At 71.8% G+C, this 368535-nt stretch carries 308 protein-coding genes, 5 tRNA genes, 1 pseudogene and 1 riboswitch (2 of these 315 cut by a window edge); of the genes and pseudogenes, 101 read left to right on the top strand and 213 right to left on the bottom strand.

The genetic code is table 11. The features are described 5' to 3' along the window. From P8A18_RS25760 to thyX, 3 genes are all read right to left on the bottom strand, one after another. A protein-coding gene (locus P8A18_RS25760) for a ribonuclease J (RefSeq protein WP_306058094.1) crosses the window boundary here: on the bottom strand, positions 1–279 show its beginning. 1407 nt of this gene lie to the left of the window's left edge; the window shows 279 of its 1686 coding nt (coding positions 1–279); it begins with the start codon at positions 277–279; its stop codon lies beyond the left edge, outside the window. Positions 280–426: 147 nt separating this feature from the next. Further along, positions 427–1326 carry a 4-hydroxy-tetrahydrodipicolinate synthase gene (gene dapA / locus P8A18_RS25755; protein ID WP_306058092.1) on the bottom strand — a complete coding sequence of 300 codons (900 nt, stop codon included), beginning with the start codon at positions 1324–1326 and terminating at the stop codon, positions 427–429. A 153-nt stretch (positions 1327–1479) separates the two neighbouring features. After that, positions 1480–2217 carry an FAD-dependent thymidylate synthase gene (gene thyX, locus P8A18_RS25750; protein WP_306058090.1) on the bottom strand — a complete coding sequence of 246 codons (738 nt, stop codon included), beginning with the start codon at positions 2215–2217 and terminating at the stop codon, positions 1480–1482. 196 nt (positions 2218–2413) lie between these two features. Here thyX and P8A18_RS25745 point away from each other — a divergent pair, with 196 nt between their 5' ends. Both P8A18_RS25745 and P8A18_RS25740 read left to right on the top strand, forming a co-directional pair. Continuing rightward, the gene (locus tag P8A18_RS25745; RefSeq protein ID WP_018551852.1) at positions 2414–2653 is read left to right on the top strand and encodes a hypothetical protein; all 240 of its coding nucleotides are present in this window, start codon (positions 2414–2416) and stop codon (positions 2651–2653) included. Between the two features lie 94 nt (positions 2654–2747). Continuing rightward, positions 2748–3299, top strand: a complete 552-nt coding sequence (locus P8A18_RS25740) for an SCO5741 family PH domain-containing membrane protein (protein WP_306058082.1) — start codon at positions 2748–2750, stop codon at positions 3297–3299. Positions 3300–3369: 70 nt separating this feature from the next. Here P8A18_RS25740 and P8A18_RS25735 read toward each other — a convergent pair whose 3' ends face one another. The 5 genes from P8A18_RS25735 to rpsO form a co-directional block, all read right to left on the bottom strand. Continuing rightward, entirely contained in the window at positions 3370–3948 is a 579-nt protein-coding gene (locus P8A18_RS25735; RefSeq protein WP_306058080.1) for a tetratricopeptide repeat protein, read from the bottom strand. An 11-nt stretch (positions 3949–3959) separates the two neighbouring features. Further along, positions 3960–4712 (bottom strand): 4-hydroxy-tetrahydrodipicolinate reductase, encoded by a 753-nt coding sequence (gene dapB / locus P8A18_RS25730; RefSeq protein ID WP_306058078.1) that lies wholly within the window; start codon positions 4710–4712, stop codon positions 3960–3962. 43 nt (positions 4713–4755) lie between these two features. Further along, entirely contained in the window at positions 4756–6135 is a 1380-nt protein-coding gene (locus P8A18_RS25725; RefSeq protein WP_306058076.1) for a M16 family metallopeptidase, read from the bottom strand. Next, positions 6132–8345: a polyribonucleotide nucleotidyltransferase gene (locus P8A18_RS25720; protein ID WP_306061149.1), complete on the bottom strand. Its 2214-nt coding sequence runs from the start codon at positions 8343–8345 to the stop codon at positions 6132–6134. The genes P8A18_RS25725 and P8A18_RS25720 overlap by 4 nt, the downstream gene beginning before the upstream one ends. 269 nt (positions 8346–8614) lie before the next feature. After that, a complete protein-coding gene (gene rpsO / locus P8A18_RS25715) occupies positions 8615–8905 on the bottom strand; it encodes a 30S ribosomal protein S15 (RefSeq protein WP_018551846.1) in 291 nt (96 codons plus the stop codon). Between the two features lie 434 nt (positions 8906–9339). Between rpsO and P8A18_RS25710 the strand changes: the two genes are divergently transcribed. The 7 genes from P8A18_RS25710 (at position 9340) to P8A18_RS25680 (ending at position 19502) form a co-directional block, all read left to right on the top strand. Beyond that, on the top strand, positions 9340–9573 hold the full coding sequence (locus P8A18_RS25710; protein ID WP_018551844.1) for a DUF397 domain-containing protein: 234 nt from the start codon (positions 9340–9342) through the stop codon (positions 9571–9573). Positions 9574–10180: 607 nt separating this feature from the next. Next, positions 10181–13270, top strand: a complete 3090-nt coding sequence (locus P8A18_RS25705) for an SCO5717 family growth-regulating ATPase (protein ID WP_306058070.1) — start codon at positions 10181–10183, stop codon at positions 13268–13270. A gap of 197 nt (positions 13271–13467) precedes the next feature. Beyond that, positions 13468–15342 (top strand): ABC transporter substrate-binding protein, encoded by a 1875-nt coding sequence (locus tag P8A18_RS25700; protein WP_306058068.1) that lies wholly within the window; start codon positions 13468–13470, stop codon positions 15340–15342. A gap of 98 nt (positions 15343–15440) precedes the next feature. After that, positions 15441–16520, top strand: coding sequence for an ABC transporter permease (locus P8A18_RS25695; protein ID WP_306058067.1), 1080 nt, complete (start codon positions 15441–15443; stop codon positions 16518–16520). Further along, positions 16517–17485, top strand: coding sequence for an ABC transporter permease (locus P8A18_RS25690; RefSeq protein WP_306058065.1), 969 nt, complete (start codon positions 16517–16519; stop codon positions 17483–17485). The genes P8A18_RS25695 and P8A18_RS25690 overlap by 4 nt, the downstream gene beginning before the upstream one ends. Further along, entirely contained in the window at positions 17482–18510 is a 1029-nt protein-coding gene (locus P8A18_RS25685; RefSeq protein WP_306058063.1) for an ABC transporter ATP-binding protein, read from the top strand. Before P8A18_RS25690 ends, P8A18_RS25685 begins: the two co-directional genes overlap by 4 nt. Continuing rightward, on the top strand, positions 18507–19502 hold the full coding sequence (locus P8A18_RS25680) for an ABC transporter ATP-binding protein (RefSeq protein ID WP_018551838.1): 996 nt from the start codon (positions 18507–18509) through the stop codon (positions 19500–19502). The genes P8A18_RS25685 and P8A18_RS25680 overlap by 4 nt, the downstream gene beginning before the upstream one ends. A 58-nt stretch (positions 19503–19560) precedes the next feature. Here P8A18_RS25680 and P8A18_RS25675 read toward each other — a convergent pair whose 3' ends face one another. The 9 genes from P8A18_RS25675 to rimP form a co-directional block, all read right to left on the bottom strand. Continuing rightward, complete coding sequence (locus P8A18_RS25675; RefSeq protein ID WP_078622548.1) at positions 19561–20514, bottom strand: bifunctional riboflavin kinase/FAD synthetase; 954 nt, start codon at positions 20512–20514, stop codon at positions 19561–19563. A 43-nt stretch (positions 20515–20557) separates the two neighbouring features. Then, positions 20558–24541 (bottom strand): trypsin-like peptidase domain-containing protein, encoded by a 3984-nt coding sequence (locus P8A18_RS25670; protein WP_306058061.1) that lies wholly within the window; start codon positions 24539–24541, stop codon positions 20558–20560. Positions 24542–24756: 215 nt separating this feature from the next. After that, entirely contained in the window at positions 24757–25656 is a 900-nt protein-coding gene (truB, locus tag P8A18_RS25665) for a tRNA pseudouridine(55) synthase TruB (protein WP_306058059.1), read from the bottom strand. Continuing rightward, positions 25653–26096 carry a 30S ribosome-binding factor RbfA gene (gene rbfA, locus P8A18_RS25660; protein ID WP_018551834.1) on the bottom strand — a complete coding sequence of 148 codons (444 nt, stop codon included), beginning with the start codon at positions 26094–26096 and terminating at the stop codon, positions 25653–25655. The genes truB and rbfA overlap by 4 nt, the downstream gene beginning before the upstream one ends. A gap of 22 nt (positions 26097–26118) precedes the next feature. Then, the gene (locus P8A18_RS25655; RefSeq protein WP_018551833.1) at positions 26119–26415 is read right to left on the bottom strand and encodes a DUF503 domain-containing protein; all 297 of its coding nucleotides are present in this window, start codon (positions 26413–26415) and stop codon (positions 26119–26121) included. 137 nt (positions 26416–26552) lie between these two features. Then, positions 26553–29660 (bottom strand): translation initiation factor IF-2, encoded by a 3108-nt coding sequence (gene infB, locus P8A18_RS25650; protein WP_306058056.1) that lies wholly within the window; start codon positions 29658–29660, stop codon positions 26553–26555. A 147-nt stretch (positions 29661–29807) separates the two neighbouring features. Further along, entirely contained in the window at positions 29808–30086 is a 279-nt protein-coding gene (locus P8A18_RS25645; RefSeq protein WP_306058054.1) for a YlxR family protein, read from the bottom strand. Between the two features lie 121 nt (positions 30087–30207). Next, complete coding sequence (gene nusA / locus P8A18_RS25640; protein ID WP_147971225.1) at positions 30208–31248, bottom strand: transcription termination factor NusA; 1041 nt, start codon at positions 31246–31248, stop codon at positions 30208–30210. 2 nt (positions 31249–31250) lie between these two features. Then, on the bottom strand, positions 31251–31748 hold the full coding sequence (rimP, locus tag P8A18_RS25635) for a ribosome maturation factor RimP (RefSeq protein WP_306058050.1): 498 nt from the start codon (positions 31746–31748) through the stop codon (positions 31251–31253). A 176-nt stretch (positions 31749–31924) separates the two neighbouring features. Here rimP and P8A18_RS25630 point away from each other — a divergent pair, with 176 nt between their 5' ends. Genes P8A18_RS25630 through P8A18_RS25620 form a run of 3 tightly spaced genes read left to right on the top strand, consistent with a single transcriptional unit; the run spans position 31925 to position 33884 of the window. Continuing rightward, positions 31925–32464 carry a hypothetical protein gene (locus tag P8A18_RS25630; protein WP_306058048.1) on the top strand — a complete coding sequence of 180 codons (540 nt, stop codon included), beginning with the start codon at positions 31925–31927 and terminating at the stop codon, positions 32462–32464. After that, a complete protein-coding gene (locus tag P8A18_RS25625; protein ID WP_306058045.1) occupies positions 32461–32931 on the top strand; it encodes a ferritin-like domain-containing protein in 471 nt (156 codons plus the stop codon). Before P8A18_RS25630 ends, P8A18_RS25625 begins: the two co-directional genes overlap by 4 nt. A gap of 29 nt (positions 32932–32960) precedes the next feature. Further along, positions 32961–33884 carry an aminoglycoside phosphotransferase family protein gene (locus tag P8A18_RS25620; protein WP_306058043.1) on the top strand — a complete coding sequence of 308 codons (924 nt, stop codon included), beginning with the start codon at positions 32961–32963 and terminating at the stop codon, positions 33882–33884. A gap of 54 nt (positions 33885–33938) precedes the next feature. Here the strand turns inward: P8A18_RS25620 and P8A18_RS25615 are convergent, their stop codons facing one another. The 11 genes from P8A18_RS25615 to P8A18_RS25565 form a co-directional block, all read right to left on the bottom strand. Continuing rightward, entirely contained in the window at positions 33939–35642 is a 1704-nt protein-coding gene (locus P8A18_RS25615) for a proline--tRNA ligase (protein ID WP_306058041.1), read from the bottom strand. A gap of 72 nt (positions 35643–35714) precedes the next feature. Further along, positions 35715–36281 (bottom strand): GNAT family N-acetyltransferase, encoded by a 567-nt coding sequence (locus tag P8A18_RS25610; protein WP_306058039.1) that lies wholly within the window; start codon positions 36279–36281, stop codon positions 35715–35717. 40 nt (positions 36282–36321) lie between these two features. Further along, positions 36322–37167 carry a GNAT family N-acetyltransferase gene (locus P8A18_RS25605; protein WP_306058037.1) on the bottom strand — a complete coding sequence of 282 codons (846 nt, stop codon included), beginning with the start codon at positions 37165–37167 and terminating at the stop codon, positions 36322–36324. Positions 37168–37335: 168 nt separating this feature from the next. Further along, on the bottom strand, positions 37336–38490 hold the full coding sequence (ispG, locus tag P8A18_RS25600) for a flavodoxin-dependent (E)-4-hydroxy-3-methylbut-2-enyl-diphosphate synthase (protein WP_026249654.1): 1155 nt from the start codon (positions 38488–38490) through the stop codon (positions 37336–37338). Positions 38491–38675: 185 nt separating this feature from the next. Beyond that, entirely contained in the window at positions 38676–39986 is a 1311-nt protein-coding gene (locus P8A18_RS25595) for a M50 family metallopeptidase (protein WP_306058035.1), read from the bottom strand. Then, entirely contained in the window at positions 39983–41236 is a 1254-nt protein-coding gene (gene dxr / locus P8A18_RS25590; protein WP_026249653.1) for a 1-deoxy-D-xylulose-5-phosphate reductoisomerase, read from the bottom strand. The genes P8A18_RS25595 and dxr overlap by 4 nt, the downstream gene beginning before the upstream one ends. Before the next feature lie 83 nt (positions 41237–41319). Continuing rightward, positions 41320–42564 (bottom strand): 3-phosphoshikimate 1-carboxyvinyltransferase, encoded by a 1245-nt coding sequence (gene aroA, locus P8A18_RS25585; RefSeq protein WP_306058033.1) that lies wholly within the window; start codon positions 42562–42564, stop codon positions 41320–41322. A 79-nt stretch (positions 42565–42643) separates the two neighbouring features. Next, positions 42644–44590, bottom strand: a complete 1947-nt coding sequence (locus P8A18_RS25580) for an acyl-CoA dehydrogenase family protein (protein ID WP_306058031.1) — start codon at positions 44588–44590, stop codon at positions 42644–42646. A gap of 213 nt (positions 44591–44803) precedes the next feature. After that, positions 44804–46249: an aldehyde dehydrogenase family protein gene (locus P8A18_RS25575; protein WP_306058029.1), complete on the bottom strand. Its 1446-nt coding sequence runs from the start codon at positions 46247–46249 to the stop codon at positions 44804–44806. 106 nt (positions 46250–46355) lie between these two features. Further along, entirely contained in the window at positions 46356–47924 is a 1569-nt protein-coding gene (locus P8A18_RS25570) for a PucR family transcriptional regulator (RefSeq protein ID WP_306058027.1), read from the bottom strand. A gap of 156 nt (positions 47925–48080) precedes the next feature. Next, the gene (locus P8A18_RS25565; RefSeq protein WP_306058025.1) at positions 48081–50555 is read right to left on the bottom strand and encodes an ATP/GTP-binding protein; all 2475 of its coding nucleotides are present in this window, start codon (positions 50553–50555) and stop codon (positions 48081–48083) included. Positions 50556–50816: 261 nt separating this feature from the next. On the opposite strand from P8A18_RS25565, the gene gabT reads away from it, so the two are divergent. Then, positions 50817–52157: a 4-aminobutyrate--2-oxoglutarate transaminase gene (gabT, locus tag P8A18_RS25560; protein ID WP_306058023.1), complete on the top strand. Its 1341-nt coding sequence runs from the start codon at positions 50817–50819 to the stop codon at positions 52155–52157. A gap of 122 nt (positions 52158–52279) precedes the next feature. Further along, positions 52280–53098, top strand: a complete 819-nt coding sequence (locus tag P8A18_RS25555; RefSeq protein WP_306058021.1) for a phosphatase PAP2 family protein — start codon at positions 52280–52282, stop codon at positions 53096–53098. Here P8A18_RS25555 and P8A18_RS25550 read toward each other — a convergent pair. After that, a complete protein-coding gene (locus P8A18_RS25550) occupies positions 53052–54887 on the bottom strand; it encodes a chitinase (RefSeq protein ID WP_306058019.1) in 1836 nt (611 codons plus the stop codon). The two genes, P8A18_RS25555 and P8A18_RS25550, sit on opposite strands and share 47 nt — an antisense overlap. A 175-nt stretch (positions 54888–55062) precedes the next feature. After that, positions 55063–55521, bottom strand: coding sequence for a bifunctional DNA primase/polymerase (locus P8A18_RS25545; RefSeq protein ID WP_306058018.1), 459 nt, complete (start codon positions 55519–55521; stop codon positions 55063–55065). A 210-nt stretch (positions 55522–55731) separates the two neighbouring features. Here P8A18_RS25545 and ybiA point away from each other — a divergent pair, with 210 nt between their 5' ends. Beyond that, complete coding sequence (gene ybiA, locus P8A18_RS25540; RefSeq protein ID WP_306058016.1) at positions 55732–56310, top strand: riboflavin biosynthesis intermediates N-glycosidase; 579 nt, start codon at positions 55732–55734, stop codon at positions 56308–56310. A gap of 119 nt (positions 56311–56429) precedes the next feature. On the opposite strand, the gene P8A18_RS25535 is transcribed toward ybiA, so the two are convergent. Further along, positions 56430–57257 carry a DUF4190 domain-containing protein gene (locus tag P8A18_RS25535; RefSeq protein ID WP_306058015.1) on the bottom strand — a complete coding sequence of 276 codons (828 nt, stop codon included), beginning with the start codon at positions 57255–57257 and terminating at the stop codon, positions 56430–56432. 126 nt (positions 57258–57383) lie between these two features. On the opposite strand from P8A18_RS25535, the gene P8A18_RS25530 reads away from it, so the two are divergent. After that, positions 57384–58418, top strand: coding sequence for an adenosine deaminase (locus P8A18_RS25530; protein WP_306058013.1), 1035 nt, complete (start codon positions 57384–57386; stop codon positions 58416–58418). A 24-nt stretch (positions 58419–58442) separates the two neighbouring features. Further along, positions 58443–59147: a glycerophosphodiester phosphodiesterase gene (locus tag P8A18_RS25525; protein ID WP_306058011.1), complete on the top strand. Its 705-nt coding sequence runs from the start codon at positions 58443–58445 to the stop codon at positions 59145–59147. Positions 59148–59227: 80 nt separating this feature from the next. Here P8A18_RS25525 and P8A18_RS25520 read toward each other — a convergent pair whose 3' ends face one another. The 3 genes from P8A18_RS25520 to P8A18_RS25510 form a co-directional block, all read right to left on the bottom strand. Continuing rightward, entirely contained in the window at positions 59228–61096 is a 1869-nt protein-coding gene (locus P8A18_RS25520) for a right-handed parallel beta-helix repeat-containing protein (protein WP_371933791.1), read from the bottom strand. A 120-nt stretch (positions 61097–61216) separates the two neighbouring features. Then, positions 61217–62983, bottom strand: coding sequence for a glycosyl hydrolase family 28-related protein (locus P8A18_RS25515; RefSeq protein WP_371933713.1), 1767 nt, complete (start codon positions 62981–62983; stop codon positions 61217–61219). Positions 62984–63290: 307 nt separating this feature from the next. Beyond that, positions 63291–64730, bottom strand: a complete 1440-nt coding sequence (locus P8A18_RS25510; protein WP_026249649.1) for a gamma-aminobutyraldehyde dehydrogenase — start codon at positions 64728–64730, stop codon at positions 63291–63293. A gap of 351 nt (positions 64731–65081) precedes the next feature. Here P8A18_RS25510 and P8A18_RS25505 point away from each other — a divergent pair, with 351 nt between their 5' ends. Both P8A18_RS25505 and P8A18_RS25500 read left to right on the top strand, forming a co-directional pair. Next, positions 65082–65819 carry an ABC transporter ATP-binding protein gene (locus P8A18_RS25505; protein WP_018551801.1) on the top strand — a complete coding sequence of 246 codons (738 nt, stop codon included), beginning with the start codon at positions 65082–65084 and terminating at the stop codon, positions 65817–65819. Positions 65820–65845: 26 nt separating this feature from the next. After that, positions 65846–66985 carry a hypothetical protein gene (locus P8A18_RS25500; protein ID WP_306058007.1) on the top strand — a complete coding sequence of 380 codons (1140 nt, stop codon included), beginning with the start codon at positions 65846–65848 and terminating at the stop codon, positions 66983–66985. A gap of 91 nt (positions 66986–67076) precedes the next feature. On the opposite strand, the gene P8A18_RS25495 is transcribed toward P8A18_RS25500, so the two are convergent. The 4 genes from P8A18_RS25495 to rlmN form a co-directional block, all read right to left on the bottom strand. Then, the gene (locus P8A18_RS25495; RefSeq protein WP_306058005.1) at positions 67077–68102 is read right to left on the bottom strand and encodes an ABC transporter ATP-binding protein; all 1026 of its coding nucleotides are present in this window, start codon (positions 68100–68102) and stop codon (positions 67077–67079) included. Between the two features lie 20 nt (positions 68103–68122). Then, positions 68123–69727 carry an ABC transporter permease gene (locus tag P8A18_RS25490; protein ID WP_306058003.1) on the bottom strand — a complete coding sequence of 535 codons (1605 nt, stop codon included), beginning with the start codon at positions 69725–69727 and terminating at the stop codon, positions 68123–68125. Between the two features lie 86 nt (positions 69728–69813). Beyond that, positions 69814–70917 (bottom strand): thiamine ABC transporter substrate-binding protein, encoded by a 1104-nt coding sequence (locus P8A18_RS25485; RefSeq protein ID WP_306058001.1) that lies wholly within the window; start codon positions 70915–70917, stop codon positions 69814–69816. 273 nt (positions 70918–71190) lie between these two features. Then, positions 71191–72297, bottom strand: coding sequence for a dual-specificity RNA methyltransferase RlmN (rlmN, locus tag P8A18_RS25480; RefSeq protein ID WP_306057999.1), 1107 nt, complete (start codon positions 72295–72297; stop codon positions 71191–71193). A 140-nt stretch (positions 72298–72437) separates the two neighbouring features. Between rlmN and P8A18_RS25475 the strand changes: the two genes are divergently transcribed. Continuing rightward, positions 72438–72965, top strand: coding sequence for a hypothetical protein (locus P8A18_RS25475; RefSeq protein ID WP_306057997.1), 528 nt, complete (start codon positions 72438–72440; stop codon positions 72963–72965). Positions 72966–73031: 66 nt separating this feature from the next. Here P8A18_RS25475 and P8A18_RS25470 read toward each other — a convergent pair whose 3' ends face one another. From P8A18_RS25470 to rpsB, 5 genes are all read right to left on the bottom strand, one after another. Continuing rightward, positions 73032–74120, bottom strand: a complete 1089-nt coding sequence (locus P8A18_RS25470) for a phosphatidate cytidylyltransferase (RefSeq protein ID WP_306057995.1) — start codon at positions 74118–74120, stop codon at positions 73032–73034. Next, positions 74120–74677: a ribosome recycling factor gene (gene frr / locus P8A18_RS25465; RefSeq protein ID WP_018551793.1), complete on the bottom strand. Its 558-nt coding sequence runs from the start codon at positions 74675–74677 to the stop codon at positions 74120–74122. Before frr ends, P8A18_RS25470 begins: the two co-directional genes overlap by 1 nt. 155 nt (positions 74678–74832) lie before the next feature. Then, positions 74833–75609: a UMP kinase gene (gene pyrH, locus P8A18_RS25460; RefSeq protein ID WP_306057993.1), complete on the bottom strand. Its 777-nt coding sequence runs from the start codon at positions 75607–75609 to the stop codon at positions 74833–74835. A 159-nt stretch (positions 75610–75768) separates the two neighbouring features. Next, positions 75769–76605 (bottom strand): translation elongation factor Ts, encoded by an 837-nt coding sequence (gene tsf / locus P8A18_RS25455; protein WP_018551791.1) that lies wholly within the window; start codon positions 76603–76605, stop codon positions 75769–75771. A gap of 98 nt (positions 76606–76703) precedes the next feature. Then, on the bottom strand, positions 76704–77636 hold the full coding sequence (gene rpsB, locus P8A18_RS25450) for a 30S ribosomal protein S2 (protein WP_306057991.1): 933 nt from the start codon (positions 77634–77636) through the stop codon (positions 76704–76706). A 277-nt stretch (positions 77637–77913) separates the two neighbouring features. Between rpsB and P8A18_RS25445 the strand changes: the two are divergent. Next, positions 77914–78375: pseudogene (locus P8A18_RS25445) on the top strand (peptidoglycan DD-metalloendopeptidase family protein); the annotation flags it as partial. 290 nt (positions 78376–78665) lie between these two features. On the opposite strand, the gene P8A18_RS25440 reads toward P8A18_RS25445, so the two are convergent. The 18 genes from P8A18_RS25440 to P8A18_RS25355 all read right to left on the bottom strand — a co-directional run bounded on the left by P8A18_RS25440 (position 78666) and on the right by P8A18_RS25355 (position 92822). Beyond that, positions 78666–79241 (bottom strand): TetR/AcrR family transcriptional regulator, encoded by a 576-nt coding sequence (locus tag P8A18_RS25440; protein WP_306061147.1) that lies wholly within the window; start codon positions 79239–79241, stop codon positions 78666–78668. Positions 79242–79486: 245 nt separating this feature from the next. After that, positions 79487–80323 (bottom strand): RNA polymerase sigma factor WhiG, encoded by an 837-nt coding sequence (gene whiG / locus P8A18_RS25435; protein WP_136203972.1) that lies wholly within the window; start codon positions 80321–80323, stop codon positions 79487–79489. A 288-nt stretch (positions 80324–80611) separates the two neighbouring features. Then, positions 80612–81766 carry a DNA-processing protein DprA gene (dprA, locus tag P8A18_RS25430; protein ID WP_306057989.1) on the bottom strand — a complete coding sequence of 385 codons (1155 nt, stop codon included), beginning with the start codon at positions 81764–81766 and terminating at the stop codon, positions 80612–80614. A 257-nt stretch (positions 81767–82023) separates the two neighbouring features. Then, the gene (locus tag P8A18_RS25425) at positions 82024–83649 is read right to left on the bottom strand and encodes a YifB family Mg chelatase-like AAA ATPase (protein ID WP_306057987.1); all 1626 of its coding nucleotides are present in this window, start codon (positions 83647–83649) and stop codon (positions 82024–82026) included. After that, complete coding sequence (locus P8A18_RS25420) at positions 83649–84008, bottom strand: YraN family protein (protein ID WP_018551786.1); 360 nt, start codon at positions 84006–84008, stop codon at positions 83649–83651. Before P8A18_RS25420 ends, P8A18_RS25425 begins: the two co-directional genes overlap by 1 nt. An 84-nt stretch (positions 84009–84092) precedes the next feature. Next, on the bottom strand, positions 84093–84401 hold the full coding sequence (locus P8A18_RS25415) for a DUF2469 domain-containing protein (protein ID WP_003965949.1): 309 nt from the start codon (positions 84399–84401) through the stop codon (positions 84093–84095). A gap of 63 nt (positions 84402–84464) precedes the next feature. Continuing rightward, complete coding sequence (locus P8A18_RS25410) at positions 84465–84953, bottom strand: NUDIX hydrolase (RefSeq protein ID WP_306057984.1); 489 nt, start codon at positions 84951–84953, stop codon at positions 84465–84467. Then, the gene (gene lepB, locus P8A18_RS25405; RefSeq protein ID WP_306057982.1) at positions 84943–85692 is read right to left on the bottom strand and encodes a signal peptidase I; all 750 of its coding nucleotides are present in this window, start codon (positions 85690–85692) and stop codon (positions 84943–84945) included. The genes P8A18_RS25410 and lepB (P8A18_RS25405) overlap by 11 nt, the downstream gene beginning before the upstream one ends. A 49-nt stretch (positions 85693–85741) precedes the next feature. Next, on the bottom strand, positions 85742–86641 hold the full coding sequence (gene lepB / locus P8A18_RS25400; protein ID WP_306057980.1) for a signal peptidase I: 900 nt from the start codon (positions 86639–86641) through the stop codon (positions 85742–85744). A gap of 105 nt (positions 86642–86746) precedes the next feature. Further along, positions 86747–87667, bottom strand: coding sequence for a signal peptidase I (gene lepB / locus P8A18_RS25395; RefSeq protein ID WP_306061145.1), 921 nt, complete (start codon positions 87665–87667; stop codon positions 86747–86749). Then, a complete protein-coding gene (gene lepB, locus P8A18_RS25390; protein ID WP_306057978.1) occupies positions 87549–88613 on the bottom strand; it encodes a signal peptidase I in 1065 nt (354 codons plus the stop codon). Before lepB (P8A18_RS25390) ends, lepB (P8A18_RS25395) begins: the two co-directional genes overlap by 119 nt. Further along, complete coding sequence (gene lepB, locus P8A18_RS25385) at positions 88606–89379, bottom strand: signal peptidase I (RefSeq protein WP_306057976.1); 774 nt, start codon at positions 89377–89379, stop codon at positions 88606–88608. Before lepB (P8A18_RS25385) ends, lepB (P8A18_RS25390) begins: the two co-directional genes overlap by 8 nt. A gap of 45 nt (positions 89380–89424) precedes the next feature. Further along, a complete protein-coding gene (gene rplS / locus P8A18_RS25380; RefSeq protein ID WP_306057974.1) occupies positions 89425–89775 on the bottom strand; it encodes a 50S ribosomal protein L19 in 351 nt (116 codons plus the stop codon). Positions 89776–89903: 128 nt separating this feature from the next. Further along, positions 89904–90725 carry a tRNA (guanosine(37)-N1)-methyltransferase TrmD gene (gene trmD, locus P8A18_RS25375; protein ID WP_306057972.1) on the bottom strand — a complete coding sequence of 274 codons (822 nt, stop codon included), beginning with the start codon at positions 90723–90725 and terminating at the stop codon, positions 89904–89906. After that, on the bottom strand, positions 90725–91306 hold the full coding sequence (gene rimM, locus P8A18_RS25370; protein WP_306057969.1) for a ribosome maturation factor RimM: 582 nt from the start codon (positions 91304–91306) through the stop codon (positions 90725–90727). Before rimM ends, trmD begins: the two co-directional genes overlap by 1 nt. Positions 91307–91385: 79 nt before the next feature. After that, entirely contained in the window at positions 91386–91625 is a 240-nt protein-coding gene (locus tag P8A18_RS25365) for an RNA-binding protein (protein ID WP_005311361.1), read from the bottom strand. Positions 91626–91627: 2 nt separating this feature from the next. Further along, on the bottom strand, positions 91628–92071 hold the full coding sequence (gene rpsP / locus P8A18_RS25360) for a 30S ribosomal protein S16 (RefSeq protein WP_306057939.1): 444 nt from the start codon (positions 92069–92071) through the stop codon (positions 91628–91630). Between the two features lie 157 nt (positions 92072–92228). Further along, complete coding sequence (locus P8A18_RS25355; RefSeq protein ID WP_003965961.1) at positions 92229–92822, bottom strand: hypothetical protein; 594 nt, start codon at positions 92820–92822, stop codon at positions 92229–92231. Positions 92823–93383: 561 nt separating this feature from the next. Here P8A18_RS25355 and P8A18_RS25350 point away from each other — a divergent pair. The 9 genes from P8A18_RS25350 to P8A18_RS25310 all read left to right on the top strand — a co-directional run bounded on the left by P8A18_RS25350 (position 93384) and on the right by P8A18_RS25310 (position 102152). Further along, positions 93384–94229 carry a methyltransferase domain-containing protein gene (locus P8A18_RS25350; protein ID WP_306057938.1) on the top strand — a complete coding sequence of 282 codons (846 nt, stop codon included), beginning with the start codon at positions 93384–93386 and terminating at the stop codon, positions 94227–94229. Between the two features lie 157 nt (positions 94230–94386). Then, the gene (yhfZ, locus tag P8A18_RS25345) at positions 94387–95325 is read left to right on the top strand and encodes a GntR family transcriptional regulator YhfZ (RefSeq protein ID WP_306057936.1); all 939 of its coding nucleotides are present in this window, start codon (positions 94387–94389) and stop codon (positions 95323–95325) included. 108 nt (positions 95326–95433) lie between these two features. Continuing rightward, the gene (locus P8A18_RS25340) at positions 95434–95820 is read left to right on the top strand and encodes a PRD domain-containing protein (protein WP_306057934.1); all 387 of its coding nucleotides are present in this window, start codon (positions 95434–95436) and stop codon (positions 95818–95820) included. A 49-nt stretch (positions 95821–95869) separates the two neighbouring features. After that, positions 95870–96226, top strand: a complete 357-nt coding sequence (locus P8A18_RS25335; RefSeq protein WP_018551770.1) for a DUF2620 domain-containing protein — start codon at positions 95870–95872, stop codon at positions 96224–96226. 47 nt (positions 96227–96273) lie between these two features. After that, complete coding sequence (locus tag P8A18_RS25330) at positions 96274–97611, top strand: YhfT family protein (protein WP_306057931.1); 1338 nt, start codon at positions 96274–96276, stop codon at positions 97609–97611. 47 nt (positions 97612–97658) lie between these two features. After that, the gene (locus tag P8A18_RS25325; protein WP_306057928.1) at positions 97659–98612 is read left to right on the top strand and encodes a phosphotriesterase family protein; all 954 of its coding nucleotides are present in this window, start codon (positions 97659–97661) and stop codon (positions 98610–98612) included. Between the two features lie 2 nt (positions 98613–98614). Next, positions 98615–99730, top strand: coding sequence for an aminotransferase class V-fold PLP-dependent enzyme (locus P8A18_RS25320; protein WP_018551767.1), 1116 nt, complete (start codon positions 98615–98617; stop codon positions 99728–99730). A 2-nt stretch (positions 99731–99732) separates the two neighbouring features. Beyond that, positions 99733–100899, top strand: a complete 1167-nt coding sequence (locus tag P8A18_RS25315) for an alanine racemase (RefSeq protein ID WP_306057926.1) — start codon at positions 99733–99735, stop codon at positions 100897–100899. Positions 100900–100910: 11 nt separating this feature from the next. Further along, positions 100911–102152: a phosphopentomutase gene (locus tag P8A18_RS25310; RefSeq protein WP_306057924.1), complete on the top strand. Its 1242-nt coding sequence runs from the start codon at positions 100911–100913 to the stop codon at positions 102150–102152. A 71-nt stretch (positions 102153–102223) separates the two neighbouring features. On the opposite strand, the gene ffh is transcribed toward P8A18_RS25310, so the two are convergent. The 5 genes from ffh to nsdA all read right to left on the bottom strand — a co-directional run bounded on the left by ffh (position 102224) and on the right by nsdA (position 109941). Further along, the gene (gene ffh, locus P8A18_RS25305) at positions 102224–103777 is read right to left on the bottom strand and encodes a signal recognition particle protein (protein WP_306057921.1); all 1554 of its coding nucleotides are present in this window, start codon (positions 103775–103777) and stop codon (positions 102224–102226) included. A 110-nt stretch (positions 103778–103887) separates the two neighbouring features. After that, on the bottom strand, positions 103888–106341 hold the full coding sequence (locus P8A18_RS25300) for a [protein-PII] uridylyltransferase (protein WP_306057919.1): 2454 nt from the start codon (positions 106339–106341) through the stop codon (positions 103888–103890). A gap of 51 nt (positions 106342–106392) precedes the next feature. Beyond that, entirely contained in the window at positions 106393–106731 is a 339-nt protein-coding gene (locus P8A18_RS25295) for a P-II family nitrogen regulator (RefSeq protein ID WP_003965965.1), read from the bottom strand. Beyond that, positions 106728–108080 (bottom strand): ammonium transporter, encoded by a 1353-nt coding sequence (locus tag P8A18_RS25290; protein WP_306057913.1) that lies wholly within the window; start codon positions 108078–108080, stop codon positions 106728–106730. The genes P8A18_RS25295 and P8A18_RS25290 overlap by 4 nt, the downstream gene beginning before the upstream one ends. Positions 108081–108465: 385 nt before the next feature. Continuing rightward, entirely contained in the window at positions 108466–109941 is a 1476-nt protein-coding gene (nsdA, locus tag P8A18_RS25285; RefSeq protein ID WP_306057912.1) for a transcriptional repressor NsdA, read from the bottom strand. Positions 109942–110303: 362 nt separating this feature from the next. Between nsdA and P8A18_RS25280 the strand changes: the two genes are divergently transcribed. Beyond that, complete coding sequence (locus P8A18_RS25280) at positions 110304–110963, top strand: bifunctional DNA primase/polymerase (protein WP_306057911.1); 660 nt, start codon at positions 110304–110306, stop codon at positions 110961–110963. A 75-nt stretch (positions 110964–111038) separates the two neighbouring features. On the opposite strand, the gene ftsY is transcribed toward P8A18_RS25280, so the two are convergent. Then, the gene (gene ftsY, locus P8A18_RS25275) at positions 111039–112238 is read right to left on the bottom strand and encodes a signal recognition particle-docking protein FtsY (RefSeq protein WP_306057909.1); all 1200 of its coding nucleotides are present in this window, start codon (positions 112236–112238) and stop codon (positions 111039–111041) included. A gap of 124 nt (positions 112239–112362) precedes the next feature. Here ftsY and P8A18_RS25270 point away from each other — a divergent pair, with 124 nt between their 5' ends. Both P8A18_RS25270 and P8A18_RS25265 read left to right on the top strand, forming a co-directional pair. Continuing rightward, positions 112363–113757, top strand: coding sequence for a purine-cytosine permease family protein (locus P8A18_RS25270; RefSeq protein ID WP_306057907.1), 1395 nt, complete (start codon positions 112363–112365; stop codon positions 113755–113757). Between the two features lie 57 nt (positions 113758–113814). Next, positions 113815–114780: an LLM class flavin-dependent oxidoreductase gene (locus P8A18_RS25265; RefSeq protein WP_306057905.1), complete on the top strand. Its 966-nt coding sequence runs from the start codon at positions 113815–113817 to the stop codon at positions 114778–114780. A 67-nt stretch (positions 114781–114847) separates the two neighbouring features. Here the strand turns inward: P8A18_RS25265 and P8A18_RS25260 are convergent, their stop codons facing one another. Both P8A18_RS25260 and P8A18_RS25255 read right to left on the bottom strand, forming a co-directional pair. Continuing rightward, entirely contained in the window at positions 114848–116266 is a 1419-nt protein-coding gene (locus P8A18_RS25260) for a sugar porter family MFS transporter (RefSeq protein ID WP_306057903.1), read from the bottom strand. Between the two features lie 210 nt (positions 116267–116476). After that, positions 116477–120244 carry an SMC hinge domain-related protein gene (locus P8A18_RS25255; RefSeq protein ID WP_306057901.1) on the bottom strand — a complete coding sequence of 1256 codons (3768 nt, stop codon included), beginning with the start codon at positions 120242–120244 and terminating at the stop codon, positions 116477–116479. Between the two features lie 174 nt (positions 120245–120418). Between P8A18_RS25255 and P8A18_RS25250 the strand changes: the two genes are divergently transcribed. Beyond that, positions 120419–120583, top strand: coding sequence for a hypothetical protein (locus P8A18_RS25250; RefSeq protein WP_306057899.1), 165 nt, complete (start codon positions 120419–120421; stop codon positions 120581–120583). A gap of 16 nt (positions 120584–120599) precedes the next feature. Here the strand turns inward: P8A18_RS25250 and P8A18_RS25245 are convergent, their stop codons facing one another. Then, on the bottom strand, positions 120600–120812 hold the full coding sequence (locus P8A18_RS25245; protein ID WP_018551753.1) for a hypothetical protein: 213 nt from the start codon (positions 120810–120812) through the stop codon (positions 120600–120602). A 438-nt stretch (positions 120813–121250) separates the two neighbouring features. Continuing rightward, positions 121251–121532 carry an acylphosphatase gene (locus tag P8A18_RS25240; protein WP_026249641.1) on the bottom strand — a complete coding sequence of 94 codons (282 nt, stop codon included), beginning with the start codon at positions 121530–121532 and terminating at the stop codon, positions 121251–121253. Positions 121533–121675: 143 nt separating this feature from the next. Here P8A18_RS25240 and P8A18_RS25235 point away from each other — a divergent pair, with 143 nt between their 5' ends. Together P8A18_RS25235 and P8A18_RS25230 are read left to right on the top strand one after the other, a co-directional pair. Continuing rightward, entirely contained in the window at positions 121676–122719 is a 1044-nt protein-coding gene (locus P8A18_RS25235; protein ID WP_306057895.1) for a CAP domain-containing protein, read from the top strand. 123 nt (positions 122720–122842) lie between these two features. Next, positions 122843–123250 carry a winged helix-turn-helix transcriptional regulator gene (locus P8A18_RS25230; protein WP_306057893.1) on the top strand — a complete coding sequence of 136 codons (408 nt, stop codon included), beginning with the start codon at positions 122843–122845 and terminating at the stop codon, positions 123248–123250. On the opposite strand, the gene mutM is transcribed toward P8A18_RS25230, so the two are convergent. From mutM to recG, 8 genes are all read right to left on the bottom strand, one after another. Beyond that, entirely contained in the window at positions 123226–124101 is an 876-nt protein-coding gene (gene mutM / locus P8A18_RS25225; RefSeq protein WP_306057891.1) for a bifunctional DNA-formamidopyrimidine glycosylase/DNA-(apurinic or apyrimidinic site) lyase, read from the bottom strand. The genes P8A18_RS25230 and mutM overlap by 25 nt on opposite strands. A 102-nt stretch (positions 124102–124203) precedes the next feature. Next, entirely contained in the window at positions 124204–125028 is an 825-nt protein-coding gene (gene rnc, locus P8A18_RS25220; protein ID WP_306057889.1) for a ribonuclease III, read from the bottom strand. A gap of 19 nt (positions 125029–125047) precedes the next feature. Beyond that, positions 125048–125221, bottom strand: coding sequence for a 50S ribosomal protein L32 (gene rpmF / locus P8A18_RS25215; protein WP_003965982.1), 174 nt, complete (start codon positions 125219–125221; stop codon positions 125048–125050). Positions 125222–125223: 2 nt separating this feature from the next. Continuing rightward, positions 125224–125832, bottom strand: coding sequence for a YceD family protein (locus P8A18_RS25210; RefSeq protein WP_306057887.1), 609 nt, complete (start codon positions 125830–125832; stop codon positions 125224–125226). A 208-nt stretch (positions 125833–126040) separates the two neighbouring features. Then, complete coding sequence (locus P8A18_RS25205; protein WP_306057885.1) at positions 126041–127228, bottom strand: F0F1 ATP synthase subunit B; 1188 nt, start codon at positions 127226–127228, stop codon at positions 126041–126043. Positions 127229–127338: 110 nt separating this feature from the next. Then, positions 127339–127818: a pantetheine-phosphate adenylyltransferase gene (gene coaD, locus P8A18_RS25200; protein ID WP_306061143.1), complete on the bottom strand. Its 480-nt coding sequence runs from the start codon at positions 127816–127818 to the stop codon at positions 127339–127341. A gap of 26 nt (positions 127819–127844) precedes the next feature. Next, complete coding sequence (gene rsmD, locus P8A18_RS25195; RefSeq protein WP_306057883.1) at positions 127845–128429, bottom strand: 16S rRNA (guanine(966)-N(2))-methyltransferase RsmD; 585 nt, start codon at positions 128427–128429, stop codon at positions 127845–127847. 140 nt (positions 128430–128569) lie between these two features. After that, entirely contained in the window at positions 128570–130789 is a 2220-nt protein-coding gene (gene recG / locus P8A18_RS25190; protein ID WP_306057881.1) for an ATP-dependent DNA helicase RecG, read from the bottom strand. 175 nt (positions 130790–130964) lie between these two features. Between recG and P8A18_RS25185 the strand changes: the two genes are divergently transcribed. Both P8A18_RS25185 and P8A18_RS25180 read left to right on the top strand, forming a co-directional pair. Next, a complete protein-coding gene (locus P8A18_RS25185) occupies positions 130965–132890 on the top strand; it encodes an HSP90 family protein (RefSeq protein WP_306057880.1) in 1926 nt (641 codons plus the stop codon). After that, positions 132887–135808, top strand: a complete 2922-nt coding sequence (locus tag P8A18_RS25180) for a tetratricopeptide repeat protein (RefSeq protein ID WP_306057879.1) — start codon at positions 132887–132889, stop codon at positions 135806–135808. The genes P8A18_RS25185 and P8A18_RS25180 overlap by 4 nt, the downstream gene beginning before the upstream one ends. Before the next feature lie 156 nt (positions 135809–135964). On the opposite strand, the gene fakA is transcribed toward P8A18_RS25180, so the two are convergent. Continuing rightward, positions 135965–137599 carry a fatty acid kinase ATP-binding subunit FakA gene (gene fakA / locus P8A18_RS25175; protein WP_306057877.1) on the bottom strand — a complete coding sequence of 545 codons (1635 nt, stop codon included), beginning with the start codon at positions 137597–137599 and terminating at the stop codon, positions 135965–135967. 270 nt (positions 137600–137869) lie between these two features. Between fakA and rpmB the strand changes: the two genes are divergently transcribed. Next, positions 137870–138055: a 50S ribosomal protein L28 gene (gene rpmB, locus P8A18_RS25170; RefSeq protein WP_003965989.1), complete on the top strand. Its 186-nt coding sequence runs from the start codon at positions 137870–137872 to the stop codon at positions 138053–138055. 113 nt (positions 138056–138168) lie between these two features. Here the strand turns inward: rpmB and thiD are convergent, their stop codons facing one another. Both thiD and P8A18_RS25160 read right to left on the bottom strand, forming a co-directional pair. Continuing rightward, positions 138169–138978, bottom strand: coding sequence for a bifunctional hydroxymethylpyrimidine kinase/phosphomethylpyrimidine kinase (thiD, locus tag P8A18_RS25165; RefSeq protein ID WP_306057875.1), 810 nt, complete (start codon positions 138976–138978; stop codon positions 138169–138171). 10 nt (positions 138979–138988) lie between these two features. Further along, positions 138989–139960 carry a thiamine-phosphate kinase gene (locus P8A18_RS25160; protein ID WP_026249636.1) on the bottom strand — a complete coding sequence of 324 codons (972 nt, stop codon included), beginning with the start codon at positions 139958–139960 and terminating at the stop codon, positions 138989–138991. 241 nt (positions 139961–140201) lie between these two features. Between P8A18_RS25160 and P8A18_RS25155 the strand changes: the two genes are divergently transcribed. Both P8A18_RS25155 and P8A18_RS25150 read left to right on the top strand, forming a co-directional pair. Then, on the top strand, positions 140202–140435 hold the full coding sequence (locus tag P8A18_RS25155; protein WP_018551737.1) for an Lrp/AsnC family transcriptional regulator: 234 nt from the start codon (positions 140202–140204) through the stop codon (positions 140433–140435). Between the two features lie 53 nt (positions 140436–140488). After that, entirely contained in the window at positions 140489–140944 is a 456-nt protein-coding gene (locus P8A18_RS25150) for a DUF3515 domain-containing protein (protein ID WP_306061141.1), read from the top strand. 58 nt (positions 140945–141002) lie between these two features. Here the strand turns inward: P8A18_RS25150 and P8A18_RS25145 are convergent, their stop codons facing one another. The 3 genes from P8A18_RS25145 to P8A18_RS25135 are packed head-to-tail and all read right to left on the bottom strand — an operon-like array spanning position 141003 to position 143980. Continuing rightward, a complete protein-coding gene (locus tag P8A18_RS25145; protein WP_306057871.1) occupies positions 141003–142160 on the bottom strand; it encodes a D-alanine--D-alanine ligase family protein in 1158 nt (385 codons plus the stop codon). Positions 142161–142220: 60 nt separating this feature from the next. Beyond that, positions 142221–143231 carry an NAD(P)H-dependent glycerol-3-phosphate dehydrogenase gene (locus P8A18_RS25140; protein ID WP_306057869.1) on the bottom strand — a complete coding sequence of 337 codons (1011 nt, stop codon included), beginning with the start codon at positions 143229–143231 and terminating at the stop codon, positions 142221–142223. Continuing rightward, positions 143228–143980: a lysophospholipid acyltransferase family protein gene (locus P8A18_RS25135; protein ID WP_306057867.1), complete on the bottom strand. Its 753-nt coding sequence runs from the start codon at positions 143978–143980 to the stop codon at positions 143228–143230. The genes P8A18_RS25140 and P8A18_RS25135 overlap by 4 nt, the downstream gene beginning before the upstream one ends. A gap of 163 nt (positions 143981–144143) precedes the next feature. On the opposite strand from P8A18_RS25135, the gene cofC reads away from it, so the two are divergent. Together cofC and P8A18_RS25125 are read left to right on the top strand one after the other, a co-directional pair. Beyond that, complete coding sequence (gene cofC / locus P8A18_RS25130; RefSeq protein WP_306057865.1) at positions 144144–144827, top strand: 2-phospho-L-lactate guanylyltransferase; 684 nt, start codon at positions 144144–144146, stop codon at positions 144825–144827. Between the two features lie 10 nt (positions 144828–144837). Next, positions 144838–145041 (top strand): hypothetical protein, encoded by a 204-nt coding sequence (locus P8A18_RS25125; protein ID WP_018551731.1) that lies wholly within the window; start codon positions 144838–144840, stop codon positions 145039–145041. Between the two features lie 96 nt (positions 145042–145137). Here the strand turns inward: P8A18_RS25125 and P8A18_RS25120 are convergent, their stop codons facing one another. The 4 genes from P8A18_RS25120 to leuC all read right to left on the bottom strand — a co-directional run bounded on the left by P8A18_RS25120 (position 145138) and on the right by leuC (position 148361). Beyond that, the gene (locus P8A18_RS25120) at positions 145138–145803 is read right to left on the bottom strand and encodes an HU family DNA-binding protein (protein ID WP_306057862.1); all 666 of its coding nucleotides are present in this window, start codon (positions 145801–145803) and stop codon (positions 145138–145140) included. Positions 145804–145946: 143 nt separating this feature from the next. After that, entirely contained in the window at positions 145947–146174 is a 228-nt protein-coding gene (locus P8A18_RS25115) for an SCO5555 family protein (RefSeq protein WP_026249635.1), read from the bottom strand. Positions 146175–146298: 124 nt separating this feature from the next. Next, a complete protein-coding gene (gene leuD, locus P8A18_RS25110) occupies positions 146299–146892 on the bottom strand; it encodes a 3-isopropylmalate dehydratase small subunit (RefSeq protein ID WP_306057860.1) in 594 nt (197 codons plus the stop codon). Between the two features lie 2 nt (positions 146893–146894). Continuing rightward, positions 146895–148361: a 3-isopropylmalate dehydratase large subunit gene (gene leuC, locus P8A18_RS25105; protein WP_306057858.1), complete on the bottom strand. Its 1467-nt coding sequence runs from the start codon at positions 148359–148361 to the stop codon at positions 146895–146897. 174 nt (positions 148362–148535) lie between these two features. Between leuC and ndgR the strand changes: the two genes are divergently transcribed. Beyond that, entirely contained in the window at positions 148536–149252 is a 717-nt protein-coding gene (gene ndgR, locus P8A18_RS25100; protein WP_003966003.1) for an IclR family transcriptional regulator NdgR, read from the top strand. 74 nt (positions 149253–149326) lie between these two features. Here ndgR and P8A18_RS25095 read toward each other — a convergent pair whose 3' ends face one another. Continuing rightward, a complete protein-coding gene (locus P8A18_RS25095; RefSeq protein WP_371933790.1) occupies positions 149327–149809 on the bottom strand; it encodes a DUF4188 domain-containing protein in 483 nt (160 codons plus the stop codon). Between the two features lie 102 nt (positions 149810–149911). Here P8A18_RS25095 and P8A18_RS25090 point away from each other — a divergent pair, with 102 nt between their 5' ends. Further along, the gene (locus tag P8A18_RS25090; RefSeq protein WP_306057852.1) at positions 149912–150553 is read left to right on the top strand and encodes a MerR family transcriptional regulator; all 642 of its coding nucleotides are present in this window, start codon (positions 149912–149914) and stop codon (positions 150551–150553) included. Positions 150554–150623: 70 nt separating this feature from the next. On the opposite strand, the gene P8A18_RS25085 is transcribed toward P8A18_RS25090, so the two are convergent. The 10 genes from P8A18_RS25085 to P8A18_RS25040 all read right to left on the bottom strand — a co-directional run bounded on the left by P8A18_RS25085 (position 150624) and on the right by P8A18_RS25040 (position 155211). Continuing rightward, positions 150624–150699 (bottom strand) — tRNA-Glu (locus tag P8A18_RS25085). Positions 150700–150726: 27 nt separating this feature from the next. Beyond that, a tRNA-Gln gene (locus P8A18_RS25080) sits at positions 150727–150798 on the bottom strand. A gap of 12 nt (positions 150799–150810) precedes the next feature. Next, positions 150811–150883 (bottom strand) — tRNA-Glu (locus P8A18_RS25075). A gap of 60 nt (positions 150884–150943) precedes the next feature. Continuing rightward, positions 150944–151016 (bottom strand) — tRNA-Glu (locus P8A18_RS25070). Between the two features lie 26 nt (positions 151017–151042). Beyond that, positions 151043–151114 (bottom strand) — tRNA-Gln (locus tag P8A18_RS25065). An 85-nt stretch (positions 151115–151199) separates the two neighbouring features. Beyond that, positions 151200–151919: an HAD family hydrolase gene (locus P8A18_RS25060; protein WP_306057851.1), complete on the bottom strand. Its 720-nt coding sequence runs from the start codon at positions 151917–151919 to the stop codon at positions 151200–151202. A gap of 34 nt (positions 151920–151953) precedes the next feature. Further along, positions 151954–152376 carry a hypothetical protein gene (locus P8A18_RS25055; RefSeq protein WP_306057849.1) on the bottom strand — a complete coding sequence of 141 codons (423 nt, stop codon included), beginning with the start codon at positions 152374–152376 and terminating at the stop codon, positions 151954–151956. 306 nt (positions 152377–152682) lie between these two features. Further along, the gene (gltX, locus tag P8A18_RS25050) at positions 152683–154155 is read right to left on the bottom strand and encodes a glutamate--tRNA ligase (protein ID WP_306057847.1); all 1473 of its coding nucleotides are present in this window, start codon (positions 154153–154155) and stop codon (positions 152683–152685) included. Continuing rightward, positions 154148–154924 carry a fumarylacetoacetate hydrolase family protein gene (locus tag P8A18_RS25045; RefSeq protein WP_306057846.1) on the bottom strand — a complete coding sequence of 259 codons (777 nt, stop codon included), beginning with the start codon at positions 154922–154924 and terminating at the stop codon, positions 154148–154150. The genes gltX and P8A18_RS25045 overlap by 8 nt, the downstream gene beginning before the upstream one ends. Positions 154925–155007: 83 nt before the next feature. Then, positions 155008–155211 (bottom strand): hypothetical protein, encoded by a 204-nt coding sequence (locus P8A18_RS25040; protein ID WP_306057844.1) that lies wholly within the window; start codon positions 155209–155211, stop codon positions 155008–155010. A gap of 581 nt (positions 155212–155792) precedes the next feature. Here P8A18_RS25040 and P8A18_RS25035 point away from each other — a divergent pair. From P8A18_RS25035 to P8A18_RS25000, 8 genes are all read left to right on the top strand, one after another. Further along, entirely contained in the window at positions 155793–159446 is a 3654-nt protein-coding gene (locus tag P8A18_RS25035) for a sensor histidine kinase (RefSeq protein ID WP_306057841.1), read from the top strand. A gap of 9 nt (positions 159447–159455) precedes the next feature. Next, positions 159456–159869: a roadblock/LC7 domain-containing protein gene (locus P8A18_RS25030; protein ID WP_006127850.1), complete on the top strand. Its 414-nt coding sequence runs from the start codon at positions 159456–159458 to the stop codon at positions 159867–159869. A gap of 133 nt (positions 159870–160002) precedes the next feature. Further along, positions 160003–160410: a DUF742 domain-containing protein gene (locus tag P8A18_RS25025; RefSeq protein ID WP_018521347.1), complete on the top strand. Its 408-nt coding sequence runs from the start codon at positions 160003–160005 to the stop codon at positions 160408–160410. After that, complete coding sequence (locus P8A18_RS25020) at positions 160391–160975, top strand: GTP-binding protein (protein WP_306057838.1); 585 nt, start codon at positions 160391–160393, stop codon at positions 160973–160975. The genes P8A18_RS25025 and P8A18_RS25020 overlap by 20 nt, the downstream gene beginning before the upstream one ends. 347 nt (positions 160976–161322) lie before the next feature. Continuing rightward, entirely contained in the window at positions 161323–164559 is a 3237-nt protein-coding gene (locus P8A18_RS25015; RefSeq protein ID WP_306057836.1) for a sensor histidine kinase, read from the top strand. Positions 164560–164569: 10 nt separating this feature from the next. After that, on the top strand, positions 164570–164983 hold the full coding sequence (locus P8A18_RS25010; protein ID WP_018551717.1) for a roadblock/LC7 domain-containing protein: 414 nt from the start codon (positions 164570–164572) through the stop codon (positions 164981–164983). Positions 164984–165072: 89 nt separating this feature from the next. Next, complete coding sequence (locus tag P8A18_RS25005) at positions 165073–165699, top strand: DUF742 domain-containing protein (protein ID WP_306057834.1); 627 nt, start codon at positions 165073–165075, stop codon at positions 165697–165699. Further along, the gene (locus P8A18_RS25000; RefSeq protein WP_026249631.1) at positions 165680–166261 is read left to right on the top strand and encodes a GTP-binding protein; all 582 of its coding nucleotides are present in this window, start codon (positions 165680–165682) and stop codon (positions 166259–166261) included. Before P8A18_RS25005 ends, P8A18_RS25000 begins: the two co-directional genes overlap by 20 nt. A 125-nt stretch (positions 166262–166386) precedes the next feature. On the opposite strand, the gene P8A18_RS24995 is transcribed toward P8A18_RS25000, so the two are convergent. The 8 genes from P8A18_RS24995 to P8A18_RS24960 all read right to left on the bottom strand — a co-directional run bounded on the left by P8A18_RS24995 (position 166387) and on the right by P8A18_RS24960 (position 179866). Continuing rightward, entirely contained in the window at positions 166387–166593 is a 207-nt protein-coding gene (locus P8A18_RS24995) for an acyl-CoA carboxylase subunit epsilon (RefSeq protein WP_018551714.1), read from the bottom strand. Positions 166594–166657: 64 nt separating this feature from the next. Next, entirely contained in the window at positions 166658–168241 is a 1584-nt protein-coding gene (locus P8A18_RS24990; protein ID WP_306057830.1) for an acyl-CoA carboxylase subunit beta, read from the bottom strand. Positions 168242–168394: 153 nt separating this feature from the next. Then, positions 168395–169600, bottom strand: coding sequence for a carbohydrate ABC transporter substrate-binding protein (locus P8A18_RS24985; protein ID WP_306057828.1), 1206 nt, complete (start codon positions 169598–169600; stop codon positions 168395–168397). A gap of 31 nt (positions 169601–169631) precedes the next feature. Then, positions 169632–170657 carry a GlnX family signal transduction membrane protein gene (locus tag P8A18_RS24980; RefSeq protein WP_306057826.1) on the bottom strand — a complete coding sequence of 342 codons (1026 nt, stop codon included), beginning with the start codon at positions 170655–170657 and terminating at the stop codon, positions 169632–169634. Beyond that, positions 170654–172060: a vWA domain-containing protein gene (locus P8A18_RS24975; RefSeq protein ID WP_306057824.1), complete on the bottom strand. Its 1407-nt coding sequence runs from the start codon at positions 172058–172060 to the stop codon at positions 170654–170656. The genes P8A18_RS24980 and P8A18_RS24975 overlap by 4 nt, the downstream gene beginning before the upstream one ends. A gap of 158 nt (positions 172061–172218) precedes the next feature. Next, complete coding sequence (locus tag P8A18_RS24970) at positions 172219–174516, bottom strand: serine/threonine protein kinase (protein WP_306057818.1); 2298 nt, start codon at positions 174514–174516, stop codon at positions 172219–172221. Beyond that, a complete protein-coding gene (locus P8A18_RS24965; protein ID WP_306057815.1) occupies positions 174513–175895 on the bottom strand; it encodes a S1 family peptidase in 1383 nt (460 codons plus the stop codon). The genes P8A18_RS24970 and P8A18_RS24965 overlap by 4 nt, the downstream gene beginning before the upstream one ends. Before the next feature lie 98 nt (positions 175896–175993). Next, a complete protein-coding gene (locus tag P8A18_RS24960) occupies positions 175994–179866 on the bottom strand; it encodes an endo-alpha-N-acetylgalactosaminidase family protein (protein WP_306057813.1) in 3873 nt (1290 codons plus the stop codon). 350 nt (positions 179867–180216) lie between these two features. Between P8A18_RS24960 and P8A18_RS24955 the strand changes: the two genes are divergently transcribed. Further along, a complete protein-coding gene (locus P8A18_RS24955; protein WP_306057811.1) occupies positions 180217–181446 on the top strand; it encodes a glycoside hydrolase family 64 protein in 1230 nt (409 codons plus the stop codon). Between the two features lie 133 nt (positions 181447–181579). Here the strand turns inward: P8A18_RS24955 and P8A18_RS24950 are convergent, their stop codons facing one another. From P8A18_RS24950 to P8A18_RS24930, 5 genes are read right to left on the bottom strand one after another with little or no spacing between them, the layout of a single operon-like run. After that, complete coding sequence (locus P8A18_RS24950; protein WP_306057809.1) at positions 181580–182518, bottom strand: ROK family protein; 939 nt, start codon at positions 182516–182518, stop codon at positions 181580–181582. After that, complete coding sequence (locus P8A18_RS24945) at positions 182515–184224, bottom strand: dipeptide ABC transporter ATP-binding protein (RefSeq protein ID WP_306057807.1); 1710 nt, start codon at positions 184222–184224, stop codon at positions 182515–182517. The genes P8A18_RS24950 and P8A18_RS24945 overlap by 4 nt, the downstream gene beginning before the upstream one ends. Then, entirely contained in the window at positions 184221–185123 is a 903-nt protein-coding gene (locus P8A18_RS24940) for an ABC transporter permease (RefSeq protein ID WP_306057805.1), read from the bottom strand. Before P8A18_RS24940 ends, P8A18_RS24945 begins: the two co-directional genes overlap by 4 nt. Then, positions 185120–186079: an ABC transporter permease gene (locus tag P8A18_RS24935; protein WP_306057803.1), complete on the bottom strand. Its 960-nt coding sequence runs from the start codon at positions 186077–186079 to the stop codon at positions 185120–185122. Before P8A18_RS24935 ends, P8A18_RS24940 begins: the two co-directional genes overlap by 4 nt. Before the next feature lie 50 nt (positions 186080–186129). Further along, positions 186130–187947 (bottom strand): peptide ABC transporter substrate-binding protein, encoded by a 1818-nt coding sequence (locus P8A18_RS24930; protein WP_306057801.1) that lies wholly within the window; start codon positions 187945–187947, stop codon positions 186130–186132. A 286-nt stretch (positions 187948–188233) separates the two neighbouring features. Between P8A18_RS24930 and P8A18_RS24925 the strand changes: the two genes are divergently transcribed. The 3 genes from P8A18_RS24925 to P8A18_RS24915 are packed head-to-tail and all read left to right on the top strand — an operon-like array spanning position 188234 to position 191751. Next, entirely contained in the window at positions 188234–189454 is a 1221-nt protein-coding gene (locus P8A18_RS24925; protein WP_306057800.1) for an ROK family transcriptional regulator, read from the top strand. A 21-nt stretch (positions 189455–189475) separates the two neighbouring features. Next, positions 189476–190999, top strand: coding sequence for a M81 family metallopeptidase (locus P8A18_RS24920; protein ID WP_306057797.1), 1524 nt, complete (start codon positions 189476–189478; stop codon positions 190997–190999). Continuing rightward, a complete protein-coding gene (locus P8A18_RS24915) occupies positions 190996–191751 on the top strand; it encodes a copper homeostasis protein CutC (RefSeq protein WP_306057795.1) in 756 nt (251 codons plus the stop codon). The genes P8A18_RS24920 and P8A18_RS24915 overlap by 4 nt, the downstream gene beginning before the upstream one ends. A gap of 65 nt (positions 191752–191816) precedes the next feature. Here the strand turns inward: P8A18_RS24915 and P8A18_RS24910 are convergent, their stop codons facing one another. Further along, positions 191817–192887, bottom strand: coding sequence for a DUF4185 domain-containing protein (locus tag P8A18_RS24910; protein ID WP_306061132.1), 1071 nt, complete (start codon positions 192885–192887; stop codon positions 191817–191819). Between the two features lie 40 nt (positions 192888–192927). Beyond that, a complete protein-coding gene (locus tag P8A18_RS24905) occupies positions 192928–193467 on the bottom strand; it encodes a hypothetical protein (protein ID WP_306057793.1) in 540 nt (179 codons plus the stop codon). 226 nt (positions 193468–193693) lie between these two features. On the opposite strand from P8A18_RS24905, the gene P8A18_RS24900 reads away from it, so the two are divergent. After that, positions 193694–194305 (top strand): YceI family protein, encoded by a 612-nt coding sequence (locus tag P8A18_RS24900; protein ID WP_306057791.1) that lies wholly within the window; start codon positions 193694–193696, stop codon positions 194303–194305. Positions 194306–194387: 82 nt separating this feature from the next. On the opposite strand, the gene P8A18_RS24895 is transcribed toward P8A18_RS24900, so the two are convergent. From P8A18_RS24895 to P8A18_RS24885, 3 genes are all read right to left on the bottom strand, one after another. Then, positions 194388–194945: a DinB family protein gene (locus P8A18_RS24895; protein ID WP_306057787.1), complete on the bottom strand. Its 558-nt coding sequence runs from the start codon at positions 194943–194945 to the stop codon at positions 194388–194390. An 88-nt stretch (positions 194946–195033) separates the two neighbouring features. Further along, positions 195034–196608, bottom strand: a complete 1575-nt coding sequence (locus P8A18_RS24890; protein ID WP_306057785.1) for an FAD-dependent oxidoreductase — start codon at positions 196606–196608, stop codon at positions 195034–195036. Between the two features lie 14 nt (positions 196609–196622). Then, positions 196623–197090, bottom strand: a complete 468-nt coding sequence (locus tag P8A18_RS24885) for an ATP-binding protein (protein WP_306057783.1) — start codon at positions 197088–197090, stop codon at positions 196623–196625. A 111-nt stretch (positions 197091–197201) separates the two neighbouring features. On the opposite strand from P8A18_RS24885, the gene P8A18_RS24880 reads away from it, so the two are divergent. Next, positions 197202–198032 (top strand): helix-turn-helix domain-containing protein, encoded by an 831-nt coding sequence (locus P8A18_RS24880; RefSeq protein WP_306057781.1) that lies wholly within the window; start codon positions 197202–197204, stop codon positions 198030–198032. Continuing rightward, positions 198029–198340 (top strand): DUF397 domain-containing protein, encoded by a 312-nt coding sequence (locus P8A18_RS24875; RefSeq protein WP_306057779.1) that lies wholly within the window; start codon positions 198029–198031, stop codon positions 198338–198340. The genes P8A18_RS24880 and P8A18_RS24875 overlap by 4 nt, the downstream gene beginning before the upstream one ends. Here P8A18_RS24875 and P8A18_RS24870 read toward each other — a convergent pair whose 3' ends face one another. Then, positions 198341–199468, bottom strand: a complete 1128-nt coding sequence (locus tag P8A18_RS24870) for a glycoside hydrolase family 3 N-terminal domain-containing protein (RefSeq protein WP_306057777.1) — start codon at positions 199466–199468, stop codon at positions 198341–198343. It lies immediately after the preceding gene. Between the two features lie 316 nt (positions 199469–199784). Further along, positions 199785–200660, bottom strand: coding sequence for a GH25 family lysozyme (locus tag P8A18_RS24865; protein ID WP_306057776.1), 876 nt, complete (start codon positions 200658–200660; stop codon positions 199785–199787). Between the two features lie 335 nt (positions 200661–200995). On the opposite strand from P8A18_RS24865, the gene P8A18_RS24860 reads away from it, so the two are divergent. After that, positions 200996–201403 (top strand): hypothetical protein, encoded by a 408-nt coding sequence (locus P8A18_RS24860; protein WP_306057775.1) that lies wholly within the window; start codon positions 200996–200998, stop codon positions 201401–201403. Positions 201404–201715: 312 nt separating this feature from the next. After that, a complete protein-coding gene (locus tag P8A18_RS24855) occupies positions 201716–203314 on the top strand; it encodes an adenosine deaminase family protein (RefSeq protein WP_306057773.1) in 1599 nt (532 codons plus the stop codon). 71 nt (positions 203315–203385) lie between these two features. Here P8A18_RS24855 and P8A18_RS24850 read toward each other — a convergent pair whose 3' ends face one another. From P8A18_RS24850 to P8A18_RS24795, 12 genes are all read right to left on the bottom strand, one after another. Further along, entirely contained in the window at positions 203386–204789 is a 1404-nt protein-coding gene (locus P8A18_RS24850) for a hypothetical protein (RefSeq protein ID WP_306057772.1), read from the bottom strand. A 73-nt stretch (positions 204790–204862) separates the two neighbouring features. Further along, complete coding sequence (locus P8A18_RS24845; protein WP_306057770.1) at positions 204863–207940, bottom strand: glycoside hydrolase family 3 protein; 3078 nt, start codon at positions 207938–207940, stop codon at positions 204863–204865. Positions 207941–208039: 99 nt separating this feature from the next. Then, on the bottom strand, positions 208040–209458 hold the full coding sequence (locus P8A18_RS24840; protein WP_306057769.1) for a GH1 family beta-glucosidase: 1419 nt from the start codon (positions 209456–209458) through the stop codon (positions 208040–208042). 32 nt (positions 209459–209490) lie between these two features. Continuing rightward, on the bottom strand, positions 209491–210504 hold the full coding sequence (locus P8A18_RS24835) for an ABC transporter ATP-binding protein (RefSeq protein ID WP_306057767.1): 1014 nt from the start codon (positions 210502–210504) through the stop codon (positions 209491–209493). Then, on the bottom strand, positions 210501–211481 hold the full coding sequence (locus P8A18_RS24830; RefSeq protein ID WP_018553243.1) for an ABC transporter permease: 981 nt from the start codon (positions 211479–211481) through the stop codon (positions 210501–210503). Before P8A18_RS24830 ends, P8A18_RS24835 begins: the two co-directional genes overlap by 4 nt. Positions 211482–211485: 4 nt before the next feature. Next, positions 211486–212466 (bottom strand): ABC transporter permease, encoded by a 981-nt coding sequence (locus tag P8A18_RS24825; protein ID WP_018553242.1) that lies wholly within the window; start codon positions 212464–212466, stop codon positions 211486–211488. Next, on the bottom strand, positions 212463–213524 hold the full coding sequence (locus P8A18_RS24820; protein WP_018553241.1) for an ABC transporter ATP-binding protein: 1062 nt from the start codon (positions 213522–213524) through the stop codon (positions 212463–212465). Before P8A18_RS24820 ends, P8A18_RS24825 begins: the two co-directional genes overlap by 4 nt. Before the next feature lie 30 nt (positions 213525–213554). Next, positions 213555–215231 carry an ABC transporter substrate-binding protein gene (locus tag P8A18_RS24815; protein ID WP_306057765.1) on the bottom strand — a complete coding sequence of 559 codons (1677 nt, stop codon included), beginning with the start codon at positions 215229–215231 and terminating at the stop codon, positions 213555–213557. Positions 215232–215342: 111 nt separating this feature from the next. Continuing rightward, a complete protein-coding gene (locus P8A18_RS24810; protein WP_306057763.1) occupies positions 215343–216317 on the bottom strand; it encodes a LacI family DNA-binding transcriptional regulator in 975 nt (324 codons plus the stop codon). Between the two features lie 368 nt (positions 216318–216685). Continuing rightward, positions 216686–218293, bottom strand: coding sequence for a citramalate synthase (cimA, locus tag P8A18_RS24805; protein ID WP_306057762.1), 1608 nt, complete (start codon positions 218291–218293; stop codon positions 216686–216688). A gap of 407 nt (positions 218294–218700) precedes the next feature. After that, complete coding sequence (locus P8A18_RS24800) at positions 218701–219789, bottom strand: branched-chain amino acid aminotransferase (protein WP_018553237.1); 1089 nt, start codon at positions 219787–219789, stop codon at positions 218701–218703. A 237-nt stretch (positions 219790–220026) separates the two neighbouring features. Next, the gene (locus P8A18_RS24795; RefSeq protein WP_306057759.1) at positions 220027–221100 is read right to left on the bottom strand and encodes a 3-isopropylmalate dehydrogenase; all 1074 of its coding nucleotides are present in this window, start codon (positions 221098–221100) and stop codon (positions 220027–220029) included. Positions 221101–221230: 130 nt separating this feature from the next. Between P8A18_RS24795 and P8A18_RS24790 the strand changes: the two genes are divergently transcribed. Continuing rightward, on the top strand, positions 221231–222796 hold the full coding sequence (locus P8A18_RS24790) for a purple acid phosphatase family protein (RefSeq protein WP_306057757.1): 1566 nt from the start codon (positions 221231–221233) through the stop codon (positions 222794–222796). Positions 222797–222815: 19 nt separating this feature from the next. On the opposite strand, the gene P8A18_RS24785 is transcribed toward P8A18_RS24790, so the two are convergent. Beyond that, a complete protein-coding gene (locus tag P8A18_RS24785; RefSeq protein WP_018553234.1) occupies positions 222816–222947 on the bottom strand; it encodes a hypothetical protein in 132 nt (43 codons plus the stop codon). A 257-nt stretch (positions 222948–223204) separates the two neighbouring features. Then, on the bottom strand, positions 223205–224086 hold the full coding sequence (locus P8A18_RS24780; RefSeq protein ID WP_306061130.1) for a LysR family transcriptional regulator: 882 nt from the start codon (positions 224084–224086) through the stop codon (positions 223205–223207). Between the two features lie 117 nt (positions 224087–224203). Here P8A18_RS24780 and P8A18_RS24775 point away from each other — a divergent pair, with 117 nt between their 5' ends. The 4 genes from P8A18_RS24775 to P8A18_RS24760 all read left to right on the top strand — a co-directional run bounded on the left by P8A18_RS24775 (position 224204) and on the right by P8A18_RS24760 (position 227930). Further along, positions 224204–225217: an NADP-dependent oxidoreductase gene (locus P8A18_RS24775; RefSeq protein WP_306057754.1), complete on the top strand. Its 1014-nt coding sequence runs from the start codon at positions 224204–224206 to the stop codon at positions 225215–225217. A gap of 78 nt (positions 225218–225295) precedes the next feature. Then, positions 225296–225868, top strand: coding sequence for a CDP-alcohol phosphatidyltransferase family protein (locus P8A18_RS24770; RefSeq protein ID WP_306057752.1), 573 nt, complete (start codon positions 225296–225298; stop codon positions 225866–225868). Further along, on the top strand, positions 225865–226725 hold the full coding sequence (locus P8A18_RS24765; RefSeq protein ID WP_306057750.1) for a phosphatidate cytidylyltransferase: 861 nt from the start codon (positions 225865–225867) through the stop codon (positions 226723–226725). Before P8A18_RS24770 ends, P8A18_RS24765 begins: the two co-directional genes overlap by 4 nt. Further along, on the top strand, positions 226725–227930 hold the full coding sequence (locus tag P8A18_RS24760; protein ID WP_306061129.1) for a lysophospholipid acyltransferase family protein: 1206 nt from the start codon (positions 226725–226727) through the stop codon (positions 227928–227930). The genes P8A18_RS24765 and P8A18_RS24760 overlap by 1 nt, the downstream gene beginning before the upstream one ends. Positions 227931–228046: 116 nt before the next feature. Here P8A18_RS24760 and pruA read toward each other — a convergent pair whose 3' ends face one another. Both pruA and P8A18_RS24750 read right to left on the bottom strand, forming a co-directional pair. Further along, entirely contained in the window at positions 228047–229678 is a 1632-nt protein-coding gene (gene pruA, locus P8A18_RS24755) for an L-glutamate gamma-semialdehyde dehydrogenase (protein ID WP_306057748.1), read from the bottom strand. A gap of 38 nt (positions 229679–229716) precedes the next feature. Further along, positions 229717–230697 carry a proline dehydrogenase family protein gene (locus tag P8A18_RS24750; protein ID WP_306057746.1) on the bottom strand — a complete coding sequence of 327 codons (981 nt, stop codon included), beginning with the start codon at positions 230695–230697 and terminating at the stop codon, positions 229717–229719. A 188-nt stretch (positions 230698–230885) separates the two neighbouring features. Between P8A18_RS24750 and P8A18_RS24745 the strand changes: the two genes are divergently transcribed. Beyond that, positions 230886–232061, top strand: a complete 1176-nt coding sequence (locus P8A18_RS24745; protein ID WP_306057744.1) for a PucR family transcriptional regulator — start codon at positions 230886–230888, stop codon at positions 232059–232061. Between the two features lie 34 nt (positions 232062–232095). Here P8A18_RS24745 and P8A18_RS24740 read toward each other — a convergent pair whose 3' ends face one another. The 7 genes from P8A18_RS24740 to P8A18_RS24710 all read right to left on the bottom strand — a co-directional run bounded on the left by P8A18_RS24740 (position 232096) and on the right by P8A18_RS24710 (position 242471). Further along, entirely contained in the window at positions 232096–232707 is a 612-nt protein-coding gene (locus P8A18_RS24740; protein ID WP_306057742.1) for a TetR/AcrR family transcriptional regulator, read from the bottom strand. A 92-nt stretch (positions 232708–232799) separates the two neighbouring features. Then, positions 232800–234392 carry a phosphoglycerate dehydrogenase gene (gene serA / locus P8A18_RS24735; protein WP_306057740.1) on the bottom strand — a complete coding sequence of 531 codons (1593 nt, stop codon included), beginning with the start codon at positions 234390–234392 and terminating at the stop codon, positions 232800–232802. Positions 234393–234653: 261 nt separating this feature from the next. After that, positions 234654–235655 (bottom strand): ketol-acid reductoisomerase, encoded by a 1002-nt coding sequence (gene ilvC / locus P8A18_RS24730; protein ID WP_306057738.1) that lies wholly within the window; start codon positions 235653–235655, stop codon positions 234654–234656. A gap of 107 nt (positions 235656–235762) precedes the next feature. After that, complete coding sequence (gene ilvN, locus P8A18_RS24725; protein ID WP_018102507.1) at positions 235763–236290, bottom strand: acetolactate synthase small subunit; 528 nt, start codon at positions 236288–236290, stop codon at positions 235763–235765. Between the two features lie 23 nt (positions 236291–236313). Further along, positions 236314–238170, bottom strand: a complete 1857-nt coding sequence (locus P8A18_RS24720; RefSeq protein WP_306057735.1) for an acetolactate synthase large subunit — start codon at positions 238168–238170, stop codon at positions 236314–236316. A 215-nt stretch (positions 238171–238385) separates the two neighbouring features. Then, positions 238386–241229: a putative bifunctional diguanylate cyclase/phosphodiesterase gene (locus P8A18_RS24715; protein WP_306061127.1), complete on the bottom strand. Its 2844-nt coding sequence runs from the start codon at positions 241227–241229 to the stop codon at positions 238386–238388. A 279-nt stretch (positions 241230–241508) separates the two neighbouring features. Then, positions 241509–242471 (bottom strand): 2-hydroxyacid dehydrogenase, encoded by a 963-nt coding sequence (locus tag P8A18_RS24710; RefSeq protein WP_306057733.1) that lies wholly within the window; start codon positions 242469–242471, stop codon positions 241509–241511. 174 nt (positions 242472–242645) lie between these two features. Between P8A18_RS24710 and P8A18_RS24705 the strand changes: the two genes are divergently transcribed. Then, a complete protein-coding gene (locus tag P8A18_RS24705) occupies positions 242646–243602 on the top strand; it encodes an aldo/keto reductase (protein WP_306061125.1) in 957 nt (318 codons plus the stop codon). A 191-nt stretch (positions 243603–243793) separates the two neighbouring features. Then, a complete protein-coding gene (locus tag P8A18_RS24700; protein WP_306061123.1) occupies positions 243794–244984 on the top strand; it encodes a PQQ-dependent sugar dehydrogenase in 1191 nt (396 codons plus the stop codon). An 18-nt stretch (positions 244985–245002) separates the two neighbouring features. On the opposite strand, the gene P8A18_RS24695 is transcribed toward P8A18_RS24700, so the two are convergent. The 13 genes from P8A18_RS24695 to P8A18_RS24635 all read right to left on the bottom strand — a co-directional run bounded on the left by P8A18_RS24695 (position 245003) and on the right by P8A18_RS24635 (position 262381). Continuing rightward, positions 245003–248143, bottom strand: a complete 3141-nt coding sequence (locus P8A18_RS24695; RefSeq protein WP_371933789.1) for a helix-turn-helix transcriptional regulator — start codon at positions 248141–248143, stop codon at positions 245003–245005. A 75-nt stretch (positions 248144–248218) separates the two neighbouring features. After that, complete coding sequence (locus P8A18_RS24690; protein WP_306057729.1) at positions 248219–248398, bottom strand: hypothetical protein; 180 nt, start codon at positions 248396–248398, stop codon at positions 248219–248221. Between the two features lie 232 nt (positions 248399–248630). Beyond that, positions 248631–249215, bottom strand: coding sequence for a hypothetical protein (locus P8A18_RS24685; RefSeq protein WP_306057727.1), 585 nt, complete (start codon positions 249213–249215; stop codon positions 248631–248633). Positions 249216–249280: 65 nt separating this feature from the next. Further along, positions 249281–251494: an MMPL family transporter gene (locus P8A18_RS24680; RefSeq protein WP_306057725.1), complete on the bottom strand. Its 2214-nt coding sequence runs from the start codon at positions 251492–251494 to the stop codon at positions 249281–249283. 248 nt (positions 251495–251742) lie between these two features. Further along, positions 251743–253251 carry an Asp-tRNA(Asn)/Glu-tRNA(Gln) amidotransferase subunit GatB gene (gene gatB / locus P8A18_RS24675; protein WP_306057723.1) on the bottom strand — a complete coding sequence of 503 codons (1509 nt, stop codon included), beginning with the start codon at positions 253249–253251 and terminating at the stop codon, positions 251743–251745. 17 nt (positions 253252–253268) lie between these two features. Then, a complete protein-coding gene (locus P8A18_RS24670) occupies positions 253269–253502 on the bottom strand; it encodes a hypothetical protein (RefSeq protein WP_018553212.1) in 234 nt (77 codons plus the stop codon). Between the two features lie 5 nt (positions 253503–253507). Then, entirely contained in the window at positions 253508–255010 is a 1503-nt protein-coding gene (gene gatA, locus P8A18_RS24665; RefSeq protein ID WP_306057719.1) for an Asp-tRNA(Asn)/Glu-tRNA(Gln) amidotransferase subunit GatA, read from the bottom strand. Between the two features lie 5 nt (positions 255011–255015). Continuing rightward, the gene (gatC, locus tag P8A18_RS24660; RefSeq protein WP_018102521.1) at positions 255016–255312 is read right to left on the bottom strand and encodes an Asp-tRNA(Asn)/Glu-tRNA(Gln) amidotransferase subunit GatC; all 297 of its coding nucleotides are present in this window, start codon (positions 255310–255312) and stop codon (positions 255016–255018) included. Positions 255313–255411: 99 nt separating this feature from the next. Further along, positions 255412–257592, bottom strand: coding sequence for a putative bifunctional diguanylate cyclase/phosphodiesterase (locus P8A18_RS24655; protein ID WP_306057715.1), 2181 nt, complete (start codon positions 257590–257592; stop codon positions 255412–255414). A 217-nt stretch (positions 257593–257809) separates the two neighbouring features. Further along, on the bottom strand, positions 257810–260038 hold the full coding sequence (ligA, locus tag P8A18_RS24650; protein ID WP_306057713.1) for an NAD-dependent DNA ligase LigA: 2229 nt from the start codon (positions 260036–260038) through the stop codon (positions 257810–257812). 30 nt (positions 260039–260068) lie between these two features. Continuing rightward, complete coding sequence (locus tag P8A18_RS24645; protein ID WP_306057711.1) at positions 260069–261094, bottom strand: methionine synthase; 1026 nt, start codon at positions 261092–261094, stop codon at positions 260069–260071. A 29-nt stretch (positions 261095–261123) separates the two neighbouring features. Then, the gene (locus P8A18_RS24640) at positions 261124–261813 is read right to left on the bottom strand and encodes an SDR family oxidoreductase (protein ID WP_306057709.1); all 690 of its coding nucleotides are present in this window, start codon (positions 261811–261813) and stop codon (positions 261124–261126) included. A 28-nt stretch (positions 261814–261841) separates the two neighbouring features. Then, positions 261842–262381 (bottom strand): LOG family protein, encoded by a 540-nt coding sequence (locus tag P8A18_RS24635; RefSeq protein ID WP_306057707.1) that lies wholly within the window; start codon positions 262379–262381, stop codon positions 261842–261844. Positions 262382–262458: 77 nt separating this feature from the next. Here P8A18_RS24635 and P8A18_RS24630 point away from each other — a divergent pair, with 77 nt between their 5' ends. Together P8A18_RS24630 and P8A18_RS24625 are read left to right on the top strand one after the other, a co-directional pair. Beyond that, complete coding sequence (locus P8A18_RS24630; RefSeq protein ID WP_306057706.1) at positions 262459–262794, top strand: DUF427 domain-containing protein; 336 nt, start codon at positions 262459–262461, stop codon at positions 262792–262794. A gap of 66 nt (positions 262795–262860) precedes the next feature. Then, a complete protein-coding gene (locus P8A18_RS24625) occupies positions 262861–263661 on the top strand; it encodes an alpha/beta fold hydrolase (protein WP_306057704.1) in 801 nt (266 codons plus the stop codon). Positions 263662–263884: 223 nt separating this feature from the next. Here the strand turns inward: P8A18_RS24625 and mnmA are convergent, their stop codons facing one another. Further along, positions 263885–265024 (bottom strand): tRNA 2-thiouridine(34) synthase MnmA, encoded by a 1140-nt coding sequence (gene mnmA / locus P8A18_RS24620; RefSeq protein WP_306057702.1) that lies wholly within the window; start codon positions 265022–265024, stop codon positions 263885–263887. 61 nt (positions 265025–265085) lie between these two features. On the opposite strand from mnmA, the gene P8A18_RS24615 reads away from it, so the two are divergent. Further along, positions 265086–265766, top strand: coding sequence for an N-acetylmuramoyl-L-alanine amidase (locus P8A18_RS24615; RefSeq protein ID WP_306057700.1), 681 nt, complete (start codon positions 265086–265088; stop codon positions 265764–265766). 49 nt (positions 265767–265815) lie between these two features. Here the strand turns inward: P8A18_RS24615 and P8A18_RS24610 are convergent, their stop codons facing one another. The 3 genes from P8A18_RS24610 to P8A18_RS24600 form a co-directional block, all read right to left on the bottom strand. Beyond that, positions 265816–266985, bottom strand: a complete 1170-nt coding sequence (locus P8A18_RS24610) for a cysteine desulfurase family protein (protein WP_306057698.1) — start codon at positions 266983–266985, stop codon at positions 265816–265818. A gap of 86 nt (positions 266986–267071) precedes the next feature. Further along, a complete protein-coding gene (locus tag P8A18_RS24605) occupies positions 267072–267404 on the bottom strand; it encodes a DUF4190 domain-containing protein (protein WP_306057694.1) in 333 nt (110 codons plus the stop codon). A 57-nt stretch (positions 267405–267461) separates the two neighbouring features. Continuing rightward, the gene (locus P8A18_RS24600; RefSeq protein WP_018553198.1) at positions 267462–267614 is read right to left on the bottom strand and encodes a hypothetical protein; all 153 of its coding nucleotides are present in this window, start codon (positions 267612–267614) and stop codon (positions 267462–267464) included. Between the two features lie 136 nt (positions 267615–267750). Between P8A18_RS24600 and P8A18_RS24595 the strand changes: the two genes are divergently transcribed. Next, the gene (locus P8A18_RS24595; protein ID WP_306057692.1) at positions 267751–268416 is read left to right on the top strand and encodes a TetR family transcriptional regulator; all 666 of its coding nucleotides are present in this window, start codon (positions 267751–267753) and stop codon (positions 268414–268416) included. Positions 268417–268673: 257 nt separating this feature from the next. On the opposite strand, the gene P8A18_RS24590 is transcribed toward P8A18_RS24595, so the two are convergent. The 10 genes from P8A18_RS24590 to P8A18_RS24545 all read right to left on the bottom strand — a co-directional run bounded on the left by P8A18_RS24590 (position 268674) and on the right by P8A18_RS24545 (position 279678). Continuing rightward, positions 268674–269543 carry a thioesterase family protein gene (locus P8A18_RS24590; protein ID WP_306057689.1) on the bottom strand — a complete coding sequence of 290 codons (870 nt, stop codon included), beginning with the start codon at positions 269541–269543 and terminating at the stop codon, positions 268674–268676. A gap of 58 nt (positions 269544–269601) precedes the next feature. After that, the gene (locus tag P8A18_RS24585) at positions 269602–270261 is read right to left on the bottom strand and encodes a trimeric intracellular cation channel family protein (RefSeq protein WP_306057687.1); all 660 of its coding nucleotides are present in this window, start codon (positions 270259–270261) and stop codon (positions 269602–269604) included. Between the two features lie 18 nt (positions 270262–270279). Next, on the bottom strand, positions 270280–271374 hold the full coding sequence (locus tag P8A18_RS24580; protein ID WP_306061121.1) for an ABC transporter ATP-binding protein: 1095 nt from the start codon (positions 271372–271374) through the stop codon (positions 270280–270282). A 47-nt stretch (positions 271375–271421) separates the two neighbouring features. Continuing rightward, a complete protein-coding gene (locus P8A18_RS24575; RefSeq protein WP_306057684.1) occupies positions 271422–272510 on the bottom strand; it encodes an ABC transporter ATP-binding protein in 1089 nt (362 codons plus the stop codon). Beyond that, positions 272507–273517: an ABC transporter permease gene (locus tag P8A18_RS24570; RefSeq protein WP_018553191.1), complete on the bottom strand. Its 1011-nt coding sequence runs from the start codon at positions 273515–273517 to the stop codon at positions 272507–272509. Before P8A18_RS24570 ends, P8A18_RS24575 begins: the two co-directional genes overlap by 4 nt. Positions 273518–273661: 144 nt before the next feature. Next, positions 273662–275428, bottom strand: coding sequence for an ABC transporter substrate-binding protein (locus P8A18_RS24565; RefSeq protein WP_306057681.1), 1767 nt, complete (start codon positions 275426–275428; stop codon positions 273662–273664). Positions 275429–275500: 72 nt separating this feature from the next. Then, positions 275501–276499, bottom strand: a complete 999-nt coding sequence (locus tag P8A18_RS24560; RefSeq protein WP_018553189.1) for an ABC transporter permease — start codon at positions 276497–276499, stop codon at positions 275501–275503. Positions 276500–277128: 629 nt separating this feature from the next. Then, entirely contained in the window at positions 277129–277911 is a 783-nt protein-coding gene (locus tag P8A18_RS24555; protein WP_306057678.1) for an enhanced serine sensitivity protein SseB C-terminal domain-containing protein, read from the bottom strand. Between the two features lie 174 nt (positions 277912–278085). Beyond that, positions 278086–278880: an enhanced serine sensitivity protein SseB gene (locus P8A18_RS24550; protein ID WP_306057677.1), complete on the bottom strand. Its 795-nt coding sequence runs from the start codon at positions 278878–278880 to the stop codon at positions 278086–278088. 114 nt (positions 278881–278994) lie between these two features. Next, the gene (locus P8A18_RS24545) at positions 278995–279678 is read right to left on the bottom strand and encodes an AAA family ATPase (protein ID WP_306057675.1); all 684 of its coding nucleotides are present in this window, start codon (positions 279676–279678) and stop codon (positions 278995–278997) included. Positions 279679–279861: 183 nt separating this feature from the next. After that, a riboswitch (glycine riboswitch) is annotated at positions 279862–279955 on the top strand. A 145-nt stretch (positions 279956–280100) separates the two neighbouring features. Here P8A18_RS24545 and gcvT point away from each other — a divergent pair. The 4 genes from gcvT (at position 280101) to P8A18_RS24525 (ending at position 284517) form a co-directional block, all read left to right on the top strand. Further along, positions 280101–281216, top strand: coding sequence for a glycine cleavage system aminomethyltransferase GcvT (gene gcvT / locus P8A18_RS24540; protein WP_306057673.1), 1116 nt, complete (start codon positions 280101–280103; stop codon positions 281214–281216). 104 nt (positions 281217–281320) lie between these two features. Beyond that, positions 281321–281698 carry a glycine cleavage system protein GcvH gene (gene gcvH, locus P8A18_RS24535; RefSeq protein WP_306057672.1) on the top strand — a complete coding sequence of 126 codons (378 nt, stop codon included), beginning with the start codon at positions 281321–281323 and terminating at the stop codon, positions 281696–281698. A 20-nt stretch (positions 281699–281718) separates the two neighbouring features. Further along, positions 281719–282978, top strand: coding sequence for a serine hydroxymethyltransferase (gene glyA / locus P8A18_RS24530; protein WP_306057669.1), 1260 nt, complete (start codon positions 281719–281721; stop codon positions 282976–282978). A gap of 156 nt (positions 282979–283134) precedes the next feature. Continuing rightward, entirely contained in the window at positions 283135–284517 is a 1383-nt protein-coding gene (locus P8A18_RS24525) for an L-serine ammonia-lyase (RefSeq protein ID WP_306057668.1), read from the top strand. A gap of 96 nt (positions 284518–284613) precedes the next feature. Here the strand turns inward: P8A18_RS24525 and P8A18_RS24520 are convergent, their stop codons facing one another. The 5 genes from P8A18_RS24520 to P8A18_RS24500 form a co-directional block, all read right to left on the bottom strand. Next, positions 284614–284985, bottom strand: coding sequence for a hypothetical protein (locus P8A18_RS24520; RefSeq protein ID WP_306057666.1), 372 nt, complete (start codon positions 284983–284985; stop codon positions 284614–284616). Positions 284986–285100: 115 nt separating this feature from the next. Next, positions 285101–285592: a hypothetical protein gene (locus P8A18_RS24515; protein WP_306057665.1), complete on the bottom strand. Its 492-nt coding sequence runs from the start codon at positions 285590–285592 to the stop codon at positions 285101–285103. A gap of 3 nt (positions 285593–285595) precedes the next feature. Then, positions 285596–290257: a putative T7SS-secreted protein gene (locus tag P8A18_RS24510; RefSeq protein WP_306057664.1), complete on the bottom strand. Its 4662-nt coding sequence runs from the start codon at positions 290255–290257 to the stop codon at positions 285596–285598. Between the two features lie 2 nt (positions 290258–290259). Beyond that, entirely contained in the window at positions 290260–290916 is a 657-nt protein-coding gene (locus P8A18_RS24505; RefSeq protein ID WP_306057662.1) for a hypothetical protein, read from the bottom strand. Continuing rightward, entirely contained in the window at positions 290913–291233 is a 321-nt protein-coding gene (locus tag P8A18_RS24500) for an SseB family protein (protein WP_371933787.1), read from the bottom strand. The genes P8A18_RS24505 and P8A18_RS24500 overlap by 4 nt, the downstream gene beginning before the upstream one ends. 343 nt (positions 291234–291576) lie before the next feature. Here P8A18_RS24500 and metG point away from each other — a divergent pair, with 343 nt between their 5' ends. Both metG and P8A18_RS24490 read left to right on the top strand, forming a co-directional pair. Continuing rightward, on the top strand, positions 291577–293283 hold the full coding sequence (gene metG / locus P8A18_RS24495; RefSeq protein ID WP_306057659.1) for a methionine--tRNA ligase: 1707 nt from the start codon (positions 291577–291579) through the stop codon (positions 293281–293283). A gap of 150 nt (positions 293284–293433) precedes the next feature. Beyond that, positions 293434–294924, top strand: a complete 1491-nt coding sequence (locus P8A18_RS24490) for a carboxylesterase/lipase family protein (RefSeq protein ID WP_306057657.1) — start codon at positions 293434–293436, stop codon at positions 294922–294924. Positions 294925–294936: 12 nt separating this feature from the next. Here the strand turns inward: P8A18_RS24490 and P8A18_RS24485 are convergent, their stop codons facing one another. The 8 genes from P8A18_RS24485 to P8A18_RS24450 all read right to left on the bottom strand — a co-directional run bounded on the left by P8A18_RS24485 (position 294937) and on the right by P8A18_RS24450 (position 303018). Further along, positions 294937–295899, bottom strand: coding sequence for a CopD family protein (locus tag P8A18_RS24485; RefSeq protein WP_306057656.1), 963 nt, complete (start codon positions 295897–295899; stop codon positions 294937–294939). Positions 295900–295931: 32 nt separating this feature from the next. Next, positions 295932–296147: an EF-hand domain-containing protein gene (locus P8A18_RS24480; RefSeq protein ID WP_018550129.1), complete on the bottom strand. Its 216-nt coding sequence runs from the start codon at positions 296145–296147 to the stop codon at positions 295932–295934. A gap of 94 nt (positions 296148–296241) precedes the next feature. Further along, entirely contained in the window at positions 296242–297447 is a 1206-nt protein-coding gene (locus P8A18_RS24475) for a YncE family protein (RefSeq protein ID WP_306057654.1), read from the bottom strand. Further along, positions 297447–298250 carry a polysaccharide deacetylase family protein gene (locus tag P8A18_RS24470; protein ID WP_306057652.1) on the bottom strand — a complete coding sequence of 268 codons (804 nt, stop codon included), beginning with the start codon at positions 298248–298250 and terminating at the stop codon, positions 297447–297449. Before P8A18_RS24470 ends, P8A18_RS24475 begins: the two co-directional genes overlap by 1 nt. Before the next feature lie 397 nt (positions 298251–298647). After that, positions 298648–299163 carry an ATP-binding protein gene (locus P8A18_RS24465; protein ID WP_018550125.1) on the bottom strand — a complete coding sequence of 172 codons (516 nt, stop codon included), beginning with the start codon at positions 299161–299163 and terminating at the stop codon, positions 298648–298650. A gap of 251 nt (positions 299164–299414) precedes the next feature. Continuing rightward, on the bottom strand, positions 299415–300182 hold the full coding sequence (locus tag P8A18_RS24460; protein ID WP_306057650.1) for an enoyl-CoA hydratase/isomerase family protein: 768 nt from the start codon (positions 300180–300182) through the stop codon (positions 299415–299417). 114 nt (positions 300183–300296) lie between these two features. After that, positions 300297–301496 carry a L,D-transpeptidase gene (locus P8A18_RS24455; RefSeq protein WP_306057648.1) on the bottom strand — a complete coding sequence of 400 codons (1200 nt, stop codon included), beginning with the start codon at positions 301494–301496 and terminating at the stop codon, positions 300297–300299. Between the two features lie 289 nt (positions 301497–301785). Beyond that, positions 301786–303018, bottom strand: coding sequence for a L,D-transpeptidase (locus tag P8A18_RS24450; protein WP_306057646.1), 1233 nt, complete (start codon positions 303016–303018; stop codon positions 301786–301788). Positions 303019–303168: 150 nt separating this feature from the next. Between P8A18_RS24450 and glgX the strand changes: the two genes are divergently transcribed. Further along, the gene (glgX, locus tag P8A18_RS24445; RefSeq protein ID WP_306057644.1) at positions 303169–305415 is read left to right on the top strand and encodes a glycogen debranching protein GlgX; all 2247 of its coding nucleotides are present in this window, start codon (positions 303169–303171) and stop codon (positions 305413–305415) included. A 74-nt stretch (positions 305416–305489) separates the two neighbouring features. Here glgX and P8A18_RS24440 read toward each other — a convergent pair whose 3' ends face one another. The 4 genes from P8A18_RS24440 to P8A18_RS24425 are packed head-to-tail and all read right to left on the bottom strand — an operon-like array spanning position 305490 to position 309194. Beyond that, positions 305490–306140 carry a response regulator gene (locus P8A18_RS24440; protein ID WP_306057641.1) on the bottom strand — a complete coding sequence of 217 codons (651 nt, stop codon included), beginning with the start codon at positions 306138–306140 and terminating at the stop codon, positions 305490–305492. Positions 306141–306164: 24 nt separating this feature from the next. Beyond that, on the bottom strand, positions 306165–307427 hold the full coding sequence (locus tag P8A18_RS24435; protein WP_306057639.1) for a sensor histidine kinase: 1263 nt from the start codon (positions 307425–307427) through the stop codon (positions 306165–306167). A 20-nt stretch (positions 307428–307447) separates the two neighbouring features. Then, positions 307448–308236 carry an ABC transporter permease gene (locus tag P8A18_RS24430; protein ID WP_306057637.1) on the bottom strand — a complete coding sequence of 263 codons (789 nt, stop codon included), beginning with the start codon at positions 308234–308236 and terminating at the stop codon, positions 307448–307450. Position 308237: 1 nt separating this feature from the next. Next, positions 308238–309194, bottom strand: a complete 957-nt coding sequence (locus tag P8A18_RS24425; RefSeq protein ID WP_306057635.1) for an ABC transporter ATP-binding protein — start codon at positions 309192–309194, stop codon at positions 308238–308240. Positions 309195–309372: 178 nt separating this feature from the next. On the opposite strand from P8A18_RS24425, the gene P8A18_RS24420 reads away from it, so the two are divergent. From P8A18_RS24420 to P8A18_RS24410, 3 genes are all read left to right on the top strand, one after another. Next, a complete protein-coding gene (locus P8A18_RS24420; RefSeq protein WP_306057633.1) occupies positions 309373–311391 on the top strand; it encodes an ABC transporter ATP-binding protein in 2019 nt (672 codons plus the stop codon). Then, a complete protein-coding gene (locus tag P8A18_RS24415) occupies positions 311388–313277 on the top strand; it encodes an ABC transporter ATP-binding protein (protein WP_306057631.1) in 1890 nt (629 codons plus the stop codon). Before P8A18_RS24420 ends, P8A18_RS24415 begins: the two co-directional genes overlap by 4 nt. 397 nt (positions 313278–313674) lie before the next feature. After that, entirely contained in the window at positions 313675–315729 is a 2055-nt protein-coding gene (locus P8A18_RS24410; protein WP_306057629.1) for a M4 family metallopeptidase, read from the top strand. 100 nt (positions 315730–315829) lie between these two features. On the opposite strand, the gene P8A18_RS24405 is transcribed toward P8A18_RS24410, so the two are convergent. After that, entirely contained in the window at positions 315830–317053 is a 1224-nt protein-coding gene (locus P8A18_RS24405) for an alginate lyase family protein (RefSeq protein WP_306057627.1), read from the bottom strand. Between the two features lie 226 nt (positions 317054–317279). Next, positions 317280–319883 carry an alpha-glucan family phosphorylase gene (gene glgP, locus P8A18_RS24400; protein WP_306057625.1) on the bottom strand — a complete coding sequence of 868 codons (2604 nt, stop codon included), beginning with the start codon at positions 319881–319883 and terminating at the stop codon, positions 317280–317282. 576 nt (positions 319884–320459) lie between these two features. Here glgP and P8A18_RS24395 point away from each other — a divergent pair. The 4 genes from P8A18_RS24395 (at position 320460) to glgB (ending at position 328374) form a co-directional block, all read left to right on the top strand. After that, positions 320460–322499 (top strand): alpha-1,4-glucan--maltose-1-phosphate maltosyltransferase, encoded by a 2040-nt coding sequence (locus tag P8A18_RS24395; RefSeq protein ID WP_306057623.1) that lies wholly within the window; start codon positions 320460–320462, stop codon positions 322497–322499. Then, entirely contained in the window at positions 322496–324202 is a 1707-nt protein-coding gene (gene treS, locus P8A18_RS24390) for a maltose alpha-D-glucosyltransferase (protein ID WP_306057621.1), read from the top strand. The genes P8A18_RS24395 and treS overlap by 4 nt, the downstream gene beginning before the upstream one ends. Positions 324203–324442: 240 nt before the next feature. Then, positions 324443–325840 (top strand): maltokinase N-terminal cap-like domain-containing protein, encoded by a 1398-nt coding sequence (locus P8A18_RS24385; RefSeq protein ID WP_306057619.1) that lies wholly within the window; start codon positions 324443–324445, stop codon positions 325838–325840. A 65-nt stretch (positions 325841–325905) separates the two neighbouring features. After that, a complete protein-coding gene (gene glgB / locus P8A18_RS24380; RefSeq protein ID WP_306057616.1) occupies positions 325906–328374 on the top strand; it encodes a 1,4-alpha-glucan branching enzyme in 2469 nt (822 codons plus the stop codon). Positions 328375–328431: 57 nt separating this feature from the next. On the opposite strand, the gene trxA is transcribed toward glgB, so the two are convergent. The 3 genes from trxA to P8A18_RS24365 are packed head-to-tail and all read right to left on the bottom strand — an operon-like array spanning position 328432 to position 330606. Continuing rightward, positions 328432–328764 carry a thioredoxin gene (gene trxA, locus P8A18_RS24375; protein WP_306057614.1) on the bottom strand — a complete coding sequence of 111 codons (333 nt, stop codon included), beginning with the start codon at positions 328762–328764 and terminating at the stop codon, positions 328432–328434. Positions 328765–328767: 3 nt separating this feature from the next. Next, positions 328768–329172, bottom strand: a complete 405-nt coding sequence (locus tag P8A18_RS24370) for a MerR family transcriptional regulator (RefSeq protein ID WP_306057612.1) — start codon at positions 329170–329172, stop codon at positions 328768–328770. Positions 329173–329226: 54 nt separating this feature from the next. Further along, positions 329227–330606, bottom strand: coding sequence for a cation:dicarboxylate symporter family transporter (locus tag P8A18_RS24365; protein ID WP_306061119.1), 1380 nt, complete (start codon positions 330604–330606; stop codon positions 329227–329229). Positions 330607–330743: 137 nt separating this feature from the next. On the opposite strand from P8A18_RS24365, the gene P8A18_RS24360 reads away from it, so the two are divergent. Beyond that, positions 330744–332399 (top strand): sensor histidine kinase, encoded by a 1656-nt coding sequence (locus P8A18_RS24360; RefSeq protein WP_306057610.1) that lies wholly within the window; start codon positions 330744–330746, stop codon positions 332397–332399. Next, the gene (locus P8A18_RS24355; protein WP_306057608.1) at positions 332396–333070 is read left to right on the top strand and encodes a response regulator; all 675 of its coding nucleotides are present in this window, start codon (positions 332396–332398) and stop codon (positions 333068–333070) included. Before P8A18_RS24360 ends, P8A18_RS24355 begins: the two co-directional genes overlap by 4 nt. On the opposite strand, the gene P8A18_RS24350 is transcribed toward P8A18_RS24355, so the two are convergent. From P8A18_RS24350 to P8A18_RS24325, 6 genes are all read right to left on the bottom strand, one after another. Beyond that, positions 332952–334004, bottom strand: coding sequence for a PfkB family carbohydrate kinase (locus P8A18_RS24350; RefSeq protein ID WP_306057606.1), 1053 nt, complete (start codon positions 334002–334004; stop codon positions 332952–332954). The genes P8A18_RS24355 and P8A18_RS24350 overlap by 119 nt on opposite strands. Then, positions 334001–334990, bottom strand: a complete 990-nt coding sequence (locus tag P8A18_RS24345) for a zinc-dependent alcohol dehydrogenase family protein (RefSeq protein ID WP_306057604.1) — start codon at positions 334988–334990, stop codon at positions 334001–334003. The genes P8A18_RS24350 and P8A18_RS24345 overlap by 4 nt, the downstream gene beginning before the upstream one ends. Further along, on the bottom strand, positions 334987–335853 hold the full coding sequence (locus tag P8A18_RS24340) for a carbohydrate ABC transporter permease (protein WP_306057602.1): 867 nt from the start codon (positions 335851–335853) through the stop codon (positions 334987–334989). Before P8A18_RS24340 ends, P8A18_RS24345 begins: the two co-directional genes overlap by 4 nt. Next, positions 335850–336803 carry a carbohydrate ABC transporter permease gene (locus tag P8A18_RS24335; protein ID WP_306061117.1) on the bottom strand — a complete coding sequence of 318 codons (954 nt, stop codon included), beginning with the start codon at positions 336801–336803 and terminating at the stop codon, positions 335850–335852. The genes P8A18_RS24340 and P8A18_RS24335 overlap by 4 nt, the downstream gene beginning before the upstream one ends. Before the next feature lie 23 nt (positions 336804–336826). Then, positions 336827–338191 carry an ABC transporter substrate-binding protein gene (locus P8A18_RS24330; protein ID WP_306057600.1) on the bottom strand — a complete coding sequence of 455 codons (1365 nt, stop codon included), beginning with the start codon at positions 338189–338191 and terminating at the stop codon, positions 336827–336829. A gap of 170 nt (positions 338192–338361) precedes the next feature. Then, positions 338362–339123: a DeoR/GlpR family DNA-binding transcription regulator gene (locus P8A18_RS24325; RefSeq protein WP_018550097.1), complete on the bottom strand. Its 762-nt coding sequence runs from the start codon at positions 339121–339123 to the stop codon at positions 338362–338364. A 439-nt stretch (positions 339124–339562) separates the two neighbouring features. Between P8A18_RS24325 and P8A18_RS24320 the strand changes: the two genes are divergently transcribed. After that, the gene (locus P8A18_RS24320) at positions 339563–340192 is read left to right on the top strand and encodes a helix-turn-helix domain-containing protein (protein ID WP_306061115.1); all 630 of its coding nucleotides are present in this window, start codon (positions 339563–339565) and stop codon (positions 340190–340192) included. A gap of 114 nt (positions 340193–340306) precedes the next feature. On the opposite strand, the gene P8A18_RS24315 is transcribed toward P8A18_RS24320, so the two are convergent. Continuing rightward, positions 340307–341332: an ATP-dependent 6-phosphofructokinase gene (locus tag P8A18_RS24315; RefSeq protein ID WP_306057598.1), complete on the bottom strand. Its 1026-nt coding sequence runs from the start codon at positions 341330–341332 to the stop codon at positions 340307–340309. A 262-nt stretch (positions 341333–341594) separates the two neighbouring features. Between P8A18_RS24315 and pta the strand changes: the two genes are divergently transcribed. From pta to pyk, 3 genes are all read left to right on the top strand, one after another. Then, positions 341595–343721 carry a phosphate acetyltransferase gene (gene pta, locus P8A18_RS24310; RefSeq protein WP_306057596.1) on the top strand — a complete coding sequence of 709 codons (2127 nt, stop codon included), beginning with the start codon at positions 341595–341597 and terminating at the stop codon, positions 343719–343721. Positions 343722–343726: 5 nt separating this feature from the next. After that, on the top strand, positions 343727–344968 hold the full coding sequence (locus tag P8A18_RS24305; protein WP_306057594.1) for an acetate kinase: 1242 nt from the start codon (positions 343727–343729) through the stop codon (positions 344966–344968). 74 nt (positions 344969–345042) lie between these two features. After that, complete coding sequence (pyk, locus tag P8A18_RS24300; protein ID WP_306057592.1) at positions 345043–346473, top strand: pyruvate kinase; 1431 nt, start codon at positions 345043–345045, stop codon at positions 346471–346473. A gap of 78 nt (positions 346474–346551) precedes the next feature. Here the strand turns inward: pyk and P8A18_RS24295 are convergent, their stop codons facing one another. From P8A18_RS24295 to P8A18_RS24280, 4 genes are all read right to left on the bottom strand, one after another. Further along, a complete protein-coding gene (locus P8A18_RS24295) occupies positions 346552–347889 on the bottom strand; it encodes a hypothetical protein (RefSeq protein WP_306057590.1) in 1338 nt (445 codons plus the stop codon). After that, positions 347879–348457 (bottom strand): DUF6114 domain-containing protein, encoded by a 579-nt coding sequence (locus P8A18_RS24290; RefSeq protein ID WP_306057589.1) that lies wholly within the window; start codon positions 348455–348457, stop codon positions 347879–347881. The genes P8A18_RS24295 and P8A18_RS24290 overlap by 11 nt, the downstream gene beginning before the upstream one ends. Before the next feature lie 96 nt (positions 348458–348553). Continuing rightward, positions 348554–349156 (bottom strand): DUF6230 family protein, encoded by a 603-nt coding sequence (locus tag P8A18_RS24285; RefSeq protein ID WP_306061113.1) that lies wholly within the window; start codon positions 349154–349156, stop codon positions 348554–348556. A 677-nt stretch (positions 349157–349833) separates the two neighbouring features. After that, positions 349834–350814 (bottom strand): tetratricopeptide repeat protein, encoded by a 981-nt coding sequence (locus tag P8A18_RS24280; RefSeq protein WP_306057587.1) that lies wholly within the window; start codon positions 350812–350814, stop codon positions 349834–349836. 316 nt (positions 350815–351130) lie between these two features. Between P8A18_RS24280 and P8A18_RS24275 the strand changes: the two genes are divergently transcribed. Then, positions 351131–351760 carry a TetR/AcrR family transcriptional regulator gene (locus tag P8A18_RS24275; RefSeq protein ID WP_306057585.1) on the top strand — a complete coding sequence of 210 codons (630 nt, stop codon included), beginning with the start codon at positions 351131–351133 and terminating at the stop codon, positions 351758–351760. Between the two features lie 23 nt (positions 351761–351783). Here the strand turns inward: P8A18_RS24275 and icmA are convergent, their stop codons facing one another. The 4 genes from icmA to P8A18_RS24255 form a co-directional block, all read right to left on the bottom strand. Continuing rightward, on the bottom strand, positions 351784–353484 hold the full coding sequence (icmA, locus tag P8A18_RS24270) for a coenzyme B12-dependent isobutyryl-CoA mutase large subunit (RefSeq protein ID WP_018550086.1): 1701 nt from the start codon (positions 353482–353484) through the stop codon (positions 351784–351786). A gap of 82 nt (positions 353485–353566) precedes the next feature. Continuing rightward, positions 353567–353902 carry a DUF3817 domain-containing protein gene (locus P8A18_RS24265; protein WP_306057582.1) on the bottom strand — a complete coding sequence of 112 codons (336 nt, stop codon included), beginning with the start codon at positions 353900–353902 and terminating at the stop codon, positions 353567–353569. Positions 353903–353956: 54 nt separating this feature from the next. Beyond that, positions 353957–354466 (bottom strand): MarR family winged helix-turn-helix transcriptional regulator, encoded by a 510-nt coding sequence (locus P8A18_RS24260; protein WP_026249319.1) that lies wholly within the window; start codon positions 354464–354466, stop codon positions 353957–353959. A 10-nt stretch (positions 354467–354476) separates the two neighbouring features. Continuing rightward, positions 354477–356042: an MFS transporter gene (locus P8A18_RS24255; RefSeq protein WP_306057580.1), complete on the bottom strand. Its 1566-nt coding sequence runs from the start codon at positions 356040–356042 to the stop codon at positions 354477–354479. Positions 356043–356114: 72 nt separating this feature from the next. On the opposite strand from P8A18_RS24255, the gene P8A18_RS24250 reads away from it, so the two are divergent. Then, positions 356115–357098 (top strand): ArsR/SmtB family transcription factor, encoded by a 984-nt coding sequence (locus tag P8A18_RS24250; RefSeq protein WP_306057578.1) that lies wholly within the window; start codon positions 356115–356117, stop codon positions 357096–357098. A gap of 56 nt (positions 357099–357154) precedes the next feature. Here P8A18_RS24250 and P8A18_RS24245 read toward each other — a convergent pair whose 3' ends face one another. Together P8A18_RS24245 and P8A18_RS24240 are read right to left on the bottom strand one after the other, a co-directional pair. Beyond that, the gene (locus P8A18_RS24245) at positions 357155–357448 is read right to left on the bottom strand and encodes an MTH1187 family thiamine-binding protein (protein ID WP_014048385.1); all 294 of its coding nucleotides are present in this window, start codon (positions 357446–357448) and stop codon (positions 357155–357157) included. Further along, positions 357445–357795 carry a DUF3817 domain-containing protein gene (locus tag P8A18_RS24240; protein ID WP_018550081.1) on the bottom strand — a complete coding sequence of 117 codons (351 nt, stop codon included), beginning with the start codon at positions 357793–357795 and terminating at the stop codon, positions 357445–357447. Before P8A18_RS24240 ends, P8A18_RS24245 begins: the two co-directional genes overlap by 4 nt. 259 nt (positions 357796–358054) lie before the next feature. On the opposite strand from P8A18_RS24240, the gene P8A18_RS24235 reads away from it, so the two are divergent. From P8A18_RS24235 to P8A18_RS24220, 4 genes are all read left to right on the top strand, one after another. Beyond that, the gene (locus P8A18_RS24235; RefSeq protein WP_018550080.1) at positions 358055–358687 is read left to right on the top strand and encodes an AIM24 family protein; all 633 of its coding nucleotides are present in this window, start codon (positions 358055–358057) and stop codon (positions 358685–358687) included. Continuing rightward, positions 358687–359337 carry an AIM24 family protein gene (locus P8A18_RS24230; RefSeq protein ID WP_306057572.1) on the top strand — a complete coding sequence of 217 codons (651 nt, stop codon included), beginning with the start codon at positions 358687–358689 and terminating at the stop codon, positions 359335–359337. The genes P8A18_RS24235 and P8A18_RS24230 overlap by 1 nt, the downstream gene beginning before the upstream one ends. Further along, positions 359334–360041, top strand: a complete 708-nt coding sequence (locus P8A18_RS24225) for an AIM24 family protein (protein WP_306057570.1) — start codon at positions 359334–359336, stop codon at positions 360039–360041. The genes P8A18_RS24230 and P8A18_RS24225 overlap by 4 nt, the downstream gene beginning before the upstream one ends. Before the next feature lie 170 nt (positions 360042–360211). Continuing rightward, positions 360212–360682: a MarR family winged helix-turn-helix transcriptional regulator gene (locus P8A18_RS24220; protein WP_306057569.1), complete on the top strand. Its 471-nt coding sequence runs from the start codon at positions 360212–360214 to the stop codon at positions 360680–360682. A gap of 230 nt (positions 360683–360912) precedes the next feature. Here P8A18_RS24220 and P8A18_RS24215 read toward each other — a convergent pair whose 3' ends face one another. Continuing rightward, complete coding sequence (locus tag P8A18_RS24215) at positions 360913–362376, bottom strand: sensor histidine kinase (RefSeq protein ID WP_306057567.1); 1464 nt, start codon at positions 362374–362376, stop codon at positions 360913–360915. Then, the gene (locus P8A18_RS24210) at positions 362373–363032 is read right to left on the bottom strand and encodes a response regulator transcription factor (RefSeq protein ID WP_306057566.1); all 660 of its coding nucleotides are present in this window, start codon (positions 363030–363032) and stop codon (positions 362373–362375) included. Before P8A18_RS24210 ends, P8A18_RS24215 begins: the two co-directional genes overlap by 4 nt. A 151-nt stretch (positions 363033–363183) precedes the next feature. Here P8A18_RS24210 and P8A18_RS24205 point away from each other — a divergent pair, with 151 nt between their 5' ends. After that, positions 363184–363768, top strand: a complete 585-nt coding sequence (locus P8A18_RS24205) for a PepSY domain-containing protein (protein ID WP_306057565.1) — start codon at positions 363184–363186, stop codon at positions 363766–363768. On the opposite strand, the gene P8A18_RS24200 is transcribed toward P8A18_RS24205, so the two are convergent. Further along, positions 363735–366056 carry a protein kinase domain-containing protein gene (locus P8A18_RS24200; RefSeq protein ID WP_306057563.1) on the bottom strand — a complete coding sequence of 774 codons (2322 nt, stop codon included), beginning with the start codon at positions 366054–366056 and terminating at the stop codon, positions 363735–363737. The two genes, P8A18_RS24205 and P8A18_RS24200, sit on opposite strands and share 34 nt — an antisense overlap. Positions 366057–366084: 28 nt before the next feature. Next, a protein-coding gene (locus P8A18_RS24195) for a serine/threonine-protein kinase (protein WP_306057561.1) crosses the window boundary here: on the bottom strand, positions 366085–368535 show its 3' portion. 18 nt of this gene lie beyond the right edge of the window; the window shows 2451 of its 2469 coding nt (coding positions 19–2469); the start codon falls outside the window, past its right edge; the stop codon is at positions 366085–366087.

The raw sequence follows: 368535 nt of genomic DNA, 5'->3' as shown, positions 1-368535 counted from the left end.
GACGCCGCCGATGTGGTCCTCGTGGCCGTGCGTGAGGACGATGCCCTCGATGTCGTCCAGGCGGTCCCGGATGGTCGTGAAGTCCGGGAGGATCAGGTCGATCCCGGGCTGCTCCTCCTCCGGGAACAGAACGCCGCAGTCGACGATGAGCAGGCGGCCGCCGTACTCGAAGACCGTCATGTTGCGGCCGATTTCGCCGAGGCCGCCGAGCGGGGTGACCCGGAGGGCGCCCTTCGCGAGCTTCGGCGGGGTGCCGAGTTCAGGATGCGGATGACTCAAAAGACTCTCCTTACCACGCGCGCCACGTACCGCTTGGGCACGTGGCGCGCATGTCATTCGTGCACTTGCTGTTGTCTTGGGTGGTGCTGTGGCGCGGCATTGTCCGCGTGTTCAGTTGTGACGCGTATGCAGTTGTGAAGTCCGTTGTCAGAGCTGTACCCCGCCGGCGGCGAGATCGATCTTGAGCTGTGCCGTTTCCTGGGCGGTGAGCTCCACCAGGGGAAGGCGCAGCGGGCCCGCAGGGAGGCCCTGGAGCGTCAGCGCGGCCTTGGTGGTGATCACGCCCTGGGTGCGGAACATGCCGGTGAAGACCGGCAGCAGCTTCTGGTGGATCTCCGTGGCCTTCTGTACATCGCCGCCGAGGTGGGCCTCGATGAGGGCCCGCAGCTCGGGGGTGACGACATGGCCGACGACGGAGACGAGGCCGACCGCGCCGACCGACAGGAGCGGGAGGTTCAGCATGTCGTCGCCCGAGTACCAGGCGAGGCCGGACCGGGCGATGGCCCAGCTCGCGCGGCCGAGGTCACCCTTGGCGTCCTTGTTCGCGACGATGTGCGGGTGCTCCGCCAGCCGGACGAGCGTCTCCGTGTCGATCGGCACACCACTGCGGCCGGGAATGTCGTAGAGCATCACCGGCAGGCCGGTGGAGTCGGCGATGGCGGTGAAGTGCCGCAGCAGACCCTCCTGCGGCGGCTTGTTGTAGTACGGCGTCACCGCGAGGAGGCCGTGGGCGCCGCTGCGCTCGGCGGTGCGGGCGAGCTCGACGCTGTGGCGGGTGTCATTGGTCCCGATACCGGCGACGACGTGCGCCCGGTCGCCCACCGCTTCGAGGACAGCCCTCACGAGCTGGTCTTTCTCCGCGTCGCTGGTGGTCGGGGACTCGCCGGTGGTGCCGTTGATGATCAGGCCGTCGTTGCCTGCGTCCACCAGGTGGGTGGCGAGCCGCTGCGCGCCCTCGATGTCGAGAGCGCCGTCCGCCGTGAACGGCGTGACCATAGCGGTGAGGACCCGCCCGAAGGGGGTCTGCGGAGTGGAGATCGGAGCCATGGGTAACACGCTACTCGTTGCTCGGCGCACGGTGCCCCCTCGGGGGGACAAGCAAGAGGAGCCCGGCACTGCCTGCTCGGGGGTTCAAGCAGTGCCGGGTCCGTTTGATCAGCCTAGATGAACTTCACGAAACGCCGCAATACGGACACCGCCCTATGGGGCCACGCGTCCATTTTTGTTGAAGGCTGCATGGGTGAGCGGCATGAGCCGCGCCCAGTGCGCCTCCATCTGTTCGCCGACCATCTCGATCTCCCGCTGCGGGAACGACGGCACCTTCGCCATCTCGTGCTGCGTACGCAGGCCGAGGAAGTGCATCAGCGAGCGGGCGTTGCAGGTGGCGTACATCGTGGAGAACAGGCCGACCGGGAGCACCGCTCGGGCCACCTCACGGGCCACGCCCGCGGCGAGCATCTCCTGGTAGGCGTCGTAGGACCGCCGGTAGGACTCCTCCATGGCGCGGCTGGTGAGCGCGTGCTGCTCGGGCGTGCCCTCGACGAACTCGTACTTGCCGGGCCGTCCCTGCTGGATGAGCTTGCGGGACTCCCCCGGGACGTAGAAGACCGGTTCCAGCTCCCTGTAGCGGCCCGATTCCTCGTTGTACGACCAGCCGACGCGGTGCCGCATGAACTCGCGGAAGACGAAGATCGGGGCGCTGATGAAGAAGGTCATCGAGTTGTGCTCGAACGGACTTCCGTGCCGGTCCCGCATGAGGAAGTTGATGAGCCCCTTCGAACGCTCGGGGTCCTTGGTGACCTCCTCCAGGGACTGCTCGCCGGCCGTGGACACACGGGCTGCGAACAGTACGTCGGCGTCACCCGCGGCGGATTTCACCAGGTCAACGGTGACATCGCTGCGGAAGTGGGCCTTTGTGGGCTCGGGGGTGTCGGTCACCGACAGGGTCCTTCCAATGGCATCGCTCGGGCGGCGTCCACTCTACGGGGCGCCCGATCGGCCCGAGGCAGGCACCGCCTTACCGGGAACTCTTCGGATTTCTTCGGGCGAACCGGCGATTCGGGGCACCGATCGGGCCCGCTGTGCGTCTGACTCAGTAGCACCACCCGAAAGAGAGTTCAAGGAGAGCCACCTCATGTTCCGCCGGCGTGAATCCGTCCCGTTCTCGTTCGTAGCCGAGGCCGACCGATTCCGCAGTAACGTCACTCCGCCCCCGCGGCCCCGCAGCACCGTCTCCGAGCGGGCAGGAAGCGCTCTGGTCTGCCTTGCCGTCGTCGCCGGACTCGCCGGGGCGCTGCTGCTCGGTCTGCCCGCGCTGGCCCCCGAGAAGTCGCCTGCGCACAGTCAGCAGACCGAGGCCGCGCACGCGCGCTGACCCGGACGGACCCCCTGGGGTGGTCCGTCCGGTCACCTCCTCGGTAGCCTCACCGGGCACAGCAATCGAGCGTGCTTGTGAGTGAGGATCAGTCGTGCCCCTGCCCTTCCTGACGGCCGACCGCGCGTTTGACGCGAACGCTGAGGACGTCGCGCTGCCGTTCGACGACCACGACAGCTGGCGGCGGCCCTACCGTCCCGGTCCGTGGCGGGTCGCCGCCGCGGCCGGTCTGTTGCTGCTCGCCTCTTTCATCCTGTTCGCGGGGATGATCACCGCGTTCGCCGGAGCGCTGCCCGGGGCGGGAGCGTGCCTCGCGCTCGCCCTCGCGATCATCCTGTGCGCGCTGCGCATGCTGCGGGTCGGCGCCTGGGTGAGCCGGCACGGTGTGCGCCGCGTGGGCTTCTTCCGGACGACGACCGTGCCGTGGAACCGGGCCACCGCCGTACGTACGGTGCAGCAGCCGGTGAAGTGGCTCGGGTTGCCCCGTACGGTGCAGGGTCAGGCGCTGATCGTCGTCCGCAGGGGCGGGGACGCGGTGCCGCCGCTGCTCACCGACTCCAACGCGGACTTCCTTGCGCGGGGGGAGGCGTTCGATCGGGCCGCGGACACGATTGAGGCGTGGGGGGACGAGTACCGGCCGCAGTAGCCGGTGAGCGGGAAGAGCCGTCCGGCGGGTGAGGGTGTCCTCAATCGCCGGACGGCTCTTTTCTTTGTCCTCAAACGCCGGACGGGCTGGAGTGTTCGCCCGACGGGCTGGAGTGTTCGCCCGACGGGCTGGAGTGTTCGCCCGACGGGCTGGGGTGCTCGCCCGACGGGCTGGAGCGGTCGGTCGACGGGCCGGAGCGGTCGGTCGGCGGGACGGAGCGGTGCAGGGCGATTGCTCGTTGCATGGCCTTGCGGGCTCTGGGGGTGTCCCGGGCGTCCTGGTAGGCGACGGCCAGGCGGAACCAGCAGCGCCAGTCGTCGGGGGCGTCCTCGGTCTCCTCGCGGCGGCGTGCGAACACCGCGTCGGCGGAGTCACGGTCGATCCGGCCGCTGGGCGTACGCAGCAGCTCGTCGACCGGCAGACCGCCCTCGGCGTCCAGCTCGGCGGCCAGGGCGTTGGCCCTGCGGACGAACTGGGTGTTCTTCCACAGGAACCACACGCCGATCGCCGGCAGGACCAGCACGGCGATGCCGAAGGTCACCGTGATGAGGGTGCCGTGCTTGATGAGCAGGACGCCGCGGCTGCCGACCAGGACGAAGTAGAAGACGAGGACGGCTGCGGTGACGACGTAAGTGATCTTTGCGCGCATGGCGTGGCCAGTCAGTTCAGGTCGAGAAAGTGTTCCAGGCCGAACGTGAGGCCGGGAGTGGTCACCACGCGGCGGGCGCCGAGCAGGATGCCCGGCATGAAACTGCTGTGGTGGAGGGAGTCGTGCCGGATGGTGAGGGTCTCCCCCTCACCGCCGAGCAGCACCTCCTGGTGGGCCAGCAGGCCGCGCAGGCGGACCGAGTGGACCGGGATGCCGTCGACGTCCGCGCCGCGCGCCCCGTCCAGTGCCGTGCTGGTGGCGTCGGGCTGGGGGGCGCAGCCCGCCTCGCGGCGGGCCTCGGCGATGAGCTGGGCGGTGCGGGCAGCGGTGCCCGAGGGGGCGTCGGCCTTGTTGGGGTGGTGCAGCTCGATGACCTCGACGGACTCGAAGTAGCGGGCCGCCTGCTGCGCGAACTTCATGGTGAGGACCGCGCCGATGGAGAAGTTCGGTGCGATGAGCACACCGGTCTCCGGGGAGGCGGAGAGCCAGGTGTTCAGCTGCGCGAGCCGTTCGTCGGTCCAGCCGGTGGTGCCGACCACCGCGTGGATGCCGTGGCCGACGCAGTAGTCGAGGTTCTCCATCACCGATGCGGGGGTGGTGAGCTCGACGGCGACCTGGGCGCCGGTCTCCGTAAGGGTCTCCAGCTTGTCGCCCCGGCCGAGTGCGGCCACCAGCTCAAGGTCGTCGGCGGCCTCGACGGCTCGTACCGCCTCGGAGCCGATACGGCCCCTGGCACCGAGGACGGCCACGCGCAGCTTGCTCATTGCTCTGCTTCCTTACGGGGGGGGATCTGGGGCACGGGAGGACTTAGGAGACCGCTTCGTGGAGGCGGCCGGCCTGCTTGTCCTTCAGCGGTCCGATGACGGAGAGCGAGGGGCGGTGTCCGAGGACCTCGCCCGCCACCGAGCGGACGTCGTCCGGTGTCACCTCGCCGATACGGGCCAGCATGTCGTCTACGGACATCTGCTCACCCCAGCACAGCTCGCTCTTGCCGATGCGGTTCATCAGCGCGCCGGTGTCCTCCAGGCCGAGGACGGTGGAGCCGGAGAGCTGCCCGATGGCGCGGCCGATCTCCTCGTCGCTCAGTCCGTCCGACGCGACCCGGTCCAGCTCGTCGCGGCAGATCTTGAGGACGTCGTGGACCTGGCTGGGCCGGCAGCCCGCGTACACGCCGAAGAGGCCGCAGTCCGCGAAGCCGGAGGTGTACGAGTAGACGCTGTAGGCGAGGCCGCGCTTCTCCCGTACCTCCTGGAAGAGGCGGGAGCTCATCCCGCCGCCGAGGGCGGTGTTGAGGACGCCGAGGGCCCAGCGGCGCTCGTCCGTGCGGGCCAGTCCGGGCATGCCGAGGACCACGTGTGCCTGCTCGGTCTTGCGGCCCAGCACCTCGACGCGGCCGGCGGTGCGCAGGGCGCGGGAGCCCTCGCGGGGCGCGGTGGGGACGGCGTCGGTACGGGTGAGCGCGCCGGCCCGTTCGAAGGCCCTGCGGACCTGGCGTACGACCGTGGCGTGGTCGACGTTGCCCGCGGCGGCGACGACCAGGCGGGTGGGGTCGTAGTGCTTCTTGTAGAAGCGGGCGATCTGGCCGCGGTTCAGGGCGTTGATCGTGTCGACCGTGCCGAGCACGGGGCGGCCGAGCGGGGTGTCGCCGAGCATCGTGTGCGCGAACAGGTCGTGCACGCAGTCGCCCGGGTCGTCCTCCGTCATCGCGATCTCTTCGAGGATCACGCCGCGTTCGGCGTCGACGTCCTCGGGTTCGATCAGCGAGCCGGTCAGCATGTCGCAGACGACGTCGATGGCCAGCGGCAGGTCCGTGTCGAGGACCCGCGCGTAGTAGCAGGTGTACTCCTTCGCCGTGAAGGCGTTCATCTCGCCGCCGACCGCGTCGATGGCGGAGGAGATGTCGAGGGCGCTGCGCTTGGCGGTGCCCTTGAAGAGGAGGTGTTCGAGGTAGTGCGTCGCGCCGTTCAGGGCGGGGGTCTCGTCGCGTGATCCGACGTTGGCCCAGATGCCGAAGGTGGCGGAGCGTACGGAGGGCAGGGTCTCGGTGACGACGCGGAGACCGCCGGGGAGGACCGTGCGGCGGACCGTGCCGATGCCGTTGCTGCCCTTGAGGAGCGTTTGGGTACGGGCGACGGCCCGCCCCTCCGAGGAGGGGCGGGCCGTCGTCGCGGAACTACGGGACGTCACTTGTCGGCGTCGTCCTTCTTCTCGTCCTCTTCACCCTCGACGACGGGGATGAGGGAGAGCTTGCCGCGGGAGTCGATCTCGGCGATCTCGACCTGGACCTTGGCACCGACGCCGAGCACGTCCTCGACGTTCTCCACGCGCTTGCCGCCGGCCAGCTTGCGGATCTGCGAGATGTGCAGCAGGCCGTCCTTGCCCGGCATGAGCGAGACGAACGCACCGAAGGTGGTGGTCTTGACGACCGTACCCAGGTAGCGCTCGCCGACCTCCGGCATGGTCGGGTTGGCGATGGCGTTGATCGTGGCGCGGGCGGCCTCGGCCTGCGAGCCCTGCTGGGCACCGATGTAGATGGTGCCGTCGTCCTCGATCGTGATGTCGGCGCCGGTGTCCTCCTGGATCTGGTTGATCATCTTGCCCTTGGGGCCGATGACCTCACCGATCTTGTCCACCGGGATCTTGACGGTGATGATCCGCGGGGCGTTCGGGGACATCTCGTCCGGGACGTCGATGGCCTCGTTCATCACGTCGAGGATGTGGAGGCGGGCGTCACGGGCCTGCTTCAGCGCGGCGGCCAGGACCGAGGCGGGGATGCCGTCGAGCTTGGTGTCGAGCTGGAGCGCGGTCACGAACTGCTTCGTACCGGCGACCTTGAAGTCCATGTCACCGAACGCGTCCTCGGCGCCGAGGATGTCGGTGAGGGCGACGTAGTGGGTCTTGCCGTCGATCTCCTGGGAGATCAGGCCCATGGCGATGCCGGCGACGGCGGCCTTGAGGGGCACACCGGCGTTCAGCAGGGACATGGTGGAGGCGCAGACCGAGCCCATGGACGTCGAGCCGTTGGAGCCCAGCGCCTCGGAGACCTGGCGGATCGCGTAGGGGAACTCCTCGCGCGTCGGCAGGACCGGCACGATGGCGCGCTCGGCGAGCGCGCCGTGGCCGATCTCGCGGCGCTTGGGCGAGCCCACGCGGCCGGTCTCGCCGACCGAGTACGGCGGGAAGTTGTAGTTGTGCATGTAGCGCTTGCGGGTCACCGGGGAGAGGGTGTCCAGCTGCTGCTCCATGCGGAGCATGTTGAGGGTGGTGACGCCCAGGATCTGCGTCTCGCCACGCTCGAACAGGGCCGAGCCGTGCACGCGCGGGATGGCCTCGACCTCGGCGGCGAGCGTACGGATGTCCGTGACGCCGCGGCCGTCGATGCGGACCTTGTCCTTGATGACGCGCTCGCGGACCAGCTTCTTGGTCAGCGCGCGGTAGGCACCGGAGATCTCCTTCTCGCGGCCCTCGAAGGCCGGGAGGAGCTTCTCGCCCGCGATCTCCTTGATGCGGTCGAGCTCCGCCTCGCGCTCCTGCTTGCCGGCGATGGTGAGCGCCTTGGCCAGCTCGGTGCTGACGGCCTTGGTGAGCGCCTCCAGGACGTCGTCCTGGTAGTCGAGGAAGACCGGGAACTCGCCGGTGGGCTTGGCGGCCTTGGCGGCGAGGTCGGACTGGGCCTTGCAGAGCGCCTTGATGAAGGGCTTCGCGGCTTCCAGACCGGCGGCGACGACCTCTTCGGTCGGGGCCTCGGCGCCGTCCTTGACGAGCTGGATGGTCTTCTCGGTGGCCTCGGCCTCGACCATCATGATCGCGACGTCGCCGTCCTCCAGGACGCGACCGGCGACGACCATGTCGAAGACGGCGTCCTCGAGCTCGGTGTGCGTCGGGAAGGCGACCCACTGGCCCTTGATCAGGGCGACGCGGGTGGCGCCGATCGGGCCGGAGAAGGGCAGGCCCGCCAGGATCGTGGAGGCGGACGCGGCGTTGATCGCGACCACGTCGTACAGGTGGTCGGGGTTGAGCGCCATGATCGTCTCGACGATCTGGATCTCGTTGCGCAGGCCCTTCGTGAAGGAGGGGCGCAGCGGCCGGTCGATCAGGCGGCAGGTGAGGATCGCGTCCTCGGAGGGGCGGCCCTCCCGGCGGAAGAAGGAGCCGGGGATCTTGCCGGCGGCGTACTGCCGCTCCTCGACGTCCACCGTGAGGGGGAAGAAGTCGAGGTTGTCCTTGGGCCGCTTGGAAGCGGTGGTGGCCGACAGCACCATGGTGTCGTCGTCCAGGTACGCGACGGCGGAACCTGCGGCCTGCTTGGCAAGGCGGCCCGTCTCGAAGCGGATGGTGCGGGTGCCGAAGGTTCCGTTGTCGATAACGGCCTCGGCGTAGTGGGTCTCGTTCTCCACTAGTGAATTCTCCATACTCGTCGTCTTTCGTCCTGACGCCCGTGTGGCGTCGGACGGAGCGGAGAAGCGCGCCGTGTGTGCGGGGCCGGTCTTCGATCGAAGCTCCCGGGCGTTGTCCCGGGGGCCACTACCGAGGACCGGCGGCGGCTGTGGGCGCCTCTCCTCGTCTGTTGTTGTACGTCCAGGTTACTGAGGTTGCCCCCGTTACCGCACGTACGGCAAAGGGAGCGGCCCCCTGAGTGAGGGAACCGCTCCCTTGCGCAGCGTCCTTACTTGGCGCCGCCGGCCGCACCGCGGCGGATGCCGAGGCGGTCGACGAGCGCACGGAAGCGCTGGATGTCCTTCTTGGCCAGGTACTGCAGGAGGCGGCGACGCTGGCCGACCAGGATCAGCAGACCACGACGGGAGTGGTGGTCGTGCTTGTGCGTCTTGAGGTGCTCGGTCAGGTCCGAGATGCGGCGCGAGAGCATGGCGACCTGAACCTCGGGGGAACCGGTGTCGCCCTCCTTCTGCGCGAACTCGGTCATGATCTGCTTCTTCGTAGCGGCGTCGAGCGGCACGCGGTACTCCTCTTGGTCTTCGATGCGCCCACGAGTGCCCCTGGTCTGGTTCTCAGGGGAGCTTGGGTGACTCGGGAGCGAGGGTCCGATGAGCGCAGTTCCCAGAGCGAACCGGGAACGCGTACACAAACGGCCACAGCCAGACTACCAGCCGTCCGGACCGGCCCCGACGAGTGCCGGCCGGTGAGCGCTCGCGCGCGGGCGAGGGGGCCGGGGACCGCGAGCAACGACGTCGGGCGGGCCGTGCGTGGCCGGGGCATCGCGCGCCGCCCGCCGGCCCCGCCGGAACTCCGCGCCGGAGCGGAGCTGAGGCCACCGGGGCGTCCGGGGCACAGTTCGCGGTCGCGCGCAAGGGATCGACGGACCGGGTCCCCCGCCGCCGCGGTCCCTGTACGGTGCCCGTGCAGAGGCAGGTACGGAAAGGAACCCTCACGATGGGCACGCAGGCGGAGAAGGACGAGCTGTACGCACTCGACATCTCGGGGGTGGAGTGGCTGAGTGCACCCGGGACCGAGCAGGACGAGGAGCGCGTCGAGATCGCTCATCTTCCCGGTGGAGCGGTGGCCATGCGGTCCTCGCTCGACCCGGACACCGTGCTCCGGTACACGGAGGCCGAGTGGCGTGCGTTCGTGCTGGGTGCCAGGGACGGCGAGTTCGATCTGAAGTAGGCACGGCCGGATACGCGGGAGGGGCACGTTCGGGTGAACGTGCCCCTCGGTGCGTCCGGCGGGTTTCGTTCAGTGGGCCTCGGTGAACAGGCACGAGGCAAGGTATCGGTCACGACCTGGAGCGCTCCGTCCATCTCCTCTCCGGGTCCCAGCAGATGTTCCGTGAAACACCGCGCGGATGCGGTTCGCCATCTCCTGGACGCCGGCCGGTTCGCCCTTCCGTCCCTCACCGCACGAGATCCCCTGACCAGGGTCACGGGCCGTCAGGAACCCCGTGGGCGCCGGGCGCCACGGGCTACGAGCCGGTAGGCGATGCCTGGCCGGATGGCCCGGTTTCCCTATACAGATGTGCGCATTTGACCACTTTGGCTTTCATCCCCTGTCGCACTGGGTCCACTTGTGGGCAGTACGTGACGTACGGGACAGCTTTCGCGGTGCCGTACGGCCTGCCGTGGCGGGCCCTGTGGCGATTAGGGTGGGTCCGGACGCGGCAGAGAACCTGTGGGCAGACCATGTGCGTCCCAGGGGGAGAGCCGGGCGGTTCGCGTTACGGGAACGCCCCCACCCACCACGGCACAAAGGGTGCTCGACCACATCAGGAGGCAAAGTGAACGGCGATCGGGACGAAATGCGCGGGGGCTGGGACAAGCCCGTCGACGAGTCGTCCGACGCGGAGCCCGCCGATGTGACGGGTGAGTTCACCATCGACTACACCCCGCCCGCCTGGTACACGCAGAACGCGCCGGGCGACTCCTCGGGCGGCGCCGGGACTCCCCTGACACCGCCCCCGCCGCCGAGCGGGGAGCCGGTGCCGCTGCCCGCACCCGTACCCCCGGCTCGCGGCGGCTTCGACCCCGACTGGGCACCGGCCCCGCCGGACTCCTCCGACGACAGCGACCTGGAGAGCGGCGCCACGATGCGCTTCTCGTCCGCGGCGCTGAGGCGGGAGATCGCGGACCGGGAAGCCGCGGCCGAGGCCGAGCCGGTGGGCAGCGGCGCGGACAGCGCAGCGGCAGCCGATGCCGAGGCCGCTCCCGGCGCCGGCCCCGACTCCGCTTCCGGATCCGCCGGTTCGGGTGCGGGCGACACGGCCGCACGGGGCGACGCCCCGGGTACGGTCTTCGGCTACGAGCCCGAGGAAGCCGAGGAGACCCCGGCTGCCGGAGAACCCTCGCAGCCGTCGGCGGAGACCGGTGAGACCTCGGTGGCCCCGGCGGCCCCGGCGGCCCCGGTGGCCCCGGTGGCCCCGGTGGCCCCGGTGGCCGATGCCCCCGACGCGTCCGACGCCGACGAGCCGGACTCCTCACCGGCCGGCGAGGACGCCCCCGACGCCACGGCCGCACCGTCCGGCAGCGACCCGTCCGGCAGCGACCCATCCGGCAGCACCCCGGACGACGAGGCGGCCGGCTCCGCATCAACCGGCTCCGCGCTGCCGGACGCCGTCCCGGACGCGGCCCCCCTCGGCGTCACGTCCGACAGCGCGCCGCAGAGCGCGCCGCCGCCCTCCCCCTGGGCTCCCGCTCCGGCACAGGGCGGACTCCCGCCGCTGCCGCCCTCCTTCCAGCCGGCCGCCCCCCAGCCCGAGGCCGTGCAGCCGCCCGCCCCGCAGCCGGAAGCCGCGCAACCGGCTGCCGCACACCCCGAAGCCCAAGCCCCTGTGCCGACCCCGGCCCCGGCGCCGCAGTCCGGCTACGGCTTCCCCCAGCAGCCCCACCTCCCCCAGCAGCAGCCCCACCAACCGCAGCCGCAGCCTCAGCCGCCCTTCCCCGCCGCGAACCTCCCCGCACAACTTCCGCACGCACCCGCCCCGCAAGCCCCCCAGACGCCTCAGGCACCCCAGGCTCCCCAGGCCCCCCAGCCGCAGGCAGCCTGGCCGGCGCAGCAGCAGCCTCAGCAACCGCAGCCGCAACCGCAGCCGCAGGGGGGCTACGGCTTCCCGCAGGGCGCCCAGCCGCCGGCCCAGGGCATCCCGAACGCGCCGGCCGAGGGCGGCACGCCGAATCTCCCCGCCCAGGTCCAGCCCCACCAGCAGCACCCGCAACAGCAGCCGCAGCACCCTCAGCAGTTCCCCCAGCAACAGCAGCAGTTCCCCCAGGGGCAGGGGCAGGGGCAGCCCGTCGACCCCCGGTCCGGCACCGCATGGCCCACCCCGGTCACCCATGACCAGCGCGAGCGTTCGGTGCCGGGCGCGCCGCTCGGCTACACGGCGGCGGTGGAACTCACGGCCGACCGGCTGATCCGGGGCAAGCAGAAGGCGAAGAGCAGCCGCAACCCCTCGGGCGCCTCACGCTTCAAGCTGGGCGGCAAGAAGGAGGAGCAGGAGCGGCAGCGCAAGCTCGAACTGATCCGCACGCCGGTGCTCTCCTGCTACCGGATCGCGGTGATCAGCCTCAAGGGCGGCGTCGGCAAGACGACCACGACGACCGCGCTCGGCTCGACCCTGGCCAGCGAGCGGCAGGACAAGATCCTCGCCATCGACGCCAACCCGGACGCCGGCACGCTGGGCCGCCGGGTCCGCCGCGAGACCGGCGCGACCATCCGCGACCTGGTCCACGCGATCCCGCACCTCCACTCGTACATGGACATCCGCCGCTTCACCTCGCAGGCGCCCTCCGGTCTGGAGATCATCGCCAACGACGTGGACCCGGCGGTCTCGACCACCTTCAACGACGAGGACTACCGGCGCGCGATCGACGTGCTCGGCAAGCAGTACCCGATCATCCTCACGGACTCGGGAACCGGCCTGCTGTACAGCGCGATGCGCGGCGTACTGGACCTGGCCGACCAGCTGATCATCATCTCGACGCCCTCGGTCGACGGTGCGTCGAGTGCCTCCACGACCCTGGACTGGCTGTCGGCGCACGGCTACGCGGAACTCGTGCAGCGTTCCCTCACGGTCATCTCCGGGGTACGCGAGACCGGCAAGATGATCAAGGTCGACGACATCGTGCAGCACTTCCGTACGCGCTGCCGCGGGGTGGTCGTCGTCCCGTTCGACGAGCACCTGTCGGCGGGCGCCGAGGTCGATCTCGACATGATGCGGCCGAAGACCCGGGAGGCGTACTTCAACCTCTCCGCCCTGGTGGCCGAGGACTTCGCGCGCGCCCAGCAGCAGCAGGGACTGTGGACCTCGGACGGCGGCGCACCGCCCCCGCAGTACGCTCCGCCGATGCCCGGCCAGCAGATCCCGGGACAACCGATGCCCGGTCAGCAGATCCCAGGACAGCCGATGCCCGGTCAGCAGGCCCCGGGCCAGCAGCCGTACCCGCCGCAGCAGCCGTACGCACCTCAGCAGCCTCAGCACCCCCAGCAGCCACAGGCCCCCTACCCCGGTCAGCCGTACGCTCCCCAGCAGCCGGGCCACCAGGGTCACCCCGGACAGCCCGGTCAGCCCTACCCGCCGCAGCAACCGCACCAGCAGCAGCTGTACGGCGGCCAGCAGCCCTATCCCGCGCAGCCCGGCCCCGGCGCCGGACAGAGCTGGCAGCAGCCGCCGCCCGCGCAGGGCCACCCGGGCCACCAGGGCCATCCGAACCAGCAGAATCCGCAGGGCGGACCCGGACAGCCGAGCCAGCCCGGACAGCCTGGTCAGCCGGGCCGGGCCGGTCAGCCGGGGGCGCCCGCGCATCCGGAACTCCAGGGCCCCGTCCCGCCCGCCGGATGGCAGCAGCAGCCGCCGCCAGCGCCTCAGCAGTAAGGCGTCAGAGGTCTGAACCAATGAGGGTCCGCATCGCTTCCGCGATGCGGGCCCTTTGTGCATTCCCGCAGACCACACGCCGTTTCGAGGACCGTTGACGCGGCTCGACCACCGCTGATAGACCTTCGCATCACCAGCCGGCGAACCAGAGTTCAACCCGCCTTCTCCGTGCGAGTCATGACGCGAGGACCCTGACCATGGTCGTAAGAGTTCCACCACCCTCCGCCCAGCCACGCTCACGTCTGCGTGTGCTCCTGGCCTCCGGCGCCGCCGCCCTCGCTCTCGCAGCCGGGTCCGTCGTACCGGGCATGCCCCTCGGGGCCGCGCCCCAGCAGGCGCAGGCCGCCGACAGCGGCGACAAGACGCTGACCGTCGCGGTCGCGCAGGGCATCGACTCCCTGAGCCCGTTCCTCGCCCAGAAGCTGCTGAGCACCAGCGTGTCCCGGCTCATGTACGACTTCCTGACGAACTACGACGCCAAGGACAACCACGCCATCCCGGGCCTGGCCACCAAGTGGGAGCCTTCGGCCGACAAGCTGACGTGGACGTACACCATTCGGACCGACTCGAAGTGGTCGGACGGGCAGCAGGCCACCGCCGAGGACGCGGCCTGGACGTTCAACAAGATCATGGACGACGAGGCCGCGGCCCAGGCCAATGGCAGCTTCGTCACCAACTTCAAGAAGGTGACGGCCCCCAGCCCCACCAAGCTGGTCATAGAGCTCAAGGAGCCGCAGGCCACCATGGCCGCGCTCGACGTGCCGATCGTGCCCAAGCACATGTGGGACAAGGTCGGGGACTTCGGGAAGTTCAACAACGACGAGGACTTCCCCGTCGTCGGCAACGGACCGTTCATCCTGACCGACTACAAGGTCGACCAGTACGTGAAGCTCAAGGCCAACAAGGACTTCTGGCGCGGGGCGCCGAAGTTCGATGAGGTGGTCTTCAAGACGTACAAGGACCAGGACGCGGCCGTCGCGGCGCTCCGCAAGGGCGAGGTCTCCTTCGTCGCCGGTTCGCCCGCGCTGACGCCCGCCCAGGCGAACTCGCTCAAGGGCGACAAGAACATCAAGGTCAACGAGGGTCCGGGGCGCCGCTTCTTCGCGCTGGCCGTGAACCCCGGTGCGCAGACCAAGGACCGTAAGAAGTTCGGCGACGGCAACAAGGCGCTGCTCGACCAGAAGGTCCGCCAGGCGCTGTTCCTGTCGATCGACCGCAAGACGATCATCGACAAGGTGTTCCAGGGGCACGCCGTCGAGGGCAAGGGCTACATCCCGCCGCGCTTCCCCGAGTACGCCTGGGAGCCGTCCGCGAGCCAGACCCTCGCGTACGACCCCGACAAGGCGGGGCAGCTGCTGGACGAGGCGGGTTACAAGCTCAAGGGCGACAAGCGCGTCGGCAAGGACGGCAAGCCGCTCGACCTGCGCATCCTGTGCCACGCCACCGACCCGAACGACAAGGCGGTCGCCAAGTACCTGAAGGAGTGGTGGGGCGACCTCGGCGTCGGACTCAAGGTCGACTGCCTCGACGACGTCTCCGTGCCGTGGTTCGCCGGTGAGTACGACCTCGCCTTCGACGGCTGGTCCGTCAACCCGGACCCGGACTTCGTCCTCGGCATCCACACCTGCGCCGCGCTGCCCGTCAAGGCCAAGCAGAGCGCGGCCACGGACGACTTCATCTGCGACGAGACGTACGACGGGCTCTACAAGAAGCAGCTCGCCGAGTACGACCCCGCGAAGCGGGCCGACGTCGTCGGCCAGATGCAGTCGTGGCTGTACGACTCCGGGTACATGAACGTCATCGCGTACCCGAACGCGGTCGAGGCCTACCGCACCGACCAGATCAAGTCGATCACGACCATGCCCGAGGCGGCCGGCAACATCTACGGCCAGGACGGTTACTGGAGCTGGTGGTCGGCCGTACCGGCGAGCGGCAGCGGTGACTCGGACAGCAGCGGCTCCGGCTCCTCCACCGGTGTGATCATCGGCATCGTGGTCGCGGTCGTGGTCCTCGCAGGTGGTGGCTTCCTGATCTCGCGGCGCCGCCGCACCACGGCGGACGATCGCGAGTAGGTTCTCGAACGGGACGCGAGGCACCGGCCGGCGCGGGCGCGGCACCAGGCCCGCGCCGGCCGGTTTCTCCAGGAACGACACGAGTAACGAGAGTTCCCATGACAGCTGACAGCACTCCGGCGCTCGTGAAACAGGCGGACGCGGACGGCCCGGCTCCGGCCGGTCCGTCGGCCGCACGCGGTCCACGGGCGCGCAACACCAAGGCCTATCTGAAGTATGTGGCCGCCAAGATCGCGGGCGCCGTCGTCTCGCTGTTCGCGGTTCTGGTCACCAGCTTCTTCCTCTTCCGGCTCATCCCGAGCGACCCGGTCAAACAGATGACGGGCGGCCGGCGCGTATCGGCCGAACAGCTCGAATCGCTGCGCCACCAGTTCGGTCTCGACCAGCCGATGTGGCAGCAGTTCACCAGCTATGTGAAGGACGCGCTCACCGGCGACTTCGGCACCTCGTTCGCGTACCACGCACCGGTCGTCGACAAGATCGTCGAGAAGCTGCCGGCGACGCTGCTGCTCACCGGCACCGCCTATGTCCTGTACAGCCTGCTCGGCATCTGGCTCGGGACCCGGACCGCCTGGCGCAACGGCTCCGCGAGCGACCGGTTCAACACCGCGCTCGCGCTCACCCTCTACTCCGTGCCGTCGTTCTGGCTCGGACTGCTCCTGATCATCGTCTTCTCGGTGGGCGTCGGCCCGATCCCCGGGATGTTCCCGACGGGCGGGATGTCCGCCGGCGACGGGGCGAGCGGCTTCGCGTACATCATGGACGTCGCGCACCACATGGTGCTTCCCGTCATCACGCTCGTCGCGGTCGGCTACGCGCAGACGCTGCTGGTGATGCGTTCCTCGCTGCTGGACGAGATGGGCAGCGACTACCTGACGACCGCCCGTGCCAAGGGGCTGCGGGACGACACGGTGCGCCGCAAGCACGCCGTGCCCAACGCGATGCTGCCCACCTTCACCCTGATGTTCGTCAACCTGGGCCATGTGGTGGCCGGGCAGATCCTGGTGGAGACCGTGTTCTCCTGGCCGGGTCTCGGCTCGCTCTTCTACCAGGGCCTGAGCACCCCCGACCTGCCGCTCGTCCAGGGGCTGTTCTTCGTCTTCGCCACCGCCGTGATCCTGGCGAACACCCTCGCCGATGTGCTGTATCCGCTGCTCGATCCCCGGGTGGGCCGATGACGACGACCGATTCCACTCCGAAGCCCGCGCCCGAGCCCACGCCGACTCCGCCCCCTGCGCAGACCGAGCCGGTCAAGAGCGCCCGCGCGCTGGCCCGAGCCCGCAAGCGCCACTCCCTGGCCCGCTTCTGGCGGGAGTACCGCAAGCACAGGGGCGGCATGTGGGGCCTGGGCTGTCTGGTGCTGATCGCGGTGATCGCCCTGGCCGCGCCCCAGCTGGTCGGCGCCGACTCGCAGAACGTGACCACGGCGCCCGGCGGCGCGCTGGAGTCGCCGAGCGGCGAGTTCCCGCTCGGCACCGACCAGTTCGGGCGGAGCGTGCTCGCGCTGCTGGTGTGGGGGGCGCGCGTCTCGCTCACCGTGGGGCTGCTCGCGGCGTTCCTCTGCGTCGCCATCGGCACGATCGTCGGGATCGTCGCGGGTCATTTCCGCGGCTGGTACTCGACCGTGCTGATGCGGATCACCGACTGGTTCCTGGTGATGCCGACCCTGGTGCTCGCCATCGCGCTGGCCACGGTGATGGACCGCTCCCTGTGGACCATCATCATCGCGATCGGCGTCACGACCTGGCCGACCACCGCCCGGCTGGTCCGGGCGCAGACCCTCGCCGTGGAGTCCCGCCCGTACATCGAGCGCGCCCGCGCGCTGGGCGGCGGCCACGGCCACGTCATGATCCGGCACGTCCTGCCGAACGTGATGCCGCTGGTGCTCGCCCAGACCACGCTGGTGATCTCCAGCGCGATCCTCACGGAAGCCACCCTGGCCTTCCTCGGGCTGGGCGACCCGACCATCACCTCCTGGGGCAGCATGCTCCAGGACGCGCGCGCCGCGGGCGCCGTGAGCGCCGGCGACTGGTGGTACCTGGCACCGCCCGGCATCGCCATCGCCCTGGTGGCCCTGGCGTTCACACTGTGCGGCCGCGCGATCGAGTCCGTCCTCAATCCCAAGCTGGGGGTGGCCCGTTGAGCACGACGAGCATCCGCAAGACGCCGCTCCTCGAAGTCCGCGACCTGACGGTGACGTACGCCGGCGGGGCCCAGGCGGTCCGCGGGGTGAACCTGGAGGTCGAGGCGGGGCGCAAGCTCGGCATCGCCGGGGAGTCCGGCTGCGGGAAGTCCACGCTGGCGCTGGCCCTGCTGCGGCTGCTGCCCGCCGGCACGAAGGTGACCGGCGAAATCCTGCTGAACGGCGAGGACGTCCTCGCGATGAAGTGGGGCCAGGTCAGGGCCGTGCGCTGGGCCGGCGCCTCGATCGTCTTCCAGGGCGCCATGCACTCGCTGAACGCGGTGCACCGCATCGGGGACCAGATCGCCGAACCGATCATGCTGCACAAGAAGGCCACCCAGGCCGCCGCACGCAAACGGGCCGGCGAACTGCTGGAGCAGGTGGGGCTGCCCGCCGCCCGGACGGACGCCTACCCGCACGAGCTCTCCGGCGGGCAGCGGCAGCGCGTGATGATCGCGATGGCGCTCGCCTGCGACCCCGGCCTGATCATCGCCGACGAGCCGACGACGGCCCTCGACGTGATGATCCAGGCCCAGATCCTGCGGCTGATCGAGCAGCTGGTCTCCGAGCAGGACCTCGGCCTGATCATGATCAGCCACGACCTCGCGGTGCTGTCCGACACCTGCGACCGGCTCGCCGTGATGTACGCGGGCCGGGTCGTCGAGCAGGGTCCGGCGACCGAGGTCTACGAGAACGCGCACCACCCGTACAGCAAGGCCCTGTCGGGCGCCTTCCCGCGCATCGGGGACCCGGCCTCCCGGTTCGCGCCCCGGGGCCTGCCCGGCGATCCGCCCGACCCGTCGGCGCTGCCGGCCGGCTGCACCTTCCACCCGCGCTGCGCCGTGGCCCTGGACTCCTGCGCCACGCTGGACCAGGAGCTGCGGGACGCGGGCCCGGGGCGGCAGGCCGCGTGCGTGCTGGTGGGTCCGGAGGGGGCCGGGGACCCGGTCCTGCCGGGCGCCGAGGAAGCAAGGAGCACAACATGACGACCACCCCCGTGGACCTGCTCAGCGCGCAGGGGCTCCGGATCACCTTCCCCGGCCGGCACGGGGCCGAACCGGCGCGTGCGGTGGACGGGGTCGATCTGGACATCCGGCCCGGCGAGATCGTCGCCCTGGTCGGTGAGTCGGGGTGCGGCAAGACGACTCTGGCCCGTTCGCTGCTGGGTCTCGTCCCGCCGACGGCCGGACAGGTCACCTTCGACGGCAAGCCGCTGGACTACCGCAGCCGGGCGCTCAAGGCGTACCGCAAGCGGGTGCAGCTGGTGCTCCAGGACCCCAGCGGTTCGCTGAACCCGCGCCACACCGTGTACGACGCGGTGGCCGAGGGGCTGCGCATCCACGGGTACGGGGGCGACGAGCGGCAGGCGGTGCACGACGCGCTGTCGCGGGCCGGGCTGCGGCCTCCGGAACGGTTCTTCCTGCGCTACCCGCACGAGCTGTCCGGCGGCCAGCGCCAGCGCGTCGTGATCGCGGGGGCGCTGGTCCTGGAGCCGGAGCTGATCGTGGCCGACGAGCCGGTCGCCTCGCTCGACGCTTCGGTGCGCGGCGAGATCCTGGCGCTGCTGCTGCGGCTGCGCGAGGAACTGGGGCTTTCCGCCCTGGTGGTGACGCATGATCTCGGTCTGGCGTGGAACATCGCGGACCGGGTGGCGGTGATGTATCTGGGCCGCATCGTGGAGACGGGTGACGTCGAGCAGATCCTGACGGCCCCGCGCCATCCGTACACCCAGGCCCTGCTGTCCGTGCTGCCGGAGGCGGAGGGCGATCCGGTCGTGCTGACCGGTGAGCCGCCGGACCCGTCCAGGGTTCCGTCCGGCTGCCGCTTCCACGCCCGCTGCCAGGTGCTGGCCTCGGGTGCGGCCGAGCGGGCGGGCGTCGCGGACGCGTGCCGTACGCAGGACCTCCCGGTGCTGGCGGGCGGCGGCGAGACACAGGTGGCGTGCCACTGGGCCACCGCGAAGGCGGCGGTGTCCTGAGGCGGCGGTGCGGGTTTCCCGGCCGCACCGGCCGGGAAACCCGCACCGCTCCCGGGGTTCAGCCCCGCTCGGCCGCCGCGACCAGTTCGCTGCACCGCTTCACGTCGGCGGCCATCGCCACGAGCAGGTCGTCGATCGTGTCGAACTTCAGCATGCCGCGTACGTAGGCGAGGAAGTCCACGGCGACGTGCAGGCCGTACAGGTCGAGGCCGACGCGGTCGATCGCGTACGCCTCCACCGTGCGCTCGGTGCCGTCGAACTGGGGGTTGGTGCCGACCGAGATCGCGGCGGGCATCGCCTCGCCGTTCGCGTGCAGCCAGCCCGCATACACGCCGTCGGCGGGGATCGCGGTGTGCGGCAGGGTCTCCACGTTGGCGGTGGGGAAGCCCAGTTCGCGGCCGCGCTGGGCGCCCCGGACGACGATGCCCTCGACGCGGTGCGGCCGGCCCAGGATCTCGGCGGCCCCGGCCACGTCCCCCTCGGCGACCAGGCGCCGGGTGAGGGTGGAGGAGAACGGCTCTCCGCCGCCCGCCTCGCCGCGCACCCGCAGGTCGATGACCTCGACGCGGTAGTCGTGGGTGGCGCCCAGCTCGGTCAGCAGCTCGACGTTCCCCGCGGCCTTGTGGCCGAAACGGAAGTTCGGTCCCTCGATGACCAGACAGGCGTGCAGCTTGTCGACCAGCACCTTCGCGATGAAGTCGGCCGGGGCGAGCTGCGAGAACTCGGTGGTGAACGGCAGGATCAGCATCGCGTCCACGCCCAGCTCCGCCATCAGCTCCGCACGCCTGTGGTGCGGGGCGAGCAGCGGCGGATGGCTGCCGGGGCGGACGACCTCGCTGGGGTGCGGGTCGAAGGTCACGACGACCGACGGCACGCCGAGCTCGCGCGCCCGCTCGACGGCCCGGCCGATGATCAGCTGGTGCCCGCGGTGCACCCCGTCGTAGGAGCCGATGGTGACGACGCTGCGTCCCCAGTCCTGGGGGATGTCCTCCAAACCACGCCAGCGCTGCACTCTGACCGCTCCTCGCCCGAACCTGTGTACGTGGGTATGTCTCTTACGCAGGTCTAAGACTGCCATGCTCACGCCTTGCGGCCTGCATCGGCATGGGCATCGAGCTGCCCAGAGCCTCCACCGTGCGCCGGGTGCTGGGCCCGACGACCGCCGCCCACTCCTGCGGGGCGTCGGCCAGCCACCCCATGACCAGAGGGCCGAATCCGGCCACCTCCTGGGCGAGCGCGACCAGTCGGCGGTCGAACAGCGCGGCCCCTTCGGGGGTACGCACGAGCAGCATCCCGGTCCGGTGCACCAGGGCCCTGGTGCGGGCCGGTGACCGCCCGGCACATCCGGTCGCGGCGGCCGTCAGCAGCGCCTCCAGCACCACCGGGTCCGGGCCGGCCCCGCCCTGCTCGAAGTCCAGCAGCACTTCCAGCAGCTCGTCCCGGGTGGGCTGGGACGCGGGGCCGCCGGGCGAGGCGAGGACGCCGGCCAGCGCTCCCCGGACGGGCGGCGCCGCGGCGCGGTCCCGGAGCAGGCCGGTGAGCAGGGGCAGCAGCAGGGCACGGGCTGCGGGCCCGTGCTCCAGCCTGCGTTCGAGGTACGCGGCGGTGTGCGCCGTGTCCGCCGGGTGGGCCCCGACGTAGGCGCGTACGAGCCCGGCGGCGTGCAGCGTCAGCTCGGGCGCCTCGATCCCGGCGAGGGCGCGGAGCACATCGCCCGCCGCCTCCCCCGGCCGGGCGAGCCGGTCCCGGTACGCGGCCAGCACGGTCTCGGGGTGGGTGGGCAGGGCGGCGGCGAGCGCGGCGGCGGGCACCTGTACCTCCGGCGGTCCCTGCGCGGTGAACGCCCGGACGGCCTGCGGGAGGTGACGGTCCCTCGTCCCCGGGTCGGCCACGAGCAGGGCGAGCACCGGCCCGTGCAGTTCGCTGTCGGCCGGGCGGGCCAGCAGCGCGAGCGCGGCGCGGCGCAGCAGGACGCGGTCGGATTCGCGGGTCAGGTGCGGGGCGAGGAGCGTCGCGTACGAGACGGCGGCGGCCCGCCGTCCGCGCCGCTCCTCGTCCCGGGACCACCGCTCGACGGCCCGGCAGAGCGTGCCGGGTTCGTCCTCGGCCAGGGCTGCGAGCAGCTCATCGGCCCGGGGGTGCCCGGCCGAGACCAGCGCGTCGGCCAGCTCGTCGACGGCGAGGTCGCGGCGGGCGTACAGGAGGGCCTGCGCCGCGGCCGCGACGGTGGGCCGGACGGCCACGTCCGGCGGGGAGACGAGCGGGCGCTCGTCGGTGAACCAGGCGCACAGGAGCGGCTGGAGGGTGCGCGGATGGGCGGCGAGCCGTCGGGCGACGGCGTCCAGGAACCGCCCGTCCCCGTCTGTGTCGCCGGCTCCGGGCGGCCCGTCTGCGGGGACGAGCCGCCGGAACAGATCCATCCGGTCCGCCTCGGGCAACCGCAGCCGCCGCCAGAACCAGGGCCCGAACTCGGCATACGCCCCGGACGCACCGCCCCCGGCGGCCTCCCGCGCACTGCGCACGACGCGCCCGGCCAGCAGCCGCAGCACTCCGAGGTACGGCCGGGCATCGGGCACCCGCAGCAGGGTTTCGGCGAGAAGGTGCGCGGCCCACCAGCGGGCATCGGGCAACGGGGCGGAATCCTGCGGGGCGGCCGTGCCGGGGGCCGCTTCCTGCGGGACGGCTCTGCCCGGGGCCGCTTCCTGCGGGACGGCTCTGCCCGGGGCCGCTTCCTGCGGGACGGCCGTGCCCGGTACGGCCACCTGCGGGACGGCTCTGCCCGGGGCCGCTTCCTGCGACGCGGGGACGTCCGCGGCCGGGGCCGCCGCGCGCGAGGCGACGGCGCCCGGGGCCGGGGCAGTCGCCCGCGCGACGGCCCCGCTGCCCGCGCCCGGACCCACCGCACGCGCGGCGCCCCCGGCCGGAGGCGCGTCCGCCGCGGCGGCGGCACCCCCGCCCGTACCCGCCCCCCGCGGCAGCCGGTCGAGAGCCTCGATCAGGTCGGCCAGGCGATGGGCCGGCGCGGCCGTGCCGTGGCGGCGTCCGAGCAGGAGCAGGGCCTGGATCACCGGGCCGATCCGGTGCCGGGGCACGGGCAGGCTGCGCGGGCCCCCCGGGCGGGCTTCGCCAGACGCGTCCGGCGACACGTCCGAAGGCGCGCCCGGAGGTGCGCCAGAAGGTGCGCCCGAAGGCGCGTCCGGGGCCGAGCCGCGAGGGTGTGGAATCCGGCCGGCGCTCTCCCCGGACCCGGCCCCCGGGTCCGCGTGCCACCGGTGCACCAGCGCCCGCAGCGCCGCCTCCAGGTCCAGGTGGGCGCTCTGGATCCAGTCCCCCACCTCTTCGTGCGCGAAGCGGTAGCCGGCCCCGGCCGGGACGAGGAGGCCCTCGGCCAGCACCGCCGGGGCCCAGCCCGTGCGCCACGGGAAGATCTCCTCGAACGCGGCCCGGTCCAGCTCTCCCTGTCCGGGGCCCAGACAGCGCCGGGCCGCCTCGTGGACCTGGCCCGCGACCCGTGCCGCCAGCCGCCGCACCTGGGCGGGCCCAGGACGGCTGCCGGCGGCGATCCGGACGGCGATGCGCAGGCACATCAGGTCCAGATGGGCGCCGAAGACCTCCTCCGTGCCGGGGCGCCCCGGTGTGTCCGGCGGCAGGGCCTCGCGTACCTCGGCCAGCAGCCGCAGGGTCAGGGGGTGGCGGTCGTGGCCCACGGCGAGGGCGTCGGGCGGCAGGCCGAGCCGTTCCCTGGCGCGCTCGGCCTGGCCCGCGGTGAAGTCGGCGATGCGGACGGCCGGGGGCAGCCGCGGGGCCGGCCGGGCGGGGCGGTGCAGCGCTCCGGGCGGGCAGAGCGCGCCCGCGGTCTCCCAGTGCTCGGGCCGGCAGCCGACGACGAGCCGGGTGCCGTGGGCCCGGAGCCAGTCGACCGTGCCCGTGGTCCAGTCGGCGAACCGGTGGGCCAGCACGGGCGGCATCTCCTCCGGGCCGTCCAGCAGGAGGAGCAGCGGCAGGCCGGTGTCCGCTGCCAGCCGCGCGACCCGCTCGGGGGTGGCGCTCGCCATGTCGCCGGGGGCGCCTGCGGCGCTGACGATGCGCCCGGCCTGCCGGAGCGTACGGGCGACGGCGTCCGCGACCGAGGCGTCGTCGGCCAGCAGGTCCGCGCCGCGCAGCCACAGGGTGGGCGCGGGGACGGGGCCGGTGGCCCGGCGCGCGGCGATGGCGGCGAGTTCGGTGGTGCGGCCGGTGCCCGGCTCTCCGACGAGGCCGAGGACCACGGCGGCCTCGTCCCCCGCCGCCGCGAACGCCTCGGACTCGGCGAGGACGTCGGGCCGCTCCACCGATTCACGGCCGCCGGAACCACCCGCCGACGCCACGGACATGGCGGTGAGCTGGAGCGCCCCGGCGAGGTTGAGGTCGGGTCCGAAACCGGGGACGGTCGTGGCGTTGCGCCGCAGCAGTTCTCCCAGCGGTCCGCCCCCCGGCGCCCCGGCCAGCGGTGTCGCGCATCCGGCGGTGGCGTGCGCGGCGCGCAGGGCGAGGCCCAGGACGGCGATGACGGCCCCGCTGTCCGGATCGAGGACGGGCCCGCCCACCGCGGCACCGCCCAGCCGGAGCGCGTCGCTGCCGTCCGTGCCGAGGGCCAGTTCCAGGGCCGGGTCGATCCGGTGGGTGCGGCCGCGGCTGGTGTACGTGACCGGCGTCCGGCCCAGAATCCGCGCCTCGCGCAGGCCGTGAGCGGCGACCGTCACGTACGTACCGGGGTCGAGCCGCTCCCGCGTGGAGATGGGCAGCGGCCGCACGCCGAGGACGTCCGGGCCCCCCGTCGGCAGAAGGGCGAGGTCCCACTCCGGCACGGCGGTGATGTCGGCGGCCTGGACCCGGCGGCTGCGGCCGTCCGCGCCGTGCAGCAGGAGGTGCGGGAGTCCGTCGACCGCCTCGTGGCTGGTGACGACCGTCCCCCGGTCGTCCGCGACGAACCCGGTCCCCCGCGGCCGGCCGGCCGGGTCACACAGTCCTACCAGCGTCGTCCGGTCCCCGCATCCCATGATCCGACGTTAGGTCGGCGATGATCGGCGCGCGGACCACTCACGGCGAAAGCGCCCCCGTCACCCCCCTGATTCACTCCGAGCGCCTGCCCGTTGGGGTGAATCCGGAGCGTTTCGTGGACAGAAACAGGTGGGGGATCGTGGAGCGGGTACGAGGGGCTCTGCCCGCTCCACGATGAGGGTCCGGCCGCCCGGCGGGAGCCGCCGGTGACCGGTCAGCCGAAGACGGCGAGGCTCTTGGCCTTGCCCTTCTGCTCCTCGACGAGCACCAGGAACTGCCCGTCCGGCCCGAAGACCGCGACCGGCCCCGCCGGGTGGGACGGCATGTCCAGCCGTACGCCGTTCAGCAGCAGCCTGGCCCGCTTCTCGTCCACGTCCCAGCGGGGGAACGCCGAAGCGGCGGCCTCGGCCACCGGCATCACGGCCAGCTCCTCCTGGTGCTGGTCGAGCGTGCGCGCGGCGTCCAGCCCGTACGGGCCGACGCGTGTGCGCCGCAGGGCGGTCAGATGACCGCCCACGCCGAGCCCGGCCCCGAGGTCGCGGGCGATGGCCCGGATGTACGTACCGGAGGAGCAGACGACCGAGACGACCAGGTCGAGCACCGGGGTGCCGTCCTCGGCCACGGCCTCGCGGACGTCGTAGACGCGGAAGGACGAGATGGTCACCGGCCGGGCCGGGATCTCGAACTCCTCGCCGCCGCGCACCCGCGCGTAGGACCGCTTGCCGTCGATCTTGATGGCACTGACCTTGGACGGCACCTGCATGATGTCGCCGGTCAGCACGGCGACCCCCGCGTCGATGCCCTCACGCGTGACGCCCGAGGCGTCGGTGGACGAGGTGATCTCGCCCTCCGCGTCGTCCGTGACGGTGTTCTGGCCGAGCCGGATCGTGCCGAGGTACTCCTTCTCGGTCAGCGCGAGATGGCCGAGGAGCTTGGTGGCCTTCTCGACGCCGAGCACGAGCACGCCGGTCGCCATCGGGTCCAGTGTGCCCGCGTGGCCGACGCGACGGGTCCGGGCGATGCCGCGCATCTTGGCGACGACGTCGTGCGAAGTGAAGCCGGACGGCTTGTCGACCACGACCAAGCCGTCCGGCGTCCTGTTCTGCGGTGTCATTCGGAGGCGGTGTCCTCGTCCTCCGGCTTGCGGTACGGGTCCGCGTCGCCGGCGTACGCGGCGCCCGAGGACGCCTCGCGCACCTTGGCGTCCGAGGCCCGTGCCCGGTCGAGCAGGTCCTCGATGGCGCGCGCGTTCTCCGGGAGGGCGTCCGCCACGAAGGTGAGCGTGGGGGTGAACTTCGTCCCCGCCGCCGAACCGACCGCGGACCGCAGGATGCCCTTGGCGCTCTGCAGACCCGCCGCGGCGCTCGCCCGCTCCTCGTCGTCGCCGTAGACCGTGTAGAAGACCGTGGCCTCCCGCAGGTCACCGGTGACCCGGACGTCCGTGATGGTCACGTGCGTACCCAGACGCGGGTCCTTGATGCCACGCTGCAGTTTCTCGGCGACCACCTCCTGGATGAGGTCCGCCAGCTTCTTAGCCCGCGCGTTGTCGGCCACTGGTCCGTCTCCTTCGCCTTGCTCAATCGTCTTCGTCGCTGTGCAGCCGCCGTCGTACGGACAGCAGCTCCACTTCCGGCCGGGCGGCGACGAGGCGCTCGCACCGGTCGAGTACGTCTGTGAGGTGCCGGGTGTCCCCGGAGACCACGGCCAGGCCGATCTCGGCCCTGCGATGGAGGTCCTGCCCGCCCGTCTCCGCCACGCTCACCGCGTACTTGCGCTGGAGCTCGGCGACGATCGGACGGACCAGGGAGCGCTTCTCCTTCAGCGACCGTACGTCGCCGAGAAGCAGGTCGAAGGACAGTGTCCCCACATACATGTATGTCCGGATGTCCCGCCGGTTCGGGTTCGCGCCCCACCGATCATCGGCGGGGACACAAGAACCGTACACGGAACGGCCGGGGCCGATCGACGGAAATACGTCCCGTCGACCGGCCCCGACTGTTGAGGTACGGGTCAGCCTCGCGGCTTCTCGCGCATCTCGTACGTCGCGATGACGTCGTCGATCTTGATGTCGTTGAAGTTTCCGAGGTTGATACCGCCCTCGAAGCCTTCGCGGATCTCGGTGACGTCGTCCTTGAAGCGGCGCAGACCGGAGATGGTGAGGTTCTCCGCGACGACCTTGCCGTCGCGCAGCAGGCGCGCCTTGGTGTTGCGCTTGACCTCGCCGGACCGGACGAGCACACCGGCGATGTTGCCCAGCTTGGACGAGCGGAAGATCTCGCGGATCTCCGCCGTACCCAGCTCGACCTCTTCGTACTCCGGCTTGAGCATGCCCTTGAGGGCCGCCTCGATCTCCTCGATCGCCTGGTAGATGACCGAGTAGTACCGGACGTCCACACCCTCGCGGTCGGCCATCTGCTGCGCACGCCCGGCGGCGCGCACGTTGAAGCCGATCACGATGGCGTCGGAGCCGGTCGCCAGGTCGATGTCCGACTCGGTGACCGCACCCACACCGCGGTGCAGGACCCGGATGTCGACCTCTTCGCCGACGTCGAGCTGGAGCAGCGAGGACTCGAGAGCCTCCACCGAACCGGACGCGTCGCCCTTGATGATGAGGTTGAGTTCCTGGACCAGACCGGCCTTGAGCGCCTCGTCCAGGTTCTCCAGGGAGAACCGGACACCCTTGCGGGCGAAGTTGGCGTTGCGCTCGCGGGCGGCACGCTTCTCGGCGATCTGACGGGCCGTACGGTCCTCGTCGACCACCAGGAAGTTGTCGCCGGCGCCCGGGACGTTGGTGAGACCCAGCACGAGGACGGGGGTCGAGGGACCCGCTTCCTCGACGTTCTCGCCCTTGTCGTCGAGCATCGCGCGGACACGGCCGTAGGCGTCGCCGACCACCATCGTGTCGCCGACCCGCAGCGTCCCTCGCTGGACCAGGACGGTCGCGACGGCACCGCGGCCGCGGTCGAGGTGGGACTCGATCGCGATGCCCTGCGCGTCCTGCTCCGGGTTGGCCCGCAGGTCGAGCGAGGCGTCGGCGGTGAGGACGACGGCCTCCAGGAGAGCCTCGATGTTGAGGCCCTGCTTGGCGGAGATGTCGACGAACATCGTGTCGCCGCCGTACTCCTCGGCCACCAGACCGAACTCGGTGAGCTGACCGCGCACCTTGGTCGGGTCCGCGCCCTCGACGTCGATCTTGTTGACCGCGACCACGATCGGCACGTCGGCCGCCTTGGCGTGGTTCAGCGCCTCGATCGTCTGGGGCATCACACCGTCGTTGGCCGCGACCACGAGGATCGCGATGTCGGTGGACTTCGCACCACGGGCACGCATGGCGGTGAACGCCTCGTGACCCGGGGTGTCGATGAAGGTGATCCGGCGGTCCTCGCCGTTGACCTCCGAGGAGACCTGGTAGGCACCGATGTGCTGGGTGATGCCGCCGGCCTCGCCCGCGATGACGTTCGTCTTGCGGATGGCGTCGAGGAGCCGGGTCTTACCGTGGTCGACGTGACCCATGACGGTCACGACCGGCGGACGCGGCTGCATGGCCTCGTCGCCGCCCTCGTCCTCGCCGAACTCGATGTCGAAGGACTCGAGAAGCTCGCGGTCCTCCTCCTCCGGGCTGACGATCTCCAGGACGAAGTTCATCTCGTCCGCGAGGAGCTTCAGCGTCTCGTCGGAGACGGACTGCGTGGCAGTGACCATCTCGCCGAGGTTCATCATCACGCCGACGAGCGACGCCGGGTTGGCGTTGATCTTCTCGGCGAAGTCGGTGAGCGAGGCACCGCGCGACAGGCGGACGGACTGTCCGTTGCCGCGAGGCAGCATCACGCCGCCGACCGACGGGGCCTGCATGGCCTCGTACTCCTGGCGCCTCTGCCGCTTCGACTTGCGGCCACGACGCGCGGGACCGCCGGGACGGCCGAAGGCGCCCTGCGTGCCACCACGGCCACCGGGACCGCCGGGACGGCCACCGAAACCGGGACGGCCGCCGAAGCCACCGCCACCACCGGGACGGCCCGCGCCGCCACCGCCGCCACCGGGACGGCCGGCGAAACCGCCGCCACCGCCGCCGGGACCGGCCGGACGGCCCGCGAAGCCACCGCCACCGGGACGGCCCGCGCCGCCGCCGGGACGACCGCCGCCACCGGGACCGCGGCCTGCGCCGGGGCCACCACCGGGACGCGGGCCGGCAGCGGGACGCTGCGGCATCATGCCCGGGTTCGGACGGTTACCACCGGGGCCACCGCCGGGACGGGGGGCCTGCGGACGGGGCATGCCGCCCGGAGTCGGACGGGCACCGCCCTGCCCCTGCGGGCGCGGGGCGCCACCGGGGCCGCCCTGCGGACGCGGGGCGCCGGGACGCTCCTGGCCGCCACCGGGACGCGGGGCGCCGCCGGGACGGGGTGCCTGCGGACGGGACATGCCCGTCGAGCCACCGGAGGTGAAGGGGTTGTTGCCCGGACGGGGACCGGCCGGACGTGCGCCGCCGGGGCGCGGGGCGCCCTGGCCGGCGGGACGCGCGGGGCGCTCGCCGCCACGGCCACCGTCGCGGCCGCCGTCACGCTGACCACCGTCGCGGCCCCCGTCGCGCTGACCGGCCGGAGCCGGACGGGCGGGACGGGGACCCGGGGTGGCGCCGCCGGCGGGGCGCGGTGCCTGCTGCTGCGGCGCGGCCGGCTGGGCCGGCGCCGGAGCCGAGAACTCGGCGGCGGGCACCGGCGTGACCGGGGCGGCCTTCGGCGCGGGCTTGGGGCCCGGACGCGGGCCGGCGGCCGGAGCCGACGGGGTGGAGGGGGCGCTGCTCGCGGGGGCCTCGGCGGCGGCCGGCTTGGGGGCCGGGGCGCCGGGCTTCGGGGCAGCGGGACGTGCCGCGGCGGCCGGGGAGGGCGCCGCGGGCTTGGCGGGCGCGGCCTTGCGGGGCGCGCCGGGCTTGGCAGCGGGCTTGCCGGCGTTGCCGCCGGGCCCCTGCAGTGCGTCAGTCAACTTGCGTACGACCGGCGCCTCGATCGTCGAGGACGCCGAACGGACGAATTCACCGAGTTCTTGGAGCTTGGCCATGACGACCTTGCTCTCAACCCCGAACTCCTTGGCGAGTTCGTATACCCGGACCTTAGCCACTTCGCTCCTTTTAGGTCCGGGTTACCGCCGGACCGTCGCTACTTCATGGGCGTACTCATCGCGTACTCATCGAGTGCTCATCGCAATCTCGACCTACTTCCAACTCGCGAGGTACCTGACCGCACGGGGACCCGTGCCGTTCATTTCTTACGGTGTCACCCGCTCGACGAACCGCTGTACCGCGGTGGGGTCGAACGGCCCCTTGGCCTTGAAGGCCCGGGGGAATGCCCGGCGGCGAACCGCCAGGTCCAGACAGTCGGGGACGGGGTGCACGTAAGCACCCCGGCCGGGCAGCGTACCGCGAGGATCGGGGGCGCAGGCGCCCTCGTCCGCCACGATGCGCAGCAGCTCGCTCTTGGCCGCCCGCTCCCGGCATCCCACACAGGTTCGCTCAGGGCAAGCGCGGGCATGCGTCCGGCCAGACACGTTTAAGTCTACCTCCCCGCACCGACCTCACCCCTTTGGGGCAAAAATCGAACGTACGTTGTCGTGATCTCAGCGGCGCGGGGACGTGATCTATTCCCCGCGGCCGCCTCCGGGCGCCGCTTCAGCGCCGCTCGGAGCGCTCCCGGGCCCGCTCGGCGCGCTCGCGGTCGGCGACATCGCGCTCGGCGTCGGTCTCGGTGTCCGGGCGGATGTCGATGCGCCAGCCGGTGAGGCGGGCGGCGAGGCGGGCGTTCTGCCCCTCCTTGCCGATCGCCAGCGAGAGCTGGTAGTCCGGCACGGTCACCCGGGCGGAACGGGCACCGAGGTCAACGACCTCGACCTCGCTCACCCGAGCGGGCGACAGCGCGTTGGCGACCATCTCGGCCGGGTCGTCCGACCAGTCCACGATGTCGATCTTCTCGCCGTGCAGCTCGGCCATCACATTGCGCACGCGTCCGCCCATCGGGCCGATGCAGGCGCCCTTGGCATTGAGCCCGGAGCGGGTGGAACGGACGGCGATCTTGGTGCGGTGGCCGGCCTCGCGGGCGATCGCGCAGATCTCGACGGAACCGTCGGCGATCTCCGGGACCTCCAGCGCGAAGAGCTTCTTCACCAGGTTGGGGTGGGTCCGCGACAGCGTGACCGAGGGGCCGCGCACGCCCTTGGCGACGCGCACGACGTAGGTGCGCAGCCGCAGGCCGTGGGTGTACTCCTCGCCCGGCACCTGCTCCTGCACCGGGAGGATGGCCTCCAGCTTGCCGATGTCGACCAGGACGTTCTTCGGGTCCTTGCCCTGCTGGACGACGCCGGTCACGACATCGCCCTCGTGGCCCGCGTACTCGCCGAACGTGCGGTCGTCCTCGGCGTCGCGCAGCCGCTGGAGGATGACCTGCTTGGCGGTGGTGGCGGCGATCCGGCCGAAGCCCGACGGGGTGTCGTCGAACTCCTTGGGCTCCTGCCCCTCCTCCAGATCGGCCGGGTCCTCCTTGGCCCAGACCGTCACATGGCCGCGCTCGTCCAGCTCCACACGCGCCCTGCGGTGGCTGCCGTCCGTGCGGTGGTACGCGATGAGGAGGGCCGACTCGATCGCTTCGACGAGGACGTCGAACGGGATCTCCTTGTCCTGCGCCAAGCCCTTCAGAAGCTTCACATCGATGTCCACGGCTACGCCTCCTCTTCCTTCTTGTCCTTGCGGTTGAATTCCAGCTCCACACGGGCCTTGGCGATCTCGCCGAAGGTGATCCGGCGGGCGGTGGGCCTGCGGCCCTTGACGCCCGGCACCTCCAGGTCGAGACCGTCCTCGTCCACGGCCTGGATGCGGGCCACCAGCTCCCCGCCCTCACGCAGCGTCAGCCTGGCCAGCCGGCCGGTGGCGCGTACGTAGTGGCGGTGCTCCGTCAGCGGGCGGTCGGCACCGGGGGAACTGACCTCCAGGACGTACTCGTCCTCACCCATCGCGTCGGTCTCGTCCAGCTTCGCGGAGATCGCGCGGCTCAGTTCCGCACAGGCGTCGAGCTCGACGCCCTCCTCGGAATCCACCACGATCCGCAGCACCCGGCGACGGCCGGCCCGGGACACTTCGATCTCTTCCAGCTCCAGCTGCTCGGCGCTGACGAGCGGTTCGACCAGCCCGCGCAGCTTCTCGCTCTGGGTGGTGCTCATCCGGGTGACTCCTCGGCCGCGTGTGCTGTTGTGGGGATCCTCGTGTGTCTGGTCAAAGGGTATCCGGTCGCAAGGGGTGTTGCTGTCAGCCGGTCCCGGGGGCGCGGGTACGCTCACCAAGGGTGATCACTTCCGGACAGATCCAGTCACAACAGATCCAGCCCGAAGGAGAACAAGTGCGGCGTACGGGGACGACGCGCAGGGGCGCGCTCACGGCGACGGGCGCGTTCGCCGTCGGCGCGGTGCTGGCGGGCTGCGGAGGCGACACGGACGACACGGGCTCGGGCCGCAAGGGCTCCGCGCACAGCGGGGCCCGGACCGCGGCCGACGGGACGTCGTCGGTACGCACGGAGAAGGCGCTGCGCACCAGCGCGTCCCGCACCACGGCGACCCTGCTGGCCGGGTACGAACACGTGCTCACGGCCCATCCGTCGACGGCCACCGCCCTCACCCCCCTGCGTGACGCGGTCCGCGCCCATCTGAAGGCCGTCACGCCCGGCGCGGCGCCGGCGCTCGGCACGGCCCGCTCCCGGGCCGCCGGCCCCGCCGCCGCGGTCAAGGAACTGGCCGCCGCGGAACGCGCCGCGGCCGACGCGTACACCGCGCTGCTCCTGGAGGCGCCCGGGGAACTGGCCCGGCTGCTCGCCTCGGTGGCCGCCGCCTGCTCGGCCCACGCCTACCTGCTGACCGAACTGGCCAAGGAGACCCCCGCATGAGCGACGGCACGCTGGAAGCGGCCCAGGCGGCGCTGGCCGCCGAGCACGCGGCGGTCTACGGCTACGGGGTGGCGGGCGGCCGCGTCGCCTCGGCCCGCCGCGCCGAGGCCACATCCGCGCACCAGGCCCACCGCGCCCGCCGGGACGCCCTGGTGCGCACGGTCCGGGACCTGGGCGGTGAACCGGTGGCGGCGGACGCCGCGTACGCTCTGCCGTTCGCGGTGCCGGACTCGGCGGCCGCGGTGCGGCTGGCCGCCGTCCTGGAGGACCGGGTGGCCTACGTCTACTCCGACCTGGTCCGGGCCGCCGACGGGGAGCTGCGGCGCAGCGCGGCGGACGCGTTGCGCGAGGCCGCGGTGCGCGCGGTGCGCTGGCGGGGCAGCGGCGTACCCTTTCCCGGGCTCGCCGAGCGGGCAAGGACGAAGACCGGGACCGGTACGAAGACCGAGGCGGGCGCGGCGCACTGAAGAAGGCTCTGAAAGGGAACACGGCACGTATGGGTTTTGAACCGCCGCAGCGTCTGGTGCGAGCGCTCGGCGAGTCGTACGGGGATACGGCCGCCGGTCAATGGCTCGCGGGGCTCGACGCACTGACCGAGCAGGCGCTGGCCGCGACCGGACGCGCACCGGCCGTGGAGCGGGTCGCCGCCCCCGGCGGGCGCAGCAGTCTGGTCCTGCTGGTGCGGGGGTCCGACGGCACCCCGGCAGCCCTGAAGCTCGCCCCGTCCGGCGCCGCGCCCGCCCTCGAAGCGGCCGCGCTGGCGCACTGGAACGGCTGGGGCGCGGTGCGGCTGCTCGATCCCGCCGACGGCGCGCGGCCCGTCGAGGGCGCGCTGCTGCTGGAACGGCTGCACCCGGAGATGTCGCTGCGTTCGCTGCCCGAGGCGAAGGCGCTGCTGGAGGCGGCGGGGACGGTGCGGCGGCTGTGGGTGGAGCCGCCGGCCGGCCACTCCTTCGAGACGGTCGCCGAGCGGACCGGGCGGCGCACGGACGCGATGCGCGCCGCCGCCGCTGCCGACCCCGCGCTGGAGCCCCTGGTGACGGCGGCGCTGGCGGCCCGGGACGAGCTGGTCGCCCACTCCCCCGAGACGCTGCTGCTGCACGGCAACTTCCGGCAGAGCAAGGTGCTCGCGGGCGAGCGGGCGCCCTGGCTGACGGTCGGGCCGGAGCCGCTGGTCGGCGAGCGGGCCTACGATCTGGCGCGGCTGGTCCGGGACCGGGTCGAGGATCTGATCGCCTCGCCCGCCGGCGCGACGACGGCCCGGCGCCGGGTCAAGAAGCTCGCGGACTCGCTGGACGTGGACCAGCAGCGGCTGCACGGCTGGACGCTCTTCCGCGCCGTGGAGTCGGGCACCCGGGCCCTGAGGGCCGGGCGCCGCCAGGAGGGCGAAGTGACGCTGGAGTTCGCAGGCTGGCTGTAGGTCAAGCGGAGGGGCCCCGCACGGGATGTTCCGTGCGGGGCCCCTCCGCATGGATCAGCCCTGCTGCTCCGTCAGGCGGGCGATCGCCTCGTCGACGGTCAGCTCCTCGCGCTCGCCGGTACGGCGGTCCTTCAGCTCCAGGACGCCTTCGGCCGAGCGGCGGCCCGCGACCAGGATCTGCGGGACGCCGATCAGCTCGGAGTCGGTGAACTTCACGCCGGGCGAGACGCCCGCGCGGTCGTCGACCAGGACCCGCAGCCCGGCGGCGCCCAGCTTCTCGGAGACGTCGAGGGCCAGTTCCGTCTGGAGCGCCTTGCCCGCGGCGACCACGTGCACATCGGCCGGGGCGACCTCGCGGGGCCAGCACAGGCCCTTCTCGTCGGCGGTCTGCTCGGCGAGGGCGGCCACGGCACGGGAGACGCCGATGCCGTACGAGCCCATCGTGACGCGGACGGGCTTGCCCTGCCGGCCGAGCACGTCGAGCGCGAAGATGTCGGCGTACTTGCGGCCGAGCTGGAAGATGTGGCCGATCTCGATGGCGCGGTCGACCTGGAGGCCGGTGCCGCACTTGGGGCAGGGGTCGCCCGCCTCGACGACGACGACGTCGAGGTAGTCGTCCACCTCGAAGTCGCGGCCCGCGACGACGTTCTTCGCGTGCTTGCCGTCCTTGTTGGCGCCGGTGATCCAGGCGGTGCCGGCGGCGACGCGGGGGTCGGCGATGTAGCGGACCTTCTCCAGGCCCTGCGGGCCGACGTAGCCGCGCACCAGGTCGGGGCGGCCCACGAAGTCCTCGGCGGTGACCAGCTCGACCACGGCGGGCGCCAGGTGCTCGCCGAGCTTGCCGAGGTCGACCTCGCGGTCACCGGGCACGCCCACGGCGACGATCTCGCCGTCGATCTTGACCAGGAGGTTCTTCAGGGTGGCGGAGGCCTCCACGCCGAGGTGGGCGGCCAGGGTCTCGATGGTCGGGGTGTCGGGGGTGTCCAGCTCCTCGACGGCGCCCACACCCGAGGCGTCGCCCGGGGTGGCGTTGAAGGTCACGGCCTCGGTGTTGGCCGCGTAGTCGCAGCTCGGGCAGTCGACGAAGGTGTCCTCGCCGGCGGGCGCGGGCGCCAGGAACTCCTCGGAGGCGGAGCCGCCCATGGCACCGGAGACCGCGGAGACGATGCGGTGGTCGAGGCCGAGCCGCTCGAAGATCCGGATGTAGGCGGCGCGGTGCAGCCGGTACGCCTCGACCAGGCCCTCGTCGGTGGTGTCGAACGAGTACGAGTCCTTCATCTGGAACTCGCGGCCGCGCAGCACACCGGCCCGGGGGCGGGCCTCGTCGCGGTACTTCGTCTGGATCTGGTACAGGATGACGGGCAGGTCCTTGTAGGACGAGCACATGTCCTTGACGACCTGGGTGAAGATCTCCTCGTGGGTGGGGCCGAGGAGGTAGTCGGCGCCCTTGCGGTCCCTGAGGCGGAACAGCAGGTCGCCGTACTCGTCGTAGCGGCCGCTCGCCTCGTACGACTCCTTGGGCAGCAGCGCGGGGAGCAGGACCTCCTGGCCGCCGATGGCGTCCATCTCCTCGCGGACCACGCGGGTGATGTTCTCCAGGACCTTCTTGCCGAGCGGCAGCCAGGACCAGATTCCGGCCGCGGTGCGTCGTACGTAGCCGGCTCGGACGAGGAGCTTGTGGTTGAGCGTCTCGGCGTCCGCCGGGTCGTCGCGCAGTGTCTTGATCATCAATCGGGACATGCGCTGGACCTGGGCCATGATGAACTCCTGCTCGGAAGGGTGATGGGCCCGAGGTTAGCCGGGCTGCCCGTGCGGGCGGAAATCCATTCCTCACCTTCGGCGCAGCGGGAGGGGCGCTCCCATGACCGCGTACGGCTTGGGGGCGCTGGGGAAGATCACCTGCCGGGCCAGGTCCTGGTAGCCGAGCGAGTGGTAGAGGCCGCGTGCCGGGCTGTCCGTGTCGATGGCGGAGAGGATCGAGCGGGGCTGCGGGACGGCGTCCGTGACGGTGGTGATGAGAGTGCGGCCGATGCCCCGGTTCTGGAAGTCCGGGTGGACGTGCAGTTCGGTGATCACGAACGAGTCGTCCAGCCAGTGCGCGGAGCCGGTGGCGCGCAGGTAGGGCTCGACCACGGTGGCCCACCAGTGGCCGCGCTCGTTGGGCATGCCGTAGACGAAGCCGACGAGCCGGCCGTCGGGTGTCAGGGCGCCGAGCGCGCGGGCGTGCGGGTGGTCGAGGTGCCGGAGCACGATGTGGCGGCGCACCTCGATCTCCTCGGCGCCGAGGCCGAAGGCGAGGGCCTGCACGGCGAGCGCCTCGTCCACGCGTGCGGCGAGGTCGATCGGCCCGACCCGGACGCGGTTGGTGCGGGGGCCGCCCCCGGAAGCTGCTGCCATGGAGCGACCCTACTGTCCGGGCCGCCGGCCCGGGGCCCGGTCAGAACAGCACGCTCATGAACGCGCCGGTCTCGCGGAAGCCGATGCGGCGGTAGGCCCTGCGCGCGGGGGTGTTGTAGTCGTTGACGTAGAGGCTGACGACCGGGGCGACATCGGCCAGCGCGTACCGCACGACGGCGGCCATGCCGGTCTCGGAGAGGCCGCGCCCGCGGTACTCGGGGGCGACCCACACACCCTGGATCTGGCACGCCTGGGAGGTGGTGGCGCCGATCTCCGCCTTGAAGACGACCTTGCCGTCGTCGATCCGGGCGAAGGAGCGGCCGGCGGCGATGAGTTCGGCGACGCGGGCCTGGTAGAGGAGGCCGCCGTCGCCGGCGAGCGGGGAGATGCCGACCTCCTCGGTGAACATGGCCACGCAGGCCGGCATGAGGATGTCCATCTCGTCCTTGCGGACGCGGCGGACGAGCGGGTCGGGTGCCACGTCGGCGGACGGGCTCTCGGTCTCCATGAGGGGCTGGTTGGCCCGGACCTCGCGGGCCGGGCCCCAGCCCGGTTCGAGGAGCCGCCAGAGCTGGGCGGTGGGCTCGGCGGGGCCGACGATCGAGGAGCAGCGGCGGCCGGCCCTGCGGGCGCGGTCGGCGAAGGCGCGGACGGCCTCGGGGCCCGCGCAGATGGGGACGAGGTTGGCGCCCGAGTAGCACAGGGAGCGCAGGTGGCCGTCGGCGTACCAGCCCCACATCTCGCCGCCGAGGCGCCAGGGGTCGAGACCCGCGATCTGGACGCGGGACGTCACGAAGGCGTTGGTCACGGGTTCGCTCTCGAGCACCGCGAGGGCGGCGCCGAGGTCGCTGGGTTCGAGGACCCGGGTGGTGGTGTGCGTCAACACGAGGGGGCCTCACCATGCGGTCTGCTGATTTCCGCACTGTACCCAAAGAGCCCGGCCGACGCCGCCCGTGCCCGGGAACGGCTTCCGGCGGACGCGGTGAGCCCGCTCACGGACCGCGCCCCGCGGAGATGGTTCCTCCGGCGGGGCGCGGTCGCGGGGCGCATGGGCTCAGCTGATGGAGACCTCGGGCTCGCCGGAGGCGATGCCGTCCTTCTCCATCTGCTCGGCGATCTTCATGGCTTCCTCGATGAGGGTCTCCACGATCTTCGACTCGGGGACGGTCTTGATGACCTCGCCCTTGACGAAGATCTGGCCCTTGCCGTTGCCGGAGGCGACGCCGAGGTCGGCCTCGCGGGCTTCGCCGGGGCCGTTGACGACGCAGCCCATGACCGCGACGCGCAGCGGCACCTCCATGCCCTCCAGACCGGCGCTGACCTGGTCCGCGAGCTTGTAGACGTCGACCTGGGCGCGGCCGCAGGAGGGGCAGGAGACGATCTCGAGGCGGCGCTGCTTGAGGTTGAGCGACTCCAGGATCTGGAGCCCGACCTTGACCTCCTCGGCCGGCGGCGCGGACAGCGAGACGCGGATGGTGTCGCCGATGCCCTCGCTGAGCAGGGCGCCGAAGGCGACGGCCGACTTGATGGTGCCCTGGAAGGCGGGGCCGGCCTCGGTGACGCCGAGGTGCAGCGGGTAGTCGCACTGGGCGGCGAGCTGGCGGTAGGCGTTGACCATCACGACCGGGTCGTTGTGCTTGACCGAGATCTTGATGTCGCGGAAGTCGTGCTCCTCGAAGAGCGACGCCTCCCAGAGCGCCGACTCGACGAGCGCCTCGGGGGTGGCCTTGCCGTACTTCTTGAGCAGTCGCGCGTCCAGCGAACCGGCGTTGACGCCGATCCGGATGGGGGTGCCGGCGTCCTTCGCGGCCCGCGCGATCTCCTTGACCTTGTCGTCGAACTGCTTGATGTTGCCGGGGTTCACGCGTACCGCCGCACAGCCGGCGTCGATCGCGGCGAACACGTACTTCGGCTGGAAGTGGATGTCCGCGATCACCGGGATCTGCGACTTGGTGGCGATGGTCTTCAGGGCGTCCGCGTCGTCCTGGGTCGGGCAGGCCACGCGCACGATCTGGCAGCCGGACGCGGTGAGTTCGGCGATCTGCTGAAGTGTCGCGCCGATGTCCGACGTGCGTGTCGTCGTCATCGACTGCACCGAGACCGGTGCGTCCCCGCCGACCGCCACCGAGCCGACCTGGATCTGGCGGCTGACCCGCCGTTCGGCGAGCTTGGTCGGAACGGCGGGCATTCCGAGAGAAATCGCAGTCATGCGCTGAGCATCCCCAAGGTGTGGATCGAGGTCCCGGTATCGGCGGGCTCCGGCCTCCGAGGTTACGTCACCGAGGGCGGCCGGGAGCACACCGCGTCCGGGCCCGCACGGAATGTCGGGCTGTCCGGACGCGCCGTGCGCACCGGCCGTCACTCGCGGTGCACCGGGCGGGCGGGCCGCCCCGGTCAGGTGATCTTGACCGGGTTGACCACGTCGGCGACGAGGACGAGCAGGGTGAAGCAGATGAAGACCCCGGCGACCACGTAGGCGACCGGCATCAGCTTGGCGACGTCGAACGGGCCGGGGTCGGGGCGCTTGAAGATCCGGGCCGCGTTGCGCCGCAGCGCCTCCCACAGGGCCCCCGCGATGTGCCCGCCGTCGAGCGGGAGCAGCGGCAGCATGTTGAAGAGGAACAGCGAGAGGTTGAAGCCGGCCAGCAGGAACAGCATCATCGCGAGCTGGCTCTGGGCCGGGACGTCCAGCGTCATCACCTCGCCGCCGATCCTCGCCGCGCCGACGACGCCGACCGGGGAGTCGGCCGCGCGTTCGCCGTCGCTGAAGGCCGCGTCCCAGAGGGCGGGGATCTTGGACGGCAGGGCCACGATCGAGTCGACGCCGTTCTCGATCATGTCGCCCATGCGGACGACCGAGTCGCCGAAGGAGAGCGGGACGATCTCCCTGTTCGCCTCGAACCCGAGGTAGCCGGCCGTGACGTACTTCCCGGCGACCGCCTCGCCGTGGGAGTCCTTCTTCATCACGGCGTTCTTCAGGAGCACGGCGTGCAGGGTCTTCTCCCGCCCGTCGCGCACGACCGTGATGGTGGCCGGGCCGATGGTGTCGCGGATGCGGTCGGAGAGGGTGGACCACTCGTCGATGCGCTCGCCGTCGAAGGCGACGATCTTGTCGCCCTCCTTGAGGCCGGCGGCCTGCGCGGGCGAGACGGCGTCGGACTTCTCGCAGGTGTCCCGGCCCGCGCTCTGCGGGATGACGCACTGCTGGACGCCGGCGACCTCGGTGGTGTTGGTCTGGAAGCCGAAGGCCATGGAGACGCCGAGGAAGATCGCCACGGCCAGGACCAGGTTCATGAACGGTCCGGCGAACATGACGATCACGCGCTTCCACGGCTTGCGCGTGTAGAAGAGGCGTTTCTCGTCGCCCGGTTCCAGCTCCTCGAAGGCGGCGGATCTGGCGTCCTCGATCATGCCGCGCCAGGGCGAGGTGGAGCGCGCCTCAAGACGGCCGTCCGCCCCGGGCGGGAACATCCCGATCATGCGGATGTAGCCGCCGGCCGGGATGGCCTTGATGCCGTACTCGGTGTCGCCCCTCTTGCGCGACCAGATGGTCGGGCCGAAGCCGACCATGTACTGCGGGACGCGGACGCCGAAGAGCTTGGCGGTGGAGAGGTGGCCCAGCTCGTGCCAGGCGATCGAGAACAGCAGACCGAACACGAAGACGGCGATGCCGAGAATCGTCAGCAGGATCGTCGTCATGCTCATGCGCGTGCCTCCGCAGTGGCCTTGGCCGAGAGTTCCCGGGCCCGGGTCCGTGCCCAGGTCTCCGCTTCAAGGACGTCCGCGACGGTGAGAGAAGTTCCCGAGGCGGGCGTCCCGTGTTCGGTCACCACCGCGGTGACCGTGTCCATGATGCCGTTGAAGGGCAGCCTGCCGGACAGGAACGCGTCGACGCACTCCTCGTTGGCCGCGTTGAACACGGCGGGCGCGGTGCCGCCGAGCGCGCCCACGTGCCGGGCGAGGCCGACGGACGGGAAGGCCTCGGTGTCCAGCGGGAAGAACTCCCAGCTGGACGCCTTCGTCCAGTCGAAGACGGGGGCCGCGTCCGGAACGCGCTGCGGCCAGCCGAGACCGATGGCGATCGGGCCGCCCATGTCGGGCGGGGTGCACTGGGCGAGGGTGGAGCCGTCGGTGAACTCGACCATGGAGTGCACGTAGGACTGGGGGTGGACGACGACCTCGATGCGGTCGAAGGGGATGTCGTAGAGGAGGTGCGCCTCGATGACTTCGAGTCCCTTGTTGACCAGGGTCGCCGAGTTGACCGTGATGACCGGGCCCATGGCCCAGGTCGGGTGGGCGAGGGCCTGCTCCCGGGTGACGTCGGCGAGTTCGCTCCTGGTCCGCCCCCGGAAGGGGCCGCCGGACGCGGTGACGACGAGCCGGCGCACATCGGCGCGCGTGCCGGCGGCGAGCGCCTGGAAGAGCGCCGCGTGCTCCGAATCGACCGGAATGATCTGGCCCGGCGCGGCGAGCGCCTTGACGAGGGGGCCGCCGACGATCAGCGATTCCTTGTTGGCGAGCGCCAGCGTGCGGCCCGCCTTCAGCGCGGCCAGGGTGGGGGCGAGTCCGATGGACCCGGTGATGCCGTTCAGCACGGTGTGGCAGTCGCTCGCGGCCAGGTCCGCGGCGGCGTCGGGCCCGGCCAGGATCTCGGGCAGCGGCTCGGCCGTCCCGTACTCCTGTCGCAGGGCCTCGCGCAGCGCCGGTACGGCCTCGGCCGAGGCCACCGCGACCGTGCGTACCTTCAGCAGGCGGGCCTGCTCGGCGAGGAGGGCGACCCGGCCGCCGGCCGCGGACAGCGCGGTGACACGGAAGCGGTCGGGGTTGCGCAGCACCAGGTCGATGGCCTGGGTGCCGATGGACCCGGTGGAGCCGAGGATGACGAGATCCCGGCGGCCTTCCACGGCGTCGAAGACGAGGTGCGGGTCGGCGAGAGGGGCAGGGCTGTCGGTCATGGGCCCCATTGTCGCCGCTCGCCCTGTGCGCGGGGACAGGGCGTCCCGGCCGGGGCCGCGCGTGTCCCGTCCCCGCCCCCGCCTCAGCCGGTGGCGCCGGCGTACGCGGCGAACGCCTCGTGGAATCCGGGGAACGTCTTGCGTACGCAGCCGGGGTCGTCGTACGTGAGGCCCGGGGTGCGCAGGCCGGTGACGGCGAACGACATGACGACGCGGTGGTCGCCGTGGGTCTCGATCTCCACGGGCCGGGGTGTGCCGGGCCGGATCTCGATCCAGTCGGGTCCGGTGGCGACCGTGATGCCCATCCGCCGGAGGTTGCCCGCGCACGCCTCCAGCCGGTCGCACTCCTTCACGCGGGTGTTGCCGACGTCCTCGATGCGTACGGGCCCCGAGGCGAAGGGGGCGAGCGCGGCGAGCGTCGGCATGGTGTCGGAGATGTCGCGCATGTTGACGGTGAGGCCGCTCAGGGTGCCGGTGGAGCCGACCGTGGTGGAGCCGCCCGCCGTGCGGACGTCCGCGCCCATGCGGCGCAGTACGTCGACGAACCGCAGGTCTCCCTGGAGCGCGCCGTCGCCGAGCCCGGGGACGGTGACCTCGCGTCCTGTGAGGGCCGCCGCGGCGAAGAAGTAGCTCGCGGTGGAGGCGTCGGGTTCGACCGCGTAGGTGGTGGCGCGGTAGCCGCCGGGCGGGACGGTGAAGACGGTGTTCCCGGGGCCGCTCCGGGTGACCTCGACGCCGAAGGAGCGCATCATCGCGAGGGTGATCTCGATGTACGGCGCCGATACGAGGTCGGTGACGGTGATCCGCAGCCCCATCTCCGTGAGCGGTCCGAGCATCAGCAGGGCGGTGAGGTACTGGCTGGACTGCCCGGCGTCCAGGGTGAGTTCGCCACCCTTGATGCCGGCGGCCTCGATCCGCAGCGGGTGGTGACCCTCGGCGTCCTCGTGGCGCAGGTCGACGCCGAGCGTGCGCAGCGCCTCGGTGAGCGGGGCGAGGGGGCGGCGGCGCATCTGCGCGGAGGCGTCGAAGCGGTAGCCGCCGCGGGAGCCGGCGGCGGCGAGAGTGGGCAGGAAGCGGGCGGTGGTCGCCCCGTCGCGGCAGTAGACGTCGGCCTCGGTGGCGGCGGGTCCGGCGGGGCGGCCCGTGATGTGCCACTGCTCCGCCTCCTGCTCGACGGCGTAGCCGAGCGCGGTGAGCCCGGCGGCGAACCCCTCGGTGTCGTCCGAGCTCAGGGGGCGTACGAGGGTGCTGCGGCCGTTCGCGGCGGCGGCCAGGAAGAGGGCGCGCGCGGTGACGGACTTGGAACCGGGGACATGGATGACGGTCACGGGCCCCCATCCTGCCGTGCCGGGCGGCGGGCGGCGGGGCCCGTCCAGCGACTGGACGGGCCCCGCGGTGCCCGGTGGCTCAGCGGATGCGGCGGTGGACGTTGTCCTTCGTGGAGGGGCCCGGGGTGGCGTCCGCGATCCAGGGGCCCGCGCCGCTCGGGTCCACCACGCCCTCCTCCAGCCAGGCGTACGTGCCGGACAGGACGCCGTCGACCACGCGCCGGTCGAGGTCGTCGGTGTTGGACCAGAGCCGGGTGAACAGCTCCTCGACCCGGATGCGGGCCTGCCGGCAGAAGGCGTCGGCGAGCTGGTAGGCCTCGCGGCCGTGGTCGTCGGCGGTGCGCAGGTGCTCGGCGCGGACGCAGGCGGCGCTCATCGCGAAGAGTTCCGCGCCGATGTCGACGATCCGGCCGAGGAAGCCCTGCTTGGTCTCCATCCGGCCCTGCCAGCGGGACATGGCGTAGAACGTGGACCGGGCGAGCTTGCGCGAGGCGCGTTCGACGTAGCGCAGGTGGGTGGCGAGGTCGGCGTGGCCCGCCGGGTGGAACTCGGCGTAGGCGCGCGGGAGCTGTCCGGGGCCCGCGACGAGCTTGGGCAGCCACGTGGCATAGAAGCCGGCCGCGTCGGCGCCGGCCTTCGCCTTGGCGGAGAGCGGCTTGTCGGGGTCGATGATGTCCCCGGCGACCTTCAGGTGGGCGTCGACGGCCTCGCGGGCGATCAGCAGGTGCATGATCTCCGTGGAGCCCTCGAAGATCCGGTTGATCCGCATGTCGCGGAGCATCTGCTCGGCGGGCACGGCCCGTTCGCCCCGGGCGGCGAGGGAGGCGGCGGTCTCGAAGCCGCGTCCGCCGCGGATCTGGACCAGTTCGTCGGCGATCAGACAGCCCATCTCGGAGCCGTACAGCTTGGCGAGGGCCGCCTCGATGCGGATGTCGTTGCGGTTCTCGTCCGCCATCTGCGAGGCGAGGTCGACCACGGCTTCGAGGGCGAAGGTGGTCGCGGCGATGAAGGAGATCTTGGCGCCGACGGCCTCGTGCCTGGCGACCGGCCTGCCCCACTGCTCGCGGACGGCCGACCACTCACGGGCGATCTTCAGGCACCACTTGCCCGAGCCGACGCACATGGCGGGCAGCGAGAGCCGCCCGGTGTTGAGGGTGGTGAGCGCGATCCTGAGTCCGGCGCCCTCCGGCCCGATGCGGTTGGCGGCGGGGACGCGCACCTGGTGGAAGCGGGTGACGCCGTTCTCGATGCCGCGCAGGCCCATGAAGGCGTTGCGGTGCTCCACGGTGATGCCGGGGGCGTCCGCCTCGACCACGAAGGCGGTGATGCCGCCCCGGTGGCCCTCCGACTCCGGGACCCGGGCCATGACGACCAGCAGATCGGCGACGACCCCGTTGGTCGTCCACAGCTTGACGCCGTCCAGGACGTAGTCGTCGCCGTCCGGCACGGCGGAGGTGGCCAGCCGGGCCGGGTCGGAGCCGACGTCCGGCTCGGTGAGCAGGAACGCGGAGATGTCCGTACGGGCCAGCCGGGGCAGGAAGGTGTCCTTCTGCTCCTGGCTGCCGAAGGTCTTCAGCGGCTGCGGCACCCCGATGGACTGGTGGGCCGAGAGCAGGGCGCCGATCGCCGGGCTCGCGGAACCGGCCAGTGCGAGGGCGCGGTTGTAGTAGACCTGGGTCAGGCCGAGACCGCCGTACTTGACGTCGATCTTCATGCCGAGCGCGCCGAGTTCCTTGAGGCCGGTGATCACCTCGTCGGGAATCCTGGCCTCGCGTTCGATCAGGGCCCCGTCGACCCCGGTCTCGCAGAACTCGCGCAGCCGGGCGAGGAATTCCTCGCCGCGCCGGACGTCCTCGCCCGCGGGCAGGGGGTGCGGGTGGATCAGGTCGAGGCGGAAGCGGCCCAGGAAGAGTTCCTTGGCGAAACTGGGTTTGCGCCAGTCCCGTTCCCGCGCGTCCTCGGCCACCCGGCGCGCTTCGCGTTCGGAGACCTTGGGCGTGTGCTGTTGTGCGGATGGAGCGGACATGAGGAGCTCACCTCGCCGCGTCGTCGGGTGGGTGGACCCGGCAGGCGCGCGTGCGGTGCGGGGACCGTCCGCCGTGCGTACCTGACCGGTTCTACTTGTCCGTATGTACCCGATTCCGGCAGGCCCCACCAGCCTCGGGGCGCCGATCGGGTCGGCCACCACTCCACTGCCCGCCGCCGCGTGCGGCATGCCGCACGCGGCGGTCCGCCCCAGCTACAGCGCGAGGCCGGTGAGGACCAGGACGCGCTCGTAGGTGTAGTCGTCCATCGCGTACCGGACGCCCTCGCGGCCCACTCCGGACTGCTTGGCACCGCCGTACGGCATCTGGTCGGCGCGGTACGAGGGGACGTCGCCGATGATCACGCCGCCGACCTCCAGCGCGCGGTGGGCGCGGAAGGCGGCCTGGATGTCGTGGGTGAAGACGCCTGCCTGGAGCCCGTACTTGGAGGTGTTGACGGCGGCGAACGCCTCGGCCTCGCCGTCCACCCGCTGCACCGAGAGGACCGGTCCGAAGACCTCCTCGGCGGCCAGCGTGACACCGTCGGGCAGTTCGGCGAGGACGGTCGGCGCGTACGTCGAGCCGTCGCGCTTCCCGCCGGTGAGCAGCCGGGCCCCGGCGGCGACGGCCTCGCCGACCCAGGACTCGACGCGCCGGGCGGCTGCCTCGTCGACGAGCGGGCCGACGTCGGTGGCCGGGTCGGACGGGTCTCCGGTGACCTGGGCCCCGACCGCCGCGACGATCTTCGGGAGCAGCCGGTCGTAGACGGCCGCGTCCGCGATGACGCGCTGCACCGAGATGCAGGACTGGCCGCCCTGGTAGTTGGAGAAGGTCGCGATACGGCTCGCGGCCCAATCCAGGTCCTCTTCGGAGGCCCAGTCGCCGAGCACCACGGCCGCGCCGTTGCCGCCGAGTTCCAGCGTGCAGTGCTTACGGGGCACCGAGTCCATGATCGCGTAGCCGACGGGGGCGGACCCGGTGAAGGAGATCACGGGCAGCCGCTCGTCCTGGACGAGGGCGGGCATCCGGTTGTTGGGGACCGTCAGCACGGACCAGGAGCCGGCCGGCAGGTCGGTCTCGGCCAGCAGTTCGCCCAGCACCAGCGAGGAGATCGGGGTGGCCGGGGCGGGCTTGAGGATGATCGGGACGCCGACGGCGATGGCCGGGGCGACCTTGTGGGCGCTCAGGTTCAGCGGGAAGTTGAAGGGCGCGATACCGAGGACGGTGCCGCGCGGGAAGCGCCGGGTCAGGCCGAGCCGGCCGGTGCCCCCGGCATCGGTGTCCAGGCGCTGGGCCTCGCCGCTGTTGAAGCGGCGGGCCTCCTCGGAGGCGAAGCGGAAGACGGAGACGGCCCGGCCGACCTCGCCGCGTGCCCACTTGACCGGCTTGCCGTTCTCGGCGGAGATCAGCTGGGCGATCTCCTCGGTGCGCTCGGCCAGCCGGCGGGCCACGTGGTCGAGCGCGGCCGCGCGCACATGGGCCGGGGTGGCGGCGAACTCCTCGCGCACGGCGTGTGCGGCGGCGACGGCCTCCTCGACCTGGGCCCCGGTCGGTACGCCGACGGTGCCGACGAGCCGGCCGTCCCAGGGGTTGGTGACGTCGAAGCTTTCCTCGCCGGTGGCCTCGCGGCCGGCCAGCCAGAAGGCGTGGGTGGAGGTCATGGAGTCCGGCCCTTCGATGACGTGGGGTGTTTCCGCCCCCACGGTAGGGCCGCGCGGGCCGCCCGGCGTTTGTCCGGGGTGGAGCGGTGAAGGGGCGGGATACGCCTCATTGGCCAGGGGGTGTGGTGACCTTCAGGGCGAGCCACAGCTCCATGCGTACATCGGGGTCGTCCAGGGAACGGCCCAGGATCTCCTCCACCCGCCGCATCCGGTAGCGCAGGGTGTGCCGGTGGACCCCGAGGTCGGCGGCGGCCGCGTCCCACTGGCCGTGGTGCGAGAGCCAGGCGCGTACGGAAGCCACCAGGTCGCCGCGGCCCTTGGCGTCGTGGTCGTGCAGGGCGCGGAGCATGCCGTCCGCGAAGGCCCGCACCGCGTCGTCGGCGAGCAGCGGCAGCACGGAGCCGGTGGCCAGCTCCGCGTGTTCGACCAGGGCCCTGCCCCGGCGGCGGGCGACCGACAGGGCCTGCTCGGCCTGCTTGTACGCGGCGGAGACGGCGACCGGTCCGGCCGGTGCGGACATGCCCACGACGACATCGGACTCCTGGGCGGCGGCCGGCTCGCGGGGCGTCCGCTCCTCCTGCGCCTCGGCGAAGGCGGCGCAGGCGCCCACCGCCGCTCCCCCGTCGGCGGCCAGCACGAGGAGGCGCTCGCCCTCGGGCACCATCAGCAGCGTCTCGCCCGCCCGGTAGGCGGCGGTGTCCATGGCGTCGGCCAGCTGGGCGGTGGCCGACGGGCTCTGGGCCTCGGCGATGAGCAGCCGGAAGGGGGCGTCGAGCAGCCCGCCGTAGAGGTCTCCGGCGACGGCCCTGGCGTGGTCGGGCTGGCCGGCCAGGAGCATCCGCAGCACCGCGGTGCCGAGGCGCTGCTCGGCGCCCTGGAGCGCGCGGGAGCGGGCGGCGGTGAGGGTGAGCAGGGCGACCGCCGAGTGCACGGCGTAGCGCTCGGCGGTGCCGAGGGCGGCTCCGGTGCCGACGGCCAGGGCGCCGCGCACCCGGCGGCCGGTGCCCAGGGACTGGAGTTCGACGCGGTCGTCGGTGTCGCCGACGACCATGCTGGCCGGGGCGGGGCGTTCGCGCAGGCGTTCCACGTCGGGGGTGAGCCGGGCGGCGCGGCGGGCGGCCCAGTCGGGGGCGGTGGCCACGACGGCACCGGAGGCGTCGTAGAGGGCGGCCCAGCCGTTGACGTGCGCGGCGAGACGGGCGAGGAGGGCGGCGGGGCCGTCCCCGGTGAGCGCCGCACTCGTCAGCTCGCGCTGGGCCTCGAAGCCGGCGGTGACGGCCCGGTACTGGTCGGCGGCGATCTGGGAGGAGACGGCCTTGGCGATGGCGATGAACGGGGTGCGGCGGGGCACTTCGAGCAGCGGCAGGCCGGCTTCCTCGGCGGCGCCGATCAGTGGCTGCGGCACCTCGTCGTAGTTGACGCCGACGGCGAAGCCGAGACCGGCGACCCCGGCGGCGGCCAGCCGTCGCACGTACCGGCCCATCGCCTCCGGGTTCTCCGCGTCGAGGTTGGTCGCGGTGACCAGCAGCAGCTCGCCGCCCTCCATATAGGGGACGGGGTCGGTCAGCTCGCTGGCGTGGGCCCAGCGCACCGGGGTGTCGAGGCGGTCCGTCCCCGCGCGCACCGTGAGTTTGAGCGCCGAGTGCTGGACGAGCGAGGCGAGCGTGGGCGGCATGGGGAGGGGGCCTTCGGACGGGGGCGATTTCGCCGTCCCGTATGAACGGCTCGGCTCGATTCTGCCAGGGTGGCAGAGTCCCTGTCACCGCTGCCACGTGCCCCGCTCCCTCCCCTCCCGTCGCTCCCGCCCCTCTCCTCGCACGCCGCGTGGCGTTCAGCCGGAGAGGCGGACGAGCAGTGGCGGCATGTGCTCACCGGCGACCGTGGTCAGCGAGAGCACGGCGTGGCCCGGGGGCAGCTCGTAGGCGAGGCCGGAGGCGGACCAGCGTTCGCGCTCGACCTGGCGCACGGTGACCGCGTCCGTGGTGACGGCCTTGCCGGTGGCCATCTTGCGCAGGGCGTGCATGGCGCGGGTGAGCGGCTGGTCGGCGAAGACCCCGTGCTGGGCGACCTCGCGGACCTCCACCCACTCCTTGCCCCAGGCCTCGGCGAAGCGCTTGCCGTCCCAGGTGGTGAGGCCGGGGAAGGTCATGGTGCAGCCGAAGGCGCCGAGCAGCGCGGTGTGCAGCCCCTCGGGCACGTCGTCCAGGGTGCGCAGGGCGAGGACCGCCCCGGCGTTGACGGACCGCAGCCGGCGGATGCCCCGGACGGTCTCGGCGGTGACGGTGTGGGTCGCGTCGTCCAGGACCAGGCAGACGAAGAGCGAGCGGTCGGTTCGGGCCGCGGTGACGGCGTTGAACTGGGCGAGGACTAGGCGGGCCAGGATGCGGGACGCCTCGGCGTGGACGCGTTCCGGCAGGTCGACGCGGACCCTCAGCGGGTGCCGGCCAAGGGAGCGCAGCGAGAACGGGCGGGCTTCCTCGCCGGTCGCGAAGAAGCCGGCGAAGGCGGGCCGGTCGAGCGCGGCGATCCGGTCGGCGAGGACGGCGCCCGGGTCGGCCGCGCTGCCGGACTGCCGGGCCCTGGCCTCCAGCTCCCGCAGCATCGCCTGGTGTCCCCCGGTCTCCAGTGCTTGTCGCAGGGCGCCCAGGGCGGTGGCCGAGCCTTCGAGGAGTTCGCGGAGTTCGGGTACCGAGGGGAAGCGGCCGCGGACGGCGTGGAAGGGGCCGAGCAGCTGGCCGAGCGCGGTCGTCGCGCGGCGGGTATCCAGGGTGGGGATGTCACCGGCCAGGCCCTCGGCGAGGGCCGCCGCCGCCTCGTCGGGGTCGGTCGTGCCGCCGTACAGGTCGAAGTCGTACAGGGAGGCGGGGTCGCCGATCCGGACGACGACGTCGTAGGCGTCGTCCGGGCCGAGCGCGCCTCCCGCGCCGCCGACGGCGAGCACCGCCGCCTGGCCGGTGAGCGCCCGCAGGGCGAGGGACTCGACGACGGGCCTGATCACCCGGTCCGTCTTCCCCGAGCCGGGCGGGCCGACGGCCAGCAGGGAGGTGCCGAGCGACGTGGGTTCCAGGGCCATGCCGGAGCCCCGGCGGGGGTAGGGGTTGCGCGGGTCGTCGGCGCAGTCGCCGATCCTGACCTGGCCGGTCAGCGGGTCGTGCGTGGCGGTGCGCAGGGGCACGTCGCGGAGGCCGGAGGGGTGCAGGAAGGCGTCGGGGCCCTTGCGGAGCACGGTCTCGGTGAAGGACGCGAGCCGGTCGTGACTGGTGCGGGCGGCGTTCCAGGCGTGGCTCAGGCGTACGCAGTCCACGTCGTTCATGCGGCCGGTGTACACGGCGGCGGTGAGCGCTTCCGCGGCGTCCGTCCGGCCGGCCGCGCGCAGCTCCGGCCAGTGGGCGCGCAGCGGGCCGGCCTCCTGGGCGGGGGCCGTGCCGGGCCGCTCGGGGGAGGTCGACGGGGCTTTCGTGCTCGGGGGCCGGGCGGGTCCGCGCCGGGCCCGGAATTCGCCCAGCGCGTCCCCCCACCGCGCGAACCGGGCGATGGGCCACACCACGATGGCGATGGTCAGCGCGTAGCAGGTGTAGGCGGCCACGGTGGCCTTCAGCTGGTCGCCGCTGCGCAGCCACCCGTCCGCCGAGCCCATGAGCACCAGCAGCAGCGGCACCTTCGGGGTCCAGGCCAGCCACAGCACCAGCAGCGCGACGACCGCCGACAGCCCGAGCCGGGCCCGGTCCAGCCGGGGGCCGGCGAAGTAGCGGACGACGTGGGCCCAGCCGCCGATGCGGGCGGCCCAGAAGCCCAGGACCAGCACCAGGATCTCGTAGTAGAGCGTGGTCGAGTTGACCACCAGAGCCGGCGCGCCCTCCCTGAGCCCGCCGAAGGACCACCACTCGGGCCCGGTGATGATCTCGATCGGCTTGTACACATAGGGGACGGCGCGCTGGTTGAGCAGCAGCCACAGCAGCAGCCAGAGGATCAGCGTGGCGGCCGGCCCCACCAGCGAGGGGCGCTCCTCGCGCTCGGCGGGCCGGGGCACGAAGCCGTACCGCCAGACGCCGGGGCCCGCCTCGGGGCGGGGCGCGTCGAACCAGTCGGCGGTGGGCGTGGGCGCGTCCGCTGCCTGGTACCGCACCGGCGAAGCCGGTACGGACGGGGGCCGGGCGGGCGGCGGGACGGTGGGCGGGTAGGAGGGCGGGGCGGCGGGCGGCGGGCCCGCCGGGTGCGGTACGGATTTCCCGGGCCGGGCGGGCCCGCCGTCGGGCGGCCGCGCACCCCGCGTGCCCCACGCGCCGTGCGTACCGTCGTTGTCCATGAACCGTTGCCCCCTGACCAGCCGGGTCCGACCCCTGCACCGGTCAATCTAGTGCGCGCACACGGTGAGTTCAGCAACGCGCCGGGATAGTGACCGCCCCCGTGGAGGCCCGACCGGCTCCCGTACGCCGTTCTGTCCGCCTTCTGTCCTTCGCGGACAACGACACGTACGCCATCACTACCGATCGGAGCATGCCCGACCCCCGGCCCCGCACCTAGCCTGCAGAAGGAGAAGCGTCCGAAACACCCCCAGGAGCCCCGCATGACCGCAATTCCGCAGGAGCGCCGCCTCGTCACCGCCATTCCCGGCCCGAAGTCGGTGGAGCTGCAGGAGCGCCGGCTCGCGGCAGTCGCCGCAGGCGTGGGCTCCACCCTGCCGGTGTTCACCGCACGGGCCGGCGGCGGGATCGTCGAGGACGTGGACGGCAACCGTCTGATCGACTTCGGTTCCGGGATCGCCGTGACCTCGGTCGGCGCGTCCGCCGAGGCCGTCGTGCGCCGTGCCTCCGCCCAGCTCGCGGACTTCACCCACACCAGTTTCATGGTCACGCCGTACGAGGGGTACGTCGAGGTCTGCGAGCAGCTCGCCGAGCTGACGCCGGGCGACCACGCGAAGAAGTCGGCGCTGTTCAACTCGGGCGCCGAGGCCGTCGAGAACGCGGTGAAGATCGCCCGCGCGTACACCGGGCGCACCGCCGTCGTCGTCTTCGACCACGGCTACCACGGCCGGACCAACCTCACGATGGCGCTGACGGCGAAGAACATGCCGTACAAGCAGGGCTTCGGCCCGTTCGCGCCCGAGGTGTACCGGGTGCCGGTGGCGTACGGCTACCGCTGGCCGACGGGCGCCGAGAACGCGGGCGCGGAGGCCTCCGCGCAGGCCATCGACCAGATCACCAAGCAGATCGGCGCGGAGAACGTCGCCGCGATCATCATCGAGCCGGTCCTCGGCGAGGGCGGCTTCATCGAGCCGGCCAAGGGCTTCCTGCCCGAGATCGCGCGGTTCGCGAAGGACAACGGCATCGTCTTCGTCGCCGACGAGATCCAGTCCGGCTTCTGCCGGACGGGCCAGTGGTTCGCCTGTGAGGACGAGGGCATCGTCCCGGACCTGATCACGACCGCCAAGGGCATCGCGGGCGGCCTTCCGCTGTCCGCCGTGACCGGCCGCGCCGAGATCATGGACGCGGCGCACCCGGGCGGCCTCGGTGGTACGTACGGCGGCAACCCGGTCGCCTGCGCGGGCGCGCTCGGGGCCATCGAGACGATGCGCGAGCTGGACCTGAACAAGAAGGCGAAGCGCATCGAGGAGGTCATGAAGGCCCGGCTCGAGGGGATGCGGGCGAAGGCGCCGAACGGCGGGCTGATCGGTGACATCCGGGGCCGGGGCGCGATGATCGCGATCGAGCTGGTGAAGCCGGGCACGAAGGACCCGCACCCGGAGGCGGCCGCTCGGCTCGCGAAGGCCTGCCACGCCGAGGGCGTCCTCGTCCTGACCTGCGGCACGTACGGCAACGTGCTGCGCTTCCTGCCGCCGCTGGTGATCGGCGAGGACCTGCTGAACGAGGGCCTCGACGTCCTTGAGCAGGCATTCGCCGGAATCTGATCCCCGGGTCCCCCCGCATCCCCGGGATTCCGGGTGGGCCTGTGAAGAAAGGGTGCGGGGCCGATGGCGGGATAACGTACCCGCTGTCGGTCCCCCCTTCGCCTGACGTACGGTTTCGGCAGATGAGAGAAACACCCCGCCCGCGGGGAACCGCGGGTGAATCCGGGTCGGAGCTTCCCCAGCACCGTCCCGGGCGTGCCTTCGCGCACACCACTGGAGCACCACGCTCCGGAACTCCTCACCGATCGGACGGCCGCCCGTCCCACACCCCCCGGGGCGCGCGGCAAACCGGTCCACTCGTCCGCTCCGGAACCACCCCCCCTGTTCCGGGGCGGACGGCTCTTCTCCTCTCCCTGGTGTCGGGTCTCTCCGCGCTGTTCGCGCTGACCACCTGGCAGATCGCGTCGGACGGGCCGCTGCGCGGGCTCGACGAGCGCGCCGGCCGGGCCCTCGTCGGACACGGCCCCCGGTGGCTCACGGAATTCCTCGCCGATCTCGGCAATATGCAGGTCGCGCTCCCGGTCCTGGGCTGCGCGGTCGGCTGGTCACTGCTGCGCGGCCGGCGGCGGGCGCCGCTGGGCGCGGTCCTCGCCATGGCGGCGGTCCCGCTGCTGGTCGTCCCGCTGAAGGACTGGATCGCCCGTCCCGGGCCGCTGACGGAGTCCACCGGCTACTACCCGTCGGGCCACGCCGCGACCGCGGCGGTGGCGTACGGCGCCTCGGCGCTGCTGCTGGGCGGGCTGGTGCGCCGCCGCGCGTGGATGATGCCCGTCGCCGCCGTCCTGCTGACGGCGGCGACGGGCATCGGTCTGGTGCTCCGCGGCTATCACTGGCCGCTGGATGTGCTGGGCAGCTGGTTCCTGTGCGGACTGCTGCTGGTGCTGCCCGGTGTGCTCAGCCGAAGTAGGCGTCGAAGTTCTTCGAGAACTCCCAGTTGTTGAAGTGGTCCCAGTTGATGGACCACGTCATGAGCCCGCGCAGGTCCGACCAGGTGCCGTGGGTGGCGTAGGAGCCGCAGTCGGTCTTCTTGGTCAGGCAGTTCAGCGCCTTGGTGACCTCGGCGGGTGAGGTGTGGCCGTTGCCCGCCTGGGTGGAGGCCGGCAGGCCGATCGCGACCTGGTCGGGACGCAGGCCGGGGAAGACCTTCGTCTGGTCACCCGCGACGGGGAACCCGGCCAGCAGCATGTCGGTCATCGCGATGTGGAAGTCGGCGCCGCCCATGGAGTGGTACTGGTTGTCCAGGCCCATGATGGAGCCCGAGTTGTAGTCCTGGACGTGCAGCAGGGTGAGGTCGTCGCGCAGCGCGTGGATCACCGGCAGGTAGGCACCGGCGCGCGGGTCCTGGCCGCCCCACGGCCCCGAGCCGTAGTACTGGTAGCCGAGCTGCACGAAGAAGGTCTCGGGGGCCATGGTCAGCACGAACTTCTCGCCGTACTTGGCCTTGAGGCTCTTCACCGCCGAGATCAGGTTGACGACGACCGGCGTGGTGGGGTTCCGGAAGTCGGTGTCACCGGTGTTCAGCGAGAGGGAGTGGCCCTCGAAGTCGATGTCCAGGCCGTCGAGACCGTACGTGTCGATGATCTTGCTGACCGAGGAGACGAACGTGTCGCGCGCGGCGGTGGTGGCGAGCTGCACCTGGCCGTTCTGGCCGCCGATGGAGATCAGCACCTTCTTGCCGGCGGCCTGCTTGGCCTTGATGGCCGCCTTGAACTCGGCCTCCGACTCGACGTTCGGGCACTCGGCGACCGGGCAGAGCGAGAAGCGGATGTCACCGGAGGTGACGGAGGTCGGCTCGCCGAAGGCCAGGTCGATAACGTCCCAGGAGTCGGGGACGTCCGCCATGCGGGTGTAGCCGGAGCCGTTGGCGAAGCTGGAGTGCAGGTAGCCGACGAGCGCGTGGGGCGGCAGCTGGGTGCTGGTGCTGCCGTCGTCGCCCCCGCCGCCGCCCTCCGTGGTGGTGGCGGAGACTGCGGCGGACTTCGCGGACTCGCCCGCCGCGTTGGTGGCGCTGACCTGGAAGCTGTACGCGGTGGAGGCGCTGAGGCCGGTCACGGTCGCCGAGGTGCCGGTGGCGCTTTGCACCAGCGTGTCGCCCCGGTAGAGGTTGTAGCCGGTGGCCCCGGTGGAGCCCGTCCAGGACAGCGCGACCGAGGAGTCGGTGGCCGTGCCCGCCTTGAGGCCCGTGGGGGCGGCGGGGACAACGACCGGGGCGCCGCCGGGACCGACCAGGCTGAGGTCGTCGACGTAGTAGGCGGGGGTGCCGTACCAGCCGTGCGTGTACACGTTGACCGAGGTGGTGGAGGGCCCGGTCCTGAACGTGGTCGTGAGCTGCTGCCAGCCGGAGGCGGACTGCGTCCAGGTGGACACGTCGGTCGTGCCGGTGCCGTCCGCGCCCAGGTAGACGTAGCTGCCCTGCACCCAGGCGCTCAGGGTGTACGTGGAGTCGGGCTCGACCGTCACGGCCTGGGAGCACTTGGCGTTGTCGCTTCCGGCGGGGGTCGCCTTCAGCGCCGAGTTCCCGCCGTGTACGGGGGTGCTGACGGCGGCTCCGCTGCCGCCGGTGCAGTTCCAGCCGGTCAGCCCGGCCTCGAAGTTGCCGTTGCTCGCCAGGTCGGCGTCGGCCGCGGCGGCGCTGGGCGCCGTCGCGGCCAGCCCGCCGGCGGCGAGGAGGGCGGCCGAGAAGGCGGCCAGAAGTCCGGTCATGCGGGCAGGGGGTCCCGTGCGTTCCACAACGGCCTCCGTACAGGGGGGAATTGAGTGCGGCGCGCACAACATGGTCCAGACCAATCAGGTTGTCAAGACCTCTGACAGCGACGCACCCGAGCCCGACCTCGCGGGAACAGGAAGCCGACACCCCCTGAACAGCTCCGCGACATCCGACAACTCCCCTTACCGATAAGGCAGTTCAGCCTCCGCCACCTGCGGCGGCCCGGCCCGCGGCCTCGTGCATCGCGAGTTCCAGCAATGTGGCGTCGGTGAGCGTGCCGGAGCCGTCGGGCGGCACCAGCCAGCGCATCTTCCCTACCGGACGACCCGGATGCGGCACGACGATCCAGGTGCCCCGCCCCGCGCCCCGGACGCCCGTTCCGACCCAGCGGGCGACGGTTCCCGCGGGCACGAAGAAGCCCATCCTCGCGTCGCCGAAGTCCGCGAGGACCGGCCCCGGCCGGTCGATGAGCCGGGTGAGCACGTCGAGCGTCGGATAGCCCAGCTCCCCCGGCAGAATCAGCACGTCCCAGCGCCGGCCGGCGGGCAGCAGCGCGATCCCCCGCGGATCGCGCTCCCACTCCCACCGGCAGGCGTCCGGATCGGGTGCCGCCGATGCCAGCCACTCGACCGCTGCCCTGACTTCCGAGCCCTTCATGGCCCGCCCTTCGTCTCCGGTCGCGCCGGCAGGTCTGCGGGCGCGTTCACCTCGGGAGAGCGGGCCCGGACCGATTCATGACGCGGGTTCGGCTACTCATTGGTAGTGATCTACGTCACGGCGGGCGGTACCGCTGGAAACAGGGCTGTGACCTGCGTCCGCGCCGCTGTGCCGGGCCGGTTGTCAGTGGCGGGTGGCAGACTCCGCGTCATGGAACACCTGGGGGATGTCCGGAGTGCCGAGTCGCCGGCCGAGCCGGCCGCACGCGGCGAGAAGGTGAAGTATCTGCTGTTCTGGGGGCACCGCCCGCACTCGGACGGCCGGATCGGTGCGAGCTGCCTGAGCCAGTGGTGGCCCTCGCCGTTCACGGTCGACGGCGTGGGCTACGCGTCGGCCGAGCACTGGATGATGGCAGGCAAGGCCCGGCTCTTCGGCGACGAGGAGGCGGCCGGGCGGGCGGTGGCGGCGAGGAGCCCCGCCGAGGCGAAGAAGGTCGGCCGCCTGGTGCGCGGCTTCGACGAGGCGGTCTGGGAGCGCGAGCGGTACGGGCTGGTGGTGGCGGGCAGCGTCCACAAGTTCGGCCAGAACCAGGAGCTGGGCGCGTTCCTGCGGGGCACGGGCGACCGGGTGCTGGTGGAGGCGAGTCCGCTGGACCGGATCTGGGGCATCGGTCTCGCGGCGGACGATCAGCGCGCGCAGGATCCCGCGACATGGCGGGGCCTGAATCTGCTGGGCTTCGCGCTGATGGAGGCGCGCGAGCGGCTGCGGGGCGGGGTCGACGGCATATGAAGCGGGGCGGCGGGGAGTGGTCCCCGCCGCCCCATGGCCCGGCTCCGTCCCGGGCGGCCGGGACGCCGTGGCGTGAGGGCCTCGACACCCCGGGCCCTCGACGGCCCCTCGACGCGCCCTCAAACCTTGGGGGAGAGGCTCCCCAGCGGAGTGTGCCGTGGCGCCTCGACGACCAGGGAGGTCGGCACCGTTTCGTACACCCGGTCGTCGCTCTCGTCGTCGTCGGTGTTCGCCGCCCAGATGGTCAGTCCCAGGAACGCCGCGCTGACGACGATCCCGACCGAGCCGAGGATGACGCCGGCCAGGGCCACCCCGCCGTTGTCGGCCACGCCGTCGCGGACGCGGCCGCGGCCTATCAGCCCGAAGATCAGGGCGAGGACGCCGAGGATGATCCCGAGGCCGAGCATGCAGAAGGCGGCCGTCGCGATGATGCCGAGCACCAGCGCGGCGACACCCATCCCGTTCGCGGGCTGCGGGCCGCCCCAGGTCTGCCCGTAGCCGGGGTAGCCCGGGTAGCCGTACTGCGGGGCCTGCGGCGCCTGACCTGCCGGGTAGCCGTACTGCGGCTGGGTGCCGGGGTAGCCGTACTGCGGGGTCTGCCCGGTCGGGTAGCCGTACTGCGGCGGGGCCTGCCCCGGGCCGTGCGGGCCGACCGGCGGCATCGGTACGGTCCCGGGCTGCTGCCCGGACTCCGGCGCGGCGAAGCCGGGGGGCGGCACGGGGCCCGTCCCCACGCCCGGCATCGCGGCGACCGTCTGCTGATCGTGCACGCTCGGCGGGCGGGTGCCCTCGGGCGCGGCCGTCGGCGGGCGGGCGTCCTGCGGAGTACCTCCGGCCGGTCGTCCGTCCGCGCCGGGCTTCTTGTCCAGGGGCACCCTGGACTGCGGCGGAGCCCACGGATCGCGCGACGCGGCCCCGTCCGACGGCTGCTCTGTGTTGTCTGGCATGGGCCTCCCCCATCGTGATGCGGTCATGCTACGGGCGAGCCCGTCCTACGATGACTCCCGTCCCATGCCCCGGCCACCCCCTGGCGGCCGGCGGCCCGTAGCCACACCACGCCCACGGAGGCCCCGGTGACCGATCCGCACCCCTTCATCGCGGGGCTGCCCAAGGCCGAGCTCCATGTCCACCACGTCGGGTCGGCCTCGCCCCGCATCGTCGCCGAGCTGGCCGCGCACCACCCCGACTCCAAGGTCCCCACCGACCCCGAGGCCCTGGCCGACTACTTCACGTTCACCGACTTCGGCCACTTCATCGAGGTCTACCTCTCGGTCGTGGACCTGATCCGCACCCCGGAGGACGTACGGCTGCTGACGTTCGAGGTCGCCCGCGACATGGCCCGGCAGAACATCCGTTACGCGGAGCTGACGGTCACCCCGTTCTCCTCGACCCGGCGCGGCATTCCCGAGCAGGGCTTCATGGAGGCCATAGAGGACGCCCGCAAGGCGGCCGAGCGGGAGCTCGGTGTCGTACTGCGCTGGTGCTTCGACATCCCGGGCGAGGCCGGTCTCGAAGCGGCCGAGGGGACCACCCGGCTCGCCGTGGACCTGCGGCCCGAGGGGCTCGTCTCGTTCGGGCTCGGCGGCCCGGAGATCGGCGTGGACCGCCCGCAGTTCAAGCCCTACTTCGACCGCGCGATCGCCGCCGGCCTGCACTCGGTGCCGCACGCCGGGGAGACCACGGGCCCGCAGACCGTCTGGGACGCGCTGACGTCGCTGCGCGCCGAGCGCATCGGCCACGGCACCAGCTCGGTGGCCGATCCCAAGCTGCTGGACCACCTCGCCGAACACCGCATCGCCCTGGAGGTCTGCCCCACGTCGAACATCGCCACCCGGGCGGTGAAGGACATCGAGCAGCACCCGGTCAGGGAGATGGTCCGGGCGGGCGTGCTGGTCACGATCAACAGCGACGACCCGCCCATGTTCGGCACCGACCTCAACAACGAGTACGCGGTGGCCGCCCGCATCCTCGGTCTCGACGAACGGGGCCTGGCCTCGGTCGCGAAGAACGCCGTCGAGGCATCCTTCCTCGACCCGGCCGGCAAGCGCGCGCTGGCCGCCGAGATCGACACGTACACGGACAACTGGCTGGCGAGCGTCGGACGGTGACCGCCCGACGGTGACAATGGCCCCATGCCCATGCCTGTCACCGCCGTCGCCCATCGCGGCGATCCGTACCGTGCCCGCGAGAACACCCTGCCCTCGGTCCGCTCCGCCGTCGAACGGGGGGCGGACGCGGTCGAGGTCGACGTCCGGATCACCCGCGACGGGGTGCCGGTCCTGCTGCACGACGCCACGCTGGACCGGCTGTGGGGCCATGACCTGCGGCTGGACCGGCTCACCCACCGGGAGCTGACCGAGCTGACGGCGGGCGGTGTGCCGACGCTCCGCGAGGCGCTGCTCGCCGTCGGGGCGCACCGGGTGATGGTCGATCTGCCCGGTTCCACGGACGAGTCGGTGCGGCGGACGGTGGGGGTGGTGCGGGAGTGCGGGGCCGGTGACCGGGTGTACTACTGCGCGGGCCCCCAGGCCATGCTGCGGGTACGGGCCGCCGACCCGTCCGCCGAGATCGCGATGACCTGGACGACACTGGCGCCGCCGCGCCCGGCCCTGCTGGAGGCGGTGCGGCCGCGCTGGCTGAACTACCGCTTCGGCCTGGTCGGCGCGGAGCTGGCGGAACGCAACCACCGGGACGGGCTGCTGGTCTCGGCCTGGACCGCGGACACCGGCCGCACGATGCGCCGGCTGATCCGGCACGGCGTGGACTCCATCACCACCAACCGGATCGACGTGCTGCACTCCGTGATCGTGAAGTCCGCCGCCCGAAAGGCCCGTTGACGTAGGACCGCCCGGATCCGGGGAGTCGGATCCGGGCGGTCCCGCCGAGCGCCGGGGCGCGGGGCCCCGCCGCCGGGCCGCTACTGTCCCTGCCCGCTGCCCCGCGTCCCGGCGGTGGCCTGCGCGTCACCCGTGTCGATCACGAACTGCGATCCGGGTTCGACCAGGACGTCTCCGTCGCGCGAGCCGCTGATGGTCACATCGGTGAGCGTCGCGCTGCCTCGCGCGCCGCCCATGGCGAGGATGCCGGAGCCGTTGGAGGACCCGGAGATCGTCACGTTGCTGATCCGTACATCCGGCATCGCGCCCCCGCCGGTCTTGAACTGGATGCCGTCGTACGTCGAGTCCTGGATGTCGGTGTCGCGGATCGTGACGCCGGGGATGTCGGAGCCCTGCGCGAACAGGGTGATCGCGCCGAACTCCTGGTCCTCGTTCCAGAACGCCCCGCCCGTGCGGTAGAGCCCGTTGTTGGCGATCAGGGTCTCCCCGGAGAAGGGCACCGGGTCGTGGTCCGTGGCGAGCATGATGCCCGGGTAGTTCATGGTGTCGGAGACCAGGTTGTTCTCGATCCTGTTGCCGTAGCCGCCGTACACCGCGATGCCGTTGGCCCGCCAGGGCAGCTGGATCGTGTTGTTGCTGAAGACGTTGTCGTGGCCGACGTCGACCGCCGGGTCCTTGACGTACTTGCTCGCCCACACGGCCAGTGCGTCGTCCCCGGTGTTGCGGAAGGAGGAGTCGGTGACGGTGGAGTCGTGGGTGCCGTTGGTGAAGTTGATGCCGTCCGCGTAGGTGTTGCGAATGCGCATCCCGCTGAATTCGAGCCCGTCGCCGGGGCCCCACAGCTCGGGGATGTTGCTGTAGTCGCGGCCGACCCAGGTGCCGACGTTGGCGTGCTCGATCCAGACGTTGGTGATCTTGGTGTTCTTCCCGAAGCGGCCGTTCAGGCCCACTCCGCCCTCGGCGTTTCCGTCGCCGCCCCGGATGGTGCCGGAGCCGAAGATCGCGATGTCCGAGATCTTGGTGTTGTCGTCGATGTCGAAGCCGAAGTTGCCCTCGTGCGGGTGGTTGATGCCGCCCGCGTCCTGCGGCGGGGTCAGGGAGTAGAGCTGGGAGTGCCACATGCCGGCGCCGCGGATCGTGACATCGCGGATGCCGACCTGGTTGTACTCCCCGCGGTCCTGCGGGTCGTCGGTGAGGATCTTCTGTTCCTGGCGCCACTGCCCGGCCGGGATCCACACACAGTCGATCTCACCGTTCTGGTTGGCGGTGACGGCCGCCTGGATCGCGTCCGTGTCGTCCTTCCCGTCGTCCGGGACCGCGCCGTACTCGGTGATCGAGGCGCACTCCTCGGGCTTGCTCGCGGGCGGCGCCACCTGTTCCAGATCGACCAGGTCGACCACGTAGTACGCGGCGTCGTCGTCGGCGTCCCGCTGGAGGCGGAAGGTGGTCCCCTCGGGATAGGTCTTGTCGAGCAGGGCGTGCGACTCGTCGAACAGGCGCCGCGCGTCACCGCCCGGGGTGTTCGTCAGACCTTCCGGGTCGTCCGTGCTGCCGTACAGCCAGCTGTGCTTGGACGACAGGTCCAGCTTCTGCACGAACGTGCCGTCGGCGTAGAGGCTCAACGTCTTCTCCTGGCCGCCTCCGCCCGGCGCGTCGGGTATGGAGTTGCGGACGACGATCGAGTTGGTGCTGACGGTCGACGTGAACTCCGCGTACTGGCCGGTGGAGTCGAGCCGTACCGACTTGCGCCCCGAGGACTCGGTGGCGAAGTTGGTGTGCCCGAAGGTGCGCGTGGCGTCCGTCTCCAGCAGGGTGCCGTCGTAGGTGCCGTCCTCCAGCTCGTACTCGGTGTACGGGGACGGCGCGCCCCGGTCGGCCGCGGCGGCCGTCGGTACGGACACCACCGGCGCGCCGTGTGCGGCGGCCGGCAGCAGCCAGGCGGCGGTCAGCGTGGCGCCGAGCGTGACGGCGATGCTCCGCCTGCTCCAGTCTCTCCTTGTCACGGTGTTCCTCTCGATGTGGGGGGAATGCGGGGGGAAATGTGGGGGGGCGATGTATACGACTTGGCGCTAGTTCCCGCTGTCCGGCTCGGGCCAGGCGGAGCAGTCGTCCCAGGTGGTGTCCCAGCCGGAGTTGCCGCCGCCGTCGGTGAGCGTGAAGGTGCCGGAGCCCTCGGGGTAGGCGCAGTTGTAGACGCCCGCCGCGCCGACGCCGGTCGCGGTGACGTCCGACATCGTCACGGCGCCGGGCGTCTCGGCCTGGACGACGACCGTGCCGACCCCGTCGACGTCCGACCCGTCGACCGTGACGTTCCTGACCTCCTGGCCGGTGCCGCCGCCGGAGACGAACTCGTAGGCGCTGTAGGGGCTGTCCTTGATCGTGGTGCCGGTGATGTTCACGTTCGCCTCGATGGCGCTGTCGTACGCGTCCACGCGCAGCGCGCCCATCGGGTGGCCCCAGTTGGGGTTGACGGCCCCGGTGCGTACGAGGGTGTTGCCGGAGACGGTGATGGTGCCGCCGAGGGGGAAGAACGGGTCGGCGAATTTCTGGTTGGAGATGGCGATACCGCTGCCGAGGGCGTTGGTGTCGCTGATCAGGTTGTCCTTGACGGTGATGTCGCTGCCGCCGTAGATGGCGATGCCGTTCGCCAGGTTGGGCTGGGAGATGGTGTTGTTCGCGAAGGCGGAGTCGGTGTCGGGGGCGTTCAGCGACCACATGGCGAGCGAGTCGTCGCCCTGGTTGCGCAAAAAGTTGTCACGCACCTGCACGCCGTGGGCGCTGCCGTTGAGGTTCAGGCCGTCCGCCGTGGTGTCGAGGATGCGGTTGTTCTCGACGACCAGGTTGTCGTTGTTGCCGGTCAGCCAGAGGCCGACCTTGAGGTGCTGCAACCACATGCCGCTGACCCGGGAGTCCGGGCCGAGCGATCCGTTGACGAAGTTGTCCGGGTTGCTGTCGACCCGCTCGGTGACCTCGCCGATGACCGCGAAGTCCTTGATGGTGACGTTGCCGGCGGAGGTGCTCTGGTTGATGAACCGTGAGGCGTGCACGACCGAGTGCCAGCTTCCGGCGCCCTGGATCGTCACGTTCCCGACACCGCTGAGCTCGGAGTCCAGCTTGAAGTCGCCCGCCGGAATCCACACGGTGCCGCCACTGGACCCGGCCTCGGCGATGGCTTCGCGGAACGCCTGTGTGGAGTCCTGCTGCCCGGTGGCGTCGGCTCCCTTGTCCACGACGGAGACCGCTCCCGACGGTGCGCCGGCGGGCGCGCCGACCTGCTCGAAGTCGGCGACGTCGACGGTGACCTCGGTGGAGACGGCCTCCAGCTCCACCGTGTCGCCCGCCCGGAGGTCGCGCCCGAGGAGAAGGCGGGCGTTGTCGAAGAAGTGATGGGTCTTCGCGCCGGCGATCCAGGGGGTGTCGACGTAGCTGTACTTGGAGGTGACGGGCAGGGACGCGTCGAGCGCGGTGCCGTTGACATGGACCGCGAGTGAACCGCTCTGCCCGTCCGGGACGCTGTAAGCGACGTTCACGGCGTTGGCCGCCTCGGTGAGGGTGAACTCCACGCTCTGACCGGTGTCCAGGCGGACCGCCTGCCGGCCCGAGGCCTCGGAGGCCAGGGTGCCCTGGGTGTAGTCCGGCCCGATCTTCTGGCCGGTGGTGGTGGCGGACTCCGCCTCGGTGGAGCTGAAGGGAAGCGTGGCGCCCGCCACGGCCGCCGCCCTCGGCTCGGGGGCCTGCTGGGCGGAGGCCGGGCCGGTGACGCCGACGGCCGTGCCCACGAGGGCGACCGCGACGGCGAGTACGTACGGATGACGCGTGGGGGATGACGTGCTCATGACACTCCAAATCCTCTGCGACCGCGCTTCCCGGTGGGGGAGGTGGGGGGAGGGGAAGCGCCTCACACTCAAGCATCACGAACACGCGAACACAAGATGTCGCTCAGATTTCGAAAATTTTTGACAGCGAGGTGAAACAATCAACTGGTTCCGGGGCGCGGGCGGCTGGCGGCTCCGGCTCCGCCACCCGCTCCAGGGCCTCCGGCCGCTTGGTCCGACGGCTCACGGCCGGACGCGGGATCATCCGAAAACGCCCGCGGCCCCGCGCGAACCAGCAGGTTCGCGCGGGGCCGCGGGTTGGGTACGGTCAGCCCTCGATGGACGTCATGACGTGCTTGATGCGCGTGTAGTCCTCGAAGCCGTAGGCCGAGAGGTCCTTGCCGTAACCGGACTTCTTGAAACCACCGTGCGGCATCTCCGCGACGAGCGGGATGTGGGTGTTGATCCAGACGCATCCGAAGTCGAGGTTCTTCGACATCCGCATGGCTCGCGCGTGGTCCTTGGTCCACACCGAGGAGGCCAGCGCGTACTCGACGCCGTTGGCCCACTCCAGCGCCTGGGCCTCGTCCGTGAAGGACTGGACGGTGATGACCGGGCCGAAGACCTCGTTCTGGATGATCTCGTCGTCCTGCTTGAGCCCGGAGACGACGGTCGGGGCGTAGAAGTAGCCCTTGTCACCGACCCGGTGGCCGCCCGCCTCGACCCTGGCGTGGGCCGGGAGGCGCTCGATGAAGCCGCTGACCTGGGCCAGCTGGTTGGCGTTGTTGAGGGGGCCGTAGAGCACGTCCTCGTCGTCCGGCAGGCCCGTCTTCGTGTCGGCGGCGGCCTTGGCGAGCGCGGTGACGAACTCGTCGTGGATGGACTCGTGGACCAGGACGCGCGTCGCCGCCGTACAGTCCTGCCCGGCGTTGAAGTAACCCGCGACCGAGATGTCCTCGACGGCCTTGGCGATGTCGGTGTCCTCGAAGACGACGACGGGCGCCTTGCCGCCGAGCTCCAGGTGGACCCGCTTGACGTCCTTGGCCGCCGACTCGGCGACCTGCATGCCGGCCCGGACCGAACCGGTGATGGAGGCCATCGCCGGAATCCGGTGCTCGACCATCGCGCGGCCGGTGTCCCGGTCGCCGCAGATGACGTTGAAGACGCCCTTGGGCAGGATCTGCCCGATGATCTCGGCGATCAGCACGGTGGACGCCGGCGTGGTGTCGGACGGCTTGATGACGACGGTGTTGCCCGCCGCGAGCGCCGGGGCGAACTTCCAGACGGCCATCATCATCGGGTAGTTCCACGGCGCCACCTGCGCGCAGACGCCGACCGGCTCGCGGCGCACGATGGAGGTCAGCCCCTCCATGTACTCGCCGGCCGAGCGCCCTTCGAGCAGCCGGGCGGCACCCGCGAAGAAGCGGATCTGGTCCACCACCGGCGGGATCTCCTCGGTGCGGGTGAGCCCGATCGGCTTGCCGGTGTTCTCGGACTCGGCGGCGATCAGATCCTCGGCGCGCTCCTCGAAGGCGTCCGCGACCTTGAGCAGGGCGCGCTGGCGCTCGGCCGGTGTGGCGTCGCGCCAGGCGGGGAACGCGGCCGCGGCGGCGTCCATCGCGGCGTCGACGTCGGCGGGGCCGGAGAGCGGCGAGGTCGCGTAGACCTCCTCGGTCACCGGGTTGACCACGTCGATCGTCCGCCCGTCGGCGGCGTCCCGGAACTCCCCGTTGATGTAGTTGCGCAGACGGCGTACCTCAGCGGTCACGGCCACCCCTCCTGATGTTGAGTCCAATGGGTGAGACGCCCAGCGTAGTCGGGGGTCCCTGCCCGGCGATCGGCAAGGCCGCGGACGAAGTTCTGAGCGAACATTCGACCGGCTGATCGACTGTTCCCCTCTTGACCTCCCCTTGACCGTCCCACGCCCGTCGGCGGGCGGTCATCTCATACGCCCGGCGCAGCCCGGATGCGCCCGATCGAGTGGGAAGAGGCGTACCCGGGCCGCGTGCCGTACGCACACCGCGATCCGAATCCCTACCGTGCCGAGTGACCGATCGGCCCCCTCTTCGTTCCCCCGTACGGGGGAACGGGATATCTGATCTGAACCGAGGTGTACGCCATGGTGGCCCCGCCGGACAACGATGTGATCTGGGCGCGTTCCCTGCAGCACTCCCACAACGGCTCGCCCGCGCTCGGCGGGGTATCCCTGGGCATCCGCGACGGCGAGATCCTCGCCGTGACCGGCCCGCGCGGCAGCGGCAAGACGACCCTGCTGCACTGCCTCTCCGGCCAGCTCGTCCCCCAGGAGGGCGAGGTCTGGTTCAACAGCGTGCCCGTGCACACCATGGGGCCGAGGCTGCGGGAGCGGCTGCGCCGCGACAAGTTCGGCTGGATCGCCCCCGAGCCGCAGCTCGTCCCGGAGCTGAACACCTGGGAGAACACCGCACTCCCGCTCCTGCTGCGCGGCGCCTCGCACCGGGAGGCGAAGAAGGCCGCCATGGAGTGGCTGGAGCGCCTCGACATCGGCATGTGCGCCAAGCAGCGCCCGCACACCCTCCAGCAGAGCCAGCGGCAGCGGATCTCCGTGGCCCGTGCCCTGGCCGCGGGGCCCTCCGTGATCTTCGCCGACGAGCCGACCGCGAGTCTGCACCGCACCGACCGCACCCATGTGCTGCGGACCCTGACCAGCGCCGCCCGCTCGCACGGCATCACCGTGGTGCTCGCCACCCACGACGCGGAGATCGCCGCCCTCGCCGACCGTGTGGTGCCCCTGCTGGACGGGCGCCGCGTCTCCACGGTCACCCTGCCCGCCGAAACCGATCCGGAGGGCCGCGCGGCGTGCTCGCTCTCCGTCTAGCCCGCGGTTCCCATCCCCTGGTCCTGATGCGGAGGCTGCTCGTCGCGGCTGCCTCCGCCGGGGTCGGCTTCCTCCTCCTGTGCACCCTCGGCTACGCCGCCGGGCATCCCGCCCACTCGGCCGGTTCGGTGCTGCGGCTGCTGTGGTGCCTCGTGCCGCTCGTCACCACGGTGCAGTTCGCCATCGCGGTGGCCCGTACGGACCCGAGCACCCGGCCGCGCTCCGGGCTGTCCGCCGTCGGCCTCGGCCCGGTGCGGCTCAGCGTCCTCGCCGCGGTCTCCACCGCCGTCTCGTGCACCCTCGGCTCCGCGGTGGCGCTGCTGTTCTTCCTCCATCTGCGCGGCGACCTGTCCGGGCTGCCGTTCGACGGCGCAGCCGCCGGGCTGCTCGGCGCGGACGCTCCGCTTCCGGTCGCCGCCGTCCTCGTCCTGCTGACCCTGGTGCCGGCCGCCGCCGCGACGGCCAGCGCGCTGGCGCTGCGCACCCGTCCGGTACGGACGGCGAGCCCCGCCGAGGACACCGCCGACCCGGCGCCCGCCGAGGAGCTTCCCGCCCCCGCGGCCCCGCCCACCGGGCTGCCCTGGGGCGTGGCCCTGACGGCGGCCGGTCTCGCCGTCGAGGCCTACGCGAGCCGGGGCTCGGCCGGCAGCCCCTTCCCGCTTCCCGGCAAGCTCGACGCCACACCGGCCTGGGTGCTCGTGGGCTGGACGCTGACGGCGATCGGCCTGGCCATGGCGGGCCCCGGTCTGACCCATCTGTGCGGGCGGCTGCTCCAGACGGTGCGCCCCGGAGCCGTACGCCTGCTGGCGGGCCGGGTCCTGATGGACGAGGCGCAGCGCATCGGCCGCCCGCTCGGGGTGGTCTGCGCGGTCCTCTCGGGGATCATCGCCGCCTTCGCGCTGTACGGGACGGGGCCCCGCCCGTTCGGCCCGCTCACCGCGCTCGGGGCGGTGCTCGTCATCGGCTGCACCACGGCGACGCTGCTGACCTCCGCCCTGGAGGCGAAGCAGGCCCGTGCGGAGACGGCACGGGCGCTGCTGCGGCTCGGCGCCCCGGCCTCGGCGCTGCGTGCGGCGACGGCCCTGCGTGCCGCCGCGCTGCTGGTGGTCTTCGCCCCGATCACCTGGGCCATCGCGGAACTGGCGGCGCTGCCGCTGACCCCCTGAGCAGAACCCGACGGACCCGACGGACCGGCCCGGGCACACTGCCCGGCCGGTCCTCGGCGTAACCCCCGGCCCCGGCCCGTCCGTCCCTCCGTCAGAAGAGTGCGGGCAGCACGACGCACTCCGAGGGGTCGAAGGTGACCCCGATCCGCTCCCCCTCGTCCGGCGTCCCGCGCAGTGAGCACTCGGCCTCCAGCACCGGGCCGTGCTCGGGACGCAGGGTCACGGCGACATGGCTGCCGCGGAAGGTGCGCGCGCCGACGACGCAGCCCAGCCCCTTCCCCGGCCCGCCGATCCGCACCCCGGCCGGACGCACCAGCAGATCGCACGCCCCCTGCCTCGACCCGGCGGGCACCGGCACCTCGCCCCAGTCCGTGAGCGCCCTCTCCCCGTCGACGGTCGCCTCCACCACGTTGTCGAAGCCCAGGAAACGCGCCACGAACGCGGAGGCGGGGCGCTGCCACACCTCCAGCGGGGTCCCCACCTGGGCGACGCGTCCCTCGCGCATCACGACGACCCGGTCGGCCAGGGCGAACGCCTCGCCCTGGTCGTGGGTGACGGCGAGCACGGTCGTGCCGAGCCGGCCGAAGAGGGCGCGCAGTTCGACGACGAGGCGTTCGCGCAGGCTGCGGTCCAGCTGGCCGAGGGGTTCGTCCAGCATCAGGAGCCTGGGCCGGGGGGCGAGGGCGCGGGCGAGGGCGACGCGCTGCTGCTCACCGCCGGAGAGCGCGGCGACGGCACGCCGTTCGGCGCCGGGGAGGCCGACGAGGTCGAGGAGTTCGGCGACCCTGCGGTCCTGCTCGTCCCGGCCCACGCCGTGCATCCGCAGGCCGAACGCGACGTTGGCGCCGACATCCCGGTGCGGGAAGAGCTGGTGGTCCTGGAACATCAGGCCGAGCCCGCGCCGGTGCACCGGGACACCGTCCTGGTCGGCGCCGTCGAGCAGGACCCGCCCGCCGTCCGGCTCCTGGAGCCCGGCGACCAGCCTCAGCAGCGAGGACTTGCCGCTGCCGCTCGGCCCGAGCACGCAGACGATCTCGTGATCGGCGACCTCCAGGTCGACCCCGTCGACCGCGACCCGCTCGCCGAAGCGGACCGTGGCCGATTCGAGTGTCAGCATTTTCCGGAACTCCCCATCTCCTAGAACTCTCCCGACCGGTCGGTGCGGATGCGTTCGAGGAGCAGCAGCGACACGGCGCACACCAGCATCAGGATGGTGCTGAGGGCCATCGCCTGGCCGTAGTTGAGCTCCCCGGACCGCCCGAGCAGCCGGGCCACGGCCACCGGCAGTGTCGGGTTGTCGGGCCGCGCGATGAACACGGTGGCGCCGAACTCCCCCAGCGACACGGCGAAGGCGAAGCCGGCGGCGACCAGCAGCGCCCGCCGCACCAGCGGAAGGTCCACCTCCCGCCAGGCGCGCAGCGGGGAGGCGCCGAGCACCCCGGCGGCCTCGCGCAGCCGTGCGTCCACCGCTCTCAGGACCGGCAGCATGGTCCGTACGACGAACGGCACCCCGACCAGTGCCTGGGCGAGGGGCACCAGGATCCAGGAGGTCCGCAGGTCCAGCGGCGGCTTGTCCAGGGTGATCAGGAAGCCGAAGCCGACGGTGACCGCGGAGACCCCGAGCGGCAGCATCAGCAGCGCGTCGAAGCCCCGTACGAGCCGGCCAGCCCGGCGGGTGAGCGCGGCCGCGGCCAGCCCGCCGACGACCAGGGCGATGAGGGTGGCGACCACGGCGTAGCGCAGCGAGTTGCCGATCGCCTCGATGGGCGCGACCAGGAACGTACCGCTGTTGGCGTCCGCCGAGGTGAGCGCGCGGTAGTAGGCGAGGCCGGATCCGCCGAGCGAACGCTCCACCAGCACCGCGAGCGGCAGCAGGATCAGCACCAGCACGCTCAGCAGCACCCCGGCGAGCAGCGTCCACTGCCCGGCGCCGCTCGGCCGGCGGGCGGTCTGCGCCGGGTCGACCAGCTTCAGCGCCCGCTCCCTGCGCCGTACGGTCCAGGCGTGCACGGCGAGGATCGCGCCGACGGCGACGAACTGTACGAGCGTCAGCACGGCAGCCGTGGGCAGGGCGAGCAGCTGCGCGGTCTGCCGGTAGATCTCCACCTCCAGCGTGGAGAAGCCGGGCCCGCCGAGGATCTGTACGACCCCGAAGGAGGTGAAGGTGAAGAGGAAGACCATCAGAGCGGCGGCGGCCACGGCCGGGGCGAGCGCCGGCAGGGTGACGCGCCGCCAGGCGGTGAACCGGCCGGCTCCCAGGACCCGGGCGGCCTCCTCCTGGCGCGGGTCGAGCTGCGCCCAGAGGCCGCCGACCGTGCGGACGACGACCGCGTAGTTGAAGAAGACGTGCGCCAGCAGGATCGCCCACACGGTGGTGTCGAGCCGTACGCCCCACAGCTCGTCCAGCAGACCGCCGCGGCCGAGCAGCGCGAGAAAGGCGGTGCCCACGACGACGGTCGGCAGCACGAAGGGCACCGTGACGACGGCGCGCAGCACCTGCTTGCCGGGGAAGTCGAACCGGGCGAACACATAGGCGCCGGGCAGCGCGATCAGCAGGGTCAGCGCGGTCGAGGCGAGCGCCTGCCACAGGGTGAACCACAGGACGTCCCGGATCTCCGGCCGGGCCAGCACCTCGCCGAACCCGCCGAACTGCCAGACGCCGTCCACCTTGAGCCCCCGGCCGACGATCGCCGCGACGGGATAGGCGAAGAACACGGCGAAGAAGGCGACCGGCACGGCCATGAGACCGAGCCGGACCGCGTTCCCGCGCCGGGACCGGGCGCGTGCGGACTTCCCGCGCGCGCCCGGTCCGCGTACGGGGTCCTTCGCTACTTCACTACGAGCGAGGACCATGACTGGACCCACTGCTCACGGTTCTTGGCGATGGCGTCCGGGGCGACGGTCGCCGGCTTGTCCGCGGTGGCACCGAACTTCGTGAAGAGTTCCGGCACCTTCGCGTCCTGGGCGACCGGGCTGACGAACATGGTGAGGGGCATGTCCTCCTGGAACTTCTTCCCGATCAGGAAGTCGAGCAGGGCCCTGCCGCCGGCCTCGTTCTTCGCCCCGTCCAGGAGTCCGGCGAACTCGATCTGGCGGAAGCACGTCCCGGTGGCGACGCCGGTCGGCGCGGTCTTGGGCTGCGGGTCGGCGTACAGCACCTCGACGGGCGGGCTGGAGGCGTAGCTGACGACGAGCGGCCGGTCCGCCTTGGCCTTCTTGCCGCCCGCGGAGCCGGAGAACTCCTCGTTGTACGCCTGCTCCCAGCCGTCGACGACCTTCACGCCGTTGTCCTTCAGCTTCTTCCAGTAGTCCTGGTAGCCGTCCTCGCCGTACGTGGCGACGGTGCCGAGGAGGAAGCCGAGGCCGGGTGATGAGGTCGCGGCGTTCTCGGTGACGAGCAGGTTCTTGTACGCGGGCTTCGCCAGGTCGGCGAAGGTCTTCGGCGGCGCGAGCTTCTTGTCGGCGAAGTACTTCTTGTCGTAGTTGACGCAGATGTCGCCGGTGTCGACCGGGGTGACCCGGTGCTTGTCCGCGTCCAGCTGGACGTCGGCCGGGATCCGGTCGAGCCCCTTGGCCTCGTACGGCGTGAACAGGCCGTTGTCGAGGGCGCGGGAGAGCAGGGTGTTGTCGACGCCGAAGAACACGTCGCCGCGCGGGGAGCCCTTGGTGAGGATCTCCTGGTTGAGAGCGGCGCCCGCGTCGCCGCTCTTCAGCACCTTGACGGTGTAGCCGGTCTCGCGGGTGAACTCCTTCAGCACGTCCTTGGAGGCGTTGAAGGAGTCGTGGCTGACGAGCGTGACGGTCTTGGAACCGGCGCCCTTGGTGCCCTCGGCGCCCGGGGCCGGGTCGTCGGAACTGCCGCAGCCGGCCAGCGCGGTGATGCCGAGCGCGGCGGCGACGGCCGCCACGGCGGCCTTCTGGGTGGTGCTCATGTGTGATTCCTCCTGGAGTGACCAGGAAGAGACGCGGCCCCGCCCGCACCGGCCGCAACCGGAAGCGGGCAGGGCGCAACAGCTTGAGTATGGTCCGAACTTCCTACCCGGAATGACCCGGGCGAGGTTCAGAGGGTCTGCGGCCAACCTGTCCTTGGTGCCGCACTCTCAGCGCTGTGGCGCTCCCCTGTCGGAATATGCAGTTGATTTCGGCCCCAGGCTACACGGCCCGTTTCGGCCGCGGACGGGGCCCATGGCCCCGCCCTCCCGGCCTCAGCGCTCGGAGGCCGCCAGCTGTCCGCAGGCCCCGTCGATCTCCTGGCCCCGGGTGTCGCGGACCGTGACCGGCACGCCGTGGGAGGCGATGGCGTCGACGAACGCCTTCTCGTCCTCGGGCCGCGAGGCGGTCCACTTCGAGCCGGGGGTCGGGTTCAGCGGGATGAGGTTGACGTGCACCCGCTTGCCCTTGAGAAGCCGGCCCAGGCGGTCACCGCGCCAGGCCTGGTCGTTGATGTCGCGGATCAGCGCGTACTCGATGGAGATGCGGCGGCCGGACTTCTCCGCGTACTCCCACGCCGCGTCCAGCACCTCGCGCACCTTCCACCGCGTGTTCACCGGTACGAGGGTGTCGCGCAGCTCGTCGTCGGGGGCGTGCAGCGAGACCGCGAGGCGGCATTTGAAGCCCTCGTCGGCGAACCGCAGCATCGCGGGCACCAGGCCGACGGTGGAGACGGTGATCCCGCGCTGCGAGAGGCCGAGGCCGTCGGGCTCGGGGTCGGTCAGCCGGCGGATCGCGCCGACCACGCGGTTGTAGTTGGCCAGCGGCTCACCCATGCCCATGAACACGATGTTGGAGAGCCGGGCGGGGCCGCCGGGGACCTCGCCGTCGCGCAGCGCCCGCATCCCGTCCACGATCTGGTGGACGATCTCGGCGGTGGACAGGTTGCGGTCGAGACCGGCCTGCCCGGTGGCGCAGAAGGGGCAGTTCATCCCGCAGCCGGCCTGTGAGGAGATGCACATCGTCACCCGCTCCGGGTAGCGCATCAGGACGGACTCGACCAGCGTCCCGTCATGCAGCTTCCACAGGGTCTTGCGGGTGGTGTCGTCGTCGCAGCTGATGTGGCGGAGGACGGACATCAGGTCGGGGAACATCGCCTCGGCGAGCTTGTCCCGCGACCCGGCCGGGATGTTGGTCCACTCGGCCGGGTCGTGCGCGTACCGCGCGAAGTAGTGCTGCGAGAGCTGCTGGGCGCGGAACGGCTTCTCGCCGATCGCGGCGACGGCTTCCCTGCGCTCGGCGGGCGTGAGGTCGGCGAGGTGCCGCGGCGGCTTCTTGGCTCCGCGGGGCGCGACGAAAGTGAGTTCTCCGGGCTTAGGCATGGTTCCTCCAGTGTCGCAGACGTGCGGAGGTACCCGTGTGCGTCGTCCGGCCGAGCCCGCCCGGGCACCGTTGGACCGGGCTTTCGGGGGTAACCGGGTCAGTACAGGGAGTTCCGCAGACGCCGCAGGAGGTAGGTGCCGTGCACACCGTGAAGCACTGGTTCAGCGACAGCCTGACCGGGCAGGGCCTGCTGGTCCTCGTGCTCGGCGTGGGCCTCGGGGCACTGTTCCGGCACGACGAGCATCCGGGCCTGTGGGTGGTCCAGGGCGTGCTGTACACCGCCGTGGTCATGGGCGCCCTGGCCGTGCAGCGCCACAGGACCAGCCGTGCGACCGGGGCCGGCCCGCGCGCCATCGCCGGTCTCAGCCGCAAGATCCGGCACCGCGAGGTGCCCCGGGACCCGCAGGAGCGCGCGGTCATGCGGCGGCTGGTGGACGACCAGCTGGGGAAGATCGAGCGGGGTGAGCGGTGGCTGCCGTACTGGCTGGGCTTCATGGGGCTGGTGGCGGCCGGCCTGCTCGTCCTCGGCGCCGCTCGCGGTTCGCTGGTGTACTCACTGGTCGTGGCGGCCCTCGTGGCGGCGTTCATCCCCTGGATCCTGCGGATGCGCCGGCGGGCGCTGGGCCTTCACCACTACATGCGCGCGGCGCTGCGGGAGCGTGGCTGACGTCATACGCGTGAGGGTCCGCCGTCCCGTGGACGGCGGACCCTCACGGGTGAACAGTCCGTGCGCTCAGCCGGAGCCGACGAAGAGCACCATCAGCAGCCAGACCACCGGCGCGGTCGGCAGCAGCGAGTCCAGCCGGTCCATGATCCCGCCGTGGCCGGGCAGCAGGGTCCCCATGTCCTTGATCCCGAGATCCCGCTTGATCATGGACTCGCCCAGGTCACCGAGGGTGGCGCTGGCCGCGACGGCGAGCCCGAGCAGCAGCCCCTGCCACCAGGATCCGTCGTCGATCAGGAACTGCATGCACAGCGCGCCGGCCACCATCGCGAAGCCGACCGCCCCGAACAGGCCCTCGCGGGTCTTGCCGGGGCTGATGCGCGGCGCGAGCTTGTGCTTGCCGAACCGCCAGCCGACCGCGTACGCACCCGTGTCGCTGACCACGGTCAGCAGCAGGAAGGTGAGCACCCGCTGCGGCCCGTCGGCGGCGGTCAGGAGCATGGCGACGAAGGTGGCCAGGAAGGGGACGTAGAACGCGGCGAAGACACCGGCCGTGACGTCCCTGAGGTAGTCCTCGGGCGGCTGGGTCATCCGCCAGACGAGCACCGCCAGGGCGGTCAGGGCCATGGCGACCCAGGCCCCCTCGGCGCCCCGCGCGTACCCGGCGACGACCATGGCGGCGCCGCCGACCGCGAGCGGCACGAGCGGCGCCTTGATGCCCTTGCGCTCGTCGAGCCGGGAGGTCAGCTCCCACAGGCCCACGACGACGGCGAGCACGATCACGCCGACGAAGACGGCCTTGACGAAGAAGAGCGAGACGACGACCAGCGCACCGAGCCCGAGACCGACCCCTATGGCGGATCCCAGGTCCCGGCCCGCACGCTTCTTCTGCGGGGGTGGCGGCGGCGCGGTGGGCATGGGCTCCTGCGGCTTCTCGTCGCGGAACAGGGGGCCGCCGCTCAGGCGTCCGGCCCCCTGTCCCCGGTGATCACGGTCTTCAGCGTCTCTACCTGCGTCGGGAACGTCCGGCACGATGGGCATGGGCCGAGTCTGCTGGGCGTCATGCACATCGTATGCAGGACCCGCCGCAGCGGCCCGCATCTCGGGCGCGACCCGGTGGCCGGCGCCCTGCGGAGCGCCCCAGGAAGAGTCGTTCATCAGACTTCGAGCAGCTCGGCTTCCTTGTGCTTCAGCAGCTCGTCCACCTGCGCGACGTACTTCGCGGTGGTGTCGTCGAGCTCCTTCTCGGCGCGGCGCACCTCGTCCTCGCCGGACTCCTTGTCCTTGACCAGCTTGTCGAGCGTCTCCTTGGCCTTGCGGCGGACGGCCCGGATCGAGATCTTGGAGTCCTCGGCCTTGGTCTTCGCGACCTTGATGTAGTCGCGACGACGCTCTTCGGTCAGGTCGGGGAAGTTCACCCGGATGATATTGCCGTCGTTGCTCGGGTTGACGCCGAGGTCCGAGTCGCGGATGGCCTGCTCGATGTTGCGCAGCGCGGTCTTGTCGAACGGCGTCACCACAGCCATACGGGGCTCGGGCACCGAGAACGAGGCCAGCTGGTTGATCGGGGTCGGCGCACCGTAGTAGTCGGCGACGATCTTGTTGAACATCGCCGGGTGCGCGCGGCCGGTACGGATCGCGGCGAAGTCCTCCTTCGCAACGACGACGGCCTTCTCCATCTTCTCCTCGGCCTCAAGGAGGGTTTCTTCGATCACCACGTGCTCCTGCGTGTCTTGAACGGGCCCGGCGGGCCCAGCGGATCCTGCGTCGCGTCCTCACCTGCACGGTGTCCGACCGGCAGGCCGTTGTCCATCCTCCGGGGCGGTTCCGCGCCCCGGGTTCCACCGGGCCTCACCGGTGGAACCACGCGTCAGGCGCGGGTGCTCTGGTCACTCACGAGTGTGCCGATCTTCTCACCCTTGACGGCGCGGGCGATATTGCCCGCGGTGGTGAGCTCGAAGACGAGGATCGGCAGCTCGTTGTCACGGCAGAGCGTGATGGCGGTGGCATCGGCGACCTTGAGGTCGCGGGCCAGCACCTCGCTGTACTCCAGCGCGTCGAACTTCACCGCCGCGGGGTTGGTCTTCGGGTCGGAGTCGTAGACCCCGTCCACGCCGTTCTTGCCCATGAGCAGCGCTTCCGCGTCGATCTCCAGGGCGCGCTGGGCGGCGGTGGTGTCGGTGGAGAAGTACGGCATGCCCATGCCGGCGCCGAAAATGACGACGCGGCCCTTCTCCAGGTGCCGTACGGCACGCAGCGGAATGTACGGCTCCGCGACCTGGCCCATGGTGATGGCGGTCTGTACGCGGGAGTCGATGCCCTCCTTCTCCAGGAAGTCCTGGAGTGCGAGGCAGTTCATCACGGTGCCGAGCATGCCCATGTAGTCGGAGCGGGCCCGGTCCATGCCGCGCTGCTGGAGCTCGGCGCCGCGGAAGAAGTTGCCGCCGCCGATGACGATCGCGATCTGCGCGCCGTCCCGGACGACTGCCGCGATCTCGCGGGCGATGGCGTGCACGACGTCGGGGTCGACGCCGAGACCCCCGCCGCCGGCGAACGCCTCTCCGGACAGCTTCAGCATGAAGCGTCCGAGCACCTTGCCGTCCTCGCGCTTGTGGTCACCTTTGGCGGCGTCCGCGCCCTTGTTCATGGGAATTCTCCTCGTGCGCATACGAAGAAGGCCATTGCCGGTGGGCCTGGTGTCCCTCAGCGGCAATGGCCTCCTCGTCAGATCTGCGGTCGTACGGCGGTGTGCGGCCGTCGACTGCACCAGACCCTATCGGGGTCCGCCGTTATTTCGCGGTCGGACTCAGATGCCGACCTTGATGCGCGTGAAGCGCTTCAGGGTGACACCGGCCTCGTCCAGAACCTTCTGGACGGACTTCTTGTTGTCCAGCGCGTACGGCTGGCCGAGGAGGGTGGCCTCCTTGAAGAAGCCGTTGACGCGACCCTCGACGATCTTCGGGAGAGCGGCCTCGGGCTTGCCCTCGGCGCGGGTGGTCTCCTCGGCGACGCGACGCTCGGCCTCGACGACCTCCGCCGGGACGTCCTCGCGGGCCAGGTACTTCGGCGCGAAGGCGGCGATGTGCTGGGCGAGACCCTTCGCCAGGTCGGCGTCGGCCTTGTCCAGCTCGACCATGACACCGATCTGCGGCGGCAGGTCGGGCATCGTGCGGTGCATGTACACGGAGACGTAGGCACCCTGGAACTGCGCGAAGCGGTCCAGGACGATCTTCTCGCCGAGGTTGGCGTTGGCCTCGTCCACGTACGCCTGGACGGTCTTGCCGGGCTCGATCTCGGAGGCGAGGAGCGCCTCCAGGTCGGCCGGGGAGGACGCGGCGACGTGCGCGGCCAGCGCGTTGGCGACGGCCTGGAACTTGTCGCCCTTGGCGACGAAGTCCGTCTCGCACTTCAGCTCGACCAGAACGCCGGACGTCTTGTCCTCGGAGACGAGGGAGACGACCGCGCCGTTCTCGGCGGAACGGCCCTCGCGCTTGGCGACGCCCTTCTGGCCCTTGATACGCAGCGCCTCGACGGCTCCGTCGACGTTGCCGTCGGCCTCGTCGAGCGCCTTCTTGCAGTCCATCATGCCGGCGCCGGTGAGCTCGCGGAGCTTCTTGACGTCAGCGGCGGTGTAGTTCGCCATGAGTCTGTGTTCTCTCTCGAAGTCTGAAAGATCTACGGGTGGACGGCGGGGGCGGTGCTTGTGGCACCGGCCCCCGCCGTCTTCAGCCGTGACGAGTGTCAGGCCTGCTCGGCGTCCGCGGCCGGAGCCTCGGCGGCGGGGGCCTCGGCAGCGGGGGCCTCGGCAGCGGCCTCGGCGGCCGGGGCTTCGGCGGCCTCGGCGTCCGCGACCTTCTCGGTCTCGGCGGAGGTCTGCACCTCGGCGTCGGCCTTCTTGTCGCCCTCGAGCAGGTCACGCTCCCACTCGGCGAGCGGCTCGCCGGCGGCCTTCTCGCCCGGCTTCGAGTCGCCGGTCGCGGCACCGGAACGGGCGATGAGGCCCTCGGCGACGGCGTCGGCGATCACGCGGGTGAGCAGGGTGACGGAGCGGATCGCGTCGTCGTTGCCCGGGATCTTGTAGTCGACCTCGTCGGGGTCGCAGTTGGTGTCGAGGATCGCGACGACCGGGATGTGGAGCTTGCGCGCCTCACCGACGGCGATGTGCTCCTTCTTGGTGTCGACGATCCAGACGGCGCTCGGCACCTTCTGCATCTCGCGGATACCACCGAGGGTCTTCTCCAGCTTGGCCTTCTCGCGGGAGAGGACCAGGAGCTCCTTCTTGGTGAGGCCGGAGGCGGCCACGTCCTCGAAGTCGATGAGCTCAAGCTCCTTCAGACGCTGAAGGCGCTTGTAGACGGTGGAGAAGTTGGTGAGCATGCCACCGAGCCAACGCTGGTTGACGTACGGCATGCCGACGCGCGTCGCCTGCTCGGCGATGGCCTCCTGGGCCTGCTTCTTCGTACCCACGAACATGATGGAGCCGCCGTGGGCGACGGTCTCCTTGACGAACTCGTAGGCGCGGTCGATGTACGACAGCGACTGGAGCAGGTCGATGATGTAGATGCCGTTGCGCTCGGTGAAGATGAAGCGCTTCATCTTCGGGTTCCAGCGACGGGTCTGGTGACCGAAGTGGACGCCGCTTTCCAGCAGCTCCCGCATCGTGACGACGGCCATGGCCGTACTCCTTGAGGTGCTCGGTTGTCGCGACAGCAGGTTTGCTGTCGCGCCTGACGCCCCGACGCGCCGTGCCACGAGGGACCGAGGAGCGCGGCCACCTCCGCTGAGCGGATGGTGGCGGGGCGTGCGAAGTCGACCCGGTGACCCGGATCGCCAGAAGAAGTGTACGGGACCCGCCGGGTCCCGGGTGACGGCGCTGTCCACAACCAGCTGGTAGTCCACAGATCAGGCCCATGATCCCCGCGTTCCGGGGCCCGCGGGGGACGGTGGTGCCATGCGAATCACATCCGGCCGGGCGGCTGCCCGGACCCGACACGGGGACCGTCGCGCGTGGTGGCGGGGCCGCTGGACCCTCGTCCTCGCCCTGCTGGTGGTGGCGTGGAGCCGGCCGGGCACGGCCGAGGCGTCGGCGGGGCCGGGCGACGGCGCGCGGGCCTGGCCGCTGGCGGGCCGGCCCGCGGTGGTACGCGGCTGGGAGCCGCCCGCCACGGTGTACGGGCGGGGGCACCGGGGAGTGGACCTGGCCGCCGCCCCGGGCGCCGAGGTGCTGGCCGCCGCGCCGGGCCGGGTCTCGTTCGCGGGCGAGGTCGCCGGCCGCGGGGTGGTCTCGGTCGAGGTCGCCGGGACGGGCGACCCGCCGCTGCGGACCACATATGAGCCGGTGCGGCCGCTCGTCGCGAAGGGCGACGAGGTCACGGCGGGGCAGGTGGTGGCCGTGCTGGAGGCGGGGCCGTTCCACTGCGCGTCGGGCTGTCTGCACTGGGGGCTGCGCCGCGCGGACGCGTATCTGGACCCGCTGTCGCTGCTGCCGGCCGCACTGCTGCGGCGCGGGCCCTCCCGGCTGCTGCCGGTGTTCGGCGTACCGCTGCCGGAAGCGGCCTTTGGGGCAGCGGCGGCGTCCGGTGGCGGCGGACGGCCGGTGACGTCCGGCGGCGACGGGCAGCCGGTGGCGGCCGGAGCCGGGGGCCCGGCCGGTCCCGCGGTGCTGGTGGTCCTCGCCGGGCGGTGGCGGTGGCGGCGCCGGGATCAGCCCCGGTCGGCCGCGATGCCCCGGACGCCGTTGAGGATCATGGCGACGGCGGTGTCCGCGATGACACCGGGCTCCTCCGCCACGCTCAGCTCGATACGCCGGACCGCGGCGTCCACGGAGCCCTGGAGCAGCATGGCCGCCAGCCGGGGCTGCTCGTGGCCGAGGTCGCCGAGGGCCTCGACGATCATGGCGACGAGGCCGCCGTGCGCGGCCCGGATCTTCTCGCGCGCACCCGCGTCCAGTTCGCTGGCGGAGATCGCGACCACGGCCCGGTGGCGTCGGTCTCCGACGAGGTCGAGCTGGCGCCGGACGTACGCCTCGATCTTCTCCTCGGGCGTCGCCGCCCGCTCCATCGCGTTCTCCACCTCGGCCGCCCAGACGGGGAAGTCGACGGCGCAGAGCTCCTCGACGACGGCGGCACGGGAGCGGAAGTACTCGTACACGGAGGACCGGGCGAGGCCCGTACGTTCGGCGAGGGCGGGGAAGGTCAGCGCTTCCGTGCCCCCTTCGGACAGCAGGGAGCGCGCTGCGTCCAGGAGGGCGCCGCGCTGCATGGTCCGGTGCTCGGCCACGGAGGCCGCTCGAATCCTGGGCACGCCTCCACTCTACGGCGACCTCCGCCGAACAGAGAGAGCGCGCCCCGAACGGTGGCCGAACCGGACCTCCGAGCGCGGCGGCACGAGGGCGGGCCCGGGGGACACGGTCCGGGTGGCGATGCCGGGTGGCGATGCCGGGCAGTGGTCCCGGGTGGCGGGTGTCCGGGGGCGGCGACCTGCGCGCGGCGGGCAGCCGCACGAGGGCCCCGGACCGGCTGCGTTCAGCGGCCGGCGTCGGCCAGTTTCGCGCGGAGCTGGAGGACCGACTTGGTGTGGATCTGACTGACGCGGCTCTCCGTCACCCCGAGCACGTTGCCGATCTCGGCAAGGGTCAGGCCCTCGTAGTAGTAGAGCGTGACGACCGTCTTCTCGCGGTCCGGAAGGGTGTTGATCGCCCGGGCCAGCAGCCTCCTGAGCTCACGGTCCTCGGCCACCTCCACCGGGTTGTCGGCGGCGGTGTCCTCCAGCGTGTCCATCAGGCTCAGCCGGTCGCCGCCCTCGCCGCCCACATGGAGCAGCTCCTCCAGCGCCACCACATTGGCCAGCGACAACTGGCTGAAAACCGCGTGCAGTTCATCCAGCGTGACGTCCATCTCCGCCGCGACCTCCGCCTCCGACGGGGTGCGCCGCAGCTGGGCCTCCAGGGTGGCGTAGGCGCGCTCCACGGCGCGCGCCTTCTGCCGGACGGAGCGGGGAATCCAGTCCAGCGCCCGGAGTTCGTCGATCATCGCGCCCCGGATGCGGGTGATCGCGTACGTCTCGAACTTGATCGCCCGCTCGATGTCGAACTTCTCGATCGCGTCGATCAGCCCGAAGACCCCGGAGGAGACGAAGTCCGCCTGCTCGACGTTGGACGGCAGGCCCACACTCACCCGGCCGGCGACGTACTTCACCAGGGGCGAGTAGTGCAGGATCAGTTGCTCCCGCAGCCTTCCGTCGCCCGTCGTCTTGTACGAACGCCACAACTCGTCGAGCGAGGACGGGGCGGGAGGGCGCACAGTGCCACGCGCAGCCGGTGGTACTGCCGCGCGGTCAGACCCGGAGGTGTGCTGGGGCATGTGGTGCCTTGAGCCGTTCTGCCGTGAAGTACTGGGACTTGTCTCTGGGGCGGAATCCTTGTGAGCGTAGCGTGACCGCGCCGTCGCGGTGCGCGCAGGATAAGGGATCGGGCCCCCGCGCTCCCGGGCGGACGGACATGACGCGCGACCGGGCCGCGGACATGACAGCCCACCGGGGCGCGGACGCGCCGGAGGCCCGGGGCCGTCGCCGCAGGCACCGGCCCCGGAACCACCGTCGAAGCGTCCGCCGAGGTCATCGGCCTCACCTTTTCACCCGAATGCCCCAGGTCAAGAACCGCCTCGCCGCGCGTCGTCCGGACAACTCGGCCGTCGCGTCAACCTCCATCCTTCGCCCTCACGTTCGACGAATCCCAGTGAGTGCAGTTCGTACAGTTTGCCGAGGGCTTCATCGGCGCTCGTCCCGGCGACGCGCGCCACCTCGCGGGCGGCGACGGCCGTACGGGCCGGCAGGGCGTCCAGCACCCTCCCGGCGACGGCGTCGAGCAGATCCCTGGCCAGCACGGGACCGCTCCTTGAGGGGGCCAGATCCCCGATGTCCCCCACGAGTTCGGCGACTTCCGCGGCGTCCGTCACCAGCACGCCCTCGCCCCGCAGGAGTTCGTGGACGCCCGCTGACAGACCACTGGTCGCCGGCCCGGGAACGCCCATCGTGAACCGGCCGAGCCGCTGCGCACCGCGCGCCGTGACGAGGGAGCCGCTGCGGTATTCGGCCTCGACCACGACGGTCCCCCGCGTCAACGCGGCGATCACCCGGTTCCGCAGGATGAACCTGCTGCGCGTCGGGTGTTCGGACGGCGGCAGTTCACCGATGACGAGCCCCTGTTGGGCCACGCGCCCGATCAGCTCGGCGTGCCCGCGTGGGTAGGGGACGTCCACCCCGCAGGCCAGCACCGCCATCGTCGCGCCGCCGGCGGCCAGCGCGCCGCGGTGCGCCGCCCCGTCCACCCCGAAGGCGGCCCCCGAGACGACCACCCAGCCACGCTCCGCCAGACCGGCACCCAGTGTCGTCGCCATGTGCGCCCCGTACGGCGTGCAGGCGCGGGCGCCGACCACGGCGACCGAGCGCAGCGCCCAGAGCCGCAGATCGGGCCTCCCCCTGACCCAGAGCCCGGTCGGCCGCGCATCGCCCAGGTCGTCGAGCTGCGTCGGCCACTCCGGGTCACCGGGACAGACGAAGCGCCCGCCGACCGCCGCGACGGCGGCCAGATCCCGCTCCGGGTCGACGCCCTCGGCCCTCAGCCGGTATCCGGCCAGCCGCCGCACGGTCATCCCGCCGAGCCGCTCCGCCTCCCCGCCCGGGACCGTGATCCGGCGCCAGAGCTCCGCCGCCCCGCACTCCCGCAGCCACCGGCCGCCGTGCTCGTCGCCCGGCTCCAGCACCCGGGTCAGCGCCGCCCGCGCCAGCCGCTCCCGCGCACTCACGCCCCCGGCCGGCCACCCCCGCCCGCTCGACGCCCCACCACCGCCCGCGACCACGGCTCCCCCACCGCCGGGCCCGCGTCCCGCCACGACCGCCCCGCCCCCGCACCCCGCGGCCGACGCGCCTCCACCGCGCCCCTCAACCCCCGCTCCGCCACCGCCGTCCGGGGCCGGCGCCCCGCTCCAGCGCCCCTCAACCCCCGCTCCGCCACCGCCGTCCGGGGCCGGCGCCCCGCTCCGGCGCCCCGCGTCCCGTGCCGTCATGCCGCCCCCGCCCCCAGCGCGACCCCGCGCGGGATGCCGCTGCGCAGTTCCAGGGCCACCGCGATGTCCGAGGCGTCCGGGCGGTCGGCGCCACGCAGGTCCGCCACCGTCCACGCCACCCGCAGCACCCTGTCCAGGCCCCGCGCGGTAAGCAGGCCGCGCTCCATGTCGCGCTCGGCCGCCAGCAGCGCGCCCGGCGCAGCGGCCAGCCGGGTCCGCAGCTCATGGCCGGGGACCTCGCTGTTGGTCGTCCAGGCCGTCCCCGCCAGCCGCTCGGCCGCCCGCGTCCGGGCCTCCCGCACCCGGGCCGCGACCGTCGCGGTGGACTCGCCCCTGCCACCCCGTCCCATCAGGTCCCCGCGCGTGACGGGCTCGACGGCCACCCTCAGATCCACCCGGTCGAGCAACGGCCCGGAGAGCCGGGCCTGATAGCGGCGCACCGCGGACGGCGGGCACTCGCAGCCGTCCCCGCTCAGGGTGTGCCGCCCGCACGGGCAGGGGTTGGCCGCGAGCACCAGCAGGAACCGGGCAGGCAGCCGCACCACCCCCGCGCTGCGCGCCACCACGATGTGCCCGGACTCCAGGGGCTGGCGCAGCGCGTCCAGCGCCCGGACCGAGAATTCCGGCGCCTCGTCCAGAAAGAGAATCCCGCGATGAGCGAGCGAGACGGCGCCGGGTCTCGGCAGCCCGTTGCCCCCGCCGACCAGCGACTGCATGGTCGCCGAGTGGTGCGGCGCGCAGTAGGGCGCCCGGGAGACCAGCGGCTCGCCGGGCGGCAGGATGCCGGCGACCGAATGCACGGCGGTCACTTCGAGGGATTCCTGCCTGCTCAGGGGCGGCAGGATCGCGGACATGCGCTCGGCCAGCATGGTCTTGCCCGCGCCCGGCGGCCCGGTGAGCAGCAGGTGGTGGCCGCCGGCCGCGGCGACCTCCAGGGCCTTGCGCGGCCGCTCCTGCCCCGCCACGTCCGCCAGGTCCGGCCGGGAGCCCTCGGCCGTCGCCGAGGCCCTGGCGACGCCGGTGCCCAGTCCGGCGCCGGGCACCATCAGCCCGGCGAGCATGGTGTCGGGGCGCCCCTCGTCCTGGGCCCGTTGTTCGTCGGGCACGGGTTCGTCGCACAGCACCGCGATCAGCTGCCGCAGGCTGCGCACCCCGAGCACGGAGACGCCGGGCACGAGGGCCGCCTCGCCCGCGCTCTGTTCCGGAACGACCACCTGCCGGTAGCCCGCCTCGGCCGCCGCCAGGACGGCGGGGAGCACCCCTCGTACCGGGCGCACCCGGCCGTCGAGTCCCAGCTCCCCGATCATCACCACGTCGTCGATGGAGGCGGGGTCGATCCGCTCGGCGGCGCCCAGCACCGCACACGCGACAGCGAGATCGAAACCCGATCCGCCCTTGGGTACCGAGGCCGGGGACAGCCCCACGGTGAGCTTCTTCTGCGGCCACTGGGCCCCGGAGTTGACCACGGCGGCCCTGACCCGGTCCCGGCTCTCCACCAGGCTCTTGTCCGGCAGCCCCACCAGGGTGAACGCCGCCACCCCGGCCTCCAGGTCCGCCTGGACCTCCACCACCACGCCCTCGACGCCGACCAGCGCCACCGAGCAGGCACGTGCGAACCCCATCACGCCACCCCCCGGGCGTGCTCGGCCAGGGGCGCACCGCGCGTGGGCAGCACCACACCCACCAGATCGATGCGCACCCCGCCGGGCGGCGGGCCGCCGTGCCGGTCGAGCCAGAGCGCGGCCAGCCGTCGCAGCCGGTCCGCCTTGGCCGGGCTGACCGCGGCCATCGGATGCTCGAACGCGCCCGCCCTGCGGGTCTTCACCTCGCAGATGACGAGCGCGTCACCGTCCATCGCGACGATGTCGATCTCGCCGGCGCGACAGCGCCAGTTCCGTTCCAGTACGGACATGCCGGCGTCGGCCAGCAGCCGCGCCGCCAAGTCCTCGCCGTACCGCCCGAGAGCCCCCCGTGCGTTCATATCGGCACCACCTCCGGCACCGACTCTGACGCTTCCGCCCTACTTCAGTGGATCTTGGTGGACAAGCGGGCGATTGTGGATAACTCAGCCACCCGGAAGTTCGAGATCGCTCTTGTTGAGCTCCTCGATGTTGACGTCCTTGAACGTCAGCACCCGTACCTGCTTGACGAACCGTGCGGGTCGGTACATGTCCCAGACCCAGGCGTCCGCCATGGACACCTCGAAAAACACCTCGCCCTGGACCGAGTGCACCTGCATCTCGTAGTCGTTGGTGAGGTAGAAGCGCCGTTCGGTCTCGATCACATATTTGAACAGACCGACGACATCGCGGTACTCCCGGTAGAGCTTCAGCTCCATCTCGGTCTCGTACTTCTCGAGGTCCTCGGCGCTCATTGAAATGTTCCCCTTCAGCCGTGCGTTTCCCCATTGTGCGCCGGCGCCCCGCGCCCCGGCCGCTCAGGCGTTTTCGGGTGCCAGGACCACCGGTGTACCCGGAGGACCCTCGTCGAGCAGCGTCCGGAGCAGCTCGGCGAGTCTGGTCGGGTACACCGTCTCACGCGCCGCCGACAGTTCGGCGGAGGTCCACCACCTCAGACCCGTGACACTGCGGCGTTCCAGCCATGTGTGGCCGCTGGTGTCGATGGCGGTCTGTGCGGTACGGGCCAGGAAGTACCACTCGTCCTGTTCCCAGCGCCGGCCGTCGAAGGAGAAGGAGCACCGCCGCTGCCAGAGGACCGGGCCCAGTTCGACGTCCGTGATCCCGGTCTCCTCGGCCAGCTCGCGCAGCGCGGCCCGCTCACGGGTCTCGTCGCCCTCAAGACCGCCGCCCGGGGTGAACCACCAGCTGCGCTCCGGGTCCTCCGGTTCGAAGCCGTGCATCAGCAGAATGCGGTCGTCCGGGTCGAGGAGTACCAGGCGGGCGACCTTGCGCACCTCAGCGGACACCGGCCGCCGCCTTCGGCTGGGTGCTCCGCTTCGGCCGGGAGGAACGGGCCGCGAGCGGGCCGTACACGGCACCGCCGAGGATGAGCACGATGCCCACGGCCATGGCGGTGAGCTGGAGCTTCAGCGGCCCGGCCGACGAGACCCCGCCGGGCAGCGCCGCGAAGGCCTCGGGCCTGTCGATCATGGAGCCGAGCGGCCAGGCGACGGCGTCGACCCGGGCCTGCACGGCGCCGCGCGGCACCGAGCCGTGGGTGGCGTCCGACAGGTGGACCCGGGAGTCCAGCGAGACCGTGCGGTCGTCGCCCAGCAGGAAGAGCTGCCCCTTCGGCACCTCGGCCGTGAAGTCCTCGCCCGAGGCGCGGCCGGAGGACCGCAGATACGGTTCGTCGATGGGTATGCCGTTGACCGTGAGGCGGCCGTCCTCGCCACAGCAGACGATCTTGTCGCCGCCGGTGCCGACCACCCGCTTCACCATGGGCATGTCGCCCCACTGGGTGTCGGTGAAGACGACCACGTCACCGCGCCGGACGTCGCCGCCGTCCACCCGCTGCGCGAGGACCTTGTCGCCCGCGTTCACCGTCGGCGTCATCGAGCCGGTCGGGACCGTGTAGGGCCGGTACAGCACCGCTCCCCAGGCGAAGCCGCCGAGGAAGAGCACGCAGCCGATGGCCACGGCCACCGAGGACAGCCTCGCGCCGAGCCGGCCGCGGCCGTCGTCCGCACGACCTGTTGCACCCATACCGGCATCCCCCATCGGAGGTCGACAATCGCTGATCCGCGTGGGCACCCTACCCGGCGGTACGCCCGGCGGTCAGCCTCCGTCGGCGCCACAGCACGAGCGGCAGGGCACCGGCGAGCCCGGCGACACCCGGCGCGGCCCCGGCCGCGGCGCTGATGCCGGACTGGTCGAAGGTGTCGGGAACGGGGAGCGTCGCCCAGCGGTTGACCGGCCACGCCACCACCACGGCCCGGCCCACGACCTGGCTCACCGGCACGAAGCCCTTGTTGGCGTCGTCGGTGTGGTAGCGCGAGTCCGACGAGTCCTGCCGGTGGTCGCCCATCACCCAGATCTTGCCGTCGGGCACCTTGAACGGGCCGAAGGGCATGTCGTCGCAGGCGCTGTTGCCGGGGAAGACGTACGGCTCGTCGAGCGCCTTGCCGTTGACCTGGACCGGCCCGCCCTTCTTGCACTCCACGGTGTCACCGCCGACCGCGATCGTGCGCTTGATCAGGTCCTTCTCCTCGGCGGACGGCATCAGCCCGACGAAGCTCAGGAACTTCTGCACCGCGTTCGGCTTCGGGGTCGGCTCGTCGCGCAGCCAGCCGTCCGGGTCGTGGAAGACGACGACCTCACCGCGCTCCGGCTCCGAACCGAACCACGGCGTCAGCTTGTCCACCAGCACCCGGTCACCACGCTGAAGCGTGTTCTGCATCGAATCCGAAGGAATCGAGAACGCCTGCACCAGAAACGTCTTGATCAGCAACGCCAGAATCAGCGCGATCCCGATGAGGAGGGGCAGTTCCTTCCAGAACGGGCGGGCGTTCTTCTTCTTGTCCCCGCCGCTGTCCGGCTCGGCCTCGGGGGCCGGGGCGGACTCGGCGTCGGTGCCGGTGTCCGTCGCGTCGGCCGGTTCCGGCTGCCGGGTGGGCCCCTGCTCGGGCCGTGCTCCGCCTGCCACTCCACTCATGTCCGCTTCCTCACTCTGCGCCGGATGCCTGCCCAGGGGACCGCCCTGTCGGCCGGCCCGCCGTATCGGAGAACCGCCCCCTGCGCGCAGGGGGCGGTTCGTCGCTTACGTCGTCCGCCGGGGCGAGGTGCGGCGCCGCCTGCGCCAGAGCACGAGCGGTACGGCGCCCGCGAGGCCGATCGCTCCGGGCGCCGCAGCGGCGGCCGCGGCGTTGAGGCCCGGCTGGTCGAAGGTCTTGGGAATCGGCAGGGTCGCCCAGCGGTTGACCGGCCACGCGATCACGATGGCCCGGCCGACCACCTCGTCGGTGGAGACCGTGCCGCCGCCCGGCAGATTCTGGTGGTAACGGGAGTCGAGCGAGTTCTGCCGGTGGTCGCCCATCACCCAGATCCGGCCCTTGGGGACCTTGATCGGGCCGAACGGCTGGTCGTCGCAGGCGCTGTTCCCCTTGAAGATGAACGACTTGTCGTCCAGCGCCGTGCCGTTGACCTCGACCGGCCCGTTCTTCTTGCACTCCACGGTGTCACCGCCGATCGCGATGACCCGCTTGATCAGGTCCTTCTCCTCGGCGGACGGCATGAGTCCGATGAAGCTGAGGAACTTCTGCACCGCGTTCGGCTCGGGTGCCTGGGTGTCCTCCAGCCAGCCGCCCGGGTCGTGGAAGACGACGACCTCACCGCGCTCCGGCTCCGAACCGAACCACGGCGTCAGCTTGTCCACCAGCACCCGGTCACCACGCTGAAGCGTGTTCTGCATCGAATCCGAAGGAATCGAGAACGCCTGCACCAGAAACGTCTTGATCAGCAACGCCAGAATCAGCGCGACGCCGATGAGGAGGGGCAGTTCCTTCCAGAACGGGCGGGCGTTCTTCTTCTTCCGGGCCGTGCTGCCGCCGGACGCGCCGCCGTCACTCTCCGCCCCGCTCGCCGTCGCCGAGTCCGCCGGCTCCCCGGCGGACTCGGCGTGCGCCGGACTGCCCGGCCGGTCCTCGGGTTCTTCGTGTCCGGATCGTGCGCCGACCGCCAAATCCCCCACATCCACTCCTTATTCCGTGCCACCGCCTGCGTCCTAGCCGATGCAGGCCCACCACTCCCATAACGAGCGGGAGTTCCGCAGGGGTCGGGAGACGGGTCGATCCGTATGGATACTCGGACACACTATTCGACGGCCCCGAGGCGGCAGCCGTACCGGCGCGCGCGTCCGGGACCGCGGCGAACGCCGAGCGTTCCGCCAGACCGCTCCAGTGCCCGAAGGGCCAGACGATCCACTTCGCCCGCCCCACGACCGCCTCCTCGGCGATCGTGCCGTCCGCCGCCTTGTCCAGGTGGAAACGTGAATCGGCGGAATTGGAGCGGTGGTCCCCCATGACGAAGAGGCGGCCCGCCGGAACCTTTACCTCGAATTTGATGGTGGAAGGGGAATCCCCGGGGAAAACATAGGGTTCGTCGATCGCCATGCCGTTGACGGTGAGCCGCCCGTCCTGCGCGCAGCACTTCACGGTGTCGCCCCCGACCGCCACGACCCGCTTGATCAGATCCTGCTCGTCACCAGACGGAAGCAGCCCGATGAAGGTGAGTGCCTCCTTCACCTGCTTGACGACGACGGGGGACTCCTCGGAACTCGTCGGGTTCGGGGGCGGCCAGTCCGACGGGTTGCGGAACACGACGACGTCACCGCGCCGCGGCTTGGACCCGAACCAGGGCGTCAGCTTGTCCACCAGCACCCGGTCGCCGATCCGGATGGTCTGCTCCATCGACCCGGAGGGGATCACGAAGGCCTGCACCAGGAACGTCTTGAGGAACAGCGCGATGAGCAGCGCCACCGTGATCAGCAGCGGGATCTCCCGCACCGCCGACCTGCGCCGCTTGCGCTTCACCTTGCGGGCCAGCTTGCGCCGCTCCGCCCGGGTCGGCAGCGAACGCGCACCGGCCGCGTCCGGCGCGGCCCCGCCCCGGCGCCCGCGGTTACCCATGGGCCGGGCCCGGCGCCGGTATGCCGTCGAACGCCGAGGTGCCCGGCAGGGAGCCGATCCGCCCGAGCGGCCAGCCGAACCAGTCGACCCGCCCGATCACCCGGCTCACCGGCACCATGCCGCCGCCCGGCTCGCCCAGGTGGTCGCGGGAGTCACGGGAGCGGCTGCGGTGGTCGCCCATCATCCACAGGGTGCCTTCCGGGACCACGATGTCGAAGGGAGCCCGGGAGGCCGCGTCACCGGCGAAGAGGTAGTCCTCCGCCAGCGGCCGGCCGTTCACCTCGATCCGGTCCCGCGCGTCGCAGCAGACCACCCGGTCGCCCCCCACACCCACCACCCGCTTCACGAAGTCGGTCTCGGCGGGCTCGGCGAGCCCGAGGGACGCCGCCGCCCCGTGCAGCAGCGCGGTGACCGGGTTCGTCTCCCCCGCCCCCTCGGGCACGAAGGAACCGGTCCCGTCGAAGACCACCACGTCACCGCGGCGCGGCTCGGAGCCGAACCGGTACGCCAGCTTGTTGACGAGCACCCGGTCGCCCACCCGGAGCGTGGGCTCCATCGAGCCGCTGGGGATCAGGAAGGGCTGCACCACGAAGGTGCTGAAGAGGAGCACGAAGACCGCGCAGACGGCACCGAGCGCGAAGGCGCGCCGCCAGGACAGCGAGGCGGCGGCCCGGTGCCGTACACGCGAAAAGCGCGACCGCGCCTCCGGACCCGTAGCGGGTGCGGAGGAGCGGTCGCGCTCCTGGAGTTCTGCTTCCGTGTCCATCGGGGCCAGAGCTTATCCGGCCGTCCTGTGGACCAGGCAGTCAGCTCAGCGGTCGCGCTTCTCCTTGATCTTCGCGGCCTTGCCGCGCAGCTCACGGAGGAAGTACAGCTTGGCGCGACGGACGTCACCGCGGGTCACGATCTCGATCTTCTCGAAGATCGGGCTGTGCACCGGGAAGGTGCGCTCGACGCCGACGCTGAAGGAGACCTTGCGGACCGTGAAGGTCTCGCTGACGCCCGCGCCCTGGCGGCGGATGACGATGCCCTTGAACTGCTGGACACGGGAGCGGTTGCCCTCGATCACGCGGACGTGAACGTTGACGGTGTCACCGGGGCGGAACGCCGGGACGTCGGTACGCAGCGACGCGGCATTGACGTCGTCGAGCAGGGAAGCCATGTTGTCTGCTTTCTTCGCCGATGCCACAGGTCATCGACGGGAGAGAGTGATGAATGCGAAGGGCTGATCGCGTCGGACGGGCGTCTTTCCCCCTGTGGCAGGGGCGCACGCGGACGTACAGCAGCGGCCTATTCTTCCACGGCCTCGGGCCTGCGCCAAAATCGGCCGCCCGGCTCCGGCGACCAGCCGAGGATGGAGAGCATCTCCCGGTCCTTCTTGTCGAAGCCGGAAGCCTCGCACCGCTCGATCAGATCGGGCCGGTTGGCGGCCGTACGGCGCAGCGCCTCGTCCCGCCGCCAGCGCGCGATCCGTCCGTGGTGGCCGCTGAGCAGCACCTCGGGGATGCCCCGCCCGCGCCACTGGGGCGGCTTCGTGTAGACGGGCCCCTCCAGGAGGTTCGCCATCGCGCCGGGCGCGAAGGAGTCGTCCTGGTGGGACGCGGCGTTGCCGAGGACGCCGGGCAGCAGCCGGGCCACCGCCTCGGTGATCACCAGGACGGCCGCTTCCCCGCCCGCCAGCACGTAATCGCCGATGGACACCTCGATCACCGGCATCCGGCCGGCGTACTCCTCGGTCACCCGCCGGTCGATCCCCTCGTAGCGGGCCGGGGTGAAGATCAGCCAGGGCCGCTCGGCGAGTTCGACGGCGAGTTCCTGGGTGAACGGCCGGCCGCTCGGCGTCGGCACCACGAGGACCGGCGCATGCGCCCCCGCCTCGTAGCCGTCCGCCAGCGCCTCGTCCAGGGCGTCGCCCCACGGCTCGGTCTTCATGACCATGCCGGGGCCGCCGCCGTACGGGGTGTCGTCCACGGTGTTGTGGCGGTCGTACGTCCACTCGCGCAGGTCGTGCACCCGGACGTTGAGGCGGCCGCTCGTGCGGGCCTTGCCGACCAGGGAGACGTTCAGCGGTTCCAGGTACTCGGGGAAGATCGTGACGATGTCGAGGCGCATCAGGCGTCGTCCTCGCCCGTCCCGGCGGCCGTTCCGCCCTCCTCCTCGCGCGCGGAGGCCACGACCGCCTCGCTCTCGTCGATCAGTCCGGGCGGCGGGGCGATCACCGCGCGCTGCTCGTCCAGGTCGATTTCGGTGACGATCTCCTCGACGAACGGGATCATCACCTCGCTGCCGTCCGGGCGCTCCACGATGAAGAGGTCCTGGGACGGCAGGTGCGTGATCTCGGTGATCCGGCCGATCCCGGTGCCGTCGGCGAGGACCACGTCGAGGTCCATCAGCTGATGGTCGTAGAACTCCTCGGGGTCCTCCGGGAGCTCCGCCGGGTCGACATCGGCGATCAGCAGGGTATTGCGCAGCGCCTCGGCGGCCGTACGGTCCTTCACACCCTCGAAACGCAGCAGCAGCCGGCCGCTGTGCACCCGGCCGGTCTCGATCGTCAGCGGTCCCGTCGTGGCCGGCTCGGTGGCCAGCACGGCTCCGGGCCCGAGCCGCAGCTCCGGCTCGTCCGTGCGCACCTCGACGGTGACCTCGCCCTTGATGCCGTGGGCGCGACCGATCCGCGCGACTACCAACTGCACCTTGTGTCTCTCCTGTCGTACGACGACGGGCCGGGGCGGGCGCTTGGCCCTCCCCGGCCCGTGCCGGTGTTCAACTCTGTCAGCGAACCTGGTCCACATCGACGAGGTCGACGCGGATGCCACGGCCGCCGATGGCGCCCACGACGGTACGCAGCGCGCGTGCGGTGCGGCCGTTGCGGCCGATCACCTTGCCGAGGTCATCGGGGTGGACCCGGACCTCCAGCACGCGGCCACGGCGCAGGTTGCGCGAGGCGACCTGCACATCGTCGGGGTTGTCGACAATGCCTTTCACGAGGTGCTCGAGAGCCTCCTCGAGCATGCTCAGGCCTCGGTCGACTCGGCGGGCGCGGCAGCGTCAGCAGCCTCGTCCGCCTTCTTGTCGGCCTTCTTCGCCTTGGGCGTGATGGCCTCGCCCTTCGACTCCTCGCCGCCGTCCTTGGTGAGGGCGTCGAACAGGGCGCGCTTGTCGGCCTTGGGCTCCGGCTGCAGCAGCGGCGCGGGGGCCGGGAGGCCCTTGTGCGCCTGCCAGTCGCCGGTGAGCTTCAGGATCGCGAGAACCGGCTCGGTCGGCTGGGCGCCGACGGACAGCCAGTACTGCGCGCGCTCCGCGTTGACCTCGATGCGCGAGGGGTTCTGCACCGGGTGGTACAGGCCGATCTCCTCGATGGCCCGGCCGTCACGGCGGGTACGGGAGTCGGCGACGATGATGCGGTAGTGAGGCGAACGGATCTTGCCCAGACGCTTCAGCTTGATCTTGACTGCCACGGGAGTGGTGTCTCCTGGTCTATGACGTGGTTGGGCACAACGAAGATGCCACGTGGGGTTGCGGTACTCGGGTGCCCGATGGACGCGTCAGCCGGAGGAGAGAGGGGTCCTGTGCGACTGTCGAGTACAGCTAGCCATTGTGCCACACCACATCGGCTCACCCCACCGCGACCGCCGCTTCCGGAATCCGGAACGGCTTCCCGCAGCCGCCGCAGACGATCGGGGCCTGCGCGAGGACCGAGGGGACCACGCGCACATTGCGCCCGCAGTCGCAGACGGCCTTGACCCGCACGCCCCCTCCGGAGGAGCCGTGCCGGGCGGCGGGGCCGCGGAAGGAGCGCTTGGTGTCGGCGGCGGTGGCCACGGTGTGCGCCTTGAGGGCGCGCTGGAGCCGTTCCGTCGTGGGCCGGTAGCGGCGCTTGGCCTCGGGGTTGAGCGTGACCAGCGAGAAGCCGCTGCTGGGATGGGGCTCCTCGGCATGGTCGAGGCCCAGCTCCTCGGCGATCGCCAGGAATCGTCGGTTGTGGTATCGGCCGGCGCGTGAGGTGTCGCGGACACCTCTGGCGGCGGCGATGCCGTGGACTGCCTCGTGGAGCAGTCGCTCGAAGGAGAGCTCGGCGCCACAGGCGGACGAGGACTCTCCGATCAGGGACTCGGGTGCGGCGAGATCGGGCAGCTCGGGGTGGTACCGCTGAATGTCGGCCCACGCCTGTGCCAGCTCTGCGGCAAGTACAGGTGGTGTCGTGCTCACGTCGTGACCAACGAGCGCGGGGCCCTCGGTGTTCCGATTCCGGGCCATCCCAAATATTTTGCACGTACCAGTCAGTTGCCGTTCATGCGTCCTGACGAGGGCGGGTGCGCTGATCTGCGGAGAAGTCTCACAGCTCGCACCAAGCCGGTACGTAGCGCCGCGTACGCCCGAGCGCGTAGACGCCGTGCGCGCCCCCACCGTCCGCGCGTGGTCCGGCGCCGGGCTCCGGCGGGCGCGGAACGCAGGTGGAAGAGGCTACCCGCAGCCCCCTGACGTGCTCGACGTGCCCGTCCGGGCGTACCGGGTGAGACTGGGACGGCAGCGACGGCGGAGCACGCGGCGGACCCCTGGTCGCCCATGCCGTCCGGGCGCCCGGGTGCCGTCACGCGCACCGGGGCGGCCCCGCGGGCAACGGCGCCCCGCAGCCCCCTGGACGCGGCGGCGGACGCGCGGTTCTCCGGCATACGGGGGAAGCGCGCGTACGGGACGGCCGGCCGTCCACCCGGGCACGACCGATCGGCAGAACCGGCAACCTCTCGGCGGATGATTGGGGCGCGTTCCATGACACCTACGCTCGTCCGGCACCACCGGCACACCGAGCCCTCCGCCTCCGCGGACGACGGCTCCCGGGCCCGTGACTGGGCCGAGATCCAGGAACGGATGCTGGCACCGCTCCACGAGGCGGTGTACGCGCGGCTGGAAGTGGGGCCCGCCACCCGGATGCTCGCGCTCGGCTGCGGCTCCGGACTCGCGCTGCTGACGGCCGAGGGCCGCGGCGCGCGGGTCACCGGCGTGGACACCGATCCCGAGCGCCTCGCCCTCGCGCGGGCCCGCCTCCTGCCCGCCCCCGAGGACCGGGGCTCCCCCGCCACCGGTGCCCGCCTCGTGGACACGGTCACCGAGGCGGCGGCCGCCGGACCGCACAGCCTGATCACCGCGTTCACCCCGATCGGCTGCGCGGCGGGCGACGGGGACGAGCTGGTACGGAGCCTGGGGACCGCGGTGCCGTCGGCGGGCCGGGGCTCCACGGTCGTCCTGACCGGCTGGGGCCCGCCCGAGCGGTGCGCGACCGAGGCGGTGCTGCGGGTGGCGAGCCGGCTCGCCGGGGACGGGCGCACACCGGGCGGCGGCTGGCGCGGCCCGCGCCGGGACGATCTGGAGGACGTGGCCTTCCGGTCCGGGCTGCGGCCGGACGGTTCGGGCCGGGTGGCCTGCCCGTTCGGCTACGCCGACATGGACAGCGCGGTACGCGGCCTGCTCTCGACGCGGCTGTTCGACGCCGCGGTCCGGGCGACGGACCGGTGGCAGGTGGAGAGAGAAGTGGCGGAGGCCCTGCGTCCGCACCGGCGCGCGGACGGCACGGTGTGGATGTCCAACGTGTTCCGCTATCTCGTCTGCACCTCTTAGCGAAACTCGTCTGCACCTCTGAACGAAAGCGGATGCGGGCCGGCCACCTCGCGACACGCGTCGCCGAGGCGGCCGGCCCGTCCCGTCGCCCCCGTGACCCGCCGCGCTCCGGCGCGGACGCTTGTCAATATCCAGAATCCTGTTTACTGTTCCCTTTGTGAACGTCTTCGATGACCGTTTCCTCACGCGCAACGGACTGGCCGCCCGCCAGCTCGCGGTCCTGCTGCTCAACCATGAGCCGGACACGCGGCTGCCCCGGGTGCGGGACTACGCGCAGGAGCTGGGGTGCGGAAACGGCACGGTCCAGGCGGCCCTGCAGCTGCTGGAGGAGTCCGGCGCCATCAGGACGACCGCCCGGGGCCACCTCGGCACCTTCCTCGCCCACTCGGACCGCTCCATACTCTGGCGGCTCTCCGGGCTCGGGACACTGCTGGCCGCGATGCCCCTGCCGTACTCCCGCCGTTACGAGGGCCTGGCGACCGGACTGCGCGGCGCCTTCGAGGAGGCGGGCGCGCCCTTCGCGATCACCTTCATGCGAGGCGCCGGGGCCCGTACCGCCGCACTGCTCGAAGGCAAGGTCGACCTCGTCGTCCTGTCCCGCTTCGCCGCCGACGAGCTGATCGCCGAGCATCCGGTGGAGCTGGTGGCGGACCTGGGGCCGGCCACCTACGTCGGCGCGCACGGCATGCTCCTGCGCCACGGCGTGGACCTGGACACCCCGGGCCTTCGGGTCGCGGTCGACCACGCGTCGGAGGACCTGCGCATGCTGGTCGACCTGGTCTTCGCCGGGCGCCCGGACGTCCAGCGGCTGGAGGCCTCGTACATGCAGCTGCCCGATCTCTTCGCCCGCAAAGAGGTGGACGCCACCGTCTGGAACCTGGACGAGGTGCGGGACCGGCTCGGAGTCGGCGTCGACGTGCTCCCGCTGGGGGACGAGGTCACCCGCGAGCTGTCGCTGCGCAACTCGAGCGCGGCCATCATCGGCCGGACCGAAGGGGCCAAGGCCCTGGCCGCCGTCCGGGACTCCCTGAACCTCTCGCTGATCACCTCGCTCCAGCGCGAGGTGCTTGAGGGCACCCGCCTGCCCTCTTACTGACCCCCGGCCGGCCGGGAGCCGGAACAGGACGAAGGTCCTGCCACGACGGGACCTTCGACCTCGTCAAAATACAAAATCCTGGTTACTGTCGATTTTAGGAGGACCGCCATGGACGACCAGCTGGCCCTGCGGATTCAGCTCTTCCGCGAAGGCGGACAGATCAAGCCCGAGGTCGCCGACTTCGTCACGGCCGAACTGGCCGCCCTCGAAGCGGAGGGCTGCACGGTGACCGAGGCGACCGCGGGCATGCTCACCAGCCATCTGATGATGGCGCTCACCCGGCTCCTGGACGGCGAGGCCATCGAGCAGTTCCTCACCGACGACCAGGTGGCCGCCGAACTGGCCGGACACCCCGAGGCCGTCACCCGCGCCCGCGCCGTCGCCGAGCGCGCCCGGCGGGAACTCGGGGCCGTCCTCCCGGAGTCCGAGGTGAACTTCCTCGGCATGCACCTCGCGGTACTGGCGCAGCAGACCCCCGCCGCGCCCTCCTCCTGAACCTCGGTCCGGCGCAGCCCGGACCGAACCACCGAGAAAGAAGCAGGACATGACGAAGATCCTCGCCGGCGGCGTCGGCAAGACCGAGGTCACCAACACCATCAAGCAGCTCGGCATCGAGGGCCTGGAGGTCACCGCCTCCAGCGACATGGACGCCGCGATGAAGCTGCGCGTCGCCCAGGCCGACTACTACCTGGGTACCTGTCACACGGGCGCCGGCGCCTCGCTCGGCGTCCTCGTCGGCCTGATGGGCAGCGCCGTCTGCCACACCTTCGGCCGCAGCGTCCCCACCGAGGAGCAGATCACCGCCCTGCTGGACGAGGGCAAGAAGGTCTTCGGCTTCTCGATGGACCAGATCGACACCATCGCCCCCCTCATGGCGCGCGCCATCGCCGCCCGCGGCTGACCCCAGCCACCCCGCTCTGATCACCCCGGGCACGAAGGAGTGACCCCGTGAGTACAACACTCGCAGCCGGTGCAAGCCTCGACTTCTCGCTGGCCCAGCAACTGACCGTCATAGCCCTCTGTGCGCTGACCGCGTACATCGCGCACATGGCGCTGGCCGTCTTCAACGACGGCGTACGCCCGTTCCTCCTGGACTTCATCCAGGGGCGCACCACGCGCAGCGCCACGACGGCGGTCTCGTTCGGCCTCTCGGCCGGGTTCATCTTCGGGCTCGGCGCCCCGATGGCCCTGTCCACCGGCGTGCTGAACCCGTGGCTCCTCTTCCTGCCCACCGACATCCTCGGCATGCTGTCGCCGAAGAAGTGGCTCGCCCCGATCCTCGGCGGCGCCTGGGGCGCGGTCGTCGTCTTCGGACTCAACGGCGCCAACAACGTGGCACACGACCTGCCGGTCGACTTCATCACCGCCATGCAGCAGATGTCGACCCCGATCCTCTTCCTCTTCACGCTGTTCCCGGTGCTGGCCATCACCAAGCAGTTCGGCCGCAAGTGGGGCGGCATCGCGGGGCTGCTGGAGTTCGCCCTGGTCGTCATGACCATGAAGCTGTGGCCCAACATGTTCGCCGGCGCGCTGGCGATGGCCGTCGGCGTGCTGATGCTCATCGGTCTCGCCGTCGCCAAGGACCTCGCCCAGCGCAAGGCCGACAAGGCGGCGGGCGTGAGCGAGCCCGTCCTTGAGGGCGACGACCCGATGGCGTCCCTCTTCAGCGCCAGCGCGGCCCGGCTGCGCAGGTATCTGCCGCTGTTCATGGTGCTGGGCGCCGGAGTCTGTGTGCTCGCCCAGATGCACATATTCGGCGGCGGCGAGGCGACCAGCTTCCTGATCGCCAAGGGGCAGTACTCCGAGGCCGCGCAGGTCGACTTCTACCGGGTCTTCGGCTTCATCCCGCTGATCGCGACCACCGCGCTGGCCTCCGGCGCGTACGGCATCGCGGGCTTCACCCTCGTGTACCCCATCGGCTATCTGATGCCGAACCCGTTCCTCGCCGCGATCGTCGGCGCCCTGGTCTTCGCGGCCGAAGTGCTGGCCCTGTCCTACATCGGCAAGCTCCTCGGGCGGCTGCCCAGTGTCCGGGACTCCTCGGAACACCTGCGCAGCGCGATCACCGACACCCTCCAGCTGGCGATCCTCTTCGGCTCGCTGATGGCGGCCAACGCCATGGGCGGCGGCCTGGGCATCCTCGTCGTCGGCGGGCTCTACCTGCTGAACGAGGCGATGGGCCGGCCGATCGTCCGGATGGCCGCGGCACCGGCCGCGGTGATCGTCGGCGGCATCCTCCTCAACCTCCTGTACTGGATGGACCTGTTCACACCGATCAAGGGATAGCTCCGCGCCCCGGATCACGCAGGCCGACCCGAGAAGGACCCCCCACGATGAACAGCCCCGCCCCCGTGCTTCGTACCGTCCTCGGAGACATCGCCCCCGACGCGGTACGCGGCCCCGCCCTGGCCCACGAACACCTCGTACTCGACCTCGACCACCGGGGTGACGGCGGCGCCGTGCTCGCCGCCGGCCGGCACACCGCCGCCGTCACCGCCGAACTGGCCGCACTCCGCGAGGAGTACGGACTCGCCCTCGTCGTCGAGCTGACCTGTCGCGGCATGGGCCGCGACGTGCGCACCCTGGCCCGGATCTCCCGGGACGCCCAGGTCGCCGTCGTCGCCGCGACCGGCTGGTACTACGAGCCGTTCCACACCCCCGAGATCGACCGCGGCAGCGTCGCGGACCTGGCCGCCACCCTCGTCCGCGAGATCGAGGACGGCATCGGCACCACCGGCATCCGCCCCGGCGTCCTCGGCGAGATCGGCAGCCACGGGGACATCCCGGCGCCGCCGGAGAGCAAGGTGCTCCGCGCCTCGGCGCGGGCCGCCCTCGCCACCGGGCTCTCCGTCGCCACCCACGCCCAGCTCGGCCGCGGCGGCCTCGCCCAGCTGGAACTGCTCACCGCCGAGGGACTGCCCCCGCACCGGATCTCCCTCGGCCATCAGGACCTGCTGGACGATCCCGCGGTGCACCGGGAGCTGGCCGCGAGCGGCGCCTACGTCGCTTTCGACACGGTCGGCAAGGACAGCTATCAGAGCGACGACACCCGGCTGCGGCTCCTGCTCGCCCTGCTGGAGGCGGGACACGCCGACCGGGCCCTGCTCAGCTGCGACATCTCCCGTCACGGCTACCTCACCTCCGAGGGGGGCCAGGGCTACGGCCACCTCTTCGGGAGCTTTCTGCCCGAGGTTCGTGCGGCAGGCGTGGACGACGACCTGATCGACCTGCTGACCCGCCGCAATCCGCTGCGCTTCCTCAGCGGCGCGAACGTGGAAGAGAGCTGACCATGAACCCCGTACTCCCCCGGACGTTCCCGCTGCCGACCGTGGCCCCGGCCGATGCCGTCGCCCGGCAGTTCCGGCTCATCGAGGCCACCGCCCGCCACTTCGAGGGCCCGCAGCTGTTCGCCTCCGACGCCGGGGTCGTGCCCGGCCTCGGACGCCCCGCCACCACCGCCCGCGTCGAGTCCGTCCTCGCCGACTTCTTCGGCGCCGAGGACGCCGCCTTCGTCCAGGGCGCGGGCACCGGCGCGATCCGGGCCGCCCTCACCGCAGCCGTCCGGCCGGGCGACCCCCTCCTCATCCACCGGGCGCCGGTCTACCGCACCACCGAGGTCACGCTGCGCGGCCTCGGGGCCGAGACCGTCGAGGCCGACTTCAACGACCCCGACGAGCTGCGCGGGGCCCTGGAGTCCGGCCGGTTCCGCTGGGCCTACGTCCAGCACACCCGGCAGCGGCTCGCCGACTCCTACGACCCCGGCGAGGTCCTCTCCGCCTGCCGGGCCGCCGGCGTCCGCACCGTCGTCGACGACAACTACGCGGTGATGCGCACCCCGGCGGCCGGGGTCGAACTGGGCGCCGACGCCTCCTGCTTCTCCCTGTTCAAGCTGCACGGCCCGGAGGGCGTCGGTATCGTCGTCGGCGCCCGCGACCTGGTCGAGCACATCCGCCGCGACAACTACTCCGGCGGCGGCCAGGTCCAGGGGCACCAGGCGCTCGACGCGCTGCGCGCGCTCACCCACGTACCGCTCATGTGGTCCGTGCAGTCCCAGGTCGGTGCCGAGGTCGCCGAGCGGCTGACCGCGGGCGAGGTGCCCGGGGTCGCCGAGGTCCGGCTCGCCAACGCGCAGGACCGGTGCCTGCTCGTCCGCCTCGACCGGCCCGTCGCCAGGGAACTGCCCGCCGTCGCCGCCCGCTTCGGCGCGGCCCCCTACCCCGTCGGTTCCAACTCCCGTTACGAGATCACGCCGCTCTTCTACCGGATGTCCAGCTCCGCCCTGGACGACTCCCCCGAACTGGCCGACTGGACCGTGCGCATCAACCCGATGCGGGCGGGCGCGGACCTCGTCATCGAAATCCTGCGCCGCTCGCTGGCCGCGCTGAACGACCCGAAGGACCACTGACCGTGTTTCTCGACACCGTACTGACCCGCAATCCGGGGCTCGTCGAGGCCGCGGCCGCACTCCACCACGAGGGCGCGATCCCGCCGGACACCTATGTGATGGACCTGGACGCCATCGAGGCCAACGCCGCGCTGCTGGCCGCCGAGGCCGACCGGCTGGGCGTCTCCCTCTGGTTCGTCGTCAAACAGCTCGGCCGCAACCCGGAGCTGATCCGGGCCATCGCCCGGCACATCCCCCGGTACGCCGCCATCGACCCGCCCGAGGCCCGCACCCTGCACGCCTCCGGCGCCCGTGCCGGCAACCTCGGCCACCTCGTCCAGATCCCGCGCCGCGCCCTGCCCGAGATGCTGGCGTGGCGCCCCGAGACCGTCACCGTCTACGACCTGGACAACGCCCGCGCGGTCTCCGACGCCGCGCGGCGGCTGGGGTTCGTCCAGGACGTCCTGATCCGGCTCGAAGGCGCCGAGGGGAGCGTCTACCCCGGCCAGGAGGGCGGCGTCCCGCTCGCCGGGCTCGACGCCTTCGCCGACGCCGCCGAACGGCTTCCCGGCATCCGGATCGCGGGGGTCACCGCCTTCCCCTGCGTGCTGTGCGACCCGGCGACCGGGGCCCCGTACGCCACGCCCAACTTCGCCCTCGCCCTCAAGGCCCGCGAGACACTCGCCGGCCGCGGCCACACGGATCTCGGGCTGAGCGCACCCAGCGCCACCTCGATGGCCTCCCTGCCGCTGCTCGCCGGCCTCGGCGCCACCCACGGTGAGCCGGGCCACGCCCTGACCGGCACGACCCCGCTGCACGCCCTCGACCCGGCGCAGCCCGAGACCCCCGCCTACGTGTACGTCACCGAGGTCGCCCACACCCTGGACGACGGACGTCCCGCCGTCTTCGGCGGCGGGTTCTACGCCCGCTCCCACATCAGGAGCGCCCTGCTGCCGCGCACCGGCGCACGCCTGAACGTGCTGGACGCGCCCGCCGAGAACATCGACTACTACCGGCTGCTCGACGCGCCCGCCCCCGGCCAGGAGGTCCGGATCGGCGACACCGCGCTGCTCGCCTTCCGCACCCAGATCTTCGTCACCCGCTCGACCGTCGCCGTCGTCTCCGGAATCTCATCCGGTGCGCCCCGTCTCAACGGTCTGTACGACGCCCAGGGCCGGTCCCTGAGCTGAGGAGGCACCCCATGGCCAAGACCGTCATCGTCGTGATCGACGGATTCGGCATCGGCGCCATGCCCGACGCGGGCACCGCGCGCCCCGGCGATCCGACCGCCGACACCTGCGGACATGTGCTGGACCACTGCCGGGAGGCGTTCGGCCGCCCGCTGCGGCTGCCTGTGCTGGGCTCGCTGGGCCTCGGACTCGTCCACCCGCACCCCGATCTCGCCCGGCGCACCCACCTGCCCGTCGCGGCGGGCCGGGCGGCCCTCGGCTATCCGGGCGCCGACACCTTCGCCGGTCACCAGACCATGATGGGGGCCGACTTCAGCCGGGTGACCGTCGCCCGGCTCGCCGACCACATCGACGAGGTGACCGCCGCCCTCGAAGAGGCCGGTCACCGGGTCGGCCGGCTGGACGGCAAGCCGCTCCTGGTCGTCGACGGCGCGGTCCTGGTCCACGACAACCTGGAGGCCGACCCGGGCATCAACTGGAACGCCTCCGGGCGGCTGGAGGACCTGCCGTTCGACGGGCCGGACGGCATCCTCGCCGTGGCCCGCACGGTACGCACCGTCGCCCCCGTGGCCCGGGTCATCGCGGTCGGCGGACACGCGGACGACCCGCTGGAGCGCTTCGTGCGGGCCGGCGAGGAGGGCACGGTCGGCCTCGACACCCCCGCCACCGGCTTCTACCGCAACGGCGGCCTCGAAGTGCGGCACCTGGGTGCCCGGATCGACCACGCCCGCCAGCTCCCCGACCTGGCTGCCCGCGCGGGCATCCCCGTCACCCTGGTGGGCAAGGCCGCCGACATCCTGGTCTGCGACGCCGCGGCCCGGCACCCCGCCGTGGACACCGCCGACGTCCTCACGCACACCCTCGAAGCGGTACGCGCCCCCGGCGACGGTCTGGTGGTCTCCAACGTCCAGGAGACGGACCTGGCCGGACACCAGCAGGACACCGAGCGCTACGGACGTCTCCTGGAACAGGTCGACGCGGGCCTGGCCGCGCTCGTCGCCCTGCTCGACGCACCGGGTGACCGCCTCATCGTGACCGCCGACCACGGCAACGACCCGACGGCCGGGCACGCCTTCCACACCCGCGAGTACGTCCCCGTCCTCATCCACCGGCCCGGCGCGGACGGCGCGGAGCTGCTGCCGGACGCGGGGAGCCTGGCGGATGTCGGCGCGACGGCCGCCGTGTCCCTGTCGCTGGACCCGGAGGGCCTGGCCAACGGCCGGGAGCTGCGGACGGGCCGGCGGGCGGCTTAGGGCCTGTCGGGACACGCGTGAGGGGCGCCCACCGGGAGTGGGCGCCCCTCACGCGTGAGCCGTCCGGGCTGTCAGCCCATGAACTTCTTGAACTCGTCGGGCAGCTCGAAGTCCTGAGCGTCCTGGCCGGCCGGCAGGCCGGGGACGCCGCCCTGCGCCGCCTGCTCGCGGCGGGCCGCGGCGGCCTGCTCCTCGGCCTTGCGCTTCATCGGGTTGCCGCTCTTGCGCTTGCCCTTGGCCTGCTTGACCTGCTTCTTCTGCCGACCGGGCCCACCGCCCATGCCCGGCACCCCGGGCATCCCCGGCATGCCGCCGCCCTGCGCCATCTTCGACATCATCTTGCGGGCCTCGAAGAACCGCTCGACCAGGTTCTTCACGGCGCTGACCTCGACGCCGGAGCCCTTGGCGATACGGGCGCGCCGCGAGCCGTTGATGATCGTCGGCTCGGCGCGCTCCTTCGGGGTCATCGACTTGATGATCGCGGCGGTGCGGTCGACGTCGCGCTCGTCGATGTTGTTGATCTGGTCCTTGATCTGCCCCATGCCGGGCAGCATGCCGAGCAGCTTGGAGATGGAGCCCATCTTGCGGACCTGCTCCATCTGGGCCAGGAAGTCGTCGAGCGTGAAGTCCTTGCCGCCCTTGCTCGACGACAGCTTGGAGGCCATTTTGGCGGCCTCTTCCTGGCTGAACGTCTTCTCCGCCTGCTCGATCAGGGTGAGCAGGTCACCCATGTCGAGGATGCGGGAGGCCATGCGGTCCGGGTGGAAGGCGTCGAAGTCCTCGAGCTTCTCGCCGTTCGACGCGAACATGATCTGCTTGCCCGTGACGTGGGCGATCGACAGGGCCGCGCCACCGCGGGCGTCACCGTCGAGCTTGGAGAGGACCACCCCGTCGAAGCCGACGCCGTCGCGGAAGGCCTCGGCGGTGTTGACCGCGTCCTGACCGATCATCGCGTCGACCACGAAGAGGATCTCGTCCGGGCTGACGGCGTCGCGGATGTCCGCGGCCTGCCGCATCAGCTCCTGGTCGATGCCGAGGCGGCCTGCGGTGTCCACGATGACGATGTCGTGGACCTTGGTCTTCGCGTACTCGATGGAGTCCTTGGCGACCTTGACCGGGTCGCCCACGCCGTTGCCCGGCTCGGGGGCGTACACCGCGACCCCGGCGCGGTCGGCGACGACGCTCAGCTGGTTGACGGCGTTGGGGCGCTGGAGGTCACAGGCGACGAGCAGCGGGGAGTGGCCCTGGCCCTTGAGCCAGAGGCCGAGCTTTCCGGCGAGGGTCGTCTTACCGGCACCCTGGAGGCCGGCGAGCATGATCACGGTGGGCGGGTTCTTGGCGAACCGCAGCCGCCGGGTCTCGCCGCCGAGGATGGCGATGAGCTCCTCGTTGACGATCTTGACGACCTGCTGCGCCGGATTCAGCGCCTGGGAGACCTCGACGCCGCGCGCCCGCTCCTTGACGTTGGCGATGAAGGACCGGACGACGGGCAGCGCCACGTCGGCTTCGAGCAGGGCGATACGGATCTCGCGAGCCGTGGCGTCGATGTCCGCCTCGGACAAGCGGCCCTTGCCCCGGAGGTTCTTGAAAGTCGCGGCAAGGCGGTCGGAGAGAGTATCGAACACGGCGCTCGTCGGTCCTCAGGGTCGGGGGCGGGTGGAGTCGGTCGGTTCCCAGGGTATCCGGACGCCGGACGACGCCAAGCCCGCGCCCGGCACTCGCCGGGGGGCGAGGCTCAGCCGAGCGCCTTCTCGACCTCCTGGGCCAGCTGCGCCGCCCGTTTCGCGGACAGCGGTGCACCGTCCGCGTCCGTGACGTAGACCGTGTCCACCGCGTTCGCCCCGAGCGTCGACACATGCGCGCTGCGCACCCGCACCGTGCTGCGCTCCAGCGCGTGGCCGATGCGGTGCAGCAGGCCGGGGGCGTCCTGGGCGCGGACCTCGATCACCGTGGCGAGACGGGAGCCGGCCGCCGCCACCGTCACCCTGGGCGGCGGGGCCTTCACCCCGCGCCGCCTGGGATAGGCGGCCTCGCGTTCGGCGAGGCGGGCCGGGATGTCCAGGGAGCCGTCCAGGGCGCGTACGAGGTCGGCGCGCAGCCGGGCCGCCTGGGGCAGCGAGCCGTACTCGGCGGCGACCCGCCAGCTGAGCAGCAGCAGGTCCGCGGTGTCGCCCAGCTCCGTGGGCAGTTCCACGGCCCTCAGGTCGGCGGCGCGCACGGTGAGGCGGTGCAGGGCGAGGACCCCGGCGGCGGCGGGCAGGACTCCCGGCCGGTCCCGGAGCGCGATGAGGAGTTCGACGCCGACCGGCTCCGGGGCGCCTTCCTCGTGCGGGGTCTCGGGCCGGGTGTGCAGGGCGAGGACGGGTTCGCCGGTGCGCAGGGCCTCGATGGCGAGGCGTTCCTGCTCGGCGCCGGGGGCGGCGGGTTCGGGTTCCTCGGGGGCCTCACCGGCCAGGACCTGGGCGACGCGTCTGACGAGTTCGGTGACGAGGGAGGCGCGCCAGGCGGACCAGGCGGCGGGCCCGGTGGCGAGGGCGTCGGCCTCGGTCAGGGCGTGCAGCAGCTCCAGGGTGGCGGCGCTGCCGACCGCGTCGGCGACGGCGCGGACGGTGGCCGGGTCGTCCAGATCGCGGCGGGTGGCGGTCTCGATGAGCAGCAGGTGGTGGCGTACGAGGGTGGCGATGACGCCCACGTCGTGCCGGTCGAAGCCGGTCCGGGCGGCCATGTCGCGGGCGATGACCTCGCCGGCGACGGAGTGGTCGCCCGGCCAGCCCTTGCCGATGTCGTGCAGCAGGGCGGCGACGAGGAGCAGGTCGGGGCGGCCGACGCGGCGGGTGAGCGAGGAGGCGCGGACGGCCGTCTCGACGAGGTGGCGGTCGACGGTCCAGGTGTGGACGGGGTTGCGCTGGGGGCGGCAGTGGACCCGTTCCCAGTCGGGCAGGAGCCGGGTGATCAGTCCCTCGGCCTCCAGTGCTTCCCAGACGGGGACGGTGGCCTCGCCCGCGCCGAGGAGGGTGACGAGTTCCTCGCGCGCCTCGGCGGGCCACGGCACCGGGAGCGGCTTCGCGGTGGTGGCGAGGTGGCGGACGACGTGGCGGGAGAGGGGCAGTCCGGACTGGGCGGCCGCGGCGGCGGCCCGCAGGACGAGCACGGCGTCGCGTTCGGGGCGTGCGGTGCGGGCGAGCACCGCCTCGCCGTCGGCCTCGACCACGCCGTCGGCGAGCGGGGTGCGGTCGGGGGCCGGGCCGCGTCCGCCGCCGAGCAGGGCCCGCAGCCGGGGCCGGGCCGAGCGGGCGCGCAGCACCCGGTTGACCTCGCGCCAGGTGACGTCGGTGGCGTAGGAGACGGTGCGGGCGGCCTCGTAGACCTGGCGCAGCAGGGCGTCGGCGTCGAGGAGGCCGAGGGCTTCGGCGACCTGGTCCTGTTCCTGGAGGGCGAGGCGGTCGGTGGCGCGGCCGGTGGTGAGGTGGAGGGCGTCGCGGGTGTCGAGCAGGACGCGGCGGGCCTCGGCGAGCCCTTCGCGGGGGGCGTCGGCGACCCAGGAGGCGGCGACGGCGCGCAGGGCGGTGGCGTCGCGCAGGCCGCCCCTGGCCTCCTTGAGGTCGGGTTCCAGGAGGAATGGGAGCTCGCCCTGGCGTTCGGCGCGTTCGGTGCAGAGTTCGTGGAGTGCGGGCAGGCGTTCGGGGGCCTGGTTGCGCCAGTCGGCGAGGATCGCGGTGCGCAGGGAGGCGACGAGGCCGAGGTCGCCGGCGACGGGCCGGGCGTCGAGCAGTCCGAGCTGGACCTTGAGGTCCTCGCCGGCGGTCTTCCGGGCTTCGGCGGGGGTGCGGACGGAGTGGTCGAGGGCCAGGCCGAGGTCCCAGACGGGGTACCAGATCCGGTCGGCGAGCGCGGCCACGGCCGCGGCGTCGGCGGTGCCGTCGTGCAGGAGGAGCAGGTCGAGGTCGCTGCGCGGGGAGAGTTCGCCCCTGCCGTAGCCGCCGACGGCGACGAGGGCGGCGCCCCGGACTCCGGCGTGTTCGGCCGCGGTGGTGAACAGGGCGGTCAGCCAGGTGTCGGTGAGCGTGGCGAGGGCCGCACGGCGCGGCGGCCCGGACCGCTCCTTCTCCTGGAGAAGGCGCAGCCGGGCCGCCGCGTAGCCGCTGGGTCCCGAGTCCTCGGATTCGGTGGTCACTTCGGTGCTCGTCACCCAGCTGCCCTTCCGTGTGCGCGACGGTACGAAATCGGTGGACCGGGCCGGTCAGAGCGCGTCCGGGCCGCGTTCTCCGGTGCGGACCCTGACGGCGGTCTCGACCGGAACGCTCCAGACCTTGCCGTCACCGATCTTGCCGGTGCGGGCGGCCTTGACGACGACCTCGATGAGCTGTTCGGCGTCCTCGTCCTCGACCAGGACCTCGATGCGGATCTTGGGGACGAGGTCGACGGTGTACTCGGCGCCCCGGTAGACCTCGGTGTGGCCGCGCTGGCGCCCGTAGCCGCTGGCCTCGGTGACGGTGAGTCCCTGGACGCCGAAGGCCTGGAGGGCTTCCTTGATCTCGTCGAGGCGGTGGGGCTTCACGACGGCGGTGATGAGCTTCATGCGTCCACCTTCTTGTTCGTCGGGGCGGCCGGCGTGCCGGGGGCGGAGGCGGTGGCGCGCGGGGCCGCGCCGCCACCGGCGCCGCTGAAGTCGTACGCGGTCTCGGCGTGTTCGACCTGGTCGATGCCGGAGATCTCGTCGTCCTCGTCGACGCGCATCCCGAGGGTCCTGTCGACCAGGAGGGCGAGGACGGCGGAGACGACCAGAGAGTACGCGAGGACGGCGAAGACACCGACGGCCTGCTTGCCGAGCTGGTCGAGCCCGCCCCCGTAGAAGAGGCCCTTGGCGTCGGACTGGACCCCGCCGGTGGCGAAGAAGCCGACGAGCAGGGAGCCGATGACGCCGCCGACGAGGTGGACGCCGACGACGTCCAGGGAGTCGTCGTAACCGAGCTTGTACTTGAGGCCGACGGCCATGGCGCACACCACACCCGCGACGGCGCCGACCGCGATGGCGCCGAGCGGGCTGACCGCGCCGCCCGCCGGGGTGATCGCGACAAGCCCGGCGACCGCGCCGGACGCGGCGCCGAGGGTGGTGAAGGAGCCGTGGCGCAGCTTCTCGTAGCCGAGCCAGGCGAGCATCGCGGCGGCCGTGGCGACCTGCGTGTTGACGAACATGACCGCGCCGACGCCGTCGTCGTTGCCGAGCCAGGAGCCCGCGTTGAAGCCGAACCAGCCGAACCACAGGAGCGCGGCGCCGAGCATGACGAGCGGCAGGCTGTGCGGCCGCATCGGGTCCTTCTTGAACCCGACGCGCTTGCCGATCACCACGATCACGCCGAGGGCGGCGGCACCGGCGTTGATGTGGACGGCCGTACCGCCGGCGAAGTCGATGACGCCCAGCTCGGCCAGCCAGCCGCCCGAGCCCCAGACCCAGTGGGCGACCGGGAAGTAGACGACGGTGACCCAGAGCGTGATGAACAGGGCCCAGGAGGTGAACTTGACCCGGTCGGCGAGGGCGCCGCTGATCAGGGCGGGCGTGAGGACGGCGAACATCAGCTGGAAGACGGCGAAGACGTAGACCGGGATGGTGGTGCCGTCCCAGAGCTCGTTGACGCCGATCCCGCTGAGGCCGAGGAAGTCCTGGCTCCATCCGATGACCGAGCCGGCGTCGGTGCCGAAGGTCAGGCTGAATCCGTACAGCACCCACAGGATCGTGACGATCCCGAGGCTGATGAAGCTCATCATCAGCATGTTGAGGGTGCTCTTGACGCGGACCATGCCTCCGTAGAAGAAGGCCAGGGCCGGGGTCATGAGCATCACCAGGGCCGAGCAGATGAGCATGAAGCCGGTGTTGGCGGCAGACAGCGTCGGGGCGTCTGCGGCAAGCGTCGTGATGCCTGGGGGCATCGGCGTCTCCTCGTCGTCGGTGCGGCCGCGTGCGGGCGGTGGGGGCACAACCACGTGCGGGACCACTGGGGAAGGCGTGCGGGCCACTTGTTATGCGCCATGAGGTTCGCGCAGCGCGGTTTCGGCCGTTGCGCCGCGATGTTTCGCCGCAGTGACCAAGGGGACCGCGGTGTTACGTCCCCATGAACCGCCCGCGCCGTGCCCACGCTCGCGCCCACTCTGCGGCTCGGGCCGCATACGGTGCGGTTACGACGCTCCGGCGGGGGAACGACCACACGAACCGGCCACGGCGATCACCCGTTGACCTGGCAATGGGGGGAGCCGAAGTCGGTCTGTGCGGGGTGATCGTCGTGGCCGGGGTCTGAGGAGCCTCTCCGTGGTCGCGCTAGACGGCTTCCACGGTTTCGGGCAGTTGTTCGATGAGGAGTTCGGTGAGCCGGGCGACCTCGGGCACGTCCCCGAAGTCCCTGGCGGCGGTGTCGACGGTCTTGCGGAGCCGCGTGTTGACGCGCTCGGAGCGGACCTTCCTGGCGACGCGCAGCGCCTTCTCGGCCGGCGCGGTGGACTCCTCGGGCTCGCCCTTGAGGAGGTGCACGGTGGCGAGGCCGATCAGATTGAGCGCGTACGAACGCTGGTGCTCGTCGTCCTCGCCGAAGAGCTGGACGGCCCGCTGCATGACGGGCTCGGCGAGCGAGGCGTAGGTGGGACTGCGGCCCGCCACGTAGGCCAGGTCGCGGAAGGAGTGCGAGTTCTCGCCGTTCAGCTCGGCCTCGGAGAAGAAGCGGATCCAGTCGGGCTCGGGCTCGCCGTCGATGCCGGCGTCGAGGAAGGTGTCCTCGGCCATGCGGACGGCCCGCTTGCACTTGCTGGGCTGGCCCATGTTGGCGTAGGCGCGGGCCTCCATCGCGTACAGCATGGCCTGGGTGCGCGGCGTCGCGCAGTCCCGGCTGCCGTACTGGGCGAGGTGGATCAGCTCCAGGGCGTCGTCCGGGCGGCCGAGGTGGATCATCTGCCGGCTCATGCTGGACAGGACGTACGAGCCGAGCGGCTTGTCGCCGGCCTCCTTGGAGGCGTGCAGGGCGAGCACGAAGTACTTCTGCGCGGTGGGCTGGAGGCCGACGTCGTAGCTCATCCAGCCGGCCAGCTCGGCCAGTTCGGCCGCGCACCGGAACAGGCGCCTGGCGGTGGCGGCCGGCTGCGGCTCCTGGAGCAGGTCGGTGACCTCGTGGAGCTGGCCGACGACGGCCTTGCGGCGCAGCCCGCCGCCGCACTGCGCGTCCCACTGGCGGAACATCGCGGTGGTCGACTCCAGCAGGTCCAGCTCGGGCCCGGAGAGCCGGGACGGGCGGCGGGAGGCGCCGGCGGGCTCCGGCTCGGCCGGCGCGGCGGAGGCGACCGGCACCAGCCAGCGCTGCATCGGCTCGACGAGCGCGGGGCCCGCGGCGAGGGTGAGGGAGCTGCCGAGGAAGCCCCGGCGGGCGAGCATCAGGTCGCTGCGCGAGAACTCGCTGAGCAGGGCGACGGTCTGCGGGCCCGCCCAGGGCAGGTCCACCCCGGCCACGGAGGGTGCCTGGTGCGGCGTGCGCAGCCCCAGGTCCTCGACGGCGACGACGCTGCCGAAGCGCTCCGAGAACAGCTCGGACAGGATGCGCGGGATCGGCTCGCGCGGCTGCTCGCCGTCGAGCCAGCGCCGCACCCGGGAGGTGTCGGTGCTGATGTGGTGGGCGCCCATCTGCCGCGCCCTGCGGTTCACCTGCCGCGCCAGCTCACCCTTCGACCAGCCACTGCGTACGAACCACGACCCCAACTGCCCATTCGGGCGCTTACCGGCATTCGAATCGCCTGCGCCGCTGCCACTCACTGGAACGCCCCCATCCCGCCGAATACTGTCGCGCGAAGCACTATCAGAATGCCCCGAACTCATTGTGCCCGTACGGGCGTTGCACCCGATCGAACAGGAAATCGGGTTGCCTCCGGCATACCCGTGGGCGCACATACTTCCATGGTTCGTGTACCGACGGTAATCCTACGATCACGGGCCCGGCGACCGCCTTTGCACAATCGCCACCATTCGCCACCCCTTCGACTGAACGCCACCCGCACGGGGCGCGATTCACTTGACAGGGCGATCAGCAGGAGGCGCAGGGATGCGTCCGGGGGCGCGCGGGCGGTTGTGCGCTCCCCGTTCGTAACCACCGGCGAGTTGGACCCGTTGGAGGGGGCATGGGCTTCACGATCGGCGGCATCCGCGAAATGCGAACCGGAGCGCGGCGCCGCGGCCGTGCCGTCGGCGGCACCGCGGTGGCGGAGTACACCGGCCTGTGGGGCTGGGCCGTCGTGCCGGGTGCCCGCGCCGCGGACGGCGCCTGCTCGTGCGGGGACACCGGCTGCGCCGCCCCCGGCGCGCATCCGCTGGACTTCGCGCCCGAGGTGCCGGCCGGGACGACGCTGGACGCGGCGGCGCGCGCCTGGGCCGAGGTGCCGGGCGCCTCGATGCTGCTCCCGGTGGGCCGCAGCTTCGACGTGCTCGACGTGGCGGAGGCGGCCGGGCGCCGGGCCCTGGTGCGGATGGAGCGGATGGGCCTGCCGCTGGGCCCGGTCGCGGTGACCCCGCAGGGACGCGCGCAGTTCTTCGTCGCGCCGGGCGCCGCCGACGAGCTTCCCGGGCTGCTGTACCGGATGGGCTGGGACGACGCGGGGCTCGACCTGCGGGCGCTCGGCCCCGGCAGCCACATCACCGCGCCGCCCTCGGACCGGGGCGGCCTCGGGCCGGTGCGCTGGCTGCGGCCGCCCGGACCGGACAGTGCCCGGCCGCCCGAGGCCCGGCTGCTGCTCGGCACGCTGGCCTACCTCTGCCACCGCTGGACGGCCCCCTGCGCCTGAGCGGGGTGCGACCACAGCACGGAGCCCGGCCGCACGGCGTGTGCGGCCGGGCTCCGTGCGCCGTGCCCGGCCGGGTCAGTCCCCGATCAGGGCGTCCACGAACGCCTCCGGCTCGAACGGAGCGAGGTCGTCCGGCCCCTCGCCGAGTCCGACGAGCTTGACCGGTACGCCCAGCTCGCGCTGGACGGCGATGACGATGCCGCCCTTGGCGGTGCCGTCGAGCTTGGTGAGGACGATGCCGGTGATGGCGACGACCTCGGCGAAGACCCGCGCCTGCACCAGACCGTTCTGCCCGGTGGTGGCGTCGAGGACGAGCAGGATCTCGTCCAGCGGGCCGTGCTTCTCCACGACCCGCTTGACCTTGCCCAGCTCGTCCATCAGGCCGGTCTTGGTGTGCAGCCGGCCCGCGGTGTCGATGAGCACGACGTCGGCGCCCTCGGCGATGCCCTCCTTGACGGCGTCGAAGGCGATGGACGCCGGGTCGCCGCCCTCGGGTCCGCGTACGGTGCGGGCCCCGACGCGCTCGCCCCAGGTCTGGAGCTGGTCGGCGGCGGCGGCGCGGAAGGTGTCGGCCGCGCCGAGCACGACGCTGCGGCCGTCGGCGACGAGCACCCGGGCCAGCTTGCCGGTGGTGGTGGTCTTGCCGGTGCCGTTGACCCCGACGACCATCACGACGCCGGGGGTCTCCAGACCGCCCTCCGTCTTGACGGCGCGGTCGAAGTCGGTGCCGAGCAGCGTGAGCAGCTCCTCGCGCAGCAGGGCGCGCAGCTCCTCGGGGGTACGGGTGCCGAGCACGCGGACGCGCTCGCGGAGCCGTTCCACCAGTTCCTGGGTGGGGGCGACGCCGACGTCGGCGGTGAGGAGGGTGTCCTCGATCTCCTCCCAGGTGTCCTCGTCGAGGTTGTCCCGGGACAGGAGCGCGAGCAGCCCCTTGCCGAGGGTGTTCTGCGAGCGGGCGAGGCGGGCCCGCAGCCGTACGAGCCGTCCGGCGGTGGGCTCGGGGACGTCGAGCGCGGGGGCGGCGGGCGCCTCCGGTCCGGCGGTCTCGGGGGCGGCCTCGGCGGGCGGGGCTCCGGCCTCCTCGATGGTGCGGCGCGATTCCTCGCGCGGCGTTTCGGCCTCCTCGCCGACATGGGGCTCGGCGGGAGGAGTGATGGTCGGCGTGCTCGACGGTGCCGGGGGCAGCTGCTTCTTCTTGCGGCTGCTGACCACGAGCCCGCTGATCACGCCGACCGCGACCAGGGCGATGACTACAGCAAGGATGACGAATTCCATAACCCACCCAGTATCAGTCACCCGGCCCGGCAATCGGGGAAGGGTGGGGTCCGGCGCAGAGCCGGAGGGGCGCGCGCCCCCGCATTCGTTATGCACTGTATGCCGGAAAGGTACGATCCTGGCCGTGGAGACCCGTGGCCTGGACCCCGTGCCCGACGAGGAGCGCACCGGCCGGGTCCGTGCCCTCTTCCCCACCTGGGCCGCGGCGAACATGACGGTGCTGCTGCTCACCGTCGGCGCGGGGCTCGTCGTGCTCAACCGGCTGAGCTTCTGGCAGGTGCTGGTCGTGGCGGTCACCGCGCCGCTCGTCTCGTTCGGCCTGGTGGGCTTCGTCTCGGTGGCGGGGAAGCGCGGCGGCGCCCCCGGCATGGCGCTGTCCCGGGCGGTCTTCGGCCAGCGCGGCAACCTGGCGCCGGGGGCGCTGATCTGGGTCGCGCGGTGGGGCTGGGAGACGATGAACGCGGTCACCGGGGCGTACGCCCTGCTGACCGTGGGCGATGTGCTGTTCGGCGTACGGACCACGCCCGCGCTCATCATGGGGACGCTGCTCGCCTTCGTCGCCGGCAGCTTCCTGCTGTCGGGGCTGGGGCTGCGGGCGCTGCGGGTCTGCTGCATCTGGTCGGCGTACCTCTTCGGCGCCTTCAGCGTCCTGGTGCTGGGGCATCTGGCGGTCACGGCGCCCTGGCGGCTGGTGCTGGACCGGCCGCCCGGTCCGGCGTCGATGGTGATCGCGGGCATCGGGATCCTGACGGCCGGCGGGATCAGCTGGGCCCCGTCCGGACCGGACTTCACCCGCTATCTGCCGCGCACCGCCCCGGGCCCGGCCCTGGTCGCGTTCACCGTGGGCGGGGCGGCCGTGGTGCTGCTGCCGATGGTGCTGATGGGCGCGGTGATGGCGGAGGCGACGCCGGCCCTGGCCGTGACCGGTGACCCGGTCTCCTTCATCGGCGCGCTGCTGCCGACCTGGCTCTCCGTTCCGTATCTGATCGTCACCATCACCGGCATGGTGCTCATCAACGCGATGTCGATGTACTCGGCCGGATTCACCGCGCAGACCCTCGGGTTCTCGCTCCCGCGCGCCTGGGCCGTCGGGGTGAACGCGGCGATCAGCCTGTTCCTGGGGGCGCTCCTGATGATGGTGGCGAGCAGTTTCATCGAGTCGTTCGTCTCCTTCCTGAATCTGCTCGCGGTGACGTTCTCGGCCTGGATCGGGGTCTTCGCGACGGACATGCTGCGCGGCCGTTCCTACGATCCGGTGGCGCTCATGGACACCACTCCCGCCAGTGCCTACTGGTACACGGGCGGCGTCGCCTGGACCGCCGTCGCGGCCTGGGCGGCCGGTCTGGCGGTGGGGCTGCTCTTCACGGGCGTGGAGTGGTTCACCGGCCCGCTCGCCGGGACCTGGCCGGGGCGCAGCGGCCTGGGCTGGGCGGTCACGGTCCTCGTCTCCGGCGGTCTGTACGCGGCGCTGCCGCGTCCGGGGCGGGGCCGCGGGGCGGCCGCACCCCTCCACATTTGACGCCCCGTCAGTTATGGTCGCGGCCCCGTCCCGGCCCGCCCGAAGGGGACCCGCGTCATGGCCTTCACCGTCGTACGGTTCAACCTCGTCGCTCCGGGCGCCACGCCCGCCGCCCTCTCGGCCCGGTACCGCGCGGCCCTGGAGATGGCCGCGTACGCCGACGCGCACGGTGTGGACACCGTCCAGACCGAGGAGCACCACGGGGCCGCGAACTCCTGGCTGCCCTCCCCCTTCGTCCTCGCGGCGGCCGTGTTCGGCGCGACGCGCCGGATCGCGGTGACCGTCTCGGCGGTCATCGGCCCGCTGCACGACCCGCTGCGGCTGGCCGAGGACATCGCGGTGCTCGATCTGCTGAGCGCGGGCCGGCTGGCCACGGTGGTGGGGATCGGTTACCGGCGCGAGGAGTACGAGCGGGCGGGCGTCGAATGGGCGGGGCGCGGCCGGCTCCAGGACGAGCTGCTGGAGACGCTGCTGACGGCGTGGAGCGGGGAGCCCTTCGAGTTCCGGGGCCGCACGGTGACGGTCACCCCGCGCCCGTTCACCCGTCCGCATCCGCTGCTGCTGGTGGGCGGCAGCTCGCGGGCGGCGGCGCGGCGGGCGGCCAGGCTGGGGCTGCCGCTGTTCCCGAGCGCGCATCTGCCGGAGCTGGAGGCGTACTACCACGAGCAGCGCGCGGTGCACGGGACGGAGGGGTTCTGCATGATGCCGTCGGCCGAGACGCCGCTGCTGCATGTGGCCGAAGACCCGGACCGCACGTGGGCCGCGTACGGGGAGCATTTCCTGCACGAGGCGCGTACGTACGCCTCCTGGCAGTCCGCCGGGATCCGCTCGGCCGTGCGCTCGGCGGCGACGACGGTGGCCCAGCTGCGGGACGAGGGCGTCTACCGGGTCGTCACCCCGAAGGTGTGCGCGCGGCTGGCCGGTGAACTCGACAGCCTGGTGCTGCATCCGCTGTGCGGCGGGATGCCGGTGGAGGAGGGTTGGCGGAGCCTGCGGCTGTTCTGCGGGGCGGTCGGCGGGTGAACCGCGTACGGCCCCGCTCGCGGACGCGCGCGGGGCCGTACGGTTTCGAGGAGGGGGCAGCGGGGTCTTAGCCCATCTCCTCCAGCGCCTTGCCCTTGGTCTCCTTGACGAACTTGATGACGAAGGGGATCGAGAGCGTGGCGAAGCAGGCGTAGATGATGTACGTGCCCGACAGGTTCCAGTCGGCGAGGCTCGGGAAGCTCGCGGTGATCGCCCAGTTGGCGATCCACTGCGCGGACGCGGCGACGCCGAGCGCGGCGGCGCGGATGCGGTTGGGGAACATCTCGCCGAGGAAGACCCAGACGATGACACCCCACGACAGGGCGAAGAAGAGCACGAAGACGTGGGCGGCGATGAGTGCGACCGTGCCCTGGGTGGTGGGGAGCTTGCCGTCGACCAGGTCGGCGGAGAAGGCCCACGCCTCGAAGGCCAGGGCCACGGCCATGCCGCAGGAGCCGACGAGGGCGAGCGGGCGGCGGCCGACCCGGTCCACCAGGATCATCGCGATGACGGTGCCGATGATGTTGATGATCGACGTGGTGAACGAGTAGAAGAACGAGTCGGTCGGGTCGATACCGACGGACTGCCACAGCGTCGCCGAGTAGTAGAAGGCCACGTTGATGCCGACGAGCTGCTGGAACACCGAGAGGCCGATGCCGACCCAGACGATGGGCAGGAAGCCGAAGCGGCTGCCGAGCAGGTCCCTGAAGCTGGACTTGTGCTCGCGGCGCATCGCGGTCTCGATCTCCTCGACGCGCGCGTCGAGGTCGACGTTCTCGCCCTCGACCTCTTCGAGGATCTTCCGGGCCCGCTCCCGCTTGCCGATGGAGAGCAGGAAGCGCGGCGACTCGGGGATCGCGAACGAGAGCAGCCCGTAGAGGATCGCGGGCACGACCATCACGCCGAGCATCCACTGCCAGGCCTCCAGCCCGCCGATCTTGCCGCGCTGGTCGCCGTCGGCGATCTGGAGGATGCCGTAGTTGACCAGCTGGGAGATGGCGATGCCGATGACGATCGCGGCCTGCTGGAAGGAGCCGAGCCGGCCGCGGTAGGCGGGCGGTGAGACCTCGGCGATGTACGCGGGGCCGATCACCGAGGCCATGCCGATCGCGAAGCCGCCGATGATGCGCCACATCGCCAGGTCCCAGAGCGCGAACGGGAGCGCGGAGCCCACGGCGCTGATGGTGAACAGGACGGCGGCGATCTGCATGCAGCGGATGCGGCCGATGCGGTCGGCGATGCGGCCGGCCGTGGCGGCTCCGATCGCACACCCGATCAGGGCGATGGCGATGACCTGGGCCAGGGTGCCCGAGCCGATGTCGTACCGGTGGCGGATCGCCTCGACGGCGCCGTTGATGACGGAGCTGTCGTAGCCGAAGAGGAAGCCACCCATAGCGGCCGCGGCGGTGATGAAGATGACATGGCCGAGGTGGTCCGGGTGGGCCGCCCTGGCTCCGGACTCCGGTCCCTGCGATGTGCTGGTCACATGAACTCCTGGTGCCTGGCCGCAACGACAGGCGTGGGGGGTGAGCTCCTCCCAGTGGTACATAACTTCTTATCGGCTACCACTTGAAGGCAAAGTAGACGTCGCAGAGACTATGTCTTCAAGTTTTGAAGTCAACACTGGGGTAAGAGCCGGGAACCACCCCCTGGTACCCCAAAGGTCAGGTTGAAGTCCTGAAGATCGCGTCAAAGCTCAGCGGAGCCGCTGGCTGATCACCTTCGAGACGCCGTCGCCCTGCATCGAGACGCCGTACAGGGCGTCGGCGACCTCCATCGTCCGCTTCTGGTGCGTGATCACGATGAGCTGCGAGCTCTCCTGGAGCTCCTCCATGATCCGGATCAGCCGCTGGAGATTGGTGTCGTCCAGCGCCGCCTCGACCTCGTCCATCACATAGAACGGACTCGGCCTCGCCTTGAAGATCGAGACCAGCAACGCCACTGCCGTCAGGGACCTTTCCCCGCCGGACAGCAGGGAGAGCCGCTTGACCTTCTTGCCCGGCGGGCGTGCCTCGACGTCCACACCGGTCGCGAGCATGTTGTCCGGATCGGTCAGGATCAGCCGCCCCTCACCGCCCGGGAAGAGGCGCGAGAAGACACCCTCGAACTCGCGGGCGGTGTCCCGGTAGGCCTCGGTGAAGACCTGCTCGACCCGCTCGTCCACCTCCTTGACGACCTGCATCAGATCGGCCCGGGTCTTCTTCAGGTCCTCCAGCTGCTCGGAGAGGAACTTGTGCCGCTCCTCCAGCGCCGAGAACTCCTCAAGGGCGAGCGGATTCACCTTCCCGAGTTGCTGATACGCCCGTTCGGCCGCCCTGAGCCGCTTCTCCTGCTCGGCCCTGACGAACGGCCTCGGCAGGTTGCGCGGATGCTCCGGATCCTCGGGCAGCTCCTCGCCCTCGGCGGCCGGCGAGGGCGGCACCGGCTGGTCGGGCCCGTAGTCGGCCACCAGCCCGGCCGGCTCCACGCCCAGCTCCTCCAGCGCCTTCGTCTCCAACTGCTCCACGCGCAGCCGCTTCTCGGCGCCGAGCACCTCACCCCGGTGCACCGAGTCCGTCAGCTTGTCCAGCTCCGCCTTGAGATCACGCCCCCGCAGCCGCTCGGCCGCCAGCTCGCGCTCACGCTCCCCCTTCGACGACTCGGCCGCCGCCCGCTCCCGCTCCGCCCGCACGACCGACACCTCGACGTGGGCCAGCAGTTGCCGGGCGCCCGACGCCACGGCGGACGCCACCTCGGCCTCGTGCCGCAGCCGGGCGCGGCGCCGCTCGGCCCGCGCCCGCGCCTCGCGCTCGGCCCGCGCGGCCCGGTCCAGCGAGTCGGCGCGCCCCGCGAGCGCCTTGACCCGCTCCTCGTGCGTACGGACCTGGAGCCGGGCCTCCATCTCGGTCTGGCGGGCGTTGGCACCGTCGGCCGCGAGCCGGTCGCGCACTCCGGTGTCCGGCTCGTCGTCCGCGCCGTCACCGGCCGCCTCCTCGGCGACGAGCAGCCGTTCGGCCAGCTCCTCGGCCTCCTCGGTGGCCCGCTCCAGCGCCTCCTGTGCACGGGCGGCCGACGCGTCCATGCGCTCGGCCTCACCGGCGGCGCCCCGCGCCTGACCGGCCAGCCGGCCGAGCTGCTGGGCCACCCCGGACCGCTCCCGCTCCACGGCCCGCCGCTGCTCCCCCAGCTCCTCGACCAGCGCCGCCGACGCGGTCCGCCGCTCGGCCGCGAGGCGCTGCGCCTCGGCCAGCTCCGTGCAGCGGACGGCCAGCTCGGCGAGTTCGGCGGCCGCCTCGTCCACGGACGCCCGCACTTCGAGGAGGCTCGGCGCGCCCGCCGAGCCGCCGTGCGCGAAGTGCGCGGAGAAGAGGTCCCCCTCGCCGGTCACCGCCGTCAGCTCGGGACGGGCGGCCACCAGGTCCTCGGCGTCCTCCAGGGTGGAGACGACGACCATGTCCCGCACCAGCCTGCGGACGGCGGCCACCAGCCCGGCGGGGCCGCCGACGAGATCGGCGACGGCGGGCGCCCCCGGACCGGCGACGACGACCGGTACCGGCAGCCGGTCGGCGGCGGCACCTCCGCGCTCCGGGGCGTCCCCGGGTTCAGGGGCGTCCGCGGGCTCAGGGGCGTCCGCGGGCCGCCCGAGGCCGGCCGCCGCCTCCGGGGCGTCCACGGCCTGGGCGCTCTGCCCGGGAAGGACGACCTGCGGCGGGTGCGCCTGGGCCCCCTGGCCGGGTACGTGGCCCACCGCGTCCGAGCCCGGGGGCACGCCGCCGAGGAGCAGGGCAGCGCGGCCCGCGTCCTGCTTGCGCAGCAGCCGGATCGCCTCGGCCGCCGTGGCCGGGTCCGTCACCGCGACCGCGTCCGCCGCCGCGCCCAGCGCCGCCGCCACCGCCATCTCGTACCCCGGGGCCACCGTCAGCAGCTCCGCCGCCGGTCCGAGCAGCCCGGCGAGCCGGTCGCGGGCCCCGAGCAGCACCCCCGTACCGTCCTTGCGCCGCAGCCCGAGGGCCAGCGCGTCGTGCCGGGCGGCGAGGGCGGCGCGCCGGCGTTCGGCCGCGGTGGCCTCCTCGCGGGCCCCGGAGAGCGCCGCCTCGGCCTCCTTCAGCTCCCGGCGGGCGGCCTCGTGGCGCTCGCCCAGCTCGGTGTCCCCGGCGTCCAGGCCGTCGACCTCGGCCTTCAGCTGCTCGTACTCCTCCTGGGCCACGACCGCACGCTCCCGCGCCTCGTCGCGGGACGCGGCCAGCCGGTCGATCTCCGCCTGGGCCGAACCGGCGCGGCCGCGGGCGGCGTTGACCTGGCCGTGCAGCCGGGCGAGCCCTTCGCGGCGGTCGGCCAGGGCGCGGGCGGCGTCCTTGAGCCTGCGTTCCTCGGCCGCCAACTCGCGTTCCAGCTCCGCGCGGTGGGAGGCGGTGTCCTCCAGCGCGTGTTCCGCCGCCTCCAGGGCCGCGGTCAGCTCCGCCTCCTGCTCGCGGACGCGGGCCGCCTCGCGCTCCATGTCCTCGGGATCGCGGCCGCGCCGCTCCTCCTCGGGCGGGGCGGTGGCGCTCTTCACCCGGGCGTCGGCCAGTGAGATCGTGCCGCGCACCCGTTCGGCCAGCTGGGACAGCTCGTACCAGGTCTGCTGGGCGCGCTGGAGCCGGGGCGTCAGCCGCCGCACCTCGTCCTCCAGCCCGGCCTCGCGTCCGAGTGCGGCCTTGAGTTCCGCCTCGGCGGCCTCCCTGCGCCGCTTGAGCGCGGCCTCGTCGGCGATCTCGCCGCGCAGGGCGGTGCGCAGCGTCACGAGGTCGTCGGCGAGGAGGCGGAGCCGGGCGTCACGCAGATCGGCCTGGATGACCGCGGCCCTGCGGGCCACCGCCGCCTGCCGGCCGAGCGGCTTCAGCTGCCGCCGCAGCTCGTCGGTGAGGTCCTGCACCCTGGCCAGGTTCGCCCCCATCGCGTCCAGTTTCCGCAGCGCCTTCTCCTTGCGCTTGCGGTGCTTGAGGACGCCGGCGGCCTCCTCGATGAAGGCGCGGCGGCCCATCGGGTCGGCGTGCAGGACGGAGTCCAGCTGGCCCTGGCCGACGATGACGTGCATCTCGCGGCCGATGCCGGAGTCGGAAAGCAGTTCCTGGATGTCGAGCAGCCGGCAGGTGTCGCCGTTGATCTGGTATTCGCTGCCGCCGTTGCGGAACATGATCCGCGTGATCGTCACTTCGGCGTACTCGATCGGCAGGGCACCGTCGGAATTGTCGATGGTCAGCGACACCTCCGCCCGGCCCAGCGGCGGCCGGCCGGTGGTCCCGGCGAAGATCACGTCCTCCATCTTGCCGCCGCGCAGGGATTTGGCCCCCTGTTCCCCCATGACCCAGGAGAGCGCGTCCACCACATTGGACTTGCCCGAGCCATTGGGGCCGACCACGCAGGTGATCCCCGGTTCGAAGCGAAGGGTCGTGGCGGAGGCGAACGATTTGAAACCGCGCAGGGTCAGGGCCTTGAGGTGCACGCCGCCGGACTCTACCTTTCGCTCTCGGTTTCACCGATGAAGGGGCAGGGCACATCAGACGGTAAGGGAAGGGGTGTACGTCCGGGGCGGGACCTGCGCGGGGCGAAGGGGAAAAGAAAGAAGGGACGCCGAAGCGTCCCCTGTAATTCTGGATCATGCGTCTCACGCAGAATCGTGCATCTCCATGAAGACGCGCGTTACCGGATCAATGACGAGGCCGAGGAGAAGCAGATCAACGCGATTCTGCGGCCGTCCGGCCCGCGATTGACCTTCAATGATCCGGTGATGATCCGGCGATGTGCCCGTGCGGTTGGCGTGTACCGCCCGACCGGCCCGTGAGGGCCTCTCGATCGGGTCAGGTCAGCGCCGGCTCCGCCTGGGGTACGTCGATGTCGATGCTGTCGAGCAGCGACTCTTGGTGCTGGGCGGCGGCGTTGAGCGCGTCGTTCTCGTCCTGAATGCGTACGAGTTCGGACTCTAGGTCCTGGACGCGCTGCTGAAGCCGTCGCATCTCGGCGAGGAGTCGCGGGTCGGAACCGCCGACGTAACCGAGAAGCGCCTTTGCCATGATGGATGGTCCTCCACAATGAGTGACCGACCGATGCGGTGTGGGTCGTGAGGGATCGCACCCGCGGTGCTCGGCAGTGCCTCTGTGTCACTGCTGTCCTGCTGCCTACCAGCTCTGCCGAACAGCTAAGGTGCGCGGGGATTTCAGAGTCTCACCAAAAAGTTTGACGGTCAACACGATCACACCCCGCTGAGGCAGGCGTCCCGGGGGCGCGCGGCGGAACGATCATGCGGCGCGACTCTCCAGCGGGGCCCTCAGGGGTCCGGAGATCATCGTTACTGCGGCAGCCTGGCACGCCAACCGAATCTTGGCAACCATCGGGTCATTCCGCAGGTCATTTCATGTGTACGCGCGACGGGGGCACCTGCCGTCACCCCGCGCCGCGCTTCGAACACGGCCCGAACACGAGCCCCTTTCCCGCCCCGTTCCGCAGCCGGGTCAGCGGATCGCGAATCCCTCATATCCCCCGCGCGGCGTGTCCCATATCTCAGTGACACCGTCAACGCGGCCGGGTGTGTCGTCCGATCGCAGCCACTCCAGAAGACGGTGGCAATTCTCACGCGGGCCCTCGGCCACGACCTGCACCCTGCCGTCGTCCAGATTGAGGGCGAAACCGGTGAGGCCCCCGATCTCCAAAGCGTTTGCCCTGGTGAACCAGCGGAACCCTACTTGCTGTACTCGGCCGCGTACCCAGGCGATGAGTCGCGCATCTTCGTTCATGCCCGAACGCTAGCCGGTCGATTACTCGCGGAGCACTTCCCCGCGAATCGCCATGGCGTACAGTCCCCTCGCAAAAGCTTCACTCGTTCGGGTGAGCGTGGGGCGCCGAAAACGGCGTCCAGGTCGTCAGAAGGGCACAGCAGATGGGACGCCATCGACGCATCGCCGCAGCTCCCGCCGCTGAGGAGTCCGCGGACGGGGCCGCCGGCCGGCGCCGGGAAGCGGGCCGCAGGAAGCGATCCGCGATACCCGTGCGCACGGGGCTGATAGGCATCTCGGCGGCCATGGCCGTCGGAGCCGTCGCCGTGGCCTCGGGTCTGCTGCCCGGCGGTGACAGCCACACCGTGGGCGGCGGCCCGACCGCCGACCAGGTGCGCTCCCAGGCGGCCCCGGACCTGCTCACCCAGGGCGGCGCCACCACCGAGCCCTCCGACCGCTCCTCCGCTTCGGCGAAGGCGAGCCGCGGAACCGACCGCTCCGCCGGGCCCGCGAAGTCGCGTTCCACCAAGTCCGGCACGCCCTCCGCATCCGCGACCGCCTCCCGGTCGGCTTCCGCCTCGGCATCGGCCTCGCCTTCCGCTTCCGCCTCGCCCTCTTCCGCCTCGCCCTCGAAGTCGGCCACGCCGACGAAGACCGCGGCCGGCAAGAAGGCGGCCGCCAAGAAGAAGGAGTCGGCCCGCCCCGCCTCCAGCGCCTCCAAGGCACCCGCCACCACGGCAGCCGGGAGCAAGGCCCCGGCGGCCCCCGCCGCCCCGAAGCCCTCGGCCTCCGCCCCGGCCCCGTCCAGGAGCAGCACCCCGACGGCCACCCCATCCTCCGCCGAGGCCGCCGTGCTCGCCCTGGTCAACCAGGAGCGCGCCAAGGTCGGGTGCAGCCCGGTCACGGCGAGCGCCTCGCTGGCCTCGCTCGCCCAGAACTTCAGCGACGACATGGCCGAGCGCGGCTTCTTCGGTCACACCGACCCGGACGGGAAGACCCCCTGGGACCGGGCGGACGCGGCCGGCGTCTCCGGGCTCGGCGGCGAGAACATCGCCCGCGGCCAGGCCGACGCCCAGGCCGTGATGGACGCCTGGATGAACAGCGACGGCCACCGGGCAAACATTCTCAACTGCGATTACAAGACCCTCGGCGTCGGCGTCCACCTCGGGGCCGGCGGCCCCTGGTGGACCCAGGACTTCGGCTTCTGACCGGCCTCCGGCCCGCCATCGCCGTACGCACCGCCCGTACGCACCACCCCGTACGCCCCACTCGCTTCCCCCATGGATTCCGCTGTCTCCTGGAAAGCGCTGTGCGGGCGTACGCTGGTTTTCATGGACCAGAGCACCGCATCGCCCGAGGAGCGGCAGGACGCCGATCTGCCGTTCGACGTGTTCTCCAAGCGGTGCCCCTCGCGCGGCCTGCTGGAACACGCCACCGGCCGCTGGGGCAGCCTCACGCTCGGGGCGCTGTACGAGGGGAGCCTGCGTTTCAACGCGCTGCGCCGCCGGGTCGACGGGGTGAGCGAGAAGATGCTGTCCCAGACCCTGCACGCGCTGGAGCGGGACGGTCTGGTGCACCGCGAGGCACAGCTCGTCAATCCGCCCCGCGTCGACTACGAGCTGACCCCGCTCGGGCGCGAGGTCGCGGAGCGGCTGCTCGGTCTGATCCACTTCGTGGAGGGCCGGATGTCCGAGGTCCTGGCGGCGCGTGAGCGCTACGACGCGGCGCGCGAGGTCTGAGGCCGGGGCGGGCGCTGGCAGCGCGGGCAGTAGTAGCTCGACCTGTTCATCCAGGGGCGCCGCGCCATCGCCGTACCGCAGCGGTGGCAGGGCTCGCCCTCGCGGCCGTAGGCGTCGAGCGAGCGGTCGAAGTAGCCCGATTCGCCGTTGACGTTCACATAGAGGCTGTCGAAGCTCGTGCCGCCCTGGGCCAGCGCCGCGTTCATCACGTCGCGGACGTGGCCGAGCAGCTCGGCGGACCTGGGGCGGGTCAGCGTCGCGGTCGGGCGGTCGTAGTGCAGCCGGGAGCGCCAGAGCGCCTCGTCCGCGTAGATGTTGCCGACCCCGCTGATCAGCGACTGGTCGAGCAGGGCGCGCTTGACCGTGGTGCGGCGCAGGCGCAGTGCCGTGTGGAAGGCGGCGTCGTCGAAGGCCGGGTCCAGGGGGTCGCGGGCGATGTGCGCGATGATGTCGGGCAGGCCGTCGGGGGTGTTCTCGTGGAGCGAGAGCCCGCCGAAGGTGCGCTGGTCCACGAACCGCAGCTCGGTGCCGACGGAGTCGGCGAACCTGATCCTGATCCGCAGATGCTTCTCGTCGGGCGCCCCCTCGGGCTGGACGAGGAGCTGGCCGCTCATGCCGAGGTGGCCGAGGAGTGAGTCCGCCGCGTCGTCCAGCGGCACCCACAGGTACTTGCCCCGGCGCATCGCCGTCCCGAAGCGCGCGCCCGCGAGCCGGGCCGCGAAGTCCACGCCGCCCGCGAGGTGGCGGCGGACCGCGCGCGGGTGCAGGACCTCGACCTCAGCGGCCGTCCGGCCGGCGACCCAGCGCTCCAGACCGCGGCGGACGACTTCGACCTCGGGCAGTTCGGGCACGGTGTCGCTCCTGGCTCTGCGTCCCGAACGGGACGGTGACGGGTGGGGTGCGGACAGGGAGAACCCCCCGGCGCACGACTGGCACCGGGGGGTTCTCGCAGGTCAGGCGGGAGCACCGTCCGTGGAAGGCGACGGGCCGGCAGGGGTGTCGGCGACCCCTCCGTCGGCCGCGGCCTTCGCCGCGGTCTCCCGCGCCTGGGCTGCGGCGCTGATCTCGCGCCAGGCGGACTCGGCCGCCTGCTGCTCCGCTTCCTTCTTGCTACGGCCGGTGCCGGTGCCGTACGAGACACCACCGACGCGAGCAGCAGCAGTAAAGGTCTTCTCGTGGTCCGGGCCGGTCTCCGTGACGAGGTACTCGGGGACTCCGAGGCTCTCGCTCGCGGTGAGCTCCTGGAGGCTGGTCTTCCAGTCCAGGCCGGCGCCGAGGTTCGAGGACCTGTCGATGAGCGGGTCGAAGAGCCGGTGGACCAGCTCCGAGGCCGCGTCGAGGCCCTGATCGAGATAGACCGCGCCGATCACCGCTTCAAGGGTGTCGGCGAGGATGGAGGCCTTGTCCCGGCCACCCGTGCCCTCTTCACCGCGGCCGAGCCGGATGAAGGAGCCGAGTTCTAGGCCGCGGCCCACTTCCGCAAGCGCACGCGAGTTGACCACCGCGGCCCGCAACTTGGCCAGCTGGCCTTCGGGCAGGTCGGGGTGGGTGCGGTACAGCGTGTCCGTGACCACCAGGCCGAGCACGGAGTCCCCGAGGAACTCCAGCCGCTCGTTGGTGGGCAGACCGCCGTTCTCGTACGCGTACGAACGGTGGGTCAGCGCACGCACCAGAAGGGCGGACTCGATCTGATAACCGAGCCGCCCTTCCAGAAGCGTGTGGGACGAGGCTGTGTTGACGTTGTCTGCCTGCTTCTTGGCGTGGGACAACTCAGACATCGGGCCTCTCACCAGCCGCTCAGACCTCGAGGACCTGGCGCTTGTTGTACGTGCCGCAGCTGGGGCACGCGATGTGCTGCAGCTTCGGCTCCTGGCAGCGCTCGCACGAAACCAGGGTGGGGACCGCAGCCTTCCACTGCGACCGGCGGTGGCGCGTGTTGCTGCGCGACATCTTCCGCTTCGGAACAGCCACGGCTACTTCTCCTGCTTCTTGTCGACGCCGGGTGCGGCGCCGCCCATGTTGTCCTTCTCGCCGTCCTGAACGGTCTCGGCGAGTCCTTGCAGTGCCGCCCAACGTGCGTCGACGGCATCGTGGTGGTGGCCCGGATTCTCGTCCAGCCTGATTCCGCATTCGGAACACAGACCGGCGCAGGTCTCCTTGCACACCGGCTGCATCGGCAGTGCGAGCACCACCGCATCACGCAGCACGGGTTCGAGGTCGAACAAGCCGTCCTCTAGGAAATACCTGTCCTCGTCGTCCTCGGCGTCGTCGACCGGGTCCGCGGTCTTGCCACGGTTCCGGTCATCGGCGTCAGGGTACGAGAACATCTCCTGGAAGTCCGCCTCCACCTCACGGCTCAGCGGCTCCAGACACCTTACGCACTCCCCCTCGGCCGTCGCACGGGCGGTGCCGGTGACGAGCACACCTTCCATGACGGATTCGAGGCGGACCTTCAGCTCCACCGGGGCGCCTTCCGGCACTCCGATGACGCCGGCGATACCGAGATCGGCGGGGGCGTCCACCGTGCGGGTCAGCCGCTGCATGGCACCGGGACGCCGACCCAGCTCGTGCGTATCGAACACGAGGGGGTTTCGGTGGTCGAGGTGGCCGTTCAGGGCTTTTCCTGCTTTCGGATCGAACGCGTCACGCGCGGTGGGGGTGGGAGGGGCCGACCGGTCCGGAGTCGAAGCGGGCAGCCGGGATCGCGGACATGCGCGCGACCGAGGATCCAGGATACTGGACTCACCGCTCAGCTCCCAATCCGGGCCCGCGCGGCATGATCGTCCGGGGTCAGCGCTCCTGCTCGTAGCGGCGCAGCTGGTCCAGGTCGATCATGCTGGTGTCGAACAGACTGGTCTCGTCGAGGGCGCCCTCGCCGTGCTGCTGGAGCGGCTGCTGCGCCGGTACGGGCTGCTGCCAGGCGTCGTAGCCGCCGCCCTGGGCCGGCATCACGGCCTGGGCCTGCTGGTCGTAGCCCTGCTGCTGGTAGGCCGCGTACGGGTCGGGCTGCTGCTGGTAGCCGTAGACGTCCTGCTGCGCGGGATCCTGGTAGGCGTCCTGCCGGGACTGACCCTGGTAGGCGTCCTGCCGGGACTGGTCCTGATAGGTGTCCTGCTGCGACTGGTCCTGGTAGGTGTCCTGCTGCGACTGGTCCTGGTAGGCGTACGTCTGCGCGTACTGCGGCTCCGGCTGGGCGGGGTACTGCGGCTCGGACTGGTGGGGGACCTGGAGCGGCTGCGGGGTGGCCACCTCGGCCAGCCCGGCCCAGTGGTCCTCGTCGCTGGTGTGGCCCTGGCTGCCCGCCGCGTCCTGGGCGGCGATGTGCGCGCCCAGCTCGTCGGTGGCGACCCGGCCGTGCAGCTTCTGCCGGCCCCGGCCGACCGCCTCCAGGGTCTTGGCGAGCACCGCCTCGAAGGCGCCGAGCTTGGTGTCCACGTACTCGTCGGCCCGGCGCTGGAGCGTGGCCGGGTCGGCGCTGCGCTCGGGGGCCTCGGTGAAGTCCGGGTCCTCGTAGCCCTGGTCGTCGAAGCCCCGGCCGCGGCCGAGGAGCTTCTCGCGGCCCCGGTCGACGGAGCCGATGGTCTTGGTGAGGACGACCTCGAAGTTGGCGAGCTTGCTGTCGACGTACTCGTCGGCCTCGGCGCGGACCTCTTCGGCCTCCTTGCGGGCCTCGGCGAGAATCCGGTCGGCCTCGGCCTGGGAGCGCCGGGCGATCTCGGTGTCGGAGACCAGGGTGGTGCGCTCGGCGTGGGCGTTCTCGATGATCCGGCCGGCCTCCTGGCGGGCCTGCTCGACCAGTTGCTCGTGACCGCCGATGACCTCGGCGGCCTGGGCGAGCGAGCCGGGCAGGGCGTCGCGCACCTCTTCGAGCATCGAGAGCAGGTCGGCGCGGTTGACCACGCAGGATGCCGACATGGGCATGGACCGGGCGTTCCCGACCGTCTCGACGATCTCGTCGAGCTTCTTCTGCACGTCCACCGTGTGCTCGCCACTCTCTACTGCCGATTGGAGACGGACGGGACGACTGTACGGCCAGTCGGCGCCCGTCCGACACCTGCGGGGTGCGCGGCTGACGCCCTGTCAGCGGCTCAGCGCTGCGCGAGGCGTTCGGTCAGGACCTCGTGGACGACCGGGGGCAGCAGGTGGGAGACGTCGCCGCCCCAGGTCGCCACCTCCTTGACCAGGGAGGACGACAGGAAGCTGTAGGTGGGGTTGGTCGGCACGAAGAGCGTTTCGACGCCGGAGAGCCCGTTGTTCATCTGGGCCATCTGGAGTTCGTAGTCGAAGTCGCTGACGGCCCGCAGGCCCTTCACGATCGCCGGGATATCGCGTTCCTTGCAGAAGTCGACCAGCAGTCCGTGGAAGGACTCGACCTGGACGTTGCCGAAGTCCGACGTGACCTGGCGGATGAGCTCCATCCGCTCGTCGACCGTGAACAGACCCTTCTTGGACTGGTTGATCATCACCGCGACATGTACGACGTCGTACAGCTTCGAGGCACGGCCGATGATGTCGAGATGTCCGTTGGTGATGGGGTCGAACGACCCCGGGCATACGGCGCGGCGCAACTTGATTCCCTCGCTCTCCGGTCCGGTCATCGTGCGTCTTCGCACGTAGCGGCGGCGCGACCGTACCAAAGCGTTCCCTCGCCGTAGCGACGGGCCCGCAATGGCTCGAAACCCTTGGGCCAGCTGAATTCTCCGCCTCTGGTGCTGCGTTCCACGGTGACGAGCGCGTCGGCTGTGAGCCACCCCTGGGAACGGAGTGTGAGCAGGATCTCGCCAAGATCGTCGTCGGTGACGGCGTAGGGCGGGTCCAGGAAGACCACGTCGTACGGCTCCGCGGGTGCCGGGCCCGTCACGATCTGTTCCGCTTTGCCGCTGCGGACCTCGGCACCGTGCAGGCCCAGGGTGCGGGCGTTGTCCCGGACCGTGCGGACGGCCTTGGTGTCGGCCTCGACGAGCAGGGCGTGGGCCGCGCCCCGGGAGAGCGCTTCGAGGCCGACGGCGCCCGAGCCGGCGTAGAGGTCGGCGATCCGGATGCCGTCCAGGGTGCCGAGGAGCGCCTGCCAGGTGGAGAACAGGCCCTCGCGCGCCCGGTCGGATGTGGGGCGGGTGCCGGTGCCGGGCGGGACGGCCAGGCGGCGTCCGCCGGCCACGCCTGCGATCACGCGGGTCATGGGTGACTGTTCCTCGGGTCGGGGCGGCGCGCGGGGTGGAGCGGGCGCCGTGCCTCCCACGATATGGCGTCGGCGGGGACGGGGCGCTCCGGGGCCCGGCGGGGCCTGGGGACGGGGCGCCCCGGGGCCCCTGCCCGTGCTCACCCCTTCTCCAGGTACTCCTCGCGGTCCTTGTCGAGCAGGGCGTCCAGGGCGGTGCGCAGCTCCGGCAGGTGTTCCAGCTCCGGGTCGGCGGCCACGACGGTGACGGCCTCCTGGCGGGCGGCGGCGATGACCTCCTCGTCGTCGATGACGCTCAGGACCCGCAGCGAGGAGCGGACCCCGGACTGGGCCTGGCCCAGGACGTCGCCCTCGCGGCGCTGTTCGAGGTCGATGCGGGACAGCTCGAAGCCGTCCAGGGTGGCGGCGACGGCGGAGAGGCGGGCGCGGGCCGGGCTCGCCTCGTGGGCCTCGGTGACCAGCAGGCAAAGGCCGGGGGCCGAGCCGCGGCCGACCCGGCCGCGCAGCTGGTGCAGCTGGGAGACGCCGAAGCGGTCGGCGTCCATGATCACCATCGCGGTGGCGTTGGGGACGTTGACGCCGACCTCGATGACGGTGGTGGCGACCAGGACGTCGACCTCGCCCGCGGCGAAGCGGCGCATCACGTCGTCCTTGTCGTCGGGCTGCATCCTGCCGTGCAGCACCTCGACGCGCAGGCCGCTCAAAGGGCCCTTCGCGAGCTGTTCGGCGATCTCCAGGACGGCGAGCGGCGGGCGCTTGTCCGCCGTCGCCTCCTCCTCGGCGGTCTTCTTCTTCCCCTTCTTCTTCGCGGGGTCGTCCTCGTCGTCCCCGATGCGGGGGCAGACCACGTACGCCTGGTGGCCGTTCTCCACTTCCTCGCGGACCCGTTCCCAGGCGCGGGTGAGGAAGTGGGGCTTGTCCTTGGCGGGGACGACGTGGCTGGCGATGGGTGAGCGGCCGGCCGGCAGCTGGTCGAGCACGGACGTCTCCAGGTCGCCGAAGACCGTCATGGCGACCGTGCGGGGGATGGGGGTGGCGGTCATGACGAGCAGGTGCGGGGGCTGTTTGCCCTTGGAGCGCAGGGCATCGCGCTGTTCGACCCCGAAGCGGTGCTGCTCGTCCACGACGACCAGGCCCAGGTCGTGGAACTTGACCTTGTCCTCGATCAACGCGTGCGTGCCGATGACGATGCCGGCCTCGCCGGTGACCAGGTCGAGCAGGGCCCGGCGGCGCGCGGCGGTGCCCATGGAACCGGTGAGCAGGACGACCTTCGTCCCCTGGTCGGAACCGCCGAGCATGCCTCCTTCGGCCAGCTCCCCCATCATCTCGGTGATGGACCGGTGGTGCTGCTGGGCGAGGACCTCGGTGGGCGCGAGCATCGCGGCCTGCCCGCCGGCGTCGACCACGGCGAGCATGGCGCGCAGGGCGACCATGGTCTTTCCGGAACCGACCTCGCCCTGGAGGAGACGGTGCATCGGGTGTTCGGTGGCGAGGTCGTCGAAGATCTCCTTGGTGACCTTCAGCTGGCCGTCGGTGAGGGTGAACGGCAGCTTCGCGTCGAAGGCGTCGAGCAGGCCGTCGGGGGCGGGGCGGCGGGCGACGGCCGGGAGCTGGGTGTCGGCGAACCTGCGGCGGGCCAGGGCGACCTGGAGGACGAATGCCTCGTCCCACTTCAGCCGGTCCCGGGCGGCCGCGACATCGGCCTTGGTCTGCGGCCGGTGGATCTTCAGCAGGGCCTCGGGCAGCGAGGTGAAGCCGCGGCCCTCGCGCAGGGCGTCGGGCAGCGGGTCCACGGCGTCCTGGGCGCTGGGCAGCACCGCGTCGACCGCCTTGGCGATCCGCCAGGAGTCGAGCTGCTTGCAGGCGGGGTAGATCGGCAGCAGCTTCCCCGCGAAGGCGTCCACGGCCTCGGTCGCCCCGGGGTCGTCCGCGGAGGCGGCGTCGAGCAGCTGGTACGTGGGGTGGGCGAGCTGCATCTTGTGGTTGAAGACGGAGACCTTGCCGGCGAACATGGCGCGCCGGCCCGGCAGCAGGTCCTTGTGCGGTTTGTGGACGCCGTGGCCGAAGAAGACCAGCTGGAGCCGGCCGTGGCCGTCGGTGAGGGTCACTTCGAGTCGCTTGCCGCGGCCCCCGTTGAACGTCAGCACACGGGCGTCGGCGACCTGGGCGACGACCGTGACGTGCTCTTCGAGCGGGAGGTCGGTCAGCGCCGTGAGCCGGCCGCGCTCCTCGTACCGGCGCGGGTAGTGATGCAGGAGATCACCGACCGTGTGCAGGTCGAGGTGGTCCGCCATCACCTTCGCGGTGGCGCCACCGAGCAGCTTCTTGAGGGGTTCGTCGAACGCAGACACGCGATCCATTGCACACCACCGCAGTGACAGTTGTCCGGCGGGCACCGCCGTGGGCCCCGGAAACCCCTGGTCGCAATGGCCGCCGCGACCTAGGATCGGCTCCCCCACGCCTCTCCTTCGCGGTCACCCTCCCAGGGACCGCCCGACCCGCGCTGCCGAAAGGTCCCCCACCGGCGCTGCGACGATGACATCCGAGACTTCAGCAACCGATTCCGCCGCCGCCCGGGAACCGCACACCTTCCAGGTGGATCTGCGCGGACTGGTCGACCTCCTCTCCCACCACCTCTACTCCTCGCCCCGCGTCTACCTGCGCGAGCTGCTGCAGAACGCCGTGGACGCCATCACCGCCCGCCGGGCCGATGAGCCGGACGCGCCCGCGCTGGCGCGGCTGTACGCCGGGGACGGCCGGCTGCGGGTGGAGGACAGCGGCATCGGCCTGACCGAGGCCGATGTGCACAGCCTGCTCGCCACGATCGGCCGCAGCTCCAAACGGGACGGCGCCGATTCGCTCGCCTCGGCGCGTGCCGGGTTCCTCGGCCAGTTCGGGATCGGGCTGCTGGCGTGCTTCGTGGTGGCCGCCGAGATCCGGGTGGTGAGCCGGTCCGCGCGGACGCCCGGGGAGCCGCCGGTGGAGTGGTGCGCCCGTGACGACGGTTCGTACACCGTCCGTACGCTGCCCGACAGCGCGCGCCCGGAGCCCGGGACCACCGTGTATCTGACCGCCCGGCAGGGGAGCGCCGAGTGGCTGGAGGAGGAGCGGGTGCTCGCGCTGGCCCGTGACTTCGGTTCGCTGCTGCCGTACGACGTCCGGGTCGGTGAGGCGGCCGTCACGGCGCTGCCGGCCCCGTGGGACCGGGCGTATCCGAGCCCGGCCGCGCGGCGGGTGGCGCTGGCGCGCCACTGCCACGAGCAGTTCGGCTTCCCACCGCTCGACACGATCGATCTCGCCCTGCCGCTCGCCGGGATACGCGGGGTGGCCCATGTCCTGCCGTCGGCGGTGAGCCCGGCGCAGCGCGCGGGTCACCGGGTGCATCTCAAGGGCATGCTGCTGACGGACCGGGCGGAGGAACTGCTGCCGGAGTGGGCGTTCTTCGTGCGGTGCGTGATCGACACGGACACCCTGCGGCCCACCGCCTCGCGCGAGGCGCTGTACGCGGACGAGACGCTGGCCGCCGTGCGGGACGCGCTGGGCGACCGGATCAGGGAATGGCTGACGGGACTCGCGGCGGGTGATCCGGAGCGGCTGGCGCAGTTCCTGTCCGTGCACCACCTGGGCGTGAAGTCGCTGGCCAGGCACGACGAGGCGATGTGGCGCACGATGCTGCCGTGGCTGCCGTTCGAGACGACGGACGGCCGGCTGTCCCTGGAGGAGTTCGCCCGGCGCCACCCGGTGGTGCACTTCACCCGGACCGTGGAGGAGTTCCGGCAGGTCGCGCCGATCGCGTCGGCGCAGGGCATCGGGGTGGTCAACGGCGGCTACACGTACGACACCGAGCTGGTCGAGCGGCTGCCCGCGGCCCGGCCGGGGACGGTGGTCGCGGAGCTGGACGCCGATACGGTGACCGCGCATCTGGACGCCGTGGACCCGGCCGAGGAGCTGGCGCTCGGCCCGTTCCTCGCGGCGGCGCGGGCCCGGCTCGACCCGCTGGGCTGCGATGTGGTGCTGCGCGCCTTCCACCCGGTGACCACTCCGGCGCTGCATCTGGACGACCGGTCGGTCCGTCATGAGCAGGCCAGGGCCGAGGCCGAGGCGCGGGCGGACGATCTGTGGGCGGGCATTCTGGGCTCGTTGCGCGGCAGCGCGCCGCGTGCCCGGCTCGTACTGAACCAGCTCAACCCGCTGATCCGCCGCATCGGTTCGCTGGACACCCCGGAACTGGCGGCGACCGCGACGGAGGCGCTGTACGGGCAGGCCCTGCTGATGGCGCAGCGTCCGTTGCGCCCGGCCGACTCGGCGCTGCTGAACCGGGCCTTCATGGGTCTCCTGGAGTGGGCCGCGCCCCCTGCCGCTCCCCCGGCCGCGCCCCCGGCCCCACCGCTGTCCGCGCCGCCCGGCGCCACGTCCCCCGGCCCCACCCCGCCCGTGAACCCCCAGGAGGACGGCCGATGAGCGCCGACGCAGCGACGATCCGCCAGGCCCTGCGGGACATGCAGGACGAGCCCGAGGGGCCCGCGCGCAACGCCCGCTCGGAGCGGCTCCTGGCCGAGGCCGAGCAGAGCGGGGACGGCGCGCTGGTGATCGAGGCGCTCGTCCATCAGCTTCAGGTCTACAACTACAGCTCCGAGAAGGACAAGCTGTTCGTGCCCTTCGCGCGGCTGCTGAAGCTGTGGGACGAACAGCCGGGCGACTTCGACCGGTTCATGACCCATCATCTGTTCTGGATGTTCAAGTGGGTCTCCAGCTCCATGGTCGACCAGCCGCACATCCCGCTCGCCTCCATCGAGAAGTGGCAGGCCGAGATGGCCCACCGCTACCGGCTCGCGGGCCACTCGGAGCGGGCCGTGCGCCAGGGCGAGCTGGAGATCGCCCGGCATCTGGGCGACCTGGAACGGGGCGAGCGGGCGTACACCGCCTGGCTGGCCGCCGACCGGGACCGGATGGCCAACTGCCACGCCTGCGAACTGCACGGGCAGGGCGCCTGGCAGGTGCTGCGCGGGCTGGACGAGGAGGCGCTGAAGACCTGGGCTCCGGTGCTGGACGGGGAGCACGTCTGCGCGCACGAGCCGCACGCCGTGCTGGCGTCCTCCCTGCTGCCGCTGCTGCGGACGGGGCGCGCTGAGCAGGCGCGGGCGCACCATCTGCGCGGCTACCGGATGGTCCGGCCGATGGAGAGCATGCGCTACTCGGCCGCGCTGCACATCGAGTTCTGCGCGCTGACCGGCAACGAGGCCCGGGGCCTGGAGATCCTCGCCGAGCGGCCAGCGTACTTCACGGACAGCGGGAACCCCAGCAGCCTGATGAGCTTCCTGACCGTGACCGCCCTGCTGATGGACCGGCTCACCGCGCTGGGCCACGGCGGGCAGTCGGTGCCCGGCCCGGCCGGGACGGAGTGGACAGCCGCCTCGCTGGCCGTCGGGGCCCGGAGCCGGGCGCTGGCCCTGGCCGCCCGCTTCGACGAGCGCAACGGCAACGGGTACGTGGGCGGGGAGGTGCGCGAACGGCTGGCGCGGGTCCCGCTGCTGGACCGGCTGCCACTCGGCATACGGGCGGCGCGGCCGGTGAGCACGGCCCGGCCCGCCCCCGTACCGCAGGTGGCCGCCGGGGGCGCGGACGTGCCGGACCTGGCGGCGCTGCTCGCCGAGGCGCGCCGGCTGTCCGAGGCGCTGCGCCCCGAGGCCGGGGCCGCCTGGCGGGCGGTCGCCGCGCGCGCCGAAGCGGAGGGGGCCGTCCTCGCGGACCTGGACCGGGCGACGCTGGAGGACCACCTCGCGATGGACGGCACCCTGCCGCCCGCCGGGGCCGCGCGGGCGTTCGAGAAGGCGGCCGGGCTGTACGAGGCCGGGGACGACGCGGGCGAGGCCGTCGCCGCCAGCGCCCGGGGGGTCTTCGCCCGTGCGCTGGACGGGGAGACCGATGAGGCGGAGGCCCTGATCGCGCCGCTCGTGGAGCAGGCCCTCGCGCTGCACGCCCGGGGCGGGGCGACGGCACGGCAGGCGTCCGGAGTCCTGGTCTGCCGGGCCCGGATCGCCGAGCAGCGGATGCTGCGGGCGGCGGACGAGGAAGCGCACCTGGCCGCCGTCGCGGAGCTGGAGGAGGCGGCCCGGGAGGTGCTGGCGTTCGCCGAGCCCCGGCGCGGCGAGGGCCGGGTCGCCACCAGGATCGCGGAGGCGCTGGGCCACCTCGGGGATGTCGCGGCCCACCGGGGCGACGACCCCGGCGCCCTCGGCCTGTACGAGCGGGCCGCCGCCGAGGCGCACGGGGCGGGGCTGCCCTGGAGCGCCGTGGACTACGAGGCACGGACGGCGCGGACCGCCGGCCGGCTGCACGACCACGCGACGGCGGAACGGGCCGCGCGGGCGGCGCTGGAGCACGGCGAGACGTTGGTGAGCCCGTCCGGCCGGGCCCGGCTCCTTCTCCAGCTGGCCGAGGCGCTGGCCGCGACCGGGCAGCTCGCCGAGGCGGCGGACCGCACTCTTGACGCCTCGCACTGGGCCGACGAGGCCGGTGAGAGCGAGTCGCTGGGGGTCTACGCCCGGCACCAGCTCGGTGGCCGGCTGCTGGGGCTGGGCCGGGCGGCGGAGGCGGCGGCCGTGCTGGAGGCCGTCCTGCCCGACATCTCGGCCGACGACCACGGGGACGGCATGCTCGTCCAGACGCTGTGGTGGCTCGGCGACGGGCTGATGGCGCTGGACGAGCCGAGGGCGGCGGCGGAGCACCGGCTGCGGGCTGCGGACATCGCCCGCGCCTGGCCGGAGCAGCACGACCACGCGATGCTCGCCCAGCTCGCCGGGGAGTCCCTGTACCGGGCGGAGCTGAACGCGGAGGCCGAGCAGGCGTACGCGCGCGCCGGGGAGCTGTGGCGGTCGCTGGACGAGGTGCCGGGGCTGGTGCGGACGCTGCGGGTACGGGCCTGGATCGCGCTGCGGGAGGGCCCCTCGGGGATGAGCGCGGCGCGGGCGTTCATGGCCGGTGCGGAGCGGGAGTGCGAGGCGCGTCCGGAACTGCGGGCGGAGCTCGCGAGCACGTACGGGCAGACCGCCGACCTGATCGTCCGGTCCTGCGAGGGCGAGCCGGGCGAGGCGGGGGACGATCCGGTGCGGGTGGCGTACGAGGAGGCGCTCGGGTACGCGGACCGGGCGGCGCGGGCCTTCCACGAGGCCGGCCCCGAGCAGCTGGCCTCGCGCACGGCCTCCGTGCTGATGGCCGCGTGGCTGGAGGCGGACCTGGGCCGGGGCCGGGCCGCGCTGGGGCGGGCGGCGCAGGTGGTGGCCGCGTACGAGGGCGTGCCGGAAGGGGCGGACGAGACGGTGGACGCGCGGCGGGCGGAGGTGGAGTCGGTACGGGCGTACGTGGCCCGCACCGCGTAGGGCCCCGGCTGGGGAGGGGGCGGTGGTTCGGCGCCGGGACCGTCCGGTGTGCCCCCTCGTCCTCGGTCGCCGGACGGGCCCGGTCGGATGGCCTCGCCGGACGGGCCCAGTCGGGTGCCTCCGGCCGGACGGGCCCGATGTGGCGCTCCGGGCCGGCTACTCCACGCCGATGAGGAGCGGGGCTCGTTGGTGGCCGCCGTCGTAGACCGTGGTGTCCACCGCCAGGTAGCCCTCGCGGACGTGTTCCTCCAGGGTGCCGGCGAGGGTGGCCGGGGTGTCCTCGCCGAGGACCAGGGTGACCAGTTCGCCGCCCGCCGCGAGCATGCGGTCCAGGACCTCGCGGGCGGTGCCGGGGACGTCCTGGCCGATGACGGCGACGTCTCCGTCGATCAGGCCCAGGATGTCGCCGGCCTGGCAGATGCCGGCCATGGTCCAGGACTGCCGTTCGGCGACGGCCAGTTCGGCGTAGCGGGTGGCGCCGGCCGCCGAGGTCATGGCGACCACGTCCTCGTCGAAGCTGCGGTCGGGCTCGTGGACGGCCAGGGCCGCGATGCCCTGGACGGCGGCCCGGGTCGGGACGAGGGCGACCCGGACGCCCTGGGCCCTGGCCTGTTCGGCGGCAGCGGCGGCGGTGTGGCGCAGGTCGCCGTCGTTGGGCAGCAGGACCACCTCGCGGGCGTGGGCGCGGCGGATGGCGTCCACGAGTTCGCCGCTGGCGGGCGGCTCCCCGGGCCGGGCGAGCACCGTCGTCGCGCCGGCCTGCTCGCACAGGGCGGCGAGGCCGTCGCCCGGGACGACCGCGACGACCGCGCGCCGGGCGGGTTCGGGGCGAGCGTGCGCCCGGTCGGCGGCGAAGTGGGTGATGCGGATGCGGTACGGCCGGCCGGCCTCGACGCCGGCCTCCACCGCGGCCCCCGCGTCGTCCACGTGCACATGGACGTTCCACAGGCCGTCGCCGCCGACCACCACCAGGGAGTCGCCGAGCCCGTCCAGCCGGGCGCGCAGCCGCTCGACGGCCTCGTCACCGGCCTCCAGGAGGTAGATGACCTCGAAGGCGGGGCCGCCCCCGGTCCCCTCGGCGGCCGGGCACTCCTCGGGGCCGGCGTGCGTCGGGACGAACGGGGCGGGGTTCTCGTACGGCCGCTCCGGGGCCCGTCCCGAGACGGCCTCGACGAGGGCGCCGAGCAGGGTCACCAGGCCGCGTCCGCCGGCGTCGACCACCCCGGCCCTGGCGAGGGCGGGGAGCTGTCCGGGGGTCGCGTCCAGGGCGGTACGGGCCCCTTCGTACGCGGCTCGGGCGACCTCGGCGGTGTTCGCGCCGGGCGGTGCGCAGCCCGCCGAGGCGGCGGCCCGGTCCGCGACGGTGAGGACCGTGCCCTCGACGGGGTGGGCGACGGCTTCCCGGGCGGAGGCGGCGGCCCGGTCGAGCGCCAGGCGGAGGCGGTCGCCGCCGGTGCCGTCGGCGAGCACACCGGCCATGCCGCGCAGCAGCTGGGCCAGGATCGTGCCGGAGTTGCCCCGGGCGCCGATCAGCGCCCCGTGGGCCATGGCCCGTACCGCGTCCGCCGCCGAGGGCACCGAGGTGCCGGTCTCATGGGCGGCGAAGACCGCTTCGACGGCGGCGGCCGCGGACTCCACGGTCAGGTAGAGGTTGGTTCCGGTGTCCCCGTCGGCGACGGGGTAGACGTTGATCGCGTCGATCGCGGCGCGCTCGCGGCCGAGCGCCTCCAGGGCCAGGGAGCACCAGGTCCGTACCGCCACGGCATCCGGTTCGTCGGCGGTCTGCGGCACCTGGAAGTCCTCCTCGGAACACGGACTCGGATCACGGGCGGGGGCGGCTGGCTGCACCGCAGAGTAGCTCCGGCCGGGGGGTCCGGGCGGTCCGGGGGCGGGGCGGGCGGGTGCGGATCCCATGGTAGTTTCGTATCTCCGACGCAGCCGTTGTATGCTGCTTCGGTTGCCCGACGAGAGTCGGGACATTCCCCCGGTACCGCCACTTCAGTCAATGAATCCGGCGTGCCGGATTTCACTGTAAGTGCATCTGAAGTTTTGGAGTGACCCGTGGCTGCCAACTGCGACGTTTGCGGCAAGGGGCCGAGCTTCGGCAACAGCATTTCGCACTCGCACCGCCGTACGTCCCGTCGCTGGAATCCCAACATCCAGCGCGTGCGTGCCGTGGTCGGGCGGACGCCGAAGCGGCTCAACGTCTGCACCTCGTGCATCAAGGCCGGCAAGGTCGCGCGCTGACGTTCCCGTCGTAGCGCAGCCCTACCGGTTGCCCAAAAAGCCGGTCCATCTCGATGGACCGGCTTTTTGCCGTGCCCGCGCGGAGGGCGCCCGCGCCCCGGCGGGGCGGGCGGTCAGTCCGCGTCGCGCAGCCGCCAGCCGTGGCCGACCGGGCCGATGCCGGCGCCGAGCGGGAAGCCCGCCTCGATCGCCCCGGTGACGTACGCCTTGGCGGCCCGTACGGCCGTCGGCACGTCGGCACCGCGCGCCAGGTGGCTCGCGATCGCGGAGGCGAGGGTGCAGCCGGTGCCGTGGGTGTGGCGGTTGTCGTGGCGGGGGGCGCGCAGCCAGTGTTCCTCGGCGCCGTCGGTCAGCAGGTCGACGGGTTCGCCGGGCAGGTGGCCGCCCTTGACCACGACCCAGCGGGGCCCGAATCCGAGCAGGGCGGCGGCGGCCCGGCGCATCCCGGGCTCGTCGGTGACGGTGATGCCCGTGAGCTGGGCCACTTCGTCGAGGTTCGGGGTCGCCACGGTCGCGACGGGCAGCAGCTTCGTACGGACCGAGTCGAGGGCTTCGGCGGCCAGCAGCGGGTCGCCGTGCTTGGAGACACCGACCGGGTCCACGACGGCCGGGGCGTCGGTCCCGGCGAGGAGTTCGGCGACGGTCTCGACCAGGTGCGCGGACGACAGCATGCCGGTCTTGACCGCGTCGACCCCGATGTCGTCCACGACGCTGCGGTACTGGGCGCGCACGGCTTCGGCGGGCAGCTCCCAGGCGCCCTGGACGCCCAGGGAGTTCTGGGCGGTGACGGCGGTCAGCACGCTCATTCCGTGCGTGCCGAGGGCCAGCATCGTCTTGAGGTCGGCCTGGATGCCCGCACCGCCGCCGGAGTCGGATCCGGCGACGGTGAGCACGCGGGGAGGTACGGAGGGGGTTATCGGCATACGCCGCAATCTACGGGGCGTCCTCGATGTCGCCGAAGTGGTCCCAGCCGTTCTTGCTGGTCCAGGGCGCCCCGTCGACCGTCACCTGGGGTAGCGCCGAGGGGTTGAGGACCTCGCCGATCACCTTCCAGCGGGCCGGCAGCTTCACGTCGGGCGGGAAGGTCGCGACGATCGCGTGGTCCTCGCCGCCGGTCAGCACCCACTGGAGCGGGTCGACGCCCACGGCCTGCCCGATGTCCGCCATCTGCGAGGGGATGTCGATGTGCCCGGAGCGCAGGTCGATGCGGACCTTGCTGGCCTCGGCGATGTGCCCGAGGTCGGCGACGAGCCCGTCGCTGACGTCGGTCATCGCGGTGGCGCCGAGCCCGGCGGCCGCGGGGCCCGCGTGGTACGGCGGTTCGGGGCGGCGGTGGGCCTCGACGAAGGCGCGGGGCGAGCGGAAGCCGCGGGAGAGCACGGCGTACCCGGCGGCGGACCAGCCGAGCCAGCCGGTGACGGCCACGACGTCGCCGGGCTGGGCGCCCGCCCTGGTGACGGGTTCGTGGTTGCGCAGGTCGCCGAGCGCGGTGATCGCGACGGTGATGGTGTCGCCGCGCACCACGTCACCGCCGACCACGGCCGCCCCCGCGACCTGGCACTCGTCGCGCAGGCCGTCCATCAGCTCCGCGGCCCAGGTGACCGGGAGTTCGGCGGGGACGACGAGGCCGAGGAGCAGCGCGGTGGGCACGGCGCCCATGGCTGCGATGTCGGCGAGGTTCTGCGCGGCGGCCTTGCGGCCCACGTCGTACGCCGTCGACCAGTCGCGCCGGAAGTGCCGTCCCTCCAGCAGGATGTCCGTGCTGGCCACGACCCTGCGGTCGGGGGCGGTCACGACCGCGGCGTCGTCGCCCGGCCCGAGCCGGACCGCCGGAGTGGTGGTGAGCCGGGACGTGAGCTCTCTGATGAGCCCGAACTCCCCCAACTCGCCCACGGTTGCCTTCACCGAGTCTCACCTCTCATTTTCGTACCGGGCGCTCGCCCGGTCTGTCCCCCGCCCGCGCCGCCCCAGTCGCGGTCGCGTGCCGTCACTGCTGTCGGTACTGTCAAGAGATACGTCAACTTGTGCGTTCTGTACGCCACGCTGGGGCGTCATCCGGCCCGCAGGTCTCCCCGCGGCCCGCGACGACGCGATAACGTGGCGTCCCTTTCCCCCACATGATCCTCGTGGCCGCCCTGGAGGTTCCGTGGTACAGGCGTACATCCTTATTCAGACCGAGGTGGGCAAGGCGTCGACCGTCGCCCAGACCATCTCCAAGATCCCGGGAGTGACCAAGGCAGAAGATGTCACCGGCCCCTACGACGTGATCGTGCGCGCCCAGGCGGACACGGTCGATGAACTCGGGCGCATCGTGGTGGCCCGGGTCCAGCAAGTGGAGGGCATCACCAGAACCCTGACCTGCCCGGTCGTTCACCTGTAGCCCCCGTCTACGCTGGGCCGGTGACGTCATCCAGCCGCCGGCTCCCCCACCCCATGCTCCTCGGTCCGTCCGCCGCCCTGCTGCTGATGGCCGCGGCGGGCTGCTCCCCGGGCGACGCCTCGGCATCGGTCGCGGTACCCAGTCCGTCGCCGGAAGCCGCAGCCTACTGCCGTGCGCTGGACAAGGAACTGCCGGATACCGTCGCCGGTCTGGAGCGCGAGGACCCCGGTCCCGGTTCGGAACTGACCGCCGGGTGGGGGGACGGGGCGATCGTACTGCGCTGCGGGGTGCCGCGCCCCGCCGAGATGGACGACGACCAGTCGAAGGGGATCACTGCGGACGGCGTCAACTGGATGCTGGAACAGCGTGAGGACGACGGGCCCCGGCTGACGACCACCTTGCGCAAGGCGTACGTCGAAGTGACCTTCTCGAAGGCGTACGCGCATGACACGACCCCGCTCGCGGCTCTGGCCCCGGCGGTGAAGAAGACGGTCCCGAACCGGCTCTGAGGGCGTGCGCTTCCCGTGGGGGAGAGCGCACGCCCTTCGCCGTACCGTGCGGGGTGCCTCAGCGCAGTCCGGTCGGCCGGTCCAGTGCCGCCTGGATGAGCCGGTCCACCAGCTGCTGGTAGCTGACGCCGCTCTCCTGCCACATGCGCGGGTACATCGAGATCGGGGTGAAACCCGGCAGGGTGTTGATCTCGTTGATGACGAAGCCGCCGTCCTCGGTGAGGAAGAAGTCGGCGCGCACCAGGCCCTCGCAGGACGCGGCCTCGAAGGCCTCGACCGCGAGCCGCTGGACCTCGGCGGTCTGCTCGCCGGTGAGCGGCGCGGGCACGATCCCGGACGCCGAGTCGATGTACTTGGCCTCGAAGTCGTAGAAGTCGTGCGAGGTGACGGGCGGGATCTCGGCCGGCACGCTGGCGCGCGGCCCGTCCTCGAACTCCAGGACGCCGCACTCGATCTCACGGCCCCGCAGCAGTGACTCCACGAGGAACTTGGGGTCGTGACGGCGGGCCTCCTCGATCGCCTCGTCCAGCTGGGAGACGTCCTCGACCTTGGTGATGCCGATGGACGAGCCGGCGCGGGCGGGCTTGATGAAGAGCGGCCAGCCGTGCTCGGCGGCGAACTCCGTGATGCGCTCGCGGGCGCCGGCCGGGTCGTTGTCCCACTCGCGGGGGCGCACGACCACGTACGGGCCGACGGGCAGGCCGAAGGAGGTGAAGACGCGCTTCATGTACTCCTTGTCCTGGCCGACGGCCGAGGCGAGGACGCCCGCGCCCACGTACGGCACGCCGGACAGTTCCAGGAGGCCCTGGAGGGTGCCGTCCTCACCGTAGGGGCCGTGCAGGACGGGGAAGACGACGTCGACCTCGCCGAGCGCCTTGGGGACCGAGCCGGGCTCGCTGTAGACCACTTCGCGGCTGCCGGGGTCGACGGAGAGCACGACGCCGCCCTCGTCGGACTCGGCCAGCTGCGCCACGTCGGGCATCTTCCGGTCCGCGATCGCCATGCGTTCGGGTTCGTCGGCGGTGAGCGCCCAGCGGCCGTCCGTCGTGATGCCGATCGGCAGGACGTCGTACTTGGTCCGGTCGATGGCGTTCAGGACGGCACCGGCCGTGACCACCGAAATGCCGTGTTCGGAGCTGCGGCCGCCGAACACGACGGCCACACGCGGCTTGCGGAGCTGGTGCTCCGTGCTCTGGGGGAGGTTCTCGCTGCTCATATCGCGATGAGCGTACCTGCTGGTACGGGTCGCGTCAGCGCGGCAGGGGCCGCCCGGGGGTCAGTGCCGCTCGGCCTTGGCGCTGCGCGACATGAGCTCCTTGAGCGCGACCATCGGCGGCTTGCCTTCGTGGACGATGCCGACGACCGTCTCGGTCAGCGGCATCTCGACGCCGTGCCTGCGGGCCAGGTCCAGCACCGATTGGCAGGACTTGACGCCCTCGGCGGTCTGCTTGGTGACGGCGATGGTCTCCTGGAGCGTCATGCCGCGGCCGAGGTTGGTGCCGAAGGTGTGGTTGCGCGAGAGCGGCGAGGAGCAGGTGGCCACCAGGTCGCCGAGGCCGGCGAGTCCGGAGAAGGTCAGCGGGTCGGCGCCCATGGCCGCCCCGAGCCGGATCGTCTCGGCGAGGCCGCGGGTGATGAGCGAACCCTTGGCGTTGTCGCCGAGCCCCATGCCGTCGGCGATGCCGACGGCGAGCCCGATGACGTTCTTGACGGCACCGCCGAGCTCGCAGCCGACCACGTCGGTGCTGGTGTACGGGCGGAAGTACGGGGTGTGGCAGGCGGCCTGGAGGCGGCGGGCGACGGCCTCGTCCCGGCAGGCGACGACGGCCGCGGCGGGGCGGCGTTCGGCGATCTCCTTGGCGAGGTTGGGGCCGGTGATGACGGCGACGCGGTCGGCGGACACCTCGGTGACGTCCGCGATGACCTCGCTCATCCGCTTGGCGGTGCCGAGTTCGACGCCCTTCATCAGCGAGACCAGGACCGTCTGCGGCTCCAGGTGCGGGGCCCAGTCGGCGAGGTTGTCGCGGAGCGTCTGGGAGGGCACGACGAGGACGGCGTAGTCGGCGCCGCGCAGCGCCTCGGCCGCGTCGGTGGTGGCCCGGACGGACGCGGGCAGTTCGATGCCCGGCAGGTAGCCGGGGTTGGTACGGGTCGCGTTGACCGTCTCGGCGACCTCGGCCCGGCGGCCCCAGAGGGTGACGTCGCAGCCGGCGTCGGCGAGGACGATGGCGAAGGCCGTACCCCATGAGCCGGTCCCGAAGACGGCGGCCTTCGCGGGGTGTGTCACGTGAGTCCCTCTCCTTGGGCCTTGCGCCGCTGTTCGGCACGGGCCTTGCGGTGATCGTAGGGCTCGTCGGGTGCCTGCTGCCCGCGGACCTCCTGGAGCTGGGCGGTGATCGCCCGCATGATGGCCTCGGTGGCCTCGCGCAGCACCTCGGGTGTCGGCTCCTTGTCGTAGAACCGGGAGAGGTCGACGGGCGGGCCCGCCTGGACCCTGAGGGTCTTGCGGGGCAGCAGGCGGACCTTCTTCTCCGTGGCGTAGGGCGGCATGGCCTCGTTGGCGCCCCACTGCGCGACGGGGATGACGGGGGCCCGGGTCATCAACGCGACGCGGGCGGCGCCGGTCTTGCCGGCCATCGGCCACATGTCGGGGTCACGGGTGAGGGTGCCCTCGGGGTAGAAGCTGACGCACTCGCCGCGCTCGATGGCGCCGACGGCGGCCCGGAAGGCGTCCAGCGCGTTGGTCGTCTCGCGGTAGACGGGGATCTGTCCGGTGCCGCGCAGCATCATGCCGACGAAGGGGGCCCTGAACAGCCCGGCCTTGGCCAGGAACCGGGGCACCCGGCCGGTGTTGTACTGGAAGTGCCCGTACGAAAGCGGGTCCAGGTACGAGTTGTGGTTGACCGCGGTGATGAATCCGCCATCGGCCGGAATGTGTTCCATTCCCCGCCATTCGCGCTTGAACAGCACCACCAGCGGCGGTTTCGCGATGACCGCCGCCAGGCGGTACCAGAAGCCGATTCTGTGGCGGGACACTCGGACACCTTCCTGTTAATGGACCTGACTGTGGAGCTGATCGCTGTGTGACTACCGACGGTCAAGTCTCGCCCCAGGCCCCTGCTCTGTCGAGAACACCGTACGCCTCACCTTCGGGAACGCCCCTCCGGGTCGGCGCACCGGCAGGCGAGAATAGACGGCGATGCGCATCGAGGGAGAGACCGCCACGAACACCGACCCGGCCGGCCGCTGGTCCCTGGTCGTCCCGCTGAAACCCCTGGCGCGGGCCAAGAGCAGGCTGGTGCCTGCCTCGGGCGCCCTGTTGCGGCCCCGGCTGGCTCTCGCCTTCGCCCGTGACACGGTGGCCGCGGCGCTCTCCTGTCCTGCCGTGGCCGATGTGGTGGTCGTCACGGACGACACGGCGGCGGGGGCAGCGCTGGCGGCGCTGGGCGCCCGGATCGTGCCCGACACCCCGGCCGCGGGGCTCAACGCGGCCCTCGCGCACGGTGAACGCGTGGTCCGGGCGGCCAGGCCCGGTGCGCCGCTCGCCGCGCTCAACGCGGACCTGCCCGCGCTGCGCCCGGCGGAATTCTCCCGGGTGCTCGAATTCTCCGCCGCTTTTCCCCGCGCATTTGTTCCCGATGCGGCGGGAATCGGAACGACATTTCTGTCGGCCGGCCCGGGAGTGGAATTGCGGCCCGCTTTCGGCGGCCCGTCGCGGTCCCGCCACCTGGCGTCGGGCGCGGTGGAAATCACGCTGCCGGACATCGATTCGGTGCGCCGGGACGTGGACACCGGCGAGGATCTGCGGCTGGCGCTGGCCCTGGGCGTCGGCCCGTTCACGGCGGGGCGCTGGGCAGCCGGGGCCCTCGCGCGGGAGCGATAGTCTGGCGCCCATGCAGGCGACCTCGTACACGTACGACCCCGTGACCCGGACCGGCAGTGTGCTGCTCGACGACGGCACCCCGGTGGACTTCGACGCGCCGGCCTTCGACGCCGGCGGTCTGCGGCTGCTGCGTCCGGGTCAGCGGGTGCGGATCGAGGGCGAGGGCGAGGGGGCCGGGCTGCGGATCACCCTGGTGACGTTGCAGACGTTCTGAGGTCCGTGCGGGGTGGATGCCCCCGGACAGCCCGCGGGCCGGGCTCCCCGAGGGGAGCCCGGCCCGGCGCGTGTCAGAGCCCTGTGCGGCCCGGTCTCACTTCTTGCGCGCGGTGGCCTTCTTGGCCGTGGTCTTGCGCGCGGTGGTCTTCTTCGCGGGCGCCTTCTTCGCCGTGGTCTTCTTGGCGGGCGCGGTCTTGGCGGCGGTGGTCTTCTTGGCCGCCGTCGACTTCGCCGCCGCGGGGGTGGCCTTCTTCGCGGCCGTCGTCGTCTTCTTCGCCGGTGACGTCTTCTTCGCCGACGTCTTCTTGGCGGCGGCCGTGGTCTTCTTCGCCGGGGTCGCCTTCTTGGCGGTGGCCTTCTTCGCCACGGCCTTCTTCGCGGTGGCCTTCTTGGCGGCGGCCTTGGCCGTCGTACGGGTGGAAGAACCGCCCGAGAGGCTGCCCTTGGGGGCCTTCTTCACGGCCACGTCGTTCTTGGGGAGCTTCTTGGAGCCGCTCACCAGGTCCTTGAAGCCCTGGCCCGCGCGGAAGCGGGGCACCGAGGTCTTCTTGACCCGCACGCGCTCACCCGTCTGAGGGTTGCGGGCGTAGCGGGCGGGGCGGTCGACCTTCTCGAACGAGCCGAAGCCGGTGACCGAGACCCGGTCCCCCGCGACGACCGCACGGACGATCGCGTCGAGCACCGCGTCGACGGCGTCCGCGGCCTGCTGACGGCCGCCGACCTTGTCGGCAATCGCTTCTACGAGCTGCGCCTTGTTCACGTCTTCCCCTTCGGAGACATTGCCGGAACGAATGTGTTCAGGCTTTTTCGCACGTTAGGCAGATATATACCGCAAATCAAACACGAAACGGGCTAATCACCCTAGTGCCGCAACGAAGTCGACCGCTGCGCAGTTCTGCGGAGTCAGTCACCTTCGGGGAATCGGCCCTCGTCGAGGTCCTTCATCAACCGGTCCAGACGCCTTGCCGCGCCCGGGAGATCGTGCTTTGCCGCGGCCGTGACGACCAACAGCTTCCGGTTCAGCGCCATCCTTACGCCGTCCGGGACTTGCAGCGAGCGCACCCGGGAGTGCGCTTCCTTCAATTGGTCGGCGACTTGGCCGTAAAGCTTGAGTTGGCTGTCGCGTTCCATGCACCGATTGTGCCATCTGGGGCGAGTTGTCGCCCGACGGGGTCCCAACAAACGACTGCGCCCCCTACCAGAAGGCAGGGGGCGCAGTCGGGAAAACTCGCTGATCGGCCTGAAAACGTGCTGATCAGGCCTGAATTGTGCGGGGCTTGTGAGCCGGCCTGGACGCCTCGTAAGTCGCGATGTCGGCCTCGTTCTGAAGGGTGAGGCTGATGTCGTCCAGCCCGTTCAGCAGACGCCAGCGGGCGTTCTCGTCCAGCTCGAAGTCGGCGGTGATGCCCTCCGCGCGGACCTGGCGGGCCTCCAGGTCGACGGTGACTTCGGCGTTCGGGTCGGCCTCCGTCAGCTCCCAGAGCGCGTCGACCACCTGCTGGTCCAGAACCACGGTCAGCAGACCGTTCTTCAGCGAGTTGCCGCGGAAGATGTCGGCGAACCTGGCGGAGACGACGGTCTTGAAACCGTAGTTCTGCAGGGCCCAGACCGCGTGCTCGCGGGAGGAGCCGGTGCCGAAGTCGGGGCCGGCCACCAGGACCGACGCGCCCTTGCGCTCCGGGCGGTTGAGGACGAAGTTCTCGTCCTTGCGCCAGGCCTCGAAGAGACCGTCCTCGAAACCGTCCCGGGTGACCTTCTTCAGCCAGTGGGCGGGGATGATCTGGTCGGTGTCGACGTTGCTGCGGCGCAGCGGGACGGCCCGGCCGGTGTGTGCGGTGAAAGCTTCCATGGTTATCGGACTCCGGCAGGCGTACGGGCGTCGGACAGGTCGGCCGGCGAGGCCAGATGGCCCAGTACGGCGGTGGCGGCGGCGACCTGCGGGGAGACCAGGTGGGTACGGCCGCCCTTGCCCTGCCGGCCCTCGAAGTTGCGGTTCGAGGTGGAGGCGGAGCGCTCGCCGGGGGCCAGCTGGTCGGGGTTCATGCCGAGGCACATCGAGCAGCCCGCGTGCCGCCATTCGGCGCCGGCGGCGGTGAAGACCTTGTCCAGGCCCTCGTCCACGGCCTGGAGGGCGACCCGGACGGAGCCCGGGACCACCAGCATCCGTACGCCGTCGGCGACTTTGCGGCCGTCCAGGATCGCGGCGGCATTGCGCAGGTCCTCGATGCGGCCGTTGGTGCAGGAGCCTACGAAGACGGTGTCCACACCGATCTCGCGCAGCGGCTGGCCAGCGGTCAACCCCATGTACTCCAGCGCCTTTTCGGCGGCGTTGCGCTCCGAGGCGTCTTCGTACGAAGCGGGATCGGGGACGTTGGCCGACAGGGGCGCGCCCTGGCCGGGGTTGGTGCCCCAGGTGACGAACGGCGCCAGCTCGGCGGCCTCGATGACCACCTCGGCGTCGAAGACGGCGTCGTCGTCGGTGCGCAGCGTCTTCCAGTACGCGACGGCCGCGTCCCAGTCCTCGCCCTGCGGGGCGTGGTCGCGGCCCCGGAGGTACTCGAAGGTGGTCTCGTCGGGGGCGATCATGCCCGCCCGCGCGCCGGCCTCGATCGACATGTTGCAAATAGTCATCCGGGCCTCCATCGAGAGCTTCTCGATGGCGGAACCGCGGTATTCCAGGATGTAGCCCTGGCCGCCGCCGGTGCCGATCCGGGTGATGATCGCGAGGATGAGGTCCTTGGCGGTGACGTCGTCAGGCAGCTCGCCGTCGACGGTGATCGCCATCGTCCTCGGGCGGGCCATCGGCAGCGTCTGGGTGGCCAGCACGTGCTCGACCTGGCTGGTGCCGATGCCGAACGCGAGGGCGCCGAACGCGCCGTGCGTGGAGGTGTGGGAGTCGCCGCAGACGACGGTGGTGCCGGGCTGGGTCAGGCCCAGCTGCGGACCGACCACGTGCACGACGCCCTGCTCGACGTCGCCCAGCGGGTGCAGCCGGACACCGAACTCCGCGCAGTTCTTGCGCAGCGTCTCCAGCTGGGCCCGGGAGACCGGGTCGGCGATCGGCTTGTCGATGTCGAGGGTCGGGGTGTTGTGGTCCTCGGTGGCGATGGTGAGGTCGAGGCGCCGCACCGGGCGTCCGGCCTGCCGCAGACCGTCGAAGGCCTGCGGGCTGGTCACCTCGTGCAGCAGGTGCAGATCGATGAAGAGGAGGTCGGGCTCGCCCGCCGCGTGCCCGTGGGGGCTCCCCTGGTCGAGCGCAGTCGGGACCTTGGGGATGACGTGGTCGTCCCAGACCTTCTCCGCGAGTGTCCTACCCATCGCTTTCCCTCCGGCCGGCGTCGTCGCCGGCCCAACTAGAGATTCGGTGCGCCGCCGTCCGGACCCCCGTGCGGGGCGGTGGCTACGGGCCGTTGTGGGGCCGCCGGTACAGGTTCGCAACTTCCCCGGAAAATTGAACTTGCGTTTCACAGAGTGAGACGCGAGTATCGTCGTATGGACAACTCTAGCGGCGTCGGCGTTCTCGACAAGGCAGCTCTGGTATTGAGCGCCCTGGAGTCCGGGCCGGCCACCCTCGCCGGCCTGGTCGCGGCGACAGGGCTCGCACGACCCACGGCCCACCGGCTGGCCGTGGCACTGGAACACCACCGGATGGTGGCGAGGGACATGCAGGGCCGGTTCATTCTCGGCCCCCGGCTCTCCGAGCTGGCGGCGGCGGCGGGCGAGGACCGCCTGCTGGCCACGGCCGGACCGGTGCTCACGCATCTGCGGGACATCACCGGCGAGAGCGCGCAGCTCTACCGCCGGCAGGGCGACATGCGCATCTGCGTGGCGGCGGCGGAGCGGCTGTCCGGTCTGCGGGACACCGTGCCGGTCGGCTCCACGCTCACCATGAAGGCGGGCTCGTCCGCGCAGATCCTGATGGCCTGGGAGGAGCCGGAGCGCCTGCACCGCGGCCTCCAGGGCGCCCGCTTCACGGCGACGGCGCTCTCCGGCGTACGGCGGCGCGGCTGGGCCCAGTCGATCGGCGAGCGCGAGCCGGGCGTGGCCTCGGTCTCGGCCCCCGTGCGCGGCCCCTCGAACCGGGTGGTCGCCGCCGTCTCGGTCTCCGGGCCGATCGAGCGCCTGACCCGGCACCCGGGCCGGATGCACGCCCAGGCCGTCATCGACTCGGCCGCACGGCTGAGCGAGGCGCTGCGCCGCACCGGCTGAGTCCCGGCCGCGCCTCCCGCTCCCCCTTGGCCGCCCCAGCGTCGTGGCGGCCCCCTTCTCACTCCCTCACCGCGTCACTTCACGCCCGATCGGTGCGCGAGACGGTGCGCCGCGCTGCGGCCCCGCCCCTCGATCGGCAGCGACCCGGTCGCCGCGGCCAGTCCGAACGCCGGCATGTCGGCGTAGATGGACTCGTAGCCGCCCTCCGGCACGATGTAGGTCTCGTGCCACAGCCCCACGTGCTGCCGGGACTTCTTCTCCTTGCGGTTGAGCATCGCCCACGCCCTGCGGTGGAACATGTCGGGCGCCGCGGCGTACGCGTACAGCTTCTCCTTCGACTCCCAGTACTGGACGACGTAGTACGTCCTCGGCGAGGCGGTCAGCAGGACGTGGCCGAGCAGGCCCCTGGACCTCTCCGCCCTCAGCTCCCGCAGCATGCGCGTCATCGCCAGCATGACCGGGAGCCAGTGGTGCAAGCCCCTGAAGTGGTTGATCCGCATCCCGATGAGCAGGACGACGACGTCCCCCTCGGCCGCGGCGGTCGTCCGTCCCGGCATGAGTTTCGTGAACACGCGCACCCCCTGGAGTTGTTGGAGAGTTCCACTATCCAATGATTGGATAGTGACACTGCCCAAGGGTGGGCGCAAGGGAAGGCACACATGCGACTCTCGGAACTCAGCGAGCGGAGCGGTATCGCGACCGCGACGATCAAGTACTACCTGCGCGAGGGGCTGTTGCCGCCGGGCGAGCGGGTCAGCGCGACGCAGGCCGAGTACGGCGAGAGCCATCTGCGCCGGCTGCGGCTGGTGCGGGCACTGCTCCAGGTCGGCCGTCTGCCCGTGGCCACGGCCCGCGAGGTGCTGGGCCATGTCGATGACGAGTCCCTGGGCCTGACGATCCGGCTGGGCGCGGCGCTCTGGGAGCTTCCGCACGGCCCGGAGCCGGACGAGGAGGCCCCGGAGACGGCGGCGGCCCGCGCGGAAGTCGACGCCCTGCTGGACCGGTTGGGGTGGACCCACGCGCGGGAGATCGGCGAACTCTCTCCCGTCCACCGCTCGCTCGTCGCGGGCCTGGCCACGCTCGCACGCCTCGGCTACCCGTACGAGAGCGCGTATCTGGAGGAGCACGCCCGGCTGATGTACCAAGTGGCCGTGCAGGACCTGGATCTGATGGAGACTCACCCGACCACGTCGCAACAGATGGAGATGGCGGTGGCCTCCGCGGTGCTGTACGAGCCGCTGCTGATGTCCCTGCACCGGCTGGCCCAGGCGGAGGAGTCGGCCCGGCGGTACGGGTACTGAGCGGGCCGGCCCCTCGCGTACACGCGAGAGGCCCCTCACCGGAGTGAGGGGCCTCTCGCCTGCTGCTCTGTGGTACCCCCGACCGGATTCGAACCGGCGCTACTGCCGTGAGAGGGCAGCGTGCTAGGCCGCTACACAACGGGGGCATGTTCTTACGACTTGCTTGTACTGCGCTGGGCTACCAGGACTCGAACCTAGAATGACGGTACCAGAAACCGTAGTGTTGCCAATTACACCATAGCCCATGGTGTTGCAAGTACCCCCGACCGGATTCGAACCGGCGCTACTGCCGTGAGAGGGCAGCGTGCTAGGCCGCTACACAACGGGGGCCCTAGCGATCCTGCATCGAGAGCGTGGGTGCGACCCAGATGATCTCGCGGGAAGGATCTGTACCCCCGACCGGATTCGAACCGGCGCTACTGCCGTGAGAGGGCAGCGTGCTAGGCCGCTACACAACGGGGGCATGTTCCTGCAACTTGCTGTACTGCGCTGGGCTACCAGGACTCGAACCTAGAATGACGGTACCAGAAACCGTAGTGTTGCCAATTACACCATAGCCCACTGAAACGCAACCCCTGGGGGTTTTGTTTCTGTCTGCGCTTCCCGGCCGGATCTTTCGGCCCGCTCGGGCGGCGCAGGAAGAACATTACCCGAAGGTGTCCGACGCTCCAAAACGGGTATGGCCCGCGAGCAAGGCGGGAAGCTGGTCGAGGGCCGTGATCCGGACCAGTTCGGGACGTCCGCCCCGGCCGGCCCGGTCCAGCCAGACCCCGGTGAGCCCGGCGGCCGTCGCGCCCCCGGCGTCGATGTCGGGTTCGTCCCCCACGTAGACGACATCGGACGGCGGCAGCTCCAGCGCCGCACAGGCGGCGAGGAAGGCCCCGGCGGCCGGCTTGGAGACCCCCAGTTCCGCCGCGCAGAGCAGGGACTCGAACCGGTCGCGCACCCCCAGCACGGTCAGCTTGCGGTGCTGCGGCTCCAGGGCCGAGTTGGACAGCGCGGCATGCCGGTAAACCCCCGCCAGGACGTCGAGCACGGGGACGGTGTCCGGGAAGAGCGACCAGGCGGCCTCGTAGTGGGCGACGTGCCGCTCGAACCAGGCATCGGCCTCGGCGTCGTCCATGGAGCGCCCGAGGAAGTCCCTGGCCCGGTCACGGCGCTGGCCCGGCCAGTCGGTCTCCCCCGCCGAGAACCGCGCCCAGTGGAGCCGGGTGACCCGCTGCCAGGCCTCGACGGCCTCGTCCGCCGTGGCGTACCCGCCGGGCAGCCCCTCCACCGCGAGATGCCGGGCCATGCCGGTGGCGGAGGCCGTCGTGTGGTCGAAGATCGTGTCGTCGATGTCCCAGAGGACGGCTCTGATGGGCATACGGCCACGCTACCGCTCCGCTCGGGGCCGTCGGTCAGAACTGCTGCTGCTCGACGCCTGGCGGCAGAAGACAGGGAGTAACGACGCTGAAGACCAGGAGGTCTTCGCCCACGGACCCCACCGAGACGAACTGCTGGTCCTCGGGGTGCTTGGCGTCGACCGCGTTCGCCGGCTCCTCGTCCTCGTCGACCACGAAGGTCTGGATGTCGAAGCCCTTGTCCTTGAGGGTCTCCTTGATGTCCGTGACCGCCGCCGCGTGCTCGGCGCGGGGAAGGGTCCCCCGCACCGAGTAGCTCAATGTGAACCTGCCGTCACCGGACGTCTCGTTGTTGCTGCCGAGACAGTTGGTGAAATCCGCCGCGGGACGGGCCGTCTTGGGGTCGAGGCGGGCGCGCGCCGTACCGACCATGGAATCGGTCCAGTGCTTGGCCCATTTCTCGGCCTTCTCTTTGCTCATGCGAGGGAGCGGGTCGTTCACGCCTTCGTCGGACATGCAGCCTCCCAGAAGCAGGGCCAGGGCCAGAGCGGCAGCGCTCCGACGCCCGGCGGATACGTGTACTGACGCGCGGAGTGCCATCAGTCTGTCCCTCCGCACTGCCGTATCGGACCCCCACGGGTGATGGCTTCTGATGCTATTCGTCATATGAGTTTCCGCAGGCAAACAACATCAAGAGGCTGAATATCGCGCACAGTGCGGCCGAAACGGCCGGAGGCCGGGGCCCCGTGAAGGGGGTCCCGGCCTCCGGTGTGTGTGCGGGCGGTGTTACGCGGTCAGCTTGGACAGGGCCGCGTCGATGCGGGCGATCGTCTTTTCGCGGCCCAGGATCTCCAGGGACTCGAAGAGCGGCAGGCCGATCGTGCGGCCGGTGACGGCGACGCGGACCGGGGCCTGGGCCTTGCCGAGCTTCAGGCCGTGCTGCTCGCCGGCGGCGAGGACGGCGGCCTTGAGGGCGTCGGCGTTCCAGTCGGCGGCGATCAGCTCGGCGCGGGCGGTGACCAGGAGCGCGTCGGAGCCCTCCTTCATCGCCTTCGTCCAGGACGCCTCGTCGTGCACCGGCTCGTCCAGGAAGAGGAAGTCGACGTTGGCGGTGATCTCGGAGAGGACCGTGACCCGGGTCTGGGCGTGCGGGGCGATCCGCGCGAAGAGGTCCGCGTCGAAGGCCTCCGGGGCCCAGGGTGCGAACGGGGCCTCCAGCCAGGGGCCGCACGCCTCGGTGAAGGTCTTCACGTCCAGCCTGCGGATGTGCTCCGCGTTGACGTGCTCGCACTTCTTGAGGTCGAAGCGGGCCGGGTTCGCGTTGACGTCCTTGATGTCGAACGCGGCGACCATCTCGTCGATGTCGAAGATGTCGCGGTCCTCGGCGATCGACCAGCCGAGCAGCGAGAGGTAGTTGAGCAGCCCCTCGCGGAGGAAACCGCGCTCGCGGTAGAGGTTGAGCGAGGCCTGCGGGTCGCGCTTGGAGAGCTTCTTGTTGCCCTCGCCCATGACGTACGGCAGGTGGCCGAAGGCCGGGGTGTCCTTGGCGATGCCCAGCTCGATGAGCGCCCGGTACAGGGCGATCTGGCGCGGGGTGGAGGAGAGCAGGTCCTCGCCGCGCAGGACGTGGGTGATCTCCATCAGCGCGTCGTCCACCGGGTTGACCAGCGTGTAGAGCGGGGCGCCGTTGGCGCGGACGATGCCGTAGTCCGGGACGTTCTCCGGCTGGACGGTGATGTCGCCGCGGACCAGGTCGGTGAAGGTGATCGCCTCGTCGGGCATCCGGAAGCGGACGATCGACGCGCGCCCCTCGGCCTCGTACGCGGCCTTCTGCTCGTCGCTCAGCTCGCGGCAGTGGCCGTCGTAGCCCGACGGGCGGCCGGCGGCGCGGGCGGCGTCGCGGCGGGCGTCCAGCTCCTCGGTCGTGCAGTAGCAGCGGTACGCGTGGCCGGCCGCGAGGAGCTTCTCGGCGACGTCCTGGTAGAGGTCCATGCGCTGCGACTGGCGGTACGGGGCGTGCGGGCCGCCGACCTCGGGGCCCTCGTCCCAGTCGAGGCCGAGCCAGCGCATCGCGTCGAGGAGCTGCTCGTAGGACTCCTCGGAGTCGCGGGCCGCGTCGGTGTCCTCGATGCGGAAGACCAGGGTGCCCTGGTGGTGCCGGGCGAACGCCCAGTTGAAGAGAGCTGTCCGGACCAGGCCGACGTGGGGGTTGCCCGTCGGGGAGGGACAGAAACGGACGCGTACAGGTGCGTTAGCCACGCTTGATCACCTTGTTGGTGAGAGTGCCGATGCCTTCGATGGTGACGGCGACCTCGTCGCCGACGTGGAGGGGTCCGACCCCCGCGGGAGTGCCGGTGAGAATCACATCGCCCGGGAGCAGCGTCATCGCCTCCGTGATGTGGACGACCAGGTCCTCGATGGTCCGGATCATGTCGCTCGTCCGGCCGAGCTGGCGTTGCTCACCGTTGACCGTGGCCTGGATGGCGAGGTCGCTGGGGTCGAGGTCGGTCTCCACCCAGGGGCCGAGGGGGCAGGAGGTGTCGAAGCCCTTGGCGCGGGCCCACTGCTTCTCCCGCTTCTGGGCGTCGCGCGCGGTGACGTCGTTGGCGCAGGTGTAGCCGAAGATGACGTCCTTGACCCGCTCGCGCGGCACTTCGCGGCACATCCGGCCGATGACCACGGCCAGTTCGGCCTCGTGGTGCACCTCGTCGGAGAAGGAGGGGTACTCGATGGCGTCGCCGGAGCCGATCACCGAGGTGGTGGGCTTGAAGAAGGCGACGGGGACGTCGGGGACCTCGTTGCCGAGTTCGGCGGCGTGCTCCGCGTAGTTGCGGCCGATGGCCACGACCTTGTTGGGCAGCACGGGCGGCAGCAGCCGGACCTTGTTCAGCGGGACCTTGGTCCCGGAGAGCTCGAACTCGGAGTACGGGATGCCCTTGATGATGTCGAGGACGAGACCGTCGGGCCCGTCGCCCTCGACCGCGCCGAAGGCGACATTGCCGTCGATGGAGAACCTGGCGATGCGCACGGGTGCTGTCGCCCCTCACTGCTTGCTGGTGCTTGAAGACTGACGCTCCAGGCTAACGCGCGTGAGGGGCGCTCCCGCGCCGGTTACTCCGCGGCGACGGGGATGGCGACCGGGGCGGCGGCGGGGGCCTTCATGAGGATGGTGCGGCGCGGGTTGGCCGTCTGGGTCGGCAGTGCGACTGCGTGCTCCGGCCGTTCCGTCGTCCGCAGCGCCTCGGCGTCCTTGAGGTGCGCCAGCGTGGTGCGGCGGGGGTTGGCAATGTTGCGGAGCGTCATCGTCGTCTTCATCTGCCGTACGGACCCTGTCTTCGGGGCGCCGCCCGCGGGAGGGGCGCCGGTTGTCGCTTCTGCCGTCCCAGTAAAGCGTCAGGCTAAACATTCAATTCCCCTCGGGCGCCCCGAACAGACGGCGATCATCATGTGAGTTTGCTCACGAACACCGGGATAATTGCCCCAATACGGGCGGTCGAGTTGGGTCCCGGAATCGGACATTGCACCACTGAATGAGTCATTCCGCTCCTGATCATGGCGACTGGGACACCCCGTACCCCCACCGGACTCGCACCCAATAGTCCGTAATGTCACTGAACAGCCTCCACGGCTTGTTACGTGGCCATCACAACGTGTCACGCAGGTCACAGCCCGGTACCTGGCCCTTGTTGGAGATCCGCCACTGTGCTGAAATTCCACGCACCGCCGCGGGTTTCAAGCCGGCGCGCAGGGGGCGCAACGCAGCGCCGAGTGGCGGCGGGAAGGGGAAGAGCGCCGGTCACTCACGACCACCATGGGGCAGGATTACGCCCCACCACGCCGACACCGTTTTCTCCGTTCATGACGGAAGAACGCCTGGTCCAGAGGTTGCGACGCTAGTGCAGGGACGTTTCAAGAGGGATGGCAGCGCTGCGGCCGAACAGGAGCCGCGCGGCGGGACCGACCGCGGCTCCTCGCCCCAGCACGCCCAGAACCCCGGACCGGCCGCGGCCGGTGACCACGGCGATCGCGAACGGCGCCCCGGCGCCGCACCGACCAACAACGCCTCCGAACCGGCCGCCGCGCCCAAGTCACGCGGCCCTGTCAACACGGGCTCACGCGTAGCTCTGCGCAACTGGCGCATCAGCACGCGCCTGGTCTCCCTGCTCGCCCTCCCCGTGGTCGCCGCGACCACCCTGGGCGGTCTGCGCATCAACGACTCCATGAACGACATCCAGCAGCTGGAGCACATGCAGCTGCTGACCCGGATGACCAAGCAGGCGACCGCGCTGGCCCAGGCGCTCCAGGAGGAGCGCGACCGGTCGGCCGGCCCGCTGTCCAACGGAGTCCCGGCGACCGACTTCAAGGTCACCGAGCCGCGCAAGAAGACCGACCGGGCGAAGAAGGCGTTCTTCTCGGCCACCGAGGACATCGGCGACACCACCGACGACGAGACGCTGGAGAGCATCCACGCCAGCGTCCAGCAGATCGCCGCGCAGCTCGGCTCCATCCGTGACATCCGCAAGCAGGCGTACGTCAAGGACAGCCCGAGTCTCCAGACGATCGACGCCTACAGCCAGCTGATCACCTCGCTGCTGAGCCTCTCCCAGGACATGGCGCAGGCGACCAGCAGCCCCGAGATGATCAAGCGGACCCGTGCGCTGGCGGCGTTCTCCTCCGCCAAGGAGTACGCCTCGGTCCAGCGCGCGGTCATCGCCGCCGCGCTGCCCGGCGGCGGCGACAAGAAGCCCGACCTCGACCGCAACGACCAGCAGTTCGGCCTCGCCGCGCAGCGCAAGGAGAGCGCGGCCCGCAACTCCTTCGAGGCGATCTACACCTCCACCGGCAAGAGCGCCGAGGAGCTGACCTCGACGCTGGACGAGGGCCATCCGGACATCAAGGCGGCGGACACGTACGCCAGGAAGATGCTGGAGAACCCGACCTCCATGAGCGGCGCCTCCTCGCGCCGTTCGTACATGGACTGGTACGACCAGGACTCCACCAAGATCAACGCCATGAAGGTGGTCGAGGAGACCCTCCTCAGCGACATGGAGAGCAAGGCGCGCGAACTGCGCGACGAGTCCCAGCGCGAGGCGATCATCTCCGGTGCGCTGATCCTCCTGGTCCTCGGCGTCTCCCTGGTCGGCGCCTTCGTCGTGGCCCGGTCCATGATCCGCTCGCTGCGCCGCCTCCAGGACACCGCGACGCGCGTCGCGCAGGACCGGCTGCCGGAGCTCGTCAAGCAGCTCTCCGAGTCGGACCCGCAGGACGTCGACACCTCCGTCGAGTCCGTCGGTGTGCACTCCCGTGACGAGATCGGCAAGGTGGCCGCGGCCTTCGACGACGTGCACCGCGAGGCGGTCCGTCTCGCCGCCGAGCAGGCCCTTCTGCGGGGCAACGTCAACGCGATGTTCACCAACCTGTCGCGCCGTTCGCAGGGCCTCATCCAGCGCCAGCTCTCGCTCATCTCCGAGCTGGAGTCGCGCGAGGCCGACCCGGACCAGCTGTCCTCGCTCTTCAAGCTCGACCACCTCGCGACCCGTATGCGCCGGAACGGCGAGAACCTCCTCGTCCTCGCGGGCGAGGAGCCGGGGCGCCGGTGGACCCGTCCCGTGCCGCTGGTCGACGTGCTCCGTGCCGCCGCCTCCGAGGTGGAGCAGTACGAGCGCATCGAACTGGCCGCCGTGCCGGCCACCGAGGTCGCCGGCCGCGTCGTCAACGACCTCGTGCACCTGCTCGCCGAGCTGCTGGAGAACGCCACGTCGTTCTCCTCGCCGCAGACGAAGGTCCGGGTCACCGGTCACGCGCTGCCCGACGGCCGGGTGCTCGTCGAGATCCACGACACCGGCATCGGCCTGTCCCCCGAGGACCTCGCGGCGATCAACGAGCGGCTCGCGTCGCCGCCCACCGTGGACGTCTCGGTCTCCCGCCGCATGGGTCTGTTCGTGGTCGGCCGGCTGTCCCTGCGTCACGGCATCCGTATCCAGCTGCGCCCCTCGGACTCCGGCGGCACCACCGCGCTGGTCATGCTCCCGGTCGACGTCGCCCACGGCGGCAAGCAGCCGGCGCCCAAGCAGGCGCCCGGCCAGCAGTCCCCCGGCGGTCTGCTCGCCGGCAACAACGCCAACGCCCAGGCCGGACGGCTCGCGGCGGGGCAGGGCCCCCAGCGCGGGCAGGTCGGTGCCGGTTCCGGTCCCCGGGCCGCGCTGCCGGCCCGCGACGGCAACCGCCCGCAGGGCGGGCCCGGCGGGCAGGACTCGGCGTTCCAGAAGCCGCAGGGCCGCTCGCCGCAGGACGGCGGCCGTCCGGAGGCTCCGCGCCCGGGTGGCGGCGGTCTGGCCGGCGCGTTCGGCGGTGCCCGGCTCGGCGCCCGCGGCCAGGGCGACGGCTCCGGCCGTACGGACTCGGGCCAGCCCAGCCTGTTCGACCAGCGGCGTCCGGAGCAGAACGGCCCCGCACGGCAGGTCCCGCATCCCCAGCAGGCCCGGTTCGACCAGGCCGGCCCGGGGCAGGGCCAGGGCGGTCAGGACGGCCGCGGCGCCTTCGAGCCGCCGCGCGGTCGCGGCGAGCGTCAGCTGCCTCCCGTCGGCGGCCCGCGTGCCGAACTGCCCGGAGCCCCGGCCCAGGGCGGTCCGAACGGCGGCTTCCCCGCCCCGCAGCGCCCGCAGACCACCAGCTGGGGCACCGACGAGCCGTCGGCCCCGCAGCACCGCTCCCCGCTCGACGCACCGCGCGGTCACGAGGAGTCGGAGAACACGGGCCGGTTCCCGCAGCCGCTGCCGCCGCGTCCGCAGGCCGACGACCGCCAGGGCCCCGGCGCCACGGCCGAGTTCGCCCGCCCGGACTTCTCGGCACCCGCGCCCGGCGCGCAGCCGCAGAACCCGGACGTGGCGAGCACCTCGCAGTTCGCCCGCCCGGACTTCGGCGCCCAGCAGCAGCCCGCGCCCCGGCAGCGCGGCGACCAGGACTTCGGTGCGCCGCGCCCGCCCGTGCCGGCCGCCGACGCCCCGTACCGCCCGGTCCTGCCGCAGCAGCCGCAGCAGCCCGAGGCGCTGCCGCCGGCCTCCGGTCCCGGCGACGGCCGCACCCCGCTGTACGACACGCTGGAGACCAACTGGTTCCACGGTCCGCAGCAGGGTCAGCAGGGTGCCCAGCAGCAGCCTCCCGCCCCGGAGCCCGGCTTCCCGCAGCAGTCGGCGCCGGAGCCCACCGCTCCCGCCGCACCGCAGCGCGGCCTCGGCGACCCGGGGGTGACGAGCAGCTGGCGCGCTTCGCCGAACGACGAGATCGTCCGGCAGGCGGAGCGGGTGAAGAAGCCCGCGGCGGGCGGAATCACCACGTCCGGTCTGCCTCGCCGGGTCCCGCGTGCCAACCTGGTGCCGGGTACCGCCCAGCAGCAGAACAACCAGTCCGGTCCCCAGGTCTCGCGTGCGCCCGATGATGTGCGCGGGCGTCTGACCAATCTGCGCCGCGGCATCCAGCAAGGACGCCAGGCAGGCAGCGGACAGACCGGCAGTTTCCCCCTCGGCCCCACTCACCAGCAGGAGCGTTAGTTGAGCCCGATGAGTCAGGCCGCACAGAATCTGAACTGGCTGATCACCAACTTCGTGGACAACACCCCCGGGGTGTCGCACACGGTGGTGGTCTCGGCGGACGGCCTCCTGCTGGCGATGTCCGAAGGTTTCCCGCGCGACCGCGCCGACCAGCTGGCGGCCGTCGCGTCCGGACTGACCTCGCTGACGGCCGGCGCCTCCCGGATCTTCGAGGGCGGCGCCGTCAGCCAGACCGTGGTGGAGATGGAACGCGGCTTCCTGTTCCTCATGTCCATCTCCGACGGCTCCTCGCTGGCCGTGCTGGCCCACCCGGACGCCGACATCGGTCTGGTCGGCTACGAAATGGCTCTGCTGGTGGACCGGGCGGGCACTGTCCTGACCCCGGACCTCCGCGCGGAGCTCCAGGGCAGCCTGCTCCATTAGGCGGCCGTGAACCAGTGACACAGACGATCTACCCAGGTACCGCACTCAACCCTCGCCCGTCCGGCCGCTTACAGCCCCTCACCGGCCCCTTCAGACGGCAAGTCGACACCCTGCTGTCACGCCCGGAGGATTCATGACCCCGCCACCCGCCTCACCCGATCCGTACGGCGCGTCCAGTCACGCGTCGTACGAAGGTGAGGGCGACCAGCCGCTGGTCCGTCCGTACGCCATGACCGGCGGACGCACCCGGCCGCGCTATCAGCTAGCGATAGAAGCACTGGTCAGCACCACGGCCGATCCCGCGCATCTGGGGACCCTGCTCCCCGAGCATCAGCGGATCTGCCATCTGTGCCGCGAGGTCAAGTCGGTGGCCGAGGTCTCGGCCCTGCTGTCGATGCCCCTCGGTGTGGCGCGGATTCTTGTCGCGGACCTGGCGGAAGCCGGCATGGTGGCCATCCACCAGCCGGGCAACGGAGAGGCCGGCGGCGCGCCGGATGTGACACTGCTCGAAAGGGTGCTCAGTGGACTTCGAAAGCTCTAACGGCGGCGCGGCGACCCGGGCCACCACCTCGGCGAAGATCGTCGTGGCCGGTGGGTTCGGCGTGGGCAAAACCACGTTTGTCGGTGCCGTCTCGGAGATCAATCCGCTACGCACCGAAGCCGTGATGACGTCCGCGTCGGCGGGCATCGACGACCTCACGCACACCGGCGGAAAGACCACCACGACGGTGGCGATGGACTTCGGCCGCATCACGCTGGACCAGGACCTGATCCTGTACCTCTTCGGTACACCGGGCCAGGACCGCTTCTGGTTCATGTGGGACGACCTGGTACGCGGCGCCATCGGCGCCGTCGTCCTCGTCGACACCCGCAGGCTCGCCGACTGCTTCCCGGCGGTCGACTACTTCGAGAACAGCGGACTCCCGTTCGTCATCGCCCTCAACGGCTTCGACGGACACCAGCCGTACACCCCCGACGAGGTGCGCGAAGCGCTCCAGATCGGACCGGACACGCCGATCATCACCACCGACGCACGACACCGCGGCGATGCGAAGAGCGGCCTGATCACGCTGGTCGAGCACGCTTTGATGGCCCGGCTCAAGTAGTCGCAAGTAGGTAGTGGCATACGGCAGTTACAGTAGTCACACGGGGGCGGACTGTGTCCTTTGACACGATCCGCCCCCGCATTCATAACGTTTCGACAGAGAATTACCCCCCGCCCGACACCGGATGCGCACGACCGGTGCCGCTGCGCTCACATGAGCCTCGTCTTTTGACGGGGCTCGTTCTTTATGCCCGATTTATCTGAGGCGTACGCCACTCGGAATCGCCCGTTCCAACTGTTTGGAACGGGACCCGTAGCCGTGCTGCAATTCGACCGACTCCCGAGTAGTACGGCCCTGAACAAAAAACGGCACAGCGTAGGTGTCGACGCCGAGAGGTTGTTGGTCGAGTGAGGCGTAACAACGAGGGCTCCCCGGCGCAGGCCGAGCGGGGCAACTTCACCCCGCCGTCGCGTGCCGCCGCGGGGCCGTCCGCCGACGTGTCCGAGGCGGTACCGGCCGGTGGCAGCACCAGCCGGCTGTCCCCGCGCAACTGGCGGGTGCCCACCCGGCTGAACGCCATCCTCCTGATCCCCGTACTGGTCGGCCTGGTCATGGGCGGCTTCCAGGTGAAGGGGTCGATCAACACCTGGCAGGAGGCCCAGGACGCGGAGAAGACCGCGCTGGTCGTGCGCGCCGCCGCCGAGTACGGGCAGGCCCTCCTCAACGAGCGCGACCTCACCGCCGAGCCGCTGCTGTCGAACAAGCGGGACGACGACGTCGTCACCGAGGCCCGCGCCACCACGGACGCGGCCGCCGAGAAGTTCGACAAGGCCGTCCAGGGGATGCCGGCCACGCAGGGCCTGGAGCGCCGCCTCAAGCTGTTCAAACTGGAGGAGCCCAAGCTCCCGCAGCTGCGCAAGGCCGCCTACACCGCCGCCATGGACCCGGTGAAGACCGAAGAGGGCTACGTCCAGGTGCAGCACTCCCTCATGGAGTTCTGCAACGAACTGGGCCTCGGCACCGGCAACATCACCAGCTACGGCCGTACCGTCTACGCGATCGAACTGGCCAAGGCCGCAGAATCGCTTCAGCGCTCCATTGGTATGCACCTCCTGGTGCGTCCCAGCAAGGAGAGCGGCAAGTTCAACGACCAGGTGAAGGCCTTCGGCTCGTACAACTACCTGGAGCAGATCGCCCTCGGTGAGTTCACCTCCGGTGGTACGGAGGCCGACGCGGCCCGGCTGAAGCAGGTCATGACCGCCAAGGCCACCGCCGGCGCCGCCGAGCTGAAGGCCGCCAAGCAGAAGGCGGACGCGGCCGGGGTTCCGTTCGTGACACCGCCGACCATCGACGGCTCGGTCTACGACGGCATGGCCCAGGAGATCGGCCTCGGCAAGGACCCGGCCCAGCTGAAGGCGAAGGGGATCACCCCCGAGACCTGGATGGCCGCGGCGACCGCCAAGTTCGACGGCTACACCACGGTCGAGGACGAGCTCGTGGACCGGGCGGTGGCCGAGGCCGCGGACATCTCGTCCAGCGCCCGCACCGACGCCGTCGTCAACGCGACGATCGTGCTCGTCGCCCTGCTGGCCGCCTTCGTCCTGGCCGGGCTCATGGCCCGGCAGATGAGCCGCTCGATGCGCCGGCTGCGTACCGCCGCCTTCGGCATCGCCGAGCAGCGGCTGCCCTCGCTGGTCGACCAGCTCTCGCGGACCGACCCGGGCCGGGTCGACACCCGTGTCCAGCCGATCCCGATCAACAGTCAGGACGAGATCGGCGAGGTCGCCCGCGCCTTCGACCAGGTGCACCGCGAGGCGGTCCGGCTCGCGGCCGAGCAGGCCATGCTCCGGGGCAACGTCAACGCGATCTTCACCAACCTCTCGCGCCGCAACCAGTCGCTCATCGAGGGCCAGCTGACCCTCATCACCGACCTGGAGAACAACGAGGCCGACCCGGACCAGCTGGAGAGCCTGTTCCGGCTGGACCACCTGGCGACCCGTATGCGGCGCAACGGCGAGAACCTGCTCGTCCTCGCGGGCGAGGAGCCGGGCCGCCGCTGGAACCAGCCGGTGCCGCTGGTGGACGTGTTGCGCGCCGCCTCCTCCGAGGTGGAGTCCTACGAGCGCATCGAGCTGTCCGGCGTCCCCGAGACCGAGATCCACGGTCAGTCCGTCACCGACCTCGTGCACCTGCTGGCCGAGCTGCTGGAGAACGCCACCACCTTCTCCTCGCCGCAGACCAAGGTGCGGGTCACCGCGACCCGGCTGCCCGACAGCCGCGTGATGATCGAGATCCACGACAAGGGCATCGGCCTCACCGCCGAGGACTTCGCCGACATCAACCACAAGCTCGCCAACCCGCCGACGGTGGACGCGGCGGTCTCCCAGCGCATGGGCCTGTTCGTGGTCGGCAGGCTCGCCGACCGGCACGGCATCCGGGTCCAGCTGCGCCCCTCGGGCGAGCAGGCCGGCACGACCTCGCTGGTCATGCTGCCGGACGCGATCACCCACGGTGGCGGCGGCGAGGCCCCGGACCAGGACGACTTCACCGTCTCCTCGATGATTCCGCAGCAGCAGGCCTTCGACGCGCTGCCGCAGCAGCCGCAGCTGCGTACGGCGGCCGAACTCGGCTTCGACGACTCGCGCTACGAGGAGCCGTCCACGGACGCCCCGCAGCTCGACCCGGTGGGCCGCTCGCTGATGCGGGAGGAGCGCCGCGCGGCGCTGGAGGCGCAGACCGGCGGCGAGCAGCAGTACGCCGAGGCCGGGTACGGCTCCGACGCCGGCGCCGGCGCCGAGGACCCCTACGCGGCTCAGCAGTACGGCCAGGAACCGCAGCAGGACGGGCAGGCGGTCCAGGCGGGGCAGCAGGGTTACGCGCAGCCGGGCTACGAAGGCGGCTACGACCCGTACCCCGGCGGCACCGGCTACGCCGGGCAGCAGGGCTACGACGGCTACGACCCCTCCCAGGGCGGCTATCCGGAGGCTGCATACGCGGCTGCCGAGGCCCCCCAGCAGGCATATGACGAGCAGTACGGCGCCCAGCCCCAGCAGGAAGAGTGGCCTGGTCAGGAGGCGTACTCGAACGGCTTCGAGCCGGTGGCGCAGCCGGAAGCGGAATCTGTGGCGAGCGCTCCCGCCGAGTCGCGGGAACACGTAGGCTTCGAGCGTTCGGGCCCCGCCCCGAACGCCGGCCACGAACTCACCGAAGCCGGTCTTCCGCGCCGGGGCGGCCAGCAGCACTGGCAGCCCACGGGCCGCGGGAACGGCCGGCCCGATGCCGCGCAGGAGGGGCCGCTGGGGCAGGAACCGCCGCAGCAGCCGTCGCCGGCGCGACAGGCCCCCGACGGAAACGCCGGAAACGACGGCTCCGACGACTGGCGCTCGGCCAACGACGAGCGCTGGGAGCGGGCCGAGAAGCTCCGGGAGCCGAAGGCAGGCGGGATAACCCCGTCCGGTCTTCCCCGGCGCGTGCCCAAGGCCAATCTGGTCGAGGGCACAGCCGAACAGACCCAGCAGGGCGGCCCCCAGGTCTCCCGCGCTCCGGAGGACGTGCGTGGCAGGCTGAGCAACCTGCGGCGCGGTGTCCTGCGGGGACGCAACGCGGGTTCGGACACAAGTAATACCTACAACCAGGAGCGTTAGTGTGAGCCCGATGAGCCAGGCGGCGCAGAATCTGAACTGGTTGATCACCAACTTCGTGGACAACACCCCCGGGGTGTCGCACACGGTGGTGGTCTCCGCCGACGGACTCCTGCTGGCGATGTCCGAGGGATTCCCGCGGGACCGTGCCGACCAGCTGGCGGCGGTCGCCTCCGGGCTGACCTCGCTGACGGCCGGCGCCTCGCGGATCTTCGAGGGCGGCGCGGTGAATCAGACGGTTGTGGAGATGGAACGCGGATTCCTCTTCATCATGTCCGTTTCCGACGGATCCTCGCTGGCCGTTCTCGCCCACCCGGACGCCGACATCGGCCTGGTTGGGTACGAAATGGCCCTTCTGGTCGACCGTGCCGGCAGCGTCCTCACTCCGGACCTGCGCGCCGAGCTTCAGGGAAGTCTTCTTAACTAGTAGACAGACAGTGCGTTTCGCGGCACCGCGCCATAGGGTTCGGTGGCGCGGACCCACTGGATTCGGGACCGGCAGGCGGAGGAGGCATCGTGGGTACACCCCCAGGCGGGCACCGGTTCGACGGTGGTCGGCACGTATCGGGTGAGCACGGGGACGATCGTTTCAACTTCCCCTCCGCACCCGGCAGACAGGGCGGTCAGCAGCCCTACCAGCCGTACCGGCAGCCGCAGCACGGCCAGGGCTCCGACTGGCCCCAGCAGGAGCCCCAGCAGCCGGGACGCCCGCGGCGTCCGCACCGGCTGGACGGTCCGCAGCAGCCTCCCCGTATCCAGCCGGTGCAGCCGCGGCGGGCTCCCGAGCCGGCTCCGGTCGCGCACAATCCGCTGGTTCGTCCGTACGCCATGACAGGTGGGCGGACCCGACCGCGCTACCAACTCGCGATTGAGGCGTTGGTCAGTACCACGGCTGATCCGTCCCGGCTGCAAGGGCAGTTGCCCGAGCACCAGCGGATCTGCCGGCTGTGCTTCGAGATCAAGTCGGTGGCCGAGATCTCGGCCCTCCTCTCGATCCCCCTCGGCGTGGCCCGGATCCTCGTAGCCGACCTGGCAGAGGCCGGACTCGTCGCTATCCACCAGCCCGGCGGCGACGAGTCCGCCGGCGGCCAGCCAGATGTGACACTGCTCGAAAGGGTGCTCAGTGGACTTCGAAAGCTCTAGCGGCGGAGCGGCCCGCTCCACTACCTCGGCGAAGATCGTGGTAGCAGGCGGGTTCGGCGTGGGTAAGACCACGTTTGTCGGTGCCGTCTCGGAGATCAATCCGCTGCGCACCGAAGCCGTGATGACGTCCGCGTCGGCGGGCATCGACGACCTGACACACACGGGGGACAAGACCACCACGACGGTGGCGATGGACTTCGGCCGCATCACGCTGGACCAGGACCTGATCCTGTACCTCTTCGGTACACCGGGCCAGGACCGCTTCTGGTTCATGTGGGACGACCTGGTACGCGGCGCCATCGGCGCCGTCGTCCTCGTCGACACCCGCAGGCTCGCCGACTGCTTCCCGGCGGTCGACTACTTCGAGAACAGCGGACTCCCGTTCGTCATCGCCCTCAACGGCTTCGACGGACACCAGCCGTACACCCCCGACGAGGTGCGCGAAGCGCTCCAGATCGGACCGGACACGCCGATCCTGACGACGGACGCGCGGCACCGGGCGGATGCGAAGAGCGCGCTGATCACACTGGTCGAGCACGCGTTGATGGCCCGCCTGCGGTAGGTGCCGCCGTACGCGCGAGGGCCCCGCACTCCTGTGAGTGCGGGGCCCTCGTGCGTGTGCCGCCCGGTCTGGCGGCCTTGCTTGTCCTCGATCTCCGGACGGGCTCGATTCGGCCCGCCCGGGGGTCAGCCCTGCCAGCTGTGGGGCGCCCGGAAGCCGGGGGTGCGCTCCAGGCGGCGCCAGCCTGCCGTGTCGCGGCCCCGGAGGGCGGGGATCTCGGCGGGCTGGGCGGCCGCGCGGGCGAGCAGGACCGCGGTGACGGCGGCCAGCTCCTCGGGGTCGGCGAGACCCTTCTCGACGCGCAGCACGGACTCGGCGGTGGCAGTGCTCATGGTGTGTCTCTCCGTCTTCTGGGCAGCTGTTCGCGGGCTCACAGGGTCGCTGCGGGGCCTCGGACTACTGCGGGGGGTTGCCGTGCTTGCGGGCCGGCAGGTCGGCGTGCTTGGAGCGGAGCATCGCGAGCGAGGCGATCAGGACCTCGCGGGTTTCGGCGGGGTCGATGACGTCGTCCACGAGTCCGCGTTCGGCTGCGTAGTACGGGTGCATCAGCTCGGTCTTGTACTCCTTGACCATGCGGGTGCGCATGGCTTCGGGGTCCTGGGCCTCGGCGATCTGGCGGCGGAAGATGACGTTGGCGGCGCCTTCGGCGCCCATGACGGCGATCTCGTTGGTGGGCCAGGCGTAGGTGAGGTCGGCGCCGATGGACTGGCTGTCCATGACGATGTAGGCGCCGCCGTAGGCCTTGCGCAGGATCAGGGAGATCCTGGGCACCGTCGCGTTGCAGTAGGCGTAGAGCAGCTTCGCGCCGTGGCGGATGATTCCACCGTGCTCCTGGTCGACGCCGGGCAGGAAGCCGGGGACGTCCAGAAGAGTGATGATGGGGATGTTGAAGGCGTCGCACATCTGTACGAAGCGTGCGGCTTTCTCGGACGCCTCGATGTCCAGCACGCCCGCCAGGGCCTGCGGCTGGTTGGCGACGATCCCGACGACCTGGCCGTCCATCCGGGCCAGCGCGCAGATGATGTTGCGGGCCCAGCGCTCGTGGATCTCCAGGTAGTCCCCGTCGTCGACGAGCTCCTCGATCACCTTGTGCATGTCGTACGGGCGGTTGCCATCGGCCGGCACGAGGTCCAGGAGGGTGTCGCCGCGCCGGTCGGCCGGGTCGTCGCTCGCCGCGGTGGGCGGGTTCTCCCGGTTGTTGGAGGGCAGCATCCCGATGAGGTAGCGGACCTCGGCGATGCAGGTCTCCTCGTCGTCGTACGCGAAGTGCGCGACGCCCGAGGTCTCCGCGTGCACATCTGCCCCGCCGAGGCCGTTCTGGGTGATCTCCTCGCCCGTGACCGCCTTGACGACGTCCGGACCGGTGATGAACATCTGCGAGGTCTCACGGACCATGAACACGAAGTCGGTGAGGGCGGGGCTGTAGGCCGCGCCGCCCGCACACGGGCCGAGCATCACGCTGATCTGCGGGATGACACCGGACGCCCTGGTGTTGCGCTGGAAGATCCCCCCGTACCCGGCGAGCGCCGAGACGCCCTCCTGGATACGGGCACCCGCGCCGTCGTTCAGCGAGACCAGCGGCGCACCGGCCGAGATCGCCATGTCCATGATCTTATGGATCTTCGTCGCGTGAGCCTCGCCCAGCGCACCGCCGAAGATCCGGAAGTCGTGCGCGTACACGAACACCGTCCGGCCATCCACCGTGCCCCACCCGGTGATCACACCATCGGTGTACGGCTTCTTCGCCTCCAGGCCGAAACCCGTCGCCCGGTGCCGGCGCAGCTGCTCGACCTCGTGGAACGAACCCGGGTCCACGAGCAGCTCGATGCGCTCGCGGGCGGTCAGCTTGCCCTTGGCGTGCTGCGCCTCGGTCGCCCGGTCACTGGGTCCGCGCCGGGCCTGCTCGCGCAGTGCCAGCAGTTCGGCCACACGGCCGCGGGTGTCGCTCGGCTCGCCCTGGGTTTCGTCCACAACGGTCATGTACCGACCCTACGAACCCGGCCAAGAAAATCCTGCCGTCGACTCCGTACAGTCTCCTGCCCGGTTTACTGGTGGAGCCTGACAGAAGCCCGGAGCCATGCAGGCGAAGTACCAGCCGGTACCCGCCATCGCTTGTGGAGGTTCCACAAAGGCTCACTGTGGTCTGCCGCACACACCCGTGAGCCGGGGGATGGTGGCGGGCTGGGCGTCCTGCACCTTCTGGATGCCTTCGAGGCGGGCGCGCACCGGCTCGTCCGGATGCGCCACGGTCAGCAGCACCGCCTCGTAGAACGCGTCCCGCACCGCCGCCGGCATGACGTCCGACGCGTCCAGGCACAGCGGCACCCCCTGGTCCGTGAGGCGGCTGCTCACCTGCTTCTCGACCTCGCCCTTGCGGGCCGGCACCGCGGAATTGGCCGAAAACACCCCGCCCTCGCGGCCCCATTCCTCCTGGGCCTTCTCGGAGGCGAGCCGCCGGATCAGCGCGCGGGCCGCGTCACCCCCGCCGAAGAGCGCGGCGAAGTCGGCCGAGACCTCGTGGCCCCGCACCCTGTACGGGCCGCCCGGCAGCAGCCCCGCCGAGTCGGTGAGGACGGCCCGGCCCTGGCGGTCCCCGTAGAAGGAGCGGGCGAAGGAGCCCTGGTGTTCGACGGTGCAGCCGCCGCCGAAGAGCAGCCCGTTCCCGCCCTCCGGGCCCCGGTGGTCGCTCTCCAGGATCGCCCGGCGCTGTGCGCGCGAGCCCTGGGAGAGCAGGCCCGCCCAGGTGGTCCAGGCGGTGACGACGTAGTCGGCGGTCCAGTCCAGGTCACCGGTCGCCCAGCGCGCGTACAGCGCCGGTCCCGCCTGCTGGAGGAGCAGGTCCTCGATCCAGTCGCTGCCGGGCCAGCCGGACGAGCCGTCGTCGCCCATGCCGGCGCACCAGGCGCTCAGCGGGGCCGGCTGGGGTGGTGGGGCCTCGCCGTCGCGGTACCAGGCGATGGACTTGAGGTCGGCCTTGAGCGGGACCCACAGGTCGTCCGCCAGCCCCTGGGCCGCGGGGCGCCACGGGGTGCCGTACTCCTTGCTGTCGTACAGGTCGCCCAGGCGGTTCAGCCGGCCCTCGGCGGCGTACTCCACGAGTTCGCCGACGCCGGGCAGGATCGCGATGTCGGGCGGGTTGCCGGCCTGGACCTCGGCGAGCAGCACCTCGCGGGTGGCGGCGGTGCCCTGGTAGGTGTACGGGATGCCGAAGCCGTCCAGGACATCCGTGAACCGGTCCTCCTGCGCGCCGGTCCAGGGGCCGAGGATCGTCACCTTCGGTTCGGCGTCGCTGCCGCCGGGGGCCGCGAGGCCGCAGCCGGCCGTCGTCAGGAGCAGCACGAGGGCGAGCAGAAGCGCCTGGGCCGGCCTGTCATCCGGCCCTCCAGTAGTAGTCGGCGTTGAGCCTGCGGCTGAGGCCCGCGACCGGCAGCAGGATGATCAGCGCGCCGCCGCCGAGCGCCCCGTAGTAGGTCCAGCTCTGCCAGCGCTCGGCCTCCAGCCGGCCGTGCAGGGCGGTGGAGGTGCGGGTGACGTAACTCTGGTCCTCCGCGAGGTCCGCGTGACGGTCGGCCCGTTGTTCGATCCGCACCAGCTCGTGGCGCGCGGTGTCCAGCCGTTCCTGGGTGCCGACGGTCGCCCACAGCGGTACGACGGCCAGGGCGAGGGCCACCAGGAGCGCCGGCAGCAGCCAGGCGTCCAGGGAGCGGCCGCAGCGGCGGCGCAGCAGCCACAGCGCGCTGAGCGTGGTCAGGGCGAGGACCAGCAGGCCCAGTTCGGCGACCGCCCAGCCGGTGGCCTGGAGGGGGCCCAGGGAGCTGATCCGGCTCATCCGCCGCATCTGGTGGTGCTGGAGGACGTCCAGGCGGGGCACGACCCCGGTGCCCGGCCGGTCGAGGAGGCGCTTGGCCTCGCTCATCTTCTGCCGCTGCATCAGGTTGTCGTCCACGTACTTGACGGTCCCGGGCGTGATGGAGCCGCTGTACGAGGTCAGCACGCCGGTGACGGTCTTCAGCACGCCCCGGCCGCGCTCCCCGTCGATCTGTACGTCGGAGAGCCGGGACAGGCCCTGGTTGGCGGCGGAGAGCTGGGCCTCGTAGCGTGCCCCGGCGCCGACGACCTCGTCGATGCCGCTGTCCACGGACGCCTGGGCCTCCTGGTGGGCGCGCAGCAGCGCCAGCTGGGTGGCGGCGACGCCCTGGACGGCGGGGGCGGCGTGGGTGCGCATCTCGCCGGCGGCGTTCTGCACCTCGCGGTAGGAGACGAGCAGCGCGGTCATCGAGACGATCCCGGCGAGCACGATGACCGCCAGGTGCAGTTCGAGCAGTCGGCGGGTGCGCGAGCCGGTCGGGCGGCGGGCCCGGAAGGCGCGCGTCCAGCGGGTGGGCCGGTCCGTCACAGATGCCTCCCGCAGTCGATGCAGTACTGGGCGCGTGGCCCCGCGATGTGGTGGCAGGCGGCGCATTTCCTGGGCCTGCCCGCGGTGTGTTCCGGCAGGTCGAGGTGGTGGCCGGACGCGGCGTGCAGCCGGCCCCTGCGCACGGTGCCGCGGTCGACGGTGGGGCCGACGCGGACCACGCCCCGGGGCCCGTCGAGGATGTCGGCGACCTTGCCGATGTCCGCCAGGGCCCAGGCGACGCCCATTTCGGTGGCCAGCCGGGCCGCGATGCCGAACTGCTGCTCGGCCACGTCGCGGCTCAGCGGGTCCAGGGCGGCGTAGCCGCGGTTGAGGGCGTTGCGCATCCGGGTGTCGGCGTTCACCGTCCGGAGCGTGCCGCCCCCGCCGTCGGAGGAGCCGGCGCCCACGGCGACACCGGGCGGCAGCCAGCGGACCAGGAGCGGTGCGATGGCGTCGCCGACCGAGACGGTGACCAGTTGCAGCAGGACGCCGAGCGGGTCGGTGCTCGCGTCGGCCCGCAGGGTGAGGAGGTAGTCGCGGGTGCCCGGCTCCCACTGGTGGGTGGGGAAGTCGAAACGGCACGGGCCCTCGGTCCCGGTCACCGGTGCGAGTACGTGCTGCCGGGGGGCGGTCTCGGCGAGCGCGACGGCGGTCACGGCCGGGCGCCCGGTGACCGTGACGGGCAGTTCGGGGCTGCGGACCCGGCGCAGCCGCCGCAGCGCGCCCGCGACGGCGGGCGCGAACCGGTCGGGCGGGCTGTCGGCCGTCCCGTGCAGGCTCTCGGTGAGGGTGATCAGCGGGGCCGGGTCCCACTCCTTGCCCAGCGCCAGCACATCGGCGCTGAACACCCCGGCGCACGCCGTGAGTTCGGCCTCCAGCGCGCTGTCGTCGCCGGCCGGCCCGTGGCCGCTGCCGTCAGTGATGAGGATCAGGTGGCGTACGGGCAGCGGGCGTTCGGCGAAGAGGGCGCGGGCGGCGGCGAGCCAGGCCCCGTAGCCCGGGGGCGGCCGGTCGTCGGGGGCCGGGGCGATCCGGCGGGCGCTGAATGCGGCGCGGCGTTTCTCGTCGGTGTCGGCCAGCGCCCACCGGCCGCGCAGCGGGTAGCAGCGGGTGGGCCCGTCGTCGTCGGTGCCGCCGAGGACGGTGAAGGACAGGCCGTCGGGCAGCGCGCGCAGGGCGGCGGAGAGGGCGGACGCCGCGTCGCGCCTGCGGGGCGCGGCGACGTCCAGGGCGATGACGACGGCCAGTTCGACGGCGGGCCGCCGGTCGCGGGGGCCGGTGCCGGTGGCCTTGACCCGGACGTGGGCGTCGATCAGGGCGTCGTGGTGCGGCTGCTGGTCGCGCCGGACGTCGACGGACACGGCGAAGGTGAGCCCGGTCGGCGGCGGGGCGGGAGCACCCATGGGACGGTCTCCGGGGGGGGTACGGCACCGGGGCGGCGCCGGGGCGGGCAAGTCTGTCGGTCGGAGGCGGGGTCGCGTCGGTCGGAGGCGGGTCCGCGCCGGTCCGGAAAGGGGCCGGAAACGGGTCGGAGGCAGGTCGGAGGCGTGCCAGAAGCGGGTCAGAAGCGGGTCTGCGGGCGGACCGCGTGGGAGAGGTCGATCAGCCGCTCGTACTCGGCCGGTCTCTGCCGCTGCCGGGCGAGCCACCGGTAGCACTGCTCCAGCTCCGCGCGCACGGCCCGTTCGCCGGGTACGGGCGGGGGCGGCAGGCCCATGCGCAGCCATCCCCGGCGCGGTGCCGGGGAGCCGGCTGCCGCGCGTACGGCGTCGAGCTTCCACTCGTACAGCTCGGTCCGCAGCAGCCAGGCCGCCTCGTCGCCGCTCACCACCGGGCCGGCGAGGGCGGTCAGCGCGGCGTCGATGTCGGCCTCGTCGGGCAGCGGCCGCTCCCCCGCAGCCAGCCGGGCCGCCCGGATGCGCAGGGCCGCGACGCGGGCGACGGTGTGGTCGCGGGACTCGTCGGGCACCAGGTCCAGGACCTCGACGGCGGCGGCCCGGTCGCCGCGTGCGAGGGCGAGCCTGGCCAGGCCGAGGGCGGCGCCCACGTGCGAGGGGTTGCGGGCGTGCACCGCGCGGAACAGTTCGTACGCGGACGGGCCGTCGGCGGGCTGCCGGGCGGGGCCGAGCTGTTCCGCGCAGTAGGCGAGCGCCAGCTTGGCCGCGTACTCGCCGGGCAGCGCCCGGTGGACGGCGGCGAAGTGGCCGTGGGCGGCCTCCAGCATCGCGTCCCGCTCCTCCCGTGCCGCGTCGGGCACCAGCACATCGGCCGCGCGCAGCGCGACCAGGCCCCAGTGCCAGTTGAGCCGCCACTGCCTGACCGGTCCGGGTCCCGGTATGGCGTCCGCCGCCTCGACCTGGGCGCGGGCTCGCGCGAGCGCGTCGTCGTCCTCCTGGCCGAGCAGCAGCCGGGCGTTGTGCAGGCAGATCTCGACCGAGCGCTCCCCCTCGGCGGGCTGGGTGAGCGGCTGGCCGGGGTCGTAGCTGCTGACCCCGAAGCGGGCGGCCTGCGGGTCGCCCGGGTAGGGCCTGGGCACCGGCAGCCTGCGGGCGATCTCGGTGGGGGTGGGCCTGCCCGGGTCGAGCGCGGGGGCCCGGGGCGTCTCGCGTCGGCTGTGCAGCGGGCGGCGCAGCCAGTGCGCGTAGTCGGGCACCGAGCCGAGGCGGGCGCCGAGCAGTTCGGTGGAGGGGGTGAAGTAGGCGGAGGGTTCGGGCTGGTCCCGCTTGCCGCGCAGGGCCCGGATCTCGCGCAGCACCCCGCGCAGCTGTCCGGCCATGTCGTCGGCGGAGCCGAAGCGCTGTTCGGGGTCCGGGGCTGTGGCGCGATCCACGACGAGCCGGAAGGAGCTGGTGCCGAGGCCCGGCACGTCGTCGCCGACGGCCCAGCCGGCGAGTTCGGCGAGGGTGGCGCCGACCGTGTGCACGTCGTGGGCGACGGTGAGGGGGCTGCCGCTGTGTGTCTCGGGGGCGGCGAACCAGGGGGTGATGACGGGCGGCGGGTCGGCGCTGCCCGCCTTGCGGACGCCGCCGAGGTCGATGACCTTGATGCCGTCGAGGTGGTGGATGACGTTGGACGGCTTCATGTCGCCGTAGAGGAAGCCCATGCCGTGCAGATGGGCGAGGGCCTCCAGGATCTGGCAGCCGTAGGTGATGACGTGCTCGATGTCGAGGGTCAAGGCGCCCTGCCGGACGGATTCGACGAGGGCGGACAGGGTGCGGTCGCCGACGTCCTCCATCACGATGTAGCCGCCGGAGACCGTGCCGTCGGGGTTGGTGGTGGAGACGAAGTCGCGGATCTGGACGATGCGTTCGTGCCGGATGGCGACGAGGCTGCGGCGCTCCTCACCGGCCTGGGCCGCGCCGCGTTCGGCGTAGCGGTTGAGGAGTCCCTTGACGGCGACGAAGTCCTCCAGGTGGGTGTCCTCGGCGAGGTAGACCCAGCCCTGGCCGCCGTGGGCGATGGGGCCCCGGATGCGGTACTGGTCCTGGAGCGGCGGCCCGTCCTTCGTCAGTTCGGGGCGGTAGGAGTAGGGCGCCCCGCACACCGGGCAGTGCCCCTCGTCGGGGGGCGGGGCGGCGGTGTACGGGGGGACGAACGCGGTGCCGCAGGCCTTGGCGGAGCAGGTCATCGCGATGCGTACCGGGCGTTCGGCGGCGGCCAGGCGCTCGGCGGGGCTGCCCGGGTCCAGCAGCGGGAGTTCGAGGAGTCCGCGGGGGCCGTGGTCCTCGGGGGCGGCGGGCAGGGACGGGAGGCCGGTGGCGGCCTGGCCGCGCCCGCAGGTGTCGCAGTAGCCGGTGGACCGCACGGCGCCTTCGCAGGGGGCGCCGGTGAAGCGGCGGTGCGGGCAGGGGATTCTCATGGGCGCCCCGCCGGGCCGGTGCGCTGGTCCGGCAGGCCGGGGCCGCCCGGTCCGGGCCGCGCGTCGAGGTCGGTGCGTAAGTCCCGTAACAGCTGTTTGAGTGCGGTCAGCTGTGCGTGGGGTTCGGGGAGTGTGCGCAGGTCGCGGAGGTGGCGGCGGCGGGTGGCCGGGGCGGTGGCGGGGCGTGGGGGTGCGGACGCCGAGTCGATCAGGCCGCTGAGCCGGGCCCACTCGCGTTCCCTGTTTTCGGCCCGGCGCAGCAGTTCCTCGGCCTGCTCGTCCAGGGCCGGTACGAGCAGCTCGCGCACGACCGGGTCGAACCACGGGCCGTCGGCGGCGCGCACGGTGATCAGGAGCCGGAAGCCGAGGGTGCGCACCCGGGCCAGAATGCGGACGAGCCCGGCCGGGTCCGGGTCCTCGTCCAGGCCGAGGACGGCGAGGACGGGTCCGGCGGCGGGCCGGCCGGCGAGTGAGCGTTCGGGTTCGTCGCCGCCCTCCAGGAGCCAGTCGCGGTAGCGGTTGCGCTGGTGGCGCGGGGGACGGAGCTGGGCGACCAGGGTCTCCACCAGCGCGGCGGGCCGGTCCCGGCCGCCGTGGTGGACGAGGTGGGCGCGGTGCAGCTGGTGGCGCAGGGTGCGGTCCCGACCGCCGCCGGACGGGACGACGCCGAAGCGCACGGACGGCTGGTCGACGCCCGCGAACCAGTGGCGCAGCCGCCGCGCGAGTCCCGGGTCCCAGCCGTCGGGGCCGCACAGTTCGGCGACCAGCGGGACGAGTGCGGCGATGCGGTCGACGGGGATCATGTAGGAGAAGGCGAGGTCGTTCTCGGTGGGCGGTGCCAGCTCCAGGTCGCCGCGCCAGCTGACGACGAGGCCGACGACCTGTTCGGGGCGGGAGTCCTCGCGGCGGGTGTGGACGGCGGCGCCGCTGAAGCCGGGGCGCACCACCTCGGCGTTGTTCCTGGCGTCCAACTGCACCCAGTCGCCGTGGAGTCCGCTGATCCGGCCGGAGAGCCACATGCCGTCGTCGAAGGTCTGCGAGTAGCCGCCGGCCCACACCTCCCGGCCGCGTTCCAGCCGCCGCCCGAGCGGGGCGGGTTCGGCCTGGGGGCGGGGGCTGTCCAGGGCGAGGACGGCGACGTCCTCACGGTCGGGTCCTTCGCGGCCCGGGAGCCAGCCGTCCGGGGCGACCCGGGCGGCGACCGGCGGGATGCCGGGGCTCTCGGCGAACTCCACCCACATCCGGGCGTCCGCCTCACCGACGACGTGGGCGCAGGTCAGTATCCGGTCCTGGGTGAGCAGCACACCGGCCCCGCACACCGGTCCCTCCGGGCCGTCGCGGCGCAACCGCAGCCGCCAGTCCGCTCTCAACTCCCCCATGGTTTCCGAGCGTACGCGTGCGTGGGCCCTCCTTCCCAGAGTCCGGGCAGACTGCGGGGGCGGGACCCGTGCGGGCCCCGCCCCCTGCCGCGGCCGGTTCAGCCGCCGCAGTGGAAGCGGGCGCTGCCCCAGTCGGCGTGGTCGTTGCCGTTTCCGTCGCCGCCGTCGCCGACGATCAGCTCGACATACGTGGCTCCGGTGACGTCGGCGGTGAGCGGCCAGGCGGCGTCGGCGGCCTTGAGGACCGGTGACTTCACCACCTCGGTGCCGTCCGCCTCGATGGAGAACCGCACGCTGCCCGCGGTCTTCTGCACGTCGTCCACGCCCACCTCCGCGGTGAACGAGGTGCACCGGCCGCCGAGGTAGTAGCGGACGGTGGCCGGGGCGTGGCTGCCGAGGCCCTTCTCGTGGACCGTGCCGCCGATGGTCAGCGGGGTGCCGTCACCGGTTCCGGTCTCGCCGTTGGACAGGTCGCGCTCGACCGGCCCCCAGCCGTTGGTGGTGGCCGTCCAGTCCAGGTCACTGGCCCAGCTGTCCGTGGTGGGCGGCGGCGGCAGGGTGCGTACGGAGGTCTGCGCGCCGAGCGTCCGCTGCCCGTCGCCGGTCGTATACGACGCCTCGGAGGCCAGGGCGTACGTGCGGTACTCGGCGTCGAGAGGCGGGGTGACCTGCCAGCTCGCGGTGGCCGTGGCGCCGGCCGCGACCGAGCCGAAGGTGACGGAGCCCGCGGGCTCGGCCTGCCAGCCGTCGGGGAGGGTCAGCTTCACCGAGACGCCGGTGGCGGCGGTGGACTCGTAGTTGGTGAAGCTCGCCTTCACGGTGTTGGCGGTGCCCGGTTCCAGGGTCTCGGCGGCGGCCGTCACCGCGAGCGTGGAGCAGGCGGCCCGCTCGTCGGCGGGCGCCCTGCCGAGGTCGGTCACGGTGAAGCCGTCGAGGACGAAGTCGGCACCCTCGGGGGCGTCGCCGCGCTTGCGCAGACCGGTCCAGGTGTCGCCGCAGCCCGCCGTGACGGTCTCGGCGAAGTGGCCGGTGGTGTGCTGGGCGCCGATGGCGGTGGTCCGGGTCTCGACGGACGCGGGCTTGCCGTCGCCGGTGATCCGGTCGTAGCCGTCGACCCACTCGTAGGCCCCGGCGTGGCTGGACTGGTAGTCGTACTCGACCCGGTAGCGGTGGCCGTCCGTCATCGGGACGGTCCAGGGGGCGGTGCGGTAGACGAGCCCGGTGTTCTCCTCGTGGGCCTTCAGCGACTCCTTGCCGTCGAGCACGTCGTCGACGAGCTTCCCGTTCCAGCCGGCCTGGGTGTACGGGGCGTGCAGCTGGGAGATGACGGTGCGGGGGTCGGTGGAGCCGCCCGCGTCGCCCTTGAGGAAGGGGCCCCAGCCCTGGGCGACGTCCTCGAAGTCCTCGTGGACGACGGTGTTCTTCTTCGTGGCCGGTGCGTTGGCGACGATGCGTACGTCGTCGGCGCGGACACTCGCCGTGCTGCCCTTCGCGGCCTCGATGCGCAAGCTGGTGCGGCCATGGGCGGGGGCGGTGAAGTTGACCTCGGCGCGCTGGAAGTACGTGCCGTGCCAGTCGGAAGCGGCGACGTAGTCCTTGGCCGTGGAGTGGTCCACGGCGACGGACTTCCCGCCGGCCGAGAGGGTGGTGTGCCTGCTCTTTCCGGGTTCGACCTCGATGAGGGCGGACGCGGTGTAGCGGGCGCCGGGCTTCAGTCCGTCGATGCGCTGGGAGAGCGCGGCGGTCGCGGTGCCCGAGAGCTTCGCGCTGTTGCGGCCCCGGTCGTCGGTGTCGCGGACGGCGGTGCCGGTCTTCGACCAGTCGCCGAGCCGGTCGTCGTTGAAGCCGGGGTCGGCGACGAGGGTGTCCTCGCCCCACTTGGCGTCCGCGGCCCGGGGGGCCTGGTCCGGGTAGAGGACGTACGGCTGTCCGGCCTCGGCCTTCAGCGTGATCCTCCCGTCGACCGGGCGGACCGTGCCGGTCCTGACGCGGCCGTTGTCGGTGAGCGCGTAGACGGTGTACGTGCCCTTCGACGGCACAGCCCAGCTGCTCGTACCGCCGTCCTGGCTGTAGTGGTACAGCTTCTTGCCGTCGTCCCACGGGAGCAGGTAGTCGGTGCCGCTGAGCACCTTGCGGCCGTGGTCGTAGAAGGTGCGCCTGCCGTCCTCGACCGTGCCGCTGACCCCGCCGGTCAGGGTGATGTCGTTGCCGTCCCAGCGGGTGATCTGCTGCTGCTGGAGGTACTTGGCGGGCAGATTGCGCTGCCAGATGTTGTCGTAGAAGGTGTTCCAGTCGGTCTCGCCGGTCCACCCCTCGAACTCGTCGATGGCGCTCTGGCCGAGGACCGGGTCGTTGTTCCAGACGTCCTTCTCGCCGTTGCGGATGAACCGGATGATCTTCGAGTTGAGGCCCTTGTTGGTGGCGCCGCCGTAGTCGAGGTCATTGGCCCAGTGCGACCAGAGCGAGGCCCGCTCGAATTTGTCGGCCCACTCGCTGGAGACGTTCCAGCCCTGCTTCTGGAGGGCCTGGACGGTCTTGTCCGCGATCCAGCCGTGCGTGTAGTAGACGTCGATGTACAGCATGGAGAGGTTGGAGCCGGTCTCGTCGCGCAGCTGCTGGAAGCGCTCGGCGAGGTCGCCGCTGTTGATGTCGCGGCGCTGGTCGATGTAGTAGCTCTGGCCCAGCCAGTTCCAGCCCGGCTTCGTCTTGTCGACAAGCTGTTCGTCGAACGCCTTCGCCTCCGGGTACGCCTCCGTGGCGTTGACGTGGACGCCGAAGGTGGCGCCCCACTTCTTGCCGTCCTTCAGGAGGGCGTTGAGGTCCTTCAGCCCGCCGGCGCGCTTGTTGTAGTCGCCGCCGTAGTCGGGGTGGGCGGAGTCGTGGCCCTCGGAGGCGTACCCCTTGAGCAGGGCGAGCTGGCCGAGGCCGTCCGTGGACAGCGAGATCCGCTTGACGTCGTCCAGGGTGCGCAGGAAGGGGTGGGTGGCCTGGCTGGCGAAGTTGAACGGGATGTGCGTGATCACCCGGTCCGCGGTGTCCTCGCTGCCCGGCGCGACCACGCCGATGGAGCGGAACGCGACGGCCCCGTCCTGCCAGTCGACGGCCTTGTCGCCGTTGGCGTCGGGGGTGACGACGACCTTCGCCCAGGGCAGGTTGTCGCCGCTCTCCGGCTTGGGCGCCCCCTCGCCCCGGTAGGTCCACTGCCCCGACCAGACGGCGACCCGGGTGGAGCCGTCGTCCTCCTTGCGGGCCTGGTGCCAGAAGCGGGCGTCGTCGCCGTCGGTGGCGCCGGAGGGCTTGTCGTACGAGGAGTTGGACTCCACGGCGGCGGCCAGCGACCCGGTGTTGAGGATCGCGTAGGTGGCCCCGGAGGGCGCGGAGTCGGCCGGGGTGTCCTTCGTGACGTCCGCGAAGACGTCGGCGGTCTTCGTGGAGTCGGTGTCCAGCCGGGTGAAGGCGGTCGCGGCCCCGGCGTCGGTGCTGGCGACGGAGACCAGGTCGTGGCCGGGTATGTCGATCGTGGAGACCCGGAAGGCGGCGGTGTCGCGGACGGCGGTCACCTTGAAGGTGGTCGCGCGCCCGGAGACGGAGAGCGTGGCGTCGATCTCGACGCCCGGCAGGTCGGTGAAGGCCAGCGTGTAGCGGGCGGCCGACCCGGTGGTCCTCAAAGCGCCCTTGAGCCGGACGGGGTGCGCGGTGCCGTTCAGGGTGACGGCGGTGACCGGCCGGGTGGAGCCGGTCAGCCGCTTGCCGGAGGCGCGGTCGGTGTACGTGAGGACGCGCGGGAAGTCGGCGGCGACGGCGACGGCGAGCTGGTGGGAGGAGATGACGGGGCTGCCCGCGGGGACGGCGCTGCCGGCCGCGGCGGGTACGGGGGTGGCGGCGACGGCGGGGAGCGCGGTCCCCACCAGGGCCAGGACGGCGGCTGCGGCGGCGGCTGCTGCGCCCACCGGCGTACTTCTTGGTGACATGTGCATTGCGTAGTCGTCGGCTCCGCGCACCGTCAACGACGTACGGCCCCGACGGCTTCTCCAGTCCAACAACCGCCCTCCGTTAGTCCAAGTGGGGCGGAGACGGGCGATCCCGGACACCGCGTTCAGTTCCTGATCACACGTCATCCCGGATGCTCGGCACAGGGCCGCCAAGTGGCCCCGACCAGCGTCGAGTTGTGAAGAGTTCTTCTTTTTGAGAGCGCTCTCAGTCACAAGTCTTGACGCCTGCGCCGCTCCTCGCGAAAGTGGTGCCACCGCGGACGACCTCGTTCCACCTCCCCGCACGGTCCACTCGTCCGCGCCCCCCCACGTACCCCCGGAGTCGCCTCATGATTTCGCGCCGGAAGTTCCTCACGGGCGGCGCCGCCGCCACCGCGACCGCGCTCACCTACCCCCTGTGGGGCAGCGCCCTGAGCCCGGCGGCGTCGGCGTCCGCGGCCACCTGCGAACTGGCCCTGGAGAACCGCTCGCTGCCCGGCCGCGTCAACGCCTACGTCACGGGCCACGAGCAGGGCACCGACCGCTGGGTCCTGCTGCGCGCCGACGGCAGCGTCTACTCCCCGGACTCCCCCGCCGAGCCGCAGACCCCGCTCCCGGTGGACTGCGCCATCCCGCTGAACGCGGCCGGCGGCGCGCCCGTCGTGCTGACGCTCCCCCAGATGTACGGCGCCCGGGTCTACTTCGTGCGCGACGACACCCTGGACTTCTACGTCAACCCGGGCCCGGCCCTGGTCGAGCCGGCCTTCGCCACGTCCACGGACCCGAACTACGGGCGCACCTGGTCGTTCTGCGAGTTCACCTTCAACCCGCAGCAGCTGTACGCCAACATCAGCTACGTCGACCTGGTGACGGCCCTGCCGATCGGCCTGACCCTGGAGGGCGACTCCACGCACACCGTGGCCCCGCTCCCGGACGGTGCCGTGCAGCGCATCGCCGACGGCCTCATCGCCCAGGCGGCGGCCGACGGCCAGCCCTGGGACCAGCTGGTGACGCGCGGCTCGGACGGCAACGTGCTGCGGGTCGTCTCGCCGCAGAACCTGATGGCGCCGTACTTCGACCGCCCGGACGAGATGCCGTTCCGCGACCTGTTCACCGCGCAGATCGACGAGGTCTGGGAGAAGTACCGCTCCGAGGACCTGCGCATCGACCTCCAGGGCGGGCGCGGTGTCCTCGCCGGCCGGGTCAGTGGCGACACCCTGACGTTCGACGGCGGGCACACCTTCTCCAAGCCCGTCTCGAAGGACATCTTCACCTGCAACCACGGGCCCTTCACCAACAACCCGGCGGACAACGACGACAAGAAGGCGCTGCTCGCCCGGATCGCGGCCGGCTTCAACCGGTCGATCATGCTCAGCCACCCGGACCAGCCGAACGGCACCTCGGTGGCCGACTACTACCAGGGCGCGGTGACCAACCACTGGTCGCGGATCGTCCACGCCAACAGCCCGATCGGGTACGCCTTCCCGTACGACGACGTACGCCCGGACGGTGAGCCGGACGTCTCGGGCGCCGCGAACGACGGCAACCCGCGGCGGTTCACGGTGAGCGTCGGTTCCTGACCTCACCCACAAGACAGGGAGGACCCCCGTCCGGGCGGGACGGGGGTCCTTCCTCTGTGTCCGGGGGCCCTAGGACCTGTCTTCACACTGCCGTCTGCCGGGCGACGACGGCAGTGTGAAGACAGGCCCGGGGTCAGGCCGGGGCACCCACCGCGAGTTCACGCCGTGCGCGGGCGGCGGCGCCGACCGGTACGGCGTCGGAGCCGAGGCCCGACCTGACCAGCCGGACGGGGTGCCCGCTGACCGGCGGTTCGGCGGCCAGCGAGGCGAGGACGACCGGGCTCAGCAGCGGCCAGGCGCGGCTGACCCCGCCGCCCACGACGACCGTGGTGATGTCGACGACGCCCGCCGTCATCACGATCGCCCGTGCGATGCCGTCTCCGGCGGCCCGAAACACCGCGAGGGCGTCCTCGTCACCGCGCTCCGCCGCCTGTGCGACCTCCCGGGCGGTCAGCCGCCGGCCGGTGCGCTCCGCGTAGCGGGCGCCGATGGAGCGGCCGGAGGCCAGGGTCTCCAGATGGCCGCGTCCGCCGCAGGAGCAGAGCAGGTCGCCGAAGCCGGGGATGTGCCCGATCTCGCCGGCCGCGCCGTGCGGTCCCGTGAACAGCGCGCCGCCGCTCCACAGCGCGCCGCCGACGCCGGTGCCGAGGGTGATCCCGAGGACGTCTCGCTCGTCCCGGACCGCGCCGCCCGACGTCTCCCCGTACAGGAAGGCGTTGACGTCGTTGTCCAGGAAGGCCGGGACCCCGAGCGCCTCCTCCAGGGCCTCCGTCACCCCGAATCCGGCCCAGCCGGTGAAGGAGTCGCTGGCCACCAGGATGCGCCCGGTGGCGGAGTCCACCACCCCTGCGGCGCCGACCCCGCACCCGGTGAGCCGGCCGGGGGTGTGCTCCAGGAGCGGGGCCAGGACGTCCAGGGCCGCGCGGATCATGGCCCGGCCGCCCCGGTCCGCCGGGGTCGCCGTCTCGGCCCGGTCCAGGACGTTCAGGTCGTCGTCGCACAGCACCACCTGCGTGGTGGTGCCGCCGATGTCGACGCCCGCGAAGAGCCTGCGGTCGTACGCGTCGTTCATGCCTGGGCCTCCGTCCGGCCGGCCGTGAGGGCGGCCAGGCGCTCGGCCCTGCGGCCGCGCTGGACCACCGGGTCCGGCACCGGTACGGCGGCCAGCAGGCCGCGGGTGTAGTCGGTCTCCGGGTGCAGGAGGGTCTGCCCGGTGGGGCCCTGCTCCTGGATGCGGCCGCCCCGCAGCACCACGACGCGCTGCGCGAAGTGCTGGACGACGGCCAGGTCGTGGGAGACGAAGAGGCAGGCGAAGCCCAGCTCGTCCTGGAGCTCGGAGATCACTTCGAGCACGGCCTGCTGCACGCTGACGTCCAGCGCGCTGGTGGGTTCGTCGGCGACCAGCAGCCGGGGCTCCAGGACCAGCGCGCGGGCCAGGCTGACCCGCTGGCGCTGGCCGCCGGACAGCTCCCGGGGGGCCCGGTCGGCGAGTTCGCGCGGCAGCCGGACGCGGTCGAGGATGGCGGCGACCTTGCTCCGGCGGTCCTTGGCGCTCAGGCCCCGGCGGTGGACCCTGAGCGGTTCGGCGACGCACTCGCCGACCGTCATCCGGGCGTCGAGCGAGGCGACCGGGTCCTGGAGGACCACGCCGATTCCGGCCCGCAGGGCCCGGCGGGCCCGGGACCTGGCGCGCCCGAGGTCGGTGCCGAACAGCGAGACGGTGCCGGAGGTCGGCGCGATCAGGCCGAGCGCGACCCTGGACGCGGTGGACTTGCCGGAGCCCGACTCGCCCACCAGCCCCAGGGTCTGGCCCGCGTGCACGGCGAGGGAGACGCCGTCCAGGGCCCGCACGGCGTTCTTGCCGCGGCCGAAGACCACGGAGACGTCGCGGAGTTCGGCGACCGGCTCGGTGCCGGGGGCCGCGTCGGTGGCGGACGGGGCCGTCTTGTCCGCCTCGGCCACCGACAGCCGGGGCACGGCGGCCAGCAGCCGGCGGGTGTACTCGTGCGACGGGCGCAGGAGCACGTCCTCGACCGGTCCGGTCTCCACGATCTCGCCGCGGTACATCACGGCGACCCGGTCGGCGAAGTCGGCGACGACGCCCATGTTGTGGGTGACCAGCAGGACCCCGGTGCCGGTCTCGGCGGCGAGCCGGCGCAGCAGGTCGAGGATCTCGGCCTGGACCGTGACGTCGAGCGCGGTGGTCGGCTCGTCGGCGATGAGCAGGGCGGGGTTGTTGGCGATGGCCATGGCGATGACGACGCGCTGGCGCTGTCCGCCGGAGAGCTGGAAGGGGTAGGCGGTGGCCCGCCGCTCCGGCTCGGGGATGCCGACCCTGCGCAGGAGCGCGACGGCCTCGGCGGCTGCCTCCTTGGCGGAGATCTCGCGGTGGTTGCGGATGACCTCGGCGATCTGCCGGCCGACGCGGGTCAGCGGGTCGAGCGCGGTGGCCGGTTCCTGGAAGACCATGGAGGCGGTCCGGCCGCGCAGCGCGGCGAGGTCGCTCTCGCGGGCGCCGACGACCTGGGTGCCGGCGATGACGGCGCTGCCGGTGGCTCGGGCGTTGCCGGTGAGCAGGCCCATCGCGGCGAGCGCGATGGTGGACTTGCCGGAGCCCGACTCGCCGACGAGGGCGAGCGTCTCGCCGGGTTCGACGTGGAGGGAGACGCCCCGGACGGCCGGCACCTCTCCGCTCTCGGTGGTGAAGACGACGCCGAGGTCGTCGAGTTCGAGAATCGGCCCGGCCTGCGGTGCGGCGGGGCTCTGGGTGACGGTCATCCGCGTCCCCTCACGTCGAATGCGTCGCGGAGCCCGTCCCCGATCGCGTTGAACGCCCACACCACCAGGATGATGGCCAGGCCGGGCGGAATGATGAGCCACCAGTAGCCGGAGTAGGCGGCGGTGAGACCGGCGGAGAGCATGCCGCCCCAGTCGGTGGACGGCGGCTGGACGCCCAGGCCCAGGTAGGAGACGTAGGCGACGAGCAGGATGGCGTCGGCGATCTGGAAGGTGGCGGCGACGATGATGGTCGAGACCGAGTTCGGCAGGATGTGCCGGATGATCGCCCGGCCGTGTGTGCCGCCGATGGCCCGGAGCGTCAGCACGTAGTCGCGGTTCTTCAGGCTCAGCGTCTCGGCCCTGATCAGCCGGGACGGCACCAGCCAGGAGACGAAGCCCAGGATGACGACCAGGCCGGTCAGGTCCGGGGTGGTGATGGCCGAGACCACGAGCAGGATGAAGAGGGCGGGGATGGCGATGCCCGCGTCCACGACCCGCATCATGACCGCGTCGACCCAGCCGCCCGCGTAGCCGGCGACGGCGCCCCAGAGGGTGCCGATGACGGTGGCCAGGACGCCTGCGGCGAGGCCGACGATCAGCGACACCTTGCCGCCGTACATGAGCCGGCCCAGCACGTCGTGGCCGACCGCGTCGGTGCCCAGCCAGTGCGAGCCGCCGGGGGCGAGGTTGACCTGGTCCAGCAGCGTGTGGGTCTGGTCGGTGGAGTACACCAGCGGACCGGCGAAGCAGAACAGGAAGAAGAAGACGACGACGCCGAGTCCGACGACGGCGAGCTTGTTGCGGCCAAAGCGCCGGACGGCGAGGCGGGTGCCGGATGCCGTGACGGGGGCGGCGGTGGCCTTGCCGGGCACCTGGCCCGGCTGGATGACGGCGCTCATGCCCGGCCTGCCTTCACTCGGGGGTCGATGAACCGCTGGACGATGTCGGCGAGGAGCGTGCCGGTCACGGTGGCGATGGCGATGACGAGCACGCAGCCCAGGAGCACCGGGTAGTCGGAGGACTGCGCGGCGGTCCAGAAGAGCAGGCCCATGCCGGGGTAGTTGAAGAGCTGTTCGACCACCAGGGCGCCGCCGAACAGCACCGGCACGTAGTAGCCGAGCATGGCGACCACGGGCGTCAGCGAGTTGCGGAACACATGCCGCCACAGGATGGCGCCGGAGCGGGAGCCGCCGGCCCGCGCGGTCCTGACGTAGTCCTCGGAGAGGTTCTCCAGGGTGGCCGCCCGCATGTAGCGGCTGAACACCGCGATCATCGAGGCGGCGCCCGCGACCACCGGCAGCACCAGCGCCTGCGGTTCGGAGAAGACCTGGGCGAGCGTGTCGCCCTGGGGCGCCTGGGAGGGGAACCACGGCAGCGCCTGGCTGAACACCAGCACCAGGATCAGCCCGAGGAAGTAGACGGGCGTGGAGTAGGCGATGAAGCTCAGCGTGGTGATGACGTAGTCCGCCGGCTTGTTGCGCCGCATGGCCTGCCACATGCCCAGCGGGATCGCCAGCACCAGGCCGACGACGGCCGACAGGACGGTGAGGAGCAGTGTCTTCGGCAGCCGTTCGGTGATGAGCTGGGAGACCGGCTCGTTGAGGGTGTACGAGGTCCCGAGGTCACCGTGGAGCAGCTGGTTCAGGTAGTAGAAGTACTGCACGGGCAGCGGCTTGTCGAGGCCCTGTTCGTGGTTGAAGGCCGTGATCTGCTGTGCGGTGGCCTGCGGGCCGAGGATCCCGCGTGCGGGACCCCCGGGCAGGGCGTGCAGCAGACCGAAGACCACGATCGTCACGATGACGATCACCACGACGGCCTGGAGGACCCGCCTGAGGAGGTACGAGGAAGTGCTCATGTGTTATCCGGTCGCTTCGGCTCAGTGGTGCGCGTGGTCGGCGAGCCGGCTCACTTCTTGGTCCACTTCCACATGGCGGGGTGGAAGTTGGCGAGCGAGTCCTGGGCGAAGCCGCCGAGGCCGCTCTTGACCACGGAGACCTGGTAGTCGGGCTCCGGCAGCCAGATGACCGGGAGGTCCTTGGCCAGGGCCTCGCTGTACTCCTGCATGGCGGCGTCGGAGGAGTCCGTGGTGGTCTTGCTGATCAGCTTGTCGGCGGCCGGGTTGGAGTAGCTGCCGAAGTTGGAGCCGCCGCCGGTCGCGAAGAGCGCGTCACCGCTCGGGTAGGCGGGGAAGTACCAGCTGCCCGCGCTGCCGAAGAAGGACAGCTGCCACTTGCAGCCGGCGTCGCCGGCCTCGCACTGACCGGCCTGCGAGAGCACGGAGTTGACCGGTGCGGTCTTGATGCCGAAGCCGATGCCGGACTTGGCGAAGGAGGACTGGAGCGCGCTCATCAGGTTGTCGGTCACGGTCGAGCCGGACTGGGACAGCACCTGCATCTGGAACTTCGTGCCCTTGTCCACCCCGGCACCGCACTGGTCGTCGCCGCTGCCCGCGTCGGTGCAGACCATGGTGCCGTTCTGCTCGGTCCAGCCGTGGTCGGTGAGCAGCTTCTTCGCCTTGGCGGTGGAGAAGGGGTACGGGTTGTCCTTCTGCGCCGGGGAGATGAAGGAGGAGGTCTGGCCCTGCGGGACGGGCCCGTAGGTGGGGACGGCGGTGCCGTTGTAGATCACCTTGGACAGGGTCGCCTGGTCCACCGACATCTGGATCGCCTGGCGGGCGTAGAGCTGCTTGAAGACAGGGCCCATGGTGGGGTTGTTGAAGTTGTAGGGCATGTAGGTGATCGCCCAGCCGGCCCACGGCTTGAGGGTGTAGCCCTTGGCGGTGAAGGACGCTTCCTGGCTGAGGTTGGTGGCGTTGATGTAGCCGTAGTCGACCGTGCCGGCCCGCAGCGCGTTCTCCTCGGCGTCCGTGGTGGTGAACGGGAGCAGGTTCACGGTCTTGATGTTGGCCTTGCCGCCGCCGTCGTACTTGGCGTTGGCCAGCAGCTGCACCTTGCCGGCGGTGGAGAAGGACTTGATGGTGTACGGGCCGCTGACCGTCTTCCAGAGCGGGTCGGTGGCGTAGCCGGAGATCTTCTTGGCGGCCGTGTTGAGGTACGTCCAGACCTTCTTGGCGCCCGCCGGGGTGAGGTCGAGGTCCGACACCTCGCCCGCGTCGCTGGTCTTGTCCCAGACGTGCTGCGGCATCGGGCGGATCATGCTCAGCTCGTTGGCGAGCATCCACTGCGTGTTGTACGCCTTGTCGAAGGTGATCGTGAAGTGGGTGTCGTCCACGATCTTCAGCGCGGTCCAGTTGTCCGGCGCCTTACCCGGGCTGTAGCTGGCCCAGTCCTCCTTGTTGGCCTTGACCAGGTTGAACCAGAACTGCACGTCGCGCGAGGTGATCTGCTCGCCGTCGCTCCAGTGCCGGTCGCCGAGCGTGATCGTGACGCTCTTGCTGTCCTTGGCGAAGTCGGCGGCGGTGGCCAGCGAGTTGTCCTTGTTCCAGCCGACCTTGCCGGTGGAGCCGTCGTAGGCGATCAGCGGTTCCCAGAGGGACTGGGATATCGAGGAGTTGTTGGTGTTCAGGTGGGCGGCGGTGCCGACCGGGAGGATCCAGTTCGGCGTGAAGTTCGCCGGCAGCGCGTAGTTGATGCTGTCCGACGAGCCGGAGCCGGACGAGGTCGTACCCCCGCCGGAGCAGCCGGACAGCAGTACGGCCGCGGTGGTGGCGGCGCCCGCGGCGAGGGCCCAGCGACGGTTCTTCACCGTGCGGGTAAGGATCATGACACTCCTCGGATTGAAAGGGCCCGCAGCCGCTCGGGGGGTCGGCGCTGCGTTCACGACAGCTAACGCCGCAGTTGCCGAAGAAACAAACAAGAATTAGTAACAAGTAAGTTACTGCACATTCGACGAAAGTCCCGCTGCCCCTTTTCTCCCGACCTCTTGGGGCAGATTGGGTGGATATAAGGGATTTTGCGGGTGACGCACTTCCTTCATTCCGGTGTTCCCCTGTGCGAAGTGCGGGCGTATCGTCTTCGCCACATACCCCGTTGCGGAAGTAACTTTGTACATGACTGGAATAAGTGCGTGGGACCGCAAGGCCACGAAAGGGACCCCGTCCCTCGCCGTGCGTGTTCTGGAACTCATCGCTTCGGGTCAGGCGACCTCACGTGCCGAACTCGCCGAGCGCCTCGGGGCCGCCGCCTCCACCATCTCCCTCGCCGTGGCGCACCTGGTGGACCGCGGTCTGGTCGCCGAGGAGGGCACCCAGTCCTCCACGGGCGGACGCCCCCGCAAGGCGCTGAGGATCGGGGGCCGTGACGAGTTCGCCGTCGCCGCCGACCTCGGCGGCCGGCACGCCAGGATCGGCGTGGTCCTTCCGGGCGGCGGCCTGACCGACGTCTCGACGGTCCCCTTCCTGATCGCCGACGGGCCCGAGGCGGCCCTGCCCCGGCTGGCCGAGGCTCTGGAGGCGCTGGCCGAGCAGCACGGCACCGGCAATCTGCGCGGGGTCGGGCTCTCGCTGCCCGGCCCTGTGGACACCGTGTCGGGGTCGGTCGTGCGGCCCTCGCGGATGCCGGGCTGGAACCGCTTCCCGGTCGCCGACTGGCTCCAGGAGCGCTTCGGCGTCCCGGCGGCCGTGGACAACGACGCCAACTGCATGGCGGTCGGCGAGCACACCGTCCGGCCCGACGGGAACGCCCAGACCATCATGGTGAAGATCGGTTCCGCGATCGGCGCGGGCGTGATCGTCGAGGGGCGGCTGTACCGGGGCGCGCAGGGCGCGGCCGGGGACATCACCCATATCCGGATCGACGCCGGTGCCGGTATCCCGTGCTCCTGCGGCAACACCGGCTGCCTGGAGACCGTGGCGTCCGGTGCCGCGCTGGTCCGCATCCTGCGCGAGCGCGGGGCGGACGTGCACAGCACCGAGGACGTGGCCCGGCTGGCTCTGGACGGCGACCCGCTGGCCACCCGCACGGTCCGCAGGGCCGGGGACTACCTGGGCCAGGTGCTCGCCGCCAACGTCAACTTCTTCAACCCGGACGCCGTCTACCTGGGCGGCATCCTCTCCACCCTGGAACAGTTCGTCGCCGCTGTGCGCAGCCGGCTCTACGAGAGCTGCCATCCGCTCGTCACCGAGCACCTCACCATCGAGCGGACCAGGCTCGGCGCCGACGCCGGACTGGTCGGCGCCGGGCAGTTCGCCCTCCAGCGCGCCCTGGCCCACGCCCTGCACGAGGTGGGCGGAGCCGACCGGATCGCCGCGCTCGACCCCCGTCAACTCTGACGCCCGACCCTACGAGGAGCCATGTCGCAATCCCGCACCGCCGCATCCCGCCCGGTCATCGCCATCGCAGGGCTCGGCATCGAGTCCTCCACCTTCTCCCCCGCCCGCACCCGGGCCGCCGCCTTCCACCCCTCGCGCGGCGCCGAGGTGCTGGACCGCTACCCCTTCCTGGCCCCCGGTGAGGAGCTGCGCGAGGCGGCCGACTGGCACGGCGCCCTGGTCGGCAAGTCGCTGCCGGGCGGCACCGTCACCGCCGCCGCCTGGAAGGAGCTGACCGACGAGCTGCTCGAACGGCTCGCCGCGCTGCCCCGCCCGGACGGCCTCTGGTACGACATCCACGGCGCGATGACCGTGGAGGGCGTCGACGACGCGGAGGCCGTCCTGCTGGACCGCATCCGCGCCACCGTCGGCCCGGACGTGATCATCTCCACCTCGATGGACCTGCACGGCAATGTCTCCCGCGAGCTCGCCCACGGCAGCGACCTGATCACCTGTTACCGGCTGGCCCCCCACGAGGACCACATGGAGACCAAGGAGCGGGCCGCCCGCAACCTGGTGGAGCTGCTGGTCTCGGGTGCGCCGCGCCCGGTCAAGGCGTGGGTGCCGGTGCCGGTGCTGCTGGCCGGCGAGCAGACCTCCACCCGGATCGAGCCCGCCAGGAGCGTGTACGCGGCGGTGGCCGATGTCGAGGCCATGGACGGCGTGACCGACGCCGCGATCTGGGTCGGCTACGCCTGGGCGGACGAGCCCCGCAACCGCGCCGTCGTGGTGGTCACCGGCACCGACCGGGCCGCCGTTTCGGCGGGTGCGGAGCGGCTGGCCCAGGGCTTCTGGAAGGCCCGCGACGACTTCGAGTTCGTCGCCCCGACCGGCACCTTCGACGGAATCCTGGACGAGGCCCTGGGCTCCGACCGGCGCCCGTACTTCATCAGCGACACCGGGGACAACCCGACCGCGGGCGGCTCCGGCGACATGACCTGGGGGCTGACCCGGCTGCTGGCCCGCCCGGAGTTCCGGGAGGACGACGGCCCGACCGTCATCTACGCCTCGGTGCCCGGACCGGACGCCGTCGCGAAGGCCGCCGCCGCCGGGGTCGGCGCCACCGTCACCGTCACCGCGGGCGCGGAGGTGGACGACCGGCACGCGGGCCCGGTCACCCTGACCGGCACGGTGCACTCGGTCCGCCACGGCGACCGCGACGCGCGCACCGAGGTCGTGATCCGGGTCGGCAGCGTGTACGCGATCCTCACCGAGCTGCGCAAGCCGTACCACCACGAGCACGACTTCACCGACCTGGGCCTCGACCCGCGCGGCGCCGACATCGTGATCGTGAAGATCGGCTACCTGGAGCCCGAGCTCTTCGACATGTCGGTGGGCTGGAAGATGGCGCTCACCCCCGGCGGTGTGGACCAGGACCTGGTGCGCCTGGGCCACCACCGCATCCGCCGCCCGATGTTCCCCTTCGACCGCGAGATGGCCGACCCGGACCTGTCGGCCCGCATCATTCCCGCCTCCGACCAGCCGCTGACCGGGGACGACGAGTGAGCGCCCGCCCCGCGCTGGAGATCGCCGTCACCTCACCGGCCGGTGCCCGCGCCGCCCGGGAGAGCGGCGCCGACCGGGTCGAGCTGTGCGCCGCGCTGGAGCTGGGCGGCCTGACCCCGTCGGCCGCCCTGGTCGAGGCGGTCGCGGCCGAGGGGCTGCCGGTGCAGGCGCTCGTCAGGTGCCGGCCGGGTGACTTCGTGCACGACGCGGAGGAGCTGGCGCTGATGGCCGCCGAGGTGCGGTCCGTCATCGCCTCCGGCGCCGCCGGAGTGGTCATCGGGGCGCTCACCGCCGACGGTTCCCTGGACACGGACGCGGTCGCCCGGCTCGCCGACGCGGCCCGCGCCGCCGGCCGCCCGGTGGAGGTGACCCTGCACCGGGCCGTCGACCAGTCCGCCGACCCGGTCGCCGCGGCCGCGCTGCTGCCCTCGCTCGGTCTGACCCGGGTCCTCACCTCGGGCGGCGCCCCGGCCGCGGCCGACGGGCTGGCGGCGATCACCGCGATGGTGGCCGCCGCCCCGGGGGTGCAGGTCATGGCCGGCGGCGGCGTGCGCGTCGCCGACATCCCGGCGCTGGCCCGTGCCGGAGTCGCCGCCGTCCACCTCTCCGCCAAGGCCCGCGCCCCGCGCCGGCCCGGCGGTACCTGGGTCCCGCTCGGCGCGGGCGGGGCCTCGGCGGACCAGGACACCCACTTCGTCACCGACCCCGAGGTCGTCGCCCTGGCACGTCGGGCCCTGGACACGGCCGCCTGACTCCGGCCCCGCACGCGTGAAGGCGCCCCCGCCCGGGAACAGCGGGGGCGCCGGCTTGTGCGGGCTCAGGCCGCGAGCCCGTTGATGCGGTACTGCATCACCCGGTAGTTCTGGTTGTCGAACCACTGGCTGACGGCGATGTGGAAGTCGGCGAACGTCGATCCCGGGACGATGAACCCGCCGTACGGGCTCGCCACCGCGTTGCCGACCTCCAGTCCCGGCACGGTCGGAAGGATCATGGTCTGTTCCGGGGTCGTGAAGAGGTTCGAGGTCGGCAGCGCGAAGACCTGCGCCCGGATGTCGAGCGGGGCCATGTTGAGCCAGGTGAACGCGTACTTCCCGCCCATGGCCCGGAAGCAGATCTCGCCCCAGCGGCGCGCCCCGGTGATGGTGGTCGGCGGATTCCCCCAGCCCCAGGCACCGCCCGCGTAGCCCCACGGCTGGTACGCGGCCGGGTCGCCCAGCGCGTTCTGCGGGACGCGGTGGAGCAGCAGCCCGGAGGTGATGTCCCGGTTGAAGGCCGTGGACAGGACGTAGCAGTAGCCGTCGTCGGCGACCGCGTACGTCTTCTGCTGGAACTGGCCGCCGTACTGGTCCCCGGGCCACTGGCAGAGGTACTGCCAGGTCTCGCCGTTGTCGTCGGAGCGCCAGAAGTCGGAGTGGTGGGTGCGGTAGATGACGCCGCGCATCAGGTGCATGTACATCGTGGAGCCGACGGTGAAGACGTCGGAGGGAATGGCCGTGGTGCCGCCGGCGTGGCCCTCGGGGACGAGTCCGACGGCGTGCGCGCCGCCGACGCTGCCGTCGATGGCGAGGGCGCCGGGCGAGGCGTTCGAGGAGCGCAGTCCGACCGGGGACCGCCAGTCGGGCCCGCCGACTCCCCCGCCGTCGAAGGTGTCGCCGCAGACGAAGAGCATGCTGCCGTCCGGGCAGCGGGCCGGGATGCCGAGGTCGGTCCAGGGGGCGGCGAAGCGGCCGGTCTCGGCGGGTCCGGTGAGGTTGCGGACCCTGCCCCCGGTGACGAGGGCCGCGCGGCTCCCGTCCGCGGTGGCGGCCGGGGCGCCGGCCGCCAGTCCGGCGGCCGCGAGCGCGGCTCCCGCCCCGGTGCGCAGCAGCGCGCGGCGGCTCGGGTTCATTGCGTTCAAGGCAGCTCCTGTGGGGAGGGGGCTACGCGGCTCAGCAGCCGCCGCAGTTGTAGAACGTCGTGTCCCAGTGGTTGCCCTCGTCGGCGTAGATGTTGCCGGAGCCCGACTTGTACTGGGCCGCCCCGTCACCGCGCAGGCCGATGTAGGTGAAGTGGCCCTTGATGTAGTTGGTGACGCAGGTGGTCTTGCTGAAGTCGAGCTTGTAGCCGTTCCAGTGCGAGTACGTGCCGCTGGCGTGCCCGGTCTCGGTGCCCCCGGTGATGGTGAGCGCGCAGCCCGAGGCGCTCTTGAGGGTCTGGGCTCCCTGGGCGCTCGGCAGGTTGAGCTGGTCGAAGGAGGTGCATGTGGAGACGTTGCGGTTGGAACAGCCGCCTGAGGAGGTCCAGCCCACGCCGGACGAGCTGAAGCGCGCGGTCGCCTGGCTGTGGGTGAGCTTGGTGACGGCGTAGGCGTCCGTCGTACCGCTGACGACGCCGATGCCGGGGGCGAAGAGGACGCCGAGAACGAGGGCGAGGGCGGTCAGGGCGGGGCGCAGCGTCATCCGGGACACGTGGGGGGCGCGGAACACCATGGGGGGTCTCCTCCTGTTCATGACAATCCTGTCAGGGAGATAGTGCCCGAGTTCTACGCGCGTCACCAGGGGGTGCGACGTAACGGCGGGGTGAACAGACGGGCGCGGACGTACCGATCCGGATCGCAGATGTTGAACTTTGAACAATATGGGTCTACAGTGAATCTCGTTGAAGGTTAAACAACAAGTCGGGCCCGCCGCTCGACCCCGTCCCCGAGGAGGAGCCATGGCTCTGTTCAACCGCAAGTCCAACGACACCGCGACCGCCACGACCACGGTCGACGTCGACCCCGCCCTGGCCGCCCTCACGGGTGAGTACACGATCGACCCGGCCCACAGCAGCATCGGCTTCACCGTGCGCCACGCCATGGTCACCAACGTCCGCGGTTCCTTCGGTGAGCACGAGGGTTCCCTGAAGCTGGACGGCACCGACCCGGCCGGTTCGGCCGCCTCCATCGACGTGAAGATCGCCAGCGTCGACACGGGCATCGCGGACCGCGACGCCCACCTGGTCAGCGGCGACTTCTTCGACGCCGAGAAGTTCCCCCTGATGACGTTCCGCTCGACCTCCGCCGAGCAGCTCGGCGGCGACAAGTACCGCGTCACCGGCGACCTCACCATCAAGGATGTGAGCCGCCCGCTCTCCATCGACCTGGAGTTCAACGGCTCCGCCACCGACGTCTACGGCAACGAGCGCGTCGGCTTCGAGGGCAGCACCGAGATCCTGCGCTCCGACTGGGGCCTGACCTGGAACGCGGCGCTGGAGACCGGCGGTGTGATGGTCAGCGACAAGGTGAAGCTGAACTTCGACATCTCCGCGATCAAGGCCGCCGCCTGATCCCTGCGGGTCTCCCCCGACCGAGCGCGCCCGCCGCCCGCCCCTTTCCGGGGAGGACGGCGGGCGCTCGGCGTGTCGCGGGTCAGGCCATGCTCTGGGCACCGTCCAGCGACTCACGGATGATGTCGGCGTGCCCCGCGTGCTGCGCGGTCTCCGCCAGCACGTGCAGCAGGACCCGGCGGGCCGACCACCGCGCGTCCCCGTCGAACCAGGGAGCCTTCGGCAGGGCGTGCGTGACGCCCAGGTCGGGCAGCGTGGCGATCAGTCCGTCGGTACGGCCGGCCACCTCGGCGTAGGCGTCCAGCACGCCTGCCAGGGTCTCCCCGGGCTGCATCGCGAATGATGCGACCCGCTTCGCGAAGTCGGCCTCCGTCATCGCGGTGAAGTCGGGCATGCTCGACGGCCCTTCCACGATGAAGTCGGCCCAGGTCTGCTCGGCCTCCGTGACGTGCTTGATGAGCCCGCCCACACACAGCGCGCTCGCCGTGGTCCGCTGCCCGGCCTGTTCGTCCGTCAGATCGCGGGCGGTGAACCGCAGGAAGTGCCGCTGCTTGGTCAGCGCCTCCAGCAATTCGGCACGCTCACCGTCCAGGTCGGGCGTGGTGGCCGTCGCGCTGGTGTCCGTCGCGGTGTCGCTCATGGATCTGCCCTTCGTCGTTCTCGTTCCGCCTTCGAGGACGACGTTAGAAGCCGTATAGGACAGGGTGCGCCCTATACGGCTTCCGAGGTCACAGGCGCCGGACCTTCAGCGCGTTGTCGGTACGGGTGACGGGGTTGCCGTCCGGGTCGTTCTGGACCCGCTCGTGCTCCGCGCTGAGCAGCACCTCCCACTCCCCTTCCGGCAGTTCGAGCGAGGCCAGCACCTCATCGGTGGTCGGCAGCTCCATCTCCGCGTGGTGGTGGTCCCACGGCGGGAAGCCCGCGTGCCCGACGATCAGGAGTACGCCCCCGGGCGCGACCGCCCGCGCGGCCCGGCGCAGGATCCGTTCGCGCGGCAGGTCGCCCATGGAGTGCAGGAACTGCGCCGAGACCAGGTCGTACGCTCCTTCGGGGAACGAGGCCCCCAGGTCGTGGAACTGCCAGTCGATCCGCTCGGAGACCTCGGCCTCGGCCGCGTGCTCGGCGGCCCGTGCCAGCGCGACGCGTGAGATGTCCGTGGCGGTGACCTGCCAGCCCTGCCGGGCCAGCCACACCGCGTCGGCCCCCTCCCCGCACCCGAGGTCCAGCGCCCGGCCGGGCTTCAGGTCCTCGGTCTCGCGGACCAGCACGGTGTTCGGCCTGCCGCTCCAGATGCGGTGGCTCTCGCGGTAGCGGTTGTCCCACATCTCCGCGTCGGAGGGCGCGTTGCGCGCGTCGACCGCCCGCCGGGTGTCCTCCATGACGAGGTCCCCGTTGATCGCCGAGCCCGCCTTCATCCCGGCCGCCGCCGAGCCGATGACCTGCTCCATCAGGCTCGCCACATTGCCGGCCACCCACACCCCGGGCACGTCCGTCGCGCCCATCGGGTCGGCCTCGATGTACGAGCCGAGGGTGTGCCCGCCCATCTCCAGCGGGGCCGGCCGCAGCCCGAGGCCTTCGAGTACGCCGGAACGCGCGGTGAACCGCGGCTGTACGACCACCGCGTCCCGCGCCACGACCCGGCCGCCCGCCAGTCGTACCCCGGTCAGCCGGTCGCCACTCACCTCCACACCGGTCACCTCGCCGTCCACCACCGCGATGCCGCGCGCGGCCAGCTGCTCGTACTCCTCGTCGGTGGGCTCAGGCCCCTGGTGCGGGAAGAGCGTGACGTCGTCGCTCCACTGCCGCCACAGCAGCGCCTGGTGCACGGCCATCGGACTCGACGCCACGATCCCGATCGCCGAGTCCCTGACCTCCCAGCCGTGGCAGTACGGGCAGTGCAGCACCTCGTGGCCCCAGCGCCCGGCCAGCCCGGGGATCGGCGGCAGCTCGTCCACCAGCCCCGTCGTGACGAGCAGCCGGCGCGCCGTCACGGCCGTCCCGTCCCCCCGTACGACCCGGAACCCGGCCCCCTCCGGCAGCCGCTCGGCCACCGTGACCTCGCCCTCCACGATCTCGCCCCCGTACCCGGTCACCTCGTCCCGGCCGGTCGCCAGGAGCGCGGAGGGCGGCGTGCCCTCGCGGCCCAGGTAGTTGTGCACGTGGGACGCGGGCGCGTTGCGCGGCCTGCCCGAGTCGATCACCAGCACCGACCGCCGGGCCCGCGCCAGGGCCAGCGCCCCGCTCAGACCGGCGGCCCCGCCGCCGATGACCACCACGTCGTACATCTGCGTCATGTCGCTCATGCGCACACCTCCATCTACGGGAGATGGTGCGCTCCGCCCGACGCCTCGGCAAACATCCTTGCCGGTGCGGCAAACTCGCACCAGACGATCTTGCCCGGGTTGCGCTCCCCGACCCCCCAGCGCTCGGACAGCGCCGCCACCAGCATCAGCCCGCGCCCGCCCTCGGCGGTCGGCTCGGGGCACGGCACGGCCTCCGGCACCTCGCCGTCCCCGCTGTCATGCAGCTCGACGCGGAGCCGGCCGGTGCCCTGCTCCCAGTACAGGAACAGCTTGAACCCGCGCCCCGGCGGCACGCCGTGCACGAGCGCGTTGGTCGCGAGTTCGCTCACACAGAGCAGCACATCGTCCGCGCACACCTTGTACTCCTCGCACGCCCAGTCGACCAGCGCCTTCCGGACGAACTTCCGTACGAGCGGCACCGACCTGCGCTCACGCCGGTAGAAGGCCTCGCGGAAGTCGGGGAGTTGAGTTGTTTCGTTCATGAGACGAAGGTCACATACCGTCACTACGGTTATGCAGGGAGTCAGGTCGTACGGAGTCGATGTACGACGGCTGACGGGTCATCGGGAAGCCCGAACGGGGAGAGGGACTGCATGCAACAGGCGAAGCAGCAGAAGAAGACGAAGCGCGTGACGTCGTGGCATCTGATCGGTGCCCAACTGGCCATGTTCCGCAAGGCGGCCGGGATGACGCAGGCGTCCCTCGCCGAGCGGTGCTGCGTCAGCGACGACACGATCGCTTCCATCGAGCAGGGCCGGCGACCGCTCCAGCTGGACTTCGCCATCATGTTGGACGAACTACTCGAAACCAAGGGCGCGTTGAAGGTTGCCGTGGAGAAGGTGCCGGAGAAGGAGCGGTTCCCGGCGTTCGTCCAGGACTTCGTGGAGTACGAGCAGGAGGCGGTGAGCCTGCTGTCGTACCAGAACCAGGTTGTGCCTGGGCTTCTTCAGACCGAGGACTACGCACGGGCGGTCTTCGACTCTCTCTACCCTCCTCTTGAGGCAGAAGAGTTGGACGAGCGAGTGGCCAACCGGCTGAACCGGCGGGCTCTCCTGGAGCGCAAGCCCCGACCGATGCTGACCTTCCTCATCGAGGAGGTGGTACTGCACCGGCCGCTGGGAGGGCCCGAGGTCCTGCGTGAGCAGATCAGGTGCCTGCGCGAGTACGCCCGACTCCCCTTTGTCAGCATCCAGATCGTGCCGACAGCGCGCCAGACCCACGCGGCCCTCGACGGCCCGATGGTTCTGCTGGAGACCCCCGATCACGATCAACTGGCTTATATCGAAGGCCAGCGCGTGAGCTTCCTGGTCGATGACCCGGATGAGGTCAGCGTCTTCCAGCAGAAATGTGGGATGCTCCGGTCGCAGGCGCTCTCGCCCGAGGAGAGCATTCGCCTACTGGATGACCTGCTTGGAGAGAGATGACTCGCGCAGCACACGCCACCGGACTCAGTTGGTTCAAGTCAAGCTACAGCGGCAGCGAGGGCGGCGACTGCATCGAAGTCGCCTACGACTGGCACAAGTCCAGCTACAGCGCCAGCGAGGGCGGCAACTGCATCGAAGTCGCCTACGACTGGCGCAAGTCCAGCCACAGCAGCAGCCAGGGCGGCGACTGCGTAGAGGTCGCCGCGCACCCCGCCGCCGTGCACGTGCGGGACTCCAAGGTGAGCGACGGGCCGGTTCTCACCGTCCCGCCGCACGCCTGGGCCGCCTTCCTCCGGGCGAGCGTCTAGTTACAGGCCCGCGCGCAGGGCGTTGACGCGCGCCGCGGCGGCTTCGAACGCCGCGGCGTCGAGCGCCCCGGTTCCCAGCGCGTCGCTCAGGGCGGTCACCGCCTCGTCCCCCTGGGCGACACTGCGCGAGGAGCAGAGCAGCAGGTCCATGCCCGCGGCGGCGGCCTTGACGGCGACCTGCGAGGTGCTGCCGAAGGACGTCAGGGCGCCCGCCTCCAGCGCGTCGGTGATGGTGACCCCGGTGTAGCCGAGGCGGTTGCGCAGCTCACCGATGACCGTCGGGGAGAGACCGGCCGGGCGGCTGGAGTCCAGCGCGGTGTAGATGGCCCAGGACAGCATGACGAGCTTCGTGCCGGCGGCTATGGCGTCCTTGTACGGCGCCTCGTCCACGCTGCGCAGGGTGGCGGCGGACGTGGTGATGGTGACGGGCCGCAGGTCCGTGTTCTGGCTCGCGGTGGCCGGGCCGAGGCCCGGGAAGTGCTTGGCGGTGGCGGCGACGCCGACGGCCTGCTGGGCGGTGATGAAGGTCTTGCCGCAACTGGCCACCTCGGCGGCGGAGTTGCTGTAGGACCGCTCGTACTGGTCGGTGAAGTCGCCGTTCTTGCGGTAGACGTCCAGGACCGGTGCGAGGTTGACGTTCATGCCGATGCCCGCGAGGTTCAGGCCCGCGCCGCTGCCGGTGAAGTCGGCCCACTGGTGCGGGTCGGCGGAGGCGCCGACGTCCTTGGCGGACATGACGGGCTCGCCGGGCAGGCGGCGGATCATGCCGCCCTCCTGGTCCGTCATGAGCAGGAGCGGAGCCGTGACGGGGGACGAGGCGTGGGCCGCGTTCATCTGGTTGATGACGCTCTCGATCTGGCTCAGGCTCTCGATGTTCTCGCCGAAGAAGATCACCCCGGCGGTACGGCCCTCCTTGATGGCCTTCATCAGGGAGGCGGGCGGGGTGAGGCCGGGGTAGGAGTGGATGACGCACTGCCCGGCGCGCTGCTGCGGGGACAGGGCGGAGAAGCGGGGACGCATGATCTCGGGGGCGCGCGCGGCGGCGCCGGAGGCCGCCGGTCCCAGCCCGGCGGCCAGGGCCGCGGCCCCGGCGATGAGGGCGCCGCGCCTGCTGAGGGGGGATGTCATGTGGTGCTCCTTCGTGAACGGTCGTGGAACGGGGCGGGCCTGTCCGGCGGATCTTCGTGGATCAGCCCGCGGCGTCTGGTGCGTGCTCTCGGCGTGCACCCGGATCGCCCTCGTACTGGACGTACTTGGGTGATTCGGGCGTGCGGCGAGAGTGCGTGCCAGGCGTCGTGGGCCCGCGAAGATCCGCCGGACAGGCCCGAGGGCCGGGGGACGAAAAACGCGGGCCGGAGCAGCCGGGTAAGGCCGCTCCGGCCCGCGTACCCCTCATTCAGAGGCCACGCCCGGGGAGGGGGGCGAGCAGTTCAGGCACCCACCGTCACGGGGTGTTGTTGGCCAGGGCCAGCAGACGGGAGCGGTCACCGCTGAAGCGGTCGCGGTCAACGTTGCCCGAGACACCGCTCACCGAGCCGGTGGAGGTGTACTGCCAGACCGTGTAGAAGGGGAAGCCCGACGGGATGCTGGGCGTACCGGTCGTCCAGTTCGCGACCCACAGGGGGCTGCGGGCGGACATGCCGCTCCAGCCGCCGGTGCAGGTGTTCCACCAGCTGGGGCTGGTGTAGATCACGACGTCACGGCCGGTGCGGGCCTTGTACTTGTTGTAGAAGTCGAGGATCCACTGCTGCATGCCGGCCTGGGAGTAGCCGTAGCAGGTGCCCTCGATGTCCAGCACGCCGGGGAGCGTGAGGTTGTCGCGGGACCAGGCGCCGCCGTTGCTGGCGAAGAAGTCGGCCTGCGCGGCACCGCCGGAGACGTCGGGGCGGGCGTAGTGGTACGCGCCCCGGATCACGCCGGCGTTGTAGGCGCCCAGGTAGTTGGCGCTGAACGTCGAGTCCTTGTACGACAGGCCCTCGGTGGCCTTCATCCAGGAGAACTCGATGCCCGCGGCGCGGACCGAGCTCCAGTTGATGCCGCCCTGCCAGCCGGAGACGTCGATGCCCTCGGGGTTCGCCTTGAGGTTGGCGTCCGCCTGGGCGTCGAGGTGCAGCTTCCGGGCGTCCGGCTTGAAGTCCTTGCCGTCCTGGATGTAGCCGACGCCCATGTAACCCTGGCCGTAGGGCACCGGGTCCGCGGCGGGCGCCGCCGACGCGGTACCGCCGGACAGCAGGCCGAGCAGCAGCGCGGCACTCGTGCCGACGACACCGGCCACGGTGAGTCTCTTCTGGGTGGGCTTGAGGGAAATGCTCCGGAGCACGGCGGCCTCCTGCTGGTGGGGGGACAGGCTGTTCGGCGACTGTCTACGCGCGTTGTTGTCGCGAACACGACATAGTCAGCCACAAAAACAGGCCCGGGGTAAATAGCTTTCCCGTTTCGTTAGTGGTCTAGTCCCATGTCGATCCCCATGAGCTGCGCAAACAACCGGCGCCCCGCGGAAGTTTTCAGGGCTTCCGACTGATCACGCCCTGTGCGAGGTGGATGTACGGGCCAACTTCCAGCCAAAAAGTGGGACTTGAAATGGCTGTTCACAATTCCCACCGCTTGTTTCCATGATCTTGGTCTTCCCATTGATCACGTCCCGAAGGTGGAATTGTGCGGAAATACGTTGTAGCGGTAGCGGTCGCCGCGATGGCCGGTCTCTCCCTCGCCGGCAGCGCCCAGGCGGCCGACGTGGGCGTACTGAGCGCCACCAAGTGCGCGGGGAACGCCGGTATGACGGACGGCTCCGGAGAGGTCTGCATCATCGTCAACGGTTCCGGGCTCAAGGTCGACAGCGTATACGTCGAGAAGAGGTCGAATAACACCTCGTGGACCGATTACGGCGAGATCAACTTCTCGGACGGATCGGGTGGTTACACCAGCGGAACCGTGAGCGCCGACCGTACGGACACCAAGAGGGTCGGGACCAAGTGGGGGCTCAACGCGAAGGACGGCAGCAAGGTCTGCGGCTGGTTCCACAAGTTCCCCGGGACCAAGGCCTGCGCCACGATCCACAAGTAGGCCGCAGGACCGGCACGGCCGCCCTCCAGGGCCTGTCGTCACATTCCCGTCTGCCGGCCGACGCCATGCACGCACTCTCGCCGCACCGGCCCCAGACCCAAGTACATCCAGTACGAGGGCCTGGGGCCGGCACACCGAGAGCACGCACCTGACGCCGCCCGGCCCGCCCTCCGGGCGAACGACGGGAATGTGACGACAGGCCCTACCTCAAAGGGGCGGCCGGGGCGGGCCCGCGCACTCGATCGGGTGGACGTTCCGGTCATTGTCGTGGTTCCGGGGATAAACGGCCCAGTCGGGCGCGATCATGCCTCGGTGATCTCTATCCATCGGACGGCACGCCGTCCCAAGTCCCCCCTGCTGGCCGGGTTCGGCGGCGCGCTCGCCCTGCTGACCCTGCTGCCGGCCGCCCCGGCGACCGCCGCACCCGTACCCGACTCCGCGCCCCGCGCGGTGACTTCGGCCGAGCGTGCGACCGCCGCCTACCTCGACGCGGCGCGGAACAGCCCCGCGCGGCTGGCGGCCTTCTTCAAGGAGCTGCCCAAGGGCGGCGACCTGCACAACCACCTGTCGGGCGCGGTCACGACCGAGTACCTGATCAAGCTCGCGATCGACGACGGCCTGTGCATCGACGCCACGATGACCGCGGTGGCCCCGCCGTGCGGCTCCGGCACCCGGCCCGCGTCCGACGCGCGCACCGACAGCGCGTTCCGGCAGCAGATTGTCCGGGCCTGGTCGATGCAGGACTTCCCGGACAACGAGTCCGGCCACGACCACTTCTTCGACACCTTCGGCAAGTTCTCCATGGCGACCTGGTACACCCGGGGCAAGATGCTCGCCAATGTCGCCGACACCGTCGTCAAGCAGAACCAGTTCTACCTGGAGACGCTGGTCAGCCCGGCGTCGGACAGCGCCAAGAAGCTGGCCGAGACGGTAGGCTACGACGCCGACCTGGCCGCGCTGCACCGCAAGCTCCTGGCGGGCGGGCAGCTCGACAAGGTGGTGGACGAGGCGGTCAAGGAGGCCGACGACACCGACGTCCAGTTCCGGGAGACGGCGCACTGCGACACCCCGCGCCCCGCACCCGGCTGCCGGCTGCCCGTGCGGTGGATCTCCCAGGTCTCCCGCAACAGCAGCCCGGCCCGCGTGTTCACGCAGATCGCCGTCGGCATGCGGCTGGCCGAGCGCGACCCGAGGTTCGTCGCGGTCAACCTCGTCCAGCCGGAGGACGGCGAGATCTCGCTCCGCGACTACAGCCTCCACATGCGGATGGTGAAGTACCTGGGCCGGCAGTACCCGGGCGCCCATGTCACCCTGCACTCCGGAGAGCTGGCGCCCGGCCTGGTCAAGCCGCAGGACCTGACCTTCCACATCAACGAGGCCGTGCGGGTCGCCGGGGCCGAGCGCATCGGACACGGTGTCGACCTGGTCCACGAGGACAACTGGCAGCGGCTGGCCCGGACCATGGCCCGGCGTCACGTCGCCGTCGAGGTGCCGTTCTCCAGCAACAAGCAGATCCTCGGCATCGCGGGCGACGACCACCCGTTCAACGCGTACCGCCGCTACGGCGTCCCGATCGTGCTGGCCACCGACGACCCGGGCGTCTCACGGATCGACATCAGCCACGAGTACCAGTACGCCGCGAAGACGTACGACCTCTCGTACACCGAGCTGAAGGACCTGGCCCGCGCCTCGCTGGAGTACGCCTTCCGCGACGGCCGCTCGCTGTGGACCGCCGGCTCCGCGCCCTCCGGCTACCGGCCGGTGGCCGCCTGCCGGGCCGACCGGCCCGGTGACGGCAGCCCGAGCGCCCGCTGCGCCAGGTTCCTGGCGGCCAGCCAGAAGGCGGCGACCGAGTGGCGCCAGGAGGTGGCCTTCGCCGCCTTCGAGCGCGCCCACAGCGGCCGCGCCTGAGGCGTAACGGACACCGGGAAGGGGTGCGGGACCGAGGTCCCGCACCCCTTCCGCATGGCCCGCGCGGGGCGTCAGAAGCCGCCCCCGAAGTCGCCCCCGCCGCCGAAACCGCCGCCGTCGCCGAAGCCTCCGCCACCGTCGCCGAACCCGCCGCCGCCGAAACCGGACGAGTCGAAGTCGGAGCCGGAGAAGTCCCCGCCGGAGAAGTCGCCCCCGCCGAAGTCACCGCCCCCGTAGTCCGCCGCGTAGGCCGGGGTGGCGAGCATCGAGCCGAGCATGGTGCCCATCAGGAGGCCGGGGAGCAGGCCGCCGCCGAAGTAGCCGCCCGCCCACGGGCCGTAGGCCGGGCCCGCCTCCCAGTAGGGGCGGCGGGTGCCGTCGCCCACGTCGACGGTGCGGCTCATCGGGTCCTCGCCGTCTCGCAGCCGCACCTCGTCGGCCGCGCACACCGGGACCTCGCGGACCGCTCCGCCGGACGGGGACCAGCGCACGTCCGCCACCGAGGGGCCGTGGCGCGGGTCGAAGAAGCAGGGCGGGCGGCGGGCCGGCAGCTCACGACCCGAGCGGCGGGCGTCCAGCACGGCCAGCGAGAAGCGCCCGTCCTCCAGGGCCCGGGTCACCCCGCGCACGTCGGACGGGTGCCGCGCCCCCGCCATGCGGGTCTTCGCGCTCTCGTAGGAGTCCAGGGCGCGTTCGTAGTCGGCGCGCATCGCGTCGTCGGCGCCGGACTCCGCCGGATGGAAGTCGAGCCGCTCCAGCGTCTCCCCGTACGCGGTGATGTCCTCGTCCACGACCACCCGCAGCTTGTCGAGCGCGGCCCGCTCCTCGGCCTCCTTGCGCCTGCGGCCCCGGCGTACGACCGTGAACGCGGCGGCGCCGCCGATGAGCACCACGGCGCCGGCCACGGCCAGACCGATGACGGTCGAGCCCTCGTAGTCGCTGTGTCCGCCGCCCCAGGAGCCCGGCGCGTGGCCCCGGGCCTGTTCGACGGCACGGTCGACGAAGGCGTTCAGCTGGGTCGCGGCGTCGGTGTCGGCGCCCGGCGTCTTCACGGCGGCGGTGAGGTTGATGACCGCGCTGCGGGACATCACCTGCGGGTCGGCGCCCGCGTTGAAGCCGTCACCGAGGCGGATCGCGTAGAGGCCGGTGATCCCGGTGTCGTTGCGCAGGGTGCGCAGGACGCTGCTCTCGGGGAAGGCGTCGCTCCTGGGCAGCACGGCCACGAAGACCGGCTTGTCCGCGTCCTTGATCTTCTTGGTGAGCGCGGCGGCCTGGGCCCGGGAGAGCTGGTCGGAGGCGGCCGGATCGACGTAGACGGGCCCCTTGCGCAGGGCCTGGGCGACGTCGTCCACGGTGGAGGCGCCGGTCGCGGCCGGGGCGGCGGGGGCCAGGAAGAGGGCGAGGGCGGACAGCGTCATCAGGAGTCCCGCCAGGAGGGCCGGGACCGCGGTGGTGAGGAACGGCCTGTTCCGCATATTCCCAAGCTAACGCACAGACGTACGAAACGGGCGGGTGGCCTCCCGTGCCACCCGCCCGTCCCGCGTCCTGTCAGGCGGCCCGGTAGGCCGTCCTGAGCTTCGCTACCGCACCGGTCAGGTCACCGGTGAGCAGCAGGTGGTCGGCGTCCGCGAACGGCTTGGACACCTTCTCGGTCAGCTTCCCGCCGGTCTTCTGCTGGACCAGCAGCCGGGCCTGGCCGACGATGACGCGGCCCACGTCCGTGCGGGCGAGGCCGGTCCGCTCGGCGACCTGGGCGGCCAGCGCGAGCGCGGTGAGCGTGAGCTCGCCGCCCGCCGGGGGCTTGGTCAGCGTGGTGAGCCCCCAGCCGTAGGGGAACTGCGGGTCGTACGCCGCGTCGCCCACGTTGATCGGCAGCTGGGACTCGGACTTCGGCCAGGTCATCGGGAGTTGCCCGGTGAAGGCGCGCTTGCCGAAGAGCACGTCGGCCACACCGTCGCCCTCGGTGCCCGGAAGCCAGGACGCCACCAGCGCGTCGATGTCGCCGAGCCGGTCCCCGATGAGCTGCGGGCGGCCCGAGACGATCAGGACCGCGCACTTCATCGCGGCGCACACCTTGTCCACGGCCGCCTTGTCGGCGGCGGACAGCTCCAGGTCGTGGCCGTTGCCGACGTCGCCGACGCCCTCCGCGTACGGGGTCTCGCCGACGACCACCACACCGACGTCGTGGCCGGCCGTGTCGGCGGAGGCGTCCTTGGAGTACGTGACGGACGCGGCGTCCTTCTTCATGGCCGACAGGATCGTGGTGCCCGGGGTGATGTCGCCGGAGGAGCCCTGCCAGCTGACCGTCCAGCCCCCGGCCTGGTTGCCGATGTCGTCGGCGTTGGAACCGGCCACGTACACCTTCTGCGAGGACTTCAGCGGCAGCACACCGCCGTCGTTCTTCAGCAGCACCTGGGACTTGGCGGCGGCCTCGCGGGCCACGGCCCGGTGTTCGGCCGAGCCGATCTTCTTCAGGTTCGAGGTGTCCGCGTACGGCTTCTCGAACAGGCCCAGCCTGAACTTCTGGGTCAGGATGCGGGAGACCGCGTCATCGATCCTGGCCTGCGGGATGCGGCCCGCGGTGACCTCGTCCTGGAGCGTCCTGGTGAAGTCCTTGTACGCCGTCGGGACCATGATCATGTCGAGCCCGGCGTTGACCGAGGTCCGCACGTCGCTCGCGTAGTCGCCGGGGATCTGGTCGATCGCCTGGTAGTCGCTGATGACGAAGCCCTCGAAGCCCATCCGGTCCTTGAGGACGCCGTTGATCATCGCGGCGTTGGCGTGCATCTTCACCGGGCCCTCGTCGTCCCCGATGATGTCGAGCGAGGAGTACGACGGCATGACCGTGCCGACGCCGCGCTTCACCGACTCGGTGAAGGGCGCCAGGTGGACGGCCTCCAGCTCCTGCCGGGTGACCTTGGTGACGCCCTGGTCGATCGGGTACGAACCGGTCGTCGAGGAGCCGTACTCCGTACCGCCGTCGCCGACGAAGTGCTTGGCGGTGGCCAGCACCTTGTCGTTGCGGGCGAGGTCCTTGCCGGACGCGGCGCCCTGCATGCCCTGGATGACGGTCTCCAGCGACTCCACGAGCGCCGGGTCCTCACCGTAGGACTCGTAGGTGCGGCCCCAGCGCTCGTCGCGCGAGACGCAGAGGCAGGGCGCGAAGTCCCACGGGACGCCGGTGGCGCGCACCTCGCTCGCGGTGACGGCACCGGTCTTCTCGGCGAGCTTCGGGTCGCGGGTGGCCCCGAGGCCGATGTTGTGCGGCATGATCGTGGCGCCGACCAGGTTGTTGTGGCCGTGCACCGCGTCCACGCCGTAGATCAGCGGGATCTGGAAGCGGGTGGCCTGGGCGCGCAGCTGGTAGCCGTCGACCATCTTCGCCCACGCCTCGGGGGTGTTGGGCGTGGGGACCGAGCCGCCGCCGGAGAGCAGCGAGCCGAGGTCGTAGGTGGCGATGTCGTTCTGCGAGGCGAGCGCGTTGCGCTCGGCCTGGGTCATCTGGCCGGCCTTCTCGGCGGGCGACATCCGGGCGAGCAGATCGGCGACCCGCTGCTTCACCGGCAGCTTCGCGTTCTGGTAGGGCAGCCCGTGGGCGTCGATGACGACCTGCGGGTTCTCCTTCGGCGCCCTGGCGCCGGTGACGGTCAGCTCCAGCGGGATCGTCTTCGCGGCGGAGGCGCCGGAGACCTTCTTCGTGGTGACGGAGACCTGGTGCGTGGTGCCGGACGCGGTGCCCGCGGGGAAGGTGTAGCTGCCGCTGACCGGGGTGAAGTCGGTACCGGACTCGGCGGTGCCGCCCTTCGTCTCGTAGTCGACGGTGACCGGCTCCTCCAGCGGTCCCGAGCCGGTCGTGGCGACGGAGAGGCCGATGGTGGCGGTGGTGCCCTGTCCGACCGGGAGCACGGCCGCGTCGGTGACGACGCTCGCCTTCAGGGCGGCGTCGGCCTTGCCGTACAGCTCGATGCCGTCCATGGCGAACGTGCCGGGGGCGCCGGGCGGCAGGGTGAGGGCGTAGCCCCACATCTCGTTCAGGCCGAGGATCTGGTCGATGCCGCCGACGGGCTGGTAGTCGCCCCGGTAGGTGAAGTCGGCGAACGGTATCTCGACCTGGTGCCAGCCCTCCCAGTCGTCGGTGAAGGAGGTCGTCCACAGCTCGGAGGCCTCGCCGTCGGCGCCGCCGTCCTTGATCTCGAAGCTGATCCTCTTGCCCGAACCGGGCGGCAGCGGCGCCGTGTTCTGGCCGTACCACCAGAAGCGGATGCCCTTGTGGGCCGACCAGTCGTGGGCCGGCCGGTCGGCGGCGTAGTCGTGGCTGAAGCCGCCGTAGCCGCTGATGTCGTAGCTGCCTTCGAGGACCTTGGCGCCCTCGGGGGCGTCCGCGCGCTCCTTCAGCTCCAGGGTGGGCGGGTCGTCGGCGTCGCCGCCCCACGTGAAGATGCCCTCGGCGGGCTGCTCGGCGAAGGGCACCTCGCCCTCGAAGCGGTCGATGGCGACGGGGGCGGGCTCGTCGTCGGCCGGGGCCGCGGCGCTGGGGACGGCCCCGGCGAGCAGTCCGGCCAGGACGGCGGCCGCCGCCAGCGCGGCGGTGGTGGGTCTCGTCCGGCGTCGGGTGCGGGGTGGCATGTGCGGCTCCTTCGTACGGGTTGCCTGTGCGGTGCGTACGGGGGCGGCGCGGACCCTGCGGACCGGCGCCGGTGCAACTGTCCTGCGGGGAGCGGGGGGTTACGCCTCGCGGGTGAGGCGGATGGTGTCGCGGTACCACTTGGCGCTGTCCTTGAGCGTCCGCACCTGCGTGTCGTAGTCGACGCGGACGATGCCGAATCGCTTGTCGTAGCCGTAGGACCACTCGAAGTTGTCCATCAGCGACCAGGCGAAGTACCCCCGGACGTCGGCCCCCCGGTCGCGGGCGGCGGCGACGGCGGCGATGTGGTCGGCGAGATAGGTGGTGCGGTCGGCATCGTGTATCCCGCCGTCCTCGGCGACGGTGTCGTCGAAGGCGGCACCGTTCTCGGTGATGACCGTCGGGAGGCCGTAGTCGTTCTCCAGGCGGACGAGCAGGTCGGTCAGGGCGGTGGGGGTGATCTCCCAGTCCATGGCGGTGCGCGGCAGATCGCGCTCCACCTGGCGGGTGACGGGCAGCCCTTCGGCGTCCGTGGCCGCGCCGTCCTCGGTGACACCGGAGAACAGCGAGCCCCGGTAGAAGTTGACGCCGAGGACGTCCAGCGGGGTGGCGATGACGGCCAGGTCGCCGTCCTGGACAGGGAGTTCGATGCCCTGGGCGGCGAGGTCGGTGACGATGTCCTCGGGGTAGGCACCCTTGACGACCGGGTCCAGATAGATCCGGGCGCCGAGCCCGTCGGCGCGCCGGCACGCCTCGGCGTCCTCGTGGCTGCCGGTCTCGGGGGTGGCGGTGCCCAGGTTCAGGGTGAGGCCGAGTTCCAGCTCGTTGCCGCGCGCGGCGGCCTGCTCGCGCAGGTACTGGGAGGCCAGGCCGTGGCCGAGGAGCAGGTGGTGGACGGCGTGGATCGCCTCGCCGAAGTTCTGCCGGCCGGGCGCCTGGTTGCCGTAGGCGTAGCCCAGCATCGCCGAGCACCAGGGCTCGTTGAGCGTGGTCCAGTGCTTGACCCGGTCGCCCAGCGCGTCGTAGGCCAGGGCGGCGTACTCGGCGAAGCGGTAGGCGGTGTCGCGGACCGGCCAGCCGCCCGCGTCCTCCAGCTCCTGCGGCAGGTCCCAGTGGTAGAGCGTGACCCAGGGGGTGACGCCCTTGGCCTCCAGCTCGTCCACCAGTCGCTTGTAGAAGTCCAGGCCCTTGGCGTTGGCGGGGCCCCGGCCGCCCGGCTGGACGCGCGGCCAGGCCAGCGAGAAGCGGTACGTGTCGACGCCGAGGTCCGCGATCAGCGAGACGTCCTCGGGCATGCGGTGGTAGTGGTCGCAGGCCACGTCACCGTTCTCGCCGCGGACGACCATGCCCGGCACCCTGCAGTACGTGTCCCAGATGGACGGCGTTCTGCCGTCCTCGGCCGCCGCGCCCTCGATCTGGTACGCGGCTGTGGCGACGCCCCAGCGGAAGCCGGCGGGCAGACCGGGTACGGCCTGGGCGGCGATCTCGCGGGCGTAGGCCTGGGGGGTGACGAGGTTCATGGTTCTCCTGTGGTGTGCGGTGCTCTGAGACGCTACGAACGGGCGGCGGCCGGGGCTGGGATCTCGTGGTGGAGCCAGCAGGCCACCGAGCGGGAGCCGTCCGTGTCCGGCGTCGCGAGCACCGGGACGTGGGTGTCGCAGCCCTCGACCTTCTTGGCGCAGCGGGGGTGGAAGGCGCAGCCGGCCGGCATCGCCGACAGGTGCGGGGGCGAGCCGGGGATGCCGCTGAGTTCGCGGCGGGGGCCGTGCAGCGCGGGGAAGGAGTGCAGCAGCCCGGCGCTGTAGGGGTGGCGGGGGTCGCGGTAGATCTCGGAGGCGCCGGCCTGCTCGACGATCCGGCCGCCGTACATGATCGCGATGCGGTCGGAGAACTCGATCAGCAGCGAGATGTCGTGGGTGATGAAGACGACCGAGAAGCCCAGTTCCTCGCGGAGCCTGACCAGCTGGCGCAGGATCTGGCGCTGCATCACGACGTCGAGCGCGGTGGTGGGCTCGTCCATGATGACGATCTCGGGTTCCAGCGCGAGCGCCATCGCGATCATCACGCGCTGGCGCATGCCGCCGGAGAGCTGGTGCGGGTAGGCGCCGAGCCGGTCGGCGGATATCCCGACCAGGTTCAGCAGCTCCCTGGCCCGGTCGGTGCGCTCGTTCTTCCGCATCTCCGGGCGGTGGGCCTGGAGGACGTCGGTGAGCTGGCTGTGGACCGTGTGCACCGGGTTGAGGGAGTTCATCGCGCCCTGGAAGACGATCGACAGCTCCTGCCAGCGGAAGGCGCGCAGTTCGGTCGCCGACAGGGCCAGCAGGTCCAGGGCGGAGCCGTCGCGCTGGTGGTAGTGGACGTCGCCGCCGGTGATGACCCCGGGCGGGGAGAGCAGCCGGGTGACCGCGTAGGCCAGGGTGGACTTGCCGGAGCCCGACTCGCCGGCCAGGCCGAGCACCTCGCCGCGGTGCAGGGTGAGGTCGACGTCGCGCAGGGCGTGGACGGCGGTGTTCCCGGTCCCGTAGTCGACGTTGAGGCCGCTGATCGTGAGGACGGGCTCGCTCATGAGCGGGTCTCCTTGTGCGGGGTGGTGCCGGTACGGGCCACCGGGGTGAAGCCGACGCGCATCCGGACCTTGCGGGAGCCGCCGGTCTCGGTGCGCAGCCGCGGGTTGACGAACTCGTCGATGCCGAAGTTGATGAGCGCGAGGGACATGCCGAGCAGGGCGATGAAGAGCCCGGCCGGGACGAACCACCACCAGGCGCCCTGGGCGAGTGCCTGGTTGGACTGCGCCCAGAACAGGACGGTCCCCCAGTTCCAGTTGGAGATGTCGGCGACGCCGATGAAGGCGAGGGTGATCTCGGAGAGGATCGCGAAGATGACCGTGCCGACGAAGCCGGAGGCGATGACGGCGGTCAGGTTGGGCATGACCTCGAAGATGATGATCCGCCAGGTCGGCTCGCCCGTGGCGCGGGCCGCCTCCACGTAGTCGCGGCGGCGCAGCGACAGCGTCTGGGCGCGCAGCACGCGGGCGCCCCAGGCCCAGGAGGTGAGGGCGATGACGAAGGCGATCAGCAGGTCCCCGGTGTCCGAGACGAAGCTGGCGATGATGATGATCAGCGGCAGTCCGGGGATGACCAGGAAGACGTTGGACAGCAGCGACAGCGCCTCGTCGGCCACGCCGCCGAGGAAGCCGGCGGTGACTCCGATCAGCACGGACAGGACCGTGGCGAGGATGCCGGCGACGAAGCCGACGACGAGGACGCCGCGGGTGCCGACGAGGATCTGCGAGAGCACGTCCTGACCGGTGTGCGTGGTGCCGAACCAGTGCGAACCGGAAGGCGGCTGGAGCAGGTCGCTGCTCATCGCGTCGGGGTCGTACGGGGCGATCCACGGGCCGATGATCGCGATCAGCACGAAGAAGAGCAGGATGCACAGTCCGACGACGGTCTTGCGTCCGCGCAGGAAACGGAACCTGCGCTTGCTCGCTGCCGGGGTTTCGGCCGCGTCGAGTACGGCGACTTCGGTGGCGGTGACGGCCATCTCCCTACGCCTCCCTTCGGGTACGGGGGTCGAGGACCATGTAGAGGACGTCGGCGAGGAGGTTCGCCACGAGGACGGAGAGCGTGATGATCAGGAAGATGCCCTGCATGAGGGGGTAGTCCTTGGCGCCCACGCCCTGGAGGAGCTGGAAGCCGATGCCCGGGTAGTTGAAGACCATCTCGACCAGGAGCGTGCCGCCGACGATGAGACCGAGCGAGAGGGCGAAGCCGGAGATGTTGGGCAGGATCGCGTTGCGTGCCGCGTATCCGAACATCACCCGGCGCTCGGAGAGGCCCTTGGCCTGGGCGACCATCACGTAGTCCTCGCTGGAGACGGTCACCATCATGTTGCGCATGCCGAGGATCCAGCCGGCCACGGCGCTCAGGACGATCGTCACGCCCGGCAGCACCCCGTGGTAGAGCGCGCTGGAGATGAACGGCCAGTCGAAGGCCGGGACGAGGGAGTTGTCGTACCCGCCCTCGAAGGGGAACATCGGCCACTTGACGGCGAACAGCGAGATCGCGATGAGGCCGAGCCAGAAGTACGGGATGGCGGAGATGAACGTGGTGACGGGCAGCAGGCTGTCCATCCAGGAGCCGCGCCGCCAGCCGGTGAAGACGCCGATGCCGGTGCCGAGGACGAAGCTGATCAGGGTGGTGATGCCGACGAGCGCGAGCGTCCAGGGCAGCGCCTGGCCGATGACCTCGCTGACCGGGGTCGGGAAGAAGGTGAAGGACATCCCGAGGTCGCCGTGGAAGAGGTGCGCCCAGTAGTCGGTGTACTGCTCCCAGAGCGACTGCTTCTTGTCGAGGCCGAACAGGGCCTTCAGCGACATGATCGCGTTGGTGTCCAGCTGGCCCTGGTAGCGGGCGATGAGCGCCTGGACGGGGTCGCCGGGCATCAGCCGCGGGATGAGGAAGTTGATCGTGATGGCTGCCCAGGCGGTGACCAGGTAGAAGGCGAGCCGTTGGAGCAGGTACTTCACTTCGCAGCCTCCTTCTCGTGGTCGTCGGTGCGGGCGGTGCCGTCGCCCTCGTACAGCCAGCAGGCGGCCCACTGGCCGTCGGCGAGGTCGAAGCGCGGCGGCAGTTCGGTGCGGCAGCGCTCCATCGCCTTGGGGCAGCGGGGGTGGAAGCGGCAGCCGGCCGGCGGGTCGATGAGCGAGGGGGGCTCGCCGCTGCCGGTCTCCTCCTGCTCCTCCTCGGCGACGACCCGGTCCGGGTCGGGCGCCGAGGCGATGAGCAGCTGGGTGTAGGGGTGTGCGGGGCGCTGGGTGACGGTCTCGCTGTCACCGCCCTCGACGATCCGGCCCGCGTACATCACCAGCGTGGTGTCCGCGAAGTAGCGGGCGGAGGCGATGTCGTGGGTGATGTAGAGGATCGCGAGGTGGAGCCGGTCCTTGAGGTCCTTGAGCAGGTTGAGCACCCCGAGCCGGATGGAGACGTCCAGCATCGAGACCGGCTCGTCGGCCAGGAGGACCTGGGGGTCGGCGCCGAGCGCGCGGGCGATGGCCACGCGCTGGCGCTGACCGCCCGACAGCTCGTGCGGGAACTTGTCCAGGTACTGATGAGGAGGAGTCAGCTGGACGCGGTTCAGCAGAGCGGTCAGGTTCTTCTCCAGTTCCGCCTCGCCGCTGCCCGCCCGGCCGTGGATCTTCAGCGCCCGGGTCAGGTGGTAGCGCACGGTGTGCACCGGGTTCAGCGAGGCGAACGGGTCCTGGAAGATGAGCTGGACCCGGCGTACGTAACTGCGGAAGGACCGGCCACGTCCGGCCTTCACCGGCTGCCCGCCCAGGTGGATCTCGCCCGAGGTGAGCGGATACAGCTGGGCCAGCAGTCTGGCGACGGTGGACTTCCCGGAGCCCGACTCCCCCACCAGTGCCGTGACGGTGCCGCGCCGCAGTCGCAGCGAGACGTCGTCGACGGCGTGGACGGCGCGGCGCTTGCCCGCGAGGAGATCGCGGCCGGTGCGCCGCACGGCGAAGTGCTTGGTGACTCCGCGTGCTTCGAGCACGATGTGGTTGTTCTCTGACTGTTCAGACATGGCCGGTACCTGGTCCCTGATCCCTGCGTACTACTTGGCGGGCTTGAGCTTCAGCACGATCTCCAGTGAGGAGCGCTGGGTGTGCTGCGGGTCGGCGTACGGGTCGTCCTCGGTGGGCCAGCCCACCCAGTTCTTCGTGGAGTACTCCGCTCCGATGGGCGCCGCGGCGGTCGGGATCATCGGCGCCTGCTCGACCATGATCTTCTGGAGGGTGTTCATCGCCGAGGTGCGGGCGGTGTCCGTGGTGGCCTGGGCGAAGTCCTTCAGCGCCTCGGTGGCCTCGGGGCTCTTGAAGCGGCCGAAGTTGCCTGCCTGGGACGCCTTGCCGATGGGCTGGAGGATCGCGCCGTCCATGATGTTCTGGTACATGTCGTACGGGGTGGCGCCGCTGTTGGTCCAGTGCAGGGTGGCGTCGAAGTTGCCGTTGGCGACGTCGTTGCCCCACGCCTCGGCGGTCTGCGTCTTGACCTTGGCTTCGATGCCGATCTGCTTGATGTTGTCCTTGATGATCGACAGGCCGGTGATGTAGTCGTTCCAGCCGGCCGGGTCGGTGAAGGTGAGCTTCACCGGCTTGCCCTTCGGGTCCTTGAGGACACCGCCGTTGAGCGTGAAGCCGGCCTTCTCCAGAATCTGCTTGGCGCCCTCGACGTCCGGCTTGGTGGTGGCGTCCTTGTACTCGGGCGAGATGAACGAGTCACCGGCGGGCAGCGGGATGCCGGTCGGGTTGGTGATCTCCGGGTAGAGCGTGGCCTCGGCCTGGGTGTAGATCGCGTTGCGGTCCACGACCATCGCCATGGCCTTGCGCAGCGCCGGGTTGTCGAACGGGGCGCGGGTGGTGTTGAACCACAGGCCGTGGATGCCGAGCCCGGAGGGGAACCACAGCTTGTGGTTGTCCGGGTCCTTGGCGATGAACAGCTTCTTGTAGTCCGGCATGAAGACGAAGGACCACTCCAGCTTGCCGTTGGCCAGGGCGGTGGTGGCGGCGCTGTTGTCGTTGTACGTGCTGTAGCGCAGCTCCTTGACCTTGGTCGAGCCCTTCCAGTAGGTGGGCGTCGCGGTCAGCGTGGTGGTCTGCGGCGTGAAGGTCTTCAGCTTGTACGGGCCCGAGCCGACGGGCGTGCGGTTGGGCCAGGTCTCCGGGTCCTTCACGCCCTCCCAGATGTGCTTGGGCACGATGAACTGCTGGATGATCTTGTTCTGGTTGACGTACTGCGACTCGTCGAAGGTCAGGACGACCTTCTTGTCCTTGACCTCGATCCCGCCCCACTCGATGCCGTCGCCGTTGAGCGCGGGGTGCTTCTTCAGCAGGTCGAAGGTGAACGCCACGTCCTCGGCGGTCAGCGGCTTGCCGTCGGCCCACTTGGCCCGGTCGTCGAGGGTGAAGGTGACCTTGGTGAAGTTGAGGTCCCACTTCCAGTCGGTCGCCAGCCACGGGTCGGCCTTGTCGGCGGGCCGGATCTGGCTCGTCATCGCCAGCGGCTCGTAGATCATCCAGCGGTAGCCGAGGGTGGCGCCGGCCGAGGTGCTGAGGAAGGGGTTGCTGTTGTTCGTCTGCGGCCCGTCCGGCTTGCCCAGCGTCAGGACGCCCGAAGCGGCGCTGCCGCCGTTCTTGTTGTGGTTCGAGTTGGCCGAGGAACAGCCGGCGGCGAGTGCGACCACCGCGGTGGCGAGCGCGGCGGCTCTGAGCGTGTGACGGCGTGCGGACATAACGACTCCAGGAGGGACTGGCGGGTCTGGGAGATCCGGAAACGGGCAGCGCTCGGCGCGCCGAGTGCGGGCGTTGCGGGTGCGGTGCGGGCCTGTGGGGAGCTTTGACCGCTAGGGCGCCGAGTGGCGCACGACCAGTTCGGTGGGCAGCACGACCGGTGCGTCGGGTACGGGCGTGCCGCCGAGGTGGGAGAGCAGCATCCGTGCGGCCGTCTCACCCATCTGCCGGGTGGGCTGGCGCACGGTCGTCAGGGGCGGTTCGGTGTGCTCGGCCATCGGGATGTCGTCGAAGCCGACGACCGCGATGTCACCCGGCACGGTCCTGCCGGCGGCGCGCAGCGCCCGCAGTACCCCTGCCGCGGTGATGTCGTTGTGTGCGAAGACCGAGTCGAACTCCTTGCCGGACGCGAGGAGTTCCTCCATGGCCTGGCGGCCGCAGAGTTCGGTGAAGTCCCCGCGCACGACGAGATCGGTGGGCAGGACCGAGAGGAATCCCGCCAGCCGGTCGGTGACGCAGCCGAAGTCCTGGGGGCCCGTGATCACGACGGGCCTGGTGCGGCCGGCGTCCCGCAGATGACGGGCGGCCGACGCGCCTCCTTCGTGGTTGGTGGTCACGACGGAGGGGAATTCGGGGTGGTGGCCGCGATCGTCGATCAGCACGATCGGGAGGCCGTCGCGGTGCAGTTCGGTGAGGTGGTCCAGGGTGTTCTCGGGTTCCACCACGACCAGTCCGTCGAAGGCCCGCGCCGACACCTGGCTGGTGAAGCGCTGGACGGACTCGGCCCCGCGGTTGCAGGTGAACAGCAGCAGCCCGTAGTCGGCGGCCTCGACGGTGTCGACGACGCCCTGGAGCACCTCGCCCATCCACGGCCAGGTCAGCGAGGGCACCAGCATGCCGACCGTACGGCTGCTGCCGCGGGCCAGACCGACGGCGCCCGAGCTGGGCACGTAACCGAGCTGTGCGATCACTTCACGAACACGGGCCGCCGTCGAACCGTCCACTTCGCCCTTGGTGTTGATCACCCGGGACACGGTCGTCTTGCTGACGCCGGCCTCGCGGGCGACATCAGCGATGGTGACACGCATCGGGGGCCTCCAGGACATAACAGGACGGAGCACACAACGGGGCAGGGAACGACCGGCGATGGAACCGGTACCGCAACCGGTTCCGGAACCGGTACCGGCGTTGGTGGCGTGAGTTAACCCCGCCGAAACGGGGCCGTCAATACTTCACGTCCAGATTGGTCCGTACCCATTTGCTAACGGTCCGGACACGGCCCTTGAGTTCAACTCCTGAACGCACAGACCCTTGACGTGAGCCTGTGGAGGCAGTTCACTCTGACCGCGTACATGGTCCGAAAACGCGCGCGCCCCCGCTCGCCCCGCCGGAAACCGGCGGGTGAACGGGGGCGGTGCGTCGTATCGGTGTGCCGTACCGGCGTCATGCCGGTGCGTCAGTCGGTGGGCTCCACTCCGGCCCGCAGCAGGCCGAAGGTGTACGCGTCCTCCAGCGCCTGCCAGGACGCCGCGATGATGTTCTCGGCGACCCCGACGGTCGACCAGTCGGCGGTGCCGTCGCCCGTGGTGATCAGGACGCGGGTGGTCGAGTCGGTGCCGGTGCGGCCCTCCAGGATGCGGACCTTGTAGTCCATCAGCTCCAGCTTGGCGAGCTGCGGGTAGATCCGCTCCAGGGCCACGCGCAGCGCCCGGTCCAGGGCGTTGACCGGGCCGTTGCCCTCGGCGGTGGCCACGATGCGCTCGCCCTTGGCCCAGAGCTTCACGGTCGCCTCGTTGGCGTGGGTGCCGTCGGGGCGGTCCTCGACGATCGCGCGCCAGGACTCGGTGCGGAAGTAGCGCCGCACCCGGCCCTCGGCCTCGGCGCGCAGCAGGAGTTCGAAGGAGGCGTCGGCCGCCTCGTAGGTGTAGCCCTTGAGTTCGCGCTCCTTGACCCGCTCCACGACCCGGCCGACCAGCTCGCGGTCCCCGCCGAGGTCGATGCCCAGCTCGTCGCTCTTGAGCTCGATGGAGGCGCGGCCGGCCATGTCGGAGACCAGCATCCGCATGGTGTTGCCGACCAGGGCCGGATCGATGTGCTGGTACAGGTCCGGGTCGACCTTGATCGCGGAGGCGTGCAGCCCGGCCTTGTGCGCGAAGGCGGAGACGCCGACGTAGGGCTGGTGGGTGGAGGGGGTGAGGTTGACGACCTCGGCGATGGCGTGCGAGACGCGGGTCATGTCGGCGAGGGCGCCCTCGGGCAGCACCGTCATGCCGTACTTGAGCTCCAGCGCGGCGACGACGGGGAAGAGGTTGGCGTTGCCGACGCGCTCGCCGTAGCCGTTGGCGGTGCACTGGACGTGGGTGGCGCCCGCGTCCACGGCGGCCAGGGTGTTGGCGACGGCGCAGCCGGTGTCGTCCTGGGCGTGGATGCCGAGCCGGGCGCCCGTGTCGGCGAGGACGGTGGAGACGACGGCCTGGATCTGGGCCGGGAGCATCCCGCCGTTGGTGTCGCAGAGGATGACGACGTCGGCGCCGGCCTCGGACGCGGCCTTGACGACGGCCTTGGCGTACTCGGGGTTGGCGCGGTAGCCGTCGAAGAAGTGCTCGCAGTCGACGAAGACCCGGCGGCCCTGTTCGCGGAGGTGGGAGACGGTGTCGCGGACCATCTCCAGGTTCTCCTCCAGGGTGGTGCGCAGGGCGAGTTCCACGTGGCGGTCGTGGGACTTGGCGACCAGCGTGATCACCGGGGCGCCCGATTCCAGGAGCGCCTTGACCTGGGGGTCCGTCGCCGCCGAGCCGCCCGCCCTGCGGGTGGCCCCGAAGGCGACCAGTTGGGCGTTCCTGAACTCGATCTCCTGGCGCGCGCGGGCGAAGAACTCGGTGTCGCGGGGGTTGGCGCCCGGCCAGCCGCCCTCGATGAAGCCGACGCCGAAGTCGTCCAGGTGCCGGGCGATGGTCAGCTTGTCGGCGACCGTCAGGTTGATGCCTTCACGCTGTGAACCGTCGCGCAGCGTGGTGTCGAAGACATGGAAGCTGTCGTCGGTGGCCTTGGCCTTGGTGGTCATTGCTGGTCTGACTCCTGTCGGGTGAGTGGATCCGGACGGTCTGGCTCCACTTGCCCCCATCATCCCGCGCGCCTCGCGTCCCGGCCGAGGTGAGGGCCGGAAAACAAAAAACCCCTCGCGGGTGCGAGAGGTCTGCGCGCGGGTCTGGGGCACGGTGGCCGCGCCGTACGTGGTGGTACGGGACGGTCACTGCGGACCGGCGCGCCTGCTGCCAATAATCATGACGAACGAGGACACGGAAGCAGTCTGGCACAGGACCGCCCCCGCGCCCCGCCCCGTCTCAGGATGCGGTCGCGGGAAGTCCGGGCACCGGGCCCGGCCTTCCCGCCCGCGCGCCCTGGGGCTGTGGTCGCATTCCCGTCTGCCGTCCGGCCGGCAGACGGGAATGCGACGACAGGTCCTGGGGCCTAGGCCAGGGAGTGCATCCAGCCGTGGGTGTCCTCGGCGACACCGCGCTGGATGTCGAGCAGCTGCTCGCGCAGCCGGAGGGTGACCGGGCCGGGCGTGCCGTCGCCCTGGGTCCACTCGGCGCCCGCGCTCTTCACGGTGCCGACGGGGGTGATGACGGCGGCCGTGCCGCAGGCGAAGACCTCGGTGAGGGTGCCGGCGGCGGTGTCGTCGCGCCACTGGTCGATGGAGACGCGGGCCTCCTCGGGCTCGTAGCCGAGGTCGGCGGCGACCTTGAGGAGCGAGTCACGGGTGATGCCCGCGAGCAGGGAGCCGGTCAGGGCCGGGGTGACGATCTTGTTGCCGTAGACGAAGTAGAGGTTCATCCCGCCCAGCTCCTCCACCCACTTGTGCTCGACGGCGTCGAGGTAGGCGACCTGGTCGCAGCCCTTGGCGGCGGCCTCGGCCTGGGCGAGGAGGGACGCGGCGTAGTTGCCGCCGGTCTTGGCGTCGCCCATGCCGCCGGGGACGGCGCGCACCCGGTCCTCGGAGAGCCAGATGGAGACCGGCTTCACACCGCCGGGGAAGTAGGCGCCGGCGGGCGAGGCGATCACGACGAAGAGATACTCGTTGGCCGGCCGCACACCGAGGCCGACCTCGGTCGCGATCATGAAGGGACGCAGGTAGAGGGACTCCTCGCCGCCGTGCGGCGGCACCCACGCCTCGTCCTGGCGGACGAGCGCGTCACACGCCGCGACGAAGGTCTCGACGGGCAGCTCGGGCATGGCGACCCGGTGCGCGGACGCCCGGAAGCGGGCGGCGTTGGCCTCGGGGCGGAAGGTGGCGACCGAGCCGTCGGGCTGGCGGTACGCCTTGAGGCCCTCGAAGATCTCCTGGCCGTAGTGCAGCGTCATATTGGCGGGATCGAGCGCCAGCGGCCCGTACGGGACGAGCTGGGCGTCGTGCCAGCCGCGGCCCTCGGTCCACTTGATCGTCACCATGTGGTCGGTGAAGTAGCGGCCGAAACCGGGATTGGCCATGTACGCCTCGCGCTCCGCGTCGGACAGCGGGTTCGAGGAGGGCTTGAGCTCGATCGTGGGCGTCGTCATGAGTACGTGTCCTTCACCGTTTTGTGTGTGTAGGACCGCGTCCGCGCCCCTGACGGGGACAGGTGCTAGGACGTCCGAGCTTCACTGCGAACCACGGTCCCGTTCGATTATCGCCCGACGGGGGCCGTGCAGGAAATGGCGCGAATGCGGTCCAGGGTTCGATGGTGACACCCGGGGCCGCACAGGAGAAGCCGCCGGGTGCGTTGCGACCCGGCGGCTTCTGTGGGAGTCGTCGGATCAGCCCGCTACGCGTACCGCGAGGGCGTCGCCGATCTCGTCGGTGCCGCGAGCGGAACCTCCCCCAGAGCCCGAAGAGCCTGGGAGGTGCCCCCCTCGCTCCGCGAGGTCGGCGGAGACGGCGTCCTCGATGCGCGCGGCCTCGGCCTCGTAGCCGAGGTGGCGCAGCAGGAGGGCGACGGAGAGGATCGTGGCGGTCGGGTCGGCCTTGCCCTGCCCCGCGATGTCGGGGGCGGAGCCGTGGACCGGCTCGAACATCGACGGGAAGGCGCCCGTCGGGTTGATGTTGCCGGAGGCGGCCAGGCCGATGCCGCCGGAGACGGCCGCGGCGAGGTCGGTGAGGATGTCACCGAAGAGGTTGTCGGTGACGATGACGTCGAAGCGCTCCGGCTGCGTGACGAAGAAGATCGTCGCGGCGTCGACGTGCAGGTAGTCGGTGGTGACCTGCGGGTATTCGGCGGCGACCTTGTCGAAGGTGTTCTTCCACAGGTGGCCCGCGTAGACGAGGACGTTGTTCTTGTGGACCAGCGTCAGCTTCTTGCGCGGGCGGGCGGCGGCGCGCTCGAAGGCGTCGCGGACGACCCGCTCGACACCGAAGGCGGTGTTCAGGCTGACCTCGGTGGCGACCTCGTGCTCCGTGCCGGTGCGCAGCGAGCCGCCGTTGCCGGTGTACGGGCCCTCGGTGCCCTCGCGGACGACGACGAAGTCGATGTCCGGACGGCCGGCCAGCGGGGTGTCGGTGTTCGGGAACAGCTTCGACGGCCGCAGGTTGATGAAGTGGTCGAAGGCGAAGCGCAGCTTCAGCAGCAGCCCGCGCTCCAGGACACCGGAGGGCACGGACGGGTCACCGATCGCGCCGAGCAGGATGGCGTCGTGGCCCTTGAGGGCTTCGAGCTCCGCGTCGGGAAGGGTTTCGCCGGTACGGTGCCAGCGCCGGGCGCCAAGGTCGTACTCCTTGGTCTCCAGCTTCACATCCTGCGGGAGAACAGCGTTGAGGACCTTGAGGCCTTGGGCCACGACCTCCTGGCCGATACCGTCACCGGGGATCACTGCGAGATTGATGCTGCGAGACATGTCCGGCACCTTACTGCCCGTCCCACCCCATGACACGTCACGTCCACCATACGGACACATGGGCAGCTGTACGTGTACCGTTCATCTATTCGACGGGATCGCGTCAGGCGGCCGGTGGAGGTTGTCGGCCATGGACATCCCCCGTTTCGGTATCCCCGAGAAGCTCGCCGACCGCATGAGCATGGCCGAGCAGCACGACTACCTGCGCACCCGGCTGACCCGCCGCGGGGCGCTGCGGACCGGCGCGGCGACCGCCGCCGTCGTCGGCACCGGGATCGGCCTCGCCTCCTCCCCCGCCTACGCGGCGCCCACCGTGCTCACCTCGCGCGGCACCACCCGGGTCGACGGCTCGCTGGTCGCCCCGTTCGGCCGGCACCTGGCGTACGGCGCCGACCCGAGGACGCGGATGGCGGTCTCCTGGCAGGTGCCGTTCGCGGTGCGCCGCCCCTACGTCCGCATCGGGCTCAAGCCGTGGGCGCTGAGCCGGAAGATCGACGCCGAGGTGCGCCACCTGACGACGCCGCTGCTGAACGACGGCAAGATCGCGGCGGCCGAGCAGTTCTACGTACACGCCGCCCTGGAGCGGCTGAAGCCCGGCACGACGTACTACTACGGCGTCGGCCACGACGGCTTCGACCCGGCCGACACCCGCAACCTGGGCACGCTCGGCACCTTCACCACCGCGCCCTCGCACGCCCGGAACTTCACCTTCACCGCCTTCGGCGACCAGGGCGTCAGCTACCACGCGCTCGGCAACGACCAGCTGATCCTGGGCCAGAACCCGGCCTTCCACCTGCACGCGGGTGACATCTGCTACGCCGACCCGTCGGGCTCCGGCCAGACGAGCGACACCTATGACGCGCGCACCTGGGACCAGTTCCTGGCGCAGACGGAAACGGTCTCCAAGACCGTGCCGTGGATGGTGACGACCGGCAACCACGACATGGAGGCCTGGTACTCGCCGGACGGCTACGGCGGCCAGAACGCCCGCTGGACCCTGCCGGACAACGGCCCGGACCCGGTCAACCAGCCCGGCGCCTACTCCTTCGTGCACGGCAACGTCGGCGTGATCGCGCTGGACGCCAACGACGTCAGCTATGAGATCCCCGCCAACTTCGGGATCAGCGGCGGCAGGCAGACCAAGTGGCTGGACCGGCGCCTGGGCGAGCTGCGGGCCCGCCACGACATCGACTTCCTGGTGGTCTTCTTCCACCACTGCGCCTTCTCCACGACGAACGCGCACGCCTCGGACGGCGGGGTGCGCGACGCCTGGGTGCCGCTCTTCGAGAAGCACCAGGTGGACCTGGTCATCAACGGGCACAACCACGTCTACGAGCGCACCGACGCGATCCTGAAGAACGCCGTGAAGCGCGAGGTGCCCATCGGCGAGCGCACCGACCCGAGGCGGGACGGCATCGTCTACGTCACGGCGGGCGGCGCGGGCAAGGCGCTGTACGACTTCCCGGCGCCCGACAGCTACGAGGGCCACGTCACGGACCTGGAGAGCGTGGACACCTACCACGTGGCCAAGGGCGGCGCGAAGGCCACCGAGACCGTGGAGTGGTCGCGGGTGCGCTACACGGGCTTCTCGTTCCTCGCGGTGGAGGTGGAGACCGGGCGGAACGCCCGGATGAAGGTCACCGCACTCGCCGAGTCCGGCGAACGCGTCGACCACTTCGAGATCAGCCGCGGCTGAGCGCGGCCGGCGGGCCGGTTCAGTGACCGGTGGCGCCGCCGTTGTCCCTGCGGTCGAGGGCGCGCTGGAGGGCCGCGGCGGCGGCCTTGCGCTCCGATTCGGCCGGGCGGTGGGCGTGACGGACGCGGCGGCGGATGGTGGTCTCGGCCATGGTGGATCGACTCCTTGAGATCGCGCGGATTTCGAGATCGAACAGCGTGAAGTGATGTCGAGATCAGTGATTTCGAGGTGCCGGAAGGGGCGGGGAGCAGGCGCCGCAGGGGTTGCCTGCGCAAGGGCGCGCGCTCACGACCGCCAGTCGCTTGATCGAGCGAGACGTTCGGCTTCTACAAAGCTAGAACAGCCTCGCCGGTCTGTCTCCACAATTACTCGGACTTCCTACTATCTGAGACGGAGGTTTACGGCGACTCACCCGCCGCTCACTCTCAGCTCTCGGATGAGGGCCCGCACGGCGGGGGAACGTGCCAGCTCAGGGGTGGTGACGTAGCCCACGGCGCGGGTCGGGCGCTCCGGTCCGAGTGCGGTGATCCCGACCGCGTCCGGTGCTCCATGGAGGGACAGTCCGGGCATGATCGCCATGCCGAGACCGGCGGACACCATCGAGAGCACCGCTCCGTCGTCCTCGGCCTCCACGGTCGCCCGCGGAATCCAGTCCTGCGCCGCCCACCAGTCCCGGGTGTACGAGGTGCAGTTCTCCGCCCAGTCCAGCAGCGGCAGCGTCCGGGGCGCCGGATGACCGGCCGGATACACGAGGGCGTACTCCTCCTCCCGCAGCACTCCCCCCACCAGCTCATCGGGGACCGGCGCACTCGTCCCGATGGTCGCGATCCCCAGATCGGCGCGCCCGTCCAGGACCTCGCCCGCCGTGCCCCGCCCCAGCTCGCGCACCACCCGCACCACCGGTTCGATCCCCGGGTGGCGCGTCCGCAGCCGCTCCAGGGCGGGCGGCAGCAGGTGCAGCGCGGCGCTGCGGAAGGCCGCGATCCGCAGCACCCCCGCCGGGGCGGCCGACCCTGGCCCGGCCGCGGCCGCCCGCGCCTCGGCGCCCATCAGCTCCAGCAGCCGCAGGACGCGCCGGGCGTACCCGAGGGCGCTCGCGCCCGCCGGGGTGGGCGTGGCACCCTTGCGGCCGCGCTCGAAGAGGACGGCGCCGATCCTGCGCTCGCTCGCCCGGATCGCGTGGGAGACGGCCGACTGCGTCATGTCCAGAGCCACGGCGGCGCCGGAGAAGCTGCCCGCGCTCTCGACGGCGAGCAGGATGCGCAGCTCGTGCGGGGTCAGGTCGGCCATCGCGCGGGTCCCCTCGATCCATTCGATCACCGATCCATGAAAGCTGTTCATGGAAACGGCCTTTCCATCGACGCAACCCGCTGCCGGGCCGGAAAGTTCCTTCCTACGGTCACTGCCATGACGACGACACGCATCGCCCGCGCCTTCCACCTGACCGCCCGCCCCACCGGCTTCCCCACCCCGGACCTCTTCGCCCTCACCGAGTCCCCGCTGCCCGCCCCCGCCCCCGGGCAGGCCCTGGTGGAGAACCTCTACCTCTCCGTGGACCCGTACCACCGCGAGGAGATGGACGAGGGCTGGGAGCTGAACGCACCGCTGGAGGGGCGCGCGGTGGGCCGGGTCACCGCCTCCCGGGACCCGGGCCTCGCGGAGGGCGACCTCGTCCTCCACCGGCGGGGCTGGCGCACCCACGCCCTGGTCACGGCCGGCACCGACGGCACCCGCCTGCTCCCGTCGTACGAGGGGGTGCCGCTGACCGCCCACCTCTCGATCCTCGGCGGCACGGGGCTCACCGCCTATGTGGCCCTGACCCGTGTCCTGGAACTGCGGCCGGGGCAGGACCTGTTCGTCTCCGCCGCCGCGGGCGGGGTGGGCACGGCGGTCGGCCGGATCGCCCGGCTGCTCGGCGCGGGCCGGATCGTCGGCAGCGCGGGCTCGGCGGCGAAGACCGCCCGGCTCACCTCGGAGCTCGGCTTCGACGCCGCGTTCGACTACCACGACGGGCCGGTCGGCGAGCTGCTGGCGAAGGCCGCGCCGGACGGGATCGACGCCGCCGTGGACAACGTCGGCGGGGACCATCTGGAGGGCACGATCGCGGCGATGCGCGAGTTCGGCCGGATCGCCTGGGTCGGCGCCATCGCCCAGTACCACGCGGCCCACCGGCCGCCGCCGGCCCCGCGCAACCTGTTCGACGTGGTGGGCAAGAGCCTGCGTCTCGAAGGCGTCCTGGTCCGCAACCACCGGGACGCGCAGGGCGAGTTGGAGGACCTGCTCGTGCCTCGGCTGCGCACCGGCCGGATCGCGCCGGACGTCACGGTCGTGGACGGGTTCGAGCGGACCGTGGACGGCTTCCTGGGCATGCTGCGCGGCGAGAACACCGGCAAGATGCTGATCCGCACGGCCGGGCGGTAGCCCCCGGCCCGGGTACTCAGCCGTACTTGAGTACCCGACCCGTGTCGAAAGAACGTGCGTCGCACGAGAGTTGCGGCCATGAACGGCCTCTACGCTCTCAAGCCCTGGTACGCGGACCGGCTCTCCGGTGTCCGCGCCTCGCTGGCCCGCCGTGAGGTGTCGCCCGACACCCTCACCGCCGCCGGTGTGGCCGCCGCGGCCGGTGCCGCCGCCGCCCTGGCCCTGCTCCCCGCGGGCCCGGCCGCCCTGCCGGTCGCGGTCCTCCTCGCGGCGCGGCTCGCCTTCGCCAACCTGGACGGGGCGCTGGCCCGCGACACGGGCCGTACGACCCGGCGCGGCGCGGTCCTCAACGAGCTGGGCGACCGGGTCGCGGACCTGGTGGTGCTGGCAGGTTTTCTGGCGCTCGCCCCACTCGGGCCGGTGGCCGTGGCGGCCCTCGCCGCCACGCTGCCGTCCTGGGTCTCGCTGGCCGGGGCCGCCGCCGGGGCGCCCCGGCGCAACGGCGGCCCGGTGGGCAAGACCGAGCGCTGCCTGCTGGTGGTGGTCGCCGCCGCGAGCGGCTGGGCCGTCCCGGTGCTGATCGTGATCGCCGCCGGCTCGCTGCTCACCGCGGCGCTCCGGCTGGCCGGTCTCTGGCGGGAGTTGGCATGAGCGCCGTACTGATCGCCGAGGAGGCGGCCGCCCGCGCGGTGCCGCTGGTCGCGGGTGTGCTGGGCGCGGGCGGGGTCGCCGTCGCGGTCCTCCCCGCACGGTTGCGGACGCGCGCCGAACTGCGCAGGCGCTGGCGGACCTGGGCGCTGGTCGCCCCGGTCTTCCTGGGGGCGTTCTTCCTGGGCGGCGGCGGGACGTACGCGCTGGCCGCCGGGCTCGGCGTGGTCGCGGCCGGCGAGTACGCCCGGATGGCGGGGCTGCGCCGGGGCGACCTGGCCGTGCTGGTGACGGCCTCGGTGGCCCTGCCGGCCCTGGCGTGGCTCGCCCCGCACCTGCTGGACCCGCGTGCGGCGGCCGTGCTCCTGATCGCGGCGGCGCTGCCGTCCGTGCTGGGCGGCGACGACCGGTCGGGCTTCACCCGGACCGCCCGGACCGTGTTCGGCCTGCTGTGGATACCGGTCGCGCTGACCGGCCTGGTGACGCTCGGCGAGACGGCGGTCGCGGTGGGCCTGGCGGTGGCGCTCGGCGATGTCGGCGCCTGGTGCGGCGGTACGGCGCTGGGGCGGCGCGGACCGCTGTCCCGCCCCCTGTCGCCGCTCTCCCCCAACAAGACCTGGGCCGGTGTGCTGGGCGCGGGACTCGCGACGGCCCTGCTCCTGCTGGTGCTCGGCGAGTTCGGCCTCCCCCTGTGGGCTGCCGTGACCGGTGGCTGTGTCCTGGGTGACCTGGTCGAGTCGATGGTCAAGCGCGAGTCCGGGGTGAAGGACGCGGGCAGCTGGCTGCCGGGCTTCGGCGGGCTGCTCGACCGGATCGACTCCCTGCTGGTGGCCCTCCTCCTGGCGATGGTGATGACGTGATGACGACCCTGCCGCGCACCCCCGTCCACCGGGTCCTCCCGGTCCGCTCCCGCGTCGCCTCCGCGCTGCGGCGCGGACTGTGGTGGGGCGTGCTCAGCCTCACGGGCGGGGTCGAGCGGCGCGGCCGGCTGCCGCGCGGCGGCTGCGTGGTCGTCGCCAACCACACCTCGCACGCGGACACCGCGGCCCTCCTCGCCGCGCTCGACGCCCGGCACGGCCCGGCGATCGGCGCGGCAGCCGACTACTGGTTCGCCTCCCCCTGGCGGCGGCGGATCTGCCGCAGGCTGGCGGCCGGCTTCCCGGTGCGGCGGGCGGGCGGCGGCATGGCGGACCTGCTCTCGATGACCGGCGAGCTGCGGGAGGGCCGGGCGGTCGTGCTGTTCCCCGAGGGAACCCGGGCGAAGGACGGCGCCCTGGGCTCCTTCCACCGGGGCGCGCTGGTCCTCGCCGACGAGGCGGGGGTCCCGGTGGTGCCGGTGGGCATCGCGGGCACGGACCGGCTGCTGCCCAAGCACGGCCGGCTGCGCTCGTCCCTGGTCCGGGTCACGATCGGCGAGCCGCTGCCGTCCGGGGTCTCCCCCGAGGCCGCCCGCGACGCGGTGCGCGAGCTGCACGACCGCACGGCCGCCGAACCGCTCGGGGACTCCGCGGCGCGCAGGCGGGTGGCCGCCGTCGTCACCTCGCGGCTGGGGCTGCCGCTGGCGTTCTGCTGGGCGTTCGCGGAGGCGCTGAGCTGGCCGCTGATGCCGGAACTGCTGCTGGGCGTGGTGTGCGTGGCGGTGCCCCGCGCGGCCCTGAGGATGTCGCTGGGCGCCCTGGCCGGCAGCCTCGCGGGCGGGCTGCTCGCCCTGCACCTGGCGGCGGCGGGCGTGCACCTGCCGGCCCCGCTGACCACGGACCGGATGCGGGCGCAGGTCCGCCAGGAACTGGCCCTGGAGGGCGCGGCGGCGGTACGCCACCAGCCGTGGAACGGCATCCCCTTCAAGGTGTACGGCGCCGAAGCGGGCCGGACCCCGGTGCCCGCGAAGGACTGGCTGGCCGCTTCGGCGGCGGCGCGGGGCGCCCGGACCCTGACGGTGGGCCTCGCCTTCGCCGCGTTCGGCCTGCTGCTGCGCCGCCACCGCCGGCTGTACGGCCGCTACCTGGTGCTGCTGGGCGGCGGGTTCGCGGCCGGGCTGGGGCTGATCGTGCGCGGCTGGGGCTGATCGTGCACGGCTGGGACGGGGGGCGCCCATGGAAACCGCCCCCCGTCCGGCAGGGGAACCGGACGGGGGGCGGGACTCGGGGCGGGGCGCCGGGGTGGGGCGCCCCGGGGGGGGTGTCAGCCCTGGTGGGGGTAGGTGTACTCGGTCGGCGGGACCAGGGTCTCCTTGATGGCCCGGGTGAGGGTCCAGCGCTGGAGGTTCTGCGGCGCGCCCGCCTTGTCGTTCGTACCGGAGGCGCGGCCGCCGCCGAAGGGCTGCTGGCCGACGACGGCACCGGTCGACTTGTCGTTGATGTAGAAGTTGCCCGCGGCGTACCGCAGCTTCTCCATCGTGTACGCGGCAGCGGCGCGGTCGTTCGCGATGACGGCACCGGTCAGGGCGTAGTCGGAGACCGACTCCATCTGCTCCAGCATCGCGTCGTACTTCTCGTCCTCGTAGACGTGCACGGCGAGGATCGGGCCGAAGTACTCGGTCGTGAAGACCTCGTTCTCGGGGTCGCTGCACTCGATGACGGTCGGACGGACGAAATAGCCCACCGAGTCGTCGTACGTGCCGCCCGCGATGATCGTGCACGCCGGGTCGGCGGCGGCGCGGTCGATGGCGGCCTTGTTCTTCGCGAAGGAGCGGTCGTCGATGACGGCGCCCATGAAGTGCGACAGGTCGGTGACGTCGCCCATGGTGATCGAGTCGACCTCGGCCGCGAACGCCTCCTTGAAACCGGAGTTCCAGATGGAGGCCGGGACGTAGGCGCGCGAGCTGGCCGAGCACTTCTGGCCCTGGTACTCGAAGGAGCCCCGGGTCAGGGCGGTCTTCAGGATCGCGTGGTCGGCCGAGGGGTGGGCGACGACGAAGTCCTTGCCGCCGGTCTCGCCGACGAGCCGCGGGTAGGTGCGGTAGTTGGCGATGTTGTTGCCGACCGTCTTCCACAGGTGCTGGAAGGTGGGGGTCGAGCCGGTGAAGTGGATACCGGCCAGGTCGCGGTGGTTGAGCGCCACCTCGGAGACGGCGATGCCGTCGCCCGTCACCAGGTTGATGACGCCCTTGGGCAGGCCCGCCTCCTCCAGGAGCCGCATCAGCAGCACGGCGGCGTGCGTCTGCGTCGGGGACGGCTTCCACACCACGACGTTGCCCATGAGGGCGGGCGCGGTCGGCAGGTTGGCCGCGATGGCCGAGAAGTTGAACGGCGTGATCGCGTAGACGAAGCCCTCCAGCGGGCGGTGGTCCATGCGGTTCCACACGCCCTGGGAGTTCGCCGGGGGCTGCTCGGCGAGGATCTGGCGCGCGTAGTGCACGTTGAAGCGCCAGAAGTCGATCAGCTCGCAGGGACAGTCGATCTCGGCCTGCTGGGCGGTCTTGCCCTGGCCGAGCATCGTGGAGGCGGCCAGCGTCTCGCGCCAGGGGCCGGACAGCAGCTCGGCGGCGCGCAGGATGATGGCGGCGCGGTCGTCGAAGGACATCGCGCGCCAGGCCGGGGCGGCGGCCAGGGCAGCGTCGATCGCGTCCTGGGCGTCCTGCTCGGTGGCGCCGGCGAAGGTGCCGATGACGGCCTTGTGGTTGTGGGGCTGCACGACGTCGACGCGCTCGCCGCCGCCCATCCGCTTCTCGCCGCCGATGGTCATCGGCAGGTCGACCGGATTCTCGGCGAGCTCCTTGAGCTTCGCCTCCAGCCGGGCACGCTCCGGGGAGCCCGGGGCGTAGGAGTGGACCGGCTCGTTGACCGGCACGGGGACCTGGGTCACAGCGTCCATGGTTCCTTTGCTCCTTCAGGTAGAGGGATGGAAGGGGCTCAGCCCTTGGTGAGGATGGAGCGGCCGAAGAACAGCAGGTTGGCCGGCTTCTCTGCGAGACGGCGCATGAAGTAGCCGTACCAGTCGGTGCCGTACGCGGTGTAGACACGCATCCGGTGACCCTCCGCGGCGAGCCGGGTCTGCTCGTCGGTGCGGATTCCGTACAGCATCTGGAACTCGTAGTCGTCGGGCTTGCGCCCGGCCTTGCGGCCCAGTTCCTGGGCGATGGCGATGAGACGGGGGTCGTGGGACCCGATCATCGGGTAGCCCTCGCCCTCCATCAGGATCCGCAGGATACGGACGTACGCCTTGTCGATCTCGGCCTTGTCCTGGTACGCGACGGAGGCGGGCTCCTTGTAGGCGCCCTTCACGATCCGCACCCGGCTGCCGGCCGCGGCGAGACGGCGGGCGTCCTCCTCGGTGCGGAACAGGTACGCCTGGATGACGCACCCGGTCTCCGGGTGGTCCTTCCGCAGCTCCTCGTGGATGGCGAACATCGAGTCCAGGGTGGTGTGGTCCTCGGCGTCCAGAGTGACCGTGGTGCCGATCGCGGCGGCGGCCTCGACGACCGGGCGCACGTTGGCGAGGGCCAGGTCATGGCCGCCGAGGAGTGTGCCGGCGGGGCCGGAGGCGGCTCCGTCGAGGGTGGCGGTGGGCGACGGGAGGGCCTGGCCGAACATGGAGAGCTTGACGGACATCTCCGCCCGGGTGCCCAGACCGAGGTCCTTCAGCCGGTCGATCAGCTCCAGATAGGCGTCGCGCGCGGCAGCGGCCTGCTCGGGCGTGGTGATGTCCTCGCCGACCACGTCGAGGGTGAGCTCCAGGCCCCTGCCCGCGGCGTCCTCGATGACCGTGACGACCTGGTCGACCGTCTCACCGGCGATGAAGCGGTCCACGACCTGCTTGGTGCCGGGCGCGGCCGAGACGAACCGACGCATCTTGTCGCTGCGGGACGCGGCGAGAATCACGGGACCCAGCACGGGGCACCTCCACGGAAAGTACGAACGAGGCCGCACCGCCGTATAAGCCCGGTAGGGAACATAAGCGGTACAGCACGGAGAACCACCGTGAAATCTAAGGATTGCTCCGATCCTCGGCCATCGACAGCTGTCACGCATCCGTGCCCTGGATCTCAGACATATGTCTGAAGGGGTGCGAGAATGGCCGGGTGAAGGGCGATTACCAGGAGCTGGTGGACGAGATCTCCGCGCTGCTCGGCGTCCCGGCGACGCTGGAGAACCGCGACTTCGGCCTGGTCGCCTTCGGGGCCCACGACAGCGACGACACCACGGCCATGGACCCGGTCCGCACCCGGTCGATCATGACCCGCCGCTCCACCCCGGCGGTCCGCGCCTGGTTCGAGAACTTCGGCATCACCCGCGCCACCGGCCCCGTCCGCATCCCCGCCGCCCCCGAGGCCGGCGTCAACCGGGACCGCATCTGCCTGCCGGTACGCCATCGGGGTGTCGTGCTCGGCTACGTATGGCTCCTGGACGCGGACCCCGGGCCGACCGACCGGCAGCTGGACGCGGCCATGGAGGTGGCGGCGCGGATCGGCGCGCTGCTCTTCGACGAGGAGCGGGCGGGCACCGGCCTGTCCCGGGAGTTCGGCGCGGCCCTCACCGCCGGACGCGGCTGGCAGCGGGACATGGCGGTGGCCGCGCTCGGCGAGGCGCTCGGCCCGGACGCGGAGGGGCTGCACACCGTGGTGTGCGTGGCGCCGTGGCCGGACGAGACGCCGGCGGTGCGCACGGTCCCCTCGGCGGCGGCGCTGACCGGCGCCCCGCCCCCGGGCGGGTCCGGGCCGCCCGCGCTGGCCGCCCTGATCCGGCTGCGCTCCCCCGACGTCCTGGACCCCGCGCTCACCGCGGCCGGCCGGCTGCGCGCCGAGGCGGGGACGGCCGCCACCGCCGGGATCGCGGTCCCGCGCCGGGGCCTCGCGGAGCTGGCCGACGCCTGGCACGAGGCGTCGGCGGCGGCCCGCGCGGCGGCGGCGGAGAGCCGGTACGGCCCGGTCGCCGAGTGGCCGGCCATCGGCCCGTACCGGACGCTGGCCACGCTCGCCCGGGGCGCGCCGCCCGACCACGCGGTGCGCCCGCTGCTCACCCCGCCCCACCGGGACCTCGCCCGCACCGCCGAGGTGTTCCTGGACTGCGCCGGCCAGGCCTCGCGGACCGCCGCCGAGCTGGGCATCCACCGCCAGACGCTGTACTACCGCCTCTCCCGGGTCCAGCAGCTCACCGGCCTCGACCTGAACGACGGCGAGGACCGGCTGCTGCTGCACATGGCCCTGAAGACGGCCCGGCTCCGAGCCCCGGACCCGCCGTTCCAGGGCCTGCGTTGAGTTCCCCGCCTGCCTCAGGGCGACGACGGGGAACTCAACGCAGGTCCTGGCGGACGGGCTCGCGGCCCGCCAGGACCGCCTTCAGTCCGTCGGTGAGGTCCTGCGCGGAGGGCGCGGAATCGGTGTCCATCAGCCACTGGACCATGACGCCGGCGAGCAGCGCCTGGCAGAAGAGGCCGGCCACGCGGGCCTTCTCCGGCTCGGCCTCGGGGTCGATGCCGAGCATGTTCTCGGCGAGCCCGTCGCGGCCCTCGCGCTGCGGGCCGGCCAGGGACTTCCTCAGCTCGGGGTCGGAGTCGATACGGGAGATGACCTCCATCTGGAGCTGCCAGACGGCCCGGGTCTGCTCGTAGCTCCCGATGACCCGCTCCCAGGTCTCCCGGAACTGGTCGAGCGGCTCGGCCGGCACCTCCCGCTCCTCCTCGGCCTCGGCCTCCTCGCCCTCCTTGGTCAGCACATCGCCCCACTCCTCCGTCACCTTGAGGAAGGCGAGGTTGAGCAGGGCCTCCTTGGAGCCGTAGTGGTAACCGATGGAGGCGAGGTTCGTCCCCGAGGCGGCCACGATGTCACGCGCCGTCGTGCGCGCGTACCCCTTCTCCAGCAGGCAGCGCTTCGCGCCTTCGAGCAGATCCTCACGATGTCCCATGACAGCAGCGTACCCGGCATGCAGACGTTTGTGTAAGACACGCGTCTAAATGCCGGGTACGGAAGGTACTGCCGGGGCCGGAGGGCCTGGGCTCAGTCGGTCAGGTTCACCGAGCGGGCCGAGGCCGCGCCGATCTCCGAGGAGATCTCGGTCAGCACCGACGGCGGGACGTCGTCGTCGACGGTGAGGACGACCAGCGCCTCGCCGCCCACGTCGGCGCGGGAGACCTGCATGCCCGCGATGTTCAGCCCGGCCTCGCCGAGGATCTTGCCGACCGCGCCGACGACGCCGGGGCGGTCCTCGTAGCGCAGCACGATCATGTGGTCGGCGAGCGCCAGGTCCACATCGTGCTCACCGATGGCGACGATCTTCTGGAGGTGCTTGGGGCCGGCCAGCGTGCCGGAGACCGCGACCTCCTGGCCGTCGGACAGCGTGCCGCGGACGGTGACCACGTTGCGGTGGTCGGGCGACTCGGAGCTGGTCGTGAGGCGGACCTCGACGCCGCGCTCCTGCGCGAACAGCGGGGCGTTGACGTAGGAGACGGTCTCGTCCACGACGTCCTCGAAGACGCCCTTGAGCGCGGAGAGTTCGAGCACCTTGACGTCGTGCTGGGTGATCTCGCCGTAGACCTCGACGTCGAGGCGGGCGGCGACCTCACCGGCCAGCGCCGTGAAGATCCGGCCGAGCTTCTCGGCGAGCGGCAGGCCGGGGCGCACGTCCTCGGCGATGATGCCGCCCTGGACGTTGACCGCGTCCGGCACGAGCTCACCGGCGAGCGCGAGGCGCACGGACTTGGCGACCGCGATGCCCGCCTTCTCCTGGGCCTCGTCGGTGGAGGCGCCGAGGTGCGGGGTGCAGACGACCTGGTCGAACTGGAACAGCGGGGAGTCCGTGCAGGGCTCCTTCGCGTACACGTCGAGGCCGGCGCCGGCGACGCGGCCCTCCTTGAGCGCGGAGGCCAGCGCCTCCTCGTCCACGATGCCGCCGCGCGCGGCGTTGACGATGCGCACGGTGGGCTTCACCTTGTGCAGGGCCTCGTCGCCGATCAGACCGAGCGTCTCCGGCGTCTTGGGCAGGTGCACGGTGATGAAGTCGGCGACCTCGAGGAGCTCGTCCAGCGAGAGGAGCTTGACGCCCATCTGCGCGGCGCGCGCGGGCTGCACGTAGGGGTCGTAGGCGACGATCTTCATGCCGAAGGCCGACATGCGCTGGGCGACCAGGACGCCGATGCGGCCGAGGCCGACGACACCGAGGGTCTTCTCGCTCAGCTCGACGCCGGTGTACTTCGAGCGCTTCCACTCGCCGTTCTTCAGCGCGGTGTTGGCCTGCGGGATGTGGCGCGCGGTGGCCACGAGCAGACCGCAGGCCAGTTCGGCGGCGGTGACGATGTTGGAGGTCGGCGCGTTCACGACCATCACCCCGGCCTTGGTGGCCGCGGAGACGTCGACGTTGTCCAGGCCGACGCCCGCGCGGGCGACGACCCTCAGCTTCTTCGCGGCGGCGATGGCCTCGGCGTCGACCTTGGTGGCGGAGCGCACCAGGATGGCGTCGACATCGGCGATCGCGGGGAGGAGCTCGGCGCGGTCCGCGCCGTTGCAGTGCCGGATCTCGAAGTCCGGGCCCAGGGCGTCCACCGTGGCGGGCGACAGCTCTTCAGCGATGAGTACGACAGGTTTCGAGCTCACGTGAGTCCTCACAGATCCATGGCGGACGGCCGTCCCGACGGCCGCAGGCGTGGAGGGGCTTGCCGCGTGGAAGACGCACGACACTGTGGGCCTGACGCGTGTATGGGGAGAAGTGTAGTCATGCGCGAGGACGCATTCCGCGCCCCGTTGGAAGGATCACCCACATGAGGCCGGTCGACTTGTACACCCGTACGACGCCGCCTCTTCCAGCGGTGGAGTGACCCCGGGGGCGGGCCGTGGCCCGCCCCCGGGGCGGCGGTGCTACGCGTCCTCGTCGTTGACCCAGCTCATGAGCTTGCGCAGCTCGCGGCCGGTGGTCTCCAGCAGGTGGTCGCTGTCGGCCTTCTTGTACTCGTTGTACTTGGGCAGGCCGTTGTGGTACTCGGCCATCCAGTTCTTGGCGAAGGTGCCGTCCTGGATCTCGGCCAGAACCTTCTTCATCTCGGCCTTGGTGGCGTCCGTGATGATGCGGGGGCCGGTGATGTAGTCGCCCCACTCGGCGGTCTCCGAGATGGACCAGCGCATCTTCTCCAGGCCGCCCTCGTACATGAGGTCGACGATGAGCTTCAGCTCGTGCAGGCACTCGAAGTAGGCGATCTCCGGCTGGTAACCGGCCTCGGTCAGGGTCTCGAAACCGGCCTTGACCAGGGCGGCGGTGCCACCGCAGAGAACTGCCTGCTCGCCGAAGAGGTCGGTCTCGGTCTCCTCGGTGAAGGTCGTCTTGATGACGCCGGCACGGGTGCCGCCGATGCCCTTGGCGTACGACAGGGCGAGCGCCAGGCCGTTGCCCGAGGCATCCTGCTCGACGGCCACGATGCACGGGACGCCGCGGCCCTCCTCGTACTGACGGCGGACCAGGTGGCCCGGCCCCTTGGGGGCGACCATGCAGACGTCGACACCCGCCGGCGGCTTGATGAAGTCGAAGCGGATGTTCAGGCCGTGACCGAAGAACAGCGCGTCGCCGTCCTTGAGGTTGTCCTTGATGGACTCCTCGTAGACCTGGGCCTGGATCGGGTCCGGGACGAGGATCATGATGACGTCGGCCTCGGCGGCGGCCTCGGACGGGGTCACCACGCGCAGGCCCTGCTCCTCGGCCTTGGCCTTGGACTTGGAGCCCTCGTGCAGACCGACACGGACGTCGACACCCGAGTCACGCAGCGACAGCGCGTGGGCGTGGCCCTGGCTGCCGTAGCCGATGACCGCGACCTTGCGGCCCTGGATGATGGACAGGTCGGCATCGTCGTCGTAGAACAGCTCGGCCACTGGGTCTTCTCCTTGGTGTGCAGGTGTTGCGTCCCACCGTACGGCGGGGTGCGTCAGATACGTTTTCGGGTCTCGCCATACGAGCGGCGCGGCGGGGCCCCTGATGGTTACGCCGAGCGGTCCAGGGCGCGCAGGGACCGGTCGGTGATCGAGCGCGCGCCACGGCCTATGGCGATGGTGCCGGACTGGACGAGCTCCTTGATGCCGTACTGCTCCAGCATCTTGAGCATCGCCTCCAGCTTGTCGGCGCCGCCGGTCGCCTCGATCGTGACGGCCTCGGGCGAGACGTCGACGGTCTTGGCGCGGAACAGCTGGACGATCTCGACGATCTGGGAGCGGGTCTCGTTGTCGGCGCGGACCTTCACCAGGACGAGCTCACGCTGGATCGCAGCGGACGGCTCGAGTTCGACGATCTTCAGGACGTTGACCAGCTTGTTGAGCTGCTTGGTCACCTGCTCCAGGGGCAGGTCCTCGACATTCACGACGATGGTGATGCGGGAGATGTCGGGGTGTTCGGTGGTTCCGACCGCGAGCGAGTCGATGTTGAAGCCGCGGCGGGAGAACAGGGCGGTGATCCGGGCCAGGACGCCGGGCTTGTTCTCGACCAGGACGGAGAGCGTGTGCTTGGTGGACATGGGAGTCGTTCTCTCTCTGTCTCTCAGTCGTCTTCGTTGTCACCGAAGTCGGGGCGGACACCGCGGGCGGCCATGACCTCGTCGTTGGAGGTGCCGGCGGCGACCATCGGCCACACCATGGCGTCCTCGTGGACGATGAAGTCGATGACGACCGGGCGGTCGTTGATCGCGTTGGCCTCGGCGATGACCTTGTCCAGATCGGCCGGGTCCTCGCAGCGGATCGCGTAGCAGCCCATGGCCTCGGAGAGCTTGACGAAGTCGGGCACCCGGGTGCCCTTCGCCGCGTTGCCGTCCGTGTCGGCGCCGGAGTGCAGCACGGTGTTGGAGTACCGCTGGTTGTAGAAGAGGGTCTGCCACTGGCGGACCATCCCGAGCGCGCCGTTGTTGATGACGGCGACCTTGACCGGGATGTTGTTCAGGGCGCAGGTGGTGAGCTCCTGATTGGTCATCTGGAAGCAGCCGTCGCCGTCGATCGCCCAGACCGTGCGGTCGGGCATGCCGGCCTTGGCGCCCATCGCGGCGGGGACCGCGTAGCCCATCGTCCCGGCGCCGCCGGAGTTCAGCCAGGTGGAGGGCCGCTCGTACTGGATGAAGTGCGAGGCCCACATCTGGTGCTGGCCGACGCCCGCGGCGAAGATCGTGTCCGGCGGGGCGAGTTCGCCGATGCGCTGGATGACCTGCTGCGGGGAGAGGCTGCCGTCCTCGGGGAGGTCGTAGCCGAGCGGGTAGGTCTCGCGCCAGCGGTTGAGGTCCTTCCACCAGGCGGTGTAGTCGCCGGCGTTGCCCTCGGTGTGCTCCGCCTGGACTGCCTGGACGAGGTCGGCGATGACCTCGCGGGCGTCACCGACGATCGGGACGTCGGCCGCGCGGTTCTTGCCGATCTCCGCCGGGTCGATGTCCGCGTGGACGATCTTGGCGTACGGGGCGAAGCTGTCCAGCTTGCCGGTGACGCGGTCGTCGAACCGGGCGCCGAGCGCGACGATCAGGTCGGCCTTCTGGAGCGCGGTGACAGCGGTGACCGAACCGTGCATGCCGGGCATTCCCACGTGCAGCGGGTGGCTGTCGGGGAAGGAGCCGAGCGCCATCAGGGTGGTGGTGACGGGCGCCCCGGTCAGCTCGGCCAGGACCTTCAGCTCGGCGGTGGCGCCGGCCTTCATCACGCCGCCGCCGACGTACAGCACCGGGCGCCTGGCCTGGGTGATGAGCCGGGCGGCCTCGCGGATCTGCTTGGCGTGCGGCTTGGTGACCGGGCGGTAGCCGGGCAGGTCCATGACCGGCGGCCAGCTGAAGGCGGTCTTCGACTGGAGCGCGTCCTTGGCGATGTCGACGAGGACGGGCCCCGGACGGCCGGTGGAGGCGATGTGGAAGGCCTCGGCGATCGTGTGCGCGATGTCCTCGGCGCGGGTGACCAGGAAGTTGTGCTTCGTGATCGGCATGGTGATGCCGCAGATGTCGGCTTCCTGGAAGGCGTCCGTGCCGATGGCGCCGGAGGCCACCTGGCCGGTGATCGCGACCATGGGCACGGAGTCCATGGCGGCGTCGGCGATCGGGGTGACGAGGTTGGTGGCGCCGGGACCCGAGGTGACCATGCAGACGCCGACCTTGCCGGTGGCCTGCGCGTAGCCGGTGGCCGCGTGGCCCGCGCCCTGCTCGTGGCGGACCAGGATGTGGCGGACCCGGGTGGAGTCCATCAGCGGGTCGTACGCCGGGAGGATGCAGCCGCCGGGGAGGCCGAATACCGTGTCGGCCCCGACTTCCTCAAGAGAACGAATGAGGGACTGCGCGCCCGTGAGGTGCTCAACGGAGGCGGCGGGCGATCCGCCGTTACGGGCCCGCGGCTGGGGATGGTGGGCCCCGGTGGCCTGCTCGGTCATCGGCATTCTCTTCTCGAAGCTGAGGTTTCTGCGAGTGTTTTACGACGTTTTGCGAGGTTCGGTGCAACAAAAAACCCCTCGTGCCGTGAGGCAAGCGAGGGGAGCGCGCCGGTGCGGTCTGCAGAGTGTCATGGAGGGACTCTGCTTCAGCCGACGCGCTTTCCAAGTACGAGAATTCGGGTGCGCATGGCATTGACCCTCTCTCCGACGCACGCGGAGTGTCAAGCGGGTGGGACGGGTGTCTCACCATGTGAGCCGGTGAGGGAGGGGACCCAGCCGCCCGTCAGGACCGGCTGCGCGGGCACCGTGCCCGGGACCGGGAACGTACCGCGGACCAGGGCGCGGCGCAGCCGGTATTCGTCTAGCGGCCCGGAGAAGGCCATGCCCTGGCCATGCGTACAGCCCATGGCGCGCAGCGCGAGAACCTGCTCGGGGACGTCCACGCCGTCGGCGACGGACTGCATGCCGAGGTCGCAGGCGATCCGCAGCAGACCGCTGGTGATCTTGTGCAGCCGGGCGGACTCGACCACGCCCTCGACCAGGCCGCGGTCCAGCTTGAGCACGTCGATGGGGAGCCGGCGCAGGGCGTTGATCGCCGCGTAGCCGCTGCCGAAGCCGTCGAGCGCGATGCGCACGCCGAGGCGGCGCAGGGCGGCGAGGCGCTGTTCCAGGTCCTCGAAGGAGACCCGTGGGTCGCTGTCCGCGACCTCGATCATGAGCGCCCCGGAAGGCAGCCCGTACCGCGTGAGCAGCGCCTCGACGGAGCCGGCCGGCAGGGCCCGGTCGAGCAGCCGGCGGGCCGGGAGGCGGACGGCCACGGAGACCTGGTGGCCGGCCCTGGCCCGGTCGGCGGCCTGCTCGACGGCCTCTTCGAGGAGCCAGCGGCCGAGCTCCGCGGTGCGGTCGCCGTCCTCGGAGATCCGGAGGAACTCGGCGGGGGTGAACAGGATGCCCTGGGCCGAGCGCCAGCGGGCCTGGGCGGCGACGGCCGCGACCGTGCCGCTGGCCAGGTGCACCACGGGCTGGTGCAGGAGCGCGAACTCGCCGTCCCGCAGGGCGCTGCGCAGCCGGGTCGCCAGCTCGGAGCGGCGCACGACATCGGCCTGCATCTGCGGGGCGTACAGCTCGACGCGGTTCTTGCCGCCGGCCTTGGCGCGGTACATGGCGAGGTCCGCGTTGCGCATGAGGTCGTTGGGGGTGATGCCGGGCTCGGCGAAGGCGACGCCGATGGAGGCGGTGACCCGGACCTCGCCGGCCCCGATGCGGTAGGGCTCGGAGAGCGTGAGGCGCAGCCGGTCGGCGATCTCGTGGACCTGGCACTCGCGGGCGTCCTGCTCGCGGCCCGCGTCGCCGACGATGAGGGCGGCGAACTCGTCGCCGCCGAGGCGGGCGGCGGTGTCCCCGGCCCGGACGGCGTCCTGGAGGCGGCGGGCGGCCTGGATGAGCAGTTCGTCGCCCGCCTGGTGGCCGAGCCGGTCGTTGGCCGCCTTGAAGCCGTCCAGGTCGATGAAGAGCACGGCGGTGCCCGCGTCCCCGGCCCGGCGCCCGCCCAGCGCCTGGCGGACCCGGGTGGTGAACAGCGCGCGGTTGGGCAGGTCGGTGAGCGGGTCGTGCTCGGCGTTGTGCTGCAACTGGGCCTGGAGGCGGACCCGTTCGGTGACGTCCCGGCTGTTGAGGATCAGGCCGCCCTGGTGGCGGTTGACGGTGGACTCGACGTTCAGCCAGTCGCCGGAGCCGGAGCGGAAGCGGCACTCGATGCGGGTGGTGGGCTCGTCGGCGGGCGGGGCGGCGAGGAAGCGGCGCACCTCGTGGACCACCCGGCCCAGATCGTCGGGGTGGATGATCGAGGAGAGCTCGGCGCCGACCAGCTCGTCCGGGTCCCGCCCGTAGACGCCGACGGCCGCGGGGCTGACGTAGCGCAGGACGCCGCTGGGGGCGGCGATCATGATGACGTCGCTGGAGCCCTGGACCAGGGAGCGGAAGTGGTTCTCCTTCTGGGCCAGTTCCTGGGTGAGGGCGATGTTGTCGACGAGCATGATGCCCTGGCGGACGACGAGCGCGAGCACCACCGTGCACCCGGTGAAGACGACGACGCGGTCGACGCGGCGGCCCTCGATGACGTTGTACAGGATGCCCAGCGTGCAGACGGCGGCGGCGAGATACGGGGTCAGCGCGGCCAGCGAGCCGGCGATGGGGCGGCTGGTGGTGCGCGCCCCGGTGGCCGCCGGGTCCTGGACAGCGTTGTCCGCCTCGCGGGCGGCGCCCCAGGGGGCGTACGCGAGGAGCAGCGAGCCGGCGAACCAGCCGGCGTCGAGCAACTGCCCCGAGTGGTAGGTCTGGCGCAGCAGCGGCGAGGTGAACAGGGCGTCGCACAGGACGGTCAGGGCGAGCGCGGCGATGGCGGTGTTGACCGCGGCGCGGTTGACGCTGGAGCGCCGGAAGTGCAGGGCGAGCACCATGGAGACCAGCACGATGTCCAGCAGTGGATAGGCCAGCGAGAGGGCGGCGCGGGCCACGCTGTCGCCCTCCACGTCCGCGACGTGCGCGGTGTGGGCGAGAGCGAGGCTCCAGGAGAGGGTCAGGAGCGAGCCGCCGATCAGCCAGGAGTCGAGGGCCAGGCAGACCCATCCGGCCCGGGTGACGGGCCGCTTGGCGAGGACGAGGAGGCCGACGATGGCGGGCGGCGCGAAGCAGAGGTAGAAGAGGTCGGCGAGGGAGGGGCTCGGCACCGGCACCCCGCGCACGAACTCGTACCAGCCCCATACGGCGTTGCCGCCCGACGCCATCAGCGAGGAGAGCGAGAAAAGCAGCCAGGCGGGCCGGAGTCTGTTGTCCGCGGCGCGGGCGAACAGGAAGCAGGAGACGGCGGCGGCCAGCGCGGCGGCACTGAGGCCGAAGTCGCCCATGAACAGGGCGACCCGGACCGAGCCCCAGCCGGTGGCCGCACCCACCGCGTATCCCCCGCAGACGAGGCCGAGGACGAGCTGCGCGAGCAGCGCGGACGCGCGGCCCACCCCGGGCTGCCCGGCGATGAGCGCTCCGCGGGTGCCCGCCGGGGCGCTCACCTCGGTGCCCCCGAGGTGCCCGGCCGGCTGCGGCGCCGGTACACCGGCCCCCTGACCGGTCGCCGGCCCCGCGGTGTCGGATCGTTCGCCCATCGGCCGTCCATCGCCCGTCGCCCCCCTCGCGTGTGGCTGGCTCCCCGGCGCCGTCCCTGCCACGGCGCAGCCCCCCTTTCGGGACGATACACCAGACTCGTCACTCAGGGACATAGTTCCTCTACTCTCCGTGACGACCTGCGGTGTTGTGGACACGGAACGGAACCGGACGTGCTCGGTGCGTGCTCAGCCGGTGGTGCGTACGACGTTGTCCAGCGGCTCGCCCGCGGCGAACCGCGTGAGCTGTCCGGCGATCAGCCGCTTGGCGCGCGGCAGGAACGCGGAGGTGCTGCCGCCGACATGCGGAGTGATCAGGACGTGGGGAGCATGCCAGAGGGGGTGGCCCGACGGCAGCGGTTCCGGGTCGGTGACGTCGAGAGCGGCGCGCAGCCGGCCGGATTCCAGTTCGGACAGCAGGGCCTCGGTGTTGACGACCGGGCCCCGGGCGACGTTGACCAGCAGCGCCCCGTCCCGCATCGCGGCGAGGAACCCCGGGCCCACCAGCCCCTGTGTGGAGGGGTTCAGCGGGGTGGAGAGGATGACGACGTCGGCCTCGGGCAGCAGCGCGGGCAGGTCGTCGAGCGTGTGTACGGGTCCGCGTGCGGTTGTCCGCGCGGAGCGCGCGACGCGCGCGACCCGCGCGCACTCGAACGGCGCGAGCCGGTCCTCGATGGCCGAGCCGATCGATCCGTACCCCACGATCAGCACGGACTTGTCGGCGAGCGACGGGTAGAAGCCGGACCGCCACTCCTCCTTGTCCTGGCCGTGCACGAAGCCGGGGATGCCGCGCAGCGAGGCGAGGACCAGCGCGAGGGTCAGCTCGGCGGTGGACGCCTCGTGGACGCCCTTGGCGTTGCACAGCCGTACGCCCGCGGGCAGTCCGGCGAGACCGGGCTCGACGTGGTCGATGCCCGCCGACAGCGTCTGCACGACCCGGACCCCGCTCATCGCGCCGAGCGGCCGGACCGCGACGTCCAGGCCCTTCATGTAGGGGACGACGTAGTAGGCGCAGTCGGCGGGGTCGGCCGGGTAGTCCTGCCCGCCGTCCCAGAAGTGGTAGGTGAGGCCCTCGGGAAGCCCCTCGATCTCGTCGGCGGCGAAGGGCATCCAGACGTCGGGCCCGGGGGCGGAGTGCGTGGTGGAAGTCATGGTCAGGAGGCTATGCGAAGCCGGGCGGGAGGCAGAGGTTAGCTTTGGGGGGTGGTGCGAGGTCGTGTCCGTGAGGTCCCGTCGCACGCCCGCGGGCCGGGCGGGACTTTACGACACGGCCGAGGGAGGTTCGGGGAGTTGGAGCGCAGGAGTCTGGGTGCGGCGGCGCTCGCCGTGGGTGCGGTCGGTCTCGGCTGCATGCCGATGAGCTGGGCGTACAGCGCCTCGCAGCAGCGGGGCGACCGTGCGCTGCGCGCGGTGCACGCGGCGCTCGACGCGGGCGTCGATCTGCTCGACACCGCTGACATGTACGGCCCGTTCACCAATGAACTGCTGGTGGGGCGGGCACTGAAGGGGCGCCGGGCGGAGGCGTTCGTCTCCACCAAGTGCGGTCTGCTCGTGGGCGATCAGCACCTCGTGGCCAATGGCAGGCCCGGCTATGTGCGACGGGCCTGCGACGCCTCGCTCAGGCGGCTCCAGACCGATGTGATCGACCTGTACCAGCTACACCGGGCCGATCCCGAGGTGCCCGTCGAGGAGACCTGGGGCGCGATGGCGGAGCTGGTGGCCGCGGGCAAGGTCCGGGCGCTGGGGCTGTGCGCGGTCGGGGCGCGGGCCGCGCGGCGGCCGGGTGCGCGGACGTATGACGGAACGATCCGGCAGCTGGAGCGGGTTCAGCAGGTCTTCCCGGTCAGCGCGGTGCAGGCGGAGCTGTCGGTGTGGTCGCCGCAGGCGCTGGAGTCGCTGCTGCCGTGGTGTGCCGCCCGGGGCGTGGGCTTCCTGGCCGCGATGCCGCTGGGCAACGGCTTCCTGACGGGGACGCTGACGCCCGGGCAGGGTTTCGAGCCGGAGGATCTGCGGGCCAGGCATCCCCGCTTCACGGCGGAGATGATGGCGGCGAACCAGCCCGTGGTGGCGGGGCTGCGCCGGACGGCCGAGCGGCACGGGGCGACGCCCGCGCAGGTGGCCCTGGCCTGGGTCCTGCGCCAGGGGCACCAGGTCGTTCCGGTACCGGGCACCAAGCGGGAGCAGTGGGCCGTCGAGAACGCGGGCGCGGCCGGCCTCGCGCTGACCGACCGGGACCTGGCGGAGATCGACCGGCTCCCGGCGGCGCGCGATTCCTGGGACTGAGCCGGCGGGGGAAGCCCCGACAACCCGGGCCGGAAAGTGCCCGGGTCGGTAACCCCGAGGGCTGCCGCGGTGTAAGAACACATAGACAAGCGGCCGTCGAAGGGATCGGTGCGGTGTTCGGATCAGTGCAGGACCCGGTGGGGCGTCGTACGGGGCCCGGCGGGGGTGGCCGCGGGGCGCGGCGGGGCGCGGTGGCCGTGCTGGCGGCCGGTGCCCTGCTGCTCGCCGCGGGGTGCACCTCGCAGGACGACGCGGAGAGTCCGGCGGGCCGGGGCACCGGTTCACCGGCCGGCTCGCCCTCGGCCCCGCCCGGGAAGTCCGCCTCGCCGTCGCCGTCCGCCTCGCGGCCCCCGGCCGATCAGCCGCCCGCCAAGGGCTCGGTGACGGTGGTGTCGACGCTCACCAAGGGGCTGAAGTCGCCGTGGGGCCTCGCGGCGCTGCCCGGCGGTGACCTCCTGGTCGGTTCCCGCGACGAGGGGACGATCACCCGGATCGACGCGAAGAGCGGGAAGAAGACGCTGCTCGGCACCGTCCCCGGGGTGGCCCCGGCCGGCGAGGGCGGGCTGCTGGGCATCGCCGTGTCCCCGGACTTCGGCACGGACCACCTCGTGTACGCGTACTTCACCACGGCGTCGGACAACCGCATCGCCCGCATGCTCTACGACGAGAACGGCTCCACCCCCGGCCAGCAGCTCGGCGCCCCCGACACCATCCTGCGCGGCATCCCCAAGGGCACCATCCACAACGGGGGCCGGATCGCCTTCGGCCCCGACCACATGCTGTACGCGGGCACCGGCGAGACCGGCGACGACGGGCGCGCCCAGGACAAGGAGTCCCTGGCCGGCAAGATCCTGCGGATGACGCCCGACGGCGAGCCGCTGCACGGCAACCCGGAGGCGGACTCCGTGGTGTATTCGTACGGGCACCGCAATGTGCAGGGGCTGGCCTGGGACGCGGAGAAGCGGCTGTGGGCCTCGGAGTTCGGCCAGGACACCTGGGACGAGCTGAACCTGATCGAGCCGGGCGGCAACTACGGCTGGCCGGACGTCGAGGGCACGGCGCACGAGAAGGGGTTCCGCGACCCCGTGGCGCAGTGGAAGACCTCCGAGGCGTCGCCGAGCGGGATCGCCTACGCCAAGGGCTCGATCTGGATGGCCGGGCTGCGCGGCGAGCGGCTGTGGCGGATTCCGCTGTCCCGTGAGGACGGGGCGGACAAGGAGCCCCTGGCGGACCCGCAGGCGTTCCTGGAGGGCGAGTACGGCCGGCTGCGGACCGTGCTGGCGGCGGGCGGCGACAAGCTCTGGCTGGTCACCAGCGAGACCGACACCCGCGGCACCCCGAAGGCCGGCGACGACAGGATCCTGCTGATCGAGGTGGAGTAGGGCCCGGCGGCGGCCGGCTCACGGATTCTCCGGCACGCGGTACAGGCGCAGCCGGTGGGCCAGGGCCGCCGCCTCGCCCCGGCCGGTCACGCCCAGCTTGGCGAGGATGTTGGAGACGTGGACGCTGGCGGTCTTGGGCGAGATGTACAGCTCCTCGGCGATCCTGCGGTTGGTGAGGCCCGCCGCGACCAGCCGGTGCACGTCCTGCTCGCGCGGGGTCAGGCCGAAGGACTCCACGGCGGCGGCCGCGGCCCGCAGCTGCTCCTCGGAGGGGTCCCGGACCGGGGGCGGCCCGGGGGCGCCGGTCTCGTCCGGGACGACGACCGCCGCCGGTATCTCCTCGGCCGGCGCGTCCCCCGTGGCGGTGAGGGTGATGCGGGCGCGGCCGGCCAGCAGCTCGATGGTCTCGGTGAGCGGGCGGGCGCGGAGGCCCACGGCGGTGTCATGGGCCTCGCGCAGCAGGCCGGTGGCGGTGGCCCGGTCACCGGAGGCGACGAGCAGCGCCTCCGCCCAGCGGTGGCGGATCTGCGCCAGTTCGTACGGGCGGTGCAGCGGGGCGAAGGCCCGCGCGGCGCCGGCCCAGTGGTCGGGGGTGTCGGTCCCCTCCGCCCTGGCCAGCTCCGCGTCGATCAGCAGCACATGGGCGGCCCACACCGGGACGAGGGCCGGCAGCCGCTTGAGGTGGGTGCGGACCAGGTCGAGGATGGCGGGCCGGTCGGGCTCGGTGGCGGGCAGTCCCCGGGCGTCGGCCTCCGCGGCGGCGACGACGTGCAGCATCGGGAAGGCGTACCGCTGGGTGCCGGTGGGGAAGCCCTCGGCGGCCTGGGCCCGGAAGGCGGCGCGGGCCTCGGGCAGCCGGCCCTGCTGCACGGCGAGCTGGATGGCGTGCCGTACGGGGTTGATGAAGTGCTGCGGCTGTGGGTCGCTGGAGCCGAAACACCTGCGGGTCAGCGCGAGTTGGCGCTCGGCCTCGACGAGGTCGCCGCGCGCGACGGCCACTTCGGTGCGGCGGGCGGCGACGAGCCCCTGCGACTTGCGGGACAGCGACTTGCGGGCGGCCGCGTCGGTGGTGGCCACCGCCTCGTCCCAGCGCCCCAGCGCGAACAGGGACATCGCCTGGTTGGTGCGGACCCAGGCCTCCATGTCCGCGACGCCGTGCTCGTGGCAGATCCCGATGCCGTGGTCGGCGGCGGTCACCGCTTCCAGGGAGCGGCCCATGGCCTCCAGGGTGGAGGGGAGGTTGATGCTGGCGCGGCCCATGATGTCGATGAGGCCCAGCTCGTCGGCCCGGTCGCGGACGGCGTACATCTCGGCGATGCCCTCGTCGACGGCCCCGGCGTCCGCGTTGAGCCAGCCGCGGGTGAGCCGGGCGTGCAGCTCGATGTACTCGTCGCCGACCAGTTGCGCGTACTCCACGGCCCGGTCGGCGGCGGCCAGGGTGTCGGCGCCGGGGAGGTGCAGGGCGCCCCAGCCGGCCACCATCATCAGGACGTCCGCGTGCACCGCCGACGGCGGCAGGCCCCGCACCAGCCGTTCGGCCGTGGCCAGCTCCTCCCAGCCGTCGCCGCGGGTGAGGTCCTGGACCAGGCGGGAGCGCTGCACCCAGAACCAGGCGGCGCGCAGGGCGTCGTCCTCGCTCTCCAGGATGCGCAGCGCCTTCTTGCAGATGGCGAAGGCCCGTTCGCGCTCTCCGCCGAGGCGGGCGGCGACGGTGGCCTCGGCCATCAGGTCGAGATAGCGCAGCGGGGTGCCGCCGTCCCGCCCGCAGGCGGGGTAGACCTCGGCGTAGTCGATGGGGCGCAGGGTCGCGCGTACCGCCTCGGGGGCGTCGTCCCACAGCTCCAGCGCCCTTTCCAGCAGCCGCAGTTGTTCGGCGTAGGCGTTGCGGTGGCGGGCTTCGACGGAGGCCTTCAGGACGGCGGGCAGCGCCTTGGCCGGGTCGTGCGCCCCGTACCAGTAGCTGGCCAGGCGGGTGGCGCGCTCGCCGCCCGCCACCAGGCCGGGGTCGGCCTCCAGGGCCTCGGCGTAGCGGCGGTTGAGCCGTGAGCGTTCGCCGGGGAGCAGGTCGTCGCTGACGGCCTCGCGGACCAGGGAGTGGCGGAAGCGGTAGCCGTTGCCCTCCGGGGTCGTGAGCAGCAGGTTGGCGCCGACGGCGGTGCGCAGGGCCTCGATGAGGTCGTCCTCGGCGAGCCCCGCGACGGCGGCGAGCAGCTCGTACTCGACGGCGGAGCCGCCCTCGGCGACGATCCTGGCGATCTTCTGGGCGTCGTCGGAGAGCGCTTCGACGCGGACGAGGAGGAGGTCGCGCAGCGAGTCGGGCAGGCCGGCCCCGTCCCCGCACTCCAGGGTGCAGGCCAGCTCCTCGACGAAGAAGGCGTTGCCGTCGGAGCGCTCGAAAATCTCGTCCACGAGGGCCGGTTCGGGGGTGTCGGCGAGGATGCCGGCGAGCTGGCGGCGGACCTCGGACCGGGTGAACCGGGCGAGTTCGATGCGGCGGACGGTGCGCAGCCGGTCCAGTTCGGCGAGGAGGGGGCGCAGCGGGTGGCGGCGGTGGATGTCGTCGGCGCGGTAGGTGCCGACGACGACGAGGCGGCCGCTGCTCAGGGTGCGGAAGAGGTAGGCGAGGAGGTGGCGGGTGGAGGAGTCCGCCCAGTGCAGGTCCTCCAGGACGAGGACGACGGCCCGGTCGGCGGAGATGCGCTCCAGCAGCCGGACGGTGAGTTCGAAGAGGCGGGCGGTGCCGAGCTCGTCGAAGCCGTCCCGGCCCGTCTCGCCCAGCTCGGGCAGGAGCCGGGCCAGCTCGCCCTCCTGGCCGGCGCAGGCGGCGGCCATCTCCTCGGGCAGCGCGCGCAGCAGGGCGCGCAGGGCGGTGGAGAAGGGGGCGTACGGCAGGCCGTCGGCGCCGATCTCGACGCAGCCGCCGACGGCGACGACGGCCTCGCGGCGGACGGCCACGGCGAGGAACTCCTCGACCAGGCGGGTCTTGCCGACCCCCGCCTCGCCGCCGATGAGCAGGGCCTGCGGTTCGCCGCCGAACCCCCCGACGGCGCCGGAGGGTTCGGCGGTGGCGCGGGTGAGCGCGCCGGTGAGCGAGGTGAGTTCGCCGGTGCGGCCGACGAACACGGGGCTGACTGACCTGGTCTCCACGTGGCCGAGCATCGCACACGGGTCCGACAACGCGGCCGGAATTTCCCGGGCGCTCATGCCGTGCGGTCCCGGTCCATCGGGCCCGCCCTACGCGGCGTGGGTGAACCGTTCCCAGGCGCCGGCCGTACTCACCGGCCTCTCGCCGTCCTGGTGTGCGGAACCGCGGGCGGACCGGCGGGCGCCCCGGGCCTCCCTGACGAGCCGCTGGTGGTCGGCGCGGCGGACCAGTTCGGCCTGCATGATCTTGTGGAGTTCGAGCTCGTACATGGGATGTCCCCCTGGTTGACGGGCCCGTCCGGGCCTCGGCGGCGGCAGTTCATCTGCCGTGCCACCACTCTCGTCCCCCAGGGGGGTGCGCCACATCGGGCGAGTTCCGCATCTGTGGGGTGCGGGGGCCTTAGGCGCGGGTCCGTACCACCGCAGAGGCCCGGCCGATCCGCCCGGCCATGCCTTAGGGCCGTGACCGGGGTCCCCTATCCCGCCGTGGGAAGGGCGTCCGCTATCCCGCCGTGGGAAGAGCCACGATGAGGTCGAAGTACATCGCCACGGAGATCAGCACGCCGAGGGTGCCGAGCGCGATGCCGCCCTTGGCCACCGAGCGGACCCAGCCGGCCTGCGGGTGCGTGGTCGGGGCGCCGAACGCGGGCCGGACCAGGACGTAGCAGCCGACCAGCAGGGCGAGCAGGCCGAACAGGCCGTTGACCAGGGCGGTGGCGTGCCAGGCGTCGCCGTATATCTCGGAGATCTGCTGGGCGGCGGAGCCGCCGGACGATGTCTTGATCTGGCCGATCAGGGTCTCGCGCTCGGCGGCGACCCGGCTGGTCCAGCCGCCCGTGAGCGAGACGACGCCGAGTCCCGCGGAGACCACGGCCGCCGCGGCGGCGACGAGCCCGGAGGACTCCTCGTCGTCGGTGTCGTGCTCGTCGGCTTCGAGTTCCGCGTCCGCCTCGGCCCCCCGGCCCGCCTCGTCGGTGTCCTGCTGGTCCGCGTCCTTCGCCGCGGTGTCGGTGACGTTCTCGGTCGTCTTCTCGCCGTCGCCCTCGGCGACGGGGGCTTTGGGAGTGGTGGGAGTCGTGGGGTTCATGGGACGCACGCTAGGTGGCGCAGATGAGAGGCCGCTTAACGGCCGGCGGCGCCCCGCGCGCGCGGTCAGTGGACGCGCTCGGCGATGGCCTCCTCGCGGGCCGGCGCCCCCGGGGCCGGGACGCGCGGCACGGCGCGGTCGGGCGGTTCGATGCTCAGGCGGGGCAGCCGCCGCTCCAGCCAGCCGGGCAGCCACCAGTTCGCCCCGCCCAGCAGGTGCATCAGCGCCGGGACGAGCAGGGTGCGCAGGACGAAGGCGTCCAGGGCCACGGCCGCCGCCAGGGCGATGCCGAACATCGCGATGACCCGGTCGCCGCTCAGGACGAAGGCGAGGAACACCGAGATCATGATCACCGCGGCCGAGTTGATCACCCGCCCGGTCTCGGCGAGGCCCACCCGGACCGCGCGCCGGTTGTCGCCGGTCTCCAGCCACTCCTCGTACATCCGGCCGACCAGGAAGACCTGGTAGTCCATGGAGAGGCCGAAGAGGACCGAGACCATGATGACCGGGAGGAAGGGCTCGATGGGGCCCGCGCTGCCGAGGCCCAGCAGTTCGCTGCCCCAGCCCCACTGGAAGATCGCGACGACGACACCGAACGACGAGGCGACCGCCGCGACGTTCATCGCGGCCGCCTTGAGCGGGATGCCGATGGAGCGGAAGGCCATCAGCAGGAGCAGGCAGCCGAGCCCTATGACGACGCCGATGAACAGCGGCAGTTTGCCGATGATGACCTGCGCGAAGTCGTCGTAGCTGGCCGTCACCCCGCCCACATGGGTCTCCAGCGAGGTGTTGTCCGCCGCCTTCGGGAGCACGTCCGTGCGCAGCCGCTCGACCAGGACGCTGGTCTCGCGGGACTGCGGCGAGGAGTCGGGGACGACGGTGACGAACGCGGTGTCGCCGCCCGCGTTGTACGTGACCGGGTGGACCCGGGCCACCCCGTCGACGGCCCGCAGGGTGGCGGGCAGGGCGTCCATCGCGAGCCGGTCGTCGGCGCCGTCCAGGTGCGCGGCGATGGTCAGCGGTCCGTTGACACCGGGGCCGAAGCCGTCGGCGAGCAGGTCGTACGCCTGCCGGGTGGTGGAGGACCGGGCGTTGTTGCCCTGGTCGGAGCTGCCGAGGTGGAGCGAGAAGGTGGGCAGGGCGAGGACCAGCATCACGACGACGGCGAGGGAGCCCAGCAGTTTGGGGTGCCGTTCCACGAAGGCGGACCAGCGGGCGGCGAGGCCGGTGGGCGATTCGGGCTGCGGCCCGTGGGCGGCCAGCCGGGCGCGTTCGCGTCGGCTCAGCGCCCGCAGCCCGATGAGCGACAGCAGGGCCGGCAGCAGGGTCACCGAGGCGGCGACGGTCAGGACGACGGTGACGGACGCGGCGATGGCGACGCCGTTGAGGAAGCTCAGCCGCAGGATCAGCATGCCGAGCAGCGCGATGCAGACGGTGGCTCCGGCGAAGACGACGGCCCGCCCGGTCGTCGCGACCGCGTGCTGCGCGGCCTCGGGCACGGTCAGCCCGCGCCGCAGCCCTCTGCGGTGCCGGGTGACGATGAACAGCGCGTAGTCGATGCCGACGCCGAGCCCTATCAGCATGCCGAGCATCGGCGCGAAGTCGGCGACGGTCATGACGTGGCCGAGCAGCACGATGCCCGCGTAGGCGGTGCCGACGGAGACGAGCGCGGTGGCGATGGGCAGCATGCTCGCGGCGAGCGAGCCGAAGGCGAGGAAGAGGACGACGGCCGCGACGGCGACCCCGATGGCCTCGCTGAGGTGCACGGCCGGTGCCTCGGTGAGGGCGACGGCCGAGCCGCCCAGTTCGACGCGCAGGTGCGGGCTCTCGGCGGCCTTCGCGGTGTCCACGACCGCCTGGGCCTGCCCCACGGGGACGTCGTCGGCGCGCTGGTGGAAGGTGACGGTGGCGTAGGCGGTGCGCTCGTCCGCGCTGATCTGCGCGGCGCCGGTCTCAGTGTACGGTCCGTCGACCGCGCCGACGCCCGGCAGCCGCTCGACGGTGTGCAGGGTCCGGGTCATCTTCTGCTCGACGTCGTCGGCGCGCACGGTGGAGTCGTCGGTGTGCCAGACGATGGTGTCGGTGTCGCCGCCGAGATCGGTGAAGCCGCTCTTCAGCAGTTCGGTGGCCCGGCCGGACTCGGTGCCGGGCGCCTCGTAGTCGTTGGAGTAGGCCGACCCCGCGAACCCCGCGGCTGCGGCCGTGCCCCCGAGGGCGAACAGCCAGATGAGGACGGCGAGGAGGCGGTGCGTGACGCACCAGCGGGCGATGGCAGCCAAGGGACGTACTCCCTGCGGGTTCGTGCCTCCCCGGGGGCCCGACGAGCCGACCGCAGGAAAACGCATGACCTGAGAACGGCCACTCTCGCAGCCATCTGTGATCATTTGCCCGTTTCGTGGGGAGGGTCACAGGGGGCGGATCACCCTATGGGCGACATCGGCACCCCCGTACGAGGGACCCGGCACGGCGAAGGGGCGGCGCCCCCGGTCCGTACCGGAAGCACCGCCCCTCGGGGCCTGGGAAGGGCTCAGCCCTCGACGCCGAGCTTCTCCAGGATCAGCTCGCGCACCCGGGCCGCGTCCGCCTGGCCACGGGTCGCCTTCATGACCGCGCCGACCAGCGCACCGGCCGCCGCGACCTTGCCGCCGCGGATCTTGTCCGCGATGGCGGCGTTGCCCGCGATGGCCTCGTCCACGGCCGTGGACAGGGCGCCCTCGTCGGAGACGACCTTCAGGCCGCGCTTCTCGACGACGGTGTCCGGGTCGCCCTCGCCCGCGAGGACACCCTCCAGGACCTGGCGGGCCAGCTTGTCGTTGAGGTCGCCCGAGGCGACGAGCTCGGCCACCCGGGCGACCTGCGCCGGGGTGACGGGCAGCTCGTCCAGACCGCGGCCGGTCTCGTTGGCATTACGGGCCAGCTCGCCCATCCACCACTTGCGGGCCTGGTCCGACGGGGCGCCCGCCTCGATCGTGGCGACGATCAGCTCGACCGCGCCCGCGTTGAGGATGGACTGCATGTCGTGCTCGGAGACGCCCCACTCCTCCTTGAGCCGGGCGCGGCGCAGCCGCGGCAGCTCGGGGAGCCCCTTGCGCAGTTCCTCGACCCACTCGCGGGCCGGGGCGACCGGCACGAGGTCGGGCTCGGGGAAGTAGCGGTAGTCCTCGGCGTTGTCCTTGATGCGGCCGGCCGTGGTGGAGCCGTCCTCCTCGTGGAAGTGCCGGGTCTCCTGCACGATCGTGCCGCCGGAGTTCAGCACCGCGGCGTGGCGCTGGATCTCGAAGCGGGCGGCCCGCTCGACGGAACGCAGCGAGTTCACGTTCTTCGTCTCGGAGCGCGTACCGAACTTCTCGGTGCCGTTCGGGCGCAGCGACAGGTTGACGTCGCAGCGCATCTGGCCCATCTCCATGCGGGCCTCGGAGACGCCGAGCGCCTTGATCAGCTCGCGCAGCTCGGCGACGTACGCCTTGGCGACCTCGGGGGCGCGTGCGCCCGCTCCCTCGATCGGCTTGGTGACGATCTCGATGAGCGGGATGCCCGCGCGGTTGTAGTCGAGCAGGGAGTGGGACGCGCCGTGGATACGGCCGGTGGCGCCGCCGACGTGCGTCGACTTGCCGGTGTCCTCCTCCATGTGGGCGCGCTCGATCTGCACCCGGAAGATCTCGCCGTCCTCCAGCTGGACGTCCAGATAGCCGTCGAAGGCGATCGGCTCGTCGTACTGGGAGGTCTGGAAGTTCTTCGGCATGTCCGGATAGAAGTAGTTCTTCCGGGCGAAGCGGCACCACTCGGCGATCTCGCAGTTCAGCGCGAGGCCGATCTTGATGGCGGACTCGACGCCGATCTCGTTGACGACCGGCAGCGCGCCGGGCAGCCCGAGGCAGACCGGGCAGGTCTGCGAGTTGGCGTCCTGCTTCAGCTCGGTGGAGCAGCCGCAGAACATCTTCGTCTTGGTGCCGAGCTCCACATGGACCTCAAGGCCCATGACGGGGTCGTACGTCGCGAGGGCGTCCTCGTACGACTCCAGGTCGATGACAGTCACGGTGAAAACTTTCCCTCTCAGCCCAGCAGAACGTCGTCGTCGCCGAGACGCTTCAGTTCGCGATAGAGGATCGCGAGGCCCGTGACGATGGCGGCGGCGGACACCGCGGCGTCGACGAGCCGCAGCATGTCGTTGTCGTTGCGCGCGAGCTTCGCCTGCTTGGCGACGCTGATCGCGCCGAACGCGGTCGATCCGAGCGAGATGTACAGCCCGGTCTTCGACTTCTTGAAGTTCTTGGCCTGCTTTGCCATGGCAGTCACAGCGACGGAGCCTCCTCAAGCAGTGGGTGCCCCCACTTTTCCACGAATGCGGCCTCGACGGCGGCTCCGACCTTGTACAGCCGGTCGTCCTTCATGGCGGGGGCGATGATCTGCAGTCCGACCGGCAGGCCGTCCTCGGGCGCCAGGCCGCAGGGCAGCGACATGGCGGCGTTGCCCGCCAGGTTGGTCGGAATGGTGCAGAGGTCGGCCAGGTACATCGCCATCGGGTCGTCGGCGCGCTCGCCGATCGGGAAGGCGGTGGTGGGCGTCGTCGGGGAGACGATCACGTCGACCTGCTCGAAGGCCTGCTCGAACTCCCGCGTGATCAGGGTGCGGACCTTCTGCGCCGAGCCGTAGTACGCGTCGTAGTAGCCGGAGCTGAGCGCGTACGTGCCGAGGATGACGCGGCGCTTGACCTCGTCGCCGAAGCCGGCCTCGCGGGTGAGCGCGGTGACGTCCTCGGCGGACTTGGTGCCGTCGTCGCCGACCCGCAGGCCGTAGCGCATGGCGTCGAACCGGGCGAGGTTCGAGGAGCACTCGGACGGAGCGATGAGGTAGTACGCCGAAAGGGCGAGGTCGAACGTCGGGCAGTCCAGCTCGACCACCGTGGCGCCGAGCGACTTCAGCAGCTCGACCGATTCCTCGAAGCGCTGGACGACACCGGCCTGGTAGCCCTTGCCGGAGAACTGCTTGACGACACCGACGCGCATGCCCTGTACGGAGCCGCTCCGCGCGGCCTCGACCACCGGCGGGACCGGCGCGTCGATCGACGTGGAGTCCATCGGGTCGTGCCCGGCGATGGCCTCGTGCAGCAGGGCCGCGTCCAGGACCGTGCGGGCGCAGGGGCCGCCCTGGTCGAGGGAGGAGGAGAAGGCGACCATGCCGTAGCGGGAGACCCCGCCGTAGGTGGGCTTGACGCCGACCGTGCCGGTGACGGCGGCGGGCTGGCGGATGGAGCCGCCGGTGTCCGTGCCGATGGCGAGGGGGGCCTCGAAGGAGGCGAGGGCGGCCGACGAGCCGCCGCCGGAGCCGCCCGGGATGCGGGTGAGGTCCCAGGGGTTGCCGGTGGGGCCGTAGGCGCTGTTCTCGGTGGAGGACCCCATGGCGAACTCGTCCATGTTGGTCTTGCCGAGGATGACGACGTCGGCGGCCTTCAGCCGCTGGGTGAGGGTCGCGTCGTACGGCGGGACCCAGCCTTCGAGGATCTTCGAGCCGACGGTGGTCGGCATGTCCTTCGTGGTGAAGATGTCCTTCAGCGCGAGCGGGACGCCGGCCAGCGGGCCGAGCTTCTCGCCGGCCGCCTTCTTGGCGTCCACCGCGCGGGCCTGCGCGAGCGCGCCCTCGCGGTCGACGTGCAGGAAGGCGTGGACCTTCTCGTCCACGGCCTCGATCCGGGCCAGGTGGGCCTCGGTGACCTCGACGGCGGTGAGCTCGCCGGAGGCGATCTTCGCGGCGATCTCGGCCGCGGTGAGCTTGATGATGCTGCTGATGTCCGTCATGGCTGTCAGTCCTCCCCCAGGATCTGCGGCACCTTGAAACGCTGCTGCTCCTGGGCCGGGGCCCCGGAGAGCGCCTGCTCGGGGGTGAGAGACGGGCGGACCACGTCCGCCCGCATGACGTTCGTCAGCGGCAGCGGGTGGGAGGTCGGCGGTACGTCTTGGTCGGCGACCTCGGAGACGCGGGCGACCGCGCCGATGATGTCGTCGAGCTGACCGGCGAAGTGATCGAGCTCTTCGCCCTTCAGCTCCAGACGCGCCAGCCGGGCGAGGTGGGCGACCTCCTCGCGCGTGATGCCAGGCATGCAGCGATCCTCAGGGGTTGGTGTGTGGTTTTGGCCCAATCCTATGGGGTCGCCGGCACCGCCCACGGCCACCTGCCTGATTCGCCGTCCGGGACGGTCCTACGGCGTCGAAGGCCGTGAACCGGCCGTCCGCCCGGAGGGGCGCTGCTCCAGCTCGGGCGTCGGCGCGGCGGCCGCCACACTCGCCGCTGCCGCGGCGGCGGCGGCGGCCGCCGCGGCGGCCAGCTCGGCCGGGCGGCGCCAGCCGTGCTCGCCCCGGGCCCGCAGCCACGCGGTCGTCTCCTGGGGCGGCATCGCGGCCGCCACCAGCCAGCCCTGGACCGCGTCGCAGCGCAGGTCCCGCAGCCGCTCCCAGGTCTCGTCGTCCTCGACGCCCTCGGCGACGACCAGCAGCCCGAGCGAGTGGGCCAGGTCGATCGTGCAGCGGACGATCTCCGCGTCCTCGTGGTCGATGGCGAGCCGGGCCACGAAGGACCGGTCGATCTTCAGCTCGCTGACGGGCAGCCGGCGCAGATGGACCAGGGAGGAGTACCCGGTGCCGAAGTCGTCCAGGGACATCTTCACGCCGTGCCCGGTCAGCCCGGCCAGGGTGTCGGCGGCCCGTTGCGGGTCCTCCAGGAGTACGTGCTCCGTTATCTCCAGCTGGAGCGCTCCCGCGGGCACCCCGTGCCGGGCGAGCCGGGCCGCGACGCCGCCCGCGAACCCGGGGGTGTGCACGTCGCGCGGGGAGACATTGACCGCGACGGGTACGAAGAGGCCCTGCGCGCGCCACCGGGCGACCTGGGCGAGCGCCGTCTCCAGGACGTACTCCGTCAGGTGCGGCATCAGCCCGGAGGACTCGGCGATGGCGATGAACTCGTCCGGGGGGACCCGGCCGCGCTCCGGGTGCACCCAGCGCACCAGCGCTTCGAGCCCGGCCACCTGGCCGTCGAAGCGGACCTTGGGCTGGTAGTGCAGCTCCACCTCGCCCGCGTCCAGCGCGCGGCGCAGATCGCCGAGGAGGCCGAGCCGGTCCGGGGTGTTGCTGTCGCGCTTGGACTCGTAGACCTCCACGCCCGTGCGGTCGCGCTTGGCCTGGTACATCGCCACGTCCGCCCGGCGCAGCAGCCCCTCCGCGTCCAGCGCGTGTTCCGGGAAGACGGCGACGCCCGCGCTGGCCTCCAGGACCAGGGTGAGCCCGTCCAGGTCGAGCGGCGAGGACAGCTCGGCGACCAGGTGGCGGGCGACGCGCTGGGCGCTGGTGGTGGAGTCGGCGGTGGGCAGCAGGACGGCGAACTCGTCGCCGCCGAGCCGGGCCGCCTCCGCGCCGCGCGGCAGGGCGAGCCGCAGCCGCTCCGCTATCTGGAGCAGCAGCCGGTCGCCCGCGAGATGGCCGAGGGTGTCGTTGACCGCCCGGAAGCGGTCGAGGTCGATCAGGACCAGCCCGGTCCGGCTGCCGACGCTCTCGGCCTCCTCCAGCGCCGCCCAGGTCCGCTCCAGCAGCCACTGCCGGTTGGGCAGCCCGGTCAGCGGGTCCTTCAGCTGCTCCTCGGCTCGGGCACGGGCGATCCAGAGTGTGGAGTCGAGCGCGATCAGCGGCACCGCGAAGAGCGGCAGCAGGACGGGTCTGGCCATCGCGACGACGCAGATCAGGGGGGCGATGCCGAGCAGGGCGACCGCGACGAGGCCCTGACGGAGCATCGCGGTGCGGGCGACGGTGGGCAGGCCGCCGCCCGGCTGGGCCCGGGAGTACCACAGCAGGACCCGGGTGACGAGCAGATAGGTGGCGGCGGCGAGCAGCACCTCGGGGACGGCGGCGATGCCCCAGTCGAGTGGCTTCCACGGCATCTCGACGGACTGCACCTCGCCGAACGCGGCGAGCACCAGCGCCGCCGCGCCGACCCCGAGGATGTCCACCGCCCCGTGCAGCAGCCCCTGCCACCAGCGGTGCCGGCGGGCGACGCCGACGAGGACGACCACGACGAGGCTCACCAGACCGGCGGGCACCCAGCCGTAGAGCAGCAGGACGGCCAGGGTGAGCGCGGCGCCGGAGCCGGTGCCGCCCCACCAGCGGTCGCGGCCGAGCGCGACCAGGTGGCCGACGACGATGCCGGTGAGGACGGCGAGCGACCAGCCGGCCTTGCCGTCGGGGAAGAGGGCGTGTCCCCCGCTCAGGGTGCGGTAGAAGCCGGTCGCGAGCTGGACCGCCGCGAGCGCGACGACGACGGCACCCACTTTGGGGGTGAGGCCGGCGAAACCCTGCAGCCGCGCCACCGGTGCGGCGCTCTCGGTCGGTTTCATTCCGTCCCTCTCACAGCCGGCGATGCCGATGTCACCCGATGATTCCGTGCCCGTGCCACCACGCCCCGGTCCTCGCCCGGTGGCGCGTCTTCCAACAGTAGGCCGCGGAAGGCTTCTGCGGGCAGCGGTCTGCCGCTCTTGCCCAAATGCGAACCGACTGTTCGTCAGCATCTGCTATGCGCTGATCGGGTGACGTGGACGGTGCGTCGGCGACCCTTCACTCTCCGGGTGCGGCGTCCTCCTCCGGCGCGGGCTCCGCGGCCCGGCCCTCGGCCGGGACCGCTGCCTCGCGGGCCGCGTCCGGGCCCTGGTCGAGCAGCACGGCGAAGCCGGTCTCGTCCAGCACGGGGACCTTCAGCTGCACCGCCTTGTCGTACTTGGAGCCGGGGTTGTCGCCGACCACGACGAAGGCGGTCTTCTTCGAGACGGAACCGGTGACCTTCGCGCCCCGGCTCTGGAGGGCCTCTTTCGCGCCGTCCCTGGTGTGGCCGGTCAATGTGCCCGTGACGACGACGGTGAGCCCTTCGAGCGGCCGGGGCCCCTCGTCCTCGCCGGCCCCCTCGTCCTCCATCCGGACTCCGGCCTCGCGCCACTTGCGCAGGATCTCGCGGTGCCAGTCCTCGGCGAACCACTGCTTGACCGAGGCGGCGATGATCGGCCCGACCCCGTCCGCGTCGGCGAGCTCCTGCTCGGTGGCCTCCTCGATGCGGTCGATGGACCGGAACTGACGGGCCAGCTCACGGGCGGCGACCGGGCCGACGTGGCGGATGGAGAGCCCGGTGAGGACGCGGGCCAGCGGGGCCTGCTTGGCGGCGGCGATGGCGTCCAGCATGGCGAGGGCGTTCTTCTTGGGCTCGCCCTGCTGGTTGGCGAAGACCAGGGCCGTCTTCTCCTCGCCGGTCTTCGGGTCGCGCTTGGGCAGCCCGCTGTCCTGGTCGAGGACGTAGGCCCGGATCGGCAGCAGCTCCTCCACGGTCAGCCCGAAGAGGTCCCCCTCGTCGCGCAGCGGCGGCTCGGCGGGCTCCAGCGGCCGGGTGAGGGCCGCGGCGACCACGTATCCGAAGTGGTCGATGTCCAGGCACTTGCGGCCGGCGAGGTAGGAGACGCGCTCGCGCAGCTGGGCCGGGCAGGAGCGGGCGTTGGGGCAGCGGACGTCGACGTCCGCCTCCTTCATGGGCTTCAGCTCCTTCCCGCACTCGGGGCAGTGGGTCGGCATGACGAACGCCTGCTCCGTGCCGTCGCGGAGGTCGACGACGGGCCCGAGGATCTCCGGGATGACGTCACCGGCCTTGCGGAGCACCACCGTGTCGCCGATGAGCACGCCCTTGGCGCGGACCACGTTCTGGTTGTGGAGGGTGGCGAACTCGACCTCGGAGCCGGCCACCACGACCGGCTCGACCTGGGCGTACGGGGTGACGCGGCCGGTGCGGCCGACGCCGACGCGGATGTTGACCAGCTTGGTGTTGACCTCCTCCGGGGCGTACTTCCAGGCGATGGCCCAGCGCGGGGCGCGCGAGGTGGAGCCCAGCCGGCCCTGGAGCGGGATCTCGTCCAGCTTGACGACGACGCCGTCGATCTCGTGTTCCACGGAGTGCCGGTGCTCGCCGAAGTACGCGATGAACTCCCGTACGCCGGCGAGGGAGTCGACCACCTTGTTGTACTTGGCGGTGGGCAGGCCCCACTCGCGCAGCAGCTCGTAGGCGTGCGAGAGGCAGTCGATGTCGAAGCCCTCGCGGGCGCCGATGCCGTGCACCACCATGTGCAGCGGGCGGGTGGCGGTGACCTTGGGGTCCTTCTGGCGCAGCGAACCGGCCGCCGCGTTGCGCGGGTTGGCGAAGGGCTTGTCGTCGGCCTCGACCAGCCGGGCGTTCAGCTCCTCGAACCCTTCCATCGGGAAGAAGACCTCGCCGCGGATCTCGACCAGCGGCGGGATCCGGTCGCCCTTCAGCCGGTGCGGGATGTCGGCGATGGTGCGGACGTTGGGCGTGATGTCCTCGCCGGTGCGGCCGTCGCCGCGGGTCGCCGCCCGCGTCAGCACGCCGTTCTCGTAGGTGAGGTTGACGGCGAGGCCGTCGATCTTCAGCTCGCACAGGAAGTGGTAGCCGGGGCGGCCCACGTCACGGGCGACGCGCTCGCCCCAGGCGGACAGCTCCTCGTCGTCGAAGGCGTTGTCCAGGGAGAGCATCGGCTCGCGGTGCTCGACGGAGGTGAACTGCGTGCGGTAGGGGCCGGCGACCTTCTGGGTCGGCGAGTCGGGCGAGCGCAGCGAGGGGTGGGCCTCCTCCAGTCCCTCCAGCTCGCGCATCAGCCGGTCGAACTCGGCGTCGCTGACGACCGGCTGGTCGTTCACGTAATACCGGAAGCGGTGCTCCTCGATCTGTTCCGCGAGGAGATCGTGCCGATCCCGCGCCTCCACTGGCACCGCTGTCTGCTCTTCGCCGGCCATCGTCCCGTCCTCCCGTTACCCAACGCCCCGTTACTCAGGGTTGTCCGCAAGCGATTTGGCGGCCCGGCCGCAATGGGCGAGCGCGGCCCGTGCGTACGCGGGCGACGCGCCCGCGAGACCGCACGAGGGGGTGACCGTCACGGACTCGGTCAGAGTCCCCGGATTCAGCCCCAGCCTGCGCCACAGCGTCCTGACACCCATGACGCTACCGCCCGGGTCCGACAATTGGCCCGAGGCCGGGTCGGTGCCCGGCACCACCCCGAGGAACAGCCGGGTGCCGCCCTCGACGGCTTCCCCGACCGCCTCCTCCTCACGCTCGGTGAGAAGGGAGAAGTCGAACGAGATCCCGCCCGCCCCGGCCCGGCGCAGCAGCGCGAACGGCACCTCGGGGGCGCAGGTGTGCACGAGCGTCGCGGCCCCGCCCGCCGCGGCCAGCACCTCGCGCAGGGTGTCCTCCACGACCTGGCGGTCCACGGCCCGGTAGGTGCGGTAGCCGCTCGCGGTCCTGACCCGGCCGCGCAGCACCGCGGTGAGGGAGGGTTCGTCCAGCTGGAGGGCGAGGCGCGCGCCCGGCACCCGGCGCCGGACCTCGGCGAGGTGGCCGCGCAGCCCCTCGGCGAGCGACTCCGCCAGGTCGCGGCAGGCGCCGGGGTCGCCGAGGAACGCCTCGCCGCCCCGGCGTTCCAGGGCGGCGGCCAGGGTCCAGGGCCCGACGGCCTGCACCTTGAGCGGGCCCTCGTAGCCCTGGGTGAACTCCTCCAGGGCGTCCAGGTCCTCGCCGAGCCAGGACCTGGCCCGGCGGGTGTCGCGGCCCGGCCGGTCGCTGATCCGCCAGCCGCTCGGCTCGACGTGCCCGTAGATCTCGGCCAGCAGCCCGATGGTCCGCCCGATCATGTCCGCGCCGGGCCCGCGTCCGGGAAGTTCCGCCAGGTGCGGCATGCCCCGGCCGTCCGCGAAGGAGCCGGTGACGGTCTTCGCCGCCTCCCGTGCGTCCCCTCCGGGCATCGAACCGATCCCGGTGGCCGGGCAGTCCCTGAACTCGCTCTTCTCGCTCACGCGGGAAGCCTACGGGCGTGCCCCGGGGGTCAGCGGCCGGGGCGCACGGTGAGGTCGTTGACCTCGGCGTCGCGGGGCAGGTCGAGCGCCATCAGGATCGTGGTGGCGACGGACTCGGGGTCGATCCAGCGGGCGGGGTCGTACTCCTTGCCCTCCTGCTGGTGGACCCTGGCCTGCATGGGGCTGGCGGTGCGGCCGGGGTACACGGACGTGACCCGGACGCCGTTGCCGTGCTCCTCGTGGCGCAGCGAGTCGGCGAGCGCCTTCAGCCCGTGCTTGCTCGCGGCGTAGGCGCTCCACTCGGGGCTCGCGGAGAGCCCGGCGCCGGAGTTGACGAACAGGACGTGCCCCTGGGCGACGCGCAGCTGGGGCAGCAGGAGGCGGGTCAGCTCGGCGGGCGAGACGAGGTTGGCGTTGAGCTGGAGGTGCCAGGCCTTGGGCGTGAGTTCGCCGACCCGGCCGAGTGCGACGACGCCCGCGATGTGCAGCAGCGAGTCGAGCCGGTCCGGCATCGGCTGCTGGGCGAAGGCCCAGGAGAGCCGGTCCGGGTTGGACAGGTCGCCGACGAGGGTGCGGGCACCGGGGTGGAGCGCGGCCAGCTCCTTGGCGCGGCCCGCGTCGCGGGCCAGGAGGAGGAGATCGTCCCCGCGCTCGGCGAGACGGCGGGCGACCGCTGCGCCGATGCCGGAGCCGGCACCGGTGATGAGGTGAGTGGACATGGCCCCATCGTCGCACCCGGCGCCCCGGTCACTGCAGGCCGGCCGACTCCTCCAGGTAGGCCAGGGCGCCGACCCCGTCCTCGGCGAAGAAGACCAGCTCGGTCAGGGGCAGCGGCAGGAAGCCCTCGTCCTCCATCCGCCGGAACTGCTCGCGCAGCCCGTCGTAGAAGCCCGCGGTGTTGAGGAGGACGACCGGCTTGGTGTGCTTGCCGTGCTTCTTCAGCTCCAGGATCTCGGTGGCCTCGTCCAGCGTCCCGGTGCCGCCGACCATGATCACGACCGCGTCGGCCTTCTCCAGGAGGAGGGCCTTGCGCTCGGCGAGGTCGCGCGCGATGACCATCTCGTCGGCCCCGGTCCGCGCCTTGGCCGCCAGGAAGTCGACCGAAACCCCGACGAGCTTCCCGCCCGCCTCCTCCACGCCGTCGGCGACGACCTTCATCAGCCCGCTCTCCGAGCCGCCCCAGACCAGGGTGTGGCCGCCGCGGCCGATCAGCTCGGCGAATTCACGGGCGGGCACGGTGTAGCGGTCGGGAAGGTCGGCGGCGGAGAGGAAGACGCAGATGTTCATGGCTGCCACGGTAGAGCCCGCCGCCGGCGGACCGGCAACCGGGGAAGAATCCCGCCCCGGGGACGGCTGAGAGAGATATGACTGCCACCCGAGGACACCACATCACCGTCGAGCCCGGCACCGAGCATGTGCGCGTGGTCCGCGACGGTCTGCTGCTCGCCGAGAGCCGGCGCCCGCTCGTCCTGCGCGAGACGGGCTGTCCGGTCCGCTACTACCTGCCGCCCGAGGACGTCCGTACGGAGTTGCTGACGCCTTCGGACACCCGCACGCACTGCCCGTTCAAGGGGGACGCCTCGTACTGGTCGCTGCCGGGTGCGGCCGATCTGGTCTGGGCGTACGAGGAGCCGAAGGCCGAAGTGGAGGCGATCAAGGACCACTTCTGCTTCTACGACACCGAGCTGGTCGCCCGCTGACGCTTCGTCAATAAGTCTTTCCCCGGGCGCCGATGAGTTTTCGGCGGCCCGGCGGTCCACCCTCCCATGGACACGATTCCCTCTCGCGACGGCACTCCCCTCGCCTACCGGCGCCGGGGCGACGGGCCGCCGGTGATCCTGGTGGGCGGGGCGCTGGCCACTGCGGACACCGAAGCCCCGCTCGCCCGGCTGCTCGCGCCGCGCTTCCAGGTCGTCACGTACGACCGGCGCGGCCGGGGCGCCAGCGGCGACGGGGCGCGGTACGCGGTGGAACGCGAGATCGAGGACCTGGCGGCGCTGGCCGCCGTGACGGGCGGCTCGCCCTCGGTGTTCGGTGTCGGGGCGGGCGGCGCGCTGGCCCTGGAGGCGCAGGCCGCCGGGCTGGGCGCGGCCCGCCTCGCGGTGTACGAGCCGCCGTACACGCCGGGTCCTGACGGGCTGCTGCTCAAGGCCGACCGCACGGACCGGCTGCACCGGCTGCTGGCCGCCGGGGACCGGGGCGGGGCTGTGGAGCTGTTCCTGACGGTCACCGGGGTCCCGGCCGGCCTGGTCGCCAGGATGCGGAGGGCGCCGCTGTGGCGGACCCTGGAATCCGTGGCGCACACACTGGCCTACGACGACGCGGTGCTGGGCGACGGCTCGGTGCCGGCCGCCCGGTTCGCCCCGGTCAGGGCGCGGACCCTGGTGGTCTGCGGCGGCGCCGGTCCGGCGAGCCCGTGGACGGCGACCCGGCAGCTGGCGGACGCGTTGCCCCGGGGCCGCCACCGCACGCTGACGGGCCAGACCCGCGAGCCGGCACCCCAGGTGGTCGCCCCGGTGCTGGCGGAGTTCTTCGGCCGTGAGGTGTACGTCCGCCAGGCGTCCTGACGGGCGCCGGCGGGACCGGGGGGCCGTGGGCTCCCCGCACGGCCACGCCCGTACTGGGGTCGGGCGCGGCCGTGCGGGGTCCGGGTGTGCCGGGTCCTCGCGGGGTCAGGGGCGCAGGGCGGTGGGCTGGGCGGTCGGGCGCATCGCGGCGTCCGTGCCGCCGTCGACGTACAGCCGAGCCGGGGGCCGGGCACGCGTTTCGCCGCAGCCCCCGGCAGCGCCCTCACCGCTCAGTCAGGAGGCGGGTGCCCCCGCCGTCTCCCGTCGTCGCGATCGTCGCGGAGCCGACCACGCGCGTGCCGTCGTAGAGCACGACCGCCTGGCCGGGGGCCACGCCCCGTACCGGCTCGGTGAACGTGACGCGCAGGGTGCCGTCGGTCAGCTCGGCGCTCACCTCGGTCTCGCCGCCGTGGGCGCGCAGCTGGGCGGTGTACGTCCCCGGGCCGGAGGGCGGGGTGCCGCACCAGCGGGGCTTGATCGCGGTGAGCGCGGTGACGTCGAGGGCCTCGACCGGGCCGACGGTCACCGTGTTGTTCACCGGGGAGATGTCCAGGACGTAGCGCGGCTTGCCGTCGGGGGCCGGGTGGCCGATGCGCAGGCCCTTGCGCTGGCCGATGGTGAAGCCGAAGGCGCCCTCGTGGGTGCCGAGCTTCGCACCGGACTCGTCCAGGATGTCGCCCTCGGCCCGGCCGCCGAGGCGGTCCGCGAGGAAGCCCTGTGTGTCACCGTCGGCGATGAAGCAGATGTCGTGGCTGTCGGGCTTCTTGGCGACGGCCAGGCCCCGGCGCTCGGCCTCGGCGCGGATCTCGTCCTTGGTGGTGAGGGTGTCGCCGAGCGGGAACATCGCGTGGGCGAGCTGGCGCTCGTCCAGGACGCCGAGCACATAGCTCTGGTCCTTGGCCATGTCCGACGCGCGGTGCAGCTCGCGGCTGCCGTCGGCGCCGGGGACCACCGTGGCGTAGTGGCCGGTGCACACCGCGTCGAAGCCGAGCGCGAGGGCCTTGTCCAGCAGCGCGGCGAACTTGATCTTCTCGTTGCAGCGCAGGCACGGGTTGGGGGTGCGGCCCGCCTCGTACTCGGCGACGAAGTCCTCCACGACGTCCTCGCGGAAGCGTTCCGCCAGGTCCCAGACGTAGAAGGGGATGCCGATGACGTCCGCGGCGCGGCGGGCGTCCCGGGAGTCCTCGATCGTGCAACAGCCGCGGGCGCCGGTCCGGAAGGACTGCGGGTTCGCGGAGAGGGCGAGGTGCACACCGGTCACGTCGTGGCCCGCCTCGGCGGCACGGGCCGCGGCGACGGCGGAGTCGACACCGCCCGACATGGCGGCGAGCACACGGAGGGGGCGCTGGGGAGTCTCAGTCATAGCTCCCCCAGGGTACGTGGGGGCGGGAACCGAAAGCTCGCGGATAAGCGTTGTCCCTGACATGGGGACCAAGGGGACGGCGGGATCCGGCACCGGGACCGGCATCAGCCGGCGCTCGGTGCTGATCGGCGGCGCCGTCACGGCCGTCGGTACGGCGGCGCTGGCGCGGGATCCGCTTAAGCGGGCCTGGTGGCGGCTGCCCGGCGTGGAGAAGCCGCGCACACCCGGCGCCGTGGACTACGCGCGGGCCGAGTGGGCGGCCGCCTCCGAGGCCAACTGGCGTCGCGCCGACCGCCCCGACGACTACGGCATCGACCGCGTGGTCATCCATGTCACGCAGGGCAGTTTCAGCAGCGCGGTCCGCGCCTTCCAGGACCCGGGACACCGGGCGGCCGCCCATTACGTGGTGCGCAAGGACGGCCATGTGACGCAGATGATCCGCGAGCTGGACGTGGCGTTCCACGCGGGCAACCGCTCGTACAACGAACGCAGCGTGGGCATCGAGCACGAGGGCTTCGTGGAGCGCCCCCAGGACTTCACCGCCGCGATGTACGGGGCGTCCGCCCGGCTCACCGCGGCGATCTGCGGGCGGTACGGGATTCCGGTGGACCGCGAGCACATCATCGGGCACGTGGAGGTGCCGGGGGCCGACCACACGGACCCGGGCCGGGGCTGGGACTGGGACCGCTACCTGAAGCTGGTCCGGCGCGCGGCCACGGCGCCCGCGTCGGAGAAGGCGTAGACCGGCGAGAAGACGGTGGAGCGGACGGCGGGCGTGGAGCGGACAGGCCTTAGCTGAGCCCTGCCGTCCTGGCCCGTGCGACCGCCGGGCCGATCGCCTGGGCCACGTCCTCGACGTCCTGCTTGGTGGAGGTGTGGCCGAGCGAGAAGCGCAGGGTGCCCCGGGCCAGGTCCGGGTCGGTGCCGGTGGCGAGCAGGACGTGGCTGGGCTGGGCGATCCCGGCGGTGCAGGCTGAGCCGGTCGAGCACTCGATGCCCTGCGCGTCGAGCAGCAGCAGGAGCGAGTCGCCCTCGCAGCCGGGGAAGGTGAAGTGCGCGTTGGCCGGCAGCCGCCCGCCGGGGGCCGGGTCGCCGCCCAGCAGGGCGTCGGGGACCTGTGCCAGGACGGCGTCGGCCAGCTGGTCGCGGAGCCCGCCGATCTCCCGGGCGAAGTCCTCGCGCCGGTCGGCGGCGAGCCGTCCGGCGACGGCGAACGCGGTGATGCCGGGCACGTCCAGGGTGCCGGAGCGGACATGGCGCTCCTGCCCGCCGCCGTGCAGGACGGGCACGGGGGTGTATTCGCGGCCCAGCAGCAGCGCGCCGACGCCGGTCGGGCCGCCGATCTTGTGCGCGCTCACCGTCATGGCGGCCAGCCCGGAGGCGGCGAAGTCCACATCGAGCTGCCCGAAGGCCTGCACCGCGTCCGCGTGCATCGGTACGTCGAACTCGCGGGCCACCGCCGCCAGTTCGCGTACCGGCAGGACGGTGCCGATCTCGTTGTTGGCCCACATCACGGTGATCAGCGCAAGGTCGTCGGGGTCGCGCAGGACCGCCTCGCGCAGCACCTCGGGGTGGACGCGCCCGTAGGTGTCGACGGGGAGGTATTCGACGTTCGCGCCCTCGTGGGTGGCGAGCCAGTCGACCGCGTCGAGCACCGCGTGGTGCTCGACGGGGCTGGCCAGGACCCGGGTGCGGCGGGGGTCGGCGTCGCGGCGGGCCCAGTACAGGCCCTTCACCGCGAGGTTGTCCGACTCGGTGCCGCCGGAGGTGAAGACCACCTCGCTGGGGCGAGCGCCGAGGGCGTCGGCGAGGGATTCCCGGGACTCCTCGACGGTACGGCGGGCCAGGCGCCCGGCGGCGTGGAGTGAGGACGCGTTGCCGGTGACGGCGAGCTGGGCGGTCAGCGCCGCGATCGCCTCCGGGAGCATCGGCGTGGTCGCGGCGTGGTCGAGGTAAGCCATGGTGGGCTCGATTCTACGAGCCCGCGGTGGGGGTGCGCCGGGCGCATGGGGTCCCGGGGCCGCGCGCCGCGGCGCGGCGGCGCCGGTCAGCCGCCGAAGTCCCAGGTGACGACGCCGTTTCCGGTGACCAGGAAGGCCAGGACCACCAGGTCGGCGACGCCGAGCGCGAGGCCGAGGAAGGCGCGGCCGCGCCGGGCGGTGGAACGGGCCAGGGCGACGAGCGCCATGACGATGGCCGCGGGGCCGAGCAGGATGTTCATCACCAGCAGCCCGACGAGGCCCAGCACGAAGGAGGCGACGGCGAGCCCGTCGGCGTCCCGGGTGGAACGCGGCGCGGGCGCGGGGCCGGCCCCGGTCCCGCTCTCGGTCCCGGTCCCGCTCGCGGATGTGGTGCGACGGGCGTACGCGGTGTGCGTCATGGTGCGGACTCCTTCGGGCATGGGGCGGTACGGGACGGTACGGATCGGGGGCTGCCGTCACTGCGAGCGGCGGGTCCGCTCGCGTACGGCGAAGACGAGCAGCCAGCAGCCGATCAGCGCCCCGAGGACGAGCGTCAGCGGGAGAGGGATCTGGGCCACCGCGCCGAGCACGATCCCCAGCAGGAGCAGGGCGGCGACGAGGACGATCATGTGCGGCCTTTCCGTGTGCGCGTGCGAGCCGGACCATGCGGAGAGCGACAGTTCGGAGTACGAGTGTTCACTGACTCATGAGTCTAAACCCGCGAGACCCTTCCCCGCCCCGGAGAACAGTTGTTTACTGAATGGTGTGAGTCACACCGTCGGCACCCGCCAGAGCCAGAAGCTGAAGACGCGCCAGGCGCTGCTGGACGCCGCGCTCGTCCTGCTGGAACACCAGAGCCTGAGCAGCCTGGGCCTGCGCGAGGTGACCCGGGCGGTGGGCATCACCCCCACCGCCTTCTACCGGCACTTCGAGAGCGTCCCCGCGCTCGGCGTATCCCTGGTCGAACAGACGCTGGGCAGCCTGCACGGCATGATCGGCGCGATACTCGCCGAGACGGGCGACAGTGAGGTCCGGCTGGACCGGAGCGTGGACCTGATCACCCGTCATGTGCGGGAGCAGCCCGCCCACTTCCGGTTCATCGCCCGCGAGCAGCACGGCGGGGTCGGCCCGGTCCGCGAGGCCATCGCGGCCCAGCTCCGGCTGTTCGCCGACGAGGTGGCGGCGGCCCTCGCGACGGAACCGGAGTCCCGGGGCTGGGCCGACGAGGACCTCCAGATGCTGGGCGGCCTGTACGTGGACCACATGGTGCTCACGGCGTCCGCGATGCTGGACGCGGGCCCGGACGGCGCCGCGCGGGTCGCCCGCGTCGCCCGGCGCCGCCTCCGCCTGGTCACGCTCGGCGCCCTGCACTGGCTGGACGACGAACCCGCGCCGCAGAGCCAGGGCGACCCCGCGCCGCAGAAGAGCTAGCGCCCTTCGCGCAGCGCCACGACCGCCGCCGCGCGGGCGGCCGGCACCGCGCAGCGCCGGGCCGATCGCCTCGTCGAGGCAGAGCGCGGCGCGGGATGGTGCGTACGGCGACGTCGGGGCGCTCGGCCGGCTCGGTGGCGGGGACCGGACGGCGGGGCTGGAGCAGCAGCGGGATCGGGAGCAGCCGGCCGGATTTCACCGCACCGGCACCCCCCGGACCACCGCCGCCGCCGTGGCAGCCGCGCGGGGCCGCCGCGTCAGCTGCGCGGGGCGCGGGCCAGCTGGCGGGACTGGGCGACCAGGCGGTCGGCGCTGTCCCAGACGTCCGCGTCCTCCTCCAGGAAGCCGCCCGCCAGGTTGCGGGTGGTGATGGAGACGCGGAGCGGTCCGGGGGCCGGGCGGCAGCGGATGTGGGTGGTGAGTTCGATGGTCGGGGTCCAGCCCTTGAGCCCCAGCTCGAACGAGGTCGGCGGCAGCGCGTCCACGGTGAGCAGCAGGGAGAGCGGGTCGGGGTCACGGCCGTCGGCCAGGCCGAACCAGCCGCGCATCTCGCCCTTACCGGAGGGCTGTCCGATCGCCCAGCCGATGGTCGCCGGGTCGAGCTTGATGTCGAGCCGCTCGGTGATGGCGGAGCTGCCCGGGATGGGGGCGGGGCCGTCGCTGGGGCCGAGGCAGTGCTCGCGCGGCGGGATGGCCGGGGGCTTGGCGGCGGTGCGGACGTCGTCGGTGAGCGCGTCCAGGTCGCCGTAGGTGGCGAGGACCCGGATGCGCTCGACCTCGGTGCCGTCCTCGGCGTACTGGAAGAGGGACGCCTGCCCGGTGGACAGGGTGCGGCCGGTGCGGACGGTCTCGGTGCGGATCACGGCGGGGCCGGGCACGGACGCGGTCAGGTAGTGCGCGGAGACGGTGAAGGGGTCCGCGTGCGGCAGGGCCTCGCCGAGGGCGCGGCCGAGCATCGCCAGCAGATAGCCGCCGTTGACCGCGTGGATGATCGTCCAGCCGGCCGAGAGCTCGGCGTCGTAGACGCCCTCTTCGCGGAGCGTGACGGTGGTGTCCCGGTCGAACTCGCTGTTCCCGATGGTTGCCCGCGCGGTCTGCGCCGCCGCCTGGTCTGCTGCCTGTGCCATGAAAAGCACCGTACACCGATTGAATTACCAGCCGGTAGCTTTTTGTTTCAGGAGGCCGTCACGCCTCGTCCGCCCGCGCCGAGCGCCGGTTGTAGGCGCGCGGGGCCCGCCAGTGGAAGCGGAGTGCCAGCAGCCGCAGCGCGAACGCGGTGATCACCGCCGCACCGCTGGTCAGGGTGTTGAGCGTGCCGAAGCGGATGCAGAGCGCGATCATGGTGGCCCCGACGATGGCGGGCACCGCGTACAGGTCACGGTCCCAGCGCAGCAGCGAGGGCACCTCGTTGGCCAGCACGTCCCGCAGCACGCCGCCGCCGACCGCGGTGGCCAGGCCCAGCGCCGCCGACGAGGTGAGGCCGAGGCCGTAGTCGTACGCCTTCACCGTGCCGGTGACGCAGAACAGGCCGAGACCGGCGGCGTCGAAGACGTTGACGCCGACCTGGATGCGCTCCACGTGCGGGTGCAGGAAGAAGACCAGGCCGGCGGCGAGCAGCGGGGTGGTGAAGTAACCCAGGTCCGTGAAGGCGGCCGGCGGCACCGCGCCGATGACCAGATCACGGAACAGCCCTCCGCCCAGCGCGGTCACCTCGGCGAGCACCGCGATGCCGAAGACATCGAAGTTCTTGCGTACGGCGAGCAGAGCGCCGGAGATCGCGAAGACGAAGATCCCGGCGATGTCGAGCGCATGCTGGACGGAGGGCGTGAACAGTTCGTTGAGCACCGGGCAATTGTGCCCGTACTACTCCTTCGGGCCGTCCTGGGGCGAATCCGGGGCCTCGGCGAGCACCTGCTGCCCGGGGGCCTGGTCCGGCGCGTTCTCCGGGTGGTGGCAGGCGACCTGGTGGCCGGTCCCCAGCGTGAGGAGCGGCGGTTCCTGCGTCTTGCAGATGTCCGTGGCCTTCCAGCACCGGGTGTGGAACCGGCAGCCGGAGGGCGGCGAGATCGGCGAGGGCACATCGCCCTTGAGCAGGATGCGCTCGCTCTTGAGCCCCCGGCGGCGCGGGTCCGGCACCGGCACCGCGGACATCAGGGCCTTGGTGTACGGGTGCATCGGCGCCGAGTACAGCGACTTGCGGTCGGCCAGCTCGACCACCTTGCCCAGGTACATCACCGCGATCCGGTCCGAGACATGGCGGATGACCGAGAGGTCGTGCGCGATGATCACGTAGGTGAGCCCCAGCTCGGACTGGAGGTCGTCCAGCAGGTTCACCACCTGCGCCTGGATCGACACGTCCAGCGCGGAGACCGGCTCGTCGGCGACGACCAGCTTGGGGCGCAGGGCGAGCGCGCGGGCGATGCCGATGCGCTGGCGCTGCCCGCCGGAGAACTCGTGCGGGTAGCGGTTGTAGTGCTCGGGGCTGAGCCCGACCAGCGACAGCAGCTCCTGCACGTGGTTCTTGAGGCCGCCCTCGGGCTCGACCTTCTGGAGCCGGAAGGGCGCGCTGACGATCGTGCCGATGGTGTGGCGCGGGTTCAGCGAGGAGTACGGGTCCTGGAAGATCATCTGGACGTCGCGGCGCATCGGCCGCATCTGCCCCATGGACAGGTGCGTGATGTCGCGGCCCTCGAACTCGACCTTGCCGCCGGTCGGTTCGATCAGCCGGGTGATGAGCCGGCCCATCGTGGACTTGCCGCAGCCGGACTCGCCGACGACGCCCAGGGTCTCCCCCGGGTACACCTCGAAGTCGATGCCGTCGACGGCCTTGACCGCCCCGGCCTGCCGCTGGAAGAGGCCCTTGCGGATCGGGAAGTGCTTGACCAGCCCCTCGACCCTGAGCAGCGGCTCGCGCGGGCCGGTGGGCTGCTCCGGGATCTTCGCGTCCTTCTGCAGCACCGGGGCGTCCTTCTTCTCGCTCACACCGCTCACCTCACTCGCCTCGCTCACAGCTTCGGCGCAATCTCTTCGGTCCAGATCCGGGTCCGCTCCTCCGGCGCCATGTGGCAGGCCGAGAAGTGGCCGTCGCCGACCGGCTCCAGCTCGGGACGCGTCGTGCGGGTGAGGTTGTCCTTGGGGATGTCCGCGTACGGGCAGCGCGGGTTGAAGGCGCAGCCGTCGGGGACGTTGATCAGCGACGGCGGCTGGCCCTTGACGGGGATCAGCCGCTCGGTCTCCTCGCGGTCGATGCGCGGCATCGAGGTGAGCAGGCCCCAGGTGTACGGGTGCTGGGCCTCGTAGAAGACCTTCTCCGCCGGGCCGCGCTCCACGCACCGGCCGCCGTACATCACGAGCAGGTCGTCGGCCATCTCGGCGACGACGCCCAGGTCGTGGGTGATCATGATGACGGCGGAGCCGAACTCCTTCTGCAGGTCCCGGATCAGGTCCAGGATCTGCGCCTGGACGGTGACGTCCAGGGCGGTGGTCGGCTCGTCGGCGATGAGCAGCTCCGGGTTGTTGACCAGGGCCATCGCGATCATCGCGCGCTGACGCATGCCGCCGGAGAACTCGTGCGGGTAGGCGTCGGCCCGCTTGTGCGGCTCGGGGATGCCGACCCGGTCCAGCATCTCGACGGCCCGGGTGCGGGCGGTCTTCCTGCTGACCTTGTTGTGGACCCGGTACGCCTCCACGATCTGCGCGCCGACCGTGAAGTACGGGTGCATCGCGGACAGCGGGTCCTGGAAGATCATGGCCATCTTGCGGCCGCGCAGCTCGCGCACCCGGTCGTCGGAGGCACCGAGCAGCTCCTCGCCGTCCAGCAGGACCTCGCCGGAGATGCGGGCGTTGGGGGCGGTGCGGTGCAGGCCGAGGATGCCGAGCGAGGTGACGGACTTGCCAGAGCCGGACTCGCCGACGATGCCCAGGGTCCGGCCCGGCTTCACGTCGAAGCTGACGCCGTCGACCGACTTGACCAGGCCGTCGTCGGTCTGGAAGTGGATACGCAGATCCCGTACGGAGAGGAAGGCCTCGTCGTCGCCGGCGCCCGGTGCGGGCGGCTGCCCGTCCGGCGTCGCGGTCTTGGAAAGCTCGGTCACGAGAGCCTCACCCTGGGGTCGATGGCGGCGTACACCAGATCCACCAGCAGATTGCAGATGACGATGAAGAAGGCGGCGACGAGCGTCACGCCCATGACGATCGGGAGGTCGTTCTCCTGCACGCTCTTGATGGCGTACTGGCCCATCCCGGGGAAGGAGAACACGGTCTCGGTGATGACGGCGCCACCGATCAGCAGGCCGAAGTCCATGCCGAAGATGGTCACGATCGGAGTGAGCGCGGCCCGCAGACCGTGCTTGCCGATGACCCGGCTCTCCCTGAGGCCCTTGGCGCGGGCCGTACGGATGTAGTCCTCCCCCATCGTCTCCAGCATCCCGGCTCTGGTGATGCGGGCGTAGAGCGCGGAGTAGAGGAAGGCCAGCGAGCACCACGGGACGATCAGGTTCCAGGCCCAGTCCAGCGGGCTGTCCGTGAAGGGGACGTAGTTGATGCCCTCCCAGACGGGCCACTGCACGGTGAACACACCCAGGGCCAGCATTCCGGTGAAGAAGATCGGCAGGGAGACACCGGCGAGCGCGACGCCCATGAAGAAGCGGTCCAGGAGCGAACCCCGCTTGAGCGCGGAGACGACACCGATCGCCACCCCGCTGAGCAGCCAGATCACGGCCGCGCCGACGGCCAGCGAGAAGGTGACCGGGATACGCGCGGTCAGCTCGGGCCAGACCTCGATGTGGTTCTTGAAGGAGTAGCCGAAGCACGGCACGCCGCAGTGCGAGACCTCGGGACCGAAGGTGAAGTCGGCGCCGACGAAGATCTGCTTGAGGAAGTGCCAGTACTGGAGGTACAGCGGCTGGTCCAGGCCGAGGTTCTCCTTGACCGCTTGGATGGACAGCGGGTTGGCGTCCTTGCCCACGTACTGGGCTGCCAGTTGATCCATCGTCTGCCCGGCGATCCGGGGGACGAGGAAGAAGATCGCGAAGGTGACTGCGCTGACGATCAGCAGCAGCAGCACCGCGCCGAAGACGCGTCGGATGATGTACGCAGCCACAGCTATCCGGCGCCGGTCTCCGCTCGCCGGGGGTGACCCCGGAGGTCGGACACCGTGCCTTCACCTGCCTTTCGGGACAAATCTGGGGGGTCGGGGCCATTCCCCGGGCCGTGCGTGCGCACGGCCCGGGGAGCGGGACCGTTCCTACTTGGCGGAGCCCATCAGCACGTAGTCGTACATGCCGAGGTAGGCCTGGGTGACCGTGACGTTCGTCGCGGAGACCGGGCGCAGCAGCAGGTTCTTGCGGTAGATCAGCGGCACCATGGTGCCGCCTTCGGCGACCGCCTTGTCGATCTCGCCCCACGTCTTCTCACGGGCGGCGGCGTCGGTGTTGGCGATGCCCTCGTCGAGCATCTTGTTGATCTTCGGGTCGTTCAGTTCGGCGATGTTGTTACCACCGGACGGCTTGATGGCCGAGCCGTTGATGATCTGGTCCAGGAAGCCGAAGCCGGTCGGCCAGTCCGCGCCCCAGGCCATCATGATCATGCCGAGCTTGTTGGAGTGCACGTAGCTGGGGTTGCCCGCGAAGTTCTGGAAGTACTTGCCGGCCGGGAAGCTCTTGATGTCGGCGTTGATGCCGATCTTCTTGAGCGAGGCCTGCACCGCGGTGACCATGGCCATCTCGGCGGGGCGGTCGGAGCGGGCCGAGATCTTGGTGTCGAAGCCGTTCGGGTGGCCGCACTGCTTCAGCTCGTCCTTGGCCTTCGCCTCGTCGCCCTTGTGGCCGGCGGACTCGTACAGGTCGAACTTGGTGTAGCCGTTGACGGTCGGCGGCAGCAGCGTGGTGGCGACGTCACCCTTGGGGTCGCCGCCCTGCGCGGCCTGGACCGACGCCTTGTCGATGCCCCACTGCACGGCCTTGCGGCAGTGGACGTTGTCGAACGGCTTCACGTTGACGTTCAGACCGAGGTACGAGGTGGCGCCCGCGTACGAGTTGTCGGTCTGCTTCTTCAGGTTCGGCTTGGTCAGCACGTCCGGCTGGGTCGCCGGGGCGACACCGGTGCCGGCACCGTCGACGGTGATGTTGTCGGCGATGAGGTTGCTGTCGACCGTCTCCTGCTTGACCTTGAAGCGGAGCGTGACCTTGTCCGGCAGGGCCGGGCGGATCGGGTCGGTCTTCTTGTCCCAGTTCGGGTTGCGCACGAGGGTCGCGCCGCGGCCGGCGTCGTACGACTCGAACTTGTACGGGCCCGAGGAGACGATGTGCTTGACGTAGTCGGCGCCCTTGTCCTTCGCGGCCGGCACGGGGGCCGTCTGCGAGTAGGTCGCCAGGTAGTCGAAGTCCGCGAAGGCGTCCTTCAGCTTGAAGACGATCGTGGAGTCGTCCGGCGTCTCGATGGAGGCGATGCCGTCCGGGTTCTTGTCCTTGTACGGACCCTTGTACTTGTCGCCGCCCGCGAGGTGGGCCTTGAAGTACGTCGGGCCGTTGGACAGGGCCTCCGGCGCGAAGTTGGAGCGCTCGACGGCGTACTTGACGTCCTTCGAGGTGATCGGGGTCCCGTCCTCGAACTTGAGCCCCTTCTTCAGCGTGTACGTCCACGTCTTCGCGTCGGCGCTCGGCTTGCCGAGGCCCTCCGCGAGGTCCGGGACGATCTCCAGGCCGTCCTTGCCGGCAGCCGGCTTGAACGCCGTCAGGGTCCGGCCGTACAGGCGGGAGATGTTCTGCACCCAGCCGTAGTACGTGTTGCCCGGGTCGAGGGAGTCGGGCTCGTCCGACATCTCGATCTTGACGGTGCCACCCGCCTTGTCCGACGGGTTGACGATCGACGTCAGCGCGGCGTCAGTGGCACCCGAGCCGCCGTTGCCGCCCTTGCCGCCGCCGTTGTCGTCCTTGGAGCCGTTGCACGCGGACGCTCCCAGCATCAGGACCACAGCTGTGGCGACCACCGCTGTCGTTTTTCTGGTCTTCACCTGAGGACATTCCCCTCAATCGATGGTTGCCGTGACTTGTCGCCCGCCGTGGTGGCGAGCGCCCGGACTCTCCTACTTGCTACGGGGGTCGAGGGCATCACGCAGCCCGTCTCCCAGCAGGTTGAACGCCAGGACCGTGACGAAGATGGCCACGCCCGGCACGATCATGTACATCGGGTCGTTCCGGTAGAAGTCGATCGCGTTGGTGAGCATCCCGCCCCAGGAGGCCTGCGGCGGCGCGATACCGACACCGAGATAGCTGAGCCCCGCCTCGAAGAGGATGTTCGAGGGGATGAGCAGCGTGGAGTACACGAGGATGGGCGCCACCAGGTTCGGCAGCAGCTCCCGGAAGAGGATGAAGGGCCCGCGGGCGCCCAACGACCGCGCCGCTTCCACGAATTCGCGATTGCGCAGACTCATGGTCTGGGCGCGGACGATGCGGCCCATGTACGGCCAGCTGAAGAACCCGATCACGAAGATGAGGACCGCGATGCGCAGCGGCAGCCCCTCCAGGCCGAACGCCCCGTCCTGCAGCGCCGCCGAGATGGAGATCGCGAAGAGCAGCAGCGGGAAGGCGAGGAAGGTGTCCATCATGCGGCTGATGAGGGTGTCCACCCAGCCGCCGTAGAAGCCGGAGACGACGCCGAAGAAGACGCCGATCACGACGGAGAGCAGGGTCGCGCCGACGGCGACGACCAGGGAGACCCAGGAGCCCTCGATGACGCGGGTCATGATGTCCCGCCCGTACTGCGGCTCGACGCCCAGCGGGTGGCTCCAGCTGATGCCGCCCCAGTCGCCCTTGGGCGCGAGCAGCGCGGGGTCGATGAGTTCCTGGTGGAACTCGTTGGGGTCCAGACCGAAGAGGGCCTGGATCGGCTTGGAGAGCACGGCGAGCAGGACCAGCAGGATGACAACGATGCCGCCGGCCACCGCCACCTTGTCGCGCTTGAAGCGCGACCAGGCGATCTGTCCGAGCGAACGGCCCTCGATCTGGCTCTGCTTGACTCCCGTGAGTACTGCCTCCGGCTGCGCCTCGGCAGCCGGTCCGGTGGTCTCGATCGGTGCGGTCACAGTGCCTCTGACCCCTCCCGCCGGCGGTGGCCGGCCCCTACTCGCCGCGGTGACGGCCTGGCGCGTGTCAGCCGCGGCGCTCGATGCGGCTGAAGTGTTCGGTGTGGTGAACGCGTCGTAGTAAACGCGTTGATGCGTCCGCGAGATGTCCGCAGGGGCAACCCTGCACAAAAGACCGACGATCCTCACTAGGGCCTGTCCGGCGGATCCTCGTGGATCAGCCCGCGGCGTCTGGTGCGTGCTCTCGGCGTGCGCCCGGATCGCCCTCGTACTGGACGTACTTGGGTGATTCGGGCGTGCGGCGAGAGTGCGTGCCAGGCGTCGTGGGCCCGCGAGGATCCGCCGGGCAGGCCCTAGCGGGGAGTCTTCAATGCCGTCGTGATCACCCGCCAGACCTGACGGGGAATGTTTGCTCAACCGTGATGCGGTCAGCGGGCTTCCGTTATCCGGACAGTCCTGCCGAGTGAGCGGACCACTCGGCCGCTAATCCACCAGAACGGACATGACGCCCAACAGGCGTGATGGGGTGGCTATTTGGGCGGGCCCGGACGTGACTTGTCCGGTCGCGGCCGCCTTTGTCCGCTCATGGCGGGGCGGGGGCGGGGGTGGTGACGGGGCGGAGGGTCCGCTCAGTAGGCGTGCGGGGCCGGGCCCGGGGCCTGGGGGTATCCGTAGCCGGGCGCGGCGTGCGACTCGCGGTCGTAGAACGGCCGGGCGTTGGCGCGCAGCCACATCGTGACCGGGTCGTACTCGTCGGACATGGCGACCGTGGAGACGGGCAGCCCGTCCGGGACGGCGCCGACCGACTGCCGCATCATCGCGCGCACCGCGTCGACGGACGGCCGGCTCGTGTCGTACAGGTCGAGGCCGATGGCGAGGTACGGGACGCCGAGCGCGGGCTGCACCCAGGCGCGGCGCAGCGAGCGGATCGCGGGGGTGTGGTGGGCGTTCTGCGCGAGCTGGGCGTAGAACTGCGGGATCTCGACGGCGGGCTCGCTGATCCGCAGCGGCCCCGCGGGCATCCGGTCGAGGCCGGTGGCGATGCGGCGCAGGTCCAGCCAGGGGATGCCGACGCCGCCGCCGGGCGCGTGCGGGTTGAGCCAGATGCCCCAGTGGTCGGGGTAGAGGGTGCGGGCGATGTCGAGGCCGCCGACGACCTCGTGGTCCCGGTTCCAGCCGCTGGCGGACAGCTCCTGGCCGGAGGTGACGCAGGGGGCGTAGCCGAGGCCGTCGATCTCCATGTTGCCGTACTGGGCGTCGGGGGCGCCGGGGCGGCCGTGCCAGAGGAGCATCCAGACCCGGCCGGCCGCCAGGGCCTGGAGCAGTGCCTCGTACGCGTCGTAGCGGCCGGGCGTGACTTGGCGCAGCATGTGCTCCAACTGGCCCGCCGCCGCGGTGCCTGACGCACTCACCCTGGGTCCCGCCCCTCGTAGATCCTCTGTTTCGGCCTGCCGTCCCGGGGCACTCGGGTACGGCGCGGTGCCGTGTCGCCTGCCTTCGGCCACCGGACATCGGCCTTCAGCCATCAAACCAGCTTATGCGGCCGCACTGTCACCGGCTTGACGGCGCGGGCCGCGTGCCCTCGCTCATCCCGTGAAGGCGCCGGGCTCCGGCGCTCCGGCGCGGGTGTAGAAGGGCCGCACCCGTTCGAGCATCCAGTCGGCGACCGGGTCCTGCGCCACGTCGAGCAGCACGAGGTTGACCGGCCAGGGCACCTCGACGCGGCCCAGCGCCCGGCCCAGCGCGTCCATGGGGGCGCTCTGCCCGGCGCCCTCCCAGGTGGAGAACTCGACGCCGACGAAGAGGACGGGGTCGCCGCCCTCGATGCTGGCCAGAGCCCGGCGGGCGGTGCGCACGACGCCGCTCTCCTCGAACTCGCCGGCCGCCGCGGCCAGGAAGTCGACGGGCTCCTCCTTCCAGTCCGGCTCGTACAGCCGGACCCTGCCGCCGCCGGCCGGGCCGTCGAGCGGGGTTCGTCCGGACCTGCAGAGTTCGGCGACCGCGGGTGGAGGCAGTGGCATGCCGACGGCGCCGCCCGGGTTCACCGCGATGCCGAGCTGCGGGGGCAGACCGCGGGCGAAGTCGCGGGCCGGGGCCACGGCGAACGACATGTGCGCGCCGACGCAGGCGAGGAACTGCTGCTCGGAGCTGAACACGGGGACGTACGCGGCGCCGTCGATCTCCAGCGTGGGCAGGTCGAGGTCGCGGGATTCGGGCCCGCCGCCGCTCGGCAGGGGCACCCAGACGCTGCTGCGCCCGAGCACCTCCACGAGGCGGCCGCCCGCCTCCGGGACGCCGAGCGAGGCGCCCAGGACCTCTTCGAGTTCATTGGCCGGCCATCCGCCCTGCGGCTGGCTCCCCGCCTGTGCCGGAATGTCCACTGGTTCCCTCTCTCACCCCGATGCCGTGCAGCACGAGGTTAGGGCCTGTGCCGGGGCGCGCCGCCCCGTACCCCCCGCCGGGTGGCTACTGTCCGGCCTTTGGACGGTCCGTGCTCAGCCGTCGCTCTGTGCAGGTGCGAACGTGATCCGCGTCAGGAGCCGGGCCGCTTCGCGGTCCAGCAGCACGGCGGAGGCGCAGCCGCGCGGCAGCAGACCGGCCCCGGTGTCCCGCAGCAGCCGGCCCACCGCTCTGCGGTGCCGGGCGAAGGCGTATCCGGAGACGCCGCGTCCCCGCGCGCGCTGCCCCTCGCGGGCGGTCCGCGGGGTGACGTCGAGCAGGATCAGGTGCAGGGCGCGGCCGCGCCGGCGGGCGTGGCGGGCGAGCCGGGCGCGGACCCAGGCCTGGGTGCCGCAGTCGTGCACCACGGCGGAGGCCCCCGAGCGCAGCACCCGGCGCAGGCCCCAGTAGTGGGCGAGGCGGACGAGCGGGCGGTAGAGGAGGTAGGGCACCGCGCGGGGCAGCCGGGCCGCCCAGCGGTCCCGGGTGTCCTGGGAGTCGACGGCGCGGTCCGGGGCGGCGCGGGCGATCAGCGTGGACTTGCCGCTGCCGGGCAGTCCGGAGACCACCACGATGTCCCCGGCGGCGAAGCGCAGGCCGCGCGGGCCGCGCCCGGCCCGGCCGCGCAGATCCCGGACGACGGGTGCGCGTAACGCCGCCGCGCGGCGGGCGTGCGGGCCCGGCTGCGCGGGCAGCGCGTCGTCCGTGAGCCCTGCGGTCGTCGCGTACCGCAACGTCATCGCCTCCCCCTGCCGAACGGCCGACGCGTGCACGGCCGGTACCTACCCCGGAAGTGTAAAGAAAAGGTAATGCGACACAACCGCGCGACCCGCCGGAAGGCATCGGGAAACGGCATCGGTCCCGGCGCCCCGTTCACCCCGGACGCGTGCGATGATGACCCCGCCAACTGCATACAGGCCGCTTGAATCCGCGCGGGAGAGTTCCGGTCACCGTGCCGGGCGCCGAAGGAGCAAGATCCTCCCTTGAATCTCTCAGGCCCCGTACCGCGTGGATGAGGCAGATCTGAAAAGCGGGCCGCCCAGCGGCTCCACCCAAGGTGCAAGCCGAACCGAACCCCTGTGGGGTCTCTCGGCGAACCTCTCAGGTTCCGATGACAGATGGGGAGGATCGTCCTCGTCGTCATGCCCTGGGAGCCCCGTCCATGAGCACCACCCCTCGCCTCACCGCCCTCGATGCCCTGCATCGCTCGCTGGGCGCCACGATGACCGACTTCGCGGGCTGGGACATGCCGCTGCGCTACGCCAGTGAGCGCGACGAGCACAACGCCGTGCGGACGAGGGCCGGCCTCTTCGACCTCTCCCACATGGGCGAGATCACGGTCACCGGTCCCGGGGCCGTGGCGCTGCTGAACCACGCGCTGGTGGGCAACATCGGCACCGTCTCGGTGGGCCGGGCCCGCTACACGATGATCTGCGCCGAGGACGGCGGCATCCTGGACGACCTGATCGTGTACCGCCTCCAAGAGGAGGAGTACATGGTCGTCGCCAACGCCGGCAACGCGCAGCTCGTCCTCGACACGATCACCGAGCGCGCCGCCGGCTTCGACGCCGAGGTGCGCGACGACCGTGACGCGTACGCGCTGCTCGCCGTCCAGGGCCCCGAGTCCGCCGCGATCCTCGCCTCCGTGACCGACGCGGACCTGGACGGCCTGAAGTACTACGCCGGGCTGCCCGGCACGGTCGCCGGGGTGCCCGCGCTGATCGCCCGGACGGGCTACACCGGCGAGGACGGCTTCGAGCTGTTCGTCGCCCCCGCCCAGGCCGAGGAGCTGTGGAAGGCGCTCACCGGGGCCGGTGCCTCGCGCGGTCTGATCCCGTGCGGGCTCTCCTGCCGCGACACGCTGCGCCTGGAGGCGGGCATGCCGCTGTACGGGCACGAGCTGACGACCTCGCTGACCCCGTTCGACGCCGGGCTCGGCCGGATCGTGAAGTTCGAGAAGGAGGGCGACTTCGTCGGCCGCAAGGCGCTGGAGGCCGCCGCCGAGCGCGCCGAGACCGCCCCGCCCCGCAAGCTCGTCGGCCTGGTCGCCGAGGGCCGCCGGGTGCCGCGCGCCGGATTCCAGGTCGTCGCGGACGGCCAGGTCGTCGGCGAGGTCACCTCGGGCGCCCCGTCGCCCACCCTGGGCAAGCCGATCGCCATGGCGTACGTCGACGCCGCGCACGCCGCGCCGGGCACCACGGGTGTCGCCGTGGACATCCGGGGCACCCACGAGCCGTACGAGGTCGTGGCGCTCCCGTTCTACAAGCGCCAGAAGTAGAACCGTAGGACGCGCACCGGGCGCCGCCCGACGTGACGCAGTCCCGTCTCACACCGTAAGACCACGTTCATCAGCACTCCCCCGCGTACAGGAGAATTCAGGTCATGAGCAACCCCCAGCAGCTGCGGTACAGCAAGGAGCACGAGTGGCTGTCGGCCGTCGAGGACGGCGTGGCCACGGTCGGCATCACGGAGCACGCGGCCAACGCGCTCGGTGACGTCGTCTTCGCCCAGCTCCCCGAGGTCGGTGACACGGTGACCGCGGGCGAGACCTGCGGCGAGCTGGAGTCGACCAAGTCGGTCAGCGACCTGTACTCGCCGGTGACCGGTGAGGTCACGGCCTCCAACCAGGACGTCGTGGACGACCCGTCGCTGGTGAACTCCGCTCCGTTCGAAGGCGGCTGGCTGTTCAAGGTACGCGTCGCGGAGGAGCCGAAGGACCTGCTCTCCGCCGACGAGTACACCGAGTTCTCCGGCAACTAAAGACCCCAAGGGACCACCTGATGTCGCTTCTCAACTCCTCCCTCCACGAGCTGGACCCGGACGTCGCCGCCGCCGTCGACGCCGAGCTCCTCCGCCAGCAGTCCACGCTCGAAATGATCGCCTCGGAGAACTTCGCTCCCGTCGCCGTCATGGAGGCGCAGGGCTCCGTCCTGACCAACAAGTACGCCGAGGGCTACCCCGGCCGCCGCTACTACGGCGGCTGCGAGCACGTCGACGTGGTCGAGCAGATCGCGATCGACCGCATCAAGGCGCTCTTCGGCGCCGAGGCCGCGAACGTCCAGCCGCACTCCGGTGCGCAGGCCAACGCCGCCGCGATGTTCGCGCTGCTCAAGCCGGGTGACACCATCATGGGCCTGAACCTGGCGCACGGCGGTCACCTGACCCACGGCATGAAGATCAACTTCTCCGGCAAGCTCTACAACGTGGTCCCGTACCACGTGGACGACGCCGGTGTCGTGGACATGGCCGAGGTCGAGCGCCTCGCCAAGGAGTCCAAGCCGCGGCTGATCGTCGCCGGCTGGTCCGCCTACCCGCGCCAGCTGGACTTCGCCGCCTTCCGCCGCATCGCGGACGAGGTCGGCGCGTACCTGATGGTCGACATGGCGCACTTCGCCGGTCTGGTCGCCGCGGGCCTGCACCCCAACCCGGTGCCGCACGCCCACGTCGTCACCACCACCACGCACAAGACCCTCGGCGGTCCGCGCGGCGGGGTGATCCTCTCCACCCAGGAGCTCGCCAAGAAGATCAACTCGGCGGTCTTCCCGGGTCAGCAGGGCGGCCCGCTGGAGCACGTGATCGCGGCCAAGGCGGTCTCGTTCAAGGTCGCGGCGGGCGAGGAGTTCAAGGAGCGCCAGCAGCGCACCCTGGACGGCGCCCGCATCCTGGCCGAGCGCCTGGTGCAGCCCGACGTCACCGAGGTGGGCGTCTCCGTGCTGTCCGGCGGCACGGACGTGCACCTGGTCCTGGTCGACCTGCGCAACTCCGAGCTGGACGGCCAGCAGGCCGAGGACCGGCTGCACGAGCTGGGCATCACGGTCAACCGGAACGCCATCCCGAACGACCCGCGGCCGCCGATGGTCACCTCGGGCCTGCGGATCGGCACCCCGGCCCTGGCCACCCGCGGTTTCCAGACGGAGGACTTCACCGAGGTCGCGGAGATCATCGCCTCCGCCCTCAAGCCGTCCTACGACGCGGACGACCTGAAGGCCCGGGTCGCGAAGCTCGCCGAGAAGTTCCCGCTGTACCCCGGTCTGAACTAGCCGGACCAGCACATTTGCGTGTCCGGGAGGGGCACCACGCACACTGAACAGTGAGCGCGGTGCCCCATCCCATGCCCCCGCTCTTCGAGCCGCGATCCGGCCCGTACCGCACCACCCGGCAGACAACGGCGTCTACCACATCCTTAGGAGTCACCCGTGGCCATCTCGGTCTTCGACCTGTTCTCGATCGGCATCGGCCCGTCCAGCTCCCATACGGTCGGCCCCATGCGCGCGGCCCGTATGTTCGCGCGCCGGCTGAAGAACGAGGGCCTGCTCGCCCACACCGCCTCGGTCCGCGCCGAGCTGTTCGGCTCCCTCGGCGCCACCGGCCACGGCCACGGCACCCCCAAGGCGGTCCTGCTCGGCCTGGAGGGCGAGTCCCCCCGTACGGTCGACGTCGAGACGGCCGACGCCCGGGTCGAGGCGATCCGCTCCACCGGCCGGCTCAGCCTCCTCGGAATGCACGAGATCGACTTCGACGCGGACGAGCAGCTGGTCCTGCACCGCCGCAAGGCGCTCCCGTACCACGCCAACGGCATGACCGTCTTCGCGTACGACGCCGAGGGCGCCCCGCTCCTGGAGAAGACGTACTACTCGGTCGGCGGCGGCTTCGTCGTGGACGAGGACGCCGTGGGCGAGGACCGGATCGTGCCCGACGACACGGTCCTGAAGCACCCCTTCCGCACCGGTGACGAACTGCTGCGCCTCGCCCGCGAGACCGGCCTGTCGATCTCCTCGCTCATGCTGGAGAACGAGCGCGCCTGGCGCACCGAGGACGAGATCCGCTCCGGCCTCCTGGACATCTGGCGCGCCATGCAGGCGTGCGTGTCCCGGGGCATGTCCCGGGAGGGCATCCTGCCCGGCGGCCTCAAGGTCCACCGCCGCGCCGCGAAGACCGCCCGCCAGCTGCGCGCGGAGGGCGACCCCCAGGCGCACGCCATGGAGTGGATCACCCTCTACGCGATGGCGGTCAACGAGGAGAACGCGGCGGGCGGCCGCGTCGTCACCGCCCCGACGAACGGCGCGGCCGGCATCATCCCGGCCGTCCTGCACTACTGGATGAACTTCGCCGCGGGCGGCTGCACGGAGGCCGAGAAGGAGGACGGCATCGTCCGCTTCCTGCTGGCGGCCGGCGCGATCGGCATGCTGTTCAAGGAGAACGCCTCCATCTCCGGCGCCGAGGTCGGCTGCCAGGGCGAGGTCGGCTCCGCCTGCTCCATGGCCGCCGGCGCCCTCGCGGAGGTCCTGGGCGGCTCCCCCGAGCAGGTGGAGAACGCCGCCGAGATCGGCATGGAGCACAACCTGGGCCTGACCTGCGACCCGGTCGGCGGCCTCGTCCAGATCCCGTGCATCGAGCGCAACGGCATGGCCGCGGTCAAGGCCGTCACCGCGGCGAAGATGGCGCTGCGCGGCGACGGCAGCCACAAGGTCTCCCTCGACAAGGTCATCAAGACCATGAAGGAGACCGGGGCGGACATGTCCGTCAAGTACAAGGAGACGGCGCGGGGCGGGCTCGCGGTGAACATCATCGAGTGCTGACCGAACAGGCCCTGACCAGCGCGTTCGCTTCTTGCAGCGCTGTCAGGGCCGATTCTGCTCACCCGACGGGCAGTTCCTGGGATCTCTGCGGGACAGTCACTGTTCCAGTTCCGCCGCGCGTTCCTTGAGTTCCTCGGCGAACGCGTCCCAGTCGGGTCCGAAGCAGAGCAGGTCGGCGGCCGCTTCCCGGAGCAGTCGCGGGTCATCGGGACGTTGCAGGCAGGCCAGGCGGTAGGCGAGATTCCGCGCCCAGGGCGGCAGCGCCATCCAGTCCTCGGCCAGGAGCTCTCGAAGCATGGTGAGAATCTCGTCGGCCGTCGCGAAGGTGAGCTTCTCGACGAAGTCGCGGGTGGCTTCGTTGATCTGCCGGCTGTCCGCGCTGTCGATGGCCCAACTGAGGCACTTGGCGGCGAGGGTCGAGTCGGGCATCTCTCGCTCTTCGTCGGGGGTGAGGAACTCTCGGTGCATGTCAGCCTGAAATCCTTTCCGCTGCACGGCGACCAATGGGGACAGCTCGCACCACCCCCTCACGAACTCCGGCGTGAACACTCGACGCTCCTCAGCAAGGCGGCCCCGGGTGGTTCTACTCAACGAACTCCGGGGAGAGCCAGAACGAGATGAATTCCGTACCGTTCAGACCGATATGAACGCCATCGGCGATCTCTACCAGCTTCTCGGGAACCCGTCGATCCCGTACGACTCGGACCAATCCCGAAGTCTCATCGAACAGAACATCCCAGTCCGATCGATCGATCGATACAGAAATATGCTCCTCAAGCGGGGGGTCGTCCAGTTCCACTGTCACGGCACCACTCTCGGAGACCGGCAGTTCCAATTCCTCCCGCTGCCACGATTCCTTCGGCAGGTAACCCCACACATAGAGGGCGCGACCGCTGTCCACCGCCACCTCCAGCTGAAGGGTGTCGGCGACGAGACTGGTTCGTCCCCCGCCCCCTTCCAGCCTGGCCAGGTCGTCAAGGCTCCGCGGCTGGAAGCTGAACCCTCGGTCCGACTCGGAGTAGCGAAGCGTACCTTCCAGTGGGTTCGCTGCTTCAACGGTGAATTCGTGCGCCATTTCTTACCTAACGAAATTGAAGTGCAGGATGGTGTTGGTGTTGGTGTCGACAACCAATTCCCAGGTGCCGGCTTTCCCGTTCAGGGCACCTGGAGTGTCCCACCTGACCGCCCCAGCAGCCCCTCGCGGGTCCAGCTTCGGCGCGCTTCCTTCCATGATTTCGCTGACGACCTGTGTGGAACGCATGTACGGCCGCGCCACTCTGCCGTCCTTGGTGACGTCATCGAAGTGATTCGCCACCGTCTGCGTCATCTTCAGATCACCCGCATCGACCTTGGATGCCAGTTCGGCCGGGTCGGACGACGGCCCGGACCCGTGCTCGTAGTCCGGCGCCAGCCCCAGGCGGTCCGTCCACCGGTGCGGGTTGTCCACGTACGTGACGGGGTTGGGTGCCGGCGCCAGCCCCAGCGGGTCGGGGGAGACATAACGGCCGGTCGCCGGGTCGTAGTGGCGGAAGACGTTGTAGTGGAGGCCGGATTCCGGGTCGTAGTACTGGCCGGGGAAGCGGAGGGGGGTGTACGTGGTGCTGGTGCGGGGCCAGGCGGTGGTGCCCCAGAGGGTGGCGCGGGCGCGCCAGGCGGTGTGGCCGGTCTCGTCGATGAGTTCGGTGGGGGTGCCGACGAGGTCGGTGGCGATGGCGAAGAAGCGGCGGTCGATCTCCGTCTGGCGGTCGTCGGCGGTGAGGATGCGTTCGGTCTGGGACAGCGGGGCCAGGCCGCGGTGGTCCCAGGTGAGGGCGACCGTGTTCGGGTCGTCGGGCTGGTGGGTGGTCTGCTCGCAGAGGGTGAGCCCGTCCCAGGTGAAGCGGGTCTCCTCGGCCACGTTTCCGTCGGCGGTCAGGCGTTGTTTGGCGGTGCGGCGGCCGATCGGGTCGTAGCGGTAGCGCCAGCGGGTGCCGTCGGGGGTGGTGACGGAGGTGAGGCGGTTCTCGGTGTCCCAGGTGTAGCGCCAGGTGTCGGGCTTGCGGGAGAGCCGGGTCTTGCGGCGCAGGGTGACCCGGCCGAGGGCGTCGTACTCGAAGCGGACGTCTCCGGCACGGGTGAGGGTGGTGCCGGTGTAGGCGCGGGAGCCGGTGGCCTCGGTGCCGGGGTGGGAGGAGGGCCAGGTGGCGGAGGTCTGGTTGCCGGCGTCGTCGTAGGCGTAGCGCTCGGTCCAGTTCTGGGCGTGGACGGCGGTGACACGGCCTGCCGCGTCGAGGTCGAAGGTGCGGGTGCCGGACTTCCGGTCGGCGACGGATATCAGGTGGCCGTCGGCGCGGTAGGTGTAGGCGCGGCTGTTGACGGCCCGGGTCCCGGCGTCGATGTGCTGGGCGGTGAGGCGTCCGGCCTCGTCCCAGGCGGAGGTCATGGTCAGCGCGTCGTCGTAGGCGCGGGTGAGTTCGCGCCCGGCGTCGTCGTGGGTGAAGTCGATGCGGTGGCCGCCGCTGTCGAGGCTCAGGGGCCGGCTGTCGGGGCCGTAGGCGTACGAGGTGGCGTGGCCGGTGGGGGTGGTGCGCCGGGTGCGGCGGCCCAGGACGTCGTACGAGAAGGAGACCGGGCGGCCGTCCACCAGTTCCGCCTTGGTCCGGCCCATGCGGTCGTACTGGTAGCGGATCTCGCTCTCCGGGCCCACCGCTTCGAGGAGGCGCCCCGCCCGGTCGTAGGCGTACGTCGTCACCCGGCCGTCGACGTCCTTGCGGAGGACCTGGCCGAGCGGGTCGCGTTCGTACGCGATGGTCCCGCCCAGGGCGTCGGTGCGGGCGGTGAGCCTGCCCGCCGCGTCCGTCTCGTAAGTGAGGGTGCGGCCGTCGAAGTCGGTCTCGGCAACCATGCGGCCCGCCGCGTCGTACACGTAACTCCAGGCCAGCCCCTGCGGGTTGGTGACGCGGGTGAGGCGCAGTGCGCGGTCGTGCTCGAACTCGTAGCGGGCGCCCTCCGGTCCGGTGCGGGCGGCGAGGAGGTCGAAGTGGGTGTACTCGAAGCGGGAGACGCCACCCAACGCGTCGGTGTGCGTGAGGGCGTTGCCCTCGCCGTCGTACGTCCATGACTCGGTGGTGCCGTCCGGTGCCGTGCGGCGGACGAGCTGCCCGTCGGGGTGCCACTCCAGGCGGGTGACGCCGCCGGCCGGGCCGGTGATGCGGACCGGTCGGCCGAGGGCGTCCCGCTCGGTGCGGGTGACGGCGCCGCCGGGGCCGGTCACCCGCACGGTCAGGCCGGCCGCGTCGCACTCGACCTGGGTGGTGGCGCCGAGGGCGTCGGTGACGGAGATGAGCCGGCCGGCGTCGTCGTAGAGGTAGCGGGTGGTCGCGCCGGCCGGGTCGGTGACCGCGGTGCGGTTGCCGCGTTCGTCGAACTCCTGGAGCACCCGGTTGCCGTCCGGGCCGATGATCTCCACGGGCAGGCCGGACGCGTCGCGGACGGTGCGCAGTTCGGCGCCGTCCGGGGCGGTGGTGGCGACGAGCCGGGCGTCCTCGTCGTACGCGAAGGCGGTGCGATGGCCCAGCGGGTCGGTGCGGGAGTGCAGGTTGCCGTGCGGGTCGTGGGTGAAGCGGGTGGTGTGGCCGAGCGGGTCGGTGACCGCGAGGGGGAGGCAGCCGGGACCGAAGACGTGGCGGGTGATGTGGCCGTCGGCGGTGGTGAGCGTGGTGGTGCGGTGGCCGGTCTCGGGGTCCGGGTCGGTGTAGGCCAGGGTGATCTGTACGTGCCCGGCCTCGCCGCCCTCCGCGACGACGCGGTCCTGGTCGTCGTAGACGTAGTCGTAGCGGCTGTTGTTCGAGTCGATCCAGGCGATGACGCGGCGGCGGTCGTCGTAGACGAAGGTGGTCGTGGCGCCGGACGGCTTGGTGACGGTGGTGAGGTCGCCGTCCTCGTAGCCGTAGCTCATCAGGGGCAGGTCCGCGCCGTCCTCGCCCGCGCCCGTCAGGGACAGGGCGGTGATCCGGCCGTCGGCGGTCGTCAGGCCGAGCCGACGGCCCGCGGAGTGGACCAGAGCCAGCGGCAGCCCGTCCTCGTCGCGGTCGACGGTGATCCGGTGGCCGTTGCGGTCGGTGACCTCGCCGAGCCAGGCCACGCCGTCGCCCCCGGGCTCCGCGCCGCGCGGGCCGTCGAAGTCGAGGACCAGGCCGCTGTCCGTGTCGGTGACCGTGTAGTCGCCGTTCGCGTCGCGGGCCAGCAGCGTGCGGGCCCGTCCCGACTCCGGCCGGACGGGCGCGCCGGGGGCCGGGTGCGGGTAGCGGATCAGGAGGCCGTCGGCGGTGACGTGGAGGACGCCGATGGAGTCGATCTGGAGGCGTTCGTCGACGGTGGAGGTCCAGGACGGGCCCAGGAAGCGGCCGGCGGTCAGGCCGGACTCGGTGCGGCGGGTGAACAGCAACGGCAGGATGCCGGGGATCACGACGTCGGTCTGCGGCAGGAACATCCGGCCCGAGGCCAGGTCGACCGGGTCGGTGTCGTCGGTGACGCGCTCGCCGGGCTTGCGGGTGTGAGTGCCCTCCGGGGCGTCGTCCGCCAGCCTGCGCAGCCGGGCGATGTCGGACGCCTCGTCGACGACGCGCAGGCCCTTCACCGCGGCGCCGCCACCACCCGTGGCGACGGTCAGCGCGAGGTCGGGGATCAGCCGGCCGACGCCCTCGGCCGGGTCCTTCATGAAGTCCTTGACCATCTGGCTGCCGGTGCCGACCGGGTCGTTCGCGGCGACCACCAGACCGGCGGCCAGGCTGTTGAGCGAGGTGACGTACTCGGCCGGATGCGTCAGGTTGTACGGGTCCATCGGGTTGATGCCACGGACGAAGTTGACAATGCCCGCCGACGCCTTGATGATCCCGCCGTCCAAGTGCATCCCCATGACCTGGGACTCCTCGAACCCGTCCCGCACCTGCTCCGCGTACGAGGGCTTCTCCGGCGCCATGTCCCGGGCGGCCTGCACCGCCGTACGCGCGGTCCGCGCCGCCGTGTTGCGCTGCTCACGGGCGGCGGCGAGCAGCTCCTGCGCCTCCTGCATCAGCTTCTTGCCCGGGTCGGTGAACGTCGAGGCGGGCCTCGGCGGCAGCGAGGACGGATCGCGCTTGTCGGCGGGCTGGGCGTTGTAGCGGTCGACGGCACTGTTGTAGGCGTCGACCTTCTTGCGGTGGGCGTCCGCGGCGTCCTCGGACGCCTTGACACCCTCCTTCCACTTGTCGATCGCCGTCTGCGCCTGACCCTGCGCCCAGGTCACGGTGTCCGCGAACGAGTCGAGCGCCCCCAGCGCCTTGGTCGTGGCGTCGGCGGCCGCGTACCATTTCGGCGGCTGGGTGCTCACCGCCGTACGCAGCGCGTTCGCCGTCTCGCCCTTGAGCTCACCGGAGTTCAGCCCCTTGAGCCCGTCCCCGGTGCCGTCGAACGCCGACTGGAACGCCCGGAGCTTCGTCACCGTGGCATTGATCTTGCTGGGGCTGCCGTAGATCAGCTTGGTCTTGTCCTCGGTCTGCCCGAGGTCCATCTCATCGACCTCGGCGCCCAGCCGGTTGGCGACCGAACGGGACTGCTCACGCACCCAGTCCGCACCGGAATCCCAGCCGACGTCGTCCAGCCGGTCGGCCGTCCAGTTCCCCGCGTCCTCGACCCGGTCGCCCACCCACTCGACGCCGTCCTCGATCACGTCCTCGACCGCGTCCGGCGTGAGGTCGCTGATGATGTCGCCGATACCCACGGTCAGTTGCCCCCCGGCTCACTCTGCTGCTGCGCCTGCTGAGCGCGTTCCTCCGGCGACGGGCCGAACGTCTCGTCCAGCATGCCGTCGAACTGCTGGTCGGAGATGCCGAGCGCGTTGTTGAACAGGTCGGACTGCCGGCCCCCGTACCCCTCGGTGAGGACCGTGCGCCCGGTGTCCTTCCAGGTCTGGCCCATGTCCTGGCCGGCCTTCTCGAACGACTCCGGACTGTAGTCCGGACTCAGGTAGTCCGGAGTGAAGATGTCGCCCCAGTCCTGCTGCGCGATCTCCTCCTCGCTCGCGTGCGGGTTCCCGCCGAACACGGCGTTCGCACCCACCTTCAGCGTGCCCGCGAGGTACTGGTCGTTCTCCCACTGCGTACCCGCCGCAAGCCCCAGCCGGTCCGCGAGCCCGCTCGCGTCCCGCACCAGCGCCCGCACCCCCCACTCCCACCGCTCGCAGAAGTCCTCGAAGTCGACCGAGAGCCCGTGGTGCCCGGTCTCCATCCCCGTCATCGACAGCTCCGAGAAGCCCTTGCCCATCACCGAACCGGTGGCACCACCGAGATCCCCCAGCTCGTCGATCGTCGAGTTCAGCCCCTTGGTGAACTTGGCCACCGACGACTTGTCGAGGTGCAGATCCGCGCCGTCGCCGCTCACGCCCGCACCTCACCGGCATCGACGGCAACTGCCTCCGGAACGATCCCCACGACCGGCGGGAAGAACATCGCCCCGTCCTCCGTCGCGACGTCCACGGCCAGACCGGCGGGCTCACCCAGGGCAGGCACGATCTCGTCCACGATCCGCGCTCCCAGCAGCGCCGCGTACTCCACGGGCTGATCGCCCGGGACGTGGTGCCGGACGAACCGGGCCAGAGCCGTCTCGTCCGTGAAGCCGTGGACCCACCGCACCCCGCCCACCCGCGCCGACCACAGACAGTCACCGGACATCGGTACCAGAAGCACCGAACGCCGCATCTCACCGACCAGCGCCCGCGGGTCCCCGACCCCGCTCCTCCGCTCGGCTATGCGCTCGGCCAGCGCTCCCCCGGATCGCTCCACGGCCCCTCCCCCTCCTGCGAACTCACGACACCGTAGACCAGGACGCGTGGCCGGCCGGTCGCGGTTCTCTCAGGCCTGGCCGCCCCCGCGGAAATCCGGTAAGGGACGCCTCCCCCCATTCGATAGGATGCCCATGGCCTGCAACAGAGGTACCGGCACGCTCCGCATGCGAGTGGTGCCGCCTCGGCAGGAATCCGACCTCGACTCCATTGCCGGGCCGCAGACGGCTCATCGCAGTAGAAATTGGGAGCATCCGACGATGACTCGACACCTGATCACCAGCGCGCTTCCGTATATCAACGGGATCAAGCACCTGGGGAACCTGGTCGGGTCGATGCTCCCGGCGGACGTCTACACGCGGTATCTGCGCCAGCGGGGCGAGGAGGCGCTGTACATCTGCGCGACCGACGAGCACGGCACCCCGGCCGAGCTGGCCGCGAAGGCCGCCGGGCTGCCGGTGGCGGACTTCTGCGCCGAGCAGCACGAGGCGCAGAAGGCGGTCTACGACGGCTTCGGGCTCTCCTTCGACTACTTCGGCCGCAGCTCCTCCGCGCAGAACCGCGAGATCACGCAGCACTTCGCCCGCAAGCTCCAGGAGAACGGCTTCATCGAGGAGCGGGCGATCCGCCAGGTCTTCTCGATCGCCGACGACCGCTTCCTGCCGGACCGCTACATCGTCGGTACGTGCCCGCACTGCGGGTACGACAAGGCGCGCGGCGACCAGTGCGAGAACTGCACCCGGGTGCTGGACCCGACGGACCTGATCGAGCCCCGCTCCGCGATCAGCGGCAGCAGCGAGCTGGAGGTCCGCGAGACCAAGCACCTCTTCCTCCTCCAGTCCAAGCTGGACGGCGAGGTCGAGGCGTGGATCGACGAGACCAGCGGCGAGTGGCCGCACCTGGCCTCCTCGATCGCCCGCAAGTGGCTCACCGAGGGCCTGCACGACCGGTCGATCACCCGTGACCTGGAATGGGGCGTGCCCGTCCCCGCCGACACCTGGCCGGAGCTGGCGGCGGAGGGCAAGGTCTTCTACGTCTGGTTCGACGCCCCCATCGAGTACCTCGGTGCGACGAAGGAGTGGGCGGACCTGGAGCCGGAGACCCGGGACTGGAAGTCCTGGTGGTACGAGGCGTCCGACGTCCGGTACACGCAGTTCATGGCCAAGGACAACGTCCCGTTCCACACGGTGATGTTCCCGGCCATGGAGATCGGCACCCGCGAGCCGGTCAAGCGCGTCGACCACGTCAAGGCCTTCAACTGGCTGAACTACTACGGCGGCAAGTTCTCGACGTCCCAGCAGCGGGGCATCTTCTCCGACACCGCCCTCGAACTGCTGCCGGCCGACTACTGGCGCTACTTCCTGATGGCGCAGGCGCCGGAGTCGGACGACACGTCCTTCACCTGGGAGCTGTTCGCCACCTCGGTGAACAAGGACCTCGCCGACACCCTCGGCAACTTCGTGAACCGGGTGCTGTCCTTCTCGCGCAAGCGGTTCGGTGACGCCGTACCCGCGGGCAAGGAGGCCGGGGACGCCGAGCGGAAGCTGGGCGAGGAGATCGCGGGCCTGCTCGCCGAGTACGAGGGCCACATGGAGGGGCTCCAGTTCCGCAAGGCGGCCCAGGCCCTGCGGGCACTGTGGAGCGCGGGCAACTCCTACCTGGAGGAGAAGGCCCCCTGGCTGGAGATCAAGACCGACCAGGAGGGCGCGGCCCTCACCCTGCGGACCGCGATGAACCTGATCCACCTGTACGCGGTCGTCTCGGAGCCGTTCATCCCGTCGTCCGCGCGGGCCATGCGCGAGGCGTTCGCCCTGGCCGACGACACCGCGACGTGGGTGAGCGCCGACGAGGCCCGCGCCCTGGCGTCCGTGCCGGCCGGGACCGCGTTCACGGTGCCGCCGGTCCTCTTCGCCAAGATCACCGACGAGGACCTCGACGCCTGGCGCTCGCGGTTCGGCGCCCAGTAGCAGCACGGGACGGCGAAGGCGGGTCCGCGCACCGCAGGACGGGTGCGCGGGCCCGCCTTCGCCGTTTCGGCGGCCCACCCCTGGCCACCCGTCCGGGTCCGTGGTCTGCTGGAACCCACGCCCCGACGACCGCGGAAGGGCCGGTATCCCATGGCAGCGGCACCCCCTCCGATATCCGGGCCGTCCGCCGGGCGGTCCGCCCCGCACGCCGACACCGTCCATGGAACCGTCCGGGGCGCGCACGAGCGGGGCGTCGCCGTGTTCCGGGGCATCCCGTACGCGGCCGCCCCGGTGGGCCCGCTCCGGTTCCGTCCGCCGGAGCCGCCGGAGCCGTGGGCCGGGGTGCGGGCGGCGGTGGACTTCGGCCCGACCGCGCCCAAGCGGCCGTACGCCCCGCCGCTCGACCGGCTGCTGGCCGATCCCTCGGTGCCGGGCGAGGACTGCCTCAACCTGAACGTCTGGACGCCGTCCCCGGACCGCACCGGGCTGCCCGTCCTGGTCTGGATACACGGCGGCGCGCTGCTGCACGGCTCGTCCGTCCTGCCGCTGTACGACGGGACGGCGTTCGCCCGCGACGGTGTGGTGCTCGTGTCGCTCAACTACCGCCTGGGCATCGAGGGGTTCGGGGTCTTCCCGGACGCCCCCGCCAACCGCGGCCTCCTCGACCAGCTGGCCGCCCTCGCCTGGGTACGGGACAACATCGCGGCGTTCGGCGGCGATCCGGACCTGGTCACGGTGTGCGGCGAGTCGGCGGGGGCCATCAGCCTCGGCGCGCTGCTCGCCGCTCCCCGGGCCCGGGGCCTGTTCCGGCGGGCCGTGCTCCAGAGCGGGGCGCCGGACGCGGTGCCGGTGGCCGAGGGGCGCCGGACGACCGAACTCGTCGCGAAGCGGCTGGGGGTGGCGGCGACGGCCGAGGCGCTGGCCGGTGTGGCCCCGGCCGCGCTGCTGGCCGCGCAGGGCGAGGTGACGGCCAAGGGCACCCCGCTGACCGGTGGGAACGCCTTCCGGATCGTGGTGGACGGCGAACTGCTGCCCCGCGACCCGATGGAGGCCCTGCGCGCCGGCGCCGCGTCCGGTGTCGACCTGCTGATGGGCTCGAACACCGAGGAGTACCGCCTCTGGTTCGTGCCCAGCGGCCTGACCGAACAGCTCTCGCGCGCCAGGCTCCGGCTGGCGCTGCTGAAGTTCCGGGTGCCGCGCGCCACCGCGCGGACGTACCGTGCCAACCGGCCCGGTGCCACGCCGGGTGAACTGCTCGGGGCGCTCGCCACCGACGTGCTGCTGCGGGTGCCGCTGAACCGGCTGGCCGACGCCCGTACGGCCGGCCCCGGCTCCACCCGCCTCTACGAGTTCGGCTGGCCCTCCCCCGTGATGGGGCTCGGCGCCTGCCACGCGCTGGAGATCGGCTTCGTCTTCGACACCCTCGGCGGGCCCGACGCCGTGGCGCTGGCCGGGCCGGACGCCCCGCGCGAGCTGGCCGCCTCGATGCACGCGGCCTGGGTGCGGTTCGCGACGTCCGGCGACCCGGGCTGGCCGGTCTGGAACGCCTCGCGCCCGGTGATGCGCTTCGGGCCGGGCGCGCCGCGGCTGGTGCGGTCCCCGCGCGACGACGAGCTGCGCGGCTGGCCGCCGTACCGGTAGGGCGTACGCGGGTCAGCGGGTGCTGAGCCAGTGCGGGTCGGGGACGACGGTGAGGACGGCGGAGACCAGCACGACGGCCACCAGCGCGACCACCTCGCGGCGGGCGGCCCGGTGGGCGCCGGCCGGGTCGGCCCCGCTCCGCAGCCGCCGCCGCGCGCTCAGGGCGAGGACGCTCACCACCACCATCAGCGCCAGCTTGGCGAGCAGGGTGCGTCCGTAAGCCGAGGTGAGGACGACATCCGCCGGCAGCCGGCGCAGGGCGCTGCACGTACCGGTCACCGCGAGCGCCGCGTACAGCCACGCGGCGAGGCGCGCGTACCGGGCGAGCAGCGTGCGGGCCGCGTCCGGGGCGGCCCGCCACAGGCGCAGGGTGCGCAGGACGTGCACGAGCCCGCCGGTCCACAGCGAGGCGGCGGTCAGGTGCACGACGGTCAGCGCGGCGCCCACCAGCGGGCTGTACGCCTCGGGGTGGGCCCGCAGCGCCTCCGCGCCGACGACCGCGGCGAGCGGCAGGGCGGCGAGGCCGGGGCGTCTGCTCACCGCGCAACAGGCGGCCAGCGCGAAGCCGTTGGCGGTCAGGAGCAGCAGGCCGCCCTCGCGCGTCGCGTACGTCTCGACCAGGCCGAGGTCGCTGACCCGGGCGAGCCGGGCGATCTGGCCCGCCGCCGCGAGGGCGCCGGCGACCGAGGCGGCCGCGGACCAGCCGCGCGGGGCGGTGTCCGGGCGGCCGGGGACGGAGCGGGCGAGCGCGGTGACGGCGAGGGCGCCCAGATGCACGGCGAGGGCGCCGAAGAGGACCGCGCGCAGCAGGGTCGCGGTCCCGGCGCCGGGGATGCGCAGTTCACCGGTTCCGTGGGTGGCCGCCGACGCGCCGAGCAGGGCCGCGGCCACGGCGGGGGCCCAGAGCGCCGCCAGGGCCAGGACGGCGGTGACGGACCGGCGGCGGGCGGGTGCGGGCGCACGGGCGGGATCCACTGGCACCCCTCCCCTTCCCGGCCGCCCCGGTGTCAGCCCTTGTTCTGCGCGGCCCAGAACTCGTCGAAGGTGAGGAGCCCGTCGCCGTTGGCGTCGTGGGAGTTGATCACGGCCTGGGCGACCGGCTCGGTGACGTGGGGGTCGCCGAGCTGGGCCATGACGCTCTTGTACTCGGCGGCCGAGATCAGCCCGTCGCCGTTCAGGTCGTACCGCTCGAAAGCCTTGCGCGCCGACTCGATGTCCGCCACGTTTCCACCCCTTCGTATGACTGTCCTACGAAGCTCAGATTATCGGGCGCCCGGGGTGGCTCTCACAGCGGCCGGTGGGTGGGTTCCCCGGGGCTCAGCGGAAGACGCCGGTGTGGCCGAGCGAGTAGCGGCCCGGCTGGGGGTAGACGGCGAGGCCGTGCGGGCCGCTGCCCACCGGGATGCGGGCGAGCTGCTTGCCGGTGGTGGTGTCGATCGCGTACACCTCGGCGTCGTAACGCCCGGACAGCCACAGCACCTTGCCGTCGGCGGAGACCCCGCCCATGTCCGGGCTGCCGCCGTTCGGCAGGTGCCACTTCTTCGCCAGCTTCTTGTGCGCGAAGTCGAAGACGGAGACGGAGCCCTCGCCCCGGTTGGAGATGTACATCTCCTTGGCGTCGCGGCTGACGTAGAGCCCGTGGCAGCCCTTGCCGGTCGGCAGCAGCTTCGGGGTGGTGAACTTCTCGCCGTCCAGCACCCACATGCCGTCGGCCTTCATGTCCGCGATGTAGAACGTGCCGCCGTCCGGGGAGAGCTTGACGTCCTGCGGCATGGCCCCGTCGAACGGCAGCTTCTGGTGGGCGACGACCTCCATCTTCTCGGTGTCGACCTTGAGGAGTTCGCCGGAGAACTCGCAGGAGACGATGAAGTACCGGCCGTCGGAGGAGAAGTCGGCGTGGTTGACGCCCGCGCAGCTGACCGGCACGGCCTTGGCCGTCTTCATGGTGTGCGCGTCGCGGAAGACCAGCTCGCGGTCCATGGAGGCCATCACGATGGCGTACTTGCCGTTCGGTGTGAAGTAGAGGTTGTACGGGTCGGAGACGCCGACCGTCCTGCCCGCCTTGCCGGTCGCCGGGTCGATGGCGGTGAGGCTGTCGCCGACGTCGTTGTTGACCCAGAGCGTCTTCAGGTCCCAGGACGGCACGACGTGCTGCGGCTGCCGGCCGACCGGGATGGTCTCGATGACCTTGTACGTGGCGGGGTCGATGACCGTCACCGTGTCGGAGTTGGTGTTGGGCACGTAGACGCGGGACGGGAAGTCCTTGACGACCGGGGACAGCTTTCCGGGGGCGTCGGCCGCGTACACGTTCTTCGGGTCGAGCACCGGCGGCATCCCGGCCAGCCCCGGCGGGGTGACGTGCCGGGCCCTGACGGTCGGGCTGGCCGCTTCGGCGGCGGGGGCGGCCTTGTCGGCGGAGGTGCCGCAGCCGGCGAGCGCGGCGAGCAGGACGCCGCCGAGCAGTGCGGCGGCGCGCGGGACGGTGGTTCGCGGGGTGGTGGTTCGCGGTGTGGTGGGAGGCATCAGGTCAGCAGCTCCGTGGTCGTCACCGCGCGCAGTTGGCGGCGGTCGATTTCGGTGAGGAGGAGGGGCAGCGCGGCGACCGTGTCCGCGTAGCCGAAATGCATGCTCACCACCGATCCGTTGCGGATCTCACCGGCCACCTTGCGGGTGACGGCCGCGGCGCCGGGCGAGGTGAAGTCGAGGGAGTCCACGTCGTAGGACAGGACGTGGGGGTAGCCCGCCCGCGCGGCGAGCCGCTGGACGAGGGGCGTGGCGTACTGGGTGCGCGAGGGGCGGAACCAGGTGCCGATGGAGCCGGTGAGCCGGCGCAGCCGCTGGGCGCAGCCGGTGATCTCCGCGTAGGCGCGGGTCTCGTCCAGGGCGGAGATGTCGATGTGGTTCTGGGTGTGGTTGCCGAGGTCGTGGCCGCCGTCGAGGATGCGGCGGGCCATCTCGGGGTGCTCGTCGAGCCAGCTGCCCACGGCGAGGACGGTGACCCTGGCGTGGGCGCGTTCGGCCTCGGCGAGCACGGTCCTGGCGATGGCGGGGTCGCCCTGGCCGTGGAAGGTGAGGGCGACGCGGGCCCGGTCGCGCGGGCCGCTGGTGATCTGTGCCGGCTGACCGGGGAAGCGGCGCGGGGCGGGGGCGGGGGCGTGCGCTCCGGCGGGGGTGGCGGCGGGCCCGCTCGGCGTGGCATGGGGTACGGCTCCCGCGGCCGCGCCCGCGGGGTTCCGCTCACCGCAGCCGGCGGTGAGGGCGACGGCCGCCGCGGCTCCCGCGCGCAGGGCGCTGCGGCGGTGCACCGATGCGTCGGGGGTGTTCATGGCAGAACAGTAGGGGCGATGTGACCGGAACATCCCGATCGACTCCGGCGACTCCCCCGACAGGACCTCGGGATACACGCCGTCCACATTCCGGACGATCAAAGGATCATGCGTGGATACCCATGAATATTCATGGATTTCCAGGCAAGTGACCCAGCACACCTGCGTTTGTTCGATGAAATGTCCTGATATCTCACTCAATGCGCGCTATACGGCTTTGACTAGGGAGTCGTCCGTCTGCCATAGTCGGTGGCACGACCCCCATTGACCCGGGCCAGGTCGTCACGAGCGGCCGTGGACACACCCCCCATTTCACGGCCCCCACAGAAGCCCCCGAGGCGCCGCACCACGGCCGAAACGGGGGCTTCTGTACGCCCGGGTGAGCGGGGGCGGGGGGTCAGCGGTCGGAGATGCGCATCTCGAACCAGGTGGTCTTGCCGCGGGGTAAGAGATCCACGCCCCACCGGTCGGACAGCTTGTCGACGAGGAAGAGGCCCCGCCCGCTGACGTCCATCTCCCGGACCGGCATGAGGCACGGCAGCCCGCGCGAGGGATCGCGCACCTCGATCCGGATCCAGCCCCGGCGGCGCAGCATGCGCAGCCCGAAGACCCTGGCCCCGGTGTGCCGCACGGCGTTCCCGACGAGTTCGGACACGAGCAGGACGGCGTGTTCGGCGGTCTGCGCGGAGAGCGCCCAGTGGTGCAGCACCACACACGAGGTGAGCCGGCGGGCGGTGGCCGCGGACTCGGGGCGGGAGGGCAGCCGGACTTCACCCTCCGTCGGATTTCCGAACAACTCCAGCGCTTTGAACGCCTGTTCGTCTTCGACGGCCGGTAACCTCCGTGCCGCTGTCGCGCTGCTGCGCGGTCGCGGCTGCTCCACACCCTCCAGGCCCGCCATGCACACCATCATGGCCGCACGGCGGGCCTTCCGGGGCCGTTCCGGGTGAATCCCCGACCCGTAATCAGTGATTCCCCCAGGGCCGATTGGCATATGCCAGAGGCATGATGCGGCTTCTTGCACCCCTTCTGACCTGCACCGATACACCCCCCGGCCGGGTCCGGCGGGACGGCGGGGGCGGCGGCCCCCACGGTTCTCCCGGGGTTCCGCCAATCCGCCCGCACGGATGAACGCGCCGTCGCACGTTCTCAACTGACGTTCGGTCAGAGGAACTCGGCCTTGCCCGGACCCTCCTCCACAAAGCTGCGCATTCCGCGCTCGCGGTCCTCCGTGGCGAACAGACCGGCGAACCAGGTTCGCTCGATCGTGAGACCCGTGTCGATGTCCGTCTCCAGTCCGGCGTCCACCGCCTCCTTGGCGGCGCGCAGCGCGAGCGCCGGCCCCTTCGCCAGCCGGGCCGCCCAGGCGTGCGCCTGCTCGTACACCTCGTCGGCGGGCACGACACGGTCCACCAGGCCCATGGTCAGGGCCTCGTCGGCCTTGACGTGGCGGCCGGTGAAGATGAGGTCCTTGGCCTTGGCGGGACCCACCAGCCGGGCGAGCCGCTGGGTGCCGCCCGCGCCCGGGATCAGGCCGAGCAGGATCTCCGGCTGGCCCAGCTTGGCGTTGTCCCCCGCGATCCGGAAGTCCGCGCAGAGGGCCAGCTCGCAGCCGCCGCCGAGGGCGTAGCCGGTGACGGCCGCGACGACGGGCTTGGGGATGCGGGCGACGGCGGTGAAGGAGTCCTGGAGCGCCCGGGACCGTACGACCATCGCCGCGTGGTCCATCGCCTGCATCTCCTTGATGTCCGCGCCCGCCGCGAACACCTTCTCGCCGCCGTAGAGCACCACGGCCCGCACGTCGTCGCGCCCGGACGCCTCCACGGCCAGTTCGCGCAGCCGGTCCTGGGTCGCGACGTCCAGGGCGTTCATCGGCGGGCGGTCCAGCCGGATCGTGCCGACGCCGCCGCTTACTTCGAGGGTTACGGTCATGCCGTGCAGGTTAACCGCCGCTAACCCGCAGGGCATCGGCCGGGGCGCGGACGCGGACGGGCCCGGCACCGTGAATCTCGGTGCCGGGCCCGTCCGTGCCGTGGTACCGGGGAGCTACGCGGTCCACTCCGACCAGCTCATGTTCCAGCCGTTGAGGCCGTTGTCCGGGCTGATCGTCTTGTCGTGGGAGTTCTTGACGACCACGACGTCACCGATGAGCGAGCTCTTGAAGAACCAGGCCGCCGGCGTGCCCGAGTCCCCGCCGCCGCGCACGTCCTGGATGCCGACGCAGCCGTGGCTGGTGTTGGCGGAGCCGAAGATGCCCGAGCCGCCCCAGTAGTTGCCGTGGATGAAGGTGCCCGAGGTGGACAGGCGCATCGCGTGCGGCACGTCCTTGATGTCGTACTCGCCGCCGAAGCCGACGGTGTCACCGTTCATCCGGGTCACCTGGAGCTTCTCGCTGATGACCATCTGGCCGTTGTACGTGGTGGTGGCCGGGGCGCCCGCCGAGATCGGGATGTCCTTGATCTGCTTGCCGTCGCGGACGACCTTCATCCGGTGCGTGCTCGCGTCCACGGTGCTGACCTGGCTGCGGCCGATGGTGAAGGAGATGGTCTTCGCCTGCTTGCCGTAGACCCCGGGCCGGCCCTCGACGCCGTCGAGGTTGAGCTTGACCGTCACCTTGGTGCCGGCGGCCCAGTACTGCTCGGGGCGGAAGTCCAGGCGGTCGTTGCCGAACCAGTGGCCCTCGACCGGGATCTCGGGCTCGGCCGTCACCTTGATGGCCTTCTCCACGGCCTCCGGGTCGGTGATGCCCCGGGTGAAGTGGATGGAGACCGGCATGCCGACGCCGACCGTGGAGCCGTCCTCGGGGGTGTACTGGCCGATGAAGGTGTTCTGCGGGACGAGCGTGGTGAAGGTGGTGTCCTTCGCGGACTCACGGCCCTTGGTGTCCTTGGCCACCGCGTGCACCTTGTACTTGGTCGCCGAGGCCAGGTGCTGGTCGGGCACCCAGCTCGCGCCGTCCGCCGCGATCTTCCCCTCGACCTCGCCGCCCTTGGGGTCCGACACCTTGACGGTGGTCAGCTTCCCGTTCTCGGCGGAGACCTTCAGCGCCCCGCTGGTGGCGACGGAGTCGGCCCCGTCCTTGGGCGCCACGGTCACCACGGCCTGCGAGGCGCTGGTGTCCTGGTCCCTGACGCCGCCCGCCTTGCCGTCCTTGCCCGCGCCGCCGGTGTCTCCCCCGCCGCACGCCGTCACCATCAGCAGCAGCGCACCCACCACCAGGGCCGGCAGGCCGGTGGCCCCCCGCATCCGCCGCCTGCCGCGCGCCCCGGCCGATGTCCCCGATATCGGATGCCCGTTCAATGTGGTCGTCTCCCCTCACACGGCCCGGCCCCGCCTAGGCCCCGGGAACCCGTAGGTTCCCACCCCCGCGCGCTGCACATGCGCGCTCAGCAAAGAGATAATCACACCGACTGCGGGCAGATCGCCCCGGAATTGTCACCGTTCCGTTCCAAGTGGCCCCGGAGGCCACGGGTCCGGGGCGCACGCTCCTGACATCGCTCCCGGCGCCGCCCCGCCCCCGCTCCCGGCGCCGTTCTCAGTGCAGCGCCGAACCCGCCTTCCACTGGGCCCAGGTGAGGTTCCAGCCGCTGAGGCCGTTGTCAGGTGCGACCTTCTTGTCCTTGGAGTTGACGACCTCGACGACGTCCCCGATGAGTGTCCGGTCGAAGAACCAGCCGGCCGGGGATGAGCCGCTGCCGCCCTGGACGTCACGCAGCCCGATGCAGCCGTGGCTGACGTTGGTGGAGCCGAAGACGTCCTCGTCGGACCAGTAATTGCCGTGCAGGAAGGTGCCGGACTCGGTCAGCCGGATGGCGTGCGGCACGTCCTTGATGTCGTACTCGCCGCCGAAGCCGACGGTCCGCCCGTCCATCCGCGTCACGTCGTGCATCTCGCTCACCACCATCCTGCCGTTGTACGTGGTGGTCGTCGGGGAGCCCGCGGTGATCGGGACGGTGGAGACGAGCCGCCCGTCCTGGCGCACCTCCATCGTGTGCGCGGCCGCGTCGACGCGGGAGATCTGCTCCCGGCCCACCGTGAACCGCACCGTCTTGCGCTGGCTGCCGTACACCTCCGGCGCCCCCTCCACATCGCGCAGCCCGATGTCGACGGTGACCTCGGTGCCCGGCTCCCAGTAACCGGCCGGGCGGAAGTCCAGGCGGTCCTTGCCGAACCAGTGGCCCGCCACCGCCACCGCCGGATCGGCCGTGATCCGGATGGCCCGCTCCACCGCCGCGCGGCGGGTGACCGGGCGGTTGAACTCGAAGGAGACGATCATGCCGGTGCCCACCGTCGAGCGGTTCTCCGGTTTGAAGTACCCGATGAAACGGTCGGCCGGGACCACCGTGGTGAAGGTGGTGTGCCGGGCCGAGCGGTGGCCGCCGCCGTCCACGGCGACCGCGTCGACGCTGTACTTGGCGGCCAGCCCGAGCCGCCCCGCTCCCTCGTTCGGCGCCCAGGACCGGCCGTCCTTCGCGATGCCGCCCCGCACCTCCTCCTCCCGCGCGTCCTCGATCCGCCGCACCCGGACGCTCTCCAGCCGGCCGTCGGGGACCGTCACCTCCACCTGGCTGTCCGCCCGGACGTCCTCGGCCCGGTCGGCCGGGATGATCCGGATCGCCTCCTGCGGCGACCTCGGCTTGCCTCCGATGATCGAGCCCGTGCCCGAGCAGCCGGTCAGAACGGCCAGTAGGACCAGTACGGCGAGCAGTCCCGGCCTGACCGGCGCGGTGGCCGGGCTCGCCCCTGCCTTCTTCGCTACGTGAGTCACGTCCCCCCAACGACGGGGCGGGCCGGGGGAAACGTGAGGGCGGGGCCAGTCGTGGGCAGAACACAGGGGACGGCCCCACCCGGGGAGCCGCGGCCGGGACGCCGCGCCGCCCCTCCGGTGCCGGTCCCACGAGCCGCGGGAGGCGAGCAGGTGTCGAGCGCAGCCGAGCAGGAGGCAGTACCGGAACCGGACCCGGGGACGGCCGGGGCCCCGGCCGAACGGGTCGCCGCCACCGGGTCCGGGCACCGGCGTCCCGAGGTGTGGCCGGGCACGCCGATGCCGCTCGGCGCCCGCTTCCGGACCGGCCCCGACGGGGTCGCGGGCACCAACTTCGCGCTGTGGGCGGGCGGCGCGGAGGCGGTCGAGCTGTGCCTGTTCGACGAGGACGGCACGGAGCGGCGGCTCGCCCTGACCGAGCTGACCCACGAGATCCGGCACGGCTTCGTGCCCGGGGTGCGGCCCGGCCGGCGCTACGGCTACCGGGTGCACGGCCGCTGGGACCCGTGGACGGGCGCCCGGTGGAACGCGGCCAAGCTGCTGCTCGATCCGTACGCACGGGCCGTGGACGGGGAATTCACCCTTCCGGCCGAGGTGTACGGCCATGTGAGGGACTGGCCCGAGCAGCAGGTCGCCGACACCGTGCGCGACGAACGGGACTCCGCCCCGTACGTGCCCAAGGGGGTCGTCGTCCACGATGACGACGACTGGGCCGACGACCGCAGGCCGAAGACGCCGTGGGCGGACTCCGTCATCTACGAGCTGCACGTGCGGGGTTTCACCAAGCGCCACCCCGGCATCCCGGAGGAGCTGCGCGGCACCTACGCCGGGCTCGCCCACCCGGCGGCCATCGGCCATCTCAAGCGCCTCGGGGTGACGGCGGTGGAGCTGCTGCCGGTGCACCAGTTCGCCCACGAGGACCACCTGCTGCGGCGCGGGCTGCGCAACTACTGGGGCTACAACTCCATCGGCTACTTCGCCCCGCACGCCGGATACTCGGCGAGCGGTACGGCGGGCGGGCAGGTCGGTGAGTTCAAGCGGATGGTCCGCGCCCTGCACGACGCGGGCATCGAGGTGATCCTCGACGTCGTCTACAACCACACCGCCGAGGCGGGCGAGCTGGGCCCGACGCTCTCGCTGCGGGGCATCGACAACCGCGGCTACTACCGCCTCCGGGCCGACGCCCGCCGGTACGCGGACTACACCGGCTGCGGCAACACCCTGCACGTCGTCCAGCCGAACGTGCTGCGGCTGATCACCGACTCGCTGCGGTACTGGGTGACCGAGATGGGCGTCGACGGATTCCGCTTCGACCTCGCGGCGGCGCTCGCCCGCTCGATGCACGACGTCGACATGCTCTCCCCGTTCCTCGCGGTCATCGCCCAGGACCCGGTGCTGCGCCGGGTCAAGCTCATCGCCGAACCGTGGGACGTCGGCAACGGCGGCTACCAGGTGGGGGCCTTCCCGCCGCTGTGGACCGAGTGGAACGACCGCTACCGGGACGCCGTACGGGACTTCTGGCGCGGCGCGCTGCCCGACGTACGGGACCTCGGCTACCGGCTGACCGGCTCCAGCGACCTGTACGCCTGGGGCGGGCGCCGCCCCTACGCCTCCGTCAACTTCGTCACCGCGCACGACGGCTTCACCCTGCGCGACCTGGTGAGCTACCAGCACAAGCACAACGAGGCCAACGGCGAGGGCAACCGGGACGGCACGTCCGACAACCGGGCCTGGAACTGCGGGGCCGAGGGCGAGAGCGAGGACGACGGTGTCAACGCGCTGCGCCGCCGGCAACTGCGCAACCTGCTGACCACGCTGCTGCTGTCGACCGGGGTGCCGATGCTGGTGGCCGGTGACGAGATGGGCCGCACCCAGGGCGGCAACAACAACGCCTACTGCCAGGACAACGAGACCGGCTGGGTCGACTGGTCGCTGCTCGACCAGCCCCGGTGGCGTGAGCTGACCGCGCTGACCGCCCGGGTCCTCGCGCTGCGCCACCGCCATCCGGTGCTGCGCCGCCGGGCGTTCTTCTCCGGCCGGCCCCAGGCCCCGGACGGGCTGCGGGACCTGGCGTGGTTCACCCCGCAGGGCGCGGAGATGACGGAGAGCGACTGGTACGCCCCGGCCGCGACGGTGGGCCTCTACCTCTCCGGCCGCGACATCCCGGGCCGGGACGCGCGCGGCGAGCAGGTCACCGACGACAGCTTCCTGGCCGTCCTGCACGCGGGGCACGAACCGGTGGACCTCCTGCTGCCGGGACCGCCGTGGGCGCAGGCGTACGAACTGCTCCTGGACACCTCGCGGGAGGACCAGGCCGAGGCGCCGGGCACGGTCCACCGGGGCGGCGCGCGGCTGACGGTCCCGGAGCGGTCGGTCCTGCTGCTGCGGGTACGGGAGTGAGCGGCCGGACAGGCCCTAGGACCTGTCTTCAAACTGCCGTCTGCCGGGCGACGACGGCAGTTTGAAGACAGGCCCTAGCCCAGGATGCCGCGTTCGTACGCGAGGGCGACGGCCGCGGCCCGGTCCTTGGCGCCCAGTTTGGCGAACAGATGGGTGAGGTGGGTCTTCACGGTGGCCTCGCTGATGAACAGCTCGGCGGCGATCTCCCGGTTGGAGGTCCCCTTGGCGACGAGCGCCAGCACCTCGCGCTCGCGGGCGGACAGCGTCTCGTTGCCGGCGGGGGCCGGGGTGCGGACGGCGGAGACCAGGCGGGAGGCGACGGCCGGTGACAGGACCGTCCGGCCGTCGGCGGCGGCCCGCACGGCGGTGAACAGCTCCTCGCGCGGGGCGTCCTTGAGGAGATAGCCGGTCGCGCCCGCCTCGATCGCGGGCAGGGTGTCGGAGTCGGTGTCGTACGTGGTGAGGACCAGGACCTTGGAGCGGGCACCGCGCCGGGTCAGCTCGGTGATCGCGGCGACCCCGCCGCCGCCCGGCATCCGCAGGTCCATCAGCACGACGTCGGGGTCGAGCCGGGCGGCCATCTCGACGCCCTCGACCCCGTCGGCCGCCTCACCGAGCACCCGGAACTCCGGCGCGGACGCGAACATGCCGCGCAGCCCGTCCCGCACGACGGGGTGGTCGTCGACGACGATCAGCGTGATGACGCGCGCGGGTTCCCGGTCCATGGCGCACCACGGTACGGGACGGTCTCACTGGTCGGGGACCATCGGGACGCGGGCGCAGACCGCGGTGCCGAGGCCGGGCCCGGTCTCCACCTCGACGGTGCCGGCGATGCGTTCGGCGCGGGCCCGCATCCCGCCGAGGCCGAAGCCCCCGGCACCCCGGTACGGCGGCAGCGCGACCGGGTCGAAGCCGCGGCCGTCGTCGCGGACGTCGAGCGTGATCTCGTCGCCCATGTAGGAGAGCGTGACCCCGGCCCGGCTCGCCCCGGCGTGCCGGCCCGCGTTGGCGAGGGCCTCCTCGGCTATCCGGAGCAGGGTGGCGCCGACCTCGTCGTGCAGCGGCTCGACGGTTCCGGTGACGGTGAAGTCGGCGCGGACCCCGGTGCGGCGCGACCAGGTGGCGACCGTCTTCTTCAGCGCGCCGGGCAGGTCGTCGTGTTCCAGGGCGGCGGGCAGCAGGTTGTGCACCGAGCGGCGGGCCTCGCCCAGGCTCTCCCGGGCCAGGTCCGAGGCCCGCGCCAGGTGTTCGCGGGCGAGGCCGGGGGCGCTGTCGGCGGTGGAGGTGACGGCCTGGAGCTGGGCGATGATGCCGGTGAGGCCCTGGGCGATGGTGTCGTGGATCTCGGCGGCGAGCCGGCGCCGCTCGTCGGCCACCCCGGCCTCGCGGGCCTGGACGAGGAGTTGGGCGTGCAGTCCGGCGTTCTCCGCGAGGGCCTGTTCGAGGCGGGCGTTGGCGGACTCCAGGGCGGCGATGGCGTCGGTCTGCGAACGGGCCTGCTCGGCCTCCCGGTTGCCGATCTGGGCGAAGACCATGGCGAGCGTCGCGTGCACCGCCAGCACGACGCCGAAGACGACCCAGTTCATGAGGGTGGCGGGCGGCAGGGGGCTGCCGCTCTGCGCGCCCGCCATGATGACGGCGGTGGCCAGCAGCCCCGCCCTCATGCCTCGGTACGGGAGCACCCGGGCGGCGTCGAAGTAGCCGAGCACCGCGTAGATCGAGTAGAAGGGGTTGCACCAGGTGAGCCCGAGGGCCAGCAGGGTGCGGGCGACGAAGTAGCACTGGGCGGGCCTGCTCTCCGGGCGGATGCCGGCGCTGGTCCACCAGAGCTGGAGAACGAGCGCCGCCGGGAGCAGCACGAGGGCGCCGCGCTCGTCGGCGTGGGTCATGACGAGGTCGCGGGTCACGACCGCGATGACGGTGGCGAGGCCGAGCAGCCCGTACGGCCCGTACCGGAAGAACCGGCCCCACCACAGCTCGACCGCCGTCCCGGCGTCCTCGTGCGCGCTCATGGGAGGAGTCTCCCCCGCGCCTACTGCCACCGGAACGTACGGTTGGCCACCCAGGCCGCCACCGCCGTCCAGGCGGCGACCGCTCCGAGGTACGCCCAGCCGGGCCAGTCGCCCCGGGCCGCCTGGTCCAGTGCCTGGGAGGCCGCGCCGAAGGGGGTGACCTGGACGATGCGGCGGAGCGCGTCGGGCATGGCCTGGACGGGGACCCAGACGCCCGCGGTGAACATCATCGAGAAGTAGACGACCGAGCCGACGGTGGCGGCGATCTTCGTCGTACGGGAGAGGGCGCAGATCAGCGAGCCGAGGGCCAGGACGCAGGCGACGGCCAGCAGCAGGGCGAGCAGATAGCCGAGCGCCTGGCCGGGCAGCCGCACTCCGAAGGCGATCCGCCCGACGACGGTGACCAGCAGGGCGGAGACGAGGCACGCGGCGCCGTGCAGCGCGATCTGCGCGCCGAGGAGGGCGGAGGGCCGCACGGGGGTGGTGGACATGCGGCGCAGAATGCCGCGTTCGCGGTATCCGGTCAGTACGGGCGGCATGGCCTGGAGCCCGGACATGATCAGGGCGAGCAGCACCGCGACGGGGACGTAGAGGTCGATGACGCGGCGGCCGCCGAGCCCGTCGTCGTGTTCCCGGAACGACGGGACCAGGCCCAGGATCGTCAGGAGCACGGTCGGGAAGATCACGATCCAGAACAGGCTGCCCGGTTCGCGCAGGAAGAGCCGGGTCTCCGACTTGAGGACGGCGAGCGTCGCGCCGGACGCGGTGGCGGGGTGCGGGGCGGCGGGGGCGGGGTGCGCTGTGGCCATCTCAGGCTGTCCGTTCTGCGAGGCCGCGCCCGTCGGCGGGGCCGGGGTGTTCGGTGAGGTCGGGGTGTTCGGTGAGGCCGAGGAAGGCGTCGTCCAGGGTGGCCTCGGCGACGCGGAGCCGGTGGGCGGTGACGCGGAGCCGGGCCAGCAGCGAGATGACGGCGTTGACGGTCTCGTCGGTGCCGTTGATGACGACCTGGCCGTCCCGGTCCTCGTACGAGGCGACTTCGGGCAGCGCGGCGAGTTCGGCCTCGGGCAGCGGCGCGGACGGGGTGAAGGAGATGACGGTGGAGCCGTCGGCGCCGGCGACCAGCCCGGCGGGGGTGTCGAGGGCGACGACGCGGCCCTTGTCGATCACGGCGATGCGGTCGCAGAGGCGCTGGGCCTCCTCCATGAAGTGCGTGACGAGCACGACGGTGACACCGCCGTCGCGTACGTCCTCGATGAGCTGCCAGGTGTCGCGCCGGGCGCGGGGGTCGAGGCCGGTGGTCAGCTCGTCCAGGATGACGACGCGGGGCCGGCCGACGAGGGCGAGCGCGATGGACAGGCGCTGCTTCTGGCCGCCGGAGAGCCGGGCGAAGCGGGTGTCGAGCTTGGTGTCCAGGCCGAGCCGTTCGGCCAACGGCCGCCAGTCGGCGGGGCTGGGGTGGAAGGCGCTGTACAGGTCCAGGGCCTCGCGTACGGTGATCTTGGGCTGGAGTTCGCTCTCCTGGAGCTGGACGCCGAGCAGCCGGGTCACCCGGTCGCGTTCGGCGACGGGGTCGAGCCCGGCGACCCGGACGGTCCCGGCGTCCGGGACCCGCAGCCCCGCGACGCACTCGACGGTGGTGGTCTTGCCCGCGCCGTTGGGACCGAGAATCCCGAAGATCTCCCCCTCGTCGACGGTGAAGCTCACTGAGTCGACCACGGGGCGGCCGGCGTAGGCCTTGCGCACCCCGTTCGCTTCGATGACTGCCATGGCACCGAGCATCCGCGTCCGTGGCCCGCGGCGGCATCCGCCATCGCGCTCGGACCCGCATCGTCCGATCGGTTGACGCGGCTCTACGACCCCGCCCGCCGTACGCCGCGTGCGGGGCGTCGGACGGCGGGATAAAAACACAGGAACGATTCCCCGGACGGACCGTAGGCTCACTCTGATGCACCAGGAACATGTAGAGCCCAAGGACCGGTCCGCCGTACGTTCTCTTCTGCGGTTGTGGCCATATGTGAAGCCGGTACGGACCCGGCTGTTCAGCGCGGCGCTGGTGGCGGTCGTCGCCTCCTGTCTGGGGCTGGTGATCCCGCTGATCCTGAAGTGGATCGTGGACGGCCCGGTCGCCGACGGGGACCCGGGCGGGGTCTGGCTCGGCGCGCTGTTCCTGCTGCTCCTGGGCATCGCGGAGGCGGTGCTGTTCGGGGTGCGGCGATGGCTGGTGGCGCGTCCGCTGGCCGGTTTCGAGGCGTCGATGCGGGCCGACCTCTACCGGCACCTCCAGCGCCTGCCCGTCTCCTTCCACGACCGCTGGCCCTCGGGGCAGCTGCTGTCGCGCGGGACGACGGACCTGATGCTGCTGCGCATGTTCCTGGTCTTCCCGCTGACCTTCCTGCTGGTCAACGGCACCACGATCCTGGTCGGCTTCGTGATCCTGCTGTTCCAGGAGTGGACGCTGGGCCTGGTGCTGCTCGCGCCCGTCGTCCCGCTCGTGATCATCTGCTCGGCCTTCGAGACGAAGTACGCGAAGGTGGCGCGCGCGGCGCAGGACCAGGTCGGCGATCTGACGACCGTGGTCGAGGAGAGCGTGCTGGGCATCCGCATCATCAAGGGCTTCGGCCGGCACCGCAGCCAGGCGCAGGCCTTCCGCGTCCTCGCGCAGCGGCTGCGCACCACGGAGCTGGGCAAGGCCCGGCTGCTCGCGGGGATCTGGGCCGTCATCACGACGCTGCCGGAACTCGCCATCGGGGCGGCGCTGGTCTTCGGCACGATCGAGGTCGCGGACGGGGGCCTGTCGGCGGGCACCCTGGTCGCGTTCCTCTCCACGGCGCTCGCGCTGCGCTGGCCGGTCGAGTCGATCGGCTTCCTGCTGGCGATGAGCCAGGAGTCGGCGACGGCGACCGAGCGGTTCTTCGAGGTGATGGACGTCGCCGAGGAGGAGGACGCCGCGGCGGCGGCCGGGGACGGCACCAAAGCGGCCCCGGAGGCGGGCGGCATGCGCTTCGAGGGCGTCGAGTTCCGCTACCCCGACGCGGAGGAGGGCTCGGCGCCCGTCCTCGCCCGGATCGATCTGCACATCCGGCCCGGCGAGACGATGGCCCTGGTCGGGGCGACGGGCTCCGGCAAGACGACACTGACCTCCCTGGTGCCCCGGCTGCACGAGGCCACGGCGGGGCGGATCACCCTGGACGGCGAGGACATCACCGCCATGCCGCGCGCCCGGCTGCGGGAGCTGGTGTCGGTGGCGTTCGAGGAGCCGACGCTCTTCTCGGCGAGCGTCGGGGAGAACGTGCTGATGGGCGCGGCAGGGGCGGGCGACGAGGAGTTGCGGCGGGCGCTGTCGGTCGCCCAGGCCGACTTCGTCCACGAGCTACCGCTCGGCGTCGGGACCGAGGTCGGCGAGCAGGGCCTGAGCCTGTCCGGCGGCCAGCGCCAGCGCCTCGCCCTGGCCAGGGCCGTGGTGGGCCGGCCGCGCTTCCTGGTGCTGGACGACCCGCTCTCGGCGCTCGACGTGCACACGGAGGCGCGGGTGGAGGCGGCGCTGCGGCGCGTCCTGGAGGAGACCACGGCGGTGGTCGTCGCGCACCGGCCGTCCACTGTGATGCTCGCGGACCGGGTGGCGCTGCTGTCCGAGGGCCGGATCAGCATGGTCGGCACCCATCAGGAGCTGCTGCGCACCAGCGCCGAGTACGCCTGGCTGATGTCCGGCACGGGCACCGGAGCCGAGGACGTTCCGGCCGGCGAGCACGCTCCGGCCGGCGAGGACATCCCGGCCGGCGAGAAGGTTCCGGTCGGCGAGGACATCCCGGCCGGCGAGCACGTTCCGGTCGGCGAGGACGGAAGCACCGGGCCCGGCGCCGAGGCGCCCGGTACGCGGACAGGCGACGGTCCGCCCGGTACACGGACGGCCGAAGACGATTCCCTGGGCGCGATGGCCCCTGCCGAGGAGGGCAGCACCCGATGACGAGCACCACGACCGGACGGCCGGCGGAGCCGGGCGGCGGCGACGAGGACGAGCGCCTCGCGCCGTCGGCGGACGGGCCGCCCGCGAAGGGGGACGGCGACCCCTTCGACCGCGACGACCTGCCCGCCCCGCGCGGCGCCACCTGGCAGCTGCTCCGCTCGCTGCTGCGCCCGATGCGGGGCCGGGTCGCCGCTTCCGCCCTGTTCCTGCTGGTGCAGCAGGCCGCGGTGCAGGCGGGCCCGCTGCTGGTGGCCTACGCGATCGACAGCGGGGTGCCCGCGTTCCGCGACAACGACTACGGGCCGCTGATCGCCGTGGCGGTGGGCTACGCGCTGTGCGCGGCCGGCGCGGGGGCCCTCCAGTACGCGTTCATCCGGATGTCCGCGCTGGTCAACCAGGACGTGCTGCTCGACCTGCGCGGCCGGATCTTCCGGCATGCGCAGGCGCTGAGCGTGGACTTCCACGAGCGGTACACCTCGGGGCGGCTGATCTCGCGTTCCACCACGGACCTGGAGTCGCTGCGGGAGCTGCTGGACGAGGGGCTCCAGGAACTGATCCACGTCCTGTTGTCGTTCATCTCCATCGCCGTGCTGCTGCTCTGGCTAGACCTCGCCACGGGCGCGGCGGCCGTGGCGTCGTTCGTGCCGCTGTACCTGCTGGTGCGGCTCTACCGGCGCCGCTCCTCGGTGATCTTCGCGGCCCGTTCGACGGCCATCGCCGCGGTCATCGTGAAGTTCGCGGAGACGATGAACGGCATCCGGCCCGTCCAGGCCTTCCGCCGCGAGCCCGTCAACGACGCGGCCTTCCGGGAGCTGAACGTGCGTCACCAGGGCACCAACGGCGACGCGATGCTGGAGAACGCCCGCTATGTCGTCGGCTCGCGGCTGGTCGCCAACACGGCGGTGGCCGGAATCGTACTGTGGGGCGCCTACCGCGTCGCCTCCGGCGGGCTCGCGCTCGGCGTGCTGGCCGCGATGGTGCTCTATCTGCGGCGGCTCTACGACCCGATCGACCGCCTGAGCATGTTCCTCAACTCCTTCGAGTCGGCCGCCGCCTCGCTGGAGAAGGTCGCCGGCCTGCTGGCCCAGCGGCCCACGGTCCCGGAGGCCCTGGAGCCGCGCGAGCTGCCGGCCAGGGAGGGCGGCCGGCCGGGCCGCGAGGTGGTCTTCGACTCGGTGAGCTTCGCGTACCGCACGGGTGGTGAGGTGCTGCCCGCCTTCGACCTGGCCGTCCCGGCCGGGCAGACCGTGGCGGTGGTGGGTTCCACGGGCGCGGGCAAGTCGACGCTCGCCAAGCTGCTGGCCCGCTTCTACGACCCGACCGAGGGCCGGGTCCTGCTGGACGGCACCGACCTGCGGGACCTCGCCATGCCCGAACTGCGGCGCGGGGTGGTGATGGTGACGCAGGAGGCGTTCCTGTTCTCCGGGACGGTCGCCGAGAACATCGCGATCGGCCGGCCGGAGGCGAGCCGCGAGGAGATCGAGCAGGCGGCGAAGGCGATCGGCGCCCACGGCTTCATCACCGGTCTGCCCGACGGCTACGACACCGACGTACGCAAGCGGGGCGGTCGGATCTCCGCAGGTCAGCGCCAGTTGGTGGCGTTCGCCCGCGCCCTGCTCGCGGACCCGGCTGTGCTGATCCTCGACGAGGCGACCAGCTCGCTCGACATCCCCGGCGAGCGGGCGGTGCAGCAGGCGATGGACACCGTGCTGCACGGCCGCACCGCGATGGTGATCGCGCACCGGCTGTCGACCGTGGAGGTCGCGGACCGGGTGCTGGTGATGGAGCACGGGCGGATCGTGGAGGACGGATCGCCCGCCGAACTCATCGCCGGCACGGGCCGGTTCGCCGGCCTGCACCGCGCCTGGCGGGAGAGCCTGGCCTGACGTTCCCGGCGCCGGTGCCCGGCCGTCCTCCTTCGCCGTACGAGGGAGGACGGCCGGGAACGCGCCACACTTGCCGGCCGTCTCGCCAGGTGGGAACTTTCCGGTTCTTCACAATCCCGTAGCACATGGTCAAGTCCGTCACGATCTCGACGCGCCCCTGCACGTTGGGGCCACGAAGGCCCCCGAGCCCTCCCCCGGGGGCCTGCCGTGAACACCGGCGAAACGTCCGCTTAACGAACATGCCCCTTCCGGTAACGGACGAGTTCCGGCCAACTTCTTGACGAGGCCCTGACAGGACCGGCCATCGGCTGACACGCTTCACCCCGTTCTGCGCACTGCTTGCTCTGCCCGGACGGCTCACCGAGCCGCCGGTACCCCCCTCGCAGAAGGAGTCCGCGTGAGATCCACGCCCAGCCGTCGTACCACCGCGACCGGCGCTCTGATAGCCGCAGCAGCCCTCCTCGCCGTAGGAGTGCAGACCGGGTCGGCCTCGGCCGCACCGGACGCGGGCACCACCAAGGCCTCCACCGCCTCCACGGCGAACCCCGGCGCCCTGCCCAAGCAGCTCTCGCCCTCGCAGCGTGCCGAGCTGATCCGCGAGGCCACCGCGAGCACGGCGGCCACCGCCAAGGACCTCGGTCTCGGCGCGCAGGAGAAGCTCCTCGTCAAGGACGTCATCCAGGACGTCGACGGCACCACGCACACCCGGTACGAGCGCACCCTCGACGGACTCCCCGTCCTCGGCGGCGACCTGGTCGTCCAGGAGTCGAAGGCCGGCGTGACCCAGAGCATCACCAAGGCGTCCAACGCCACCACGAAGCAGCTCAAGGCCGTCGGCCTGACCGCGGACGTGACCCCCGCGGCCGCCGAGAAGCAGGCCGTCGGCCTGGCCAAGGCCGACGGCTCGTCCAGGACCGCCGCCGACAAGGCCCCCCGCAAGGTCGTCTGGCTGGCCTCCGGCACCCCGCAGCTCGCCTACGAGACCGTGGTCGGCGGCCTCCAGGAGGACGGCACCCCCAACGAGCTGCACGTGATCACCGACGCCAGCTCCGGCGCCAAGCTCTACGAGTGGCAGGCGATCGAGAACGGCATCGGCAACACGGAGTACAGCGGCCAGGTCACCCTGAACACCTCGGGCACCGCCGGTTCGTACAACCTGACCGACACCACGCGCGGCAACCACAAGACGTACAACCTGAACCACGGTACGTCCGGCACCGGCACCCTCTTCTCCGGCGCCGACGACGTCTGGGGCGACGGCAACGGCAGCAGCCCGGAGACCGCGGCGGCGGACGCCCACTACGGTGCGGCCGAGACCTGGGACTACTACAAGAACGTCCACGGCCGGACCGGCATCAAGGGCGACGGCGTCGGCGCGTACTCCCGCGTCCACTACGGCAACAACTACGTGAACGCCTTCTGGAGCGACAGCTGCTTCTGCATGACGTACGGCGACGGCAGCGGCAACGCCGCGCCGCTGACCGCACTGGACGTCGCGGCCCACGAGATGAGCCACGGTGTCACCTCCAACACCGCCGGCCTGAACTACAGCGGTGAGTCCGGCGGCCTCAACGAGGCGACCAGCGACATCTTCGCCACCGCCGTCGAGTTCTACGCGAACAACGCCACCGACAAGGGCGACTACCTCATCGGTGAGAAGATCGACATCAACGGCGACGGCACGCCGCTGCGCTACCAGGACAAGCCCAGCCGGGACGGGATCTCGAAGGACGCCTGGTACTCCGGCCTCGGCAACATCGACGTGCACTACTCGTCGGGCCCGGCCAACCACTTCTTCTACCTCCTCTCGGAGGGCAGCGGCGCCAAGACCATCAACGGCGTCAGCTACGACTCCCCGACCTCCGACGGCCTGCCGGTGACCGGCATCGGCCGCGCCAAGGCCGAGCAGATCTGGTTCAAGGCGCTCACCACCAAGTTCACCTCCACCACCAACTACGCGGCGGCCCGCACCGGCACGCTCGCCGTGGCCGCCGACCTGTACGGCGCCACCAGCACCGAGTACAAGGCGGTGCAGGACGCGTGGGCCGGCATCAACGTCGGTGAGCGCTCCGGCGGCGGCACGGACCCGGGCGAGCCCGGTGACGGCACGGTCTTCGAGAACAAGGCCGCCGTGTCCATCCCGGACGCCGGCGCCGCGGTCACCAGCTCGGTCACCGTCACCGGCCGCACCGGCAACGCGCCCAGCGCCCTCAAGGTCGGCGTGGACATCACCCACAGCTGGCGCGGTGACCTGGTCATCGACCTCGTCGCCCCGGACGGCAGCACCTACCGGCTGAAGAACGCCAACATCAACGACTCGGCGGACGACGTCAAGACGACCTACACGGTCAACGCCTCGTCGGAGACGGCCAACGGCACCTGGAAGCTCAAGGTCCAGGACCTCTACTACTACTACGGCGGTCAGATCAACAGCTTCAAGCTGACCTTCTGATCCGGACGCAACGCACCATCCCCCACCGCACGATCCGCCGCTGACGCGGCATCCCGCCCGGGAGGAGACATCTCCTCCCGGGCGGCTGCGCTGTGTGCGGTCAGTTCGGGTTGTCCGCGTGGGTCAGGGTCTCCCAGGCGACGAACAGGTTGTTGGACCCGGCGGGCCGCTGCCGCTCGGTCAGCGTCGCGGTGTTGGTCATCGCGATGCCCATCCGGTTGCGCAGCGCGTTGAACCCGACCTCGGTGACCGGGCCGAGGCTGTCCTTGAGGCTCCCGCCGCACAGGTTCGGCGGAACGGGGTTGCCGACCTGGTACGTGGCGTGCAGACCGAGGGCGTGGCGCAGCCGTTCGGCGATCTCCGGGTAGAGGTCCTGCCCCTGGATCCGGCTGGTCTCGGCGATGTGCGAGATGGCGGAGATCCCGTATCCGGTGTGGGTCAGATCCCGGCAGGTCTCCTGCGAGAGGCCGTTCATGAAGGTCGACTGGCCCTGCCAGTAGTTGATGATCTTCTCGCGGGTGTCGAGGCCACTGCCCGGCGCGGTCTTCGGCAGCGCTCCGTCCTCGGTCACATAGATGTACGCGGGGACACGTCCGCGGAATTTGGTGACGGCCTTGTCGTACGAGGCGCGGTCCTCCAGGAAGACCGAGATGCCGATCGCGGCCTCGGTCATGCTGAGTTCCCAGTTGCCGTTGCTGTTCGAGCCGTTGATGACCTCGGGCAGATAGACGTCGCGCAGCATGGTGGCGAAACGGCCGGAGTCCGGCCAGTCGCCGTACGTGTACTTGATGATCTCGGCGGCCCGGGGCCAGGACGAGCCGGCCCAGCCGGTCTGGAGCGGGGCGTTGCTGTTGGTGTGGTCCCGGATCACGGCCGACCAGGCGTCCATGATCTCGACGGCCTTGGCGGCGTAGCGGCTGTCCTGGGTGATGTACCAGGCCAGCGAGAGGGTGTAGGCGGCTATCGCGTCCTCGCGCTCGTCGGTGCAGCCGTTGTTGGGGTTGGAGTAGGAGCCGCACTCCACGACGGCGCGGGGCTTGGCCGTGCGGCCGAGCGAGGCGTACTTGCTCGCCATCATCTGGTCGTACGCGCTCTTCCAGGGCTGCGCCCCGGCCTGCACCTTGGCGCGTACGAAGTCGAGCTGGGGGCGGCTGACGAGTACGCCGGGATGGGTGAAGGACGCGGGGGCGGCGGCCCCCGCCGCTGCCGGGGCGGCGTCCGGCCCGGCCCGGCCGGCCGAGGCCGGGGTCATGGAGATGCCGGTGAGCAGGGCCGCGAGGGCGGCGGCGAGGCCGAGGCCGCGTCCGATGGTTCCGGTGCGCATGTGGGGCTGCCTTCCGGTGCGGAGGGAGGGGCCCACAACTCGGCCCGGATCACAGGGAGTTCATATCTGTGAACATCGGGTCGAGCTGTGAACGCCGCGATGAGTGAGGAACCTAAAGGCATCCCATGGACACGTCAAGGACTTGTGTTCAGGAAGCGAAGGACCCGCACCCGGGCAGCCGAAGGGTCCGGCACCCCGCGGTGCCGGACCCAGGTGACACGGACCGTCAGCGCATCAGCACGCCCGCGCCCTCGCCCGCCGCGCCCGTCGGCTGCGCGACCAGGCCCAGTTCGGCGCCATGGGCCAGCAGCCGGTGGGCGGGCAGCACCCGCACGGTGTAGCCGTACGGTCCCGTCCGGTCCAGGGCGAGCGGGCCCTCGTACAGCCAGCGGCCCTCCAGATCCTGGCCGCCCGCCGGCTTCAGCGGGAAGACCTGGGCGTCGAAAATGGCGTCGGCCGAGTCCACCCGCCCGGCCACCGCCTGCACCTCGACGTCGTCCGGCTCCAGGGCGCCGAGGGTGATCCGGACCCGCAGCGCCAGCGTGGAGCCCAGCTCCGCCGACGTACCGGCCCCGGTCGGCGTCACCGCCTCCACATGGTCGACGGCCACCCGCGGCCAGGCCGCCGTGACCTTCGCCTTCCAGACGGCCAGCTCCCGGGCCTGCGGCACGCCCAGGGACCGCTGGGCGACGGCGGCCGGGGTGTACAGCCGCTCCACGTACTCCTGGACCATCCGGTCGGCGAGCACCTTGGGCCCCAGCGTGCCCAGCGTGCGGCGGACCATCTCGATCCAGCGTCCCGGCAGCCCCTCGTCGCCCCGGTCGTAGAAGCGCGGCGCGACCCGGTCCTCGATCAGCTCGTACAGGGCGTTGGCCTCCAGGTCGTCGCGCCGGTCCTCGTCCAGGGCGCTGCCGTCGGCCGTCGGGATCGCCCAGCCGAAGTCCGGCTCGAACCACTCGTCCCACCAGCCGTCCAGCACGGACAGGTTGAGGCAGCCGTTGAGCGCGGCCTTCATCCCGCTCGTCCCGCAGGCCTCCAGCGGGCGCAGCGGGTTGTTCAGCCAGACGTCGCAGCCCGGGTAGAGCTTCTGGGCCATCGCCATCCCGTAGTCGGGCAGGAAGACGATGCGGTGGCGGACGCGGGGGTCGTCGGCGAACCTGACCAGCTCCTGGACCAGCCGCTTCCCGCTGTCGTCGGCCGGGTGCGCCTTGCCCGCGACGACGATCTGGATCGGCCGCTCGGGGTGCAGCAGCAGCCCGCGCAGCCGGTCCCGGTCCCGCAGCATCAGCGTCAGCCGCTTGTACGAGGGGACGCGGCGGGCGAAGCCGATCGTGAGGACGCCGGGGTCCAGCACGCCGTCGATCCAGCCCAGCTCGGCGGGGAGCGCGCCCCGGGTGAGCCAGGAGGCGTGCAGCCGCTGCCGTACCTCGGTCACCAGCTGTTCGCGCAGGGTCCGGCGCAGCTCCCACAGCTGCCGGCCGGGGATGGACGCCACGGAGTCCCACCGCCCCGGTGTGCCGCCGGACTCGGTCCGCAGCCGGTAGACCTCGGGGGCGACCCAGGTGGGTGCGTGGACCCCGTTGGTGACGGAGGTGATGGGCACCTCGGGGGCGTCGAAGCCCGGCCAGAGCCCGGCGAACATCTCCCGGCTCACCTCGCCGTGCAGCGTGGAGACGCCGTTGGCGCGCTGGGCGAGCCGCAGCCCCATCACCGCCATGTTGAAGACGCCGGGGTCACCGCCCGTGTAGGTCTCGGTGCCCAGTTCCAGGACCCGGTCGGCGGGTACGCCGGGGAGTTCGCCGTCCTCGCCGAAGTGGCGGGCGACGAGCTCGCGGTCGAAGCGGTCGATTCCGGCCGGGACCGGGGTGTGGGTGGTGAAGACGGTCCCGGCGCGGACGGACTCCACCGACGCGTCGAAGTCCAGGCCCGTCGTGGCCAGCTCGCGGACGCGTTCGAGGCCGAGGAAGCCGGCGTGGCCCTCGTTGGTGTGGAACACCTCGGGGGCGGGGTGGCCGGTGAGCCGGCAGTAGGTGCGCACCGCGCGGACCCCGCCGATGCCCAGCAGCATTTCCTGGAGCAGCCGGTGCTCGCTGCCGCCGCCGTACAGCCGGTCGGTGACCTCGCGTTCGCCCGGGGCGTTCTCCTCGACGCCGGAGTCGAGCATGAGCAGCGGGACCCGGCCGACGTGGGCCTGCCAGATCTGGGCGTGCAGGGAGCGGCCGCCGGGCAGCGCGAGGACGACCTGGCTGGGGGTGCCGTCGGCCTCCCGGACCAGGGTGAGCGGCAGCTCGTTGGGGTCGAGGACGGGATAGTGCTCCTGCTGCCAGCCGTCCCTGGACAGGCTCTGGCGGAAGTAGCCGTGGCGGTAGAGCAGGCCGACCCCGATGAGCGGGACGCCCAGGTCGCTGGCGGCCTTGAGGTGGTCGCCGGCGAGGATGCCGAGCCCGCCGGAGTACTGCGGGAGGGCGGCGGTCACCCCGAATTCGGGTGAGAAGTAGGCGATGGCGGCGGGGAGCGCGCCGCCCTGTTCACGCTGCTCCTGATACCACCGGGGTCCCTGGAGGTACTCCCGGAGGTCGGCGGACGCCTCGGCGAGCCGGTGCAGGAACGCTTCGTCCCCGGCCAGCTCGGCGAGCCGCCCCGCGGAGACGGAACCGAGCAGGCGTACGGGGTCGCACTCCGCCGCGGGGCCGGCCGCCGGGTCGACGGCACGGAAGAGCTCACGGGTCTCGGTGTGCCAGGACCAGCGCAGGTTGCGCGCCAGCTCGCTGAGGGGTTGGAGGGAGTCGGGGAGGACGGGACGCACGGTGAATCGACGAATGGCCTTCACGCGTTCCACCTTTACAGGGGACGTACGAATCGGAGCGGGACGCACCACCATGTGCGCCGCTCCGTCACCCTCGACGGTAGCCGCGGGCCGCCGGCCGCGGCACGGCGCGCGCATACCGGGCGGAGTGCGACCGGTGCGTCCGGGCATCCGTGCGCTCCGGTCCCGTACGCCCCTTTCGCCACCGCACACACAACCGGACCCGGCCGGCACAGGCGTTATCGGAACGCCCCCGTGCGCCCGAGCGGACGACTTGTCACCGGATTGGCCCACCGTGATGCGGGGGAAGGCTTCTCCGGTACCCGGTACGAATGCATTCGGATGGCAGCCGGCGAGGGTTCATTTCCGGCAGGCGCGCGATTCATTCCCGGACCGCCGGTGATCGGCCCCCGGTTTGTATACGACCTGTTTCGGCTGCCATTCGAGTGAACGCGGACAGGAGCGGCCATGCCCACACCCCACCAGCCATCCACCGAGCGACTAGAAAGGACGCGACCCCACCCTCGCGGCGCGCGCGTTCAGCCTTCGGCGCCCGCCGCACGCCTTGTCGAGTCCGAGATCCAGTCCCCAGGTGATTCCATGATCGGTCGCATTCCCGTCCTCGACGTCCATCCGCTCGTCGATTGCGGCAGAAGGCCAGCGAAGGCCGTTGCCGGTGAGACCTTCCAGGTCACCGCGACCGTCTTCCGGGAGGGCCACGACGCGGTGGCGGCCAATGTGGTGCTGCGCGGTCCGGGCGGGCGTCCGGGCCCGTGGACGCCGATGCGCGAACTGGCCCCGGGCACCGACCGCTGGGGCGCCGATGTGACCCCGGACGCCGAGGGCCGCTGGACGTACACCGTCGAGGCGTGGAGCGATCCGGTCGCCACCTGGCGGCATGCGGCGCTGATCAAGATCCCGGCGGGCATCGACACCGCGCTGGTGCTCGCCGAGGGCGCCGAGCTGTACGAACGGGCCGCCGAGGGTGTGCCCAAGCGGGACGGCCGCGAGGCGGTGCTGGCCGCGGTCGACGCGCTGCGCGACGAGGCCCGGCCGGCCGGGGCGCGGCTCGCGGCGGCCCTGGCCCCCGAGGCCGCCGACGCGCTGGCCCGCCACCCCCTGCGCGAGCTGGTCACGGCCTCGCGCCCGCACCCGCTGGTCGTCGAGCGACGGCGCGCGCTGTACGGCTCCTGGTACGAGATGTTCCCGCGCTCCGAGGGGGCCTCGGTCGAACCCGCGAAGGCGCCGCGCAAGGGGCGCAGGGCGAAGGCCGCCGCCGCGCCGGAGGCGCCCCGGATCGTCAGCGGCACGTTCCGCACGGCGGCCGAGCGGCTGCCCGCGGTCGCCGCGATGGGGTTCGACGTGGTCTATCTGCCGCCCATCCATCCCATCGGCACGAGCCACCGCAAGGGCCCGAACAACTCGCTGACGCCCGCTCCGCACGACGTGGGCGTGCCGTGGGCGATCGGTTCGGCCGAGGGCGGCCACGACGCGGTCCACCCGGATCTCGGCACGCTGGAGGACTTCGCCCATTTCGTGGAGACGGCCCGCAACCTGCGGATGGAAGTGGCCCTGGATTTCGCGCTCCAGTGCTCGCCGGACCATCCGTGGGTGGAGAAACACCCCGAGTGGTTCCAGCACCGGGCGGACGGCAGCATCGCCTATGCGGAGAATCCGCCGAAGAAATACCAGGACATCTTCCCGATCGCCTTCGACAAGGATCTCCCGGGAATCGTCACGGAGAGCGTGCGCATCCTCCGGTTCTGGATGGACCGGGGTGTGCGGATCTTCCGCGTCGACAATCCGCACACGAAACCGGTGATCTTCTGGGAGAAAGTGATCACCGAGATCAACCGTACCGATCCCGATGTGATCTTCCTGGCCGAGGCATTCACCCGGCCCGCGATGATGCACACCCTGGCCACCATCGGATTCCAGCAGTCGTACACGTATTTCACCTGGCGCAACAGCAGGCAGGAAATCACGGATTACGTGACCGAACTGGCCGGTGGGACCGCCTCGTTCATGAGGCCGAATTTCTTCGTGAACACCCCCGACATCCTTCCCGGATACCTTCAGGAGGGCGGCAGGCCGGCCTTCGAGGCACGGGCGGTGCTCGCGGCGACCCTCTCCCCCTCCTGGGGGGTGTACGCGGGGTTCGAGCTGTGCGAGAACACCCCGACCGACCACGGCAGTGAGGAGTACCTCGACTCGGAGAAGTACGAGATCCGGCCCAGGGACTGGGAAGCCGCAGAGCGTGAGGGCCGTTCGCTGGCCCCGCTCATCACCTCGCTCAACCGGATCAGGCGCCGCCACCCGGCGCTGCAACAGCTGCGTGACGTGCACTTCCACACGTCCGACAACGACGCCCTGATCGTGTACAGCAAGCGCTCCGGTTCGAACATCCTTCTGGTGGTCGTCAACCTCGACCCGCACCACACCCAGGAGGCGACCGTCTCGTTGGACATGCCGCGACTCGGCCTCGACCGGCACGAGAGCGTGCCGGTGCGCGACGAGCTCACCGGCACTTCCTATCACTGGGGCAGGACCTTCTATGTGCGTCTGGAGCCGGGCGTGACGCCCGCGCACATCGCCGTCCTGCGACCGTCCCCGCCGACCGGAGGGTCACCCACACCATGATCGTCAATGAGCCCGTCCACGACCTGTTCGCGGACACCCCGGCCAAGGACCGCGATCCCGACTGGTTCAAGCGTGCCGTTTTCTACGAGGTCCTCGTCCGGTCCTTCCAGGACTCCAACGGCGACGGCATCGGAGACCTGAAGGGGATCACCGCCAAGCTGGACTACCTCCAGTGGCTGGGCGTCGACTGCCTCTGGCTGCCGCCGTTCTTCAAGTCGCCGCTGCGCGACGGCGGTTACGACGTCTCCGACTACACCGCCGTGCTGCCGGAGTTCGGCGACCTCGCCGACTTCGTGGAGTTCGTCGACGCCGCCCACCAGCGCGGCATGCGCGTGATCATCGACTTCGTCATGAATCACACCAGCGACCAGCACGACTGGTTCCAGCAGTCCCGGACCGACCCGGACGGGCCGTACGGCGACTACTACGTCTGGGCCGACGACGACAAGCAGTTCCAGGACGCCCGGATCATCTTCGTCGACACCGAGACGTCCAACTGGACCTTCGACCCGGTGCGCAAGCAGTACTACTGGCACCGGTTCTTCTCGCACCAGCCCGATCTCAACTACGAGAACCCGGCGGTGCAGGAGGAGATCATCTCCGCGCTCCGCTTCTGGCTGGACCTCGGCATCGACGGCTTCCGGGTCGACGCCGTGCCCTACCTCTACCAGCGCGAGGGCACCAACTGCGAGAACCTCCCCGAGACCCACAACTTCCTCAAGCGGGTCCGCAAGGAGATCGACGCCAACTACCCGGACACGGTCCTGCTCGCCGAGGCCAACCAGTGGCCGGAGGACGTCGTCGACTACTTCGGCGACTACCGGGGCGGCGGCGACGAGTGCCACATGGCGTTCCACTTCCCCGTGATGCCGCGGATCTTCATGGCCGTACGGCGGGAGAGCCGCTACCCGGTCTCGGAAATCCTGGCCAAGACACCGGCGATCCCCTCGGGCTGCCAGTGGGGCATCTTCCTGCGCAACCACGACGAGCTGACCCTCGAAATGGTCACGGACGAAGAACGCGACTACATGTACGCGGAGTACGCCAAGGACCCGCGGATGCGCGCCAACATCGGCATCCGCCGCCGCCTCGCCCCGCTGCTGGACAACGACCGCAACCAGATCGAGCTGTTCACCGCGCTGCTGCTGTCGCTGCCGGGCTCCCCGATCCTCTACTACGGGGACGAGATCGGGATGGGCGACAACATCTGGCTGGGCGACCGGGACGCCGTACGCACCCCGATGCAGTGGACGCCCGACCGCAACGCCGGCTTCTCCTCCAGCGATCCGGGACGGCTCTTCCTGCCCACGATCATGGACCCGGTCTACGGCTACCAGGTCACCAACGTCGAGGCGTCGATGGCCTCCCCGTCCTCGCTGCTGCACTGGACCCGGCGGATGATCGAGATCCGCAAGCAGAACCCGGCGTTCGGCCTCGGCACGTACAACGAACTGCCGTCGTCCAACCCGGCGGTGCTCGCCTTCACCCGGGAGCACGGGGACGATCTGGTGCTGTGCGTCCACAACTTCTCGCGGTTCGCGCAGCCGACCGAGCTCGATCTCAGGTCCTTCAACGGGCGTCATCCGGTGGAGCTGATCGGCGGGGTGCGCTTTCCCCCCATCGGTCAGTGGCCCTACCTGCTGACGCTCGCGGGACACGGCTTCTACTGGTTCCGGCTGCGCAAGGACGCGCCGCCGAGCTGACCCCGCGCCGGGCCGCCCGGCGCCACCGCGGGGCGGTTTCCGCCGCCCCGCACGGGGCACTCTCCCCCGATACCGGGTGGTTCAGGAAGCTTCCTGGATTCTCCTGGCGTTTCGATCCCCTCATGTCGAGTCCGTACGGATCATCCTGACCCGACACGTCCCGCACAGCCGGACAGCCAATGCCGCAATCCGGGACACTCTTCGCATCCTGTGGTGTGCCCGGGGAAAGGACGCGATGCCATGTCGGAGGCTGCATCCGCTCAGGTCACCCTGGCGAACAGCACAGCCCTGCTTCCGTCTCTCGGACCGCTGCTCCACGAATGGCTGCCCCGGCAGCGGTGGTTCGCGGGGAAGGGCCGGTCCATCACCGCGTTCTCGCTCGTCTCGGCCACCGAGATACTGCCGGTGGACCGCGCCGACGACGACCGCGCACCCGGGCTCCTGCACCTGCTGGTGCGGGTCCATCAGCCCACCATGCCCGCCCAGCCGCCCGTCGACTGCTACCAGTTGCTCCTCGGCGTACGCTCCGCGCCGCCGCAGCACCTGGCGCCCGCCCTCATCGGCCGGGTGCCGGACGGGCCGCTGGCCGGGCTGACCGTCTACGAGGGCCTGCACGATCCGCACCTGGCGGCCCTTCTGCTGGAACGATTGCGCACCCCCGGCCGGCTCGGCGCCGTCTGCTTCGACCGGGGCCCCGAGCCCATCCCCCAGGACCTGCCGCCGCGCGTGCTGGACACCGAGCAGTCCAACTCCTCACTGGTGTACGGCAACTCCTACATCCTGAAGATCTTCCGCCGGGTCTTCCCCGGCACCAACCCCGACCTCGAACTGCCGCTCGCGCTCTCCCGCGAGGGGTGCGGGCGGGTGCCCGCGCCCGTCGCCTGGTTCGAGGCCGCGACGCCGGAACGGCTGACGCTCGGGGTGCTCCAGCCGTTCCTGCCGGGCGCCCAGGACGGCTGGCAGCTCGCCCTGCGCGCCCTGGCCACCGGGCACGACTTCCTGGCCGAGGCCCACGCGCTGGGCCGGGCCACCGCCGAGGTCCACACCGCGCTCGCCGCCGCCCTGCCCACCCCGGTGCTCCGCCGCTCCCAGACCGACGAGCTGGCCGCCGCCATGGTGGAGCGCCTGGAGGCGGCCGCCCACGCGGTGCCCGAGCTGGTCCCGTACGTCCCCGGGCTGCGTACCGCCTTCGACGCGGTCGCCGCGCTCGGGCACCGGGGGCGCAGCTGGGCCGCCCAGCGGGTGCACGGCGACCTCCATCTCGGCCAGACCCTGCGCGGCGCCGACGGCTTCTGGTCGCTGATCGACTTCGAGGGCGAGCCGGCCCGGCCGCTCCCGGAGCGCCGCAGCCCGCAGCCCCCGGTGCGCGACGTGGCCGGCATGCTCCGCTCCTTCGACTACGCGGCCCGCTCGCACCGGCCCTGGAAGCCCGAGTGGGCGGCCCGCTGCCGGGACGCCTACTGCGACGGCTACGCCGAGGCGGCGGGCGCCGACCCGCGCGCCGAGCCGGAGCTGCTGCGCGCCCACGAGACCGACAAGGCGGTGTACGAGGTGCTGTACGAGGCACGGCACCGGCCCGACTGGCTCCCGGTCCCGATGGCCGCCATCCACCGCCTGGCCTCCGGCACCGTCCGCTGAGCACCGCGACGCCCCGTACCCCCTCGTCCGCCCCACCCCCCAACACCTCCGAGGAGGCTGTCCCTGTGACCGCCCGCAAGCCGTCCCGCAAGCCCGAGCCCGCCGCTCCCGCCCCCGAGACCCCGCTCGCCGCCACCCTCTCCTCCCCCCAGGTCGCCGCCGCGGCCGCCGAGCACGCGGAGGCCGTCGCCGCTCCGGCGGCCGGGGCCCTGGCATCGGCGGAGCCGGCCGCGCCGCCCGCGAAGAAGCGCGCCACCCGGGCCGCGAAGAAGCCCGCGCCGACGGCCGCCGCCGCCCCGGCCAAGCGCGCGAAGAAGGCCGCCGCGCCGCCCCGCCCCCGTAGCGCGGGCAACCAGGGCCTGCGCCCGGCCGGTGAGCTGGACGCCGGGGACCGGGGCCGGCTCCTGGCGGGCGGGCACCACTCCCCGCACGACCTGCTGGGCGCGCATCAGGTGCGCGGCGGGGTGGAGATCCGGGTGCTGCGCCCGTTCGCCCGGTCCGTCACCGTGCTGGCCAAGGGGCTGCGGGCGCCGCTGCACAACGACGGGGACGGGCTGTTCTCCGGTCTGCTGCCGGTGCCGGCGGTCCCGGAGTACCGGCTGCTGGTGGCGTACGAGGACAACGAGATCGAGATCCACGACCCGTACCGCTTCCTGCCCGCGCTCGGGGAGCTGGATCTGCACCTGATCGGGGAGGGCCGGCACGAGGAGCTGTGGACGGCGCTCGGTGCCCGGACGATGGAGCACCAGGGCGTGGCCGGGACCCGGTTCACGGTGTGGGCGCCCAACGCCCGGGGCGTCCGGGTGTGCGGTGACTTCAACTACTGGGACGGCACGGGCTTCCCGATGCGGTCGCTCGGTTCGTCCGGGGTGTGGGAGCTGTTCCTGCCCGGGACCGGCGAGGGCGCGTTGTACAAGTTCGACGTCTGCCGCCCGGACGGTTCGCACACGATGCGCGCCGACCCGATGGCCCGCCACACCGAGGTGCCGCCGGCCAACGCCTCGGTCGTGACGGCCTCGCACCACGTCTGGCGGGACCAGGAGTGGATGGCGAAGCGCGGGGACGTCCCCGTGCACGAGGCGCCGCTCTCGGTGTACGAGGTGCACCTGGCTTCCTGGCGGCCCGGCCTGACCTACCGGCAGCTCGCCGAGCAGCTCCCGGCCTACGTAAGGGATCTGGGCTTCACTCATGTGGAGCTGATGCCGGTGGCCGAGCACCCCTTCGGGGGTTCCTGGGGCTATCAGGTCACCGGTTTCTACGCCCCCACCTCCCGGATGGGTTCGCCGGACGACTTCCGCTTCCTGGTCGACGCGCTGCACCGGGCGGGGATCGGCGTCATCGTGGACTGGGTGCCGGCGCACTTCCCGCGCGACGACTGGGCGCTCGCGGAGTTCGACGGCCGCCCGCTGTACGAGCACGCGGACCCGAGGCGGGCCGCGCATCCGGACTGGGGGACCCTGGAGTTCGACTACGGGCGGACCGAGGTGCGCAACTTCCTGGTCGCCAACGCCACGTACTGGTGCGAGGAGTTCCACATCGACGGGCTGCGGGTGGACGCGGTCGCCTCGATGCTCTACCTGGACTACTCGCGCGAGGACGGCGAGTGGTCGCCCAACGAGTTCGGGGGCCGGGAGAACCTGGACGCGGTCGCCTTCCTCCAGGAGATGAACGCCACGGTCTACCGCCGCAGTCCGGGCGTCGTGACCATCGCCGAGGAGTCGACCGCCTGGGACGGGGTGACCCGGGCCACCGACCGGGGCGGCCTGGGCTTCGGCCTGAAGTGGAACATGGGCTGGATGCACGACTCGCTGGTGTACGTCTCCAAGGAGCCGGTGCACCGCAAGTACCACCACAACGAGATGACGTTCTCGATGGTGTACGCGTACAGCGAGAACTACGTGCTGCCGATCTCGCACGACGAGGTGGTGCACGGCAAGCGGGCCCTGGTCAGCAAGATGCCCGGCGACTGGTGGCAGCAGCGCGCCAACCACCGCGCCTACCTCGGCTTCATGTGGGCCCACCCGGGCAAGCAACTCCTGTTCATGGGCCAGGAGTTCGCGCAGGGCGCCGAGTGGTCGGAGGGCCACGGCCCGGACTGGTGGCTGCTGGACCCCTCGTACGCGGCGGAGAGCGACCACCGCGGGGTGCGGACGCTGGTGAGCGACCTCAACAGGGTGTACGGGGCGACGCCCGCGCTCTGGCAGCGCGACACCCTGCCGGAGGGCTTCGCCTGGGTGGACGGGGGCGCGGCCGAGGACAACGTGTTCGCGTTCCTGCGCCACGACGCGAAGGGTGCGCCGCTGCTGGCCGTCTGCAACTTCTCGCCGGTGGTGCGGCACGAGTACCGCGTCGGGGTGCCGGAGGGGCCCCGGGCGTGGGAGGAGGTCCTGAACACGGACGCGGCCCGCTACGGCGGCAGCGATGTGCTCAACGGTGAGCCGCTGAAGCCGCAGGACGTGGCGGCGCACGGCAGGGCGTCGAGCGTGACGCCGACGCTGCCGCCGCTGGCGACGGTGTGGTTCAGGCCCGTGTGACCGGCTGACGGACCGAGGGGGGGCGGGGGCCGCAGGTGGCCCCCGCCCCCGGGCGGTTCAGAGCACGTCCGCCAGCTCCTGGAGGAGCCGGCGCTTCGGGCGGGCGCCCACCATGGACTTCACCGGCTCGCCCGCGCGGAACACCATCAGGGTGGGCATCGACAGGACGCCGTACCGGGCGGCGGTCCCCGGGTTGTGGTCGACGTCGATCTGGACGATACGGAGCCGTTCGCGCTCCTCGTCGGCGATGGCGCCGAGGACGGGGGCGAGCTGGCGGCAGGGTCCGCACCAGTCGGCGGTGAACTCCACCAGGACGGGCCGCCCCTCGCCCAGCACCTCGGTGTCGAAGGTCGCGTCGGTGACCTCGTCGACACCCATCATGTGGATCATCTGTCATCCTCCCAGTTCGCAGCGTGGTTCGGGGCCGCCGGGCAGTCCGGCGGAGGCCTCCAGCTCGGCACGGGCCAGCTGGGCGCCCACCTCCGAGCGGACCGTCCGCAGCTGCTCGATGAGCGCGTCGAGCTCACCGAGCTTGCGCCGGTAGACGGCCAGCGAACCGGGGCAGGAGTCCCCCGCCGGATGCCCCGCCCGCAGGCACTCCACGAAGGGGCGGGTCTCCTCCAGGTCGAAGCCGAAGTCCTGGAGGGTCCGGATCTGCTGGATCAGCCGCAGGTCGCTCTCGTCGTACGTGCGGTAGCCGTTCACCGCCCGTCGCGCGGGCAGCAGCCCGCGCGACTCGTAGTAGCGCAGCGTCCGTGTGGTCGTCCCGGCCCGTTCGGCCAGCTCCCCGATTCGCATACCGCGACCGTAATCCTTGACGTCGGCGTCAAGGCAAGGGAGGGACGCGGACCCTCAGAGCGCCTTCGCCGGCTCCGGCGCCTGCTCGTGGCCGCCGTCCCTGGCCTCGGGGAGGTGCGGCTCGGCGGGGCCCTCGTCGGTGAGCATCTTCTCGTCGAAGGGGATCGCCCCGGAGAGCACCTGGTCGACCCGCTCGCGGTCGATCTCCTTGGTCCAGGTGCCGACGAGGACCGTGGCCACCGCGTTGCCCGCGAAGTTCGTCAGGGCGCGGGCCTCGCTCATGAAGCGGTCGATGCCGACGATCAGACCGACGCCGTCGACCAGCTCGGGGCGGTGCGACTGGAGGCCGCCGGCGAGGGTGGCGAGGCCGGCTCCGGTGACACCCGCCGCGCCCTTGGAGGCGATCACCATGAAGGCCAGCAGGGAGATCTGCTCGCCGATGCTCAGCGGGTCGCCCGTCGCGTTGGCGATGAACAGCGAGGCCATCGTCAGGTAGATGGCGGTGCCGTCCAGGTTGAAGGAGTAGCCGGTCGGCACGGTGATGCCGACGACGGGCTTGCTCACGCCCATGTGCTCCATCTTCGCGATCAGCCGGGGCAGGGCCGACTCGGACGAGGACGTGGAGAGGATCAGCAGGAACTCACGGCCGAGGTACTTCAGCAGCGAGAAGATGTTGAGCCCCGCCACCAGGCGCAGGATCGCGCCCAGCACCAGGAAGACGAAGAGCGCACAGGTGACGTAGAAGCCCACCATGATCATCGCGAGGGACTTCAGCGCGTCCACGCCGGTCTCCCCGACCACCGCGGCCATCGCGCCGAACGCGCCGACGGGGGCGGCCCACATGATCATGGCGAGGATGCGGAAGACGAGGCGCTGGATGTGCCCGATGCCGCGCAGCACCGGCTCACCGGCCGAGCCCATGGCCTGGAGGGCGAAGCCGGCGAGCAGGGCGATCAGCAGGGTCTGGAGGACCTCGCCCGCGGTGAAGGCGGACACGATGGTGGTCGGGATGATGCCCAGCAGGAAGTCCGTGGTGGACTCCCCCGCCCCCGCGGCCTGCTTCTCGCCGGCGGCGCGGACGGCCTCGGTGAGGTGGAGGCCGGAACCGGGCTCCAGGAGGTTGCCGACGACGAGGCCGATGGCCAGCGCGACGGTGGACATCACCAGGAAGTAGCCGAGGGCGAGACCGCCGACGGCACCGACCTTGGCGGCCTTGCGCACCGAGCCGACGCCCAGCACGATCGTGCAGAAGATGATGGGCGAGATCATCATCTTGATCAGGTTCACGAACCCGGTGCCGATGGGCTTGAGCTCGACGGCGGCGTCGGGAGCGACGAAGCCCACGAGGATGCCGAGGCCCACCGCCACGATCACGGCGAGATACAGGTACTTCGTGCGGTCCGGCTTCGTACGGTCCGGCTCGGCGGCGGCCACTGCCACGGGGGTCTCCTCGGGTCATCCTTGTCCCACCCCCGTCCCTGGGGGTCCCGGCGACTATCCCGCCCGCTGTGACACCGGTCACCCTTACGTGCATTTCGTTCACACGATTTCGGCCAGGCACACTTGTGTCCATGCGTTTCCCCCGTACCCGCCCGCGCAGCCTGGCCGGTCAGCTGTTCGCGATGCAGGTGGTGCTGGTGGCCGCCGTCGTCGCGGGGTGCGCGTTCTTCGCGTACGTCTCGGGCCGGAGCCAGGCCCGGGAGACGGCGACGCGGCAGGCGCGGGCGGTGGCCGTCGCGGTGGCCGGATCGCCGTCGGTACGGGAGGCGTTCCGCACCCCGGACCCGTCGGCCGCGCTCCAGCCGTACGCGGAGCGGGTCCGCGAGGACACCGGTATCGCCTTCATCACCATCATGAATCCGGACCGGGTCCGCTGGACGCACCCGGACTCCGGCCAGATCGGCGCTACCTTCCTCGGACACACCGCGCGGGCGCTGCGCGGCGAGACCTTCTCGGAGACGTACACCGGCACGCTCGGCCCCTCGATCCGGGTGGTCACCCCGGTCCTGGACGACGGCCGGATCGTCGGACTGGTCAGCGCGGGCATCACCGTGGACCGGGTCTCCTCGCAGGTGCGGGCCCAGCTGGGCGCGCTGGGGCTCGCGGCGGGCGCGGCGCTCGTGCTCGGCGGCCTCGGCACGTACGTGATCAACGCCCGGCTGCGACGGCACACCCACGGGATGAACGCGGCGGAGCTGAGCCGGCTGCACGACTACCACGAGGCCACCCTGCACGCGGTGCGCGAGGGGCTGCTGATGCTGGACGGGCAGCGCCGGATCGCCCTCATCAACGACGCGGGCCGGGAGCTGCTCGGCCTGGCCCCGGGCACGGTCGGCCGCCGGGTCGCCGATCTCGACCTGCCGGCCCCGCTGACCGGGGCGCTGCTCGCCTCCGAGGAGCGGGTGGACGAGGTGCACCTGACGGCGGACCGGGTCATCGTCGTCAACACCCGCCCGGTGGTGGGCGGTGAGCGGCGCGGCACCGTGGTGACCCTGCGCGACCACACCGAGCTCCAGGCGCTGTCCGGTGAGCTGGACTCCGAGCGCGGTTTCACCCGGGCCCTGCGCTCCCAGGCGCACGAGGCGGCGAACCGGCTGCACACGGTGGTCTCGCTGATCGAGCTGGGCCGGGCGGACGAGGCGGTGGGCTTCGCCACGGCGGAGCTGGAGCTGGCCCAGACCCTCACCGACCGGGTGGTGGGCGCGGTCGGCGAACCGGTGCTCGCCGCGCTGCTGCTGGGCAAGGCGGCGCAGGCCAATGAGCGGGGCGTGGAGCTGGTCCTCGCCGACGACAGCCTGATCGACGACGGCGCCCTGCCCGCGACGCTGCCCGCCCGCGATCTGGTGACCGTCCTCGGCAATCTGATCGACAACGCGGTGGACGCGGTCACCGGCACGCGGGAGGCGGCCGTTCCCGGACAGCGCGCACCCGAGGCGCCCCGGCGCGGGCGGGTCACGGTCACCGCGCTCGCCGGGGACGGGGAGCTGCTGCTGCGGGTCGCGGACAACGGGGCCGGGGTCGACCCGGCGGACGCCGCCGAGGTGTTCCGCAGCGGCTGGTCGACGCACGGCGCCGGGCGCGGTCTGGGCCTGGCCCTGGTCCGGCAGGCCGTCCACCGGGGCGGCGGGACGGTGGCGCTGGAGCAGGGTGCGGACGGGGGCGCGGTGTTCACCGTACGGCTGCCGCTGCCCGAGCGCGGCGGCGTGCGCGTGGCGGGAGCCCCGTGATCCGGGTCCTGGTCGTCGAGGACGACCCCGTCGCCGCCGACGCCCATCAGCTGTACGTGGGCCGGGTCCCCGGGTTCACGGTGGCCGCCGTGGCGCACTCGCGCGCCGAGGCGGTGCGGGCGCTGGAGCGCACCCCGGTCGATCTGCTGCTCCTGGATCTGTACCTGCCCGACGGGCACGGTCTGACGCTGCTGCGCTCGCTGCGCGCGGCGGGCCATTCGGCGGACGTGATCGCGGTGACCTCGGCCCGCGATCTGGCCGTGGTCCGCGAGGGGGTGTCGCTGGGTGTCGTCCAGTACGTCCTGAAGCCGTTCACCTTCGCCACCCTGCGGGACCGGCTGGCGCGGTACGCGGAGTTCCGGGCGGCGGCCGGTGAGGCGAGCGGCCAGGACGAGGTGGACCGGGCGCTCGCCACGCTGCGCGCCCCGGGGCCGGCGCGGCTGCCCAAGGGGCTGAGCGGTCCGACGCTGGAGGCGGTGACCGGTGCGCTGCGGGCGGCCCCGGACGGGGTGACGGCCGCAGCGGCCGGCCAGGCGCTCGGGATCTCCCGCATCACCGCACGCCGCTATCTGGAGCACCTGGTGACGGTGGGGCGGGCGGTGCGCAGTCCGCAGTACGGGCAGGTCGGGCGCCCCGAGCTGCAGTACCGGTGGCGGGCCGAGGGGCGCTGAGCGGGGTGCGGCCGCCGGGGCGCGGCCGTGACGGCTCGGTCCCCGACCGCGCGACGACGGAGGCCGCCACCTGCGAGGCGAATGCCAGCATCTCGGCGGCCCGTCCGCCCGGCAGCCGTGCGGCGCCGCCGTCGCGGAACGCTCCGGCGTCCGCCAGCCAGCTGAGCACCGCCGCCATGAACGCGTCGCCCGCCCCGATCGTGTTGACCACGTCCACGCGCACCGCGGGTACGGATGTCCGCGCCCCGTCCCGGGTGAACGCCGTGCTGCCGGCCGCGCCGCGGGTGAGCACCACGAGCCGGTTCTCCGCGGCCAGCCGTGCGCAGGTCTCGTCGGGGGCCGTGCCCGGCCAGAGCGCGGTCACGTCCTCGTCGCTGACCTTGAGGACATGGGCCCGTGCGCACAGTTCCCGCAGCCGGTGCGCGGCGGACCCGTCCAGCGTGCGGTCCTCGCGCACGTTGGGGTCGACCACCAGCACGGAGTGCTCGGCCCCGGCGCGCGCGGTCGCGGCCACCGCGTCGGCCGCGGGCGGGACGACGGCGGCGAGTCCGCCCGCGTACACGGCGCCGAAGCGGCCCACGTCCGACACGCGCTCCGGCAGCCGGAAGGTGGCGGTGTCCTGGAGGTGGAAGTGGTAGCCGGTGCCGTCGGGGCCCGGGTCGGCGACCGCGAGCGCGGTGGGCAGCTCCGAGCGGGCGCACAGGCCCAGTTCCGTACCGGCCAGGACCAGCCGTTCCTCGATCAGGCGGGCGAACCCGTCGCCGCCGAGCGCTCCCGCGAACCAGCTGGGTGTGCCGAGCAGGGCCAGTCCGGCGGCGACGTTGGCGGGGGCGCCGCCCGGCTGGGCCCGGTGCGTCAGCGGATCGTCCGCGCTCGGCACCAGGTCGATGAGCGCCTCGCCCATCACCAGGACGGCGTCGGGGCCACCGGTCACGGCTCGACCACGATCTTGCGGCCCTTGCCCGCCTTGAACCGCTCCAGGGCTTCGGCGTACCGCTCCAGCGGCAGCCGGTCGCTGATGAAGACCCCGGGGTCGATCACTCCCCCGGCGAACAGCGCGGCGGCGCGCTCGTAGCTGTGCAGCACGGCCATCGAGCCGGTGATCGTGATCTCCTGGTTGTAGATCCGGTACGGCTCGATGACGGCCGTCGTCGCGTAGTCGGCGACCCCGAACTGGAGGAACGTGCCGCCCTTGGCGACCCTGCCGAGCCCGTCCTGGATGGCGGAAGCGTTGCCGGTGGCGTCGATGACGACGTCCCAGCCCCGTACCGTCTCCAGCTCGTCGGCGGACGCGGCGGAGCGGGAGACGCCGAGCTCGACCGCGGTGGTCAGCCGGTCCGGATTGACGTCCAGCACGTCCACGGACGCGGCGCCGGTCCGTTTGGCGAGCTCCAGCATCATCAGGCCCATGGTGCCGGAACCGTAGATGAGCACCTCGGCTCCCAGCGTGGAGCTGAGCACGTCGTAGCCGCGCACCGCGCAGGACAGCGGTTCGATCAGCGCCGCGGTGGTCACGTCGACGTGGTCCGGGAGCTTCACGCAGTTGGCCACCGGGGCGACGGCGAACTCGGCGGCTCCGCCGGGCCTGCTGACGCCGATCGCGTTCCAGTTGTCGCAGAGGTTGCCGCGCCCGCTGCGGCAGTAGTGGCACTCGTGGCAGTGCAGCGACGGGTCGACGGCGACGTTGTCGCCGACGGCCAGCTCGGTCACCTCGGAGCCGGTCTCCACGATCTCGCCGGCGAACTCGTGTCCGGGGACGATCGGCAGGGCGGGTGCGAACTCGCCCTGGAGGATGTGGAGGTCGGTACCGCACAGTCCGCACGCCTTGACGGCGACGACGACGTCCCGGGGGCCCGGGGTGGGGTCGGGGACGGTCTCGACCGACACCTTGCCGATGGACTCGATGATCGCAGCCCTCATTTGACAGCTCCAAGAGAAAGGCCCTGGACGAGTTTGTCCTGGGCGGCGAAGCCGGCGGCGAGCACCGGCAGGGAGACGACGACGGAGGCGGCGCACAGCTGGGCGAGGAAGAGCCCCTGGCTGGTGACGACGCCGGTCAGGAAGACCGGGGCGGTCTGGGCCGCCACGCCGGTGAGCACCCGGGCGAAGAGCAGCTCGTTCCAGCTGAAGATGAAGCAGATCAGCGAGGTGGCCGCGATGCCGGGCGCGGCCACCGGTGCCACGACCCGGGCCAGCACCGTCGGCAGCCGGGCGCCGTCGACCTGTGCGGCCTCGATGATGGAGACGGGCACGTCCGCCAGGAACGACTGCATCATCCATACCGCGATCGGCAGGTTCATCGAGGTGTAGAGGATGACGAGGAACCAGATGTTGTCCAGCATCCCGGTGTTCTTGGCGAAGAGGTACACGGGCAGCAGCCCGGCGACGACCGGCAGCATCTTCGTGGACAGGAAGAAGAACATGACGTCCGTCCACTTCTCCACCCGCTTGATGGAGAGCGCGTACGCGGCGGGGAGCGCCAGCAGGAGTACGAGGAGCGTGGAGCAGAGGGACGCGGTCAGGGAGTTGATCAGCGGCGGCCAGGGGCTCGCCCCGCCGCCTGCGCCGAAGAACACCCGGTAGCCGTCGAGCGTGAGGGGCGCGCCGAGCGACGGCGGGTTGGTCGCCGCGTCGCTCTCCGCGTGGAAGGAGGTGAGCAGCATCCAGAGCGCGGGCGCGCAGAAGATGATGCCGACGGCCCAGGCGAGCAGGCCGAGAGCGGTGGAGCGGCGCCTGCCCCTGCGGGCCGCCTCGGGCGGCTTGGGAGCGGTCGGGGTGCTCATGCGCGGCCGGCCTCCTCGCGGAAGAGTGACGAGACCACGCGCAGGGCGAAGGTCGCGACGACGATGGTGCCGATCACCACGACCACACCCGCGGCGGACGCCAGTCCGTATTCGTGCGCCTGGTAGAAGGTCTGGTAGATCGTGTAGGGGAGGTTGGCCGTGCCGAGTCCGCCGGCGGTGATGGTGAACACCGCGTCGAAGTTCTGCACGATGTAGATCGACCCGAGCAGTACGCCCAGCTCCAGGTAGCGGCGCAGGTGCGGCAGCGTCAGGTGGCAGAACATCTGCCAGGCGTTCGCACCGTCCAGCCGGGCGGCCTCCATCTGCTCGGCGGACCGGCTCTGCAGCCCGGCGAGCAGGATGAGCATCATGAACGGGGTCCACTGCCAGACGAGGGCGGCGGCGACGGCGGCCAGCGGCATTTCGGAGATCCAGTCGGGCTGCCCGGGGCTGTCGACGCCGAACAGTCCGGTGAACCACGCCCAGGCCCCGTTCAGCAGGCCGTACTCGGGGTTGTACAGCACGTGCTTCCACAGCAGCGCCGCCGAGACGGGCACCAGCAGAAAGGGCGTGATCAGCAGGGTGCGGACGAACCCCCGGCCGATGAACTCGCGGTCGAGCAGCAGGGCGAGGAGGAGTCCGAGTACGACGCTCACGATCACGACGCTCGCGGTGAGCAGAACCGTGGTGAACACCGATTCCCGCAGACTCGGATCGCTGAACACCTCCCCGTAGTTGGAGAACGCGCTGAAGGCGCGGTCGTCGGGCGAGAGCGAGTTCCAGTCGAAGAACGAGACCACCACCGTCGCCACGAACGGGAGCTGGGTGACGGCGATCAGGAAGATCAGGGCGGGCAGCAGCGGGGCACGGGTGGCCCAGACGCGGGCCCGGCCGGGGGCCTTGCCGGCTTTACGGGGTGCGGAGGCGCCGCGCGCGCCGGAAGGAGACAGTTCCGGGTCGGAGACGGAGGCACTCACTTCTGCTCCTTGCCGACCTTCTCGGCGAGCGCCTGCGCGTTCTTCAGGGCCGAGGACACCGACTGACGTCCGGCGATGGCGGAGCTGATCTCCTGGGAGACCTTGGTGCCCAGGTCGGTGAACTCCGGGATGTCGACGAACTGGATGCCGACGGTCGGGCGCGGCTGGGTGCCGGGGTCACGGGGGTTCGCGCTGGAGATGGCCTGCCGGGTGACGCTCGCGAACGCGGAGGCCTCCTTCAGGTAGTCCTGGTTGGCGTATGTCGACGCGCGCTTGCCGGCGGGCACATCGGACCAGCCGACCGTCCTGCCGACGAGGTTCTCGTACTCCTTGCCGGAGGCCCAGGAGATGAACTTCCACGCGCTGTCGGTCTTCTTGGACGCCTTCTGCATGCCCCAGGCCCAGGTGTAGAGCCAGCCGGAGCTGTCGGTCTTCTCGACGGGCGCGGCGACGTATCCGATCTTGCCCTTGACCGGGGAGCCGGACGCCTCCAGCGACCCGGCGCCCGCGGTGGCGTCGTACCACATGGCCGACTTGCCCTGCGTCATGTTGTTGAGGCACTCGGCGTAGCCGGCCTGGGGCGCGCCCGCCTCGCCGTGCTTCCTCACCAGGTCGACGTAGAACTCGACGGCCTTCTTGAACTCGGGGGTGTCGAGCTTCGCGTTCCAGTCCTTGTCGAACCAGGTGCCGCCCATGGTGTTGACGACGGTGGTCAGCGGGGCGATGACCTCGCCCCAGCCGGGCAGGCCACGCAGGCAGATGCCCTTCATGCCCTTCCTGGCACCGTCGGTGGCGGCCGCCAGGTCGGCGACCTGCTGCCAGGTGGGCTTCTCGGGCATCTTCAGGTTCTTCTCGGCGAAGACGTCCTTGCGGTACATGAGGAAGGAGGACTCGCCGTAGAACGGCTCGGCGTAGAGCTTGCCGTCCTCGGCGGTGAGGGACTCCTGGAGCGGCTCCAGGATGTCCTTCTGGTCGAAGGCCTTGTCCTCGGCCGAGTAGGTGTCGAGCGGGTGGAGCCAGCCGTTCTTCGCGTAGAACGGCACCTCGAAGTTGCTGATGGTGGCGACGTCGTACTGCCCCGCCTGGTTGGAGAAGTCCTGGGTGATCTTGTCGCGGACGTCGTTCTCGGGCAGGACCGTGAAGTGGACCTTGATGCCGGTGTCCTTGGTGAAGTGGTCCGCGGTGAGCTTCTGCAACTCGACCATCTGCGGGTTGTTCACCATGAGCACGTTGATCTCGTCGTCGGCGCCGGATGAGCCGGCGCCGCCCGCGCCGCTGCAGCCGGCGAGCAGGGCCGCGAGGGCGACGCCCGCGCCCAGCCGCGCGCTCAGGCCGATTCGGCGTTCCTGGAGTTGGGACATGTGGTTCTCCTGACCGCTCGTCATTGAGGGACTGGTTGTAAGGGGCATGCCATCCGCCCGGTCGGCGGGCGGCGGGTCCGGGCACTCGAACCGAAGACTGCTGGGCGGAGACTGGGGGGAAGCGGAGACCGGGGGTGCGGGAGCGGGGTGCGGGGGTGGATCGCGGGTGGTCAGACGCGGATGACCTGCGGCCCGAGACGCGCGTAGCGCTGCGCCTCGGCCGAGGACAGACCCGTGTCGGTGACGATGGACTCGAATTCGCCGACCTCGGCGAAGCGGCAGAAGCTCACGGCGCCGAACTTGGTGTGGATACCGGCGAAGACCCGGCGTCGGGCGCTGCGCATGGCCTGGGCCTTCACTTCGCTCACCGCCGGATCGGGCGTGGTCAGGCCGTACTCACGGGAGATGCCGTTCGCCCCGACGTATGCCAGGTCGATGACGAAACCGGCGAGCATCCGCGTCGTCCAGTGGTCGACCGTGGCCATGGTGGAACCGCGGAGCCTGCCGCCGAGGAGAAGCACGGTGATCTTCTCCACGTCGGCGAGGACGGTCGCCACGGTGAGGGACGCGGTCACCACGGTCAGGGGCCGGTCCCTGGGCAGTACCTCGGCGACGAGCATGGGCGTGTACCCCTCGTCCACGAAGACCGTCTCCGCGTCACCGAGGAGGTCGGCCGCTGCCGCCGCGATCCTCGACTTCTGCGGAACGAGCCGGCTGGTGCGTGCGGCCAGCGTCGTCTCGAAGCCGGCGCTCTCCACCGGATACGCGCCGCCGTGCGTGCGGCGTACGAGACCGTGCTCCTCCAGGATGTGCAGATCACGCCGGACGGTCTCCTTGGCCACCTGAAGCGCTGCGGCCAGCGCGGTGACCTCCACCGACCCGTCGCGTCGGGCCGTCTTGAGGATCTCTCGTCGGCGCTCGTCGGTGTCCACGGCACACTTCCCTGTATTGCTGCGGCTCAGGCCCCGTTCGGGCTCATGAGTCGTTTGTACAAGCAAGGGACCCACTGCGACCAGGCTCTTCACTGCTCCGCCTGTGCCCGTTCGTGCCCGTTTCGCGGGGACCGTATCGCCTGGTCAGTCCGCGTGGGCCGGTTGCCCCCGTCCGGACCGCTGCCCGAATGAGGCCGGGACCGCGCCCGAACGGCGCCCGCGACGGTCGGCAGTGCCCCGCCGGGCCCCGGGGCGGCTGCCCGTTTCCGTCAGAAGGGCGTCCGGCCGGCCCCATACAGGCCCTGGGAGCTTCCTACAAGCCTCAATTCCGGACGGAAACACCGTAGTCAGACCGGCTCCGGCCTCCTACGGTGGGGCCGTGCACCCCACTCCACCTTTCAACGCCCCCGCCGCCCGAAGACTTCGCGAGGCCCTGGGAATGGCTCCCGGTCATGTCGCCTACGGCCTCGGCGCTCAGTACGGACTACGGATCACCGCCGAGACGGTGGCCGCATGGGAGCGGGGACTCGCCCTCCCCACCGAATACGAGCTCACCGCGCTCGCCGGGGTGCTGTGGTGCGCCCCGGGCGAGCTGCTGACCGCCGCGCGCAGCCTCCGCGAGCACCGGGTCTCCCGGGACCTGGCGCCGGACGAGCTGGCCGCCGAGGTGGGGATGGCCACCTCCGCGTATCTGCGGATGGAGGAGTCGGGGCGGTGGCGGGGCAACGAGCGCCAGTCCGCCGCGCTCAGTAAGACCCTGGGGCTGACGCCCGCCGACTTCGTGACGGCGACCGGGCGCGACGAGGAGCTGGCCGGGCTGCTGCGCAGCGCGGTGACGACGCGCTGGCAGGCGTACATCCGGCCGGTGACCAAGCTGGTGCCGCTGGACCGGGGCCGCCTCCAGGAGGCGCTGGAACAGCTGCACGGCGACTACCAGGCGCTCATGGCGTCCACGCTCAGCTGGAACAGCACCGGCACGGACCGGGCGGGCGGCACGGGTGAGGCGGGCCGGGCGTTCCTGGCCCGGATCGTGCCCAGGTTCTGGGAAGCGGCCGACCCGCGGGATTAGGGCCTGTCCGGCGGACCTTCGCCGGCCCGCGACGCCCGGCGGGACCTGACGCCCGGCGGCACCCAGCGGAAAAGGGGCCCGCGTCGCGGGCCCCTTCCTGAGAATCCGGCGCGGTCAGAAGACCGACTCGGCCTCGTGCATCCGGTCCAGGGGGACCGTCTTGAGCTGCGTGACCGCCTCGGCGAGCGGCACCATCCTGATCTCGTTGCCGCGCAGGGCGGTCATCCGGCCGAAGTCGCCGCGGTGCGCCGCCTCCACCGCGTGCCAGCCGAAACGGGTGGCGAGCACCCGGTCGTACGCGGTCGGCGTGCCACCGCGCTGGACATGGCCGAGAATGACCGGCCGGGCCTCCTTGCCGAGCCGCTTCTCCAGCTCGACGGCCAGGCGGTTGCCGATGCCCTGGAAGCGCTCGTGCCCGTACTGGTCGATCTCGCCCTTGGCGTACGGCATGGAGCCCTCGGCCGGGTGCGCGCCCTCGGCGACGCAGATGACCGCGAACCTCTTGCCGCGCGCGAAGCGCTCCTCGACCATCTTGACGAGGTCGTCGACCTCGAACTTCCGCTCCGGCAGGCAGATCCCGTGCGCGCCGCCGGCCATGCCGGACTCCAGCGCGATCCAGCCCGCGTGGCGGCCCATCACCTCGACCACCATCACGCGCTGGTGGGACTCGGCGGTGGTCTTCAGACGGTCTATGGCCTCGGTGGCGACGCCCACCGCGGTGTCGAAGCCGAACGTGCGGTCGGTGGAGGAGATGTCGTTGTCGATGGTCTTGGGGACACCGACGACGGGCATCCCGGCGTCCGAGAGCATCCGGGCGGCGGTGAGCGTGCCCTCGCCGCCGATCGGGATCAGCGCGTCCATCTCGTAGCGCCGGCTCAGCTCGGCGCAGTTCTCGGCCGCTTCGCGCAGCCGGTCGCGCTCCAGGCGGGCCGAGCCGAGGATCGTGCCGCCCCGGGCCAGGATGCCGCTGACCGCGTTGAGATCGAGGGGGCGGAAGTGCCCGTCGAGGAGGCCCTTGAAGCCGTCCTCGAATCCGATGACCTCGTCGCCGTGGCCCACCACGGCGCGGTGCACGACCGAGCGGATCACTGCGTTCAGGCCTGGGCAGTCGCCGCCTGCGGTGAGAACTCCGATGCGCATCCTGCTGTATCTCCTGCTCGCTGGGGTCCGTCCGTCGGCATGCGGGGCGGGGGCTTCTTCCGCCTCCCCCGTACCGTGAGTCACGACGAGTGTCCCACGCCCGGCGCACACCTCGCGCTCCCGGCCGTTCCGGGGCCGCCTGCGGGGGCGCGGACGGGGCAGGCGTCCGGCGGGCGGCCACTCGGCCCCCGCAGGTATCGTCAAACGGGCGATACCACCCGAACCGGGCAAGGTACCGGACAGAGATGACGGGAGAGCACGCGTGACGCGCAGCGTGTACGTGACCGGGATCGACCGGGGAGACGGCCGCCAGGTGGTCGATCTGGGCGTGATGGAGCTCCTGACGCGTCAGGTGGACCGGGTCGGGGTCTTCAGGCCCCTGGTCCACGACGACCCCGACCGGCTGTTCGAGCTGCTGCGGGCCCGCTACCGGCTGTCCCAGGACCCGGCCACCGTCTACGGGATGGACTACCACGAGGCGTCCGCGATCCAGGCGGAGCAGGGTACCGACGAGCTGGTCTCCCGGCTCGTGGAGCGCTTCCACCGGGTGGCCGTCGACTACGAGGTGGTGCTCGTCCTCGGCACCGACTTCGCCGCCACCCAGCTCCCGGACGAGCTGGCGCTCAACGCCCGCCTGGCCAACGAGTTCGGCGCCTCGGTGATCGCGGTGGTCGGCGGCAAGGACCAGAACGCGGAGTCGGTGCGCGCCGAGACCCGCAACGCCTACCGCGCGTACTCGGGGCTCGGCTGCGACGTCCTCGCGATGATCGTGAACCGGGTCGCCCCGGACGACCGCGAGGCCGTCGCGGAACGGCTCGCCGCCACCCTGCCGGTGCCCTGCTCGGTGCTGCCGGACGAGCCGGCCCTCGCGGCGCCGACGGTCGCCCAGATCACCGCGGCGCTGGACGGCACCGTGCTGCTGGGCGACGACGCGGGGCTGGCCAGGGACGCGCTGGACTTCGTCTTCGGCGGCGCGATGCTGCCGAACCTGCTGAAGGCGCTGACCCCGGGGTGCCTGGTGGTCACGCCCGGGGACCGTTCGGACCTGGTGGTCGGCTCGCTCGCCGCGCACAGCGCCGGGACGCCGCCCATAGCGGGCGTGCTGCTGACGCTGGACGAACGGCCCGGCGAGGAGATACTCACGCTGGCCGCACGGCTCGCACCGGGCACCCCGGTCGTCTCGGTGGCCGGCGGCTCCTTCCCCACCGCCGGGGAACTCTTCGCCCTGGAGGGCAAGCTCAACGCGGCGACCCCGCGCAAGGCGGAGACCGCGCTCGGCCTCTTCGAGCGCCATGTGGACACCGGCGCCCTCCTCGACCGGGTCTCGGTCGCCCGCAGCGGCCGGGTCACGCCGATGATGTTCGAGCACGAGCTGCTGGAGCAGGCCCGCGCGGACCGCCGCCGGGTGGTGCTGCCGGAGGGCACCGAGGAGCGCGTGCTGCGGGCGGCCGACGTCCTGATGCGGCGGGACGTCTGCGACCTCACCCTGCTCGGCGACCCCGACGTCATCCGCAAGAAGGCCGCGGACCTCGGCATCGACCTGGCGGCCACCCAGCTCATCGACCCGCAGACCTCGGAGCTGCGCCAGACGTTCGCGGAGCGGTACGCGCAGCTGCGCGCCCACCGGGGGGTGACGGTCGAGCTGGCGTACGACGTCGTCTCGGACGTCAACTACTTCGGCACCCTGATGGTCCAGGAGGGCCTGGCCGACGGCATGGTCTCCGGGGCCGTGCACTCCACGGCGGCGACGATCCGCCCCGCCTTCGAGATCATCAGAACAAAGGGGGCCGAGCGCAGCTCGTCAGGCAGGGCGGCGGCGGGCGACGGGAGGGCGAAGCCAGACGCCTCGATCGTCTCCTCGGTCTTCTTCATGTGCCTCGCCGACAAGGTGCTGGTGTACGGGGACTGCGCGGTCAACCCGGACCCGGACGCCGAGCAGCTCGCGGACATCGCCATCCAGTCCGCGGCGACCGCGGCCCGCTTCGGCGTGGAGCCCCGGATCGCGATGCTGTCGTACTCGACGGGGACCTCGGGCAGCGGCGCCGACGTCGACAAGGTGCGGGAGGCGACGGACCGGGTGCGCGCGAGCAGGCCCGACCTGAGCATCGAGGGCCCCATCCAGTACGACGCGGCGGTCGAGCCGAGCGTGGCCGCGACCAAGCTGCCCGGGTCGAAGGTCGCGGGCCAGGCGACGGTCCTGATCTTCCCGGACCTGAACACCGGCAACAACACCTACAAGGCCGTGCAGCGCTCGGCGGGCGCCGTGGCGGTCGGCCCGGTGCTCCAGGGGCTGCGCAAGCCCGTCAACGACCTGTCCCGGGGCGCGCTCGTCCAGGACATCGTCAATACCGTGGCCATTACGGCGATCCAGGCGCAGGGCGAGGAGTGACCCGCATGACCACCCCGAACACCGAAGGCACGGCGGCGGCCGGGAGCCCGAGCCGGGTGCTCGTGCTCAACTCCGGCTCCTCCTCCGTGAAGTACCAGCTGCTCGACATGAGCGACCGCTCCCGGCTCGCCTCCGGGCTCGTCGAGCGGATCGGCGAGGAGACCTCCCGGCTCGTCCACACCCCGCCGCCCGGCGCGGGCGCGGTCCGGGAGCGCGAGGGCCGGATCGCGGACCACGACGAGGCGCTCAGGGCGGCGGCCGAGGAGCTGGCGGCCGACGGGCTCGGCCTGGACTCCCCCGACCTGGCGGCGATCGGCCACCGGGTGGTGCACGGCGGGCTGCGGTTCACCGAGCCGACCGTGATCACCGACGAGGTGCTCAAGGAGATCGAACGCCTGGTCCCGGTGGCTCCCCTGCACAACCCGGCCAACATCACCGGCATCCGTACCGCACGGGCACTGCGCCCGGACCTGCCGCAGGTGGCGGTGTTCGACACGGCGTTCCACGCGACGATGCCGGAGTACGCGGCGCGGTACGCGATCGACGTGGAGACGGCCGACGCGCACCGCATCCGGCGCTACGGCTTCCACGGCACCTCGCACGCGTACGTCTCCCGCAAGGCGGCGGCGCTGCTGGGCAAGGAGCCGGCGGAGGTCAACGTCATCGTGCTGCACCTGGGCAACGGGGCGTCCGCGTCGGCGGTCGCGGGCGGGCGGTGCGTGGAGACGTCGATGGGGCTGACCCCCTTGGAGGGGCTGGTGATGGGTACGCGTTCGGGAGACATCGACCCGGCCGTCACCTTCCACCTCAAGCGGGTGGCGGGAATGTCGGCGGACGAGATCGATGTCCTGCTCAACAAGAAGAGCGGCCTGGTGGGGCTGTGCGGCGACAACGACATGCGGGAGATCCGGCGCCGGGTCGACGAGGGCGACGAGCGGGCCACGCTCGCCTTCGACATCTACATCCACCGTCTGAAGAAGTACATCGGCGCCTATTCGGCGGTCCTCGGCCGGGTGGACGCGGTGGTGTTCACGGCGGGGGTCGGGGAGAACTCGGGCCCGGTACGGGAAGCTGCGATGGCCGGTCTGGAGGAGTTCGGCCTGGTGGTGGACGCGGATCTGAACGCCGTACGGTCCGGGGTGCCGCGGCTGATCTCGCCGGATTACGCACGGGTCGCGGTCGCCGTGGTGCCGACGGACGAAGAGCTGGAGATCGCCAACCAGACCTTCGCACTGGTCGACAACTGAGCGCCCCCGCGCCCCTTTGTATCTTCCACCAGCCGGAATATTCCGCAGCGAAACAAACCGATAGGATCCGCCTCATGCGCCGTTCCAAAATCGTCTGCACCCTCGGCCCCGCCGTCGACTCCCATGAGCAGCTCGTCGCTCTGATCGAGGCCGGCATGAGCGTGGCCCGCTTCAACTTCAGTCACGGCTCCCACACGGAACACCAGGGTCGTTACGACCGGGTCCGCAAGGCCGCCGCCGAGACCGGGCGGGCGGTCGGCGTGCTCGCCGACCTCCAGGGCCCGAAGATCCGTCTGGCGAAGTTCGCCGAGGGTCCGGTCGAACTGGTCCGCGGGGACGAGTTCGTCATCACCGCCGAGGACGTGCCCGGCGACAAGTCGATCTGCGGCACGACCTACAAGGGCCTGCCCGGCGACGTGACCAAGGGCGACCCGATCCTGATCAACGACGGCAACGTCGAGCTCAAGGTCGTCTCCGTCGAGGGCCCCCGGGTCCACACCATCGTCATCGAGGGCGGGGTGATCTCCGACCACAAGGGGATCAACCTGCCGGGCGCCGCGGTCAACGTCCCGGCCCTGTCGGAGAAGGACGTCGAGGACCTCCGCTTCGCGCTGAAGATGGGCGCCGACATGGTCGCGCTCTCCTTCGTCCGGGACGCCGACGACGTCAAGGACGTCCACAAGGTGATGGACGAGGAGGGCCGCCGGGTCCCCGTCATCGCCAAGGTGGAGAAGCCGCAGGCCGTCGAGCACATGGAGGGCGTCGTCATGGCGTTCGACGGTGTGATGGTCGCCCGCGGCGACCTCGCCGTCGAATATCCCCTGGAGCGGGTCCCGATGGTGCAGAAGCGCCTGGTGGAGCTGTGCCGGCGCAACGCCAAGCCGGTGATCGTGGCGACCCAGATGATGGAGTCGATGATCACCAACTCCCGGCCGACCCGTGCCGAGGCGTCCGACGTCGCCAACGCGATCCTGGACGGCGCGGACGCGGTCATGCTCTCCGCGGAGTCCTCGGTCGGCGCGTACCCGATCGAGACGGTCAAGACGATGTCGAAGATCGTCGTCGCCGCCGAGGAGGAGCTGCTCGCCAAGGGCCTCCAGCCGCTGGTCCCGGGCAAGAAGCCCCGCACCCAGGGCGGTTCGGTGGCCCGCGCGGCCTGCGAGATCGCGGACTTCCTGGGCGGCGAGGCCCTGGTCGCGTTCACCAAGTCCGGTGACACCGCCCGCCGCCTCTCCCGCTACCGCGCCGCCCAGCCGATCCTGGCCTTCACCACGGACGAGGCCACGCGCAACCAGCTGGCCCTCAGCTGGGGCGTCGAGGCCCACGTCGTCCCGCACGTGGACAACACGGACGCGATGGTGGACCTGGTCGACTCGGAGCTGCTGAAGCTCAACCGCTACAACGCCGGCGACACCATGGTCATCACGGCCGGCTCGCCCCCCGGCGTCCCCGGCACCACCAACATGGTCCGCGTCCACCACGTGGGCGGCCAGGACCAGGGCTGACCGCACCCGCACCGCGTACGGCGACGGGCCGCGCCCCGAGGGGTGCGGCCCGTCGCCGTTGTGCGGAGCACTACGGCGTCAGCCGGTGCCCTCCGTGAAGTAGTTGTGCAGGCCCGGGATCGTCAGCGTGCCGCCGAACTGGCCCGCCTGGGTCACCTTCACCTTGGTGAAGAAGGCGAACGGGACGTTCAGCGGGGGCGGGGTCTCCGGGCTGAAGGTGATCGGGATGAGGCCGAAGAGGTTGCCCTTCAGCTCCTCCGTGTACATCGTCACCGTGCCGTTGCGGATCGTGGAGGTGGAGCCCTTCCGCGCCTGCACATGGCCGGTGGTGCCCGGCATCGGGCCGACCGTCAGCTGGTGCAGGTCCTTGATGTCGATCGAGGACGCGGTGAACTTCAGCACCTTCTTCGTGCTGCCGTCGCCCTTCTTCACCTCGACGATGCCCTTGTAGTCGAGCCCGTTCAGGGTGAGCATCGAGCTCTCCAGGATCCACGGGTCGCTGGGCAGCAGCGGGATGCCGGGCTCCGCCTTCGCGTCGGCCAGGGCCTGCGGGTCCGCGGTCGGGCAAGGGAACGGCTGCTTGGCGCCGTCCGGGATGTCCTCGTCCTTCTTGGCGTCGGTGCCCTTGACGTCCTCGTCCAGCTCCTCGACCGTCTTGCCCGCCTTGCCGGCCGCCTCGCGGATGGCTTCGGTGGTCTTGTCGGCCGTGTCCTTCGCCGTGTCCTTCGCCGCGTCCGTGGCCTTCTCGGTGGACTTCTCCGGCGCCTTGTCCTCCGCCGTGGCGGACGCCGACGGCTTCGGGGACTCGGCGGTGGCGCTCGTGGACGGGCTCGCCGTCTCCTTGTCCGGGCCCTCGAAGAGCTTCTTGAGCGCGTCGCCGAGGCCCAGCGGGTCGAGCGGGTTGGTCGACTTGGTGGGCGAGGGCGTGGCGGCGGGGGTCTCGGCCGGGGCGGCGTCGGTGCTCTTCTTCGCCGTGTCGGCGGAGTCGGCGCTGTCGGCCGAGTCCTTGGCCGGGTCGGACGCCGCATCGGACGGGGAGCCCGTGGCGGTCGGCTTCGGGGTCGCCTCGCCGCTCGTGCCCGGCGTCGGCTTTCCGCTCTCGCTCGCCGACGGGGACGGCGTCTTCGACGCGGAGGGCGTCGGGTCGGCCGACTCGCTCGGCTCGTCGGAGCGGGTCACACACGGGCCCGGCGCGAAGGGGATGTCCGCGCTGTCGTCGGCCATCGCCAGCCTCGGGGTGAGCCCCATGCCGACGAACACCGCTGTCGGCATCGCGGCGAGCGCGAACGCCTTCTTGCCCGAGGGCATGTGCAGCTTCGTCAGCAGCGACTTCTTCGGGGCTGCGTGGCGCGGCCCCCGGCGTTCCTGGAACCCGCTCTCGTCCGCGGCGTTCACCTGCTTGTCGTCACCCCGCACGATGCCTCCCGCCGTCGGCCTCGACCGTGGTGTCGTAGGCGGCCTGCTGCTCGGGGACGCCCGCACCGTGGAGCGCACCCTCGGGAAGCGGCTCGCCCTTCGCGAACGAGACGGTCTCCGGGGCCTCCTCGGCGGGAGCGGCCGCGACCGGCGCGGGCTCCTCCGCCTGCGGCTCGCCCGGGGCCCACGACACGGAGAGCGCGCCGCCGAGCAGGGCGAAGATGAAGCCGATCAGGAAGCCGCCGATGTTGGCGACGGGTATGGAGATGAGGGCCAGCAGAATCGCCGCGACACCGGAGAACACGCGGACGATGCTGTGGAACCACATCGTCAGGCCCAGCGTGACGAGCAGGACACCGATGATCAGCGAACCGGCGCCGGCCGTGGTGGACATCGCCAGCGTCACGTTGCCGAGGTGCATGTTCGCGTACGGGAAGTACATGATGGGCAAGCCGCCCAGCATGGTGAACAGTCCGGCCCAGAACGGCCGGTCACCCCGCCAGGTGCGGAAGCCTCGCCGGGCGACGGAGAGGTAGTGCTCGTTCTGCCCTTGGGATTCGGGGCTCATGGAAAACAGCTCCCTGGGAACCGGTACTGCTGTGAGAAGGAGAAGGGTGGGCGGCCGGGGACCCGCTGTGCGCCCCCGACCGCCCGGGCGAGTGCCCTAGTAGCACTCCTTGACGCCCTTGGCCAGCGACAGGTGCAGACCCGGCAGCTTGAACGTGCCCGCCGTGGTGGCCCACGCCTTCTGCTGCACGCCCGTCAGCTTGGCCCTCTCGGCCCGCTGCGAGAACCCGTTCGGGTTGACGTACTTCCCGGCGTCGGGCTGGACGCCCGGGTTCTTCAGATCGCCCGTGCGCACACCGATGTCGATGTTGCTGAACTCGGCGTCGCCCTTGAGCTCCGAGACGTCGAGGTACAGGCCGGTGGCGTCGACCTTCTTGTCGGTGTCCTTCGGGTCGCCTGCCTTGAGCCTCAGCGTCACACTGCCGAGACCGAACGGCAGGTTGGGCGTGACGACCGACTGGCACATGTTGGTGATGGTGGCGTGGCTGAACCCCGAGACGGCCACGGCGTGCGCCTTGCCGCTCTTCGTGGGGTCCGCGCCGTCCTCGGTCGCGATGCTGCCGTACTGGACGAAGTTCTCGCCGTTCAGTTCATCGGCCGTGACCTTGAACTCCTGCCCCGACACGCTGAAGGACGCGGCGAGCGCGCCCTGGGCCAGACCGACGCCGACGGCGGCGGTGGCTATGACGCTCGGCACCATGACGACAGCGAAACGCTTCCATCTCGTGCCACCGCGAACCTGGGAACTCATACTTTTCCTCCTTCTCGGACGTACATCTCCGGTCTGGCATCCTGCCCGACCTGGGATGGGAGAAGTGCTACGTCCTCGGAAAGAGAGCGCCCGCGTACAGAGGCCTGTAAAGCGTCCGTATCACCGGCGATCACCCCCGAGCGACAACCACTGGCCACGCGTTCGCGCGACCTCATCGGACAGGCCCTGCCGGTCGGCAGGAACCCCCCTGTCCGGAGCCGGCGCCACTGCCGCCGGCCCGCCCGGCGGGGACCCAACGGAGCCGCCGCACCGACTGGCTGCCGGACTGGCGTCATTGGACCGAGCGTGGCCGATCGTGGTCCATTCCCGCCCGTGGCACAAGGGGGTTCGTTACTCGCTAGTAACGGCCCGATAACCGGGCCACGACATCGCGACACCGGGTGGCCACACAGGGTTGCCCCGCAGTGACGGACGAAAGGGAGGAAGAATGAGCGAAACGGGACAGTTCACAAAGATCGATTTACTGTGGGTAACAGGGCGCGCTTTTATCAAGATTTGGTAAAGCGGAGCCCACTCTTATCGCCTGATCGCGAAAACGGCCGCGACGCCCGGGGGCAGTCGCGGCCGTGTTGTCAGTTCAGAACAATCGGGTCGGAACAATCGGCTCAGAACAGGACGCGCGCGAGCGCGGTGCGCGCGGCACCGACCCTCGGGTCCTCCGGGCCGATCACCTCGAAGAGATCGAGCAGCCGCAGCCGTACCCGGTCGCGGTCGTCGCCGAACGTGCGGCGCACCGTCTCCACGAGCCGGCCGAAGGCGTCCTCGACATGGCCGCCGACGAGGTCGAGGTCGGCCGCCGCCAGCTGCGCGTCCACGTCGGCCGGCTTCTCGGCGGCGTCCTTGCGGACCTGCTGCGGGTCCGTCTTCTGGACCCGGGCCAGCAGTTCGGCCTGGGCGAGGCCGAGCTTGGCCTCGGTGTTGGCCGGGTCGTCGGACAGGACGTTCTTGTACGCCTGGACCGCACCGGGGAAGTCATTGGCGTCCAGCGCCCGCGCGGCCGCCTCCAGAAGGCTGTCGTAGGGCCCCGGGGGCACCGGAGCGGGGGCCTGGGCCTGGGCCTCGGCGCCGGCCGCCGAGGGGTCGACCGCGATGCCGGTGATCCCGAAGCGCTCCTCGCCGACCTGGATCAGCTGGTCCAGGGTCTGGCGGATCTGGGCCTCGGGGGCCGCGCCCTGGAAGAGCGGCAGCGCCTGTCCGGCGACGACCGCGAAGACGGCGGGAATGCCCTGGATGCCGAACTGCTGCATCAGCATCTGGTTGGCGTCGACGTCGACCTTGGCCAGCAGGAAACGGCCGTTGTACTCGTGGGCCAGGCGCTCCAGGAGCGGGCCCAATTGCTTGCACGGCTCGCACCACTCGGCCCAGAAGTCGATGACGACGGGCACTTCGGCGGAGCGCTGGAGGACGTCGCTCTCGAAGCCGGCCTCATCGACGTCGATCACGAGGGACGAGGCGGGCACGGCCGCGGGGCCGCCCTGCCGGGCGGACTCGGCGCGGGCCTGCTCCGCCTTCACCTTGGCCTCACCGGCCGCCTTCACCGCGGCGAGGTCGACGACGCCGCTCATGGACATGTTTCTGGGCTGCATACGTACATCCTCCCCCCTCGGCGCACTGTTCCGGAAAGCGATACGTGAACCGCGCCCGTCCGCAGCCCTCGCCGGTGTGCGAGGCGCACGGACAGACACGGCCACTGGGCCCCTGAAGACCCGGTTCGGCACCCGGTCCCCACCCGGCGCCTGTGGCTGTCGTTCGTCGTAACGCGATGCCGGCCCAGGCCGTCATCCTTACGCTACGACCCGTAGCGTAACTGGCCGGGGCCCCTCGCGCACAGGAGTGTCCGGTGATCTGTCTCACGGGTTGAGGGACCGGCCGGGCATACCTACTGGCGGGTATGGTCACGGCATGCTCAGCCGCAGCCACCCCAAACCCGCACGATCGGGACGTCCGCGCAGCGCCGCCGCCGACGAGGCGATCCTTGAGGCGACCAGAGCCTCGCTGGTGGACCTCGGCTGGTCGAAGCTGACGATGGGCGACGTGGCGGCGCGGGCCGGGGTCGCCAAGACGACCCTCTACCGGCGCTGGGCGGGCAAGAACGAGCTGGTCGTGGACGCGGTCGCGGTCCTCTTCGACGAGCTGGAGATGCCGGACCTGGGCAGCCTGGCCGCCGATGTGGAGGCGGTGGTGCTCCAGTTCGCGGCGCTGCTGGACCGGCCGGAGACGCGGACCGCGCTGATGGCGGTGGTCGCGGAGTCGACCCGCGACGAGGCGCTGCGCACCCGTATCCGCGACTCCATCGTGAACCGGCAGAAGCGCCTCGTGCTCCAGGGCCGGCGGCGGGCGCAGGAGCGCGGTGAGCTGCCCGTCGAAGCGGACGAGGCCACCGCGGCGCTGACCGCCGACCTGATCTTCGATGTGATCGCCGGCGCGGTCGTGCACCGGACGCTGGTGAGCGCCGAGCCCGTCGACGCCGACTGGGCCCGGCGCTTCACACTGCTGCTGCTCGCGGGCGTGGGCGCGGCCGCCGCCGAATAGCGGCGGGGCCGCGCGTACGTACGTCAGAAGCCCGGCGGCTCCGTGTAGACGCCCCACTCGTCGCGCAGGACCCCGCAGATCTCGCCGAGGCTGGCCTCGGCGCGCACCGCGTCGAGCATCGGCGCGATCATGTTGGAGCCGTCGCGGGCTGCGGCCAGCATCGCGTCCAGCGCGGCGCGGACCCCGGCGTCGTCGCGGCCCGCCTTGCGGGCGGCCAGCTCGCGGACCTGCTCGCGCTCGACCTCGTGGCTGACCCGCAGGATCTCCAGGTCGCCGGTGACCGAGCCGTGCGCGACGTTGACGCCGACGACCCGCTTGTCGCCCTTCTCCAGGGCCTGCTGGTAGCGGAAGGCGGACTCGGCGATCTCGCCGGTGAACCAGCCGTCCTCGATGCCGCGCAGGATGCCGGAGGTCATCGGCCCCACCGGGTGCTGCCCGTCGGGGTGGGCGCGGGTGCCGCGCTCCTTGATCTGCTCGAAGATCTTCTCGGCGTCGGCCTCGATGCGGTCGGTGAGCTGCTCCACGTACCAGGAACCGCCCAGCGGGTCGGCCACGTTGGCGACGCCGGTCTCCTCCATCAGCACCTGCTGGGTGCGCAGCGCGATCTCGGCGGCCTGCTCGGAGGGGAGCGCGAGGGTCTCGTCGAGGGCGTTGGTGTGCAGCGAGTTGGTGCCGCCGAGAACGGCGGACAGGGCCTCGACCGCGGTCCGTACGACGTTGTTGTACGGCTGCTGCGCGGTGAGCGAGACACCGGCGGTCTGGGTGTGGAAGCGCAGCCACTGCGCCTTGTCGGTCTTCGCGCCGTACGTCTCCTTCATCCAGCGGGCCCAGATCCGGCGGGCGGCGCGGAACTTGGCGATCTCCTCGAAGAAGTCGAGGTGGGCGTCGAAGAAGAAGGACAGGCCGGACGCGAAGGCGTCGACGTCGAGGCCGCGCGAGAGGCCGAGCTCGACGTAGCCGAAGCCGTCGGCGAGGGTGTACGCCAGCTCCTGCGCGGCCGTCGCCCCGGCCTCGCGGATGTGGTAGCCGGAGACGGAGAGCGGCTTGTAGGCGGGGATGGAGCTCGCGCAGTGCTCCATCAGGTCGCCGATGAGGCGCAGATGGGGCTCGGGCTGGAAGAGCCACTCCTTCTGCGCGATGTACTCCTTGAAGATGTCCGTCTGGAGCGTGCCGTTCAGGACGGCCGGGTCGACGCCCTGGCGTTCGGCGGCGACCAGGTACATGCAGAAAACCGGCACGGCCGGACCGCTGATCGTCATCGACGTGGTGACGTCGCCGAGCGGGATGTCCTTGAAGAGGACCTCCATGTCGGCGGCGGAGTCGATGGCCACCCCGCAGTGGCCGACCTCGCCGAGCGCGCGCGGGTCGTCGGAGTCGCGGCCCATCAGGGTCGGCATGTCGAAGGCCACGCTCAGCCCGCCGCCCCCGGCGGCCAGGATCATCTTGTAGCGCTCGTTGGTCTGCTCGGCGTTGCCGAAGCCGGCGAACTGGCGGATGGTCCAGGTGCGGCCCCGGTAGCCGGTCGGGTGGAGCCCCCGGGTGTAGGGGTACTCACCGGGCCAGCCGATCCGCTCGAAGCCCTCGTACGCGTCCCCGGGGCGGGGCCCGTAGACGGGCTCGACCGGGTCTCCGGAGAGCGTGGTGAAGTCCGCGTCACGCTTGCGGGCCTTGTCGTAACGGGCCTGCCAGCGGCGGCGGCCTTCCTCGATCTCGTGAGCGTCCATGCCACCAATTTACTAGGACGTCCTAGTAAATGTCGATGACAAACCGCCCGGCGCTTCGCGCGGGGCGGTTCGGACCGGGCGGTCAGACGCTCGCGGGGGCCGCGGGCGTCCCGTCCGCGACCAGCGGCTCGACCTCGCGGACGACCTTGCGCTCCACGAAGAACGCGGCCGTCGGGATCGTGCCGGAGATCAGCACCCACAGCAGCTTGCCGATCGGCCACTTCGCCTTGGAGCCCAGGTCGAAGGCGAAGATCAGGTAGATGATGTACAGCACGCCGTGGATCTGGGAGACGACGAGCGTCAGTCCCTCACCCTTGTCGAAGCCGTACTTGAAGATCATGCAGAGGCAGAGGATCAGCAACATGACGGCGGTGACGTAAGCCATCACCCGATAACGGGTCAGCACACTGCGTTTCATGCCATCGAGCGTAACCGGACGTCCGGCGCGATCTTGCAGCGGGCTCGGACCCCCCTACATCTCCTCGAAGTCCTGCGCGGCGATGCGCAGGGGCCGCAACAGCGCGAAGATCTCGGCGCACTCCTCGGCGTCGTACACCCCGAGTCCGAACTCCATCGCGACCAGGTCGCGGGTGGCCGACTCGACCACTTCGCGGCCCTTGTCGGTGATGGAGGCGAGCGTGCCGCGGCCGTCGTTGGGGTTCGGGCGCTTGTCGACCAGGCCGGAACGCACCAGCCGGTCCACCGTGTTCGTCACCGAGGTCGGGTGCACCATCAGCCGCTCGCCGATCTTGGACATCGGCAGCTCGCCGGCCTTGGAGAAGGTGAGCAGCACCAGCGCCTCGTACCGCGCGAACGTCAGCCCGTACGGCTTGACGACGGCGTCGACCTCGGCGAGCAGGATCTGCTGCGCCCGCATGATCGAGGTGATCGCCCCCATGGAAGGGACCGGGCCCCAGCGCTGCTGCCAGAGCTCGTCGGCGCGGGCGATGGGATCGAAGGGGAGACTGAGCGGCTTCGGCACGGCCACGACCTTACCCATGGGGAACTTGCCGGTCCTCCCCGTCTCGCACTTCGGTCCGAATCCGGTAAGCGGGTACGGACGCGGGCGCCGTCCTGCGGACCTCGGCGACGAGCAGCAGCAGACACAGGGTGCCCACGACCCCGGCCCCGGCGACCACCCGGTGGACGGGGAAGAACTCGGCTGCCAGGCCGGCCAGGGCCATGCCGACGCCCTGGAGCGTCATCAGTCCGGCCGTGAGCAGGGTCATGGCCCGGCCGCGCAGCTCGTCGGGCACGGCCGCGACGAACCACTGGTCGAGGCCGATGACGTACGCCGATCCCGCACCGGCCAGCACCAGCGCGACGGCGGCCAGGGCGACCCCGGGCCGCAGGCCGTACAGCACGAGGGGCAGCAGCCCGGCCGCGGCGAGCGGCAGGACGACCAGCGAGCGGATACGGGGGCTCAGTGCTGCGCCCACGTACAGCTCGGCGGCGATGGAGCCGACCGGCATCGCGCACATCAGCAGCCCGAGCGCGGCGCTGCCCACACCGATCTCGTCGGCGTACGGGGCGGCCAGCGCCTCCGGCGCGACGACGAACACCGGGGGCAGCCAGAACAGCAGCATCAGCGCCCTGATCCGGCGGTCGCCCAGCACCAGCCGGGCCCCGGCGACCGACTCCGCCGGCAGGGTGCCGCCGCCGCCGGCCGTGGCGCGGGCGGGCCGGGCGCGGGTGCCTAGGCGCAGCAGGGCGGCCGAGCACAGGAAGGTGGCGACGGTGATCGTGATCGCACCGCGCGGGGAGACCACCGCGAGCAGCAGCCCGCCCACGCCGAAGCCGGCGAGCAGGGCGCTCTGCGAGATGATCCGCAGCAGTGAGCGTCCCAGGACGAACAGGTCGCCCTCGCCCAGGATGTCGGTGAGCGCGGCCATCCTGGTCCCGGTGAAGACGGGCGAGACGGCGGCGACGAGACAGCGCAGCACGAGCAGTCCGGCGACCGGGGTGCCCGGCAGCACCATCACGGCGACGCAGCCGGCGCAGATCAGGTCGCAGGTGACCAGGACGCGGCGCGCGGGGTAGCGGTCGGCGATCCCGGCGAAGAGGGTGCCGCCGACGAGGTAGGGCAGCATCCCGAGCGCGAAGGTGAGGGCGCTGAGCAGGGGCGACGCGGTGAGGTCGTACACGAGGACGGTGAGCGCGAGTTCGCTGACGACCACTCCGAGCAGCGAGAGCAGGTGCGCGGCGAAGACGGCCCGGAACTCGCGTACGGCGAAGACGGCCCGGTAGCCGCCTGGGGGCACGCCCCTAGCGGGCGCACCCCCGGCAGGCGCGCCCCCGGTGGGCGCACCCCCGGCCGGCGTGTCTTCGGCCGGCGCGCCCCCGGTGGGCGCGCCCTTCGTCGGCGCCCGGAGCGCGGGCGGTCCGCTCGGGTCGGGGGGACCGTCGCGCTCCGGGGGCGGGGCCGGGAGAGCGGCCGGTCCCGCGGCGGGGCTCGTGGTACGCGCGGTGGGCGGCGTGGGCCCGCGCGGGGTCCGGTCGCCAGGGGTGTCCGTCGCGTCGCGGGCGCGGCCCGTCGGGGGCTCGGTGTCTCTCGGCATGGACGCAGCGTGCGGCAGCCCCTGTCCGGGTCCGTAGACTTTCGGCTCCACCCGAATCTTCCCGAGGCCCGGATGCCCTTCCATCTGCACTTCGACGAGAGCGATCTGCTGCGCTGCCGGTTCGCGCTCTCCCCGCTCGGGGAGACCCAGGCCGCCGTACGGGTGCTGGCCTCGCCGGAGCGGCAGGGCTATCACCTGCCGTGGCTGCGCAGGATCCGGGACGCGGCCGCCGGTCTCGGTCTCGGGCCCCTGTGGCTGCTGATGAACGAGCGCGGTCACAGCCCCGACTTCTTCTGCCCGCCACCGCTGGGGCCCCTCACCTCGTTCGAGGAGGAGATCGCGGGGGTGCGGGCGGTCGACCCGGCGCTGGCGCGGCAGGACATGGCCGCGGCGCTCTCCGGGCGGCCCGGGGCGTCGGACTCCGCCGCCGGGCGCGCGCTGCTGGCCGATCCCGCGCGGGCCGTGCGGGAGCTGGCCGATCTGCTGGAGCTGGCCTGGCGGGTGCTGATCGAGCCGCACTGGCCCCGGCTGCGCGCCCTCCTGGAGGCCGATGTGGCCTACCACTCACGGCGGCTGGCGGCGGTCGGCTTCGAACGGCTGCTGGGCGAGCTGAGTCCGCAGCTGAGCTGGGCGGACTCGACCCTCACCATCGCCCGCACGTCCGGCCGGCACGCCCGGGTGCTCGGCGGACAGGGTCTCGTGCTCATGCCGTCCGTCTTCGCCTGGCCGGACGTGGTCGGCGGGTTCGAGCCACCCTGGCTGCCCGCGGTGATCTACCCGGCCCGCGGCATCGGCGGGCTGTGGACGGAGCCCGCCGACAGCACCCCGGACGCGCTCGCCCGGCTGCTCGGCCGGGTCCGGGCCGACGTCCTGTGCGCGCTGGACGAGCCGGCGGGCACCACGGCGCTCGCCCACCGGCTCGGGCTCGCCCCGTCCTCCGTGTCGGAGCACCTGTCGGTGCTGCGGGCGGCCGGACTGCTGACGTCGCGCCGTTACGGCCACCAGGTGCTGTACGAACGGACGCCGCTGGGGATCGCGCTGGCTGTGCCGGAATGACGAGAGCCCCCGCGCCGTGCTCGGGCAGCGGGGGCTCCGCGTACGGGTGTACGAGGTCAGTCCGCGAGGTAGCGCTCGACCGTCTCGACCTTGGAGGTCAGGCCGTCGGTGACGCCGGGGCGGATGTCCGCCTTCAGGACGAGGGAGACCCGTCCGGCACGCGCCTCGACGGCCGCGACCGCCCGCTTGACGACGTCCATGACTTCGTCCCACTCCCCCTCGACGGAGGTGAACATCGCGTCCGTGCGGTTGGGCAGCCCGGACTCGCGGACGACCCGGACGGCGTCGGCGACGTACTCACCGACGTCCTCGCCGACGCCGAGCGGGCTGACGGAGAAGGCGACGATCATGCGCTGACCGTGCCTTCCCGGCGGGCGCGGGCGGCGATGACGCTGTCGGCCTCGTAACGCTTGAGCACCTTGTCGCCGTAGAGGCCACCGAAGGGCAGCACGCAGAGCAGGAAGAAGAAGGCGACCCGCTTGAGCGGCCACTTGGTCTTCGCCCAGACGTCCAGCAGGGCCACGACGTAGATCACGAAGAGCACGCCGTGCAGCATGCCGAGCGGCATCATCAGGAAGTCGATGTCGGAGATCCGGCTCAGCACCGAGCCGAAGAGGATCAGCGCGGGGAAGGACAGCGCCTCGGGAATCGAGATGAGGCGCAGCCGGTGCAGGGCGGTAGCGGTCTTGATGTCCACGGGGGCACCTTCGGTGGGAGGGTCGTGACGGCTTGTGAACGCACGCACAAGCGGCACCATTGTGACATCGCGGCCCGGACCGCCCGGCGGCGGGGGCGGCCGCACCCGGGAGAGCGCGGAACCCGTCCCCCGTAAGAAGTACGTCCCGATTGCGTCCGGGTCCCGTACCGGATGCGTATCAGGGGCGGTCCGGGACGGTCCGGCGCACCACTGCCCCTGTTCCGCCGGCAGTGCGTGCCGCTATTTTCGCCGGGTGGCAATGTTCCGGCTCCAGGAGAGCAAGACGCTCGCCGTCGATCTGAACGGCGACGCCGTCAAGGCGAAGAACGGCTCCATGGTCGCTTACGAGGGCCAGATGTCGTTCAAGAAGATGACGGGCGGCGGTGAGGGGCTGCGCGGGATGGTGACGCGCAGACTGGCCGGCGAATCGATGGCGGTGATGCAGGTGTCCGGGAAGGGCACCTGCTACTTCGCGGACCGCGCGAGCGAGATCAACCTCGTCTCGCTGCACGGCGACAAGCTGTACGTCGAGGCGAGCAATCTGCTCTGCACCGACGCGGGGCTGCGCACGGGCACCACGTTCACCGGGCTGCGCGGCGGCGCGACGGGCAACGGCCTGTTCACCACCACCGTCGAGGGCACCGGGCAGGCGGCGATCATGTCGGACGGAACGGCCGTGGTGCTGCGGGTCTCCGCCCAGTACCCGCTGTTCGTCGACCCGGGCGCCTACATCGCCCACCAGGGCAATCTCCAGCAGCACTTCCAGTCCGGGGTGAACTTCCGGACGTTCATGGGCGAGGGCTCGGGCGAGTCGTTCCAGATCCGTTTCGAGGGCGAGGGACTCGTCTACGTGCAGCCCAGCGAGCGGAACACGATCGGGGGCAACGTCTGATGCCGTTCCGTGAGATCAACTCGAAGATGGTCGAGGCGACGGTGGTCCCCGGCCAGAAGATGTTCAGCCAGCGCGGGGCGATGCTCGCCTACCGCGGCGAGGTGGCGTTCACGCCGAACATCCAGGGCGGCCAGGGCGGGATGATGTCGATGATCGGCCGCCGGATGGCGAACGAGGCGACCCCGCTGATGACGGTCGAGGGGAACGGCACGGTGATGTTCGGCCACGGCGGCCATCACATCCAGGTGATCAACCTGTCCGGGGACACGCTGTACGTGGAGGCGGACCGGCTGCTCGCCTTCGACGGGACGCTCCAGCAGGGCACGATGTTCATGGGCTCGCAGGGCGGGGTGATGGGCATGGTGCGCGGGCAGGTGACCGGACAGGGCCTGTTCACCACGACGCTCACCGGGCACGGCGCGGTGGCGGTGATGGCGCACGGCGGGGTCATCGAGCTGCCGATCGCCCCGGGGCGTGACGTGCACGTGGACCCGCAGGCGTACGTCGCCCACCACGGCGAGGTGCGCAACAAGCTCTCGACCGCGATCGGCTGGCGCGAGATGGTGGGGCGCGGCTCGGGCGAGGGGTTCCAGCTGGAGCTGAGCGGCAATGGTGCGGTGTACGTCCAGGCGTCGGAGGAGAAGCTGTGAACGGCCCCGTGGTCTTCGACCCGATGACGCTGCCGTCGGACGACAACGTCAACTCGTACACCTTCTGCGTGGAGCTCAAGGGGAGCCAGTGGTTCCTCCAGAAGGGCAAGATGATCGCCTACTACGGGCAGATCGGCTTCGACGGCATCGGGCACGGCCGCTTCGAGCGGCTGGTCCGGTCGAGCTTCCACTCGCCGCTGCACGCGAGCGACTGGGTGGTGGCCGAGGGCAGCGGCAAGATGCTGCTCGCGGACCGGGCGTTCGATGTGAACTCCTACGACCTGGAGGACGGGAACCTGACGATCCGCTCCGGCAACCTGCTGGCCTACCAGCCGTCGCTGGCGCTGAAGCAGTCGATCGTGCCGGGGTTCCTGACGCTGATCGGTACGGGGAAGTTCGTCGCCGCCTCCAACGGTCCGGTGGTCTTCATGGAGCCGCCGCTGCGGGTCGACCCGCAGGCGCTGGTGGGCTGGGCGGACTGCCCCTCGCCGTGCCACCACTACGACCACGGCTACATGACCGGTGTCATAGGGGGGCTGCGCGCGCTCACGGGGATCGGCGGGGCGTCCGGCGAGGAGCACCAGTTCGAGTTCGTGGGCGCGGGTACGGTGCTGCTCCAGTCGTCGGAGGCACTGATGGCGGATCAGCCGGTGGGGGCGGTGCCGCCGCAGCCCGGGGTGCCGGGCGGCGGGGGTCAACACTGATCCTCGCCCGTGGACCCCGCGGCCCGGGACCTCCGGCGTCGCTTCGTTTGGTGAACGGTAGTCTGCGGAGTGTGACATCGAACGTCTGCGCCCCGGCGCGGCCCATGCCGTGCCGGGTGTCACACCCCCACACTTCGTCCGGCTTTCAACTTCTTAGGTAGAATCCATACATGGAGACCGAGACGGCCACCCGCTGGCTGAGCGACGCCGAGCAGTGCGCCTGGCGCACCCACCTGGACGTCAGCAGGCTGCTGATGCACCAGCTGGAGAAGGACCTCCAGCCGTTCGGCCTGACCAACAACGACTACGAGATCCTCGTGAACCTCTCGGAGTCGCCGGACCGGCGGATGCGGATGAGCGACCTCGCGGGCGCCACCCTCCAGTCCAAGAGCCGGCTCTCGCATCAGATCACCCGCATGGAGAGCGCGGGCCTGGTCCGCCGGGAGCACTGCGAGTCGGACCGCCGCGGCCTGTTCGCGGTGCTCACCGACGAGGGCGCGGAGACGATGCGGAAGGTGGCCCCCCACCACGTCGCCTCGGTCCGCAAACACTTCATGGACCTGCTCACCCCGGACGCCCTGGCCGAGCTGCACGCGGCCCTGGCCCCGGTCGCCGAGCACCTGCGGGGACAGCGGGGCTAGGACCTGTCTTCAAACTGCCGTCTGCCGGGCGACGCCATGCACGCACTCTCGCCGCACCGGCCCCAGCCCCCGGTACGTCCAGTACAGGGGCCTGGGGCCGGCACACCGAGAGCACACACCTGACGCCGCCCGGCCGCCCTTCGGGCAACGACGGCAGTGTGAAGACAGGCCCTAGCGCCCGGCGGGCCGCACGCGTCAGCCGGCGCGGGCGGCCCACGACTTCACCGATGTCAGCCCGATCCCGTGCCCGGCAGCCACAGTTCGAAGCGGGCGCCGCCCTCCGGGGCATCGGTGACGGTGAGCCGGCCGCCGTGGCGGGCGGCCACGTCGCGGGCGATGGCGAGGCCCAGGCCCGCGCCTCCCTCGTCGCGGGTGCGGGCGTCGTCGAGGCGTACGAACCGTTCGAAGACGCGCTCGCGTTCCGCATCCGGCACCCCCGCACCGTCGTCGGTGACCGCGACGACCACGCCGCCGCCCTCCCGGTGCACGCCGACGGTCACCGAACGGTCCGCGTGGCGCTGGGCGTTGTCCAGGAGGTTGCCGACGACGCGGGCCAGTTGACCGCGCGAACCCGTCACCTCCGGACCGCCGGACTCCGGCACGGCCACCGTGACGGGGACGCGGTCGCCGCCGCGCTGGGACACCTCCTCGCGGATCAGGGCCCCGAGGTCCAGCCGGGTCCGCGCCGGCCCCTCCCCCGCGTCGAGCCTGGCCAGCAGCAGCAGGTCGGCGGCGAGCGTCTGGAGCCGTACGGTGTCGGCGACCGCGCCCGGCAGGTCCAGCAGTCCGGGATGGGCGGCGGCCACCTCCAGCTGGGTGCGCAGCGAGGCGATCGGGCTGCGCAGCTCGTGCGAGGCGTCGGCGACGAAGCGCCGCTGGCGGTCGACGGAGGCTTCGAGCGCGGTGAGCGTCTCATTGGTGGTCCGGGCCAGGCGGGCGATCTCGTCGCGGGAGTCCGGCTCCGGGACCCTTCTGCCCAGGTCCTTCGACGCGGTGATCGCGGCCATCTCGCGGCGGATGCCCTCGACGGGGCGCAGCGCCCGCCGGGTCACCAGCCAGGTCACCGCGGCGACCACGAGGAGCACGACGGGCAGCCCGGCCAGCATCGCGGAGCGCACGCTGCGCATGGCCCGCTGCTCGGCGGCGAGCGGGGCGCCCGCGTGGACGGTCAGGGTGCGGCCCGCCGAGTCCGTCGCCTCGACCGAGGCGAACCGGTAGTCGGCGCGGTCGCCGTCCACGGTCGCGGTGCCGTTGCTGAAGTCCGGCTCGTCCGTGGAGACCTCGCCCCGGCCCGGGTCGTCATCGTCGTCGCGGTCGTCGTCGCGGTCGTCACCGTCGTCCCGGTCATCGTCCTCGTCCCCGGCGGCCGAAGGAGCGGGCAGGCGCTGCGGGGTGACCCGGTCGGTGCCGGTGCCGGAGATCGCCTCCAGGTCCTCGGAGACGGCCACCACGCGCCCGTCCTCGTCGGTCACCTGGACCGGGTGCTCCTCCTCGTCGCCCGTCTCCAGCTTGTCGTACGGCACGTCGAGGGCCAGCTGCCCGGCGACCTCGCGGGCGACGACCTCGGCCTGGAGGCCCGCCTGGTCGGTGAGGTTGGCGCGCAGGACGAGCAGGACGGCGAGCCCGGCGGCGCCCAGCGCGAGGGCGACGACGACGGTGGCGCCGAGCGCGGCCCTGGCCCGTACGGATCTCACAGCGCCTCCAGCCGGTAACCGGCGCCGCGCACCGTGCGGATGGCGGCGGCGCCGAGCTTGCGGCGCAGGGTGCTCACGTACACCTCGACGATGTTGGGGTCGCCGTCGTAGGCGAAGTCCCAGACGTGCTCCAGGATCTCCGCCTTGCTCACCACGTTCCCGGCCCGCAGCGCGAGCTGTTCGAGCACGGCGAACTCCTTGGCGGTCAGGGTGATCTCGTCGTCGCCGAGGTGCACGCGGCGGGCCGCGGTGTGCATCCGCAGGGCGCCGACGGTGATCACCGGCGACGCGGAGCCGCCCCGGCGGCGCAGCAGGGCGCGGACCCGGGCGACCAGCACCACGTAGCTGAACGGCTTGGTCAGGTAGTCGTCGGCGCCCGTGTCGAGCCCCTCCGCCTCGTCGTACTCGCCGTCCTTCGCGGTCAGCATCAGGACGGGCACCTCGTGACCGGCGGCGCGCAGGGCGGCGCACACCCGGTAGCCGTTCATCCCGGGCAGCATGATGTCGAGGATCACGAGGTCGTAGGCGCCATCCAGGGCCCGGTGCAGGCCCTCGGCCCCGTCGTGCACGGCATCCACGGCGAACCCCTCGGCGGTGAGCCCCCGGGCCAGGGAGATCGCCAGCCGCTTCTCGTCCTCCACGATCAACAGGCGCATGTGCACAGCGTCGCAAACCGAAGCTGAAGACGGCTTCAGGTGGCTTCAGGCTGCGTTCAGCATCGCCCCGGCAGTGTGGACCGCGTCGCACCGGAGGAATCCGGCCGGCGACATCGTCCGACCAGCGACATCCGATGCGGGAGGAACCCTCATGAAGCGCAAGATCGTCATCGCCGCCGTCGCCGCGGCCGTGCTCGCCGGCGGCACGGCCGCCACGGCGGTCGCCCTCACCGACGGGGACGGCCACGACGACGACGGCGGCCGCAGCGGCCGCGCCGCGAGCGGTGTCACCGCCCGGGTCACGGTCGGCGACGCGGTCGCGGCCGGTCTGCGGGCCGTCCCGGGGACGGTGACCGAGGCGGAACTCGACCACGAGAACGGCGGGCTCGTCTGGGAGCTCGATGTGTACGGCTCCGACCGGGCGTGGCACGACGTGACGGTGGACGCGGGCAACGGCAAGGTGCTCGGCAAGCACATCGACCACGACGACGACGGCGACCGGCGCGCGCCCCGGAAGACCTCCGTCACGCTGGACGAGGCGGTGGCCACCGCGCTGAAGTCGGCCCCCGGCACGGTGACGTCGGTGGAGCTGGAGGGCGGGCGCGGCGGCGCGGCGCACTGGGAGGTGGACGTGCGCGGCAAGGACGGCAGGGAGCACGAGCTGAACGTGGACGCGAGGACGGGTGGCGTCACGGCGGACGGCTACGACGACGGGGACGACCGGGACGACGACTGAGCGCCGGCCCGGGTCGTCAGGGAGCGTAGGCGGAGAGGACCGACCGTCCCGTCCTCGAAGCTCATGAACAGCGCGTCGCCCGCGGCGATGACCGAGACGGACGCCGGGTCGAGCGGGTCTCCGGGCTCGCCCGGCCAGTCCTTGATCAGCCCGGGGCTCGTGGGCCGCGGAGTGCCCTCGGCGTTCAGCGGGATGGCTCCGGGCCCGTATCCCTCCACGACGACGGCGTGGTCACCGACGACGAACGGCACGCCCTCCGTCTCCAGCCCGTCCCCGCAGTCGCACGTCACCCAGCGCAGCTGCCCGTCGGCCAGGCCGAACGCGTACACCTGGCTCGTGCTGCTCGCCACGACGATGCCGTCCCGCGAGACCGTGGGGCGGTAGGCGATGTCCACGCCGGGGGCTTCGGTGCGGCGCCTGTCCGGGTCCGTCACGTTCACGACCGTCAGGCCGTCGGAGCCCGAACAGAGCAGCTGCGTCCCCTTCAGGACCGGTGTACGGCAGGTGAGGCCGCCCGCCGGCACACCCGGCTGGCGTGCGCCGTCCGCGCTGTTCAGGACGGTGACGGCCGCACCGACCGCGACGAGACGGCCGTCGGCGAAGAGCAGTTCGGCCTCGTCCGCCGGCTCCTGCCAGGCCGTGTCCCACGCCTGCGCGTGCTGGCCGGTCAGCCGCTGGGCGATCAGCCGGCCGGTGCCGGAGCCGGTGGCCTTCACGGCGTAGTAGAGGACGTCGCCGGACTGCGCGGAGTCGGCCACCCGGGTGCCGGCCGGAAGCCGTTCGCGCCATTGCTCCTTGCCGTCGGACAGGTCGCGCGCCACCAGGGCGTTGCCCTCGAAGGCGTAGACGGTGGTGTCGAGTACGGCGCCCACGGAGGCAGGCGCGGACCCGGCCGTCGTCTGCGGGCCACGCCAGCGCCGCTTGCCGTCCGCCGCGTCCAGCGCGGTGATCCGGCGCGCGTCGGCGCACACCAGGGAGGCGCCCGCGAGCGCGCACTCCACCGGGCCGTCGGCGACCTGGGTGTGCCACGCCTTCCAGTCCTTCGGCCGGGTGGAGACATCGGCGGCGGCCGCCCCGAAGTCGCCGGTACGGCCGGGGTCCGCGCCCGGGAAGACGGCGGCCCCGGACCGGACTCCGGCCGCGTCCGTGGCGGATGCGGCCGACCGCCGGCCGCCGGACGCGCCGGCGTCGTTCTTCTCGTCGCCCCGGTCGAGGAGCCCCGGCAGCAGCACCGCCACCAGGGCGAGGCACACCACCGCGGCCGCCGCCGCGAGCCCGGTCCACAGCGACCTGCTGCCGGGGCGCTCGCCCGGCACCCGCACGGGCACGGCGGGCGTCGGGGCGTACGCCGGCCGGTGGGGCGGATACGCGGGTGCCGACGCCCGCGCGCAGGCGTCGGCCGCCGCCGCGTGGGCGGCGAGCTGACCGCGCACCGCGTCGGTCCAGGGGAAGGCGCCGGGAGCCGGGCCGTCCGGCAGGAGCAGGTCCGCCAGCCGCCGGGGGGTGGGCCTGGCCGCGGGGTCGCTGCGCAGGCAGGACTCGATCACGTCCCTCAACCCGTCCGGTACGCCGGAGAGTTCGGCCTCGCCCCGGGAGATCCGGTAGATGACGGCCGCCATGTCCGAGTCGTCGAACGGCCCCCGGCCCGTCGCCGCGAACGCCAGCACCGCGCCCAGGCAGAACACGTCGGAGGCGGGCACGAGGGAGCGTGAGCCGTTGACGTGCTCGGGCGAGATGTAGCCGGGGCTGCCGACCACGACACCGGTACGGGTCAGCTGGGTGGCGTCGAAGGCCTGGGCGATCCCGAAGTCGATGACCTTGGGGCCGTCGGGGCCCAGGAGCACGTTGCCGGGCTTGAGGTCACGGTGCAGGACACGCACGGCGTGCATGTCGGCGAGGGCCAGGGCGAGCCCGGCGCCCAGGGCCCGGACCACGGGTTCGGGGAGCGGGCCGCTACGGGCCACCGCCTCGGCGAGCGAGGGGCCCGGCACGTACTCGGTCGCGAGCCACGGCAGCCGGCCGTTCGCGTCGCCGCCCACGAGGCCGGCGGTGTGCGGGCTGCGTACGGCCCCGGCGGCGGCGATCTCGCGGCGGAAGCGGACCCGGAAGCCGTCGTCGAGGTCCAGGTCGGGCCGGATCGTCTTCAGCGCGACCAGCCCGCCGGCGGCCCGCGCGCCTCCGGCGGGCCCCGCCAGGTAGACCTCGCCCATGCCACCCGCGCCGAGCAGCCCGAGCAGTTGGTAGGGCCCGACCAGCCGGGCCCGTCCGGCCGGCAGCGGCTGGATCACTGTGCGCTCTCCTCGGTCCGTGCGGGGGTCATTCGGGCAGCGGTACGGAGACCGTGGTGCCGTCGTCGTAGACGATGTGCACGACCCCGCCGACGGGCAGTACCTGGGGGGCGAGCACTTCCTGGCCCAGCTCGATGCCATTGGCGCGTTCGTACTCGGGGGGCCTGCTCGGGCCCGGGGCCCCGGGGACCGCGGTCCCGCGCAGCGGGCCGAGGGTGCCGTCGGGGTGCAGGGCGACCGTGTACAGCGTCGCGGTGTCCGCCCAGACCAGGGTGTCGGCGACGATCAGCGGACTGGAGACCGGGTTGCTCATCCCCTCCTCGGGATGGACCTTCATCGGGAACCGGCCGAGCGTCCGGCCGTCCGCCTGCCCGACGACGACGATCTCGTCGGGCACGCTCTCGACGTACTCGTCGCCCCTGAGCAGCACGACCACCCGGTCGTCGAGCGCGGTCAGCGCCGCTCCGGCCACCAGCCCGGAGTCCACCCGCACCTCCCCCCGCGCCTTGAGGTCACCGGCGGTGTACCGCAGGACGACCAGGTCGTCGCCGAAGCCCGAAGGATCATCGTTGTGTACGTCCTTCGTGCAGAACGCGGACGCGCCCCGCACGCGCATCCCCCAGCACACGGCGTTCACGGACTTCTCGTCCTTGCCGCCGGCCGAGCCCACCGGGCTGCCGTCCTCGGGCCGGAACGCCTTCGGGCCGGCCAGGCCCATGGCATAGGCGACCTCACCATCGGTGGCCAGGGGCCAGAAGTTGGACTTCTGCGCCATGGCTATGTCGTCCGGAGCCAGCGGCCGCCGCCACTTCTCGGCGCCCGTCGCCCGGTCGAACCCGGCGAGTTCGGACCCCGCGGATCCTGAGCCGGACCCGGAAGCGGCGGCGAGGACCATGTCGCCCACGACGAGCGGCGCGCTCTCCAGGGCGAGCGCCGCGCCCGCCCTGCTCTCCCAGCGCCCCTTCCCCGTCCGGGCGTCCAGCGCGTGGAGGCGGCCGCCCGCGGCCAGCACGACGGTGTCGTCGTAGACGGTGGGCAGGGTCGCCCCGGCCGGCATGAAGAACGCGCCGCTCGGCCCCCAGCCCGCCCCCCGGCCGCCCAGCTCCGCTCCGGAGTCGAACGTCCACATCCGGTGCCCGTCGCCCGCCGACAGGGCCTCGTACGTGCCGTCGACGAGCCGGCAGACCAGCACGTCCCGCCCTGCCGAGCAGCCGAGCGGGAGCCCGCCGAACTTTCCCTGCCAGGACTTCTTCCAGCCGGCGGGACGCACGTCGCGGCCGTACTCGATGGTGCCCGAGGCGTCCGGCCCCCCGTTCCCGCCCACGCCCGCCACCATGGTGGCCGCCTCCGCGCCGTCCCCCTTGCCCGGCGAGGCACGGTCGCGCCAGGCCAGGTACCCGCCCGTCGCCGCGCCCAGCAGGATCAGTGCGGCGAGGGCGGCGCCCAGGGCGCGCCTCGGGCGGCGGGCGGGGGCGGGGAGGCCGGGGCCCTGGGTGGGTGCGAGGTGCAGGCCGGGGGTGGAGTCCGCGCCCCGGGCGGGCGGTTGGTGGGGCCCCGCCGGGCGCCCCGCAACCGCCTCGGTCGGCGTGTAGCCCGGCAGCAGGGGCCCGTCCAGCGCGCCGACCCGGGCCAGTTCCCGCCCGTACTCCGCGATCTGTCCGGCGACCGGGGCGGGCCAGTCGGCGGCGGCGCCGGGCGCGAGGTGGCCGGCGAGTTCGGCGGCGGTGGGGCGGGCGGCCGGGTCGGCGGTCAGGCACCTCTCCAGGACCGCGCGCAGCGCGTCCGGCACGTCGTCGAGGTCGGCCTCGACGTACTTCACGCGGTAGAGGACGGCGGCCACCGGACCGTCCCCGAACGGGTCGTGCCCGGTGGCGGCGAAGCAGAGCAGCGAGGCGAGGCAGAAGATGTCCGAGGCCGGGACGACGCGTCCGCTGCCCGCGACGTGCTCGGGGGACATGAAGGCGGGGCTGCCGACCATCCGGCTGGTGGTGGTGAGCGGGGTGGCGCCGGCGTCCCGGGCGATGCCGAAGTCGATGAGGCGCGGCCCGTCGGCGGCGAGCATGACGTTGCCCGGTTTCACGTCGCGGTGGACGATCCCCGCCGCGTGGACGGCCGCCAGGGCGCGGGCGATCCCGGCGCCCAGCATCCGCACCTCGGTCTCGTCCATGGCGCCCGCCCCGCGCACGGCGGCGGACAGCGTCGGCCCGGCCACATACGCGGTGGCGAGCCAGGGCACCTCGGCGTCGGCGTCCCCGTCGAGCAGCGGGGCGAGGTGGGGTCCGGTGACGGACCGGGCTACGGAGATCTCGCGGCGGAAGCGGCTGCGGAAGCCGGGGTCCTGGGCCACGTCGCGGCGGACGGTCTTGACGGCGGCGGGTCCGGTGCCGTCGCCCCGGTCGCCGAGGAAGACCTCACCCATGCCGCCCGCACCCAGCCGGGCCCTGATCGCGTACGGACCGATCGCCCTGGGCGAGTCGTC

Source organism: Streptomyces sp. Mut1, assembly GCF_030719295.1.
Lineage (GTDB): Bacteria > Actinomycetota > Actinomycetes > Streptomycetales > Streptomycetaceae > Streptomyces > Streptomyces castrisilvae.
This window is presented reverse-complemented; position numbering and strand designations above follow the sequence as displayed.

What these genes read in the sequence shown, in the direction of transcription:
- dapA (WP_306058092.1), bottom strand. Translation starts at nt 1,326, where the DNA reads ATGGCTCCGATCTCCACTCCGCAGACCCCCTTCGGGCGGGTCCTCACC.
- P8A18_RS25745 (WP_018551852.1), top strand. Translation starts at nt 2,414, where the DNA reads ATGTTCCGCCGGCGTGAATCCGTCCCGTTCTCGTTCGTAGCCGAGGCC.
- P8A18_RS25735 (WP_306058080.1), bottom strand. Translation starts at nt 3,948, where the DNA reads ATGCGCGCAAAGATCACTTACGTCGTCACCGCAGCCGTCCTCGTCTTC.
- dapB (WP_306058078.1), bottom strand. Translation starts at nt 4,712, where the DNA reads ATGAGCAAGCTGCGCGTGGCCGTCCTCGGTGCCAGGGGCCGTATCGGC.
- P8A18_RS25710 (WP_018551844.1), top strand. Translation starts at nt 9,340, where the DNA reads ATGGGCACGCAGGCGGAGAAGGACGAGCTGTACGCACTCGACATCTCG.
- P8A18_RS25700 (WP_306058068.1), top strand. Translation starts at nt 13,468, where the DNA reads ATGGTCGTAAGAGTTCCACCACCCTCCGCCCAGCCACGCTCACGTCTG.
- P8A18_RS25695 (WP_306058067.1), top strand. Translation starts at nt 15,441, where the DNA reads ATGACAGCTGACAGCACTCCGGCGCTCGTGAAACAGGCGGACGCGGAC.
- P8A18_RS25690 (WP_306058065.1), top strand. Translation starts at nt 16,517, where the DNA reads ATGACGACGACCGATTCCACTCCGAAGCCCGCGCCCGAGCCCACGCCG.
- P8A18_RS25680 (WP_018551838.1), top strand. Translation starts at nt 18,507, where the DNA reads ATGACGACCACCCCCGTGGACCTGCTCAGCGCGCAGGGGCTCCGGATC.
- P8A18_RS25670 (WP_306058061.1), bottom strand. Translation starts at nt 24,541, where the DNA reads ATGGGATGCGGGGACCGGACGACGCTGGTAGGACTGTGTGACCCGGCC.
- truB (WP_306058059.1), bottom strand. Translation starts at nt 25,656, where the DNA reads ATGACACCGCAGAACAGGACGCCGGACGGCTTGGTCGTGGTCGACAAG.
- P8A18_RS25655 (WP_018551833.1), bottom strand. Translation starts at nt 26,415, where the DNA reads ATGTATGTGGGGACACTGTCCTTCGACCTGCTTCTCGGCGACGTACGG.
- rimP (WP_306058050.1), bottom strand. Translation starts at nt 31,748, where the DNA reads ATGAGCACCACCCAGAGCGAGAAGCTGCGCGGGCTGGTCGAACCGCTC.
- P8A18_RS25625 (WP_306058045.1), top strand. Translation starts at nt 32,461, where the DNA reads ATGAGCGACGGCACGCTGGAAGCGGCCCAGGCGGCGCTGGCCGCCGAG.
- P8A18_RS25620 (WP_306058043.1), top strand. Translation starts at nt 32,961, where the DNA reads ATGGGTTTTGAACCGCCGCAGCGTCTGGTGCGAGCGCTCGGCGAGTCG.
- P8A18_RS25615 (WP_306058041.1), bottom strand. Translation starts at nt 35,642, where the DNA reads ATGGCCCAGGTCCAGCGCATGTCCCGATTGATGATCAAGACACTGCGC.
- P8A18_RS25610 (WP_306058039.1), bottom strand. Translation starts at nt 36,281, where the DNA reads ATGGCAGCAGCTTCCGGGGGCGGCCCCCGCACCAACCGCGTCCGGGTC.
- ispG (WP_026249654.1), bottom strand. Translation starts at nt 38,490, where the DNA reads ATGACTGCGATTTCTCTCGGAATGCCCGCCGTTCCGACCAAGCTCGCC.
- P8A18_RS25595 (WP_306058035.1), bottom strand. Translation starts at nt 39,986, where the DNA reads ATGAGCATGACGACGATCCTGCTGACGATTCTCGGCATCGCCGTCTTC.
- dxr (WP_026249653.1), bottom strand. Translation starts at nt 41,236, where the DNA reads ATGACCGACAGCCCTGCCCCTCTCGCCGACCCGCACCTCGTCTTCGAC.
- P8A18_RS25580 (WP_306058031.1), bottom strand. Translation starts at nt 44,590, where the DNA reads ATGTCCGCTCCATCCGCACAACAGCACACGCCCAAGGTCTCCGAACGC.
- P8A18_RS25575 (WP_306058029.1), bottom strand. Translation starts at nt 46,249, where the DNA reads ATGACCTCCACCCACGCCTTCTGGCTGGCCGGCCGCGAGGCCACCGGC.
- P8A18_RS25570 (WP_306058027.1), bottom strand. Translation starts at nt 47,924, where the DNA reads ATGCCGCCCACGCTCGCCTCGCTCGTCCAGCACTCGGCGCTCAAACTC.
- P8A18_RS25565 (WP_306058025.1), bottom strand. Translation starts at nt 50,555, where the DNA reads ATGGACAACGACGGTACGCACGGCGCGTGGGGCACGCGGGGTGCGCGG.
- gabT (WP_306058023.1), top strand. Translation starts at nt 50,817, where the DNA reads ATGACCGCAATTCCGCAGGAGCGCCGCCTCGTCACCGCCATTCCCGGC.
- P8A18_RS25555 (WP_306058021.1), top strand. Translation starts at nt 52,280, where the DNA reads ATGAGAGAAACACCCCGCCCGCGGGGAACCGCGGGTGAATCCGGGTCG.
- P8A18_RS25545 (WP_306058018.1), bottom strand. Translation starts at nt 55,521, where the DNA reads ATGAAGGGCTCGGAAGTCAGGGCAGCGGTCGAGTGGCTGGCATCGGCG.
- ybiA (WP_306058016.1), top strand. Translation starts at nt 55,732, where the DNA reads ATGGAACACCTGGGGGATGTCCGGAGTGCCGAGTCGCCGGCCGAGCCG.
- P8A18_RS25535 (WP_306058015.1), bottom strand. Translation starts at nt 57,257, where the DNA reads ATGCCAGACAACACAGAGCAGCCGTCGGACGGGGCCGCGTCGCGCGAT.
- P8A18_RS25525 (WP_306058011.1), top strand. Translation starts at nt 58,443, where the DNA reads ATGCCCATGCCTGTCACCGCCGTCGCCCATCGCGGCGATCCGTACCGT.
- P8A18_RS25515 (WP_371933713.1), bottom strand. Translation starts at nt 62,983, where the DNA reads ATGAGCACGTCATCCCCCACGCGTCATCCGTACGTACTCGCCGTCGCG.
- P8A18_RS25505 (WP_018551801.1), top strand. Translation starts at nt 65,082, where the DNA reads ATGGTGGCCCCGCCGGACAACGATGTGATCTGGGCGCGTTCCCTGCAG.
- P8A18_RS25500 (WP_306058007.1), top strand. Translation starts at nt 65,846, where the DNA reads ATGCGGAGGCTGCTCGTCGCGGCTGCCTCCGCCGGGGTCGGCTTCCTC.
- P8A18_RS25495 (WP_306058005.1), bottom strand. Translation starts at nt 68,102, where the DNA reads ATGCTGACACTCGAATCGGCCACGGTCCGCTTCGGCGAGCGGGTCGCG.
- P8A18_RS25490 (WP_306058003.1), bottom strand. Translation starts at nt 69,727, where the DNA reads ATGGCCGTGCCGGTCGCCTTCTTCGCCGTGTTCTTCGCCTATCCCGTC.
- P8A18_RS25485 (WP_306058001.1), bottom strand. Translation starts at nt 70,917, where the DNA reads ATGAGCACCACCCAGAAGGCCGCCGTGGCGGCCGTCGCCGCCGCGCTC.
- rlmN (WP_306057999.1), bottom strand. Translation starts at nt 72,297, where the DNA reads ATGCCTAAGCCCGGAGAACTCACTTTCGTCGCGCCCCGCGGAGCCAAG.
- P8A18_RS25470 (WP_306057995.1), bottom strand. Translation starts at nt 74,120, where the DNA reads ATGAACGACTCTTCCTGGGGCGCTCCGCAGGGCGCCGGCCACCGGGTC.
- pyrH (WP_306057993.1), bottom strand. Translation starts at nt 75,609, where the DNA reads ATGAACAAGGGCGCGGACGCCGCCAAAGGTGACCACAAGCGCGAGGAC.
- tsf (WP_018551791.1), bottom strand. Translation starts at nt 76,605, where the DNA reads ATGGCGAACTACACCGCCGCTGACGTCAAGAAGCTCCGCGAGCTCACC.
- rpsB (WP_306057991.1), bottom strand. Translation starts at nt 77,636, where the DNA reads ATGGCCGTCGTCACGATGCGGGAGCTGCTGGAAAGCGGCGTCCACTTC.
- whiG (WP_136203972.1), bottom strand. Translation starts at nt 80,323, where the DNA reads ATGCCCCAGCACACCTCCGGGTCTGACCGCGCGGCAGTACCACCGGCT.
- P8A18_RS25425 (WP_306057987.1), bottom strand. Translation starts at nt 83,649, where the DNA reads ATGGGGTTCGCACGTGCCTGCTCGGTGGCGCTGGTCGGCGTCGAGGGC.
- P8A18_RS25420 (WP_018551786.1), bottom strand. Translation starts at nt 84,008, where the DNA reads ATGAACGCACGGGGGGCTCTCGGGCGGTACGGCGAGGACTTGGCGGCG.
- P8A18_RS25415 (WP_003965949.1), bottom strand. Translation starts at nt 84,401, where the DNA reads ATGAGCGCCGAGGACCTCGAGAAGTACGAGACCGAGATGGAGCTGAAG.
- lepB (WP_306057982.1), bottom strand. Translation starts at nt 85,692, where the DNA reads ATGGGTGCAACAGGTCGTGCGGACGACGGCCGCGGCCGGCTCGGCGCG.
- lepB (WP_306057980.1), bottom strand. Translation starts at nt 86,641, where the DNA reads ATGAGTGGAGTGGCAGGCGGAGCACGGCCCGAGCAGGGGCCCACCCGG.
- lepB (WP_306057978.1), bottom strand. Translation starts at nt 88,613, where the DNA reads ATGGGTAACCGCGGGCGCCGGGGCGGGGCCGCGCCGGACGCGGCCGGT.
- lepB (WP_306057976.1), bottom strand. Translation starts at nt 89,379, where the DNA reads ATGGACACGGAAGCAGAACTCCAGGAGCGCGACCGCTCCTCCGCACCC.
- rplS (WP_306057974.1), bottom strand. Translation starts at nt 89,775, where the DNA reads ATGGCTTCCCTGCTCGACGACGTCAATGCCGCGTCGCTGCGTACCGAC.
- trmD (WP_306057972.1), bottom strand. Translation starts at nt 90,725, where the DNA reads ATGCGCCTCGACATCGTCACGATCTTCCCCGAGTACCTGGAACCGCTG.
- P8A18_RS25365 (WP_005311361.1), bottom strand. Translation starts at nt 91,625, where the DNA reads ATGCTCGAGGAGGCTCTCGAGCACCTCGTGAAAGGCATTGTCGACAAC.
- P8A18_RS25350 (WP_306057938.1), top strand. Translation starts at nt 93,384, where the DNA reads ATGACACCTACGCTCGTCCGGCACCACCGGCACACCGAGCCCTCCGCC.
- P8A18_RS25340 (WP_306057934.1), top strand. Translation starts at nt 95,434, where the DNA reads ATGGACGACCAGCTGGCCCTGCGGATTCAGCTCTTCCGCGAAGGCGGA.
- P8A18_RS25335 (WP_018551770.1), top strand. Translation starts at nt 95,870, where the DNA reads ATGACGAAGATCCTCGCCGGCGGCGTCGGCAAGACCGAGGTCACCAAC.
- P8A18_RS25325 (WP_306057928.1), top strand. Translation starts at nt 97,659, where the DNA reads ATGAACAGCCCCGCCCCCGTGCTTCGTACCGTCCTCGGAGACATCGCC.
- P8A18_RS25320 (WP_018551767.1), top strand. Translation starts at nt 98,615, where the DNA reads ATGAACCCCGTACTCCCCCGGACGTTCCCGCTGCCGACCGTGGCCCCG.
- P8A18_RS25310 (WP_306057924.1), top strand. Translation starts at nt 100,911, where the DNA reads ATGGCCAAGACCGTCATCGTCGTGATCGACGGATTCGGCATCGGCGCC.
- P8A18_RS25295 (WP_003965965.1), bottom strand. Translation starts at nt 106,731, where the DNA reads ATGAAGCTCATCACCGCCGTCGTGAAGCCCCACCGCCTCGACGAGATC.
- P8A18_RS25290 (WP_306057913.1), bottom strand. Translation starts at nt 108,080, where the DNA reads ATGCCCCCAGGCATCACGACGCTTGCCGCAGACGCCCCGACGCTGTCT.
- P8A18_RS25280 (WP_306057911.1), top strand. Translation starts at nt 110,304, where the DNA reads ATGGGCTTCACGATCGGCGGCATCCGCGAAATGCGAACCGGAGCGCGG.
- ftsY (WP_306057909.1), bottom strand. Translation starts at nt 112,238, where the DNA reads ATGGAATTCGTCATCCTTGCTGTAGTCATCGCCCTGGTCGCGGTCGGC.
- P8A18_RS25265 (WP_306057905.1), top strand. Translation starts at nt 113,815, where the DNA reads ATGGCCTTCACCGTCGTACGGTTCAACCTCGTCGCTCCGGGCGCCACG.
- P8A18_RS25245 (WP_018551753.1), bottom strand. Translation starts at nt 120,812, where the DNA reads ATGGCAAAGGCGCTTCTCGGTTACGTCGGCGGTTCCGACCCGCGACTC.
- P8A18_RS25240 (WP_026249641.1), bottom strand. Translation starts at nt 121,532, where the DNA reads ATGAACGAAGATGCGCGACTCATCGCCTGGGTACGCGGCCGAGTACAG.
- P8A18_RS25235 (WP_306057895.1), top strand. Translation starts at nt 121,676, where the DNA reads ATGGGACGCCATCGACGCATCGCCGCAGCTCCCGCCGCTGAGGAGTCC.
- P8A18_RS25230 (WP_306057893.1), top strand. Translation starts at nt 122,843, where the DNA reads ATGGACCAGAGCACCGCATCGCCCGAGGAGCGGCAGGACGCCGATCTG.
- rnc (WP_306057889.1), bottom strand. Translation starts at nt 125,028, where the DNA reads ATGTCTGAGTTGTCCCACGCCAAGAAGCAGGCAGACAACGTCAACACA.
- rsmD (WP_306057883.1), bottom strand. Translation starts at nt 128,429, where the DNA reads ATGACCCGCGTGATCGCAGGCGTGGCCGGCGGACGCCGCCTGGCCGTC.
- recG (WP_306057881.1), bottom strand. Translation starts at nt 130,789, where the DNA reads ATGGATCGCGTGTCTGCGTTCGACGAACCCCTCAAGAAGCTGCTCGGT.
- P8A18_RS25185 (WP_306057880.1), top strand. Translation starts at nt 130,965, where the DNA reads ATGACATCCGAGACTTCAGCAACCGATTCCGCCGCCGCCCGGGAACCG.
- P8A18_RS25180 (WP_306057879.1), top strand. Translation starts at nt 132,887, where the DNA reads ATGAGCGCCGACGCAGCGACGATCCGCCAGGCCCTGCGGGACATGCAG.
- thiD (WP_306057875.1), bottom strand. Translation starts at nt 138,978, where the DNA reads ATGCCGATAACCCCCTCCGTACCTCCCCGCGTGCTCACCGTCGCCGGA.
- P8A18_RS25150 (WP_306061141.1), top strand. Translation starts at nt 140,489, where the DNA reads ATGCTCCTCGGTCCGTCCGCCGCCCTGCTGCTGATGGCCGCGGCGGGC.
- P8A18_RS25145 (WP_306057871.1), bottom strand. Translation starts at nt 142,160, where the DNA reads ATGAGCAGCGAGAACCTCCCCCAGAGCACGGAGCACCAGCTCCGCAAG.
- cofC (WP_306057865.1), top strand. Translation starts at nt 144,144, where the DNA reads ATGCGCATCGAGGGAGAGACCGCCACGAACACCGACCCGGCCGGCCGC.
- P8A18_RS25125 (WP_018551731.1), top strand. Translation starts at nt 144,838, where the DNA reads ATGCAGGCGACCTCGTACACGTACGACCCCGTGACCCGGACCGGCAGT.
- P8A18_RS25115 (WP_026249635.1), bottom strand. Translation starts at nt 146,174, where the DNA reads ATGGAACGCGACAGCCAACTCAAGCTTTACGGCCAAGTCGCCGACCAA.
- leuD (WP_306057860.1), bottom strand. Translation starts at nt 146,892, where the DNA reads ATGGAAGCTTTCACCGCACACACCGGCCGGGCCGTCCCGCTGCGCCGC.
- leuC (WP_306057858.1), bottom strand. Translation starts at nt 148,361, where the DNA reads ATGGGTAGGACACTCGCGGAGAAGGTCTGGGACGACCACGTCATCCCC.
- ndgR (WP_003966003.1), top strand. Translation starts at nt 148,536, where the DNA reads ATGGACAACTCTAGCGGCGTCGGCGTTCTCGACAAGGCAGCTCTGGTA.
- P8A18_RS25095 (WP_371933790.1), bottom strand. Translation starts at nt 149,809, where the DNA reads ATGCCGGGACGGACGACCGCCGCGGCCGAGGGGGACGTCGTCGTCCTG.
- P8A18_RS25090 (WP_306057852.1), top strand. Translation starts at nt 149,912, where the DNA reads ATGCGACTCTCGGAACTCAGCGAGCGGAGCGGTATCGCGACCGCGACG.
- P8A18_RS25060 (WP_306057851.1), bottom strand. Translation starts at nt 151,919, where the DNA reads ATGCCCATCAGAGCCGTCCTCTGGGACATCGACGACACGATCTTCGAC.
- P8A18_RS25055 (WP_306057849.1), bottom strand. Translation starts at nt 152,376, where the DNA reads ATGAGCAAAGAGAAGGCCGAGAAATGGGCCAAGCACTGGACCGATTCC.
- P8A18_RS25040 (WP_306057844.1), bottom strand. Translation starts at nt 155,211, where the DNA reads ATGAAGACGACGATGACGCTCCGCAACATTGCCAACCCCCGCCGCACC.
- P8A18_RS25030 (WP_006127850.1), top strand. Translation starts at nt 159,456, where the DNA reads ATGAGTCAGGCCGCACAGAATCTGAACTGGCTGATCACCAACTTCGTG.
- P8A18_RS25025 (WP_018521347.1), top strand. Translation starts at nt 160,003, where the DNA reads ATGACCCCGCCACCCGCCTCACCCGATCCGTACGGCGCGTCCAGTCAC.
- P8A18_RS25010 (WP_018551717.1), top strand. Translation starts at nt 164,570, where the DNA reads ATGAGCCAGGCGGCGCAGAATCTGAACTGGTTGATCACCAACTTCGTG.
- P8A18_RS24995 (WP_018551714.1), bottom strand. Translation starts at nt 166,593, where the DNA reads ATGAGCACTGCCACCGCCGAGTCCGTGCTGCGCGTCGAGAAGGGTCTC.
- P8A18_RS24990 (WP_306057830.1), bottom strand. Translation starts at nt 168,241, where the DNA reads ATGACCGTTGTGGACGAAACCCAGGGCGAGCCGAGCGACACCCGCGGC.
- P8A18_RS24975 (WP_306057824.1), bottom strand. Translation starts at nt 172,060, where the DNA reads ATGGGTGCTCCCGCCCCGCCGCCGACCGGGCTCACCTTCGCCGTGTCC.
- P8A18_RS24970 (WP_306057818.1), bottom strand. Translation starts at nt 174,516, where the DNA reads ATGAGAATCCCCTGCCCGCACCGCCGCTTCACCGGCGCCCCCTGCGAA.
- P8A18_RS24965 (WP_306057815.1), bottom strand. Translation starts at nt 175,895, where the DNA reads ATGGGGGAGTTGAGAGCGGACTGGCGGCTGCGGTTGCGCCGCGACGGC.
- P8A18_RS24960 (WP_306057813.1), bottom strand. Translation starts at nt 179,866, where the DNA reads ATGTCACCAAGAAGTACGCCGGTGGGCGCAGCAGCCGCCGCCGCAGCC.
- P8A18_RS24955 (WP_306057811.1), top strand. Translation starts at nt 180,217, where the DNA reads ATGATTTCGCGCCGGAAGTTCCTCACGGGCGGCGCCGCCGCCACCGCG.
- P8A18_RS24950 (WP_306057809.1), bottom strand. Translation starts at nt 182,518, where the DNA reads ATGAACGACGCGTACGACCGCAGGCTCTTCGCGGGCGTCGACATCGGC.
- P8A18_RS24945 (WP_306057807.1), bottom strand. Translation starts at nt 184,224, where the DNA reads ATGACCGTCACCCAGAGCCCCGCCGCACCGCAGGCCGGGCCGATTCTC.
- P8A18_RS24940 (WP_306057805.1), bottom strand. Translation starts at nt 185,123, where the DNA reads ATGAGCGCCGTCATCCAGCCGGGCCAGGTGCCCGGCAAGGCCACCGCC.
- P8A18_RS24935 (WP_306057803.1), bottom strand. Translation starts at nt 186,079, where the DNA reads ATGAGCACTTCCTCGTACCTCCTCAGGCGGGTCCTCCAGGCCGTCGTG.
- P8A18_RS24930 (WP_306057801.1), bottom strand. Translation starts at nt 187,947, where the DNA reads ATGATCCTTACCCGCACGGTGAAGAACCGTCGCTGGGCCCTCGCCGCG.
- P8A18_RS24925 (WP_306057800.1), top strand. Translation starts at nt 188,234, where the DNA reads ATGACTGGAATAAGTGCGTGGGACCGCAAGGCCACGAAAGGGACCCCG.
- P8A18_RS24920 (WP_306057797.1), top strand. Translation starts at nt 189,476, where the DNA reads ATGTCGCAATCCCGCACCGCCGCATCCCGCCCGGTCATCGCCATCGCA.
- P8A18_RS24910 (WP_306061132.1), bottom strand. Translation starts at nt 192,887, where the DNA reads ATGAACCCGAGCCGCCGCGCGCTGCTGCGCACCGGGGCGGGAGCCGCG.
- P8A18_RS24905 (WP_306057793.1), bottom strand. Translation starts at nt 193,467, where the DNA reads ATGGTGTTCCGCGCCCCCCACGTGTCCCGGATGACGCTGCGCCCCGCC.
- P8A18_RS24900 (WP_306057791.1), top strand. Translation starts at nt 193,694, where the DNA reads ATGGCTCTGTTCAACCGCAAGTCCAACGACACCGCGACCGCCACGACC.
- P8A18_RS24895 (WP_306057787.1), bottom strand. Translation starts at nt 194,945, where the DNA reads ATGAGCGACACCGCGACGGACACCAGCGCGACGGCCACCACGCCCGAC.
- P8A18_RS24890 (WP_306057785.1), bottom strand. Translation starts at nt 196,608, where the DNA reads ATGAGCGACATGACGCAGATGTACGACGTGGTGGTCATCGGCGGCGGG.
- P8A18_RS24885 (WP_306057783.1), bottom strand. Translation starts at nt 197,090, where the DNA reads ATGAACGAAACAACTCAACTCCCCGACTTCCGCGAGGCCTTCTACCGG.
- P8A18_RS24880 (WP_306057781.1), top strand. Translation starts at nt 197,202, where the DNA reads ATGCAACAGGCGAAGCAGCAGAAGAAGACGAAGCGCGTGACGTCGTGG.
- P8A18_RS24875 (WP_306057779.1), top strand. Translation starts at nt 198,029, where the DNA reads ATGACTCGCGCAGCACACGCCACCGGACTCAGTTGGTTCAAGTCAAGC.
- P8A18_RS24870 (WP_306057777.1), bottom strand. Translation starts at nt 199,468, where the DNA reads ATGACATCCCCCCTCAGCAGGCGCGGCGCCCTCATCGCCGGGGCCGCG.
- P8A18_RS24850 (WP_306057772.1), bottom strand. Translation starts at nt 204,789, where the DNA reads ATGCGGAACAGGCCGTTCCTCACCACCGCGGTCCCGGCCCTCCTGGCG.
- P8A18_RS24845 (WP_306057770.1), bottom strand. Translation starts at nt 207,940, where the DNA reads ATGCCACCCCGCACCCGACGCCGGACGAGACCCACCACCGCCGCGCTG.
- P8A18_RS24840 (WP_306057769.1), bottom strand. Translation starts at nt 209,458, where the DNA reads ATGAACCTCGTCACCCCCCAGGCCTACGCCCGCGAGATCGCCGCCCAG.
- P8A18_RS24835 (WP_306057767.1), bottom strand. Translation starts at nt 210,504, where the DNA reads ATGAGCGAGCCCGTCCTCACGATCAGCGGCCTCAACGTCGACTACGGG.
- P8A18_RS24830 (WP_018553243.1), bottom strand. Translation starts at nt 211,481, where the DNA reads ATGGCCGTCACCGCCACCGAAGTCGCCGTACTCGACGCGGCCGAAACC.
- P8A18_RS24820 (WP_018553241.1), bottom strand. Translation starts at nt 213,524, where the DNA reads ATGTCTGAACAGTCAGAGAACAACCACATCGTGCTCGAAGCACGCGGA.
- P8A18_RS24815 (WP_306057765.1), bottom strand. Translation starts at nt 215,231, where the DNA reads ATGTCCGCACGCCGTCACACGCTCAGAGCCGCCGCGCTCGCCACCGCG.
- P8A18_RS24810 (WP_306057763.1), bottom strand. Translation starts at nt 216,317, where the DNA reads ATGCGTGTCACCATCGCTGATGTCGCCCGCGAGGCCGGCGTCAGCAAG.
- cimA (WP_306057762.1), bottom strand. Translation starts at nt 218,293, where the DNA reads ATGACCACCAAGGCCAAGGCCACCGACGACAGCTTCCATGTCTTCGAC.
- P8A18_RS24800 (WP_018553237.1), bottom strand. Translation starts at nt 219,789, where the DNA reads ATGACGACGCCCACGATCGAGCTCAAGCCCTCCTCGAACCCGCTGTCC.
- P8A18_RS24795 (WP_306057759.1), bottom strand. Translation starts at nt 221,100, where the DNA reads ATGTCTCGCAGCATCAATCTCGCAGTGATCCCCGGTGACGGTATCGGC.
- P8A18_RS24790 (WP_306057757.1), top strand. Translation starts at nt 221,231, where the DNA reads ATGGACATCCCCCGTTTCGGTATCCCCGAGAAGCTCGCCGACCGCATG.
- P8A18_RS24785 (WP_018553234.1), bottom strand. Translation starts at nt 222,947, where the DNA reads ATGGCCGAGACCACCATCCGCCGCCGCGTCCGTCACGCCCACCGCCCG.
- P8A18_RS24780 (WP_306061130.1), bottom strand. Translation starts at nt 224,086, where the DNA reads ATGGCCGACCTGACCCCGCACGAGCTGCGCATCCTGCTCGCCGTCGAG.
- P8A18_RS24775 (WP_306057754.1), top strand. Translation starts at nt 224,204, where the DNA reads ATGACGACGACACGCATCGCCCGCGCCTTCCACCTGACCGCCCGCCCC.
- P8A18_RS24770 (WP_306057752.1), top strand. Translation starts at nt 225,296, where the DNA reads ATGAACGGCCTCTACGCTCTCAAGCCCTGGTACGCGGACCGGCTCTCC.
- P8A18_RS24765 (WP_306057750.1), top strand. Translation starts at nt 225,865, where the DNA reads ATGAGCGCCGTACTGATCGCCGAGGAGGCGGCCGCCCGCGCGGTGCCG.
- P8A18_RS24760 (WP_306061129.1), top strand. Translation starts at nt 226,725, where the DNA reads ATGACGACCCTGCCGCGCACCCCCGTCCACCGGGTCCTCCCGGTCCGC.
- pruA (WP_306057748.1), bottom strand. Translation starts at nt 229,678, where the DNA reads ATGGACGCTGTGACCCAGGTCCCCGTGCCGGTCAACGAGCCGGTCCAC.
- P8A18_RS24740 (WP_306057742.1), bottom strand. Translation starts at nt 232,707, where the DNA reads ATGGGACATCGTGAGGATCTGCTCGAAGGCGCGAAGCGCTGCCTGCTG.
- ilvN (WP_018102507.1), bottom strand. Translation starts at nt 236,290, where the DNA reads ATGTCCACCAAGCACACGCTCTCCGTCCTGGTCGAGAACAAGCCCGGC.
- P8A18_RS24720 (WP_306057735.1), bottom strand. Translation starts at nt 238,170, where the DNA reads ATGCCGATGACCGAGCAGGCCACCGGGGCCCACCATCCCCAGCCGCGG.
- P8A18_RS24710 (WP_306057733.1), bottom strand. Translation starts at nt 242,471, where the DNA reads ATGACTTCCACCACGCACTCCGCCCCCGGGCCCGACGTCTGGATGCCC.
- P8A18_RS24695 (WP_371933789.1), bottom strand. Translation starts at nt 248,143, where the DNA reads ATGCTCGGCCACGTGGAGACCAGGTCAGTCAGCCCCGTGTTCGTCGGC.
- P8A18_RS24690 (WP_306057729.1), bottom strand. Translation starts at nt 248,398, where the DNA reads ATGTACGAGCTCGAACTCCACAAGATCATGCAGGCCGAACTGGTCCGC.
- P8A18_RS24685 (WP_306057727.1), bottom strand. Translation starts at nt 249,215, where the DNA reads ATGAACCCCACGACTCCCACCACTCCCAAAGCCCCCGTCGCCGAGGGC.
- P8A18_RS24670 (WP_018553212.1), bottom strand. Translation starts at nt 253,502, where the DNA reads ATGGCAAAGCAGGCCAAGAACTTCAAGAAGTCGAAGACCGGGCTGTAC.
- gatA (WP_306057719.1), bottom strand. Translation starts at nt 255,010, where the DNA reads ATGACGGACATCAGCAGCATCATCAAGCTCACCGCGGCCGAGATCGCC.
- gatC (WP_018102521.1), bottom strand. Translation starts at nt 255,312, where the DNA reads ATGCCTGGCATCACGCGCGAGGAGGTCGCCCACCTCGCCCGGCTGGCG.
- P8A18_RS24655 (WP_306057715.1), bottom strand. Translation starts at nt 257,592, where the DNA reads ATGAAACCGACCGAGAGCGCCGCACCGGTGGCGCGGCTGCAGGGTTTC.
- ligA (WP_306057713.1), bottom strand. Translation starts at nt 260,038, where the DNA reads ATGGCCGGCGAAGAGCAGACAGCGGTGCCAGTGGAGGCGCGGGATCGG.
- P8A18_RS24640 (WP_306057709.1), bottom strand. Translation starts at nt 261,813, where the DNA reads ATGTCCACTCACCTCATCACCGGTGCCGGCTCCGGCATCGGCGCAGCG.
- P8A18_RS24635 (WP_306057707.1), bottom strand. Translation starts at nt 262,381, where the DNA reads ATGAACATCTGCGTCTTCCTCTCCGCCGCCGACCTTCCCGACCGCTAC.
- P8A18_RS24630 (WP_306057706.1), top strand. Translation starts at nt 262,459, where the DNA reads ATGACTGCCACCCGAGGACACCACATCACCGTCGAGCCCGGCACCGAG.
- P8A18_RS24625 (WP_306057704.1), top strand. Translation starts at nt 262,861, where the DNA reads ATGGACACGATTCCCTCTCGCGACGGCACTCCCCTCGCCTACCGGCGC.
- mnmA (WP_306057702.1), bottom strand. Translation starts at nt 265,024, where the DNA reads ATGACTGAGACTCCCCAGCGCCCCCTCCGTGTGCTCGCCGCCATGTCG.
- P8A18_RS24615 (WP_306057700.1), top strand. Translation starts at nt 265,086, where the DNA reads ATGGGGACCAAGGGGACGGCGGGATCCGGCACCGGGACCGGCATCAGC.
- P8A18_RS24610 (WP_306057698.1), bottom strand. Translation starts at nt 266,985, where the DNA reads ATGGCTTACCTCGACCACGCCGCGACCACGCCGATGCTCCCGGAGGCG.
- P8A18_RS24605 (WP_306057694.1), bottom strand. Translation starts at nt 267,404, where the DNA reads ATGACGCACACCGCGTACGCCCGTCGCACCACATCCGCGAGCGGGACC.
- P8A18_RS24600 (WP_018553198.1), bottom strand. Translation starts at nt 267,614, where the DNA reads ATGATCGTCCTCGTCGCCGCCCTGCTCCTGCTGGGGATCGTGCTCGGC.
- P8A18_RS24590 (WP_306057689.1), bottom strand. Translation starts at nt 269,543, where the DNA reads ATGGCACAGGCAGCAGACCAGGCGGCGGCGCAGACCGCGCGGGCAACC.
- P8A18_RS24545 (WP_306057675.1), bottom strand. Translation starts at nt 279,678, where the DNA reads ATGACGTTGCGGTACGCGACGACCGCAGGGCTCACGGACGACGCGCTG.
- gcvT (WP_306057673.1), top strand. Translation starts at nt 280,101, where the DNA reads ATGAGCACCACCCCTCGCCTCACCGCCCTCGATGCCCTGCATCGCTCG.
- gcvH (WP_306057672.1), top strand. Translation starts at nt 281,321, where the DNA reads ATGAGCAACCCCCAGCAGCTGCGGTACAGCAAGGAGCACGAGTGGCTG.
- glyA (WP_306057669.1), top strand. Translation starts at nt 281,719, where the DNA reads ATGTCGCTTCTCAACTCCTCCCTCCACGAGCTGGACCCGGACGTCGCC.
- P8A18_RS24520 (WP_306057666.1), bottom strand. Translation starts at nt 284,985, where the DNA reads ATGCACCGAGAGTTCCTCACCCCCGACGAAGAGCGAGAGATGCCCGAC.
- P8A18_RS24515 (WP_306057665.1), bottom strand. Translation starts at nt 285,592, where the DNA reads ATGGCGCACGAATTCACCGTTGAAGCAGCGAACCCACTGGAAGGTACG.
- P8A18_RS24500 (WP_371933787.1), bottom strand. Translation starts at nt 291,233, where the DNA reads ATGCGGCGTTCGGTGCTTCTGGTACCGATGTCCGGTGACTGTCTGTGG.
- metG (WP_306057659.1), top strand. Translation starts at nt 291,577, where the DNA reads ATGACTCGACACCTGATCACCAGCGCGCTTCCGTATATCAACGGGATC.
- P8A18_RS24490 (WP_306057657.1), top strand. Translation starts at nt 293,434, where the DNA reads ATGGCAGCGGCACCCCCTCCGATATCCGGGCCGTCCGCCGGGCGGTCC.
- P8A18_RS24475 (WP_306057654.1), bottom strand. Translation starts at nt 297,447, where the DNA reads ATGCCTCCCACCACACCGCGAACCACCACCCCGCGAACCACCGTCCCG.
- P8A18_RS24470 (WP_306057652.1), bottom strand. Translation starts at nt 298,250, where the DNA reads ATGAACACCCCCGACGCATCGGTGCACCGCCGCAGCGCCCTGCGCGCG.
- P8A18_RS24465 (WP_018550125.1), bottom strand. Translation starts at nt 299,163, where the DNA reads ATGATGGTGTGCATGGCGGGCCTGGAGGGTGTGGAGCAGCCGCGACCG.
- P8A18_RS24460 (WP_306057650.1), bottom strand. Translation starts at nt 300,182, where the DNA reads ATGACCGTAACCCTCGAAGTAAGCGGCGGCGTCGGCACGATCCGGCTG.
- P8A18_RS24455 (WP_306057648.1), bottom strand. Translation starts at nt 301,496, where the DNA reads ATGCGGGGGGCCACCGGCCTGCCGGCCCTGGTGGTGGGTGCGCTGCTG.
- P8A18_RS24440 (WP_306057641.1), bottom strand. Translation starts at nt 306,140, where the DNA reads ATGGACCGGGAACCCGCGCGCGTCATCACGCTGATCGTCGTCGACGAC.
- P8A18_RS24435 (WP_306057639.1), bottom strand. Translation starts at nt 307,427, where the DNA reads ATGAGCGCGCACGAGGACGCCGGGACGGCGGTCGAGCTGTGGTGGGGC.
- P8A18_RS24430 (WP_306057637.1), bottom strand. Translation starts at nt 308,236, where the DNA reads ATGGCCACAGCGCACCCCGCCCCCGCCGCCCCGCACCCCGCCACCGCG.
- P8A18_RS24425 (WP_306057635.1), bottom strand. Translation starts at nt 309,194, where the DNA reads ATGGCAGTCATCGAAGCGAACGGGGTGCGCAAGGCCTACGCCGGCCGC.
- P8A18_RS24420 (WP_306057633.1), top strand. Translation starts at nt 309,373, where the DNA reads ATGCACCAGGAACATGTAGAGCCCAAGGACCGGTCCGCCGTACGTTCT.
- P8A18_RS24415 (WP_306057631.1), top strand. Translation starts at nt 311,388, where the DNA reads ATGACGAGCACCACGACCGGACGGCCGGCGGAGCCGGGCGGCGGCGAC.
- P8A18_RS24405 (WP_306057627.1), bottom strand. Translation starts at nt 317,053, where the DNA reads ATGCGCACCGGAACCATCGGACGCGGCCTCGGCCTCGCCGCCGCCCTC.
- P8A18_RS24395 (WP_306057623.1), top strand. Translation starts at nt 320,460, where the DNA reads ATGATCGGTCGCATTCCCGTCCTCGACGTCCATCCGCTCGTCGATTGC.
- treS (WP_306057621.1), top strand. Translation starts at nt 322,496, where the DNA reads ATGATCGTCAATGAGCCCGTCCACGACCTGTTCGCGGACACCCCGGCC.
- P8A18_RS24385 (WP_306057619.1), top strand. Translation starts at nt 324,443, where the DNA reads ATGTCGGAGGCTGCATCCGCTCAGGTCACCCTGGCGAACAGCACAGCC.
- trxA (WP_306057614.1), bottom strand. Translation starts at nt 328,764, where the DNA reads ATGATCCACATGATGGGTGTCGACGAGGTCACCGACGCGACCTTCGAC.
- P8A18_RS24370 (WP_306057612.1), bottom strand. Translation starts at nt 329,172, where the DNA reads ATGCGAATCGGGGAGCTGGCCGAACGGGCCGGGACGACCACACGGACG.
- P8A18_RS24360 (WP_306057610.1), top strand. Translation starts at nt 330,744, where the DNA reads ATGCGTTTCCCCCGTACCCGCCCGCGCAGCCTGGCCGGTCAGCTGTTC.
- P8A18_RS24345 (WP_306057604.1), bottom strand. Translation starts at nt 334,990, where the DNA reads ATGAGGGCTGCGATCATCGAGTCCATCGGCAAGGTGTCGGTCGAGACC.
- P8A18_RS24340 (WP_306057602.1), bottom strand. Translation starts at nt 335,853, where the DNA reads ATGAGCACCCCGACCGCTCCCAAGCCGCCCGAGGCGGCCCGCAGGGGC.
- P8A18_RS24330 (WP_306057600.1), bottom strand. Translation starts at nt 338,191, where the DNA reads ATGTCCCAACTCCAGGAACGCCGAATCGGCCTGAGCGCGCGGCTGGGC.
- P8A18_RS24320 (WP_306061115.1), top strand. Translation starts at nt 339,563, where the DNA reads ATGGCTCCCGGTCATGTCGCCTACGGCCTCGGCGCTCAGTACGGACTA.
- P8A18_RS24315 (WP_306057598.1), bottom strand. Translation starts at nt 341,332, where the DNA reads ATGCGCATCGGAGTTCTCACCGCAGGCGGCGACTGCCCAGGCCTGAAC.
- P8A18_RS24305 (WP_306057594.1), top strand. Translation starts at nt 343,727, where the DNA reads ATGACCACCCCGAACACCGAAGGCACGGCGGCGGCCGGGAGCCCGAGC.
- pyk (WP_306057592.1), top strand. Translation starts at nt 345,043, where the DNA reads ATGCGCCGTTCCAAAATCGTCTGCACCCTCGGCCCCGCCGTCGACTCC.
- P8A18_RS24290 (WP_306057589.1), bottom strand. Translation starts at nt 348,457, where the DNA reads ATGAGCCCCGAATCCCAAGGGCAGAACGAGCACTACCTCTCCGTCGCC.
- P8A18_RS24285 (WP_306061113.1), bottom strand. Translation starts at nt 349,156, where the DNA reads ATGGTGCCGAGCGTCATAGCCACCGCCGCCGTCGGCGTCGGTCTGGCC.
- P8A18_RS24280 (WP_306057587.1), bottom strand. Translation starts at nt 350,814, where the DNA reads ATGCAGCCCAGAAACATGTCCATGAGCGGCGTCGTCGACCTCGCCGCG.
- P8A18_RS24275 (WP_306057585.1), top strand. Translation starts at nt 351,131, where the DNA reads ATGCTCAGCCGCAGCCACCCCAAACCCGCACGATCGGGACGTCCGCGC.
- icmA (WP_018550086.1), bottom strand. Translation starts at nt 353,484, where the DNA reads ATGGACGCTCACGAGATCGAGGAAGGCCGCCGCCGCTGGCAGGCCCGT.
- P8A18_RS24265 (WP_306057582.1), bottom strand. Translation starts at nt 353,902, where the DNA reads ATGAAACGCAGTGTGCTGACCCGTTATCGGGTGATGGCTTACGTCACC.
- P8A18_RS24255 (WP_306057580.1), bottom strand. Translation starts at nt 356,042, where the DNA reads ATGCCGAGAGACACCGAGCCCCCGACGGGCCGCGCCCGCGACGCGACG.
- P8A18_RS24250 (WP_306057578.1), top strand. Translation starts at nt 356,115, where the DNA reads ATGCCCTTCCATCTGCACTTCGACGAGAGCGATCTGCTGCGCTGCCGG.
- P8A18_RS24245 (WP_014048385.1), bottom strand. Translation starts at nt 357,448, where the DNA reads ATGATCGTCGCCTTCTCCGTCAGCCCGCTCGGCGTCGGCGAGGACGTC.
- P8A18_RS24235 (WP_018550080.1), top strand. Translation starts at nt 358,055, where the DNA reads ATGTTCCGGCTCCAGGAGAGCAAGACGCTCGCCGTCGATCTGAACGGC.
- P8A18_RS24230 (WP_306057572.1), top strand. Translation starts at nt 358,687, where the DNA reads ATGCCGTTCCGTGAGATCAACTCGAAGATGGTCGAGGCGACGGTGGTC.
- P8A18_RS24220 (WP_306057569.1), top strand. Translation starts at nt 360,212, where the DNA reads ATGGAGACCGAGACGGCCACCCGCTGGCTGAGCGACGCCGAGCAGTGC.
- P8A18_RS24210 (WP_306057566.1), bottom strand. Translation starts at nt 363,032, where the DNA reads ATGCGCCTGTTGATCGTGGAGGACGAGAAGCGGCTGGCGATCTCCCTG.
- P8A18_RS24205 (WP_306057565.1), top strand. Translation starts at nt 363,184, where the DNA reads ATGAAGCGCAAGATCGTCATCGCCGCCGTCGCCGCGGCCGTGCTCGCC.